The sequence below is a fragment of the Pseudomonas lutea genome (genome assembly GCF_000759445.1).
Taxonomy (GTDB): Bacteria; Pseudomonadota; Gammaproteobacteria; order Pseudomonadales; family Pseudomonadaceae; genus Aquipseudomonas; species Aquipseudomonas lutea.
This window is the reverse complement of sequence record NZ_JRMB01000002.1, coordinates 746588-1204941: the sequence shown is the minus strand read 5'-3', so window position 1 is coordinate 1204941 and position 458354 is coordinate 746588. Positions and strand designations below refer to the sequence as shown.

The 458354-nt window shown below is 59.5% G+C and carries 422 protein-coding genes, 7 tRNA genes, 1 other RNA gene and 4 pseudogenes (2 of these 434 running past the window's edge); 238 read left to right on the top strand and 196 right to left on the bottom strand.

Annotated features, from left to right (window positions below; translation table 11 throughout):
• From LT42_RS17630 to LT42_RS17620, 3 genes are all read left to right on the top strand, one after another.
• Positions 1-2022: the 3' portion of a transglutaminase family protein gene (locus LT42_RS17630; protein ID WP_037015693.1), read on the top strand. 1272 nt of this gene lie to the left of the window's left edge; the window shows 2022 of its 3294 coding nt (coding positions 1273-3294); its start codon lies beyond the left edge, outside the window; it ends in the stop codon at positions 2020-2022.
• A gap of 135 nt (positions 2023-2157) precedes the next feature.
• On the top strand, positions 2158-4659 hold the full coding sequence (locus LT42_RS17625) for a circularly permuted type 2 ATP-grasp protein (RefSeq protein WP_037015690.1): 2502 nt from the start codon (positions 2158-2160) through the stop codon (positions 4657-4659).
• Positions 4659-5579, top strand: coding sequence for a transglutaminase family protein (locus tag LT42_RS17620; RefSeq protein WP_037015687.1), 921 nt, complete (start codon positions 4659-4661; stop codon positions 5577-5579). The genes LT42_RS17625 and LT42_RS17620 overlap by 1 nt, the downstream gene beginning before the upstream one ends.
• A 135-nt stretch (positions 5580-5714) precedes the next feature.
• On the opposite strand, the gene LT42_RS17615 is transcribed toward LT42_RS17620, so the two are convergent.
• Positions 5715-5927 (bottom strand): hypothetical protein, encoded by a 213-nt coding sequence (locus LT42_RS17615; protein WP_037015685.1) that lies wholly within the window; start codon positions 5925-5927, stop codon positions 5715-5717.
• A gap of 423 nt (positions 5928-6350) precedes the next feature.
• Between LT42_RS17615 and azu the strand changes: the two genes are divergently transcribed.
• Positions 6351-6797: an azurin gene (azu, locus tag LT42_RS17610; RefSeq protein ID WP_037015682.1), complete on the top strand. Its 447-nt coding sequence runs from the start codon at positions 6351-6353 to the stop codon at positions 6795-6797.
• A gap of 3 nt (positions 6798-6800) precedes the next feature.
• Here azu and LT42_RS17605 read toward each other — a convergent pair whose 3' ends face one another.
• From LT42_RS17605 to LT42_RS17590, 4 genes are all read right to left on the bottom strand, one after another.
• Complete coding sequence (locus LT42_RS17605) at positions 6801-7826, bottom strand: DUF1338 domain-containing protein (RefSeq protein ID WP_037015680.1); 1026 nt, start codon at positions 7824-7826, stop codon at positions 6801-6803.
• 232 nt (positions 7827-8058) lie between these two features.
• A complete protein-coding gene (nadE, locus tag LT42_RS17600; protein WP_037015678.1) occupies positions 8059-8886 on the bottom strand; it encodes an ammonia-dependent NAD(+) synthetase in 828 nt (275 codons plus the stop codon).
• A 60-nt stretch (positions 8887-8946) separates the two neighbouring features.
• Positions 8947-10146, bottom strand: coding sequence for a nicotinate phosphoribosyltransferase (pncB, locus tag LT42_RS17595; protein ID WP_037017496.1), 1200 nt, complete (start codon positions 10144-10146; stop codon positions 8947-8949).
• Positions 10147-11170: 1024 nt separating this feature from the next.
• Positions 11171-12076: a LysR family transcriptional regulator gene (locus LT42_RS17590; protein WP_037017494.1), complete on the bottom strand. Its 906-nt coding sequence runs from the start codon at positions 12074-12076 to the stop codon at positions 11171-11173.
• Between the two features lie 156 nt (positions 12077-12232).
• Here LT42_RS17590 and amaB point away from each other — a divergent pair, with 156 nt between their 5' ends.
• The 8 genes from amaB to LT42_RS17550 all read left to right on the top strand — a co-directional run bounded on the left by amaB (position 12233) and on the right by LT42_RS17550 (position 22188).
• Entirely contained in the window at positions 12233-13723 is a 1491-nt protein-coding gene (gene amaB, locus LT42_RS17585; RefSeq protein WP_037015676.1) for an L-piperidine-6-carboxylate dehydrogenase, read from the top strand.
• A gap of 160 nt (positions 13724-13883) precedes the next feature.
• Positions 13884-15167, top strand: coding sequence for an L-pipecolate oxidase (gene amaA / locus LT42_RS17580; RefSeq protein WP_037015673.1), 1284 nt, complete (start codon positions 13884-13886; stop codon positions 15165-15167).
• Between the two features lie 357 nt (positions 15168-15524).
• Complete coding sequence (locus tag LT42_RS17575; RefSeq protein WP_037015671.1) at positions 15525-16661, top strand: ABC transporter substrate-binding protein; 1137 nt, start codon at positions 15525-15527, stop codon at positions 16659-16661.
• 184 nt (positions 16662-16845) lie between these two features.
• The gene (locus LT42_RS17570; RefSeq protein ID WP_037015668.1) at positions 16846-17760 is read left to right on the top strand and encodes an ABC transporter permease subunit; all 915 of its coding nucleotides are present in this window, start codon (positions 16846-16848) and stop codon (positions 17758-17760) included.
• 2 nt (positions 17761-17762) lie between these two features.
• Positions 17763-19058: a high-affinity branched-chain amino acid ABC transporter permease LivM gene (livM, locus tag LT42_RS17565; protein WP_037015665.1), complete on the top strand. Its 1296-nt coding sequence runs from the start codon at positions 17763-17765 to the stop codon at positions 19056-19058.
• On the top strand, positions 19058-19933 hold the full coding sequence (locus LT42_RS17560) for an ABC transporter ATP-binding protein (RefSeq protein WP_037015662.1): 876 nt from the start codon (positions 19058-19060) through the stop codon (positions 19931-19933). The genes livM and LT42_RS17560 overlap by 1 nt, the downstream gene beginning before the upstream one ends.
• Positions 19930-20646 carry an ABC transporter ATP-binding protein gene (locus LT42_RS17555; RefSeq protein ID WP_037015659.1) on the top strand — a complete coding sequence of 239 codons (717 nt, stop codon included), beginning with the start codon at positions 19930-19932 and terminating at the stop codon, positions 20644-20646. Before LT42_RS17560 ends, LT42_RS17555 begins: the two co-directional genes overlap by 4 nt.
• A 771-nt stretch (positions 20647-21417) precedes the next feature.
• Complete coding sequence (locus tag LT42_RS17550) at positions 21418-22188, top strand: SDR family oxidoreductase (RefSeq protein ID WP_037015656.1); 771 nt, start codon at positions 21418-21420, stop codon at positions 22186-22188.
• Between the two features lie 329 nt (positions 22189-22517).
• Here LT42_RS17550 and LT42_RS17545 read toward each other — a convergent pair whose 3' ends face one another.
• From LT42_RS17545 to LT42_RS17515, 7 genes are all read right to left on the bottom strand, one after another.
• Entirely contained in the window at positions 22518-23654 is a 1137-nt protein-coding gene (locus LT42_RS17545) for an AGE family epimerase/isomerase (protein ID WP_037015653.1), read from the bottom strand.
• 274 nt (positions 23655-23928) lie between these two features.
• On the bottom strand, positions 23929-24501 hold the full coding sequence (locus LT42_RS17540; protein WP_037015651.1) for a HupE/UreJ family protein: 573 nt from the start codon (positions 24499-24501) through the stop codon (positions 23929-23931).
• A gap of 49 nt (positions 24502-24550) precedes the next feature.
• A complete protein-coding gene (ureG, locus tag LT42_RS17535) occupies positions 24551-25165 on the bottom strand; it encodes an urease accessory protein UreG (RefSeq protein WP_037015648.1) in 615 nt (204 codons plus the stop codon).
• Between the two features lie 58 nt (positions 25166-25223).
• Entirely contained in the window at positions 25224-25898 is a 675-nt protein-coding gene (locus LT42_RS17530) for an urease accessory protein UreF (protein ID WP_037015646.1), read from the bottom strand.
• On the bottom strand, positions 25895-26395 hold the full coding sequence (gene ureE, locus LT42_RS17525) for an urease accessory protein UreE (RefSeq protein WP_037015644.1): 501 nt from the start codon (positions 26393-26395) through the stop codon (positions 25895-25897). Before ureE ends, LT42_RS17530 begins: the two co-directional genes overlap by 4 nt.
• 418 nt (positions 26396-26813) lie before the next feature.
• Positions 26814-27446, bottom strand: coding sequence for a TetR family transcriptional regulator (locus LT42_RS17520; RefSeq protein ID WP_037015642.1), 633 nt, complete (start codon positions 27444-27446; stop codon positions 26814-26816).
• Between the two features lie 125 nt (positions 27447-27571).
• Entirely contained in the window at positions 27572-27793 is a 222-nt protein-coding gene (locus LT42_RS17515; protein ID WP_037017492.1) for a hypothetical protein, read from the bottom strand.
• Positions 27794-28108: 315 nt separating this feature from the next.
• Here LT42_RS17515 and LT42_RS17510 point away from each other — a divergent pair, with 315 nt between their 5' ends.
• Positions 28109-30178: an AsmA family protein gene (locus LT42_RS17510; protein WP_037015639.1), complete on the top strand. Its 2070-nt coding sequence runs from the start codon at positions 28109-28111 to the stop codon at positions 30176-30178.
• A 430-nt stretch (positions 30179-30608) separates the two neighbouring features.
• Here LT42_RS17510 and LT42_RS17505 read toward each other — a convergent pair whose 3' ends face one another.
• Both LT42_RS17505 and osmE read right to left on the bottom strand, forming a co-directional pair.
• Positions 30609-31142 (bottom strand): ferritin-like domain-containing protein, encoded by a 534-nt coding sequence (locus LT42_RS17505; RefSeq protein ID WP_037015637.1) that lies wholly within the window; start codon positions 31140-31142, stop codon positions 30609-30611.
• A gap of 272 nt (positions 31143-31414) precedes the next feature.
• Positions 31415-31753: an osmotically-inducible lipoprotein OsmE gene (gene osmE, locus LT42_RS17500; RefSeq protein WP_037015634.1), complete on the bottom strand. Its 339-nt coding sequence runs from the start codon at positions 31751-31753 to the stop codon at positions 31415-31417.
• A gap of 187 nt (positions 31754-31940) precedes the next feature.
• On the opposite strand from osmE, the gene LT42_RS17495 reads away from it, so the two are divergent.
• Entirely contained in the window at positions 31941-32831 is an 891-nt protein-coding gene (locus tag LT42_RS17495; RefSeq protein WP_037015631.1) for an esterase/lipase family protein, read from the top strand.
• Positions 32832-32889: 58 nt separating this feature from the next.
• A complete protein-coding gene (locus tag LT42_RS17490; RefSeq protein ID WP_037015625.1) occupies positions 32890-33126 on the top strand; it encodes a hypothetical protein in 237 nt (78 codons plus the stop codon).
• Positions 33127-33152: 26 nt separating this feature from the next.
• Here the strand turns inward: LT42_RS17490 and LT42_RS17485 are convergent, their stop codons facing one another.
• Entirely contained in the window at positions 33153-34037 is an 885-nt protein-coding gene (locus LT42_RS17485; protein ID WP_037017489.1) for a DMT family transporter, read from the bottom strand.
• Positions 34038-34188: 151 nt separating this feature from the next.
• Between LT42_RS17485 and LT42_RS17480 the strand changes: the two genes are divergently transcribed.
• Both LT42_RS17480 and LT42_RS17475 read left to right on the top strand, forming a co-directional pair.
• Positions 34189-34479: a PsiF family protein gene (locus LT42_RS17480; RefSeq protein ID WP_037015622.1), complete on the top strand. Its 291-nt coding sequence runs from the start codon at positions 34189-34191 to the stop codon at positions 34477-34479.
• A gap of 188 nt (positions 34480-34667) precedes the next feature.
• Positions 34668-35678: an AI-2E family transporter gene (locus LT42_RS17475; protein WP_037015619.1), complete on the top strand. Its 1011-nt coding sequence runs from the start codon at positions 34668-34670 to the stop codon at positions 35676-35678.
• Positions 35679-35950: 272 nt separating this feature from the next.
• Here the strand turns inward: LT42_RS17475 and LT42_RS17470 are convergent, their stop codons facing one another.
• On the bottom strand, positions 35951-37216 hold the full coding sequence (locus LT42_RS17470) for an Hsp70 family protein (RefSeq protein WP_037015616.1): 1266 nt from the start codon (positions 37214-37216) through the stop codon (positions 35951-35953).
• 295 nt (positions 37217-37511) lie between these two features.
• Here LT42_RS17470 and cbpA point away from each other — a divergent pair, with 295 nt between their 5' ends.
• Positions 37512-38465 carry a curved DNA-binding protein gene (gene cbpA, locus LT42_RS17465; protein ID WP_037015614.1) on the top strand — a complete coding sequence of 318 codons (954 nt, stop codon included), beginning with the start codon at positions 37512-37514 and terminating at the stop codon, positions 38463-38465.
• A 2-nt stretch (positions 38466-38467) separates the two neighbouring features.
• Complete coding sequence (locus LT42_RS17460) at positions 38468-38764, top strand: chaperone modulator CbpM (RefSeq protein WP_037015611.1); 297 nt, start codon at positions 38468-38470, stop codon at positions 38762-38764.
• Between the two features lie 227 nt (positions 38765-38991).
• On the opposite strand, the gene LT42_RS17455 is transcribed toward LT42_RS17460, so the two are convergent.
• From LT42_RS17455 to LT42_RS17355, 22 genes and pseudogenes are all read right to left on the bottom strand, one after another.
• A complete protein-coding gene (locus LT42_RS17455; RefSeq protein ID WP_037015609.1) occupies positions 38992-40125 on the bottom strand; it encodes a sensor histidine kinase in 1134 nt (377 codons plus the stop codon).
• Between the two features lie 164 nt (positions 40126-40289).
• Positions 40290-41990, bottom strand: coding sequence for an urease subunit alpha (gene ureC, locus LT42_RS17450; RefSeq protein WP_037015606.1), 1701 nt, complete (start codon positions 41988-41990; stop codon positions 40290-40292).
• Between the two features lie 95 nt (positions 41991-42085).
• Positions 42086-42391: an urease subunit beta gene (locus tag LT42_RS17445; protein ID WP_037015603.1), complete on the bottom strand. Its 306-nt coding sequence runs from the start codon at positions 42389-42391 to the stop codon at positions 42086-42088.
• Positions 42388-42924 (bottom strand): GNAT family N-acetyltransferase, encoded by a 537-nt coding sequence (locus LT42_RS17440; RefSeq protein ID WP_037015600.1) that lies wholly within the window; start codon positions 42922-42924, stop codon positions 42388-42390. The genes LT42_RS17445 and LT42_RS17440 overlap by 4 nt, the downstream gene beginning before the upstream one ends.
• A gap of 27 nt (positions 42925-42951) precedes the next feature.
• Positions 42952-43503, bottom strand: a complete 552-nt coding sequence (locus LT42_RS17435) for a GNAT family N-acetyltransferase (RefSeq protein WP_037015598.1) — start codon at positions 43501-43503, stop codon at positions 42952-42954.
• Positions 43504-43535: 32 nt separating this feature from the next.
• Entirely contained in the window at positions 43536-43838 is a 303-nt protein-coding gene (locus LT42_RS17430) for an urease subunit gamma (RefSeq protein ID WP_037015596.1), read from the bottom strand.
• A gap of 90 nt (positions 43839-43928) precedes the next feature.
• Positions 43929-44774, bottom strand: coding sequence for an urease accessory protein UreD (locus LT42_RS17425; RefSeq protein WP_037015593.1), 846 nt, complete (start codon positions 44772-44774; stop codon positions 43929-43931).
• A 49-nt stretch (positions 44775-44823) separates the two neighbouring features.
• The gene (gene urtE, locus LT42_RS17420) at positions 44824-45522 is read right to left on the bottom strand and encodes an urea ABC transporter ATP-binding subunit UrtE (RefSeq protein ID WP_037017486.1); all 699 of its coding nucleotides are present in this window, start codon (positions 45520-45522) and stop codon (positions 44824-44826) included.
• 147 nt (positions 45523-45669) lie between these two features.
• The gene (gene urtD / locus LT42_RS17415; protein ID WP_037015591.1) at positions 45670-46536 is read right to left on the bottom strand and encodes an urea ABC transporter ATP-binding protein UrtD; all 867 of its coding nucleotides are present in this window, start codon (positions 46534-46536) and stop codon (positions 45670-45672) included.
• The gene (urtC, locus tag LT42_RS17410; RefSeq protein WP_037015588.1) at positions 46533-47612 is read right to left on the bottom strand and encodes an urea ABC transporter permease subunit UrtC; all 1080 of its coding nucleotides are present in this window, start codon (positions 47610-47612) and stop codon (positions 46533-46535) included. The genes urtD and urtC overlap by 4 nt, the downstream gene beginning before the upstream one ends.
• Positions 47612-49201, bottom strand: coding sequence for an urea ABC transporter permease subunit UrtB (gene urtB / locus LT42_RS17405; protein WP_037015585.1), 1590 nt, complete (start codon positions 49199-49201; stop codon positions 47612-47614). The genes urtC and urtB overlap by 1 nt, the downstream gene beginning before the upstream one ends.
• A gap of 98 nt (positions 49202-49299) precedes the next feature.
• Complete coding sequence (gene urtA / locus LT42_RS17400; RefSeq protein WP_037015583.1) at positions 49300-50565, bottom strand: urea ABC transporter substrate-binding protein; 1266 nt, start codon at positions 50563-50565, stop codon at positions 49300-49302.
• Positions 50566-50795: 230 nt separating this feature from the next.
• A complete protein-coding gene (locus tag LT42_RS17395) occupies positions 50796-54257 on the bottom strand; it encodes a dermonecrotic toxin domain-containing protein (RefSeq protein ID WP_037015580.1) in 3462 nt (1153 codons plus the stop codon).
• Positions 54258-54519: 262 nt separating this feature from the next.
• Complete coding sequence (locus LT42_RS17390) at positions 54520-55893, bottom strand: PepSY-associated TM helix domain-containing protein (protein ID WP_037015577.1); 1374 nt, start codon at positions 55891-55893, stop codon at positions 54520-54522.
• Positions 55894-55977: 84 nt separating this feature from the next.
• Positions 55978-56454: a DUF2946 domain-containing protein gene (locus tag LT42_RS17385; RefSeq protein ID WP_052075321.1), complete on the bottom strand. Its 477-nt coding sequence runs from the start codon at positions 56452-56454 to the stop codon at positions 55978-55980.
• 25 nt (positions 56455-56479) lie between these two features.
• Complete coding sequence (locus LT42_RS17380) at positions 56480-56956, bottom strand: copper chaperone PCu(A)C (RefSeq protein WP_037017482.1); 477 nt, start codon at positions 56954-56956, stop codon at positions 56480-56482.
• Positions 56957-57002: 46 nt separating this feature from the next.
• Entirely contained in the window at positions 57003-57419 is a 417-nt protein-coding gene (locus LT42_RS17375; RefSeq protein ID WP_037015574.1) for a DUF2946 domain-containing protein, read from the bottom strand.
• Between the two features lie 98 nt (positions 57420-57517).
• Entirely contained in the window at positions 57518-57808 is a 291-nt protein-coding gene (locus tag LT42_RS17370; RefSeq protein ID WP_037015572.1) for an addiction module antidote protein, read from the bottom strand.
• A pseudogene (locus LT42_RS25375) lies at positions 57808-57996 on the bottom strand (type II toxin-antitoxin system RelE/ParE family toxin); the annotation flags it as partial. The gene LT42_RS17370 and the pseudogene LT42_RS25375, both read right to left, overlap by 1 nt.
• Positions 57981-58709 carry a cobalt-precorrin-6A reductase gene (locus LT42_RS17365; RefSeq protein ID WP_037017479.1) on the bottom strand — a complete coding sequence of 243 codons (729 nt, stop codon included), beginning with the start codon at positions 58707-58709 and terminating at the stop codon, positions 57981-57983. The gene LT42_RS17365 and the pseudogene LT42_RS25375, both read right to left, overlap by 16 nt.
• Before the next feature lie 11 nt (positions 58710-58720).
• Positions 58721-59818 carry a cobalt-precorrin-5B (C(1))-methyltransferase gene (locus LT42_RS17360; protein WP_037015568.1) on the bottom strand — a complete coding sequence of 366 codons (1098 nt, stop codon included), beginning with the start codon at positions 59816-59818 and terminating at the stop codon, positions 58721-58723.
• Positions 59818-61020 carry a bifunctional cobalt-precorrin-7 (C(5))-methyltransferase/cobalt-precorrin-6B (C(15))-methyltransferase gene (locus tag LT42_RS17355; protein WP_037015565.1) on the bottom strand — a complete coding sequence of 401 codons (1203 nt, stop codon included), beginning with the start codon at positions 61018-61020 and terminating at the stop codon, positions 59818-59820. The genes LT42_RS17360 and LT42_RS17355 overlap by 1 nt, the downstream gene beginning before the upstream one ends.
• A 205-nt stretch (positions 61021-61225) precedes the next feature.
• Between LT42_RS17355 and cobG the strand changes: the two genes are divergently transcribed.
• The 7 genes from cobG to LT42_RS17320 all read left to right on the top strand — a co-directional run bounded on the left by cobG (position 61226) and on the right by LT42_RS17320 (position 68163).
• Positions 61226-62578, top strand: coding sequence for a precorrin-3B synthase (cobG, locus tag LT42_RS17350; protein ID WP_276209543.1), 1353 nt, complete (start codon positions 61226-61228; stop codon positions 62576-62578).
• Positions 62571-63197, top strand: a complete 627-nt coding sequence (locus tag LT42_RS17345; RefSeq protein WP_037015560.1) for a precorrin-8X methylmutase — start codon at positions 62571-62573, stop codon at positions 63195-63197. The genes cobG and LT42_RS17345 overlap by 8 nt, the downstream gene beginning before the upstream one ends.
• Entirely contained in the window at positions 63197-63928 is a 732-nt protein-coding gene (locus tag LT42_RS17340) for a precorrin-2 C(20)-methyltransferase (RefSeq protein WP_037017477.1), read from the top strand. Before LT42_RS17345 ends, LT42_RS17340 begins: the two co-directional genes overlap by 1 nt.
• A complete protein-coding gene (cobJ, locus tag LT42_RS17335; RefSeq protein WP_037015558.1) occupies positions 63928-65637 on the top strand; it encodes a precorrin-3B C(17)-methyltransferase in 1710 nt (569 codons plus the stop codon). The genes LT42_RS17340 and cobJ overlap by 1 nt, the downstream gene beginning before the upstream one ends.
• Before the next feature lie 339 nt (positions 65638-65976).
• Positions 65977-66777, top strand: coding sequence for a hypothetical protein (locus LT42_RS17330; RefSeq protein WP_037015555.1), 801 nt, complete (start codon positions 65977-65979; stop codon positions 66775-66777).
• A 47-nt stretch (positions 66778-66824) separates the two neighbouring features.
• Positions 66825-67535: a hypothetical protein gene (locus LT42_RS17325; RefSeq protein ID WP_037015553.1), complete on the top strand. Its 711-nt coding sequence runs from the start codon at positions 66825-66827 to the stop codon at positions 67533-67535.
• Entirely contained in the window at positions 67525-68163 is a 639-nt protein-coding gene (locus LT42_RS17320) for a hypothetical protein (RefSeq protein ID WP_037015550.1), read from the top strand. Before LT42_RS17325 ends, LT42_RS17320 begins: the two co-directional genes overlap by 11 nt.
• Positions 68164-68172: 9 nt before the next feature.
• Here LT42_RS17320 and LT42_RS17315 read toward each other — a convergent pair whose 3' ends face one another.
• The 13 genes from LT42_RS17315 to LT42_RS17255 all read right to left on the bottom strand — a co-directional run bounded on the left by LT42_RS17315 (position 68173) and on the right by LT42_RS17255 (position 85204).
• Positions 68173-68769, bottom strand: coding sequence for a MarC family protein (locus tag LT42_RS17315; RefSeq protein WP_037015547.1), 597 nt, complete (start codon positions 68767-68769; stop codon positions 68173-68175).
• A 67-nt stretch (positions 68770-68836) separates the two neighbouring features.
• Positions 68837-71632 (bottom strand): hybrid sensor histidine kinase/response regulator, encoded by a 2796-nt coding sequence (locus tag LT42_RS17310; RefSeq protein ID WP_037015545.1) that lies wholly within the window; start codon positions 71630-71632, stop codon positions 68837-68839.
• Between the two features lie 92 nt (positions 71633-71724).
• The gene (gene purD, locus LT42_RS17305) at positions 71725-73020 is read right to left on the bottom strand and encodes a phosphoribosylamine--glycine ligase (protein ID WP_037015543.1); all 1296 of its coding nucleotides are present in this window, start codon (positions 73018-73020) and stop codon (positions 71725-71727) included.
• A 166-nt stretch (positions 73021-73186) separates the two neighbouring features.
• Positions 73187-74794 carry a bifunctional phosphoribosylaminoimidazolecarboxamide formyltransferase/IMP cyclohydrolase gene (purH, locus tag LT42_RS17300; protein WP_037015540.1) on the bottom strand — a complete coding sequence of 536 codons (1608 nt, stop codon included), beginning with the start codon at positions 74792-74794 and terminating at the stop codon, positions 73187-73189.
• 78 nt (positions 74795-74872) lie between these two features.
• A complete protein-coding gene (gene fis / locus LT42_RS17295; RefSeq protein WP_015093301.1) occupies positions 74873-75193 on the bottom strand; it encodes a DNA-binding transcriptional regulator Fis in 321 nt (106 codons plus the stop codon).
• Entirely contained in the window at positions 75190-76203 is a 1014-nt protein-coding gene (gene dusB, locus LT42_RS17290) for a tRNA dihydrouridine synthase DusB (protein ID WP_037015533.1), read from the bottom strand. Before dusB ends, fis begins: the two co-directional genes overlap by 4 nt.
• A 277-nt stretch (positions 76204-76480) precedes the next feature.
• Positions 76481-77911 carry a DUF3426 domain-containing protein gene (locus tag LT42_RS17285; protein ID WP_037015531.1) on the bottom strand — a complete coding sequence of 477 codons (1431 nt, stop codon included), beginning with the start codon at positions 77909-77911 and terminating at the stop codon, positions 76481-76483.
• A gap of 55 nt (positions 77912-77966) precedes the next feature.
• Entirely contained in the window at positions 77967-78845 is an 879-nt protein-coding gene (gene prmA / locus LT42_RS17280; RefSeq protein WP_037015529.1) for a 50S ribosomal protein L11 methyltransferase, read from the bottom strand.
• Positions 78846-79148: 303 nt separating this feature from the next.
• Positions 79149-80498 (bottom strand): acetyl-CoA carboxylase biotin carboxylase subunit, encoded by a 1350-nt coding sequence (gene accC, locus LT42_RS17275; RefSeq protein ID WP_037015526.1) that lies wholly within the window; start codon positions 80496-80498, stop codon positions 79149-79151.
• 17 nt (positions 80499-80515) lie between these two features.
• Positions 80516-80971 carry an acetyl-CoA carboxylase biotin carboxyl carrier protein gene (gene accB / locus LT42_RS17270; protein WP_037015523.1) on the bottom strand — a complete coding sequence of 152 codons (456 nt, stop codon included), beginning with the start codon at positions 80969-80971 and terminating at the stop codon, positions 80516-80518.
• 80 nt (positions 80972-81051) lie between these two features.
• On the bottom strand, positions 81052-81504 hold the full coding sequence (gene aroQ / locus LT42_RS17265; RefSeq protein WP_037017475.1) for a type II 3-dehydroquinate dehydratase: 453 nt from the start codon (positions 81502-81504) through the stop codon (positions 81052-81054).
• 149 nt (positions 81505-81653) lie between these two features.
• Positions 81654-83441, bottom strand: a complete 1788-nt coding sequence (locus LT42_RS17260) for a protein-disulfide reductase DsbD (RefSeq protein WP_037015521.1) — start codon at positions 83439-83441, stop codon at positions 81654-81656.
• Between the two features lie 104 nt (positions 83442-83545).
• Positions 83546-85204, bottom strand: a complete 1659-nt coding sequence (locus LT42_RS17255) for a diguanylate cyclase (RefSeq protein ID WP_037015519.1) — start codon at positions 85202-85204, stop codon at positions 83546-83548.
• Positions 85205-85539: 335 nt separating this feature from the next.
• Here LT42_RS17255 and LT42_RS17250 point away from each other — a divergent pair, with 335 nt between their 5' ends.
• From LT42_RS17250 to LT42_RS17230, 5 genes are all read left to right on the top strand, one after another.
• Entirely contained in the window at positions 85540-86580 is a 1041-nt protein-coding gene (locus LT42_RS17250) for a DUF2333 family protein (protein WP_420806910.1), read from the top strand.
• Positions 86581-86583: 3 nt separating this feature from the next.
• Entirely contained in the window at positions 86584-87129 is a 546-nt protein-coding gene (locus tag LT42_RS17245; RefSeq protein WP_037015513.1) for an NUDIX hydrolase, read from the top strand.
• A gap of 162 nt (positions 87130-87291) precedes the next feature.
• Positions 87292-87663 (top strand): translation initiation factor Sui1, encoded by a 372-nt coding sequence (locus tag LT42_RS17240; RefSeq protein ID WP_037015509.1) that lies wholly within the window; start codon positions 87292-87294, stop codon positions 87661-87663.
• Between the two features lie 183 nt (positions 87664-87846).
• On the top strand, positions 87847-89760 hold the full coding sequence (gene speA, locus LT42_RS17235; RefSeq protein WP_037015507.1) for an arginine decarboxylase: 1914 nt from the start codon (positions 87847-87849) through the stop codon (positions 89758-89760).
• Positions 89761-89851: 91 nt separating this feature from the next.
• On the top strand, positions 89852-90745 hold the full coding sequence (locus LT42_RS17230) for an alpha/beta hydrolase (protein WP_037015505.1): 894 nt from the start codon (positions 89852-89854) through the stop codon (positions 90743-90745).
• Here the strand turns inward: LT42_RS17230 and LT42_RS17225 are convergent.
• Positions 90735-92075, bottom strand: a complete 1341-nt coding sequence (locus LT42_RS17225; RefSeq protein ID WP_037015502.1) for an MATE family efflux transporter — start codon at positions 92073-92075, stop codon at positions 90735-90737. The two genes, LT42_RS17230 and LT42_RS17225, sit on opposite strands and share 11 nt — an antisense overlap.
• A 139-nt stretch (positions 92076-92214) precedes the next feature.
• Here LT42_RS17225 and LT42_RS17220 point away from each other — a divergent pair, with 139 nt between their 5' ends.
• The gene (locus LT42_RS17220; protein ID WP_037015500.1) at positions 92215-97152 is read left to right on the top strand and encodes an alpha-2-macroglobulin family protein; all 4938 of its coding nucleotides are present in this window, start codon (positions 92215-92217) and stop codon (positions 97150-97152) included.
• 283 nt (positions 97153-97435) lie between these two features.
• Here the strand turns inward: LT42_RS17220 and LT42_RS17215 are convergent, their stop codons facing one another.
• Positions 97436-97729, bottom strand: a complete 294-nt coding sequence (locus tag LT42_RS17215; protein WP_037015498.1) for a hypothetical protein — start codon at positions 97727-97729, stop codon at positions 97436-97438.
• A gap of 161 nt (positions 97730-97890) precedes the next feature.
• Here LT42_RS17215 and pbpC point away from each other — a divergent pair, with 161 nt between their 5' ends.
• Positions 97891-100227, top strand: a complete 2337-nt coding sequence (pbpC, locus tag LT42_RS17210; RefSeq protein ID WP_037015495.1) for a peptidoglycan glycosyltransferase PbpC — start codon at positions 97891-97893, stop codon at positions 100225-100227.
• A gap of 356 nt (positions 100228-100583) precedes the next feature.
• On the opposite strand, the gene LT42_RS17205 is transcribed toward pbpC, so the two are convergent.
• The 6 genes from LT42_RS17205 to LT42_RS17180 form a co-directional block, all read right to left on the bottom strand.
• Complete coding sequence (locus LT42_RS17205; RefSeq protein WP_037015492.1) at positions 100584-101150, bottom strand: DUF4136 domain-containing protein; 567 nt, start codon at positions 101148-101150, stop codon at positions 100584-100586.
• A gap of 41 nt (positions 101151-101191) precedes the next feature.
• Positions 101192-101821 (bottom strand): DUF4136 domain-containing protein, encoded by a 630-nt coding sequence (locus LT42_RS17200; protein ID WP_037015490.1) that lies wholly within the window; start codon positions 101819-101821, stop codon positions 101192-101194.
• 34 nt (positions 101822-101855) lie between these two features.
• Positions 101856-102605: a methyltransferase gene (locus LT42_RS17195; protein WP_037015488.1), complete on the bottom strand. Its 750-nt coding sequence runs from the start codon at positions 102603-102605 to the stop codon at positions 101856-101858.
• Complete coding sequence (locus LT42_RS17190) at positions 102602-102907, bottom strand: MazG-like family protein (protein ID WP_037015486.1); 306 nt, start codon at positions 102905-102907, stop codon at positions 102602-102604. Before LT42_RS17190 ends, LT42_RS17195 begins: the two co-directional genes overlap by 4 nt.
• 209 nt (positions 102908-103116) lie before the next feature.
• Positions 103117-103974, bottom strand: coding sequence for a MaoC/PaaZ C-terminal domain-containing protein (locus tag LT42_RS17185; protein WP_037015484.1), 858 nt, complete (start codon positions 103972-103974; stop codon positions 103117-103119).
• Positions 103975-104058: 84 nt separating this feature from the next.
• The gene (locus LT42_RS17180) at positions 104059-105414 is read right to left on the bottom strand and encodes a 3-oxoacyl-ACP reductase (protein WP_037015481.1); all 1356 of its coding nucleotides are present in this window, start codon (positions 105412-105414) and stop codon (positions 104059-104061) included.
• Between the two features lie 117 nt (positions 105415-105531).
• Here LT42_RS17180 and LT42_RS17175 point away from each other — a divergent pair, with 117 nt between their 5' ends.
• Together LT42_RS17175 and LT42_RS17170 are read left to right on the top strand one after the other, a co-directional pair.
• The gene (locus LT42_RS17175) at positions 105532-106809 is read left to right on the top strand and encodes an acetyl-CoA C-acetyltransferase (RefSeq protein WP_037015478.1); all 1278 of its coding nucleotides are present in this window, start codon (positions 105532-105534) and stop codon (positions 106807-106809) included.
• A 132-nt stretch (positions 106810-106941) separates the two neighbouring features.
• The gene (locus LT42_RS17170) at positions 106942-107742 is read left to right on the top strand and encodes an AraC family transcriptional regulator (protein ID WP_037015475.1); all 801 of its coding nucleotides are present in this window, start codon (positions 106942-106944) and stop codon (positions 107740-107742) included.
• Positions 107743-107837: 95 nt separating this feature from the next.
• Here LT42_RS17170 and LT42_RS17165 read toward each other — a convergent pair whose 3' ends face one another.
• The 4 genes from LT42_RS17165 to LT42_RS17150 all read right to left on the bottom strand — a co-directional run bounded on the left by LT42_RS17165 (position 107838) and on the right by LT42_RS17150 (position 117350).
• On the bottom strand, positions 107838-110018 hold the full coding sequence (locus LT42_RS17165; protein WP_037015472.1) for a hypothetical protein: 2181 nt from the start codon (positions 110016-110018) through the stop codon (positions 107838-107840).
• A gap of 123 nt (positions 110019-110141) precedes the next feature.
• Positions 110142-112151 (bottom strand): hypothetical protein, encoded by a 2010-nt coding sequence (locus LT42_RS17160; RefSeq protein WP_037015469.1) that lies wholly within the window; start codon positions 112149-112151, stop codon positions 110142-110144.
• Positions 112148-114436 (bottom strand): hypothetical protein, encoded by a 2289-nt coding sequence (locus LT42_RS17155; protein ID WP_152597689.1) that lies wholly within the window; start codon positions 114434-114436, stop codon positions 112148-112150. The genes LT42_RS17160 and LT42_RS17155 overlap by 4 nt, the downstream gene beginning before the upstream one ends.
• Positions 114437-114563: 127 nt before the next feature.
• On the bottom strand, positions 114564-117350 hold the full coding sequence (locus LT42_RS17150; protein WP_037015465.1) for a hypothetical protein: 2787 nt from the start codon (positions 117348-117350) through the stop codon (positions 114564-114566).
• A 438-nt stretch (positions 117351-117788) separates the two neighbouring features.
• Between LT42_RS17150 and LT42_RS17145 the strand changes: the two genes are divergently transcribed.
• From LT42_RS17145 to LT42_RS17135, 3 genes are all read left to right on the top strand, one after another.
• Positions 117789-120482 carry an autotransporter outer membrane beta-barrel domain-containing protein gene (locus LT42_RS17145; RefSeq protein WP_160176723.1) on the top strand — a complete coding sequence of 898 codons (2694 nt, stop codon included), beginning with the start codon at positions 117789-117791 and terminating at the stop codon, positions 120480-120482.
• A gap of 468 nt (positions 120483-120950) precedes the next feature.
• Positions 120951-122945 (top strand): autotransporter outer membrane beta-barrel domain-containing protein, encoded by a 1995-nt coding sequence (locus tag LT42_RS17140; protein ID WP_052075320.1) that lies wholly within the window; start codon positions 120951-120953, stop codon positions 122943-122945.
• 306 nt (positions 122946-123251) lie between these two features.
• Positions 123252-124145 (top strand): PA4780 family RIO1-like protein kinase, encoded by an 894-nt coding sequence (locus LT42_RS17135; protein ID WP_037015461.1) that lies wholly within the window; start codon positions 123252-123254, stop codon positions 124143-124145.
• Positions 124146-124188: 43 nt separating this feature from the next.
• Here the strand turns inward: LT42_RS17135 and LT42_RS17130 are convergent, their stop codons facing one another.
• The gene (locus tag LT42_RS17130; protein WP_037015459.1) at positions 124189-124569 is read right to left on the bottom strand and encodes a hypothetical protein; all 381 of its coding nucleotides are present in this window, start codon (positions 124567-124569) and stop codon (positions 124189-124191) included.
• A 154-nt stretch (positions 124570-124723) separates the two neighbouring features.
• Between LT42_RS17130 and LT42_RS17125 the strand changes: the two genes are divergently transcribed.
• Positions 124724-124921, top strand: coding sequence for a heavy-metal-associated domain-containing protein (locus LT42_RS17125; RefSeq protein ID WP_037015457.1), 198 nt, complete (start codon positions 124724-124726; stop codon positions 124919-124921).
• 166 nt (positions 124922-125087) lie between these two features.
• Here the strand turns inward: LT42_RS17125 and LT42_RS17120 are convergent, their stop codons facing one another.
• Entirely contained in the window at positions 125088-126947 is a 1860-nt protein-coding gene (locus LT42_RS17120; protein ID WP_037015455.1) for an Lnb N-terminal periplasmic domain-containing protein, read from the bottom strand.
• Between the two features lie 72 nt (positions 126948-127019).
• Entirely contained in the window at positions 127020-127508 is a 489-nt protein-coding gene (locus LT42_RS17115) for a DUF3015 domain-containing protein (RefSeq protein ID WP_037015453.1), read from the bottom strand.
• Between the two features lie 279 nt (positions 127509-127787).
• Between LT42_RS17115 and LT42_RS17110 the strand changes: the two genes are divergently transcribed.
• From LT42_RS17110 to LT42_RS17090, 5 genes are all read left to right on the top strand, one after another.
• Positions 127788-130220 (top strand): Lon protease family protein, encoded by a 2433-nt coding sequence (locus LT42_RS17110; RefSeq protein ID WP_037015450.1) that lies wholly within the window; start codon positions 127788-127790, stop codon positions 130218-130220.
• Between the two features lie 185 nt (positions 130221-130405).
• Entirely contained in the window at positions 130406-130738 is a 333-nt protein-coding gene (locus LT42_RS17105; protein WP_052075353.1) for a PA4575 family protein, read from the top strand.
• Between the two features lie 169 nt (positions 130739-130907).
• Entirely contained in the window at positions 130908-131396 is a 489-nt protein-coding gene (locus tag LT42_RS17100; RefSeq protein WP_037015447.1) for a TIGR00645 family protein, read from the top strand.
• A gap of 29 nt (positions 131397-131425) precedes the next feature.
• Positions 131426-131731, top strand: a complete 306-nt coding sequence (locus LT42_RS17095) for a DUF6482 family protein (RefSeq protein ID WP_037015444.1) — start codon at positions 131426-131428, stop codon at positions 131729-131731.
• Between the two features lie 83 nt (positions 131732-131814).
• Complete coding sequence (locus tag LT42_RS17090; RefSeq protein WP_037015441.1) at positions 131815-132432, top strand: BamJ family beta-barrel-assembly machinery protein; 618 nt, start codon at positions 131815-131817, stop codon at positions 132430-132432.
• An 83-nt stretch (positions 132433-132515) separates the two neighbouring features.
• On the opposite strand, the gene LT42_RS17085 is transcribed toward LT42_RS17090, so the two are convergent.
• Positions 132516-132758, bottom strand: coding sequence for a PA4570 family protein (locus LT42_RS17085; protein WP_037015439.1), 243 nt, complete (start codon positions 132756-132758; stop codon positions 132516-132518).
• A 164-nt stretch (positions 132759-132922) separates the two neighbouring features.
• A complete protein-coding gene (locus LT42_RS17080; protein ID WP_037015437.1) occupies positions 132923-133891 on the bottom strand; it encodes a polyprenyl synthetase family protein in 969 nt (322 codons plus the stop codon).
• 239 nt (positions 133892-134130) lie between these two features.
• On the opposite strand from LT42_RS17080, the gene rplU reads away from it, so the two are divergent.
• The 5 genes from rplU to LT42_RS17055 all read left to right on the top strand — a co-directional run bounded on the left by rplU (position 134131) and on the right by LT42_RS17055 (position 137918).
• Positions 134131-134445: a 50S ribosomal protein L21 gene (rplU, locus tag LT42_RS17075; RefSeq protein ID WP_003176051.1), complete on the top strand. Its 315-nt coding sequence runs from the start codon at positions 134131-134133 to the stop codon at positions 134443-134445.
• 33 nt (positions 134446-134478) lie between these two features.
• On the top strand, positions 134479-134751 hold the full coding sequence (rpmA, locus tag LT42_RS17070) for a 50S ribosomal protein L27 (RefSeq protein ID WP_037015434.1): 273 nt from the start codon (positions 134479-134481) through the stop codon (positions 134749-134751).
• A 241-nt stretch (positions 134752-134992) separates the two neighbouring features.
• Complete coding sequence (cgtA, locus tag LT42_RS17065; protein WP_037015431.1) at positions 134993-136216, top strand: Obg family GTPase CgtA; 1224 nt, start codon at positions 134993-134995, stop codon at positions 136214-136216.
• 85 nt (positions 136217-136301) lie between these two features.
• Complete coding sequence (proB, locus tag LT42_RS17060) at positions 136302-137420, top strand: glutamate 5-kinase (RefSeq protein ID WP_037015428.1); 1119 nt, start codon at positions 136302-136304, stop codon at positions 137418-137420.
• A gap of 27 nt (positions 137421-137447) precedes the next feature.
• The gene (locus tag LT42_RS17055; protein WP_037015427.1) at positions 137448-137918 is read left to right on the top strand and encodes a CreA family protein; all 471 of its coding nucleotides are present in this window, start codon (positions 137448-137450) and stop codon (positions 137916-137918) included.
• 69 nt (positions 137919-137987) lie between these two features.
• On the opposite strand, the gene rpsT is transcribed toward LT42_RS17055, so the two are convergent.
• Entirely contained in the window at positions 137988-138266 is a 279-nt protein-coding gene (rpsT, locus tag LT42_RS17050) for a 30S ribosomal protein S20 (RefSeq protein WP_037015424.1), read from the bottom strand.
• A gap of 250 nt (positions 138267-138516) precedes the next feature.
• Between rpsT and murJ the strand changes: the two genes are divergently transcribed.
• From murJ to ispH, 6 genes are all read left to right on the top strand, one after another.
• Positions 138517-140061 (top strand): murein biosynthesis integral membrane protein MurJ, encoded by a 1545-nt coding sequence (gene murJ / locus LT42_RS17045; protein WP_037017466.1) that lies wholly within the window; start codon positions 138517-138519, stop codon positions 140059-140061.
• Positions 140062-140179: 118 nt separating this feature from the next.
• The gene (gene ribF / locus LT42_RS17040; RefSeq protein WP_037015422.1) at positions 140180-141127 is read left to right on the top strand and encodes a bifunctional riboflavin kinase/FAD synthetase; all 948 of its coding nucleotides are present in this window, start codon (positions 140180-140182) and stop codon (positions 141125-141127) included.
• 1 nt (position 141128) lies between these two features.
• Entirely contained in the window at positions 141129-143960 is a 2832-nt protein-coding gene (ileS, locus tag LT42_RS17035; protein WP_037015419.1) for an isoleucine--tRNA ligase, read from the top strand.
• Complete coding sequence (gene lspA, locus LT42_RS17030; protein ID WP_037015417.1) at positions 143953-144465, top strand: signal peptidase II; 513 nt, start codon at positions 143953-143955, stop codon at positions 144463-144465. Before ileS ends, lspA begins: the two co-directional genes overlap by 8 nt.
• Positions 144458-144925, top strand: a complete 468-nt coding sequence (gene fkpB, locus LT42_RS17025) for an FKBP-type peptidyl-prolyl cis-trans isomerase (RefSeq protein WP_152597688.1) — start codon at positions 144458-144460, stop codon at positions 144923-144925. Before lspA ends, fkpB begins: the two co-directional genes overlap by 8 nt.
• Positions 144926-145007: 82 nt before the next feature.
• Complete coding sequence (ispH, locus tag LT42_RS17020; RefSeq protein WP_037015416.1) at positions 145008-145955, top strand: 4-hydroxy-3-methylbut-2-enyl diphosphate reductase; 948 nt, start codon at positions 145008-145010, stop codon at positions 145953-145955.
• Between the two features lie 21 nt (positions 145956-145976).
• Here ispH and LT42_RS17015 read toward each other — a convergent pair whose 3' ends face one another.
• Positions 145977-146480 (bottom strand): GspH/FimT family pseudopilin, encoded by a 504-nt coding sequence (locus LT42_RS17015; protein WP_037015412.1) that lies wholly within the window; start codon positions 146478-146480, stop codon positions 145977-145979.
• A gap of 168 nt (positions 146481-146648) precedes the next feature.
• On the opposite strand from LT42_RS17015, the gene pilV (LT42_RS17010) reads away from it, so the two are divergent.
• From pilV (LT42_RS17010) to thiO, 11 genes are all read left to right on the top strand, one after another.
• Positions 146649-147104 (top strand): type IV pilus modification protein PilV, encoded by a 456-nt coding sequence (gene pilV / locus LT42_RS17010; protein WP_037015409.1) that lies wholly within the window; start codon positions 146649-146651, stop codon positions 147102-147104.
• The gene (locus tag LT42_RS17005) at positions 147101-147802 is read left to right on the top strand and encodes a PilW family protein (RefSeq protein WP_037015406.1); all 702 of its coding nucleotides are present in this window, start codon (positions 147101-147103) and stop codon (positions 147800-147802) included. The genes pilV (LT42_RS17010) and LT42_RS17005 overlap by 4 nt, the downstream gene beginning before the upstream one ends.
• A 4-nt stretch (positions 147803-147806) precedes the next feature.
• Positions 147807-148298: a pilus assembly PilX family protein gene (locus LT42_RS17000; RefSeq protein ID WP_037017462.1), complete on the top strand. Its 492-nt coding sequence runs from the start codon at positions 147807-147809 to the stop codon at positions 148296-148298.
• Entirely contained in the window at positions 148295-148717 is a 423-nt protein-coding gene (locus LT42_RS16995) for a type IV pilin protein (protein WP_037015403.1), read from the top strand. Before LT42_RS17000 ends, LT42_RS16995 begins: the two co-directional genes overlap by 4 nt.
• A 130-nt stretch (positions 148718-148847) precedes the next feature.
• Positions 148848-149330, top strand: coding sequence for a GspH/FimT family pseudopilin (locus tag LT42_RS16990; protein ID WP_037015400.1), 483 nt, complete (start codon positions 148848-148850; stop codon positions 149328-149330).
• Entirely contained in the window at positions 149327-149788 is a 462-nt protein-coding gene (gene pilV, locus LT42_RS16985) for a type IV pilus modification protein PilV (protein ID WP_037015398.1), read from the top strand. The genes LT42_RS16990 and pilV (LT42_RS16985) overlap by 4 nt, the downstream gene beginning before the upstream one ends.
• Positions 149785-150477 (top strand): PilW family protein, encoded by a 693-nt coding sequence (locus tag LT42_RS16980; RefSeq protein WP_037015395.1) that lies wholly within the window; start codon positions 149785-149787, stop codon positions 150475-150477. Before pilV (LT42_RS16985) ends, LT42_RS16980 begins: the two co-directional genes overlap by 4 nt.
• Before the next feature lie 64 nt (positions 150478-150541).
• On the top strand, positions 150542-150988 hold the full coding sequence (locus LT42_RS16975; protein ID WP_052075319.1) for a pilus assembly PilX family protein: 447 nt from the start codon (positions 150542-150544) through the stop codon (positions 150986-150988).
• On the top strand, positions 150975-154076 hold the full coding sequence (locus LT42_RS16970; RefSeq protein ID WP_037015388.1) for a pilus assembly protein: 3102 nt from the start codon (positions 150975-150977) through the stop codon (positions 154074-154076). Before LT42_RS16975 ends, LT42_RS16970 begins: the two co-directional genes overlap by 14 nt.
• 9 nt (positions 154077-154085) lie before the next feature.
• Positions 154086-154478: a type IV pilin protein gene (locus LT42_RS16965; RefSeq protein ID WP_037015386.1), complete on the top strand. Its 393-nt coding sequence runs from the start codon at positions 154086-154088 to the stop codon at positions 154476-154478.
• A 30-nt stretch (positions 154479-154508) separates the two neighbouring features.
• Positions 154509-155612, top strand: coding sequence for a glycine oxidase ThiO (thiO, locus tag LT42_RS16960; RefSeq protein ID WP_037015384.1), 1104 nt, complete (start codon positions 154509-154511; stop codon positions 155610-155612).
• A 76-nt stretch (positions 155613-155688) separates the two neighbouring features.
• On the opposite strand, the gene LT42_RS16955 is transcribed toward thiO, so the two are convergent.
• The 4 genes from LT42_RS16955 to LT42_RS16940 form a co-directional block, all read right to left on the bottom strand.
• Positions 155689-157029, bottom strand: a complete 1341-nt coding sequence (locus tag LT42_RS16955; protein WP_037015382.1) for a sigma-54-dependent transcriptional regulator — start codon at positions 157027-157029, stop codon at positions 155689-155691.
• Positions 157030-157031: 2 nt separating this feature from the next.
• Complete coding sequence (locus LT42_RS16950) at positions 157032-158624, bottom strand: sensor histidine kinase (protein ID WP_037015379.1); 1593 nt, start codon at positions 158622-158624, stop codon at positions 157032-157034.
• Positions 158614-158853 (bottom strand): PP0621 family protein, encoded by a 240-nt coding sequence (locus LT42_RS16945; protein ID WP_037015376.1) that lies wholly within the window; start codon positions 158851-158853, stop codon positions 158614-158616. Before LT42_RS16945 ends, LT42_RS16950 begins: the two co-directional genes overlap by 11 nt.
• Before the next feature lie 152 nt (positions 158854-159005).
• Positions 159006-160028: an outer membrane protein assembly factor BamD gene (locus LT42_RS16940; RefSeq protein WP_037015374.1), complete on the bottom strand. Its 1023-nt coding sequence runs from the start codon at positions 160026-160028 to the stop codon at positions 159006-159008.
• A 151-nt stretch (positions 160029-160179) separates the two neighbouring features.
• Between LT42_RS16940 and rluD the strand changes: the two genes are divergently transcribed.
• The 8 genes from rluD (at position 160180) to LT42_RS16900 (ending at position 167079) form a co-directional block, all read left to right on the top strand.
• Complete coding sequence (rluD, locus tag LT42_RS16935) at positions 160180-161142, top strand: 23S rRNA pseudouridine(1911/1915/1917) synthase RluD (RefSeq protein WP_037015372.1); 963 nt, start codon at positions 160180-160182, stop codon at positions 161140-161142.
• A gap of 8 nt (positions 161143-161150) precedes the next feature.
• A complete protein-coding gene (gene pgeF / locus LT42_RS16930; protein WP_037017460.1) occupies positions 161151-161879 on the top strand; it encodes a peptidoglycan editing factor PgeF in 729 nt (242 codons plus the stop codon).
• A 166-nt stretch (positions 161880-162045) separates the two neighbouring features.
• Complete coding sequence (gene clpB / locus LT42_RS16925) at positions 162046-164610, top strand: ATP-dependent chaperone ClpB (protein ID WP_037015369.1); 2565 nt, start codon at positions 162046-162048, stop codon at positions 164608-164610.
• Between the two features lie 342 nt (positions 164611-164952).
• A tRNA-Asn gene (locus LT42_RS16920) sits at positions 164953-165028 on the top strand.
• A gap of 20 nt (positions 165029-165048) precedes the next feature.
• Positions 165049-165125 (top strand) — tRNA-Pro (locus tag LT42_RS16915).
• Between the two features lie 6 nt (positions 165126-165131).
• Positions 165132-165207: transfer RNA gene (locus LT42_RS16910), tRNA-Lys, on the top strand.
• A gap of 93 nt (positions 165208-165300) precedes the next feature.
• A tRNA-Pro gene (locus tag LT42_RS16905) sits at positions 165301-165377 on the top strand.
• Positions 165378-165678: 301 nt separating this feature from the next.
• Positions 165679-167079, top strand: a complete 1401-nt coding sequence (locus LT42_RS16900) for a sensor domain-containing diguanylate cyclase (protein ID WP_037015367.1) — start codon at positions 165679-165681, stop codon at positions 167077-167079.
• A gap of 814 nt (positions 167080-167893) precedes the next feature.
• Here the strand turns inward: LT42_RS16900 and LT42_RS16895 are convergent.
• From LT42_RS16895 to LT42_RS16880, 4 genes are all read right to left on the bottom strand, one after another.
• Positions 167894-169192, bottom strand: a complete 1299-nt coding sequence (locus tag LT42_RS16895) for an NAD(P)/FAD-dependent oxidoreductase (protein WP_037015365.1) — start codon at positions 169190-169192, stop codon at positions 167894-167896.
• A 261-nt stretch (positions 169193-169453) separates the two neighbouring features.
• Entirely contained in the window at positions 169454-169993 is a 540-nt protein-coding gene (locus LT42_RS16890; protein ID WP_052075318.1) for an MOSC domain-containing protein, read from the bottom strand.
• Complete coding sequence (locus LT42_RS16885; protein ID WP_037015363.1) at positions 169990-170619, bottom strand: DUF1780 domain-containing protein; 630 nt, start codon at positions 170617-170619, stop codon at positions 169990-169992. Before LT42_RS16885 ends, LT42_RS16890 begins: the two co-directional genes overlap by 4 nt.
• Before the next feature lie 276 nt (positions 170620-170895).
• A complete protein-coding gene (locus LT42_RS16880) occupies positions 170896-171798 on the bottom strand; it encodes a helix-turn-helix transcriptional regulator (protein ID WP_037015360.1) in 903 nt (300 codons plus the stop codon).
• 320 nt (positions 171799-172118) lie between these two features.
• Between LT42_RS16880 and LT42_RS16875 the strand changes: the two genes are divergently transcribed.
• The 4 genes from LT42_RS16875 (at position 172119) to LT42_RS16860 (ending at position 176159) form a co-directional block, all read left to right on the top strand.
• Positions 172119-173462: an MFS transporter gene (locus LT42_RS16875; protein WP_037015358.1), complete on the top strand. Its 1344-nt coding sequence runs from the start codon at positions 172119-172121 to the stop codon at positions 173460-173462.
• A gap of 207 nt (positions 173463-173669) precedes the next feature.
• Positions 173670-174359, top strand: coding sequence for a fumarylacetoacetate hydrolase family protein (locus tag LT42_RS16870; RefSeq protein ID WP_037015355.1), 690 nt, complete (start codon positions 173670-173672; stop codon positions 174357-174359).
• A gap of 50 nt (positions 174360-174409) precedes the next feature.
• Positions 174410-175174, top strand: a complete 765-nt coding sequence (locus LT42_RS16865; RefSeq protein WP_037015352.1) for an SDR family oxidoreductase — start codon at positions 174410-174412, stop codon at positions 175172-175174.
• A gap of 31 nt (positions 175175-175205) precedes the next feature.
• Entirely contained in the window at positions 175206-176159 is a 954-nt protein-coding gene (locus LT42_RS16860; protein ID WP_037017454.1) for a 2-hydroxyacid dehydrogenase, read from the top strand.
• A gap of 188 nt (positions 176160-176347) precedes the next feature.
• Here LT42_RS16860 and LT42_RS16855 read toward each other — a convergent pair whose 3' ends face one another.
• Positions 176348-177247, bottom strand: coding sequence for a LysR family transcriptional regulator (locus LT42_RS16855; RefSeq protein ID WP_037015350.1), 900 nt, complete (start codon positions 177245-177247; stop codon positions 176348-176350).
• Positions 177248-177397: 150 nt separating this feature from the next.
• Between LT42_RS16855 and LT42_RS16850 the strand changes: the two genes are divergently transcribed.
• Positions 177398-178042: a hydrolase gene (locus LT42_RS16850; protein WP_037015348.1), complete on the top strand. Its 645-nt coding sequence runs from the start codon at positions 177398-177400 to the stop codon at positions 178040-178042.
• A gap of 416 nt (positions 178043-178458) precedes the next feature.
• On the opposite strand, the gene yacG is transcribed toward LT42_RS16850, so the two are convergent.
• From yacG to pilB, 5 genes are read right to left on the bottom strand one after another with little or no spacing between them, the layout of a single operon-like run.
• Positions 178459-178662 carry a DNA gyrase inhibitor YacG gene (gene yacG / locus LT42_RS25370; RefSeq protein WP_081955409.1) on the bottom strand — a complete coding sequence of 68 codons (204 nt, stop codon included), beginning with the start codon at positions 178660-178662 and terminating at the stop codon, positions 178459-178461.
• On the bottom strand, positions 178662-179282 hold the full coding sequence (gene coaE / locus LT42_RS16845) for a dephospho-CoA kinase (RefSeq protein WP_037015346.1): 621 nt from the start codon (positions 179280-179282) through the stop codon (positions 178662-178664). Before coaE ends, yacG begins: the two co-directional genes overlap by 1 nt.
• Entirely contained in the window at positions 179279-180151 is an 873-nt protein-coding gene (locus LT42_RS16840; RefSeq protein ID WP_037015343.1) for a prepilin peptidase, read from the bottom strand. The genes coaE and LT42_RS16840 overlap by 4 nt, the downstream gene beginning before the upstream one ends.
• Positions 180152-180153: 2 nt before the next feature.
• On the bottom strand, positions 180154-181371 hold the full coding sequence (locus tag LT42_RS16835; protein ID WP_037015340.1) for a type II secretion system F family protein: 1218 nt from the start codon (positions 181369-181371) through the stop codon (positions 180154-180156).
• A 2-nt stretch (positions 181372-181373) separates the two neighbouring features.
• Positions 181374-183068 (bottom strand): type IV-A pilus assembly ATPase PilB, encoded by a 1695-nt coding sequence (pilB, locus tag LT42_RS16830; protein ID WP_037015337.1) that lies wholly within the window; start codon positions 183066-183068, stop codon positions 181374-181376.
• A 222-nt stretch (positions 183069-183290) separates the two neighbouring features.
• On the opposite strand from pilB, the gene LT42_RS16825 reads away from it, so the two are divergent.
• Both LT42_RS16825 and LT42_RS16820 read left to right on the top strand, forming a co-directional pair.
• The gene (locus LT42_RS16825) at positions 183291-183710 is read left to right on the top strand and encodes a pilin (protein WP_037015336.1); all 420 of its coding nucleotides are present in this window, start codon (positions 183291-183293) and stop codon (positions 183708-183710) included.
• Between the two features lie 79 nt (positions 183711-183789).
• Positions 183790-183865: transfer RNA gene (locus LT42_RS16820), tRNA-Thr, on the top strand.
• Between the two features lie 67 nt (positions 183866-183932).
• Here LT42_RS16820 and LT42_RS26290 read toward each other — a convergent pair.
• The 3 genes from LT42_RS26290 to nadC form a co-directional block, all read right to left on the bottom strand.
• Complete coding sequence (locus LT42_RS26290) at positions 183933-184061, bottom strand: hypothetical protein (RefSeq protein ID WP_152597687.1); 129 nt, start codon at positions 184059-184061, stop codon at positions 183933-183935.
• 49 nt (positions 184062-184110) lie between these two features.
• Positions 184111-184341, bottom strand: a complete 231-nt coding sequence (locus tag LT42_RS16815; protein ID WP_037015333.1) for a hypothetical protein — start codon at positions 184339-184341, stop codon at positions 184111-184113.
• 77 nt (positions 184342-184418) lie between these two features.
• Positions 184419-185267, bottom strand: a complete 849-nt coding sequence (nadC, locus tag LT42_RS16810; RefSeq protein WP_037015331.1) for a carboxylating nicotinate-nucleotide diphosphorylase — start codon at positions 185265-185267, stop codon at positions 184419-184421.
• Positions 185268-185647: 380 nt separating this feature from the next.
• On the opposite strand from nadC, the gene LT42_RS16805 reads away from it, so the two are divergent.
• The 5 genes from LT42_RS16805 (at position 185648) to LT42_RS16785 (ending at position 193469) form a co-directional block, all read left to right on the top strand.
• The gene (locus LT42_RS16805; RefSeq protein ID WP_037015329.1) at positions 185648-187888 is read left to right on the top strand and encodes a DUF1631 domain-containing protein; all 2241 of its coding nucleotides are present in this window, start codon (positions 185648-185650) and stop codon (positions 187886-187888) included.
• Positions 187889-188012: 124 nt separating this feature from the next.
• Positions 188013-188561 (top strand): 1,6-anhydro-N-acetylmuramyl-L-alanine amidase AmpD, encoded by a 549-nt coding sequence (gene ampD / locus LT42_RS16800; protein ID WP_037015326.1) that lies wholly within the window; start codon positions 188013-188015, stop codon positions 188559-188561.
• Positions 188562-188576: 15 nt separating this feature from the next.
• Entirely contained in the window at positions 188577-189413 is an 837-nt protein-coding gene (ampE, locus tag LT42_RS16795; RefSeq protein ID WP_037015324.1) for a regulatory signaling modulator protein AmpE, read from the top strand.
• A gap of 364 nt (positions 189414-189777) precedes the next feature.
• The gene (gene potE / locus LT42_RS16790; RefSeq protein ID WP_037015322.1) at positions 189778-191187 is read left to right on the top strand and encodes a putrescine-ornithine antiporter; all 1410 of its coding nucleotides are present in this window, start codon (positions 189778-189780) and stop codon (positions 191185-191187) included.
• Complete coding sequence (locus tag LT42_RS16785) at positions 191184-193469, top strand: Orn/Lys/Arg family decarboxylase (protein ID WP_037015320.1); 2286 nt, start codon at positions 191184-191186, stop codon at positions 193467-193469. Before potE ends, LT42_RS16785 begins: the two co-directional genes overlap by 4 nt.
• 45 nt (positions 193470-193514) lie before the next feature.
• Here LT42_RS16785 and LT42_RS16780 read toward each other — a convergent pair whose 3' ends face one another.
• The 4 genes from LT42_RS16780 to LT42_RS16770 all read right to left on the bottom strand — a co-directional run bounded on the left by LT42_RS16780 (position 193515) and on the right by LT42_RS16770 (position 196855).
• A complete protein-coding gene (locus tag LT42_RS16780) occupies positions 193515-193787 on the bottom strand; it encodes a hypothetical protein (RefSeq protein WP_037015318.1) in 273 nt (90 codons plus the stop codon).
• A gap of 104 nt (positions 193788-193891) precedes the next feature.
• Positions 193892-194740, bottom strand: a complete 849-nt coding sequence (locus LT42_RS16775) for an HPP family protein (RefSeq protein ID WP_081955432.1) — start codon at positions 194738-194740, stop codon at positions 193892-193894.
• Positions 194741-194937: 197 nt separating this feature from the next.
• Positions 194938-195219 (bottom strand): hypothetical protein, encoded by a 282-nt coding sequence (locus tag LT42_RS25365; protein WP_081955408.1) that lies wholly within the window; start codon positions 195217-195219, stop codon positions 194938-194940.
• Between the two features lie 457 nt (positions 195220-195676).
• Entirely contained in the window at positions 195677-196855 is a 1179-nt protein-coding gene (locus LT42_RS16770) for a sugar transporter (RefSeq protein WP_037015313.1), read from the bottom strand.
• Positions 196856-197249: 394 nt separating this feature from the next.
• Here LT42_RS16770 and LT42_RS16765 point away from each other — a divergent pair, with 394 nt between their 5' ends.
• Both LT42_RS16765 and LT42_RS16760 read left to right on the top strand, forming a co-directional pair.
• The gene (locus LT42_RS16765) at positions 197250-200009 is read left to right on the top strand and encodes an autotransporter family protein (RefSeq protein WP_052075317.1); all 2760 of its coding nucleotides are present in this window, start codon (positions 197250-197252) and stop codon (positions 200007-200009) included.
• A gap of 116 nt (positions 200010-200125) precedes the next feature.
• On the top strand, positions 200126-200329 hold the full coding sequence (locus LT42_RS16760; RefSeq protein ID WP_037015310.1) for a DUF6021 family protein: 204 nt from the start codon (positions 200126-200128) through the stop codon (positions 200327-200329).
• A 258-nt stretch (positions 200330-200587) separates the two neighbouring features.
• On the opposite strand, the gene LT42_RS16755 is transcribed toward LT42_RS16760, so the two are convergent.
• The 6 genes from LT42_RS16755 to LT42_RS16730 form a co-directional block, all read right to left on the bottom strand.
• Positions 200588-202075 (bottom strand): P-loop ATPase, Sll1717 family, encoded by a 1488-nt coding sequence (locus LT42_RS16755; protein ID WP_037017446.1) that lies wholly within the window; start codon positions 202073-202075, stop codon positions 200588-200590.
• A gap of 79 nt (positions 202076-202154) precedes the next feature.
• Positions 202155-203342: an Arm DNA-binding domain-containing protein gene (locus LT42_RS16750; protein WP_037015308.1), complete on the bottom strand. Its 1188-nt coding sequence runs from the start codon at positions 203340-203342 to the stop codon at positions 202155-202157.
• Positions 203343-203548: 206 nt separating this feature from the next.
• Positions 203549-203749, bottom strand: a complete 201-nt coding sequence (locus LT42_RS16745; protein ID WP_037015306.1) for a hypothetical protein — start codon at positions 203747-203749, stop codon at positions 203549-203551.
• Entirely contained in the window at positions 203746-204216 is a 471-nt protein-coding gene (locus LT42_RS24915) for a hypothetical protein (RefSeq protein ID WP_152597685.1), read from the bottom strand. Before LT42_RS24915 ends, LT42_RS16745 begins: the two co-directional genes overlap by 4 nt.
• A 95-nt stretch (positions 204217-204311) precedes the next feature.
• Positions 204312-204617, bottom strand: a complete 306-nt coding sequence (locus LT42_RS16735) for a helix-turn-helix transcriptional regulator (RefSeq protein WP_052075315.1) — start codon at positions 204615-204617, stop codon at positions 204312-204314.
• A gap of 147 nt (positions 204618-204764) precedes the next feature.
• Complete coding sequence (locus LT42_RS16730) at positions 204765-205493, bottom strand: S24 family peptidase (RefSeq protein ID WP_052075314.1); 729 nt, start codon at positions 205491-205493, stop codon at positions 204765-204767.
• Between the two features lie 105 nt (positions 205494-205598).
• On the opposite strand from LT42_RS16730, the gene LT42_RS16725 reads away from it, so the two are divergent.
• The 45 genes from LT42_RS16725 (at position 205599) to LT42_RS16500 (ending at position 240175) form a co-directional block, all read left to right on the top strand.
• A complete protein-coding gene (locus LT42_RS16725; protein ID WP_037015303.1) occupies positions 205599-205892 on the top strand; it encodes a Cro/CI family transcriptional regulator in 294 nt (97 codons plus the stop codon).
• Between the two features lie 301 nt (positions 205893-206193).
• Complete coding sequence (locus tag LT42_RS16720) at positions 206194-206523, top strand: hypothetical protein (RefSeq protein WP_037015300.1); 330 nt, start codon at positions 206194-206196, stop codon at positions 206521-206523.
• Positions 206520-206822, top strand: coding sequence for a hypothetical protein (locus tag LT42_RS16715; protein WP_037015298.1), 303 nt, complete (start codon positions 206520-206522; stop codon positions 206820-206822). The genes LT42_RS16720 and LT42_RS16715 overlap by 4 nt, the downstream gene beginning before the upstream one ends.
• Positions 206819-207265, top strand: a complete 447-nt coding sequence (locus LT42_RS16710; RefSeq protein WP_037015295.1) for a hypothetical protein — start codon at positions 206819-206821, stop codon at positions 207263-207265. The genes LT42_RS16715 and LT42_RS16710 overlap by 4 nt, the downstream gene beginning before the upstream one ends.
• Complete coding sequence (locus tag LT42_RS16705) at positions 207262-208044, top strand: phage antirepressor KilAC domain-containing protein (protein WP_052075313.1); 783 nt, start codon at positions 207262-207264, stop codon at positions 208042-208044. The genes LT42_RS16710 and LT42_RS16705 overlap by 4 nt, the downstream gene beginning before the upstream one ends.
• Positions 208041-208634, top strand: coding sequence for a hypothetical protein (locus LT42_RS16700; protein ID WP_037015292.1), 594 nt, complete (start codon positions 208041-208043; stop codon positions 208632-208634). Before LT42_RS16705 ends, LT42_RS16700 begins: the two co-directional genes overlap by 4 nt.
• Positions 208631-209401, top strand: a complete 771-nt coding sequence (locus LT42_RS24910; RefSeq protein WP_052075312.1) for a hypothetical protein — start codon at positions 208631-208633, stop codon at positions 209399-209401. Before LT42_RS16700 ends, LT42_RS24910 begins: the two co-directional genes overlap by 4 nt.
• Positions 209398-210180: an ATP-binding protein gene (locus tag LT42_RS16690; protein ID WP_037015276.1), complete on the top strand. Its 783-nt coding sequence runs from the start codon at positions 209398-209400 to the stop codon at positions 210178-210180. Before LT42_RS24910 ends, LT42_RS16690 begins: the two co-directional genes overlap by 4 nt.
• Positions 210177-211556 (top strand): replicative DNA helicase, encoded by a 1380-nt coding sequence (locus LT42_RS16685; RefSeq protein ID WP_037015273.1) that lies wholly within the window; start codon positions 210177-210179, stop codon positions 211554-211556. Before LT42_RS16690 ends, LT42_RS16685 begins: the two co-directional genes overlap by 4 nt.
• Entirely contained in the window at positions 211549-212898 is a 1350-nt protein-coding gene (locus LT42_RS16680) for a tyrosine-type recombinase/integrase (RefSeq protein WP_037015269.1), read from the top strand. Before LT42_RS16685 ends, LT42_RS16680 begins: the two co-directional genes overlap by 8 nt.
• Positions 212891-213187, top strand: coding sequence for a hypothetical protein (locus LT42_RS16675; protein ID WP_037015266.1), 297 nt, complete (start codon positions 212891-212893; stop codon positions 213185-213187). The genes LT42_RS16680 and LT42_RS16675 overlap by 8 nt, the downstream gene beginning before the upstream one ends.
• A complete protein-coding gene (locus tag LT42_RS16670) occupies positions 213187-213732 on the top strand; it encodes a hypothetical protein (protein ID WP_037015263.1) in 546 nt (181 codons plus the stop codon). The genes LT42_RS16675 and LT42_RS16670 overlap by 1 nt, the downstream gene beginning before the upstream one ends.
• 110 nt (positions 213733-213842) lie before the next feature.
• Positions 213843-214484 carry a hypothetical protein gene (locus LT42_RS16665; protein ID WP_152597684.1) on the top strand — a complete coding sequence of 214 codons (642 nt, stop codon included), beginning with the start codon at positions 213843-213845 and terminating at the stop codon, positions 214482-214484.
• Positions 214481-214756: a DUF2513 domain-containing protein gene (locus tag LT42_RS26640; RefSeq protein ID WP_476705379.1), complete on the top strand. Its 276-nt coding sequence runs from the start codon at positions 214481-214483 to the stop codon at positions 214754-214756. The genes LT42_RS16665 and LT42_RS26640 overlap by 4 nt, the downstream gene beginning before the upstream one ends.
• Before the next feature lie 302 nt (positions 214757-215058).
• The gene (locus tag LT42_RS16655) at positions 215059-215385 is read left to right on the top strand and encodes a phage holin, lambda family (RefSeq protein WP_037015254.1); all 327 of its coding nucleotides are present in this window, start codon (positions 215059-215061) and stop codon (positions 215383-215385) included.
• Between the two features lie 41 nt (positions 215386-215426).
• Positions 215427-215813 carry a hypothetical protein gene (locus LT42_RS16650; protein WP_037017431.1) on the top strand — a complete coding sequence of 129 codons (387 nt, stop codon included), beginning with the start codon at positions 215427-215429 and terminating at the stop codon, positions 215811-215813.
• Positions 215722-215961, top strand: coding sequence for an Rz1-like lysis system protein LysC (lysC, locus tag LT42_RS26280; RefSeq protein ID WP_276209542.1), 240 nt, complete (start codon positions 215722-215724; stop codon positions 215959-215961). The genes LT42_RS16650 and lysC overlap by 92 nt, the downstream gene beginning before the upstream one ends.
• A gap of 242 nt (positions 215962-216203) precedes the next feature.
• Positions 216204-216536, top strand: coding sequence for a hypothetical protein (locus tag LT42_RS24905; RefSeq protein ID WP_052075311.1), 333 nt, complete (start codon positions 216204-216206; stop codon positions 216534-216536).
• A gap of 3 nt (positions 216537-216539) precedes the next feature.
• A complete protein-coding gene (locus tag LT42_RS25360) occupies positions 216540-216872 on the top strand; it encodes an HNH endonuclease (RefSeq protein WP_081955406.1) in 333 nt (110 codons plus the stop codon).
• 234 nt (positions 216873-217106) lie between these two features.
• On the top strand, positions 217107-217529 hold the full coding sequence (locus tag LT42_RS16635) for a terminase (protein ID WP_037015252.1): 423 nt from the start codon (positions 217107-217109) through the stop codon (positions 217527-217529).
• Positions 217530-217556: 27 nt separating this feature from the next.
• Positions 217557-219311: a terminase large subunit gene (locus LT42_RS16630; protein ID WP_037015249.1), complete on the top strand. Its 1755-nt coding sequence runs from the start codon at positions 217557-217559 to the stop codon at positions 219309-219311.
• Entirely contained in the window at positions 219311-220579 is a 1269-nt protein-coding gene (locus LT42_RS16625) for a phage portal protein (protein WP_037015246.1), read from the top strand. The genes LT42_RS16630 and LT42_RS16625 overlap by 1 nt, the downstream gene beginning before the upstream one ends.
• A gap of 18 nt (positions 220580-220597) precedes the next feature.
• Positions 220598-221260: an HK97 family phage prohead protease gene (locus LT42_RS16620; protein ID WP_037015243.1), complete on the top strand. Its 663-nt coding sequence runs from the start codon at positions 220598-220600 to the stop codon at positions 221258-221260.
• A gap of 2 nt (positions 221261-221262) precedes the next feature.
• Positions 221263-222426: a phage major capsid protein gene (locus LT42_RS16615; protein ID WP_037015240.1), complete on the top strand. Its 1164-nt coding sequence runs from the start codon at positions 221263-221265 to the stop codon at positions 222424-222426.
• A 37-nt stretch (positions 222427-222463) separates the two neighbouring features.
• A complete protein-coding gene (locus tag LT42_RS16610; RefSeq protein ID WP_037015237.1) occupies positions 222464-222655 on the top strand; it encodes a hypothetical protein in 192 nt (63 codons plus the stop codon).
• Positions 222652-223011 (top strand): head-tail connector protein, encoded by a 360-nt coding sequence (locus tag LT42_RS16605; RefSeq protein WP_052075310.1) that lies wholly within the window; start codon positions 222652-222654, stop codon positions 223009-223011. Before LT42_RS16610 ends, LT42_RS16605 begins: the two co-directional genes overlap by 4 nt.
• Complete coding sequence (locus LT42_RS16600) at positions 222981-223313, top strand: phage head closure protein (protein WP_037015232.1); 333 nt, start codon at positions 222981-222983, stop codon at positions 223311-223313. The genes LT42_RS16605 and LT42_RS16600 overlap by 31 nt, the downstream gene beginning before the upstream one ends.
• Positions 223306-223749 (top strand): HK97-gp10 family putative phage morphogenesis protein, encoded by a 444-nt coding sequence (locus LT42_RS16595; protein WP_037015230.1) that lies wholly within the window; start codon positions 223306-223308, stop codon positions 223747-223749. Before LT42_RS16600 ends, LT42_RS16595 begins: the two co-directional genes overlap by 8 nt.
• The gene (locus tag LT42_RS16590; RefSeq protein ID WP_037015228.1) at positions 223749-224114 is read left to right on the top strand and encodes a DUF3168 domain-containing protein; all 366 of its coding nucleotides are present in this window, start codon (positions 223749-223751) and stop codon (positions 224112-224114) included. The genes LT42_RS16595 and LT42_RS16590 overlap by 1 nt, the downstream gene beginning before the upstream one ends.
• Positions 224115-224156: 42 nt before the next feature.
• Complete coding sequence (locus LT42_RS16585) at positions 224157-224930, top strand: phage tail tube protein (protein WP_081955405.1); 774 nt, start codon at positions 224157-224159, stop codon at positions 224928-224930.
• Between the two features lie 9 nt (positions 224931-224939).
• Positions 224940-225374, top strand: a complete 435-nt coding sequence (locus tag LT42_RS16580) for a phage tail assembly chaperone family protein, TAC (RefSeq protein WP_052075309.1) — start codon at positions 224940-224942, stop codon at positions 225372-225374.
• Entirely contained in the window at positions 225371-225601 is a 231-nt protein-coding gene (locus LT42_RS16575) for a phage tail assembly protein T (RefSeq protein WP_052075308.1), read from the top strand. The genes LT42_RS16580 and LT42_RS16575 overlap by 4 nt, the downstream gene beginning before the upstream one ends.
• 3 nt (positions 225602-225604) lie before the next feature.
• Complete coding sequence (locus LT42_RS16570) at positions 225605-228514, top strand: phage tail tape measure protein (protein WP_037015223.1); 2910 nt, start codon at positions 225605-225607, stop codon at positions 228512-228514.
• Positions 228504-228842, top strand: a complete 339-nt coding sequence (locus LT42_RS16565) for a phage tail protein (RefSeq protein ID WP_037015222.1) — start codon at positions 228504-228506, stop codon at positions 228840-228842. Before LT42_RS16570 ends, LT42_RS16565 begins: the two co-directional genes overlap by 11 nt.
• Positions 228843-228849: 7 nt before the next feature.
• Positions 228850-229599, top strand: a complete 750-nt coding sequence (locus LT42_RS16560; RefSeq protein ID WP_037015219.1) for a phage minor tail protein L — start codon at positions 228850-228852, stop codon at positions 229597-229599.
• A 2-nt stretch (positions 229600-229601) separates the two neighbouring features.
• Positions 229602-230360, top strand: a complete 759-nt coding sequence (locus tag LT42_RS16555; RefSeq protein ID WP_037015217.1) for a C40 family peptidase — start codon at positions 229602-229604, stop codon at positions 230358-230360.
• Positions 230361-231282: 922 nt separating this feature from the next.
• Positions 231283-231879 carry a tail assembly protein gene (locus LT42_RS16545; RefSeq protein ID WP_052075307.1) on the top strand — a complete coding sequence of 199 codons (597 nt, stop codon included), beginning with the start codon at positions 231283-231285 and terminating at the stop codon, positions 231877-231879.
• A 56-nt stretch (positions 231880-231935) separates the two neighbouring features.
• Positions 231936-235499 (top strand): phage tail tip fiber protein, encoded by a 3564-nt coding sequence (locus LT42_RS16540; RefSeq protein ID WP_037015212.1) that lies wholly within the window; start codon positions 231936-231938, stop codon positions 235497-235499.
• A 350-nt stretch (positions 235500-235849) separates the two neighbouring features.
• A complete protein-coding gene (locus LT42_RS16530) occupies positions 235850-236527 on the top strand; it encodes a hypothetical protein (RefSeq protein WP_037015208.1) in 678 nt (225 codons plus the stop codon).
• A 32-nt stretch (positions 236528-236559) separates the two neighbouring features.
• Positions 236560-237585: a hypothetical protein gene (locus LT42_RS16525; RefSeq protein WP_037015206.1), complete on the top strand. Its 1026-nt coding sequence runs from the start codon at positions 236560-236562 to the stop codon at positions 237583-237585.
• Positions 237585-237914 carry a hypothetical protein gene (locus LT42_RS16520; RefSeq protein WP_037015202.1) on the top strand — a complete coding sequence of 110 codons (330 nt, stop codon included), beginning with the start codon at positions 237585-237587 and terminating at the stop codon, positions 237912-237914. The genes LT42_RS16525 and LT42_RS16520 overlap by 1 nt, the downstream gene beginning before the upstream one ends.
• A complete protein-coding gene (locus LT42_RS16515) occupies positions 237911-238189 on the top strand; it encodes a tail fiber assembly protein (protein ID WP_037015200.1) in 279 nt (92 codons plus the stop codon). The genes LT42_RS16520 and LT42_RS16515 overlap by 4 nt, the downstream gene beginning before the upstream one ends.
• 62 nt (positions 238190-238251) lie before the next feature.
• Positions 238252-238677 (top strand): cell wall hydrolase, encoded by a 426-nt coding sequence (locus tag LT42_RS16510; protein ID WP_037015198.1) that lies wholly within the window; start codon positions 238252-238254, stop codon positions 238675-238677.
• A 38-nt stretch (positions 238678-238715) separates the two neighbouring features.
• Positions 238716-238934, top strand: coding sequence for a hypothetical protein (locus LT42_RS16505; RefSeq protein WP_420806903.1), 219 nt, complete (start codon positions 238716-238718; stop codon positions 238932-238934).
• A complete protein-coding gene (locus tag LT42_RS16500) occupies positions 238931-240175 on the top strand; it encodes an SGNH/GDSL hydrolase family protein (protein ID WP_037015193.1) in 1245 nt (414 codons plus the stop codon). The genes LT42_RS16505 and LT42_RS16500 overlap by 4 nt, the downstream gene beginning before the upstream one ends.
• A gap of 53 nt (positions 240176-240228) precedes the next feature.
• Here LT42_RS16500 and LT42_RS16495 read toward each other — a convergent pair whose 3' ends face one another.
• From LT42_RS16495 to LT42_RS16465, 8 genes are all read right to left on the bottom strand, one after another.
• On the bottom strand, positions 240229-240468 hold the full coding sequence (locus LT42_RS16495; RefSeq protein WP_037015191.1) for a hypothetical protein: 240 nt from the start codon (positions 240466-240468) through the stop codon (positions 240229-240231).
• Between the two features lie 67 nt (positions 240469-240535).
• Positions 240536-241405, bottom strand: a complete 870-nt coding sequence (locus LT42_RS16490; protein WP_052075305.1) for a DUF2971 domain-containing protein — start codon at positions 241403-241405, stop codon at positions 240536-240538.
• A 386-nt stretch (positions 241406-241791) separates the two neighbouring features.
• A complete protein-coding gene (locus LT42_RS16485; RefSeq protein ID WP_152597682.1) occupies positions 241792-242523 on the bottom strand; it encodes a hypothetical protein in 732 nt (243 codons plus the stop codon).
• Positions 242524-242662: 139 nt separating this feature from the next.
• Positions 242663-243054: a transfer-messenger RNA gene (ssrA, locus tag LT42_RS24990) on the bottom strand.
• A 114-nt stretch (positions 243055-243168) separates the two neighbouring features.
• Positions 243169-243459, bottom strand: coding sequence for a hypothetical protein (locus LT42_RS16480; protein ID WP_037015185.1), 291 nt, complete (start codon positions 243457-243459; stop codon positions 243169-243171).
• Between the two features lie 208 nt (positions 243460-243667).
• On the bottom strand, positions 243668-246478 hold the full coding sequence (locus LT42_RS16475) for an FAD-binding and (Fe-S)-binding domain-containing protein (protein WP_037015182.1): 2811 nt from the start codon (positions 246476-246478) through the stop codon (positions 243668-243670).
• Between the two features lie 72 nt (positions 246479-246550).
• The gene (gene lldD, locus LT42_RS16470) at positions 246551-247696 is read right to left on the bottom strand and encodes an FMN-dependent L-lactate dehydrogenase LldD (RefSeq protein ID WP_037015179.1); all 1146 of its coding nucleotides are present in this window, start codon (positions 247694-247696) and stop codon (positions 246551-246553) included.
• Between the two features lie 67 nt (positions 247697-247763).
• Entirely contained in the window at positions 247764-249461 is a 1698-nt protein-coding gene (locus tag LT42_RS16465; protein ID WP_037015177.1) for a lactate permease LctP family transporter, read from the bottom strand.
• Positions 249462-249878: 417 nt separating this feature from the next.
• On the opposite strand from LT42_RS16465, the gene LT42_RS16460 reads away from it, so the two are divergent.
• Entirely contained in the window at positions 249879-250646 is a 768-nt protein-coding gene (locus LT42_RS16460) for a GntR family transcriptional regulator (protein WP_037015175.1), read from the top strand.
• Between the two features lie 201 nt (positions 250647-250847).
• Here LT42_RS16460 and smpB read toward each other — a convergent pair whose 3' ends face one another.
• Positions 250848-251330, bottom strand: coding sequence for an SsrA-binding protein SmpB (gene smpB / locus LT42_RS16455; RefSeq protein ID WP_037015173.1), 483 nt, complete (start codon positions 251328-251330; stop codon positions 250848-250850).
• Between the two features lie 128 nt (positions 251331-251458).
• On the opposite strand from smpB, the gene LT42_RS16450 reads away from it, so the two are divergent.
• From LT42_RS16450 to LT42_RS16440, 3 genes are read left to right on the top strand one after another with little or no spacing between them, the layout of a single operon-like run.
• Positions 251459-252862 carry a sodium-dependent transporter gene (locus LT42_RS16450; RefSeq protein ID WP_037017408.1) on the top strand — a complete coding sequence of 468 codons (1404 nt, stop codon included), beginning with the start codon at positions 251459-251461 and terminating at the stop codon, positions 252860-252862.
• A 7-nt stretch (positions 252863-252869) separates the two neighbouring features.
• The gene (locus tag LT42_RS16445; RefSeq protein WP_037015170.1) at positions 252870-253304 is read left to right on the top strand and encodes a type II toxin-antitoxin system RatA family toxin; all 435 of its coding nucleotides are present in this window, start codon (positions 252870-252872) and stop codon (positions 253302-253304) included.
• Positions 253297-253617, top strand: a complete 321-nt coding sequence (locus LT42_RS16440; protein ID WP_037015165.1) for an RnfH family protein — start codon at positions 253297-253299, stop codon at positions 253615-253617. Before LT42_RS16445 ends, LT42_RS16440 begins: the two co-directional genes overlap by 8 nt.
• An 87-nt stretch (positions 253618-253704) precedes the next feature.
• Here LT42_RS16440 and LT42_RS16435 read toward each other — a convergent pair whose 3' ends face one another.
• Positions 253705-254229 (bottom strand): outer membrane protein assembly factor BamE, encoded by a 525-nt coding sequence (locus LT42_RS16435; RefSeq protein ID WP_037015162.1) that lies wholly within the window; start codon positions 254227-254229, stop codon positions 253705-253707.
• A gap of 98 nt (positions 254230-254327) precedes the next feature.
• On the opposite strand from LT42_RS16435, the gene fur reads away from it, so the two are divergent.
• Positions 254328-254735: a ferric iron uptake transcriptional regulator gene (gene fur, locus LT42_RS16430; RefSeq protein WP_037015160.1), complete on the top strand. Its 408-nt coding sequence runs from the start codon at positions 254328-254330 to the stop codon at positions 254733-254735.
• Between the two features lie 49 nt (positions 254736-254784).
• Here the strand turns inward: fur and recN are convergent, their stop codons facing one another.
• Positions 254785-256458, bottom strand: coding sequence for a DNA repair protein RecN (recN, locus tag LT42_RS16425; RefSeq protein WP_037015158.1), 1674 nt, complete (start codon positions 256456-256458; stop codon positions 254785-254787).
• A 277-nt stretch (positions 256459-256735) separates the two neighbouring features.
• On the opposite strand from recN, the gene grpE reads away from it, so the two are divergent.
• The 7 genes from grpE (at position 256736) to greA (ending at position 266835) form a co-directional block, all read left to right on the top strand.
• Entirely contained in the window at positions 256736-257302 is a 567-nt protein-coding gene (gene grpE / locus LT42_RS16420) for a nucleotide exchange factor GrpE (RefSeq protein WP_037015155.1), read from the top strand.
• Between the two features lie 101 nt (positions 257303-257403).
• Positions 257404-259323 (top strand): molecular chaperone DnaK, encoded by a 1920-nt coding sequence (gene dnaK, locus LT42_RS16415; RefSeq protein WP_037015152.1) that lies wholly within the window; start codon positions 257404-257406, stop codon positions 259321-259323.
• A gap of 325 nt (positions 259324-259648) precedes the next feature.
• Positions 259649-260779, top strand: coding sequence for a molecular chaperone DnaJ (gene dnaJ / locus LT42_RS16410; protein ID WP_037015149.1), 1131 nt, complete (start codon positions 259649-259651; stop codon positions 260777-260779).
• A 10-nt stretch (positions 260780-260789) separates the two neighbouring features.
• Positions 260790-261593 (top strand): 4-hydroxy-tetrahydrodipicolinate reductase, encoded by an 804-nt coding sequence (gene dapB / locus LT42_RS16405; protein ID WP_037015146.1) that lies wholly within the window; start codon positions 260790-260792, stop codon positions 261591-261593.
• A 288-nt stretch (positions 261594-261881) separates the two neighbouring features.
• Positions 261882-263018, top strand: a complete 1137-nt coding sequence (carA, locus tag LT42_RS16400; protein ID WP_037015143.1) for a glutamine-hydrolyzing carbamoyl-phosphate synthase small subunit — start codon at positions 261882-261884, stop codon at positions 263016-263018.
• A 122-nt stretch (positions 263019-263140) separates the two neighbouring features.
• A complete protein-coding gene (gene carB, locus LT42_RS16395; protein WP_037015140.1) occupies positions 263141-266362 on the top strand; it encodes a carbamoyl-phosphate synthase large subunit in 3222 nt (1073 codons plus the stop codon).
• On the top strand, positions 266359-266835 hold the full coding sequence (gene greA, locus LT42_RS16390) for a transcription elongation factor GreA (RefSeq protein WP_037015137.1): 477 nt from the start codon (positions 266359-266361) through the stop codon (positions 266833-266835). The genes carB and greA overlap by 4 nt, the downstream gene beginning before the upstream one ends.
• Positions 266836-267014: 179 nt before the next feature.
• Here greA and LT42_RS16385 read toward each other — a convergent pair whose 3' ends face one another.
• Entirely contained in the window at positions 267015-267323 is a 309-nt protein-coding gene (locus LT42_RS16385) for a YhbY family RNA-binding protein (RefSeq protein ID WP_037015135.1), read from the bottom strand.
• Between the two features lie 106 nt (positions 267324-267429).
• Here LT42_RS16385 and rlmE point away from each other — a divergent pair, with 106 nt between their 5' ends.
• The 18 genes from rlmE (at position 267430) to LT42_RS16300 (ending at position 285848) form a co-directional block, all read left to right on the top strand.
• Positions 267430-268080 (top strand): 23S rRNA (uridine(2552)-2'-O)-methyltransferase RlmE, encoded by a 651-nt coding sequence (gene rlmE, locus LT42_RS16380; protein WP_037015133.1) that lies wholly within the window; start codon positions 267430-267432, stop codon positions 268078-268080.
• Between the two features lie 189 nt (positions 268081-268269).
• Entirely contained in the window at positions 268270-270180 is a 1911-nt protein-coding gene (gene ftsH, locus LT42_RS16375) for an ATP-dependent zinc metalloprotease FtsH (RefSeq protein ID WP_037015130.1), read from the top strand.
• 8 nt (positions 270181-270188) lie between these two features.
• A complete protein-coding gene (folP, locus tag LT42_RS16370) occupies positions 270189-271040 on the top strand; it encodes a dihydropteroate synthase (protein WP_037015128.1) in 852 nt (283 codons plus the stop codon).
• Between the two features lie 16 nt (positions 271041-271056).
• Positions 271057-272400: a phosphoglucosamine mutase gene (glmM, locus tag LT42_RS16365; protein ID WP_037015127.1), complete on the top strand. Its 1344-nt coding sequence runs from the start codon at positions 271057-271059 to the stop codon at positions 272398-272400.
• Positions 272401-272466: 66 nt separating this feature from the next.
• A complete protein-coding gene (tpiA, locus tag LT42_RS16360; protein ID WP_037015125.1) occupies positions 272467-273222 on the top strand; it encodes a triose-phosphate isomerase in 756 nt (251 codons plus the stop codon).
• Between the two features lie 4 nt (positions 273223-273226).
• Positions 273227-273610: a preprotein translocase subunit SecG gene (gene secG / locus LT42_RS25350; protein WP_074888489.1), complete on the top strand. Its 384-nt coding sequence runs from the start codon at positions 273227-273229 to the stop codon at positions 273608-273610.
• 44 nt (positions 273611-273654) lie between these two features.
• Positions 273655-273740: transfer RNA gene (locus LT42_RS16355), tRNA-Leu, on the top strand.
• Positions 273741-273837: 97 nt separating this feature from the next.
• Positions 273838-273914, top strand: a tRNA-Met gene (locus tag LT42_RS16350).
• A gap of 128 nt (positions 273915-274042) precedes the next feature.
• Positions 274043-274501 carry a ribosome maturation factor RimP gene (gene rimP / locus LT42_RS16345; protein WP_037017405.1) on the top strand — a complete coding sequence of 153 codons (459 nt, stop codon included), beginning with the start codon at positions 274043-274045 and terminating at the stop codon, positions 274499-274501.
• 59 nt (positions 274502-274560) lie between these two features.
• Entirely contained in the window at positions 274561-276042 is a 1482-nt protein-coding gene (gene nusA, locus LT42_RS16340; protein ID WP_037015122.1) for a transcription termination factor NusA, read from the top strand.
• 27 nt (positions 276043-276069) lie between these two features.
• Positions 276070-278601: a translation initiation factor IF-2 gene (gene infB / locus LT42_RS16335; RefSeq protein WP_037015120.1), complete on the top strand. Its 2532-nt coding sequence runs from the start codon at positions 276070-276072 to the stop codon at positions 278599-278601.
• A 158-nt stretch (positions 278602-278759) separates the two neighbouring features.
• On the top strand, positions 278760-279161 hold the full coding sequence (gene rbfA / locus LT42_RS16330) for a 30S ribosome-binding factor RbfA (protein WP_037015118.1): 402 nt from the start codon (positions 278760-278762) through the stop codon (positions 279159-279161).
• A gap of 4 nt (positions 279162-279165) precedes the next feature.
• A complete protein-coding gene (truB, locus tag LT42_RS16325) occupies positions 279166-280083 on the top strand; it encodes a tRNA pseudouridine(55) synthase TruB (RefSeq protein WP_037015116.1) in 918 nt (305 codons plus the stop codon).
• A gap of 151 nt (positions 280084-280234) precedes the next feature.
• A complete protein-coding gene (gene rpsO, locus LT42_RS16320) occupies positions 280235-280504 on the top strand; it encodes a 30S ribosomal protein S15 (protein ID WP_037015114.1) in 270 nt (89 codons plus the stop codon).
• 172 nt (positions 280505-280676) lie between these two features.
• On the top strand, positions 280677-282782 hold the full coding sequence (gene pnp, locus LT42_RS16315; RefSeq protein WP_037015111.1) for a polyribonucleotide nucleotidyltransferase: 2106 nt from the start codon (positions 280677-280679) through the stop codon (positions 282780-282782).
• A gap of 296 nt (positions 282783-283078) precedes the next feature.
• Entirely contained in the window at positions 283079-283429 is a 351-nt protein-coding gene (locus tag LT42_RS16310) for a BON domain-containing protein (protein WP_037015108.1), read from the top strand.
• A gap of 454 nt (positions 283430-283883) precedes the next feature.
• A complete protein-coding gene (locus LT42_RS16305) occupies positions 283884-284885 on the top strand; it encodes a response regulator (RefSeq protein ID WP_037015105.1) in 1002 nt (333 codons plus the stop codon).
• Between the two features lie 3 nt (positions 284886-284888).
• On the top strand, positions 284889-285848 hold the full coding sequence (locus LT42_RS16300) for a GGDEF domain-containing protein (protein ID WP_037015103.1): 960 nt from the start codon (positions 284889-284891) through the stop codon (positions 285846-285848).
• Between the two features lie 24 nt (positions 285849-285872).
• Here the strand turns inward: LT42_RS16300 and LT42_RS16295 are convergent, their stop codons facing one another.
• The 11 genes from LT42_RS16295 to LT42_RS16245 all read right to left on the bottom strand — a co-directional run bounded on the left by LT42_RS16295 (position 285873) and on the right by LT42_RS16245 (position 297620).
• Positions 285873-286682 (bottom strand): ABC transporter ATP-binding protein, encoded by an 810-nt coding sequence (locus tag LT42_RS16295; RefSeq protein WP_052075304.1) that lies wholly within the window; start codon positions 286680-286682, stop codon positions 285873-285875.
• A gap of 57 nt (positions 286683-286739) precedes the next feature.
• On the bottom strand, positions 286740-287528 hold the full coding sequence (locus LT42_RS16290; RefSeq protein WP_037015101.1) for an ABC transporter permease: 789 nt from the start codon (positions 287526-287528) through the stop codon (positions 286740-286742).
• On the bottom strand, positions 287525-288445 hold the full coding sequence (locus LT42_RS16285) for an ABC transporter permease (protein ID WP_037015098.1): 921 nt from the start codon (positions 288443-288445) through the stop codon (positions 287525-287527). The genes LT42_RS16290 and LT42_RS16285 overlap by 4 nt, the downstream gene beginning before the upstream one ends.
• Positions 288446-288449: 4 nt before the next feature.
• Positions 288450-289565, bottom strand: a complete 1116-nt coding sequence (locus LT42_RS16280) for an ABC transporter substrate-binding protein (RefSeq protein ID WP_037015095.1) — start codon at positions 289563-289565, stop codon at positions 288450-288452.
• 37 nt (positions 289566-289602) lie between these two features.
• Positions 289603-290514 (bottom strand): TauD/TfdA dioxygenase family protein, encoded by a 912-nt coding sequence (locus LT42_RS16275; protein WP_037015092.1) that lies wholly within the window; start codon positions 290512-290514, stop codon positions 289603-289605.
• Between the two features lie 666 nt (positions 290515-291180).
• Positions 291181-292461 carry a TRAP transporter large permease gene (locus LT42_RS16270; protein ID WP_037015089.1) on the bottom strand — a complete coding sequence of 427 codons (1281 nt, stop codon included), beginning with the start codon at positions 292459-292461 and terminating at the stop codon, positions 291181-291183.
• Positions 292461-292988 (bottom strand): TRAP transporter small permease, encoded by a 528-nt coding sequence (locus LT42_RS16265; protein ID WP_037015087.1) that lies wholly within the window; start codon positions 292986-292988, stop codon positions 292461-292463. Before LT42_RS16265 ends, LT42_RS16270 begins: the two co-directional genes overlap by 1 nt.
• Before the next feature lie 63 nt (positions 292989-293051).
• On the bottom strand, positions 293052-294035 hold the full coding sequence (locus LT42_RS16260; RefSeq protein WP_037015084.1) for a TRAP transporter substrate-binding protein: 984 nt from the start codon (positions 294033-294035) through the stop codon (positions 293052-293054).
• A 77-nt stretch (positions 294036-294112) separates the two neighbouring features.
• The gene (locus LT42_RS16255; RefSeq protein ID WP_037015081.1) at positions 294113-295000 is read right to left on the bottom strand and encodes a glucurono-1,5-lactonase; all 888 of its coding nucleotides are present in this window, start codon (positions 294998-295000) and stop codon (positions 294113-294115) included.
• A 65-nt stretch (positions 295001-295065) separates the two neighbouring features.
• Positions 295066-295890, bottom strand: coding sequence for an NAD-dependent epimerase/dehydratase family protein (locus LT42_RS16250; protein WP_037015078.1), 825 nt, complete (start codon positions 295888-295890; stop codon positions 295066-295068).
• 473 nt (positions 295891-296363) lie between these two features.
• Positions 296364-297620: an OprD family porin gene (locus tag LT42_RS16245; protein WP_037015075.1), complete on the bottom strand. Its 1257-nt coding sequence runs from the start codon at positions 297618-297620 to the stop codon at positions 296364-296366.
• A gap of 509 nt (positions 297621-298129) precedes the next feature.
• Here LT42_RS16245 and LT42_RS16240 point away from each other — a divergent pair.
• The 6 genes from LT42_RS16240 (at position 298130) to LT42_RS16215 (ending at position 305359) form a co-directional block, all read left to right on the top strand.
• A complete protein-coding gene (locus LT42_RS16240) occupies positions 298130-299077 on the top strand; it encodes a substrate-binding domain-containing protein (protein ID WP_052075303.1) in 948 nt (315 codons plus the stop codon).
• Between the two features lie 94 nt (positions 299078-299171).
• The gene (locus LT42_RS16235; RefSeq protein ID WP_037015073.1) at positions 299172-300683 is read left to right on the top strand and encodes a sugar ABC transporter ATP-binding protein; all 1512 of its coding nucleotides are present in this window, start codon (positions 299172-299174) and stop codon (positions 300681-300683) included.
• Positions 300684-300687: 4 nt separating this feature from the next.
• A complete protein-coding gene (locus tag LT42_RS16230) occupies positions 300688-301647 on the top strand; it encodes an ABC transporter permease subunit (RefSeq protein ID WP_052075302.1) in 960 nt (319 codons plus the stop codon).
• Between the two features lie 211 nt (positions 301648-301858).
• Complete coding sequence (locus LT42_RS16225) at positions 301859-302947, top strand: alcohol dehydrogenase catalytic domain-containing protein (RefSeq protein ID WP_037015067.1); 1089 nt, start codon at positions 301859-301861, stop codon at positions 302945-302947.
• 139 nt (positions 302948-303086) lie between these two features.
• Positions 303087-304619, top strand: a complete 1533-nt coding sequence (locus LT42_RS16220) for an FGGY-family carbohydrate kinase (RefSeq protein WP_037015064.1) — start codon at positions 303087-303089, stop codon at positions 304617-304619.
• 2 nt (positions 304620-304621) lie between these two features.
• Positions 304622-305359, top strand: a complete 738-nt coding sequence (locus LT42_RS16215; protein ID WP_037015061.1) for an SDR family oxidoreductase — start codon at positions 304622-304624, stop codon at positions 305357-305359.
• A gap of 375 nt (positions 305360-305734) precedes the next feature.
• Here the strand turns inward: LT42_RS16215 and LT42_RS16205 are convergent, their stop codons facing one another.
• The gene (locus tag LT42_RS16205) at positions 305735-306751 is read right to left on the bottom strand and encodes a LacI family DNA-binding transcriptional regulator (RefSeq protein WP_037015054.1); all 1017 of its coding nucleotides are present in this window, start codon (positions 306749-306751) and stop codon (positions 305735-305737) included.
• Positions 306752-306939: 188 nt separating this feature from the next.
• Positions 306940-307644: a hypothetical protein gene (locus LT42_RS16200; protein ID WP_152597681.1), complete on the bottom strand. Its 705-nt coding sequence runs from the start codon at positions 307642-307644 to the stop codon at positions 306940-306942.
• Between the two features lie 347 nt (positions 307645-307991).
• Here LT42_RS16200 and LT42_RS16195 point away from each other — a divergent pair, with 347 nt between their 5' ends.
• Both LT42_RS16195 and LT42_RS16190 read left to right on the top strand, forming a co-directional pair.
• Positions 307992-309197 carry an MFS transporter gene (locus LT42_RS16195; RefSeq protein ID WP_037015051.1) on the top strand — a complete coding sequence of 402 codons (1206 nt, stop codon included), beginning with the start codon at positions 307992-307994 and terminating at the stop codon, positions 309195-309197.
• 3 nt (positions 309198-309200) lie between these two features.
• Positions 309201-309668, top strand: a complete 468-nt coding sequence (locus tag LT42_RS16190; RefSeq protein ID WP_276209540.1) for a metallophosphoesterase family protein — start codon at positions 309201-309203, stop codon at positions 309666-309668.
• A gap of 717 nt (positions 309669-310385) precedes the next feature.
• Here LT42_RS16190 and LT42_RS16185 read toward each other — a convergent pair.
• From LT42_RS16185 to LT42_RS16175, 4 genes and pseudogenes are all read right to left on the bottom strand, one after another.
• A complete protein-coding gene (locus LT42_RS16185) occupies positions 310386-311177 on the bottom strand; it encodes a substrate-binding domain-containing protein (protein ID WP_037015048.1) in 792 nt (263 codons plus the stop codon).
• A gap of 175 nt (positions 311178-311352) precedes the next feature.
• Positions 311353-312066 (bottom strand): methyl-accepting chemotaxis protein, encoded by a 714-nt coding sequence (locus LT42_RS26570; RefSeq protein WP_420806909.1) that lies wholly within the window; start codon positions 312064-312066, stop codon positions 311353-311355.
• Positions 312067-312207: 141 nt separating this feature from the next.
• A pseudogene (locus LT42_RS26565) lies at positions 312208-313275 on the bottom strand (methyl-accepting chemotaxis protein); the annotation flags it as partial.
• Between the two features lie 263 nt (positions 313276-313538).
• Entirely contained in the window at positions 313539-313925 is a 387-nt protein-coding gene (locus LT42_RS16175) for a hypothetical protein (RefSeq protein ID WP_081955403.1), read from the bottom strand.
• 271 nt (positions 313926-314196) lie between these two features.
• On the opposite strand from LT42_RS16175, the gene rclC reads away from it, so the two are divergent.
• Entirely contained in the window at positions 314197-314778 is a 582-nt protein-coding gene (gene rclC, locus LT42_RS16170; protein ID WP_037015041.1) for a reactive chlorine resistance membrane protein RclC, read from the top strand.
• A gap of 282 nt (positions 314779-315060) precedes the next feature.
• Complete coding sequence (locus tag LT42_RS16165) at positions 315061-316236, top strand: acyltransferase family protein (protein WP_052075301.1); 1176 nt, start codon at positions 315061-315063, stop codon at positions 316234-316236.
• Positions 316237-316258: 22 nt separating this feature from the next.
• Here the strand turns inward: LT42_RS16165 and LT42_RS16160 are convergent, their stop codons facing one another.
• Together LT42_RS16160 and LT42_RS16155 are read right to left on the bottom strand one after the other, a co-directional pair.
• Positions 316259-317497, bottom strand: a complete 1239-nt coding sequence (locus LT42_RS16160; protein ID WP_037015037.1) for a TIGR03862 family flavoprotein — start codon at positions 317495-317497, stop codon at positions 316259-316261.
• 256 nt (positions 317498-317753) lie between these two features.
• Entirely contained in the window at positions 317754-318671 is a 918-nt protein-coding gene (locus tag LT42_RS16155; protein WP_037017386.1) for a histone deacetylase family protein, read from the bottom strand.
• A gap of 126 nt (positions 318672-318797) precedes the next feature.
• Between LT42_RS16155 and LT42_RS16150 the strand changes: the two genes are divergently transcribed.
• From LT42_RS16150 to LT42_RS16140, 3 genes are all read left to right on the top strand, one after another.
• Positions 318798-319361 (top strand): GNAT family N-acetyltransferase, encoded by a 564-nt coding sequence (locus tag LT42_RS16150; RefSeq protein ID WP_037015034.1) that lies wholly within the window; start codon positions 318798-318800, stop codon positions 319359-319361.
• Positions 319362-319486: 125 nt separating this feature from the next.
• Entirely contained in the window at positions 319487-320356 is an 870-nt protein-coding gene (gene tesB / locus LT42_RS16145) for an acyl-CoA thioesterase II (RefSeq protein ID WP_037015031.1), read from the top strand.
• The gene (locus LT42_RS16140; RefSeq protein WP_037015028.1) at positions 320353-320952 is read left to right on the top strand and encodes an HAD family hydrolase; all 600 of its coding nucleotides are present in this window, start codon (positions 320353-320355) and stop codon (positions 320950-320952) included. Before tesB ends, LT42_RS16140 begins: the two co-directional genes overlap by 4 nt.
• A gap of 125 nt (positions 320953-321077) precedes the next feature.
• Here LT42_RS16140 and LT42_RS16135 read toward each other — a convergent pair whose 3' ends face one another.
• The 6 genes from LT42_RS16135 to LT42_RS16105 all read right to left on the bottom strand — a co-directional run bounded on the left by LT42_RS16135 (position 321078) and on the right by LT42_RS16105 (position 327347).
• Positions 321078-322067, bottom strand: coding sequence for a hypothetical protein (locus LT42_RS16135; protein WP_037015025.1), 990 nt, complete (start codon positions 322065-322067; stop codon positions 321078-321080).
• A gap of 4 nt (positions 322068-322071) precedes the next feature.
• Complete coding sequence (gene ypfJ, locus LT42_RS16130) at positions 322072-322965, bottom strand: KPN_02809 family neutral zinc metallopeptidase (RefSeq protein ID WP_037015022.1); 894 nt, start codon at positions 322963-322965, stop codon at positions 322072-322074.
• Between the two features lie 272 nt (positions 322966-323237).
• Positions 323238-323582: a YXWGXW repeat-containing protein gene (locus tag LT42_RS16125; RefSeq protein WP_037015019.1), complete on the bottom strand. Its 345-nt coding sequence runs from the start codon at positions 323580-323582 to the stop codon at positions 323238-323240.
• A 242-nt stretch (positions 323583-323824) separates the two neighbouring features.
• Positions 323825-324154 carry a DUF3509 domain-containing protein gene (locus LT42_RS16120; RefSeq protein WP_037015016.1) on the bottom strand — a complete coding sequence of 110 codons (330 nt, stop codon included), beginning with the start codon at positions 324152-324154 and terminating at the stop codon, positions 323825-323827.
• A gap of 518 nt (positions 324155-324672) precedes the next feature.
• Positions 324673-325092: an HPF/RaiA family ribosome-associated protein gene (locus LT42_RS16110; RefSeq protein WP_037015010.1), complete on the bottom strand. Its 420-nt coding sequence runs from the start codon at positions 325090-325092 to the stop codon at positions 324673-324675.
• 1382 nt (positions 325093-326474) lie between these two features.
• Complete coding sequence (locus LT42_RS16105; RefSeq protein WP_037015007.1) at positions 326475-327347, bottom strand: helix-turn-helix domain-containing protein; 873 nt, start codon at positions 327345-327347, stop codon at positions 326475-326477.
• 134 nt (positions 327348-327481) lie between these two features.
• Between LT42_RS16105 and LT42_RS16100 the strand changes: the two genes are divergently transcribed.
• Positions 327482-328381 (top strand): DMT family transporter, encoded by a 900-nt coding sequence (locus tag LT42_RS16100; RefSeq protein WP_037015005.1) that lies wholly within the window; start codon positions 327482-327484, stop codon positions 328379-328381.
• A gap of 661 nt (positions 328382-329042) precedes the next feature.
• On the opposite strand, the gene LT42_RS16095 is transcribed toward LT42_RS16100, so the two are convergent.
• Positions 329043-330017, bottom strand: coding sequence for a 2-hydroxyacid dehydrogenase (locus tag LT42_RS16095; protein ID WP_037015002.1), 975 nt, complete (start codon positions 330015-330017; stop codon positions 329043-329045).
• A 112-nt stretch (positions 330018-330129) separates the two neighbouring features.
• Positions 330130-331077 carry a LysR family transcriptional regulator gene (locus LT42_RS16090; protein WP_037014999.1) on the bottom strand — a complete coding sequence of 316 codons (948 nt, stop codon included), beginning with the start codon at positions 331075-331077 and terminating at the stop codon, positions 330130-330132.
• A gap of 181 nt (positions 331078-331258) precedes the next feature.
• Here LT42_RS16090 and LT42_RS16085 point away from each other — a divergent pair, with 181 nt between their 5' ends.
• From LT42_RS16085 to LT42_RS16070, 4 genes are all read left to right on the top strand, one after another.
• On the top strand, positions 331259-332770 hold the full coding sequence (locus LT42_RS16085) for an efflux transporter outer membrane subunit (protein ID WP_037014997.1): 1512 nt from the start codon (positions 331259-331261) through the stop codon (positions 332768-332770).
• Between the two features lie 229 nt (positions 332771-332999).
• Positions 333000-335198, top strand: coding sequence for an FUSC family protein (locus LT42_RS16080; RefSeq protein WP_037014994.1), 2199 nt, complete (start codon positions 333000-333002; stop codon positions 335196-335198).
• Positions 335188-335388, top strand: coding sequence for a DUF1656 domain-containing protein (locus LT42_RS16075; protein ID WP_037014992.1), 201 nt, complete (start codon positions 335188-335190; stop codon positions 335386-335388). Before LT42_RS16080 ends, LT42_RS16075 begins: the two co-directional genes overlap by 11 nt.
• Positions 335389-335403: 15 nt before the next feature.
• Positions 335404-336282 carry an efflux RND transporter periplasmic adaptor subunit gene (locus LT42_RS16070; protein ID WP_037014989.1) on the top strand — a complete coding sequence of 293 codons (879 nt, stop codon included), beginning with the start codon at positions 335404-335406 and terminating at the stop codon, positions 336280-336282.
• Between the two features lie 715 nt (positions 336283-336997).
• Here LT42_RS16070 and LT42_RS16065 read toward each other — a convergent pair.
• The 15 genes from LT42_RS16065 to yaaA all read right to left on the bottom strand — a co-directional run bounded on the left by LT42_RS16065 (position 336998) and on the right by yaaA (position 357028).
• Positions 336998-337822: an SDR family oxidoreductase gene (locus tag LT42_RS16065; RefSeq protein ID WP_037014987.1), complete on the bottom strand. Its 825-nt coding sequence runs from the start codon at positions 337820-337822 to the stop codon at positions 336998-337000.
• Positions 337823-337853: 31 nt separating this feature from the next.
• Positions 337854-338318: a hypothetical protein gene (locus tag LT42_RS16060; RefSeq protein ID WP_037014985.1), complete on the bottom strand. Its 465-nt coding sequence runs from the start codon at positions 338316-338318 to the stop codon at positions 337854-337856.
• Positions 338319-338601: 283 nt separating this feature from the next.
• Positions 338602-340056 carry a mannose-1-phosphate guanylyltransferase/mannose-6-phosphate isomerase gene (locus LT42_RS16050; protein ID WP_037014980.1) on the bottom strand — a complete coding sequence of 485 codons (1455 nt, stop codon included), beginning with the start codon at positions 340054-340056 and terminating at the stop codon, positions 338602-338604.
• A gap of 198 nt (positions 340057-340254) precedes the next feature.
• Positions 340255-340911 carry an alginate O-acetyltransferase AlgF gene (locus LT42_RS16045; protein ID WP_037017384.1) on the bottom strand — a complete coding sequence of 219 codons (657 nt, stop codon included), beginning with the start codon at positions 340909-340911 and terminating at the stop codon, positions 340255-340257.
• A gap of 32 nt (positions 340912-340943) precedes the next feature.
• The gene (locus tag LT42_RS16040) at positions 340944-342119 is read right to left on the bottom strand and encodes an alginate O-acetyltransferase (RefSeq protein WP_037014978.1); all 1176 of its coding nucleotides are present in this window, start codon (positions 342117-342119) and stop codon (positions 340944-340946) included.
• A gap of 10 nt (positions 342120-342129) precedes the next feature.
• Positions 342130-343692, bottom strand: a complete 1563-nt coding sequence (locus LT42_RS16035; protein ID WP_037014975.1) for an MBOAT family O-acyltransferase — start codon at positions 343690-343692, stop codon at positions 342130-342132.
• A gap of 223 nt (positions 343693-343915) precedes the next feature.
• Positions 343916-345052 carry a mannuronate-specific alginate lyase gene (locus LT42_RS16030; protein ID WP_037014973.1) on the bottom strand — a complete coding sequence of 379 codons (1137 nt, stop codon included), beginning with the start codon at positions 345050-345052 and terminating at the stop codon, positions 343916-343918.
• Between the two features lie 7 nt (positions 345053-345059).
• Positions 345060-346499 carry an alginate O-acetyltransferase gene (locus tag LT42_RS16025; protein ID WP_037014970.1) on the bottom strand — a complete coding sequence of 480 codons (1440 nt, stop codon included), beginning with the start codon at positions 346497-346499 and terminating at the stop codon, positions 345060-345062.
• A 13-nt stretch (positions 346500-346512) separates the two neighbouring features.
• Positions 346513-348162 (bottom strand): mannuronan 5-epimerase AlgG, encoded by a 1650-nt coding sequence (gene algG, locus LT42_RS16020; RefSeq protein ID WP_081955402.1) that lies wholly within the window; start codon positions 348160-348162, stop codon positions 346513-346515.
• Between the two features lie 27 nt (positions 348163-348189).
• Positions 348190-349689 carry an alginate export family protein gene (locus tag LT42_RS16015; protein WP_037014967.1) on the bottom strand — a complete coding sequence of 500 codons (1500 nt, stop codon included), beginning with the start codon at positions 349687-349689 and terminating at the stop codon, positions 348190-348192.
• Positions 349686-351098, bottom strand: a complete 1413-nt coding sequence (gene algK, locus LT42_RS16010; protein ID WP_037014965.1) for an alginate biosynthesis TPR repeat lipoprotein AlgK — start codon at positions 351096-351098, stop codon at positions 349686-349688. Before algK ends, LT42_RS16015 begins: the two co-directional genes overlap by 4 nt.
• Before the next feature lie 2 nt (positions 351099-351100).
• On the bottom strand, positions 351101-352273 hold the full coding sequence (locus tag LT42_RS16005) for a PilZ domain-containing protein (RefSeq protein WP_037014963.1): 1173 nt from the start codon (positions 352271-352273) through the stop codon (positions 351101-351103).
• A gap of 53 nt (positions 352274-352326) precedes the next feature.
• A complete protein-coding gene (gene alg8, locus LT42_RS16000) occupies positions 352327-353808 on the bottom strand; it encodes a mannuronan synthase (protein WP_037014961.1) in 1482 nt (493 codons plus the stop codon).
• Positions 353809-353937: 129 nt separating this feature from the next.
• Positions 353938-355254, bottom strand: coding sequence for a nucleotide sugar dehydrogenase (locus LT42_RS15995; protein WP_037014959.1), 1317 nt, complete (start codon positions 355252-355254; stop codon positions 353938-353940).
• Positions 355255-356248: 994 nt separating this feature from the next.
• On the bottom strand, positions 356249-357028 hold the full coding sequence (yaaA, locus tag LT42_RS15990; protein ID WP_037014956.1) for a peroxide stress protein YaaA: 780 nt from the start codon (positions 357026-357028) through the stop codon (positions 356249-356251).
• Positions 357029-357210: 182 nt separating this feature from the next.
• Here yaaA and LT42_RS15985 point away from each other — a divergent pair.
• The 8 genes and pseudogenes from LT42_RS15985 to LT42_RS15950 form a co-directional block, all read left to right on the top strand.
• Positions 357211-358371: pseudogene (locus tag LT42_RS15985) on the top strand (polysaccharide deacetylase family protein); the annotation flags it as partial.
• Between the two features lie 445 nt (positions 358372-358816).
• A complete protein-coding gene (locus tag LT42_RS15980) occupies positions 358817-360211 on the top strand; it encodes a PhoH family protein (RefSeq protein ID WP_037014953.1) in 1395 nt (464 codons plus the stop codon).
• A 907-nt stretch (positions 360212-361118) separates the two neighbouring features.
• Positions 361119-361604 (top strand): cyclic pyranopterin monophosphate synthase MoaC, encoded by a 486-nt coding sequence (gene moaC, locus LT42_RS15975; RefSeq protein ID WP_037014950.1) that lies wholly within the window; start codon positions 361119-361121, stop codon positions 361602-361604.
• Positions 361605-361606: 2 nt separating this feature from the next.
• Positions 361607-361852: a MoaD/ThiS family protein gene (locus tag LT42_RS15970; protein WP_152597711.1), complete on the top strand. Its 246-nt coding sequence runs from the start codon at positions 361607-361609 to the stop codon at positions 361850-361852.
• Between the two features lies 1 nt (position 361853).
• Positions 361854-362303 carry a molybdopterin synthase catalytic subunit MoaE gene (gene moaE, locus LT42_RS15965; RefSeq protein ID WP_037014945.1) on the top strand — a complete coding sequence of 150 codons (450 nt, stop codon included), beginning with the start codon at positions 361854-361856 and terminating at the stop codon, positions 362301-362303.
• Positions 362304-362751: 448 nt separating this feature from the next.
• A complete protein-coding gene (locus LT42_RS15960) occupies positions 362752-363402 on the top strand; it encodes a CsgG/HfaB family protein (protein WP_070356539.1) in 651 nt (216 codons plus the stop codon).
• A gap of 23 nt (positions 363403-363425) precedes the next feature.
• Positions 363426-363794: a DUF4810 domain-containing protein gene (locus LT42_RS15955; protein WP_037014940.1), complete on the top strand. Its 369-nt coding sequence runs from the start codon at positions 363426-363428 to the stop codon at positions 363792-363794.
• A complete protein-coding gene (locus tag LT42_RS15950) occupies positions 363791-364450 on the top strand; it encodes a DUF799 domain-containing protein (protein WP_037014937.1) in 660 nt (219 codons plus the stop codon). Before LT42_RS15955 ends, LT42_RS15950 begins: the two co-directional genes overlap by 4 nt.
• 70 nt (positions 364451-364520) lie before the next feature.
• Here the strand turns inward: LT42_RS15950 and rhlB are convergent.
• Together rhlB and LT42_RS15940 are read right to left on the bottom strand one after the other, a co-directional pair.
• Positions 364521-365831 (bottom strand): annotated as a pseudogene (rhlB, locus tag LT42_RS15945) (ATP-dependent RNA helicase RhlB); the annotation flags it as partial.
• A 266-nt stretch (positions 365832-366097) separates the two neighbouring features.
• Positions 366098-366754, bottom strand: coding sequence for an alpha/beta hydrolase (locus LT42_RS15940; RefSeq protein WP_037014933.1), 657 nt, complete (start codon positions 366752-366754; stop codon positions 366098-366100).
• A gap of 489 nt (positions 366755-367243) precedes the next feature.
• Here LT42_RS15940 and LT42_RS15935 point away from each other — a divergent pair, with 489 nt between their 5' ends.
• The 8 genes from LT42_RS15935 (at position 367244) to LT42_RS15900 (ending at position 375001) form a co-directional block, all read left to right on the top strand.
• The gene (locus LT42_RS15935) at positions 367244-368275 is read left to right on the top strand and encodes an amino acid ABC transporter substrate-binding protein (protein WP_037014931.1); all 1032 of its coding nucleotides are present in this window, start codon (positions 367244-367246) and stop codon (positions 368273-368275) included.
• Between the two features lie 65 nt (positions 368276-368340).
• Positions 368341-369522: an amino acid ABC transporter permease gene (locus LT42_RS15930; RefSeq protein WP_037014929.1), complete on the top strand. Its 1182-nt coding sequence runs from the start codon at positions 368341-368343 to the stop codon at positions 369520-369522.
• Between the two features lie 10 nt (positions 369523-369532).
• Positions 369533-370630 (top strand): amino acid ABC transporter permease, encoded by a 1098-nt coding sequence (locus LT42_RS15925; protein WP_037014926.1) that lies wholly within the window; start codon positions 369533-369535, stop codon positions 370628-370630.
• A 10-nt stretch (positions 370631-370640) separates the two neighbouring features.
• Positions 370641-371405, top strand: coding sequence for an amino acid ABC transporter ATP-binding protein (locus LT42_RS15920; RefSeq protein ID WP_037014923.1), 765 nt, complete (start codon positions 370641-370643; stop codon positions 371403-371405).
• A 345-nt stretch (positions 371406-371750) separates the two neighbouring features.
• A complete protein-coding gene (locus LT42_RS15915; RefSeq protein WP_037014920.1) occupies positions 371751-373058 on the top strand; it encodes a CynX/NimT family MFS transporter in 1308 nt (435 codons plus the stop codon).
• An 87-nt stretch (positions 373059-373145) separates the two neighbouring features.
• The gene (locus LT42_RS15910; protein WP_037014916.1) at positions 373146-373631 is read left to right on the top strand and encodes a nuclear transport factor 2 family protein; all 486 of its coding nucleotides are present in this window, start codon (positions 373146-373148) and stop codon (positions 373629-373631) included.
• Positions 373632-373677: 46 nt separating this feature from the next.
• Positions 373678-374004 (top strand): GIY-YIG nuclease family protein, encoded by a 327-nt coding sequence (locus LT42_RS15905; RefSeq protein WP_037014914.1) that lies wholly within the window; start codon positions 373678-373680, stop codon positions 374002-374004.
• A 64-nt stretch (positions 374005-374068) separates the two neighbouring features.
• On the top strand, positions 374069-375001 hold the full coding sequence (locus LT42_RS15900; protein ID WP_037014913.1) for a glutathione S-transferase family protein: 933 nt from the start codon (positions 374069-374071) through the stop codon (positions 374999-375001).
• Positions 375002-375040: 39 nt separating this feature from the next.
• Here the strand turns inward: LT42_RS15900 and LT42_RS15895 are convergent, their stop codons facing one another.
• Both LT42_RS15895 and yejK read right to left on the bottom strand, forming a co-directional pair.
• A complete protein-coding gene (locus LT42_RS15895) occupies positions 375041-375394 on the bottom strand; it encodes a glutaredoxin family protein (protein WP_037014911.1) in 354 nt (117 codons plus the stop codon).
• 21 nt (positions 375395-375415) lie between these two features.
• Complete coding sequence (gene yejK, locus LT42_RS15890; protein ID WP_037014908.1) at positions 375416-376417, bottom strand: nucleoid-associated protein YejK; 1002 nt, start codon at positions 376415-376417, stop codon at positions 375416-375418.
• Between the two features lie 354 nt (positions 376418-376771).
• Here yejK and LT42_RS15885 point away from each other — a divergent pair, with 354 nt between their 5' ends.
• Positions 376772-377053: an HU family DNA-binding protein gene (locus tag LT42_RS15885; RefSeq protein ID WP_037014905.1), complete on the top strand. Its 282-nt coding sequence runs from the start codon at positions 376772-376774 to the stop codon at positions 377051-377053.
• A gap of 99 nt (positions 377054-377152) precedes the next feature.
• Here LT42_RS15885 and rlmF read toward each other — a convergent pair whose 3' ends face one another.
• The 5 genes from rlmF to LT42_RS15860 all read right to left on the bottom strand — a co-directional run bounded on the left by rlmF (position 377153) and on the right by LT42_RS15860 (position 383800).
• A complete protein-coding gene (gene rlmF / locus LT42_RS15880) occupies positions 377153-378178 on the bottom strand; it encodes a 23S rRNA (adenine(1618)-N(6))-methyltransferase RlmF (RefSeq protein WP_037014902.1) in 1026 nt (341 codons plus the stop codon).
• A 189-nt stretch (positions 378179-378367) separates the two neighbouring features.
• Positions 378368-381214, bottom strand: coding sequence for a valine--tRNA ligase (locus LT42_RS15875; protein ID WP_037014900.1), 2847 nt, complete (start codon positions 381212-381214; stop codon positions 378368-378370).
• A gap of 162 nt (positions 381215-381376) precedes the next feature.
• Complete coding sequence (locus tag LT42_RS15870; protein ID WP_037014897.1) at positions 381377-381817, bottom strand: hypothetical protein; 441 nt, start codon at positions 381815-381817, stop codon at positions 381377-381379.
• A gap of 7 nt (positions 381818-381824) precedes the next feature.
• Positions 381825-382253, bottom strand: a complete 429-nt coding sequence (locus LT42_RS15865) for a DNA polymerase III subunit chi (RefSeq protein ID WP_037014895.1) — start codon at positions 382251-382253, stop codon at positions 381825-381827.
• Between the two features lie 56 nt (positions 382254-382309).
• Entirely contained in the window at positions 382310-383800 is a 1491-nt protein-coding gene (locus tag LT42_RS15860) for a leucyl aminopeptidase (RefSeq protein ID WP_037014893.1), read from the bottom strand.
• A gap of 307 nt (positions 383801-384107) precedes the next feature.
• On the opposite strand from LT42_RS15860, the gene lptF reads away from it, so the two are divergent.
• Together lptF and lptG are read left to right on the top strand one after the other, a co-directional pair.
• The gene (lptF, locus tag LT42_RS15855; RefSeq protein WP_037017376.1) at positions 384108-385226 is read left to right on the top strand and encodes an LPS export ABC transporter permease LptF; all 1119 of its coding nucleotides are present in this window, start codon (positions 384108-384110) and stop codon (positions 385224-385226) included.
• A complete protein-coding gene (gene lptG, locus LT42_RS15850; RefSeq protein ID WP_037014891.1) occupies positions 385219-386280 on the top strand; it encodes an LPS export ABC transporter permease LptG in 1062 nt (353 codons plus the stop codon). Before lptF ends, lptG begins: the two co-directional genes overlap by 8 nt.
• Positions 386281-386441: 161 nt before the next feature.
• Here lptG and LT42_RS15845 read toward each other — a convergent pair whose 3' ends face one another.
• From LT42_RS15845 to gap, 14 genes are all read right to left on the bottom strand, one after another.
• Positions 386442-386930: an RDD family protein gene (locus LT42_RS15845; RefSeq protein ID WP_037014888.1), complete on the bottom strand. Its 489-nt coding sequence runs from the start codon at positions 386928-386930 to the stop codon at positions 386442-386444.
• A 97-nt stretch (positions 386931-387027) separates the two neighbouring features.
• A complete protein-coding gene (locus LT42_RS15840) occupies positions 387028-387240 on the bottom strand; it encodes a cold-shock protein (RefSeq protein WP_003227496.1) in 213 nt (70 codons plus the stop codon).
• 395 nt (positions 387241-387635) lie between these two features.
• A complete protein-coding gene (gene gcvT, locus LT42_RS15835; RefSeq protein WP_037014885.1) occupies positions 387636-388757 on the bottom strand; it encodes a glycine cleavage system aminomethyltransferase GcvT in 1122 nt (373 codons plus the stop codon).
• 67 nt (positions 388758-388824) lie between these two features.
• Positions 388825-390201, bottom strand: coding sequence for an L-serine ammonia-lyase (locus tag LT42_RS15830; protein WP_037014882.1), 1377 nt, complete (start codon positions 390199-390201; stop codon positions 388825-388827).
• A 106-nt stretch (positions 390202-390307) separates the two neighbouring features.
• Positions 390308-393166, bottom strand: a complete 2859-nt coding sequence (gene gcvP, locus LT42_RS15825; protein ID WP_037014879.1) for an aminomethyl-transferring glycine dehydrogenase — start codon at positions 393164-393166, stop codon at positions 390308-390310.
• Positions 393167-393176: 10 nt separating this feature from the next.
• Complete coding sequence (gene gcvH, locus LT42_RS15820) at positions 393177-393560, bottom strand: glycine cleavage system protein GcvH (protein WP_037014877.1); 384 nt, start codon at positions 393558-393560, stop codon at positions 393177-393179.
• A gap of 477 nt (positions 393561-394037) precedes the next feature.
• Positions 394038-395546, bottom strand: a complete 1509-nt coding sequence (locus tag LT42_RS15815) for a sigma-54-dependent transcriptional regulator (protein WP_037014875.1) — start codon at positions 395544-395546, stop codon at positions 394038-394040.
• A gap of 96 nt (positions 395547-395642) precedes the next feature.
• A complete protein-coding gene (locus tag LT42_RS15810) occupies positions 395643-395993 on the bottom strand; it encodes a DUF5064 family protein (RefSeq protein WP_037014873.1) in 351 nt (116 codons plus the stop codon).
• Between the two features lie 169 nt (positions 395994-396162).
• Entirely contained in the window at positions 396163-396573 is a 411-nt protein-coding gene (locus LT42_RS15805) for a YbaN family protein (RefSeq protein ID WP_052075300.1), read from the bottom strand.
• Between the two features lie 93 nt (positions 396574-396666).
• Positions 396667-397266: a biliverdin-producing heme oxygenase gene (locus LT42_RS15800; protein WP_037014868.1), complete on the bottom strand. Its 600-nt coding sequence runs from the start codon at positions 397264-397266 to the stop codon at positions 396667-396669.
• 88 nt (positions 397267-397354) lie between these two features.
• Positions 397355-399952 carry a TonB-dependent receptor gene (locus LT42_RS15795; RefSeq protein WP_037014866.1) on the bottom strand — a complete coding sequence of 866 codons (2598 nt, stop codon included), beginning with the start codon at positions 399950-399952 and terminating at the stop codon, positions 397355-397357.
• A 120-nt stretch (positions 399953-400072) separates the two neighbouring features.
• Positions 400073-400978: a FecR family protein gene (locus LT42_RS15790; RefSeq protein WP_052075299.1), complete on the bottom strand. Its 906-nt coding sequence runs from the start codon at positions 400976-400978 to the stop codon at positions 400073-400075.
• 135 nt (positions 400979-401113) lie between these two features.
• Positions 401114-401629: an RNA polymerase sigma factor gene (locus LT42_RS15785; protein ID WP_037014862.1), complete on the bottom strand. Its 516-nt coding sequence runs from the start codon at positions 401627-401629 to the stop codon at positions 401114-401116.
• Between the two features lie 219 nt (positions 401630-401848).
• The gene (gene gap, locus LT42_RS15780; RefSeq protein ID WP_037014861.1) at positions 401849-402850 is read right to left on the bottom strand and encodes a type I glyceraldehyde-3-phosphate dehydrogenase; all 1002 of its coding nucleotides are present in this window, start codon (positions 402848-402850) and stop codon (positions 401849-401851) included.
• 234 nt (positions 402851-403084) lie between these two features.
• On the opposite strand from gap, the gene edd reads away from it, so the two are divergent.
• The 10 genes from edd (at position 403085) to LT42_RS15730 (ending at position 415531) form a co-directional block, all read left to right on the top strand.
• Positions 403085-404911, top strand: a complete 1827-nt coding sequence (edd, locus tag LT42_RS15775; RefSeq protein WP_037014859.1) for a phosphogluconate dehydratase — start codon at positions 403085-403087, stop codon at positions 404909-404911.
• The gene (locus LT42_RS15770; RefSeq protein WP_037014856.1) at positions 404908-405870 is read left to right on the top strand and encodes a glucokinase; all 963 of its coding nucleotides are present in this window, start codon (positions 404908-404910) and stop codon (positions 405868-405870) included. Before edd ends, LT42_RS15770 begins: the two co-directional genes overlap by 4 nt.
• Before the next feature lie 163 nt (positions 405871-406033).
• Complete coding sequence (locus LT42_RS15765) at positions 406034-406771, top strand: response regulator (RefSeq protein ID WP_037014852.1); 738 nt, start codon at positions 406034-406036, stop codon at positions 406769-406771.
• 60 nt (positions 406772-406831) lie between these two features.
• On the top strand, positions 406832-408238 hold the full coding sequence (locus tag LT42_RS15760) for an ATP-binding protein (protein WP_152597710.1): 1407 nt from the start codon (positions 406832-406834) through the stop codon (positions 408236-408238).
• 434 nt (positions 408239-408672) lie between these two features.
• The gene (locus tag LT42_RS15755) at positions 408673-409959 is read left to right on the top strand and encodes an ABC transporter substrate-binding protein (protein ID WP_037014847.1); all 1287 of its coding nucleotides are present in this window, start codon (positions 408673-408675) and stop codon (positions 409957-409959) included.
• A 128-nt stretch (positions 409960-410087) separates the two neighbouring features.
• On the top strand, positions 410088-410996 hold the full coding sequence (locus LT42_RS15750) for a carbohydrate ABC transporter permease (RefSeq protein ID WP_037014845.1): 909 nt from the start codon (positions 410088-410090) through the stop codon (positions 410994-410996).
• Positions 410989-411834, top strand: a complete 846-nt coding sequence (locus tag LT42_RS15745; protein ID WP_037014842.1) for a carbohydrate ABC transporter permease — start codon at positions 410989-410991, stop codon at positions 411832-411834. Before LT42_RS15750 ends, LT42_RS15745 begins: the two co-directional genes overlap by 8 nt.
• Before the next feature lie 2 nt (positions 411835-411836).
• A complete protein-coding gene (locus LT42_RS15740) occupies positions 411837-412997 on the top strand; it encodes an ABC transporter ATP-binding protein (protein WP_037014841.1) in 1161 nt (386 codons plus the stop codon).
• Between the two features lie 139 nt (positions 412998-413136).
• Entirely contained in the window at positions 413137-414492 is a 1356-nt protein-coding gene (locus tag LT42_RS15735; protein ID WP_037014837.1) for a carbohydrate porin, read from the top strand.
• A 163-nt stretch (positions 414493-414655) separates the two neighbouring features.
• On the top strand, positions 414656-415531 hold the full coding sequence (locus LT42_RS15730; protein WP_037017370.1) for an aldose epimerase family protein: 876 nt from the start codon (positions 414656-414658) through the stop codon (positions 415529-415531).
• 332 nt (positions 415532-415863) lie between these two features.
• Here LT42_RS15730 and LT42_RS15725 read toward each other — a convergent pair whose 3' ends face one another.
• Positions 415864-416733: a MurR/RpiR family transcriptional regulator gene (locus LT42_RS15725; RefSeq protein ID WP_037014835.1), complete on the bottom strand. Its 870-nt coding sequence runs from the start codon at positions 416731-416733 to the stop codon at positions 415864-415866.
• Between the two features lie 231 nt (positions 416734-416964).
• On the opposite strand from LT42_RS15725, the gene zwf reads away from it, so the two are divergent.
• The 3 genes from zwf to LT42_RS15710 are packed head-to-tail and all read left to right on the top strand — an operon-like array spanning position 416965 to position 419832.
• On the top strand, positions 416965-418434 hold the full coding sequence (gene zwf / locus LT42_RS15720) for a glucose-6-phosphate dehydrogenase (RefSeq protein WP_037014832.1): 1470 nt from the start codon (positions 416965-416967) through the stop codon (positions 418432-418434).
• Positions 418421-419140, top strand: coding sequence for a 6-phosphogluconolactonase (gene pgl / locus LT42_RS15715; protein WP_037014830.1), 720 nt, complete (start codon positions 418421-418423; stop codon positions 419138-419140). Before zwf ends, pgl begins: the two co-directional genes overlap by 14 nt.
• Before the next feature lie 17 nt (positions 419141-419157).
• Positions 419158-419832, top strand: a complete 675-nt coding sequence (locus tag LT42_RS15710; RefSeq protein WP_037014828.1) for a bifunctional 4-hydroxy-2-oxoglutarate aldolase/2-dehydro-3-deoxy-phosphogluconate aldolase — start codon at positions 419158-419160, stop codon at positions 419830-419832.
• Between the two features lie 340 nt (positions 419833-420172).
• Here the strand turns inward: LT42_RS15710 and LT42_RS15705 are convergent, their stop codons facing one another.
• Entirely contained in the window at positions 420173-421378 is a 1206-nt protein-coding gene (locus tag LT42_RS15705) for an aminotransferase class V-fold PLP-dependent enzyme (protein ID WP_052075351.1), read from the bottom strand.
• A gap of 28 nt (positions 421379-421406) precedes the next feature.
• Entirely contained in the window at positions 421407-421670 is a 264-nt protein-coding gene (locus LT42_RS15700; protein ID WP_037017364.1) for a DUF3820 family protein, read from the bottom strand.
• A 232-nt stretch (positions 421671-421902) separates the two neighbouring features.
• Between LT42_RS15700 and LT42_RS15695 the strand changes: the two genes are divergently transcribed.
• Complete coding sequence (locus tag LT42_RS15695; protein WP_037014826.1) at positions 421903-422376, top strand: PA2169 family four-helix-bundle protein; 474 nt, start codon at positions 421903-421905, stop codon at positions 422374-422376.
• 42 nt (positions 422377-422418) lie between these two features.
• Here LT42_RS15695 and LT42_RS15690 read toward each other — a convergent pair whose 3' ends face one another.
• The 11 genes from LT42_RS15690 to LT42_RS15640 form a co-directional block, all read right to left on the bottom strand.
• The gene (locus LT42_RS15690; RefSeq protein ID WP_052075298.1) at positions 422419-423948 is read right to left on the bottom strand and encodes a sensor domain-containing diguanylate cyclase; all 1530 of its coding nucleotides are present in this window, start codon (positions 423946-423948) and stop codon (positions 422419-422421) included.
• 44 nt (positions 423949-423992) lie between these two features.
• Positions 423993-424265, bottom strand: a complete 273-nt coding sequence (locus LT42_RS15685) for an HPr family phosphocarrier protein (RefSeq protein WP_037014815.1) — start codon at positions 424263-424265, stop codon at positions 423993-423995.
• 16 nt (positions 424266-424281) lie between these two features.
• Positions 424282-425139, bottom strand: coding sequence for an RNase adapter RapZ (gene rapZ, locus LT42_RS15680; RefSeq protein ID WP_037014813.1), 858 nt, complete (start codon positions 425137-425139; stop codon positions 424282-424284).
• A 2-nt stretch (positions 425140-425141) separates the two neighbouring features.
• On the bottom strand, positions 425142-425606 hold the full coding sequence (gene ptsN, locus LT42_RS15675; RefSeq protein WP_037014804.1) for a PTS IIA-like nitrogen regulatory protein PtsN: 465 nt from the start codon (positions 425604-425606) through the stop codon (positions 425142-425144).
• A gap of 12 nt (positions 425607-425618) precedes the next feature.
• Entirely contained in the window at positions 425619-425927 is a 309-nt protein-coding gene (gene hpf, locus LT42_RS15670) for a ribosome hibernation-promoting factor, HPF/YfiA family (protein WP_037014798.1), read from the bottom strand.
• Positions 425928-426002: 75 nt separating this feature from the next.
• Entirely contained in the window at positions 426003-427496 is a 1494-nt protein-coding gene (locus LT42_RS15665) for an RNA polymerase factor sigma-54 (RefSeq protein WP_037014796.1), read from the bottom strand.
• A 185-nt stretch (positions 427497-427681) separates the two neighbouring features.
• Positions 427682-428407 (bottom strand): LPS export ABC transporter ATP-binding protein, encoded by a 726-nt coding sequence (gene lptB / locus LT42_RS15660; protein ID WP_037014794.1) that lies wholly within the window; start codon positions 428405-428407, stop codon positions 427682-427684.
• Entirely contained in the window at positions 428407-428949 is a 543-nt protein-coding gene (gene lptA / locus LT42_RS15655) for a lipopolysaccharide transport periplasmic protein LptA (RefSeq protein ID WP_037014791.1), read from the bottom strand. The genes lptB and lptA overlap by 1 nt, the downstream gene beginning before the upstream one ends.
• Complete coding sequence (gene lptC / locus LT42_RS15650) at positions 428936-429508, bottom strand: LPS export ABC transporter periplasmic protein LptC (protein WP_037014789.1); 573 nt, start codon at positions 429506-429508, stop codon at positions 428936-428938. The genes lptA and lptC overlap by 14 nt, the downstream gene beginning before the upstream one ends.
• 10 nt (positions 429509-429518) lie before the next feature.
• Complete coding sequence (gene kdsC / locus LT42_RS15645; protein WP_052075297.1) at positions 429519-430052, bottom strand: 3-deoxy-manno-octulosonate-8-phosphatase KdsC; 534 nt, start codon at positions 430050-430052, stop codon at positions 429519-429521.
• Positions 430053-431027: a KpsF/GutQ family sugar-phosphate isomerase gene (locus LT42_RS15640; RefSeq protein ID WP_037014787.1), complete on the bottom strand. Its 975-nt coding sequence runs from the start codon at positions 431025-431027 to the stop codon at positions 430053-430055.
• Between the two features lie 308 nt (positions 431028-431335).
• Here LT42_RS15640 and LT42_RS15635 point away from each other — a divergent pair, with 308 nt between their 5' ends.
• From LT42_RS15635 to hisC, 10 genes are all read left to right on the top strand, one after another.
• Positions 431336-432145, top strand: a complete 810-nt coding sequence (locus tag LT42_RS15635) for an ATP-binding cassette domain-containing protein (RefSeq protein ID WP_037014785.1) — start codon at positions 431336-431338, stop codon at positions 432143-432145.
• Positions 432145-432942, top strand: a complete 798-nt coding sequence (mlaE, locus tag LT42_RS15630; protein ID WP_037014782.1) for a lipid asymmetry maintenance ABC transporter permease subunit MlaE — start codon at positions 432145-432147, stop codon at positions 432940-432942. The genes LT42_RS15635 and mlaE overlap by 1 nt, the downstream gene beginning before the upstream one ends.
• Positions 432942-433409 (top strand): outer membrane lipid asymmetry maintenance protein MlaD, encoded by a 468-nt coding sequence (gene mlaD, locus LT42_RS15625; protein ID WP_037014776.1) that lies wholly within the window; start codon positions 432942-432944, stop codon positions 433407-433409. The genes mlaE and mlaD overlap by 1 nt, the downstream gene beginning before the upstream one ends.
• Positions 433410-433420: 11 nt before the next feature.
• On the top strand, positions 433421-434074 hold the full coding sequence (locus tag LT42_RS15620; RefSeq protein WP_037014772.1) for an MlaC/ttg2D family ABC transporter substrate-binding protein: 654 nt from the start codon (positions 433421-433423) through the stop codon (positions 434072-434074).
• On the top strand, positions 434071-434376 hold the full coding sequence (locus tag LT42_RS15615) for an STAS domain-containing protein (protein ID WP_037014769.1): 306 nt from the start codon (positions 434071-434073) through the stop codon (positions 434374-434376). Before LT42_RS15620 ends, LT42_RS15615 begins: the two co-directional genes overlap by 4 nt.
• Before the next feature lie 114 nt (positions 434377-434490).
• The gene (locus LT42_RS15610) at positions 434491-434730 is read left to right on the top strand and encodes a BolA family protein (protein ID WP_037014766.1); all 240 of its coding nucleotides are present in this window, start codon (positions 434491-434493) and stop codon (positions 434728-434730) included.
• A gap of 23 nt (positions 434731-434753) precedes the next feature.
• Positions 434754-436019 (top strand): UDP-N-acetylglucosamine 1-carboxyvinyltransferase, encoded by a 1266-nt coding sequence (gene murA / locus LT42_RS15605; protein WP_037017356.1) that lies wholly within the window; start codon positions 434754-434756, stop codon positions 436017-436019.
• A 165-nt stretch (positions 436020-436184) separates the two neighbouring features.
• On the top strand, positions 436185-436820 hold the full coding sequence (gene hisG, locus LT42_RS15600) for an ATP phosphoribosyltransferase (RefSeq protein ID WP_037014763.1): 636 nt from the start codon (positions 436185-436187) through the stop codon (positions 436818-436820).
• A 155-nt stretch (positions 436821-436975) separates the two neighbouring features.
• On the top strand, positions 436976-438304 hold the full coding sequence (gene hisD / locus LT42_RS15595; RefSeq protein ID WP_037014761.1) for a histidinol dehydrogenase: 1329 nt from the start codon (positions 436976-436978) through the stop codon (positions 438302-438304).
• Between the two features lie 2 nt (positions 438305-438306).
• A complete protein-coding gene (hisC, locus tag LT42_RS15590) occupies positions 438307-439365 on the top strand; it encodes a histidinol-phosphate transaminase (RefSeq protein WP_037017353.1) in 1059 nt (352 codons plus the stop codon).
• Positions 439366-439392: 27 nt separating this feature from the next.
• Here hisC and algW read toward each other — a convergent pair whose 3' ends face one another.
• On the bottom strand, positions 439393-440556 hold the full coding sequence (algW, locus tag LT42_RS15585; protein ID WP_037014757.1) for a Do family serine endopeptidase AlgW: 1164 nt from the start codon (positions 440554-440556) through the stop codon (positions 439393-439395).
• A 98-nt stretch (positions 440557-440654) separates the two neighbouring features.
• On the opposite strand from algW, the gene LT42_RS15580 reads away from it, so the two are divergent.
• The 3 genes from LT42_RS15580 (at position 440655) to cysN (ending at position 444392) form a co-directional block, all read left to right on the top strand.
• On the top strand, positions 440655-441413 hold the full coding sequence (locus LT42_RS15580; protein WP_037014754.1) for a Nif3-like dinuclear metal center hexameric protein: 759 nt from the start codon (positions 440655-440657) through the stop codon (positions 441411-441413).
• A 147-nt stretch (positions 441414-441560) separates the two neighbouring features.
• A complete protein-coding gene (gene cysD, locus LT42_RS15575; protein WP_037014752.1) occupies positions 441561-442478 on the top strand; it encodes a sulfate adenylyltransferase subunit CysD in 918 nt (305 codons plus the stop codon).
• A 15-nt stretch (positions 442479-442493) separates the two neighbouring features.
• A complete protein-coding gene (cysN, locus tag LT42_RS15570) occupies positions 442494-444392 on the top strand; it encodes a sulfate adenylyltransferase subunit CysN (RefSeq protein ID WP_037014749.1) in 1899 nt (632 codons plus the stop codon).
• A 448-nt stretch (positions 444393-444840) separates the two neighbouring features.
• Here the strand turns inward: cysN and LT42_RS15560 are convergent, their stop codons facing one another.
• The gene (locus LT42_RS15560) at positions 444841-445278 is read right to left on the bottom strand and encodes a Z-ring associated ZapG family protein (protein ID WP_037014744.1); all 438 of its coding nucleotides are present in this window, start codon (positions 445276-445278) and stop codon (positions 444841-444843) included.
• A 145-nt stretch (positions 445279-445423) separates the two neighbouring features.
• Between LT42_RS15560 and LT42_RS15555 the strand changes: the two genes are divergently transcribed.
• The 3 genes from LT42_RS15555 to zapE all read left to right on the top strand — a co-directional run bounded on the left by LT42_RS15555 (position 445424) and on the right by zapE (position 448587).
• Complete coding sequence (locus LT42_RS15555; RefSeq protein ID WP_037014742.1) at positions 445424-446053, top strand: alpha/beta hydrolase; 630 nt, start codon at positions 445424-445426, stop codon at positions 446051-446053.
• A 28-nt stretch (positions 446054-446081) separates the two neighbouring features.
• The gene (locus tag LT42_RS15550) at positions 446082-447431 is read left to right on the top strand and encodes a tryptophan--tRNA ligase (protein WP_037014740.1); all 1350 of its coding nucleotides are present in this window, start codon (positions 446082-446084) and stop codon (positions 447429-447431) included.
• Positions 447432-447492: 61 nt separating this feature from the next.
• Entirely contained in the window at positions 447493-448587 is a 1095-nt protein-coding gene (gene zapE / locus LT42_RS15545) for a cell division protein ZapE (protein WP_037014738.1), read from the top strand.
• Between the two features lie 71 nt (positions 448588-448658).
• Here zapE and LT42_RS15540 read toward each other — a convergent pair whose 3' ends face one another.
• Both LT42_RS15540 and LT42_RS15535 read right to left on the bottom strand, forming a co-directional pair.
• Positions 448659-449555 (bottom strand): GlxA family transcriptional regulator, encoded by an 897-nt coding sequence (locus tag LT42_RS15540; RefSeq protein ID WP_191943103.1) that lies wholly within the window; start codon positions 449553-449555, stop codon positions 448659-448661.
• 349 nt (positions 449556-449904) lie between these two features.
• Complete coding sequence (locus LT42_RS15535) at positions 449905-450942, bottom strand: NADP(H)-dependent aldo-keto reductase (RefSeq protein ID WP_037014733.1); 1038 nt, start codon at positions 450940-450942, stop codon at positions 449905-449907.
• 239 nt (positions 450943-451181) lie between these two features.
• On the opposite strand from LT42_RS15535, the gene rplM reads away from it, so the two are divergent.
• The 8 genes from rplM to LT42_RS15500 all read left to right on the top strand — a co-directional run bounded on the left by rplM (position 451182) and on the right by LT42_RS15500 (position 456111).
• Positions 451182-451610: a 50S ribosomal protein L13 gene (gene rplM / locus LT42_RS15530; protein WP_019693576.1), complete on the top strand. Its 429-nt coding sequence runs from the start codon at positions 451182-451184 to the stop codon at positions 451608-451610.
• A 14-nt stretch (positions 451611-451624) separates the two neighbouring features.
• Positions 451625-452017: a 30S ribosomal protein S9 gene (rpsI, locus tag LT42_RS15525; protein WP_037014730.1), complete on the top strand. Its 393-nt coding sequence runs from the start codon at positions 451625-451627 to the stop codon at positions 452015-452017.
• A gap of 235 nt (positions 452018-452252) precedes the next feature.
• Positions 452253-452846, top strand: coding sequence for a ubiquinol-cytochrome c reductase iron-sulfur subunit (gene petA, locus LT42_RS15520; RefSeq protein ID WP_037014728.1), 594 nt, complete (start codon positions 452253-452255; stop codon positions 452844-452846).
• Positions 452846-454060 carry a cytochrome b gene (locus tag LT42_RS15515; protein WP_037014725.1) on the top strand — a complete coding sequence of 405 codons (1215 nt, stop codon included), beginning with the start codon at positions 452846-452848 and terminating at the stop codon, positions 454058-454060. Before petA ends, LT42_RS15515 begins: the two co-directional genes overlap by 1 nt.
• Positions 454057-454836 (top strand): cytochrome c1, encoded by a 780-nt coding sequence (locus LT42_RS15510; RefSeq protein WP_037014724.1) that lies wholly within the window; start codon positions 454057-454059, stop codon positions 454834-454836. The genes LT42_RS15515 and LT42_RS15510 overlap by 4 nt, the downstream gene beginning before the upstream one ends.
• Before the next feature lie 109 nt (positions 454837-454945).
• A complete protein-coding gene (locus LT42_RS26265) occupies positions 454946-455071 on the top strand; it encodes a hypothetical protein (RefSeq protein WP_274603638.1) in 126 nt (41 codons plus the stop codon).
• Entirely contained in the window at positions 455062-455679 is a 618-nt protein-coding gene (locus LT42_RS15505; protein ID WP_037014722.1) for a glutathione S-transferase N-terminal domain-containing protein, read from the top strand. The genes LT42_RS26265 and LT42_RS15505 overlap by 10 nt, the downstream gene beginning before the upstream one ends.
• A gap of 18 nt (positions 455680-455697) precedes the next feature.
• Positions 455698-456111, top strand: a complete 414-nt coding sequence (locus LT42_RS15500; RefSeq protein WP_037014719.1) for a ClpXP protease specificity-enhancing factor — start codon at positions 455698-455700, stop codon at positions 456109-456111.
• Between the two features lie 74 nt (positions 456112-456185).
• On the opposite strand, the gene LT42_RS15495 is transcribed toward LT42_RS15500, so the two are convergent.
• The 4 genes from LT42_RS15495 to LT42_RS15480 form a co-directional block, all read right to left on the bottom strand.
• Entirely contained in the window at positions 456186-456764 is a 579-nt protein-coding gene (locus LT42_RS15495; protein ID WP_037014715.1) for a BON domain-containing protein, read from the bottom strand.
• Positions 456761-457354, bottom strand: coding sequence for a phosphoheptose isomerase (locus LT42_RS15490; RefSeq protein WP_037014714.1), 594 nt, complete (start codon positions 457352-457354; stop codon positions 456761-456763). Before LT42_RS15490 ends, LT42_RS15495 begins: the two co-directional genes overlap by 4 nt.
• Positions 457355-457538: 184 nt before the next feature.
• A complete protein-coding gene (locus tag LT42_RS15485) occupies positions 457539-457913 on the bottom strand; it encodes a YraN family protein (RefSeq protein WP_037014711.1) in 375 nt (124 codons plus the stop codon).
• Positions 457910-458354: the 3' end of a penicillin-binding protein activator gene (locus LT42_RS15480; RefSeq protein ID WP_037014709.1), read on the bottom strand. 1370 nt of this gene lie beyond the right edge of the window; 445 of the gene's 1815 nt are visible here — the last part of the coding sequence; its start codon lies beyond the right edge, outside the window; it ends in the stop codon at positions 457910-457912. The genes LT42_RS15485 and LT42_RS15480 overlap by 4 nt, the downstream gene beginning before the upstream one ends.

Sequence of the window (458354 nt, the reverse complement as noted above, 5' to 3'; positions counted from 1 at the left end):
ATGGCGGGTGGCTTTCTGCGCCGCGTCGCCGAGCGGTTGAAGCTGCCGACGCGTTACGTTTTCCCGGCGTATGAGGACAAGTTTTACTATGTGTGGCGTGAAGGCACGCTGCCCAAAAACGTGAGCGCCGAGCTCTCTCGGCTGGATGATCCGCTGGAGCGCGCGCGTCTTCGTAAGGTATTTTCCCAGGGCCTGGATACGGTCATCGGCCACGTATTGCCACTGGCGCGAACCGCCGCGGATGACCGCTGGCAGAGTGGTCGGTGGTACCTGCGCGACGAGCATTGCCATCTGGTCCCCGGTGATTCGGCGCTAGGCTATCGCTTGCCGCTGGCTTCGCAACCGTGGGTCAAGGCGGCTGAATATCCGTACATCCATCCCACGGATCACAATCAGGCATTCGCAGAACTGCCTGATCGCGATGAGCTCCAGCTGCGCCTGGACAACCTGACTGAACAGACCGGACAGAGCACCGACCGTGAGCCGGAGATCGATGAGTCAGCCGATTGGCTGACCCGTACCGCGCTGAGCGCGGAGGCGCGGGGCGGGCGTCTGTACCTGTTCATGCCGCCGCTGCCATCGCTTGAGGCCTACCTGGAACTGGTGGCAGCCATCGAAGCGACCGCCGAGGAAATGCGCTGCCCGGTATTGCTGGAAGGCTACGAGCCACCGAGTGATCCGCGTCTGGCGAATTTTCGCATCACGCCCGACCCTGGAGTGATCGAAGTCAACGTTCAACCTTCCTCTACCTGGGATGAGCTGGTCGAGCGTACCGAGTTTCTTTACGAGCAGGCGCGATTGACCCGGCTGACCACCGAAAAATTCATGATCGACGGGCGCCACACGGGCACCGGTGGGGGTAACCATTTTGTGCTTGGCGGTGCGACGCCGGGCGACTCGCCGTTCCTGCGCCGACCGGACCTGCTGCGCAGCCTGCTGAGCTACTGGCACAACCATCCGTCGCTGTCCTACCTGTTTTCGGGCTTGTTCATCGGGCCGACGTCCCAGGCGCCGCGGGTTGACGAGGCGCGCAACGATTCTCTGTATGAGCTGGAAATCGCCTTTGCACAAATGCCTGAGCCGGGAGAGGAGTGTGCGCCGTGGCTGGTGGATCGCTTGCTGCGCAATCTGCTGATCGACGTCACCGGCAACACTCATCGCGCCGAGTTCTGCATCGACAAACTCTACTCGCCCGACGGCGCCACTGGCCGCCTGGGCTTGCTCGAACTGCGCGCGTTCGAAATGCCGCCCCATGCGCGCATGAGTCTGGCGCAGCAGCTGCTGCTCAGGGCGCTGGTGGCGCGTTTCTGGCGGGAACCTTATGCGCCGGCAAAATTGGCACGGTGGGGTACGGAACTGCATGACCGCTTCATGCTGCCGCACTTCATTGAGCAGGATTTTGCCGACGTGGTTGCCGAACTCAACAGCGCCGGTTATCCCGTACGTGCCGAATGGTTTGCGGCGCATCTGGAGTTTCGCTTTCCGAAGGTCGGCGACTACACCGTGAGCGGCATCGAACTGGAGCTGCGTCAGGCACTGGAACCTTGGCATGTGTTGGGCGAGGAGGGGGCAGCGGGCGGCGCGGTCCGCTACGTCGATTCGTCGCTTGAGCGCTTGCAGCTGAAAGTGTCGGGCCTGCCACCGCAGCGCTACGTGCTCACCTGCAACGGCATCCCGGTGCCGCTACGGCCAACCGGGCGCGTGGGCGAGTTCGTTGCCGGGGTTCGTTATCGCGCCTGGCAGCCGACCAATGCGCTACAGCCCACGATCCCGGTACACGCACCGCTGGTATTCGACATTGTAGATACCTGGATGCAGCGCTCGCTGGGAGGCTGCGACTATCATGTCGCCCACCCGGGAGGCCGCAATTACGAGACCTTGCCGGTGAACGGCAATGAGGCCGAAAGCCGCCGTCTTGCGCGGTTCTTCCGGATCGGTCACAGCCCCGGCAAGCGACATGTTCCAGCGTTGACGCTCAACGATGAGCTACCCATGACGCTGGATATGCGCCTGCATCGATAGGAGTACGGCGACCGGGCGGGAGCCGGGGCGCCGAGCCATACGGTCGAAACATGGAAAGCGCACCGGCGTGTCATGTTGTCTGCGCTAGTCTAAGCGCTGTTGATTCGAGTCCCTTTGCTGTCTGCCGAGCTTTCCATGCCTGACCTGCTTGACCACTATCCGCTTACACCGGGTACCTATCACGAAATGCTTGATGCCAGCGGCGCCATTCGGCCGCACTGGCGGCGCGTGTATGAGCACCTTCAACGCAGCACGCCCGCGCAGCTGATCCAGCGGCAGGCGCTGCTCGCCCGGCAGATTCAGGAAAACGGCGTCACCTATAACGTCTACGCGGACCCCAAGGGTGCTGATCGGCCCTGGGAGCTGGACATGCTGCCCCACGTCATTCCGCTGGAAGAGTGGCAACCCTTGGCAGCCGGCATTGCCCAGCGAGCCCGTTTGCTCAACGCAGTGCTGGCTGATCTGTATGGCCCGCAAGCGCTTATCGCTGAGGGTCTGCTACCGGCAGAACTGGTGTTCGGTCACAACAATTTTCTTTGGCCATGTCAGGGTGTGACGCCGCCCGAAGGGACCTTTCTGCATGTCTACGCGGTGGATCTGGCGCGCACGCCCGATGGCCGCTGGTGGGTCACTGCGGACCGAACCCAGGCGCCGTCGGGTGCCGGTTATGCGCTGGAAAACCGGTTGAGCGTGTCACGGGCGTTTCCTGAGTTGTACCGTGACCTGGAAGTCCAGCATCTGTCGAATTTCTTTCGCTCGTTGCAGCAAACCCTGGCGCGACAGGCCCCGGCCGGCCAGGAAGCACCGTTGGTGGTGATGCTGACACCAGGACGTTTCAACGAGAGCTATTTCGAGCATCTTTACCTTGCCGGTCAGCTTGGCTATCCGCTGGTTGAGGGCAATGATCTGACCGTACGCGATGCCACCGTTTACCTGAAGACCCTCAGCGGGTTGCGCCGTGTTCACGCGATCATGCGCCGGGTGGACGACGACTTCTGCGATCCGCTCGAATTGCGCACCGATTCGGCCCTTGGGGTGCCTGGCCTGCTGCAAGCGGTACGGCAGGGCCGCGTGCTGGTGGCTAACGCGTTGGGCAGCGGCGTACTGGAATCGCCGGGATTGCTCGGCTTTTTGCCCAAAATCAATGAACGCTTATTTGGTGAAGAACTGCTGTTGCCGTCCATCGCTACGTGGTGGTGCGGAGAGCCACCGGTGCTGGCTCAAGCGCTGGAGAAATTGCCGGAATTGCTGATCAAGCCTGCCTTCCCGTCGCAGAGCTTTGCGCCGGTGTTCGGTCGCGATCTCGACAGCCAAGAACGCCAGGCGCTGGCCGCGCGCATGCAGGCTCGTCCTTATGCCTACGTCGCCCAGGAGCTGGCTCAGTTGTCCCACGCGCCGGTCTGGCAGGGCGAGGAGCATCAGTTGCAGCCCCGGGCCATCGGCATGCGCGTGTACGCAGTGGCCACGGCCGAGGGCTATCGGGTTCTGCCCGGTGGGCTGACTCGGGTCGCCGCCGACGCTGATGCCGACGTGGTCTCGATGCAACGCGGCGGCGCGAGCAAGGACACCTGGATCCTTGGCGAACGTCCGCTCGGCAGTGAGGCATGGAAACATCGTCACTCGCTCGGCGTACATGACCTGGTTCGCCGCGACCCGTATCTGCCGTCGCGCGTTGTGGAAAACCTGTTCTGGTTTGGGCGTTATTGCGAGCGCAGCGATGACAGTGCCCGCCTGCTGCGGATCATGCTGGCCCGCTACGTTGACGGCGATGATCCGGTGGCGCTGCAAGCGGCGGTCGAGCTGGCCGAGCGTTTGAATCTTCTGCCGTTACAGGATGAGGACGAGCCCCGCGAACTGCATGAGCGTTTGCTTGAGGCCTTGTTGGGCGAGGACTGGCCGTTCAGCCTGCGCTCCAATCTGCAGCGCTTGCAGTGGGCAGCGTCGCAGGTGCGCGGCAAGTTGTCTCGAGAGAACTGGCAGGCGCTGGTAGAGCTGCAGCGTGAAGCAATGAGCCTGGAGACCAAGACACCCGATTTCGGTGAGCTGTTGGACTTTCTCAACCGTCTGGTGATGTCGCTGGCAGCGTTGTCCGGTTTTGCGCTCGATGACATGACCCGGGACGAAGGCTGGCGTTTCCTGATGATCGGGCGGCGTATCGAGCGCTTGCAGTTTCTCTGCACGACGCTGGCGGCGTTTCTGCGCAGCGAGACGGTGTTTCATCAGGATGCGCTCGACGGCCTGCTCGAACTGGGCAACAGCGGCATCACCTACCGCTCGCGCTACCTGGCATTGCCGCAACTGACCCCGGTGCTCGACCTGCTGGTGCTGGATGATCAGAACCCTCATGCGGTGTTATTCCAGCTCAAGCTGGTGGCTCGCTCTGTGAAACGCTTGAATGAGGATTTTGGTGTGCCGCATGACAGCAGCCTTACAGGGCTGATCCAGCGTCTGACGGCTTTTGATCTGGGGTGTATCGAGGAAGGGCTGTTTGGAGAAAGTAGCGTGAAGGCTGCGCTGCACGGGCTGGCGGATCTGCTGCAGACGATTGGCGAGACCAGCGGCCAGGTGTCTGACCGGCTCGCGCTGCGCCACTTCGCTCATGTGGATGATGTCAGTCAACGTACGGTGTCGGTCTGATGAACAGCGCTCGCTACCAAATACTTCACGACACACACTACAAATACGACAGCCCGGTTTCTCTGGCGCAGCAGCTTGCCCATTTGTGGCCACGGCGCAGCCCCTGGTTACGCTGCCTGGCGCAGCAACTGGACATCAGCCCAACCCCGACGACGCGTCGCGACGAACTGGACGTGTTTGGCAATCCACTGACGCGGCTGGCCTTCGAACGTCCTCACGACGAACTGCAGGTCAACGCGCGCTTGCTTGTCGAGGTACTGGAGCGTCCAAAGATGGATTTCAATGCGTCGGCTGCCTGGGATGAAGCGCGCCATGCCTTGAGCTACAGCGCGTCGAAAATGGCACCTGCCATCCTCGATGCCTGCCGCTACCGTTTCGAGTCGCCTTACGTTCACCTGAAACAGACATTCATCGAGTTCTCTGCCAGCTGTTTTCCCGCAGGGCGGCCATTGCTGCAATGCGCGCAAGCCTTGATGGAGAAGATATTCGGAGAATTCACCTTCGATGGCGAGGCCACGCAGGTAGCAACGCCATTGGTGGAGGTGCTGGAAACGCGTCGGGGTGTTTGCCAGGACTTCGCCCATTTGATGCTGGCTTGCCTGCGGTCTCGGGGCTTGGCGGCGCGTTATGTCAGCGGGTACTTGCTCACCCAGCCGCCACCTGGCCAGCCACGGCTGATCGGCGCCGACGCGTCTCACGCATGGGTATCGGTGTTTTGTCCACGAATGGGCTGGGTTGATTTCGACCCGACCAACAATGTTCAACCTGCGCTTGAGCACATCAGTCTGGCATGGGGGCGGGATTTCTCTGACGTGTCGCCATTGCGCGGGGTCATTCTGGGCGGCGGGAGCCACGACCCGGAAGTCAGGGTAACAGTGATGCCGGTTGAGCCGGAGGTTGAAGCGCAGCGTGCAGTCTAGGAGCGCGGTTGCCCTCGAAAAGTATTACTGACGACGCACAGGCGCGGGGTTCAGTAATGCATCGCGGGCAAGCGCTTATGCGACGTTTAATATTTAGCCATGGCCAGCAGGGTTCCGCGGCCATCTGAGGGGGGATCACTCAGCGGGTTTTTCTTCGGCAGAGCCATTGACGTCGGCAGGGGCGTGGCCCTCAGTAGAGCCTTCAGTGCTCTCGCCTTCGACGACTTCACCTTCTCCAGCCAGTGCCTCAGCTTTTTCGGCCTGCTTGCGCTGTGCTTTCTCCTCTTTCTTTTGCTCTTTTGCCAGATCGCGTTGGCGTTTGGCGAAGGAATAGTTGGGTTTGGCCATGGGCAGTCCTCGAGGCAGACGATAAGTCAGCCCATTCTGCCTGAGAATGACGCAAACCCGGCGTGGTATTTTTCCTTTGACGGGCCCCGATCAGCCTCAGTCTCCAGCCACAGAGGGTTTCAGCGATTGCAAATGGCGCGCGGGTAAGCGCTGTAATCCTGGCTCGCACGGTCGTAATTACCTGAAGCGCCACAGGCGTAAGCGGCGAGCAAACTGCGGAAAATACTGGAGAGTTGCATGGGATCGTCCTGAAGATGAATGACAGGGCGATCTTATGCAGCGAAAGTAGCGCTGACTGTTTGATTGTCTTGATGGCCCTGATAGGGCCTTCCGGGCAGATTCGGCAATAGCGTGGTTAAATCGTTTTATTTCAGGACAGTCTTCGGAGACGAACTCCAGGGCTGCCCCACCAGGAGACGCACGATGATTCGCAAGCTTGTCGCAATATCAGTTCTGACTTTGGCCAGCGGCCACCTGCTGGCGGCCGAGTGTTCGGTCGATGTCGATTCAACCGATCAGATGACCTTCACCACCAAAGCCATCGAAATCGACAAAAGCTGCAAGCAGTTCACCGTTAACCTGAAGCATTCGGGCAGCCTGCCGAAGGCCGTCATGGGTCATAACCTGGTCATCAGCAAATACGATGACATGTCGCAGATCGCAACTGACGGCATGAGCGTCGGTCTTGATAAGAGTTATCTAAAGGACGGTGATGCCCGCGTGATTGCCCACACCAAGGTGATCGGCGGCGGCGAAACGGATTCGGTCACGTTCGACGTATCCAAGCTGGACCCGGCCGAGAAATACGGTTTCTTCTGCTCGTTTCCGGGCCACATCGGCATGATGAAAGGCACTGTCACGCTGAAGTGACCTTCAGGCCCGCGTCGAGTCGGTCATCTTGAAGATGCCCTGGGCGTTGCTGCTGTCAAAGTTGAGGTCGATCTTGCCGTTGTCAGGGTCGATCTTGCGCTGGATGAACTCGACGAACGAGCCCGGCACCTTGTGTACGGCCACGACGCCCTCGGCGTTGATCAGCCCACGCTCCACCGCGCAGGCTTTATAAGCGGTTTGCATCACTCTCCCGGAACCAGACACCTCAATGGTGTCCTTCATCGGGCGCTCGCGGCGGTTTTGCTCCGCTACGGTTGCTTCCAGGTCCACGACTCGATCGGTCAGGTGATTGAAGCTATTCCCCTCGGTGGCAATCCACGCCATCTCGGCACTTTCCCTGAGCAACTGACGGTAGTCGTCTTCTCGAACGGTGCCATGTTGACGGCCAAATGCGCGATACAGCGCCGGTAATAACCGGGTGGCTTCGGCCATGCTGCAATGTCGGGTGTTACGCAGGCGAGCGAGGATACTCAGATGCTCGGGACTCAGCGGATCTCGGCTTGAACCTACCACGCGGCTGACCGCGTCTTGAAAGCCCTGGCTAAGGCGACCAGGGTGAAGCTCGGAAACGAAGAACTGCGCGATGTCTTCAGGCAGGTCCATCTGGCGGTATCCCCAACCGGTCATGTTCAGCCTGGTTAGCGGATAAGTGCGCACGTCGGTGAAACCCAGGGGCTCCAGCAGTCGCGAAAACGCCTGGCGCCCCCGCGGCAATTCGCCGTTGTCTGCCCAGTCGACGGTGCGGATGGCGCCATGGTCGAAGACCACTTTGCGCCCCCCTTCAAATTGCTCATCAACGTAGCGAAGTCCGTCCGGGACGGCCTGCACCAACTTGTGAAACAGACACAGGTTCAGTGCTTCGGCGAGCCATGCCCGGTGGATAGCCTCGTCGGACCAGGAAAACCCGGCCAATGCCTGAGGCACCTCAACGCGGAGTTCGAGCCACGCTGCAGCGGGCTGGCCGACGGTGGACGCAACGAGATCGAAGAGGCCTTTGAAAGCAGTCATGGATAGCGGCTCTGAGCAAAGAAGTCAGAGCACTATGTAAGCCGTGATGGCGAAGAGCATCAAGCGAAAAGAACGAACGGGTTCATTCCGTTTGTGAATACAGCGGCGTTTAGCCTGTGTCGCAGATCGCGGGAATGGCTGTAGGAGCGACCGAAGTGGCGCTCCTGCAGCATCTGCGTGCTCGGGGGGATGGCTTCACACCGTAGACGCATGGATTGCCGCTACGGGACGGTTATGGTGCGTAAGGCAGATCCCGTTTGTGCTGGGTTTTACGGTAAGTGTTGACAATGATCTCGGCGGTCTCCGGCTTCACGGTTTCGCCGTGCAGGAACGCATCGATCTCAGCGTAAGTGATGCCGTGGGATGCTTCGTCCGGCTTGCCTGGGGTGAGCTCCTCCAAGTCGGCAGTGGGGACTTTCTCCACCAGGTTCTGCGGCGCTCCGAAGCTGCGCGCGATGGCTCGCACCTGATGTTTTACCAGTCCACTCAACGGCGCCAGGTCGCACGCGCCGTCGCCGAACTTGGTGTAGAAGCCCATGACTGCTTCGGCAGCATGATCGGTGCCGATCACCAGACCACCCTTCACACCGGCGATGGCGTATTGCGCGACCATGCGCGCACGGGCCTTGATGTTGCCCTTGACGAAATCGACCGTTGCAGCGGGCTGGCCTTCAAAGGCCTTGATTTGCTCAACCAGCGCCCTGACCGAAGGCGCGATGTCCACCGTATGGCGCTCGTCTGCATTGATGAAATCCACCGACGCGGTAGCTTCGTGCTCGTCTTGCTGGATGTGATACGGCAGGCGCACGGCGATGAACTTATAGGCATCGTCACCCGTGGCTTCACGCAACTCACGGATCGCACGTTGGGCCATCAGGCCTGCGGTCAGTGAATCGACGCCGCCGCTGATGCCCAGCACGAGGACCTTCAGGCGAGCTTCCTGCAGGCGCTCCTTGATGAACTGTACGCGGCGACTGACTTCGGCCTGCAGCGCTTCATCGTTGGCGAAAGGTGGCTGGACATTGAGCTGCCGGGCGATCTCGCGCTGTACGTCTTGCATGATTGACTCCTTGAGCAAAAAAGGAATGGCATGAAAATAGGGCGGCTGTCGGTGTTCGACTCACGCTGGCACTTTAAAGACGTGGCGCAGGTAGGACACAAATTCAGGGTCCTTGCACTGCGTCTTCCCGGGCTCGTCCGAAATCTTGGCAACGGGCTGGCCGGCGCATGCGGTCATTTTGAGCACAATGCTCATGGGTTTTATGCCAGGAATATCCGCAGTCAGGTTGGTGCCAATGCCGAAGCTGACATTGATGCGACCACGCAATGCACGGAATATTTCCAACGCTTTCGGCAGATTCAGCCCATCGGAAAACACCAGGGTCTTGCTCATCGGATCAATGCCCAGCTTCTGGTAGTGGCGGATGCATTTCTCGGCCCACTGCACAGGGTCGCCCGAGTCGTGGCGCAGGCCATCGAAAAGCTTGGCGAAAAACAGATCGAAGTCATTCAGAAAAGCGTCGGTTGTGATGCAGTCTGTCAGCGCGATACCCAGCAGTCCGCGGTACTCACGGACCCAGCAGTCAAGGGCGGCAATCTGGCTGTCGATCAGTCGCGGGCCGAGCTGTTGATGCGCCATGATCCACTCATGGGCCATGGTACCGAGCGGCTTGAGGTCGAATTTGCGTGCCAGATGGACGTTGCTGGTGCCAACGAACTGGCCGGGGAAGTCTTTTTTAAGCACTGCAACGACGTCTTCCTGCACCGCAAAGGAAAAGCGCCGGCGAGTGCCGAAGTCGGCCACTTTCAATTCGGCCAATTCATCGGCGTTGGCGGTGGCGGTCAGCCAGTCGAATTTGCGGTACAACTGATCGCGCGCCTGACTCAGCAGGGTCTCGGGGTTGCGATGACGGTTACGAACCTCGCTGACGATGGCCAGCACAGGCACTTCAAACAGGATCACATGCAGCCACGGGCCGGAGAGGCGAATGCACAGCTCATCGTTTTCGATGGTGGTCTGGACGTAGCGCAGGTTGAAGCGAAACAGACCGAGGAAACGCAGGAAATCGGGTTTCATGAAGTTGATGCGTTCGAGGAAACCGGTCTCCTCGATGCTCAGCGACAGCTCGCACAGTTGCTCGATCTGATGACGGATTTCGGCCAGATAGGGGCGCAGGTCCTCACCGTTGCGGCAGCGAAACTCCCACTCCACTTCAACGTTGGGGTAGTTGTGCAGTACGGCCTGCATCATGCTCAGCTTATAGAGGTCGGTATCGAGCAGGTTCTGCACGATGCGATCCGCGAAAGCGCTCTCGCTCATTGTGTCGCTCCAGCCAGCAGCGGCCGCCAGGGTGCGGCCGGGGAGATTCAATTGGGTGTCGCATACAACCTTGCGGTAGCGCTGTGGCGGTACGTCCGGTTTGTTATTGACGATGGCCGACATAATGCCAGTCGTCGTGCGGGAGGGGCAGAAATGTTTCAGCGACTGACTGCCTGCACCTGGTCGCGCTGGTTGGAAGGCCAGTTGTGGGGACTGGCCTAAGCACCCATTGTGTGGGATGGCATGAGCACCAATTGAGTGGAAATGGCACGAGCACCAATTGTGGGACCGGCTTCAGCCGGGAAGGCGTCGGTGGTCACACCGCAGATTTGAGGGTGCGCAAACCGGCCCCTTCCCGGCTGAAGCCGGTCCTACTTAAAGCACTGCGTGTATCCAGTGGGCTAGCGGAAACCCTGACTGTGGGACCGGCTTCAGCCGGGAAGGCGTCGGTGGTCACACCGCAGATTTGAGGGTGCGCTAACCGGCCGCTTCCCGGCTGAAGCCGGTCCCACTTAAAGCACTGCGTGTATCAGTGGGGGTGGCTGAAACCCTGACTGTAGGACCGGCTTCAGCCGGGAAGGCGTCGGTGGTCACACCGCAGATTTGAGGGTGCGCTAACCGGCCGCTTCCCGGCTGAAGCCGGTCCCACTTAAAGCACTGCGTGTATCAGTGGGGGTGGCTGAAACCCTGACTGTAGGACCGGCTTCAGCCGGGAAGGCGTCGGTGGTCACACCGCAGATTTGAGGGTGCGCAAACCGGCCCCTTCCCGGCTGAAGCCGGTCCTACTTAAAGCACTGCGTGTATCCAGTGGGCTAGCGGAAACCCTGACTGTGGGACCGGCTTCAGCCGGGAAGGCGTCGGTGGTCACACCGCAGATTTGAGGGTGCGCAAACCGGCCGCTTCCCGGCTGAAGCCGGTCCCACTTAAAGCAACTGGTGTATCCAGTGGGGGTGGCTGAAACCCTGATTGTGGGATCCAGTGTGCCGGGCTGAAACCGTGACTGTGGCTTCAGCCGGGGATGTTTTCACTGCGGGGTGGGCGCGTCGATTTGCTCAAGCATCCATTCGACGAATACCCGGATCTTCGGCACTTCGGCAGCGTGTTCGGGGTAGGCGAGGTAATACGCATCCTGGCTGGGCAGGGCATGGGGCCACGGCATCGCCAGCTTGCCGTCCGCCAGTTCTTCTTCCACCAGGAACCGGGGCAACAGCGCAACCCCGCAACCCACCTGCGCGGCACGGATGCACATATAGATCGTTTCGAAGCGCGGGCCATGGTAGCTGTGTTCGGTCTGATAACCCTGGCTTTCAAACCAGTCGTGCCAGGCTTGTGGGCGATGCGCATTTTGCAGCAGGACCAAGTCGCTCAGCTGTGTCGGATCGGTGAACGGCCGTTCGGGGATACTGGCCGGAGCGCAGACGGTGATCAGCTCTTCATTGAACAGCTTTACGCTCTCGGCGCCAGGCCGAGCACCACCGCCGAAATAGAACGACACATCGCAGCGACTCTGTGCCAGGTCGTCGCTCTCCTGCTCGTTGACCAAGTCCAGATGAATGTGGGGATGACGCAAGCGCCAGCCCTTCAGGCGCGGAACCAGCCAGCGTGCGCCAAAAGTCGAAGGCGTCGACACGCGCAGGACTTCAGTCTCGCCGCCGTAGGAACGCAGGAAGTGCGTCGACATCTCCATCTGCATCAGGACTTTGCGCACCTCAGCCAGATAGAGCGCGCCGGCAGGGGTTAGCTGCAGGCGCCGACGAACCCTGCGAAACAACAGGTGTTGCACCAATTCTTCCAGCTGCGCGACTTGCTTGCTCACGGCGCTTTGCGTGAGGTTCAACTCCTCGGCCGCGCGGGTAAAACTCAAATGGCGTGTGACCGCCTCAAAACATTGCAGCGCAGTGACCGACGGGAGATGGCGTTTATTCAACATATTCGGCTCGTTCAGCGTCAGCATGAAAAAACGGAATGATATCTCGCTTAATCGTCGTTTGTTGCAGTGCCGTGTGCCAGCTATTACTACAGGCTGACAAAATTGCCAAAGCCTGACATTCCGCTTTCGCACCTACGATCCGTCTCAGGAGAAACCATGCTCAACGATCTGCTTACCCGACTCGGTGTCGATGCCGCGCTTTATCAGCAGGGCGACAAGCCTGTTCATACGCCAATTGACGGGAGTCAGGTCGCTTCGGTGAGCTGGGAAGGCGCCGCCGAAGTCGAACAGCGCATCACCCGTGCCGACCATGCATTCGAAGCGTGGCGCAAAGTGCCTGCGCCCCGTCGCGGCGAGCTGATCCGGTTGTTTGGCGAAGCGCTGCGCACGCACAAAACAGACCTTGGTGAGCTGGTGTCCTGGGAAGCGGGCAAGATCACTCAGGAGGGGCTGGGTGAAGTGCAGGAAATGATCGACATCTGCGACTTTGCGGTCGGGTTGTCACGTCAGATGTACGGCCTGACTATCGCCTCCGAGCGCCCTGGCCACCACATGCGTGAAACCTGGCATCCGCTGGGGGTTGTCGGTGTCATCAGCGCGTTCAACTTCCCGGTGGCGGTCTGGTCGTGGAACACCGCGTTGGCGTTGGTTTGCGGTAACTCAGTGATCTGGAAACCGTCGGAAAAGACGCCACTGACTGCGCTGGCGTGCCAAGCGCTGTTCGATAAAGTCGCAGCGCAATTCTCCGACGCTCCGGCTTACCTCACGCAGTGCATTGTCGGCGGCCGCGAAGCCGGCGAGGCATTGGTTGATGACCCTCGCGTGGCGTTGATCAGCGCGACTGGCAGCACGCGCATGGGCCGCGAAGTGGCGCCAAAACTCGCGGCACGTTTCGCCCGCAGCATTCTGGAGCTGGGTGGCAACAACGCGATGATCCTTACCCCAAGCGCCGACCTGGACCTGGCAGTGCGCGCGGTGCTGTTCAGCGCCGTCGGCACGGCCGGGCAACGCTGCACCACCCTGCGCCGATTGATTGCTCACACGTCGGTGAAGGCCGAGTTCGTCGAGCGTCTGAAAGCGGCGTACGCCAAAGTGCGCATCGGTCATCCGCTGGAAGGCAACCTGGTTGGCCCGCTGATCGACCGGCAGAGCTACGAAAACATGCAGGAAGCCCTGGAGCAGGCGTTGAGCGAAGGCGGCAAGGTGTTTGGCGGCAAGCGTCAGTTGGAAGATAAATTTCCCGATGCCTATTACGTCTCGCCCGCCATCGTCGAGATGCCGGAACAGAGCGACGTAGTACGCAGCGAGACCTTCGCACCGATTTTGTACGTGGTCGGTTACGACGATTTCAGCGAGGCGGTAAAGCTGAACAATGACGTGCCGCAGGGCCTGTCTTCTTGCATCTTTACCACGGACGTGCGCGAGGCGGAGCAGTTCATCTCGGCATTGGGCAGCGATTGCGGCATTGCCAACGTCAACATTGGCCCGAGTGGTGCAGAGATTGGCGGCGCGTTTGGTGGCGAGAAGGAAACCGGCGGGGGGCGTGAATCCGGGTCGGATTCGTGGAAAGGCTACATGCGCCGCCAGACGGCCACCGTTAACTACTCCCGCGAGCTGCCGCTGGCCCAGGGGATTACGTTTGATTGATTAGCAGAGACGGAGTGTAGTCATCGCACCGCGTTGACTTCATTCGCGACCAAGCTCGCTCCCACATATTTGCGCAAGTCATGTGGGAGTGAGCTTGCTCGCGAAGTGGTCTTTACAAACACCACTGAATATCATCGTTGTCTCTCTCCGAGGTTTTGCGATGCCGTTACGCGAAGAATGTCTGTGGGAAACGCTGACGCCGCAGAGGCCGGAAGCGCCCACGTTGCGCGGGGAAGTGACTGTTGATGTGTGCGTCATCGGCGCTGGCATCACGGGTTTATCGGCGGCCATTCATCTGCTTGAGCAGGGCAAGACCGTTGCTGTCGTCGAAGCCCATCGCACGGGGCAGGGCGGGTCCGGCCGGAACGTAGGGTTGGTCAATGCGGGTTTGTGGATTCCGCCTGACGAAATTGAAGCCGGGTTCGGCGAGAAAGTCGGCAGCCAGCTCAACACAATGCTGGGCAATGCGCCGTCCCTGGTCTTCAGCCTGATCGAGAAATACGGCATCGACTGCCAGGCAACGCGCAAAGGCACGCTGCACATGGCCCACAACGCCAAGGGCGAGCTGGACCTGCGCAGCCGTGAAGAACAATGGAAGCGGCGCGGCGCTCCGGTGGAGTTGCTCACCGGCAAGGCCTGTCAGGAAGCGACCGGCACCACCGAAATCACCTCCGCATTACTCGACCATCGCGCCGGCACGATCAATCCCATGGCCTACACCAGCGGGCTGGCTGCCGCCGTCACCCAACTGGGCGGTCAGCGCTTCGATCACTCACCGGTCAAACGTCTTGAGCGACAGGGCGCGCGGTGGTGCGTGATCACTGAAAACGGCGCGGTGCTTGCCGAGCAAACCGTCATTGCGTCCAACGCCTACACCGAGGGCGAATGGACGGAGCTGCGCCGCAGCTTCTTTCCGGGCTACTACTACCAAGTGGCTTCGGCGCCGCTGACTGAAGAGGCCGCGCAGCAGATTCTGCCGGGCGGGCAGGGCTCCTGGGACACGCGTCAGGTGCTCAGCAGCATTCGTCGCGATGCTGATGGCCGCCTGTTGCTGGGCAGTCTTGGCAACGGCAATCAAAAGCCCGGCTGGTTTCTCAAAGCATGGGCCGATCGTGTTCAGCAGCACTATTTCCCCTACCTCAAGCCTGTGGACTGGGAATGCACGTGGACCGGCTGTATTGCCTTCACGCCCGATCACCTCCTGCGAATGTTCGAGCCTGCACCAGGACTGGTCGCAGTAACGGGGTACAACGGGCGCGGCAATACCACCGGAACCGTAGTCGGCAAGGCCTTTGCCGATTACCTGTGCAGCGGCGATGCGGGTGTCCTCCCGATTCCCTTCTCACGTATGCAGCCATTGGCGGGCGTCGGATTGCGCAGCTCTTTGTACGAGGCTGGCTTTTCGCTATACCATGCGGGCCAGTGCCTCAGAATCGTGATCTGAGCAGAAATTTGTGTCACAAAACAACGCTTTTCCTCCTATCCTCTACCCTTAAATGGTGCGTCCCGTAGCGCGAGCGCACCCGCAGTGTGCAGTTCGGTGACGCACGCTGTAACAACAGGGTTGTACAGGTCGGAAATGCGCGGTTGCGCGCTCGTCACTGGAGGGTTGCTCTTTCGAAGTCGCAGGGTTGCACCTTGCGCGGTTTAGACGGTTGCACGCCCTGACAAAAAGGGCAGAAATCAGTCGGATAACAACAAAACAACGACTTTTCTCAGAATAAAAAACCGATGGCACGCCACTTGCTCGCAGCAGCAGCGTGGTCGCAGTGCTAATTAAAAAACCTAGGAGCACCAACTCATGTCGCAGACGTTCTACAGGAAAGGCTTTCTGGCATTGGCAGTGGCTACTGCCATGGGTGCGGCTTCATTTGCACAGGCAGCCGACATCAAGATCGGCGTTGCAGGCCCTATGACCGGCGCCAACGCCTCATTTGGCGAGCAGTACATGAAGGGTGCGCAAGCGGCAGCCGATGCGATCAACGCCGCGGGCGGCGTCAACGGTGACAAAATCGTGCTGACTGCCTATGACGATGCCTGCGAACCCAAGCAGGCCGTTGCCGTGGCCAACAAGGCCGCGTCCGACAAAGTCGCCGGCGTAGTCGGCCACTTCTGTTCTTCGTCCACCATCCCGGCATCGGAAGTCTATGACGAGGCCGGCATCATCGCGATCACTCCGGGCTCCACCAACCCAACCGTTACCGAGCGCGGCCTGAGCGCAATGTTCCGCATGTGCGGCCGTGATGACCAGCAAGGCATCGTTGCCGGTGACTATATCGTTGACGTGCTGAAGGCCAAGAAAGTAGCCGTTATCAACGACAAGGACACCTACGGCAAAGGCCTGGCCGACGCGACTGCCAAGCAGCTGACTGCACGCGGCGTGAAGCCCGTCCTGGAAGAAGGCCTGACCCGTGGCGAGAAAGACTTCAGCGCCCTGGTCACCAAGATCCGCAGCACCGGCGCTGACGTCGTCTACTTTGGCGGGCTGCACCCGGAAGCCGGCCCACTGGTTCGCCAACTGCGCGAGCAGGGTCTGAAAGACGTCAAGTTCATGTCCGATGACGGCGTTGTCACCGACGAGCTGGTGACCACCGCTGGCGGCGCGCAATACGTTGATGGCGTCTACATGACCTTCGGCGCCGACCCGCGCATGCTGCCAGACAGCAAGGCTGTGGTTGAGCAGTTCCGCAAGTCGGGTTACGAGCCGGAAGGCTACACCCTCTATGCCTACGCATCGGTTCAGGCGCTGGCCGCAGGCTTCAACGGCGCCAAGTCGAACAAAGGCGAAGACGCTGCCAAGTTCCTCAAGGCCCATCCTGTGAAGACCGTCATGGGCGAGAAAGCCTGGGACACCAAGGGCGACCTGAAAGTCTCTGACTACGTGGTTTACCAGTGGGACAAGGACGGCAAATACCACCAGCTTGAAAAGCAGAAGTAAGTTGCGCACTTAGTCGGATTGGCTGTTTTCCGGGGGTGAGCCGGGAAGCAGACTGATCCGGTAATCGGCGCTGTCTGACGGCAGCGCCGGATTTCTTCTGTTGCCACCCGGGCGCTTCCCCACTCCTCACGAGGGACTGGTTGCCGCGCGCCGGATTGGCCTTTCAAGTTCGTGAGCGTGCGTGATGGATGGTATTTTCCTGCAGCAAATGGTCAACGGCCTGACACTGGGCTCGGTCTACGGCCTGATCGCCATCGGTTACACGATGGTGTACGGCATCATCGGCATGATCAACTTCGCCCACGGCGACGTGTACATGATCTCCGCTTACCTGGCAGCCATCGGCTTGGCCGTGCTGTCGTTTTTCGGCGTCGAGTCATTCCCTTTCCTGATTCTCGGCACACTGATCTTCACCATTGTGGTGACCGGCGTGTACGGCTTCGTCATTGAGCGAGTCGCTTACAAACCGCTGCGCAACTCGACCCGACTGGCACCGCTGATCAGTGCCATCGGCATATCGTTGATCCTGCAAAACTACGCGCAGATCGCGCAGGGCCCGCGTCAGCAAGGCGTACCGACCCTGCTTGAAGGCGCCATGCGCTTTGATGTCGGCAGCGGCTTCGTACAAATTACCTACACCAAGATTTTCATCCTGATCGCCGCCTTTGTTGGCATGGGCGTGCTGACCTACATCATCAAGTACACCAAGCTGGGCCGCATGTGCCGCGCCACGCAGCAGGATCGCAAAATGGCTTCGATCCTGGGCATCAACACCGACCGGGTCATTTCCTACGTGTTCGTCATCGGTGCGGCCATGGCGGCACTGGCTGGCGTGCTGATTACCATGAACTACGGCACGTTCGACTTCTTCGCCGGATTCGTCATCGGCATCAAGGCCTTTACCGCAGCGGTATTGGGCGGCATCGGCTCGCTGCCGGGCGCGATGCTCGGCGGGCTGATCCTGGGCGTTGCCGAGTCGCAATTTTCCGGTCTGATCAACTCCGACTACAAAGACGTGTTCAGTTTCGGCCTGCTGGTAGTCATTCTGATCTTTCGTCCCCAAGGCCTGCTGGGTCGCCCACTCGTGGCGAAGGTATAACCATGTCTGCACCTACTAAACCCATCGATATCAAACAAAGCCTGATCGACGCGGTGATCGCCGGGCTGCTGGCGCTGATCGTATTCGGCCCGATCGTCGGCATCGTGCTGGACGGCTACGGTTTTAATCTGCAGCCCACCCGCGTTGCGGTGTTGGTTGGTGTGGTCGTCGTCGGCCGCTTCTTCATGAGCCTGTTTTTGCAGACGCCAAAAGGGGTTGCCATTGCGCAGAGCTTTGAGAGCTCGGGCTCTGGTGTGCACGTGCTGCCACCGGGTTACAAAACGCGCCTGCGCTTCATCATTCCGCTGATGATTCTGATCGCGGTGATCTTCCCCGTTTTTGCCGACAAGTATGTGCTGACGGTGGTGATCCTTGGCCTGATCTACGTGCTGCTGGGCCTGGGGCTCAACATCGTAGTCGGCTTGGCCGGGCTGCTGGACCTGGGCTACGTGGCCTTTTACGCGATTGGCGCATACGGCCTGGCGCTCGGCTACCAGTATCTGGGCCTCGGGTTCTGGTCGGCGCTGCCATTGGCGGCGATCGCGGCGGCGCTGGCCGGTTGCATTCTGGGCTTCCCGGTCCTGCGCATGCATGGGGACTATCTGGCGATCGTGACCCTTGGCTTCGGCGAGATTATCCGGCTGGTGCTCAACAACTGGCTGTCGTTCACCGGTGGGCCGAATGGTGTGCCTGTGCCTGCGCCGACCTTCTTCGGGCTGGAATTCGGACGCCGCGCCAAAGACGGCGGTATCCCTATCCATGAGTACTTCGGCTTCGAATACAACCCGGATCTGAAATTCATCTTCATTTACACCGTGCTGTTTTTGGTCGTGCTGGCAGTGCTGTACGTCAAGCACCGCCTGACCCGCATGCCAGTGGGCCGTGCATGGGAAGCGCTGCGTGAGGACGAAATCGCCTGCCGCTCGATGGGCCTGAACCATGTGCTGGTCAAGCTTTCGGCGTTCACCATCGGCGCCTCGACGGCGGGGCTGGCCGGCGTGTTCTTCGCCAGTTATCAAGGCTTCGTCAACCCGACATCGTTCACCTTCTTCGAGTCGGCGCTTATTCTCGCCATCGTTGTTCTCGGCGGCATGGGCTCCACGGTCGGTGTGGTCATCGCGGCCTTTGTGCTGACGGTCGCGCCGGAATTGCTGCGCAGCTTCGCTGAATACCGCGTGCTGCTGTTCGGCATCCTGATGGTGCTGATGATGATCTGGCGTCCGCGTGGCTTGATCCGTATCAGCCGCACCGGCGTGCAGCCACGCAAAGGCGTGCTGGCCAAAGTGGAGGGCGCGTAATGAGCGACGAAATCGTTCTGTCCGTCGAAAACCTGATGATGCATTTCGGCGGCATCAAGGCCCTCAGCGACGTGAGCCTGCAGGTGCGACGCAACTCGATCTTCGCCCTGATCGGCCCGAACGGCGCCGGCAAGACTACCGTGTTCAACTGCCTGACCGGCTTCTATAAAGCCACCGGCGGGCGCATCGAGCTGAACGCGCGGGGGAAGAAAACCAACGTCATCCAGTTGCTCGGCGAGCAGTTCCGGGCTACCGACTTCGCCTCGCCTAAGCGATTCGGCAGCCGGCTGTTATACAAGATGTTCGGTGGCACGCACTTGGTTAACCGGGCGGGGCTAGCGCGGACGTTCCAGAACATTCGGCTGTTCAAGGAAATGTCTGTCGTCGAGAACCTGCTGGTCGCACAACACATGTGGGTCAATCGCAACATGCTGGCGGGCATCCTCAACACCAAGGCCTACCGCAAGGCCGAGGAAGACGCTATGAACACGGCGTTCTACTGGCTCGAAGTGGTGGACCTGGTGGATTGCGCCAACCGTCTTGCCGGTGAGCTTTCCTACGGCCAGCAGCGCCGCCTGGAAATCGCCCGCGCCATGTGCACACGACCGCAGGTCATCTGCCTGGACGAACCTGCCGCAGGGCTTAATCCTCAGGAAACCGAGGCGCTCAGCGGCATGATTCGCCATCTGCGTGACGACCACGACATGACCATTGTGCTGATCGAACACGACATGGGCATGGTGATGGGCATTTCCGATGACATCGTCGTGCTCGACCACGGCAATGTGATTGCCAGGGGCAAACCAGAGCAGATCCGCAACGATCCGAAGGTCATCGCGGCGTATCTGGGTGCTGATGAAGAGGAGTTGGTATGAGCAAGCCGATCCTCGAATTGAAAGAGATCGATGTGTACTACGGGCCGATTCAGGCCTTGAAGAAAGTATCGATGCACATTGATGAGGGCGAAACGGTCAGCCTGATCGGTTCCAACGGGGCGGGTAAATCGACGCTGCTGATGTCGATCTTCGGCCAGCCGCGCGCTGCGAGCGGGCAGATCATTTACCAAGGCACTGACATCACGCACAAGTCGTCGCATTACATTGCGTCCAACGGCATTGCCCAGTCGCCCGAGGGACGCCGCGTGTTCCCGGACATGTCGGTGGAAGAAAATCTGATGATGGGCACCATCCCCATCGGTGACAAACACGCCGGCGAAGACATGCAGCGCATGTTTGAAATGTTTCCCCGGCTCAAGGAACGGCGCAATCAGCGGGCGATGACCATGTCCGGCGGCGAGCAGCAGATGCTCGCCATTGCGCGCGCGCTGATGAGCCGTCCCAAGCTGCTGTTGCTGGACGAGCCGAGCCTTGGCCTGGCTCCGATCATCGTCAAACAGATTTTCGCAACGCTGCGCGAGTTGGCGCAGACCGGGATGACCATCTTTTTGGTCGAACAGAACGCGAACCACGCCTTGAGGTTGTCGGATCGTGCTTATGTGATGGTCAACGGGGAGATTCGTCTGACCGGGACGGGTAAGGAATTGCTCAGTAATGAGGAGGTCAGAAACGCCTATCTCGGCGGTCACTGAGCACCGAGCGTTGCAGTTATAACAAGCCCCGGTTGGATAACTTCCGGGGCTTTTTTGTGGCTGTTCCGAATTGTGGAAAACAATTTTGAGCCTGCGTGAAAACGCGACATATAGCCGCTGCAAATCGCTGTTTTGTCACGCTTTTGACTTGTTCAGTTTTACTGTGGAGGTGACTGTGAATAAGTTGGTGGTAGGTGCCTGCAGGCCTTTGTTTTCGGGCGTTCCAAGGGTTTGATCAAATATTGATCAGCAGTTTCGGCCGGTATTTCAGAGGCACTTGTCAACGCTTTTGCAGCTGGTTTTTTATACAGGCTTTGCATAGCGGCGGCCTGTGGATAACTCTGTGTGCAACCGTTGGAAAGAGTGCCGTAGATAGCGCAATCTCTGGCTTCGGGCGCACATTCCTGTCCAGACACCCAGATTTCGCAAGCGCGCAAGAGCAGATAGCCCTTGCGTGGTCAAGTAAAAAACGCCCAATGATGCGCCACAGCCCCCGTATGCCGGGACCCTCACGAATTTAAGTTGCCCCCAGAGATTGTGAGCCTGACTGTGGATAAGGTGGGCAAAACTACCCGCAGGCCAAGCAGAACAAGGCTTTGAAGAACTTGGTTGTTTTTTATACAGCTGGGAAGTTGTACGACGATGTGGGTGATGACGCTTGATACTGCCCCGTCTGCGCGGGCATTCTTCAGAACTTTCCCACACGCATCACAGTGTGCGTGACTTTCCGTTTTGGCTTGAAAAGCCCGCATCGTTGATCAGGAGAAAAAAATGACCTCTACCGTATTCATTACCGGGGCCACCTCCGGGTTTGGCGAAGCCTGCGCCCGTCGCTTTGCCGAGGCGGGTTGGTCGCTGGTATTGACTGGGCGCCGTGAAGACCGCTTGCAGGCGCTGAGCGCCGAATTGTCGAAGCAGACCAAGGTTCACACCCTGACGCTCGACGTGCGTGATCGCGCGGCCGTGGAGAGCGCGGTGGACAGCCTGCCGGCCGAGTTCGCCAAAATTCGTGGCCTGATCAACAACGCGGGCCTGGCGCTGGGCATCGATCCTGCACCCAAGTGCGATCTGGACGATTGGGACACCATGATCGATACCAATATCAAAGGGCTGGTTTACACCACGCGTGTGCTGCTTTCTCGCCTGATCGCTTATGGACGCGGTGCAAGCATCGTCAACCTCGGCTCTGTGGCGGGGAATTATCCTTACCCGGGCGGGAACGTGTATGGCGGCACTAAAGCATTCGTCGGGCAGTTCTCGCTGAACCTGCGCAATGACTTGGTCGGCACCGGCGTGCGAGTGACCAACCTTGAGCCGGGTCTTTGTGAGAGCGAGTTCTCGCTGGTACGTTTCGGCGGCGATCAGGCCAAGTACGACGCGACCTACGCAGGCGCAGAGCCCGTTCAGCCTCAGGACATTGCCGACACCATTTTCTGGATCATGAACACGCCTGCGCACGTCAACGTTAACAGCCTGGAACTGATGCCCGTCAGCCAGACGTGGGCGGGCTTTTCGATCGACCGTAGCCGTGGCGAAAAGTAATCAGCTCCACTTGACCGTCGCTTGACCGTTGCTTGATCGTTCCCACGCTCTATGTGGGAATGCGCTGATCGACGCTCTGCGTTGCCAGTTGCCAGTTGCTGGTTGGCGGTTGCCGGTCGGCGGTTGCCGGCTGGACGCGGAGCGTCCCGGGCTGCGTTCCCACGCGGAGCGTGGGAACGATCTTAACGATTACCGATGCTAAGACGCCGATCTGTAGGAGCCGGCTTGCTGGCGAGCGGGCTTCAGCAGCGGCCAGATTTTCAATGACCCACCGCCTTCGCCAGCAAGCCGGCTCCTACAGACGAGGGCCGTCCCGCGCTTGAAGCCGTTTAGCCGCTGAAATACTCGGCCAACCCCATGTAGCACGTCGCCAGGTGATACGGCGTCGTGGACGGCATGTCGCTGCGGCTGACCTGGCCTTGGCTATCGAGGCATTCGTTCCAGCCAGTGGGGTGCAGAAATTGCTCCTGCAACGCTTTCAACTGGCGCGCGAGCAGCAGTTCGCTATCAGACCTCAAGGTCAAAGCACGCAAGTACTCAGCCTGCGCCCAGATCCGCTGGGTGCCGTCTTTGACCGAACCATCCACTTCCAGCGTCGCCGCTACAGCGCCCGTCGTTTGATCGACGCCCTGAGCCTCGGCGTGGGCGAAGGCGGTCTCCAGCGAACGGTACAGCGGCGTGCTGCGCAAATGTTCGCTGGAACCCAGCAAATAGAACCACTCGAACTGGTGACCCGGCTCGGACCAGTTATCCACAGCGTCCAGCGGCTTCTCCAGCATGACGCCGTGTTCGACATCGACAAAACGCCGCTGCATGGCTTCAACCAAGCCGTCGAGCGCCGCCAGCGTGTCAGCATCCTCACGCACGGCGAGCGTGCCGAGAAAGGCCTCAGCCAGATGCATCAACGGGTTTTGCAATGGCCCCGCCTGCAGCGAAGCCCAGTTCTCGGCGAGCATGGATTCGTACAGCCCGTCGCCGTCGGCGAAGCGTTCGGCAACGACGCTGAGTGCGGCATTCAGTACCGACTCCACCAGCGGCTCCCGGACGTTGCCCCAGTAATGCGCGCACGCAAATACGATGAAGGCGTGGGTGTAGAGGTCTTTGCGACGGTCCAGTGGCGCGCCGTGGGGATCAATGCTGTAAAACCAGCCGCCATGCTCGGCATCATGAAAATGCTGCTGCAGCGACCGAAACAGTGCGGCAGCGCGGGTGGCGGCGTCAGGTGCGTCGGGATGGCCGATCAGGCTGGAGAAGAGAAACAGCTGGCGCGCACATGCCATGGCCCGGTAGCGCTGCGGTGGCAGTGGACGATGCTGCGCATCGACTGCCTCGTAGGGCAGCGCCAACTCGGCGTTCCACCCAGGCCCCTGCCACAACGGCACGACCACCCGCATAAAGTGCTGCTGCACCTCGGTGAACATGGCGTACAGCTCGGACTTGGCAGTGGAGAGGGAAGCGTCAGGCATTGGATGGCGTCACGGCAGGCTCAAATTGCGCGACATGGTAGCAGGCGGGGGGTGGGCAGCGCAGCGGGGATCGATCGATCCCCGCCGAACCCGGTCGGAAATGCCTGCCGTTCAACGAAAAACGCGATCCCTGTAGGAGCGAGCTTGCTCGCGAAGACGGCATTTCAACCGCTGAAGACTAGCGGATGTTCGGACCTCTTCGCGAGCAAGCTCGCTCCCACAATCGTCCTGTCGGAAGACATATATCCGCGATGTGGTTTTATCGCAGCATCATTCAGCCCGCGAACAACCAGACGCCTGTCGCTGCAGCCAGAGCGCCAGCGACGCGCACAACGGGGGCGGCGGCTGCCGGCAGGAAGCGCACCACGGCATAACCTGCCGCATGCAGTGCGGCCGTCGCGCCGACAAAACCAAGTGCGTAACCCCAAGGGCTGGACATTTCAGGCAGCTCCAGGCCATGCGCGACGCCATGGAACATCGCAAACAGCGCGGTCGCCGTCACTGCCACAAACAAGGGCGGACGCACGGCCAGCGCGACCGCCAGCCCCAGCGCAAACACCGACGCTGCGATACCGCTTTCCAGCGCGGGCAACGCCAGGCCTTCAAAACCGAGCAGTCCGCCAATCAGCATGGTGCCGACAAACGTGCAAGGCAGTGCCCAACGCGCCGCGCCTTTCTGCTGGGCTGCCCAAAGACCGACGGCAATCATCGCCAGCAAGTGATCGACACCGCCCAGTGGATGGCTGATGCCCGCCACCAGACCGCTTTCATCATGGCCAGGGTGAGCAAAAGCCAATGCCGGAACGATCAGCAGTGCCAGCGCGCTGAGTATTTTTTTGCAGTTCATGAATGAATTCCTTGCTTCACTTGGGGGTTAGCCGCTTGGGTATCCGAAATCAGGCAGCCGTCAGCAGGCCCTGGCGCTCGATGAACGCAACGATCTGCTCAAGGCCATGGCCGGTCTTCTGATTGCTGAACACAAACGGCTTGTCGCCGCGCATTTTCTTGGTGTCGCGGTCCATCATCTCCAGCGACGCCCCCACCAACGGCGCCAGGTCGATCTTGTTGATCACCAGCAGGTCGGATTTACAAATGCCCGGGCCGCCTTTGCGTGGCAGCTTGTCGCCGGCCGATACGTCGATGACATAAATGGTGAGGTCCGACAGCTCCGGACTGAACGTTGCGGACAGATTGTCCCCGCCCGATTCGACGATGATCAGGTCCAGCCCCTCAAAACGGCGATTGAGTTGGTCGACCGCTTCTAGGTTGATCGAAGCATCCTCGCGGATCGCGGTGTGCGGGCAGCCGCCGGTTTCCACGCCGATGATGCGCTCCGGCGCCAGGGCTTCGTTGCGCACCAGAAAGTCCGCATCTTCGCGGGTATAGATGTCGTTGGTGACCACCGCCAGGTTGTAGCGGTCACGCAGGGCCAGGCATAGCGCAAGCGTCAGTGCCGTCTTGCCGGAACCGACCGGACCGCCGATGCCGACGCGCAAAGGTTGGCTGTTCATTGTTTCTCTCCGTTAAGCGTGTGGTGCGGTTCGTGGTGCTGCAGCGATAGCCACTGCATCACGATCGAAACAGGCGGCTGTACTGCCGCTCATGGTTCATGCTCGCCAGCGCCAGCCCGAACGGCGCGCTGCCGATGTGTTCCGGGTCAAGGGCAGTGGCGTGTAGTTGGGCGGACTGAAGCAGTGGCAGCAATTCGCTGGTCAGGCGCTGGGCAGCTTGTTGACCCAACGGCAGAGTTTTCATCAGCACGGCCAACTGGTTTTCCAGCCAGCTCCAGAGCCATGCGGCAAGCGCATCCTGTGGATTGATCCCCCAGGCGCGTGCAGCCAGGGCCCAGCCCAGCGCCAGATGCGGTTCGCCTACCTGCAGCAGAAGGTCCCTGGCGGGCTGATCCATTTCGGACAGGCCGTTGAGCAGTTGCTGCAACGAGTAGCCCATCTGGCGGCTTTCAAGGTGCAATTCACGGGTTTCACGGCTGGCGCGGTGGGTTTCGCTCAGTTGGCGCAACGTCGTCCAGTCGTCTTGCGCAGCGGCGGTGCAGTGCGCGAGCAACAGCGGCGCCTCGAAGCGGGCGAGGTTGAGCAGTAATTGGTCGCCAATCCATCGGGCGGCGCTGGCCGCGTCACTGACGACGGCTTGCTCCACCGCCATCTCCAGACCTTGGGAATAGCTGTAGCCGCCAATCGGTAACTGCGGGCTCGCAAGGCGCAGCAGCGCCCAGGCCGTGTTCACGTGCGCACGCCAAACTGATGGATGCGCGGCGCGTAATTGAAGTCTTCCTCGCCGGCGCGCGAGTGGTGGTGACCGCCACCGTAAGCGCCGTGCTCAGGCTGAAAGGGTGCTTCCAGCGATACGGTCGAAGCGCCCAACTGATCAAGCATGGCCTTGAGCACGTAGTCGTCGAGCAGGCGCAACCAACCATCGCCCACCTGCAACGCCACATGGCGGTTGCCCAGGTGATACGCCGCGCGGGTCAACTCGAATGCGCTGGTGCAGGTCACGTGCATCAATTGCTCCGGCCGAGCGCAGACGCGCACGACGCGTCCGTCCTGGGCCTGGAGAAAATCGCCGTCACGGAGCGGAGGCTGACCGCGCTCCAGAAACAACCCGACGTCCTCACCCTCGGCACTGAAACAGCGCAGCCGGCTTTTACTGCGCGCCTCGAAATTCAAATGCAGTTCTGCAGCCCATTCGGCTTGAGGGTCGATCCGTTGATGAATCACCAGCATTAGAAAGCTTCCAGCAATGTGCGATGCAACAACCAGAGCAAGCGGCTTGCCAACAGGCGCAGCAAACAGAAATTGCGTGAATACAGTGCAGAGACGAATCGTCGCCCGAGTAATGCGCACGCAACTGGTGCGAGGGGTGTTGCCAGTGCACTGGCTTGGCGCGCGTTGGCAGCAAGTGGTCATGAGGCCAAACTGCGGCCTGTAGGAGCCGGCTTGCTGGCGAACCGGCTTCAGCAACGGCCAATTTCTGAATGACCCACCGCATTCGCCAGCAAGCCGGCTCCTACAGCTTGCGCGGTTAGAGGTGACTGGAAGGGTCGTATTCGAAACGCGGTCACCAGCGACTGAAGCCTGAGTTCGGCAGCCCGATCCTTTGTAGGAGCGCGCTTGCCCGCGAATGGCCTTCGCAGGCGGCGAATTACTCAGTGCTGCCCAACCCCTGCCAGCGCTTGGCGCCGATGAAGATGAAGCGCAATTGCTGGGTGATTTTGGCGCGGGGCGTGAGGTGTTCGGCCAAGGCCGAGGGCGGTGGGTCGATCAATTCGGGGAGCATGGCAAACACGCTCTTCACCACAAGGTCCGCCATGACCGAGAGGTCGTCGGTATTCAGGTGCTGGAACTTGGGCATCGACGCCAGATCGGTGGCTAGGTCAGCGATGATGCCTTCGCGCAGGGCGCCGAGGGCCTGGCGCACCTTCAGCGAACCCCCGTATTGCTCGCGGGCCAGGAACAGAAACTGCGAACGATTGGCTGCCACTACATCCAGAAAGATGCGGATGGACGCATCAATGATGCCGCTGTCGATGTTGTGGTTGTGGCGCACTCGGCGGATGGTTTCGCGAAACGTCTGGCCCACTTCGCTGACCAGTGCCAGCCCCAGATGGTCCATGTCATCGAAGTGCCTATAGAAGCCGGTTGGCACGATGCCAGCGGTTTTGGCCACTTCGCGCAGGCTGAGGCTGCCGAAGCCGCGTCCGCTCTCCATCAGGCCCCTGGCTGCATCAAGCAGGGCATGACGGGTCTGCTGTTTCTGTTCGGCGCGGGGCAGCATGGGGCATGTATCTGACAAGGGTGTGGGCGGCAACTCTAGCAAATGCGTTCGCGTTGCGTCGAACCCGGCATGCCGCCCAATAAAAAGCCCGGCGAATATGCCGGGCTTTGGTTAACCGCTTGCGCTCAGGAAACGCGCTGATACTGCTGAATCAACCGATCGGGGCCATTGTCGGCGACGCGCTGGTATTGGTTGATCAACCGGTCAGGGCCATCCTGAGCGAGTGTCGGCAAACCGATGTGCTGCGTCGCCTTCGCTTCGCCGAGTACCGCTTGTTCGCTGGCAGGCATCGCGAAAGCGCTCGAGGCAAGAAGGGAAAGGGTCAGGGCAATCAATTGGCGTTTCATGGACGGATGCTCGGGTGCTAAAGGTTGTGTGAACGTGCTGGCGATTTTACCGCCGCCCGGTGGAGAAAGAAGTTCAACGGGCTGATGGTGACCATCGACAGAAATGATGCGAGCTGAGGGCCCGCGTCAGGCGGGGCTTTCGGCGGTTTTTCATGCGCATTCCTGACGCCGTTCAGGCGCAAGAGGTCGGCCACTGCGGAACTTTCTGGGCTCGAATCAGGATTCGATCAAACCGAAGCCGCTTTTGTCAGTCGAACCGTTACGACGTACGAGACGTGCCCTGGACGGCGCGTCGGTTTTTGGGGAGAAAACGCAATGACGCGAGGCCGTAAAATCTTTGCCTGGGCAGCCGCCATCCTGCTGCTGTTGCTGGTGATTCTGATCATCGTGATCGCGACGTTCGATTGGAACCGGCTCAAGCCGACCATCAACGAAAAGGTGTCCGCCGAGTTGCATCGCCCGTTCGCCATCAACGGCAACCTGGCCGTAAGCTGGCACCGTGAGCCTGACGAAGGCGGCTGGCGAGCCTGGGTTCCGTGGCCCCATCTTTCTGCGGAAGACATTGCGCTGGGCAACCCCGAGTGGTCTAAAACGCCGCAGATGGTCACCCTCAAGCGCGTTGACCTGCGTTTGTCGCCGTTGCCGTTGCTGGCTCAGCGTGTGGTCATCCCGCGCATTAACCTGACCGAACCCAATGCCCGTATCGAGCGCCTGGCCGATGGCCGAGCCAACTGGGTGTTTGACCTGCCCAAGAGCGATCCCGATGCCAAGCCCTCCAATTGGGTCATCGACATCGGTTCGATTGGCTTCGATAAAGGCTTTGTCAGCTACAACGACCAGAAGATCAACACCGCTGTTGACGTGGTGATCGACCTGCTGGGCAAGCCGATTCCCTACAGCGACATCGTCGGCAGCAGTGAAGCGAAGAAGGTTCAGGACAAGGGCGCCTCGGCACAGGACTACGCCTTCGGCTTCACCGCTAAAGGCCAATATCACGGCCAGCCGGTTAACGGCAGTGGCAAGGTGGGCGGTTTGTTGGCGCTCAAGGATGCAGCGCTGCCATTCCCGGTACAGGCTGATGTCAGCGCCGGGGCCCTGCGTGTTGCCATTGCGGGCACCGTCACTGATCCGCAAAACCTGGGAGAGCTCGACCTGCGGTTGAAACTCTCTGGCGACAGCCTCAGCAACCTGTACCCGCTCACCGGCGTGACCCTGCCGGACTCCCCACCGTATTCCACCGATGGCCGCCTGGTCGCGAAACTGCACGACCCGGCCGGAGCCTCGTTTCAGTACAAGGGCTTCAACGGCAAGATCGGCGAGAGCGACATCCATGGTGATCTGGGCTTCGTGGCGAGTCAGCCACGTCCCAAGCTGACCGGTGCGCTGGTGTCCAACCAGTTACTCATGGCCGATCTCAAGCCGCTTATCGGCGCCGACTCCAATGCCGAGCAGAAAACCCGGGGCGGCGAGAGCAAGCAACCGACGGGCAAAGTGCTGCCGGTCGAGGAGTTTAAAACCGACCGCTGGGCCGCCATGGACGCGGATGTCGAGTTCACCGGCAAGCGTATCGTGCAGAGCGCCGAGCTGCCCTTCAATGACCTGTACACGCATGTGATTCTCAATGATGGTGTGTTGAGTTTGCAGCCCCTGCGCTTCGGTGTTGCAGGCGGCAAGCTTGACGCCGACATCAAGCTCAACGGCCACACCCAGCCGCTTGAGGGCCGCGCGAAGCTTTCAGCACGCGGTTTCAAACTCAAGCAGCTGTTCCCGACGTTCGAACCCATGAAGACCAGCTTTGGCGAGCTCAACGGCGACGCTGACATCAGTGGTCGGGGCAATTCCGTGGCTGCGCTGCTGGGCACCTCCAACGGTGAAATGAAGATGCTGGTCAATGACGGCGCCGTTAGCCGCGGGCTCATGGAAATTGCCGGCCTGAACGTCGGCAACTACGTGGTGGGCAGGTTGTTTGGCGACAAGGACGTGAAGATCAATTGCGCAGCGTCTGACGTTAACTTCAAGGATGGCCTGGCGAGCACCAAGCTGTTCGTCTTTGACACCGAGAACGCGATTATCTACGTGGACGGTACGGCGAATCTGAAAACCGAGCAGCTGGACATGAAGATCACGCCGGAGTCGAAAGGCTTCAGGGTCTTTTCGTTGCGCTCGCCGCTGTACGTACGTGGCCCGTTTGCCAAGCCTAATGCAGGGGTGGAGTCGGGCCCGCTGTTACTGCGCGGCGCGGGCATGGTGTTGTTGGGCGCGGCCGTAGGGCCAGCGGCCGGGTTGCTGGCGCTGGTGGCGCCGAGCAGTGGTGATGCGCCTAACCAGTGCGCGCCATTGCTGGAACAGATGCGCTCGGGCAAGGCGCCGAAAACGGTGAAGTGAAGGGGGCTCTCGAGGTTGACTGATCATTCGTTGTTGGTAGCGCACGGAGTGCGGTGGCCCGTCTAACGCGTTCGCCAGCAAGCCGGCTCCTACAAAGTTCGCGGATGTCCTGTAGAGCTGGTTCCGACGAAAGTCGCGGGTGTCCCTTATGGCCGGTTCCGAAGAATGTCGCGGCTGTCTTGCAGGGCCAGTCCCGACGAAAGTCGCGGTTGCCCTGTATGCCGATTCCGACGGAGTTCGGGGATGTCCTGTAGAGCCGGTTCCGAAGAATGTCGCGGTTGCCCTGTATGGCCGATTCCGACGGAGTTCGCGGCTATTTTGTAGGAGCCGGCTTGCTGGCGAACACGGCTGGCCACGATGCAAAGGCGCAACCCTCACCCACAAAAAAGCCAGGGCATATGCCCTGGCTTTTTACATTGCGTGCCGCGGATCAGAGACCGTCGAGCAGGTCTGCCATGTCGTCGGCGTGTTCTTCTTCCTGAGCCAGAATCTCTTCGAAGATGCGGCGAGTCGTCGGGTCCTGGTCACCGATGTACTGAATGATCTCGCGATAGCTGTCGATGGCAATGCGCTCGGCCACCAGGTCTTCGGTAATCATCTCTTTGAGCGTGTTCCCGGCGACGTACTGCGCATGGGAATTGCGGCTCAGCAGGTCCGGGTTGAATTCCGGCTCGCCGCCCAGCTGCACGATGCGCTCGGCCAGCTTGTCTGCGTGCTCAAGCTCTTGAGTGGCGTGTTCCAGAAATTCATCGGCTGCGGCGTGGGATTTGATGCCCTTCGCCATGAAGTAGTGGCGCTTGTAACGCAGGGTGCAGACCAGCTCGGTTGCCAGCGATGCGTTCAGCAGGCGCAGGACCTCTTCACGATCAGCGCCATAGCTCTCGGTAACGGCGCCGTTCTCTACGTTGTGGCGCGCGCGCTCTCGTAACGTGGCGACGTCGGTCATAGGGTGCAGATTGATCATCAGGTATCTCCAGGGCTTTTCCGGTTTGTTCCGTCGCGCTCTGTATGCGCCATGCGTAAAGCAGGCGCCCGGCAGGATCGGGTCATAGGTGTGAGTGGTGGGCGCTGGCAAAAGTTTGATTTTTGTTCGCGCTGATTTAACGCGCAGGCATGGCATGCAGGAATCTACGAGGGTTGAGCCGCCAGCGTTATCGATGCGCGCCGGTCATCGTTGCGATATCCCGGCGGGTGCAGTCAGAGGCAGGCTCAACCATTCAAACGAAGAGCGTTACATCACATGGCGCGTTCGTTGGCGTCACGCTGTTCGCACGTCATGAAGCCTTTGCTGTTCACGCGACCGTTGTTGTCGAAGGTGACGTAGTAAGCCTGTTGGTGGCCTTCGCGGTTCAGCACATAGTTGTTGCAAGTGCCAGGGTGAGCGCGGCGCTGGGTAGTGGTCGACGGCGTGCCGCCGATGGTCAGGACTTGTTCCTTGGTCATGCCTTCTTCGACTTGCTTGACCAGTGGTTCATTGCGGTAGGTCGCGTAGTCAACCGGGTTCGGCAGGGTGGTCGATGCGCAACCCGCCAACGCGGCCATGGAAATCACTACTGCCAGAGATTGCTTGAACATTCGAATCGCTCCACGAGAAAGACCATTGTTGGCCCGTTGCTGTTATGAGCAGTCAAGCCGCCCAAGAGTTCGATCAAATTGATGGCGATGGGGCATTACTGTTTTTTGTCATGTTCCAGGAACGTTTGCCGACTACTTTTGGAGTGACTACCTCGGCCCATCATGCACCCTCAGGGATCGCCCTTTCATGCCGCAAGAACAGGCCACGCGCTACCCCATTGTGTTGGTGCCCGGGTTGCTGGGCTTTGTGAAGCTCGTGGTTTATCCGTACTGGTTCGGTATCGTGCCAGCGTTGCGTCGGGGTGGCGCGCAGGTGATCCCGGTCATGGTCTCGGCGGTCAACTCCACCGAGATTCGCGGCGAGCAGTTGCTGGCCCGCGTGCAGGAAATTCTTGAGCAAACCGGAGCCGCCAAGGTCAACCTGATCGGTCACAGTCAGGGTGCGCTGACCATCCGCTACGTCGCTGGCGTGCGCCCGGACCTGGTCGCGTCGGTCACTTCCATTGCGGGTCCCAATCACGGCTCCGAACTGGCCGATTACCTTGAAGAGCACTTCCCGTCGCATACGATAAAAGGGCGTGTGGTCAACGCTGCCATTCGCGTCACCACGCTCATCACCGGTGCGCTCGACACCGGTTATCGCGGCACTCGGCTGCCCGTGGATGTCGACGCTGCGCACCACTCCCTCACCACCTGCGGGGTTGCGCGATTCAACCTGCGATTCCCTCAGGGGCTGCCCAAAAACTGGGGCGGGGAGGGCGACGAAGAGGTGGCCGGGGTGCGTTATTACTCCTGGTCCGGAACGCTGCAAACAGGGCGCACCGACCGCGGCAAGAACCTCTTCGACAGCTCAAATCTTACCTGTCGAATATTTGCTCGCACGTTCACGAAAGAGCGAGGTCAATCTGATGGCATGGTCGGGCGTTTCAGTTCTCACCTTGGCAAAGTCATCGGCGATGACTATCCGCTCGACCATTTCGACATCGTCAACCAGCACTTCGGGCTGGTAGGCAAGGGAGCCGATCCCGTGAGGTTGTTCCTGGAGCATGCCGCGCGTTTGAAAGCCGCCGGTCTTTGACTTACTTAGCCGTTGTTCGTGATCAGTCGACCCGAGGGGTCGCGTAGGAAGTGATGCGATGAGCGATAAAGAGCTTTATGAAATCGAGTACACGTTGGCCGGTGAGCACCATGTCGATCTGATTGAAAACCTCGACGTGCCGATCATTGAAGTCGTGCACGAACTGGCCCTCAAGCACAACGTCGCTGTGGAAGATGACCCTTTTGATACCGGTGAAGACACCATCGGCCTGCCGCATGTGCTGGGCATTACCGATGTGTCGATTCACGCTGCGGAGGATCACGACAAAGCCTGATTGCCCGGTAAGTCGGGCAAGCAGCCTTAACTGATCGCGGCCTTGCGCAGCGGTGTGGTCCAGCGTTCTGCCAGGATCACCCCGCCCAGCGTCAGGGCACCGCCGATAAAGTGATAAGACGCCAGTTGCTCGCCGAGCGCGAGCGCGGCAACCAGCGCAGTCAGGATGGGCACCAGGTTGAAAAACAAGGTGGTGCGGCTGGGTCCGAGGATTGAAATCGCTTTCATCCACAGCAACGGCGCCAACATTGAGGTCGGAATGCACGCATAGAGCACCAATGGAATGTTGCTTGCGTTCAGGCCCGTCTTTGGCGAAATCACATACAGCGGAAACAGCGCGATGATCGCTACCAGTATCTGCAGGTACAGCAGCTGCAACGGCGGCATGCGTAGCTGCCATTTCTTGAGCAGCGTGCTGTAGGTTGCATACGCCAGCGTCGCAACCAGCATCATCAAGTCGCCGACGTTGACCCCATGGGCGATCAACGCACTCCAGCTGCCCTGCGACACCACCCACAGCACACCGGCAAATGACACGAACGCACCGACCAATGCGCCCGCAGTCAGCCTCGTACCAAGGCTGGCGATCGACATGCCCAACGTCATCACCGGCACCAGCGACAGAATGATCCCCATATTCGTGGCCGTGGTGATGTTTGCCGCGTAGTACGCCAGGCTTTGATAAATCGCCATACCCAGCACGCCCAGTACGACGACCTTGCCGAGGATCGGCTTGATCTGCGCGCGGTTACGCAGCACGGGCGCCAGCAGGAACGGCGTGAACAGCAACGCCGCCAGGACCCAGCGATAAAAACCGATCTCGGCGGGGAAAATACGCCCTGCCGCTGCTTTGGTGATGACGTTGTTGCCCGCCCAAATCATGACGGTGAGCAGTGGATAAAGGTATTGCATGACCGGACCGGCAGTTGAGTGAGGCGCCATTATCGGCCTGTCAGTCCGCACGTCCAGCGCAGGGAACGGCTTTTCAGAAATATGCAGCAACATTCTTTGGCTACACTCCTTTCAGAGCCATGCAAGGGCATGGCGCCTCAGGAGAATGGCGATGACGATGCTGCGTATCCCCTTGTTGGTCATGGGCTTGCTGTTGAGTGCCCAAGGTTTTGCCGCTACGGCCCAGCAAAACAAAATGACCACGTGCAACGCCGACGCCTCGGCGAAATCCCTGAAGGGCGATGAGCGCAAGGCGTTCATGAGCACGTGCCTCAAGGCTGCGCCCGCACCGGTTGCCACTCAGCAAGACAAGATGAAGACCTGCAACGCTACGGCCAGCACTCAGGCGCTTAAAGGCGATGCACGCAAGTCCTTCATGAGCGATTGTCTTAAAAAGAAATAAATTCGCGGATCGATTCCTGGCGCCAAAATGCGGCGCCGCCCCCTGCATTTTCTGCGATTGCGGCCGATGACCCCCTTAGCAATCGCAGCGTCCTCACGCTTGAGCCTTCAAGGGCTTTCGCGTCGCTGGTTCTCCACTCAGAACGCTGGCAGACTGCCCATCCTCCACGCCGCTCGTTTTGAGGCTGTATGCCAACGTTTTCGCCCCGTCAAGTGTATCTGGCCAGTTGCATTCTCGTGTTTGGCGGGTTGTTGCTGGTGCTGCCGCTCAACTTGTTGCCCAGTCTTTTGGCGGGCTTGCTGGTGTATGAATTGGTCGACATGCTCACGCCTCAGCTGCAGCGGCTGATCGCCGGCGAGCGTGCGCGTTGGCTCGCCGTGGCGTTGTTGGGCACGCTGGTGGTTACGGTGTTGGCCTTGTTGTTTGCAGGGGCGATCAGCTTTCTCCTGCATGAGGCGGAAAACCCCGGGGCGTCACTGGATAAATTCATGATTCTGGTGGACCGCGCGCGCGGTCAACTGCCGCCTTTCATCGATAACTATTTGCCAGCCAGCGCCACTGAATTTCAGGTGTCCCTGAGCGCCTGGCTGACCAAGCACCTCGGCGAACTGCAGCTGCTCGGCAAAGGCGCGGCGCATATGTTCGTCACGCTGCTGATCGGCATGGTCCTGGGCGCGATCATCGCCCTCCAACGCATCCCGGATGTCACCAAACGCAAGCCTTTGGCCGCCGCGCTGTTCGAGCGCTTGCACTTGCTGAGTCAGGCGTTCCGCAACATCGTCTTCGCTCAGATCAAAATTTCGCTGCTCAACACGGCATTCACCTCGATCTTCCTCGCGGTCATCCTGCCACTGTGTGGCGTTCACCTGCCGCTGACCAAAACGCTGATTGTGTTGACGTTCCTGCTGGGCTTGCTTCCGGTGGTGGGCAATCTCATGTCCAACACGCTGATTTTTATCGTCGGCATGTCGCTGTCAATCTGGGTGGCAATGGCGGCGCTGGGTTATCTGATCGTGATCCACAAGGTCGAGTACTTCCTCAACGCGCGGATCGTCGGCGGGCAGATCAGTGCCAAGTCGTGGGAGTTGCTGCTGGCGATGCTGATATTTGAAGCTGCGTTCGGCCTTCCCGGCGTGGTCGCGGGGCCGATCTATTACGCCTACCTGAAGAGCGAGCTGCGCAAGGCAGAGTTGGTTTAGCGAGGGCTTGGGTACATGGTTGGAACGGCGATTCGTTGCGGCCGCCTCGGGTAGAAGGTGTACCCCAATCCACTGCGGGCGCGAGCTCGGGTTAGAAGGTTTACCCCACTGTAGGAGCCGGCTTGCTGGCGAACGCGGTGTGTCAGGCAACTATGCGTGGTCTGGTCTGACGCAATTCGCGGGCAAGCGCGCTCCTACAGGTCCGTGCTGAGCTTGGGTACACGAGCGCGCTCCAGGGTTGGGTGTGGCAGGGGATGGCGAGTCCCCATGAATCAGCCGTAGCGCTTCTTCGCTTCGATGGCCAAACCGCTGCCGATGCTGCCGAAGATGTTGCCTTCAACGTGCCGGGCCTTGGGTAGCATTGCCGCGACGCTGTTGCGCAGGGCAGGGATGCCGCTTGAGCCGCCGGTGAAGAACACCGTGTCGACGTCGGCCACCCCAACGCCAGCATCGTTCAGCAGCTTCGTCACACTGTTGCGCACACGTTCAAGCAACGCATCGATCGACGATTCAAACAACTGGCGGGTCAGGTCGACGCTCAGGCCGGGCTCCACGCGGTCCATCAGCACCAGGCGACTGTCTGCCTGAGTCAGCTGGATCTTGGTTTCTTCGACTTCCATCGCCAGCCAGTGACCGGCACGTTGTTCGATCAGCTTGAACAGACGGTCGATGCCCTGCGTGTCTTCGATGTCGTAACGCATGCTGCCCAGGGCCAGCTGCGATTTTTGCGAGTACACCGAGTTGATCGTGTGCCAGGTCGCCAGGCTCATGTGCGTGCTGGTCGGCATGTAGGCGCCGCTTTTCATCCGGCTGCCGTAACCAAACAGCGGCATCACGCCCTGCAGGCTCAGCTGCTTGTCGAAGTCGGTACCGCCGATGTGTACGCCGCCGGTGGCGAGGATGTCGCTGTGGCGATCGTCAACCAGACGACGCTCCGGCGACAGTCGCACCAGCGAGAAGTCCGACGTACCGCCGCCGATGTCCACAATCAGGACCAGCTCTTCACGGTCCAGCGTCGACTCGTAATCGAACGCGGCAGCAATCGGTTCGAACTGGAACGACACGTCCTTGAAACCGATCTTGCGTGCGACTTCGGCCAGGGTGTCCTCGGCCTCCTGGTCAGCAGCGGCATCGTCATCGACAAAATGCACCGGTCGGCCCAGCACCACTTGATCGAAGGAGTGGCCCGCCGCCGCCTCGGCGCGCTTCTTCAGCTCACCGATGAACAGCCCGAGCAAGTCTTTGAAAGGCATCGCCGTGCCCAGCACGCTGGTGTCGTGCTTGATCAGCTTGGAGCCCAGCAGGCTCTTGAGCGAGCGCATCAGGCGGCCTTCGTAGCCCTCAAGATATTCGTGAAGCGCGAGGCGACCATAAACCGGGCGGCGCTCTTCGATGTTGAAAAACACAACCGATGGCAGCGTGATCTTGCCGTCTTCCAGTGCGATCAGTGTTTCCGTCCCTGGACGCAGCCAGCCGACTGTGGAGTTGGACGTGCCGAAGTCAATACCAAGGGCACGGGCCGGGGAAGGAGTGCTCATCTGCTTTACGTACCAGTCAAAAAAACGGCCGCGCAGTGTATGCGAGTGCGCGGCGGATGCGTAGCGCGAAACGTCGGTTTATCAGCCCCGGTGCATCTATTTCGCTCGTGTGGCTTGAACTGGGACTCCACGCCCCAATCTTGCAGGCAACTCTTAATGCTTTCGGCCGGTCCGCGCGGCGTTTCAACCCGCATGACCGCATGCCGATAACCTTGCAACGTTTAATGCATCCAGCGTTCACACCTGTAACCCGGTGCGGACTGGGCTGGATATTGCAGAAGTGGGTGACCGTCACATGGACTTCAAAGACTATTACAAGATCCTTGGCGTAGAGCCGACGGCGGACGATAAGACCATCAAGACCGCCTATCGCAAGCTTGCGCGCAAGTATCACCCCGACGTCAGCAAAGAGCCTGGCGCTGAGGATAAATTCAAGGAAGCCTCCGAAGCGTATGAAGCACTCAGCGATCCGGAGAAGCGTGCCGAATACGATGACATTCGCAAGTACGGCAGTCAGGGTCGCTTCCAGCCACCACCCGGCTGGCAGGGCCGTGGCGGCGCTGGCCAGGGATTTGGTGGCGGCGGATTCGAGAACGGCGATTTTTCGGACTTTTTCAGCTCCATCTTTGGCAACCGGGGTGGTCAGCAGGGCGGCCGGGCACAAAGCCCCGGACGTCGAGGGCAGGACGTGGAGATGGAATTGGCGGTGTTTCTGGAGGAAACCCTCTCCACCGAGTCCAAGCAGATCAGCTTCAAGGTGCCGCAGCACAGCGCCAATGGCCAACGCATGGCGGACATCACCAAGACGCTGAATGTGAAAATTCCGGCGGGTGTCACCGATGGCGAGCGCATCCGCCTCAAGGGGCAGGGCGCACCTGGCATTGCGGGCGGTGAGAAGGGCGATCTGTACCTGATCATTCGTCTGGCGCCGCACCCGATGTTCGACGTCGAGGGCCATGACCTGATCATTACGGTGCCCATTGCGCCTTGGGAAGCGGCGCTCGGGACCAAGGTCGCCGTCCCGACGCTGACTGGCAAGATCAACCTGACCATCCGCCCGGACAGTCAGAACGGCCAGCGCTTGCGCGTCAAAGGCAATGGTCTGCTGAACAAGCAGGGCCAGCGCGGTGACCTCTTCGCGCAAATCAAAATCGTCATGCCCAAGTCAACCGATGAAGCGACCAAAGTGCTGTGGGAGAAGCTGGCCGCGCAGGCCGCCTTCGATCCGAGGGCCCAATGGAGTAACTGATCATGAGCGACACCCTGGTCATCGACATGCAGGAGTTCTGTGAGGTGGTCGGCATGCCGGCCGCTTTTGTCATCGAGATCGTCGAACACGGCATTCTCGAACCCCAGGGAAGGCGTCCGGATGAGTGGGTATTTGACGGTGCGTCGCTGTCGATTGCCAAGCGTGCGGTCAGGTTGCATCACCAGTTGCAGCTGGAATGGGATGGCGTTGCCCTGGCGTTGAACCTGCTGGAAGAGCTTGAGCGGGTGAGGGCGGAAAACCGCATGCTGAAGCAGCGGTTGGGGCGGTTTCTCGACTGACATGCTCTTGCACATCGTAGGAGCCGGCATGCTGGCGAATGCGTTGCAGCAGCTGCAACGCAAGTGACTGACCAAACGGGTTCGCCAGCAAGCCGGCTCCTACAGAGTTGCACCTCATTGCACAGCGCAGTCGCCGCCAAATGATCTCAAAGACTTGGGCATCGCCTCCGGCCAATTCAGACCCTTGTTCGGTCCTTGGCCGGTATCGGCTCAAAGGGTTTGCATCTCTACCCTTTCTTGGGCAGCTCAACGGTGAACGTTGTGCCGTCGCCGACATTTGACACCACGGTGATGCTGCCCTCGTGGGCGTTTACCACTTCCTTGACGATGTACAAGCCCAGCCCCAGGCTTGTGGAAGGGTTGTGAATACCGGCTTTTTCGTTAGCCGAGCGCACCAGCGGGTCGAAGATGCTGCCGATGGCCTCTTGCGCAATCGGCTCGCCGTCGTTATGCACTGAAAGCCGGACGTGGTTGTCTTCGCCCGTCAGGGTTACGGTCACCTGACGCGTCGCCGCGCCATGCTGCAAGGCGTTGCCGATCAGGTTTTGCAGCAACTGCGAAATACGTGCTTCGTCCCACTCGCCACGGGTGTCACCTGTGGTCGTGAACACTGCGTTGCAGTCTGGCTGTCCGGCCGTCGCCGCATCGATGGCTTCGCGGCAGGCCAGGGTCATTTCCATCGGCTTGCGATCCACTGGCAATGTCACGCCCAGGCGGCTGCGGACGAACTCCAGCAGATCGCTGATCATCGTCCCCATCAACAAACTGCTGCTCTTGATGCGTTTGATGTACGCAAGCTCTGCGTCCGCCAGTACGGTCTTGCGCAGCAATACTTCGGATGACATGCCGATGGCTTGCAGGGGAGCACGCAAATCATGGCCGAGGATGGCGAGGAAGATGTCGCGCGAGCGCGTCACGCGTTCGGCGTATGCCGCTGTGGACTCGGCCAGTGCTTCATCGATGGCCTCGTTGAAGCGGATCATGTCCGTCAAGTGACTGGCTTGAGGCTCCGACTGGCTTTCAGCCCAGAACCGCACGACGGTGGCGCGCAGATGACGGAATTCGGAGGTCATCTGCACCAGATCAAATCCGACGATATGCCGCAGTTCGCCGTGGCTGGCGGCAGCCTGATCCAGAGTTGGGGTCTTGCCGATGTCTTCGCCCTGAGCCTTGGCGATGCGCTCGGCCTTGGTCTGCGCGGTGTTCATGTCGCGCGCTGCTGCCAGCAGGATCGCCCCGGCGTGGTCGCGCAGCTCCAGCGAACTCATCGCATGGGCTGCAGGCGTCAGGGTTGCCGCGAACCGTTCCCACTCATCGACGATGCGGTCCACGTTCTGAACGATAAAGTCCGAAAGACGCATGGGGAACTACCTTGCTGGCGGAGCGCTGATTAAGAGCGCGCATAGTACCGCCATGTTGTTGCAGGAAGCATCACGCATTTGCGCGCGCTTCCTTTTTGAGTCGGCTTGCCGTCCAGTTGGAGGGCTGTCAGGCAGCAAACACATTCCCGAGCGTTGATTCGCCCTTAAAACAAAAAATACCGCTGCGCCATCGGCAGGACGTCGGCCGGCTCGCACCACAACAGCACGCCGTCGGCCTTGACCTGATACGTCTGCGGGTCGACGTCGATGTTGGGCAGGTAGTCGTTGTGGATCAGATCCGCCTTGGTCACATTGCGGCAGCCCTTGACCACACCGATCTGTTTCTTCAGCCCCAGTTGTTCCGGAACGCCGGCATCGAAGGCTGCCTGGCTGATGAAGGTCAGGCTGCTGGCGTGCAGCGAGCTGCCGTAGCTGGCGAACATCGGACGGTAATGAACCGGCTGCGGGGTCGGAATCGAGGCGTTTGCGTCGCCCATCAGGCTGGCGGCGATCGAGCCACCTTTGAGGATCAGCGTGGGTTTTACCCCGAAGAACGCCGGACGCCAGAGCACCAGGTCTGCCCATTTACCCACTTCGACCGAACCCACTTCGTGGCTGATGCCGTGAGTGATGGCCGGATTGATGGTGTACTTGGCGATGTAGCGTTTGGCGCGGAAGTTGTCGTTGCCTTCGCCGTCACCCGGCAATGCGCCGCGCTGGCGTTTCATTTTGTCGGCGGTTTGCCAGGTGCGCATGATCACCTCGCCAACCCGGCCCATGGCCTGGCTGTCGGAGCTGAGCATCGAGAACGCGCCCAGGTCATGCAGGATGTCTTCGGCGGCAATGGTCTCGCGGCGGATGCGGCTTTCGGCGAACGCGACGTCCTCGGCGATGCTGGGGTCCAGGTGATGGCAGACCATCAACATGTCCAGGTGCTCGTCGATGGTGTTGCGGGTGAACGGGCGGGTCGGGTTGGTCGAGCTGGGCAGCACGTTGGCAAAGCCGCACGCCTTGATGATGTCCGGTGCATGGCCGCCACCGGCGCCTTCGGTGTGGTAGGTGTGGATGGTGCGGTTCTTGAACGCCGCCAGCGTGGTTTCGACGAAGCCGGATTCGTTCAGGGTGTCGGTGTGGATCGCCACCTGAACGTCATACTCATCGGCGACGCTCAGGCAGTTGTCGATGGCCGCAGGCGTCGTGCCCCAGTCTTCGTGCAGCTTGAGGCCGATGGCCCCGGCCTTGACCTGCTCGATCAGCGGCTCGGGCAGGCTGACGTTGCCCTTGCCGGTAAAGCCGATGTTCATGGGGAATGCCTCGGCGGCCTGCAACATGCGCATCATGTGCCACTTGCCGGGCGTTACCGTGGTGGCGTTAGTCCCCGTCGCCGGGCCGGTGCCGCCGCCAATCATGGTGGTGACGCCGCTCATCAGCGCTTCTTCGATCTGCTGCGGGCAGATGAAGTGGATGTGCGTGTCGACGCCGCCGGCGGTCAAGATCATGCCTTCGCCCGCGATGATTTCGGTGGCGGCACCGATGGCGATGGTCACGCCGGGCTGGATGTCCGGGTTGCCGGCCTTGCCGATGGCTGCGATGCGCCCGTCCTTGAGGCCAACGTCGGCTTTGACGATGCCCCAGTGATCGACGATCAGCGCGTTGGTGATCAGCGTGTCGACTACGTCGGCGGCGACGCCCTGACCCTGACCCATGCCGTCACGGATGACCTTGCCGCCTCCGAACTTCACCTCTTCGCCATAAACGGTGAAGTCCTTCTCTACCTCGATCCACAATTCGGTGTCCGCCAGACGCACACGGTCGCCGACGGTGGGGCCGAACATATCGGCGTAGGCTTGCCTGGAAATTTTCATCTGTTCGCCTTGAATTCAATGGATTCTGAAACCGCTCGCGGTGCTCGCTTTCGCTGCCGTCGTAACCTCCGTGAGCTCCTACAGGGCGTGTCGCGCTACAAATTCCCCATCACCCGTCCGGCAAACCCGAAAACCCGCCGCAACCCGGCGAGGTCCACCAGCTCCACTTCCCGTGCCTGCCCGGGCTCGAAGCGCACGGCGGTGCCGGCCGGGATGTTCAGGCGCATGCCTCGGCTGGCGGTGCGATCAAACGTCAGGGCGTCGTTGGTTTCGAAAAAATGAAAGTGCGAGCCGACCTGAATCGGCCGGTCACCGCTGTTCGCAACGCTGAGGGTGATGGTGCGCCGATCGACGTTGAGTTCGATGTCACCGGGCTGGATCTGGTATTCACCAGGAATCATTCGCTCTTCCTCGACAGTAACTTGTAATAAATGGCCGTGGCCTTGTATTCGCCATCGGGATTACAGGCGTAGTCCGGCAGCAGACCGGACAGCTCGTACCCCAGGGCGCGATAGAAATCCTCGGCATCGGAGCCCGCCAGGGTGTCCAGGTACACAAGCCCGCGCTGATGCTGCTGCGCCGCCAACTCCACGGCTGTCATCAACTGCGTGGCCAGGCCGCGCCGACGCGCCTGATTCAAGACCAGCAATTTCTGCACCTCGGCGCGGTTAAGGCCATTGGCTTTCTGGCACAGCACCAGTTGCACCGTTGCAAGCACATGCTCTTCCTCGGCCACGACCCACAGCAGCAGATTGCCTTGCTCGACCTCGCCCTTGACGGCGTCCCACCACTGGGCAGCTTCCTCGGCGCCGAGACCCGCCATGAACCCCACCGAGGCGCCGTGTTGGACTGCGTCCAGCAATAGCGATACGAGACCAGGGCGATAGTGCGCGAAACTTTCTGACGTGACCCGGCGCAGGTGAGCGGCATTCATGGGGCGAGATCCTTTCGTTAGTGAAACTCAAGCGTTGGGCGTGATGCCGGGCGCCTGAGAGGGTGGCGCCGTAGCTCCGGGCGACAGATCCAGCTGCATGAACGTCAGGTCCAGCCACCGCCCGAACTTGGCGCCGACCTGCGGCATCTGCCCCGTGGTGATAAAGCCCTCGCGCTCGTGCAGGTGAATCGACGCTGCATTACCACTTTCAATGGCCGCCACCATCATGTGCTTGTCGCAGCGGCGGGCACGTTCGATCAGCGCTTTCATCAGCAGCGGCCCCAGCCCGTTGCCGCGTTGATCGGCCCGCACGTACACCGAATGCTCGACGGTGTGGCGAAACCCTTCAAACGGTCGCCAGTCGCCGAAGGACGAGTAGCCCAGCACCTGATCACGCTCATCGACCGCCAGCAAAATCGGATAGCCCTGAGTCTGCCGCAACGCAAACCAGCCTTCGCGGTTGGCAAGGTCCACTGGCTGCTCGTTCCAGATGGCCGTGGTGTTAAGCACTGCGTCGTTGTAGATGTCCAGCACGGCAGGCATGTCAGTCAGCAGTGCGTCACGAATCGAATACGTCATGTTCGTTTTCACTAGTTGTTAGGTTGTCCAGGTCAGGCGATGGGCTGATGCACAGTGACCAGCTTGGTGCCATCCGGAAAGGTGGCCTCGACCTGGATTTCCGGGATCATTTCCGGAATGCCTTCCATCACCTGGTCGCGGGTCAGCAGAGTGGTGCCGTAATGCATGAGGTCGGCCACGGTCTGGCCGTCGCGTGCGCCTTCAAGCAGGGCGGCAGAGATGAAGGCCATGGCCTCCGGATAATTGAGCTTCAAACCGCGTGCCAGCCGTCGCTCGGCAACCAGGCCTGCGGTGAAGATCAGCATCTTGTCTTTTTCGCGTGGGGTGAGATCCATGGGGCTTCCGTTTTTAAGTTCCGAATAGAGAAATCGCTGCAACCGCCGTTGTAGGAGCGTGCTTGCTCGGGAATCGGGCAACGCGGTCCATCAGGTGCTCCAGATCCTCGGTGCCACCGCTTCCCGGCCCAGCAGGGCAGGGCGCAGCAGTTTCCATAATTCGATCAGCCACGCCCGGGCGTGCAGCGCTTCGTCCGCCAGGCAACGGGCAATGATCAGCCCGGGCAACTGGCTAAGGTCCCCGCGCACAGGCGAATGCTCAGCCAGTTCGCCGCAGCGTTCCATTAACTCGGGGTCAATGTCGCCGGTCACGATCAGCGTGGCAAACACCGGTTTGCCATCCAGGCCGATCGGTGAGTCGAGCAGCCCGTCGTTGCCCACGACGCGCTGTCGCTCGTGCCACAACAACCTGCCGTCGCGCCGAATATCCAGATGCGCCTGAAAGTGCCCCTGATCGAAACGCTCGCCGCTTGCAGGCCGGCCCAGCGCGACCACGTCCCAATAGAACAGTCGAGCGTCGCCCTGCAGATTAATCCGCGTGGTCAGTTCAGCCTTGGCCTCGCTGAAGACGATGGTCTCCTGCGGCAGCCACTCCAGCGTACCGCCGCTCGCGACGCTGAGTTCAAGCTGTTGATAGGCCGGGCCGGCTGCGCGATACCACTTTGCCGCACCGGGACTGGTCAGTTGTGCCCACGCGTTGGCGCCGACGCTGACATCGATGTCGAGCCGATCGCCACCCGCGATGCCGCCCGGCGGATGAACGATGATGTGCTGACAGACCTGCGGACCTTCGGCGTACAGATGCTTTTGCACGCGCAACGGACCTTTGTGGCGGCGTTGCGTTGGCCGCGTGCTATCACCGAAGCGCCCGTACGCCAGCTCCAGCTCGGCGTGCCAACTGGGCGTGAACAGGGCGGTGTGGGCAGGAAGATTCATAGGTCGACTGTCATGTTCGTGAAGGTTCGTACCTTAGCTGATCGGCGCATCAAATGGTGACCAGGCCCCTGACGCCTTCAGTCTCCATGTTTTCGCCGCGGCCCTGCTGCACGATCTCGCCGCGTGACATGACGATGTACTGGTCCGCCAGTTCGGCGGCGAAATCATAGAACTGCTCTACCAGCAGAATGGCCATATCACCCCGGGCAGCGAGCTTCTTGATCACGGCGCCGATCTCTTTGATCACCGACGGCTGAATGCCTTCGGTGGGCTCGTCAAGAATCAGCAGGCGCGGACGGCTGGCCAGGGCCCGTCCAATTGCCAGTTGCTGTTGCTGCCCGCCGGACAGATCGCCGCCACGGCGATGTTTCATCTGCAGCAACACCGGGAACAGCTCGTAGATGAACGCCGGCACTTCTTTGGCTTGCGAGCCCGGAAACCGCGACAGCCCCATCAACAGGTTTTCCTCGACGGTCAGCCGCCCGAAAATCTCCCGCCCCTGGGGCACGTAGGCGATCCCGGCATGCACGCGCTGATGCGGCTTGAAACCGGTAATCGGCTTGCCTTCCCACTGCACCACGCCTTCTTTGGCAGGCAGCAGCCCCATCAGAACTTTCAGCAGCGTGGTCTTGCCCACGCCGTTGCGACCGAGCAGGCACGTGACTTCGCCGATGTTCACGTCAAACGACAGACCGCGAAGAATATGGCTGCCGCCGTAGAACTGATGCAGCTTATTAACGGTTAGCAATTTGATTTCCTCGGATTCATCAGCTGCAAGCTGCAAGAAAAAGCGTTCGTTCCTCACAAGCTGTAAGCCCCAAGCTTCAAGCTGTAAGGAAAAGCCGATCGGAGTGCGCGCTTCTAGCTTGCCGCTAAAAGCTTGCCGCTCGGCGGTTCACCGTCCCAGATACACCTCAATCACCCGTTCATCCGCCTGCACGTGTTCTAGCGATCCTTCTGCCAGCACGCTGCCCTGATGCAGTACGGTGACGTGGTCGGCAATGGTGCCGACGAACCCCATGTCGTGCTCGACCACCATCAGCGAATGCTTGCCCGCCAGGCTTTTGAACAGCTCGGCGGTGAATTCGGTTTCGGCGTCGGTCATGCCCGCCACCGGTTCATCGAGCAGCAGCAATTGCGGATCCTGGACCAGCAACATGCCGATCTCCAAAAACTGCTTCTGCCCGTGGGACAACAGCCCCGCCGGGCGTGACATCGACGACGTCAGGCGAATGGTTTCCAGGACCTCATCGATGCGGTCGCGCTGTTCGCCGCTAAGCTTGGCCCGCAGGCTGGCCCACACGGACTTGTCGGTTTTCTGCGCCAGCTCCAGGTTTTCGAACACGCTCAGCGCTTCGAACACCGTGGGCTTCTGAAACTTGCGGCCAATCCCTGCCTGAGCAATCTGTACTTCGCTCATCTTGGTCAAATCCAGGGTTTCACCAAACCAGGCTCGCCCATGGCTAGGGCGAGTCTTGCCTGTGATCACGTCCATCAGCGTGGTCTTGCCTGCGCCATTGGGGCCGATGATGCAACGCAGTTCACCCACGCGGATGTACAGGTTGAGATCGTTGAGGGCTTTGAAACCATCGAAACTGACGCTGATGTCTTCCAGCGTGAGGATGGTGCCATGCAGCGTGTTCAGCCCTTTGCCAGCGACCTGCCCGAGGCCGATGGCCTCGCGGCTGGTACCAGCGTCACTGTTGGGGTGCAGCATCGGATCCAGCACCGGATCGAATGCGGGCGTCGGAGTGCTTTTCATTGTTCGCCCCTTTTTTTGATCAGGCCGATCACGCCTTTGGGCAGCCACAGCGTCACGACGATAAACAGCGCGCCGAGAAAGAACAGCCAGTATTCGGGGAACGCCACGGTGAACCAGCTCTTCATGCCGTTCACCAGTCCGGCGCCGAGCAGCGGCCCGATCAACGTCCCGCGCCCACCCAGTGCTACCCACACCGCCGCTTCGATGGAGTTGGTCGGCGACATTTCGCTCGGGTTGATGATGCCGACCTGCGGCACATACAACGCCCCCGCAAGGCCACACAGCACTGCGCTCAATACCCACACGAACAGCTTGAAACCGCGCGGGTCGTAGCCGCAGAACATCAGGCGGTTTTCCGCGTCGCGCACAGCGGTCAACACGCGACCGAATTTACTGCGCGCCAGCCGCCATCCCACGAAGAGACTGCCGACCAGCAACGCTACCGTGAGCAAAAACAACACCGCGCGGGTGCCTTGGGAGGTGATGCTGAAACCCAGAATGCTGCGGAAGTTGGTGAAGCCGTTATTGCCGCCAAAGCCGGTTTCGTTGCGAAAAAACAGCAGCATGCCGGCGAAGGTCAGGGCCTGGGTCATGATCGAGAAATACACGCCCTTGATCCGCGAGCGGAAGGCGAAGAAGCCGAACACCAGCGCCAGTAATCCCGGCGCCAGCACCACCAGGCACATGGCCCACAGGAAATGCTGAGTGCCGACCCAATACCAGGGCAACTCGGTCCAGGAAAGGAACGTCATGAATGCCGGCAGGCTGTCGCCCGACGCTTCGCGCATCAGGTACATGCCCATCGCATAGCCGCCCAGCGCGAAGAACAGGCCATGGCCCAGCGACAACAGCCCGGCGTAGCCCCAGACCAGGTCCAGCGCCAGCGCGACAATCGCGTAACAGAGAATCTTGCCTACCAGCGTCAGCGTGTAGGCCGAGACCTGCAGGCCGTTGCTTTCTGGCAGCAGGGACAGCAACGGCAGGGTGATCAGCAGGGCAAGGATCACCACGCCAACCGAGACCGTGATTTTGGTGCCGGCGCGTTGCGCGGCAGTGACCATCAGTGGCTGATTCATCAATCGATCACCCGTCCTTTGAGTGCGAAAAGGCCTTGCGGACGTTTCTGAATGAACAGAATGATCAACGCCAGGATCAGGATCTTGCCCAGCACCGCGCCGATCTGCGGCTCAAGAATTTTATTAGCGATGCCCAACCCGAACGCTGCCATGACGCTGCCGGCCAGTTGACCGACGCCACCGAGCACGACCACCAGGAAGGAGTCGATGATGTAGCTCTGGCCCAGATCAGGGCCGACGTTGCCGATCTGACTCAGCGCCACGCCGCCCAGCCCGGCGATGCCGGAGCCAAGCCCGAAGGCCATCATGTCGATGCGGCCGGTAGGCACACCGCAGCAGGCTGCCATATTGCGGTTCTGGGTCACGGCGCGAACGTTCAGGCCCAGGCGCGTCTTGTTCAGCAGCAGCCAGGTCAGCACGACCACGAACAGGGCGAAGCCGATGATGACGATGCGGTTATACGGCAGCACCAGATTGGGCAACATTTGAATGCCGCCTGACAGCCATTCCGGGTTGGCCACCTCGACGTTCTGTGCGCCGAACACCACGCGAATCAGTTGAATGAGCATCAGGCTGATGCCCCAGGTCGCCAGCAATGTTTCTAGGGGGCGGCCATACAGATGACGAATGACCGTGCGTTCCAGCGCCATGCCGATGCAGGCGGTGACGAAAAACGCCACCGGCAGCGCCACCAGTGGATAGAACTCGAGGGCGCCGGGCGCGTAGCGTTGAAACATGAGCTGCACGACGTAAGTGGCGTAGGCGCCGAGCATCAGCATCTCGCCGTGGGCCATATTGATTACGCCGAGCAGACCGAAGGTGATCGCCAGTCCGAGGGCGGCCAGCAGCAGAATCGAGCCCAGCGACAGACCCGCAAAGGCCTGGCCCAGGATTTCGCCGAACATCAATTTGCGCTTGACCTGCGCCAGGCTGGTTTCAGCCGCCAGGCGCACGGCCGGGTCGGTTTCTACGCTGGGTTCGAGCAGGGTTTCCAGACGCGTGCGGGCCAGCGGATCGCCGGTTTCGCCCAGCAGGCGTACAGCGGCGAGCCGTACGGTAGGACTGACGTCGACCAGTTGCAGATTGGCCAGTGCCAGATTCAATGCTGCATGAACGCTGTCGTCCTGTTCGCTTGCCACCTGCTGCACCAGCAGCGGCAACTGCGCCGGACGTGCGCTTTTTTGCAGGGTTTGCGCAGCGGCCAGACGCACCGTGGGGTCGGCAGCCAGCAACTGATGGCTGGCCAATGCAGTGTCAATCAGACCGCGAAGGCGGTTGTTCAGGCTGATGGGCTGGGGCTCGTCGGGGCTGGGCGCATCGGCGAGCGCTGGAGCCTGCGGGTCGACGGCAATGAAGCGGTCGCCGTTCTGGATGAACGCCCGGTTGCTGCTGTCGGCGGCGACGCGGCCATCCTGCAGGGCAATCAGCAACTCGACCCGCGCCGGATCAGGTTTGGCCGCCCAGGCTTCCAGCAGCTGTGCGCGCTCGGAGGAGGGGGCCGCGACAAAGTCACCGGCTTCGCTGGCATGAGCGGCGAAGGGCAGCCACAGGCACAGCGCGAGAAAGAGGTGGTGGAGGTATTTGGGCATATCGAGTCCTGAGAACACCCGCATGACGCAATGTCCTGCGAGGAACCGTAGAGATAGGTTCAGCCGGGCATTTCACCCGACCGTTCACCCTGTTTTCCTTAGTTGCTCTTCACCGCGTAGTCAGGCTTTTTGTCGTTGCCTGGAATGAACGGGCTCCACGGCTGGGCGCGGATCGGCTCTTTGGTCTGCCAGACCACGTTGAACTGACCGTCAGCCTTGATCTCGCCAATCATCACTGGCTTGTGCAGGTGGTGGTTGGTCTTGTCCATCGTCAGCGTGAAGCCGGACGGCGCGGCAAAGGTCTGGCCGGCCATGGCTTCGCGGACTTTATCCACATCGGTGGATTTGGCTTTCTCGACCGCCTGCGCCCACATGTGGATACCCACGTACGTGGCTTCCATAGGGTCGTTGGTCACGGCTTTGTCGGCGTTCGGCAAGTTGTGCGCCTTGGCATAGGCTTTCCAGTCGGCCACAAACTTGGTGTTGACGGGGTTCTTCACCGACTCGAAGTAGTTCCAGGCGGCCAGGTTGCCCACCAGCGGCTTGGTATCGACGCCGCGCAATTCTTCTTCGCCCACCGAGAACGCTACCACCGGCACGTCAGTGGCTTTGAGGCCCTGGTTACCGAGCTCTTTATAGAACGGCACGTTGGAATCGCCATTGACGGTCGAGATGACGGCTGTCTTGCCGCCTGCAGAGAACTTCTTGATGTTCGCCACGATGGACTGGTAATCGCTGTGGCCAAACGGGGTGTAGACCTCTTCGATGTCCTTGTCGGCAACGCCTTTGGAGTGCAGGAACGCGCGCAGAATCTTGTTGGTGGTGCGCGGGTACACGTAGTCAGTGCCAAGCAGGAAGAAGCGCTTGGCTGCGCCGCCGTCTTCACTCATCAAGTACTCAACCGCAGGGATCGCCTGCTGGTTAGGCGCAGCGCCGGTATAGAAGACGTTGGGTGACATCTCTTCACCCTCGTACTGCACCGGGTAGAACAGCAAGCCATTCAATTCCTCAAACACGGGCAACACCGACTTGCGCGATACCGACGTCCAGCAGCCGAACACCACCGCGACCTTGTCCTGAGTCAGCAGCTGGCGGCCCTTCTCTGCAAACAACGGCCAGTTCGACGCGGGGTCGACCACCACCGGCTCCAGCATCTTGCCGTTCACGCCACCCTCGGCGTTGATCTCATCGATGGTCATCAGCGCCATGTCCTTGAGCGACGTCTCGGAGATGGCCATGGTGCCGGACAAAGAATGCAGAATGCCGACCTTGATGGTCTCGGCCGCCTGCGCGGTCCAGGTCAAACCCATCGCTGCGATCGATGCAGACAAAGTGAACGCTTTCAGCAAACTACGACGCTTCATTGGCTAGCTCCATTCTTTGATTTTTTTGGATGACCGCGGTTGGCAGTGCAGAGGTTGGGTCTGCTTAGGCTTTAGCAAAGGCTGGGCCAAGGCTGCGCGGGTCGCAAAATGGAATGAAAACGTCGCCTGCGGGAGGGGCTGCGCACCAATCTGGACCGACCTGGGATCATTGGTGCGCGAGCCCGCGCTCAACTGGTGCGAGCGCATTGAAGACGAGGAGGCAAGGCGGCCTACCTCACAAACAGCTCGCGTTCGCCGTTGAATAGATCGAAGGTTTCATAAGGGATCCTGTCAGGGGCGGTGAAATACGCGAATGCCTGCCCGCCCACTTCGCGAAAGGCGCTGAGCTGCAGTCGGGTGCCGGGAGGGATAGCGACATGATCGGGGAGAAAGTTCGAAAACATATTTTGCTTCGGCACCGTTGGCGCAAAGATGAAAAACACCGGGTGCGAACCAGGCGGTGCTTGTTCGGTCACAAAGCCGTCCAGACTCCAGCGCGCGGCATTGGCGCGACTGATTGAGGCCGACTGCACGCCCGCGTCCGCGAACACTGCACCCAGCTCGCTGCGTAAGCGCAGCAGGCCCTCGTCGGTCACGCGCGCGGCGCGAAATGCATCGCCTTTCCAGCGCCTCAACCGATAAAACTGCTCCAGAAACTGCTGCGTCTCGGGTGTGCGCGCACCGCTTCTCAATAGCCTGTTGATTGAGGCCGAGCCGCCTTCAATGTAGTCGAGCATTTCGGGATACAGCTCTGCTTTGGCGCCTTGGGCAAGTGCGAGAAACCGGGGCTCATCCAGAGAAGCCTCCGCGAAGGATGCGCCTTGCGCCGCGGTCGGCCACCCTTTGAGCAGCAGCGCGAGCTCCTGCCGGGCTTGCCGATCGGTCTGCCGACTCAAGCGCACGATCGGTTGTGACGCCTTGCTCCAGATGCCCGTGCTTGAGCGAACCACGTATTCATCTTCATGGATCAGCAGGCCTGCATCTCGGGCGTAGCGTCGATACAGCCGTGAGTGGCCGAACAGATTGAAGCGCCGGGCCACGTATGCCTGGTCAGATCCCACGGATATTTCGATGAATCTGTCCGGGTCCATGCGGATGAGCATTCCGGACTCAACGAAGTAAGGTGTTCCTGCAGGCGAGAGCAAATAACCGATCTGCGTCTGCCCATTTCGGCCCGTGCGGCGAACCAGATGCGGGCGTCGCGTCAAAGTCAGTTGAGGGGCTTTTACGGCTGCAGCGCCTGCATGGCCCACGCCTGCAGCGAGCAAATAGCCTGCGGCGTTAATGAGTTCCTGAGCAGCTCCGTCCCAGTCGTTGTCATCGACCTTGTGAAAGGCGCTCCAGGCTTTTGCCAGGCCCAAGCCAAGTGCAAGCGGAATCATGACGGGGTCGGGTAACAAAATAAGTGAAACGCTTACGACCAGATCCAGCGTCTGAATGGATTCGCCCGCATCCGAGGGTTGCAGCAACCGCGATTTTACGTCGTCCTTCAACTGGCAGATCTTGTTTTCGAAAAGCTCGTCGATAAGGTCACGGCTCTGAGCCATGAACGCCACAGGTTTGAAAATGTGAGCTGGAACCGGAGGGGGGCCTCGTAGCGAGGTCATGAACTCCGGCAGGCTCCAGTGCTTCAGCCACTCGTTGTATTCGAGCATCACCCGGCCCAGTCCGCTACTGCCTGACGGCAGTAAGGTGGCCACGTAGGACTTGTGCGTCTCGCTCTCCAGAAATGCCCGTAACAAGTGGAACATGCTATCGAATGTCCGGAACACCACATTGTCCGGCGCGCTGGGCGTGCAAAGCACCAATGGCCCTCGCTCGAACATGCCCACGGGAGCAATAAGCATGACGTCCGGGATCTTCATCCCGCTGATGTGCAGCTGCCGCACCTCGAGCGTGGCCGAATCGAGGGCGTCGCGATTTCGCGCATCCAGGCTATCCATAACCGCTTTGATCCAGCCCACCCGGTTTTCAGGAAACCCGGTTTGCTGACTCTCGATGTACGCCATCCGCATCCGCGACAACAGCAACTGGCGGTGCTGGTGCTTCAACTGCACTGCGTATTCGCCATGATCGAAATGATCGGCAAGGTAGCGGTCCAGGTGCTCTGGCGACCCGATCCGCACCAGGAGCGCTTTAACCCAGTCACCTGACAAACCCGCTATCAGCCGATGACGCTCGTCGAGGACAACGACTTCACTGGCGTGCTCGATATTCGTGCGCAGCAGGTTGTCGCGGGCCCACTGAATCAGTGGGTGACTTTGCGAATACGTAGCCGTTTTCAGCGGCACCAGGGGGTAGAAGTTGGACAGCACGCTGCGGTGGTAAGTCGCCTGCACCTGGATCTGTTGGGGCGCCAGCTCGACAGCTTGTTCTTTGAGGGCTGAGGAAACCGTCGCATCAATGTAGGCAGCAATGACAGGAACGGTTGCAGAGAGGGGTGTTTCGAAGTGTTCTTGAGTGAGGCCCCGGATGCTGCGAATAGCCTGCCCGTACGACGTGGCGTAACGGGCCCACTCGGCGCGTTGGCGCTCAGTCATCTTTTGCCACTCGTCAGGCATCTGCTCACATACGGCATCGCAGTCCAGCTGACGGGCAATACGGTGATTGTCGAAAAGCTGATCCGAGTCCTGAAGATCAGATAACAGCCGGCTGAAAGAGTCCTGATCCATCCTCAGCGATTGCGCAGTGGCCATCGCATGGTCGAAGTCAGCGTACTGCTTGATGATTTGCGACGTCAGCAGGAGGCTCATGAACGAACGGGTCATGTTCAGCAACCGCCAGTGGACAGCTGGCGCTTCGTCCACCTCAGGAAACGCGAGTCCCGCCACGTCAGGGCGCTTGAGGTGGCTTAGTAGCCGATGGCGCTGCCCGGCGTCGGCGAGGCGGCGGTTAAGCGTTTCAGTAAGCTCTTTGAGGGAGTTAAATCTTTCCAGACTGTCCGCAGGCGTATAGAGAATGGCTTCACCCAGCGACTCGTCATCGCTGGCAGGAGTCTGGTCGCTACGCTGCTCGATAATCACGAAGGCGCCGGTCACCGGGTATACAGGACCGGCGGCGTTGCCTAATGACAGGTTGAACACCTCATGCTTCTGCGTGGGGGCGGCTGTAGTGTCCATGCTGTAATCCAGCGTGTCGTTAAGCATGCGGCATAGTTGCGTAGAAAACTGACCCAGTTCCACACGCATCTGAGCTTCCAGCTTGAGCATCTGGACCCGCTCCGCGATGAAATCGTCGCGGCGGGTTTTTCCCGAAGGCTGGATCTGCGTCCAGCACTCGACCAGCATCTTTTTGTATTGCTTTGGCAGCTGCTCCTTGATGAAGGCATACAGCGCAACCAAGGCGTTGCGGTCGAGCTCGCCGATGGGGGGCGTACCTGCAGGAGGCATGTCTGACCCGTAAAGTCCTGCGATCTCAATGTCCTCCCACTGAAAACGCCCGGTGAAACATTCCGTCACGCTGGCAAGCACGGGATAGCTGCGGATGATCGGGGGGGCACCAGGTTTTGCACTTCGCTTATGACAGACGAGGAAGGTGCTGGCGTACTCGAAGACGACGCCGGGATGGCTGCGGTGAAGGCAGTCCGCGAGCGTCTGCTCAACAAGTTGAGTGACGTCGGGCAACGTGAAAGGCGCCAGTGTGAAACTGTCGGCGGCGGACATGGGTGGGGCGGTAATGGCGATGGAGTTCATGGTGCCTGTTCATTGCATGAGGGATGACTCGCCGAACGAAATATTCAGCGATTCACGTCATGAAGTCAGGACGAGAGACAGGCGTCTGTAGGCATTGCCAGATATCGGCAAGTAGAGAGTTTGATCAGACGGGTAGGATGTTTCGCCGGGAAGACCCTGCTCAGGGAGCAGGGAAAAACAGGTGCGGAGCCTGAAACCCGAAATGAGGAGGAATTCATCACTAAACCACCCAAGAAAGGTTCCAGGCCCCGCGAGACGCAATCTAAGCTGTTGCCGCCGTTTTGGCAAAGCGCGAACGCACTATTCGATCGAGCAGCCACACCGCCAGCATTGAAACGCCAACCAGCGGGAATGCCGCTCCCAGCACGATCATCACCACGGTTGCGGTTTTCCAGCGGGGGAGATCGTGACGCAACGGCGGAACGCCGAAACCGTTTTGCGGGCGACGTTTCCACCAGATCACAATGCCGCTGACCGAACTCAACAGCACCATCAGGCAGATGAACAGAATCACCAACTGGTTTACCCAGCCATACATCTTGCCCTCGTGCAGCATCACGCCCAGTTCGGTCGCTTTGGATACCGTGCTGTAATCGCCGTAACGCACGTCCGCGAGGACCTTGCCGCTGTACTGGTCGATATGCAGGGTGGCGTCGTTGCGCGGGTCGTCCGCGAACACCGAAACGGTGAACACGCCGTCGGCGGTCTTGGGCTGGGTGATGCTGTAGCCCGGTTCGATTTGTCGGGCCCTGGCGATGTCCACCACTTGCTGAAGGGAAACAGCCGGTGCCGCTGGCCCGCTGGCCATGTGGCTGTGGTTCATGTGCGCGGCGTGATCCCCCGAAGACACCGGCATCGGTGTGTTTTCCATGGCCCATGGCACGGTCTGCACGCTTGCGCTGTTCAGTGCACCGGCTTGCTTGTCGGATTTGGGGACGTCATTCCACATGGCTGCCGGGAACGTATTCCAGAGGTCGGCGTAGGTTTTGCCCCATAAGCCGGTCCAGGTCATGCCGCTCAGAAGCATGAACAACAGCGCCACCGAACCCCAGAACCCGGTCACCGCATGCAGGTCGCGCCAGAGGATACGGCCTCGCGCGCCAATCCGAGGCCAGAGCACGCCAGCGGGCGAGCGACCTCGCGGCCACCACAGATACACGCCGGACACCACCAGCACGATGCCCCAGCCGGCCGCCAGTTCGACCAGCCGGTCACCTACGGTTCCGATCATCAGTTCGCCGTGCAGCTCGCGGGCCATGGCTTGCAGGTTGCTTTGGGCATCCTGATCACCCAGGACCGTGCCGCTGTAAGGGTCGACGAATACATTGAGTTCGCGGCCCTCCTTGCTGAGCACAAACTGCGCGCTGCCCTCGGCATTCAACGGCGGCAGGTATTTGCTCACCTGTGCCTGGGGATAAGCGGCCAACACACGCATTTGCTGTTCATCGGCAGTCAGCGAGTGGTGCGCAGGTTTGACCGTCAACAGGTCGCTGTACATCAGCGCATCGAGCTGCGGCTTGAACAGATACACGATCCCGGTAAGCGCCAGCAAAATCATGAAGGGTGCGACGAACAGGCCGGCATAGAAATGCCATCGCCAGGCCAGGTTATAAAACGACACATTGGGTTTGGACACGGTACAACGCTCCCGTCGGAGAAACACGGCGCAACGCGCTGGCGGTGAGAAGAGCCGCCAGCGGCTACGAGTCAATTTGCGATATCAGGCAACTGACGAGACGGGTGGCGCGCGACTGCGGGCGTGGGGGAATACGTGGCGTTGGGCATGCCCGTGTTGCGGGCCTTCGTTGTAGAAGTCCGCGGGTCTGGGCTGAACGGGTGCCGCGACAGCGATGGTCTTTGTGATCGCAGGGCAACTGAACAACAGCGTGCAGTAACCGCACTTGGCCCAGATAACATGGTCGACGCCTGCGGTTTGCTCGCTCTGGAAGTGACCGTCATGCGTGTCTGCACCCACGTCCATAGAGGCAGACATGTTCATTTCGCCGTGCATCGACATCGACATCGACATCGAGGCCGGTGCGGGCTTCGCCATGCCGCTGTGGTGCTCCATTGGCATGGATTGCGAGATCAGCGGGCCGACGAAAATCATCAGCATGGCGAACAGGCTCAGCCACGCGCCCTGAGATTTACGAGGGGCAAATGCGGAGCTGATGCGGATCGCGGGCAGGCGGCTCATGGGGCAGCGTCGTGATTAGGCAGCTTCAGTAAGCGTGGGCCGAATGGGCGGATTCGGGTGGCTGTTTTTGTACCGTAACGTCGACCGTCAGATCACCCGCTTTTTCAAAGTGCAGGATCAAAGGGAAGGTCTGGCCGTCGACGAGTTTGCTGCGGTCTTTCAAGTCCAGCAACATGACGTGATACGCCATTGGCGCAAAAACGAGGTTGCCGCCCGCCGGGATCTCCACTGACTGGACGTGCTGCATTTTCATCGTACCGTCCTTGCTCACGTGCTCGTGCAACTGTGCGCCACCTGCGATGGGGCTGTCGACGGCCTCCAGTCGGTCAGGCGCCTGACCTTCGTTGGTGATCACAAAATAGGCAGCGGCGGTGGGTGAGTTCGGGGGCAACGCCAGTGACCACGGTTGCGTAACCGTCAGCGAGCCCGCGGCGTAATCGTGCGCTTCGACGTAACAGACCGGCAACGCGAGAGCGGCCAGCAGGACAAGTTTGTTCAGTATCAAAGCTGGGGCTCCAATTCGTTCAGGTACGCGACGGCACGATCAATCAGACCCGAGGGGATGCGTGCGGATTGCGGTTCGGCCATTGCGGACGGTGCGCAGTGCGCAGCACCACCATCGCCACAGGGAAACGCACCGGTTCGATGAGGGCGAACAATCCAAAACCGATACCGCTTGGCACCGCAACCATCGGCATGGCGCCGGTGCAACAGGCGCAGTGCTGCATGAGCGCGATATCGGGGTGATGGGGAGCTTGTCGGTCGATGACCTCAACGGGCGTCATGGCCAATAGAGGCGCAGCCCCCGTACACGCATTTCCCCACACCAGACGCTCAGCCTGGGGACGCGGCATGGTCGGTGTCAGCGGCATTGCCAACGCCCCGAACAGCAGGGCGAAGCAGGCCACCCAGGCAAAGGCGCGCCGCCGCTGTGGCGTGAGGATTTGATTTTGTTGTTTTGTCATGTGGGCCATTTAGCCTGATTGGCCGCCCGATGTAAAAACCCTGCCCGCGACGTTATGTCGCGCAGCAGATGTTGGTTCAGTCAGCGTTCAGCAGGGGTTCAGGCAGTGCAGGCGTGGAGTTTCAGGCCCAGCGCCTTTATCACCTTCATGATTATGGCGAATTCGGGGTTGCCACCTCGGGCTAGCGCCTTGTACAAACTCTCCCGCCCCAGGCCGGTGTCGCGTGCAATCTGGGTCATTCCGTATGCGCGTGCGATGTCCTTAAGAGCCAGACGAACCAACATACCGTCACCCGTATCTTCATCAAGACAGGCGTCTAGATAGCCAGCCATATCCTCGATGGTCTCCAGGTATTCGGATGCGTCGAACGGTTTGAATTCTTCTTTCATTAATGATCCCTCGCCGTGAGGGTTTCGGCCATTTCCCTGGCACGTTTGATATCCGTTTTCTGAGTCGATTTATCGCCACCCACGAGAAGGAGATAGACAGCGTCTCCATGCCGCGTCAGGTAAATTCGATAACCGGGCCCGTAGTGAACGCGCATTTCAAAAACGCGTCCACCTACTGATTCACAATCTCACGCAATGCAGCCAACACCTCTCCGACACTCCAGAAGGCTCGGTCCACTTCAGGCAGCACGGGTCGCTTCAATACCAACACGGGCAGGGCCAACTCGCGGGCCACTTCCAGCTTGGGCTCGGTCGCCGTGCTGCCGCTGTTCTTGCTGATGAGGACGTCGATATTGCGGCGCTGGAACAGCTCGCGCTCGTCTTCCAGGCGAAACGGTCCGCGCGCGCCAATCACCTCGCAGCGCTCGTTGCCGGGGTAGACATCCAGCGCCCTAAGCGTCCAGAACTGATGCTGTGGAATATCATGAAGATGCTGCAACGGCTCACGGCCCAAGGTGAACAGCGGGCGCTGAAAAGGCGCGAGCGCGGACATTAACTCAGCCCAGTCGCTGACCTCGCGCCAGTCATCCTCGGGGCCCGCTTGCCACGGCAGTCGTCGCAAGGCCCAACACGGAACTCCGGCGGCCTTCGCCGCAACCACAGCGTTGTGGCTGATCTGCGCGGCGTAGGGATGCGTTGCATCGAGAATCAAATCGATGCCCGATTGCCGCACAAAGTTGGCCATGCCTTCAGCGCCGCCAAACCCGCCGACTCGTACCTGACAGCGCAAATCGGTCGGCACGCGGCCCACGCCTGCCAGGCTGTAAACATGCTGAGGCCCCAGGGTGCGGGCAATCGCCAACGCTTCGGTGACACCGCCGAGTAGCAGCACGCGTTTCAGAGCAGATGGTTTCAAGAAAAGCCTCCCGCATGGCCGACGATCCCGCCCTGGCGGTCAATGGCAAACACTTCGACCTCTACCTGCGCAGGCACCACGCTGCGGGCGAAATCAAGCGCGTGCTGGCATACCGTGTTGCCGAGCGCGATGCCGACGGCGGCGGCCATGGCCAGCGCTTGCTGGCTGGTGTTGGCTTCGCGGATGCTTTGCTGCAGCGCGGCGTCCGCGCCTGCATCGGCGGCCCACTGAGCGAGCTGATTCAAATCGATGCTGGAGTGGCGGCTGTGCAGGTCCATATGGCCCGCCGCCAGTTTGCTGATTTTGCCAAAGCCGCCGCACACACTAAGCCGTTCCACCGGCGTCTTGCGCAGGTGCTTGAGCACCGCGCCGACAAAATCCCCCATCTCGATGAGCGCGATATCCGGGAACTGATACACCCGACGCATCGTGTCTTCGCTGGCGTTACCGGTGCAGGCGGCGATGTGCTGGTAGCCGTTGGTACGCGCGACGTCGATACCTTGATGAATGGAGGCAATGTACGCCGCGCAAGAGAAAGGCCGGACGATACCGCTCGTGCCCAGGATCGATAATCCGCCCAGAATACCCAAACGCGGATTCATCGTTTTCAAGGCGAGCGCGCTGCCATTTTCGACGCAAATCGTCACCTCGAAGCCGCCGTCATAGCCGAACTCCTGCGCTGCTTGAGAGAGGTGTTCGGCCATCATTCTGCGAGGCACCGGATTGATTGCCGGTTCACCCACGCCCAGCACCAGACCCGGCCGGGTCACGGTGCCGACGCCTTCGCCCGCGATAAAGCGTGTGCCGGGCTCACTCGTTAACCTGACCTGAGCGTAAACGAGCGCGCCGTGTGTTACGTCCGGGTCATCCCCGGCGTCCTTGAGCGTGCCCGCTTCGGCGCCGTCGGCCATCAAGCGGCAAAACTCCAGGCGCATTTGCACGCATTTGCCCTTGGGTAACGTGATTTCGATCGCATCGTTTGTTTCGCCAGCCAGCAGCAACCGCGCGGCGGCGAGGGAGGTCGCGGTGGCGCAACTGCCCGTGGTCAAACCGCTGCGCAATGGCGCGGGTTGCTCGGCGGTTTCGTCGCGCATCAGGGTTTGATCGCTTCAAGCAGGGTGATCGGCAGCGCCTGGCGCCACGTGTCAAAGTCGCCCAGCGGTTTGGCATGTGCCAGATGGATTCTGGTCAGTTCGCCACCGTGCTGCTCGCGCCAGTTCACCAGCGTCGCCTCGCTTTGCAGCGTGACGGCATTGGCAACCAGCCGACCGCCCGGCCGCAGGCTTTGCCAGCACGCGCTCAACACGCCTTCACGCGTGACACCGCCGCCGATGAAAACCGCATCCGGTTGCTCCAGACCGGCAAGGGCATCGGGCGCGCGTCCACGCACCAGTTGAAGGCCCGGCACCCCCAGCGCATTGCGGTTGAATTCAATCATCTGCTGCCGTCCCTCATCGGCTTCGATGGCGATGGTGCGACAAGACGGATGCGCGCGCATCCACTCGATCCCGACGGAGCCACAGCCTGCGCCGACGTCCCACATCAATTCGCCAGGCGTTGGGGCGAGTCGGGCGAGGGTGATGGCACGTACGTCGCGCTTGGTGAGCTGACCGTCGTGTCGGAACGCCTCATCCGGCAGGCCGCCAAGCGGCGACAGACGCAGCGCATCGGGCTGCGCCCGGCATTCGATGGCGACCAGGTTCAGCGCGGCGATGTCGGTTGCGCTCCACTCGCCCGCCGTGCCTTCAATTTGCCGCTCGGCGGCGCCGCCCAGATGCTCAAGCACGATCATGCGGCTCGGGCCATAGCCGCGCTCCTGGAGCTGTGCGGCAATGGCTGCGGGGCTGGAACCGTCGTTGCTCAGCACCAGCAGGCGCAAGCCGTTGTGAAATTGAGCATTCAGTGCCGCGACCGGGCGAGCGACTACCGAGAGGGTTACCACGTCCTGCAACGGCCAACCCAGGCGGGCTGCCGCGAGAGAATAGGACGATGGAGCAGGGATCACGCGCATCTCGTCATCGCAGACCTGGCGCGACAGGCTTGCGCCAACGCCGAACAACATGGGGTCGCCGCTGGCCAGCACGCATACCGGCGTGCCGCGCTGCTCCAGCACCGGGGCCAGGGAAAACGGGCTGGGCCACAGGCGATGCGCGGCCTGAATGCAGGGTGGCAACAACCCGAGTTGTCGCGCGCCGCCGAACACCTGCTGCGCCTGCAACAGCGCGTGCCGAGCGTTGCGGCCCAGCCCTTTGTAGCCGTCCTCACCGATTCCCACGACTGTCAGCCACGGCGACATGAATTGCCCTCAACCAAATTCGTGCGACAGGCCGATCGATCGGCCTGTAAAAGAAGCCGGCATGATACCGCGCCAGAGGGCCCGGTTCGTATGGCTTTGTGAATCCGACAGACCGTCTTTTCATGCCTGCCGCCAAAGCAGGCATAATACGGCCCCTGTAACGTTTCGTTTCTTTACGCGTCTGCCCGTCGCACCAGGTGATCCATTGACCGAGCCGTTGTCCGCTCGCCTTTCCGCTACGCCCATTCGCCCCTCGGCTTGCCCGGGGTTGCTGCGTATCGTCCCGGCGATGGACGGCGGCATCTGCCGGATCAAGCTGCCGGGCGGGCTGATCACCGCCGATCAGGCGCTGGCCGTGGCGCAGGCCGCAGAGCGGTTCGCCGGTGGCGTGATCGAGGCCACCAACCGCGGCAATCTGCAGATTCGCGGCATCGGCACCGACCGCGACGGGTTGATCGCCAGCCTGCTGGACGCCGGCCTGGGCCCTGGCAATCCGGCCAGTGATGACGTGCGCAACCTGATGCTGAGTCCGACCGCAGGGCTTGATCCACAGCAATTGCTCGATGTACGTCCGCTGGCCGGGCAGATTCTGCACACCCTCGAGCATCACCCGCGCTTTCACGAGCTATCGCCTAAATTCGCGCTGTCGTTGGACGGCGGTGAGGGCCTGGCCATGCTCGAACATCCCCATGACCTCTGGTTGTCGGCGATGTGCATCGACGGCCAGACGTTGCTGGGCTTCGGGCTCGCAGGCTGCCCGGCAAATGATTCACCCCTGGCGGCCGTTGCACCAGAAGCGGCGCACGCATTGGTCGTGGCAGTGCTGGAAACGTTTCTGGACCTTGCGCGGCCTGAGCACGCGCGCATGCGTGACCTGCTTAAAGAAGTGCCTGTCGTCCGGTTCATGGAGCACGTCGCCGCTCGTTTTGCGCAGCCTCTTTGGGTTAATCAGGACATAACCGGATGGCGACGTGAGCCGATACGTCATCTGGCGCACCTTGGCACTTATGCGCAGGCGCAACACGGCGTCGTCGCCATTGGCGCAGCCGTGCCCTTGGGACGCATGGGGCCGTCTATGTTGCGCGAAGCCGCGCGGCTGGCGCGTGCTTATGGCGACGGTCAGCTGTGCATGACGCCCTGGCAGAGCCTAACGCTGCGAAACGTTGCGATGGAGGATTCACTTGCCGTGACGAATGGCTTGAGCAAAGCCGGTCTGCTCTCGGATGCGAATGCTTCATTGGCCAGAATGATCGCGTGCACAGGCTCTGCGGCTTGCGCAAAAGGTCTGGCCGACACCAAAGCCGACGCATTGCGCCTGGCCGCATTGCTGCAAAACAACACCACCCGCCAGACAGTGCACCTGTCCGGCTGCCGGCGTTCGTGCGCCGCTGCGCATATAGCCCCGGTGACGCTGCTGGCAGCCTCGCCCGGTCGTTACGATCTCTATTTTCGTCATGCAGACGCAGCCGGATTCGGCAATCTGCATGCACGTGACCTCACTATTGATGCAGTCGGCGCGTTGTTGACCGCCGACTCACGGAGCAACACCAATGATTGATTACATCCGCGACGGCCAGGAGATCTACCGCAACTCCTTCGCGATCATTCGTGCCGAAGCCCGGCTCGATTCCATCCCGGCCGACCTGGAAAAACTCGCCGTGCGGGTCATTCATGCCTGCGGCATGGTCGATGCGGTCGAAGGCCTGCGTTACTCGCCGGGCGCGGGCACCGCTGGCCGCCGCGCGCTGGCGGCCGGTGCGCCGATCCTGTGTGACGCGCACATGGTTGCCGAAGGCGTCACCCGCACGCGCCTGCCGGCCAACAATCAGGTGATCTGCACCCTGAAAAACGAGCGCGTTCCCGAGATGGCGCGCGAGCTGGGCAATACTCGCTCCGCTGCAGCGCTGGAACTGTGGCGCCCGCATCTTGAAGGCGCCGTCGTGGTGATCGGCAACGCGCCGACCGCGCTGTTTTACCTGCTTGAAATGCTCGATGCCGGCGCGCCGAAACCGGCGCTGATATTGGGCTTTCCGGTGGGCTTTGTCGGCGCTGCCGAATCCAAGGACATGCTCGCCGCCGACAGCCGCGGCGTGCCTTACGTGATCATGCAGGGGCGCCGTGGCGGCAGCGCGATGGCCGCCGCGGCCGTCAACTCACTCGCCACGGAGATCGAATGATGCCACCGCGCGGTCGTTTGATTGGCCTTGGCGTGGGGCCAGGTGATCCGGAACTCATTACGGTCAAGGCCCTGCGCCTGCTGCGCGAGTCGCCGGTGGTGGCGTATTTCGTCGCCAAAGGCAAGAAGGGCAACGCGTTCGGCATCATCGAAGGTCATTTGCAGCAAGCCCAGACACTGATGCCGCTGGTGTACCCGGTCACCACCGAGGCGCTGCCCGCGCCGATGTCTTACGAAAGTGTGATCAGCGATTTCTACGACCGATGCAGCGCCGACCTCGCGGCGCACCTCGACGCCGGTCGTGATGTGGCGGTGATCTGCGAAGGCGACCCGATGTTTTACGGGTCTTATATGTACCTGCACGACCGTCTCGCCGAGCGCTACGAAGCCGAAGTCATCCCGGGCGTCTGTTCGATGCTTGGTGGTGCCTCGGTATTGGGTGCGCCGCTGGTGTATCGCAATCAGAGCCTGTCGGTTTTGTCCGGCGTACTGTCGGCCGACGACCTCAAACGCAAACTTCAGGATGCCGACGCTGCGGTGATTATGAAGCTGGGCCGTAATCTTCACAAAGTGCGTCAGGTGCTGGTCGAAACCGGCCTGGCCGAGCGCGCGCTTTACGTCGAGCGCGCAACCATGGCCAACCAGAAGATTGTCCCGCTTGCCGAGGTCGATCCGATGTCCTCGCCTTATTTCTCGCTGATTATCGTCCCTGGCGAACGGTGGCAAGGCTGATGGCCGCGACCCACTTCACGGCCCCGGCGATCGTCGTTCTGGGCAAAAGCGCGCTGATGACGGCGCGACGCATTCAGCAGCTCTACCCGCAAGCGCTGATCCATGGGCTGGCCGAACGCGTCGATGACGCTGATCGCAGCTACTCGGAGTTTGGCGCGACCCTGCGTCAGCTTTACCAGCAGAACACGCCCATCATTGCGTTGTGCGCAGCCGGCATCGTTATTCGCACCCTGGCAGCCGTGTTGTTGGAGAAGGGCGCTGAGCCGCCGGTACTCGCCGTCGCCGAGGATGGCAGTGCTGTCGTGCCACTGCTCGGCGGCTTGGGCGGCGTGAACGTCATGGCTCGGGAAATCGCTTCGGCGCTGGGCACCGCAGCTGCCATCACCACCAGCGGCGAGCTGCGGTTCGGTACCTGCCTGCTCAACCCGCCTGCGGGCTATGCGTTGGGCGACCTGGAGCTGGGCAAGCGCTTCGTCAGCGATTTGCTGTCGGGCGAAAAAGTACGTGTGGAGGGCGCAGCACCCTGGCTGGCTCAGGCGCAGCTGCCCGAAGATGATCAGGCGCAATCGGCAATCCACGTCGGTTATGCCGACCGTGAACCCAGCGATCACGAGCTGCTGATTTACCCGCGCAATGTGCTGGTGGCCCTGAAGGGGGACCTCACCAATGCCGCCGGGGCTGTGAAAACCGCGCTGCACGATTCGCGTATTGCTCTGCAGGCGTTGGGCTGTCTGCTTGCCAGCAAAGAGGAAATGGCCAATCCGGCGTTGCACACTGCCGCTGAAACATTGGGCGTCGCGGTACGCTTTACAGACACCGCAACTCCGGCCGAGATGATCCAGCAAGTGCTGCCGCAGTTGTTGCCACCCCTGACTCCGGCGGAGGGTATTGCCGTCGCTGTTGCGCCGCAGCCGCTGGATGTTCGGCAGATAGGCCGTGCACGGGGGCGACTGGCCGTCATTGGCCTGGGCCCGGGCGCCAGCGACTTCATGATCCCCGCCGTAAAAGCCGAGCTCGCGCGCGCCAATGACGTGCTGGGTTATGAAACCTACGTGCGCATGGCCGGCCCGTTTCGGCCGGATCAAGTGCTGCACCGCACCGACAACCGTGAAGAAATGCAGCGCGCTCGGCATGCTTTCGAGCTGGCCGCTGCCGGACGTTCGGTGGTGGTGGTTTCTTCGGGCGATCCGGGCGTCTTTGCGATGGCGGCGGCGGTGCTGGAAGCCCTGCACGAATCAGACAATGCCGACTGGCATCGGGTTGACCTGCACATTCTGCCAGGGGTGTCCGCATCGCTCGCCACCGCCGCGCTGGCAGGAGCGCCGCTGGGTCATGACTTCTGCGTCATGTCCCTGTCGGACAACCTCAAGCCGTGGGACATCATCGAAAAGCGCCTTGATCTGGCCTGTCAGGCGGATCTGGCGCTGGCGTTCTACAACCCGATCTCACGTTCCCGGCCCTGGCAACTGGGGCGCGCACTGGAAATCGTGCGCCGGCACCGCACGCCTGAGACCCCCGTGACGCTGGGGCGGGACGTCGGTCGACCTGCCCAGACCCTGCGCGTCATCGCCCTCGGCGAGCTGAGCCCGGAGTTGGTAGACATGCGCACCATGGTGTTGATCGGCTCCTCGCTAACCTGCGTGTTTCCCCGTGCCGATGGCCAGCAGTGGGTCTATACGCCGCGGTGGTACGGCGCCAAGCCGGCTTGAGTGATGCGGGATCTCGCTGCGTCGGATTCTTCTGATAGCTGACGCGCACATTTCGATGAGTCAATGATGAAACTCGTCCTTGGTCTCGTCGAAATGGCGGCTTTCGAGCCACAAGGCTTGTGATCCCCATCCATCGTCCGCCATCGCGTCACACGCAACCTCCTGACCTGCCTGAAGTTTGCTGCTACTCGGTTCGAGCGGGCTCCCCGCCAGCGTGTAGGACCCACGCTGCCCGTTCCGGGATAAGGGGCATTGCCATGTCGTTGGGCGAGCGCTGACTTCTCGATTAGTCTTCGTTCTGTCCACGACGGACATTCTCGCCAGTTAAAGGATTAACAAATGAACCATGAAGCACGCATGACCCACGCCGAACGCAGCGCCTTTGTAGACCGATGCCAGCTCGCTGATTGCACCCACTCGTTAAGTGAGCATACGCCGCAGATGGATGCGTCCATGCTGATGCCCATTGAAGACCCGGCACAGGGAGCAGTAGTGGCTGGCAACTTGCTGGCCTTCGCCGAGGGCGTATCACGGCAGAACAAGGAAGACGTCATGGATTCCTTTCTGTTCGCAACACGAGCAGCCAATTTCAAGTTCAACCCGGAAACTCAAAGCCAGCAGTGGTACGCCCACTTCAATAAAGTGCTGGCGACGCTGGGTTGGTTGTCGACCAACTGGAAGTACTCCCGTTATCGCTCCGCTCATCGGCGCTTCAGCATGGAACGCGCCGGTCTGGAGATTATCGGTTCTGCTATCTTGGCCGCAGCCCTTCCAGGCCCCGCAGGGTTTGCCATGCTTGAAGTCGCCCGTGATGCTGTCGAAGCGCTGAAAACCAACGATGAACCGCTGCGTGTGTTCGAGAGCCAGGCCAAAACTCACCGCGGCGCCAACTTCCGTATGGGTGCCTGTATCGAGTCCGGCGATGGAACCGTCAATCTGGCGATGGGTGCGGTCAACTTCTCCGCCACCTCCACTGTCACCAATGTGCTTTTTTGGGAATGGAACAGCGCGCAGGTCGAGACCTTCCGAGGGGAGGACCACCTGGTATTGAACAGTCGCCTGTATGCGGATGTTCGTGCAGGTATCCAGAAGCGGTTAAGCGAAAGTGCTTTGGCGGCTATCGAAGAATTCGACATCTAAACGCTGGACTGGGGGCGCACGGCGCCTCCTTTTGATGGAGATGTGCGATGAATCAGGGATTGATTGAAGCGCAAGTCAGCGCAGGGTGCATGCTGTTCATGCACAGCGAATGTTCGGCACTGCGCAAAAGCGATACCGCTGACAGCGTGCTGTACACACAACTGGCCGCAACCAAAAGACACTCACGCTTTGCCAACACCTCGGCCTGGAACGAGACCTGGCTGGTGGCAATTACCCGTTTTGGATGGGCGCTTGAAGCTCACGAGTCCTGCTGTCACAGGCCCGAGCGGCCTTTACCTTATTCGGTGTGGGGACTGCTCCAGGACAGCCTGCCGGCATTCATGCCTGTTGCGCTGTTGTCGGCGGCTGAATCCGCCTGTGTGCGATCTTTCGAGCGCCACCCGGACCAGCCCGCCATAGGGCTCCTCCTTCGTGAAGCGCTGGAGCCAGCAGTCGCCAGTGTAAGACACGAGCCGCAAGCTGCGCAGAAAGTGGTGCTGCAGCTGGGTTTGCTGGACGCAAACGGTGGGCTCTCGGTGGGCTTCATCACTTTTACCCAGGCTTCTGGATTCAAAGGCAACGTTCTGTTCGAGCCCCTGCAAGTCACCGATCTCTTGAGTGATGTCCAGCTGCACTTTTACTCCCTGCGCTTGATGGAGTCGGTTTATGCACCCCTGAGACTCAAGGTGAGCGAAGCGCTGGATCATCGCCGAGCGGAACGGGTATCTGCATTAATGGGGGTAGACCATGTCGGCTAGGATAAACCTGCTGCAGAGCAGAAACCTTGTATCGTTTGCGGCAGATGTCTCAGCGCAGTTGCGTGCTGACATCCTCGACTGCCTGCTTTATGCGCAGTTATCCGCAGACCAGAAGCATGATCGTCGACGCAACTGGAAACCCTGGATTGATCAGTATCAGCGCACCCTCTATAAAAATGGCGGCAAATTGACCGGCGCCATTAATCCCGGGATAGCCACTATCGGGCATTTGCGGGATTTACGCCGACTTCCTGCTGGTGCATTCGGGAGCGCCACTACGCCGGAACTGCACGCGTTGATGACCGGTGCATTGCAAACACTGCTGGAAAGCGAGCATGCAAGCAGGTTTTTCAATTCGTGGTTTTCTTCAGGCCAATCCGAAAGTTTCCAGATCGTACCGTGCAGGGCGAGGGAAAGCGGGGCGGTGGAAATCCTGGTCTGCGGCATGCAGATGACAACCCGTGCGGTGAAGCCGGCGCTGACATTCTGGGAAACCTTGTCCGGTGACATGACTGTGCGCACCAACGGCGCCTCCTTCCTGCTCACCGAACAAAGCTACGCGCCCCATCGAGAGGAAATCAGCAGGCGGCTGGCCGTTGCAGCAAATAACGCCATTGCAAGGCTATAGCTCGCGCGCTTACGTCAACAGATACCCTTTGATGCCGGTGAAAATGATCTGGGCGGCCAACGCACACACAAACAGCCCCATCAGCCGACTGACTATTTGCAGGCCCTGGTCGCCCAGAACCCGCTCAATGCTGTTGGAGAGGTAAAGCACCACGCCGACAGTCAGGCTGGCCAGGGCGATACTGACGATGGCGGTGAGCTTGTCGTCCCAGTGTGGTTGGCTGACGCCCATAACGAGCAGCGCACCAATGGTGCCAGGGCCTACCGTGATGGGGATGGTCAACGGCACGATGGCGACGTCCTGCTGAACGTTGTCGGTCTGTACGCCTGATTTCCCCTGGGCCATGGCCAGCGCGGAGATGAACAGCACACTGCCCGCGCCGATGCGGAAGGCGTCGGCAGTGATGCCAAATACCCCAAAAATCACCCGGCCGAACAGGTACAACAGCACGCTGGACACCAGCGTTGCGAGCGCGATCTTCCACGCCAGGCGCTTGCGTTCCTTGCGCGAATAACCGCGGCTGAGGGAGATGAAACAGGACAGGACGAAGAACGGGCTATAGAGCACCAGCATCTTCAGATAAACGCTGAACAGCACGTGAAGCATGGTTTGAGCTCATGGCAGCAGACTGGGACGGCGCCAAGTCTATCAGCCCGCTACGTGGACCTGGCGGTCAGTTTTGCTCAAAACGGTCATCGTCTCGGAGCGAGCGCGTCGCTTGATCCCGCGCACGCTGCTCCACCCAATACTGCACGAGCTCGCGCAATTGGGAGAGCTCGACCGGCTTGGACATATGGCCGTCCATTCCGGACTGGCGAGCGCGATCCTTGTGCTCTGCCAGAATATGCGCCGTCAGGGCCACCACAGGGGTGCGTATGCGCTGATTACCGGTTTCCCAGGCGCGGAACTGCTGGGTCGCCGAAAAACCATCCAGAATCGGCATTTCGCAATCCATCAACACCAGGTCATAGCGCTGGGCTTTCATCGCCTGCAACGCCTCTTCACCATTGCTGGCAGTGTCCGGTTGCAGGTTGAGTTTGCCCAGCATGCCGCGAATGACTTTGGTGGATATGCTGTTGTCTTCGGCCACCAGAATGCGGAAGTCGCTCGGCACGTCTATATCGCCGATCAGCCCGGGCACCATCGAGAAGGGGGCATTGCCCTTGTTGCGCTGATTGAGTTCGTCGGCCAGCGTGGTCTTTAGCGTATACCCGGCGACCGGTTTGGCGAGGATGCGCTTGACCCCGGCATTTCGCGCAACGACCTTGCTCGGCGCATTACTGATGCCGGTAAGCATGATCAACAAAATGTCGTGGTTCAGGCTGGGGTCTTCCTTGATCTTGGCGGCCAGTTGCATGCCCGTCATTCCCGGCATGTTCTGATCAAGCAGGACGATATCGAAGTAATCACGCAGGTGAGCCTTGGTGCGCAGCAGGGCAAGCGCCTCTTTGCCGGTCGGCACCGCGCTGACGTTCAGCCCCCAGGCGCTGCACTGCTGGACCAGCACCTTGCGGCACGTGTCGTTGTCATCGACGACCAGGACCCGAGCGCCTTTGAGCGGGCTGTCGAGATCGGCGGGCGGCTGTTCAAGTCGTTCGGCATCCAGCGGCAAACTCAGCCACAAGGTGCTGCCCTGGTTGGTGCCGCTCTGGATGCCGAACTCCCCGTTCATCAACAGGATCAACTGGCGCGCGATGACCAGCCCCAGATGCCCACCCACCTTGCTGGCGGCAAGGAAGTTCTTGCTGTGCAGCTCGGCGTGCAATAGGGCATCCCTTTCGTTGGGGGTCAGCGGGGTGCCGCTGTCCTGCACGGCGATGCGCAGTCGGGGTTTGCCAGCGCGGGAGTCGAGGGCGACGACCAACAGGATCTCGCCCTCGTCGGTCTTCTTTAAGGCGTTCTCCAGCAGACTGAGCAGCGTCTGACGCAGCCGCGTCGGGTCACCGCTGATGACCCGCGGCACCTGCGGCTGTATGAAACTGATCAATTCGACACTTTGCTGCTCGGCTTTGCCGCGGAAGATGCTCAGGCAATCTTCGATCATTGCGTAGAGGTCGAACTGCACATCATCCAGCTCGATCTGCCCTGACTCGAGTTTGGTGATGTCGAGGATCTCGTTGATCAACGTCAGCAGCTCGTTGCCTGCGCTGTGGATGGTCTGCACGTAATCGCGTTGTTTGACCGACAGTGGCGTGCCCAACAGCAGCTCGGTCATGCCCAGAACGCCATTCATGGGCGTTCGGATTTCATGACTGATCTTGGCCAGAAATTCGGCCTTGGCGTTGATTTCCGCGGTGCTCGCCGCCAGCTCGCGGCTCACGCTGAAGTTGTCTTCGGTAATGCTGCGGTGGCGCTCGCTCAGGGCAATGCTCATCAGCAGGCCGCACAGGCAGAACACCGCCAACACACCGATGATCAACGTCTGCGCCGCAATGCTGGTCAGCCAGAGCATGGCAGGCAGTACCACGAGATTGCCCAGATTGAACACGATCATGGCGATCACGAACGGACGGGCCGGGGAATAGCCTTTTTGCAGGTGATAGATCGACACAGCCGTGATGCTGAAGGTGGTCAGTGCAACCAGCAGGAAGGTCAGGATGTTCAGCGGCAGCGTGTTCACGAACAGCACCAGCAGGGCGCCAAAACCGACTATCAGCAAGACGCCCATCAACAGACGGTTGAGTATTTCGACCCCGCGCTGAATGAAGAAACAATACGTGTACATCAGCCCCGTTGCAGCCGCCAGCAGCAAAGCGAGATGCGCGCTGGGCGTCTGCGCCAGATGCCAGTGCGGTAGCCATGGCGCCTGAAGATTGAGCAAAAGAAGGGCGCTCAGCCCCAAAAAGGCTTCGCACGCGGCCAGCCATAAACTGCTGATTGAGCGCGATTGAGCGTAGCGCGTAAGGTTCTGCACAATCAGCATGGCCAGCGAGCCGAAGAACAGCCCGAGCAACAGCGGTCGTCGCTCATCGGCAGCGCTCGAAACGGCCGACTGCAGAGTGATGTTCGGGCGCAACTCCTGTTCCGATTTAAGGCGCAGGTACAGGTCGAGCGGCTTTTCGCTATACGGGACCGGCAGCAGGAAGTCGAGTGAGGGCAAGGGCTGGGCTTCGCGCGGCACTTTGTTACCTGAGCGGGAGTGATCGATCAGGCGGTCGCCGTCGAGCACGTACATGTCAACGGTCGCCAGATCAGGTGCGAAGATGCGCACCAGCTGTTCGTGATTGGCGGGGGGGAGGCGATAGTGCAACCACAGGGCCGCATTCCGGGAGGTCGCGCGCACCTTGTCGAGTTCGACAGGGCTGAACTGGGATTCGTAGTGGGGCGAGCGGATATCGCCGAGATTCAGGTTCGCCTGATCGTCGACAAGCGTTGACCATCCTGCACCGACCTCGGCCACGGCCGGGGATATACAGAGCAGGGTCAGCAATGTGACAGTCAAACGAGTGGCAATCCTGAGCCAGCGCACGGCGAAATCCCTTCGTGAATGAACCCTGTTAACTATGCCGCACCGTCTGACCGGTCAGTGGCCCCTGAGGGTGTCACTGACCGGGCCAAGGCTCACGCCAGATCTTCGCCACGTTCCCGGGCGATAGCGCGGTAGCCGATGTCCTTGCGGTAAAAACAACCTTGCCAGTCAATCTTTGCAGCCAATGCATAAGCGTGTACTTGGGCGTCACCAACGGTCTCGCCCAGCGCCGTCGCGCACAGCACGCGACCGCCGGAGGTCACGATCCGTCCGTCCTGCAACGTGGTGCCAGCATGGAACACCTTGCCCGGCAGTGCCGCTGCAGCCTCAAGCCCTTGAATCTCGTCGCCCTTGGCATAATCAGCGGGATAGCCGCCGGCCGCCAGCACGATGCCCAGGCTCGGACGCGGGTCCCACTGAGCATCCACTGTGTCCAGCGTTTGCGCCAGAGCGGCTTCGACCAGCGATACCAGGCTCGACTGCAAACGCAACATCACGGGCTGTGTTTCCGGGTCACCAAAGCGGCAGTTGAATTCGATCACTTTCGGGTTGCCGGCCTTGTCTATCATCAAACCAGCATAGAGGAAGCCGGTGTAAATGTTGCCTTCATCGGCCATGCCCCTGACGGTCGGCCATATGACCTGGTCCATCACTCGCTGGTGTACGTCGGCGGTGACCACCGGGGCCGGGGAATACGCACCCATCCCGCCGGTGTTCGGGCCGCTGTCTCCATCACCCACACGCTTATGGTCCTGGCTGGTCGCCATTGGCAGTACGTTTTTGCCGTCGACCATGACGATGAAACTGGCTTCTTCACCATCGAGGAATTCTTCGATCACGACGCGCGAGCCTGCATCGCCAAATGCGTTGCCGGCCAACATGTCACGCACGGCTTCTTCAGCCTCGGCAAGGGTCATGGCAACGATGACGCCTTTGCCCGCCGCCAGGCCATCGGCCTTGATGACGATCGGTGCGCCTTTCTCACGCAGATACGCGAGGGCCGGTTCGATTTCAGTGAAGTTCTGGTAGTCGGCTGTCGGGATCTTGTGACGCGCCAGGAAATCCTTGGTGAACGCCTTGGAGCCCTCAAGCTGGGCGGCGCCACGGGTCGGACCGAAGCAGCTCAAACCACGGGTACGGAACAGGTCGACGACACCCGCGACCAGGGGGACTTCCGGGCCAACGATGGTCAGCGTGACGTTCTTTTCCGCAAAATCGGCCAGTTGCTCCAGCGCCAACACGTCGATCGCCACGTTCTCGCACTTGGCTTCAGTGGCCGTGCCGGCGTTGCCGGGGGCGACGAAGACTTTCTCGACGCGAGCATCCTGCGCAACCTTCCAGGCCAGAGCGTGTTCGCGGCCGCCGCTGCCGATGATTAAAATGTTCAAAGAAAGACTCCTTTGGAGAAGCTGCAAGCTACAAGCGGCAAGTAAAAGCGATAGCACAACTCTTAATCACGGCTCATTGCTCTGAATTAATAAGGCTGCAAGGGCGAGTAAAGCCACGCGATTCTGCTTTTACTTACCGCTTGCAGCTTGATGCTTGCCGCTGCACTCAGTGCCTGAAATGGCGCATGCCAGTGAAGACCATTGCAATACCGGCTTCGTCCGCCGCTGCAATCACCTCGGCATCGCGCATCGAACCGCCGGGCTGGATGACGGCAGTGATGCCAACCTTGGCAGCGTTGTCGATACCATCGCGGAACGGGAAGAACGCATCGGAGGCCATCACCGCGCCCTGCACCTGCAAGCCGGCGTGTTCTGCCTTGATCGCTGCAATGCGGGCGGAGTTCACGCGGCTCATCTGGCCTGCGCCGACACCAATGGTCTGACGATTCTTGGCATAGACGATGGCATTGGATTTGACGTACTTGGCGACTTTCCAGGCGAAGATCAGATCGTGGATTTCCTGCTCGGTCGGCGCGCGCTGGGTGACCACTTTCAGGTCGTCCGCGCCGATCATGCCGATGTCACGGCTCTGCACCAGCAGGCCACCGTTGACCCGCTTGTAATCCCAGGCCGGCGCACGCTCTGCGTCCCACTGGCCGCTGGTCAGAAGCCTTACATTCGCTTTGCTGGCGATGACGGCCTGGGCTTCGGCGCTGACGCTCGGGGCGATGATCACCTCAACGAACTGACGCTCGACGATGGCTTTGGCCGTCTCGGCGTCGAGTTCACGGTTGAAGGCGATGATGCCGCCAAACGCCGACTCGCTGTCGGTTGCGTAGGCCAGCTCGTAAGCCTGACGAATGCCGCCTTCGGCATCCAGGCTGACTGCAACGCCGCACGGGTTGGCGTGCTTGACGATCACGCAGGCAGGTTTGACGAAGCTTTTGACGCACTCAAGCGCGGCGTCGGTGTCTGCCACGTTGTTGTAGGACAGTTCTTTGCCCTGCAACTGGGTTGCCGTCGCGATGCCCACCTCGGCTGGTTTGGCTTCGACATAGAACGCCGCGCTCTGGTGCGGGTTCTCGCCGTAGCGCATTTCCTGCGCCTTGATGAACTGGGTGTTGAAGGTGCGTGGGAATTCGCTGCGGCCTTCGGTGCTCAGGATCTCGGCGGTCTGATCGACGCTGCCCAGGTAGTTGGCGATCATGCCGTCGTACGCAGCGGTGTGTTCGAAGGCCTTGAGCATCAGGTCAAAGCGCTGGGCGTACGTCAGGCCGCCTGCCTTGAGGCTTTCCAGAACCTGCGTGTAGTCACCGGCATTCACGACGATAGCCACGTCTTTGTGGTTCTTGGCAGCAGAGCGGACCATGGTCGGGCCGCCGATGTCGATGTTCTCGATGGCGGTCGGCAGGTCGCAGCCCGGCTTGGATACCGTGGCTTCGAACGGGTAGAGGTTAACGGCGACCAGATCGATAGGCTTGATGCCGTGCTCGTTCATGATGGCATCGTCGGTACCGCGACGGCCCAGAATGCCACCGTGGATCTTGGGGTGCAGGGTCTTGACGCGGCCGTCCATCATCTCAGCAAAGCCGGTGTAGTCCGCGACTTCCACTGCTGCAACGCCGTTGTCCTTGAGCAGCTTGAACGTACCGCCGGTGGAGAGGATCTCGACACCGAGGGCTTCGAGTTCACGTGCGAACTCAAGAATGCCGGTCTTGTCGGATACGCTGATCAAGGCGCGGCGGATCGGCAGGCGGGTCGTCTGGTCGGTCATCTCAACTTCCATCAAAAGCAAAAGAATTTTGCAAAAAAAACGACCGCATTGAAGTGAGGTCGCTTGTCTTTCGGATGCTTACAGCAGGTCGTACTGCTTGAGTTTCTTGCGCAGGGTGCCGCGATTCAGCCCCAGCATTTCCGAGGCTTTGGTCTGGTTGCCCTTGACGTAGTTCATCACGCATTCGAGCAGCGGCGCCTCGACTTCCGAGAGCACCAGGTTGTAGACATCGGTGACGGCCGCACCTTCCAGATGAGCGAAGTAGTTGTGCAACGCCTTCTCGACGCTTCCGCGCAGGGTCTGGCCCTCTTCGCTTGGCGTATTGAGGTGTTGTTTCAAATTGACGTTGTCGCTCACGGGTGTTGTTCCACTCACTAAAGTCTCAGTCATCATCGTCATGCGGCCACCTCTTCTTCGTTCCCGGCTGGGCGGGATTTATCGCGCCGGGAAAAGAACTCCCGAACGTTGGCGCACTGTGCTTCTGTATCGTCCAAACGGTTGAAAAGGGCGCGAAACTCCCGGGCGCCCGGCAACGTTGCGAGGTACCAGCCGACGTGTTTGCGTGCGATCCGCACGCCCATTACGTCGCCATAGAAAAGGTGGAGCGCGGCCAGATGCTCTAGCAGAATGCGTTCCACTTCACTCACCGGCAGCGCAGGAAGTTTCTCCCCGGTCTGCAGGTAGTGTTCTATCTCGCGAAAAATCCACGGGCGCCCCTGAGCGGCCCTACCAATCAACAGCCCGTCGGCACCGGTAGCGTCGAGGACGTAACGGGCCTTCTCCGGTGAATCGATGTCGCCGTTGGCAAACACCGGAATGGACACCGCCTGCTTGATGGCCGCGATGGTGTCGTACTCGGCGTCACCGGTGTAGAGGTCGGCACGGGTTCGCCCGTGAACCGCCAGCGCCTGAATGCCGGCTTGCTCGGCGATTCGGGCGATATTCAGGCCATTTTTGTTCGCTCTGTCCCAGCCAGTGCGAATCTTCAGTGTGACCGGTACCTCGACTGCAGCGACTACCGCGTGCAGGATTTCGGTCACCAACTGCTCATCTTTCAACAGCGCGGAACCGGCGGCCTTGTTGCAGACCTTTTTGGCCGGACAGCCCATGTTGATGTCGATGATCTGCGCGCCGAACTCGACATTGGCGCGTGCCGCGTCCGCAAGCATCTGCGGGTCTCCGCCAGCGATCTGCACCGAGCGGGGCTCGGGATCGCCTTCGTGAATCATGCGCAGCCGCGATTTGCGGCTGTTCCAGAGGCTCATGTCGCTGGTGACCATTTCCGACACCACCAGGCCTGCGCCGAGCTGGCGGCAAAGCTGCCGGAAGGGCTGATCAGTGACACCCGCCATCGGGGCGAGGATCAAGCCGTTTTGCAATGTGTAAGGGCCGATGCGTACCGCCGACATAGGGTGACCTGTTGTGGGGCCGAATCACGAGGTCTGGTCCGAAAAGTGCTTCAGCGCCAATTCAGACGGGACCCAGAGTATGAAAAAGGGTGGGCATGATACCCGCTCTCGATGACTGGATAAAGGCTGAATTGGATAAAATCTGAACAGCTGCGTTCTTATTGCAATCTGCCAGCCCGGGGCGCGAATTGTCATAAAAGTGTCGTCGGATTTCGGGCGTTACGGTGCATGCATCGGTGCCGCATAACAGTGCGCACGCGCGTCCTGCCCGCCGTGGTTACTCGGGGGAGCGGAAGCTCAGGCTGTAATTCGCAGCCTTGGGACCCGGGTCGAGGATGTCCAGCGCAATGTGTATCGGCGTCTGCGGTGGCATCTCGTCTTTGCCTGCCAGTTCGCCGCTCAGGTATTCACCCGGTTTGAAGCGCCGGCTGGCGATCAACTGACCGGTTGCATCGGCGAAGCGCAGTTCGAGCAAAGGGAAGGGCTGGGAGAACGATGCGCGGTTGTAAATGATCGCGTCAACGATCAAGGCGCCCTGAAATTCTGGATGACTGCGCACCACAAGGTTGCTGCTTTTGAGGAGTTTGATGTCAACCTTCGAGGGGACCTTGCAGCCGAGGGTCGGGCACAGCTCTGTGAAGATCGGGCGGTACTGATCCTGTCGCGCCAGCTCTTCGAAGTGATAGGCAATGTACTGACCGACCAATGCGCCCAGCGCAATCAGGATCAACAGCATCCACAGCAAACGCCTTCCCCAGCGAGGTTTGGGTTTTTGCCAGGAGAGCTGCAACGGGTCATCTGTCAGGTCGAGCAGCGCCGGATCCCGCAGTCCCGGTTCGTTGCGGCCGCGTTTGCCCATGGTTCGGTCTCGAGGCAGCTCGTCTTCATCGTCCGAAAGGGCGCGCAAGTGCTCAGGATCATCTTGGGTGTCCAACGCGGAAAAGCGTTCAGACGGCGGCTGATCGTCAGATTCGTCATGCTTGAGAGAGTGGGGGCGATCCTGCTCGTCGTGGAGGTCAGCCGGGGTCAATGAAAACGAGGGCTCGGTACGATGGCTGTCTCGCAGGTCAAGATCGTCGTCCAGCGGGGGCTGTTGCGCATGTTTGTCGTGCTCATCGACCACTTCAGCGCGCAGCTCGGGCAATTGTTCGACGTCGTCACGACCCGCCCCTTCGCTCCACGACTCATGCGCGACATCCGGTTCGTCGCGCCGGGCACTGAAAGATTCAGTGTCATCGCGGTCGCGGGCTGTATGGCTCCGCCCAAATGACTCCGGGAGCTGGATTTCACGCTGTTCGAGGCGAGCAAGCTCCACGTCCAGGTCATCCAGATCCAGGCTGTCCAGATCAACATTGGGGGCGTCACGCTTGACCGGCATCGACGCTGGCGGCTTCACCACCAGCGACTGTGTTGCGAGGATCTCCGGTTTTTTCTCGACGGTGTCGGGATGCTGCAAGGGAGTCGACGGTTGCTCTGCCGGCTTCTCGACCGGGCTTTCCAGCGGAGTCTCCAGGGTGGTCGACAGGGATGCTGCTGTGGGTGACTGGAATGACGTCCCGGCACGTTGTTCCAACAACTGTTTCGCAGCGTTGAAAACCTGGAGGCATGAGCCGCAGCGTACCGTGCCTCGGGCGACGCTCAGCTGAGCGTGGCTGACGCGGAAACTGGTCTGGCAATGCGGGCACTGAGTGACGAAGCTGTCGGTCATGCGGGTATCCGGGGTTAAAGAGCGCCTGGTGGCAGAATCTTAGGGCAACGGGCTGTCAGCGGCGACGACCAGTGATCCGTACCCAGCCATCACGGTTGGCAATCGGGTCCAGCTCAAAAGCCTCGGCGTAAGCGGTGGCCACTTCATTGCCTTGCTCGGCAAGGATGCCGGACAGCGCCAGACGGCCGCCGGGCTTGACCAGGCTTGCCAGTTGCGGCGCCAGGGAAACCAGCGGCCCCGCGAGGATATTGGCCACCAATACATCGGCGGGCACGTGTGGCAAGTCTTCAGGCAAATACAGCGGGAAGTTCTCGGCCGCGATGTTGTTGCGCCCGGCATTGTCGCGAGAGGCTTCAAGGGCCTGAACGTCAATATCGGTGCCGACGGCCTGCTCTGCACCCAGCAGCAATGCGGCGATGGCGAGAATGCCGGAGCCGCAGCCGAAGTCCAGCACGTTGCAGCCGCTCAGGTCTTGGCCGTCAAGCCATTCCAGGCACAGCGCGGTGGTCGGGTGAGTGCCGGTGCCAAAAGCCAGACCCGGGTCGAGCAGCAGATTGACCGCTTCGGGCTCCGGCGCGGCGTGCCAGCTCGGTACGATCCACAGCCGCTGGCCGAAACGCATCGGCTGAAAGTTATCCATCCAGCTGCGCTCCCAATCCTGATCTTCGATCACCTCATGAGTGTGCTCCGGCAATTGCGCGTCAGTCAGCAGTTGCAGATGGGCAAGTACTTGATCAGCATTCGTGTCGGCTTCGAATAGCGCCAACAGGTGCGTGTGCGACCACAGTGGCGTGGTGTTCAGCTCTGGCTCGAAGATCGGCTGGTCTTCAGCGTCCATGAACGTCACCGATACGGCGCCGACTTCGAGCAAGGCGTCTTCGTAGGTTTCGGCTTGTTCGGGGCTAATGGCGAGACGGACTTGCAGCCAAGGCATGGCGGGTGACCTTCGAGTTGGAAGTTGATAAGCGGCGCAACGGCCACGAAAGACCGGCAAGTTTACGGGGTTCGCGGGGAAACAACAAAGTGGGTGTCGCAGTGAGGTCGGGAAAGTGGGGCGGGCTTTAGCCGGGAAGGCGTCAGGCTTCAAACCGCGAAGATGATGTCGGTCACCCCGGCCTCTTCCCGGCTGAAGCGAGTTCCACAGGATGGGCGCGTCCCGAAATACTCAGATTGCCCACCCCGGGAACAACAAAGCCGCTCGAAAGCGGCTTTGCGGGTACGGCACCTTGCTGGCGAATCAGTGCTTGTCAGCAGCCAGCTTGTGTTCCAAGTAGTGAATGTTGACTCCGCCTTCGCAGAAGCCTTCATCACGGGTCAGATCACGGTGCAGCGGGATGTTGGTCTTGATGCCGTCGACCACGATTTCGTCCAGAGCGTTACGCATGCGCGCCATGGCTTCGTCGCGGGTGGCGCCCCAAGTAATCAGCTTGCCGATCAAGGAGTCGTAGTTGGACGGAACCTTGTAGCCGCTGTACAGGTGCGAATCCACACGGACGCCGTTGCCGCCTGGTGCGTGGAAATGCTTGACCAGGCCCGGGCTCGGGATGAACGTCTTCGGGTCTTCTGCGTTGATGCGGCACTCCAGCGAATGCCCGGTGATGACGACGTCATCCTGGGTATACGACAGCTTGTTGCCGGCGGCGATGCTAAGCATCTCCTTGACGATGTCGATACCAGTGACCATCTCCGAAACCGGGTGCTCAACCTGAACGCGGGTGTTCATCTCGATGAAGTAGAAGCGGCCGTTCTCGTAAAGAAACTCGAACGTGCCAGCACCGCGGTAACCGATGTCGATGCACGCCTTCACGCAGCTGGCGAACACCGCCTGACGCGCCTCTTCGTCGATGAACGGGGCCGGCGCTTCTTCCAGGACCTTCTGGTGACGGCGCTGCAGGGAGCAGTCGCGGTCGCCCAGGTGGATCGCCTGGCCCTGACCGTCGGAAATGACCTGCACTTCCACGTGACGTGGGTTGGTCAGGTATTTCTCCAGATAGACCATCGGGTTGCTGAACCATGCAGCCGCTTCGGCGCGGGTCTGTTTGGCCGCTTCGATCAGGTCTTCTTCCTTGTGAACCACGCGCATGCCGCGACCACCGCCGCCGCCAGCGGCTTTGATGATCACCGGGTAGCCGACCTCGCGACCAATGCGCAGCGCGGTTTCTTCGTCTTCGGGCAGCGGGCCGTCAGAACCAGGAACGGTGGGTACGCTGGCGAGTTTCATGGCGTCTTTGGCGGAAACCTTGTCGCCCATCAGGCGAATGGTTTCGGCTTTAGGGCCGATGAACGCGAAACCCGATTTCTCGACCTGTTCGGCGAAGTCTGCGTTCTCCGCGAGGAAACCGTAGCCAGGGTGAATCGCCGTGGCGCCGGTGAGTTCCGCAGCCGAGATAATGGCCGGGATGTTCAGGTACGACAGGTTGGCTGGCGCCGGGCCGATGCAGACGGTTTCGTCTGCCAGGCCCAGGTGCATCAGCTCACGGTCTGCCGTGGAATGGACCGCGACGGTCTTGATGCCCAGTTCTTTACAGGCACGCAAGATGCGCAAGGCGATTTCGCCGCGGTTGGCGATCAGGACTTTTTCCAACATCGCAGGCTCTCCCCGGTTCAAACGATGGTGAACAGCGGCTGGTCATACTCAACCGGCTGACCGTTTTCTACCAGGATGGATTCGATAACGCCGCTCACTTCCGCTTCAATGTGGTTCATCATTTTCATCGCCTCGACGATGCAAATGGTGTCGCCTTTTTTCACGGTTTTGCCGACTTCGACAAACGCTGGCGAACCAGGCGCCGGGGTGCGGTAGAAGGTGCCGACCATTGGCGATTTAACGACAGTGCCGTTCAGCTTTGGTGCGGAAGGCGCTTCGGCGACGGCGGCGGCAGGTGCTGCAACCGGGGCGGGCGCTGGAGCTGCTACTGGCGCAGGTGCGTAGTAAGGCTGTGCTGGAGTCTTGCTGTGACGGCTGATCCGTACGGACTCTTCGCCTTCACGGATTTCCAGTTCGTCGATGCCGGACTCTTCCAGCAATTCGATCAGTTTCTTGACTTTACGGATATCCATTAATCATCAACTCCCAAGGGACGGTCAGGGGGATTTGGTGGCCGGTTCCGGCGGTCTGGCTCAGTCAGGGACTGCGCCGTTCACGTCGTAGAACGCTTGGCCAATTGTTCCAGGGCGGCCTCCAGGGCCAGTCGGTAACCGCTGGCGCCAAGGCCGCAGATCACACCTACGGCAACATCTGAAAAGTAGGAGTGATGGCGGAAAGGTTCGCGCTTGTGCACGTTCGACAGGTGCACTTCGATGAATGGGATGCTCACTCCCAGCAGCGCGTCACGTATGGCGACGCTTGTGTGCGTAAAAGCGGCCGGATTGATCAGAATGAAATCCACGCTTTCATCGCGGGCAGCGTGGATGCGATCGATCAACTCGTATTCGGCGTTGCTTTGCAGGTACATCAGATGATGACCCGCTTCACGCGCACGCTGCTCCAGATCCTGATTGATATCGGCCAACGTGATCGAGCCATAGATCCCCGGTTCGCGGGTACCTAGCAAGTTCAGGTTGGGTCCGTGAAGAACCAGGAAAGTCGCCATCGTGTGTTCCTTGTTGTTCGCTTTTACGGCGCTCACTTGCAGCATGAGCCGCTGATGGGCAGCGACTATGCCGGAAAGTGCGATGGACTGTCCAGTTACCCACAATATTCAGCACGTTGTCCGATGTTCGCGCGAAGTTTGTGACCGCGTCACCGGATTTGGTCATTTGCTCTAGAAAGCCGCTCGGAGAACGCTTTGGCGTCAATTTCGCCGACGACACGTACATCGCTCAGCTCGTTGCCGTTTTTTCCGAAAAACAGCAGTGCGGGAGGACCGAACAGTTTGTAGCGGTCCAGCAATCCCCGTTGCTTTTCGTTGCTGTCGGTCATGTCAAAGCGAACAAGTGTGAAGGCCGTTAACTGCGCGACGACCTCGGGATGAGGCAGAACCTCATGTTCGATGACCTTGCAGCTGATGCACCAGTCGGCGTACCAGTCGACCAGCACTGGCTGGCCTGCGTTTTTCGATTCTTCGAGGATACGGTCCAGCTCGGCTGGTTCGGTCACTGTTTGCCAGCGGTCGTCCGTGGGCTGCCGGGTAATGCCCGAAACTGTTTGCGTCTGGCCCAACGGGCGCAGCGGGTCGGTCTGGCCACTGAACGCGCCGTACCAGCAGGCAAGCGCATACATCAGCAAGAACAGCCCCAGCAGCTGGGCGAGTCGGCCACGGGTGGTCTTCGCGCCACCCTCAAGGGCGCCGAGAAACAACGCCACGCCAGCTCCCAGCAAACCGATTAGGAGCAAGGTGGCCTGGCCGGGAATGACTCGGCTGAGCAATCCAATGGCCAGGCCCAGAAGCAGCACGCCGATGGCATTTTTTACCGCCACCAGCCATGGCCCGCTTTTCGGAAGCCACGCCGCGCCGCCCGTTGCGACCATGACCAGCGGGGCACCCATGCCCAGGCCAAGCGCGAACAGCTTCATCGCGCCACCCACCGCATCGCCGCTTGCGCTGATGTACAGGAGCGCCCCGGCCAGGGGAGCGGAAACACAAGGCGAGACTAGCAGGCTCGACACGATCCCGAGCACCGCTGCGCCCCATAAGGAACCGCCTTGCGTATTGCCGGCAATGCGGTCGAGCCGTTCATTGATGGCGCGGGGCAGGCGTAATTCAAACACGCCGAACATGGCGATGGCGAACAGCGCAAAGAACCCGGCGAATGGCACCAGAACCCACGCCGATTGCAGGCGCGCCTGTAGATTCAGGCTGGCGCCAAACATGCCCATCAACGCACCCAAAAGCGCGAAGCAGACCGCCATCGGTAACACGTAGGCCAGCGACAGGGAAAACCCGCGCAGCCCGCCGATTTGCCCGCGCAGAACCACGCCCGAAAGGATCGGCAGCATGGGCAGTACACAGGGAGTAAAGGTCAGTCCGACGCCTGCAAGGAAAAAAAGCACCAGCTGTTTCCAGCTCAACTCGACCTGAGTGACATCGCCTGCGAGTGGTGTATCGGACTCGGCAGGGCTGGCGCCGCCAATGCTCAGCCGCTCGGTTTCCGGTGGATAGCACAGGCCCTTGTCAGCGCAGCCCTGGTAAGTGACAACCAGCGTGAAATGGCGGCTGTCCCCTCGCTTGCGTGGCAGGCTGACGTCAAGGATGCCGTGATAAACCTCGACGTCGCCAAAGTACTCGTCATGTTTTTTCTCGCCGTCCGGCAATTGCGCAGCGCCCAGGCCGATGTCGGCGGGCTCGGTGCGAAACTGAAAGCGGTGGCGGTAAAGGTAGTAGCCTTCGGTGGCAATGAACTGCAGCTTGATGGCGTCGGGTGTTGTGTCGGACAGGTTCAGCTGGAACGCCTGGCGAACGGGCAGGAAATCCTTGCTGTTATCGACTGCTGGGCCGCCGAGAGTGGGGCTCGGTCTGTTCTCCAGAAAGCTCGCGCCGAAGGCGGGCAGGGCACAGATCAGCAGCAACAGACAAAGCAGGCGGCGCATGGCGGTCTCGCATCACAAAAGTCCGCGCATGATAGCGGAGTGTCTGGGCACATGCTGAGAGGGTTGAATTTCTTCGGTCTGAAAATGGTGTAGGACCTATCCCGTCACACGATGTCGGGATGACGGTGCCTGCTCGGCGTCGAGGCGGCAAGGCTGAGCCCATGCACCTGATTGCGACCGGCTTTCTTGGCGCGGTACAACGCTTCGTCTGCCTGGGAAGCCATCATGAGGGCATCATCGTCTGCGGCGATCTCCACCACGCCGGCGCTGAACGTGCAGCACAGATCGGCGGGCTGCGCAGGGTAGTGAATTTCGGCGAATCGCTGGCGAATCTCGTCGAGTACGCCATAGGCGGCCGGCAGGTCGGTGTCTGGCATCACCACCGCGAATTCTTCCCCTCCGTAGCGCCCGATGTAGTCGGTCTTGCGCAGGCGTTGCTTCAGGAACAGTGCCAGGCTTTTGATCACGCGGTCGCCCATGGGGTGGCCGTGACTGTCGTTGACCCGTTTGAAGTGGTCGATGTCCAGCATTGCGAAACTCAATGGCTTGTTTTCGCGCCGCGCGCGGAAGCTGCAGTCCTCCAGCAATTGCAGGATGTGCGTGTGGTTGTACAGGCCAGTCAGGCTATCCCGAACCATGCGCGCTTTGAGGTTGCGGGCCCGTGCCGCGCGATTGCGTACGGTGGTGATCAAATGGCGGGGTTTGATGGGTTTGGTGAGAAAGTCGTCGCCGCCTTCGCTCATTGCGTCCAGCTGTTTGTCCAGATCATCTTCGGCTGAAAGATAGATGATCGGCACGCTGACGTAGCGATCGTTGTGCCGAATCACCTTGGCCAGTTCGGTGCCTGTGCAGCCGGGCATGTACATGTCGAGGATGATCAGGTCAGGTTGAAACTCCGCCAGCTCCAGCATGGCCTTGATCGGATCAAGCAGCGTGCGGGTGACGATGCCGGCGCTGTTCAGCAGGCCTTCCGTGTGCTTCGCCTGCGCTCGGGAGTCATCGATGATGAGCACTTTGTAAGGCTCGTATTGCGCAACGCGAGTCAGGATTTCGATCTTTTCCAGCAGACTCGACGCGTCGAGCGTGCCGGTCAAAAATTCTTCGCCGCCGGCGCGCACCGCAGCCAGGCGGGTCGGCGTGTCAGTGTCGAGGTGACTGAAAGACAGTAACGGCAGTTTCTGTTCGAGTCCTTCCTGCATCTGGGTGGCGAGAGTCAAACCCGCGCCTGCGCCATTGAAATCCACATCCATCACGACCGCGGCCGGCAAGCGTTCGGCCATGGTCATGTGGAAAGTGTCGACATTGCCAAGCGATTGCGCACTCAGCCCAAAAAATTCCAGCTGTTGGGCCAGCCGTTCGCCCCGCTCGGGATCCTGTAAAGCGATGTAGATGGGCTTGCGCAGGGGCGGCAAGATCGTTTGTTCCAGCCGGTCGCCGTGTCGCAAGCCTGTCCGGGAAAGGCGCTGCATCAGACGATTGAGGTCTGTAATCAGCGTGCTGCTCAAGCGCCCACGGTTGGCTTCGATGTCCACCAGCGAGAGGTTGATCGCGGTGGCCAGTTGCACGTGCTCGACCTGTTCGAAGCGTTCAGCGAAGCGCAGAAGCCGCTGATTGGCTTCGGTGATTTCCACCATATCCGTAGCAGACCATTCACTTTGCTGCAGGCGCTGCCACACCTCAAGAATCTGACGGGCCTGATGGATAACGCGCTGGGCAAAGTGGTGTTTGAGCCGGTCGCGGCTCGGGTCTGCAGCTTCGGTCATGGCTGACTTCTTTATAGGGAGACGCCGATACAAATGATGGCGCTATGGTATCACTTGTTACCCTCATCCGAATTGCCTTAAGTCAGTTTCCGGTCCTTTTGACTGCCATGTCGTTCAAATTTCCAGCTTTAGCTATTTGTGGTTCCCGCTTTATCCCTGCAAGTGCCCGACTCAGCTGCTAAACAATTGCCGCTGCCATCACATTCCTGACAAACGCACCTTGCTGTAAGGTTGCGGTCAGAAGCACTGAATTCCGTGATTGAAAGGACTAGGCCATGCTGGATTGGAAGAAACGCCCGGGCAGCGCGGGAACTGAACGCGCTGACGAAAAGCCGATGGGTAAGGCACCACGCGGCTCCCGCAGCTATTGGGGAGGCCTGTTGTTCAGTCGCGCTGTCGGCGCCGTGGTGGGTATCTATCTGGTCATCACCGTCGTCCTCGGTATCTGGTGGAGCAGCGAACCGGCGCTGTTCCCCGTCCAGCAGCAGGCCCAGGCTGCGGCGCAGGGTGAAGGCAAGCAGATGGTGCTGGGTTATACCACCGTCGAAACGCTGAAGACCGTGGCCTCCACGTTGCTGGACAAGCCAGGCGGCTACATTTCCAACGACCGCTCCCCGCCTGGCCTGTGGATGGACAATATGCCGAGCTGGGAATACGGCGTGCTGGTTCAAGTGCGCGATCTGAGTCGTGCCTTGCGTAAGGACTTCGCTCGCTCGCAGTCGCAGTCCGCGGAAGACGGTGATCTCGCACGCGCCGAGCCACTGTTCAACTTTGATAACAAGAGCTGGGTGCTGCCTTCCAGCGAGTCTCAATACCGTGAGGGCATCGCTGCCTTGAGCCGCTACCAAGCGCGCCTTTCCGATCCAAACCAGAAAGGCGCGCTGTTCTATACCCGCGCCGATAACCTGAATAACTGGCTGGGCGACGTCGGTACCCGACTCGGTTCGCTTTCCCAACGGCTGTCTGCCAGCGTGGGTCGGGTCAAGTTGAACAGCACGTTGAAAACCGAGGCGCAATCGACCGTCACGGTCAAGCCGGGCGAAGTCCCGCAGGTCGATGAAGAGATCGTGGAAACGCCATGGATGCAGATCGATAACGTGTTCTACGAAGCACGCGGTCAGGCATGGGCGCTCTCGCATTTGCTGCGCGCGATCGAGGTGGACTTCGCCGATGTCCTGGCGAAAAAGAACGCGACCGTTAGCGTGCGTCAAATCATCCGTGAACTGGAGGCCTCGCAAGAGCCCATCTGGAGCCCGATGATCCTCAACGGCAGCCCGTTCGGTGTGTTCGCCAACCACTCGCTGGTTATGGCCAATTACCTGTCGCGTGCCAACGCAGCAGTGATCGACCTGCGCCAGCTACTGTCTCAAGGCTGATTAATGAAGGTGTCACAACGTGAGGCCGCTCACCGGGCGGCCTCTGATCAGGAAATGATTGCCTGGGTCGACCATCACGATCAGCCTTTGGGTTCCATGCCTCGCGCCCAGTTGCGCGAACGCGGGCTCATAGGCCGCGGGACCTACATTCTGCTTTTCAATTCGGCGGGAGAGCTCTGCGTGCATCGCCGCACGCTGAGCAAAGCCATCTATCCCGGATACTGGGATGTGGCAGCGGGCGGCATGGTGCAGGCAGACGAAAGCTACGAGCTCTCCGCCGCGCGTGAACTCGAAGAGGAGTTGGGCGTTTCCGGTGTGCAGCTGACTGCCCACGAGCGGTTCTTTTTCGACCAACCGGGCAATCGGCTGTGGTGCGCGGTCTTCTCGGCCATTTGGGACGGCCCCTTGAACCTGCAGCCCGAAGAGGTCTGCGAGGCGCGCTTCATTGGCGTTGAAAAAGCCCTGCTTGAATCGGCTGAAAAGCCGTATTGTCCCGACTCTCTGGCCGCTCTGAAACGCTATTTGGAAGGCGTCGCAAATGTTCCGTAAATTGGCGCATATTTGCACTTAGCAACTGCGCCTTTTGCCGTTACACTGCGCGACTTTTCACGCCGGACCGCCTAGCGATCCGGTAGCGCCGCCCCTGCCTGAGTGGGGCTTCGCGGTCGGCTCCCGTCGGCCAGACTTCGCTCCTCAACAAGAGGATTGCCGGTGGCCAAAAAAGCCGCATCCTTCGCCGCACTCGGCGGCCTGGTGTTTTCAACCGATGCAGGTCGGCATTGTCCCGACTGCCGTCAGCCTGTCGATGCCTGCGTCTGCAAGAGCACACTCATTCCGCAAGGTGATGGCATTGCTCGCGTGCGCCGCGAAAGCAAAGGCCGTGGCGGCAAAACCGTGACCACCATCACAGGCGTCCCGCTTGCCGAGGACGCGCTCAAGGAGCTCGCGACCACGCTCAAACGTCGTTGCGGCACCGGCGGCGCGCTCAAGGAGGGGGTCATCGAGATTCAAGGCGATCACGTTGAAACCTTGCTGGCCGAACTGGTGAAGCAGGGCTTCAAGGCCAAGAAGTCCGGCGGTTGAGCCATCGGTTTCAAGCCCTTTGATTTATGTCGTCGGTCTGGCCGCAGTCACCCATGCAAACTCTGCTGCGCAATGCGGGTCTATTGCCCCATGGCGAGCAGGCGCCAAACCGTCATTTCCACGCTCTACACTGCGCCCAGCCGGTCAGGCCGGGGCTTTATGACTTTTCTATAGGGGACTTTGATGTCCGTACGACGCACACGCAAAGACGATGGCAGCCAATGGACCGTGGCGGACAGCCGCAGTGTCTACGGGATCCGTCATTGGGGGGCCGGTTATTTCGCAATCAATGAAGCCGGCCGCGTTGAGGTTCGTCCCAATGGGCCGAACAGCTCACCCATCGATCTTTACGAGCAGGTCGATCAGTTGCGCAAGAGCGGCTTGTCCCTGCCATTGCTGGTGCGCTTCCCTGACATTCTGCAGGACCGCGTTCGTCAGTTGACCGGTGCGTTCGACGAGAACATCGCCCGTCTGGAATACCAGAGCAAATACACCGCGCTGTACCCGATCAAGGTTAACCAGCAGGAGGCGGTGGTTGAGAACATCATCGCCACGCAAAACGTTTCCATTGGTCTGGAGGCCGGCTCCAAGCCTGAGCTGATGGCCGTGCTGGCCCTGGCGCCCAAGGGTGGCACGATCGTCTGCAACGGCTATAAGGATCGCGAGTTCATTCGCTTGGCCCTCATGGGTCAAAAGCTGGGTCACAACGTATTCATCGTCATCGAGAAAGAATCCGAAGTCGAACTGGTCATTGAAGAAGCCGCCGAGCTGAAGGTTGCCCCGCAGGTGGGTCTGCGCGTGCGTCTGTCTTCGCTGGCCTCAAGCAAGTGGGCCGATACAGGTGGCGAGAAGTCCAAATTCGGGCTGTCCGCTGCACAGTTGCTGTCGGTCGTCGACCGTTTCACCAAGGCTGGGCTCGATCAGGGCATACGTCTGCTGCACTTTCACATGGGCTCGCAGATCGCCAACCTGGCCGACTATCAGCACGGCTTCAAGGAAGCGATCCGTTATTACGGCGAATTGCGCAACCTCGGCTTGCCGGTCGATCACATTGACGTCGGCGGCGGTCTGGGTGTCGATTACGACGGCACGCACTCGCGCAACGCCAGTTCGATCAACTACGACATGGACGACTACGCCGGTGTAGTGGTCGGGATGCTCAAGGAGTTCTGTGATGCGCAGGGCTTGCCGCATCCGCATATCTTCTCGGAGAGTGGCCGCTCGCTGACCGCGCACCACGCCATGCTGGTGATTCAGGTCACTGACGTCGAGCGTCACAACGACGAAGTGCCGGAAATCACCGACAAGGAAAGCCTGCCCGAAACGCTGCAATGGCTGATCGACCTGTTGGGTCCGACTGACATTGAAATGGTCACCGAGACCTACTGGCGCGCCACCCACTACATGAGCGACATCGCTTCCCAGTACTCGGACGGCAAGATCACCCTGGCGCAGAAGGCCTTGGGCGAGCAGTGTTACTTCGCGGTGTGCCGCCGATTGCACAACTCGTTGAAGGCGCGTCAGCGTTCTCATCGTCAGGTGCTCGACGAGCTCAATGACAAGCTCGCTGACAAGTACATCTGCAACTTCTCGGTGTTCCAGAGCCTGCCGGATACCTGGGCGATTGATCAGGTGCTGCCGATCATTCCGCTGCATCGTCTGGACGAAGAGCCACTGCGTCGCGCCGTGCTGCAAGACCTGACCTGCGACTCCGACGGCAAGATCAATCAGTACGTCGACGAGCAGAGCATCGAAACCAGCCTGCCGGTTCACTCGTTGAACGAGGGCGAGGATTACCTGCTGGGCGTGTTCCTGGTCGGTGCCTATCAGGAGATTCTGGGTGACATGCATAACCTGTTCGGTGACACCGACTCGGTGAATATCTATCAGAACCAGGATGGCAGCGCGTATTCCGCCGGGATCGAAACCCACGACACCATCGAAGACATGCTGCGTTACGTGCATTTGTCGCCCGAAGAGCTGATGACCCACTACCGGGACAAAGTTGCCAGCGCCAAGATCACCCCGCGCGAACGTACCCAGTTCCTGGATGCGCTGCGTCTGGGCCTGACGCGGTCGTCCTACCTGTCGTCGTGATGATGTAGCACCTCTCAAAAACGGGCCCTGGTGGCCCGTTTTCGTTTGTCTGCACAGTAAGGTGTCATTCATTGTTTCAGGAGCATGAACCATGACCAAACTGGCGCTCAAATCAGTGTTCACCGCCGGGCTGATGGTTTTGTTGATGGCCTGCTCGCCGCTGAAGGTGCTTAACGCATTTACCCCAGGCACCACGTTCAGCAGAGTGTCCGATCTGGCGTACGGCCCTGACCCGCGCAATAAACTCGATGTCTACACGCCCAAAGACGCCGCTGCGGATGCGCCCGTTGTCGTGTTCTTTTACGGCGGCAGCTGGATCAGCGGATCGCGGGGTGACTACGCCTTTGTCGGTGAAGCGCTCGCGTCACGGGGCATCGTTGCTGTGCTTGCCGATTACCGGCTGTACCCACAAGTGCATTACCAGGAGCTGCTGCAGGACAGCGCCCAGGCGGTTGTCTGGACACGCGGGCACATTCGTCAGTTTGGCGGTGACCCGGGGAAATTGTATGTGATGGGCCACAGTGCCGGGGCGTATAACGCGGCGATGCTGGCCCTCGATCCGCGATGGCTGGCGACGGCGGGTGCGACGCCTTCCATCATCAAGGGCTGGATCGGTCTGGCCGGGCCCTATGATTTTCTGCCTATCGAAGACGCGGAGGTGAAGCCAGTGTTCTACTTCCCGAATTCGCCACCTGACTCCCAGCCGATCAACCATGTCAGCGCAACGTCACCGCCTGCGCTGCTGATCGCTTCGGTGGACGATACGGAAGTGAACCCGCAACGCAACACGGGGGGCATGGCCATTGGTTTGCGCGCTCAGGGCGTGTCAGTGCGCGAGGTGTATTTCTCACGCACCACCCATCGCACGCTGGTGGGAGCATTTGCCCGGCCGTTACGCAGCCTTGCGCCGGTGCTGGAAGAAGTCGTAGCGTTTATTCACGCCCAGGATCAGGCTCAGGTATCAAGCGTCTCGGTCAGCCATTGAACCATCCGCCGCTGCGATTCAAGCCTCTGGCCAGATACCCCAACGTCAGCGCCCTTGATGCCATGAACAGCAGAAACACCAGCCACAACCCGTGATTGCCGAAGCCGCTCGCCAGCCAGGCGAACGGTGCGGTGATCAGTGCCGTGACGATCATCGCGTTGCGCATCTCGCGAGCGCGGGTGGCGCCGATGAACAGACCGTCGAGCAGATAACTCCAGACCGCCACACAGGGCAGCACGGCGAGGTAAGGCAGATAAACGAAGGCGATGTCACGCACTGCGGTGATGTCGGTCTGCATCTCGATGAACAGGCGCCCGCCGAGCAGAAACAGCCCCACAAACGCGACGCTGCAAATCAGCGACCAGCCTGCGGAGACGTTGAGCGAGCGCCGCAATGCCTCGCGATCCCGTGCGCCAATCGCGTGTCCACAGAGGGCTTCAACGGCGTGCGCCAAGCCGTCCAGCGCGTGGGCCATGAGCAGCAGACCGTTGAGCAGCAGTGCGTTGGCGGCCACCGTGGCATCGCCCAAGCGAGCGCCTTGAACGGTGATCAAAAAGAACACCGATTGCAGGATCAGGCTGCGAATGAAGATATCTCGGTTGACTGTGAGCAGCGGTCGCCAGCTCTGCCAGCGTTTAAGCGCAGACAATGCCAGCTGTCCCGGGTACCTGCGCAAGCCTCGGTGGGTAAGGGCGAGCCCGAGCAGTGCGCCAGTCCATTCGGCGATAACCGATGCCCGCGCGCTGCCGACCACGCCCCAGTCCAGGCCGATAACGAACCACAGGTTCAGGGCAATGTTGACCAGGTTGGTGGTCAGCAGAATCGCCAACGGCGCCCTTGCGTTTTGCAGCCCAAGGAACCAGCCCACCAGCGCGTAACTCGCCAATGCCGCTGGCAACCCGAACAGCCGCGTGTGGAAGAAGTCCCGGGTCAGGTCGTTGAGATCAGCGGAGGGTTGCATCATCTCCAGCGCCAGGTGCTGGAATGGCAGACCGATCAGACCCAGCAGCACGGAGAATCCCAGCGCCAGCGACAAACCCTGCAACAGCACCTGCCGCAGCGCCGCGCCATCGTTGCGCCCGGCAGCCTGGGCGGCGAAGCCGGTGGTGCCCATGCGCAGGAAGCCCATGGCCCAGGCGAGAAAACTGTAAAGCGTGCCACCCACGGCCACGGCGCCCAATTGGTGAGCGTGGGGCAAGTGACCGATGACCGTGCTGTCGACCAGCGAAACCAGCGGCACGGAGATATTCGACAGGATCATGGGTGCGGCCAGCGCCCACACCTGCCGATGCGTCGCGCGCTGGCGCCAGTCGTTGAAGAAGTTGGACATGAAGGCTCCCGGGCAAGCGCGCGAGTGTAGCGAGAACAAACACACAAACCCACGGTCTATGTGCGCGCCGCGCTTTACGATTGCCAAAGCGGTGCTATAACTTCTGCTCCCTCATCGCTGCCGTCCAAATGAGTGCCTCATGCTAAACAAAGGATTGTTCCTGGCCTGCGCGCTGGTACTGCTCAGTGCCTGCGATTCCTCTACTTCCGATAAACCCGCGCCTGTCCCCGCGTCGCCGGCTGCTACAGCTGCGCAACCGGGCCCCGATGCCAAGCCCAAGCCTGCGGTGGACATTCCTGCGCTAAGCAAGCGTTACGCCGGGCGTGAGTTGACGGTGGTGGACGTCTCGGAAGTTCAGCTTGATGGCGCCAGCACGCTGTCGTTGAGTTTTTCGGTGCCACTGAACCCAGACCAGAAGTTCGCTGAAAAGCTGCACCTGGTCGACAGCAAGGATGGCAAGGTGGATGGCGCCTGGGAGCTTTCCGACAATCTCATGGAGCTGCGGCTTCGTCACCTCGAGCCCAAGCGCAAGCTGGTGCTGACCATTGATCCGGGGCTGTTGGCAGTGAACAACAATGCCCTCGCAGCCGAATATTCCGCGCGGCTGGAAACGGCTGACCTGCAGGCAACCGTGGGCTTCGCCAGTCGCGGCAGCCTGCTGCCGACACGTTTGGCCGAGGGCCTTCCAGTCATCGCGCTGAATGTCGACAAGGTTGACGTCGAATTCTTCCGCATCAAGCCCGAGTCGCTGCCTGCGTTTCTCGGCTCGTGGGAGGGCTCGTCCAGTCTCGAGAGTTACCAGTCCAAAGAGCTGCTGCCCCTGGCCGATCTGGTCTACAGCGGCCGTTTCGACCTGAACCCTGCGCGCAACACACGCGAAACCGTTCTGCTGCCGATCTCGGGCCTCAAACCGCTGCAACAGCCGGGCGTTTACCTGGCGGTGATGCGCGCGTCGGGGACTTACAACTACACGCAGCCTGCGACGCTGTTCACCCTCAGCGACATCGGCCTGTCAGCTCACCGCTATGCCAACCGACTGGACGTATTCACCCAGGCGCTCGAAGGCGGCAAAGCCCTGAGCGGCGTCGACGTCGAGCTGTATGACGAGAAGGGCCGCGTGATCGGGCAGGGCAAGACTGACAACGCCGGCCACGCCGAACTGCCACTGCCGGCCAAGGCTGAGGTGCTGTTGGCGCATCAGGGCGAGCAAACCAGCATGCTGCGCCTGAACAGTGCCGCGCTGGATCTGGCCGAATTCGACATCACTGGCCCCAAGGCGCACCCGCTGCAATTCTTCATCTTCGGCCCACGCGATCTCTATCGCCCGGGCGAAGTGGTGCTGCTCAACGGCTTGCTGCGTGACAGCGACGGCAAGAGCGTCAAGCCCCAGCCGATCACCGTTGAAGTGCGTCGCCCTGACGAGCAGATCAGTCGCAAATTCGTGTGGGACGCTGACGCCAGCGGGCTGTACCAATATCAATTGCAGCTGTCGGAGGAAGCGCCGACGGGTCGCTGGCAACTGGTCTTCGACTTGGGCGACGGCAAGCCGCAGCTGTATGAATTCCAGGTTGAAGACTTCCTGCCGGAGCGTATGGCGCTGGAGCTCAAGGGCAGCGACACGCCGCTGGCCCCCGATGCGCCGTTCGATGTGGCGATTACCGGGCGATACCTCTACGGCGCGCCGGCGTCGGGCAATCGCCTGAGCGGTCAGCTGTATGTGCGCCCGCTGCGAGAAGCCGTGCCTGGCCTGCCGGGTTATCAGTTTGGCTCGGTGACCGAAGAAGATCTCAAGCAGGATCTGGAAATCGAAGACAGCACCCTGGATGCCAACGGCAAGCTCGACCTGAGCATGGACAGCCAGTGGGCCAAGGCCCGTTCACCGCTGGAACTGGTGCTGCAGGCCAGTCTGCAGGAGTCGGGTGGACGTCCGATCACGCGGCGTCTGACCCAGCCGGTCTGGCCTGCCGACGCCATGCCGGGCCTGCGCGGATTGTTCGACGGCGAAGCCACTGACGGTGACGGCCCGGTTGAGTTCGAAGTGCTGATGGCCGACGCCCAGGGCAACAAGCTGGCCGCCGACAACCTCAAGGTGCGGCTGGTCCGTGAGCGCCGCGATTACTACTGGAACTACTCCGACAGCGATGGCTGGAGTTACCACTTCAACGAGAAGTTTCTCAATCTGTCCGAAGAAACCCTCAGCGTGAAGAAGGGCTCGACGGCGAAAATCAGCTTTCCAGTGGAGTGGGGCCCGTACCGCGTTGAAGTCGAGGACCCAACCACGGGCCTGATCAGCAGCATGCGCTTCTGGGCCGGTTATCGCTGGCAGGATAACGCCGAAGGCGGTGCCGTGCGTCCCGATCAGGTCAAGCTGGCGCTGGACAAGCCGGCCTATGCCGATGGCGATACCGCTAAGGTAACGGTGACGCCGCCGTCGGCGGGCAAGGGTTATCTATTGGTTGAGTCGAGCGAGGGGCCGCTGTGGTGGCAAGAGATCGATGTGCCCGCTGAAGGCAAAACCTACGACATCCCGATGGACAAAAAGTGGGCTCGGCACGACTTGTATGTCAGCGCGCTGGTGATTCGTCCGGGTGAGCGCAAGGCCAATGTCACGCCCAAGCGCGCCGTGGGCGTGTTGCACCTGCCGCTTGATCGCTCGCAGCGCAAGCTCGCGCTGACCGTGACAGCCCCGGAGAAGATGCGGCCCAAGCAGCCGCTCAAGCTTAAGGTCAACGCGAAGAACGCCGACGGCACGATTCCGAAGAACGTGCATGTGCTGGTCGCGGCAGTGGACGTGGGCATCCTGAATATCACCGAATACGCAACGCCGGACCCGTTCGCCGCGTTGTTCGGGCGCAAGGAGTACGGCGCCGATCAGCTGGATATCTATGGCCAACTGATCGAGGCCGGGCGTAACCGTCTCGCCAGCCTGGCATTCGGTGGCGACGCAGCGCTGACCAAAGGCGGCAAACGCCCGGAAACCAGCGTCACCATCGTCGCACTGCAAAGCGCGCCCGTGACCCTGAACGAGCAGGGCGATGCGGAAGTCAGCGTCGACATCCCGGATTTCAACGGTGAGCTGCGCATCATGGCCCAGGCCTGGACCGATGAGCGCTACGGCATGGCCGAGGCCAAAACCGTGGTCGCGGCACCGTTGATTGCCGAGCTGTCAGCCCCGCGTTTTCTTGCTGGCGGTGATCAGACCAAATTGGCGCTGGACCTGTCGAACCTGTCCGGCAAAGCGCAAAAACTCAGCGTGCAGGTGGTTGCCGATGGGCAGTTGAGTCTGGCCGAAGGCGACGGCGCCAAGGCTGTCAGCCTGAATCAGGGTCAGCGCACGACGCTGCAGATTCCGGTCAAGGCGCTGGGCGGTTTCGGCCAGGGCGTCATTCGGGTCACGGTCAACGGCCTGGATCTGCCGGGCGAAAACCTGCCGGGCGAAAACCTGCCGGCGTTCAGCCGCGAATGGACCATCGGCGTGCGCCCTGTATACCCGGCGATGCTCAAGCAATACCGCGCGGTGCTTAAGGATCAGGCCTGGAACCTGCCGGAAGGCGCGCTTGATGCGTTCGAGCCGGCAGGACGCGAGGCGCTGCTGTCGGTGTCGAGCCGTCCGCCGCTGAATCTCGGCGAGCAGATCCGCGCGCTGAAAGCCTACCCATATGGCTGTCTCGAACAGACCACCAGCGGCCTTTACCCGTCACTGTATGCCGACGCGGCGACGCTGAAACGTCTGGGGCTGGAGGGCGAATCCGACGCCGAGCGCAAGCGCAAGATTGAACTGGGCATCGAGCGGCTGATTGGCATGCAGCGCTATAACGGCAGCTTCGGCTTGTGGGCGGCGGACGGAGAGGAAGAGTACTGGCTGACCGCTTATGTCACTGACTTCCTGCTGCGCGCTCGCGACCAGGGCTTTGCCGTGCCACCGGACGCGCTGAAAAAGGCCAACGAGCGGCTGCTGCGTTACTTGCAGGAGCGTAATCAGATCGAGGTCAATTACAGCGAAAACGCGGATCACACTCGCTTCGCTGTGCAGGCTTACGCCGGTCTGGTGTTGTCGCGTAGCCAGCAAGCGCCACTGGGTGCGCTGCGCAGTTTGTTCGACCGTCGTAGCGACGCGCGTTCGGGCCTGCCATTGGTGCAGCTGTCCATCGCGCTGGAGAAGATGGGCGACAAACCGCGTGCCGATCAGGCCTTGCTTGCAGGGCTGGCGGTGGGCCGCAAGGCCAACGACTGGCTCGCTGATTACGGCAGCCCGTTGCGTGATCAGGCGCTGATTCTGTCGCTGCTGGAAGAAAACAAACTGGCGCCGGACAAGGTCGAGGAGCGGCTGTTTGCGCTGTCCGATCAGGTCGCGGCGAATCGCTACCTGTCGACGCAGGAGCGCAACTCGCTGTTCCTCGCCGGCCGCGACCTGCTCGGCAAGCCCGAAGCCAAATGGGCGGCGACATTGACCAGCGGCAGCAATAATCGCGAGCTGAGCAACGACCAGCCAGGCGTCAAGCTGGACAGCTCAGTGCTGGCCACGCCATTGACCGTTCAGAACACCGGCGGCGAAACGCTGTATCAGCAGATGACCATTTCCGGTTATCCATCGCAACCGCCCGCGGCCGGGGGCGAGAACCTGTCGATTCGTCGTGATTATCTCGGCATGGACGGCGAAGCGTTGAACCTGAACGCCTTGAAAAGCGGCGCGTTGGTTCTGGTGCATCTGGAGATCAAGGCCAAGGAGCGCGTGCCGGATGCATTAGTGGTGGATTTGCTGCCGGCGGGTCTGGAGATCGAGAACCAGAACCTGGCGCAGAGTGCGGCGAGCCTGGAGGACGCCAGCGAGTCCGTGAAGCAGTGGCGCGACTCGATGGAAAACGCCGGGCTCAAGCATCAGGAATTCCGCGGGGATCGTTATGTGGCTGCGGTGGACCTGGAAGGCTTCAACACCGTGCACCTGCTGTACCTGGCGCGGGCTGTGACGCCGGGCGTGTACCGCGTACCGCCGCCGCAGGTGGAGTCGATGTATCGGCCGAACTGGCAGGCACTGGGCGACGCGCCGGCGCAGTTGGTGGTGAAGGGCAAGAAGTAGAAGAAAAGTGATCGCTCTTGGGCCTGATTGCTCCCACGCTCTGCGTGGTAGCACTGGCTTGACGCTCTGCGTCAGTTGACGCCGAGCGTCTGAGGCGGCATTCCCACGCGGAGCGTGGGAACGATCAAAAAACTCGCGGACAGCGCTGTTCCCTGTAGGAGCGCGCTTGCCCGCGATTGCGGTGGGTCTGAAATGAAAATGTTCACTGAAGAAGTGCCATCGTCCGGATGCGGCCCAGACCAAGCGCGCTCCTACGGTGGATGGCGTCAGCCTTGCACGGCAATCAATGAATAATCCAGCTCAACAGCCACAACCCCAGAAACAGCCAGATGATCCCCATGATGATCGAGGCCCGCATAAAGGCGCGGATGGCCGAATACAGCAGCATCAGCCCGACGATCAGGGCGATGATGCTGACGATCGAGGTGTCCATCCCCAACGTGCGCGACAGACCGTCAACGAAATTGCCCCCCGCGTGAGTGAACATGTTGAACAACCAGCTTAAACCGTCGACGACGAAGCGGATCACGGCGCCAATCACTTGGCCGAGCCATTCGAAAACGCTTTCTACCTGCATATCTGCTTCCTGATGAGGGGCGTGGACCAAAAACGGTGTTGCTCGCTTTGGCTGTCGATTGTCTGGGCGAGTTCCCTGCCGGGTAAAGGCTTTCTGTGAAGATCGCTGGATTATTGCGGCGACAGACCGCGTCAGGGTTGTGGGAGCGAGCTTGCTCGCGAATGCAGCGACGCTGGGCGCGCACTGCCGCTTGGCTCATTGGCAGCCTGCTCATCATGTGCCTGCTGCTCTGGCTCGCCGACCGAATCTGGCCGCTGCCCTTGCCCAAGGATGATCTGGCCCGCGTGGTGCTCGCTGAAGACGGCACGCCTTTATGGCGGTTCGCCGATGCCAACGGCGTCTGGCGCTACCCGGTCACGGTCGAGCAAGTCTCGCCGTATTACCTTGAAGCGCTGCTGACCTACGAAGACCGCTGGTTTTACCAGCATCCGGGTGTGAACCCCATGGCGCTGGTGCGCGCCGCCTGGCAAAACCTCAGCGGTGGCCATGTGGTATCCGGCGGCAGCACGCTGTCGATGCAGGTCGCCCGGCTGCTCGACCCGCATTCGCGCACGCTGGCGGGCAAGCTGCGACAGCTGTGGCGCACTGCTCAGCTGGAATGGCATCTGTCCAAACAGGACATTCTGATCCTGTATCTGAACCGCGCGCCGTTTGGTGGCACGTTGCAGGGCGTTGCGGCCGCCAGTTGGGCGTATCTGGGTAAGTCTCCGCAACAGTTGACCCGTGCCGACGCAGCGCTGTTGGCGGTGCTGCCGCAGGCGCCGAGTCGTCTGCGCCCTGATCGCCATGCGCAACGCGCCCAGGCCGCTCGGGACAAAGTGCTGCGGCGCCTGGCCGAGTTCGGAGTTTGGCCGCAAGAGGCGGTCGATGAGGCGCTGGAAGAACCGCTCCTGCTCGCGCCTCGTCAGGAACCAAGCCTGGCGCCCTTGCTGGCCCGACGCCTGAATCGCCCCAACAGCCCGCCGTTGATCCGTACCACGCTGGACGCCGGTCTGCAGCGTCGTCTCGAAGACCTGCTGCTGGGCTGGCGCGCCCGTTTGCCCGAGCGCACGTCGGCCGCGATTCTGGTGGTGGAGGCGCAGAACATGGCCGTGCGCGCGTACGTCGGTTCGGTGGACATCGGCGACGCGAAACGCTTCGGTCATGTGGACATGGTCAGCGCTTTACGTTCGCCCGGCTCGACGCTCAAGCCCTTTCTCTACGGCAAGGCCATCGACGCCGGGCTGATACATTCCGAGTCCTTGCTGCAAGACGTGCCCCGGCGCTATGGAGACTACCGTCCCGGCAATTTCTCCTCAGGCTTCAATGGTGCGGTAGCGGCGAGTTCGGCGCTGTCGATGTCGCTCAATCTGCCGGCGGTGCAATTGCTGGAGGCCTACGGCCCGAAACGCTTCGCGGCGGAACTGCGCAACGGCGGGGTGCCGCTGACCTTGCCACCCCTGGCCGAACCCAACCTGGCGTTGATCCTCGGTGGCGCGGGCAGTCGGCTGGAAGATCTGGTGGGTGGTTACAGCGCATTCGCGCGGGGCGGGCGCAGCGCCGATATCCGTTTGCAACCCGACGACCGACTGCGTGACCGGCCGATGATGTCGCCGGGCGCCGCGTGGATCATTCGGCGGATTCTCAGTGGTCTGTCACGGCCTGATCTCGACCCCCACGCAGAACTCGTTCAGCGGCCGCAACTGGCCTGGAAAACCGGCACCAGCTACGGCTTTCGTGATGCGTGGTCGATTGGCGTAGGGCCGAGGTTTCTGATCGGCGTGTGGATCGGCCGGCCTGACGGAACGCCCGTTCCCGGACAGTTTGGTCTGGCATCGGCAGCGCCGCTGATGCTGCAGGTGCATGACTTGCTGGTGAACCGCGATGCCCAGCGCAACATCTTGCCGCCCGTGCAGCCGGTCCCGCTCAACGTTGGCGTGGCGGCAATCTGCTGGCCGCTTGGGCAGCCGATGAGCAAGAGTGACCCGAATTGCCGACGCCAGCGCTTCGCCTGGACGCTCGACGGTACAACCCCGCCAACCCTGCAAGCCACCGATCAGCCGCTGGGGCTCGGCCTGACGGAAAAGATCTGGGTCAACGACAAGGGCTTGCGCGTCGCGGCGAGTTGTCCACAGGCTCACGCAAAAGACATCGCACTCTGGCCAGCGCCGCTTGAGCCCTGGCTGCCAAGAATCGAACGGCGCGAGGCGCGTTTGCCGGAGATCGACCCGTCATGCCCGCCGTCAGGTTTGAACCTGGCGCCGCCATTGTCAGTGGTCGGGGTAAGGGAGGGTGATCAACTGCGGTTGCCGGCCGGCAGCCAGCAGTTGTTGCGGCTCAAGCTGTCGACGTTGGGCGGGAGCGGGCGGCGCTGGTGGTTCATCGACGGCCTGCCGGTGGGCGACACCACCAGTCAGGACAGCTATATCCACACCTTTACGCGCCTGGGCCGCTATCAGCTGAGCGTGCTGGATGAAAGCGGGCAGACCGCCCGGGTGGGGTTCAGTGTGGTGGAGTGAAGCGCCGTGGCAGCTGTAATCCATTTGCCAGACGAAATACGGCCTGCGGATGACCCGATCGCCGGCGCGGACGCGGCCCAAATGACCGGATCTACCGTAGGAGCCGGCTTGCTGGCGAACGCTGTTGTTCAAGCACCACGATGGTGAATGACACATCGGGTTCGCCAGCAAGCCGGCTCCTACGGATTTGCAGCGCCCACCGGGTTTGCGGCATGTTCATATTTCGCGGTGTTCATTGCGTCGTGGGCATGTTCAGTTTTCGCGGTGTTCATTGGGCCGGCGGCATATGCAGGTTCATGGTATCCATTCAGTTCGCCGGCATATTCGGATTCGCTGTGTTGGCCATGCGACGACCCTCAATGCGGCGGATATTGCTGCAGGATGTTCTGCACGGTCTGGCGCAAGGCCTGCTGGCGCGCAGCAGGATTGGCATTACTGTCGCTGACCATCTGTTCGGTGCTCCCGCGCCACACGAGTTTGCCGTCTTTGCCGTCAAGCATGTCGATCTGCAGCGTCGAGACTTTGTAATCGACGTTGCGCGTTTCGGTGCCGATCGGCCCGCCCCAGTAGCCGCCCCACGGATTGCCCCAATAACCGCCACCGCCGTAGTTAGTGGTCACCGTTTGCTGGCGGTTTTCAACGATCAGCCATGCCTGCAATTGCAGGTCCGCTTTCGCACCGGGCGCGGCCATGCGCAGGCCACGCTGCTCGAGTTGCTCGCCAACTGCCTGGCGGATGCGCTGCTCGGTGAGGTCACTATTGATACGCGGGTCGTTGGGCTGATATTGCAGGCCGGGCTCCTTCCATGCCCAGGATCGGTAAGCGCCGAAGTCGCGCTGGGCGTCGAAGTCCCGGTTGACCCGATCGGTCTGGCAGGCACCGAGTAGCAAGGCGACACATAGGACAGTGATGTGGCGATACATGGGGGTTCTCCGGAGTGTAATCAAAGGCCGTGCGGCGTCAGTTATGCCGGCGGGTAGGCCGACAGGGCCTGTTGCACCGCCTGGCGCAAGGCCTTGGCGCGAGCGGACTGGTCGCCGCCGCTGCCAGTTTCGGCGCTTGCGCTCCACACCGGTTGGCCACTGCGGGCATCGAACAGACTGATGTTCACCACCACCACCTGCTCTTGATAGGTGCGCACGATTGGCACGCTGGCGTACCCGCCATAACCATTGCGGTAGCCATTGCCACCGTAATAACCCACACCGGACCCGCCGTAGTATGGATCGTAATAATCCTCGCGGACTTGCCGTATCCGGGTCTCGGTGCGCGTACTGGCGGCGACGCGCAGGTCGGCCGCCTGCGGGTTGCGGGAAGGCCTCAGACCGCGCTGATCCAGGCCATTGCTGACCGCTTCGGCGACTTGGGCAGAATCGGCCCACACAGTGCCGGGCGGTAGCTGACCGTTAAGCCAGGTCCAGTTGCGATAACGGCCGTAATCGCGCGGCGCAGCAGGGTAGGCGCTCATGTCGATCGCATTCGCCGCCTGAGGCGGGGCGGGTGGGATCGCCGCCGAAACGGCGCGGTAAGGATTTGGGCTCTGACAGGCAGCGAGGCCCAAGCAGAGAGAAAGCATGGCGAGACGGCGTTTCATGAGGGTCTCCGCAGCGTGTGTTAAGCAGCGTGGGTCATACAGCCCGGCACATCCAGTGCAGATAACGTCCCAGTCCGGCGAATGCCGGGTGGCGGCGGTGCGCGAGTTCCATTTCGAGCAGGTCCGTCAGTTCGGCTTTCTTCTGGAAATCGATCGGCATGTAGTCGTGGAAAACACGAACGCCGCTCTGGGTTTCGACTCGCCACATTGCGCCAAGTTGCGCCGCCAATTCGCGTGGATCAAGTGGCTCCTGAGGCGTCAGGCTCTGTTTTTCGCCGGCCAGGGTGTTCTTGCGCATCTTGCGAAAATGGCCCTTGAGCAGGTTGCGGTAAATCAGCGCGTCGCGGTTGTAGAAGGCCAATGACAGCAAGCCGTCGGGCTTGGTCAGTTGGCGCAAAACCGGGAGGATCGTGAAGGGTTCGGCGAGCCATTCCAGCACAGCATGGCACAGCACCAAATCATACGGCTCGGCCAGTTGCTCGTTCAGGTCCTGCCACGGCGCCTGGATGAACGTGGCGCTCTGACCGGCGTCGGCAAAACGCTGACGGGCGCCTTCGAGCATGGGCGCCGCAGGCTCAGCGAGGGTGACATCATGGCCGCGCTCCGCGAGCCACAACGACATGTGACCCAGCCCCGCGCCAATGTCCAGCACGCGCAAGGGTCGCTGCGGCAGGCTCTCGGTCAGATCAGCCTGAAGCACCGCGAGGCGAATCGCCCCTTTGGCACCGCCGTAAATCTTTTCAGCGAAACGCGTCGCTAGGTGATCGAAGTGACGGTCACTCATTTGCTGAACCGCCGTTCGCCGTCCACCAGTTTTGCGCGTACGACTTCGTTCATGTCCAGACCCAACTCGCTGCACAACAACAGCAGGTAGAGCACGATGTCGCCCACTTCCTGCCCGGCGTGCGCCAACTCATCAGCAGGCAGCTGACGAGATTGCTCCTCGGTCTTCCACTGGAAGATCTCCACCAGCTCGGCCATTTCGACGCTGGCCGCCATGGCCAGGTTTTTCGGGCTGTGAAATTGCCGCCAGTCGTTGTTGTCGCGGATGCGATGCAGGCGTTGCGTGAGTTCATCAAGGTTCATGGGGGTCTCCTGAAGGTGCGTAGCTTCAGGGGGATGAGGGATTGGCGCAAGAGGTCGCGATGCTCCGGGACTCAGGTTTAATACCCGCTACGGCGGTGCGTCGATTCCCGGGTGAAGCCGGTCCTACAGTTGGCGTACTTGGTGGGACCGGCTTTAGCCGGGAAAGCGGCAGATGCCATATCGCAAAAGTGATGGCCCAAGCGCAGCCATCACTCCGAAGCCGGCCGCCAGCTCCCCACCATATGCACGATCCCTTCCTCTCCCTCAACCCTGAATTGCCCGTGCGCCCCCGCTGCGCTGGCAGACAACGTCACCCCGCTGGGCAGCCGCACCGGCTTGTGAAATCCCACCGAGACTTGAACATTTGCCGGCGGCAGATGATCTTCAAGCGCTGCCAGCACCCGGCTTTTCATCCACAGCCCGTGGGCAATCGCTTTAGGAAAACCAAACAGTTTCGCGCTGCTGTCGCTCAGGTGGATCGGGTTGTAATCGCCGCTGACCTTGGCGTACTGGCGGCCGATGTCCGCGGGTGCGGACCAGGTCGCCAGTTCCGTCATTGGCAACGGCGCGGGCTCGTCAGCCTCTTCGATCTCGCCTTCGATGTGGACGCCTCGGCAGAGCATCGTGCTCTGTTCCTCCCACAGCAGGCCCAGCGCATCTTCGACCTGTGTGATAACGCCAAACGTCGCACCCTTTGCATGAGGTTGGAGATGACCGACGCGCACGCTGACCTGCGCCTTGATCACGTTGCCAAGCGGGCGGCGAATGCTGATTCGGTTGTGCAGATGTACCAGCCCAAGCAACGGGAAGGGGAAGTCTTTGTCGGTCAGCAGCTTCATCTGCAGCGGGAAAGCCAGCACATGCGGATAGGTTGGCGGCAGCAGACTACCGGGGACGAAGCCACACACGTGGGCAAACGCCTTGACCTTGTCGGGATCCACCGACATCCAGCACCGCAGCCCTTGATCCGGCAATTGGGTGCCACTGACCTTGCGCCGCAACGCTGCTTGCATGAACAGGCCGGGCAGGGCCGGAGGCGTGTCCAGATACCGCCAATGCACACTCATCGAGTTTCTCCAGAGGACATGCTGCAATCAGGCCCGGTTCAGGTCGACCGGGCGGCTGTTCAATCGCTCGTCTTGGAAACCCGCTCAGGCCCCAAGAACGCTTTGCCCGCACACGCGCAGTACTTGGCCGCTCACGGCGCCTGAGCCCGGTTGCCCGAGCCAGGCCACTGCTTCGGCCACATCCTGCGGTTGGCCGCCCTGGCCCAGGGAGCTCATGCGCCTGCCCGCTTCACGAATGGCAAACGGCATGTGCGCCGTCATGCTGGTCTCGATGAACCCCGGCGCCACGGCGTTGATGCTGATGCCCCGAGCTTTGAGCGTCGGCGCCATGGCCCGGGCGAAGCCGATCAACCCGGCCTTGCTGGTGGTGTAGTTGGTTTGCCCGCGATTGCCGGCCAGCCCGCTGATCGACGCCAGCAGAATCACGCTGCCATTGTCGTGCAGCGCGCCGCTGTCGATCAGAGCTTGAGTGAGAATTTGCGGGGCATTGAGGTTGACGTCGAGCACTGAGTCCCACAAGTCGGCCGGCATGTTCGCCAGTGTCTTGTCCCGCGTGATGCCGGCGTTATGAACGACGATATCCAGCCCGTTCGGCAGGTGTTCCATCAATTGCATGGCTGCATCGGGAGCGCAGATATCCAGGACCAAGGACTGGTCGCCAAGGCGTGCAGCGAGGGCGTCCAGGTCCGATTTGGCTTGAGGCACATCCAGCAGCACTACTTCGGCACCGTCGCGCGCCAATGTTTCGGCGATGGCCGCGCCGATACCCCGCGCTGCGCCCGTCACCAGCGCTTTGCGCCCGGCCAAAGGGCGTGTCCAGTCCTGAACCTGCCGAGCGCAGGCACTGAGGCGGATGACCTGACCGGAGATGAATGCACTCTTGGGCGACAGGAAAAAGCGCAGCGCACCTTCGAGCTGATCCTCGGCGCCATCCTCGATCTGTAACAGTTGGACCGTGCCGCCGTTGCGCATTTCCTTGGCCAGCGAGCGGCTGAAGCCTTCAATGGCCTGTTGTGTACTGGCGGCCAACGGATCGGTTTGCGCGTCGGGGTTGCGCGCAAGAATGACGACGTGCGCGCTGTTGTCCAGATGGCGCAGGATCGGCTGAAAGAATTCGCGCAACTGCTTCAACTGGGAGGTGTGTAGCAATGCGCTGGCATCGAACACCACGGCTTTGATCTTCGTGCCTTGCTCCGCATTCCAAGGGTGGGCGCCGGTGACGTCGCCGCCCATGCTCAACAGCACGTCAGTGAGGCGCGGGGCGAAACCAGTCACACGGTCGGCCAGTGGCCCGGAGCTCAGCAGCAGCGCCCCTTCAACCGGACGCAGACGCCCCGCCTGCCAGCGTTCCAAGTGTGCGGGGGCAGGCAAGCCGACGGCGCCGACCAGCTTGCGGCCGAGGTCGGAGTTGACGAAGTCAATGTAGCGATCGGATGCCATGGAACACTCTCCTTGAGTCGGGGTTCGAAGCAATGGACCGCACGGGTGGGTAATAGGTCCTACGCTGTCAGGCAGCGCTTTTCTAACGATAGACGCATTCACGGCAGGGAGATTTCGATGATTCAGATACGACGCGTGGCCATTGTCGGCGGCAATCGCATTCCGTTCGCTCGCTCCAACGGCGCGTATGCCACGGCCAGCAATCAGGAAATGCTGACCGCTGCGCTGGAGGGTCTGATCGAACGTTTCAATCTGCATGGCCTGCGCATGGGGGAAGTGGCTGCGGGCGCGGTGCTCAAGCACTCCCGTGATTTCAACCTCACCCGCGAATGCGTGCTCGGCTCGAGGCTGTCGCCGCAAACTCCGGCTTACGATATTCAACAAGCCTGCGGCACCGGGCTTGAAGCAGCGCTGTTGGTGGCAAACAAGATCGCCCTTGGCCAGATCGAATGCGGCATCGCCGGCGGCGTCGACACCACGTCTGATGCCCCTATTGGCGTTAACGAAGACCTGCGGCAGATCCTGTTGCAGGTGAACCGCAGCAAAACCACGGCCGACAAACTCAAAGCCCTGACGCAATTGCGCCTCCATAACCTGAAACCTGAGCTTCCGCGCAACGGCGAACCGCGCACCGGCTTGTCGATGGGCCAGCACTGCGAATTGATGGCCCAGACCTGGAACATCCCCCGCGAGGCACAAGACCAATTGACGCTGGAAAGTCACCAGAAAATGGCCGCGGCGTACGCGGAAGGCTGGCAGGACGATCTGCTCACGCCGTTCTTCGGTCTGACGCGGGACAACAATCTGCGCACCGATGCGAGTCTGGAAAAGCTGGCTTCACTCAAGGCCGCTTACGAACGCAGCGCCAAAGGCACGCTGACGGCGGGCAACTCAACACCGCTTACCGACGGCGCCTCGCTGGTGCTGCTTGCCAGCGAGGAGTGGGCAAAGGAGCGCGGGCTGCCGATTCTCGCGTACTGGCGCGACGGCGAGGCGGCGGCGGTGGATTTCGTGCGCGGTAATGAAGGTCTGCTGATGGCGCCTGTCTATGCCGTCCCCCGGCTGTTGGCTCGTAACGGCCTGACGCTGCAAGACTTCGATTACTACGAAATCCATGAAGCCTTCGCCGCACAAGTGCTGTGTACGTTGAAGGCGTGGGAGGATCCGGATTACTGCAAAACACGCTTGGGGCTTGATGCGGCGTTGGGGTCGATTGACCGCAGCAAGCTGAACGTGAAAGGCAGCTCGCTGGCGGCGGGGCATCCGTTTGCTGCGACGGGTGGGCGGATCGTGGCGAATCTGGCGAAGTTGTTGAGCAAGAAAGGGGGAGGACGCGGGTTGATCTCTATCTGCGCGGCGGGCGGTCAAGGTGTGACGGCGATTCTGGAGCGATGAGCGCAAGGTCCAGGGTAGCGATTCGACAGTGTCGATGTTTTCGGACATCTCGATGTGTCACATAGGCTATCCACTGACCTGTGCGGCGATTGGATTACGTAAACTGCGGCCTCACTAAAGCAAGGCCTGCTCATGGCGAACAATCCTCACCTCCTATCGCGTCCCGCAGACACCCGGCGCGTCATTCCAGCGCTTTCCCATCTATTGCGCCCGCTTCACGCCCGGGCCGAAAGCCTGGGTGCGGGCTCGTGGACACCGACTCACCGTCATGACTGGGTGCAGTTCTCATACGCAATCAGCGGTGTATTGGGCGTTCATACCGAGCAGGGCAGTTTCTTTGCGCCGCCTCAGTGGGGCGTGTGGATTCCTCCCGGCCTTGATCACGAGATCATCACCTCGGCCCGCGCTGAGATGCGCAGCCTGTATGTGCGTCGAGACGATTGTGTCTGGGCGCCGGCGCGTTGCCGAGTGCTTGAAGTCACCCCATTGGCGCGGGAATTGATTAAAAGGTTTTGCCTCCTTCCACCGGATTACCCCCAAGGAGACAGCCCCGAGAGCCGTTTGGTGCAGGTGCTGCTGGATCAACTGGCGACGCTGGCGGAAGTCGGGTTTTCGTTACCGTTGCCCCGCCATCCTCGTCTGCTTTCCCTCTGCTACGAACTCATTGAACAGCCAAGTCAGACCACCACCCTCGGCGAGTGGGCGCAGAGGCTGAACGTCTCCGAGAAGACCCTGATGCGACTTTTTCAGCGCGAAACCGGCTTGAGTTTTCGGGGCTGGCGGCAAAGGGCGCGGTTGCTGGCTTCATTGAATGCGCTGGAGGAGGGTGCCAGCGTCACCACTGCGGCGCTGGCGTGCGGGTATGACTCGACGTCGGCGTTTATTGCGGCGTTCAAGGGGTTGTTTGGGTTTACGCCGGGGGAGTTGTTTTAACGCGCGGTGCTCGGTAATAACAATTGTCTGCTCCGCTGGGCGATCCCTGAAGTGGATCGCCCAAAGGCCGCCGGGGCGTCGGCACGCGATATAACCTAGCCGGAGACGTATGTTACGTCGATGCCGTGAATCGCATAATCGTTACCCAGATCGGTCGCAACATGGCTTTTGATGTTAAAGATCATAGTGTTCGAGTGCGCTATAAAATTGCGAGTTATTGCCACACCGCTTTGGGTCAGGGTGACAGGTCCCGAAGTTTCGCCTTGGCTTGTACCGCACGACAGAACCGGTGCTGCGTATGCAGTACCGATACGATTCGCCCACATACCAACTTCGTATAAGGCCCCCACTTTCATATTGTTTAAAGTCTTAGTCATCACGACGCCGGCGTGTGTGCTGCCGCCACCCGTCACGTTATACCAATAGCTACTTGGATAAGATCCGCCAAAACCGGCGCCATTGGGAGACACGATCGACCCGTATTGCCAGCCATTCAGTGAGTTGTTTTCAAAGCTGGTATGGTCTCGCACAAGAGTTACTTCAATGCGGAAAGTCCACGCGTTGGAGCTCAGCCCTCCCCCCGGGTTTCTTGCAGTAAATGAATGAGCGGTAGGTGCGGCGTACGCACCCCACTCAGTGCTCCACTGACCGTTGCCGTCCACAGGTACGGATCTAATAAAGGCGTTCCCGTCATACAGCTCGATCGAACCCGAAGGTGTACCCCTGCCAGAGGTTCTGCCCGAGCTTGCGTAAGTCATGCCTCCGTTCGATATACCGTAGCCATACGCGTCGACGACCGATGTGATGGTCGGTTTGACCTGTACGACTTGTTGGACCACCGAATAGACAGACTCCGGGAAACGAATGGCATCGGTTTCATTCGTGCTTCCGTCGAACGTGACCTTTATCTCTACTTTAATGGTGGCGCCTGCAGCCAGACCCTGCAGTAATGCGCGGGCGAGGGCACGGGCAATACCGTTGAGCCCGTCAGCGTCGGTAATCGGAAACCCGGCAAGTAACTGCGCAAGAGGATCTCCAGCTGGCCCATAGACCGTTAGCCACACCCGCTGCCCGACCGCCGCCAACGGCCACTTGGAAACTGTTATATGTGCGTCACCGGTGAACGTGTTCAGATCCAGTGTCGTGCCGTTTGCCTCGGTGATAACCGGTTTGGACTGGCCTAGATCTGCTTCCGACAACGTACCGATACTCAGCGTCAGCTTCCTCGACGGTAGCACTTTCCCGTCGCGGGTGACCTCGTAACTCACCTCGATACTTTTGCCCATCGCTGCCGCGATTAGATTCACGGGCACATTGAAGTCGACGCTTTTAGCGGTATTACCCGACGCCGCGCCAATTGACGTTTTATCGCCGTTCCATATAAGCGTAATGCTGTCGGTTAACAGCATATCGGTATAGGCCACCGTCGCCTTCGCGCCGTTCAGAACATTGATAGGATTCAGCACGCCGTTGCTTGCCCCTTCTACAACCGGCGCCGGTAAATCCAGCTCTTTGGCATTGATGATCTTGTAGGTTGAGTGCGGGAAGGGTGTTTTAGTCAGCCCGCCATCGAATGAGACTTCGAGCTTCAGCGTCAGGCTCGAATCGTTTTTGAGCGTTTTCAGCGCAGCAAGCCCGATAACGGTCGATTGCACACCCGTGGAAGTAATCCTGAAGCCCTGCCATTTGGTCAATTTGATCGGTGGACTTGACACTGCGTTCAGCCACAACATTTGACCCACTGCAATGCCCGTCCAGGGTAGAACAGTGACATTGGCGTTTGCAGTTAGTTTACTAACGTCAAGTAGTGGATAAGGATCACCGGCTTGCGCTTGTTTAATAACAGGCTTTGGATAAGCAGGCTCGGTGTACTTGCCGACGACGAGGGACAGCGGGCTCGACGCCACCCCTTGAGGATCATCAGGTCCTACAACGGCGTATATCACAGCAATCGTCTTGTTCGCCGCAGCAATGACCAACGCGGGCGGAACCTTCACCCACATCGGCGAAACGTCGGAGGTCTCGGCAGGTATGGTGTAATCGCCATTCCAGTAAAAGCTGACCACTGAGGTCGCAGTCGGTGCTGGATCAATAACGATGTAGGTGTTGTTCACCGCATCGTTGGTATCGGGCTCTAGTACTCCTAACGAGTTGACGGGTTTAACTTTGGGAGCGGGATAGCTTGCGCTTTGCACACCGGCTTTCCCCGAAACGGCATTCTCGAGTGCTGTTTTCAGTTGGGCCAGTTGTTCAGAGGTTACAGTGGTAGTTGTCATCTTCTTTTGCTCCTTGCAAGGTTCTGGGTTGTCATCGTGATGTTGTCCCAGAGCGTCCAGTCAGTGGTGCCGATCATGTATATCGGTCGCTCCCACAGTGAGGCAGGCGTCTCTTACCATCCCTTATATCAAGCGTCGAAGGATGGCCCATCCCTTTGCGATTCCTCGGCTGCTAATAGTAGCTTCGGCTCCGGTGTTAGGGCTTATCGTGTAATAGTTATCTCCTCCGGCAGAGGTGCTGGTCCATGCATGCCCGCTTCCATTTTCGATTCGCGGCGCACCGTTGTAAGCGGCACGGAAGAAACGCCACTCCTCCAGCGTCGGCAACCGCCCGCCGTATCTGGCGGCTAAGTTAGTGGCAGTGTCGTACGTCTGATCCCCAGTCCAGCCGTCAATATCAAGCACATTTGAAACGCTAATGACGTACTGGGCCGTTTGCCCGCTGTCATCGGTTACGGTCACCGTGCCTTGGCCATCTCTGAAGGCAATGACTTCCCCGGTAGTCGCGTTTATGTTCACGGCGTAGGGCTCGACCGAGTATTTATAGGGCGGAACGCCACCAGATGCGACCCGGGTCGCCGAGGTGCCCGGCGGAGGAGTGGTGGGAGTACCCCCGAAGCGCACCATGCGGCCGCTGAGAACTAGCACTGATGCATCTATTGTCAACGGTGGAATGACGATGACAGGGACAATTGAATAAACAGATTCCGGGAAGCGAATGGCACCTGCTTCAACAGTGCTCCCATCAAAAGTGACCTTGATCTCAACCCTGACGGTGGGCCCGGCTGACAAACTTTCAAGTTGCGCACGCGCCAGCGTTCGGTCGATGCCGTTGAGCCCGTCCGCGCCAGTAATCGCAAACCCGGTGAGTAACTGCGCAAGAGGCGCCCCGGTTGGCCCATAGACCGTCAGCCAGACGCGTTGCCCCACTGCTGCCAGCGGCCACTTGGCGACCGTGATGTGTGCATCGCCTGTGAATGTATTCAAGTCCACAACGGTTGTGCCGTTTGCTTCGACGATAACCGGTTTGGACTGGCCTAGATCTGCTTCCGACAACGTACCGATACTCAGCGTCAGCTTCCTCGACGGCAGCACTTTCCCGTCGCGGGTGACCTCGTAACTCACCTCGATACTTTTGCCCATCGCTGCCGCGATTAGATTCACGGACACATTGAAGTCGACGCTTTTAGCGGCATTACCCGACGCCGCGCCAATTGACGTTTTATCGCCGTTCCATATAAGCGTAATGCTGTCGGTTAACAGCATATCGGCATAGGCTACCGTCGCCGTCGCGCCGCTCAAGGCAGCCATAGGGTTCAACACGCCGCCGCTTGCTTCTTTTACGACAGGCGCGGGCAGGTCTAGATCTTTGGCATTGATGATTTTGTAGGTGGTGAGCGGGAATGGTTTTTTTGTAGCGCCGTCATCGAAAGAAACTTCGAGCTTCAACGTCAGGTCCGTATCGTGGTCAAGCGTTTGCAGGGCAGCAAGCCCGATAACAGTCGATTGCACACCCGTGGAAGTAATCCTGAAGCCCTGCCATTTGGTCAATTTGATCGGTGGACTTGACACTGCGTTCAGCCACAACATTTGACCCACTGCAATGCCCGTCCAGGGTTGAACAGTGACATTGGCGTTTGCAGTTAGTTTACTAACGTCAAGTAGTGGATAAGGATCACCGGCTTGCGCTTGTGTAATAACAGGCTTTGGATAAGCAGGCTCGGTGTACTTGCCGACGACGAGGGACAGCGGGCTCGACGCCACCCCTTGAGGATCATCAGGTCCTACAACGGCGTATATCACAGCAATCGTCTTGTTCGCCGCAGCAATGACCAACGCGGGCGGAACCTTCACCATCATCGGCGAAACGTCGGAGGTCTCGGCAGGTATGGTGTAATCGCCATTCCAGTAAAAGCTGACCACTGAGGTCGCAGTCGGTGCTGGATCAATAACGATGTAGGTGTTGTTCACCGCATCGTTGGTATCGGGCTCTAGTACTCCTAACGAGTTGACGGGTTTAACTTTGGGAGCGGGATAGCTTGCGCTTTGCACACCGGCTTTCCCCGAAACGGCATTCTCGAGTGCTGTTTTCAGTTGGGCCAGTTGTTCAGAGGTTACAGTGGTAGTTGTCATCTTCTTTTGCTCCTTGCAAGGTTCTGGGTTGTCATCGTGATGTTGTCCCAGAGCGTCCAGTCAGTGGCGCCGGTAATTTGTATGTAATGAATGGGTTGTGCGGCTGTAGAGCTAAAGTGCTGATTTGTGACGGCAGGCAGTACGACCGTTTCGACGGCAGCCTGGGCCGCATTCAGCAGGGTGACGGTGGTGTTTCGGCCGCTCCCAGTGCCTGCGCCATACACATCACACTCGACCTTGCTGCAATCACGTTTCAAGTCGATCAAAACGATCTGAGTGCCGGGGTTGTTTACCGGATGTTGGTAGCAGACATGAAGCAACGGCAGTTTTAATGAGATCTCACCATCAGGTGGTACGGCGTCACGCATGGGAAAGCCGATTTGCCCGTTGCCCGAGACAAAACTGATCGTAGTGTAAGCAGTGCTGAGCGTTCCGCCGGCCGAGATCATCGTGCCTGTCCGCGTGGAGAAGTCATCAGTGATGACCTTGGGCATTGACTCAATAATGCTGAGTGTTCGAGTCTGCGATTTCTCACTGCCGCCTGCGGCGCGAGCCACTTCATAAAATACGTCGACGGTTTGGCCGCGGCTCGGAACGATCAATTCGATCGGGATTGTCCAATTAATGGACTGGTTATCGGCGTAAACGGTGAACGGTTGCGAGGCGCTGCCTTCCTGAACCGGTCCCGTCCAGTAGAGGGTTACCACATCACGCTTTTTCAACGCGGCAGCCCTACCGTCCACATGCACCGATGAGCCGTCGGGGCTGGCGACTGGGTCGAATATGTCATCAGGTGCATTCGTTACTGTCGGAAGCGGAAGCAACAGGCCGGCGCCTACCTTGTACTCGGTAGCAGTCGACTGCAGCAGGGTGCCCGTCGCTATGAGCTTCACGCGATAGCTGACGCGTAACGACCCACCCGCCAGAGGGGTGAGCATGCTTTGGGGAACCTCCATATCGGTTACGGAATTTTCTTCGCCGGTCTGCACGGTGTAGACGTCCGTGTAGACGAGTGGGTTACCGGCTTCAGTCAGGCCCTCCCACGAAAGGTAGATTTCATCGTCCGGCGCCTTGCCGGTGTAGACAGGAATGCGCACCATCACTGGGTCACCGATCGCCCCTGGGTCGAGCGTGCCGCCAATAACCCCCGGAATGAAAGGCGCGGCAAGTTGCACCGGGGTGCCGATGACAGTCACCGTCGTACTTTTCGACGTTTTGGCGTTCCCTGCTTTCGGCTCTACCAAATAGTTGGCAACTGCCCCACCTCCGGCAATGGCGACGATCTCTGCATTGTCGACATTGAATTCAAGATTGCGCCCTCCGCTCGGGTAGTCAATCGGTCCCAACACCACTTTTTTTTCTGTGCCGTCCGCTGTCCTGCCAGTCCAGATCAGTGTGATCGAGTCACCGGGAGCAGGCATGCCATTGTCGTGGGGGATTTCGACCTGAACATCTTCATTGCCGAGCATGTCGAGATCGATCTCGGTCACCCATTCGCCGTCCATTTTGACGAACGGTGCGGGTGGAGCGTTCGGATCAACGATGACATTGACCGAAGCCGCTCGGGACACGAGCGAGTAATTGTTGACGATGTCCCTGATCTCATAATTCACGGTCACTGGGCTGCCGTCGCCTGCTGCAATGAGCGTATCTTTTGAGATAACAATGATCTGCTTCTGATTAACCTGCGTGGCGGTCAATGGAGGCTGTTTGAGACGAATGCCATTCCAGATGACCGTGAGTTCGTCGCCTACTGCCATGTTGTCCCATGGCGCGATGGTGACGCTCACCGGTGTATCCGGGTCAGTAATATTACCTGGGGGCGAAATGCTGGCTGCGGCCAGTCGATCATTAAGGTAAGGCGTTGCGGTGTCGGTATCAGGGCCGCCGGGCACGGACAGTTTAACGAGCACCGTTCGTTTGGTAGACGGTTCAGTTGAGCCGCTGACTTGATCATATACGGTGTAATACACTTCACCGCTGGGTTCGGTGATCGAGATAGAATAAACGCTGAACGCCATGAAGCTGTTTTGAAAATGAAATTCCTCCAATATGAAGGTCTGTACAGCTATGCCGTTCCAATAGAGCGTGACAAAGTTGCCCGGTGCATAGGCCTGGATGTTTAATTGAACCTGCATAAGTACGGGTCTGCTGGGGTCGTTTAAGTCATCCCAGCCCAAGCCAGGCCTGACAGATCCGTAATCCATCGCGGGAATAATTAATGGATTAAGCACCAATATGCCAGATGAGGTGGGCGAAACATTACTGTGCTTTAAAGTCGTCATATCACCCGTCCTTGAAGAGCGAACAGTTCTGAAGTAAGTCTTCCTGCAACAGAGCCCTTGCGAGCTCTTTTGCAGGAAGATTCAAGTGCGCCAGAGTTACAGGTGTTCCTGGCGCAAACCTGGCCGGTTATGTTGGGTTGATCTCACAAACCCCAATCGACCCAGGCTGATCCAGCACGATTCGGATAAACTTCTGCTCCGCATCGACTGGGGTGCCGACGCCATTAGTAATGGAGTAATCCACTGTGCAGCCATTGCGGCAGATTTTCTGCAGATAGGGGTTATACGGAATATCAAGTTCGTAATAGCCTCTGTCCATTTCCTGCTGGGTGATCTTGTGGTCTGTGACAACAAGTTCAGTCCCGGGGATTTCTGCAGCCGTTGGATCAGTCAGACTATTGCGACCCACAAACCTCAAGTCGATGAGGTCATCCTTGGCAATGTTGGTCACATCCTTCAACGTAATTCGGACAGGCGTTCCGTCCAGCCCGCCTGTCGTCCGGTTCACCACGTTCAGCGCAGGATTCTCTTCGGTGAATATTACCTTCGCTAACGAGCCGTCCCCTGGCAGTAAGCCTGGTGATTGCACATCGACCGGCGTCGGTTCGGATTCTGCTGTTGCCACCTCAGTAGTGCTTGGGAGCAGGTCTCGGCTGACGACATAAAAGACGTTTTTGAGGCCTGTCGAGGCGCCCACCGTCCCCGCCTGAATCGCGATTTTCGCATCTTGGTTTTCATTTGCATTGATAATGGGGAAGGGCGTTCCAACCAGTGTTCCATCCCAACTGACTTGCACCCGATCATTGACCTTCCAGATTGGCTGCCCGTTCTTGCCGAGATGGGGAATAGTGGCAACAGCTTCCTTGTTGAAGTCTCCAGGTGGAATCACGTTATCACCGCCAGAGCCGTTACCGCTGTCACTGACGACCACCAGTGGCTCGAGGTTTTCATGCCAAGGCGTTCCTGGATCTGGGTCCGGACCCGGACCTGGGCTGTCCAGATTCACGTCGACGGTGGTTGAGGGAGAGGTGGCAGCGTTCACACTTCCGCGCCATACCTCATATTTCACTTCTTTAGCGGAGCCGCTTCCTTCGGTCAGAACGTCCGCATAAGGCAGTTTGATCACCTTTAACGGGGCGGGTGGAGTGGGGTTGAGGTCAGTACCAAGCAGCGGCACGGGCGGCATTCTCGTTGCGCCCCATATCACGTAGATCCTGTCGCCTTCTGCTGCATTGGTGTAATCCGGTATTTCGACTTCCACCAGTTCCGCCGCGTCTTTCTGGGTCACGACGCCGTGGTCGACATAGTCTGGTACTACAGGAGCAAAAAGATCCTTTGGGGGTTTGTTCAGGAGTACTTCAATTTTGATGGGGTTCGAACGCGTGCTGATATTGCCGGCCTTGTCCCTTAGCCGATAGGCAAAGTAAAGTTCTTTGTTGCCCAGTGGCTCGATGTCCGCGACCTGGAACGCCACAGCCAATGCTTTGCCTTTATCTCCTTCGGGCAGCTCAAAAGTGTTGGCAAGGTATTTAGTGTCGTTTTCGGCCGGAGTGTCGCTCAGCCACAGTTCAGCCACATCCAACCCGTCGCTCAAAAACCAGGCGGGCAGGATGACCGGGATGGCATCGCCGACGACATCTGCCAGGGTAATACCTGACAGTTGCTCCGGGGTGAACTCCAGCACTGGCATGGCCTCAGCCGACTCTCCGCCTGGGGCTTCGAGGTCGAAAACCACTGTTACTGGCTTGCCCGACAGCGGCCCTCCGCCCGAAAGCGGGTCAAAAACGCTGTAGTCGAGTTTCCATGGCGTTGTGCCGGCCTTAGGAAAATCTGCTACAGGAATTGCCAGCTCGAACACGAAGGTGCCATCTTCTGACTCGCTCTCGAAAATAAGGCGTTCCGTTCCGAGCTTCGTCGTCGTTCCGCCTTCGTCCACACGGTACAACTGAATGACCGCACGCTCCGGAAACTCGGGAACCAGGTTTGGGATACGGATCTGAAGGTCCGCAGCCAGTAACGCGACAGGAAGAATGCCGTCTGGAAAGATCGTGGCCGGCGGTTGGAGTGGGGGGAGCAGGGAGGCAGCAAGTGTGCCGATGTCGCTATCGACCGCTGCGCGACCGGTTTTCCTGAAGCGCTCGTTTGCTTTAGGCCGTGAGCGGGTCAATGACACGTCAATCTTGCGGCTACGTGCCACCTCGGACTTGTTCCCCAACGCGTCTCGCAGTTTATATGCGAAATATTGAGGGACATCACCGTTGCTCAGCAGCAGAGACTTGGGGAAGCGAGCGATGACAGTATCTTCGACGCGTTGAACCTCGACTTCACTGTCCGTGATCAGCATACCTTCCGTCTCGGACGTGCCTAGCCATGGCGTGAGAACATCCCCGACGAGCTTGCCATACCAGAAAGGTGCCGAGACTTCGAGATAATCGCCCGTCAGGTCGCTCTGCGCGATGCCGGCGAGTTGCTCGGGAGTGAAGTTCAAGTAGGGAAGCGTCTCTCCACCTGGCGGTTCTCGGTCAAGAATCACTTCCAGCGGCAGGTTGGATAAGGCTTGTTCGCTCGCTGGCGCCGCGGAGTAGTCCACGCTGAACGTCACGCTTGTACCCTCTGACGGGAAAAGCGCTTTAGCGATGCTCATTGAGTAGTAGAAATCGGGGTTGCCCTCGGCGGCTTGTTTATCGACAACGGTCACCTGGCGGGGGTTTCCGAGGGGGGTATTTCTTACATACAGTTCCAGAAAATGGCCGACAAGGATGTCTTCGCTATCGGGGATTCTCACCTCGAGGTCTGCCTCCAGAAACTCCAGCGGAATTCTATGAGTGTCGTCTCTATGAGGCACGGACAATTGCAGGAGGGCGCGTTCCGCACCCGGCTCAATGTCCGACTGATAACTAGTGATGTTTCGCATGTCCAACTCCCTTTGACGATATGGCGTGAATGCCGTCCACAGGATGTTGGGTTTGCAAGAGGCTGTCTGCTGTCATAAGTGACAGTGCAGTTCACGGGCGATGGGTGAAGATCACTGAAAGTAATAAGATCAATATGTTGCCGGACTAGCGGCTCGTTTAGAACCATTCGAAGTAACGGTTATTTCGAATGATTTTTAAAACTGCCGAGAACGGCCGGGCTAAATAACGAAATGCTGCATACTCTTTGACGGAGTGTTTGTTGATCATCATTAAGCGTTCATGACTGCACTCAACATTTTCAGGGATCGTCCACTTCTTATGCACGACTCAAGTAGACAGGGAGAGTCACGATGGTGCGCAATGGATTCAAAACTGACGTTTTTCCTGTTCTCATGTTGTTTGGACTGGCGGTTGGCCATTGCGCAAGCGCAGCAACTTTGAGTCCGGGTACAACAGGTGTCGTCAATGCCGGCACACCCGTGACGTTCTGGACGCTTGATGGCGCCACTCTCCTGGTCAATCCGGGTGGGGCAACTCAAGGGATCAGCGCTCAGGGAGGATCAACGCTGAATCTCAACGGTGGCTCGGTCTCGGCGATTGACCCTGCCACACGCCCCAATGCGCCCGGTGTCAACCTGTTCATCAGCAACGGCGTGATTAACGATTCAACCATTTCATCGGCCAACGATATCGGCCTGTCGGTCAACCGTCTGACCTCCGGTGCAGGAGGCGGGTCGACTGCCAGCGTCACCAACAGCTCAATCAGCGGCATTGGCCGAGGCGTCAATGTCGTGGGCAACAGCACGGCCACACTGATCAACACCCAAGTGACGAGCAGCGGCAGCGGGGCCGGGGGCGTCATCGCCGATGGCGTAGGGCTGACGGTTATTGGTGGATCGTTATCGCTGCAAGGGGGGACGGCCACCGGCAGTAACCGGGGCGCGGTTCTGACGACGGACAACGGCGGCCGAATCACCCCCTCGCTCACCCTGGATGGGACCACGCTTACAGGCACCTCCGGCAGTGCGATTCTGATCGGAACGGTCGTCGGCACGGTGACCAACGCTACGGTCACCGTGCAGAACGGCTCCACGCTTAATAGCGGCAATGGAGTGATTCTCGAGGTTGGGCAGGCGGCGACGGCATCTCGGGCATCGAACGTGAACTTTGTTGCCGATGACAGCCGACTCATTGGTAATGTCAATGTCGTCCAGGGCTCGCTCGCCGACATCACGTTGCGTAACAACGCTGCTTTCATCGGCGACATGACCAATATCAACACGCTGAACATGAATGCCGCCGCCATGACCGGCAACATCATCGCATTGCCTGGTTCACCGACTGCGGTGGTCATGGCAGACAACTCGACATTCGCAGGGTCCATGTCCGACATCGCAAGCCTGGACCTCAGCAAGAGCACCATGACGGGCAACGTGACCGAGCGCAGTGGATCAGCCGCGAGGGTTGCCATGACCAATGGTGCGAACCTCACCGGCACACTAAGCAACATCGGTAGCCTTGACCTTGATGGCAGCACAATGACCGGCGAAGTGGTGCAGGACGCTGTCACGCCGGTTTCCATCGCTCTGAATAACGGTTCGCAACTGACCGGCACAGTGGTTCAGGGGCAACGGTTGAGCGTGGACGGAACCTCCACATTCAACATGGTCAACGACTCCTCAGTGGGCGATCTGACGTTGGCTGGCGGCACGGTAAACATGCGGACGGGCGGCCAAGGCTTTCGCACGCTAAACGCCAGCAGCCTTGTGGGCAGCGGCACGTTCGCGATGGGAACGGACCTGGCCGGACACCTCAGTGACTTGGTCAACGTGACGGGCAACGCCGATGGCGCGTATGCGCTGCGTATCCAGAATACGGGTGTAGAGCCCATTCAGGAGGACTACGCGCAGAAGGTTGTGCACTCGGGAGGGGGCAATGCGGCGTTCTCTGTCCCGGGCGGTCAGGTCGATGTAGGGACGTTTGTCTACAAGCTGGAGAAACGAGGCAGCGAGTGGTTTCTCGCCCAAGCGACTACCGGCGGCGGTGAGCCACCGGTGGATCCGGGAAATGGCGGGGGCGGTGAGCCACCGGTGGATCCGGGGAATGGCGGGGGTGGCGAGCCACCGGTGGATCCGGGAAATGGCGGGGGCGGTGAGCCACCGGTGGATCCAGGCGAAGGGGGCGGAGGCGAACCGCCAGTCGATCCTGGCAAGCCGATCATCTCGCCGTCGGCGCGCGCTGTCATCGGAGTGTTCAGTGCCGCTCCCACCGTCTGGTACGGCGAGACTGCTACGTTGCGCAGCCGCATGGGGGAACTGCGCAACGGGCGCGATCAGGGCGGCGTCTGGGCGCGAACCTATGGAAACAGATACAGGGTCTCTGCAACCGACCAGGTCAATTACACACAGAACCAGTCTGGCATTTCGTTCGGCATTGACACCCCGGTCTCTCAAGTGGACGGGCAGTGGCTGCTAGGGGTGATGGGTGGTTACAGCGAATCGGCTCTCGACTTGCAGCGAGGCAGCGACGGTCGGGTCCAGAGTTATTATCTGGGTGTGTACAGCACCTGGCTGTCGACAAGTGGCTACTACGTTGACGCGCTAATCAAGGCCAACCGCTTCCAGAACAAAGCGGATGTGCGCATGAGCGACGGCGAAAAGTCGAAGGGCGATTATCAAAATTACGGCGTCGGCGGCTCAGTCGAGGTGGGTAAACACATCAAGTTTGCCGAGGACTGGTTTGTCGAACCGTTCGCACAGGTCTCGGCCCTGTGGGTACAGGGAAAGGATTACGGACTTGATAACGGACTGGAGGCACGCAGCAACAAAGCCGATTCATTGATTGCCAAAGCGGGAATCCACTTGGGCAAAAATATTCCGTTGAACGGGGGAGGATTCGTCCAGCCTTATTTGAAAGTCGCTGCTGCCCATGAGTTCGCACGCAACAACGAAGTCAGGGTCAATCGCACAACCTTCAGCGACGATCTGTCCGGCAGCCGCGGTGAGGTGGGCGCGGGCATGGCCCTTCAACTCAATAATGTGTTGCAGCTCCATGCTGATGTGGACTACAGCCGTGGCGAAAATATCGAGCAACCCTGGGGTATGAATGTCGGATTGCGATACTCGTGGTGATGCGCTGCTTGGCGCGTTTGCGTCTCCGGCGGGGGAAACTTTTCGGCCCTTCGACAATTTGTGTATCAAGATAAGATTGTTTAGGAAATGTCCTACATAACTGTGGGACCTTTCTTGCCGAAATTTGCGAAGCTCTCCTATCAAATGGCCTCCCTTTGAAACCGCACATCGTTGTGCATGAAGGGAAGGAACTGTTTGATGAATTCCGAACGAATATTTAAGCGAGCTGCGCCCTGGTCCGTCGCTGTTTTTCTGGGGACTGCGCTCACGAGCGAAGGGATATGGGCCAGCTACCTTGGCCCAGGCAGTGGGGCCACAGTACGTGACGCCGATACCCCCCAAGACTGGCAGCTGGATAACGCGCGACTTGTCCTAACACCGGGGGGAGAAACAGGAAACATTGATGCCCGCTGGAATTCCACCGTTGATATCGACGGTGGCACAACAATAAGCCAGGGCAGCGCCGGCGTGTTACTGGAGACAAGCCGTGCCGTCATCAACAACGCACTCATCACCGCGCAGAACATTACTTCCTCAACGTCGGAAACCAGCTTCGGACTTCATCTGTATCGCTACGATGCGACCACGGGCGGTTCAGGCGCGGTTGTCACCAACAGCGTCATTTCCGGTACCGGTCGCGGGATCAACGCATTCGACGGCGCTGAAGTTTCTCTGGTGAACACAAGCGTCAAAGGCAATGCTGGCGTCGACACGGTGGGGCCTATTTCCGGTGGTGTCGGGATGGTGTTGGGCGGCAGTCGCGCCACGATGTCGGGGAGCACTGTCATAGGAGCAAACAACGGCGTCGTAATCATGTCGGGCCGAGCAGGGGCGCAGTCCTCTGCGGCCAGCCTGGTGGTGGCCGAGGGTTCTGCGGTCGTGGGTGAGAAGGGCAGTGCCATTCTGGTCAGCCATGGCAATTCTGCAGATGTCGAAACCAGGATCGACATCGCCAACGGCTCCACCCTTAAAGGTGGCAACGGCGTGATTCTCGAGGTTGAGAACGCTGCTATCGCCACATTCAACGTCAGCGCCAGCCAGCTCGAAGGCGATGTTCTGGTGCAAGAGGGCTCTACCGCCAGGCTGTCGCTCAATAACAATGCCAGCCTGACAGGCAAGGTGACTAACGCTACCAGCCTTGCTATCGATCATTCCTCTGCCTGGATCATGCAGGGCGATTCGTCGGTCAACACGCTGACTCTGAACGGCGGCACTGTCGATCTGCAGGGCACGACCCCCGGATTCAACCGCTTGACACTGGGCCATCTGGAAGGCGGGGGCACTTTTGCCATGGGCACCGATCTGGCGGCTGGCGAGGGTGATTTCCTGGAAGTGACAGGGACCGCCACCGGTAATCACCGACTGTTGGTACAAAACACCGGTGTCGATCCGGTTCAGGCCAACGATACCCATACCCTTGTGCATGTCGCCAGCGGCGATGCGCAGTATTCTCTGATTGGCGGCAAGGTCGACTTCGGCACCTACGCCTATCAGCTCGAGCAGAACGCGGGCGAAGGTGGCACTGACTGGTCGCTGGTGAAGACCGAAGAGCTCTCCGAGTCCTCACAAGCCGTGATCGGGCTGTTCAGCGCCGCGCCAACCGTCTGGTATGGCGAATCCGCGACTCTGCGCACTCGCATGGGCGAGTTGCGCAACGGCAACGATCAGGGCGGTGGCTGGATGCGCGGCTACGGCAACAAATACAACATGTCGGCAGGCGGTGGCGTTGCGTATCAGCAGAATCAGCAAGGCATTACCTTCGGTGCCGATGCGCCGTTGCCCAGCAGCAACGGCCAGTGGCTGGTCGGCTTGCTCGGCGGCTACAGCCAATCTGATCTGGACTTGAAGCAAGGCACCCGTGGCGAGGTCAACAGCTACTACGTCGGCGCCTACAGCACCTGGCTGGCGGACGATGGCTTTTATGTCGATGCGCTGATCAAGGCCAACCGGTTTCAGAACTCGTCTGACGTCATGATGCGCGACGGCGAGAAATCCAAAGGCGACTACGTCAATCATGGCGTGGGCGTGTCGGTTGAAGCCGGCAAGCACATCAAGCTGGACGATCAATGGTTCGTCGAGCCCTTCGCCCAGGTCACCGGGTTGTGGGTCGGCGGTCAGGACTACGACCTGGACAACGACATGCAGGCCAGCAGCAACCAGGCGAACTCGTTGCTGGGCAAGGTCGGCACGCAGGTGGGTCGGACTTTTGCGCTGGAGAGCGGCGGTTTCGTACAGCCTTACGTCAAGGTCGCAGGCGCTCAAGAGTTCGTGACCGCCAACCGGGTGACCATTAACGACAACCGCTTCAGCAATGATCTGTCAGGCTCGCGCCTGGAAGTGGGCACCGGCGTTGCTGCGCAACTGACCGATGTACTTCAGGTGCATGCTGATCTGGACTACATGAACGGTCGCAACATCGAACAGCCATGGGGCGTGAATGTAGGGCTTCGTTACAACTGGTAGTGAAGACGCGACCCATTGTGGTCATGGAAGGGGTCTGCGAAGACCCCTTTTTCCGCGTGTCGCTTGGCTCAACCTGTCCTGCAACCTGCCGTTCGTCGAGAGGGTACAACGGCAGCACAGGATTCACGCCCTCCCGAAAGGCTCATTCTCGCCCCGGCATGAAAGGTGCTTGCTCGGACTCAGGGGGCGCATCATCGGCAGCCCAATCATGACTGCATGCCACGTACCCCTACTCGCTGGCAAAGGATTGCCGTATAACGAGCGACAACCGCGTGTTTGGCAACGAAGGACCCCCAATAAAAGCTGATGAAGACTCCTAAACGCATTGAACCGCTGATCGAAGACGGTCTGGTCGACGAGGTGCTGCGCCCGCTCATGAGCGGTAAAGAGGCAGCTGTTTATGTGGTGCGCTGTGGCAATGAGCTGCGCTGCGCCAAGGTTTACAAGGAGGCAAACAAACGGAGTTTCCGCCAGGCTGCGGAGTATCAGGAAGGCCGTAAGGTCCGTAACAGCCGTCAGGCTCGGGCGATGGCCAAGGGTTCGAAGTTCGGCCGCAAGGAAACTGAAGACGCATGGCAGAACGCCGAGGTGGCCGCCTTGTTCCGGCTGGCGGGCGCAGGCGTCAGGGTGCCCAAGCCCTTCGACTTCCTCGAAGGCGTGCTGTTGATGGAGATGATTTGCGACGAGTATGGCGATGCAGCGCCGCGTCTGAACGACGTTACGCTGGAGCCGGACCAGGCGCGTGAATATCACGCCTACCTGATTCAACAGATCGTCTTGATGCTGTGTACCGGTCTGGTGCACGGTGACCTTTCCGAGTTCAACGTGCTGCTGACGCCCACCGGGCCGGTCATCATCGACCTGCCCCAGGCCGTGGATGCAGCAGGCAACAACCACGCCTTCAGCATGCTGGAGCGCGACGTTGGCAATATGGCCTCGTACTTCGGTCGTTTTGCGCCGGAGCTCAAGAAGACTCGCTATGCCAAAGAGATGTGGTCTTACTACGAAGCCGGCACCTTGTCGCCCGCGACGGTATTGACCGGCGAGTTCGACGAACCGGAAGAAGATGCCGATGTGGGCGGTGTGCTGCGTGAGATCGAAGCGGCGCGACTGGATGATGCAAGGCGTCAGGCCGCGCGTGCGGCGGATGATGCTCCGCCGAACAAAACCGAAGAACCGCCTCCGCCCTGGATGCAGTGATCGGTTAGCGAAACCCGGCTCCGGCCGGGTTTTTTATTGGGCGCTAGTAGTTTAAGTCCGCCTTTTTCAGGTACATCCCGTTCGGCCCGGACGCAATCCGATATTTCAAAACGTCGCCCGCGTTGATGTGCAGCCGCGTGTTGTTCTGGGCCTCAATGCCCGGCGAGCAACCCGGCGTCTGTCCCGGCAGCACGCGCAAACGCACGGACAGGTCGCCTGCAGGCAAGTTGAACGAGCGCGACTCTTCCTGATACAGGCGACCTACTAGCTGGTCTTGCATGTAGATGCCGATTTCGCAGGACGTGGACACTTCCAGCCGCTCGCGGGAAATGATCAGCACGCCATAATCCTGGTCGGCGTGGGCCCAGGATGCGCAGGCCAACAGGCCGGCGAAACCTGCGATACGAAAGGCGGACCAGCGCATGGCTGAATCTCCTGATAAGACGGTTGTAGGCGCACTCTGGCGCAGAGTGCCGCTGAACGCCAGCCCGGCAGATCCATCGAAAACTTGACCTTGCCCCGACGGGAAGGTCTTAGATGACACCACAACGGTTTTCGATGAGTAGAGGAGTCAGCACATGCAAGTATTCAACGTTCAGGGTATGACGTGCGCTCATTGCGTTCGAGCCGTTACCAATGCCATCCAGGAGGAGGACCCTGCAGCGCAGGTGCAGGTCGATCTGGCGAAGGGTGAGGTGAGAGTGCAAAGCCGGCTGGGTGCCGAGCAGGTCACCGGATTGATCGAGCAAGAAGGCTACACAGCAACCCCAGCCTGACGCAGATCCTGTAGGAGATCCACCGTCGTCCAGACGCCGCGCTGTCGCGCAGCAAACACGATCCCTGTGGGAGTGAGCTTGCTCGCGAATGCATTGTTCCAGGTATCAACCTGGAGATGACACACCGCGGTTCGCGGGCAAGGGGTCTCCTACAATCTTGCGCTACTCAATAGTGATACCACTTCAACTCCAGCATCACTTCGTTCACCGGCGAAGTCAGCTGGCTGAAATCCCGTTGCGCACTGAGCCGTAGGCCGAGGTTACGTGACAGTTCCCATTGTTGATTGAGGCTGATGTTGCGCCGCACTTCGCCATTGGTGAAGTAATCGCCTTTGGTCTCCAGGCTGAGGTTCCCCAGTGCATTGCGCCACAATACGCCTGTGTTGAAGCCCGCCGCCGGCGAAACCAGCGCTGAGAAGTCATTGTTGTGCTCAACCCGAACAGTGCCCAGCGCAAAGCCCAGCACGTCGTCCCCCAGCTTCCATGTGCCACCTGCGCCACCATTGACGTGGCTAACCAGATTCTCGTCGCCGTGCTTGCCCAGCACCCGCTCAAGACCACCCGCCACTTGCCACGACCAAGGCTGCAACAGTTCGTTGCGCGGCGTCAGCGAGCGAATCGTCGCCAAATCAAGCCGCTGCACCTGCCAACGACTGTCCTCGTATTGACGCAGCTTGAGCTGCAGAATTTCGATCTGCGCCCCCAGTGGAAAGCCATACGCGTTGTCATTCAAATCGTGGTACGCCATGCGCAGGCCGTATTCGGCGAACGCCTTGTCATCCCGCGTGCCCGCACCCAGCTGCCAGGTGCGCGACTCGTGGCCGTCTTCGGGAAGACCCGGTCGCTCGATGTCCAGCGCAGGTGGCGGATTGGTACTGATCGCGCGCAGCAGGTCATAGCTACGTTGCGCACTGGTCGGATCGCGCTCCTGGCCATTGGCGCGATACCGCTCAAGCCTGTAGGCCGCATCCTGAATAAGCGCGCGCCGTTCCTTTGGCAGCGCGATGTAATCAGCGCTCTGCATCTGTTTTTGATCGGCGCTGACCTTGAGAACCCATTGCTGCTCGTCGTGATTCAACGGCTCGGCGCGGCTCAACAGCTCACGCTCTCTGGAGGGGCGATAGTCGATTTTCTCTACCAGACCGGCGTCTTTGACCGCGCGCACGGTGTCAGTGGGAATCGCTGTCAGGCGGAACTGAGGCGTCAGGTCCAGGCTAGGTCTGGCGACCTGCAGCAGCTCCAACAGGCGATATGAACAGTTTTCATCGAAGAAGAAATACCCGAATCGAATCTGTTTGAGTTCCCACACGTGCTCGACCATGCGCCGGGTTTCTTCCGGCGTCAGGTTGAGGCGGTATTCCCACAGATCGCGGTTCTCCAGGCTACGGTACTCGGAAAGTTTTTCCTGGTAGGGCACCAGCGCGAATAGCCCTGGGTAGCCGCCCATCAAGCCTTTCCAGGCGTACAGGATGCTGTTGTCCGAACCTTCGATGTACGCGCCGAAGTTGATCGCATAGCTGAGCAGGGCGGTTTTATTGGCCTGGACGTCGGCTTGATCGATGCGCAGCAGCGTATGGCCGAACATGGACGACGGGCTGTTGAGGTAGGCCGCCGGAAAAATCAGCACCGTGCTGTCCGGGGCCACATCGGAAAACCACTTGTTGAATTCTTTGCAGTCAACCGCAGGCAGATCGGTGAGCTTTAATTGGTCGCGCAAAAATCGCGTGCGGGAGGGGTAAACGCATTGCGGGTGGGCGTTTTCCTGCCCTTGTGTAACCGGGCGGTAGATCGCCTCAAGCGTCGAGGCGAGCTCGGCTTCGGGATCATGCGCGCCATTGGCGGCCAGGAAAAATTTTGGATCATCGACATAGCTGCGCCAGCCGCCGAGCTTGCCGGCTTCATAGTGACCGATGGATATCCAGAATCTGGAATGGGCCAATTGCTGCAAACGATCATTGTCGACGTGAGGCGCGGCATAAAGCGGGGCGCAGACGCAGAGCGCCAGCCAGGCAAGGCGTTTGAGCATAGAGTGGCAACTAGTCAGAAGTGGGCAGGGCAGAGAACCTGCCTTCCGGGGAGGAAGGCAGGCGGCACGACTTTAAGCCTGGGTCGCGTATTTAGCCAGAGTCGGATCGTTCTTCAGTACGTCGATGGTGTTGGTGTGAACATCTTCTGCAGTGGCATCAGCTTTGGTGAAGATCTGCTGATAGTGCTGGTGGGTGACTGCGGCGAAATGCGCACGGTCTTCCGGTGCAACGCCCAGCACGACCGCATAAGTGGTCAGTGCTTCGCCTTGGCCCATGGCCATGTCCTTGGAAAGCTCATCCATCATGCCGTTCATGGCAATCCAGGATTTGCCGCCGTAGGTCAGCGCGCTGTTGGTGGAGCAGCCGTTGGTGCCAGAGGTCATGCCGAAAGTGGCGTTGCCCGAAGTACCGTTGGTGGTGGAAGCGAGGAAGTGGGCTGGCGTGCCACGTTGACCTTCAAACAGCATGTTGCCCCAGCCGCAGTCCGGACCGCCAGGCGCTTGAGCCATGGCGTTGATGGACACAGCGGCAAAGAGAGTACCAAGAAGAATCCGTTTCATAGCTTTAGTCTCTGTTATTTCAACCAAGGGTCGGATTCCTGGCCATTCAGGCGCCAGGGCGAACCGGTTATTTGGATTGTTGCCGGTCGCGCAAGTTGGAGTTTAGCCACGATATGAACGTTCCGTGGTTTATTCGGATTGTTACGTGTAATCCATTGGTCTCAGCCGTGTAGGCAAGTTCGTCATGCGCCACGGCCTCCAAAAGGTTCTTGCCTTGCCAGTGCGGTGCGGCGAGCGCCAGAATGCGTTCATCTGCCCCGCCTGATGTAAGGATGTCCGATGCCCGATTCTGTTGCTGCCAGCCTGCGACTTGCGCCCGAAGCGCTTACCCGTCCCTTTTCCGCTGAACAGTTCAGCTTCACGACAACCAACGATCTCGAACCTTTTCGTGGCGTGCTTGGCCAGGAACGCGCCGTAGAGGCTTTGCAATTTGGCGTTGCCATGCCGCGCCCGGGTTACAACGTCTTCGTGATGGGTGAGCCCGGCACTGGCCGTTTCTCCTTCGTCAAGCGTTACCTCAAGGCCGAAGCCAAGCGCATGCAAACGCCCTCGGACTGGGTGTACGTCAATCATTTTGATGACGCCCGCGAGCCGCGCGCGCTTGAATTGCCGCCCGGCAGCGCCAGTTCCTTCATTGCCGATATCAACGGACTGATCGACAACCTTCTGTCGACGTTTCCTGCGGTCTTCGAGCATCCATCCTACCAGCAAAAGAAAAGCGCCATCGATCGAGCTTTCAATCAGCGCTATGACCGCGCGCTGGATGTCATCGAGCGTCTGGCCCTGGAAAAAGACATCGCGCTGTATCGTGACAGCAGCAATATCGCCTTCACGCCGATGCTCGAAGGCAAGGCGCTGGATGAGGCCGAATTTTCCCAACTGCCCGAAGCTGAGCGTGAGCGTTTCCACAGCGACATCTCCTCGCTGGAAGAGCGGCTGAACGAAGAGCTGGCCAGCCTGCCGCAGTGGAAGCGCGAGTCCAACAACCAGATGCGTCAGCTGAACGAGGAGACCATCATTCTGGCGCTCCAGCCGCTGCTGGCTCCTCTTTCCGAGCGCTACGCTGAAAATGCCGCCGTGTGCGCTTACCTGCAGGCCATGCAGGTGAACTTGCTCAAGACCGTGGTTGAGCAACTGGTCGACGACAGCAAGACTGACGCCCAGGCGCGTAAGTTGCTGGAGGAGCAATACTGCCCGAGCCTCGTCGTCGGCCATTCCGCCAGCGGCGGTGCGCCAGTGGTCTTCGAGCCGCATCCGACTTACGACAACCTCTTCGGCCGTATCGAATACAGCACCGATCAGGGCGCGCTCTACACCACTTACCGTCAATTGCGTCCCGGGGCCTTTCACCGCGCCAACGGCGGTTTCCTGGTGCTGGAAGCCGAGAAAATGCTCAGCGAGCCGTTCGTATGGGACGCTCTCAAGCGTTCCCTGCAGTCGCGCAAACTGAAAATGGAAGCGCCGCTGGGCGAACTGGGCCGTCTCGCCACGGTAACGCTCACACCGCAAACCATCCCGCTGCAGGTGAAAGTCATCATCATTGGCGCGCGGTCGTTGTATTACACGCTGCAGGACCTCGATCCGGACTTCCAGGAGATGTTCCGGGTGCTGGTGGACTTCGACGAAGACATTCCGATGGTTGACGAGAGCCTGGAGCAATTCGCTCAGCTGCTCAAAACTCGTACGTCGGAGGAGGGCATGGCACCTCTGACCGCTGACGCTGTGGCGCGTCTGGCCACTTACAGCGCTCGCCTCGCCGAGCACCAGGGTCGCTTGTCGGCGCGTATTGGCGATTTGTTCCAGCTGGTGAGCGAAGCGGACTTCATTCGCAGCGTGGCGGGTGACGAGCGCACGGACGCAGGGCACATCGAGCGGGCGCTTAAAGCCAAGGCCACTCGGACGGGACGTGTATCCGCGCGAATCCTCGACGACATGCTTGCGGGCATCATCCTGATCGACACGGATGGCGCGGCAGTGGGCAAGTGCAACGGGTTGACGGTGCTGGAAGTCGGTGATTCTGCATTCGGTGTGCCGGCGCGTATTTCAGCGACGGTGTACCCGGGAGGCAGCGGTATCGTCGACATCGAGCGGGAGGTCAACCTGGGCCAGCCGATTCACTCCAAAGGGGTGATGATTCTCACGGGTTACCTCGGTAGCCGTTACGCTCAGGAATTCCCGCTGGCGATTTCCGCCAGCATCGCGCTGGAGCAGTCCTACGGCTACGTCGATGGTGACAGCGCCTCACTGGGTGAAGTCTGTACATTGATTTCCGCGCTGTCGAAAACCCCGCTCAAGCAGTGTTTTGCCATCACGGGGTCTATCAACCAGTTTGGCGAAGTTCAGGCCGTTGGCGGCGTTAACGAGAAGATCGAAGGTTTCTTCCGGCTCTGCGAAGCCCGCGGGCTTACCGGTGATCAGGGAGCGATTATTCCGCAGGCCAATGTCGCGACGCTGATGCTTGACGAGCGTGTGCTGCAAGCCGTGCGCGCCGGGCAGTTCCACGTCTATGCGGTGCGTCAGGTGGATGAAGCGCTGAGCTTGTTGGTCGGTATGCCGGTGGGCGAGGCTGACGAAGACGGTCAGTTCCCCGACGGTTCAGTCAACGGCAGGGTGGTGGACCGCTTGCGCGACATCGCTGAAATGCTGAGCGACGAGGACCTCAAAGAACTCGAAAAAGAGGCGCCACAATTACAGCCTGAACTGAAAAGTTAGGCCTTTGACGTCAATGAAACAGGGCGCTTGATGGCAAAATGACCATTCGGCGCCCTTTTCATTTTCGCGCTTTTCCAACAGGGTATTTGTTCGATATTGTCGGGCTGCAGCAGTGGTCAAAGGGACTGACGCGTTTCCTTCGTTTCACGCGGGAAATGAATACTGCAATCAATGAGGAGCTCGCCATGCCGCGCAGCCTCTGTCTTACTCGCCAATGCCTGGGTCTTGTGACCCGAATCGAATGTGTCGTACGTCCGCTGTCCGGCGACAAGGGAATGTGGACATTGTTGTTTGCTGCCGGGATGTCCGGCGAACAACCTTCCGCGCTCAAGGCGCAAGGGCCCTTTCACGGTCCGATAGCTGCCGAATCGGTACTGGATGCCATTGCCGAGAGCCTTGTGCTCCATGGTTATCAGACCGCCGAAGAGATCCCTATCTGGAGTGTCCATCTTCAGGGGGAGTTGCGAAGAGTCAACAGCGACGCCGCCCTGAATCAGCGAACCTCGCCTGCCAACTGATACATGCCTGTCGACGATTGCCGCACGGCTTTCTGCAGGGCGCAGGTGCGCATTCGTCGAGCATTTCACAGACCTGCTGAAGCGTTATTGTTTCAACTCTTTTCCCGGTGGGTTGTGCTAATCGGCCTGCGCCCTATACTCGCGAGCTTTCAGTTATCTGTGAGTTTAAATGGAACGTTTTATCGAAAATGCCATGTACGCTTCGCGCTGGTTGCTGGCGCCGATCTACTTCGGTTTGTCTCTGGGGCTTCTGGCGCTGGCGCTGAAGTTTTTCCAGGAAATTTTCCACGTCATCCCCAATGTGTTTTCACTGGCTGAGTCGGACCTGATCCTGGTGCTGCTGTCGTTGATCGACATGGCGCTGGTCGGTGGGCTGTTGGTCATGGTGATGATCTCCGGCTACGAGAACTTCGTGTCGCAGCTGGACATCGACGAGGACAAGGAAAAGCTTAACTGGCTGGGCAAGATGGACTCCTCATCGCTGAAGATGAAGGTCGCTGCCTCCATCGTCGCGATCTCGTCCATTCACCTGTTGCGGGTGTTCATGGACGCCAAGAACATCGAGCCCCAGTATTTGATGTGGTACGTGATCATCCACATGACCTTCGTCGTCTCAGCTTTCGCGATGGGGTATCTGGACAAGCTGACCAAGCACTGACCGACTGTCTGCCCTCGCGAGGATTTGCCATGAATCTGCAAGAACTCACCTTCCACGCCAGCAGCGGGGGTGTTGACGAGCTCAATCTGATTTCCATAGAGGGTGGCATTTACTTGCTGGAAGCCAGGATGCAGGGCGCAGTGCATCGCGTGGTCGACGCTCAGGGCAAGGCTTTGCACCTGCGCTCGGTCGAACATGCGCGCGAATTGCTGCAGCCGGTGACGCCGATGCCGTTCAATCTGGTCCACGCGGTTGTTCACGACGAAATGTGCGGTGTGCAGGACGACCTGAATCAGGACGTCAAAATACCCCTGGCTTTTCGCTCGGCCTGGTAGTGGTTACGGTTAATACGCTTTGTGCTAGTCTGCCCGGCCTTTAAATGTGGGCGCCCAAGGGCGCTCTTCAGCGGAGCCGTTTCATGTCCGAAGTCAATTTGTCCACCGACGAAACCCGTGTCAGCTACGGTATTGGCCGTCAATTGGGCGACCAGCTGCGAGACAATCCGCCGCCGGGTGTAGACCTGAACGCTATTCTGGCTGGCCTGACTGACGCCTTCGACGGCAAGCCAAGCCGCGTTGGTCAGGAAGAAATGGGCGCAAGCTTCAAAGTCATCCGTGAAATCATGCAAGCCGAAGCGGCTGCGAAGGCCGAAGCCGCAGCGGGCGCCGGCAAGGAATACCTGACTGAAAACGCCAAGCGCGAAGGCGTAACCACGCTGGCGTCCGGCCTGCAGTACGAGGTCATCACCACCGGTGAAGGCGCACAGCCCACCCGCGAAAGCAACGTGCGCACGCACTACCACGGCATGCTGATCGACGGCACAGTGTTCGACAGCTCTTATGATCGCGGTGAGCCGGCTGAATTTCCGGTCGGCGGCGTTATCCCTGGCTGGACTGAAGCACTGCAGTTGATGAAGGCTGGCAGCAAGTGGCGTCTTTATGTGCCTAGCGAACTGGCATACGGCGCTCAGGGCGTTGGCAGCATCCCGCCACACAGCGTTCTGGTTTTTGACGTCGAACTGCTCGACGTTCTGTAAGGCTTTGTAGGTATCGCTTCACGCATCAACAGATGCCGAGTCAGCCCTGCGCTGGCTCGGCATTGTCGTTTTAGCTGTTCTCATCAATGCAGTTCGCTGGCGGGGCGCAACGCCCGCGCGTAGCAGAACAGAAACAGACTGCGCACCATCTCCTTCTGCACGCAGGGTTCGCTCGAGCTCAGGCTGCTGACATCCAGATCCCCTTGATCACGCAACTCGTCGAGCGCGTCCTCCTCAAGCACTGCACATACTTCGCCTGTCTCGCGGTGCAGGATGCGCAGGTAGGGTTGCGGCCGGTCAAGCCAGGCATCGATCAGATAGGTCATGTGATTCTCCTTCAGTGGTTCGATGAGAATAATTCCTATCTGTAGAATAGCAAGGATCTATTTGAGATTAGTTCGCATCTTCTTCCCGGCAGTGGATGTGCGTGCTGAATCGCGTGCAATAAAAAGCCCGTCACATGGACGGGCTGTCTTCGAGCAGCGCGGTGTCAGTGTGTGCGCGCCACCGCGAACTCGCTGAGCTCCACCAGTGCGTCGCGATAAACGCTGGGCGGGAGGACATCCAGGCAGGCAATGGCGCGAGCAATGTAGTCGCGTGCCAGTTGCGCGGTGTATTCCAGCGAACCTGACTTTTCAACGGCATCGCGGATGCTTTCGAGATCTTCCAGGCCGCCTTTCTGGATGGCCTGACGAACCAGTGCAGCCTGCTCAGGTGTGCCTTCGCGCATGGTGTAGATCAGCGGGAGAGTAGGCTTGCCCTCGGCGAGGTCGTCACCGACATTCTTGCCGAGCGTCTCTGCATCGCCGCGATAGTCCAAGAGGTCGTCAACCAGCTGGAAGGCCACACCGAGGTGATCACCGAAGGTGCGCAGCGCTTCACTTTGCTCGGGCCCTGCATTGGCCAGGGCGGCAGCGCTGTGCGTCGACGCTTCGAAGAGCATGGCGGTCTTGCCGCGGATGACCTCCATGTAGGTTTCTTCGGTGGTGCTGGCATCGCGCACCTTGGACAGCTGCAGCACTTCGCCTTCTGCAATGACGCGGGTGGCCTTGGAAAGGATCTGCATCACCGGCATCGAGCCCAGCTCAACCATCATCTCGAACGAGCGCGAGTACAGGAAATCCCCTACCAGTACGCTGGGCGCGTTGCCCCACATGGCGTTGGCGGTAGAGCGGCCACGGCGCATGCCGGACATGTCGACCACGTCGTCGTGCAGCAGAGTCGCGGTGTGCAGGAATTCGATGGTGGCTGCCAACAGGCGCAGATCGTCACCGCCAGAGCCCAGCGCTTTGCCACACAGCAGAACGAGCAGTGGACGCAGACGTTTACCGCCGGCAGAAGTGATGTAGTCGCCGATTTTGGAGACCAGCGGCACGCGCGATGTCAGCTGCTTCTTGATAATGTGGTCGACGGCTGTAAAGTCGTCGGCCACAGCGGTGTAGAAGGCTTGGGGTTGCATCAGCGAGACGTGCTCCAGAAGGGTTGCGCGGCATGCTAGGTTGCAGGCCCGACCCTGTCAAGGCGTGACATAACGCAGCTTGCAAGGCGTTGATCGCTTGCGTACAATCGCGCACCCTAACTTCCTGGGCAGCACCTGCCTTACGCAATTGCATGTCGGCCTTCCAGCCTTGTGCAGCCATGCCAGCCAATACCTCTTCCTATAAAGAGCTGGGTGAGCAGGATTATCGGAGATACACCATGTCTTATGCAGTAATCGTTACTGGCGGCAAGCAGTACAAAGTCGCCCCAGGTGAATACCTGAAGATTGAAAAACTGGAAATCGCTACCGGCGAATCCGTTACCTTTGATCGCGTTCTGTTGGTTGCCAATGGCGACGACGTGAACATCGGCGCTCCAGTTGTTGCCGGCGCTACCGTTGTGGCTGAAGTGATCTCCCAAGGTCGTCACGATAAAGTCCGCATCATCAAGTTCCGTCGTCGTAAGCACCACATGAAGCGTATGGGCCACCGCCAGTGGTACACCGAGATCAAAATCACCGGTATTCAGGCTTAATTTCAGCCTAATCCTCACTAGGAGAATTGACTCATGGCACACAAAAAAGCTGGTGGTAGTACCCGTAACGGTCGCGACTCAGAAGCCAAACGCCTTGGCGTGAAGATGTATGGCGGCCAGGTTATCGTTCCGGGCAACATCATCGTGCGTCAGCGCGGCACCCAGTTCCACGCTGGTTACGGCGTTGGTATGGGCAAGGATCACACCCTGTTCGCTAAAGTCGAAGGCGTGATCAAGTTCCAGGTTAAAGGCGCCTTCGGTCGTCGCTACGTAAGCATCGTGCCAAAGACTGAAGTCGCGGCATAATCTTGCGTTCAGGGCGTGTGAGGGCCTGGCCCTCACAACCCTGAGCTGAAAAGCCCTGTCGATGACAGGGCTTTTTCGTTTGTAAAAGGTCCTGTTTCTGGTGAGTCTCTTGCAAAGCTGTTTGTGTGGGCCGTTGTGGTGTGTAGTCGCTGGTTTTTGATCGGTATCGCAACGCTCATCTTTGCAAGAGCCTTATGAATTTATGTTGTTTTGCTCGTCTTTGCGACGGGAGGCGTGCGCTATGAAATTTGTTGATGAAGTATCCATTCGAGTAAAGGCCGGTGACGGCGGGAACGGTTGCATGAGCTTCCGTCGCGAGAAATTCATCGAGAACGGTGGTCCGAACGGTGGTGATGGTGGTGACGGCGGCTCGATCTACATGATCGCTGACGAAAACCTCAACACCCTGGTCGACTATCGCTATACCCGCCATTTCGATGCTGAGCGCGGTTCGAATGGCGGCAGCACCGACTGCACCGGCCGCAAGGGTGAGGAGCTCGTGCTGCGCGTGCCGGTCGGCACCACTGTAATCGACGCCGGTACTCAGGAAGTGATAGGCGACCTGACCAAGGCCGGCCAGCGTCTGCTGGTAGCGCATGGCGGGTGGCACGGTCTGGGTAACACGCGTTTCAAGTCCAGTACCAACCGCGCGCCACGTCAGACCACGCCCGGCAAGCCGGGCGAGCAACGCGATCTGAAGCTGGAGCTGAAAGTGCTGGCTGATGTCGGTCTGCTCGGGTTGCCTAACGCTGGCAAGAGCACGTTCATTCGGTCTGTCTCTGCGGCCAAGCCGAAGGTTGCTGATTATCCGTTCACCACCCTGGTGCCGAACCTGGGTGTCGTCAGTGTCGATCGCTGGAAAAGCTTCGTGGTTGCCGACATTCCCGGCCTGATCGAAGGTGCCTCCCATGGCGCCGGCCTGGGTATTCGTTTCCTCAAGCACCTTGCGCGCACGCGTCTGTTGCTGCACCTCGTCGACATGGCACCGCTGGATGAAAGCAGTGCGCCGGATGCCGCCGAAGTCATCGTCAATGAGCTGGTCAAGTTCAGCCCTGCGCTTGCAGACCGTGACCGCTGGCTGGTGCTCAACAAGTGCGACCAGATCCTTGAAGAAGAGCACGAAGCCCGCAAGCAGGAGATCATCGATCGTCTGGAGTGGACCGGTCCTGTGTACGTCATCTCGGCCATCGCCAAAGAGGGCACTGACCGTCTGACCCACGACATCATGCGTTATCTCGAAGATCGTGCTGACCGTCTGGCCAACGATCCGGCATACGCTGCCGAGCTCGCCGAGCTGGATCAGCGCATCGAAGACGAGGCTCGCGCCCAGTTGCAGGCGCTGGATGATCAGCGTGCCTTGCGCCGTAGCGGCGTGAAGAGCGTGCATGACATCGGCGATGACGATTGGGATGAAGAAGACGTCGACGATGAAGATGGTCCGGAAATCATTTACGTCCGCGACTGATCGACTGCAGTAAACTACAGCGCCGCTCTTGAAGCGGCGTTTTAGTCTCTAGAATTCGGACTCTCTGGCTTAAGGTTGAAAGATCATGCGGAGCAAGGTGACAGGTGCCCAGCGTTGGGTGGTAAAGATCGGAAGTGCGCTGCTGACAGCGGACGGCAAAGGTCTTGATCGCAACGCGATGGGCGTTTGGGTCGAGCAGATGGTGGCCCTGCATGAGGCGGGTGTCGAACTGGTCCTGGTGTCGTCCGGCGCGGTAGCGGCCGGTATGAGCCGCCTGGGCTGGACTGTACGACCGAGTGCGATGCACGAGCTCCAGGCGGCTGCGGCGATAGGCCAGATGGGTTTGGTGCAGGCCTGGGAATCCAGTTTCGCCGAGCATCAGCGCCACACCGCGCAGATTCTGCTGACCCACGACGACCTTTCCGATCGCAAGCGCTACCTGAACGCACGCAGCACGCTGCGCACGCTGGTTGAGTTGGGCGTAGTGCCTGTCATCAATGAAAACGACACGGTTGTCACCGACGAGATCCGTTTTGGTGACAACGACACGTTGGCTGCGCTGGTCGCCAACCTGGTTGAGGCCGACCTGCTGGTCATCCTGACCGATCGGGATGGCATGTTCGATGCCGACCCTCGCAACAACCCCGAGGCGCAGCTTATCTACGAGGCCCGGGCCGACGACCCTGCGCTTGATGCGGTTGCTGGTGGTACTGGCGGTGCGCTGGGGCGTGGCGGCATGCAGACCAAATTGCGTGCGGCTCGTCTGGCTGCACGGTCCGGTGCGCACACGGTGATTGTTGGGGGGCGTATCGAGCGCGTACTGGCTCGTCTCAAGGCAGGGGAGCGCTTGGGTACTTTGCTGTCCCCCGAGCGCGAGATGCTTGCTGCCCGCAAGCAATGGCTTGCCGGGCACCTGCAAACGCGCGGCACGCTGGTGCTGGACGAAGGCGCGGTGACTGCACTGACCCAAAGCCACAAGAGTCTGCTGCCGGTTGGCGTAAAGCTTGTGCAGGGCAGTTTTCGTCGTGGGGAGATGGTGGTTTGCGTGGCCGCCGATGGCCGCGAGATTGCCCGGGGTCTTAGCAATTACAGTGCGCTCGAAGCGCAGAAGATCATTGGCCTGCCCTCGGACGCTATCGTCAAGGCCTTGGGTTATATGGCTGAGCCAGAGCTGGTGCACCGCGACAACCTGATTCTGGTCTGAAGTCCATCATTAGAAAAGGAAGCATACATGCGAGTCATAAAAGGGCTGGTGGGCGCGTTGTTGATGTTGCCGTTGCTGGCGTCGGCTGAAGAAATCGGCCAGGTGTCCACCGTGTTCAAAATGGTGGGGCCGAACGACCGGATTGTGGTCGAGGCATTCGACGACCCCAAGGTCGATGGCGTGACCTGCTATTTGTCCCGTGCGAAGACAGGTGGGGTCAAAGGTGGTCTGGGTCTGGCTGAGGATCGTGCTGAAGCGTCGATCGCTTGCCGCCAGGTGGGTCCCATTCACTTCAAGGAGCAATTGAAGGACGGCGACGAGGTGTTCAAGGAGCGGACCTCGCTGGTGTTCAAGACCATGCAGGTCGTGCGATTCCTCGACAAGAAGCGCAACACGCTGGTGTACCTCGTCTATAGCGACAAGGTGATCGAGGGCAGTCCGCAGAACGCTGTAACCGCAATCCCGATTCTGCCGTGGGCGCCTGCTCCTGCGCCTTGATGCTGACGCATCAAAATCGAAGGCAATAAAAAACCGACCCTGAGGTCGGTTTTTTAACAAGCTGATCGCTTAGGCTGCAGCAGCAAGGTTCAGAGCCTTGATGTGGCCATTCAGGCGACCTTTATGGCGAGCAGCTTTGTTCTTGTGGATGATGCCTTTATCGGCCATACGGTCGATAACTGGCACAGCCAGAACATAAGCAGCTTGCGCTTTTTCAGCGTCTTTAGCGTCGATGGCTTTAACTACATTCTTGATGTAGGTACGAACCATGGAACGCATGCTGGCGTTGTGGCTGCGACGCTTCTCAGCCTGTTTTGCACGTTTTTTGGCGGAAGGTGTGTTGGCCACCGTCGAGCTCCTCGAAAGACTTGGGAAATAGCTAACAAAATAGGCCGCGAATCATGCCGATGAGTTTGATGCTTGTCAAGGGCGGTTGATGCGTTCCGCTGAGTGGTCGCAGTGTGGTGCCGAGGTGATTTCTTTCCTGCGTGCGACCTGTAAACTCGCGGGCTTTGGCTCTGAGCTGTTTTGCGGCGCGGAGTATCGCATATATGGAACGCGCTTTGGCGCTTCCTTTGGTCAGGCGTACAACCTTTCGATGAACCTACTCAAATCGCTCGCCGCCGTCAGCTCTATTACGATGCTTTCGCGGGTGCTGGGCTTTGTCCGCGATACCATCATTGCACGCGCTTTTGGTGCCGGAATGGCCACCGACGCCTTTTTCATCGCGTTCAAGTTGCCCAATCTGTTGCGCCGCATTTTTGCCGAAGGCGCCTTCTCCCAGGCGTTTGTACCGATTCTGGCGGAATACAAAAGCCAGCAGGGTGAAGAAGCGACACGCACCTTTGTCGCTTATGTCACCGGCTTGCTGACCCTGGCCCTGGCGATCGTCACCGTGCTGGGTATCATCTTTGCGCCTTGGGTCATCTGGGCCACTGCGCCGGGGTTTGCCGATACACCCGAAAAATTCCAACTCACCTCCGACCTGTTGCGGGTGACCTTTCCTTATATATTGCTGATCTCGCTGTCGTCGCTGGCAGGCGCGATCCTTAACACCTGGAACCGTTTCTCCGTCCCGGCGTTCGTGCCGACGCTGCTTAACCTGGCGATGATCTTCTTCGCGCTGTTCCTGACACCGTACTTCCATCCGCCTGTCATGGCGCTAGGGTGGGCTGTGCTGGCAGGCGGGCTGCTGCAACTTCTTTATCAGCTTCCGCACCTGAAGAAGATCGGCATGCTGGTGCTGCCGCGCCTCAACCTTCGCGATACAGGCGTGTGGCGCGTGATGAAGCAGATGTTGCCGGCGATGCTCGGGGTTTCCGTCAGTCAGATTTCCCTGATCATCAACACGATATTCGCGTCCTTCCTGGTCGCCGGTTCGGTGTCCTGGATGTACTACGCCGACCGGCTTATGGAGTTGCCGTCCGGCGTGCTCGGTGTGGCATTGGGCACGATCCTTCTGCCTATCCTTTCGAAGACCTATGCCAGCCGGGATCGCCATGAATACTCGCGGATTCTCGATTGGGGGCTGCGCCTGTGTTTTCTGCTGGTGTTGCCCTGCACCCTGGCGCTGGGGTTGCTGGCCGAACCGCTGACGGTTTCGCTGTTCCAGTACGGCAAGTTCGACGGCGAAGACGCGGCAATGACCCAGCGTGCGCTGGTCGCTTATTCGGTAGGGCTGCTGGGAATCATCGTTATCAAAGTGCTCGCGCCAGGGTTTTATGCACAACAAAATATTCGCACCCCGGTGAAAATCGCGATCTTCACCCTCATAGTTACTCAGCTGTTCAACGTGTTGTTCGTCTACGGTATTCACCTGGCGCATGCCGGCCTGGCCCTGGCGATCAGTGCAGGGGCGTGTTTGAACGCCTTGCTGTTGTTCTGGCAGCTGCGCAAACAGGATTTGTTTCAGCCACAGCCGGGTTGGCCGATGTTTTTGGGCAAGCTGATTTTTGCCGTGGCGGTGATGTCCGCCGTGCTGCTTGGGCTGATGCATGTAATGCCGGCCTGGTCCGATGGCGAAATGCTTCAACGATTCCTGCGCCTGGGGGCGTTGGTCCTGGCGGGGGTGGTGGCGTATTTCGGCACTTTGCTGCTGCTGGGCTTCCGGGTCAGGCACTTTGCCCGCAAGGCGATCCTGTAGGATCAGTCGTCGTTTTCTGCCGGTTAACGTCGATTGTTGTGGTTTGCCCGGATGTGTCGCCTGTCGTTGGCGACGGTGTGTGGTTATAATCGGCCACTTTATGAGCAAGAAGCGCGTTATGCAGCTGGTTCGAGGCCTTCACAATCTGCGCCCGCAGCACCGGGGCTGCGTCGCCACCATTGGCAACTTCGACGGTGTTCACCGGGGCCATCAGGCTATCCTGGCACGCCTGCGCGAGCGCGCCGTCGAGTTGGGCCTGCCCAGTTGTGTGGTCATCTTCGAACCTCAACCGCGCGAGTTTTTCACCCCTGATGCGGCGCCGGCACGTCTGGCCCGCCTGCGTGACAAACTCGATTTGCTCGCCGGGGAGGGTGTTGATCTGGTGCTGTGTCTCGCCTTCAATCAACGCTTCAGCAAGCTCAGTGCATCCGAGTTCGTAGACACCGTGCTGATTCACGGGCTGGGCGTGAGGCATCTTGAGGTCGGCGACGACTTCCGCTTTGGTTGCGACCGAATCGGTGATTTTGATTTCCTGCAGAAGGTCGGCGCCGAAAAAGGTTTTACCGTAGAGGCCGCGCAGACCGTCGAGATCGATGGCGTCCGCGTCAGCAGTACCAAAGTGCGCGATGCGCTGGCTGCCGCAGACTTTGCCCTCGCTGCCCATTTGCTGGGGCGCCCGTTCGAGATTTCCGGCAGGGTCCTTCATGGCCAGAAACTGGCGCGCCAGTTGGGTACGCCTACCGCCAACGTGCAGTTGAAGCGTCGTCGCGTGCCGTTGACCGGTGTGTATCTGGTCAGCGCGCAAATAGACGGCAAGGTCTGGCCGGGCGTCGCCAATATTGGCGTGCGGCCAAGCGTGGCGGGCGATGGACGTCCCCACCTGGAGATTCACCTTCTGGATTTTACCGGCGATATCTATGGCCGGCGTTTGACGGTGGTATTCCACCAGAAGCTGCGTGATGAGCAGCGCTTCGCCTCACTTGAGGCGCTCAAGACGGCGATCGATGCGGATGTCGCTGCCGCTCGTGCCCACTGGCACGACCAACCGCTAAACTTTAGAGCCTGAAATGACCGACTACAAAGCCACGCTTAATCTTCCGGACACCGCCTTCCCGATGAAGGCCGGCCTGCCCCAGCGCGAGCCGCAAACTCTGCAGCGCTGGGACAGCATTGGCCTGTACCAGAAGCTGCGCGAAATTGGCAAGGATCGTCCCAAGTTCGTGCTGCACGACGGTCCTCCGTACGCCAACGGCAATATTCACATCGGTCATGCGGTTAACAAGATTCTCAAGGACATGATCGTCCGCTCGAAGACCCTGGCGGGCTTCGATGCGCCTTACGTTCCGGGATGGGACTGTCACGGTCTGCCGATCGAGCACAAGGTCGAAGTCACCCACGGCAAAAATCTGCCTGCGGACAAGACCCGCGAGCTGTGCCGTGCCTACGCTGCCGAGCAGATCGAAGGCCAGAAGGCCGAATTCATTCGTCTGGGCGTCCTGGGCGACTGGGCCAACCCTTACCGCACCATGGACTTCTCCAACGAGGCCGGGGAAATCCGCGCGCTCGCTGAAATGGTCAAGAACGGCTTCGTGTTCAAGGGCCTGAAACCGGTCAACTGGTGTTTCGATTGCGGTTCAGCGTTGGCTGAGGCGGAAGTCGAATATCAGGACAAGAAATCGTCCACCATCGACGTGGCTTTCCCGATTGCCGATGCCGACAAACTGGCCGCGGCCTTCGGCCTGGCCAACCTGAGCAAGCCCGCTGCCGTCGTGATCTGGACCACCACCCCGTGGACCATCCCGGCGAACCAGGCCCTCAACGTTCACCCTGAATTCACCTATGCATTGGTCGATACCGGCGAGCGTCTGCTGGTGCTGGCCGAAGAGTTGGTTGAGTCCTGCCTCAAGCGCTGGAACCTCGAAGGTTCGGTGTTGGCGACGGCACCCGGTGCAGCGCTTGAACTGATCAACTTCCGTCATCCGTTCTACGATCGTCTGTCGCCGGTGTACCTGGCCGAATACGTTGAACTGGGTGCTGGCACTGGCGTTGTCCACTGCTCGCCGGCTTATGGCGTGGATGACTTTGTCATCTCCAAAAGCTATGGCCTGACCAACGACGACATCATCAGCCCCGTACAAAGCAACGGCGTGTATAGCCCGTCGCTGGAGTTCTTTGGCGGCCAGTTCATCTTCAAGGCCAACCAGCCGATCATCGACAAGCTGACCGAAGTCGGTGCGTTGATGCACACCGAAACCATCACCCACAGCTACATGCACTGCTGGCGGCATAAGACCCCTCTGATCTACCGCGCCACGGCGCAGTGGTTCGTCGGCATGGACAAGCAACCGACGTCGGGCGACACCTTGCGCAATCGCGCGGTGAAGGCCATCGAAGAAACAAAGTTCGTCCCTGCATGGGGCCAGGCGCGCCTGCATTCCATGATTGCCAATCGTCCTGACTGGTGTATTTCCCGTCAACGCAACTGGGGTGTACCGATCCCGTTTTTCCTGAACAAGGAAAGCGGCGAACTGCATCCGCGTACCGTTGAGTTGATGGAGCAAGTTGCACAGCGCGTCGAGCAAGAAGGCATCGAAGCCTGGTTCAAGATGGACGCTGCCGAGTTGCTCGGTGACGAAGCGCCGCAGTACGACAAGATATCCGACACACTGGACGTCTGGTTCGATTCCGGCACCACGCACTGGCACGTGCTGCGTGGCTCTCACCCGATGGGCCACGAGAGCGGCCCTCGCGCTGACCTGTACCTGGAAGGCTCGGACCAGCACCGTGGATGGTTCCACTCGTCGTTGCTGACCGGCTGCGCCATCGATAATCATGCGCCATATCGCGAGCTGCTCACCCATGGTTTTACCGTGGACGAGAACGGCCGCAAGATGTCCAAGTCTCTGGGCAACGTCATCGCGCCGCAAACGGTCAACGACACGCTGGGCGCCGACATCATGCGCCTGTGGGTTTCGGCGACCGATTACTCCGGTGAAATGGCCGTCTCCAACACTATTCTGCAGCGCAGCGCCGATGCGTATCGACGTATCCGCAACACGGCGCGTTTCCTGCTCTCGAACCTGACCGGCTTCAACCCGGCCACCGACTTGCTGCCGGCCGAAGACATGCTGGCGCTGGACCGATGGGCGGTGGACCGTGCGCTCTTGCTTCAGCGTGAGCTGGAAGAGCATTACGGCGAGTACCGGTTCTGGAACGTCTATTCGAAAGTGCACAACTTCTGCGTGCAGGAGCTGGGCGGTTTCTATCTGGACATCATCAAGGATCGCCAGTACACCACCGGTGCCAACAGCAAGGCGCGTCGTTCCTGCCAGACGGCACTGTTTCACATCTCCGAGGCGCTGGTGCGCTGGATTGCGCCGATCCTGGCGTTTACTGCCGATGAGTTGTGGCAGTACCTGCCGGGTGAGCGCAACGAGTCAGTCATGCTCAATACCTGGTATCAAGCGCTGAGCGAGCTGCCGGAAGGCTTCGAGCTGGATCGCGCTTACTGGGAGCGCGTCATGGCGGTGAAGGTCGCGGTGAACAAGGAAATGGAAAACCTGCGCGCGGCCAAAGCCATTGGCGGCAACCTGCAGGCCGAGGTCACGCTTTACGCCGAAGACGCGCTGGTCGCGGATTTGTCCAAATTGGGCAATGAACTGCGCTTTGTATTGATCACCTCGACAGCGAGCGTTGCACCGTTCGTCAGCGCTCCGGCCGATGCCGTCGTGACGGAAGTGGCCGGCCTGAAGCTCAAGGTCGTCAAATCCGGTCACGCCAAGTGCGCGCGCTGCTGGCACCACCGCGAGGACGTAGGCATCAATGCCGAGCATCCGGAGATCTGCGGTCGTTGCGTCGACAATATCAGCGGCGCGGGCGAGGTTCGTCACTATGCCTAATGCAGCGGCTGGGCGTATGGGCCGACTGGGCTGGCTGTGGTTGAGCGTGCTGGTGCTGGTCATTGACCAGGCCAGCAAGTTCTACTTCGAAAACCGCCTGGAGCTGTACGAGCAGATCGTCATTCTCCCTGATTACTTCAGCTGGATGCTGGCGTACAACACCGGTGCTGCGTTCAGCTTTTTGGCCGACAGCTCCGGCTGGCAGCGCTGGTTGTTCGCGCTGATTGCCGTCGTAGTCAGCGTAGTGCTGGTGATCTGGCTCAAGCGCCTCGGGCGCGACGAAACCTGGCTGGCGATTGCCCTCGCCCTGGTTCTCGGCGGAGCCCTGGGCAATCTGTACGACCGAATCTTCATCGGCCATGTCATAGATTTCATCTTCGTGCATTGGAAGGAACACGGCTTCCCCGCCTTCAATGTCGCGGACAGCGCCATTACCGTGGGTGCGATCATGCTGGCTCTGGACATGTTCAAGAGCAAGAAAACCGGAGAAACCGTCAATGACTGATCAGTCGATGACCGAACACGCTACTCAGGAAACCCGCATCGGTCAGAACACGGAAGTCACGCTGCATTTCGCGCTGCACCTGGAAAACGGCGACACTGTCGACAGCACATTCGATAAGGCCCCGGCCACTTTCAAAGTCGGTGATGGCAGCCTGCTGCCGGGCTTTGAAGCGTTGATTTTCGGGTTCAAGGCTGGCGACAAGCGCACGCTTCAGGTGCCACCGGAAAACGCTTTTGGTCAGCCGAACCCGCAGAACGTGCAGATCATGCCGCGTTCGCAGTTTCAGAACATGGAGCTGTCCGAAGGGCTGCTGGTGATTTTCAACGATGCGGCGAATACCGAGCTGCCCGGCGTGGTGAAAGCCATTGACGAGGATCAGGTCACCGTCGATTTCAATCACCCGCTGGCTGGCAAAACGTTGGCGTTCGAAGTCGAAATCTTCGAGGTCAAGGCGCTCTGAGTATCACCAGAGCCCGTGGCCCCGGCACCGTTCGGGGCCTTTTCGTTTTTATGTTTCATTGCGCGTAGACACGAGGCACATCATGCAAATCAAACTCGCCAACCCACGTGGCTTCTGCGCCGGGGTGGACCGTGCGATCGAAATCGTCAATCGCGCGCTTGAAGTGTTTGGCCCGCCGATTTACGTGCGCCATGAAGTGGTTCATAACAAATTTGTCGTCGAAGACCTGCGCAGTCGTGGCGCGATCTTCGTCGAAGAGCTCGATCAGGTGCCGGACGACGTCATCGTGATCTTCAGTGCCCACGGCGTTTCCCAGGCCGTGCGCACTGAAGCCGCGGGGCGCGGACTGAAAGTGTTCGATGCAACGTGTCCGCTGGTGACCAAAGTGCACATCGAGGTGGCGCGCTACAGCCGCGATGGGCGCGAATGCATCCTGATCGGTCACGCCGGCCACCCTGAAGTCGAAGGCACCATGGGTCAGTACGACGCCAGCAATGGCGGCGCGATCTACCTTGTCGAAGACGAAGAAGACGTTGCCAATCTTCAAGTGAACAACCCCGAGAAACTCGCGTTCGTGACCCAGACCACGCTGTCGATGGACGACACCAGCCGCGTGATCGATGCCCTGCGCACACGATTCCCGGCCATTGGCGGCCCGCGCAAGGACGACATCTGCTACGCCACGCAAAACCGTCAGGACGCGGTCAAACAGCTGGCCGATGAGTGCGACGTGGTGTTGGTGGTCGGCAGCCCGAACAGCTCCAACTCCAACCGTCTGCGCGAACTGGCCGAGCGCATGTCCACCCCGGCGTATCTCATCGACGGCGCCGAGGACATGCAGCGCAGCTGGTTCGATGGTGCGGCGCGCATTGGCATCACTGCCGGGGCTTCGGCTCCCGAGGTGCTGGTACGTGGCGTGATCCAGCAGCTCCACGCATGGGGTGCGACCGGCGAGGACGAGTTGGCCGGGCGTGAGGAAAACATCACCTTCTCGATGCCGAAAGAATTGCGCGTCAAGTCGCTGCTGTAATCCGCCCATCCTGTCACCGCATCATGCGCAAGGTTCGCTGCCGAATCCCTCGGTTCGCAGCGTGACCCTGCCGGTCACTGCGACCGCCAACTGGTAGTGACTGGCGGGTACGTCCTTGAGACACACCGCCAGCGTCCCGTTGGCGTTGTTCAGCAGCCGGCCTGTGTTGTCAAAACCGATCCGGACAGCCACTTTGCTGTTGCCTATCACCCGAACATTTCTGGGCGTGACGAATTCGCTCAGAGCCGGCTCATCCTCGTCCCTGACCTGATTGCGGTTAAGGTCCGCAAATACATTCCAGCCTCGGCTCCAGTCACCGTCTTGCGCCTGCACCATCACCGGCTGACCGCGAAGAATCGCCTCGGCCCGGGCCAGTCGCAGCCCGCTCGCCAGCTGTTGAGCGGTGTCCTGCCGCCGCTGAGCGTCGATCAGTTGTCCGAAGGCGGGAATGGCCAGCGAGGCAGCAATGCCCACTATCACCAAGCCTGTCAGCAGTTCTATCAGTGTCAGTCCTTGCTGCTTCACGAGCGTCTTCCGTTGAATGCGGCGCTCAAGCAAACACCTCCTCACGGCCGCTGACAACCGGGCCCATTGTGAACCGGTGTGTCTGCAAGCCGTCGTTACACATCCGCCGGGCAAGTGTCGGCGCATCGGCTTCAATGGTCTCTGCACAGCGGATGGCAGAGGTGGGTCATGGGAGCAAGGACGATGCAGTCAGGGATGACATTGATCGAAGTGCTGGTCGCGTTATTGGTGTTCAGTGTTGGAATATTGGGCGTGGCGATGCTCCAGCTCAACGCGCTGAAATACACCGACAGCTCAATGCGCAGCATGCATGCCAGCTTCATCGCAAACGATCTTTTCGAACGCATCCGTGCCAACCCGGGCGCCAGCTATGCACTCTCTTCGCTGAGCCAGGCGCCCACCTCTGGCAATCTGGCGGTGCCTCGCCAGCAAGACCTGTATGACTTTTCGACGCAGTTGAAGCGCGCGGTCGGCGACGATGCCGAGGCCTCGATTGCGGTGGCGGGTTCGACCGTTACCTTCACGTTGAGCTGGGACGATTCCCGCGCCAGCCAGGAGGCCGCGCAGCAGCAGACGCTCACGCTGACGGCCGATGTCTCCGCTGGGCGGAGCGCACAGCCATGAACATGTGGCAGAAGGGATTTGGTCTCGTCGAGGTCATGTTGTCTCTGGTGTTGGGATTGGTAATGTCGCTCGCCCTGATGCAGATATTCATCGGCTCAAAGAGCAGCTACGCCAGTCAAGCATCGTCCGCCAGCCTGCAGGAAGACGCCAGATTCCTGCTCAGCAAAATCGTGCAGGAGGTGCGATTGGTCGGCATGTTCGGTTGTTTGGGGAAAATCGACGACGCAAGCGCCGGCAGTGGGTTCTCCAGAGCGTTTGATGAGCCGATTCACTGGGACGCAAGCACGCGGACGCTGACTCTCACCACGGCCGCCGCCGGGGAGGGCGGAGGTTGGTCCACGTGGGTCATTCACACGGATTGCGTTTCGACCGCGACCGCTTATTCAACGGGCCGCGCACCCCGACCCGCAGCCAGCGAAACGGCAATGTCGGTGCATAAACAGGTCTATCGCTTCAACCCGTCGCGTAACGAGCTGTCCCTGAACGGCCAGCCGTTGGTGAGCAATGTGCGTGCATTTAGCGTGTTGTTTGGCGTTGCCGACTCGAACAACGAGCGCTCAATCACCCGGTACACCGTCACCGCCGAGCCCTCCCTGATCCGCAGTGTGCGACTGCCCCTGACCCTGTTCGACCCCGGAGAGCGGGTGCAAGAGCAAACCGTCGATGTTGTCGCCGCCATCCGTAATCGGCTGGGGTGAGGGCATGACCATGCATGCCCAACGTGGCGCGGTGTTGATCATAAGTCTGGTATTTCTGTTGCTGCTGACCCTGTTAGCAACTTCGTCGATGCAGAACGCCACGCTTCAGGAAAAAGTGGCCGGCAGCCTCACGCAGCGCAACGCTTCATTTCAGTCGGCCGAGACCGCGCTGCGCATCGCCGAAGCGAAGATTCTGTCACCCATTTTCGCCCTTCCGGCCTGCTCAACGCCTGCCCATTGCCTCCCGCCGCCCGAAGCGTTGAGCCTATCCGGTAGCGGCACCAGTGTGCCCTCAGGGATAGATTGGGTTAAAACGAGCGGCGGGTACTACGGCGTCCAGCACGTCGGCGAGACTGACCAGCCTGCCGGAGGCGGGGGTGACCAGATCTGGCGTTTGTATCGGGTGACCGCCATTGGCATCGCGGGCCACTCTCGCACCGTGCTCGAAAGCATGCACACGCAAGCAGGTCGCGTGATGTGGCGGCAGCGACAATGAATAAAAGACGCACCGGTTTCACCCTGATCGAACTGCTGATCGCCGTTGCCATCGTCGCGATTCTGGCCACGGTGGCATACCCGCAATACACCGAATACACCCGCAAAACCCGCCGCGCCGAGATCGCCGGGGTGCTGGTGGAAGAGGCGCAGAAGCTGGAGCGGTTTCACTCACGGGCTGGGCAATACTCGGACGTCACCGGACCGCCGGCGTTTAGCCATGAAGTGTCCGTGGGGAACGGTTTTTATCAGATAACCGCAGAGCGGAGCGAGCGAGTGTTTTTGCTAACAGCGCAGCCGCTGGCTGGAGGACTGATGGCCGGAGATGCCTGCGGCAGCTTTGTGCTGAGTGACACCGGCAGGCGGGACAATGTCGGGATGTCCGGGGCTGCCAGTGTGTCAGGGTGTTGGGGGCGTTGAGTTTGGCGAGGCACTGCCTTCCGTGGACAGGGTGGTTGAGGCGTTCATCAGGCGAAAACAGCCACACATCCCCTCGTTAAATCCTGAAACAAACGGTTGCGATACAATTTCTCCATTAAGGAGAGATTAAATGCCCAAACGGTGTCGGGGTTTTACGCTGATTGAGTTGTTGGTGACGCTGACGCTGGTGGGCATCCTCGCCGCCATCGCCGTTCCGAGTTTTAGCACGGCGATTCAAAACACCAAGGCAGACACGGAAGTCAGCGACTTTCAGCGTTTCCTCAACTATGCACGTCAGCAGGCGATAAACAGTGGGACTGTGATTCGCATCACGCCAACGGTTGCCGGAAGCGCATGGAATACGCAACTCAGTATCGTCGACCCTGCAACGCCTTCTGTCACGACGTTGCGTGTGCTATCCGCAATGGACACGGGCTCAGTGCTGACCGTCAACGGGAATCCGAGCGCTATCGATTTCAATAATCTGGGCGGTTTGGCTGCCCCGGTGCCAACGCCTGCCGCCGCGCTGAGCATTACATATACCCGCGGCACCACCAGCAGGGTGATCAACATTTGCCTAAGCGGGCGCATCGTATTGGGTAATTGCATATGAGCGCGAAAATCGACTACTCGCAGCAAGGCATGACGCTCATTGAAGTACTCGTGGCGCTGCTTGTCCTGGCCATTGGATTGTTGGGAGCGGCTGCGCTGCAGTTGAACGCATTGAAGTACACCGATAGTTCGACAATGAGCAGTCAGGCCAGCTTTGTGGCTTACGACATGATGGACCGCATTCGTGCCAATCCAGATGCGGATTACCGTTTGTCTTCCTTGGCTGCCGCACCTGCGGCGGCGAACCTGAACGTACCGCGAACCCAGGATTTGGTGGATTTTAAAAACAACATCACTAACTTCGCTGGACCCACTGGCGAGGGGGTCATCACAGTACAGAACGGCTGGGTCATGATTTCGGTAATTTGGAACGATGCGCGTGCGACCAACACAGCAAATGCGCAGCAAACCTTCACTGTAAAGAGTCGCGTTGTGGCAGACCCTAAGGCGACGCCATGAAGCATCGTGCCAGAGGCTTCGGCCTGATAGAGATCATGATCTCGTTATTGTTGGGGCTGCTGATCGTAGCCGGGATCATTCAGATCTTTATTTCTGCAAAAAATACCTATTCGACGCAGAACGCGTCCGCCGCGATGCAAGAAGATGCGCGTTTCATTCTTACGAAGTTGTCGCAGGAAATTCGTATGGTAGGCATGTTCGGCTGCCTGGCGACCGTCACTGACGCGAGCGCTAAAGCTGATTTCGCAGCCGCGCAGGCGACGCCGATTCGATGGGATAACGCCACTGCAAAGCTGACGCTAGTGACCGCTGATGTGGGAAACAACGGAGGCACACCTTCCTGGACAGTTCTCTCCGACTGCAAATCCTCGGCGACAGCCAGATCAGGGGCAGTGGCTCCTGCGGCAGGACAGTTGGCGTTCCCTATACGGCAGCTTGAGTATCAGGTTGTTAATAACCAACTCATGCTGGGAGGGGCAGCCATCGTTAATAACGTGGATAAGTTTCAGTTGATGTTTGGCACGGCCAACGCGGCCTCGGGCCCCGTGGTTACTGGATACACCGCCAACCCTGGCAACACTGATCTGGTGCGCAGTGTGCGTATCACGCTCGTGCTGAAAGACCCGACTAACCGGGTCCAAAGTCAGTCGTTCAGCGTTTTGATCGCGTTGCGTAATCGTCTCTACTAGGTGCGCCACAGTGAAAGCAGCGACACAAAGAGCATTTCCACTTACCCCCTTTCGCGAGCAAGGAATGGCGCTGATCGTAAGCCTCGTTTTTCTCTTGCTCCTGACGCTGGTCGGCATATCTTCGATGCAGAGCGCGACTTTTCAGGAAAAAATGTCGGGCAGCGTCAAGCTGCGCAATGAGTCATTTCAGTTTGCCGAAGCAGCCGTGCGTGCAGGTGAAGCGGCCGTGCAGGCAAGCAGCTACACGCTGGCGACGTGCACGAAATGCGCGCCACCGGCTGATAACGTCATTGATATAAAAGCGGGAGTCAGCGCTGCGTCCGGCGTAACGTGGGTAGCGGTGACAAACGGATTTTGGGCAGCCCAGAAAATAGCCACGACCAAAGATCCGGTGAATGTCAATTCGGTAGGGTGGGATGAAAGCAAGTCGTGGACCCTGTATCGCATCACAGGTGTTGGCGTCTCCGGTAACTCGCGAACTGTAGTGGAAAGTATCTATGCCAAGCGTTGAGTGGTACCGCAAAGCCAAACAGTATGTCTGCGGGCTCTTGCTGGGGGCATTTTTCGGTCTTTATGGTTCGGCGACAGCTTACGCCGCGTTTATTCCTTCGGACTCGCCCTTATTGACTGCAGGTTCCGTCACGCCGAATGTCATGCTGCTGGTGGACGACTCCGGCAGTATGAACAGCATCATCTGGGCCGCCGGGTTCGATCCCAATGCGGATCCGGTGCAAGTGTACGGCTGCAGTTCCGATTTCAACTGCAACAACGTCACCTCTCTGGATATGACCGACACCAACTTTTTTGTAGGAAACCTACGCAGTGGCGGGTGTGATCCTGGATTTGATGGCTTCTATAAGTTCACCACACGTACCCGAGTCTGTCTTAAACTCCCCGATCCTGTGGGTAACGGCAATACGCGATATACCACTGCCTACATCAGCTACTTGCTTTACGCCACTTCTTCGTCCACCAAAGACTACACATTGGATAAAGTAGCGGTCCCCAACGATTACCGAATCAACGTTGCTCGCAGCGTCTCTGCGGCCCTGGTCGCAAGTAATCGGAATTTGCGAATCGGTTTGGCGACCTTCAACCCCCCTACTGCCGGCAATTCCGGCCCAGGCGGCAACATAGCGAGGGCAATCAGCGACCTAACGCAAACGAAATTAACCACGTCCGACGATGCAAATAAGAACTACAACGATTTGATTAATTCAATCAAGGGGCTGTCGGCAATTGCGAATACGCCGTTGGCCGAGACGTACTATGAAGTAACTCGGTATTTCCGCGGATTGGCGCCCTACTACAACACGACGCCAACGACTTATACGAGCCCCATCCAGTACCGCTGCCAACGCAACTATGGTGTCGTGATCACCGATGGCTTGCCCACTTACGACCGGACTTTCCCCACCAACGATCCCCAGGGCGGCGCGAGTTTGCCGAATTGGGATGGCAAAAATAATGACGGGGACAACCTCAATGGCGATGGCGAGGGTGACACGCTCTACCTCGACGACATCGCGAAATTTGCCTACGACATCGATATGAGAACCGGCGGTACCGATGGCGCAGGCAAGAGTTGGGATGCGCCAGATTTCATCAAGCAGAATATGTTCACCTACACCGTGGGCTTTACCGCCGCGAATGCCATGCTTTCTGACGCGGCCGTTTACGGCAAAGGAACCTATTATCAGGCAACCGACAGCGCGGGCCTGAACGCGGCATTGTCGGCCGCGCTGAATGACATTACTTCTCGCGCAGGCACCGGGGGCGGCGCAGCCTCGAACTCCTCTTCGCTGTCGAGCAGTTCTGTTTTCTTTCAAACCCAATATGACCCCACTGACTGGCGCGGCACGATCAAGTCATTGGCGATTGCAGCAGATGGCACAGTCAACACGGCGCAGCCCAACTGGTCCACCGATCTACAGATTGTTCCGGGTATCAAATCAACCTATGAGTCTTGGAACACCCTGACGAACAAAGTCATCCCTCTCTCGTTCCTCAGCTTTTCCTTACCGCAGCAGTTGGCACTCAGCCTCAATCTCCCATTGGGAGTGTCCGGCTCAGACTTGGTTGAGTGGAGCAAGGGAACGAACAAAACAGGGCTAAAAACGCGGACGGTGCTTTTGGGGGATGTGATTAATTCCCCGCTCGCTTATGCCTCTCCCACGGCAAACCCTGCTTCGGACCCGGCCGCCGATAACAGTTACACCACTTACCTCGATATAAAGGCTGGGTCGATGACGCCTAGTCTCGTCGTCAATGCCAACGATGGGCTGGTCAATGTCATCGACCCGGCCTTGGGAACCAGACGGTACGCCTACATGCCGTCCACGGTTCTTCCTAACCTGCATTACGTCGCTGATACGGATTACATCAACGGCGATTCCCACAAGTTTTTGGTGGATGGCCAGATATCCATCGTTGACGTGCAGTTCGCTTCGTCATGGAAAACTCTGGCCATTGGCGGTACTGGAGCAGGGGGGAAAGGGTTTTATGCGTTGCAATTGTTCAACGCCGATAAGTCAAACACGGTCAAGGCGCTTTGGGACATAAGCAGCGGTTCTACCGGATACGCCAATATGGGGTACGCCTACGCCAAGCCCGAGGTGGCCCAATTGCCGGATGGTCGATGGGCCGCTTTCATTGCCAATGGTTATGGCAGCACTAACGGCGTGGCGTCACTGTTTGTGGTGGATGTCAGCAACGGCTCCCTGATCAGAGAGATACCGGTCGATACCTCCGGCAACAACGGCCTGTCCTCAGTGAGGTTGCGCGTCGATGCCCAGAGCATGGTTCAGTATGCCTATGCAGGTGATCTGAAAGGGCAGATGTGGAAGTTTGATTTCAGGGGACAGACTGCCGCCTCCTGGAAAGTGGCGTTGGGGGGCAGTCCACTGTTCACCGCTGCTGGCGGGGCGAATCAACCCATCACTGCGCAACCGGTGGTTTCGAACAATCCGAACGGCGGCAAGATGGTTTACTTCGGAACAGGCAAATTACTTGAAACTGCCGACAAAACCTCTCTCACGACTCAAGCGTTTTATGCCGTGTGGGACAATGACGCTACGAGTGCCAACTACCGAGAAACTGACCTCGTCGCGCAGTCCATCAATGGAGTGTCCAGCGGCCCGAATGGACAGTTCTTTACCACCACTCAAAACGACGTGAACTACGCCGCCAAGAAGGGCTTCTACCTCCCGCTGATCTACAACAACGTCGCTACGGGGGAACGGGTTATCTACCCTGCGGATCTAGCGTTTGGGCGGGTTCGATTTACCACGGCCATCGTCGACACGGGTGATCCCTGCTCTAGTTCGGGGTCAGGCAGATTCGTGGATTTGGACGCGTTAAGCGGGCGTATGCTCAGTTATCCAGTGTTGGATACCAACAATGATCGGCAGATTAACAGCGCTGATAACAATTCCAGCGGCTTTCTGGTGAGCGGCGGTGTGCCTTATCTGGCCGCAGCACTGGATAAGGACAACGGCAATCAGGAAATTGTTCTAAGCGGCGACCCGGCCAACCCTGCTGTCGCGACAGAGTTGGGTGGCGTTTCAAACCGGCGCATCATGTGGCGGCAAACGAGATGAGGAAGAGAAATGGCTGGCTGTAAGGCACGGGGTTTTACCCTGATAGAGTTGATGATCGTGGTCGCCATCGTCGGCATTCTAGCGGCGATCGCATACCCCAGTTATACAGAGTATGTGAGGCGCACTCATCGCGCGGAAATCGCAGGGGTTCTGATGGAGCAGAGTCAGGTACTGGAGCGTTACTTCACCCAGAATCGTTCCTACAAAGACGCCACCGTGATAGCTTCGAACGCGTGGTACAACGTTGCTGTGGTGGCTACCGATACGACTTTTATTCTGACGGCCACTCCAGCGCCCAACTCCATGATGAACGGCGACAAGTGCGGCAACTTCCAGATCACCAACACTGGCTTGCGCACTAATTCCACCGGTCTGTCGAACAGAGAGTGCTGGGGTCGTTGAATCCATGCAAATGAACAAGCGCTGCCCGCTGTGCTAGATCAAAACGTAGTTATCATCGGCGGCGGCGTTATCGGCCTCCTGACTGCGTTCAACCTCGCGTCCAAGGTCCGAAGCGTCACACTGATCGACCGCTTGCTCGTCGGCCAGGAGTCCTCATGGGCGGGCGGCGGCATCGTTTCGCCGCTGTACCCGTGGCGCTACAGCCCTGCCGTCACGGCGCTGTCGCACTGGTCTCAGGATTTCTATCCGCGGCTTGCCGAGCGTCTGTCGGCAATGACGGGCATCGACCCGGAAGTCCACAAGACCGGCCTTTACTGGCTGGACCTTGATGATGAAGCGAAGGCCCTTGAGTGGGCAGCGAGGATGCAGCGTCCGCTGACGTCGGTGGATATTTCCGCTGTGTACGATGCCGTGCCGGTCTTGGGCGGTGGGTATTCGCGTGCGGTGCACATGGCCGACGTCGCCAATGTTCGCAATCCGCGTCTGGTCAAGTCGTTGAAGGCCGCGTTGATGGCGATGCCCAACGTTGTGATTCGGGAGCACTGCCAGGTGGCTGGCTTCGTGCGTGACGGCAACCGGATAACGGGTGTGAGGACCGAGGAGGGCGACGTCCTCGGCGACAACGTCGTCCTGGCCGCAGGTGCCTGGAGCGGGGACTTGCTCAGCAGCTTGGGACTGGCACTGCCCGTTGAGCCGGTCAAAGGGCAGATGATCCTCTACAAGTGCGCCGCCGACTTTTTGCCGAGCATGATCCTGGCCAAAGGTCGTTATGCCATCCCCCGGCGTGACGGGCATGTCCTCATTGGCAGCACGCTTGAGCACGAAGGCTATGACAAGACGCCTACCGAAACGGCCCTTGAGAGTTTGAAAGCATCGGCGATCGAGTTGATCCCGGCGTTGGCCGATGCGCAGGTCGTCGGGCATTGGGCAGGGTTACGGCCGGGTTCGCCCGACGGCATTCCTTTCATCGGGCCTGTGCCGGGCCACCCGGGTTTGTGGCTGAACTGCGGGCATTACCGTAACGGCCTGGTGCTGGCGCCCGCGTCGTGTCAATTGCTGACAGATTTGCTGATGGGGGAAGCGCCGATCATTGATGAGACGCCTTATGCGCCTGCGGGAAGGCTTAACGTATGACGGGTCCGGCGGACGAACAGGTTCCAAAAAAGGAACGATAGGTCCCTTTTTGGGGCTTATCAAACGCTTTACCGCATCACTCAAGCCCCAGTTTCTTCAACCGGTAGCGCATCGACCTGAACGTCAAATTCAGGCGCTGCGCCGCCGCTGTGCGGTTCCAGCGGGTTTCTTCCAGCGCCTGAAGAATCAACTTGCGCTCGACGCTTTCCAGATAGTCTTCCAGGTTGTCGATGTCGGCCAGGCTCGGCCCGTCCTGCTCGGCTGGGCGCGAGGGTTCGGCCAGACGCAGATCGTCGGTACTGATCTGGTCGGTTTCGCACAGCGTGTAGGCCCGTTCGAGCATGTTCTCCAGCTCACGCACGTTGCCAGGGAAACGGTAAGCCTTGAGCGCCGCCAGCGCGTGAGGCGGGAGGAGAGTGGCAGGCTCGCCGGCAGACTCGGTCAGGCGGCGGAGCACCGCGTTGGCAATTTCCTCGATGTCTTCGCGCCGTTCGCGCAACGGCGGTACGCGCAGCTCGATGACGTTCAATCGGTAATACAAATCCTGCCGGAAACGCCCTGCGGCCACTTCCTGATTGAGGTCCTTGTGGGTCGCGCACAGCACGCGAACGTCCACCACTTGCTCTTGCTGACCGCCAATGGCGCGCACTGACTTTTCCTGTATGGCGCGCAGCAGTTTCACCTGCATCGCCAGCGGCAGATCGGCCACTTCATCAAGAAACAGCGTGCCGCCGTTGGCTGCCTGAAACAGCCCGGGCTTGTCTTCATGGGCGCCAGTGAAGCTGCCTTTACGGTGCCCGAAGAATTCGCTCTCCATCAGCTCAGACGGGATCGCCCCACAGTTGACAGGCACGAACGGCTGCTCGGCGCGTGGACCCTGCTCGTGAATCAGCCGGGCAACCAGCTCTTTGCCGCTGCCGGACTCGCCACTGATATAGATCGGCGCTTGGCTGCGGGCCAGCTTGGCAATCTGCTTGCGCAGCGCCTGCATGGGCGGCGAGCTGCCGAGCAAACGATGGTCAATCCGATGATCTTCCGCGGGTGCGACTCGCAGACGCAAGGCGCTGCTCACGAGTTCACGCAAGCGAGTCAGGTCGACCGGTTTGGTCAGGAAGTCGAAGGCTCCGGCTTTCAGGGCATGAATAGCCGTGTCTAGGTTGCCGTGTGCGGTGATCATCGCCACCGGGACCTGGTTGTGACGCTTCTGAATGTGCTGCACCAGCTCCAGTCCGTTGCCATCCGGCAGGCGCATGTCGGTCAGGCACAGATCAAAGGGCTCGCGCGCCAGCCATTCCTGCGCCTCCTTGACGTTGCGTGCGCTGCGGGTCTCCAGCTTCATCCGCCCGAGCGTGATTTCCAGCAGCTCGCGGATGTCCGGCTCATCGTCGACGATCAGGATTTTTTGCCGTTGGCTCATGTTCAACTCAGCTTGAACGGATGGGCGAAGGTTATCCGCATGCAGCTTCCGCCACCTTTCCGTGGTGTGTAATTGAGGCTCGCCTGATTGCTTTCGCAAAGCTCGCGCGACAGGTACAGCCCAAGGCCGGTTCCTTTGCTTTCAGTGGTGAAGAAGGGCTCGAAAATCTTGGCAAGGTGCTCCTGGGCGACGCCCGGTCCGTCATCAAGGACTTCCAGGGTGGGGAGTTCGCTGAGCGGGGCCTGAAACAATCTTAGCCAGACTTGGGCACTTTGGTGCAGGTGACCACTGTAGCGCAAACCGTTTTGCACCAGATTGGTCATCACCTGGTGCAGTTGCTCGGCGTCCATTTGCGTGGCGAGCACGCCCGGGCTGATGTCCAGGTGCACCGCTTGGCCGACCGGCAACTCGTCGCGAAGCTGGCGAACGAAATCTTCCAGCCACTGCTTGAGATCGAGCAGGTGGGGTTCGGTCTGACGTCGACGAGACAACTGCAGAACATTCTCGATCACCTGATTCATCCGCCGCGACTGATCGTGAATGATCTGACTCAGCCGCCGGTCCGGGCCGCTCAGTTCGTCCGACTCCAGCTGCAGTTGCGCAGCATGACTGATCGCGCCCAGCGGGTTGCGGATCTCATGGGCAATACCGGCCGTCAATCTTCCCAGTGCGGCGAGTTTAAGCTGCTGGGCCTGTTGTGAAATCTGTGAGAGGTCGTCGAGAAACACCAGCGTGTGGCGATGCTCGCCGCGAGCCAATGCGATAAAACCGGGGCGCAGCACCGGGCCAATCGCTGAGGTGGTAATGCTGCGCGGTGCCATTGACGGGTTGCTCAGCCACTGTCGCAAGCGTTCTATCAACTGTGGAGAATAGGCGTCGATGATTTCGCCGAGCAGGCGCTCGTGGCCCAGCAGGTTCAGCGCGCTCTGGTTGGCCAGCAGCACTTTGTGGTCTTCGTCGAGCACCAGGATGCCGGTGCGCATGCGCTGCAGGATCAGCGCGTTCAGTTCTTCGAGATTGTCGACGTCTGCCGCACGACGTTCGGCGATGTCCTCGCTGAGCTGCAGGCGGCGCGAAAGGGCCTGAACCAACATTGCCGCCGCAAAGCACAAGGCACCGAGCGAACCGGCCTGCACGAAATGGTTGGCGGCGGACGGTGTGTGGTAGCTGATGTAAAACGTCAGGTAAATGATGCCGATCGCCGACGTGGCGGCAATCAGCAACCCGGTGCGCTTGCGCAGCAGCACATTACTGATCGCAACCGACGCGATGATCAGGTTACCGATGCCGCTCGGCGCACCGCCGCCTGCGTAGAACAGCGCGGCCAGCATGAGCGTGTCGGTCATGGCCAGCGCGAACAGCTGACCCTGCCGGGTCGGTCGTTCAAGCAACACGACCACGAGGATGTTGAGCACCAGGTACAGCCAGCAGCCGATTCGAAACAGCTCGATATCGGCAAGCTCCAGCAGTTCGGCGTCCAGGCTGCTGGAGATCAACAGCACCAGCAGCACCCCGATGCTGAGACGGTACAGGTGATACAGCCGCAGGATGCGCTGGGCCTGAGGCGTGGTCAGCGACAGGCTTTCAGCGGTCACGTGCCGCCGGGCCTTTCAACAGGTGCGCCTGGGTGCAATACCACTGCTGGTCCTGACTCAGGGCGCGATCACGCGGTACATGCACGCCACATTGCGCGCAGCGGACCATGGGCGCGGCGTCGATCTCGGGTGTCGCGGGTTTCGGCCGCGGAGCAGGGCCTTTGACCAGTCGTTTGAAAAACCAGATGGCCGCCGCGATCAACGCGACCCACATAATCAAGCGAATCATGTTTGTCAGCTTATGAAGTGAAGAGCGCGCAGTGTAGCCAAGCCGCTGTCAGGCGCACAGTCATCTCCATCGCCGCACGCTGTCGGAAAACGGTCGGACATGAAAAAAGGCCCCGAAGGGCCTCTTTTGGCTGACGCTGGCAAGGACTGAACTCAGTCAAACAGGCCAAAGGTCATGTAGCTGAAGATCGAGCGGCTTTTTGGCGTGCCGTCATCGTCGTCGTTTTTCTTCTCTTCGTCGGCCGACTGGTTTTCAGGCAACAGGTCCGCAGGAATGGCTTCCTTGGCGTCCTGATATTGCTTGATCACATCCTGGTTGGCGCGGGTCTCGCCTGGTGGCAGTGGCGGACGGCTTTCGATCAGGCCCAGCGTTGCCTTGGACAGCCACGAGCGGTTATCGGCCTCGGCAGTACGTGCTTCAAACTTGCCGTCCACCAATTGCGGGTGATCCGGGTAGTTGGTCTTCAGCACTTGCAGGCTGGTGTCCGCGAGGTCTTCCAGGTGCAGACGTTGATAGGCCTCGACCATAACCGCCAGGCCGTCACCGACCGACGGTGTTTCCTGGAAGTTTTCGACGACGTAACGGCCGCGGTTGGCCGCCGCTACATAGGCCTGACGCGTCAGGTAGTAATCGGCAACGTGGATTTCATAAGCCGCCAGCAGGTTGCGCAGGTAGATCATGCGCTGCTTGGCGTCAGGGGCGTAGCGGCTGTTGGGGTAGCGGCTGGTCAGCTGGGCGAACTCGTTATAAGAGTCACGGGCAGCGCCAGGGTCACGCTTGGTCTGATCCAGCGGCAGGAAGCGGGCGATGATGCCGACGTCCTGGTCGAACGAGGTCAGGCCCTTGAGGTAATAGGCGTAGTCGACGTTCGGGTGTTGCGGGTGCAGACGAATGAAACGCTCGGCCGCCGATTTGGCTGCTTCCGGCTCGCCGTTTTTATAATTGGCGTAGATCAGCTCGAGTTGCGCCTGGTCGGCATAGCGACCGAACGGATAACGCGACTCCAGCGCCTTGAGCTTCTCGGTGGCGCTGTTATAGCTGTTGTTGTCCAGATCGGCCTGCGCCTGCTGGTACAGCTCGACTTCACTGAGGTTTTCGTCGATGACTTCTTTCTTCGAAGAACAGGCAACAGTAAGTCCGAGGATGGCTATCAGCAGCAGGTGTTTCACTTGCATGGCGGCTTGCGTCCCTATAACGGCCTGCTGTCTTGCGCAGGACCGTCCTGTTATGATGGGCGCCCCGTGGAACCCCCGGGACAAAAGACGCCGTATTTAACCACAAGCGCACAGCCGAAACCAAAGGCCAGTGCCACCTCCTAGTTTGAGCATGTCTGAGATCATAGAACTCCGCGCAGAGGTGCCGTCCGAATTGGGCGGTCAACGCCTCGACCAAGTCGCCGCCCAACTATTCGCAGAGCACTCGCGCTCGCGCCTTTCCGCCTGGATCAAAGACGGTCGCCTGACAGTGGACGGTGGCGCTCTGCGCCCGCGTGACATCGTGCACGGTGGCGCAGTTCTGGTCCTCAAAGCCGAGCAGGAGGCCCAGGGCGAGTGGATCGCGCAGGACATCGAGCTCGACATCGTCTACGAAGACGACCAGATTCTGGTGATCAACAAACCGTCCGGGCTGGTCGTTCACCCTGCCGCCGGTCACGCTGATGGCACGCTGCTGAATGCCTTGCTGCACCACGTGCCGGACATCATCAATGTCCCGCGCGCCGGCATCGTGCATCGTCTGGACAAGGACACCACCGGTTTGATGGTGGTGGCCAAGACCATCCAGGCGCAGACCCAACTCGTCACTCAGTTGCAGAACCGCAGCGTCAGCCGCATTTATGAGTGCATCGTCATTGGCGTGGTGACTGCTGGTGGCAAGATCAACGCACCGATCGGACGTCATGGCCAGCAGCGTCAGCGCATGGCGGTCATGGAAGGCGGCAAGCCTGCGGTCAGTCATTACCGCGTGCTGGAGCGTTTCCGTTCGCACACCCACGTGCGGGTGAAGCTCGAAACCGGGCGTACCCACCAGATCCGTGTGCACATGGCACACATCAACTTTCCGCTCGTGGGCGACCCTGCCTACGGCGGTCGTTTCCGAATTCCACCAGCGGCAAGCGTCACGATGGTTGAATCGCTCAAGCATTTCCCGCGTCAGGCGCTGCATGCACGCTTCCTGGAGCTGGACCATCCGACGACCGGTAAGCGCATGAGCTGGGAATCGCCACTCCCGGATGACTTTGTCTGGCTGCTGACGCTCCTCAAGCAAGACCGCGAAGCGTTCATCGGATGACTGAGCTCGTGACGGACTGGTTGATTCCTGACTGGCCTGCGCCAGCCGGAATCAAGGCATGCGTCACGACGCGATCGGGCGGTGTCAGCGTAGCGCCGTTCGACAGTTTCAATCTGGGTGATCACGTTGATGATGATTCGCAGGCCGTCGCGCACAACCGTTCGACACTGACGGCACGCCTGAATGTCCAGCCGGCATGGCTGACGCAGGTTCACGGCATTGACGTGGTCGAGGCTGCTCCCTCGAAGGTGCTTCAGGCGGATGCGAGCTGGAGCAAGGCGCCGGGCGTGGCCTGCACCATCATGACGGCTGATTGCCTGCCCGCGCTGTTTTGCAACAAGGCGGGCACTCAGGTCGCCGCTGCCCACGCCGGTTGGCGTGGCCTTGCAGCGGGTGTGCTCGAAGCGGCTGTCGACAGCTTTGCCGATTCCCCCTCTGAAATCCTTGTGTGGCTTGGCCCTGCCATCGGTCCGCAGGCGTTCGAAGTAGGCCCGGAAGTGCGTGAGGCGTTTGTCTCTACCCACCCCGAGACGGCCGATGCGTTCGTGCCAGGCGCTAACGCCGGCAAGTACATGGCCGATATCTACCAGTTGGCGAGGTTGCGTCTTGCGGCCCATGGCGTGACAGCGGTGTATGGCGGAGGCTTTTCAACCTACGACGATGCACGGTTTTTTTCCTATCGCCGTGGCGCCCGCACCGGCCGGTTTGCTTCGCTGGTCTGGATCGAAGCCCGCTAATTTCCGCTCCAGCCCCTTCCGAATCCTCTCTCAGCCGCTAATGTTGATCCATGTCAACCAGAGCGTGCTTGAATCCTGCCTAATCGACCGCATCTAAAGACCATCTGGCAGGTTTCTTTATTTAGGTGTGTTCATTGCTCCGGCCTGCCCATTAGGAAGGTGACCAATGCGTATTGACCGTTTAACCAGCAAGTTACAACTCGCTCTATCAGATTCTCAATCACTGGCGGTGGGCCTGGACCATCCGGCCATTGAGCCTGCGCACTTGATGCAGGCACTCCTTGAACAGCAGGGCGGCTCGATCAAGCCACTGTTGATGCAGGTGGGCTTCGACGTGAACAGCCTGCGTCAGGCGCTGGCCAAAGAGCTCGATCAGCTACCGAAAATTCAAAACCCCACCGGCGACGTCAACATGTCGCAGGATCTGGCGCGGCTGTTAAATCAGGCCGACCGTCTTGCTCAGCAGAAAGGCGATCAGTTCATCTCCAGCGAACTGGTGCTGCTCGCGGCGATGGATGAGAACAGCAAGCTTGGCAAGCTGCTGCTTGGCCAGGGCGTCAGCAAAAAAGCGCTGGAAAACGCCATCAGCAACCTGCGCGGCGGCGATGCCGTCAACGACCCCAATGCCGAAGAGTCCCGTCAGGCACTGGATAAATACACGGTCGACCTCACCAAGCGCGCCGAGGAAGGCAAGCTTGACCCGGTGATTGGTCGCGATGACGAGATTCGCCGCACGATCCAGGTGCTGCAACGCCGGACCAAGAACAATCCCGTGCTGATCGGTGAGCCCGGTGTGGGTAAAACCGCCATCGCGGAGGGCCTGGCCCAGCGCATCATCAACGGTGAGGTCCCGGACGGCTTGCGTGGCAAGCGTCTACTCTCGCTGGACATGGGCGCGTTGATCGCCGGCGCCAAGTTCCGTGGCGAGTTTGAAGAGCGCTTGAAAGGCCTGCTCAATGAACTGTCGAAACAGGAAGGGCAGATCATTCTGTTCATCGACGAGCTTCACACCATGGTCGGTGCCGGCAAAGCCGAGGGTTCGATGGATGCGGGCAATATGCTCAAGCCGGCGCTGGCACGGGGCGAGTTGCATTGCGTCGGTGCGACCACACTCAATGAGTACCGCCAATACATAGAGAAGGACGCCGCCCTTGAGCGTCGTTTCCAGAAAGTCCTGGTGGATGAGCCGAGCGAAGAAGACACCATCGCCATCCTGCGTGGCCTCAAAGAGCGTTATGAGGTTCACCACAAGGTGGCGATCACCGACGGCGCGATCATCGCGGCGGCCAAGCTCAGCCATCGCTACATCACCGACCGCCAGCTGCCCGACAAGGCGATCGACCTGATCGACGAAGCGGCCAGCCGTATCCGTATGGAGATCGACTCCAAGCCTGAAGTGCTCGACCGTCTTGAGCGCCGCTTGATCCAATTGAAGGTGGAAGCTCAAGCGCTCAAGAAGGAAGATGACGAGGCGGCAATCAAGCGCCTGGAAAAGCTTCAGGAAGAAATCCAGCGCCTTGAGCGCGAATATGCCGATCTCGAAGAGATCTGGACTTCCGAAAAAGCTGAGGTGACCGGCTCTGCGCAGATCCAGCAAAAGATCGAGCAGTCGCGTCAGGAGCTGGAAGCTGCGCGGCGTAAGGGCGACCTCAACCGCATGGCTGAATTGCAGTACGGTGTGATTCCTGACCTCGAACGCAGCCTGCAGATGGTCGACCAGCACGGCAAACCGGAAAACCAGTTGCTGCGCAGCAAAGTGACCGAGGAAGAGATTGCAGAAGTCGTGTCCAAGTGGACCGGCATTCCCGTCTCGAAAATGCTCGAAGGTGAGCGCGACAAACTGCTCAAGATGGAAACGTTGCTGCACCAGCGCGTGATCGGTCAGAACGAAGCAGTCGTCGCGGTCTCGAACGCCGTCCGGCGGTCGCGGGCCGGGTTGTCTGACCCTAATCGTCCAAGCGGCTCTTTCATGTTCCTCGGCCCGACCGGGGTGGGTAAAACCGAGCTGTGCAAGGCATTGGCCGAGTTCCTGTTCGACACCGAAGAGGCGATGGTCCGCATCGACATGTCCGAGTTCATGGAGAAACATTCCGTTGCTCGTCTGATCGGTGCGCCACCGGGGTATGTCGGTTACGAGGAGGGCGGTTATCTGACCGAAGCCGTGCGCCGCAAGCCGTACTCGGTGATTCTGCTGGACGAAGTCGAGAAGGCGCACCCGGATGTGTTTAACGTGCTGCTGCAGGTGTTGGAAGATGGGCGTCTGACCGACAGCCACGGTCGGACGGTCGATTTCCGTAACACGGTGATCGTCATGACCTCCAACCTGGGTTCGGCGCGTATTCAGGAGCTGGTCGGCGACCGCGAGGCGCAGCGCGCGGCGGTCATGGATGCGCTCACCACGCATTTCCGTCCCGAGTTCATCAACCGGGTAGACGAAGTGGTGATCTTCGAGCCGTTGGCCCGCGACCAGATTGCCGGTATCACCGAGATCCAGCTTGGCCGTCTGCGCCAGCGTCTGGCCGAACGTGACCTGCGTCTGGAGCTGTCCACTGAGGCTATGGATAAGCTGATTGCTGTCGGCTATGACCCGGTGTATGGCGCGCGACCTCTGAAGAGGGCTATCCAGCGCTGGATCGAAAACCCGTTGGCTCAGCTGATCCTGTCGGGTGGCTTCACGCCGGGTACCAGTATCAGAGGTACGGTGCAGGACGATGAGATTGTCTTTGGCTGATCCGATCGCTGCTTTATATAGAAGCACCAAAGGGCCCTCCGCGTGAGGGCCCTTTTCATGCGGGGCAAACTTTATCCTTACCCGCAGGAATTTTGCCGGGTTGAGGGCGATCGGCAAAAAAGTCGCAAATCATTGTCTTAAAAGCAATTTGGAGGGTTGACAGGTGTTTCTGGAAATGTAGAATAGCGCGCCTCAGAGACGTGAACGCAGCGATGCAGACGGGTCGAAGAGGCTGAAAATGCGGTACGTTCAGTGAGGTGCTTGCCAGATTAGTCTGGTAAAGATTTACTGAATTTGTTGTGTTGAAGCGCATCAAACGCTGCATCTGAAATTGTAGATCGTTCCGTGATAGCTCAGTCGGTAGAGCAAATGACTGTTAATCATTGGGTCCCAGGTTCGAGTCCTGGTCACGGAGCCAATTTCAAGAGGTAGTACCGTCGGGGTATAGCGCAGTCCGGTAGCGCGCCTGCTTTGGGAGCAGGATGTCAGGAGTTCGAATCCCCTTACCCCGACCATTATTTGGGTCGTTAGCTCAGTTGGTAGAGCAGTTGGCTTTTAACCAATTGGTCGTAGGTTCGAATCCCACACGACCCACCATTTTTGACCTGGCTTCATCGGGTTAAATCTTAGGGAGTGACGTCAGTAGCGTCACCCGCTCTGGAAGCACCTTCGGGTGTTTCCTTGTTTCACCGGGGTATAGCGCAGTCCGGTAGCGCGCCTGCTTTGGGAGCAGGATGTCAGGAGTTCGAATCCCCTTACCCCGACCATTTTCGCCCCAGCAACATCCGGGCAGAAAATACCGCTTCAACGCCATTCGTGTTGAAGCTACAAAAAAGCGTCCTTCGGGGCGCTTTTTTCGTTTCCGGCGTTTGGTTAGCCCTGGCGGCTACCGGCGCTAACGTGATCACGGCGACAAGCATGTCCCCATGATCCAACGTGAGGTAAATCAGGCCAGCGGTTTGACCGATCCGGCGCGACAGCGAGGTCGATTATTTACCGGTCCCGCCGGGTGCGGATTGACCAGCCCCGGTATAGACTTCAGCCAGTCTTTTCAGGATCGGCCGTGATATGAAGTCGCCAATTCCTTCGTGTGAGCAGCAGCGCCTGGAGGCGCTGTATCAACTTGAAGTCCTCGATACCCAGCCGGAAGCCACGCTCGATCGCATCACGCGGCTAGTCGCGCAGGTGCTGAACGTGCCCATTGCCCTGATTTCGCTGGTGGATCAAGACCGCCAGTGGTTCAAGTCACGCGTGGGCCTTGAAGTAGTCGAGCTGCCGAGAGAAACGGCCTTCTGTGCTCATGCCATTCTGGAAACCAACGAACTGGTGGTGCCTGACGCTACGGAGGACCAGCGTTTCTGCGATAACCAGTTAGTCGTGGGTGATCCCCATATTCGTTTTTATGCGGGCGTACCCATACGGACCAGTAAGGGTTTTGCAGTGGGCACGTTGTGCGCGATTGATGCGCGGCCTAGAACGCTTTCTCCGCAGGAACTGGCCATACTCCGCGACCTCGCCGATGTCGTCAGTCGGGAGATGCAGTTGCGCGAAAACCTCATGCTGGCCCGCATTCAGAAGGATCGCTCCCAGGCGTTGTTCGTCGCCAGTGAGGCCGGCTATCGGTCTATGTTTGAGTTGGCGTCGGTCGGTATCGCACTGGTTGCGCCGGACGGTGGCTGGATCAGCGTTAACGCGGCGCTTTGTAACATGCTCGGCTATGGGCCAGATGAGCTGAAGCACCTGACATTTCAGGACATCACCCACCCCGACGACCTGGACGGTGATCTCGGGATGCTCCATCAGCTGAGTGTTGGTGAGATTGACAGCTACCAGATGGAGAAGCGTTACCTGCGCAAAAACGGCAGCCCGGTGTGGGTCAATCTGAGCGTAACCAAGAAACTCTCGGAAGCGGGGGCGCTGGAATATTTCATTTCAATCATTCAGGACATTCAGGCGCGTAAAGAGCTCGAGCAGGAAGCTCGGCATGACGCCCTGACCGGCCTGCACAATCGACGTGCGCTTGATTCTTTGTTGCCCATCGCTCAGGCCCGAGCTGATCGATCCAGACTGCAGCTGGCGCTGATGTTTATCGACCTGGACGGTTTCAAAGTCATCAACGACAGTTATGGCCACGATGCGGGTGATGACTTGCTGCGCACGATTTCCGCACGTTTGCAGAACTGCATACGCAGGACCGACAGCCTGGTCCGGCTGGCCGGCGACGAGTTCATCGTGATTCTCGAGGGCATCACCCCGGGTGTGGAGGAAGCTCGCGAAGTGGCGCAGAAACTGCTCGCCGCCATCGCCCAGCCCATCACCATCAAAGGCGATGAGATTCGCAGCAACGCGAGCATCGGTTTTTCCATGTACGAACCCGGCTCCAGCAAAGCGCCGGACGAGCTCATGCGAGAAGCCGACCGCTGGATGTACAAAGCCAAGCACATGGGCAAAGGGCGAGTAATGCCCTAGCGTCACCCGTGCATCGTTGCAGGCGCGCGGCAGTTGAATCAGCGCCAACCCTTGTAGGCACGCGGCAGGAATCAGCGCTAACCCTTGTAGGAGCGCGCTTGCCCGCGAAGACGGTCTTACACCCGACAGAGATGTGTCAGATGTACCGACCGTTCGCGGGCAAGCGCGCTCCTACGCCTACGGCAGAGGCGGATTGCGGTGATCTTGGGATCGCGGTTTGGCCCGAGGCCACAGACGGCGGCATGCGTCGCAGCCTTCCAAACACGCGGCAGGAATCAGCGCCTACCCGTGTAGGAGCGCGCTTGCCCGCGAAGACGGTCTTACAACCGACAGAGATATGTCAGATGTACCGACCGTTCGCGGGCAAGCGCGCTCCTACGCCTACGGTAGAGGCAGATTGCGGTGATCTTGGGATTGCGGTTTGGCCCGAGGCCACGGGCGGCGGCATGCGTCGCAGTCTTCCATACACGCGGCAGGAATCAGCGCCATCCCGTGTAGGAGCGCGCTTGCCCGCGAAAACAGTCTTACAACCGACAGAGATATGTCAGATGTACCGACCGTTCGCGGGCAAGCGCGCTCCTACGCCTACGGTAGAGGCAGATTGCGGTGATCTTGGGATTGCGGTTTGGCCCGAGGCCACAGACGGCGGCATGCGTCGCAGCCTTCCAGACACGCGGCAGGAATCAGCGCCTACCCGTGTAGGAGCGCGCTTGCCCGCGAAGACGGTCTTACACCCGACAGAGATATGTCAGATGTACCGACCGTTCGCGGGCAGCGCGCTTCTACGCCTTCGGCAGCAGCGAACGCGGCGGCGTCAGTGCAGCTTCATGCGGGGTTCGGTGCCGCGGCCGATGCGGCTTCCCAGCATCAGCATCAACGTGCGGAACATTCCGTATAACGCCATCTGGTGCATGCGATACAGCGAGACGTAAAACATCCGCGCGAGCCATCCTTCAAGCATGACGCTGCCCGTCAGGTTGCCCATCAAATTGCCCACCGCCGAGAATTTCGACAGCGAAATCAGTGAGCCGTAGTCCTTGTAGCGGTACTCCGGCAGCTGACCGCCCTCGATGCGCAGCTTCAGCGATTTCACCAGCAACGACGCCTGCTGATGCGCCGCTTGCGCGCGCGGTGGGACATTGCGGTCAGTGCCTTTTTGAGGGCACGCCGCGCAGTCGCCGAAAGCAAAGATGTTGTCATCGCGCGTGGTCTGCAGCGTCGGGCGCACCTGCAGTTGATTGATGCGATTGGTCTCAAGACCTGCGATCCCTTCCAGGAACGCCGGAGCGCGGATGCCCGCCGCCCAGACTTTCAAGGTGGCAGGAATCACCTGACCCGTCGCAGTGACAAGGCTGTCAGCCGTCACTTCGCTAACCGCCGAGTTGGTCAGCACTGTGACGCCCAGCTTCTCCAGGGTCTTGTGCACCGGCCCACCAATGCGCTCGGGCAGGGCAGGCAAGACACGCGGCCCGGCTTCAATCACTGTGATGCGCAGGTTTTCCGGCTTGATGTGACCCAGCCCGTAAGCCGCCAGTTCGTGCGCGGCGTTGTGCAGTTCAGCGGCCAACTCCACACCCGTCGCGCCTGCACCCACGATCGCGACGTTGATCTCTTCGGCTGCGTCGTGCTGGCTCGCATGCGCGCGCAGGTAGCGATTGAGCAACTGCTGATGGAAGCGCTCGGCCTGTTTGCGCGTGTCGAGGAACAGGCAATGTTCCGCCGCGCCCTTAGTGCCGAAATCATTGGTGGTGCTGCCAACGGAAATCACCAGCGAGTCGTAATCCAGGCTGCGGGCCGGAACCAGCTCGTTGCCGTGCTCGTCCAGCGTTTCAGCCAGGTGGATCTGCTTGTTCTCGCGATCCAGCCCGATCATGCGACCCATCTGGAACTGAAAGTGGTTCCACTTGGCTTGCGCCACGTAGTTCAGCTCATCCTCATAAGAGTTAAGCGAACCGGCAGCCACTTCGTGCAACAGCGGCTTCCAGATGTGGGTCAGGTTGGCATCCACCAGCGTGACGCTGGCCGCGCCTTTCTTGCCCAGGGTTTTACCCAGACGGGTAGCCAGCTCCAGACCGCCAGCGCCTCCGCCGACAATTACAATACGATGAGTCATGGGGATATCTCATAAGGCTTAAGGAATTCTGTGTCGGTGCAATCTGCGCGAGCGCGAGGCAGCTCGGAGCGTCAGATGGCACGGCAAACGGTTCAACGAGGCTGGCTTGGAAATCGCCACCAGTCCCAAACAAAAATGGTCGGCCCGAGCCTGGAGGTGCTCGAAGTTCGGGCGGATGCTCAAAGCCAGTCTTCGACACACTCATGGTCGTCTCAGTTCAGGCAGCTGGTCATGTGGGGCCTGGTAAATGAGTGACCCCGGTCACGAAGCGGCAGTATTGGCTGCGTTAAAGTCCTGGACGCTCGATTCGATCGGCTCGATACACAGAACATCATCCAGGCGCACGATGCCGCTTTGTATCACCCGCGCGGTGATGCCGCCATGGCCACGCACCGCCTGGAAAATACCGTGGCCCAAACGCTGTTCGAGGCGGGCGCAGGGCTGGCACCAACCGGTGGTTTCGAAGATCGCCTGGCCGATGCGAAAGCGCCGGTTTTTCAGACTGAACAGATTGATGCCGCTGATCACGATGTTGCGCCGCAAATCCTGCGGCAGTACAGGATTGTCTTCGGCGCGGCCCATCAACGAACTGACCACCGCAAAATGCTCCCACTGAATCAGCGTCACCTGGCGCGCGTTGCGCGGGCCGGGGCGGGCGTGATCACCGGTCAGGCCGGCTTCGCGCCGCGCTTCGACAGCATCCAGCTCGACCATCTCGCCACGCGATTCCGGCCGCACGCCGATCCAGCGAACGCGCCCGCGCTGGGGTACATCGGCAATCAATTCCTGCAACGGGCTCATAAACTAATTCCTACATCAAACACTACACTGCGCCCCAAATTGGTCCGCAGAAAATCCGGCGCATCCGGATGGGCGAACAATACCCGGGCAAAGGTCGGTCCGACCAGCGACAGCGATCGCCAACCCTGACGCAGGTACTCAGTGGGCGGTGGAAAATGGCTGTTCAGATCGAGCACCTCACGCTTGAGGCTGGCGAACGCAATGATGTCCAGTTCGCTCAGTTCCAGGCCCCGCTCCTTGTAGTTGTGAGCCTTCTTGCGCAGCGTCGGCGCCAGTCGGCGAAGCAGCTCGGCAGCGGGAATGCGCTTGGGTTTGGCTTCGCGTCGCACCAGTTGGCTGAGGGAGAAAGCGCTGCGTCGACGCTGCAGTTCTTCGCGCCATTCGTCGTTGAGCCGACGACCTTCATCCAGCACGAAGAACACCTCAAAACACGCATCGCGAAAAAGCACATCCGGCGGCTCCTGCCCGGCTGGCAGAAAATCGTCGGCGCGATGGGGAATGTTGAGGCCCTGCAGCAACCGCTCGCACACCCAACGCTCACGCTCCCACTTGCGCGCATTGGAGAGGAACGCGCTGGCCTGCTCGGCCTGGCTCGTCAGAAGACGCAGATAATCGGAGTCATCCATAGCGCCCAGCTTAATCCATCTTGTAGGAGCCGGCTTGCTGGCGAACACGATTCATTCTTCACTGCTGCGTCACCTGACCTAATGCCTCCGCCAGCAAGCTGACTCCACAGGTTATGTGCCTTACCTGCAATCTCGGACAACGCAGGTCTACTGTGGGAGTGAGCTTGCTCACGACACGTCATCACCAACCAACACATGTTCAGCGGATGTACCTGCCTTCGCGTGCACGATCGCTTCCCGTGACTCGCTGCGCGGCGTTGAAACGAGATTCACTGGCTACAAATCCCGCTGCTTTCTGAACTGCCCTGGCGGCATGCCGTGGGCGTGACGGAAGCGCCTGGAAAAGTAGGCCTCGTCCGCAAAGCCACAGAGCCGCGCCACTTCCCGCACCGGTTTGCTGCCGTTGAGCAGCAGCGTGCGCGCCAGATGCATGCGTCGTTCCAGTACCAGTTCGCTGAACGTCTTGCCGACTTCCTTGCGCAACCAGTGGGTCAGGTAGTTCGGTGAAAGGAACGCCGCAGAGGCGGCTTTTTTCAGGCTCAGGTCCGGGTCGTCGAGATTCTTGCGCACGTACTCCGACATCCGCGCGAGAGCATCGCGGCGGCTACGCTCCGCGGCATTGTCATCGGCCAGCAGCTTGATCGGCTCGGCGTACAGCTGGCAGATGGTGCCAATCAGCTGCAGCAGGCAGCCTTTGAGTATCTCCCGCGTGCCGAACTGGCGGTTTGCGTCGAGTACACGCATGCGGCCCAGCAGATGCTCAATCTCGGCAAAGTCAGCGGCGCTCAAGGTGAAATCCAGATGCTCCTGAAAACGGAAAGGTGACAGCTCGGGAGCGAGGGCAATAGCCACGTCCTCCAGGTCCAGCGGATCGCATTGCAACTGGGGCAGCAGGAAGGTTTGAGCAAAGTTGATCAGCAGGAAGTTGCCCTCCGGCGGATGCGGTATGAGGTGCAGCTTGTGCGGGAGGATGAAGGCCAGCGTATTGCGCGGGAAGGGGCGAACAACCCCACCGATGTGCTGGACGGTATCGCCACCCAGATTGATCTGGATCTGAAAATACTCGTGCCGGTGAGGCGCCGTTTCTGCTTTGCCCTCGGTTTTGCCACGTATGTAAAAGTCCGGCCGCTCACTGCGTTGCTGCATGCCATAAGTGGGGACGCGGTTGGCGGGCTCCATCGTGCGCTCCTCTGTGATTGCTGCTTATTGCCAGTCGTCGTACGACACGTTTCAATTTTTTATATAACCCTGCTAACCCGCTCATGTCCAAAAAAATCGGAATCTGCCATCTACCCGTGACTGTTCTAGATCAACGCTTTACGCCAGCGATTGGCGCTTCGTTTGCCTTTCGGCACGCTGGAAATTTCTTGGACTTTTCATTAGGACGGCAGGTTTAAATCCAAAAACGTTCTAAGCCACGACTTGTTTAAAACCGGTCGTACGATAAGTTGAAAGCGCGCTTCACCACTCGATACCAATAAAAACAATGAGGAATTCTCATGTCGAGCAACCCTGATAGTCAGGTGATGGAGGCCGCCGTGGCCGCTCCCACCACCGCCGCACCCGCCCGCCCGATGTCCCATCGCCGCTGGTTCATGCTCTCGCTGTTGCTGATCGCCACGATCATCAACTACGTGGACCGCGTCAATATCTCCATCGCTGCGCCGTTCATGGCCAAAGACCTGGGGCTGGACAAGGTCCAGATGGGCTTGATCTTCTCGGCCTTCGCCTGGACTTACGCGTTCGCCCTGGTCCCTGCCGGCTTCATCGCCGACCGCTTCGGCTCGCGATTTACCTATGGCGCCTCACTGATCTCATGGTCGGCCGTCACGGTCTGCCAGGGAATGGCGGGCGGTTTCGCTTCGTTGTTCGGCTTGCGTCTGGCCATCGGGGCAATGGAAGCGCCAGCCTTCCCGGCAAACAGTCGCGCGGTCACGGTCTGGTTTCCGGCGCGCGAGCGCGGCACCGCCAGCAGTATTTACGTCTGCGGCCAGTATCTCGGCACTGCGCTGTTCACCGGGTTGCTGCTCTGGCTGGCGACCACTTACGACTGGCGTCACGTGTTCTACAGCACCGGCATCGTCGGCATTCTTTTCGGGATCGCGTGGCTGTACCTGTATCGCGACCCGATGAACTGCAAAAAGGTGAGCAAGGAAGAACTGGCCTACATCGAAGATGGCGGCGGGTTGGTCAAGAGCAGTCAGGAAAGAAACAAATTCAAGTGGGCGCAGATCGCCGAATTGCTGAAATATCGCCAAGTGTGGGCCATCTGTCTGGGCAAATTTGCCAGCACATCGGCACTGTACTTTTTCCTGACCTGGTTCCCGACGTATTTGATCGAAGAACGTCATCTGACGATGGTGAAAGTCGGCATCTTCGCGGTGCTGCCATTCATTGGTGCAACGGTTGGTGTGCTGCTGGCAGGTTTCATTGCCGACGGGATGATTCGTCGCGGCTTCTCGCTGTCCTTCTCTCGCAAGTTGCCGCTGGTGGTGGGCTCGGCGCTCGGCATGTCGATCATGCTGGTCAACTTCACCGACTCCAATGAGGTCTGCATTGCGCTGCTCACGATCGCCTTCTTCGCACAGGGCATCGCCTCGTCTTCATGGGCCGCCGTGTCGGAAATCGCGCCGAAGGAACTGATTGGCCTGACCGGAGGGATTACCAGCCTGGCGGCCAACATTGGCGGCATCGTTACCCCGATCGTCATCGGACAGATCCTTCACGTCACCGGCAACTTTGCGTGGGCGTTCTGGTTTATTGGCGGGGTCGCGCTGGTGGGTACGCTGTCTTATTCGTTATTGCTCGGCCGTATTTACCGCATCGAACTGACTGCCAAATAACGCCTCAAGAATGTGTGTGTGAACTTATGCCCCTGTGGGCAAAGGCGTATGTGAATACGCCTTTTTTAATGCCGGCGATCTGCGGTTTTTAGTCCAGCGCGAACACGGTTTTGTCCAACTTTCCCGGCGTTCGATCCCTTAGTCTGAATTGAAGCCTCTGGATGTGAAGCGGCCCGGACAGGGCGGCTTTCAGTGATAAGGAACGCCATGAACAACTTTGTATTCGAGCCTCCCCGAACCCACAGCTTGCCGGTCAATGGCAGCGATGCGCGATTCCCCGTGGGCCGGGTGTTTTGCCTGGGCCGTAATTATCAATGGGGCGATGGGGCCAACGGGGAACGCGAGGTTCCTGCGTTCTTCATGAAGCCGGCGACGTCGGTTGTCGACGCCGTGGGCGAGGTGGCATTTCCGACCCAGACCGAACAGTTCTGCCATGAAATCGAACTGGTCGTGGCAATAGGCAAAGACGGTTACCAGATCGATCCTGAACACGCGCTGGACCATGTGTGGGGTTACGCCGCAGGGCTTGACCTGACGCGCCGTGATTTGCAGCTCGCGGCCAAGGCGGTGGGCAACCCATGGGAGCCGGCGAAGGCGTTCGACGGCTCGGCGCCGATCACCCCCATTCGTCCGTCAGGGCGTGATGGCCATGCGCGGCAAGGCGCGATCTGGCTCAGCGTCAATGGCGTGGAACGGCAGCGCTCCGATCTGGAAAGCCAGATCTGGTCGGTGAGCGAGGTCATCAGCCAGCTTTCCCATTCCGTCACGCTGCGCGCTGGCGACCTGATCATGACCGGCACGCCGCCCGGCGTTGCATCGCTCGAAGCGGGCGACGTGATCAATGGCGGCATCGAGGGTATCGGCGAATTTGAGGTGAGGGTCGGTGAACGCCGCTAAGCGGTTCATCGAGAACCGCAGCATTTTGATGAGCAACAAGGAGAACAATAATGACTGATCAATCCGTTTCAAAAATTGCCCTGGTGACCGGCGCTGGCAGCGGCATTGGCCGTTCGGTTGCATTCGGCCTGCTCGAAGACGGCTACAAGGTAGTGGTCACCGGGCGTCGTCTGCAGCCCCTCGAAGAGCTGGTGGCGCAGGCCCGCGAGCAGGGCGGTGAAGCCTTGGCGGTGTCGTGCGACGTGCGCGACCCGGCCAGCGTCGACCATTTGTTCGCTACCATCGAAGAGGTCTATGGCCGGCTCGACCTGGTCTTTAACAACGCTGGCGTCAACGCACCTGCCGTGCCGATGGACGAGCTGCCTGTCGAGAAATGGCTGAGCGTGATCGACACCAACGTAACCGGCGTTTTCCTGTGCAGCCGCGGCGCATTTGGGCTGATGCGCAAGCAATCCCCTCAGGGCGGCCGGATCATCAATAACGGCTCCATTTCTGCGCACGTGCCACGACCCTTCACTGCACCTTACACCGCCAGCAAGCACGCAGTGCTTGGGCTGACCAAGAGCCTGGCGCTCGACGGTCGCGAATTCAATATCGCCTGCAGCCAGATCGACATCGGCAATGCGCTGACCGAGCTGTCGGTGCGCATGACCCAAGGTGTGCGTCAGGCCAATGGCTCGACGGCGGTCGAGCCGATGATCGACGTCAAACACATTGCCGACGCCGTGCGCTACATCGCCGCGCTGCCGCTCTCCGCCAACGTGCTGAACATGACTGTCATGGCAACCAATATGCCTTTCGTGGGCCGTGGTTGATTCTTTCGACATCGAGAAAAGCGAGAAACTGATGAAACCTGAAATCCTCCAGCTGAGCCCGATTCTGATTCCTGAAATCAACGCGCGCCTGAATGAGCTGTACACCGTTCGCCCGTATTTTCAGCAGACCGACAAAGCCGCCTACCTGCGCGAGCACGGCGCGAATATTCGCGGTGTCGTGACCGGCGGCCACACCGGTATTACGCGCGAAGTGATGGAGCAGCTACCGAAGGTGGAAGTGATCGCGGTCAACGGTGTCGGCACTGACGCGATCGATCTGGCCTACGCCCGGGACCGTGGCATTCGGGTCACGGCGACTATTGGCGCGCTGACCGAGGACGTCGCCGACCTCGCCATCGGCCTGTTGATTTCGGCCTGTCGCGGACTGTGTACCGGCGACCGCTACGTGCGCTCGGGTGCATGGGCCAAGACCGCGACGCCGCTGGTGCCGCTCCCATTGGCTCGGCGGTTCAGCGGGATGCGCATCGGCATCGTCGGCATGGGCCGGGTAGGGCGGGCGGTTGCCTCGCGCGCCGCGGCATTTGGCTGTCCCATCAGCTACACCGATCTCAAGCCCATGAGCGACGTGCCTTACAGCTTCGTGAGCGATCTCGTGGAGTTGGCCGCGCAGAGTGACGCATTGATTGTCGCGGCAGCCGCCGACAAAGCCAAAGGCATCATCAACGCCAAGGTATTGGAAGCGCTGGACGCGCAAGGGTTTTTGATCAACGTGGCGCGCGGCAGTCTCGTAAACGAGCCCGACTTGGTCGCTGCACTGCAAGCAGGCTCAATCGCGGGCGCCGGGCTTGATGTGTTCGCCGAGGAGCCGCATGTGCCGGACGTCTTGTTTGAGCTGGAAACCGTCGTCCTGCAACCCCATCGCGCCAGCGCCACCGTCGAAACCCGAACACGGATGGGCGAGATGGTGCTGGCCAGCCTGGCGGATGGGCTCGCAGGGAAGGTGCCGGTGGGGAGTGTGGTCTGAAGGGGCTGACACCGCCGCAATTGTAGGAGCGTGCATCCTTTACAGACGTCCTGGCGGGCCATGGTCTGTAGGAGCCGGCTTGCTGGCGAAAGCGGTATGTCAATCCCCTTTGATGTATCTGACAGATTGCCTTCGCCGGCAAGCCGGCTCCTACGGATCGAAGTGAATATTAATGCCGAGGGAGGCTCTCAAAACGCTCCGGACTCAACCGATAATTCCTGCACCAGAAAATCGATAAACGCCCGGGTTTTCATCGGCACGCGTCGGGACGACGGGTACACCGCGTTGACCGAAATCACCGGCGCTTGCCAGTCACACAGCACCGGCACCAGACGGCCATCGGCGACCGCCCGCTCAATGATGAAATTGGGCAACAGCGCAATGCCCATTCCCGCCACGGCGGCCTGCGCCAGGATATCGCCGTTGTTGGCATGCAACGGCCCGCTGACTGTCACACGCTGGGTTTCCTTGCCGTTACACAGCTGCAGGCTGACGCCGCTTTGCAGATAGCCGTAACTCAGACACTTGTGGTTTGCCAGATCCTTTGGCGTTTGCGGCGTGCCCTCGCGTTCGAGGTAAGCGGGGGAGGCCACCATGATCCTCGGCGCTGGTGCCAGCGAGCGCGCAACCATCGATGAGTCTGGAAGGCTGGCGATACGGATCGTGACGTCGAACCCGCCCTTGACCGGATCCACCTGCTGATCGCTCAGCACCACTTGCAGCTCAACGTTCGGATGCAGCTCGTTGAAGCTTGGAATCAGCGGCCCCAGCCGGCTCAAGCCAAACGACATGGGTGCGTTGACCCGCAATACGCCGCGTATCTCCCCCATCCCGGTCCGCGCGCGTTGTTCGGCTTCATCCAGCGAAGCGATGACATCGCGACAGGCGTCGTAGTACTCGGCGCCCGCCTCGGTCAGATGCAGGCTGCGCGTCGTGCGCTGCAACAGCTGCACACCGATGGCCTCTTCCAGCGCCTGAATCTGTTTGCTGACTTTCGAGCGCGGCACGTCCAGCGCCCGGGCCGCCGCAGCGAAGCCATTTGCTCCTACCGTGGCGACAAACGCGCGCATGCATTCGATACGATCCATGACCGTTCCTGATTTTGAAACAATGAGTCCCGATTCTATGGGATTGTTCCCTAAGCGACTAGTCCGTAAATTCACTCCCAAGCCAGCCAACAAGCGCAACCCGCGCAGCGGCGACCCCTAACGAACGACTCTCACTGAAGGAATTTACCCATGTCCATTCGCGAACTGCTGAACCCAACCAACGCCGCTCTGATCCTGATCGACCACCAGCCGCAAATGGCTTTCGGCGTTCAGTCGATCGACCGCCAGACGTTGAAGAACAACACCGTTGGCCTGGCCAAAGCCGCCAAGATCTTCAACGTACCGACCATCTACACCTCGGTCGAAACCCAAAGCTTCAGCGGTTTCATCTGGCCTGAACTGCTGGCGGTGTTCCCGGATCAGCAGCCGATCGAGCGGACCTCGATGAACTCGTGGGAAGACAAGAAACTGGTTGAAGCGGTCAAGGCAACTGGCCGCAAGAAGCTGATCATCGCCGCGCTGTGGACCGAGGTCTGCCTGAACTTCCCGACACTGGACGCACTGGCTGAAGGCTACGAGGTGTACATCGTCACCGACGCTTCCGGCGGCACAACCAAAGAGGCCCACGACATGTCGGTGCAGCGGATGATTCAGGCAGGCGCCGTGCCGGTCACCTGGCAGCAAGTACTGCTCGAATTCCAGCGCGACTGGGCACACAAGGAAACCTACGAAGCCGTGATGGAGTTGGTGCTGGAACACAGCGGCGCGTACGGCATGGGCGTCGACTACGCCTACACCATGGTCCACGGCGCACCGCAGCGTAAACTCGGCTAAACCCACGCCTTACAAAAAAGCTTCGCGATGATTGTCGCGAAGCTTTTTTGGCGTCTGTGCGTTGTACCCGGGACCAGAAGCATCGCATAACCTGACCCACCGCCATCGCGGGCAAGCGCGCTCCTACAGGTCGGCGTCAGACGGTAATGCGAGATTGATCAGCGCTTAATTGTAGGAGCGCGCTTGCCCGCGAAAAATGGCACATCCAGCATCGTCTAACCTGACCCACCGCCATCGCGGGCAGGCGCGCTCCTACAGGTCGGCGTCAGACGGTAATGCGAGATTGATCAGCGCTTAATTGTAGGAGCGAGCTTGCCCGCGAAAAATGGCACATCCAGCATCGTCTAACCTGACCCACCGCCATCGCGGGCAAGCGCGCTCCCACAGCTCGGCGTCAGACCGACGCGCGAGGCAGATCAATGCTGCCGAGGATCCAAATCACCCGAAAACAATTCATCCTCCGCATCCGGCGCCACCGGAATGGCATGCTCTTCAGATGCCCACGCCCCCAGGTCAATCAACTTGCAACGGTCCGAACAGAACGGCCGAAACTTACTCTCCGGCGTCCATTCCACAGGCGCTCCGCAGGTTGGGCAATTGACGGTCATTGGTTGGCTCATCATTGGCCTCCACGCAAAGTTAAATAAAAGTGATGCAAGCGCTCGACCTCGCTTTTGAGCCAGGCCGGGTCACGGTCATTGACGATCACGTCATCGGCCCGACTCAAGCGTTCCTCGCGACTGGCCTGTGCCTTGAGAATCGCACGGACCTGCTCTTCGTTGGTCTTGTCGCGCATCACCGTGCGCTCGATCTGCACCGATTCCGGCACATCAATCACCAACACCCGCTGCACCATCTGGTGCTGAGAAGTCTCCAGCAACAACGGCGACACCAGAATCGCGTAAGCCGATTCCGCGCGCGCCAGGTACTGACGGATTTCCTCGCGGATCAACGGATGAAGCAAACCCTCAAGCCAGACCCGCTGCTGCGGATCCTTGAAAATCAGCTCACGCAAGGCCGAGCGATTCAGAGTCCCATCCGCTTGCAGCACGCCTGCGCCAAAATGCTCTGCGATCTGTGCAAGCGCGGGGCGCCCAGGTTCAACCACCCAGCGAGCAGCGTCGTCAGCGTCGACTAAATGCACGCCCAGATCAGCGAAGCACTGGGCAGCCGCACTCTTGCCGCTGCCAATACCGCCAGTGAGGCCGAGGATCCAGGATTTTGAAACAGGAGAGGTCATCTGAAGCCGGCGATCTGCAAATACGAAGTGGTTATTTGATCACCCCAGAGCAACGCGATCCACCCCGCAAGTGCCAGATAAGGACCGAAGGGGATCGGCGTGCTGGTCTCAACATTGCGCAAACGCAGCAGAATCAGCCCTAAAACCGCCCCGACAATCGACGACAAAAGGATCGTCAGCGGCAAAATTTGCCACCCGCCCCAGGCGCCCAACATAGCCAGCAACTTGAAGTCACCGTAGCCCATGCCTTCCTTGCCGGTGACCAGCTTGAACAGCCAGAACACGCACCACAACACCAAATAACCCGCGACCGCGCCCCACAGCGCATCGGTCAGCGAAGCGAACAGCCCAAACGAATTGACGATCAACCCCAGCCACAGGAGAGGCAAGACAATAGCGTCCGGCAACAGCTGATGATCGGCGTCGATCAGGCTCATCGCCAACAAACCCCACGTCAGCACCAGCATCGCCCCCGCCTCCCAGCCGAAACCGAAATGCCAAGCGATGAAGGCCGAGAGTAAGCCGCACGATAACTCAACGAGCGGGTAGCGCTTGCTGATGGGGGCTTTGCACTGGGAACACTTACCGCCGAGGAACAGATAACTCACGACCGGAATGTTTTCCCATGCTCGGATTTTGTGAGAGCAGTGCGGACAGCGCGAGTGAGGGAGGATCAGGTTGAAGGTTTCTGGTTGCGGCTCTGGGGGGAGTTCGAGCATTTCGCGCGACTGGATTTTCCAGTCGCGGATCATCATTTTTGGGAGACGGTAGACAACGACGTTTAGGAAACTGCCGACGAGCAGGCCCAAGATGAGCGTGCATAGAACAAAGGCCAGCGGAGAGCTGGCCAGGAAGTCGAGGAGGGGCATGATTAGACGGCGTTTCCGAGCTGGAAGATGGGGAGGTACATAGCGATGACGAGCCCGCCGACGATCACGCCAAGCACAGCCATGATCATTGGTTCCATCAAAGCGGTAAGACTATCAACCATGTTGTCGACTTCATCTTCGTAATACGTCGCAACTTTATCCAGCATTGAATCGAGTGCGCCTGACTCTTCACCGATGGCGGTCATCTGAACCGCGAGCATTGGGAATACCCCGGTGCTGCGCATCGAGAAATTAAGCTGCATGCCTGTGGAAACGTCCTGCTTGACCTTGTTGACCGCGTTCTTGAAGACGACGTTGCCAGTCGCGCCCGCAACTGAATCCAGCGCCTCAACCAGAGGAACGCCAGCGGCGAAGGTTGTGGATAAGGTTCGCGCGTAGCGGGCCACTGCAGATTTGTAGAGCAACGGGCCGACCACAGGAACCTTTAAAAGCGCTCGGTCCAGTCCATTTCTGAATTTCTCCGAATTTCTATACGCTCGGCGAAATAGAAAAATGCCCAAAGCGATCCCTGCGAGCAATATCCACCAGTAATCCTGAACGATTTGGGAGAGCCCAATCACCATCACCGTAAATGCGGGAAGCTTCGCACCGAAGCCTTCGAAAATACTTTGAAACTGGGGTACGACTTTGAGGAGAAGAATGCCTGTTACAACGAATGCTACGACGACCACAGCGATTGGATAGGTCATCGCTTTTTTGATTTTCGCCTTCAGCGATTCGGTTTTTTCCTTGTATGTTGCGACACGGTCCAGCAAGGCTTCGAGGGCCCCAGCCTGCTCGCCCGCGTCCACCAAATTGCAGAAAAGATCGTCGAAATACAGTGGTTTCTGGCGTAGGGCCGTCGCGAAGCTATGCCCGGCAGCGACCTCCTGCTTAATGTCGTCCACAAGCTTTCGCATATTGGGGTTTTCGTGGCCTTCGCTGATGATGTCGAAAGACTGCAGCAGAGGTACACCTGCCTTCATCATTGTCGCCATCTGACGGCTGAAGAATGCGATGTCCAGTGGCTTGATTTTCTTGCCCTTGCCGAAGATGGACACCGACTTCTTACGAACTTTAGTCGGGTTGATTCCCTGCTTACGTAGCTGAGCTTTCACTAGGGCAGGGTTATGCCCGTTGATTTCGCCAGTGAGCTTCGTCCCTTTTTTATCTACCCCTTCCCAAGCATAGACGCTGACTTTGACTGCTTTGGTCGCCATGCTTAATCCTTGGTCACCCTGTTTATTTCTTCGAGGCTGGTCACGCCCTGCATAGCCTTCATCAGGCCCGATGTGCGCAGATCGTTAAAGCCGTCTTTGCGCATCTGCTCGGAAATCTGGATTGAATTACCTTCCTCCATAATGATGCGCTCCAGCGCTGGTGTGCTCTTCACCACCTCGTAGATACCTACTCGGCCCTTGTAGCCGCTGTTGCAGTGCTCGCACCCCATTGGGGAGTAAAGCTGGAACGAGCCGATTTGTGACTCGGGGAAACCTTCTGCAATCAATGTCTCCCGCGGAATCTCCACGGCTTTCTTGCAGTGAGCGCACAGCTTCCGCGCGAGACGTTGGGCAATGATCAGGTTTATCGCTGTTGCGATGTTGAAAGCCGCTACGCCCATATGGTGCAGCCGCGTCAGGGTCTCTGCGGCGCTGTTAGTGTGCAGCGTGGACAACACCATGTGGCCGGTTTGGGATGCCTTAATCGCAATTTCGGCAGTCTCCAGGTCTCGAATCTCACCGACCATGATTACGTCAGGGTCCTGACGCAAAAACGCCCGCAACGCCTGAGAGAAGTCCATTCCCTGACGCGGATTGACGTTGACCTGGTTGATACCTTCGAGATTGATCTCTACTGGGTCTTCGGCAGTCGAAATATTGATGTCCACGGTGTTGAGAATATTCAGTCCGGTATAAAGCGATACCGTTTTGCCCGAGCCGGTAGGGCCGGTCACAAGGATCATGCCTTGAGGTTGGCGAAGAGCTTCTAGGTATAGCGCTTTCTGCTCCGGCTCATACCCGAGAGCGTCGATACCCATCTGCGCGCTCGTTGGGTCTAGAATTCGCATTACGATTTTTTCGCCCCACAAAGTGGGTAGCGTATTGACCCGGAAGTCGATGGCGCGGTTTTTCGAAATCCTTAGTTTGATGCGGCCGTCCTGAGGTTTACGACGCTCCGAAATATCGAGGCTCGCCATAACCTTTAGGCGTGCTGCGATCCGCCCAGCCAAGTGAATAGGCGGTTTCGCTACCTCGTGAAGAATGCCATCAGTACGGAGTCGCACTCGGAAGATTTTCTCGTAGGGCTCGAAATGTAGATCGGATGACCCGAGACGGATGGCGTCCATGAGCATTTTATTCACAAAGCGAACCACAGGCGCGTCATCGGAATCATGACCGCCGATGGCTTTTTCCTTGGCCTCATCGACTGCTTCGATTTCAAGTCCAAGATCGACGTCGGCTAAATCGCCCATGCCTGAATGGCTGTCGAAAAACTTGTCTATGGCGATGGTGAGCTTGTCGTCCTCAACCAAAATTGCTTCGGTCGTCAGCCCAGTGCTGAACTGAATGTCGGTTATAGCCTGATGGTTGGTCGGGTCAGATATCCCTACGAACAGCTTATTGCCCCGACGCCAGAGCGGCAGCGCGCAATGCTGACGTATTAACTTCTCGCTTATCAATCCTTTGGGCTGGTTTTCCTTCTCTAGCGCGCTGAGATCGAGGAAAGGTATACCAAATTGGTCTGACGCGATTTCGGCCAATGTGATGCTTTTAAGCACCTTGTTTTCGACCAGGTGATGTACCAGGGAAACCTTGTCACGACGCGCTTGTTCGTGGGCCGTTTGGGCAGCTTTCTCAGTGAGCAACTCAGCGACAACGAGTTGTTTCGCCAAACCAGTTAGGACGACATCAGTCATTACAGCCACCAAATACAAACATTACTGCGTTTATAGCCTAGTCGGAGTGTGCTGCCAAATGGTCGGAATGTAGGTGACCAAAAATGTCACTTTGTGCGTAGCTATAGCTTGGTCGCCATGCACAGGACACAGCTTTGGGTTAAACGCAGCGCTTTAAAAGCTGGCACGCACTGTGCTTTGAGATATCCGAGCAACACCTAATTGACGCTTGGAGTAGTAGCAATGAACGCACAGAAAGGTTTTACCCTGATTGAGTTGATGATCGTTGTTGCGATTGTCGGGATTTTGGCTGCGGTTGCGCTCCCGGCTTACCAAAACTACACAATTCGCGCCCAAGTGACCGAGCTTATGTCATTGGCGGATGGGGCTAAAGTTCCAGTTACCGAAGTTTATCAAAGCAGCGGCGCATTGCCCGCGAGCAACACCGCCGCGAACTACACCGGCGCTACTGGAAAGTACACCGCGTCCGTAGCAGTTGGCACCGATGGGGTTGTCACCGCAACGGCTAATGAAACCAACGCCAACACGGCAATACAGAAGAAAACAATCACTCTGGCCCCGGCTGCTTCCGCAACGGGTACCCTCGTCTGGACTTGCGGGGGCACCGTTGACGCCCAGTATCGGCCAACGAGCTGTAAGTGAATTTAGCTTCGGTCAGGGTCCGTTTAACGTGAAGACACGTTCTATGCTGACTTTCTAAGGCCAAGGGTCAAGGACCACCGCCGAAATAGCTCAGTCGGTAGAGCAGCGCACTCGTAACGCGAAGGTCGTAGGTTCGATTCCTATTTTCGGCACCAGAAACACAAAAAGCCCGGTCCTCAAGACCGGGCTTTTTTCGTATCCAGCAATGCGGCAATCGGCCAGTCACCAAACCCCAGGCGGAATCCCGTCCTTGTTGAAATCCTTCAGCCGCTCCTTCTCTTCCTCGGTCGAATGCGCCGGCACATCCTTCTCAGGTTGTTCTTTCTCTTCCGATTTCTTTTCGTCAGCCATCGTCATCTCCTAACACGTCTCAAACCAAATCAACCCAAGCCCAAACTCCTTAAGCCCAGATCGCCGTCTCGCTGTTAACCTGCGCCATCGAAGTGGCGTTGTACTGCCGCTGACGATGCAGGTCATCGCGCATTTTCGAGAAATTCAGCGGCCGCGACTCAAGCTGCCTGAGCACAACGTCAGAAATCAGGTACTCGCCGCAGTCTCGGCACACAACAACCTGACCGCTCTGGGTTGATTCGCGCTGTTCGGCTTCTGTCTGGCACAGATAACAGTTCATGCCCGTTCTCCTTGTGGTGATAACAAGCAGAGCCCGGGCAGTCGTCGCAGTTCAACCTTTAAGACGTTGGGCCGATCTCAGGCGCTCAGGCGCATCGACAGGTCCACCGCTTTGACGTCTTTGGTCAGTGTGCCGATGGATATGTAATCGACGCCGGTTTCGGCGATGGCGAGCAGGGTTGCGTCGGTCACGCCGCCGCTGGCTTCGAGCTTGGCGCGGCCGGCGGTCAGGCGCACGGCTTCACGCATGTCATCCAGACTCAATTCGTCGAGCATGATGATGTCGGCACCGCCTTCGAGCGCCTGTTTGAGTTCGTCTAGATTTTCGACTTCCACCTCAACCGGTTTGCCCGGCGCGATTTTGTGCGCGGCGTCGATTGCGTTGGCGATTCCGCCGCACGCCGCGATGTGGTTTTCCTTGATCAGGAAAGCGTCGTACAACCCGATGCGGTGGTTATGGCAACCGCCGCAAGCAACGGCGTACTTCTGCGCAATCCTCAGGCCGGGCAGGGTTTTCCGGGTGTCGAGCAGTTTGACTTGTGTGTCAGCGACCTTGTCGGCGTAATAGCGGGCGCGGGTGGCAACACCGGAAAGCAGTTGCAGGAAGTTGAGCGCGCTGCGTTCTCCGGTTAGCAGGGAGCGGGCAGGGCCTTCGAGGCGGAACAGTGGCTGGTTGGGCTGAACGCGATCGCCATCAATAACCTGCCAATGCACGGCAACGCGCGGGTCCAGCTGACGGAAAACCGCATCCACCCACGCGGTGCCGGCAATGACGGCGGCGTCGCGAGATATGACAGTCGCCTTAGCCAGGCGCTCGGCCGGAATCAGCTGCGCCGTGATGTCGCCACTGCCTACATCCTCCAGTAACGCACGCCGTACATTGGCGTCGATTTCTGCGGTGAGGGCTTCCAGGCGTAGGTTTGGCATATCAGGCTCCACGGACTAAGTGGCCGGAGTATAAGGCAGAGACCTGTACTAACCTACGCGCGGCAAGTGTTCGGACGGATGGATTAACTGCACTTTGTCGGTTTTTTCACCTCTGGTGCGACAGAATGAGTTTTTCGTGGTCTATCGCACCACAAGTCGCTTCGCCGCCTTCTATTATTCTAATCAAGGCGAAGAGTCCGCTGGCGAGCGGCACAGATTTACCCGATACTTCGCCTTGTAATTGACGTCATAGCGTTGACGTTAGCCTGCAACATCCCCAGGGATAAAATTTCGAGATCCGTTCGAATGGAGTCGAGTCTTCATTCGCTGCGGAGTGTGGCTGTTGGTGGAGCGGTGTGTCGACGGTGAAGGAGTCCTTGATGCAGAACGACGGGAATAAGGTGGTGCCCCTTAAGGCAGGTCCGGAAACTCCGGGATCATCGCCCCTTGCCCGGCTGCCTGTCGTTCTGCTCCAAGTGCGTGACCGAGCTGCTCAGCAGCTCAAGGAAAGCTTGCAAACGCTGTTCGATAATGCGGATGACACCCTTTTCGAGATGGCCGACCGGGCGCGTAACAACGCTGAGCAAAATATCTTTTTCGAAGCCATGCGCGACCTGCGCTTGAAGCGCAAAAGCATCGAGCGCAACTTCCTCGACAAATTCTTTGAAGCCTTCCTGCGCCTGGGTCAGTACGAAGTCGCTGAGCCTTCGCTTCCCGAGCCCGTTTCCTACGACAAACTGGCGCTGGTCCACAATGATGATCTGGAACGTACCGTGGCGGTAGACGCCATGGTAGTGAAGGTCATGAGCCGCGACGGCGTCGCCCTCGGTCAACTGACCACGCGTTTGAACGTACTGATCCCCCAGCCGCTGACCGACGAGACCAATCCGTTGGGTCCTACGCTGATGTGTGAATATTTCCTGCAGGCCGGCCGCAGTCTCGGCGTTGAAATCAAGGTGAAGCTGATCATTCTCAAGCTGTTTGAGAAGTACGCCTTGAGCAACGCCGACCAGCTCTATGAGGAAGCCAACCAGTTGTTAATTTCCGCAGGTGTATTGCCGGAACTCAAAGTGTTGCCGTCGCGCCGCTCGACTGACCGCACCACCAGTGCGCCGCCCTCGAGCGAGGCCTTGCGCGCCGACAATGCCGCGATTCTTCACGCCACGGAAAATCTCGACAAGAGCGTTCAGGACGTGTTCTCCGCTCTGCAGGAATTGCTCGTCCATGTCCGCGGCCATCTAACGCCGCGGCCGGAATCCGTCAGTGATGCGCGGCCTATTTCGAGCCAGGATCTGCTGCGTCTGCTGTCGCACTTGCAGCAGTACGTGCCAAAAGCCGAAGAGAGCGATGACTTTGACCTGCGGGCTCAGCTTGAACAGTTGATCAGCCGGGTCAGCGCGCGCAGTGGGAAGTTTCGCGTCGTTGGTACGACGGATGAGGACGTCATCAACCTCATCTCGATGCTGTTCGAGTTCATCCTCGACGACCGCAACCTGCCGAGCTCGCTGCGTGCATTGATTGGCCGTCTGCAGATTCCGATGCTCAAGGTCGCGGTCATCGATAAAAGCTTTTTCAGCCGCGGCAGTCACCCTGCGCGCCGATTGCTCAATGAAATCGCCTCCGCAGCCCTGGGCTGGGGCGGCCGCGACGACACCCAGCGGGACTCGCTCTACGCGCGCATCGATCAGATCGTCCAGCGGCTGCTGCACGATTTCGTCGACGACCCGGCCATTTTCACCGAGCTGCTGGTGGACTTTTTGGCATTCACCAGCGATGAGCGTCGTCGCAGCGAGCTGCTTGAGCAGCGCACCCGCGACGCTGAGCAAGGCCGTGCCCTGGCCGAACTGGCGCGTCAGCGGGTGCAACAGGCGCTCAACGATCGGCTGCTAGGCAAGACCCTGCCTCAAGTAGTTGTGCGTCTGTTGCAGGAAGCCTGGAGCAAGGTGCTGTTGCTGACGTGCCTGAAGCACGGCGATCAATCCGTCGAATGGAAGTCGGGCCTTCAGGCCATGGATGATCTGATCTGGAGTGTCGAGACGCACGATGAGCCGGATTCCCGTCAGCGTTTGCTTGAGTTGGTGCCAGGGTTGCTGAAATCCTTGCGCGACGGCCTTAGCAGCGCTGCGTTCGACCCGTTTGCCACCAGTGAATTCTTCAGCCAGCTCGAAGTGCTGCACGTCCAGGCGTTCAGCCACGTACCGCGCGCGCCGGCGGAAGCAGCGAGTGATGAGGAGATCGAGCCCGAGAACGGCACAGCGATGATGGCGGTCGTTGAAGAAATCATCCTCGTTGGGCCCGGCGAGCAGATCCAGAGCGAGCCGTCCCTGCAGTTGCCTGCGGACGATGAAGGCTTGATGCAGGTCGAAAAGCTGCGTCTGGGCAGTTGGGTCGAGATTCACGAAGACGAATCCCACAAGCTGCGCTGCAAGCTGGCGGCCATTGTCGAACCAAGCGGGCGTTATGTTTTCGTCAATCGCACCGGCATGAAGGTGCTGGAAAAAACCCGCATGGGCCTGGCGGTGGAATTTCGTCGCGGCACCATTCGCGTCCTCGACGATGCCTTGCTGTTCGACCGTGCGCTGGAGTCGGTGCTGGGCAATCTGCGCAAGCTCAAGGGCTAAGGCCAGACCGGTCCTACGGCGCCTTACTGCGAATCTGCGTGACCCGGACGTAGATTCGTCATCCACATCTTTTGCGGTCGCGGTCATACTGCGCGCTGTCGATTCACGCCTTAAGGACCCTCCCATGCATCTGGACCCTGCCACCGGCTGGTGCCACGGCGCGCAGCATTGCCCCTCGCCCAATTTCAATGCCCGTCCTGAAAACGAAATTTCGTTGCTGGTCATCCACAACATCAGCCTGCCACCCGCGCAATTCAAGACCGGTAAGGTCCAGGCGTTCTTTCAGAACCGGCTGGACGTCACAGAACATCCCTACTTTGAAAGCATCGCCGAGCTGCGGGTGTCCGCGCATTTCTTGATCGAGCGCGACGGTGAAATCACTCAGTTTGTGTCATGCCTTGACCGGGCCTGGCATGCGGGTGTGTCTGTGTTCGAGGGGCGTGAAACGTGCAATGACTTTTCCATTGGTATCGAGCTGGAAGGCACCGATGATCAGCCGTTCACCGATGCTCAGTACAACGCATTGATCAAGCTGACGCGTCAGTTGCTGGCGGCGTGGCCAGCGATTACGACGCAGCGCATTTGTGGTCACAGCGACATCGCACCGGGGCGCAAGACCGATCCGGGTCCGTGTTTTGACTGGGCGCGGTTTCGTGCCGCCCTGGACCTTTGAAGTGAGGAACAGCTAATGAGTTTTCTGGTTTTGTTGCTGGCTGTCGTGATCGAGAAGTTCTCGGCCCTGCGCCAGCGTGTTCAGCGCGATGCGCCGTGGCTCAATCAACTGAGCCGGCTGGAATCCAATCCGCGAACCGCCAGGCGGCCATGGTGGATTTTGATCCTCACCGTTGTGCTGCCTTTGGTGGTATTGGCACTTGTCCTGACGATTGTCGGCTCGGTAGCGTACGGCTGGCTGGTGCTGCCGATCCATCTGCTGGTGCTGATTTACAGCCTGGGTCGTGGTGACGTTAAAGCCACACTGGGTTCGTTCCGTGATGCCTGCCGCCGTGGTGATCAGGAAGCAGCCGTTTTGGTGGCCGAGCGTGACCTGGGTGTCCAGGCCGAGAATGAAGAGCAGCTGCTGGGCGGTGCCCAGACCTATCTGCTGTGGCAGGTTTATCAGGGTTTTTTCGCGGTCATCTTCTGGTATTTCGTTTTAGGTCCGGTTGCTGCGCTGGCTTACCGCTTGCTGGCGCTTGCCTCGGAGCACGGCAAGACGCCGGCACTGGTTGAGCGCGCGACTCAGGCCAGACATGCGTTTGACTGGGTGCCGGTGCGCTTGCTGGCGGCAAGCTTTGCCCTCGTCGGTAACTTTGTGGCGGTCAGCCGTGTAATGCTGAGCGAACTGCTCAACTGGAACATCAGCGCCTCTCGGTTGATCTCCAGGGTCGGTTGCGTCGCAGGCGAAGTGCCCGCGCCAGTGGTGGGTGTGGAGGGCGTCAACAGCCTTGACGTCTTGTGGGAGCTGCTCATTCGCTCGGCCATCGTCTGGTATGTCGGGTTTGCGCTCATCACGCTGTTCGTCTGATCCAATAACAACAGCGTTGTCGGAAGGCGCCGGGGTTGCCGGTGTCTTCCGATCGATGTCCAACTCTTCTCTCAGGCCACTGCTCGACAAGCCTTTTCCTAAACGCCATCTCGTTGATATGGATCAACGCTCCGCTGTTTTCTGACGCTATTCTTCTTGCCTAAGGGCACCCGCCGCCATCCCTCTGAACTGGAAGTTCTTTCCAGCGCTACCTGCATTTAAAACTCTTGAATGGCTCATTAAAGCTGGCCTGACGCCAGTAACTAGCGGCTGTTAAACGTTGTTTATTGCGTGGCAAATTCTTGATTAACAAGAATCCTTTGCTATAGCTAAACCTTCTCACTTCTTCCAATAGGGCAACGGAATGTCAGTCGCTAAGAAAATGAGCGTGGGGCAGCTTACGATGCTGACCGCGGTCAACATGTTGGGGTCCGGCATTGTGTTGTTGCCAACCAAACTCGCTGAAGTCGGCGGTATCTCCATCCTGTCCTGGCTGATCACCGCCACCGGTTCGCTGGCTCTGGCGTACGCGTTTGCGCGATGCGGCATGCTCAGCCGAAAGACCGGCGGCATGGGCGGTTACGCGGAGTACACGTTCGGTAAGTCCGGTAACTACATTACTAACTACACCTACGGTTTATCACTTTTGATTGCCAATGTGGCAATCAGCATTACTGCTGTTGGTTATATCCAGACGTTGTTCAATATCAAACTGGGTTCGCTGGAAGTAGGTCTGGCGACTATCGCCCTATTGTGGATTACCACGTTTGCCAACTTCGGTGGCGCCAGCATTACCGGCAAGATCGGTGCCGTGACTGTTTGGGGCGTAATCGCGCCGGTGGTGCTGGTCTCGACGATTGGCTGGTTCTGGTTCGACAGCAGCACCTATGCCGCAGGCTGGAATCCCCATGAGATGCCGTGGTACCAAGCCGCAGGCGCCTCGGTGGCGATCACCCTGTGGGCGTTTCTAGGGCTGGAGTCTGCGTGCGCTAACGGCGATGCAGTGGAGAACCCCGAAAAGAACGTGCCGATCGCGGTCCTCGGCGGCACCCTCGGTGCGGCGGTGATCTATATCGTCTCGACCAACGTCATCGCCGGCATCGTCGGCAACGCAGAGTTGGTGTCCTCCACCGCGCCGTTCGGTCTGGTGTTCGCCAAGATGTTCAACCCCATGATCGGCAATCTGGTGATGGGCCTCATGGTGCTGGCGTGCATCGGTTCGTTGCTGGGTTGGCAGTTCACCGTGGCTCAGGTGTTCAAGAGTTCGGCAGACACCGGTTACTTCCTGCCGATATTCGCCAAAGCCAATAAGCACGGCGTGCCGATCATCAGCATGCTGATCCTGCTGGCGATCCAGACTGCGCTGGCGTTGTTGACTATCAGCCCTGACCTGGCCAAGCAGTTCGACACGCTGGTGAATCTGGCGGTGGTCACTAATCTGGTGCCGTACATCCTGTCGATGGCAACGCTGATGACCCTGCAAAAAGTCTCGAACGTTCCGCCAAACAAGGCCCTGATCACCAACATCGTGGCGGGCGTAGCGACGGCCTACAGCTATCTGGCGCTGTACAGTTCCGGCGCCGAGGCGTTGATGCTCGGCGGTGTGGCAACGATTGTCGGCTACACGTTGTTCGGCTACGTCAACACTCGCCTGATCAAACTCGAAGCGCTGAACAACAGCGTGCCCACCCAGACCGTCGCCGCACAACACATCGTCGGCGAGCCTGTCCCCGTCAATAACCTGAACCTGGCCACCCTGGAGACTCGACCATGACCGACAACAGACACCTGCTCGGCATGCTGGCGCTGCTGGTCAGCAGCCAGCCCGACAAACGCAGCGTGTTCGGCCGGGCGCTGATCCAGCTGATCAGCGACGTGGAAGACCGCGCCATCAGCGTGCTGACCTCGGAAAGCCTGAGCGACGCCAAGTCAATCCTCAGCAGCGATCCGGCCATTCAGTGTGTGCTGCTCAGTTGGGAAATGGACAACAGCGACGACCACAAGGAATGCATCGATCTGCTGACGGCATTACGTGAGCGCAACACCCGCGTGCCGGTGTTTTTGATCAGCGATCGCAGCACCGCGTCGAGTGTGCCGCTGATTGTCATGCAGCACGCCGATGACTTTATCTGGCTACCCGAAGACACCAGTCGCTTTTTGAGTGGGCGCATCATGGCGGCCATCGAGCGCTACCGTCAGGCGGTGCTGCCGCCGATGTTCGGCGCGCTGCTGAAATTCGCCCGCAGCTACGAATATTCCTGGCACACCCCAGGCCACGCCGGCGGCACCGCCTTTTTAAAAAGCACCGCTGGCCGCGCGTTCTATGAATTTTTCGGTGAAAACCTGCTGCGCTCCGACTTGTCGATTTCCGTCGGCGAACTGGGCTCGCTGCTCGACCACAGCGGCCCTATCGGCCAGGGCGAGCGCTATGCAGCGAAGGTGTTCGGCGCTCACCGCACGTACTACGTGACCAACGGCTCGTCGATGTCCAACCGCGTGATCCTGATGGCCAGCGTGACGCGTGACCAGATCGCCCTGTGCGACCGTAACTGCCACAAGTCCGCAGAGCATGCGATGACGCTGTCCGGCGCGATCCCGACCTACCTGGTACCGACGCGCAACCGCTTCGGCATCATCGGCCCGATCCTGCCGCAGACCCTGAGCGCCGAGGCGGTCAAAGCGGCCATCGCCGGCAATCCGCTGGTCAAGAGCCACATTGTCCCGACGCCGGTGCATGCCATCATCACTAATTCCACCTACGACGGCCTGACCTACAACGTCACCCGCGTCGAAGAGCTGTTGGGGCAGAGCGTCGACCGGCTGCATTTCGACGAGGCCTGGTATGGCTATGCGCGGTTCAACCCGTTGTACAAAGATCGCTTTGCCATGCACGGTCGCCCGGAGGATCACGACCCGTCAAAACCCACCGTGTTCGCCACGCAGTCGACTCACAAGCTGCTGGCAGCGTTGTCCCAGGCCTCCATGATTCACGTCCGTAACGGCCGCAACCCGATTCCTCACGGCCGGTTCAACGAGTCCTACATGATGCATGCGTCGACGTCACCCAATTACGCGATCATGGCCTCGTGTGATGTGAGCTCGGCGATGATGGAGGCGCCCAGCGGCCAGATCCTGACCAATGAATCCATTGAAGAAGCCATCGCGTTTCGGCAGGTCATTTCGCGCATGCAGACCGACATGCTCAGTCATGACGACTGGTTTTTCTCCTGCTGGCAGCCGCCGACGGTTCAAGTCGGCGCCACTGCGATTGCCTTTCACGAAGTCGACCCGGTTCGGCTGAAGACCGATCCGAACTGCTGGGTCCTGCACCCGAACGAGGTGTGGCACGGCTTCGGCGACATCGAAGACGGCTACTGCATGCTCGACCCGATCAAGGTGTCCATCCTCAGCCCCGGCATGGGCGATGACGGTAACCTGTTGGACTTCGGCGTTCCTGCCTGCGTGCTCAGTGCTTACCTGGGGCATCAGGGCATCGTCGTTGAGAAAACCACCGACTTCACCATCCTGTTCCTGTTCTCCATCGGCATCACCAAGGGCAAGTGGGGAACGTTGGTCAACGCCTTGCTGGACTTCAAGCGCGACTACGACACCAATCTTGAGCTGGAGCTTTGCCTGCCCGATTTGCTGACCGCGAACCAGCAGCGCTACGCCGGCATGGGGTTAAAGGATTTGGCCGAAGAGATTTTCGCCGCCATGAAAGAGACCAGGACCACAGCGGCCATGTCCAAAGCGTTCGGTACGTTACCCAAGGCGGAATTCAGCCCGGTGGAGGCGTACGAAAAGCTGGTCAGGAATGAGATCGAACAGGTCACGCTGGAAGAGGCTGCCGGACGGATCGCCGCGACCGGCATCGTGCCTTACCCGCCTGGGATTCCGCTGTTGATGCCGGGCGAAAATGCCGGTCCAGCGGACGGGCCCTTGCTGGCCTATCTTCGCGCGCTGGAGAGTTTCGACCGGTCGTTCCCGGGCTTCACCCACGACACCCACGGGATCGAAAACGAGGCGGGGGTCTATCGGATGCTGGTGCTGAAATAAGCAAAGCTCGCCCGGCGGGAATAGCTCGCCGGGCACCGTTCAGGCTCAGTGGCTTTGGGCTTTCTGCAGCGCCTGCTGGGTCAGTGCCACACACTCGCGTCCGCCGTCATCGTTGTGTCGCGCCAGCGCGGCTTCGGCGCGGTGAACGGTGGTGTCGATGTCGCTTTTCACGGCGTCGCTGAGGTCCGGATTGGCGACCTTGGCGTCGCGAATCTTGCTCAGGTTCATCTGGCACTGATTGTTGTCGTCATTGGCATTCGCCACACAGGGCAGGGCAAATGCAGTCAGGAGCAGGCCAGCAAGCAAGGCATGTTTCATGGGGACTTCCGCAGAGGTAAGTGTGTGGCCCGTTATCAGGGCGGGCCTTGTCGCATCAGACCTCAGATTCAGGTTTTCCGCCAGTGAATGCCCAGCGCTGACGGTCATTTGACCAGCGAAATGATACCCACCACTTTCTTGTCTCCATCGAGAACCGGCAGGTACTTGCTGTCATTTTTGGCAAGCAGGGTCATCGCGTCTGCCATCGAGTGCTCCAGCGACAGGCTCTCGGTACTGCGCGAGACGATCCGCGCGGCGTCGATGTCAGACCGGTTGCGCCGCAGGGCGTGCGCTTCGGTCTTGTGCAAAATCGCTTCAAGGTCTTCTCGGGAGACGTCAACGAACGCGCCCATCTCTTCCAGCGCCTTCTCAAGATCTTCAGCGTTGAAACCCTCATTGCCGATGGGCGCCTGTTGCGGCGCCGGCAATTCCCCGACGTGCGCTTTCGGGTAGCGCACCCGCGTCAGGTTGTTGTAGATCAGAGCACCGGCCAGCAGGCACACCGCGTTGAGCATCACTGGCCCGAGGACGTGCAGCCCCATGGGAGAGAGTTCGTTCTTCGAGGTAACGATACAGATCGCCACCGCAGCCGCAGGCGGGTGCAGGCAGCGGAAGATGCACATCAGCACGATGGACGAACAGACCGCCACGCTGGCGGCAATGATGGTGTTGCCGAACAACTTGACGGAGACCAGCGCCACCAGCGCGGCAATCAGGTAGCTGCCGAGGATCGACCACGGCTGCGCGAGCGCTCCGGTGGACACGGCGAACAGCAGCACCGCCGATGCCCCCACCGGACCCAACAGGTGCAGGGTGATATCGATGCCGAACAGCTCGCGGCAGAACACCGCGCTGACGAAGATACCCAGGCAGGCGCCAATGGCCGCGCGCGACCATTCGGCAGGGTGCGTGTTGAGCGATTGAGGAATGAAGCTACGAAGAAGGTTTTTCACGATCAAGACTTTGAGAGAGGGCAGTGCGCGGGGATTTTCAACACATTGGTCCGCTTAGGCAAACGGCAGATTTGTTCAGGGCCCTGAATCGAACCGGTTGCTGGGGCACCACGCATTTGCTGCATAAAACAAAACCACTCATGCAGCGAGTCCGGGATGACCGACTGCATGAGTGGCTATATGCAAAAAAACTGCATTCACAGACCGAGCGAAGGAGCTGACGGACGAGCTCTGCGTGCCGGTCGGGACGCTTCAACTTCCAGCAGATGCATGGCCAATACGTCAGTCAAAAACCGAAACTGATCGTTGAGGCCGACCACCTCATTGCTGAAGTGGTTTTCCGCCGCGGGCATCATGAAGGCGTCGAAGCGATTGTCTTCAACGAGACCGTTGCGGTTATTTCGGAGGACGACATGTTGTGAGTAATAGTTTTTCCCAAAGAGGGGAAAGCTAACGTTCAGGGTGACGTCTCGGGTCATGTCGGTGCTCCACATCAAACAAGAAGTTGAAAGCTTGAAAGGTGCTGATAAGTGTCAGCTACTTGGCCTTAATTGGCCTGTGCCACAACACGACAATCCTCTTCGTCTGCGGTCATGACGACCGACGCCAGATCGAAAATTTTGAGGGCGACGACGTAGCTGGTGAAAGCTGTCAGCGTCAAGCAAGTAAGGAGATGAACAACCATTTTCCTGCCCTCGGTTCGTGTTTGGGTGTGAGGGCGATGTTACGCCCATCCATTTTTAGCGGAAGGCATTCGCGGGAATGTTGGTTATCGATGGGATTGATGCGAGAGGATGAGGGGCGTGTTTGGAAGCGTGCTGGAGCGCGAATTTCGGTGCGCCAGAGGATGTGAACCCTCTGACAGAATGCCTTCGCGGGCAAGCGCGCTCCTACAACGAGTAGAGCGTGTTCGGCCTGCCCGCACGGGCTCTTGATTCAGGCGCGGATGGTTTCGCCATACCGGTGCGTGGCCAGGCAGGCCAGCAGCAGGCCGCTGATGGCAACCATCCCGCCGACCAGGCCGATGTTCGCAACGCCCAGCTGGCTGATGACCACGCTGCCCAGCAGCGCGCCACCGCCGATGCCGATGTTGTAAATGCCGGAATGCAGCGCCATTGCCACGTCCGTAGCGTCCGGGGCCATCGCCAGCACCTTGGACTGCATCACCAGGCCAAAGCACATGATCGCCATGCCCCAGACCACGCTCAGCGTTCCCATCGATGAAGCACTGCCCGACAGCGGCAGCAGCATCACCAGGCAGGCAGCCAGTGCCCCGACCGACGTAATCAGCAGGCCGCGCGGAAACTGGTTGTTGTAACGACTGAACACCACCGAGCCCAGAATGCCGGCGCCGCCGAACAACAGGAGAATCACCGTGGTCATGTCGCTGGTCATCTTCGCGACGAGTTGCGCGAACGGTTCGATGTAGCTGTATGCCGTGAATTGCGCGGTCACGACCAGGGCTGTGAGCAGATACAACGACATCAGCGCCGGGCGTTTGAACAGCACCGGCAAGCTGCGCAGCGACCCCGAATTCTGGCTCGGCAGCAGCGGCAACGATTTCATCAGCACCAGCACGGTCAAGCCCGACGCCATGGCAATGGCCAGGAACGTGGCACGCCAGCCCAGCGCTTCGCCCAGCACGCGCCCTAAAGGAATGCCCAGCACCATCGCCAGCGCCGTGCCGGTCGCCAGCAGACCGAGGGCCTGAACCTGCTTGCCCTCCGGCGCCACGCGCACCGCCAGAGAGGCAGTAATGGACCAGAACACGGCGTGCGCCACGGCGATGCCCACACGGCTGACCAGCAACATGGCGAAGCTCGACGACAGGCTCGACATCACATGGCTGGCAATGAACATGAGGAACACGAACAGCAGCAACTTGCGCCGCTCGATGTTGCGGGTCAGCAGCATCATCGGCAACGAGGTCAGCGAGACGATCCACGCATACACAGTAAGCATCAGGCCGACCTGCGCGGTGGTCATGTCAAAGCTGTGCCCGATGGCGCTCAACAAGCCCACTGGCACGAATTCGGTCGTGTTGAAAATGAAGGCAGCCAACGCCAGCGCGATCACGCTCAGCCAACTTCCGGTGTGTGCGTTAGTGGTATTCATTAAATCGAATGCCCTCCTGAAAATTCGGTTTGCCGCTTACCCGATAAAAACGCCGACAAACAAAAATACCGCTCAAGGTGTTTACCTGGGCGGTGCGTGCTGTCAGCTGAATATTATGAGTATGGGGAAGTGCGACTGGATGTTGCGAATTCTACGCCCTTGTTAACGTTGTCACAACCGAAGCAGGGGCTGGCGCGCGGCTTGGCAAGCGAGGCCTGGCAGGTCATTCAGACAGTCGGGTTTTCGGCCCAACGCCCCGTGCTCAAGGCGCCACCGTTTGACAGACCCGCGTTACTGTCCTTCGCTGTTTGTAGTCAGGGCGACAATTGGACGCACTCAGGAAGGTGCGCCTTACAGGACGTTAATCAATCGGGTTATCCCGCAGGATGCTGTGATGAACCTCGCCGGCCGGACGCTCTTCGGCACCTTTCTACACGTTTCGTGCGTGTCGTTGTTATTGCCAATCACACCCATCGAAGCGGCCTGCACCCTTGTGTCCGGCCCGGGCAACGACAGCTCCGTGTGCGACAGCGGCTCCAGCGCGGGCTTGATCGATCTGGCCGGCGACAACGTTTTGATATTTCCCGAGGGCGGCAGCGGCGTTGTATCGGGCGACGTCCTCTACGGCGGCGGCGCTGACCGGATCATCATGAGCTCAGGCACGCTCCAGGGTGCGGTTAACCAAGGGGCCGGCGCGAACGTGTTCGTCATCGACGGCGGGACGGTGACAGGCCGGGTGGTGCAGGGCGCCGGTATCGATAACGTCTTCATGCGCGGCGGTAGCGTCCAGTCGCTGGCGCAAGGTGACAGCCGCGACGTGTTCTCCATGAGCGGCGGCACCATCATCGGCGCATTTGAGGACGGCGATGTCGCCACCATGAGCGGCGGCATAATCGGCCGCGTCGACATGAAGCTCGACAACAACCTGTTCGAGCTGTCGGGGGGGCGGATCGTCGGCAACCTCGTCACCGGTTTCGGCCGGGACACCATCGTCATCAGCGGTGGCAGTATCGGCGGTAATCTCAGCGTCAGCGGTGGCAACGACACCATCAGCGTGAGCGGCGGAACGATATCGGGTGAGGTTCGCGCCAGCTTTGGCGACGACCTATTTGGCTGGAGCGGGGGAGGCTTGATTGACGCCTCGGTGCTCATGGGCGACGGCAACGACCGAGCCCTGATCGGCAACCTGGACGAGCGCTCGCTGAGCTCGACCCCATCGGTGGACGGTGGTCTGGGCAACGACCGCCTGACCTTCATTCAGACATCAACGGCCGGCGCCGGTCGCTACCCGGGATGGGAGACGGTCGAACTCACCGAGCAGTCCCGATTCACGCTGGACGGCGATTTCTTTCTGGGTGACAGCGTAAGCGGCACCGGCACGTTCGTGATCGACGGCACCAGCGTTCTCGATGTCAGCCAAGGGTCCGTTCGCCCCTACACCGCAGGTCAGTTAACGACGTTGAGTAACGCCGGGATCATCGACATGGTCACCAACAGCTCCGTTGCCATCGACACACTGACCGTCGATGGCAACTACGTGGGAAGTGGCGGTGAGCTATTGCTGCAAACGACGCTGGGCGATGACCGCTCGGCCAGTGACCGCCTCGTGGTGTCCCAGGGCACCATCAGCGGCAGCACGCAACTCGGTATCCGTAACCTCAACGGGCTGGGCGGGCTGACGCAGGTCAACGGCATCGAAGTGGTGCAGGCCCTTAACGGCGCGACGAGTACGAGTGATGCATTCGTGCTGGGTAATCGCGTCGTGGCGGGCGCCTATCGCTACCAGCTGTTCAAGGGCGGACTCACGGCGGGCACTGAAAACAGCTGGTTCCTGCGCTCATCCGTGGCGGCGATCCGCCCTCCTGCGAGCGCGCCACCGCTGCCACCGAATCCTCCGCCCGTGGTGGGGCCGGTAGTAAATCCCGTGCCGGATCCCGTCACGCCGCCGGCCGTTATTCCGCCAGCCGTCACCGAGCCTGCACGTCCCATTCCCGTTGCTGCGGATGAACCGCCGGTTGAACCACCTACCGCAGTTCCCGAAGTGGTGCCTGTCGCGCCTGTCGCGCCTGTCGCGCCTGTCGCGCCTGTCGCGCCTGCCACGCCCATCGCGGCTGCCGCCACGCCGGCTGCAGTGTCTCCGATCCCTGCGCCATCGGCGTCGCCAAGCCCCGTCGTATCGCCCGGCGCCGAGCCGATCCCGTTGTACCGTCTGGAGGTGCCGATCTATTCGGTGTTCACCCCTGCCGCACAAATCATGGCCCGTGAAGCAGTGGGCACTTTTCATGATCGCCAGGGTGATCAAAGCTTGCTCACAGAAACCGGTATCGCCAGGGCAGGGTGGGCACGGCTGTACGGCAGCGATGTGCGCCGGGAGTGGGCCGGCACGGCGTCGCCCCGCTTCGATGGGTCGACCAAGGGCTACCAAGTGGGCCACGACCTGTACGCCGCGCCAACCGATTCCGGCCAGGTGCAACACGCCGGAGTTTTCGTGGGGCAAAGCCGGCTGCAAGGCAGCGTCAAAGGGTTCGCCGAGGGTTTCAAAGACACCAAGGCGGGGCGCATGAAAGTCAACGGCGATCACTTTGGCGCCTACTGGACGCTGGTCGACCCCGGCGGCGCATATCTGGACGCCGTGGTCATGGCCACGCGTCTCGACGGCAGCAGCCGATCCCATCAAGGAGTCAGGCTCGACACCGGCGGCCACTCGCTCAGTCTCTCCCTGGAGACCGGTTACCCGATGGCAATCTCCGAGCACTGGGTTATCGAACCGCAGGCGCAAGTGATCCACCAACGCATCGATCTCGACCGGCACAACGACGGCATCTCCGACGTTGCCTTTGATTCCCAGCCCTACTGGACCACTCGGCTTGGCGCGCGCGTGAAGGGGCGCTACGTGGTCGACAATCTGCCTGTCGAACCCTACGTGCGGGCGAACCTCTGGCATGTGCTGGACGGCAAAGACACCGTCACCTACAACGGCATCGACCGGATCAAAACCCGGCACACGTCCTCATCGAGCGAGCTCGGCGTTGGGGTTGTCGTTGGCGTCGCACCGGGCGTCAGCGTTTATATGGCGGTCGATTACGCTGCGCAGCTGGACAGCAATGACTTGGCGGGGGCTAGCGGCAGCATGGGGGTTCGTGTCAGTTGGTGAGCGTGACCGGGCAGGGAGAAGCGAAACCGCCCGTCTAAGCTGGGGCACTCTTGGCGCTCAAAGGCTTCTCATAAAAATGGTGCGGACAACCCGCGCGTAGACAAGGAGATACTTTCATGGCCAATGGCGCTTCGCTGACCGGAACATCAGCACATACCGATCCGGATGAAGAGCTCGGTTTCGATGAGGACTCGCCTGATGTGTCCGACCCGCAGGTAGACCCGACCGAGCCAGCACGGACCGAGAACGATCCAGTGACCGAAGAGCCGACCACTCGGCGTGGTAATGATGAGCCGTTGCCGGGGAAGGGCGGGGTTTGATCCGGGCGCTCTGAATGTAAAAGCCCCGCTGGCGATAGCGGGGTTTTTTGTGGGTGGGTGATCGAGCTCGTGATTTGTAGGTATCGCGGGCCGATGGATCCCAATGCATTCACGCATGAATTTCCAGGCACAAAAGAAGACGTCCGGAGACGTCTTCTTTTTTGGATTTGGTGGAGCCGGGGGGATTTGAACCCCCAGCCAACCCCCATATTCTGCGGCTTGCAGAGTAAAAGCAGGCATAACCCTGTCATTTCATGATCACGCAGCGCCCTGAACCAAGTTGAGCGCGCCCCTGTAAAGCATTGGTACCCAGTAAATAGGAACATCGCGCGTGCCTCTTCGCTCGAAGAAGCCGGATTCGACGAGGCGCTCGATAACCTCAGCCGCCCGGACCTCCGAACATCCCCAGACCCTCGCTAGGGTAGCAACCGACTGCTGTGCTTTTTGTCTATCAAGCTTTTGCAGGTATGGTTGGAGAGAAGGGTTTTCCGCGCACAACGTCTGCTCATAGCGGGCCTTGGAAACGGAAAGAAGACCAGCCCTTATGGCGTGCCGACTGATCAAGAATGTCTGATCTTGGTCCGCACTGCCCAGTTCGTCCTGCTTCAGTTGCTCGTCGCGTGCAGCGAGAAGCAAATGAATCAATTCTCTTGGTGCAGTTCTTCTAGTTCCATCGGCCGTCCGGGAGAGCATCCAGTCCAACGTCTGGGGTTTGCTTTTTCCAATATCAACTTGTGGCGGAAACACGGTGCTGAAGAAAGCTTTTTGCTGATCTTCGGAGGCGAGTACATCTTCGCTCTTAACGTTGTATAAGGTGCATATGTCGGCGTTTGATACTAATCTTCTCACGATTAGATTGAGTAGAGATTTGCTATCCCATGAAAGCGTCATTGATCGTGTTAAATGGCTTGCCTCCCGAAAGCCACCTTTCACGATCTTCTGCCAAATATCATCGCGCAGGAATATTTTTATCTTCACATGAGAAAGGCCCATCATATCCATGTAAGTTCTGAATAGCGATTTTAGGGCCATTCCCTCGAGCTCATCCGAGTCGGCAAATGCAACATCTAAGCGGTCTAATGCTAGCCAAACTGTGATTTCTTGTGATGAGAGATACTTGTTTACCTGTGCTAGCAAGTTATCAAGAGAGCGATATCCTAATCCTCGCTGTTCAATGGTCGGTTCACCAAATGTGATTTTCCCACCGTAGACCATCCCCGAAGGATCCGTGATACTGCCCTCGATCTCAGGCATAAATTTCCGCAGATACTCCATCACCCCTCGAAGCCTGGTTAGAAGGCTGATATCTGGCATCAATAGCCCTTGAGCAGTTAGCAATTCGATTACTTCTAAGGCTGAAGCATCTTTTCTTCCGACCGTATGCATCTGGTGACGTACGTAATCAGCGGTGAGAGAAAGGAAGTAGAGTTTCCACAGGTTTCTAAAGCCATCTTCAGTAAGGTCACCTTCCGCAGAAAGGTCTCTAAATACCGGTGTTCCTCTAGGATTTTCCGCTGCCATGAAAAGCGTTCTTCCTTGCAGGCGTAACTCATCGCGTTTTGCAACTAACAGGGAATATAGTGCGCTCTTGCCAGAGCCCTTCGATCCGAATACCACGTCAATTTTTCCAGAGACTAACTTTTGCCACTGGTCTGTTTCTACGAAATACGCGTGAAGCTCATCGACCTCATCTTCAGCGATTCGGCTACCCAAAACCGTGTTTTGCAAAACGGAGACTCTGTCCATGTTCTTCCCTGACTGCTGCATGCGGTGCAGCGCGAATGTGCTGCAAAATTCCCATGCTAGGTGTAGATATGCAAAAAAGCTATAGCTCGCCTTGTCGGATGCTACCGATACCGCCTAAAAATCCACCATGGAATGCAGACTCGGCTTTTTGTCCGGCAGTGGGATCAGATGACGGCATCCATCTTCCGTAAACGCGAGCAATCATCGTCCAATCGCTGTGACCCATCTGCTGCGCAACCCACATTGGATGCTCCCCAGCAGAAAGCATCATGGACGCGTATGTGTGCCGAGTCTGGTAAGGACGGCGATATCGCACACCAGCCTTTTTCACTGCGTGTGCCCACATGGTCTTGCGGATGGGACCGTCGCCAGCCCAGCGCTCGAGTGTGCGCGGATTCTGAAAAACCTCCCTTCCTGCGAGATACGTGTAGTTCTTCTGAGCCTTTAAAGCCGTCAGCGCGGGACCGAGCAGCTTGACCGAGCGACGACCTGATGCAGTTTTCGGGATCTCTGCCACCCCCTTTGAAGCCTGAGTCATGGCCTTGGTGATCATCACCTCGCCGCGAATCCAGTCCACATCGCCCCACTCCAGCGCCACCAACTCGCTAGTGCGCAGGCCAGTCCATAACGCGAACTGCACAAGGTTCGAGGCTTGGCCGCAAAGCGCGCCGACGATTGCTTGCTGCTCCTGAGGGCTGAATGGGTCGACGTCATCTTCATCTGTGGGAGCGGACTTGCGCTTGTAAGTCCACCCCGCCATAGGGTTGATTTCGATCAGCTCCTCGTCGACAGCTTCGGTGAGCGCCGAACGCAGACAGCTTTGGATATTGCTCAGCGTCTTGTTGCTGGTCTCCAACGTGTCGAGCCAGTCCTTGATCATCTTCCTTTTCAAGTCGACCATCATGTGCGTTCCCAGCGCAGGCACTAGGCGGTGTTCAACAAGCTTGCGATAGCCGTCGAACGTACTGCTGGAAAGATGTTTTTTCTTCGCCGCAAGCCACCGAGTGAGGAAGCCGGCAACCTTTTCCCGTGAGGCCTCCGGCGCAAACTTCGCGGCCCTGGCCGAGCTGGGGAAGGTGACCGCATAATCGAACGTGCCAATTGATATCGCATGTTCGATCGCGGCCTTGTGCTGCTCGGCCTTCTTCAGATTAGTGGCGGTGGGCTTGAGCGTGATGCGCTCGCGGCACCGGACGCCCCGATACATGAACGTGATTTCGATACTCGAATCGGAGATCGCCCGAACTCCCCGCCCATCTCTACCCATGACTCGTATCCCTCTGTGTCAATCAGCGTCCGGCCGTCCGGAGCCTTGTACCAGATCTCGCCAAGCCGCCAGATGCCATCACGGATCTTCGAGCGGATAGCGTCCTCGCTGTAGCCAGACTCGCTGGCGAACTTCCTGATGGTCATGTAGCGCATTGGGTTTACTCCTGACTCGTCAGGTTCTTTGTTGTTGGTGAGACTGACGCGTCATTGCTGTGGATTGCTGTCGCCCGAGTCCGCTATCGCGCGCAGCTTCAATGCGATGCCACAGGAGTTGGCCAAGCTTGTGAGTTGGCCCACAGTTGTGTCCGGCTCCTTCAAAGCCTGGCCGAAGCGGATCAGCCGGTCACCCAGGCTTTCGAACTCGGTACGGATGTGGAGCTGTGTTCCCTGAGTGAGGATGCTCACGCCACGCCCTCCATAGTCTCCAGCTGCTTTTCTAAGCGCTGCTTGAACATCACTAGAACGCGAATGGCTTGGCTTGCGGCTCTATCTGCCGTTTCTGCGTCGGCGCCGTCATCGAGTGCCGCCTGCTTGATAGAGTCAGCCACCTCGCGGTAAAGCTCAGGCACCTGGTCTATAACCCGTCGCAGCGCGGGCTGACACTCTTTGTCGGTCAGCAGAACGCCGCGGCGCATGGCCGCCTCGGCAAGAATCACCTGGTTCTCCAACTGCTCGGCGCGCTTTACCGCATCGCCTTCGCTGGCGCTGGTAATAACGCCAAGTGCCCGGCCAACGCCGACAGGCATGCCCAGCTTCGCGTAGTGCTGCAGATCTTCCAGTGACGCGCCTTCATTCGGACGCAGTACTAAGGTGATTCGGTTCGTTGCCGACATATGCTTTCTCCAGGCAAGCCGGTAGCCCGCCGCGTTCATGGCTTCGCAAAAAATCAATTTGGATAGGGGGTCAGATCAGCCTGAGCACCGGACTGCGTCCTAATCTTCGAAGGCGCACGCCGCTGCAAACGCGGTCATGCGATGAAGACGCCGAGGTGATCCTGCTCGCGGTCGTGCTGCGGATCCGGGTTAACCGGCGCGCATGATGCAGCTATCAGCCCGCGCCGAAACGCTTCCAACACTAGGGCTCTGATGCTCGAGACCTTGAGCTTGAAGCGCGCGCTCTCGAGTCTCTTCTTTAGGGTCTCAGGACTGATGCCCATTGCCTTTGAAGCCTCTTTCACCGTGCAGTCATTGGCGCAATGCAACACCCCCTCCAGCTCACGTGGCGCCAATACGCCGCCTAGCATTCCTTGCCAGTTCCCGATGACGATGCTCATGTTGCTCTCCAAATCCGGTTTCGATGGAGATAAGATACTAGCGGTTATAATTCGGTGTCAATACTACTGGTTATATATTTTCGCGGACCACAAAAAAGCCCGCATGCGGCGGGCCTAGTCTGCTGGAAGGAGGGTAGGGGAGTGAGGCTACAGCTTAGCGGCCATCCGGACTGCGACACCGATGATGCGGCAGTCCTCATTACATTCGATCATCTTGTATGCCGGGTTAAGAGGCTTGAGGTATCGATTGCCACCATCTTCAACAAGTTTCTTGAACGTTGCTTCCCCGCTGCCGAGCTTCGCGATCACCAGCTTTCCCGGGGCGACTTCTGCTTCAGTATCCACCAGGACCATCATGCCTTCTGGAACGGAAGTTCCGGAAGGCGCAGTCATCGAGTCTCCCTTGACCTCAAGCCAGAACGCGGGACCTTTCGAATTGTAGTCGGAGATCTCATACCGGTCAGAGTGCCCGTCTGGGTAGGGCTGTACAGCTTCGGCCCAATTGCCTGCCGACACCCAGCTTATTACTGGATACCGATACACCATCTGTGGAAGCTCGACCAGTTTGAAGTTCTCCCCATCGTCCAGCCCTCGAAGCCCAAGCCTGGCAGCTTCGGTCGTCGCTTCAATCTCATCGGCAAGCCGGTGGCTGAAAGACCTGACAGGAATACCTAGAAACTTCGCAAAAACTGCTGCAACGCGGGCGTTGAGCGGGTTCACGCCATTTAAATAGTGGGAAATCGCCGCTTGGGTGACATTCAGCGAATCAGCGATATCGGTTTGGGTGACGCCGGCGCTCTTGGCGCGTGCTTTGAAAATATTCTTCAAAGCCTCGCATTCCGCGGCCTGTTCTGGGTTGAGAGATCGTTTTTTCATCGCGCAATCCTATACCAAAGGTATTTGAAATCAAAAAACCATCGGTATTGACCTGTTTGATACTTATGGTTATATTTCGTGTAATAGCCAAATTCAGGTGAGTACATGACTCGCATTCCCTTGGCGGAATTCGTAACCCAGAAAGGGCAAGGCGAAGCCGCGAAAATCCTTGGAACAACTCAGGCAGCTGTTAGTAAGGCTCTGAAGACCGGCCGCCATATTTTTGTGCAGGAAAAGCAAGGGGGAAATTTTGAGGCTGTCGAGCTGAAGCCCTTTCCATCCGGCGGATCCTCGGTGAAGGCTTCCCCCGACCTTGAAGCCATTGTGTCTCTGATGGCGCCTCAATCACAGCACCTCAGTGGGGCTGTTCAGGCATCCAGTATCGTAGGCGCTCAGTGATTGCCATCTCTCGCTGCTTTAGCGGACTCACCTTCGCCCTCGGAGTAACTGCACTGAGTTCGATGGAATTGGAGCCGCTGAATCTGCATTCTTTAAACACAGGCCCTGGACAGGGCCTTCCAACAGCTGGCGTTTGCCGATTTTATGAGGACCTGAAATGAAGAGGCGCCAATGGAAGTTTTTGCTTACTGGCTAAACCCCAGACGGCAAAAAGCCGGCTATCGAGGCCGGCCTTTGTAAAACCATCGCTTGTATCGAGCAAGCAACTTTTAAAACTCTTCGTTCTGTGGAGGACGAATTAATGCACCCGAAAAATAGCAAAACGCCAGAAGTAACGCAACTGCCCCTTACAGCTAATGCTGATTTTAGCAACACACCGATCGACAACCGCGGCTTGATGGTCTTCAGCGTCACCGCCGGCATCAACGCTGAAGATGCGCTTCAAACAGCCAAGACTTTGTCGTCCGGCTTGGGGCAGATCTGCGATCACATGCATGACTCGCTCAACATGGGCGAAATGGCGTACTGCGACGGCATGAAAACCCTGGCGTTCGTCGCCGAGGCAGTTTCAGCCCTTGTTTGGTCGGTTCAGCGCGGCATGACGCCAAAAGCGGAAGGGGCGGTGCAATGAACAGCACCATTCCCAACCTCAAACAGCTCGCAGAAGAAGCCGAGTTTCAAATGGCGGCAGCGAAGGACCAGCTTGAATGGTTTTCCGCTCTCGCCCGGGCAATCTCACGGGACGTCGAGCATAACGCTGGGCGCGATGTAGTCGTGTTGGCGCACCTCGCGAACTACCTGGGCGACACAGGTGCTCCGGGCACCGAGTCTGCGATCGAGATGTTCGGGAAGATCGCCCGTAGCGAATCCGCGCCACAAAACCCCGACATGACAAATCGTGGCGCGCACGCCGAGGGAGCACCCCAATGATTAAAAACTCGCCAACCGTCTCAAGCCTGGCTAAGCAAATTGCCGCCATTCTCCGTGCGCATATTGGCGTCGCGGAGCCGACCGCTGCGGGTGGTGACCTAGTGTCGCTTGTCCGCGCCTATTGGCAAGTTCACGGCCTGATCGATGCGCCCGAGGACGGGCCCCGCACACGCCGCCACCCTCTCAATCGTGCCCAGCAATTCGACCTTGAGCACATCTCCCTGACCCTGTACCGCCAGATCATGGCGCTCACCGGATTGAGCTTTTACCCAAGCTGGCAACTGTGCGCGTCAGCCGTGCGCATCGAGGCGGAAGGGGGCTCGATCACATCTGAATTTGCCTTGGCTGAGATTGAACGGCTCAAGCAGTACGTGGTGGACCTCGGCTTCAAAGAGCAGATCGTCGCCGAGCGCTGGATGGTTGAAGAAGGGGCAACAGCATGAGCATCGTCAAATTCAATGGCGGCGATGCCGTCACCATGACCAGCGTGGAATTAGTCGACTTCATCAATTCCAGGCGTGAAGAGGGCGAAGCGATACTCGACCACGCGGACCTGATGAAGAAAGTGCCAAAGGTGCTGAAAAAAGATGCCGGAAAGTTTTCCGACATCTATCTGGACTCAATGAACCGCCGCCAAAAATGCTACCGCTTTCCAAAGCGGGAGGCATGCCTTGTCGCTATGTCGTACAGCTACGACCTGCAGGCGTCAGTCTACGACTACATGACCGAATTGGAGCAGAAGCTCCAAAGTCCTCAAGCCGGCGTTATGGCCGCACTCAGTGACCCGGCTGTACTGAAAGAGCTCCTTCTGGAGAACGTCGGCAAGGTGCTGGCGCTTACTGCTGACAACCAAGAACTAAGCACCGAGAACCTGGCGCTCGAGCAGAAGGTTGCCGCCGACGCCTCCAAGGTCGAGTTCCACGATCACGTCGTCATTTCCCACGACGTCCACTATGTGCGCGATGTCGCGCAATCGCTCGGCACGGGGCAAAACACGCTGTTCCGGTTCATGCGATTCAAAGGTTGGGTAGACCGGTTCAACACTCCTTACCAGGACAAGATCCGCTCGGGGTATCTCGTCGCTGAGCCTCATTCCTACAAAGACAAGGAGACGGGTGAGCGGAAAACCAAATTCACCTGCCGCGTAACAGGCAAGGGTTTCACCAAGCTGCAGGCGCTTTGGTCGAGCCGTAATCAAGATCTGCTGGAGGTTCCTCGATGAACAACGTAGTCAATTTCCCATCATCGGAGGCGGCAGAGGTAATCGACGAGGCGTACTTCGAAAAGTATGCCGACGCCGCGCTCCTGCTCAAGTGTTTCGAAGTAATCAAGGACGCGCTTGAGGTGATTTGTGAGCCCGAATACACGATCGAAATGGAGGACGACACCCACATGGCCCTGATCGAGGCGTTCTGGGCTATCAAGGTGCTGTTCAAACGCAAGACGGGGCACGATGCCAAACAGGTTGCCCAAGATCACTGGGAAGCGATGGGACGGCATCTGCTGGAGGGGGCGCATCTTTCGGACATGAATATCCCGATTGAAGGCTCAATCACGCGTGCCCTGCCGCCGGAGTATTTCAAAGCGCACACCAACCTCGCGCTTGCGTGTGCAGCCTTCAACCATAGCGACCAAGTCCGGTTGGGGACCAATGCCACGCTCGCTGCAAGCAACGCTAAGATCGCGGCGACTATGGCTGTGGAAGCAATCAACGCCACAACCGCGTTGCGGCAACTTGTGCTGCGTATGTCTGGTGGCATCGAAGCCATGGCAGCACATGTCGCCCGGCGGAACGGGGAGACCCTGCAATGAGCGATGTACCTCGCAAATTCCAAGGCGTCTGGATCCCTGCGGAGCGCTGGCTTGACCGTTCTCTGTCGCCGGTCGAGAAGGTGATGCTCGGGGAGATTTCCAGCCTCGAAACCGGCCCTCGGGGCTGCTATGCGACCAATGCTCACTTTGCCGAGTTCTTCGATCTGTCAATTTCTCGCGTGTCTGAAATCATCAGTGGCCTGGCGAATCGTGGCCTGATTCGGGTGGAGTTGATCCGCGACGGCAAGCGCATTGTCGAGCGCCGAATCCGCATGACAGACCCCTTCGAATTCCCGAATACCCCTTCGGAAAACAGCGCGAACCCCTTCGGAAAAGGCGGTGAACCCCCTTCGGAAAACACGCAGGGGAACAATACAAACAACAACAATACATTGAGCAGTAAAAAAACCATGCCCAAGGCTGCCGCGTTGGATGGGTTTGATCGGTTCTACCGACTGTACCCACGTAAGCAAAAGCGACCGGCTGCGGAACAGGCTTGGAAGAAGCTCGCCCCTGACGCGGAGCTGCAGCAACAGATTTTGACGGCCCTCGCCAAGCAGGTGAACAGCCTCGACTGGCTGAAGAGTGGGGGCCAGTTCATCCCCCATCCTGCCAGTTGGTTGAATGGCCGGCGCTGGGAAGACGCACCACTGCCCGCTGGCATCGCAGCACCTTCCCGTCATAGCGGATTCGACCAGATCGACTACGAGGAAGGTCTGGAGCGTGACGAGAACGGCAACTATCGAATCGCGGGGAGCGGTCAATGAAAATCCAATACACCCTTGAAGCCGTTACTCGGGACTGTCCTGATCACGGCCAATTCACCGATTCGCTGGTCGAACAGTTCGGCGCTGAGCCTGTCTGGTATGGCTGCCCGCGCTGCCACTTCGACAAACGCCATGCGCAGGAATACGAAACCCGCACCGCTGGCGTTACCCTGCATCGTGACCGGCTGATGAACGAGCGCCTGCTTGATGCCGGTATCCCGCTGCGCTTTCAGAGCTCTTCACTGGATACGTGGGCTGCGGGCGATGATCAGGGCAAGCTTCAAGCCTGGAGCACTGCGACGGGTTACGTCGACGCCTTCAGCGAGAACTTCCCCATTGGTCGCTCGATGATGCTGCTTGGCCAAGTCGGTACCGGAAAGACGCATCTCGCGGCCGGCATCCTGCAGCAGGTCATCCGCCACTTCGGGGCGCAAGGTCTGATCGGGCGGTACGCTACCGCCGGCGGCATCATCCGCAGCGTGAAGGACACCTTCGGCTCGGCCAGCAAGACGGAATCGCAGGTCTACGCCGATCTGGTCCGGCCGCATCTGCTGGTCATCGATGAGGTGGGCGTTCAGCACGGCACCGACTTCGAGCGGACCGTCCTGTTCGAGGTCATCAACGGCCGATACGAGCAGATGCGCCCAACGATCGTGGTGAGCAACCTCGGCATGGCCGATCTGCGCCATTGCCTGGGCGACCGCGCTGTCGATCGTCTCCGGGACAAAGGTGGTCTGGTGGTGCTGTTCCGCTGGCCGTCCGCGCGGGGTGCCGCATGAGTCGCGAATTGTTCAACGTAGACGCCGAGCACGGGCTGCTCGGCGCCATGTTTGTCGATCCCACGTTGATTGACGAGGTCCGCTCAACGGTCGAGATCGCCGATTTCCATGAGATCGAGAACGCGGCGCTGTACCGGGCCATTTTGGATTGTCATGAGGCGGGCGACCCGGTTGACGTGATCATGGTGAGCGAGCACCACCAGTACCTGCCCGACGGCAGTAGCATGTTGGCCTATGCAGCGACAATCCAATCAGGCGCGCAAGGTACTTCCAGCTGGAAGACCTACGCCCGGGTGATTCGTGAGCGTGCTGTGCTGCGCAAGGTGGTTGAGACGGCCAACACGATCAGCCAATCAGCGAATGATGACCTGCCGGTGGCCGAGATCATCGCGCGGGGCCAGCAGGCCATGGCCGATCTGCGCGACCTGGACGACGGCGAGCCGGACTACCACAAGGTCGGAGACATCCTTCCCCAGGTGATCGACACCATCGACTCGAAGTTTTCCGGCACGGCGCCGAAAGGGCTCTCGACCGGGATACCGGATCTGGACAAGCTGATCCGAGGCCTGCGCCCTGGCAACATGGTCGTTGTGGCCGGCCTGCCAGCGTCAGGTAAGACGATTCTCGGCGTTCAGATCGCCCAGTACGCGACTACCCAGCTTGGCGGCGCCGGCCTGGTGTTCAGCCTGGAGATGACCAAGGAAGAACTGGTAACGCGCAACATCGCCTCGCTGGGCGCGGTTGACCTGACCCGGCTGGACGAAGGGCATTCGCTGAAAGATGAAGACTGGCCGCGCATCACCAGCGCGGTAAGTGTCCTGCACAAGGCCCGGCTGTACGTTTGCGATCAGGCCGGCATGACCGTCGCTCGCATTCGCTCGATCGCGCGGCAGTGTCAGCGCCACGAAGGGCTGGACGTGATCGTCGTCGACTACATCACCCTGATCGCGGGCGAAGGCGGGCAGAACCGCACGCTGGAAGTCGGCAAGATCTCCACCGCGCTGAAGAATCTTGCCAAGGAGCTGAAGGTGCCGGTGATCGTGCTGGCGCAGCTCAATCGTGGCCCCACCAACCGGCCGGACAAGCGACCGCGCCCAAGCGATATCCGGGACAGCGGGCAGATTGAGCAGGATGCCGACGTCGTCATTCTGGTTCACGTCGACAAAGACACGGATGAGGGAGCGAACGGCGTCACGGAGTTGATCGTGGGCAAGTGCCGCCATGGCAAGCCGGGAACGTGTCTTGTGCAAGCGCAGGGGCAGTTCGTGCGGTTCGTACCGTTCGGTGGGAAACCGCCAAGCGACGAAGAGGTCGCGATGGGCCGGGCGGTGAAGTTTACCGGCCGCAACCATCGAGGAGCCGCGGACGATGAGTAAGCCAGCCCAAACAGTGCATCTCACCATCACCGATGCCGAGATTCGCAAGCAGGCGGCCACCGGCGTTCGCCAGCTGCGCGATCCTCGCTATCCACAGCTGCGCTTCCGCTATTCGACCGTCGACCGCGCCAAGGGCGTTTGGCATGTCGTGGTGGGCGGCAAGTGGGGTAAGGCCGGCAGTTATCCCGGGATCAGCGCCAAGCTGATGCAAACCACGTTGCCGGACATCCTCGCGCGTCGCGCCGTGGACTCGGCCGCGGCGTCGACCACCACCAGCTGGCGCACCGTTGGCGACGTCCTGACCTGGTACACCGATCGGATGACCCGCGACCGTGGCTTGTCGGCTAAACGCAAGGCCAGCGCGCAGTCGGCGCTGCGCTGTCACCTGGTGCCGCGCCTTCAAGATCTAGAGTTGGCCAGCCTCAATCGGTCGACGCTTGACCGCCTGCTGATGTGGCCCCTGCAGGAGAAGTACGCGCTGTCGTTCGTGCGCTCGGTTTACGGCGTGTTGGCGGCCTCGTTTCGGCAAGCCGCCCGGCTGAAGCTGATCGATGTCAGCCCGATGGCGGATCTCAAGTTCACCGACTTCGTCCGGACGCGGATCAGACCCAAAGCTGCGCGCTTGCGTGGTGATGACCTGCCGCCGCTCCTACAGACGTTTGCCGAGCAATTTGACGCCTTCCCGGTGCAGGCCATGCTGCCGCTGATGATGCTCTGTCACGGTACGCGGCTCGGCGAGACCCGTCTGGCGCGGTGGAAGAACATCAACCTTGCGACCCGGCAGTGGTTTCTCCCCCTCGCCGACACGAAGACCAAGGCCGAGCACACGTTACCGCTGACCGAACAGGCCTGCGCGCTCCTACAGCGGTACCGGGCTCGACAGGTTGCAATGGGCTACAGCGGGCCGTTCCTGTTTCCCGGCAGCAACGGCTCGGCATTGAGCCCGAGCAAGGCCTGCACCGTCTTCACCAGCGTGAGCAAGGGCGAATGGTCCAGCCACGACCTGCGCAAAGTGGCCCGCACGGCATGGGCAGATCTGGGCGTCGATTACATGGTCGGCGAGATGCTGCTCAACCACGCCATGAAGGATCTGGACGCGACCTACATCCACACCACCGCCGAGGGCATGAAGCGCAAGGCGCTGGAGGCGTGGCATCAGCACCTCGACAGCCAAGGTTTTTCCCTGCTTCACGGTGGGACATATGCGGGACAAGCCGAGGCACCTAATACCGCGCAACCATTTGAATCCGGGGCATCCAGCGCAAACCAGCATCCATCCCAAGGGAGGAGCCATATTGGAAAAGGCGCCGCCCAAGCCCAGCCAGGAGACGGCAATGAGTAGAGTTTCTGCGGCACTGCCGCGCAAAAGCCTCCAGGAGCATGAGCGCAAGTTTCTTAAGGTAGCCGGCACTTACCTTGCGCAGGAGAAGGTAGGAGGACCCGCCGCACTGGCGGATCTGCTCGACATGGTCGCCAGTTGGCATTCGTTGCGCACCGATATCGAGTTCGGCGAGTACTGCAAGCGATGGGTGCTGGAGGGCAATAGCAAGAGCCCGCCCGCTGACAAGTTGCTACGCAACCTGCTGGGACTGGATCAACCGCCACCACGCCGCATCCGGAGGGCTGCCTGATGACTGTTTACCGCGATGCAGCGCATTGCATCAGCCGTGTGATGTCGATCGAGATCCATGACGGCACCAAGAAAGCGTCTTGGCAGCGCATGTACAAGGCGAGCTTTGATGATGAATTGCCGGGCCAGTCGATTACCGACGATCTGTCGCCGGAGGAGCGCCTGACCCAAGACTCAATGACGCGCGCCACACTCAAGCGCTCTCTGCCCGAGGTTCAGTGGCAGGCGCTGGTAGGCAAATACTCCATCAACCAGAACGAAGTGAAAGACGCGGCGGCATACCTCACTCCCCGGGTGGTCAGCCCTGCGCACTACCTGTTCAAGACCAAGTGCGTCATGGCGTGGATCGTTCCAGAGCGCCGCAACGGCCTGCCAGCTTCGTTCTATGTCTTGCACAGCTGGGACGCTGACGGAACGCCCGAGCGGACTCTGCGCCGGTGGCGATCTATTACGAAACGCTGGCTCGATGATCAGGTGAGTGCCGCGCACCTGGCCGTCGAGGCACTGCTGGAGGAGCGCGGGCTATTGCATCAACTGGCCGCTTGACTGTGACCGAGTGACCGCGTAGATTTCGAACCTGCGGTTTGGTGCGTTACAGGATAACCACCGAACAAATGAAGCCCGGCCAATGTGTCGGGTTTTTTTTGGGATTGAATATGGATACTGCGCAGCAGGTTGTAGCCGCCAGCCTTGGCTGGGGTGACATCGCAAAGATCGTTCTTGCGAGTGGTGTGGTAGCGGCTCTCATCGGAATCGCAAAAGACTCTTTTTTTCGTTACCGAGACCGGCTTAAAGACGCGGAGTTTTCCGCGATAGAGGTCATCGCCAAGCTCGATCTATACGCGCTTAACTCTCGCAGGAATATTCGCGAGTACTACGAATTGTCCTCCCCCCTAAATCCGCACAACGACTACCAGAATTGGCCTGGATGCAATTATCCCGATCTGGATATCTCTAACGACGTCTTGAAGAAATTGAGCGCCGAGCACGCCAGCGACGTCGCTTGGCTCTCTACAGAGAAGGCGTTGGCCGGTGAATATCTGCACGCGGTCTACGACGAGTCATACGATCCGACGAAGGTGCATGACCATAAAGCCGAAGTCGTCGGATTCTTCGGATATGAAGCTTTTCTGCTGGCTGAAAAGCTGAGGACCAAGTACCGCCTGAAGTCCTTTGGGCAAAGGTGGGGTGTCAGTGATGGGTTTCCGGATCTCCAGAGTTATTGGAACGAGACCAAGAAGGAAATAGCCAAGCGCAGCAGCTCCCAGAACTCCAAGTGTCTCAGCACAGGGGAATGATGATGCAGCGGAACAAGCGACTTTCGATGGAGATATTGGCTTGTGTCGAGGCCGAGGATATGGGGACGGGCGTCAGTGCGGCTGATATAGGGCTGGCTGTGCACGGTCATCGAGGTGCGCTTACAGATATCGATGAGTACCACGTCAAATTGCTGGTTGACTGTGGCCTCCTTAAAGTCGAGGAGGATGATCACTTCTTTACTCATTCTTATCACCTAACGTGGTCCGGACATGACCTATTAGATGCCCTTAGAAGTGAGTTCTCGACATGAACGATATTCCCGGTTTGCCGGAGAGATAAGCAATCGGCGCGCATCATCACAAGCCTCGGCATTCGCCGGGGCTTTTTTGTTTCGAGCGAGATGCCACAGCCAGGGTGGTTCCTTCGGGAGTGGCCTGGACGTCGATAGCCGGAAGTGCGGCGTACGGAAATAACACCGGCAGTCAATGAGCCCCATACCTCGAGTGTGCACGGGGCGGCTTTGGCGGACTGATGGAAAGACATCACCCATTTCGAGCCTCGGCATTTGTCGGGGCTTTTTCATATGCCGATCCCGCAAGGGTGGACTGTCGGATGTCGACGATGCCGGAAAAAACACCTGACCTCTGGGCGCACGTCTGGCTGATCATTACGACGCCGCTCTGGCAAGGAGCGATCATGGCCGCAACGATCTCGCTATTGCGCGTGCTGTATGAGGGCAAAGAGGCCAATAAGTGGCGCGTCGTGCTCGAAGCGCTGATCTGCGGTGCGCTGAGCCTGTCAGCCAGCAGCGTCATCGAATGGATGGCCTGGCCTTCGAGCTTGTCAGTCGCCGCCGGCGGCACCATCGGGTTCATCGGCGTGACAGCGATCCGAGAGCTGATCATCAGGTTCCTCGGGCGTAAGGCGGACTCATTATGAACATCGAGCCCGTCGTCGCAGTAGCGAAATCCGTTTCCACGTTGCGCGCCATTGCCGCAGCCATCGTCATCGCAATCGTCATGGGGTTGCTGATTGCCATCCAGCAGGTCCGCGTCGTGTCCCTCCAGGGCGCCGTGACCGTCGAGCGCGACGCAAAGCAGCAGGCCGTCGATGCCAATAAGGAAAGCCAGGCCACGATTACCACGCTCCGTGCCGAGGCAGAGCGCAACGCCAAATACGCCGCCGACCTCAACAAGCGCATCAAGGCCAGCGAAGACAAGGCCAAAAAGGCCAAGAAGGAATTCGATGATCTCAAGCGCAACAGCAAACCTGTTCGTGATTGGGCTGCTCAGCCTTTGCCTGACGGCCTGCGCGGCAAAGCCGCAAGTGGTAACAACGACCACAACAATAAGGTTGGAAATCCCTGAGATGGTCCCTTGCGAGCGAGTCAATGCAGACGATACCGATCTGCGTGACAACGGCGACGTGTGGGAATTGAAGGATCAGGCCATCAAGCTGCTCGACACGTGCGCCGACCAGGTCGACGCGCAGATCCTGCGCAGCCAGAGCAAGTAAGCCAGCCCATCAAAGATGTGTCCAAATCTGGACGCACCAGTGAGCCAATGAAAAAGTCCTGGTACGTCTCAGTGCTTGGCTACAAACCATTCCCCATGATCATGCAGGAAGACCACGATCACGCCGGTGCGTTGGCATTCGCGCGCTGCAAGTGGCCGACCTGCACAGTTGAGTGAAGACCATGGCCTGCACGACATGTTCGGCCGTACGCAATCGAGCCCTGAAGTTTATGAGGATCGCCAGTGAGCGAATCAGTCAACTGCGTCAGCGTGGCGACGATCATCCCGTCAGCCAGCCTGAACCCGAACAGCCCGCTGCCGACGATGGGCACCCGAGTGATGCTGAGCGACGGCAGTGAGCTGACAGGCATTACGTCCATCACCATGACGGCAGAGCCTTGTGGTGTGTGGAAGGCGACCATCACGGTGATGCCGCACCAGGTCGAGCCCATCGCTGCCGAGGTGATGGTGGTTGAGGCAGCCGAGGCGGTCGGTCCTGATGAGCAGCTCCTTGAAGTCACAGCAACCAGTGACCGCGTGCGGCGATACGTGCCAGCACCCAAGCGGGTTGAGTAGCGGATGCCTGTCAGGCCGAAGCGACATCAACCGGCTGCGGCTTCCACTCCAGTGCACAGGACACCAGAGCAGGAGCGCGGTACCAGCAGCCAGCGTGGGTATAACTACCGATGGCAACAGTCGCGCAAGGGCTTCCTCGCCAAGCATCCCCTGTGTGTCCACTGCGAGCAGGGCGGCAGTGTGACGGCAGCCACGGACGTCGACCACATCGTGCCGCACCGTGGTGACATGGATCTTTTCTGGGACCGTACCAACTGGCAAGGCCTGTGCCATCCATGCCACTCGGTGAAGACTGCGACCGAAGATGGTGGCTGGGGCAACCGGCGGAACCGATGACTCAGCATCGAGCGTGGTAAATGAGAATGGTTCGCTCGAATGGGTCGTAAATGGAGACGAAATTGAACGTTTTGGTCATGTTTCTGGCGATTTGATCGAAATCTAACCGGTTTTGATAGGTTTTCGCTATTAGGGAGGGGGAGGGGCAGAAGTTTGGCCTTTTTCGCTCCTAGACCGCGCCCGAGGCTTTTTTTCGCGCCGTCGAAATTAGGATTTGAAAATAGAGGGTGACAAATGACCAGAGGACGGAAGCCGACGGCGCCGCACCTCAAGGTCCTGGCCGGTACCGATCGCCCGGATCGGGGGGAGGAGGACGCGCCAGAGTTCGACCTGATTGAAGATTTTCCAGACCCGCCTCAGCACCTGAACGCAGACGGCGCCGAAATGTGGCGGAACTTGGGCCGCCAGTTGGTCAGCGCGAAAGTGCTGCAGGTCGTCGACCTGTATTCACTCGAGCAGCTCTGCCATGCCTGGCAGTGCTTCCGGAAGAAAGCCAAGGCAGACATGGAATCGACCGCCGCTGAAACGACGGCACTCAAAGCGTTGTTTTCAGAATTCGGCATGACGCCTGCGAGTCGCCGGAAGGTTTCATCTGGCGGTACCGAGAAAAAGGGCAACGCGTTTGCCGGGAATGGCCGCAAGCAAGTGGGGAAATAATCGAATAGACAGGCTGTGGAGTAGGTCATGCGTGACTTCGTGAAGATCGCGACTGACTACGCCAAGGCCGCAGTAGCGGACAAGAAACGAAAGAAGCATGGAAAGCTGATACGCCAGGCTGCGCAGCGCTTTCTCGATGACCTCAAACGGGCGAAAAAGAAAGATTGCCCGTTCATGTTTGACCCGTGGCACGCCAACGACCCCTGCGATTTCATCGAAAAACTGCATCACGTCGAGGGCAAGTGGGAGAAACCCACGATCGTGATGCACGCGTCTCACGTTTTCTTCGTGGTCCAGCTCTTCGGCTTTCGCAAGCGCGAGGCTGTCTTTACCGAAGGGTGGGGCGGCAACGGGATGTTCCATCCCCGCCGCTTCACCTCGGCACTGTTTGCCGTCGCGCGAAAAAACGCCAAGAGCACGTTGTCGTCGGCCATCCTGCTGTATTGCGAGTGCTGCGAACCGGAAGAAGGCGCGCAGATCGTCAGCGCGGCGACTACGTTCGGCCAGGCCGCGATCATCTTCAACGCTGCGAAGCGGATGACCGAAAAGAACGCGGACCTTCGCGAGTACTTCGGCCTTGAGGTCTGGGCCAAGTCGATCAGCCGGGCCGAAACCGGCGCCAGTTTCAAGCCGATTCACGCGAAAGCCTCGACGCAGGACGGCCTGAACCCTTCGCACGTCGGACTCGATGAGATCCACGCACACAAAACAGCTGACCTGCTCAACGTTTTGCAGTCGGCTGCCGGCGCCCGGGGCAACCCGCTGTGGCTGTTCACGACCACCGAGGGCTACACAAACCCTGGGCCGTGGGCTGAAATCAGGATGTTCGCCAAGAAGTTGCTCGCCGGGCTGTTCGGCCACACGGCTGACCACTATCTGGTCGTGTTCTACGCGGTCGACGACGAGGACAAAACCCTCGGCATCAAGGCTGATGAGGAGTTCGACGAACGCTGCTGGATCAAAGCCAACCCGCTGATGGATGTGAACCCGCACCTGCTGGCGGCGATCCGCAAGGAGGCCGTGGAAGCGAAGCAGATGCCGTCGAAGATGGCCGAGTTTCGAATCAAGCGACTGAACCGGCCGGCGTCCACCGCAGACGGCTGGATCGACCTCAACAAGTGGCAGCAATGCGGCGGCGAGGTTGACCTTGAATGGCTGGCGGACTTCCCCTGCTGGGGTGGGCTCGACCTGGCATCGACAACTGACCTCACAAGCTTTCGCCTGATTTGGAACGTGGACGGCGTCATCTACACATACGCCTGGCGCTGGGCGCCGGAGAGCGCAGTTGCCTTCCGTACCGAACGCGGCACGGTTCCTTACGCGTCGTGGGTTGAGTCGGGGCTGCTCAAACAGACCGAGGGAGACGTCACGGACTACGCCGTGATCGAAGCGGACGTGAAGGCCGCGAACGAGCGGTTCAACATCCAGGCCATCGGTTATGACAAGTGGAACGCCTCGGACCTCGTGAACCGGCTTGTCGCCGGCGACGTACCGATGGTCGAGTTCATCCAGGGGCCGAAGTCCTATCACCCGGCGATGCAGGTTCTCGAACGGGCCTACATTTCTGGGCAGTTTGCACACGGCTCTGACCCACTTTTGAACTGGTGCGCCTCGAACCTCATCGCCCGGCGCGATGACAACATGAACATGGCGCCTGACAAGAAGCGGTCAGCCGACAAAATCGACGACATGACCGCATTGCTTATGGCAATTGGCGTCTCGGGCGCCAGTCCGGACGACGTCAATGTCGAAGACTTCCTTTCTAGACCAATGAGTATGTAATGGCCGATACCGACTACAGCATCGATCTGCGTACGCGCAGTCCCTTCTGGGCGCGGATGGCGAGCTATTTTGTCGGCGGCCGCCTCACCACCCCCGAAAAGGGCTCGCAGACCGGGCCGATATCGGCGTCTGGCGTGGTGGGCGATTCTGTCGTCAATGACGAGCGTTCGCTGCAAATCTCTACTGTGTTCGCTTGCGTTCGACTGATCTCAAGTGTCACGGCCTGTATGCCGCTTGACGTGTTCGAGACCAGAGGCGACGACCGAATCAAGGCTCCGCTGACGCACCCGCTCGCGCGGCTCCTGCGCTACATGCCCAACCAGTACATGACGGCCTTCGACTTCCGTGTCGCGATGACCATGCAGCTTTGCTTCTACGGAAACGCGTACGCGCTGATCGAACGCAACGTGGCGGGCGATGTGATCAGCCTGATTCCGATGATGTCGGTGAACATGGACGTCCGCATGGAAGGCAAACGGGTGATTTACAAATATCGACGTGACACTGAATACGCGGAGTTCAAGCAGAGCGAAATCTTTCACCTGAAGGGTTTTGGCTTCAATGGCTTAGTCGGCCTCTCGCCGATTGCTTTCGGAGCCAAGACCGCAGGCGTAGCGGTGGCAATGGAAGATCAGCAGCGCGACTTCTATGCCAACGGTGCGAAGTCGCCGCAAATCATGTCCACCGGCGAGAAGACACTTAACAAGGTCCAGCGCGATCAGGTAGAGGAGAATTTCAAGGAAATCTCAGGCGGTCCCGTCAAGAAACGGCTGTGGATCATCGAGGCCGGCTTCACCACTCAACCGATTGGCGTAAGTCCCCAGGATGCGGAGACGATGGCCGCGCGGAAGTTTCAAGTCAGCGAGCTGGCGCGGTTCTTCGGTGTGCCACCGCACCTGGTGGGTGATGTCGAAAAATCTACCAGTTGGGGTTCGGGCATCGAGCAGCAAAACCTGGGCTTTCTGCAGTACACCTTGGACCCATACCTCGAAATATGGGAGACGAGCATCCTGCGCTGGCTGGTGAAGCCTGCGGATCTGGGCAAGGTCCACGCCGAGCACAACCGCGACGGGCTGCTTAGCGGTGATTCGACGGCCCGAGCGAACTACATGAAGACTTTGGTCGATACCGGTCTGCTGACCATCAACGAAGGGCGCCGAGTGAACAACAAGCCTCCGCTTCCAGGTGGTGACGTGGCCACGCGCCAATCCCAAAACGTGCCCCTTGAGCAACTTGGCAAGACAAACCCCGCCCCTGGCGGGGTTTAGTTTTTCTGGAGTCAGTAAATGTCCAATATTCATAAGACCATCGCCTTCGAACAGGCTGAAATCAAGTTCTCCGGCGGGGGTACGCAGGGCATCTTCGAAGGCTATGCCAGCGTCTTCAACAAGGTCGATGCTGATGGCGACATCATTCTGCCGGGCGCCTTCGCGACAGCGCTTACCGGCCAGTCCCGAGCCGTGGCGATGTTCTTCAACCACCAGAGAAATGCCATTCCTGTTGGCAAGTGGTTGCACCTTGAAGAGGACAGCAAAGGGTTGCTCGCGCGCGGCGAGCTCACCCCGGGTAATCCTCAGTCCGAGGCGCTCAAGTCCGCCATGCAGCACGGAACCGTAAACGGCCTGTCGGTGGGCTTTCTGGCTGGCGCTGCCGACTTCGACCGGATTGCGACCGGCATGGCCTTCAAGTCCATGCAGCGGCTGCGGGAGATCAGCATTTGCACGGAGCCAGCCAACGAAGACGCGTCGATTTCCTCGTTGAAGAGCATGGACGCCATCGAATCCATTCGTGATGCGGAGCACTGGCTGAGGGATTCGGCCGGGCTATCCAAATCCGAAGCGCAGGCGTTGATCGCCCGCATCAAGTCCGCAGTTCGGAGCGATTCCGAAGGTGGCGAAATCACCGCGATCCTGGATCGCATCAAGTCCTTCCCATCTGTAGGAAAATAAACATGTCCGAATTGGCCCAAATTCAAAAGGCTATCGAAACAGCGCAAGCGAACATGACCGCACTGTTCGATGCGCAGAAGAAAGAGATCACCGCGACGGGTGAAGTCAGCAAGAAAATTCAAACCGACCTGCAGACCGTGCAGGACGAGCTGAAAACCGCAGGTACTCGCCTGTTCGACTTGGAATCCAAGCTCGCCGGCGGCGAACTGGACAACCCGGAGCACAAGAAAAGCTTCGCCGAGCGCGCAGCCGAAGACATCAAGAAGGGCTGGAACGGCTCGACCTCGGGCAAGGTTGACGTCAAGAGTTTCAGCAAGGCGCTGGGCAGCGGTGTCGGTTCCGCTGGCGCGCTGGTTCAGGCTCAACGCAATCCAGGCATTTTGATGCCCGGTATGCGCCGTCTGACCATCCGCGACCTGCTGGCGCAGGGCCGCACTAACTCGAACGCGATCGAGTACGTGCGCGAGAACGTGTTCACTATCGGCGCCGCGCCGGTCGCCGAGGGTGCTTTGAAGCCCGAAAGCCAGCTGACGTTCACCAAGGAAACGGCGAACGTCAAAACGATCGCTCACTGGATTCAGGCTGCGCGCCAGATCATGGATGACGCGCCGATGCTCGAGTCCTATGTAAACGGCCGCTTGCTGTTCGGTCTGGACCTGGTCGAAGAAGGCCAGTTGCTCAACGGTGATGGTACCGGTGACAACTTGCTGGGTTTGAACAAGGTCGCCACTGCGTACGACACCGCGCTGAACGCCACGGGCGACACTCGCGCGGACATGATCGCTCACGCGATCTTCCAGACCAGCGAGTCCGAGTTCGAGGCCTCCGGTCTGATTCTCAACCCGCGAGACTGGCACGCGATCGCGCTGCTGAAAGATGCCGATGGCCGCTACATCTTCGGCGGTCCGGCTGCGTTTGCCGCGAAAGTCATGTGGGGTTTGCCGGTTGTGGCAACCAAAGCTCAGGCGCAGGGCACCTTCACTGTAGGCGGCTTCGACCTGGCCTCGCAGATCTGGGACCGCATGGACGCAACCATCGAGGTCAGCAACCAGGACCGCGATAACTTCGTCAAGAACATGCTGACCATCCTGTGCGAAGAGCGCCTGGCGGTAACTCACTACCGTCCGACCGCGATCATCAAAGGCACTTTCACCCCGGCGGCATAATGACAGGAGCGGGGCGGGTAACCGCCCCGGTTTCACTATGAAAACTATTCGCGCGTTGCGGCAGTTCTCTCACTACCACGCTGGTAGTTTTGACCAATATGAGACCCGGCCAGTGTCTGACGACGTTGCCGATGCATTGGTCGGTATGAAGCTCGCCGAACTGGTCGATGTTGAGCAGTCCGCCCAGGTCGATGGCCAGGGAAAGGCGAAGGAAAAGGTTAAGAAATGACCGTGGCCCTTGCCGATTTGCTGGCGATGGATCTCATCAAGAAGCACTTGCGCGTCGATTCGGCGGATGAGGACGATCTGATCGAGCTGTATGCGGAGTCGGCACTGGCTTGGGCTCTCTGGTACTGCGACAACCCTCTACTCGCCGCTGCCGGCGATATCCCGGCAAGCTTCAAATCTGCACTTCTGCTGCTGATCGGCCACTCCTACACGAATCGTGAAGCAGTGGTGGTCGGCACCTCAGCGGCAGTGCTGCCGATGGGTGTCGGTCCGCTACTGTGGTCTTCGCGCAGCCTGGCAGACAGCAAACCGCAGGAGGAATACCCATGCGCGCCGGCGATCTCCGTCATCGGGTGACCTTCGAGGAGAAGGTCGTCACCAATGACCCCGTTTCTAACGAAGAGCTGGTGTCGTGGGTGGAATTTGCCACGGTATGGGCCGCAATCAGGGATTTAAGCGTGCGCGAGTTCATCTCGGCGCAGTCCACCCAGTCCGAGGTCACTTGCAGGATCGTGACGCGATACCGTGACGGCTTCGACGCTGCCATGCGCGCTCGCCATGAGGGCAGGATCTACAACTTGCACGGGATTTTGAGAGATCCCGTGTCTGGCAAGGAGTACTTGACCTTCCCAGCCAGTGAGGGCACGAACGATGGGTGATCGGGTTGAGTACAAGCTCAGGGGAGCAGACGAATTATCTGCCCGGTTCCGTGGGCTGACCGAGGAAATGCGCCGCAAGGTCGTCACGCCAGCGGCCAAGGATGCGATGGAGATCGTTCTCGCGGACGCCAAGGACCGGGCAGCGCGGATTGATGACCCGGAAACATCGAACTACATCCCGAAGAACCTCGCGATTGTTGAACGCAAGGCGATCGGCATGGAAGTCGGCGCGGTTGTGATGTCCGTTGGTGTGCGCAAGCGCAGCCGGGGGCAGGGCGGCGGCAACACCTTTTATTGGTGGTGGGTTGAGCTCGGCACCGAGAAAAACCGCGCCCGGCCGTTCCTGCGCCCGGCGCTGGCCAACAACCGCGAGGCCCTGTTCAAGGAGTTCCTCGGCTCGGCCAAGTACCAATTGATCAAGCTGGGGGTGAACTGATGCTCGCGCCCATTACCCAGGTGTGCAAATCCGATCCTGCTGTGGTTGCGCTGCTGGGCGAAAGCCCGCTCAGGCTCTATCCGCATGGTGAAGCGCCGCAGGACGTAGCCAAGCCGTACGCGGTTTGGCAGGTGGTGAGCGGCTCGCCCCTGAACTACATCAACGGACAGCCGGAAACAGACCGATACGGCCTGCAGATCGATGTCTACGCCGCGACAGCGATATCGGCGGACTCGGTGGTATCCGCCATGCGCAAAGCCATTGGAAAGCGGGCCTACATCACCGGGTTCGGCGTCGATACCGTGGACACCGTTACGAAGAACTACCGCAAAGGTTTCGATGTTGCCTGGCTGGTCAGTGCATAGCCGGAAAACCTGAAAGAACGACCCGCTCCGGCGGGTTTTTTTATGCCCGCCAATGTGAGATTTCGCAGGAAATCTGGGAGTACCAATTTGACCATTAATGTCCAGGGCACGGAGCTTTTCGCCATCGACCCGGCTGATAACACCATTCTCGATGTGGGCTGCTTCACCACGCTCGATGGCATCGACACTTCGGTCGCGCAGGTCGACGTGACGTGCACCAAATCGAAAGGTCGTGAATATGAAGCTGGTCTGGCTGAACCTGGTTCCGCGTCGTTCGGCTTGAACATCGACCCAAAGAACCCGGTTCACCTGCGCCTTCACCAGTTGAAGACCGCTGGCACGAAGCTTAAGTGGGTTGTTGGCTGGTCTGACGGCTACAACTTCGATACCGAAGAAGGCATCCAGCCTCTTATTGGCACGCCAGGCGGTCTGTCAGCGCTGGTGCTGAACTCGGCGGGCACCGGCTACACGACTGCTCCTACGGTGGCTATCACTGGCGGCGGTGGCACTGGCGCGACGGCGACGGCCCAAATCGCGAACGGCAAGGTCACTGGATTCACCATTACGAACGAAGGCGCCGGCTACACCAGCGCCCCGACCGTGGCGCTCACAGGTGGCGCTGGTACCGGTGCGACTGCGCGCGCGTTGGTGGAAACAGAGATCGATTTCGACCTGCCAAACACCCGCACCTGGCTCACCTTCGAAGGCTACATGAACAGTTTCCCGTTCACGTTCGGTCTAGGCGACGTCGTCAAATCCACCGTTGGCATCCAGGTTTCGGGCGAACCCGTTCTGGTCGCCAAGACTGCGCCGTAAGGAACCTCCATGGATCTGAATATTGCTTCGCTCAAAGCGTCCGGGGCGTTCATCTCGGCACCGCACAAAAAGGAAGTCAGCTGGCACGCGAACGGAAAGCCGCAGAAGGCCACCGTGTACGTGCTGCAGGAGTCTTTCATTTCGCTGACCCAGCGCTGGGATGCTCAGGACCGCGGCGGCGACTTGGCCGCCCAGCGCATCGCCTCCTGCATCACCGACAAAGACGGTGTGCCGGTGTTTACCGTCGAGGACGTAGTCGGCGGGCCAGAAACGGGGCATGGCCCGCTTTGTGCGGAGCTGGCGATTGTGTTGCTTGCCGCAATCGGTGAGGTCAACAAGGTGCCGGAGGGCGCGCTCGAAAAAAAATCCAACCCGAGGAAGAGCTCTGGCACGAGCTCGCGATCGTCCTCGGGACGACGATCGCCGAAGCAAAGCAAAGAATGACCTACGTCGAGGCGATGGACTGGATGCGGTACCGGCTTCAAACCGGCTCGCTGAATCTGGGCCTTCGTCTCGATGAAGGTTTCGCGCTGCTTGCCACCGTGTTCAACAATGCCATGGGCGGCAAAGCCAAGTTCTCCGACTTCATGCCGGATCGCGGCTTCCAAGCTCCATCAAAAGAAGCCACGCCGCAGGATCTGTTGGCGCTGCTGCAGCGCGTGAAGGGGTGATTTATGGCTGTTGATTCGCTCGGCCAATTGACGGTCGACCTGGTGGCGAACACCGGCGGCTTCGAAAAGGGGATGGACCGTGCGCAGCGCGCGCTCAAGTCGGCGACCAAGGAAGCGGCCTATCAGGCTGGCCAGCTCGACAAGCTGGTCGGCCAGATCGACCCGGTCGTCGCGGCTTATGGCCGTCTCGACAAGATGGAAGACCAGTTGCGCAAGCACCGCGCGGCCGGTCGCCTGGACAAGGGCGATTTCGATGATTACCTGAAAAAGCTCAACGACCAGCGCGACGCCATCGGGAAGACTGACGCGGTCATGACCAAGGGCACGATGTCGGTCAAAGCGTACAACGCTGCGCTGCGCGGCGTGCCAGCTCAGTTCACCGATATCGCTGTGTCGCTGCAAGGTGGTCAGGCCCCGCTCACGGTCCTCCTGCAGCAGGGCGGTCAGCTCAAAGACATGTTCGGCGGCATCGGACCAGCAGCCAAGGCGTTGTCGGGCTACGTGATGGGGCTGATCAACCCCTTCACCGTAGCCGCTGCGGCGGCCGCGGTGCTGGCGCTGGCCTACAAGCAGGGCAGCGAGGAGGCGACGGCCTATAACGCGGCACTCGCGATGACGGGCAACACAGCCGGCGCGAGCGCAAACGGCCTGGCCGACATGGCGCGTCAAGTCGCTCAGTCCGGCGGCACCGTCGGCAAGGCAGCGGAGGTTCTGGCGCGGTTGGCCAGCTCCACGCGAATTCCTGTCACCGCCTTCGAGTCGATTGCGCAAGCCGCGATCAAGTTCCAGTCGGCGACAGGTGTCGCGGCTGACGAGACGGTCAAGAACTTCGAGCGCATCGCCAAGGACCCGGTCGCGGAAATTCTGAAGCTCAACGAGTCGATGAATTTTCTGACGGCGACGACCTACGAGAACATCAGATCGCTGCAGGAACAGGGCAAAACTCAAGATGCAGCCGCGGTCGCTACAGCGGCCTATGAAGATGGGCTGAACCGGACCTCGACATCCATCAAGAACAACCTCGGCACCCTTGAGTCCGCATGGGCTGGCGTAATGTCCGCCGCCAAGCTGGCATGGGATGCCGCGCTCAATGTCGGCCGGGAGGACACGCTCGACCAGCAAATCAAGAAACTGGACGAGCAGCTCGACGCAATTGCGGCCAACGCTGCGAAACGAAACCAGCGCAATGCCAAGGGCCAACTCGTCGACCCGATGAGCAACCTGACGCCGGATGACTCGTTCCGCAAGGAAGCGCTCGAGCGAGACAAAACCGACAAGCTTGTTCAGAAGGCGGAAGAGGATCGTAGGGCCGCAGCGAAAGGCTTCGCACAGCAGCAACAGCAGCAGGCGCTGGACGATCAACTCAAGCTGGACAAACTCCGCAAGGACACGGAGAGCAACGCTGACAAGCGCGCCAGGGAGCTCGCTGATTACCGGCTTCTGGTCGAGCGCCGGATCATCCAGGCACGCAAGACGGGCGACAAATCTCTGCTTCTCTCGTCAGATCAGCAGGCGAAGGATATCGCTGCGATCAACGACAAGTACAAGGACCCCGCGAAATCCAAAACACCTCAGTACCGCGAGGACGCCGGCACCAAGGCGCTGGACGCGGCACGGCAGCAATATGCAGCGCTTCAGCAGCAGGGCGCGCTGATCGGCGACCAGAACGCTGCCAGCCAGACCTTGGGCGCGAACGCCAAAAAGCTTGTCGAGTGGGAGCAGCAGCTCGCCGATATCAAGAACAAGCAGACGCTGACGGCTGATCAGAAATCTCTGCTGGCGAGCTCTGACCTTTACACCGCCCAGCTCAAGCGAAACGCTGCGCTCGAGGCGGAGAACACACTCCGCGAAAAGGCAGTGGAAACCCAACGCAAGCTCGCTGCCTTCGACGAGAACGTGCGCAGTCAGCTCAACAGCGCGCAGCAGGGTCTGGACAACAATCTCGCCGGCGCCGGTTTGGGCGATGTTCAAAAGCAGCGGCTCCAGGAACAGCGAAACATTCAGCAGTCCTATCAATCACAGATGGACAAGCTGACGTCCGACTACAACAAGAGCAACAAGGACCAGTTCAGCACCGACCTCTACGACAAGGAGACGGCATCGCTGAAAAGCGCGCTGGATCAGCGCCTGGCGATGCAGCGGCAGTATTACGTCGACGTCGACAAGGCCCAGAGCGACTGGACAGTGGGAGCCTCGTCCGCGTACCAAGACTACCTGCAAAGCGCCAAGGACGTCGCCGGCCAAACAAAGAGCCTCTTTACCGGTGTATTCAGCGGTCTTGAAGACTCGGTGGTGAACTTCGCCATGACGGGCAAGGCCTCTATTGCCGATTTCGCCAAATCAGTTCTTGCTGACTTGGCTCGTATTGCGGCCCGGCAGGCGGTTTCTTCAGGCGCCAGCGCGCTTCTCGGTCTAGCCACAACCGCAGCTACCACGTACTTCGGTGGCGGCTCCTCTGGTTCGACTCAAGCTGGCTATACCGGCGCCGCTTACCAGAGCTGGCTTTCCTCGCAGCACTGGGACGGCGGGTATACCGGCGACGGCGGCAAGTACGAGCCAATGGGTGTCGTTCACGGCGGTGAGGTGGTGATCCGCAAGGAAGTGGTCCAGCAGCCGGGGATGCGTGAGTATCTTGAGCGGTTGAACAAGTCCGGGAAGCCCGGTTATGCCGATGGTGGCTACGTAGGGCTTGCGTCTGGGGCCTCCGCGGCCACTGGCGCGTCGTCCGCCGGCGGCTCGGTCGTCATTCAGCAAAACTTCACAGTGCCCAGCGCGGCAAACGACTCGTCGGCAAAGGATATGCAGGCGGTCGGGCAGGCTTACGCCGATACCGCCAAGCGCGGCGCGCAGCAGGCGATCGCTGAAGAGCTTCGCCCAGGCGGCGCAATTTGGAGGGTCATTAATGGCCGTTGAGACATTCACCTGGTGTCCGAAGCTGGAGACGACCAGCACACCCGAGTACCGGACCCGCTCCAGCAAATTCGGCAACGGATACGAGCAGGTGGTGGGCGATGGGCCCAACAACAAAGTGGATGTTTGGCCGGTGTCTTTCGTGGTTCGTGAAGCCGTGGCCCGTGACATCAAAGCATTTCTCGATCGCCATGCTGGTTTCAAGTCGTTCCTGTGGACGCCTCCGCTTGGCGAACTGAGCTTCTATCGCGCTTCGGCTCCGACCGTATCCCCAAACGGGGCGGGCTTCTACACCTTGACCACCACGTTTACCCAGTCATTCATCCCATAGGTAATACATGCCGCTGATCAAAGATATCCAGGTGCTGGAGCCTGGGAGTGAAGTGCTGCTGTTCGAACTGGATGGGTCTGATTACGGCGCGGATGTACTACGGTTTCACGGTCATGCGATTCCCTACACCGCAGCGGAGTTGATGGCCGCAGGCGCCGATGCCGACCAGCTGCCCGCCAAGGCGATCTGGTGGCAGGGAGAGGAGTACAGCGCCTGGCCGATGCAGATCGACGGCATCGAGGCGACCGGCGACGGCACGGCCGTGCGCCCCACACTCTCGGTGGGCAACGTTAACGGCCGGATCACCGCATTATGCCTCGCGTTTGAGGACTTGCTGGAGTTCAAGCTGACGATGCGGCACACGCTGGGAACGTATCTCGATGGGGAAAACTTTCCGGGAGGGAACTCGGATGCTGACCCCTCGCAGGAGACGATCGAAGTCTGGTATCTGGACCAAAAGACATCTGAAAACGGCTCGAGCGTGTCGTGGGAGTTGGCGAGCCCGGGCGACGTCGGCGGTGAATCCATCGGACGGCAGATGACGACGCTGTGTCATTGGTGCCTTACCGGCGGTTACCGCGGGCCCAATTGCAATTACACCGGGCCGTACCGAGACAAGGACGGGAATCTCACTGACGACCCGGAGAAGGACGAGTGCGATGCGACTCTGGGGCGCGGTTGTGTTCCTCGCTTCGGTGAGGGCAACTCGCTGCCCTTTGGCGGCTTCCCTGCCGTTTCTCTGATCGCCAGGAGCTGACCATGCTGAAACATATTCTCAAGGCGATTCAGACGCACGCCGCCGCCGATTACCCGCGCGAGTGTTGCGGTCTGCTGATCAGCATCGGCCGAAAGCAGCAGTACATCCCGTGCACCAACACCGCGGCTGATCCCAATGAAGAGTTTCGGATCTCGCCGGAGGATTACGCTGCCGCCGAGGACTTAGGCGAAGTGATCGGAATCGTCCACTCGCACCCGGACGCCACGAGCAGGCCGTCTCCGCGCGATCTGGCAATGTGCGAGGCGACGGAATTGCCCTGGCACATCGTCAGCTGGCCTGAAGGTGATCTGCGAACGGTCGTTCCTACCGGCAATACGCCGCTGCTCGGGCGTCCCTTTGTGCATGGTACCTGGGATTGCTGGCAGGTCTGCGCTGATTGGTACAAGCGCGAATGGGGGCTGGGGTTCGAAGCCTTCAAGCGTGAGGACGGTTGGTGGGAGCAGGGCGATGGCCCGAGCCTATACGAGCAAGCCTACGAGTCGGCGGGGTTTGAGCGTGTCGGCACTCCGCAGCGCGGCGACATGATCGTGATGGAAGTGGGGCGCACCAGGCACCCGAATCACGCTGGCATTTACCTCGGCGCAGATCCGGCCTTGCCCAGCGAGCCGACTGCCGTGCACGGCGCTGGCCCTTTCCTGCTCCACCACATGTACGGCAGGCCGTCCGAGATCATAATCTTCGGTGGCCCGTGGCAAGACAGAACACGCCTGATCCTCAGGCACAAAAACACTAAAAAATGAGCGGCTATGCCGCAGGAGCTGAATATGAGAGTTATTTTTTTGACTACAAAATCGGGCGTGTTGGTGGTGGCCGGTCTTGGGCTTGGTCAAAATAAAGCGCCAACCCCGGTGGTGGCGGCGCTCACTGCAGTTTAGTAGATACGGGACTGCAGGAAGGTAAGCATTCTTTGGTATTCTTCTTGACTGCCATTTAGAATCTGAATTGCCTTGAACGATTCAAGATCGTCTCTCAAGGCTTGTCTGTCTATCGATTCCAGCTTCGTGATTGAACTTATGATAGCGCCGAGCACATTAAGTGTTGTGGCTGACACAGTGTTTGCTGCTTGCTCAAGCTGAGACAAACGGTGTTCTATGTTTTGCATTTGACCTCCAGGCCATAGTGCCCCGGTCCATGGCCTTGCAGGCAACGGGCCGGAGCGATTCGTTGGAAGCGCAAAGCTACTACGGTGGGATCCAATCCAGTTACTGAGCGTTTGTCCAGCGCTGGATGGGCACACAGCCCAGTGATACGCTCAGTCCTTTATCAATGAGGGACCATCATGCGAATTTTAATTGGAGCGCTTGCAGTTGCTCTGCTTGCTGGATGTTCTAGTCCTGCAGACTTAATGTCTTCGCCAGCTGATCTAACCGTAGCTACGTCAAAATCAGCAAAAGCCTATGCTTTATGTGTATTCCCAGAATGGCAGGAACACAGCTCCGCCGCGGTCATGAGCGAAACTTCTAACGGCTATCGGATCGTGAACGGCTTCGGGCAACAAACGGACGAAGTTCTGGATATCACTAATACGCGTGACGGCTCTGTCGGCAAACTGTACCAGCGGGTTGCCTGGTCTCAACTTGGTCGATCAGCCATTAGAGATTCAATGCGGAAATGCAGATAACTCGAAGCCGCCATGGGGCGGCTTTTTCATGTGAGGTGGAAATGCACGCTCCCACACTGCTCGGCCCGGGGTTGGTGAATATTAAGCTGTCCGGCTCGCTGGCTTTGAAATTTGGCAGAAATCATCCAAAGCAGATCGATTCCGGAAATACTAGAGAAGTTTTGAAGTCCCTGAGTTGCACGCTGGAAGGCTTTGACCGCGAGGTGAAGCGACTGGATGCGCTTGGCATGAGGTTTGCCATCTTTCGTAATGGCCGAAACGTTGGAGAGTCTGCTTTCGAGTTGGGTGGAACGAGAGAAATCCGGATTGTTCCAGTGGTCGGGGGCCGCAAGCGAGGAGGGGTGCTGCAAACGGTGCTTGGGGTCGTGTTGCTTGTGATTTCGGCCGTTTTCCCTGCTTCTGCACCCTACCTCGCGCCGGCAGGTATTGGCTTGGTCGCGGGCGGTGTTATCCAAATGTTGAGCCCTCAGGCCTCTGGATTAAAACAAAGCGCTTCCCCCGACAACCTGCCTTCGTACGCGTTTGGCAGTGCCAAGAACACGACTGCCAGCGGCAACCCTGTTGCTATCTGCATCGGCGAACGCCGGTGGGGCGGTGCAATCATCTCGGCATCGATTCTCGCTGAAGACAAGACCTGATTTGAACTGGAAGACCTGGCCGCCGACTGGCGGTTTTTTTATGCCTGGAGGAAAGCATGGGCGCAGCTGAGCAAGTGGACATCTGGGGCGCCAAAGGCGGCAGCAGCGGCCCGAAAACGCCGACGGAGGCAACAGATAGCCTGCGTTCCACCAACTTGGCCAAGATCCTCATCGCGGTGGGCGAGGGGGAGTTTGAAGGAGTGCCCACGGCCGCCGACATCTTCCTGGATAACACGCCGATCAACGACTCCAGCGGCAACGTCAATTTCCCGAACGTGAAGTGGGAGTGGCGTTCCGGCTCCGTTGAGCAGGATTACATCCCCGGTATTCCGTCCGTCGAGAACGAGACCACCATCAACGTCGAGCTGCGCAGCGACAGCCCGTGGATTCGCTCAATTACCAACGTCCAGCTTTCGGCTGTACGTGTTCGCTTCGCTTGGCCAGCGCTCCAGCGGCAGGATGACGAGGGTAATGTCGGCGGCTACCGGATCGAATACGCCGTAGACCTGGCCACCGACGGCGGCGCTTATGTACAGGTGCTGGCCGAGGCCGTGGACGGAAAGACCACGACCCGGTACGAGCGCTCCCGCCGTATTGATTTGCCGCCGGCGATTTCTGGCTGGCAGATCCGTGTGCGCCGTCTGACAGCAAACCAGAACACCAACAAAATCGCCGATACGATGCTCGTCGCTGGTCTGACTGACGTGATCGACGAAAAGCTGCGTTACCCGAATACCGCGCTCCTGTACGTCGAATTCGATGCGGAACAGTTCAGCAACATCCCCGCTGTGACCATCAAGTGCAAGGGTCGCAAGTGGCAGGTGCCAAGCAACTACGACCCGGTCGCACGTTCCTATACCGGCGTCTGGGATGGGACCTTCAAGCAGGCATGGACAAACAACCCTGCGTGGGTCACCTACGGCATTTGCACCGTAGACCGCTTCGGGCTCGGAAAGCGCATCAAGCCTTACATGGTCGACAAGTGGGAGCTGTACCGGATTGCCCAGTACTGCGATCAATTGGTGTCAGATGGCATCGGTGGGCAGGAGCCGCGCTTTCTCTGCGACATGAACCTTCAGGGCAAGGCTGACGCCTGGACGCTGCTGCGCGACATCTCGGCGATTTATCGGGGTATGACTTACTGGGCGCAGGGCCAGCTCGTTATGCAAGCGGACATGCCGCGCGCACAGGATTTCGACTACGTGTTCACCCGGGCCAACGTGATTGGCGGGGAGATGAACTACGGGAGCGCCTCGGCAAAGACGCGCTACACGCGCGCGATCATCAGCTACGACAATCCGGCCAACAACTACGACACCGACGTGACCGCCTATTCTGACCTGGCGCTGCAGCGTCGTTTCGACGATAGACCCACCGAGATCAGCGCTATAGGTTGCACCAGAGCATCGGAAGCTCAGCGCCGCGGGAAGTGGGTGGTGATGAGCAACAACCAGGATCGGACAGTCACCTTCAAGACAGGTATGGAAGGGGCGATACCACTGCCGGGCTACATCATTCCGGTGGCTGACTCGCTGCTGGCTGGCCGCGAGGTTGGCGGCCGTATCTCTGCCGCTGCAGGCCGCGTGGTGACGTTGGACCGAGACACGATGGCCAAGGCCGGCGACCGCTTGATCGTCAACCTGCCCAGCGGCCAGGCGCAAGCCCGCACCGTGCAATCTGTAAATGGTCGTGCGATCACGGTCACCACCGCGTACAGCCAAACTCCAGGCCCCGAGCTTCAGTGGGCGCTCGACGCAGATGATCTGGCCATTCCGCTGTTCCGTGTTTTGAGCACCAAACGGACTACCGAAGGCGATTACGAGATATCGGCGCTGCAATATGAGCCCGGCAAGTTCGCCTACATCGACACCGGCGCGCGCCTGGAAGAGCGGCCAATCAGTGTTATTCCGCTCACTGTTGTTCCGGCGCCGGCCAGCGTGACGCTTACCTCGACCACTGCAATCGCGCAGGGCCTCGCTGTCACCACCATGACGATCGCTTGGCCCGCGGTGAATGGCGCTGTGGGGTATGACGTCGAGTGGCGCAAGGACAACGGCAACTGGATCAAGGTGCAGCGCACTGGCGCAAACAGCGTCGATATCGTCGGCATATATTCCGGGGCTTACCTGGCGCGCGTCCGTGCAGTCAGTGGCTATGACATCTCCTCGGTATGGCGCAGCTCGATCCTGACACAGCTGAACGGCAAGGAGGGCCTGCCGCCGGCGGTGACCTCGCTTACTGCCTCGGCGCTGATCTTCGGCATTCACCTCAAGTGGACTTTCCCACCAGGTGCGGAGGACACCCAGCGCACCGAGATTTGGTACGGCCCGACAACTGACCTCGCTGCCGCCACGAAACTCAGCGACCTGGCTTACCCGCAGTCCGAGTACAACATGCAGGGTCTGCTCGCCGGAGTAACGTTCTTCTTCTGGGCACGGCTGGTCGACCGCACCGGCAATATCGGTCCTTGGTACCCGGCCGGTATTGGTGTGATGGGCCAGAGCAGTTCAGAGCCAGGCCCGATCCTCGACATGATCGCCGGCCAGATCGGCGAGACTGAGCTGGGTCAGGATCTGCTTGCGAAGATTGAGAAGATCGACGACCTGCAGGACCAGATTGACGCGCTGGACGGCCTGCCCGCTTACAAGGGTGATCAGGCCTACCTCAGCGGCCAAATGGTAGTTGGCGGCGGCCGGATTTATCAGGCGATTCAGAACGTGCCGATCAATACGCCGCCGCCGAACATCGCGTACTGGCTGGACGTTGGCCAAGTGGTGCAGTCGGCGAGTGGGCTGGCGCAACAGGTGAACTCAAACTCCGCCGATATCGCCGAGCTGGATGGGGCCGTAACCGCGCAGGCCAGTAGTGTGCAGGCTTTGCGAGCATCGGTGAGAGATGACAACGGAGAGGGTGAACTTGCGGATGCGCTGAAGGGCTGGACCAGCACCGCCAGCATCGTGACCGAGTCCCAGGTACGCGCGACCGAGAATGAGGCAACGGCCAGGACTGTCACCCAGCTGACGGCAACAGTAGGCGACAACGTCGCCCAAGTGACCGATCTGCGGCAAGTGGTGAGCAACAACCAGTCATCAACCGCCACAGCCATTCAGCAGCTCTCGGCAGCGGTGGGAAACAACACGTCAGCTGTTCAGCAAACCAGCCAGGCGGTGGCAACACTGGATGGGAAGGTGGCTGCCTCCTACACCGTGAAACTTCAGGTCACTGCCAACGGCCAGTACGTAATGGCGGGGATTGGAGTCGGTATTGAAAACACAGGTGCTGGCCTGCAGAGCCAGATATTGATGTCGGCCGATCGGTTCGCCTTGGTGAACACATTGGCAGGAGGGGCTATCTCCACCCCATTTGTGTCGCAGGGCGGCCAGCTGTTTCTGGGGCAAACGTTCATCCAAGATGGCACGATCACGAACGCGAAGATTGGCAGCTATATCAGTTCGACCAACTACATCGCAGGCCAACAGGGCTGGATACTCAATAAAGACGGGACGCTCGAGATAAATGGGATTGTGCCGGGGCAGGGGCGTTTGGTGATCAACGCGCAAAACGTCTCCGTCTACGACGCGAATAATGTTTTGCGCGTCCGTCTCGGCTACTTGGGGTAAGTAATGGCTTATGGGATGCGGATATGGGGCGCCAATGGCGCCCTGCAGATGGATGAGAACTCTTTCACCCTCCGAATAGCATTCTCGGCTGTCGTCAACAACTCAGGGTGGACGATCACTAACAGCACATATGGCTTGGGGTACCAAGATTTCAGTGTGCCGGGCGTCACCGCCTCAAATGCGGTGGCGACTTTGTTACCGGTAGGAAGTTATGCGTCGACGGCCACCCAGTTCGAGGCTGAGGTGCTGAACGGAGTTGTGAGGGTCTACAACTACAACAAAAACTACCCAAGTGGTACGTGGGCTGCGACTGCATCCTCAATGAGGCTTATGGTAATGAGGACGTCCTGATGGCCTACGGCTTGCAGTTTGTAAACAACAGTGGCGTGGTTACTCTTGATTCTGAGTTCGCACGGCTAGTGGTAATTGAGTCAGGCGACTACATTCCGAACAGCGACGGAGGGCTGACATCCATCGTCAGCTTTGCCCAAGCCATCACCACACCAGAGCCACCGCTCATATTCGCCCGGCCAACTACTGAGGCGGGCACTGCTGCCATATCTAGTGTCCAGATCTACGGTACACCAGGGGCATGGACGGGATTTAGCGTGCGCACCCGCAGTGTCGATTACCTTCAGCCAAGAGGTAAATGGTTTGCCGCAGCGTTTGAGGCGAGAGCCGTCGCGGCCTATGGGATGCGCCTTTGGGACGGGGCCGGGAAACTGCTGTTCGATACCGGAACACCGTGTGCTGTATTCACCGCGGCTTTCCAGACATGGACATACCGATTCACCCAGCAACTCGCGATCGGTAACAGCAACTTCTTCAGCGTTTCTAACCCGTTTCCCGAATCTGATTACATGCTAATCAACAACTTTGGGATGAGCCTCGTTGCGGGCAACAACCCTGGACGCCTGCTCACCAGCCTGTGGGATTTTCCTAATAAAACGCTCTATGCGGTCACAACCTCAACCGCAAATCCCAACTCGATGAACCTTCCCGCTCTATTCGCCCGGATGGTTGTTTAACCCCCACCGATCTCAGCAATAAGGAATGTTTGATGCCCTGGTACAAAGCCGGGACGGTCTCCGTCGCCCAAAATTCGAACGCCGTCACTGGCGTCGGCACATCCTTCATCGCAAACAGCCGGGTAGGGGACGCGTTCCTCGGCCCGGACGGCCGCTGGTATGAAGTCACCAACATAGCCAGCGACACCGCAATGGCGATCTCGCCGAACTACCTCGGCGCTGCAACCAACGCAGGCACCTACGCGCTGGCGCCGATGCAGGGTTACGTCAAGGACTCGGCCGACGCTCTGCGGGCGCTTGTGAACCAGTTCGGGACGAAGATGGCAGCGCTGGGCACCACCGGCAACTACGACACTTTGCCGGTGACAAAGGGCGGCACTGGGATGACAACGGCGGCTGGTGCGTTGACGGCGCTCGGGGCAGCTGGCTTAGGAATCAACAATAATTCCGCAGGTACGTTTTTCTCGTCTGGCGAGCCGCCCGGAATCGCGGGCATAAGTTCATCCGGGAAAGATGGGAGAACAGCACTACGTATCTCAAACGGTGCAAACGCCGGCGCATCCTCAGTCATCACCTTTATCAGGGATGCGTCATATGCCATTCACTTCGGCCTGGACACGGACAACAAGCTTAAGGTCGGCGGCTTCTCGATGGGCGCGGTTGCTCGCACCCTCTACCACGAGGGCAATGCCGTCGGCACCGTCTCCCAATCCGGCGGAGTTCCCACCGGCGCAATCGTAGAAGAGGGCACGAATGGCAATGGTACGTTCACGAAATACCTCAACGGAACGATGATCTGCCGGCACGGGATCGCATACCCATCCTTGCCGCCAGGTGCTGCAGCGGCGGCGGCATGGTCGTTCCCGTCGCCGTTCACCGCGCAGCCCATCTGTGTCCCTGCCGCAGGGTCCGTCGGCGGGAACGGCGGTTTCCTGAACGCCGCTCAGGACAGCGCAGGTACTGGCACCAGCACGACGATCGCCGTCGGCAACTCGCACCCGTCGGCAACTGTCGGCACCCCTTACGTTCACGTGATAGCTATTGGCAGGTGGTTCTAATGATAATCAAGCTTTCCCCCCAGCGCCGAGACGACGTTCTGGAAGTCGTCAAAACCGGGCAGGTTCTGAATATCAACGGAGAAGACTTCGACTTTTCCGCGATGCCTGATGGCGCCACTCTGCCGCGGTCTGCGATCAACTCAGAATGGTTCGCGGGCGACGTGGAAATGATCGCCGGTGATCTGGTGGTCACGCTGCTGTTTCCCAACCCGGCCAATTACAGCCAAGAACAGGCATTCCCGGTTGATCTGGTTGGCGTCCCGAACGGACCAGTCGCATTCCCGAAACCGCTTCCAGTGTCCACAGACCCTGAGGTATTCCCAGAATGAGCAACATCGACTGGTCCAAACTCATCACAAAAGAGATGAAGGAAACACAGAGGGTTATCGCTCTTATGGGTGAGGTGATTGCCGATCAAAGCAGACGCAAGAAGATTGCCGACGATGCCATTCAGCCGCTTCAGGATGATCACGATACAGGTGACGCGGACGATGCCGGCGAGGCGCTCCTGATCGCCTGGAAAAGATACCGTTCTGCGCTTGCAAAAATCCAGCTTCAGCCCGGCTACCCCACTGCTGTGGAGTGGCCAGTGCCTCCGGCTTAAGCAGCCCTGAGCTTTACCGCAACCCGCCATTGAGCGGGATTTTTTTTGCCTGGAGAAATGTGATGACCGTTACCGAAAAAGACCGCGATGTACTCGCGCGCACCCTGTGGGGCGAAGCGCGCGGTGAGAGGCTGGCCGGAATGGTGGCTGCGGCCTGGACGATCCGGAACCGCGTCGATGACGGTAAGGACAGGTCGTGGTGGGGCGAGGGCTACGCCGGCGTTTGCCAGAAGCCGTACCAGTTCAGCTGCTGGAATCGCAACGATCCGAACTACCAGTTCCTGAGCGGCGCTCGGCAGATCCCGTTCCGCGAGTTGGCGCAGTGTCGCATCGCTGCTGACCAGGTGATCGACGGCAAGGTGGCTGACCCTACTGGCGGCGCGACCCACTACTACGCGATCACCATGGCCAAGGCACCGCACTGGGCGGCAAAGGCAAAGCTGACGCTGAAGCTGGGTAACCACGTTTTCTTCCGCGACGTGCCCTGATACCGGAAAGACCTAAAACCGCCCAAACGGAGAGCACTGTGCAAACGACGACAAAAGAAGAGGCCTATGAGCGCGCAATGCGCGTCACTCTGGGCGTAAAGGCGAATGGCGGCTCGGTCGCAATTCAGATCAAAATGGGCGATACCTGGGTGACGTCCGACACGCTCTGGAACGATGGGGCTTACCAACTCAACATCCCACCGGCAACGGTCCGATTCGTTCCGGCCGGCGGCGCCGCGTTTGAGGTGTTCGCATGAGCCTTCTTGCCGAGGCGCAGCCGGCCCGCCGTCGCATTCGTCGCGGTCTGGGTCTGCTGGGCGACAGCTTCAGCGCGAACTGCCACACGGTTGACACCAAGGCGTTCGGAACAGAGGCCTATGGATACGCTGGCGCTATTGCCGCAAAGACGGGGCTGTTCCCGAGCTACCTGGACAATCAGGGAAAGGTCGGTGATCACACCGGACAGTTCATGGCGCGGCTACCATCCTGCCTGACTTCACTGACTGCCGATCTATGGATGCTGCTGTCGCGCACGAACGACAGCACGACCCCGGGCATGACGCTGGCGGACAGCAAAGCGAATGTGATGAAGGCCATCACCGCATTCCAGAACACGCCCGGCAAATACCTGATCGTCGGCACGGGCACGCCTCGGTTCGGCACCAAGGCTTTGACCGGTCAGGCGCTGGCGGACGCGATCGCCTACAAAGACTGGGTGCTTGGCTACGTCAAGCAGTTCGTGCCGGTCGTGAACATCTGGGACGGCTTCACCCAGGCCATGACCGTCGATGACTTGCACCCGAACCTGATCGGAGCAGACTTCATCCAGTCCCGTTGCGTGCCGATCATCAATGCCAATTTCGAGTTCTTCGGCGTACCACTGCCCACGGACGCCGCCGATCTGTACTCAGCTATCCGGCCCTTTGGATGCCTCAACGCCAACCCATTGCTGGCTGGCACTACCGGCGCGATCAACGCATCGGTCAACCCGGTCGCCGGATCGGTTCTGGCGGACAGTCACAAGGCCTCAGGCTCTGGACTGGCTGGCGTTTCTACGCGCTGGTACAAGGAGCCCGCTGCATTCGGCGAAGCCCAGTGCATCGAGCTCAGCGGAACGTCGGCTGCGGCCGGCGGGTACATCTACGTTCAGCCGGCGGCGAACCTGACTCTGAGCAACCTTGCGGCTGGTGACAGCATCGAGATGGTGGCAGCGCCGGAGATCGTGGGAACGACTCGGGGCATCCTGGGATGGGAGGCCGAGCTGATCATCACCAAGCCGATCGCGGGCGCGTCGTCGCTCGTGTATTACCGCTCGATGGACAAGTATCAAGAGCCGTTCACGCTGCCGGCGAACTGGAAGGGGGCGCTTGAGACGCAGCGCTACAGTTTCGACTTAACTGAGGCGGTGATCAGCTGGAGGATGGGCTTGTACCTAGCTGCGGGCATTGCGCTTGATTCAAAGGTGAAAGTCGGGCAGATAGGCGTTAGGAAAGTCTGAGGGCATGCAACTCGCGCTAAAAAATCAAGTTGCATCCTGAGAAGGCAGTTCGGCTACGCCTGAGCGTCTAGTTCGCCTGTACGGGTCTCGACGGCTTGCTCAACGACCAAGTAAAGCGCCTCGATGGATGCAGGTTGGAGCGCCTTCAATCGCTCTACGCCCAGCACGAAACCTTCGGCACGAAGCCCGGCGCGCTCCGCTTCGTCGCTGGTCATGGCGCGCTTGATTGTCGCCAAGAGGTTGTCGAGCTCCTGTCTGACCGCAGCGGGCATGGTGAGGTTTTCGTGTTCCATGGTTCGCATCTCATAGTAGGGCTAACGAGCCCTGAGCCTTAGCTTAACGGCGATTGATCGGATCTAGTCAGCCATCCTTTTGCTGAAGCGGCACAGACTCCATTTTGAATTCGTGCTGAGAAAGCTGCATTTTGTAGGCCGGAACGTTGATTGCTCGTGCAATATCAATGATCGTCTTCTCATTTTCCGCGCTGATCTTAGAGCCAAGATGGACGGCCTTCAGGGGCGCTAGGAAACTGCGGCTCGGAGTGGTGGGCCCATCCGCTATGACGATCCGCCATTCTCGCTCATAGGACCAGTCGGCGGCCTTATGCATTGCGGATGCGATTGCGAAAAGGTTGTTGAAACCCTCTCCCTGATCCATGTTGATAGTAGTGGACACGTCAAATATCGTGTCCCCATAAAAAACGGGCCATAGGCAGAGGGCCATGACATCGTCTGCGGGCAGACTCTGAAAATCATATTCCATTGCGAAACCAGTGTGGTTCGCACCATAGTGTCCCCACATAAGGAGCGAATCCACCCGCTCGCTTAGGGAGCAAATTTTGTAGGAGGATTGGATAAACTTGTTGAATTGATCGACCATTTCCTTATTCGTTTTGCTATTCCGCTCTGACAGAACTTCAAGCAGGGCTTCCTTAACCATAGGCGGTTCATCGTCCATCTGATCTAGAAGCGCAACCACGTCTGGCTCGCTGAGCAGTGACGGAATGGTGAACTTAATCGCTGAGTCATAGGGGTCGTTGAAGGTGTCTGCGGTAGCGCAAAAAAGTGATTTGGTACGAAGGTTTTCGAATGAGTATTGGGAGCAACCCCGATACTTATAAAGCCCAGCAGGAAAGTAGCGACGCTTCAAAACCTGAGCGCTGAATATATCTCCAGTGCTGATTGTGTCCCGGAACATCAGCGCAGATAACTGGTCGTGCAAATCGTCCATCAGCTTCCCTCCTGATTTGTAATTCAGCCAACGTCATGCATAAAGCTATGGCGCGTCAGAATCAGCATAGCTGGTAAAAGCGCACCGACCACGCAGTCGTGCACATGTGGCTTATGGTGACGCCGATATTGGTTCTCGTACCATTTTTCGTACCGCCTTGCGTGTTTTGCTGGTTTCTCCTGCGTACCCCAAGGTAAGCAAACCCCTTGTTTTATTGGACTTATCTACTCCAGCATTCCCTGAAAAACCTACGGAAAATTGCGGTGTAGTTATGGTCCAATTTCCGCATAGCTGGAGTGCCATGAGGGGTTGCCCCAAGGAGCGAATCTGGCTCAGGTCGGCTACTCACAAAGCCATGGCTGCTTCCGCCGAACCTGCAGTTAGGTTCATCTGAAAAATGGAAGGAGAACGTTCATGACTGGACTAGCCAAGGCCACTATATTCTGGCCTCTATTCATAAGATCTTCAATTTTTCCCATGAATCCTGCCGTCTTGCTAACGAATTCTTCGGCAATTTCATACTCATTCTTGATTGAGTCTTTATTTCTGACGATTGAGCCCGTAACGCCGTCCAAAGCCGACTGAAGCACAGCTTCGCCTCCGACACGGAATCTCAGTAGAGCCTGTCGTAGGGCTTCAAGGTTCATCACAAACAGATCTTTCAACTCTTGGCTTAAATCCGAAGCCAAGCACTCTTCAAGTATATTATCCAGCGTAACGATGAAGTCCCGCACATCTTTGGTTGCTCCTGGATGCTCGTCCAGAAAATTTAGCTGCAGGATGTGGTCGGTGATTTCGAGAGCAGTCATAGTGGAAGCATCCAGAAAGCCTACATATGACCCAAGTTGACTGGCTAGATGATGAGTGGTCAGGAACATCTCGACCCTGTCAATGGGTGCAAGGAAAAGCTTAGGGTCACCTGGAGCATAAGCCCGCACTGCCGCTTTCGCATCCTTGATTAGCTCCATGAGCATTACGAGGCCGCCGACTATCTCCCTGGTGTCTGCAACATCGCACTTGAAAACCGATGCCCAGATCGTAGTCATGGGAAGATGATGGTCAGAAGCCTTAACCGCCATCATTTTTTCGAGCAACACGCCCGCCGGGTTGTTCTTCAACGTATACGCTCCCACTTCCGTTCGAGATTCACGATCGACAGGCTGTCATTACCCTGTCATTCCAGAGCCAAAACGGCCCCATTAGGCACAAAAAAAGCACTCGCGATAAACGCTAAGTGCTTGATTTGTAATGCTTGTATGGTGGAGCCGGGGGGATTTGAACCCCCGTCCGCCAGTACTCCGCTTTCGGGCCTACATGCTTAGCCGTGTCTATTAAGTTAACCCTCAGCGACCCGACGGGCAGGGTGCTTTGGGCGAGCTGTGTAAGTTTTAGCCGATTCGTCCACAGCGTACTGCACGGCGATCCTGTTCTATATGACAATCACTTTGGGTTTACAGGCATCCCCTGGTGATTGCTGGAGCCGAAGCTACCAGAAGGAAGGCTAGCACCGCTTACGCGGCGAGAGCTTGTTCCCCGTAGGTTTCGTCATTGGCAACTATAGAAAGTTGCAACAGTGGATTTACGACTTCTGTTACCAAGTCGGCATGCCCCTAGAGTTTCATCACCGGCGTCGAATCCTAATCGGCCCCAATTCTGCTGCTCTAGCAGTCAGGCGGCGGAGTCTACCCGAATCCATGAGATGCGTCGACCTCCGCGCCTGACATTCCGCTCGCGACCAGCTGTTGCTGTTCGCGATTCGGTAATTACTTCGCTGCGCCGCCGTCGCTACCGTCACCGCCGGTTTTCAGCTCGGTGATTTTCTTGGTAGTGATCGAGATGCACTCCTTCTCATCGCCTCTTTTTTGCGCGGCGGTGGCATCGGCAACGGTTTTTTCGATGTCAGTCTTGCTGTCGCCGGTTAGATTGGTGGTGGTCGACGCTTCAGCATTTTTCAACGCCGCGATGTTCGCGCCGCACAGGTCATCGGCAGCGAAGACCGGGGAGCCCAACAGTGCAGCGGTAAGAAACAGTCCAGTCAGTGCGGTGCGCTTCATGTGTATCTCCTTGAGCCTGTTGACTCGGTATCGCCGGTCAATGGCCGGTGCCCGAGATAGAGGGAAAAGCGCCGAATGGATTGTGGCGCTTAAACAGATGGACTACCGGCCGTCGCAGGGGTTCTATTTTTTCTTCACGATACTGTGAAAAAGCCACGTTGCAGGATGTTGCAGCGTTTTGGCGCCATATCCGCCCCATTTGTGTGCATCAAGCGGATCTTGGTTGAGTGACCCGGTCCACCAGATAGACCAGCCCGTGGTAGTCAATGCCTCCGTGTTGGGTGAGGCCGATTTCGCAGGTCCGACTCGTCGAAATACCTTCCTCACAGTACTGAACGGCGTCTTTAAGCGAGCGCAATGCATGGGCGTTGAGTTCTGGCGTGGTGAAGCCTTTGTCTCCGGCAAAGCCGCAGCAATGAATGCCTTCAGGCACGACGACGTTGACGCTGCACATCCGGGCGAGGTCGATGAGCACCTGGCTTTCACCCAAATGCTGCGTGCTGCACGTAACGTGGACCGCGACAGGCGCTTGTTGCGGGGTGAACACCAGTTTGTCCAGCAGGTGAGTGCGGATGAAGCGCACCGGGTCGTAGAGGTCGAGCCGGGTTTCTTTGAGGTCTTGGACCAGGCGCAAGGTGCACGGGCTGGTGTCGCAGTAGATCGGATCAAGCCCGCCGCGACTGGCATTGATCAGCGCTGCCAGCAACTGCTGGCGTTTTTCTTCAGCTTGCTGGGGGTAGCCTTTGGACGCGAAAGGCTGGCCGCAGCACAGGTCTTCCTGATCCAGCGGAAAGACGACTTGATAGCCCGCTTTCTCCAGAAGGCCTCGGGTTTTGTCCATGAGCGACATTTGCTCGCGGTCGCTGGCTGCAGGGCCCATGACACGAGACACGCAGGCCGCCAGATAGACCACGCGAGGGCGCTGGTCCTCAACTGGCAAGGTGACGCGAATGGCGTTTTCCGGCTGCGGCATGGCCGACGTCCACTGCGGGACTCGGCCTGAGGACGCCTTGCTTAACGCGCCGGATAGCCGCGCCAGTCTCGGAGCGCCGAGCAGCATGCGTGCGCCATTGGCGGCGTGCAGGCTAAACCGTGCGCCTTGCAGTGCGGTCGAGAAATGCTGCGCAACCCAACTGGCCGCCTTTGTGTGAGTCGCTTGCGCGCCGCGAAGCTTTTTTACCAGCTCGCCCGTGTTGATGCCGACCGGGCAGCGCTGAGCACACAGGCCAGTGGCGGCGCACGTGTCGATGCCCTGGTATTGATAATCGCGCTCCAGCGAAGCGGTGTCAGTGCCCGCACGCTTTTTCGCCTGGATGTCGCGCCACATGACAATCCGCTGTCTTGGGCTCAACGTCAGGCCTTTTGACGGACACACCGGCTCGCAGAAACCGCACTCGATGCATTTGTCGATGATCGCATCGGCGGCGGGCATGGGCTTCAGGTGTTTGAGGTGCACCTGCGGGTCATCGCTGAGCACGACGTCCGGGTTCAGGATGCCGGCAGGGTCAAGCAGCCGCTTGAGCTGCCACATCAGCCCGTAGGCTTCGCTGCCCCACTCAAGCTCCACGAAGGGCGCCATGTTGCGGCCGGTCCCATGCTCCGCCTTTAGCGAGCCATTGAATTCCACGGCAACCAGTTGCGTGACGTCGTCCATGAACGCTGAGTAGCGCGCGATTTCCTGCGGGTCGTTGAAGCCTTGGGTGAAGACGAAGTGCAGATTGCCCTCCAGCGCGTGACCAAACAGGATCGCTTCGTCGTAGCGGTGTTTTTCAAACAGCTCAATCAGGCGGCGAACGCCCAAGGCCAGATGTTCGACGGGGAAGGTGACGTCTTCGATAATCACCGTGGTGCCGGTCTCACGCACCGCGCCGACGGCAGGAAATGTGTCTTTGCGAATGGCCCAGAGCCGCGCGTTCTCGATCGCGTCTTCGGTGAAATCAACCTGTTTCTCGACCGGGAAATGCGCGATGGACCCCATGATCTGCGCCAGCTGTTCGTGCAGCAAAGGCTGGCTTGCAGCGCGGGCTTCGATCAATAGCGCACAGGCGCCCTCTGTCAGCTCGCGCACGAACGCCGGCATGCCAGGCTTGTTTTGCACTGAGCGCATGCTGCGTCTATCCAGCAGCTCCACGGCAGACACCGGCTGGGTTTTCAGCACCGTCACGGCGTTGCAGCAGGTTTCGATGTCGGGGAAGACAATCAGCGCGGTGGCCTTGTGCGGGTGATCGGGCACCGTGTTGTACGTGACCGCACTGATAAACCCGAGCGTGCCCTCGGAGCCCACCAGGAGATGACTGAGGATATCGAGCGGTTCGTCGAAATCCACCAACGCGTTGAGCGACAAGCCACAGGTATTTTTCAGACGGTATTTGTGGCGAATTTTCGCGGCCAGATCAGCGTTCGCACGGGTCTCACGCGAAAGCTGTGCAAGACGGTCAAGCAGTTCACCGTGGCTTGCACGAAACGCAGCAACGCTGGCGGCGTCTTCGGTATCGAAGCGCGTGCCATCGGCCAGCACCAGACGAATGCCGGCGAGGGTGTGATAGCTGTTCTGGGCCGTGCCGCAGCACATGCCGCTGGAATTGTTGGCGACGATGCCGCCGATTTTCGCCGCATGCATGGACGCGGGGTCGGGGCCGATTTTGCGCCCGAACGGCGCCAGCCAGACGTTGGCCTGGGCGCCGATGACGCCCGGCTGGAGGCGGATCTGCGCGCCTTGCTGGCGTATTTCACGCCCGTTCCAGTTGTCGCCGAGCACGATCAACACCGAATCGCTGATGGCTTGGCCCGACAGGCTGGTGCCCGCCGCACGGAAGGTGACAGGCACTTTCTCGGCCTGCGCCAGCTTGAGCAGCGCCACCACTTCGTCCTCTGACTCGACGCGGATGATCAGCTTGGGGATCAACCGGTAAAAACTCGCATCAGTGCCAAAAGCCAGCGTCGAGAGCGGATCATCGAAGCGCCGCCCGGTGGGGATGAGTTGCGTCACGCCGGACACAAAAGCGGCGGGCAGGGTCATGCGGTGTTCCTCGGGCGGTCATCACGGTAGAGCTGCGACCTTTAACGGGTCGCATGCGTGAGGTTTCTGCGGTCAGGCGCCCAGCTCGCGGACCAGCGAATCGCGCGTGATCTCACTAACGGACTTGGCGCCGGTCAGCACCATGGCCACGCGCATTTCCTTCTCGAACAGATCCAGCAGGTTTTTAACCCCAGCCTCTCCATGGGTCGCCAAGGCATAAATGAACGCGCGGCCGATCAGCACCGCATCGGCACCAAGGGCGATCATGCGCACCACGTCCAGGCCGCTGCGGATGCCGGAGTCGGCGAGGATTTTCAGATCGCCCTTCACCGCATCGGCAATGGCAGGTAAAGCGCGGGCGCTGGACAATACGCCGTCGAGCTGACGGCCGCCGTGGTTGGACACGACGATGCCGTCGGCACCGAACTTCACTGCGTGGCGTGCATCGTCCGGGTCAAGAATGCCCTTGATGATCATCGGCCCGTCCCAGGAATCGCGAATCCATTCCAAGTCCTGCCACGAGATCGATGGGTCGAAGTTGTTGCCCAGCCAGGCGATGTAATCGGTGAGCCCGGTGGGGTTGCCGCGATACGCTGACACGTTGCCCAGATCATGCGGACGACCGTTGACGCCGACGTCCCACGCCCATTGCGGGTGGGTCATGGCTTGCAGGATGCGGCGCATTGGCCCGCTTTTGCCGCTCATGCCGGAATGCGCGTCGCGGTAACGCGCGCCAGGCACCGGCATGTCGACGGTAAACACCAGCGTCTTGACGCCTGCGGCCTTGGCGCGCTCCAGCGCATTGCGCATGAAGCCCCGGTCTTTCAAGACGTACAGCTGAAACCACATGGGACGGTTGATCGCCGGAGCCACTTCTTCAATGGGGCACAGCGACACCGTCGACAGCGTAAACGGAATGCCCTTGGCATCTGCCGCGCGCGCGGCCTGCACCTCGCCACGGCGGGCGTACATTCCACACAGGCCGACCGGCGCCAGCGCCATGGGCATGCTCATCGTTTCACCGAACAGCGTCGTCTCAAGACTCAGCTCGGACATGTTCTTCAGGATGCGCTGGCGCAGGGCGATGCTGGCCAGGTCCGAGACGTTGTGGCGCAGCGTGTGCTCGGCGTAAGCGCCACCGTCAGCGTAATGAAACAGGAAGGGCGGGAGCTTGCGCTGAGCAGCGGCGCGATAGTCAGTGGAGGCAGAAATGATCATGGGATCTCGCAGATGAGTGAGCAGGGCCAGCCGGGTGCGCCAAGCGGCACACCCGGCGCTCGTCTGATTAATGAACCAGCATGCCGGTGAACCAGTACGCCTGTGCATAGGTGATGCAGCCGACGATCGCGGCGAAGAAGATGCTGTGTTTCAGGGTGAAGCGGAACAGGTCGGATTCCTTACCCACTAACCCGGTCGCCGCGCAGGCCACCGCGATGGATTGCGGGGAAATCATCTTGCCGGTCACGCCGCCGCTGGAGTTGGCCGCGACCATCAACACGTCGCTGACGCCCAACTGATGCGCGGTGGTCGCCTGCAGCGAGCCAAACAGCGCGTTCGACGACGTGTCGGAGCCTGTCAGAAACACGCCCAGCCAGCCGAGGAATGGCGAGAAGAACGGGAAGGCACTGCCGGTGCCGGCCAGTACCAGCGCCAGCGTCGAGGACATCCCGGAATAGTTCATGACGAACGCGAACGCCAGCACCATGCCGATGGACACGATGGCCCAGCGCAATTCGATCAGGGTCTCTTTGAACGTGGTCAGGCCGGTCTTCGGAGCGATGCGCAGGACAATCATCGCCAAAATGGCCGAGATCAGAATCGCACTGCCCGAGGCAGCCAGCAGATCGAACTTGTACACCGCCGGCATGGCGGTCGGGTTGGCCACAATCGGCGCGGCCTTCATGACCAGTTGATCCAGATGTGGCACCGGGAAGTTCATGGTCAGCGACTGCAACGGCCCGCCTGCGGCAAACAGCGCCTTGAACGGCTTCAGCGTCCAGATCGTGACGATGACCGTCAGGATCAGGAAGGGCGACCACGCTTTGATGATGGTGCCTGCCGAGTACGGGGATTTTTTGGTAATGCGCGGCTGACCGAAGCCGCCGGTGCTGCCACCCATGACAGCTGCGCCGCCGGATGTGCCAGCGACCTGCGCATCGGCTGCGCGCGCGGGTTGCCATACTTTCAAGAAGAACGTCAGGGCCACAAGGCTAACCAGCGCCGAGGTAATGTCAGGCAGCTCCGGACCGATGAAGTTGGAGGTCAGAAATTGCACGACGGCGAAGCTGCCACCCGCGACCAGCGCTGCCGGCCAGGTCTCTTTGACGCCCTTGACGCCGTCCATCATGAACATCAACCAGAACGGCACGAAGACTGACAACAGCGGCAATTGACGGCCCGCCATGGCGCCGATCTTGAATGGGTCAAGGCCCGAAACCTGCCCGGCCACGATGATCGGGATACCCAGGGCACCAAACGCCACCGGCGCAGTGTTGGCGATGAGGCAGAGGCCGGCCGCATACAGCGGGTTCAAACCCAGCCCGACCAGCAGGGCTGCGGTAATCGCGACCGGCGCACCAAAGCCCGCCGCGCCCTCAAGAAAGGCGCCGAAGCAGAAACCGATCAGCAAGACCTGCAGGCGCTGGTCATCGGTGATCGACATGACCGAGCTGCGGATGATCTCGAACTGACCGCTCTTGACGGTGAGTTTGTAGAGAAACACCGCAGCGATGATGATCCACGCGATAGGCCACAAGCCGTACAGGAACCCGTACCCAGCGGACGCGATGGCCATGTCGGCAGGCATCTGAAACGCGAAGATAGCGATCAATACGGCCAGCAACAGCGTTATGGCGCCAGCGAGGTGACCCTTGAGACGGAAGACGGCCAGCGCCAGGAAGAAGAACACGATCGGGATGACGGCCACGAGCGCCGAAAGGCCGAGGCTGCCGAGAGGTGTGTAGAGCTGTTGCCAGGTTTGCATGTATGAGGCCCCTAATTATTTTTGGTTAGGCCCGGTGTCCATGTCTTACGTGCGCGGCTCCTGCAGGTGACAGCCTCGTGTCTGTCTCCCTGTCGGTGCTGACGAACGAGTCGCACAGCTCACCAGCTCAAGCATTCCGCTCTCGGGAATTGCCTGCGGCGGATAGCAGCGGAAGCCGCGCATCGCCGGCATTGTAAATTGGTAATACCAATTTACAATGTCTTGGCGCTAGGTTAGAAGCCTTGCGGAGAGTGTGTCAATTTATGCGGGTTGAACTTTCGTCGGAGCCAGCCCGGTTTTTGCCTGATGGTGCGATTTTTCCTACCGCTGTTGGGTGAATGTCGGATCGCGATCAGCGAGAATACGCGCCCCCTGCCGAGCCATATCGGGGGCAGCGGGATCTGGAGTGAAGGTGTTATGGGCTTTGATCAGGTGCGCCAGCGCCGCTTGTCTGACGATATCGTCGAGCAGTTGGAAAGGATGATTCTGGAAGGCACGTTGCGCGCCGGCGGTCGACTGCCGGCTGAGCGAACGCTGGCAGAGCAGTTCGGGGTCTCGCGCCCGTCGCTGCGCGAAGCCATTCAAAAGCTCACGGCCAAGGGCCTGTTGGTCAGCCGTCAGGGCGGTGGCAACTACGTGGTGGACAGCCTGGGGTCGACGTTCAGCGATCCCTTGCTGCATTTGCTGGAAAGCAGCCCGGACGCCCAGCGCGACTTGCTGGAATTTCGCCACACGCTGGAAGCGTCATGCGCCTATTACGCAGCCATCAGAGCGACAGATGTGGATCGTCTGCGGCTGCGCGAAGCGTTCGACGCCTTGCAGGATTGCTACAGCCGGGCAGAAGAGGTGAGCAGGGCGGAGGAGGGCGCGGCCGATGCCAATTTCCACCTCGCCATCGCCGAAGCCAGCCACAACGCCGTGCTGCTGCACACCATCCGCGGCCTGTTCGATCTACTGAAACGCAGCGTGGTCACCAACATCGGTGGCATGTACAAACAGCGCACGGAAACCCGCGACATGCTCATCGATCAGCATCGTGAGCTGTATCTGGCAATCATCGAAGGGCGTGCGGACGATGCTCGGGAGGTCTCGAGCCGTCATTTGCTGTACGTGCAGGAAGTGCTGGAGGAAGTGCGCCAGCAGGTTCAGCGCACCGCGAGGGCTGAGCGACGTAATCGGATTTAATAGTCAGCGTAGCTGCGAAACCAATCGCACGCGGCTACCCAAGCTGTAGGAGCCGGCTTGCTGGCGAACCTGCCGCTTCAGTCGTCACCATGTTTACCGAAATGCCCCATTCGCCAGCAAGCCGGTTCCCATGCATCGCGTGAAAACCAACAGGCTCGGCGCGATTGCTCGGCGGGGCGTCAAATCAGAGACCGAAAGAACTCAATCTTCCTTGCCTTTGTTGCGTACGGCGCGCTGCAACTCACGGTTGGAATCGCGCTCGCGCTCGGTGTCGCGCTTGTCGTATTCCTTCTTGCCTTTGCCCAGCGCAATTTCGCACTTGATCAAGTGCTGCTTCCAGTACAGGGCAAGGGCCACGCAGGCATAGCCTTTTTGCTGAACAGACGTTGTCAGCTTTTCCAGCTCGCGTTTGTTAAGCAGCAATTTGCGGGTGCGTGTCGGGTCAGCGATGACGTGGGTACTGGCTGTCGTCAGCGGCGAGATATGGCTACCCATCAGCCAGGCCTCACCGTCCTTGAGCAACACGTAACTGTCTACCAGCTGCACCTTGTTGGCACGCAGGCTTTTTACTTCCCAGCCAGCCAGGACCAGACCGGCCTCGAACTTGTGTTCGATGAAGTAATCGTGACGCGCCTTTTTATTTTGCGCGATGGTCCCTGTGGGATGTTTCTTGAGCTTAGCCATAGGCGACGCATTATAGGGATCAACCTGCGTCTGCGCTACGGGCTCACACCGGAGAAGTTGCGCGCTTGAGCGGGGGGAGTGAATCCCGGACAATGCGCGATCTTTTTTGCGTGTTGGACGTGTCAACGATGTCGACGGACAAGGTTTCTGTACACGGCAGTTGGGCCAGTCGCTGGGTGTTTATACTGGCTGCCACCGGTTCTGCCGTGGGATTGGGGAGCATATGGAAATTCCCCTACATGGTTGGCGTCTACGGCGGCGGTGCGTTCGTGCTGGTGTTTCTGGCGTGCATCGCCCTGATCGGTATTCCGGTGATGATTGCCGAAACGCTGATCGGCCGCCGTTCACGGCAGAGCCCGGCCAACGCGCTGCGCACACTGGCGCTGGAGGCGGGGCACTCTTCAAAGTGGTCATGGGGCGCGTTCGCCGGCATGGTCACTGCGCTGCTGATCCTCTCTTTTTATAGCGTGGTCGGTGGCTGGTCGCTGGAGTACATCATCAATGTAGGGAAGGGCGATTTCAAAGGCGTGTCGCCTGACGGCGTCGGTGCCTATTTCGGTGAGATGATTTCCGATCCGTGGCGCCTGGTCGGCTGGCATACGCTGTTCATGCTGTTGTCGGCGATCACCATCGCCAAGGGTGTCAACGCCGGGCTTGAGCGCAGCTTGCGGATCCTGATGCCATTGCTGTTCGTGCTGATGGTGATTCTGCTGGGCTACAGCCTGACAACCGGGCACTTCATGGAAGGCCTGCATTTCATGTTCGACTTCACGCCCGAGAAGATTCTTGATGGCCTGCTGCCGGCGATGGGGCACGCCTTCTTCTCACTGAGTGTCGGTGTGGGCTCGATCATGATCTACGGCGCTTACATGACCAAGGAAGCCTCCATCAGTGCAACGGTGGTGGGTGTGGCGTTGCTCGACACGTTCGTTTCGCTGCTGGCGGGCATGGCCTTGTTCCCGATTGTGTTCGCCGCAGGGCTGAACCCGAGCGAGGGACCAGGCCTGATGTTCGTCACCTTGCCCTATGCATTTGGTAACGTCGCCTTTGGTACCGTCATGGGCGTGGTGTTTTTTATCCTCGTCGCGGTTGCCGCCTGGAGCTCGGCCATTTCTTTGCTTGAGCCGATGGTTGCGTACCTGGTTGAACGCACAAAAGTGCGCCGCGGCTGGGTGACTTTCTGGCTATCGTTCATCTGCTGGTTCTTCGGATTGGGGACGGTTTTCTCGTTCAATATCTGGAAGCAGGCCAAATTTTTCGTGAACGAAGGCGCGGGGTTTCACCTCTATCAGTGGGGAGCGACGTCGGGGCTGGACTTCTTTGGCGTGATTGATTTCTTCACCTCGCGGATCATGCTGCCGCTGGGTGGATTGTGCTTTGTGGTATTCGCAGGTTGGGTGATGGGACGCGGCGCAGTGCGCGACGAGTTGTCGGTACGCAGCCCGGTCCTGTTCGCTTTAACGTTCTTTTTGATGCGCTATGTGGCGCCGATCGGCATCCTGATTGTCTTTGCCGCTCAGCTTTGGAAATGACGCTGACATGACTACGCATATTCAACGTTCCGCCCTTTTGCCGTATCCCGCTCAGGCGCTGTACGACTTGGTCAACGACGTGAGTCGCTATTCGGAATTCCTGCCGTGGTGCTCCGGCGCCAGCGTGCTTGAGCAGAGTGACACCTCGATGCGTGCGCGCGTTGAGGTGGCGAAAGGTGGCTTGAGCCAGCACTTTGTGACACGCAACACGCTCACACCTGGACAGGTCATCGAGATGAACCTCGAAGAGGGGCCCTTCAGCCAGTTGCATGGCGTCTGGACGTTCAAGGCGCTGAACGAAAAAGCCTGCAAGATCAGCCTGGACCTCTCGTTCGATTACGCTGGCCCGATTGTTCGTGCCACATTGGGCCCGCTGTTCAACCAAGCCGCCAACACCTTGGTCGATGCGTTCTGTCAGCGCGCGAAAGAGCTGCATGGCTGAGACGTCGATACGCGTCGAAGTGGTCTATGCCACTCCCGACCGCCAGGAGTTGCTTGAGCTGGAGGTGCCTCTCGGCACCACAGTTAGGGCTGCCGCCATTCTTTCAGGGATGGCTGAGAGGTTTCCCGAACTGAATCCAGCCCAGTGCCCGCTAGGCGTTTTTGGCCAACTTGTCAGCTCTCCGGAAATCCGAAAGCTGGAAGCCGGCGACAGAGTCGAGATCTACCGGCCACTGCTGGCAGACCCAAAAGAGGTCCGACGGCTGCGTGCGCTCAAGGCCGCTGCGCTGAAAAAGGCCAGTGGCTCGATTTAAACTTTGCATCGACTCGATTGACAGACGTAAAAAAGCCCGGAGATTCCGGGCTTTTTTATACAAGTGATTTCAGCAAAAAATGCTGGATCAGCGTGAGTTCGTGTCGATCGGTTCCTGCGAAGGGACCGGCACTGTTTCGACCTTGTCGACGTCGTTCTGGATTTGTTCCAGCAAGGACCCAGGCTTCGGCGGCTCTTCCTTTGGCGGCTCTGTCCCCTGGTTTTCCGGGGTGACAGTAGTATCGCTGCCCTTGCCGAGGATGGCCTCGTCGCGGCTGACGCCCGGCTTGAAGTCGCCGGAAAGGCTGGCCAACTGGTCATTGCCGTTGAAGATCAGGCTGACGCGTTCTTGCTGACGTTCGCCGCCTCCTGGCTGCAGGCTGTACAGGTAGTCCCAGCGCTCAGGGTGAAAAGTGTCGGTCAACAAGGGGTTGCCCATGATAAACCTTACTTGCCGACGGGTCATTCCCGGGCGCAACTGGTCTATCATGTCCTGCGTGACGACATTGCCCTGTTGGATGTCGATTTTATAAACCCCGGGGAATGAACAACCGGCGAGTGCGAGCAGTCCCACGAAGGTGAAACTGGTTAGCAAGAGCTTGGTGTTTTGCATCGGTGGGCGACTTCCACTATCTTGGCTGGGACAACGTAAACCCCGATCATACCTGCATTAAGAGAAGCTGCGAAGCAGCGTCTGCGAGAAAGCTGACCATGGTTGAAAATAGCGAACTACGCAAAGCCGGACTTAAAGTGACCCTGCCGCGGGTCAAGATCCTTCAAATGCTCGATTCTGCAGAGCAGCGCCACATGAGCGCGGAGGACGTCTACAAGGCGCTGATGGAGGCCAATGAAGACGTCGGTCTGGCAACGGTTTACCGGGTTTTGACCCAGTTCGAAGCAGCCGGGTTGGTGGTTCGCCACAACTTCGATGGCGGCCATGCGGTATTCGAACTGGCTGACGGAGGCCACCACGACCATATGGTTAACGTGGAGTCCGGTGAGGTTATCGAGTTCTTCGACGAAGAGATCGAGAAGCTGCAAAAAGCCATTGTGAGCAAGCACGGCTTTGAGCTGGTGGATCACAATCTGGTGCTCTACGTACGCAAGCAAAAGGTCTAAACCTTTTGTGATGTACGCGAAAGGCGACCTTAGGGTCGCCTTTCTCGTTTCAAGACTTGGACGTGACGACCATCTTCCTGGCGTGAGCCAGTGACTCCTTCGTCAGGTCAATGCCGCCCAGCATGCGCGCCACTTCCTCCACACGCTCATTTTTACTGAGCTTGGACACCGCCGTCCGTGTGGCGTCTGCCTCACGAACCTTGTGCACGAACAAATGTTGATGTCCCTGCGCCGCGACCTGGGGCAGGTGCGTGACAGTCATCACTTGCCCGCGCTCGCCCAGTCGGCGAAGCAACTGGCCGACGATTTCCGCTGTCGGACCACCGATGCCGACGTCCACTTCGTCAAATACCAGCGTGGGTACCCGCGATGTCTGCGCCGTGATGACCTGAATGGCCAGGCTGATACGCGACAGCTCGCCGCCCGATGCAACTTTCGCCAGCGCTTTGAGCGGTTGGCCGGGGTTTGCGCTCACCAGCAGCTCCACCTGCTCCAGGCCATTGGGTGAAAGCTCTTTGTCGACGTTTTCCCGCAGGGCGATGTTGAAGCGACCGCCGGGCATGCCCAGGCGCTGAATTTCATACTCGACCTTGTGCGCCAGCTCTGGCGCGGCACGGTGACGCAAATCGCTGAGCTCGCGCGCCTTCTCTTGATAATGCCGGGCGTACGAGCCGACCTCATGTTGCAGTCGCTCGATCGCCTCGTCGTTCGCATTGAGGGTTTCGATCTCGTCGAGCAGTTTCTGGTGCAGAGCCGCAACCTCGGTTGGCTGCACGCGATGCTTGCGCGCCAGGGTGTAGATCGTGTCGAGACGCTCTTCAATCTGTTGCAGGCGCGCCGGGTCCGCTTCGAAGCGATCAAGGAAGCGATTGATTTCGCCCACCGCTTCTTCCACCTGAATTTGCGCGCTTGAAAGCAGGTTCGTGGCTTCGTTCAGGGCATCAGGGGTGTTATTCACGCTGCTAAGCCGGTTGAGACTGGCAGTCAGCGCGTTCAAGGCATTGCCGGAGTCGCTTTCGCTGCACAACTCAACCACTTGCCGGCAGATACCCAGCAAGCTCTCGGCGTTGGTCAGCGTGGTGTGTTCCTGCTCGAGGTGCTCAAGCTCTTTTTCACCGAGGCTCAGGCTTTCCAGTTCTTCGAGCTGATAGCTGAGCAGTTGATGCTTGGCGCGCTGTTCGTCCCCGGAGTTGGACAGGCGCTCCAGCTCCTGGCGCGTCTGACGCCAGCGCTGGGAGGCGAGTTGAACCTGACGGGCGAGTTCGGTCGCGCCTGCGTACTCATCAAGCAAACGCCGATGGGTGTCGGTCTTGAGCAACGACTGATGTTCATGCTGGCTGTGGATATCAATAACCAGCTCACCCAGCGCCTTCAGGTCGCCTTGGGGACAGGGTGTGCCATTGATGTAGGAGCGCGAACGGCCCTCGGTGGTGATGACGCGGCGCAGAATGCAGGGGCCGTCGGTTTCGAGGTCTCGCTCTTTGAGCCATGCGCTCGCTTCCGGGATATCCGACACGTCGAACGTCGCTAGAATATCGGCCTTGTCGGCACCTGGCCTTACCACGCCGCTGTCGGCGCGATCACCCAGCGTCAGGCCAAGCGCGTCGAGCATGATCGACTTGCCGGCCCCGGTTTCCCCGGTGATCACGCTCATGCCGCGATCAAGTTCGAGGTCGAGATGTTCAACGATGGCGTAATTGTGTATGGACAGGTGGACCAGCATCAGAGCGGCTCCCAAACAAGTTGTCTGGTTATTTATACAGTGTTTTAGTTTCGGCTGACAATGCCCCGGCTTAGCTCGATTTGGATGGTCACGACCCATTTTTAGCATCTCCCCCGCATTCCGCCAGCCTGCCACCGGGCTCAAATCATGTCGGAAAATTTGTAGGGTTATTCGGCGTTACCATCACGCAAAGCCCTTGAACCGGAAAATTACGGCCCCATATAGCCGGGCAGAGGCGTGAGTTGAGCTCACGGATGTAATTAGAAGGAGAGAATTTATGGCTGACGAACAGAACCCGGATACGCAGGCTCAGGATCAGGCTGGCGACGCTGCGACTTCCCATGAAGACCTGGCAACCCGCGTGCAAGTGCTTGAAGAACAGCTGGCCGCCGCGCAAGACCAGTCGCTGCGCGTGGCTGCGGATCTGCAGAACGTCCGCCGGCGTGCCGAGCAAGACGTCGAAAAAGCGCACAAGTTTGCGCTGGAAAAGTTTGCCAGTGACTTGCTGCCGATTGTCGACAGCCTTGAGCGCGGTCTGGATTTGTCCAACCCGGATGACGAGAGCATCCGGCCGATGCGTGAAGGTATCGAACTCACGCTGAAAATGTTTTACGACACCCTCAAGCGCTACAACCTGGAAGCCATTGATCCGCACGGCCAGCCGTTCAACGCCGAGCACCATCAGGCGATGGCGATGCAGGAAAGCGCTGACGTCGAGCCCAACAGCGTGCTCAAGGTGTTCCAGAAGGGTTATCAGCTCAATGGCCGTTTGCTTCGCCCGGCCATGGTTGTGGTCAGCAAGGCGCCATCGCCTGTTTCGCCGTCAATTGACGAGCAGGCTTGAAATTAGCCGAGCGGCCCCCATTTACAGGCCAAGCGTTTAAGAATTACCGCAATTTGTAAACGCAGTTGCGGCAACCAAATTCAGTTTCAGGAGATTCAAGCATGGGCAAGATTATCGGTATCGACCTGGGGACTACCAACTCCTGCGTCTCGGTTCTGGAAAACGGCGTTGCAAAGGTCATCGAGAACGCCGAAGGCGCTCGTACCACCCCGTCGATCATCGCTTACGCCAACGACGGCGAGATCCTCGTCGGTCAGTCGGCCAAGCGTCAGGCTGTCACTAACCCGCACAACACCCTGTACGCGGTGAAGCGTCTGATCGGCCGCAAGTTCGACGAAGAAGTCGTTCAGAAAGACATCAAGATGGTCCCGTACAAAATCGCCAAGGCTGACAATGGCGACGCGTGGGTAGAAGTCAACGGCAAGAAAATGTCTGCTCCTCAGATTTCCGCTGAAATCCTGAAGAAGATGAAGAAGACCGCTGAAGACTACCTCGGCGAATCTGTCACTGAGGCGGTCATCACCGTCCCTGCATACTTCAACGACAGCCAGCGTCAGGCCACCAAAGACGCAGGCCGTATTGCGGGTCTGGACGTCAAGCGCATCATCAACGAGCCAACCGCAGCAGCGCTGGCTTACGGTATGGACAAAGCCAAGGGCGACCACACCGTCATCGTTTATGACTTGGGTGGCGGTACGTTCGACGTTTCGGTTATCGAAATCGCCGAAGTTGACGGCGAGCACCAGTTTGAAGTGTTGGCCACCAACGGCGACACCTTCCTGGGTGGTGAAGACTTCGACAACCGTCTGATCGACTACCTCGTTGACGAGTTCAAGAAAGAATCCGGCATGAACCTCAAGGGCGATCCCCTAGCCATGCAGCGTCTGAAAGAAGCTGCCGAGAAAGCCAAGATCGAACTGTCGTCCAGCAATTCGACCGACGTGAATCTGCCGTACATCACTGCAGACGCCACCGGTCCGAAGCACCTGAACGTCAAGATCTCCCGCGCCAAGCTGGAATCGCTGGTTGAAGACCTGGTTCAGCGCACCATCGAGCCTTGCCGAATCGCGTTGAAAGACTCCGGTATCGACATCGGCGCTATCAACGACGTCATCCTCGTGGGCGGTCAGACCCGTATGCCGCTGGTGCAGCAGAAGGTCACCGAGTTCTTCGGCAAGGAAGCGCGCAAGGACGTCAACCCTGACGAAGCCGTTGCCATGGGTGCAGCTATCCAGGGCGCGGTGCTGGCTGGCGACGTCAAAGACGTTCTGTTGCTGGACGTCAGCCCGCTGACCCTGGGTATCGAAACCATGGGCGGCGTGATGACTGCGCTGATCGAGAAAAACACCACGATTCCTACCAAGAAGTCGCAGGTGTTCTCGACGGCCGATGACAACCAGAGCGCCGTGACCATTCACGTGTTGCAGGGCGAGCGTAAGCAAGCCACTCAGAACAAGTCGCTGGGCAAGTTCGACCTGGCCGAGATTCCGCCAGCACCACGTGGCGTGCCTCAGATCGAAGTGACCTTCGACATCGACGCCAACGGCATTCTGCACGTCGGCGCGAAGGACAAGGCGACTGGCAAAACTCAGTCGATCGTGATCAAGGCCAACTCCGGTCTGTCGGATGAAGAAATCCAGCAGATGATCCGTGACGCTGAAGCCAACTCGGACGAAGACCGTAAGTTCGAAGAGCTGGCATCCGCTCGCAACCAGGGCGACGCGCTGGTTCACTCGACTCGCAAAATGGTCAACGATGCTGGCGACAAGGTCACCGCAGAAGAGAAGACCGCCATCGAAGCTGCAGTGGTTGCACTGGAAGCCGCTGTGAAGGGTGACGACAAGGCTGCCATCGACGCCAGGGTTGAAGAGCTGTCGAAAGTGTCGGCTCCGGTTGCTCAGAAGATGTATGCCGAGCAAGCCGAAAAGCCTGAAGGTGGCGCTCAAGCCGCGCAGGAAGAAAGCAAGCCGGCTGATGACGTTGTCGACGCCGAGTTCGAAGAAGTCAAAGACCACAAGTAAGCGCAGGCTCACTTGATCGCCGGTTGACCGCTTCGTTGTGGTCGCTGGTAGGATGTCGCCGCGCGGGAGCTTGCTCCCGCGTTGGCGTGTCTGGAATACCCAAAATTTTTCAAGCACGCGACGCTGTATCGCGGGCTTTGTGGCAAAGCCGGATGCTCCTGCAGTCCGGCTTGTTCAGCCGCTTTTGTTCGGTCGATCCAAGGCCGTCGAACCAAGACCAGGATCGTTGAATTGACGTGAGTTGGGTCCGGGCCTGAAAGGGGCTCAACGAGTTCGGCAGACTCAGGAGGGTCATGTCGGACGTCCTCAAGAGTGCAGAAAATTTATGTCTAAGCGTGATTATTACGAAGTACTGGGTGTCGAGCGCGGCTCCAGCGAGGCAGACCTCAAGAAGGCTTACCGTCGCCTCGCCATGAAATACCACCCTGACCGCAACCCGGGTGACAAGGCATCGGAAGAGGCCTTCAAAGAAGCCAACGAAGCGTACGAAGTGCTTTCCGATGCCAGCAAACGCGCGGCGTATGACCAGTACGGTCATGCCGGTGTGGACCAGGGCATGGGCGGCGGCGGTTTCGGCGGCGGTGGCGCGAATTTCTCCGACATCTTCGGTGATGTTTTCAGTGACTTCTTCGGCGGTGGTCGTGCTGGCGGCGGCGGTCGTGGTGGCGCTCAGCGTGGCAGCGATCTTCGTTACACCCTTGAGCTCAATCTTGAAGAGGCCGTGCGCGGCACTACCGTCAGCATCCGTGTGCCCACGTTGGTTAACTGCAAACCGTGCGACGGTAGCGGCGCCAAGAAGGGTTCTTCGCCTGTCACCTGCCCAACCTGTGGCGGTATAGGTCAGGTACGCATGCAGCAGGGCTTTTTCTCGGTCCAGCAAACCTGCCCGCGTTGCCACGGCAACGGCAAGATCATCTCTGACCCTTGCGATTCCTGCCATGGCGAAGGCCGTGTCGAAGAGTCCAAAACGTTGTCGGTCAAGGTACCGCCAGGCGTGGACACCGGCGATCGCATTCGTCTCTCGGGCGAAGGCGAAGCCGGGACTCAGGGCGGGCCGACGGGTGATCTGTATGTCGTGATCAATGTGCGTGAGCACGCAATCTTCCAGCGTGACGGCAAGCACCTGTATTGCGAAGTCCCGATCAGTTTCACCGACGCTGCATTGGGCGGTGAACTGGAAGTGCCCACGCTGGACGGTCGCGTCAAGTTGAAGATCCCGGAAGGCACGCAAACCGGGAAGCAGTTCCGCTTGCGCGGCAAGGGTGTTGCCCCTGTCCGTGGCGGTGGTGCGGGCGACCTGATGTGCCGCGTCGCGGTGGAGACACCAGTGAACCTTGGCCGACGTCAGCGCGAGCTGCTGGAAGAGTTCCGGGCATCGCTTGAAGGCGACAGCTCTCATTCGCCGAAAGCCAGCGGTTGGTTTGAAGGTGTGAAGCGTTTCTTCGGCGACCTCTAAGGAGCAGGGCATGCGACGTATTGCTGTGATGGGCGCCGCCGGGCGCATGGGCAAGACATTGATCGAGGCGGTGCAGGCGACGGCGGGAGCCGGCCTGACCGCTGCGGTGGACCGTCCTGACAGTTCGCTGGTCGGTGCCGATGCGGGCGAGTTGGCTGCGCTGGGCCGTATCGGCGTGCCACTCTCGGGTGATCTGGCGAAAGTCGCCGATGAGTTCGATGTGCTTATCGACTTCACTCACCCCTCCGTGACGCTGAAAAATCTCGCGTTCTGCCGCAAGGCGGGGAAGGCAATGATCATCGGCACCACCGGTTTCAGTGTCGAAGAGAAGCAGCGTCTTGCCGAGGCAGGAAAGGACATCCCGATTGTGTTCGCGGCAAACTTCAGCGTCGGTGTGAACCTGTGCCTGAAGCTGCTCGATACGGCGGCTCGCGTGCTGGGTGATGACGTCGATATTGAAATCATGGAAGCTCATCACCGGCACAAAGTCGATGCGCCTTCGGGCACTGCGATTCGCATGGGTGAAGTGGTTGCCCAGGCGCTGGGCCGGGATTTGAACGAAGTGGCCGTCTATGGTCGCGAGGGCCAGACCGGCGCGCGCGACCGCAAGACCATCGGCTTCGCTACCGTGCGCGCTGGCGATGTGGTGGGTGATCACACCGTCTTGTTCGCCGCTGATGGCGAGCGCGTGGAAATCACCCACAAGGCGTCAAGCCGAATGACCTTTGCCAAGGGCGCGGTACGTGCCGCTTTGTGGCTTGATGGCAAGGCGCCGGGGCTGTATGACATGCAGGATGTGCTTGATCTGCGTTGAGCCGTTCTGCGGTCTGAAAGTATCCGTCAGCAATGCGGGCAGGTCAGAGGGTTTACCTGTATCCTGCCCGCAGTTGCACACCGCTACGCGACGGACCGTCGCAGTCTCCGCCCTCCGGGCATTTTAGCGGTAGATAAAAAAAGCCTCTTTCTGTAAGCTACAGCTTTAGTGTGTCCACTAAAAGCGCGCAGATAATTCTATGAAAAAAGCGGGGTGACGTGTCTATACGTCATTCCGCTTTTTTACAACCTGCGATCGCCCTTTCAGGCTTTATTACGGGAGGTCTTCTTGACTAAGCCAGCCATACTCGCCCTTGCTGATGGCAGCATTTTTCGCGGCGAAGCCATTGGTGCCGACGGTCAAACCGTTGGCGAAGTGGTGTTCAACACCGCAATGACCGGCTATCAGGAAATTCTTACCGATCCTTCCTATGCCCAGCAAATCGTCACCCTGACTTACCCGCACATCGGCAATACCGGCACGACGCCGGAGGATGCCGAGTCCGACCGTGTCTGGTCGGCGGGCCTGGTGATCCGCGACCTGCCACTGGTGGCGAGCAACTGGCGTAACAAGATGCCTCTGGCTGATTATCTGAAAGCCAACAACACCGTTGCGATCGCCGGCATCGACACCCGCCGCCTGACCCGCATTCTTCGCGAGAAGGGCGCTCAGAACGGTTGCATCATGGCGGGCGACAACATCTCCGAAGAAGCCGCCATCGCGGCGGCGCGAGGTTTTCCAGGCCTGAAGGGCATGGACCTCGCCAAAGAGGTCAGCACCAAGAAGACCTACGAATGGCGCAACACGGTCTGGAACCTGCAGTCCGACAGCTGCCCTGAAATTGCCGCAGCAGACCTGAAATACCATGTCGTCGCCTGGGACTACGGCGTCAAGCTGAACATCCTGCGCATGCTCGTCGAGCGCGGTTGCCGAGTGACAGTCGTCCCCGCGCAAACCCCGGCCAGTGAAGTGCTTGCGCTCAAGCCCGATGGCATCTTCCTCTCCAACGGCCCTGGTGATCCGGAGCCTTGCGACTATGCCATTCAGGCGATCAAGGATGTGCTGGAGACCGATACCCCGGTGTTCGGTATTTGCCTGGGTCACCAGTTGCTGGCACTCGCGTCCGGCGCACAGACCATCAAGATGGATCTGGGCCACCATGGCGCTAACCACCCTGTTCAGGACCTGGACTCGGGCGTCGTCATGATTACCAGCCAGAACCACGGTTTTGCAGTGGACGAAGCGACGTTGCCGAGCAACCTGCGCGCCATTCACAAGTCGCTTTTTGACGGCAGCCTGCAAGGCATCGAGCGTACCGACAAGGACGCCTTCAGCTTCCAGGGCCACCCCGAGGCGAGCCCGGGCCCGACTGACGTCGCCCCGCTGTTTGATCGCTTTATCACAGCCATGGACAAGCGCCGCTAACGCTGCCTTGCGACTGTAGCGAGCAGGTGACCGCGGCGGACTGGACCAGATCCGACACCCCGCCCGGCACCTGAGATGTTCAAGACGGCTTGCCGACTGACACAGGATTCGAGTGACAACCCATGCCAAAACGTACAGACATTAAAAGCATCCTGATTCTTGGCGCTGGCCCGATCGTAATCGGCCAGGCTTGTGAATTCGACTACTCCGGCGCCCAGGCCTGCAAGGCACTGCGCGAAGAGGGTTACCGCGTCATTCTGGTCAACTCCAATCCGGCCACCATCATGACCGACCCGGCCATGGCGGACGCGACGTACATCGAGCCGATCAAATGGGCCACCGTTGCCAAGATCATCGAGAAGGAACGCCCGGATGCGCTGCTGCCTACCATGGGCGGTCAGACTGCGCTGAACTGCGCACTGGACCTTGAGCGCGAAGGCATCCTGGAGAAATTCGGCGTTGAGATGATCGGCGCCAATGCCGACACCATCGACAAGGCCGAGGACCGCTCCCGTTTCGACAAGGCGATGAAGTCCATCGGCCTGGCGTGCCCTCGCTCCGGTATTGCGCACAGCATGGAAGAGGCCAATGCGGTCCTCGAAAAGCTGGGCTTTCCATGCATCATCCGTCCGTCTTTCACCATGGGCGGCACCGGTGGCGGTATCGCCTATAACCGTGAAGAGTTTGAGGAAATCTGCGCGCGCGGTCTGGATCTTTCACCGACCAAAGAGCTGCTGATCGACGAATCGCTGATCGGCTGGAAAGAATACGAAATGGAAGTTGTCCGCGACAAAAAGGACAACTGCATCATCGTCTGTTCCATCGAAAACTTCGACCCGATGGGCGTTCACACCGGCGACTCCATCACTGTCGCGCCGGCCCAGACCCTGACCGACAAGGAATATCAGATCCTGCGCAACGCCTCCCTGGCGGTTCTGCGTGAGATCGGGGTTGAAACCGGCGGCTCGAATGTTCAGTTCGGTATCTGCCCGGACACCGGGCGTATGGTTGTCATCGAGATGAACCCGAGGGTTTCGCGTTCGTCGGCGCTGGCCTCCAAAGCAACGGGTTTCCCGATTGCCAAAGTCGCGGCCAAGCTCGCTGTCGGGTACACGCTTGATGAGTTGCAGAACGACATCACCGGCGGCAAGACCCCGGCTTCGTTCGAGCCATCCATCGATTACGTTGTCACCAAGCTGCCGCGCTTCGCCTTCGAAAAATTCGCCAAGGCCGACGCTCGCCTGACCACTCAGATGAAGTCGGTCGGCGAAGTCATGGCGATCGGCCGCACGTTCCAGGAGTCCCTGCAGAAAGCCTTGCGCGGCCTGGAAGTGGGTGTCAGCGGCCTCGATCCGAAGCTGGACCTGAGCAATCCGGAAAGCATGAGCATTCTCAAGCGCGAGCTTACCGTTCCGGGTGCCGAGCGCATTTGGTACGTCGCCGATGCGTTCCGCGCCGGCATGACGGTCGAGCAGATTTTCGGCATGAACATGATCGATCCCTGGTTCCTGGTGCAGATCGAAGATCTGATCAAGGATGAGGAAAAGGTCAAAACTCTAGGGCTGTCGGCCATTGATCGCGATCTCATGTATCGCCTCAAGCGCAAAGGCTTCTCCGATGCACGCCTGGCCAAGCTGCTGGGTGTGACCGAGAAAAACCTGCGCACTCACCGCCACAAGCTGGACGTGCTGCCGGTTTACAAGCGTGTCGACACTTGCGCCGCCGAGTTCTCCACCGATACCGCGTACATGTACTCCACGTACGAGGAAGAGTGCGAAGCCAACCCGTCGACCCGCGACAAAATCATGATTTTGGGCGGCGGTCCGAACCGTATTGGCCAAGGCATCGAGTTCGACTACTGCTGCGTTCACGCTGCGCTGGCGCTACGTGAAGACGGGTACGAGACCATCATGGTCAACTGCAACCCGGAAACCGTTTCGACCGACTACGACACCTCTGACCGTCTCTACTTCGAGCCAGTGACACTGGAAGATGTGCTTGAAATCGTGCGCGTCGAGAAGCCGAAAGGCGTGATCGTCCAGTACGGCGGCCAGACCCCATTGAAACTGGCCCGCGCTCTGGAAGCCGCAGGCGTGCCAATCATCGGCACCAGCCCGGACGCCATTGACCGTGCAGAAGACCGTGAGCGCTTCCAGCAGATGGTCGAGCGGTTGAATCTGCGTCAACCGCCTAACGCTACCGTGCGCAGCGAAGACGAGGCCATTCGTGCAGCGGCGAAGATCGGCTACCCGTTGGTGGTCCGTCCGTCTTACGTGCTGGGCGGTCGTGCGATGGAAATCGTCTACGAAGAAGACGAGCTCAAGCGTTATCTGCGTGAAGCGGTTCAAGTGTCCAACGACAGCCCGGTGCTGCTGGACCACTTCCTGAACTGCGCAATCGAAATGGACGTTGATGCCGTCTGCGATGGCACCGATGTGGTCATTGGCGCAATCATGCAGCACATCGAACAGGCAGGCGTTCACTCAGGTGACTCGGCGTGCTCGCTGCCGCCGTATTCGCTGCCGGCTCATATCCAGGACGAGATGCGTGACCAGGTCAAGAAGATGGCCCTGGAGCTCGGCGTTGTCGGTTTGATGAACGTCCAGTTGGCCTTGCAGGGCGAGGACATCTACGTCATCGAGGTCAACCCGCGCGCATCGCGTACGGTGCCGTTCGTGTCGAAGTGCATCGGTGTCTCGCTGGCGATGATTGCCGCCCGCGTCATGGCAGGCAAAACTCTGAAAGAGCTGGGCTTCACCAAAGAAATCATTCCGAATTTCTACAGCGTTAAAGAGGCGGTATTCCCGTTCGCCAAGTTCCCGGGCGTTGACCCGATCCTTGGCCCGGAAATGAAGTCGACCGGCGAAGTGATGGGTGTGGGTGACACCTTCGGCGAAGCGTTCGCCAAGGCCCAGATGGGCGCCAGCGAAGTGTTGCCTACAGGCGGCACTGCCTTCATCAGCGTGCGTGATGACGACAAGCCGCTCGTGGCCGGTGTCGCCCGCAGTCTGATCGAGCTCGGCTTCGAAATCGTTGCCACGGCTGGAACTGCACGTTTGATTGAAGAAGCGGGCCTGAAGGTCCGTCGCGTCAACAAGGTGACCGAAGGGCGTCCGCACGTGGTCGACATGATCAAGAATGACGAGGTCACCTTGATCATCAACACTACCGAAGGTCGCCAATCGATCGCGGATTCTTATTCCATCCGCCGTAACGCCTTGCAGCACAAGATTTACTGCACCACCACCATTGCTGCGGGCGAGGCTATCTGTGAAGCGCTGAAATTCGGTCCGGAAAAGACCGTACGCCGCTTGCAGGATCTACACGCAGGACTTAAAGCATGATCAAGTATCCAATGACAGTTCAGGGCGCTCGCGCCCTGGAAGAAGAACACGCACACCTGACCAAAGTCGTGCGTCCCAAGCTTAGCCAGGACATCGGGACTGCACGCGAGCTGGGCGATCTCAAGGAAAACGCCGAATACCATGCAGCCCGCGAACAGCAGGGCATGGTCGAGGCGCGTATTCGTGATATCGAGGGGCGAATTCAGAACCAGGTGATTATCGACGTCACCACGATCCCTCACACGGGCAAAGTGATTTTTGGCACGACCGTCGAAATCGCCAACGTGGAGACAGATGACCGCGTCACCTATCACATCGTGGGTGAGGACGAAGCTGACTTCAAACTGGGGAAGATATCGGTCGGTTCGCCGTTGGCCCGAGCGTTGATTGGCAAAGAAGAAGGCGACGTGGTGGCTGTCAAAACGCCAAGCGGCGTCATCGAGTACGAGATCGTGGAAGTGCGCCACGTGTGACAAGCAGCACCCGCCTGGTGTGGGTGCTGAATCAGCCCGCCAGGGAGGCTCGTTGATTGAGCCTCCCCGGCAACACGCTGTTGGTATGGGTTACGACTCATCCATGTCGATGAGAGCCGGGTCGAACAGGTCGGTACCCAAAGGCGCGTTACCCAGTAGCGTGGCCGGACCCGATAGGGTCAATTGAAGCGGTGTACGTTCGAAAGCTGCTTGTTGACCTTCGGATTCTTGCGGTAGATCAGCGCCATTTTGCCGATGATCTGTACCAAATCGGCCTTACCGGCCTTGCACAACTCGGCAATGGCGCCGAGGCGGCTTTCGCGATCAAGGATGTTGAGCTTGATCTTGATTAGCTCGTGATCACCCAGCGCGCGCTCCAGTTCGGCCAGCACACCTTCAGTCAGACCATTGTCCGCCACGATCAACACCGGTTTCAGATGGTGGCCAATGGATTTGTATTGTTTCTTCTGCTCTTGAGTGAGCGGCATAATCTGACCTCTGCGTCTGATCTGTAAAAAGCGGCGGCCAGTTTACCCGAGCGAGTCCGGGATCGCCCGGTTAATCGCGAGTCGTCCTAATTTTTTGAGGTGCTCCGTGGCACGTTCCAAAACCAGCCATAACTGGCTTAAAGAACACTTCGACGACAAGTACGTCAAAATGGCGCAGAAGGACGGCTACCGTTCCCGTGCCAGCTACAAGCTGCTTGAGATCCAGGAGAAGGACAAGATCATTCGCCCGGGTATGACCGTCATCGACCTCGGCGCTGCGCCGGGTGGGTGGTCCCAAGTGACCAGTCGTCTGATTGGTGGGCAGGGCCGACTGATCGCTTCAGACATCCTTGAGATGGACAGCATCCCTGATGTGACCTTCATTCAGGGTGATTTCACCGAGGATGCCGTGCTCGCCCAGATTCTTGAGGCGGTCGGTAATACGCAAGTGGACCTTGTGATTTCCGACATGGCCCCCAATATGAGTGGATTGAGCGCTGTTGATATGCCGCGCGCCATGTTCCTCTGTGAGCTGGCGCTGGATCTGGCAGGTCGCGTCTTACGTCCAGGTGGTGATTTCCTCATCAAGGTCTTTCAGGGTGAGGGTTTTGACGTATACCACAAAGACATCCGCAAGCTGTTTGACAAGGTGCAGATGCGCAAGCCGTTGTCATCGCGGGACCGTTCGAGAGAGCAGTATCTGTTGGGTCGCGGTTTTCGTGGCATTGAAGGATCGGCAAGCGATGAGCGCCTTTGAATAAGCGATAGCTTTTTTCAAATGGCTTTATCAAGGGAGCGTAACCAACATCGTGTAGTCAAAGTTTCACAAAGGGTTACAGACGCCGCCTGCCACGCCTGTAGGATCTGTAGTAAGTTAGGCCGGTGAATATCATGCGAGGCACGCTCCAGCGTGGAGCTTGCTTCAGAGGGTAGCTAATTGAACGATATGGCAAAGAATTTGATCCTGTGGTTGATCATCGCAGCAGTCCTTGTGACCGTGATGAACAACTTCTCCAGTCCTAACGAGCCACAGACCCTCAACTATTCCGAATTCATCCAGCAGGTGAAGGACGGCAAGGTAGAGAAGGTTGCCGTTGACGGCTATGTCATCACTGGCAAGCGCAGCGATGGCGACTCCTTCAAGACCATCCGACCTGCCATCCAGGATAACGGCCTGATTGGTGATCTGGTTGATAACAACGTGGTGATCGAAGGCAAGCAGCCAGAACAGCAGAGCATCTGGACTCAGCTTCTGGTCGCCAGCTTCCCGATCCTCGTGATTATTGCCGTGTTCATGTTCTTCATGCGCCAGATGCAAGGCGGAGCGGGCGGCAAAGGCGGCCCGATGAGCTTCGGCAAGAGCAAGGCGCGGCTTTTATCCGAAGATCAGGTCAAGACTACGCTGGCCGACGTCGCCGGTTGCGACGAAGCCAAAGAAGAAGTGGGCGAGCTGGTTGAGTTTCTGCGCGACCCGGGCAAGTTCCAGCGACTGGGTGGTCGCATCCCGCGCGGTGTGCTCATGGTCGGCCCGCCTGGTACCGGTAAAACGCTGCTGGCCAAAGCCATCGCCGGTGAGGCCAAGGTGCCGTTCTTCACGATCTCCGGGTCCGATTTCGTTGAGATGTTCGTGGGTGTCGGTGCAAGCCGAGTCCGTGACATGTTTGAACAAGCCAAGAAGCACGCGCCCTGCATTATCTTCATCGACGAGATTGACGCAGTAGGTCGCCATCGCGGTGCCGGCATGGGCGGCGGTCATGACGAGCGTGAGCAGACTCTTAACCAGCTGCTGGTAGAGATGGACGGCTTCGAGATGAATGACGGTATTATCGTCATCGCCGCGACCAACCGCCCAGACGTTCTTGACCCTGCTCTGCTGCGGCCTGGTCGCTTCGACCGCCAGGTTGTTGTGGGCTTGCCCGACATTCGCGGTCGTGAACAAATCCTTAAAGTACACATGCGCAAAGTGCCAATGGGCGATGATGTCCAGCCGGGCGTGATCGCGCGCGGGACGCCTGGTTTCTCGGGCGCTGACCTGGCTAACCTGGTGAACGAGGCGTCGCTGTTCGCGGCTCGGACGGGTAAGCGTATTGTCGAGATGAAAGAGTTCGAGCTCGCCAAAGACAAAATCATGATGGGCGCCGAGCGCAAATCGATGGTGATGTCGGATAAAGAGAAACGCAACACGGCCTATCACGAGGCAGGTCACGCTATAGTGGGGCGTGTGGTCCCTGAGCATGATCCGGTCTACAAGGTTTCGATCATTCCACGTGGCCGTGCTCTCGGCGTGACCATGTTCCTGCCGGAAGAAGACCGCTACAGCTTGTCGAAACGTGCACTGATCAGCCAGATCTGCTCGCTGTATGGCGGGCGCATCGCGGAAGAAATGACTCTGGGCTTTGATGGCGTCACTACGGGTGCTTCCAACGACATCATGCGTGCCAGTCAGATCGCCCGGAATATGGTTACCAAGTGGGGGTTGTCCGAAAAACTCGGTCCGTTGATGTACTCGGATGAAGAAGAGGGCGGCTACCTGGGTCGTGGCGGTGGCGGGCAGAATGCCAGCCTTTCAGGTGACACCGCGCGTTTGATCGACTCCGAAGTTCGCAGCATCATTGATCAGTGCTACGGCACCGCCCGGCAGATCCTCACTGACAACCGTGAGAAGCTGGACGCTATGGCTGACGCGTTGATGAAGTACGAGACAATCGACGCCGAGCAGATCGACGACATCATGGCAGGGCGTACGCCTCGTGAACCTCGCGACTGGGAAGGTGGTTCCGGAGATTCAGGGACACCCATCGCGCCAGTGGGTCCGCGTCCGGAATCGCCCATTGGTGGCCCTGCCGCTGAACACTAAGGCCTGACATGATTTCTGCGCTACACCCAACCCGGTTGTCTTGCGGCAACCGGGTTCTTGATTTGTCCCGCACGCACGTGATGGGCATTCTCAACATCACTCCAGACTCCTTCTCGGATGGCGGCCGCTTTGCACAGCGCGACCTTGCCTTGCGTCATGCAGAATCGATGATGCTGGCAGGTGCCACGCTGATCGATGTCGGTGGCGAGTCCACGCGTCCAGGGGCGCGCTCAGTGTCTTCAGTCGAAGAGCTGGAGCGGGTTGCGCCCATCGTGGAAGCGATCAACGCCGAGCTGGATGTCATTATTTCCGTCGACACTTCCACGCCGGCCGTCATTCGCGAGACTGCCCGGCTGGGTGCCGGGCTCATCAACGATGTGCGTTCGTTACGCCGGGACGGTGCGCTGGACGCTGCTGTTGCAACGGGCTTGCCGGTTTGCCTCATGCATATGCGTGGCGAGCCTACCGATATGCAAAACGATCCCTGTTACAGTGACTTGGTGGGTGAGGTGAGCGGGTTCTTGCGTGGGCGCATGGAGGCGTGCATTGCAGCAGGCATTCCTGTTGAAAAAATCATCCTCGATCCGGGATTTGGCTTTGCCAAGAACCTTGAGCATAACCTGAGCCTCTTCAAGCACCTGGAGTCGTTGCATGCGTTGGGGAGGCCGCTGCTGGTCGGCGTCTCGCGCAAGAGCATGATCGGCAAGGTGCTCGACAAGCCGGTTGACCAAAGGCTGCACGGTGCATTGGCGCTGGCGGCGCTCGCTATGGTCAAAGGCGCGAAAATTCTGCGTGTGCATGACGTCCCGGAGACGGTAGATGTTGTGCGTATGATTGCTGCTGTTGAATCAGCAAAATAAGAAATCTGGAGCACCCATGAACACAAAAAAATACTTCGGAACCGACGGTATCCGAGGTCGCGTTGGTCAATTCCCTATTACCCCTGATTTCATGCTCAAGCTTGGCTGGGCTGCGGGAATGGCGTTTCGCAAAATGGGCGCCTGCCGAATTCTGGTGGGAAAAGACACCCGGATTTCCGGCTATATGTTCGAATCGGCGCTGGAGGCCGGGCTATCCGCGGCGGGCGCCGATGTCATGTTGCTTGGCCCGATGCCAACACCGGCAATCGCCTACCTGACGCGGACGTTCCACGCCGAGGCTGGCATTGTGATCAGCGCTTCACACAATCCGCATTACGACAACGGCATCAAATTTTTCTCTGGGCAGGGCACCAAACTACCGGATGATATCGAGTTGATGATCGAAGAGCTTCTGGATTCTCCAATGACAGTTGAGGAGTCCGAAAAACTTGGCAAGGTATCGCGTATCAACGACGCTGCCGGCCGTTATATTGAATTTTGCAAAAGCAGTGTCCCAACCAGTACTGATTTCTCAGGGCTCAAACTGGTGGTCGATTGTGCCCACGGCGCGACCTACAAAGTGGCGCCGAACGTGTTCCGCGAGCTCGGAGCGCAGGTGACTGTGCTTTCCGCTGCACCGAATGGGCTGAACATCAACGACAACTGCGGCTCGACCCACATGGGAGCCTTGCAGGCAGCTGTGGTGGAGCATGGTGCCGATCTGGGCATCGGTTTCGACGGCGACGGTGACCGTGTACTGATGGTCGACCATACCGGTGCGATCGTCGACGGCGATGAGCTTCTTTACATCATCGCCCGCGACCTGCATGAACGCGGCCAGCTGCAAGGTGGCGTTGTAGGTACTCTGATGAGCAACCTTGGCCTGGAACTGGCTCTCGCCGATCTGAGTATCCCTTTCGTACGAGCCAACGTGGGCGACAGGTATGTCATCGCCGAGCTGCTTGAGCGCAACTGGCAGGTTGGCGGTGAGAATTCGGGGCATGTCGTTTGCTTCCAGCACACAACAACCGGGGACGCAATCATCGCGGCATTGCAGGTTTTGCTCGCCATGAAGCGTACAGGGCAAAGCCTGGCCCAATCCCGGGAGGGTCTGAAAAAATGCCCGCAGATTCTGGTCAATGTGCGCTTCGACGGTGGGAGCGTGGACCCGGTCAAGCATCCCGCCGTGATCGAGGCATGCGAGCGCGTAACGGCCGCCATGGCCGGGCGTGGGCGGGTGTTGTTGCGCAAGTCAGGCACAGAGCCGCTGGTGCGCGTCATGGTTGAAGGCGAAGACGAAAGTCTGGTCGCCGGCTACGCCGATGAACTGGCAAAACTGGTTGCTGAAGTTTGCGCCTGATTTCGGCTTGCCAGTGTTGAAAGTGTTGGGTAACATCTGCGCCCACTTTGATCGACGAGGTACAGCATGCGTCGCCCTATGGTAGCTGGTAACTGGAAGATGCACGGTACCCGCGCCAGCGTCGCTGAGCTGATCGAGGGTCTTGCAAATCTCGCCCTTCCGGGTGGGGTTGATGTGGCGGTGTTTCCGCCAAGTCTTCACATCAACTTTGTGGTTGATTGCCTGGAAGGGCAGTCGATTGATGTGGGTGCGCAAAACTGCGCGCATGAGGCAGGGCAGGGCGCGTTGACCGGGGAGATTTCTTCCACTCAGTTGGCAGATGCATCCTGCAAATATGTGCTTGTTGGACATTCTGAGCGTCGCCAGATAATGGGCGAAACTAATGAAATCCTCAATCGCAAGTTCGAAGCCGCTCAGGCGGCGGGTCTTACGCCAATACTGTGTATCGGTGAGACACTCGAACAGCGCGAAGCCGGTAAAACGCTTGAGGTTGTCGGGCAGCAGCTGGACAGCATCATCGAAGAGCTTGGCATCGGCGCTTTTGCCAATGCGGTTATCGCATACGAGCCGGTTTGGGCTATTGGCACCGGGCTGACTGCTTCGCCGCAGCAGGCTCAGGAAGTCCATGCAGCGATTCGTGCGCAGTTGATGAAAGAGAATTCTGAAGTCGCACAAGGTGTGCGTCTTCTATATGGCGGCAGCGTGAAGGCGGCCAATGCGGTCGAACTGTTCGGCATGCCGGATATCGATGGGGGGCTGATTGGTGGTGCCTCCCTGAATGCAGATGAGTTCGGTGCGATCATTCGCGCCGCGGGAAACTGAAAAAATGCTGGAAACAGTCGTAGTCGTTCTTCATCTGCTGGGTGCCCTGGGCGTAGTTGCTCTGGTTCTGTTGCAGCAGGGTAAAGGTGCCGACGCTGGCGCGTCATTCGGAGCAGGTGCATCAAATACTGTATTCGGTGGCCAAGGTTCCTCTACCTTTCTTAGTAAACTTACTGCTATACTTGCCGCCTGTTTCTTCATGACCAGCTTAGGGTTAGGTTACTTTGCTAAAGAGAAAGCTCACCAGCTGACTCAAGTAGGTTTGCCAAACCCAGCAGTATTGGAAGTGAAGCAAAAGCCGGCAGCAGATGATGTTCCGGTTCTGGAAGGGCAACAGAAACCAGCGGCAGTTCCTGCTGATGTTCCTGCCACTCCAGAGCAAAAGTAATACCGGATTCGCAGTCGTTGTTGGGGCTGCAAAAGAGTTGTAATGCCGAGGTGGTGGAATTGGTAGACACGCAACCTTGAGGTGGTTGTGCCCATAGGGTGTAGGGGTTCGAGTCCCCTTCTCGGTACCAATTAACAAGAAAGCCCGCAGTAGCGGGCTTTCTTGTAGGTGGATGTGTCGGATTGACCCAAAATTGGATCGGTCGTATACTTCCGCCCCAGCTTTGTCGCGGGGTGGAGCAGTCTGGTAGCTCGTCGGGCTCATAACCCGAAGGTCGTTGGTTCAAATCCAGCCCCCGCAACCAGTTTTAGCGGAGCCCCTTTTCAGGGGCTTTTTGTTAGCTGGACACTTTATGGCGCCGCGTTTCGCAGGCGTTTTTCATGATTGGGCTTCTGCCCATTTTTTATTTGCAGCATGCACGAGGGGGTTCAGGTGTCGAGCAAGCTAGAACAGTTGCAGGCCTTGCTGGCCCCGGTGGTCGTGGCCCTAGGCTATGAATGCTGGGGTATCGAGTTTTCGTCTCAAGGTCGGCACTCGATGTTGCGCGTCTATATCGATAAAGAAGGCGGCGTTTTGGTGGACGATTGCGCGATCGTCAGCCGTCAGATCAGCGGTATTCTGGATGTCGAAGATCCAATCAGCTCCGAATACACGCTCGAAGTTTCATCTCCAGGCATGGAACGCCCACTGTTCACCATCGAGCAGTTTGCTTCGTTTGCCGGGGAACAAGTGAAGATAAAGCTGCGGTCTCCCTTTGAGGGTCGGCGCAACTTTCAAGGCTTTCTCCGCGGGGTGGAGGAGCAGGACGTCGTGGTCCAGGTGGATGAACACGAGTACCTGCTGCCGATCGATCTGATCGACAAAGCCAACATCATTCCCAAGTTTGACTGAGACGTGCCAGATACTGCGGATCCCGCGGATCCAATGGCTTGCGAAAGGCGAGGCGTACGATGAGCAAAGAAGTACTGCTGGTTGTTGAATCGGTATCCAATGAAAAAGGCGTACCGGCCGACGTGATTTTTGAAGCGCTTGAAATAGCGCTGGCTACCGCCACTAAAAAGCGCTTTGAAGACGAAGTAGATCTGCGTGTCGAGATTAATCGCCACACAGGTGCCTATGAGACTTTCCGTCGCTGGACCGTCGTCGAAGAAGACGATCTCGACGACCCGGCTATCGAAACATGGCCAAGCAAGGTCGCCCAGACGCATCCTGGCGCCAATGTTGGCGACGTAGTAGAAGAAAAGATCGACTCTATCGAGTTCGGCCGCATCGCCGCGCAAACTGCCAAGCAAGTCATTGTGCAGAAAGTCCGCGAAGCTGAGCGCGCTCAAGTCGTGGACGCCTACCGTGAGCGTCTGGGCGAAATCATTTCCGGCACTGTCAAGAAAGTCACGCGTGACAACGTCATCGTCGACCTTGGCAACAACGCCGAAGCCCTGCTGGCACGTGAAGACATCATTTCGCGGGAGACCTTCCGCGTCGGTGTCCGTGTGCGGGCATTGCTTAAAGAGATCCGCACCGAAAACCGCGGCCCTCAGCTGATCCTGTCGCGTACGGCGCCAGAGATGCTGATCGAGCTGTTCCGGATTGAAGTTCCGGAAATCGCCGAAGGACTCATCGAGGTGATGGCTGCCTCTCGTGATCCAGGTTCGCGTGCAAAGATCGCAGTTCGCTCAAAGGACAAACGCATTGACCCGCAGGGCGCATGCATCGGCATGCGCGGTTCGCGTGTGCAGGCTGTTTCCGGCGAGTTGGGCGGCGAGCGTGTGGATATCGTGCTTTGGGACGATAACCCGGCGCAGTTCGTCATCAACGCCATGTCGCCTGCCGAAGTGGCAGCGATCATCGTTGATGAAGACGCCCACGCCATGGACATCGCTGTAGGCGCAGACAACCTCGCTCAGGCGATTGGCCGCGGTGGCCAGAATGTTCGCCTGGCGAGTCAGTTGACTGGCTGGACACTGAACGTGATGACCGAATCGGACATCCAGGCCAAGCAGCAAGCGGAAACCGGTGACATCCTGCGCAACTTTATCGACGAGCTGGAAGTCGATGAGGATCTCGCTCAGGTACTGGTAGACGAAGGCTTCACCAGCCTGGAAGAGATTGCCTACGTACCGTTGGAAGAAATGCTCAACATCGACGGCTTTGACGAAGATACCGTCAACGAGCTTCGCGCTCGTGCCAAGGATCGTTTGTTGACTAAAGCCATCGCTACTGAGGAAAAGCTGGCAGACGCCCATCCGGCCGAAGACCTGCTCTCGCTTGAGGGTATGGACAAGGATTTGGCGATGGAACTGGCGGTGCGCGGCGTAATTACCCGCGAAGACCTGGCCGAGCAGTCTATTGACGATCTGCTCGACATCGACGGCATTGACGATGATCGTGCCGGCAAGTTGATCATGGCCGCCCGAGCCCATTGGTTCGAGTAAGTAGATGCGGCCTGAGGAGAGAAGTGCATGACGCAAGTCACGGTGAAAGAACTGGCCAAGACGGTCGACACACCGGTAGAGCGCCTGTTACAGCAGATGCGTGAGGCAGGTTTGCCGCACAACGCCGCCGAGCAAGTTGTGACCGATATCGAAAAACAAGCCCTGTTGACGCACCTGAAAAGCGGTCACAAGGCCAAGGTGGAAGAGCCGCGCAAGATCACCTTGCAGCGCAAAACCACCAGCACCCTGCGCGTTGCTGGCAGTAAAAGCATCAGCGTTGAAGTACGCAAGAAGAAAGTCTTTGTTCAGCGCAGCCCGGAAGAAATCGAAGCCGAACGCAAGCGCGAGCTGGACGAGCGTCGTGCGGTAGAAAATGCCGCTCGCCAAAAGGCCGAAGAAGAAGCTCGTCAGCGCGCCGAAGAAGAAGCGCGTCGTCAGCCTGCTTCTGCTTCAGCGCCGCAAACTGCGGGTGCTGATACAGCCCCGGCAGCGCCAGCTTCGCCAGTGGCAGAGCCAGCACGGGAAACCCCGGCGCCAGCTCCTGCCCCTGTTGCCGACCGCAAGAAAGACGAGCAACGTCGCCCCGACAAACCACGCAACGACGACAACAACCGTCGCAGCGGTGGTGGTGATGGCGATCGCAAGAACGCTCCTCATCGTGCATCGGTCAAGGAAAAGGCCCCCGCGCCACGCGTCGCGCCTCGGACTACCGACGAAGAGAGCGACGGTTTCCGTCGTGGCGGTCGTGGCAAGGCCAAGCTCAAGAAGCGTAACGCTCACGGCTTCCAGAGCCCTACCGGCCCACTGGTTCGTGAAGTGAAGATCGGCGAGACCATCAGCGTGGGCGATCTCGCTCAACAGATGTCGGTCAAAGCTGCTGAAATCATCAAGTTCATGTTCAAGCTGGGTACCCCGGCCACGATCAACCAGGTTCTGGATCAGGAAACTGCCCAGCTGGTTGCCGAAGAACTGGGCCACAAAGTGACCCTGGTCAGCGACACTGCGCTTGAAGATTCCCTGGCCGAGTCTCTGAAGTTTGAAGGTGAGTCGTTCTCCCGTGCACCGGTTGTGACCGTCATGGGCCACGTTGACCACGGTAAGACTTCGCTGCTCGACTACATCCGTCGTGCCAAGGTTGCGGCTGGCGAAGCCGGCGGTATCACTCAGCACATCGGCGCCTACCACGTTGAAACAGAGCGTGGCATGGTGACGTTCCTCGATACCCCGGGTCACGCTGCGTTCACCGCAATGCGTGCTCGCGGTGCCAAGGCGACCGACATCGTGATTCTGGTTGTCGCAGCTGACGACGGCGTCATGCCGCAGACCATCGAAGCCGTGCAACATGCCAAGGCTGCCGGTGTTCCGCTGGTGGTTGCCGTGAACAAGATCGACAAGCCTGGCGCCGACCTGGACCGTATCCGCAGTGAGCTTTCGGTTCACGGAGTCACATCTGAAGAGTGGGGCGGCGAGACACCTTTCGTTTCGGTCTCCGCGAAGATGGGTACCGGCGTTGACGAGTTGCTCGAAGCTGTTCTGCTGCAGGCCGAAGTACTGGAATTGATGGCAACGCCGTCGGCCCCGGGTCGTGGTGTTGTGGTTGAATCGCGTCTGGACAAGGGCCGTGGTCCGGTTGCTACTGTTCTGGTTCAGGACGGTACGCTGCGTCAGGGCGACATGGTTCTGGTCGGCTCCAACTACGGTCGCGTTCGGGCAATGCTCGACGAGAACGGCAAGCCGATCAAGGAAGCCGGTCCGTCGATCCCTGTCGAGATCCTCGGCCTGGACGGTACGCCGGACGCTGGTGACGAGATGAGCGTGGTTGCCGACGAGAAGAAAGCCCGTGAAGTGGCTCTGTTCCGTCAAGGCAAGTTCCGCGAAGTCAAGCTGGCCCGTGCTCACGCCGGCAAGCTGGAAAACATCTTCGAGAACATGGGTCAGGAAGAGAAGAAGACGCTTAACATCGTCCTCAAATCCGATGTCCGTGGTTCTCTGGAAGCATTGCAGGGCGCATTGAACGGCCTGGGTAACGACGAAGTGCAAGTGCGCGTAGTCGGCGGCGGTGTCGGTGGTATCACCGAAAGCGACGCCAACCTGGCACTGGCCTCCAACGCTGTACTGTTCGGCTTCAACGTGCGTGCCGATGCTGGCGCGCGCAAGATCGTCGAGCAGGAAGGTCTGGATATGCGTTACTACAACGTCATCTACGACATCATCGAAGACGTCAAGAAGGCCCTCACCGGCATGCTTGGCAGCGACGTTCGGGAGAACATCCTGGGCATCGCCGAAGTCCGCGACGTGTTCCGCTCGCCGAAATTCGGCGCGATCGCAGGTTGCATGGTCATCGAAGGCGTTGTCTTCCGTAACCGTCCAATCCGTGTACTGCGTGAAGACATCGTTATCTTCGAGGGCGAGCTGGAATCCCTGCGTCGCTTCAAGGATGACGCTTCCGAAGTACGTGCCGGCATGGAATGCGGTATTGGCGTCAAGAGCTACAACGACGTCAAGGTCGGTGACAAGATCGAAGTCTTCGAGAAGGTCCAAGTGGCTCGCAGCCTCTAAATCGCGAGCTTCAGGAGTCATGGCTTACGCCGCATGCAGTTGCGTGGCGCAGGTCATGGACTCTAAACGCAACGCCCGGTCCGGCTTCTGCCAGGCCGGGCGTTTGCCGCTTTCAGACCACATGGCTTTTGCCATGGGTCAGTGACAGGTAACAAGACATGGCAAAAGAATACAGCCGTACCCAACGTATCGGCGATCAGATGCAGCGCGAGCTGGCACAGCTGATCCGTCGTGAGATCAAAGACCCCCGCGTAGGGCTGGTCACCATCACTGCCGTCGACGTGAGTCGCGACGTGGGCCACGCGAAAATCTTCATGACCGTGATGGGTCAGGACAGTGCCGAAGAGATCGCCCAGTCAATCAAGGTGCTCAACGCTGCTGCGGGTTTTCTGCGCATGCAGCTGGCCCGTGAAATGAAGCTGCGCAGCGTTCCGCAACTGCACTTCCATTACGATGAAAGCGTCGCCCGTGGTGCGCACTTGTCTGCTTTGATCGAGCGCGCAGTGGCTGAAGATGGTCAGCACCAGACCGCTCCGAAGCAAGACGGTTCGGAGGAGTAACGGCGTGGCTCAGGTCAAGCGTATTCGCCGTAACGTCAGCGGGATCATCCTGCTCGACAAACCGTTGGGCTTTACCTCCAACGCGGCCCTGCAGAAAGTGCGCTGGTTGCTGAATGCGGAAAAAGCCGGTCACACCGGCAGCCTCGATCCGCTGGCCACCGGCGTACTGCCGCTGTGCTTTGGGGAGGCCACCAAGTTTTCCCAGTATCTGCTGGATTCCGACAAGGGTTATGAAACCCTCATGCAGTTGGGCAAAACCACCACCACTGCGGACGCCGAGGGCGAAGTGCTGCAGACCCGCCCGGTGACCGTTGGTCGCGCGGATATCGAAGCGGTGCTTCCGGCATTTCGTGGGGATATCAGTCAGATACCGCCAATGTACTCAGCCCTCAAGCGTGATGGCCAGCCGTTGTACAAGCTGGCCCGGGCAGGGGAAGTGGTGGAGCGCGAACCGCGTTCTGTTACTATTGCGCGCCTGGAATTATTGGCGTGTGAAGGCGACACTGCTCGTTTGGCCGTCGACTGCACCAAAGGCACCTATATCCGTACCCTCGTGGAGGATATTGGTGAGAAGCTTGGCTGCGGTGCTTACGTCGCCCAGCTGCGTCGTACACAGGCTGGACCATTTACGCTGGCTCAGACCGTAACGCTGGAAGAGCTGGAGGCGGTGCACGCAGAAGGCGGCAACGAAGCCGTTGACCGTTTCCTGATGCCGTCGGACAGCGGGCTGCTGGATTGGCCGCTGTTGCAATTCTCGGAGCACAGTTCGTTCTACTGGCTGCACGGTCAACCAGTAAGAGCCCCGGACGCGCCGAAGTTTGGCATGGTGCGGGTGCAGGATCATGAAGGACGCTTCATCGGCATCGGTGAAGTGAGTGAAGACGGGCGCATTGCGCCACGTCGACTGATTCGGTCAGAGTGACCGGACCCGTCGCGGCAGGGTTTCCTGGCACGGCGGTACGAGGGTGGCTGTTAACAGGCATGGTCACTCCTCACAATTAAATACGAGAGTTTGCTCTCGGCCTGTTGAAGCCGTCTCCCCGGAGCGGTTTCTTGATAAAAGGAATGCCCACATGGCACTCAGCGTTGAAGATAAAGCTCAGATCGTAACCGACTACCAGCAAGCTGTTGGTGACACAGGTTCGCCAGAAGTGCAGGTTGCACTGCTGACCGCCAACATCAACAAACTGCAAGGCCACTTCAAGGCCAACGGTAAGGATCACCACTCCCGTCGTGGTCTGATCCGTATGGTAAACCAGCGTCGCAAGCTGCTGGATTACCTGAAAGGTAAGGACGTTAGCCGTTACAGCGCCCTGATCGGTCGTCTGGGTCTGCGTCGCTAATAACGACTCGGATAGAGGTTGGTTGGTCGTCATGTTCCGCTGGTTTTATCAGTGGGCTGGCGGCCTCCCAGCCTCTAGTTGTATCTGGGCTGCCGAAGGGTCCGATTCCCCTCGCCGCCCAAGAATTCGCAAGAAACCAGTTCCCCAAGAGCCACAAAGAAGGTAGGAAACCGTGAACCCGGTAATCAAGAAATTTCAATTCGGTCAATCGACCGTAACCCTCGAGACTGGCCGTATTGCCCGTCAAGCTTCTGGTGCTGTATTGGTCACCGTTGACGACGACGTCACCGTTCTCGTGACTGTGGTCGGCTCCAAGCATGCAGACCCAAGCAAAGGCTTTTTCCCTCTTTCCGTTCACTATCAGGAAAAGACCTACGCCGCTGGCAAGATCCCTGGTGGTTTCTTCAAGCGTGAAGGCCGTCCTTCCGAAAAAGAAACACTGACCTCGCGTTTGATCGACCGTCCGATCCGCCCACTGTTTCCAGAAGGCTTCATGAACGAAGTGCAGGTTGTCTGCACCGTCGTCTCCACCAGCAAGAAGACCGATCCAGACGTCGCCGCGATGATCGGTACGTCGGCTGCGCTGGCCATCTCGGGCATCCCTTTTGATGGCCCTATCGGCGCCGCCCGCGTTGCTTTCCACGAGAGCACCGGCTACCTGTTGAACCCGACTTACGAACAGCTGAAAGCATCGAGCCTGGACATGGTCGTTGCCGGTACCGAAGAAGCGGTACTGATGGTTGAGTCGGAAGCCAAGGAACTGACCGAAGACCAGATGCTGGGCGCCGTGCTGTTCGCACACGACGAATTCCAGTCGGTCATCAAGGCCGTCAAAGAACTGGCCGCCGAAGCTGCCAAGCCAACCTGGAACTGGGCGCCGAAAGCTGAAGCCACTGAACTGCTGGGCGCCATCCGCTCCGAGTTCGGCGCAGCGATCTCCGAGGCCTACACCATCACCGTCAAGGCCGATCGCTACGCTCGCCTGGGTGAGCTGAAGGATCAGGTCGTTGCCAAGCTGGCCGTTGAAGACGGCAGCCCGTCCGCCAGCGAAGTCAAAGCGGCATTCGGCGAAATCGAATACCGCACCGTTCGCGAAAACATCGTCAACGGCAAGCCACGTATCGACGGTCGCGACACCAAGACTGTTCGTCCGTTGAACATCGAAGTTGGCGTTCTGCCGAAGACTCACGGTTCGGCACTGTTCACCCGTGGCGAAACTCAGGCGCTGGTCGTGGCCACCCTGGGTACTGCACGCGATGCGCAGTTGCTCGACACGCTCGAAGGCGAGAAGAAAGACCCGTTCATGCTGCACTACAACTTCCCTCCGTTCTCGGTGGGCGAGTGTGGTCGCATGGGTGGCGCAGGTCGTCGTGAAATCGGTCACGGCCGTCTGGCTCGTCGTTCGGTTCAGGCCATGCTGCCTGCTGCCGACGTGTTCCCGTACACCATCCGTGTCGTATCGGAAATCACCGAATCCAACGGCTCCAGCTCCATGGCTTCGGTCTGTGGTGCTTCGCTGGCCCTGATGGACGCTGGTGTTCCGATGAAAGCCCCGGTGGCAGGTATCGCCATGGGCCTGGTTAAGGAAGGCGAGAAATTCGCCATCCTGACCGACATCCTGGGTGACGAAGACCACCTCGGCGACATGGACTTCAAAGTGGCCGGTACCGCCAAAGGCGTTACTGCGCTGCAGATGGACATCAAGATAAAAGGCATCACCGAAGAGATCATGGAGATCGCTTTGGGTCAGGCACTGGACGCTCGCCTGAACATCCTGGGCCAGATGAACACCATCATTGGTCAGTCGCGTACCGAGCTGTCGGAAAACGCGCCGACCATGATCGCGATGAAGATCGACACCGACAAGATCCGCGACGTGATCGGTAAAGGTGGCGCGACCATCCGTGCCATCTGCGAAGAAACCAAAGCCTCGATCGATATCGAAGACGACGGCTCGATCAAAATCTTCGGCGAGACCAAAGAAGCGGCTGAAGCTGCACGCCAGCGCGTTTTGGGCATCACTGCTGAGGCCGAGATCGGCAAGATCTACATCGGTAAGGTTGAGCGCATCGTCGACTTCGGCGCGTTCGTGAACATCCTGCCAGGCAAAGATGGCCTGGTGCACATCTCCATGTTGAGCGACGCTCGCGTTGAGAAAGTGACCGACATCTTGAAGGAAGGTCAGGAAGTCGAAGTTTTGGTACTGGACGTGGATAACCGCGGTCGTATCAAACTGTCGATCAAGGACGTTGCTGCTGCCAAGGCGTCGGGGGTTTAACCCTCCGCCTGTGCTCGCTTGAGAAAGAGCCCTTCGGGGCTCTTTTTTTTGAGCGTAATTAAGGGCTTGCGGTGCGGTGGGTCAGGGTTGCTGCTTGTCAGAACATGCAAGTTGCAAGCGGAACTTTCCTAAAGCGGGCAATCTGCACGACCAGCGTGGATCCGCTAAAACACAAGCCATTGATTTATAAGGATTTGTTTAGCGCTTCGCTGTTGGCACAGCGCTTGCGATATATACCGGTAACCCTGCAGCCAATGATGTTGGCGCAGATTCTGAGAAAAACAGGAGTTACCCGTATGAAGAAGTTCGCTATCGCTGCTGCTACCGCCACTGCTCTGACTCTGACTATGGCCAACGTAGCCATGGCTCAGACCTCTGCCCAGGCTCCGATGACTGTTGCTGCAAACGAAGTTGCCAAGACTAAAGAAGCGACTTCCGACACTTGGATCACCACCAAAGTTAAATCTGACCTGCTGACCGAAAAAGGCATTCCAGGCTCCGACATCAAGGTAGAGACCAACAAAGGCGTGGTTTCCCTGTCGTCGACAGTCGCTGTCACCGAGTCGCAGAAGACCACCGCTGTAGCAATCACCAAAAAAATCAAAGGCGTCAAAGCTGTTTCGGCTGACGGCCTGAAAGCAGAGTAAGTCATACCTGATCAGGTCTGATGCCCGGCCCGCTGACAGTGTGAATGTCGTCAGCCGAACGGTCTCAGGTTTGAACAAGCGCTCCCGATAACCGGGAGCGTGAGAAGCCCCGGCGCTTGCGTCGGGGCTTTTTTTTTGCCTTTGCGATGAGGAGCCGTCGCAATCAAGGCACCGGCCGAAAGTGGCTGACTGGCTATTCTTCATCTCTTGGACTACGCACAGGGAGATTATTCAAGTGGACTTAAGGCTGGGTCTGTTGCGCCTGGAACCAGATCAGATGAGCACATAATTTGCATATCACGCACCCCATCGCAGATTGGGTGGAGAATCTACCCATTCGCCATTCCTGATCTCGCCTACCCTGTAGTGAGCAAGTCCGATCGCCGTTGCTTCGCCAACCGCCATGCTGATGCACACCATGCCAGGCTTGAAACTCTTTTGCTGTGAGAAGTAGATGCCCACGATTCCCCTGTTGATTTGCGACGACTCCAACATGGCGCGCAAGCAGCTGATTAAAGCCCTTCCGCCCGAATGGGAGGTGTCGGTTACCACCGCAACCAATGGCCGTGAAGGGATCGAGGCGATCCGCCAGGGATTGGGGCAGGTTGTGCTGCTGGACCTGACGATGCCAGACATGGATGGCTATCAGACCTTGGCCGCCATCCGCGCAGAAAAGCTGCAAGCCAGCGTCATCGTCGTCTCCGGCGACGTTCAGGAAGAGGCCGTCCGGCGCACGCTGGAACTGGGCGCGCTGGCTTTCCTGAAAAAACCGGCCGATCCGGATCAGTTACATCAAACCCTTCAGCGTTTGGGACTCACCGGCGAGACGGCTACGCAAACGCTCGCCTCGGGCACGAATGCCGACCAGAACCCCATTAGTTTCCATGACGCGTTTCGGGAAACCGTAAACGTCGCCATGGGACGCGCGGCGGCATTGCTGGCGCGGGTACTCGGCGTATTCGTGCAACTACCGGTGCCCAACGTGAACATGCTGGAGGTCGGGGAGCTGCACATGGCACTCGCCGATGCCCAGGCGAGTGATCGCCTGACTGCGGTTTGCCAGGGTTATATCGGTGGCGGTATCGCCGGGGAAGCGCTGCTGCTGTTTCATGACTCGGAAATCGCCGATATGGCGCAGCTGATGAAGGTCGATGACGCCGACTACTCCGACATGGAGATGTTGCTGGACCTGTCTTCCATCCTGATCGGCGCCTGTCTTAGCGGAATCGCAGAACAGCTCGACGTCGTGTTTTCGCAAAGCCACCCTCAAGTGCTGGGACTGCACAGCGGCATTGAAGAGCTCATCCGCTCGAATGAGCGGCGCTGGAAAAAAACGCTGGCTGTGGAAATCAGCTACAGCCTCGAGGGCCATCACATCCACTTCGATCTATTGATGTTGTTCACCGAAGAGTCGGTCGAGCTGATGTCCCGAAAACTCGAACATCTGATGAGCTGACCCATGAGTGATCTAATTGATTTCAAGGAACTGCACTGGCTGCTGACTGTGACTCAGAGCATTGATGTCGGCGTAGTGGTGCTGGATCACGCGTATCAGGTTCACGTGTGGAACACCTTCATGGAGAACCGTTCCGGGGTGTTGTCTTACAAAGCGGCCAACCGCTCGTTCTTCTCGTTGTTTCCCGAGCTCAATGAGCGCTGGTTAAAAAACAAAATCGACAGCGTGATGACGCTGGGCACGCCAGCGTTCACGATTTGGGAACAGCGCCCTTATCTGGTTCGCTTTCCAAGCTATCAGCCCATCACCGGGCAAGAAGAGTTCATGTACCAGAACACCACGCTGTTGCCGCTGCGCTCTACCACCGGCGTGATCACCCATGTGTGCCTGGTCATTTACGACGTCACCGAAGTGGCGACAAACCGTCTGCAGCTGCAGGCCGCCAATCGTGAGCTGCAAAAACTGTCGAGCACTGACCGCCTGACCAGCCTTTACAACCGCGGTCACTGGGAAGAGGCGTTGCGGCTGGAGCATGCCCGGCATGTGCGTTACGGCACCTCGGCGGCGTTGGTCATGTTTGACATCGATCACTTCAAGCGCGTCAACGACACCTATGGCCATCAATGCGGTGACCGGGTTATTCAACGCGTTGCGGACGTGGTGCGCGAGCACACCCGCGACGCCGACATCGCCGGCCGTTACGGCGGCGAGGAGTTTGCCGTGCTGTTGCCCGACACCGACAAACACGGCGGGGCGATGTTTGCCGAGCGCCTGCGCGCCGCCGTCGAAGCGCTGGACGTCATGCACGAAGGCGAGTCCATCCGCTGCACCATCAGCCTGGGTGTCGCCGACATGATCGCGCCCATGGATGACTACAAGACGCTGATCGAGCGCGCGGACCAGGCGCTGTATGCCTCGAAGAAAAACGGCCGCAATCGGGTGTCGGTGGACGAGGCGGATTAGCCGCCGAAACACGCCCCGTGCAACCTACGACAGCTCGGCAAAGTCGCTGAGTACGTCGTCACGCAGAGCGATGAACCGGGCATCACTGCGGTTGCGCGGGCGCGGCAGGTCTATGTCGACGATACGGCGGATGCGCCCCGGATGCGGCTGCATGACCACCACACGATCGCCGAGATAAACCGCCTCATCGACATCATGCGTGACATGCACCATGGTTATTTTTTCCTGCTGCCAGATGTTCTGTAACTCGCGCTGCAGTCGTGTGCGAGTCAATGCGTCGAGCGCGCCGAAGGGTTCGTCGAGCAGCAGAACGCTCGGCCGATTGACCAGCCCGCGGGCGATGGCCACGCGTTGCGCCATGCCTCCTGAAATCTGGTGCGGATACGAATCAGTGAAATCCTGCAGACCGACCAGCTCGATGTGTTCGCGCACCGTCTCGCGTTTTTGCAGAGCGCTCAGCGGCGCGTTCTTCAGACCGACCGCAATGTTTTGCTCGACAGTGAGCCACGGGAACAGCCGATGATCCTGAAACACAATGCCGCGCTCCAGCCCGGTTCCGTTGATGGGCCGGTCGCCCAACAGAATCCGCCCCTCATACGCTTCATCCAGGCCGAGGATCAACCTGAGCAAGGTTGACTTGCCACAACCACTGGCGCCGACGATGGTGATGAACTCCCCGGGCGCGATGTCCAGCTGCACGTTATCCAGTACGTGCAACTGGGTGTCGCCGCCGGTGCTGCTGAAGCGCTTGCTGATGTTCTCAAGGCGCAGGCCGTTGCCGTGTTGCGCAAGGACAGCGGGTGCGGTTGCGGTGCGGGTCTGAGAGGCAGGCATGACGTTTCCTTTGAATGCAGAAGAGCGGAACTTGAGGGCTGACGGACCTAGGTGGCGTCAGCGTGGGGCGATGCCGTACAGCCGTTGCATGCGTTGCTCGAGGCGGCGCGCCAGAAGGTTGAGCGCCCAGCCGACCAGGCCGATGACGATCATGCCGAACAGCACCAGATCCATCATGAAGTGCTCGCTGCCGTCGATCAGCGTGTTGCCGATGCCGCTGCCCGACACCAACAGGTATTCCGCGCCGATAGTCGCCAGCCAGGAATACACCAGCGCCAGGTAGATGCCGGTGAAGATCGAGGGCAGCGCCGCTGGCAGCATGACGCCGATAATCGTCTGCCAGCGGGTGAAACCGTAGACTCTGGCGACTTCGAGCAGGGCAGGGGACACGCTGCGCAAGCCATCGCAGGTATTGACGACGACCGGGACCAGGGCGGCGAGGGACAGAAAGACCACTTTGGCCACGTCGCCCAGGCCGAACCAGACCGAGATCAGCGGGATCCAGGCGAACAGCGAAATCTGCTTGAACGTATTGAAGCTCGGTCCCACCAAACGCTCGAACAGGCGAGAAAGGCCCAGCAGGCAACCCAGCAGCAAGCCCAGCGTGGTGCCGATGACGAATCCGCTCACGTCACGTGTCAGGCTGGCGGAAATGGCGCGCCAGAATTGCCCGGACGTGACCTGCTCCCAGGCAGTGACGGCGACTTTTTGCGGCGAAACCAGCAGGCCCGAACTGCTCCAGCCCTGGCTGGAGGCAAGCCACCACACCGCGACTGCCATGATCGGCACGACCCAGCCTCGATAGCGATGGGATTGGGAGGATTGAGCGATGGTCAATGTGCTCATGCCAGCCTCCCGGTCTTGCTCGGACGGCCGCGGTTGAGGCGCCGCTCGACGAATTCGAATCCGCGGTCGATCAACAGGCCAATCGTGCCGACCACCACCACGGCGGCCATGACCAGGTCGAGCTGAAACAGTTGCCGGCCGTAGGCGATCAGATAACCCAGCCCTTCACTGGAAGCCAGCAGCTCAACCACGACCAGTGACAACCAGGCTTTGGTGAAGCCGAGGCGCAAGCCGGTGAAAATCGGCGCAACGGCGGAAGGCAGGACAATATCAGTGACGATCTGACGGCGGCTGAAACCATACGCGCGGCCGACCTCCAGCAAACGCTTTGGCACCTCATGAAAGGCCTGCAGCGTACACAGCGTGACCGGGACCAGCGCCGCGTGGGCAATCAATACGTACTTCAGCGGCTCACCGATGCCGAACAGCAAAAGTGCAAACGGCATCCAGCCCAGCACCGGAATCTGTACGAGGGCGTTGAACGTCGGCAACAGATAATCCTCGACGGTCTTCGACAAACCCATCGCCAGGCCCAGCGTTATACCCAGAGACGATCCGACCAGAAACCCGACGAGTACGCGCTGCAGGCTGGCGGACGCGTTCAACCACAAGTCGCCGCTGGCAAACAGATCGGCCAGCGCTTGATAAACGAAGGCGGGCGGTGGCAACACTTGCTCGGACAGCCAGCCGCGCTCGGCGCCCACATACCATAGCCCAAGCAATGCGACCGGCAGCAACCACGCCAGCGCGGCGTCGGTGGCGCGGTTTCGCCAGAGGCCATTGGGCAGGCGCGTCGCCACACGTCGAGCTGGTCGCAGGGGAGCGTTGGGCAGGCGTTTGACCGGCGCCAGTGGCTTTGCGATTAGCTTTGCCGGAAGCTGCGCCGGGTTAAGCGCTTCAGCGGTTGCTCGAGACATTGGCTTAACCTCCGTTGTTGGCAGAAGCGTCTGTTGACGCCGTTGCCGCATTCGAGGTTTTGCCGTCTGCGCCATAGGCGGTCCAGTAATGTTCGAGACCTTTGGCTTTCAGGGCGTTGTCCAGATAGCGGGTGTCGAACCAGCCCTCGACGCTCACTGGCCGGCGTATCATTTTTTCGTCTTTGGCCTGGTCAGCGACGGCCTGATAGCGACCGCGCAGGAAGCCATCCGCCAGTGGCGAGGCGCTGTCCCGCAAGTCCAGGCGCTCGAAGTCAGCCTTCAGCGACGCCAACGGCTCATTGGTCTTCGCCCACTCGTTGAGCACCGCGTCACGGTTGGCAGATTCGGATTCCCATCGCGCAGCGTCGACCAGCACGTTGACGACTTTCTGCACGTTGTCGGCGTGCTGCTTTTCATAATCGCCGCGGACCACCAGTGCGCATTGGCGGGTATAGCGCACGTTGTTATCCGGGTTGTCGAAGATAATGTCGACCAGCCCCTGGTCACGCAGTTTGAACAGCTCTCGACCGCCGAACGCCGCGTCAACGCCTTTGGAGGCGAGCGCTGCCTGACTGCTGCCGCTGTCCAGATTGATGACCTTCAGGTCGCGTTCGGTCAGGCCTTTGTCAGCGAGCAGCTTGATCGAAACCAGATGCGCATTGGTGCCACGAAACACCGCGACTTTCTTGCCCTTCAGGTCTTCGATGGTCTTGATGTCGGAGCCCTTGGGCACGGCCAGGTACACGTTTGATCGCACGCCGATGGCAGCGAGCAACTTCGTGTCCAGACCATTGGATCGGCCGACGACAGCAGGCAAGTCCCCTTCGTAGGCGAAGTCCAGTTGCTGGTTGGACAGTGCTTCGTTGACGGCCGGGCCGGCGCCTTTGAAGAAGAACCACTGCACTTCGGTGTCCGTGCCTGCAAAGGCTTTTTCGAGCAGCTGCTGGTTGCGCACGATACCCAGCGACGAGCCGCTGAAGGTGACGGGATCACCGCCACCGGCGCTGGCCACGCCAATGCGCAATACGTCGGCGTGTGCCAAGGGCATCATCAGCAGCGCCGCCAGTGCGGTAGCTACGCTTGTTTTGCTGAATAGAGATGTTCGCTTGGCGTTTGCCATGACGGTTATTCCTTTAAGAGTGAGCGATGTGGCGGGGTCAAGCCGCCAGGTGCTTTTTGTCGGCTTCGGTCTTTGGCGAGAGCGTGTCGGGGGTGGGTTTGATGGCCTGGCTCGCGCGGCCATCGACCCCGATCGGGATGTCACCGGCCACGGTGGTACGGCGCACGACGCGCTCGGCCTGGCCGTAGTCGTTGACGGCGATGTGCTGGGTGGCGCGGTTGTCCCAGATCACCACATCGCCTTCGCTCCAGCGCCAGCGAACGGTGTTGTCGGGGTGGGTGATGCGATCGTGAAACAGGCGGATCAGCTGTTTCGAGTCGTTGCTGCTGACACCCTGAATCTGTTTGACGAAATGCCCGAGCAACAGGCTTCGCTCGCCTGTCTCGGGGTGCACGCGCACGAGCGGATGTTCAGTTTCGTAGATCTGCGCAGTGAACTGCTCGCGGTAGCGCTTGACGCCCGCTTCACCAGTGTCACGAGGGGCGGCATAGTCGTAGACGTTGGTGTGCAGCGCACGAAGGCCATCAGCCAGAGTCTTCAGGCTGTCAGGCAGGTCAGCGTAAGCCGCCGCCGTGTTGGCCCATACCGTGTCGCCGCCGTAAGGTGGGATGACCACGCCGCGCAGGATGGAAATTTTCGGATAGTTGGCCACGAAGGTCACGTCCGTATGCCAAGAGTTGGCGCGGGTTTCTTTAGCATCCAGGTGCAGGATGGCGCTGCTTTTGTCAGCGGAGCGAACCGTTGGGTGAGGGACCTGGTCGCCAAAACGGCGAGAAAATCCTTCGTGCTCGTCGTCGCTCAGGAACTGCTCGCGGAAGAACAGGACCTTGTGTTCAAGCAGCGCCTGGTTGATGAAATCGAAATCCTGCGGGGAGACATCCGCCGAGAGTTTGATGCCGCTCACCTCGGCACCAATTTTACCCGCGACGGGTTTGATCTGAATCGCCATGTCCTGAACCTCGGTTTGGGTTGTGGTGGCTCAGATCATAAAGATATAAATCAGCAGTCCGCTAATCACTATTTGGCATAAATATAGAAGAAGTGTTTATGCGTATTGGTTATGTCGATATGTAGTTGTTATGAGTGTTTAACGTCTTGCCTCCCAGCCGCACGCCCAGCAAACATTCCCAAGCCGCTGATGCGTATGCAAATCTGTAGGAGCCGACTTGCTGGCGAACGCGGTGGACCAGGCCACGAATGCGTTGCAGCAAGATCGTCTTCGCGGGCAAGCGCGCTCCTACAGGTGATCGGTAAAACACCGGCAAAGTTTCGCGTAAGCAAAGTCCGGCGATCCGGCTAACACCGCCGACCTTCGGCGTGCGCAAAATCTGTAGGAGCCGGCTTGCTGGCGAACGCTGTGCCAGGCCACGAATGCATTGCGGCAAGGCCTCCATGCCGTTGTAGGAGCGCGCTTGCCCGCGAAGGCGTTGAGCCAGGCGACAGATGCGCCGTGGGAAGATCGTCTTTCGCGGGCAAGCGCGCGCCTACAACGCATCGCGACTGTAGGTTTGAGATTCGAGGCGGTCGTGGAACGTTCTGCATTTAGCGACCCAAAAAAAAGCCCTCGAGAAGAGGGCTTTTGATTCAGCTCACCGCGTGAGGTCTTGCTCAGCCGTTACAGCACCACACTCGGCAGCCACAGCGAGATCGCAGGGATATAGGTCACTGCCATCAGCACCATGAACAGCGCCACATAGAACGGCAGCAGCGCTTTCACGGTGGCTTCGATGGTGACCTTGCCCACCGCGGCCCCCACGAACAGTACGGCCCCCACCGGTGGCGTGATCAAGCCGATCCCCAGGTTGACCAGCATGATCATCCCGAAGTGCACCGGGTCTACACCGATGCCGACGATCACTGGCAGCAGGATCGGCGTCAGGATGAGGATCAGCGGCGCCATGTCCATCACCGTGCCGAGCAACAGCAGCATAATGTTGATGCACATCAGGATCACGTAACGGTTATCCGACAGGGTCAGAAACGCCGTGGTGATCTTCATCGGGATTTCCATCAGCGTCAGGATGTAACCGAAGCTGGCGGCGAAACCGATCAGGATCATGACGATTGAAACGGTGCGTACGGCCCGGTGCATCAGCTTGGGCAGGTCGCGCCATTTGTAATCGCGGTAAATGAACATGGTGACGAAGAATGCCCACAGCACGGCAATCGCTGCAGACTCTGTGGCCGTGAACACGCCCGAGAGGATGCCGCCGAGAATGATCACCATCGCCATCATGCCCCAGAGCGCTTCGCCAGCGATTTTCAGCGCCTTGCGCAGCGGGATGACTTCGCCTTTCGGGTAATTACGCTTGCGGGCGAAGATCATGCACAGGCCCATCATCACGGCGCTGAGCAACAGCCCCGGCATGATGCCCGCCATGAACAGCGAGGCGATGGACACCGTACCGCCGGCCGCCAGCGAGTAAAGCACCGAGTTGTGACTGGGGGGCGTGAGCAAGGCCTGCACCGAACCGCTGACGGTGACCGCCGTAGAGAAATCCCGCGGGTAGCCATTGCGCTCCATCTCCGGAATCAGCACCGAACCCACCGATGCCGTGTCAGCCACCGAAGACCCGGAAATGGCACCGAAGAAGGTCGAAGCGACGATGTTCACCAGCGACAGGCCACCGCGCACGAAGCCCACCAGCACGCCGGCAAATGCCACGAGTCGCCGCGACATGCCGCCCTCGGCCATGATCGCGCCGGCCAGAACGAAGAACGGGATCGCCAGCAACGAGAACTTGTTCACGCCGCCTGCGACCTGAATCATCAGCGCGTCGAACGGAATCTCGATCCACCACGCGCCGATCAGTGCCGACAGCCCAAGAGCGTAGGCCACGGGCATGCCGATCAAGATCAGCGCGACGAAGCTGCCCAACAGAATAAATGCGTCCATCATGCTGCCTCTTCGCTTGATTCGATCACTTCGTAACTCACCACCCGACGATGGCTCTGGTCACCCAGAAACAGCTTTTCCAATACGAAGATCAGCGTAAGCACGCCGCCCAACGGTATCGGCAAATAAGAGATGCCCACCCGTAGCGACGGCATTTCGCCGAGAAACTGGTTCCAGGTGGTCATGCACAATTTCATGCCTTTTGTGATCATGAACAGGCACACCACCGCCATCAGGAGTTGCACGACCACCGCCAGCACGCTACGCAGCGCAGCAGGCATTCGCTCAGTGGCCATGTTCACGGCCATGTGCGCGCCGGCGCGGTAACTCGCAGCGGCACCGAAGAAGGTAAACACCACCATCAGCAGGATGGCGGTCGGTTCCGGCCAGCTTGAGCCGGATCCCAGTACGTAGCGGGCGAAGATGCCCCACGGGATGATCAGCGACATCGTCAGCATCGACAGGCCCGCGATCCCGATGCAGAGGCGATACAGTGCGTCATTGAAGCGCAGAATCGTGTTTTTCATAGGCTCACCACAACGGCGGTGGGCGGGCAGGGCCGCCACCGCAGTGCTATCGGGCTGAAGGACTTATTGAACGGCTTCGATGCGTTTGATCAGGTCGGCATAAGGCGCGCCGTATTGAGCGCGTACGCTTGCTGTAGCGTCGTAAAAGGCTTTCTTCTGGGCAGGTGTGAGCGTGATGAACTCCACTCCGGCAGCCTTGAGTTTTGCCTCGCTGTCGGCGGATTTCTCGTCCCACAGGACGCGCTCTTCGGCTTGAGCCTCGACGGCCAGCTTTTTCACCAGCGCTTGTTGCTCGGGGCTCAGCTTGGTCCAGGTCGTTTTCGACATCACGACAGGCTCAGGCAGGATCAAATGCTCGGTGAGGGTGTAAAACTTGGCGTTCTGATAGTGGTTATGCTCGAGCAGCGTCGGCATGTTGTTTTCAGCGCCGTCGATGACCCCTGTTTGCAGAGCACTGAAAATCTCACCGGTGGCCATGGCAATGCCGTTGCCGCCCATCGCGTTGATGGTGTCGATGAACACCGGGTTGCCCTGGACGCGAATCTTCATGCCCTTGAGGTCAGCGATGTCACGCACAGGTTTTTTGGTGTAAAGGTTGCGCGTGCCGCCGTCCATCCAGGCCAGGGCGACCAGGTTGTAGTCGGAGTTGGTGATCTTGTCCAGCATCTCCTGGCCGATCTCGCCGTCGATGATTTTGCGCATGTGAGCATGGTCACGGAATACGAATGGCAGGTTGAACGCGTTCACTTCCGGTACCACCGGACCGACGATGCCGAGGCTGACGCGGGTCATCTGGATGGCGCCGGACTGGAGTTGCTCAACGACCTCCTTCTCGGAACCCAACACACCGCCGGCGAACATTTTGAAGCTGAACTCGCCTTTGCTTTGCGTCTCGAGCTTTTTGCCCATTTCCTCTTCAGCGACGACGGGCGGATAACCTTTGGGGTGTACTTCAGCGAACTTGATTTTGATTTCCGCCAGCGCTGTGTTTGAGAGGCACAGCGCCAAAGGGAGTGCGGCGAGGAGCAACTTGCGTTTGAAGTCCATGGATGTCTCCGGTGTTGTTATTGTTTTCAGATAGATCGGTACAGCGGCGTTGCGTCGTAGCGGGCCAAGCCTGTGGCTCAGCCCTTGAACAAAGGTTCTTCAAGACCCTGGACACCCGGCTGCAAAGCGAACACGCCACCGGCCAGCGGCTGGTCGCTGATGTCTCCGCCCGGGCGTATCGAGGTCACGTAGAGGGTGTCGAGGTTTGCACCACCGAAGGCGCACATGGCCGGCTTCTTCACCGGTACCGCGAGGGAACGATCGAGCTTGCCCTCGGGGGTGAAGCGGTGAATCAGGCCTTCGTCGTTGCCGCAGATCCAGTAGCAGCCGTCGGCGTCCACTGCTGCGCCATCTGGTCGCCCAGGGTATTGAGTCATGTCGACAAACAGGCGGCGATTGTGCGGCGTACCGGTGTCAGTGTCGTAATCGAAGGCCCAGATCTTCTGCACCGATGGGTGCGAGTCCGAGAGGTACATGATCTTGCCATCCGGGCTGAAGCCCAGGCCGTTGGGCACGATCATGTCGGTGAGCTGCGCGGTGAGCGGCTCGGTCTGGCCGGCGCTGTAGCGATAGACAGAACCCACTGTCGCGGCCCTGGACATGTCCATCAACATGGTGCCGGCCCAGAAACGGCCCTGGCGGTCACAGCGGCCGTCGTTGAAGCGCATGGTCTCGGTGGCATGCGGGACGCTGCTGAGCAGCTCGGTGGCCAGTGTGCCGTTGTTCTGCGGCTGAATACGGAACAGGCCGCTCTCCATGCCGGCCAGCCAGCTGCCGTCGCCGTAGCAGGCGATGCAGGCGAGCATCTCCGGCGCTTCCCAGCTCGTTGTCGATAAGTCCTGCGGGCTCCAGCGGTGCAGGCGACGGGCCGGAATATCGACCCAGTAAAGTGCCTGTTCCTGTGCGTTCCAGACCGGGGATTCTCCGGTCGCGTTGCGTGCATCGAGAATCAGCTCAGCAGCCATGACGATCATTCCGTGATTTTGTTATTGAGGGCCAACCTCGCAGTCAGCCTAGTCATCGTAGAACCTTACTCGTCGCCAAACGGACCTGACGCCACGAACGCACCGCCCTGATAAACCATTGCAGGGTCGTCGGACGGCGGCAGTGGCTGCGCTTCGACTTTGCTGCGGAACTGCTCGGAGCTATCTTTGGGCTGATAGCCCAAGTGGTTGGCCAACCGGTTGTCCCACCACACTTTGCTGTTGTCGGACGCGCCGTACACGATGGTGTGGCCGACGTTCGGCGTGAACAGGCCGCGCTCGATCAGCTGCGTCAGGTCGTCATAGCTCAGCCAACTGGCAAGCATGCGACGGTTTTGTGCTTCGGGGAACGAGGAGCCAATGCGGATGCTGACGGTCTCGATGCCGTAGCGATCGAAGTAGAAGCTGGCCATGTCCTCGCCGTAGGACTTCGACAGGCCGTAGTAGCTGTCCGGTCGACGCATGGCGCTGGCGTCTATGACTTCATCCTGACGATAGAAACCGATGACATGGTTGGAGCTGGCGAAGATCACCCGCTTCACACCATGCCGGCGCGCGGCCTCGTAGATATGGAAGATGCCGCAGATGTTGGGGCCCAGGATTTCTTCAAAAGGCCGCTCCACCGACACGCCACCAAAATGCACGATGGCATCGACGCCCTCGACCAGGTCGTGGACCGCTTGTTTGTCGGCCAGATCGCAGAGCTGAATTTCTTCGTGGGGACGTGCTTCTGGGGAGATAGCGGCGATATCGGAAAGACGCAAGGTTCTGGCGAAGGGGCGCAGGCTTTCGCGCAGGACTTTACCGAGACCGCCGGCAGCGCCCGTCAGCAAAATGCGATTGAGCGGCGCCTGAGCGTTGAATTCAGTCATCGTGGAAACCCTGATTCTGATGTTGTTTTTATGGTGTCATCGGTTGTCGTATGACGTTTGCGGGATTATCAACAGGGCCCGCAAATTTTGTCAACGCGACGAAGGTGTAAGCCCCTCAGGGCCCTGTATTAAATCGCCGCCCCGGTGCAGCAAGTCGTGGCGAAATACCCTTCCTTTTTGCGACGTGACGCCCGGCCCTTTCCGGCTAAAGCCAATCCCACTGACCGCACTCAGTACGCCAGTGGGACCGGCTTCAGCCGGGAAGGGGCCAGTTTAAGCACATCACTTTTGCGGCGTGATGCCCGACGCTTTCCCGGCTAAAACCGGTCCCACTGACCGCACTCAGTACGCCAGTGGGACCGGCTTCAGCCGGGAAGGGGCCAGTTCAAGCGCATCACGTTTGCGACGTGATGCCCGACGCTTTCCCGGCTAAACCCGGTCCCACTGACAGCGCGCGACGGCGTTTCGGCCTCTTACATCAGCGAGATCGGATAGCTGATGAACACGCGGTTTTCGTCGAACTCGTTGGTGCTGTAATCGCGTCGCATCGACGAGTTGCGCCACCGCACGTTCAGGCTTTTGAACGTACCGCTCTGGACGGTATAAGCCAGTTCGGATTCACGTCCCCATTCCTTACCGTCGGTCACGGTGCCGGTGTGTACGTTATCGCCACTGATGTAGCGGTTCATCAGCGTCAGGCCGGGGACGCCGAATATCGCGAAGTCAAGGTCGTGACGCAGCTGCCAGGAGCGTTCCTTGGCGTTGTCGTAGCTTGAGTTGTAGCTGTCGTTCGCCAGTGTGCCGCCACTTGTGCCATTGACCCGCATCCACTGGTCATCGCCGTAAACCTTTTGCAGGCCAAGGTAGACGGTGTTGCCTTTGTAGTTGGCCGACAGCATCGCGTAAGCGGTTTTGTTGTCCAGTTCGCCGGCCAGCTTGTTGCCGTCTTCCTTGCCGATGAAGTAGCCCAGGTTCGCGCCGACGGTCCAGTCGCCAATCGGTTGCTTGTGAATGAAGTTCAGGAACTCCTGCTGGTACACGTCCTCAAGCTGTGCGTACCAGAGGCCGACCTGGGTGCGCTTTTCGTTGAAGGTGTATTCGCCACCGCCGAAGTTGAAGCGATCCGATTTGAACGCGGCAGATTTGCCGTTCATGAACATGTCTTCCATGCTCGCATCGTTACGCGGACTGTTGCCCCGGAACTGGCCGCCGTACAGCGTCAGGCCGGCAATTTCCTTGGAAGTGATTTGCCCGCCGCGGAAGGTTTGCGGCAGCGAACGACCATCGTCGGAACGCAGAATCGGCAGCACCGGCATCCATTCGCCGATCTTCAGCTCCGTGTTGGAGACCCGTGCTTTCGCCGCCACGCCCAGGCGACCGAAGTTGTCGGCGGGACGGCCGTCGTCATGGATCGGCAACAACTGCGTGCCGCCTGTCCCCTTGCCACCGTCGAGCTTCTGGGAGTACATGCCCAGCACATCGAGGCCGAAGCCGACGGTGCCCTGGGTGAATCCGGATTTCACGTCGAGAATGAAGTTTTGCGTCCATTCTTCGGCGTAGTTCTGAGGGTTCGCCGGGTTGACGAAGTTGCGATTGAAATAGGCGTTGCGCAGGTTCAGCGTAGCCTTGGTGTCATCGATAAAGCCTTCAGCGAGGCTCATCAACGGCAGGCTGAACGCGACGCTGCCAGCGCCAAGCAACAGCCACGAACGATGGGTCTGGATCTTCATTTCTTATTGTTCTCCCTTTCTGCGGACAAAACGGCCCTGCATCGAAGGTCGCCTTAGGGACGCCAACGAAGTGGACATGGGTGCTCGGGTCACCGGTTTTGAATGAGGCTCACTGCCTGAACGGACGGACGCTCTGGATCAGTCGCGCGCGTGCGGTTCGGCTGACGTCGCGGCGCGCAAGGACGCTGACGACGGCAATGGAGTGCAAGAAAGGGGAGGGGTGTGGCGTGTTTGCCGGCGCGACAGGCGCCGACTGACAGTCATCGTCATGGGAGCATCCTTTTTATTTTTGTTATCGGTTATGCGTTGTCGTACAACGCGAATCGGAGTATCGGCAGAGATCTTTATGCTGTCAACGCGCCCGCGTAAGGAAACTCACCAACGGTCGCCGCACCGCGCTTACCAACGGTCGAATCCTCGTATTGCGGGGCCCCGGTTTCTCTGCTAATTTCGAAAATGTTAACGATGACATTTTCCGCTTTAACAATAAAAACAACGGGATTTTCGCCATGACAATTCGCCTCAAAAAGGGCGTTCGCGCCGCTCTCTGTACGCTCGCCGTCGCTGTTTCCTGCGCCAGCGCTGTCACTGTTCAAGCCGCCGACGCAGCCAAAACCGGCCCGCTGAAAGTCGGCGCTTCGTTCCAAGAGATCAACAACCCCTATTTCGTGACCATGAAGGACGCCCTTCAGGACGCCACGACCAGCATCGGCGCAACGTTGCTTGTCACGGACGCTCGTCACGATGTGTCCAAGCAGATCAGCGACATCGAAGACATGCTGCAGAAGGGCATCGATATCCTGATCATCAACCCCACCGACTCGGTAGGCGTGCAGTCCGCCGTGCAGCAGGCTCATGACAAAGGCGTCGTGGTGGTTGCGGTTGACGCCCAGGCCAATGGTCCGCTGGACTCCTTCGTCGGCTCGAAAAACTTCGACGCCGGTGTGCAGGCTTGCGACTACCTGGCGAAGAACATCGGCGGCAAGGGCGATGTCGGCATTCTCGACGGCATCGCCGTGGTGCCGATTCTTGAGCGCGTTCGCGGTTGCAAGGAAGCGCTGGGCAAGTACAAGGACATCAAGATCGTCAGCATTCAGAACGGCAAGCAGGAGCGTGATCAAGCCCTGACCGTGACTGAGAACATGCTTCAGGCCCAGCCCAATCTCAAAGGTCTGTTCAGCGTCAACGACAACGGTTCGCTGGGGGCGCTTGCGGCCATCGAATCCAGCGGCATGGACGTCAAGCTGACCAGCGTCGACGGCGCGCCCGAAGCCGTCAAGGAAATCCAGAAGCCCAACAGCAAGTTCATCGCCACCTCCGCTCAGTACCCGCGTGACCAGGTGCGCCTTGCGTTGGGCCTGGCGCTCGCCAAGAAGTGGGGCTCGCAAGTCCCGGCGACCATCCCGGTGGACATCCTGCTGGTGGATCAGGCGAAGGCCAAAACCTTCACCTGGTAACGCGCGTGAGATCGCTCGCCTGATGTCATCCCGGTCAGGCGCGCATCACCGATTCTTCCGGGCTGCGCAGTGCTAGTGCTGCGACGAGGTGCGCATGAGCTGCCTTCTGCAATTGGAAAACATCTGTAAAAGCTACCCCGGCGTGCAGGCGCTCAAGTCGATCAACCTGCAGGTCGAGCGCGGCGAGATACACGCGTTGCTCGGCGAAAACGGAGCGGGCAAATCGACGCTGATGAAGATCCTTGCCGGCGTCGAGCATCAGGACAAGGGCAGCATTCTGATCGATGGCGCCGAGCAGCATTTCGCGACGTACAACGAGGCCATCGCGGCGGGCATCGGGATTGTCTTTCAGGAATTCAGTCTGATTCCCTATCTCAATGCCGTGGAGAACATCTTCCTCGGTCACGAGATCGTCAACGGTTTCGGCCTGTTGCGTAAAAATGAAATGCGCGAGAAAGCCATCGCGTTGTTTGACCGGCTGGGCGTGAAGATCAATCTGGATTGCTCGGTGCAGCACTTGAGCGTGGCCGAGCAACAGTTCGTCGAGATTGCCAAGGCGCTGGCCCTCGAAGCGCGTCTGCTGATTCTCGATGAGCCCACCGCGACCCTGACACCGTCCGAAGCCGAGCTGCTGTTCGACATCATGCGTGAGCTGAAAAGTCAGGGCGTGGCAGTGATCTTCATCTCCCACCATCTGGAAGAAATCTTTCAGGTCTGCGATCGCATCAGCGTGCTCCGCGATGGCGCCAACGTGGGCGCGCTGACGGTTGCTGACAGCGACATCGACACCTTGGTGGAGATGATGGTCGGGCGCCGTCTTGAGGCCAGCTTTCCACCCAAGCAGTCCCGCGCCCAGGGCGACATTGTGCTGCAAGTGCGGGACATCCAGCTCACGCGTAACGGTCCGCATAACAGCTTCAATCTGCACAAGGGCGAGATTCTCGGGTTTGCCGGGCTGGTAGGGTCGGGGCGCACGGAGTTGGCGCTGGGCGTGATCGGCGCATTGCCGGTGGTCAGCAAGGATGTGTTGTTGCGCGGCCAGCCGGCGCACCTCAACGATCCGGCACAGGCGCTCGCCAGCGGCATCGGGCTGTTGCCGGAGAGCCGCAAGAGCGAAGGCCTGATCGTCGATTTCAGCATTCGTGAAAACATCTCGTTGAACAACCTGGGCAAGTACGAAGGCACGGCGCATCTGCTCGACCGGCACAAGGAAGACGCCACCACCGGCGAGCTGATGAAGCAGCTGTCGATCAAGGCGCCAAGCTGCGAGAGCCGGGTTATCAACCTCAGTGGCGGTAATCAGCAGAAGGTGGTGATCGCGCGCTGGATCAACCATCACTGCGACATCCTGATCTTCGACGAGCCGACCCGAGGCATCGACGTCGGTGCGAAAGCGGAGATCTACACCCTGATGCGCAAACTCACCGAACAAGGCTTCGCGATCATCATGATCTCTTCGGAACTGCCGGAAATCATCGGTATGTGCGACCGCGTGGCCGTTTTCAACAAGGGCGCTATCGTCAATGTGCTGGAGGCTTCGGCCATCAATCCGCAGGAAGTGATGCGCTACGCCACCGGGAGCTCCAACAGTGAACACCTCCATTAAACCCATGACTGCGCAGCCCAACCGGATGAAGCTCAACTTCGCTCAACTGATCCGCTCGCCAGCGTTCTATCCCTTTGTGGGCCTGGTCGTGGTGACGGTCTTCATGATCTTTGCCAGCGACAAGTTTCTCACTGGGGCCAACCTGGAAAACATCGCCCGGCAGGTGTCGATCAACGCGATTATCGCGGTGGGCATGACGTGCGTGATTCTCACCGGCGGTATCGATTTGTCCGTCGGGCCGGTGATGGCGTTGTCCGGCACGTTGACCACCGGGCTGATGGTGGCGGGTGTACCGCCACCGATTGCGATTCTCATCGGGTTGCTGATTGGCGTGGGCTTTGGCGTCGGCAACGGGATCTTTGTCGCGTACCTGAAGATGCCGCCGATCATCGTGACCCTGGCGACCATGGGCATCGCCCGCGGGCTTGGCCTGATGTACACCGACGGCTATCCGATTTCCGGGATGCCCGACTGGTTCGCCTGGTTCGGGCGCGGCACGCTGTTTGGCATTCAGGTGCCTATTCTGATCATGCTGGCGACGTACTTTTTCGCCTGGGTACTGCTGCAGCACACCCGCGTCGGCCGCTACGTTTATGCCATCGGTGGTAACGAAGAAGCCGTGCGCCTGTCCGGCGTGCGCGCCTCGCGGTTCAAGCTGCTGGTGTACTCGATCAGCGGGCTGACGGCAGCGATTGCCGGACTAGTGTTGTCGTCACGGCTGATGAGCGGGCAACCGAACGCGGGCGTTGGCTTCGAGCTCGACGCAATCGCGGCGGTTGTGCTGGGCGGCGCGTCGATTGCCGGCGGTCGCGGCGTGATCGTTGGCACGCTGGTGGGCGCGATGCTGTTGGGCGTGCTCAACAACGGGCTGAACATGCTCGGCGTCTCGCCCTATGTGCAGAGCGTGATCAAGGGCGGAATCATCTTGCTGGCGATCTTTATCAGTCGGCAGCGGCATAAATAACCGGATGCATTGAACAGGCTGCGGTCGTGCGAGAGGGAGCGTTGCGATTTGCCCCAAGCTGACGCCCACAGGAGCCGGCTTGCTGGCGAACGCGGTGGGTCAGTCGCAGCGGATTTGTCCGAGCGGCCTCATTCGCCAGCAAGCCGGCTCCTACAGTTCTCCCACTCCCAAGTGGCCGTAATCATCACTTACCCAAAACAGGTGAACCGACATGGAACAAAACACTACAAACACCATGCAAGCCGTCGTCTGCCATGCGCCGAAAGACTACCGTCTGGAGCAGATCAGCAAACCGGTGGCGCGTGCCAACGAACTGGTCATCCGCATCGGCGCCTGCGGGATCTGCGCCAGTGACTGCAAGTGTCATTCAGGCGCTGCAATGTTCTGGGGTGGCGAAAGCCCTTGGGTCAAAGCACCCGTCGTGCCGGGCCATGAGTTTTTCGGCTACGTGGACTCGGTGGGCGAGGGCGCTGAAGAGCACTTCGGGGTAAAGGTCGGCGACAAAGTCATCGCCGAACAGATCGTGCCCTGCGAGAAGTGCAAATTCTGCAAATCCGGCAAGTACTGGATGTGCGAAGTCCACAACATCTTCGGCTTTCAGAAAGACGTCGCCGAGGGCGGCATGGCGCAGTACATGCGCATTCCGAAAACGGCCATCGTTCATCACATTCCAGAGTCGGTTTCGCTGGAAGACTCAGCGCTGATCGAACCTATGGCCTGCTCGATTCACACGGTTAATCGGGGTGATGTTCAGCTCGACGACGTACTGGTAATCGCCGGCGCCGGCACGCTGGGCCTGTGCATGGTGCAAGTCGCTGCGTTGAAAACACCGAAGAAGCTGGTGGTCATCGACATGGTCGACGAGCGTCTCGAACTGGCGAAGAAGTTCGGCGCCGATGTGGTCATCAACCCCAGCCGCGACAACGCCAGAGAGATCATCAATGGCCTGACCGATGGCTACGGCTGTGACGTTTACATCGAAACCACCGGCGTGCCGATCGGCGTCACCCAGGGCCTGGACCTGATCCGCAAGCTGGGCCGCTTCGTCGAGTTCAGCGTATTCGGTGCCGAGACCAGCGCTGACTGGTCGATCATTGGCGACCGCAAGGAACTCGACGTGCGCGGGGCTCACCTGGGCCCTTATTGCTACCCCATCGCCATTGACCTGTTCGAGCGCGGTCTTGTGACCTCCGAAGGCATCGTGACCCATGATTTTGGTCTGGATGACTATGCCGAAGCGTTTGCGCTGGCCGATTCGACCAAGTCGATCAAGGTCCTGCTCAAGCCCGTCAATAATTGACCATCTGGAGGAGCGCGCTGGCCGGCGATGGCGGTGTATCAGGGGCAGCATAACCGTCTGAAACAACGCGATTCGCGGGCAAGCGCGCTCCTGCCGTTTGAGCCCTTCATTTGTCACATAACAACAAGAGCGCACCCGGATGGATTACGTCATCGGTGTCGACATCGGCACCCAAAGCACCAAGGCGCTGTTGGTCGATGCGCAGGGCCGGATCGTCGCGCAGCATAGCCACAGTTATAAGGTCGATACGCCCAAACCGCGCTGGGCGGAGCAATGGCCTCAGGTCTGGCTCGACGCCGTGGAAATCTGCGTGGCTGCCTGCATGCGCAAAAGCGACGTGCCCAAAGACAGCGTTAAATCGATGTGCGTCAGCAGTCTGTATGGCGGCTCGGGGATTGCGGTCGACGCACAGATCAAGCCGTTGTACCCGTGCCTGATCTGGATGGACCGGCGCGCCGAGGCACAGGTTGAGTGGGTCAACGAACACGCTGACCTTGAGCGCTTGCACGCGATCACCGGCAACGGGGTCGACAGCTATTACGGCTTCACCAAAATGCTCTGGCTGAAGGACAACCAGCCGCAGGTCTGGGCCGACACGCGTTACCTGCTGCCGCCCAACAGCTACATTAATTTTTGTCTGACCGGCGAGATCGCGGTGGACCACAGCTCCGCCGGCAATATTGGCGGGATCTACGACGTCAAAGCGCGGGGCTGGTCGGCAGAGATGCTCGATGCCTTGGGCATACCGGCGTCGATGATGCCTGAGCGGCTGGTGCACTCCGGTGACGTTGTCGGCGGTCTGTTGCCCGAATGGGCCGATCGTCTCGGGCTGGCAACCGGTACGCCGCTGCTTGGCGGCGGTGTCGATGCGGCCATGGCCACTTTTGCGGCAGGCGTCACTCAGGCCGGCAACCATGTGGCGATGATTGGCACCAGCATGTGCTGGGGGTATCTCAACCAACAGGTGGATGCGCGTCACGGTCTGGTCAGCTTTCCCCACGTGTTCAACGGCGCCAAAGACCTCTACATCTTTGGCGGCGCGATCACCGCTGGTGCCTCGGTCAGCTGGTTTCGCGAGCAGTTCTGCCAGGCGGAAGAGCAGCAGGGGCGTGAGAGTGGCGAAGACAGCCACGTCATTCTCGAACGCGCGGCAATGAAGATTCCCGCCGGCAGTGACGGCGTGTTGTTTCAGCCGTACCTGATGGGCGAGCGCAGCCCGGTATGGGATGCAAAGGCGAGCGGCAGTTTTGTCGGCCTGAGCCTGTATCACAGCCGCATTCATCTTTATCGCGCGGTCCTTGAGGGCGTCACTTTCGCGTTGCGGCACAACATCGAAGCGGGGACCCGTGGCGCGCAGTCTCTGGACCCGCGGCTGATCGTCGTCGGCGGCGCCAGCCACTCGGACTTGTGGATGCAGATCATCGCCGACGTCACCAACTTCCCGGTATACACCATCGTGCAGGAAGTCGAAGCGGCGCTGGGTGCTGCCCTGCTGGCGGCGCATGCGGTCGGTCTGGTAGACGAAGCACAGGTGCACAAGGGCTGGGTGCAACTGGAGCGCCGAGCCGAACCCCAAGCCCGGAACGTCGAGTTGTATTCGCGCCTGTTCGCTGACTATGTCGCGTTGTACCCGGCGCTCAAACCCATCATGCATCGCTTGCAGGAAGCCTGACTGTGAATACTGCCCGATTCGATTTCACCGGCCAGCGGATTCTGGTCACTGGCGCCACCAGCGGTATCGGCTGGGAGGTGGTGCAGCAATTGCTCAACAGTGGCGCCGAGGTTTACGCCATGGGCCGTGATCCCTCTGCCCTCGACAAATTGGCCACCCAGGGGTGCCAGACGTTGCAAGTGGACGTCGCGGATTCTCAGCATTTGGCTGCGTTGCTGGCGTCGCTGCCCGCGATGCACGGGCTGGTCAACTGCGCGGGCATTTCCATTCTGGAGCCTGCCACCCAGGTAAGTGCTGACGCGTTCGATCAGGTCATGGCGATCAATGTCCGAGCGGCAGCAATGATCGCCGGCGCATTGGCGAACAAGATGATTGCCGATGGCGTGCCCGGCGCCATCGTCAATGTGTCGAGTCAGGCGTCGCTGGTGGCGCTGGATGATCATTTGAGCTATTGCGCGTCGAAAGGCGCGATGGATGCCATGACTCGTGTGCAATGCGGTGAATGGGGCCGGCACGGGATTCGCGTCAACAGCGTAAACCCGACCGTCACGCTGACGCCCATGGCGCAAATGGCGTGGGGCGAGCCCAGCAAACGCGACCCCGCGCTGGCGGCCATACCCTTGGGGCGCTTCGCCGAAACCGCCGAGGTCGCCGCACCCATCCTGTTCCTGCTGAGCAGTGCGGCCTCGATGATCAGCGGCGTGTCGCTGCCGATTGATGGGGGATACACGAGCCGTTGACGATTTGGGTGCGCTACAAAGGTGGCGAACAAACGCGAATCTGCCCATTAACGCGAATCCGCTGACCAACGCACATTTGCCGATTAACGCGAATCCGCTGACCACCGCACATTTGCCGATTAACGCGAATCCGCTGACCAACACACATTTGCCGATTAACGCCAATCCGCTGACCAACGCACATTTGCCAATCAACGTGAATCTGCCGACAACGCAAAACCTGTAGGAGCGCGCTTGCCCGCGAACGCGGTGTGTCAGGCAACATATTGGTATCTGATACACCGCGTTCGCGGGCAAGCGCGCTCCTACAAGGTACCGAGTCGATTCGGATAGGGCGCTGATTTACCGGTTGGATCGGCGATGGCCGATGACCTATTACACCCCGACGCCATTCTCCAACTCCCCAACAATCACAATCCGCGCCTTCGGCACATGGCGATCCCCGATTCGCTCCAGCAGCATCTTCACGGCGCTGCTGCCGGCCAGTGACGCGTCGTGGGCGATGCAGGCGATCGGGATGCCGAAGATGTCGGCGAACGGCAATCGGTCGATGCCGCAAATGGCCACGCTGTCATGGGCGATATTGCGATCACGCAATGCCTTCATGGCGCCCAGGGTGATGAGTTGATTGAAGCCGAAAATCGCCTCGGGGATCGGATGATCGTGCAGGTAATCCAGCGTGCTCTGATGCGACGGCTCCAGCGTGTAATCACCTGCAAACACGTCCAGCTGCACAGGCTTGCCGCTCTCTGCGATGGCCGCTTTAACGCCCTTGAGTCGTTCCTCGGAAATCCGCGAGCGCGCGGGGCCGGTCAGCACCAGCATGCGCTGCATATCCGGGCTTTGCGCCAGCAGGTAGCGCGCGCCTTTGACGCCACTGTGGTAGTTGTCCAGAACCACGTGGCTGAACGGGCTGTCAGGCAGCGCCCGGTCCAGTTGTACGACGGGGATGTCGCCGTTGCTGAGGCGACTGAGGTACGCCGGTTGATAGGCCGGCTCGTCCGATACCGGCGACAACACGATGCCGGCAACGCGATAACTGAGCAGCGTGTCGACCGCCTTGGCTTCGAGTTCTTCCGAACCGTCGGTGTCCACCAGCATGATGGTGTAACCGCGTTTCTTTGCCTCGCGGGAAATGGCTTTGATCATCTCGCTGTAGAACGGGTTATCCACCGACGCCGTGATCACACCGATGATCATGCTTTCGCTGCGCTTGAGACTGCGGGCAAAAGCGTTGGGGACGTAATCGAGTTCCTGCGCCACTTCAAGAATGCGCGCCAGTGTGGCGGGCTTGACCAGGTCAGGCTTGTTCAGCGCACGGGAAACAGTGACGGGCGTCATGTTTACGCGACGGGCGATGTCGGAAATGGTGACAGGGGTTTTCTTGCTCATGGGCGATTGGCTGCCTGAAATACGGGACAACCTGCGGGGCAGTCGCATCCCTCCAAAGAGTGCCAAGGCTAGCACGATGGAGGGTGCGAAAGGGACGCGCAACCCCGGCTGAGGAGCGAAACCAGGGCGTTTATTTTCAGACGCCTCTGGATGCTCCGCCGGGGCCTGGCTTTTGCGTCAAACCCTGTTTAGACGGTGGGTTCCAGCTCCGCCGCAGCGGCGCGACGCCGGGCTTTGGCCGGCGATGAGATCTGCAGTTCGGTGAGGTCGTCAAAGCGCGACAGGTCACGTCGCAGTTCCAGAAAATAATCCAGTGCGCCGCCGAGGCATATGCTGTAAGCCAGCAATTCGACGCCTTCTTCCACCGTGGTTTTCGCCAGGCGCGCGTAGCCCTCTTGAAGGATCCCGTGCCACAGCGAACCCATGCCGAAGAGCCGCGAAAAGATCAACGCCAACAGGCCTGCCATGATGAAACCGAATGCCGGGCGCACGGAAAAACGGGCAAGTCCCGAAACCACGTCACGCCAGGCGCCCTTGTAGCCCAAGGCCCGATAGACACAGGTGCCAGCCGTCAATAGCGCCGGCCATAGCCAGAAGCTGTGGCTGATCGGGTCGAACAGACCGTCCAGTTCCCGAATCAGCATGCAGGCAAAAAAACCGCCGATCAGGATGCCAACGCCCCGTTGGCCAGGCTCACGCGCCGAGAGCCAGAACAGGCCGGCGATCAGCGCCAGCATCACTTCCTGACTCACCTCGGTGAATGAGGTTTCGAGGATGTCGGTCTTGGCAATGAAGATGTCGACGAACACCATCGCGACGCTGAACAGCGTAAGCGCCAACATGACGCCGAAGCGGGCCAGTGCCGATTTCACAAGTTGTAGATCATTGTTCACAATATTTTCACTGCTGGACGGGTATTAAGGGCGGGACTTTAAAGAACTGCACGGTGTTAGCCAAACGTCGAGAAAGTTCATCAGGTTAGTTATTTTCAAGTTCCGTAAGAGTCTTTTGCTGTATTGGGTGTTGCACTTTTCTCACACCGCCTGATTGGCCCGCTTATCGCCCGAATGCCTCTGTTCCGGCACTCTTCATCCAGTCAAATGACTCCCCGCCGTGAAAGTCAAAGCGTTTAGCGTGATGATGAATATGCTTATGCGCGCCCCTTCAAACTTCGGACTTCCGCGTCCGGCGCGTATCGGCGACACTGCCTGACTACACTTGTCAGGTGCCCGGTGCGCTCATGTCCTTGCCCGCTTCTTCCTCAACACGCGATTTCATCTTTGCGGCGTGCGCGCTGCTCATCGCCATGGTGGGCACTACATTGCCGACCCCGTTGTACGCGCTTTATCAGCAGCGCCTCGGGTTCGATGCAAGCTGGCTGACGATCATCTTTTCGATCTACGCGGCGGGCGTCATCGCGGCGCTGCTGGCGGTGGGCAGCTGGTCCGATCAGCTCGGACGCAAGCCACTGCTGCTGGCAGGCTTGGCCATGGGCGCGGTCAGCGCGGTTATATTCCTGTGCAGCGATTCGATTGGCGGGTTGCTGATAGGGCGACTCTTCTCGGGCTTCAGCGCAGGCATCATGACCGGTACGGCGACGGTTGCGGTCATCGAGCTGGCGCCCAAGACCTGGAAGAACGCCACGCTGGTGGCAACGGCGGCCAATATGTTCGGCCTCGGCATAGGGCCATTGCTCGCCGGTTTCACTTCGCAGTTTCTGACGGATCCGCTGCACCTGGTGTTCTACGTGCACCTGGCAATGCTGGTGTTGGCGACGCTCGGCGTGGTGCTGATTCGTGAGACCGTGCAGCGCCCGCAGACACTGAGGCTGACCATTCAGAAGCCCTCGGTGCCGGCCTCGGTGCGCAGCGTGTTTATTTCTGCATCCATCGCGGGCTTGGCGGGTTTCAGCGTGGCCGGGCTGTTCACCAGCATGGTGCCGTCGGTGATGATCCACGTGATGCATCAGCAAAGCGGATTGTTGATCGGCGCGGTAATCGGCTTGTTTTTCGTCGCTTCGATCATCGGCCAGGCCTTGCTGCAGGTATTGCCGAAGGCGCGGCACATGACGCTCGGCTGCGTCGGGCTGATTGCCGGCATGATTTGCCTGGGGCTGAGCATCGCCACTTCTCAGTTGGGACTGCTGATAGTCGCGGGGCTGGTGGCGGGCATCGGGCAGGGCATGATCCTGCGCGCCGGCATGGGCGCGGTGACTGCCAGCAGCCCGGCCGATCAGAAAGCCGCCGTGACCTCAGCCTTTTTCGTGGTGCTGTATGTGTCGATTTCGGTGCCGGTGGTGGCGGTCGGTTTCAGCGTGCGGGTATTTGGTCTGGAGCATGTCGGCGAGTTCTTCGCCGCGCTGGTCGCCGTGGTTGCGTTGCTGGCGATGATCAGCATGAAACGCGTGCAATCGAGACAGGCCGCTGCACAAGCGACCGGGAGCTAAGCGATGACGGTGAAAGTAGGTTTGATTTCCGATACGCACGGGCTGATGCGCCCACAGGCATTGGAGGCGTTGCAAGGCTGCGATTACCTCATTCATGGCGGCGATATCGGCAAGCCGGAGATTCTCGAGACCTTGAAGGCCATCGCCCCGCTGACGGTGGTGCGCGGCAACAACGATACCGATGACGCCTGGGCTAGCGACGTCCCCCACGAAGCGGTGTTGCGGATCGGTGAGGTGGCGATTTACACCACGCACATACTGGCCGACGTGCCGAAACCATTGCCCGATGACGTCCGCGTTGTCGTGACAGGCCACTCCCACCGGCCGTTGCAGCAGGTGCGCGATGGCGTGCTGTTCATCAACCCTGGCAGCGCCGGGCCGAGGCGGTTCAAATTGCCGATCACCGTCGGCATGCTGCACATCGATGGCGCTGACGTGCGCGGCGAGTTGATCGAGCTGACGCTTAAATAATCGCGGGTGTACGGGTCTCGCCTCTGAAGACAGGCGCAGGAGCGCGTGGGGTACGTCGGAGGTTGCCGGTATTGCCCGGATCAACGCGTTTCGCGTACGCCGAAGGCTGTCGGTATTGCCCGGACCAACTGATTTTGCGTACGCCGAAGGCTGTCGGTATGGCGCGGATCAACTGTAGGAGCGCGCTTGCCCGCGAATGCGATTTTGCCGCAACGCATTTATCGTCTGGCTCACCGCGTTCGCCAGCAAGCCGGCTCCTACAGATTTGCGTTCGCAGAAGGTTGCGGATGTTGCCCGGATCAACGGATTTTGCGTGCGGCCTAGGTTGCCGGTGTTACCCGGATCAACGGATTTTGCGTACGCCGAAGGCTGTCGGTATGGCGCGGATCAACTGTAGGAGCGTGCTTGCCCGCGAATGCGATTTTGCCGCAACGCATTTATCGTCTGGCTCACCGCGTTCGCCAGCAAGCCGGCTCCTACAGATTCGTGTACGCGGAACGTTGCCGGTGTTGCCAGAATCAACGGATCTCGCGTACGCGGAAGGTTGCAGGTGTTGCCCGGATCAATCGATTTCGCGTGCGCGGAAGGTTGCCGGTGTTGCCCGGATCAACGGATTTCGCGTACGCGGAAGGCTGTCGGTATGGCGCGGATCAACTGTAGGAGCGCGCTTGCCCGCGAAGGCGATTTTGATGCAGCGCATTTGTCCCTGAGCTACCGCTACTTGGCAATCGGGTCCAGGCCGCTGGCTTTGATTGCGGGCGCTGCGGCGGATGAACTCAGGAAGTCCAGAAACTGCTTGGCCTGCTCCGGGTGTTTGCTCTGGGTCACGACGCCAGCGGAATACAGGGTCATTTGCTGCGCCTGATCAGGGATCAGGCCAATGATGTCGATGCCTTCGACCGGCTTGAGCTCGCTCAATTGCTGAAAACCGATTTCGGCATCGCCGCGCGCAACCACTTCGCCCACCGGTTCGGCGGGGATCATGTGGCTCTTGTCCTGAATGCGGTCGGCGATGTGCATCTGATTGAACAGCACGCGGGACAGATAAACGCCGCTTGCGCTGTCCGAGTAGGCGATGGTTCTGGCATTCAGCAGGGTTTGCTTGAAGGCTTCCATGGTGCTGATGTCCGGGTGCGGTGCGCCGTGACGCACGGCCATGGCAATGTAGGATTTGCCCAGATCAACGCGGGTTTTCGGATCGACTTTGCCGTCCTTGATCAACTTGTCCAGCGCCGCACCCACCATCAGTACGACGTCCGCCGGCTCATGTCGGGCCAGCCGATTGGGGATTGCCTGGGGCGTTGCGCCCATCGACGGCGCCACCTCACCTTGCAGTTTCACGCCCGCGCGCTGCTCGTAATCGGGCGCCACCGCCTTGAACGCGCCCATGATGCCACCGGAGCTCAACACGATGAGTTGCACCGGTGCAGGCGCCGTTGCAGCGTGAGTGAGTGAGAAGGGGACAAAGGAGAGGGCGGCACTGAGGAGGTAAGGCAGAATTCTTTTCATAGAGATAAACCTGGCGATGGAAATGAATATGACGAAATAAAACAGCGCGGGCAGTATGTGGCAATTGCGGGATCAGTAAATCCCTTTATTGCGGATACGCCTGCGCTTTTTCGTCTTCAACACCTTCGCAGCGCCTGCGCCAGACGCTTCTTCGCCTGCCGCAGACGCATGAGATTTATACCTTGAAATGGCTGACCAGCATTTGCAGCTGATTGCCCAGGCGCGCGAGTTCGACGCTGGAGGCGGCAGTTTCTTCGCTGGCGGCGGCAGTCTGCTCGGACACGTCACGCACATTGACGATGCTGCGGCTGATCTCTTCGGCGACCGAGCTTTGCTGTTCGGCAGCAGCGGCAATTTGCTGGTTCATGGCCTGAATGTTCGACACTGTCTGGGTAATGCTTTCCAGCGACGTGCCGGCCTTGCGCGTCAGCGCCACCGAGCTGTCGGTCAGGTTGCGGCTGCTGAGCATGATTTCCGATACCTGACGGGTGCCGTTCTGCAACCCTGCGACCAGGCCTTCGATTTCCTCGGTCGATTGCTGGGTGCGTTGCGCCAAACCACGGACCTCATCGGCGACCACGGCAAAACCGCGACCGGCTTCACCGGCCCGCGCGGCCTCGATGGCAGCGTTGAGTGCCAGCAGGTTGGTCTGTTCGGCAACCGCCTTGATCACGTCCATCACCTTGCCGATCTTGTCGCTTTCCTGCTCCAGCACGGTCATGGCGTCGGTCGAACGAAGCACTTCACTGGCCAGCTTCTCGATCTGGGTAATCGCTTCGCCCACCACCTTGTCGCCCTCGCGTGCCTGCTTGTCGGCGGCAGAGGCTGCGACCGATGCCTGCTCGGCATTGCGCGCCACCTCATGCACGGTGGCCGACATTTCGTGCATCGCGGTAGCCACCTGGTCAGTCTCTACCTTCTGGCTGTTCACCCCGGCGCTGGTCTGTTCAGTCACGGCCGACAGCTCTTCTGCCGCGCTGGCGATTTGCGTGACGCTGTCGCGAATGCCGCCGATCAATTCTCGCAGGGTAGCGCCCATGCGCTGGATGCCCATTTGCAGAACGCCCAACTCGTCTTTGCGGGTGACGACCATGTTGTGGGACAGATCGCCCGATGCGATACGGTCAACCACAGCCAGCGTTTCCTGAAGCGGGCGGGTGATCTGGCGTGTGATGATGATCGCCGCCAGTGTGCCCAGGATCAGCGCCAGCAATGTGCCGGCCAATTGCAGGGTGCGGGCTTGCTGGTTGTCGGCTTCGCCGAGGGTGATTTGCAGATCATTGAGTTGCTGCGACAGTTTGATAATAGCGCTCTGTTCCTCGGTCATCTCGGTGCGCGCAGCGTTGATGTTGTCAGTGGCCACCTTGAAGCCCTGCACCGATTGGCGATAACCGTTCAGCGATGCTTCCAACTGCTTCAGGCGCTCGGCCTGGGTGCCGCCGAACATGGCGTTGAGCGGGGCGAGGCCCTCAATGGCAGCGGTCAGCTGGCGGTTGGCGGTGTCTTCGGTCTTGGCCGAAACGTTGGCGGTGTAGCCGCGCACTTCGTAGCGCACCAACATCACGTCTTCTTTGGCTTTGATGACGGCCTGGTATTGGTCGAAGCGGCGTTCATCGAACACATCCAGCTTCAGCACGTCGTCGTTAATCGCCGCGATCAGATCCGCTGCTTTCACAGCGTCAACGCCCATGTCGGCGCGGACCTTGGCACTCACTTCATACGCGTCACGCATCTTGTTCAGCGAAGACTGATACGCGGTAATTTGCTCACCCATGGCCTTGATGGATGGGACATTGAGCGGATTGGAGAAGGTGTTCTGCAGGTATTGCTGCTGAGCCTTGAAGGCGTCAAGCGCGGTCTGGACGTTTTGTGCAGCGGTGGTGTCGCCGTTGCTGAGCATGTATTGCAGGCGCGAAACCCGCAGGTCGGTCAGTTTCTGGCCGAGCTTATTGATGTCGGCAACGCGATCGCTGCGGTAGGTCATCTTGCCCAAGCTGTTCCAGCCAACCACGGCCAGCAGGGCAGTCAATACCAGTACAACGCCGAAGCCGAGGGCCAGCTTCTTGTTGACGCTGATGTTTGCAAACCAGCTGTTCATTCCAATTCTCCTGAATTTGTAATGTGCGAAATCGTCAGCTGGAGATTTTTGTTATGGAAGCCAGCACAACATTCATGTGTACGAATGCATCGGCAGACTGGGAAGAATCTGAAACCGATGTCTGAAATGGCTGACAGGCGTATACGGGAAAGGGGGAGGCAGAGGGAGAAGAGGCGAGCGAGGCGAGGGGGAAATGCAAAAACGCAAGGTCCAGAAACAATCAAGCCCGGGCGATGGCCGGGCTGGGGAGGAGCTTGCTTCAATCAGCTCAAGCGAGCAGCACCGACATGATCAGCACCGTCAGCGGCGACACGGTTTGCACCGACACGATCAGCACCGTCAGCAGCGACACGGTTTGCACCGACACGATCAGCACCGTCAGCGGCGACGCGGTTTGCACCGACACGATCAGCACCGTCAGCAGCGACACGGTTTGCGCCAACGCGATCAGCACCGTCAGCAGCGACACGGTTCGCACCGACACGATCAGCACCGTCAGCGGCGACTCGGTTGATGTTGGTGTGCGACGAGCCATTCTCGGCAACGATGGGTGCGTTCAGGAAGTGGCTGGCGTCCACAGCGGGCAGGGCGAAAGCACTGGTGGCAAGAACAGAGAAGGCCAGGCCAAGGATCAGTTTGTTGGTTTTCATGAGGGTTGCTCCAGTACGTTTAATGAGTGGGTGACTCGGTATGGAGGTGATGTTACTCGCCGCAGAATTAATCAGAAGTCAATACGATTGGTAGCGAACATCGTCGGCATTGATAGTTGGCAGAGGGCCGATTGGCGTCGGTCTGCGCGGGGGCTGAGGCCACTTCAGCCACTTGAGACGATCAATGAAAATCTTGAGCGGATCGCGAGTAACGCATCGAGGCCCAATCCCTAACCTGAGTCCACTGAAATCACACAGAGGACTTACCGCCATGACCACCTTGAACACGCTCCTTCACAAAGCATCCCGGCTCGACAAGCTGGGCATTCACCTGGTCAGAGTCGGCGTCGCGATCATCTTCATCTGGATCGGTGCGCTGAAATTTGTGCCCTATGAAGCGGACAGCATCACGCCATTCGTGGCCAATAGCCCGGTGATGTCGTTCTTCTACAACCACCCCCATGAATACAAGGAACACCTGACTCATGAGGGCCAGCTCGATCCGGCCAAGCGTGAGTGGCAGGTCAGCAACAACACCTATGCCTTCTCCGATGGCCTGGGCAGCGTCGAGATACTGATCGGTTTATTGGTGTTGTCTTACGCCTTCTCGAAGCGACTGGGGATGGTGGGGTCAGTGCTGGCATTCCTCACCCCGATCGTGACGCTGTCCTTTTTGATCACCACGCCTGAGGCTTGGGTCTCGAGTCTTGGCGACGCGAATTTTGGCTTTCCTTTCCTGTCCGGAGGCGGCCGTCTGGTGCTCAAGGACGTGTTGATGCTGGCCGGCGGTGTTGTGATGATTGCTGACTCGGCGCGCCAGTTGCTGAACGCACGCTCCGCGGCGCACGGTTGAGAGGGCAATCAGGACAGACCTGTTTGCCCTACTTGTGCTGGGCGTGATGCAGGCCGTGGCGCCAGCAAATCGTTGACGCCCACGCAGCACGTTTGTCCTGATGATCGCGTACGGTGACTGGTCAGTCACGATCGCGAAGCTTGGCGTCAATCTTTACGTCGATATTTGTATCGCACATGAAATATTTCAACTATCGAGGCGCCAGCCAACGCCCTACCGTGTACACGCCGCGGAACGTCGCGGCGGAGCAGAGCGTTTTTTACCAGGACAGGACGTTGGGTCATGGCATCAGTTCAGAGATTTACCACGCTAGACAGTTTCAGGGGCTTTTTCGCGCTGTTGGTGGTTTTCTACCATTTGCACGTCGTGGGCGCTTTTATCGAGATGGCGTTTTTTCGTCGAGCGGACATCCTGCTCAACTTCTTCTTCGTGCTCAGCGGCTTTGTCCTGGCCCACTCCTACGGGCTGAAGCCGCGATTCAGCTTCAGGCGTTTCGTCATCTCCCGCGTGTTTCGCCTGTACCCGCTGCACCTGGTGATGCTGCTGGTCTTTATCCTCTTCGAACTGGTGCGCTGGGCCGCGTACAAAAAAGGCTTCACCCTGAATAACGTGCCGTTCACCGGCCTGTTCGACCCGTCAGAGATACTGCCCAACCTGCTCTTGCTGCAAGCCTGGACAACGCTGACCGAAACCATGTCGTTCAACTACCCGTCATGGAGCATCAGCATCGAGTTTTACATCTACATGCTGTTCGGGGGGCTGTGCCTGCTCTCGCTGAGAAGCCGCTTTCTGCTGTTCGCCTGTATGGCGGTCATCGCCTTCACCATGATCTTCACCGGAAACGAACCGCTGGTCTGGCGTGCGATGCTCGGCCTTTCCTGCTTCTTTGCCGGCAACATCACCTATCTGGTTTATCTGCTGATCCGCGACCGCTTCGTGCCAGTGCGCTGGCTCATGACGGTGCTGGAAGTGGTGACGCTGAGCATTGGTTACTGGATGGTGATGAACGACTTCGAGAACCGTTCGCCGATCGCCAGCGTGACGTTCTGCGGGCTGGTGCTGTTGTTCGCCTTCGAGGCCGGCTGGGTCTCGACGTTCCTGAAGACCGGCGTCTTCAGGCTGCTGGGGAAGCTTTCTTACTCGATTTACATGACCCACGCCGCCTTGCTGTTTTGCCTGTCGACGGTGTTCATCGTGGCGCAGAAACTCACCGGCCGCGATATGGCGCCGATGATCGATGGCCAGCGCTTCATGGACACCGGTTCGCATTTGGGCAACAACGTGTTTGTAGTGGTAGTGACCCTGGTGGCCATTGGATTGGCCGCCCTGGCTCACACATACATCGAACTGAAGGGCGTCGAATGGGGCAAGCGGGCTGCTGGCCCAGCCAGAAGCAAGGCGGCAAACAGCCAAGTCATCGCCGGCACTTTGGAGCCGCAAATCGATCGTGCGGCGTGAACGTGCGCGTGAAGGGCGACCCTTACGAGCTGCGCAACCAGCTGACCATTCCCAGTGCTGCCGCGCGACCGCTGGCAAAGCAGGCGGTGAGCAGGTAACCACCGGTGGGCGCTTCCCAGTCGAGCATCTCGCCGGCACAAAATACGCCGGGCAGCGCGTTGATCATCATTTGCTCGTCCAACGCTTCGAACGTTACTCCACCGGCGGTGCTAATGGCTTCATCCAGCGGCCGTGGCCTGATCAGCGTCAGCGGCAAAGCTTTGATCGCGGATGCCAGCAGGGCCGGGTCGGTGAAGGTTGCGGCTGGGGCCAGCTCTCGCAGCAGCGCGGCCTTGATGCCATCAATGCCGAGCTGACTGTGCAGGTGCTTGGACAGTGAGCGCGAGCCACGCGGTTTGCTCAACGCCCTTTGCACCTCGGCCAGTGTTTTGCCGGGTAACAGATCGATCTCGACAGTGGCCGAACCGGACTGATTGATGGCCTCCCGAATGCGCGCGGACAAAGCGTAAACCAGGCTGCCCTCGACGCCGGTCTGCGTCACCACGCACTCACCCAGCCGCAGAGGCTGACCTCCCAGGCCCATGGCTACGTTCTTCAGCGGTGCGCCAGCAAACTTGCTGCGCAGCAGTTCGCTCCATGCATCGACTTCAAACCCACAGTTGGCCGCCTGCAAGGGGGCCACGCAAACACTGCGTTGCTCAAGCAGCGGCACCCACGCGCCATCCGAACCCAGCCGCGCCCAACTGGCTCCACCCAACGCCAGCAGTGTGGCGGCGGGAGTCAGTGCGATTTCCCCATCCGGTGTTGCAATCCGCAGGCTGCTGTCGGCATTCCAGCCCAGCCAGCGATGGCGCGTGTGGATAACGACACCGGCTTCACGCAAGCGCTTGAGCCAGGCACGCAGCAGCGGTGCGGCTTTCATGTCTGCGGGGAACACTCGACCGGAACTGCCGATGAACGTCTCGATGCCCAAGCCGTGAATCCAGTCGCACAGAGCCTGCGCGCCGAAGCTTCGTAACATGGGCGCGATCGCCGACGCGCGTTCTGCGTAACGCGACACGAAGGCGGGCGACGGTTCGGAGTGGGTGATGTTCATGCCGCCCACACCCGCCAGTAGAAACTTGCGCCCGACCGAGGGCATGCCGTCGTAGACATCGACCTTATAGCCGGCCTGGCTCAGCACTTCGGCAGCCATCAGGCCAGCAGGGCCGCCGCCGATAATGGCGACAGTCTGATTGCGTGAGGGGGCGTCTGAAGTCATCGGCGGTTCGAGCGTTGGCAAGGTGGGGGCGCGCATTCTACCTGAGCTTCACGACGAGCGATCGCTTGTGGAAAACTTTTTGATCAAAAAACGTACAGCCCTCGCGAGGGCCAGTGTTCTCAGGGCATGCCAGCCTTGCGCTCAGGTTATCCACAGGCGGTTCCACAGGGGATGTGGGTAACTTGGCTTGGCTTCAGCTCGGGTTTGCAGCTTTGTGGGAGCCACCGGGGGTGGCGCCTACACCTTGCCGTGGCGCCTAAAGCCCTCGTTCGACCCACACGCGCTGGGCACTGTGGTGCAGGATCCCGTGGCGGCAAGCCAGGGCCTGACGGTCCTTGCTGTAGCCGCCGCCTATTACGCCCATGACCGGAATGTCCCGGCCCAGACAATGGCGGATCACTGCCTCGTCGCGGCGTGCAACGCCAGCGTCGGTCATTTTTAGATAGCCCAGTGCATCATCCTGGTGAACATCCACCCCGGCGTCGTACAGCACCAGATCGGGCCGGTACAACGGCAGCAGATAATTAAGCGTGTCGTCCACCACCTTCAGGTAGTCGTCGTCGCCCATGCCCATCGGCAGTGGAATGTCCCAATCACTTTGCGCCTTGCGCGCCGGGAAATTCTTCTCGCAGTGCAGCGAGACGGTCACCGCCTCTTCGGTGTGCTCAAGGATCCGTGCAGTGCCGTCGCCCTGATGCACATCGCAATCAAAGATCAGCACCCGGTCGACGCGTCCGCTCTGCAACAGGTACTGACTGACGATTGCCAGGTCGTTGAAGATGCAGAAACCGGCGGGATAGTCGTAGTGCGCATGGTGGGTGCCGCCCGCCAAGTGACAGGCCAGCCCGTGTTGCAGCGCCAGCTCGGCGGTCAGCAGCGAGCCACCCACCGCACGCACCGTACGTCGGGCCAGGTCTTCGCTCCAGGGCAGGCCAAGTCGACGTTGATCCTCACGCGACAGGTCGCCGCCCATGTACCGCTCGATGTACCCGGGGTCATGAGCCAGGGCGAGGATGTCCGTTGGGCAGACTTGCGGACGAAACAATTGAGCATCCGTGGTCAGGCCGCTGTCGATAAGGTGGTCGTGCAAAAGCCTGAACTTGTCCATCGGGAAGCGATGGTCGGGCGGAAAGTCCGGGCTGTAATCTTCGTGGTAAATGAGGGGCAGGGGCATCATGCGCACGCGTCTGGTTCGAGAGCGAATCTTGCCATTTCCGACGGTCACCGCACAGCGATTTGCCTGTGCGGCATTCGTCGTCGGACGGGCATTTTGAAAGGCGAGGCGAGAGGGACACAAGGAATGGGGCCGATTCTTGAGCTCGAAAGCGCGCGCTTGTTGATGCGTCAGTGGCGAGATGATGATTTGCCGGCCTTCGCACAGATGTGCGCCGATCCACAGGTCATGCGTTATTTTCCACAGCCGCTGAGCCGAATGGAGAGCGCCAAGCTGATCGGCCGCGTGCGCGGGCATTTCGCCGAGTACGGCTTCGGCCTGTGGGCGCTTGAACGCAAGGACACCGGAGCATTCATCGGCTTTACCGGGTTGAGTGTGGTGGGGTTTGAGGCGCCATTCAGCCCGGCAGTGGAAATCGGCTGGCGTCTGGCGCGTGAGCATTGGGGGCTGGGCTACGCCAGCGAGGCGGCCTGGAATGTCCTTGGCACCGGTTTCGAACACCTCGATCTGGATGAAATCGTGGCGTTCGCGGCAGTCAGCAATCTGCCGTCGCAGAAGGTCATGCAGGCCATTGGCATGCGCAATGACCCCGCCGACAACTTCGATCACCCGCACCTGCCCAACGGGCATCCTTTGCGCGCTCACGTGTTGTACCGGATCAACCGGCAGGGCTGGCTGGCCACCCTGTAAGCCACCACGCGAATCACGCGCCAAACCTCTGTATCATTTCGCCCAACTTCCTGTGCGCCCATCTTTGGTGCGCTTGGCCTGATTGATGATGACGGTTGGCGAGACGACCGTATGAGGAACCCTGAATGAGCCACGTGCTGGATGATCTGGTGTCGCTGTTGAGCCTGGAGCCGATCGAAGAAAACCTCTTCCGTGGGCGCAGCCAGGACCTTGGCTTTCGTCAGCTGTTTGGCGGCCAGGTGCTGGGCCAGTCGTTGTCGGCGGCGAGCAAGACGGTCGAAGACGCGCGCCATGTGCACTCGCTGCATGGTTACTTTCTGCGCCCTGGTGATGCTCATCTGCCGGTGGTGTATCAGGTGGACCGCGTGCGCGATGGCGGCAGTTTCAGCACTCGCCGGGTGACAGCCATTCAGAAGGGCCACCCGATCTTCACCTGTAGCGCGTCCTTCCAGTACGACGAAGAGGGTTTCGAGCATCAGACGCAGATGCCGCAGGTGGTGGGCCCGGAAAACCTGCCGTCCGAGCTTGAACTGGTGCGGCAACGCGAGCACCTGATTCCCGAGCACATGAAGGACAAGCTGCTGTGCCCCAAGCCTATCGAGTTTCGGCCCATCACTCAGTCCGATCCTTACAACCCAAAGCCTGCGGACCCGGTGAAGTACGTGTGGTTTCGCGCCGACGGCACGCTCCCCGATATCCCGGCGTTGCACCGCTACATGCTGGCTTATGCCTCGGACTTCAATCTGCTGACGACCTCGCTGCTGCCCCATGCCAAAACGGTCTGGCAGAAGGATATGCAGATCGCCAGCCTCGACCATTCCTTGTGGTTCCACGGCGAGCTGCGCGCCGATGAATGGCTGCTGTACGCGATGGACAGTCCATGGGCCGGCAACTCGCGCGGGTTTTCTCGCGGCAGCGTATTCAACCGCGCCGGCAAGCTGGTGGCCTCAGTCAGCCAGGAAGGCCTGATTCGCCATCGCAAGGACTGGTCATGAGTCTGGCGCGGATACGCCATTGGGTGTTCGACATGGACGGCACGCTGACCCTGGCCGTGCATGACTTCGCGGCCATTAAAAGGGCGCTGGACATACCCCAGGAGGACGACATTCTGGGTCATCTCGCCGCGCTGCCGGCGGATGTCTCGGCGGCCAAACATCGGTGGCTGCTTGAGCACGAGCGTGGCCTGGCGCTGGCGTCCAAACCCGCGAAAGGCGCGGTGGAGCTGGTCAGGGAACTGGCAGGGCGCGGTTATTGCCTTGGCATCCTGACCCGCAACGCCCGGGAGCTTGCACACGTGACCCTTGAGGCAATCGGCATTGCTGATTGCTTCGCGATAGCCGATGTACTCGGCCGTGACGAGGCAGCGCCCAAGCCCGATCCCGGTGGCCTGCTGAAGCTTGCGCGCGCCTGGGACGTGCAGCCTGCAGACATGGTTATGGTCGGAGACCATCAGTTTGATCTGGCATGCGGTCGCGAGGCCGGCGCTCAGACTGTCCTGGTCAACACTCCGCAAAACCCGTGGCCGCAATTGACTGACTGGCATGCAGCCGATTGCACGGCGTTGCAGGCGATGATTGGCCCGGGTGGCTGATGCCGCGACGTTCAGAGTAGGACCGGCTTTAGCCGGGAAAGCGTCCGGCCATTCACCACAAAATTGGCGGTGTACGCACCGGCCCCTTCCCGCCTGAAGCCGGCCCGACTATCGCCTCACAGATATCAATTGGCCTTGAACAACGCCATTTGCCCTTCCGGCGACGTGAAAATCGCGTCGCCGTTGTGCCCGACGTTTTTCACTTCAACCAGGCGCTGATTCAAGCCTTCGGGATGACGCTTGCTCAGGTAGTCGAAATAGTTGTGGCCGCGGGCCAGACGCTGTGGACCTTGCGCTTCGGCGCCGCAGTCCTTGTCCAGCGCCGGGTGTTCCGGATCGGTGTCCAGCTCGCCCAGCAAGTAGGTGATGTCGCGCTTCACATACGCCGCTTCAAGTTCGGCCGGGGTTTCCTTGCCAGCGTAGGCAGGCAACTTGTTCAGGCCGTATTTCCAGGTGTCGAAGGTCGGACAGGTGGCGGCATCGACCGGCATCGGGCGAGTTGCATCGAAGTACGCATAAGACGAAGGGTTGGCGATCACGTAACGCAACTTGATGCCTTCCTTCTTGAGCAGCGCATCTTCCTTGCCACCGATCATTGCGTAACGCTGCACCACCTGAGCACCGCCGGAATGGCCGGCGATCACGATCTCTTTCAGATTCGGGAACAGCTTGCTGTCGCTCAGCCGCTTGAGAATGTGGTCGATGACGACGAACGAACTGACCGGCTTGGCGCCTAGGGATTTTTCGCCCGCCATCCAGTCGTTGGCGTGCCAGCGCAGCACTGCATCAGGGAGGCGGTGAGCGGCGATGTCTTTTTCGTCGAGAAACTGCGGCGCGATCAGCAGCGTTTTCGAGCGCTGCCTGGACTGATTGGCGGCGCGCTCCACGCTACGCAGGTAAGTCTGCGCGTTGCGCAGCCGGCCGTGAAAGACGATGACCACCCGCTGAACCTGCGGGCTGGGATGAACCCAGTTCTGACTCAGGCCAAGGGTGGCCTGAGTCGTCCCGTTGATCTGCAGCCGATCGGGACTGATCGATTTAACCGCCTGATCCGCAGCATGAGCATTGAGGCTCATCAGGGTGCCCAACAACAGGATCGAAAGCGGTTTCATCATGTGATCAGAGGCTCTTGGCGGCGAAGGTATCGCATTGGTTGATTTGGCCCTGGGCAAAACCGGTCTTGAACCAGCGCACACGCTGGGCAGACGTGCCGTGGGTGAACGAGTCCGGCACGACCCGGCCCTGACCCTGTTGCTGCAAGCGGTCGTCGCCAATGGCGTTGGCGGCGTTCAGCGCTTCTTCAATATCACCGGGCTCCAGCCAGTTCAAACGCTTTTGTGCGTTGTTGGCCCAAACGCCCGCAAGGCAGTCAGCCTGCAGCTCCTGACGCACCAGCAAACCGTTGTCACCTTCCATGCGCATGCCGCGCTGACGGGCGGCGTCAACTTTATCCGAAACCCCCAGCAAGGTCTGTACGTGATGGCCAACTTCGTGAGCGATGACGTAGGCCTGTGCAAAATCCCCGGCTGCCTTGAAGCGTTGGCTCATTTCGCGGAAGAACTCCATGTCCAGATAGACACGCTGATCGGCCGGGCAGTAGAACGGCCCGCTTGCCGATGACGCAGAACCGCAGGCCGATTGCACCCGGCCGCTGAACAGGATCAACGTGGGTGCCTTGTACTGCTGGCCGCTTTGCTGGAACACCTGCTGCCACGTGTCCTCGGTATCGCCCAGTACTGCGCGCACGAACTCGGCTTGCTCGTCATTGGCCGGCGGCGCCTGGCGCGTTTGCGGATTGACCGCTGCGGTCTGCTCCGAACCCATCTGCCCGGTGATCTCGCCCAGAATCCGCATCGGGTCCTGACCGGTCAGCAGACCGATCGCGACGATGATCACGATGCCACCAAGGCCCAGCCCCTTGCCACCAATGCGCATCCCGCCGCCACCGCCACCTCCGGTATCGCCGCGTGCGTCCACGACGTTGTCACTGCGACGTCCTTTTTTCCATAACATGGCGGATTCCTCTCTTGATCGTGTAGGAAGTGTAGACGGCGGGAGTGCGCCGTCTTGCTTGCTGGACTAAGAGAGGAGAGGAGGGGCAATAGTTCGCGGGCATTCGGTGCGAGTAAGGGCGACATGTGTAGCCTGGCCGGAAAGCGTCGCAAAAACAGCCCTGTCGTCAACGCCCGCTTGCCACCGGACCGACAGTTGCCCAGGCATCACTGCCAGGCGACCGGACAAAACAATGCCCCGTTTTACCGGGGCAGTTCGTTTCAGGGCCTGGGTCAGTTCACCCACACTCCAACATGGTAATGCCAGCCATCGCCTCGGCTCTCCCAATAGGGATGCTGGTAGCGGTAGCCCGGCCGGACGGCCTCCCAGTGCCCGTGCTCGGCAACATACCGATTGCCGTTCCAGCGCCAGTAACCGCGTGACCAAATGTAGCCGGGGCGCGGGCTTGGCTCTTCTTCGATGACGCGAACGGGCGGCGCCTGCGGGGCGACGACTTCAACGTATTCGGCGCGTGGCGGCGGGCGATCAACCACGCGTCGCTCGTACACCACTCTCTCTTCCACGCAACCGGTGGCCAGGGCCAGCGCGCCAATCAGCGCTATGTAACGTAAAGACATATCGTCACCTCAGACTCGTCAGACTCTGCTGCCCCATCGTTTCAGGACATGGCAGCCAGCGTGCTACATAACTGTTGTAACAGGTGCTTTCTGTCTGGGGGCTGAATCGGCGGGGCTTTTAGGGGGACGAGCGAGACGGGGCGAAGTGTTCGGTGGGCGGGTCAGCGTAGGCGCATCAGGAAGACAGGCAGCGGTTACGCTGGAGAGGCGCAGGAAGGCGCCTCATTCCATGCGTCCGGATTTCAGAGACTGGCGTTTAGCTGAGGACGGCCGAGAAATGGGGTCTTCGCAGGTGGCGGGGCAAGCTGCTTGACGTCGCCGTCGGTCATCGCGGCCAGGATCTTGATAGCGCTGTGGCCCTGCTCGATGGCTATACCAAACTGGATGCTTTCGATCAGGCGTTGCAGACGCTTGGGCGAGTTGCGCTGTTCAGCGCTGATCAGGCGTTTGGCAACCACCCCTGATTCGTTGGACAGCGTCAGCATGATGGTCCCGTCCAGACCTTGAATACTCAAGTTGACCCGGTAGGCGGGGTGAAACGCATCGGTGATCAGTTGAAAAGGGTTGTCCATGGCCTGTTACCTGTTGGCGGTCTGCATAAATTGACTGAGGGCGAATCCCTTTAGTTCTCGAAGCCGATCAACGGTAGAAAATGCCTGCCCTGACCGCCCTCGCGTGTTAGCGGTGATATCACTCATTGGGCCTCTGACTCGTCTTCCGGCTGAGCGAGCCCTGCCTGCCAGGCCCGAAAACAGCGGCCTCCAGCAGGTCTGTAACCTCGACGATACAACCTTGCAGGGTTTGGGCCACGAGGCGCCGAATCCAGAGATCCTGCGATGTGCGGGCATGCAAGCGGCCGGTAAACACCCGCGCTTGCCCCGCAGCCAGTCGCTGAGTGCTGGCGCATGGCCAAGTCGGTTTTTGGGAGAGCACCATTACTGCGCGCGGCGCTTTCTTAAAGGGCGCCGTTGGAGGATTCATCCAAGGGACTTCAGAGTGAGTCTACGAAGCCTGAAAAACGCCCAATAAAAAGGCGGACCTGTTGTCAGGTCCGCCCTTCGTCAGCCATCACTGGCTCATCAGCGATGCATCAGCCGTGCAACGCCTCATCCTTCTCAAGAAATTCTTCTTCGAGCAATGCGTCCGCACTGACAGGCTCGTCATCCAGGTCGCTCTCGATCACCGGGGCCGCGCCACGCTTGTTGCGCAGTTTGCCGAAAAGATGCTCCAGGGCGTGATCAAGTTTCACCGCTGCGCCATCCACTGCCTGATCCAGCGAATCGGCTTTGTGGGTGACAGAAATAGGTTGGTGTCCTTTGGGCCGGGCTTCCATCTGGCAACGGATGTCGTGCGGGCCGGGCTTGTCACCGTTTTCGTCGCTGATGTGGACTTCAACGCGGGTGAGGTCTTCTTCATAACGTTCGAGCGTGCTTTCAACTGTGGTTCGTACCCACTCCTCCAGACGGACGCTGCTTTCGATGTGGTTATCGCTGTTGACCTGGATTTGCATAGTTCTTCCCTTACTTTGGCTTGCTCGGGAGAGTCCTGACGACATGGTTTCGTCTGCCCTCAATCACAGTGTTGGCGCCGATCGCTCAACAATTCAAGCCCCTGTTCCGCAGAATATATTTCCGTGATCCGGGAACTCAAACGACGTGTCCGGTTTTACGGGCCGTTTCGCTGACCCGCTGCATGGCGGTTGGCGAGGCTGTGTCAGACCAACGGTTGATGCGGTTCTTGCACATGGCAATATTCATCATTGATATTGCCCTCGCGCTTCGCGCTGTCTTCCTGCCTGAACCATGATTGATCCGCCTTTCAATCGCGGGCAAGCGCGCTCCTGCAGTTCTGCGTTTGCCGCAGACAGGCGATTAGCCCTAGAGCTTCACGCCAAGTAGGTGGTTAGCGCGACAGCCCAGCCTAGGTAGGTGGTTAGCGTTCCAGCCCATACCAGGTAGGCGGTTAGCACGCCTGCCCACGCTTCGGACACCGGGTCGTGAAGTCGACGGGGTGGTTGTGCTTGGCTCGCGGGTCCAGGCACCTCACCTGTAGGAGCGCGCTTGCCCGCGAATAGGGTGGCCCAGCTACGGATGGGTTGGCTGACGGAATGCAATCGCGGGCAAGCGCGCTCCTACAGTTTTGTGTTTGCCGCAGACAGGCGATTAGCAGGCCAGCCCACGCTTGGGACACCAGGTCGTGAGTCGACGCGATGGTCGTGCCGGGCTTGCTTGTTCAGACACCTGTAGGAGCGCGCTTGCCCGCGAATAGGGTGGTCCAGCAAAGCATCGGTTGGCTGACGGAATGCAATCGCGGGCAAGCGCGCTCCTACAGTTTTGCGTTTGCCGCAGACAGGCGATTAGCAGGCCAGCCCACGCTTGGGACACCAGGTCGTGAGTCGACGCGATGGTCGTGCCGGGCTTGCTTGTTCAGACACCTGTAGGAGCGCGCTTGCCCGCGAATAGGGCGGCCCAGCTACGCATGGGTTGACTGACGGAATGCAATCGCGGGCAAGCGCGCTCCTACAGTTTTGTGTTTGCCGCAGACAGGCGATTAGCAGGCCAGCCCACGCTTGGGACACCAGGTCGTGAGTCGACGCGATGGTCGTGCCGGGCTTGCTTGTTCAGATACCTGTAGGAGCGCGCTTGCCCGCGAATAGGGTGGCCCAGCTACGGATGGGTTGGCTGACGGAATGCAATCGCGGGCAAGCGCGCTCCTACAGTTTTGCGTTTTCCGCAGACAGGCGATTAGCAGGCCAGCCCACGCTTGGGACACCAGGTCGTGAGTCGACGCGATGGTCGTGCCGGGCTCGCGGGTCAACCACCATCCGGCTCGCACCTGCAAATTGGCCTTTGGGGTAGCGCAGCGGTGAGCACGCCAATTGGGGAGGCGCTGCTACTCAAACGCAGCGCGGTACTCGCCTGCCGTGGCGCCTACCGATTGCTTGAACCGATTGCTGAAGTGGCTTGCGCTGGCGAATCCACATTCCAGGGCGACTTCACCCAACGCTTTGCGCGTGGAACGCAGCAGCTCCCGGGCGCGGTTGAGGCGTCGGGCCAGCAGGTATTGATGGGGTGGCAGCCCGAAGCTTTCGCGGAACATCCGGGCGAAGTGGTATTCCGAGAGCGCGCACATCCCCGCCAGCTGCCCAAGACTCAGCGGCTCGGCCAGATTCAACTCAATGAAATCAACCAACTGACGACGCAGGTGCGGCGCCAGTCCACCCTTCAGGCGCAGACCCTCGCGCAGTCCTACCTGGCGCAACACCATGTCGTCGAGCAACTCATGGGCAAGGCTACTGGTGAGCATGCGTTCACCGGGCTCGTTCCAGTTCATCCCGATCAGACGATGAAAGCGCTCGGCCTGCAGCGGATCATCCATGAACGTGCGCTCCTGCAACGCCAGCTGGCGCGGCTCACGGTCCAGCAGCGTGACGCAGTTGAGCGCGAACTGTTCGGGGCTGACGTATAAATGCGCGAGCCGAATTTCGCCGTTGACCACCCAGGAAGACTGATGGCCGGCCGGTAGCGTGCAGATTTTGTCGGGCGCGCCTTTTTTATCGGGCTGATCGCGGCGAAACGTTCCCGTGCCACCGCCGACGTAGCACGACAGAGTGTGGTGCGTCGGGGCATGGTAGTTCTGCGCGTCATGACGGTTGTTCCACAGCGCTGCCATGACCCCGTCACCCAGGGAGGCACACTTTTCCAGCTGCGCGTGGGGCGAGCTGTTCAGCGATTGAAAGACCTGGATGGTTTCGAGTGACGACATGGACGGCTCCTCTGCCGCTCGCATCCTACGCCGAGAACGGTCGGCTGCCTGCGGGGGCGCGATCAAATGCGCAAGTTTCTGCAAGTGAGCATGGCAGCGCGACGCCAGACTAAGGCCTCATTGGGGAGCCTGACATGAACATCACGCTGTACTTGCTGACCGTCCTGATCTGGGGCACGACCTGGATCGCCTTGAAACTGCAACTGGGCGAAGTCGCCATACCGGTATCGATCGTCTATCGATTCGCCCTGGCCGCGCTGATCATCTTCGCCTTGTTGCTCGTCAGCGGGAAACTGCAAAAGGTCAATCGTCGCGGGCAGCTCATTTGCCTCGCGCAGGGCCTTTGCCTTTTCTGCATCAACTTCATGTGCTTCTACACCGCCAGTCAGTGGATTCCAACCGGATTGGTGGCGGTGGTGTTCTCCACCGCAACGCTGTGGAACGCGCTCAATGCGCGGATATTTTTCAAGCAGCAGATCGCACGCAATGTGGTGATGGGCGGCACCCTGGGTCTGATCGGTCTGGCGTGTCTGTTCTGGCCAGAGATGGCAGGGCACAGCGCCAGTCGCGAGACGCTGATCGGCCTGGCCCTGACCCTGCTCGGCACTCTGTGCTTTTCTGCCGGCAACATGCTTTCCAGCCTGCAACAGAAATCCGGGCTACGCCCGCTGACGACCAACGCCTACGGCATGCTGTACGGCGCCACCATGCTTTGCGTGTATTGCCTACTGAGCGGCACGCCCTTCGCGTTTGAATGGAATGCCCGATACATCGGCTCGCTGCTGTACCTGGTGATTCCGGGTTCGGTGATCGGCTTTACCGCGTATCTCACCCTGGTCGGCCGGATGGGACCGGAACGCGCCGCCTATTGCACCGTGCTGTTCCCGGTGGTGGCGTTGAACGTCTCGGCGTTCGCCGAAGGGTACCAATGGACGGCGCCGGCATTGATGGGGCTGGTGCTGGTGATGGCGGGAAATGTGTTGGTGTTCAGAAAGCCAAGGGTGGCGGTGCCTGTGGATGCGAAACTGGCCTGAGAGGAGGGGTTGGTGAAAAGCGCCGGGGCGACACTGATCGTTCCCTCGCTCCGCGTGGGAATGCAGCCTGTGACGCTGCGCGTCATCTTCTTCAAATGGCGCGGAGCGCCGGGAGCGGCATACCCACGGGGGCCGCGGGAGCAATCATGGGCATTCAAAAATGACACCAAAACCTGTAGATACCAGCTTGCTGGCGAATGCGGCCGGTCAGACGCTGCCGGGGTGAATAGTTTGACGCGTTCGCCAGCAAGCCGGCTCCTACGGTCGTGTTGCAGGCCGATAATGCGCCAGCAAGCCGGCTCCTACGGTCGTGTTTTAGGTCGAAAATGCGCAGCGCCGGGCGGTATTCGCATAGGGCCGAGGGAATAATCATGGGCCCTCAAAATGACACCAAAACCTGTAGGAGCCGGCTTGCTGGCGAATGCGGCCGGTCAGTCGCTGCCGGGGTGAATGGTCTCGCGCGTTCGCCAGCAAGCCGGCTCCTACAGTCGTGTTGCAGGCCGGAAATGCGGAGCGCAAGCCGGCTCCTACGGTCGTGTTGCAGGCCGAAAATGCGCCAGCAAGCCGGTTTCTGTGGTTGTGTTGCAAACGGACATGCACGGAGCGCCGGGGGCGGCATTCCCACGGGGACCGTGGGAACGACCATCAGCAACTGCGGCGCTTACCCCTTCCACACCTGCGCATTTACCAGGTCCTGCGGCTTTTCGCCCAGCAGCGCGGCACGCAGGTTTGCGTAGGCGCGGTCGGCCATGGCCTGACGGGTTTCGTCCGTCGCCGAGCCAATGTGCGGCAGTGTCACGGCGTTGCTCAACGCAAACAGCGGCGATTCGGACAGTGGCTCCTTCTCGTAGACATCCAGCCCGGCGCCGCGAATCGTGCCGTCCTGCAGGGCTTTGATCAGCGCAGGCTCGTCGACAATCGGTCCACGGGCGATGTTGACCAGAATCGCGCTCTTCTTCATCAGCGACAGCTCTCGCGTGCTGATCATGTGTTTGGTTTTTTCACTGAGCGGCACCACCAGACAGACGAAATCCGACTCGGCCAGCAGCTGATCGAGGGTACGAAACTGCGCGCCCAGCTCCTGTTCGATGGCAGTCTTGCGGCTGTTGCCGCTGTACAGAACCGGCATGTTGAAACCCAGCCGACCGCGACGCGCAACCGCTGCGCCGATGTTGCCCATGCCGACGATGCCCAGCGTCTTGCCGTAGACATCCGTGCCGAAATGAGGCGCTTCGATGCTGCGCTTCCAGTTGCCTGCCTTTGTGTAGGCGTCCAGTTCGGCGACGCGGCGGGCGCTGCTCATGATCAGCGAGAAGCCCAGGTCTGCGGTGCTTTCCGTCAGCACGTCGGGGGTGTTGGTCAGCATGATGCCGCGCTCGGTGAGGTAGCCGACGTCGTAGTTGTCGTAGCCGACCGAAATGCTCGAGACCACTTCCAGTTGCGTCGCGCTTTGCAGCTGTTCGCGACCCAGCTTGCGTCCGGCGCCAATCATGCCGTGGCTGTGGGGAAGGGCGTCGTTGAACTGCTCGTTGAGATCACCCTTTTTCGGGTCAGGGATGATCACATTGAAGTCTTGCTGCAGGCGCTCGGCCATTTCCGGGGACACGCGGCTGAAGGCAAGGACGGTCTTTTTCATCGGATAGCTTCTCTCGGGCGATTCAGAAGGGCGTTGCGTAGCACGCTAACATTCCTGCCGAGGGATTGGCAGGGCCCCACTGATCGCTCTCACAGGCAGGGTGGCCTTGCGTTTAACTGGTCTGCGGCAACACATGGGTTTGCAGGTCGGCTTCATGGGCCGCCATGATTTCCGGCAGCGAGCCGCGCAGGTATTCCACCCAGGTTTTGATCTTCGCATCCAGATACTGCCGCGACGGGTAGATCGCATACAGGTTCAGCTCATGGGAGCGGTACTGCGGCAGCACCCGCACCAGCGAGCCATTGCGTAACCCTTCGATCGCCGAGTAGATCGGCAAGATGCCGATGCCCATTCCGCTGCTGATCGCTGCCTGCATGGCGTCGGCCGAATTCACCAGAAACGGCGAGTTGCCGATGGTCACAGTCTCCTGACCTTCAGGGCCGTCAAAGGCCCATTTTTCCAGCGGGAAGACCGGGCTGACCAGGCGCAGGCAGGCATGATTGAGCAAATCAGCCGGTCGGTGCGCCATGCCAAATGCCTTGATGTAGGCGGGTGAGGCGCAGACGATGCTGTACGTGATGCCCAATCGCTGGGACACGAAACCCGAGTCCGGCAGCTCGCTGGCGAGCACGATGGACACGTCATAGCCTTCTTCAAGCAGGTCCGGGACGCGGTTGGTCATGGTCAGGTCGAACGACACGTCCGGGTGATTGCGCCTGTACCGGGCAATCGCGTCGATGACGTAATGCTGACCCACCCCAGTCATCGAATGGACTTTCAGCTGCCCGGCCGGACGCGCATGGGCATCGCTGGCTTCTGCTTCCGCTTCTTCGACGTAGCCCAGAATCTGCTCGCAGCGCAGCAGGTAACGCTTGCCGGCTTCGGTCAGGGCAATACGCCGCGTGGTGCGGTTGAGGAGGCGGGTCTGCAGGTGGGCTTCAAGATTGGAGACAGCGCGCGAAACGTTGGCGGTGGTGGTGTCCAGTTGTGCGGCGGCAGCGGTGAAGCTGCCCGCTTGCGCCACGCAAGTGAAGGCGCGCATGTTTTGCAGAGTGTCCATTGGCCGTTCTCAGGTGAGATAGCAAATTGTGACATGAAGTTACTGATTCATGTCAGCCATACCCGAGGATTATCTCCGGTTCGGTAACAAAGATTCGCAGAAGTCCCGGCTTATCGCCGTGCTAGACGCCCCCTAGAATCGCTGCACTCCAGATTCCCCTCCCATTCAGGTAATTGCAGCAGTGCCGCGTCGTCTCGTCAGAGGGCTCAAGCCCCTCAGTGTGTGGGCTTTAACGTTACTCATCAGCGGCTGCATCGGAACTGGCGGAATCGCCCCACAAGACACCTCGTTGTCGCCTGACACACTGGCTACCGACGATGCCATCAAGGCAGCGGACAAAGACGCTCACTGGCCTGCCGGGCAGTGGTGGCGCGCTTATGGCGACGAACAACTCAACCGCTGGATCGAACTTGCCGCGCTTGGCAGTCCAAGCCTGGCGCTGGCGGCTGCGCGCGTTCGTCAGGCCAAGGCCATGGCGGGCATTGCCGAATCCGCAGAGTCACTGCACGTCTCAGGTGACAGCACGCTGAAACGGCATAACTGGCCGACGGATCAGTTCTACGGGCCAGGTGAGCTTTCGAACACCAGCACGTGGGACAACAGCGCTTCGCTGGGCCTGAGCTATTCCCTTGACCTGTGGGGCCAGGAAAGTAATCACTCCGAGCAGGCGCTGGACATGGCGCACATGGGCGCGGCGCAAGAGCGTCAAGCCCAGTTGGAGTTGCAGGACAATATCGTCCGCGCGTACATCCAGTTGTCGCTCAATTACGCCCAGCGCGACATCGCCCAAGCCACGCTCGCTCAGCAGCAGCAGATCGTCGAACTGGCCCAGCGCCGTTTGAACGGCGGCATCGGTACTCATTTTGAGGTCAGTCAGGCCGAAGCCCCGTTGCCTGAAACCCGCCGCCAGATTGATGCGCTGGACGAAGCCATCGCGCTGAGCCGCAATCAAATCGCCGCGCTGGCAGGCAAAGGGCCGGGCGAGGGCGCAAGTCTGCAGCGCCCGACGCTGTCCTTGAATACCGCGTTGAAGTTGCCGTCGGCGCTGCCGGCCGAACTGCTCGGGCAGCGGCCGGATGTGGTCGCCAGCCGCTGGCGCGTCGCTGCGCAGGCACGGGGCATCGATGTGGCCCACGCTGCGTTTTATCCAAATGTTGATCTGATGGGCAGCCTGGGCTACATGGCCACCGGCGGCGGCATGCTGGAATTTCTCGCGGGCAAGAAATTCAACTACAGCGTGGGTCCGGCGATCACGTTGCCGATTTTTGATGGCGGGCGCTTGCGATCTGAACTTGGCGTGGCGTCAGCGGGTTATGACGAAGCTGTCGCGCAGTACAACCAGACCCTGGTGATGGCGCTGAAGGGCATTTCCGATCAGTTGATCCGCCGTGAGTCGATGGACAAGCAGCAACAGTTCGCCGATCAGTCGGTGGCAGCGGCGCAGAAAACCTATGACATCGCGATGGTCGCCTACAAACGCGGCCTGACCGATTACCTCAACGTGCTCAACGCCCAAACGCTGCTGTTTCATCAACAGCAGGTGCAGCAACGCGTCCAGGCCGAGCGCCTGACGGTGCACGCTGAGTTGGTGGTGGCGCTCGGAGGAGGATTGATGGCCGGTCATGATTCGCCCGCGCCGGAAAAGACCGCCGTGCCGAAGACGCCGGTGTCGTTGGCGGTGTTTGATCGATGAACCAGATGATTTTGTGTCGCCTGCGCCGGCCCCATCGCGGGCAAGCGCGCTCCTACAGTGGTATGTGCTTGCCCATTGATGACCGATCCGCCATCGGCAACGGCGGGGCCGATGACGATCGGGCGCGGTTTTGCATCAATGCGCGCGGGGCAGGCACGACCCAGTTACCTGTAGGAGCGCGCTTGCCCGCGAATGCGGCGGGTCGGCCGCTGCAGGTCTTGGAACTGACATGAGCCAAGCCCTGCACTGGCTCAAAGCCCTGGAATGGCGCCGCGGCCTCAATGACTGGGCACGCAGCGACGGCGTGACCTGGATCTACATCTTCAAGGTGCTGACTGCAGCGTTCCTGACCTACTGGATCGCCATGCGCCTGGAACTGCCGCAACCGCGCACGGCCATGATCACGGTGTTCATTGTCATGCAACCGCAAAGCGGTCAGGTGTTCGCCAAGAGTTTCTACCGTCTGCTCGGCACCGTCGCCGGCTCCGTGGTGATGGTCATATTGATGGCCTTGTTTGCGCAGAACAGCGAGCTGTTCCTCGGAAGCCTAGCGATCTGGGTCGGCTTCTGCTGTGCCGGTGCTGCACGCTATCGCAACTTTCGCGCATACGGTTTCGTGCTCGCCGGCTACACCGCCGCAATGACTGGGTTGCCGGCCCTTGCGCACCCGGATACCTCGTTCATGGCGGCCATGTGGCGGGTCCTTGAAATCTCCCTCGGCATCGTCTGCTCGACACTGGTGAGCGCTGCCATCCTGCCGCAAAGTGCGGGTGCGGCGATGCGCAACACCCTGTACCAACGCTTTGGCACCTTCGCCCAATTCGTCATCACCGGCCTGCGCGGCGAAAGCGATCCGGCGTCCTTTGAAGCGAGCAATGTGCGCTTCATTGCCGATGCGATAGGGCTCGAAGGCCTGCGTGCGGTCACGGTGTTTGAAGACCCGCACATGCGTCGGCGCAACGGTCGGTTGAATCGGCTGAACAGCGAGTTCATGACCATCACCACGCGCTTCAACGCGCTGCACCAGTTGCTCGAACGCCTGCGTCGGCGCGGTGTGACGCCGGCGGTTCAAGCCATTCAACCGGGCCTCGCTGCATTGACCCGGTTGCTGGAGCCCTTCGCCGGGCGCGCGCTGACCAACGCCGACGCCGCGCTGCTCGCCAATCGGCTGAGTGTCTACAAGGCGGATTTGCCGGAGCACGTGCGCAGCCTTCGTGCCGAATTCGTCGGGACCGACCCAAGCGACGACGAGCTGCTGGATTTTCATACTGCCTACGAACTGCTGTATCGCTTCGTCGATGACCTGCATGACTACGCCCAGACTCACGCGTCGCTGGCCGATCACAACCATGTGCGGGAAAAGTGGGTCGAACCTTTTGTCTCCACCACCAGTTGGTTATCGTCGCTGGCATCGGGCGTGCGCGCGACGTTTATTCTCACGGTCATGTCGGTGTACTGGGTAGCGACGGCCTGGCCAAGCGGCGCCTCGATGACCCTGGTGTCCGCCGCGACCGTGGCGCTTTCCGCGACCACGCCCAATCCCAGGCGCATGGCGTTTCAGATGGCCTGCGGGACATTTGCAGGCGCACTGTTGGGGTTCTTCATCACCTTTTTCGTGCTGCCGCGCATCGATGGTTTCCCGCTGCTGTGCATGGTGCTGGCGCCGGTGTTCGTGTTCGGCACATTCCTGACCACCCGCCCGCAATGGGTCGGTTACGGGCTGGGGCTGTTGATCTTCTTCTGCATCGGATCCGCGCCGGACAACCTCACGGTGTACAACCCCTATGGGTTCATCAACGACTACATCGCAATGGTCCTCGGCATGCTTCTGTGCGCCGCAGCGGGGGCGATCATTTTGCCGCCCAACAGCCGCTGGTTGTGGCAACGGCTGGAAGGCAATCTTCGCCAGCAAGTCAGTTTTGCGATCAGCGCACCGCTGCGCGGGATTCGGTCCCGTTTTGAAAGCCGCACGCGAGACTTGATGCACCAGGCGTACGGGCTGGCGGCCGGCAAGCCCGATGTCCAGCGCAATCTATTGCGCTGGATGTTTGTGGTGCTGGAAATCGGCCAGGCGATCATCGAGCTGCGCCGTGAACAGGACATTCTCCCGGTGCATCCCAGCTACGCCGAATCGCAGCCCTGGCGGCAGGCGATTCGGGCCATGGGCCGTTCGCTGATTCGTCTGTTCATACAGCCGGACAGCCACAACCTGGCCCGCAGCCTGTCCGCTGTCGATCACGCGATTGTCTGCGTGCAAAACACTGACGAACCCTTCGCCCCGCACTTCGACACCTCAGCGCTGCGCCGGGTAAAAAGTTACCTGCACTTCATTCGCACCTGTCTGCTCGACCCGCAATCGCCGCTTGCAGGTGCTGGGGCAGAGCAGGCTGTCGAGGCCACGCCACAAGGACAACCCCATGCCACGTGAACTGGCCTTTCATGGCGTTTACATGCCCACCGTCACCGTCATGTTTCTGGCCGCGATGGTGCTGTCCTGGGCGCTGGACCGCTTCATGTCCGGCCTCGATCTGTACCGTTTTTTCTGGCATCCGGCGCTGCTGCGCCTGAGCCTGTTCAGCTGCATTTTCGGCGCCATGGCGCTCACTGTTTACCGTTGAGGCTCATGGTTTGAGATGAAAAAGTTTTTCAGTCTGATCGCGACTTTGTTGATTCTGGCGTTGGCCATCTGGATTGGCCGGCTGCTGTGGATTCACTACATGGACACGCCGTGGACGCGCGACGGTCGGGTGCGCGCCGACGTCATCAATGTCGCAGCAGACGTCAGCGGCGTGGTGATCGATGTCCCGGTCAAGGACAACCAGCCGGTGAAAAAAGGCGATCTGTTGATGCAGATCGATCCCGAGCATTACCAGTTAGCCGTCAAGCAGGCCGAAGCGATGGTCGCGTCGCGCAAGGCCACGTGGGAGATGCGCAAGGTCAATGCCAGCCGGCGCAAGGACATGGACGCCTTGGTGATCTCTGCTGAAAGCCGTGAAGACGCCAGCAACGTCGCCACTTCTGCGCAGGCGGATTACCAGTTGGCCATCGCCCAACTCGACGCGGCAAAGCTGAATTTGCAGCGCACCAGAGTGCTGGCGGCCGTTGATGGCTACGTCACCAACCTCAACGTGCACCGCGGCGATTACGCGCGAATGGGCGAGGCGAAGATGGCCGTCGTCGACCAGAACTCGTTTTGGGTGTACGGCTTTTTTGAGGAAACCAAACTGCCCCACGTCAGGATCGGTGATCCGGCGGACATGCAGCTGATGAGCGGCGAAGTGATGAAAGGCCACGTCGAAAGCATCGCCCGCGCCATTTACGACCGCGACAACCCCGAAAGCCGCGAGCTGATCGCCGACGTCAACCCGACGTTCAACTGGGTCAGACTCGCGCAACGGGTGCCTGTGCGCATTCATCTGGATCAAGTGCCGGAGGGTGTTGTGCTGGCGGCGGGGATTACCTGCACGGTGATCGTGAACCCCGAGACGGAAGGCCCGAAACACAACCTGTAGGAGCGCGCTTGCCCGCGAAGGCATCAGCACGGACGACAGGGATGCGTCGGACACACCGGCGCCTTCGCGAGCAAGCTCGCTCCTACAGCTGATATTGGCAACCACCCAAACCTTCGGCGTGCCTCGGATTTGTAGGCGCGTGAGGGAGTCGGCATTTCTCATCTGCTGACAGAGCCGGGTTGGACGCAGGATATCGGCACGCCGCAGGCATTGTGGGAGTGAGCTTGCTCGCGATGGCTGTATCCCGGCCGCTGGATGTGTAGCGGATGTACCGACGTCTTCGCGGGCAAGCGCGCTCCTACAGCTGATATTGGCAACCACCCCAAACCTTCGGCGTGCCTCGGATTTGTAGGTGCGTGAGGGAGTCGGCATTTCTTATCTGCTGACAGAGCCGGGTTGGACGTATGAACTCGGCACGCGGCACGCATTGTGGGAGTGAGCTTGCTCGCGATGGCTGTATCCCGGCCGCTGGATATGTAGCGGATGTACCGACGTCTTCGCGGGCAAGCGCGCTCCTACAGCTGATATTGGCAGCCACCCGAAACCTTCGGCGTGCCTCGGATTTGTAGGAGCGCGCTTGCCCGCGACGGCTATGTCCCGGCTGCTGGATATATACCGGATGTACCGGCCTCCTCGCGGGCACGCTCTTAAACTTTGAGTTGCGTCACGCGGCAGATTCCTGTCATCCGGCAGGTTGCGGTGCCGCCAGCAGTGTTCATGGTGTTTTATCCAGCTTGAAACGCTTGCTCAGGATCCACTCAATCAACGCCTTTGGCAGCAGACGTTCCATCAGCGGCAAGGCGCGGCTGCCGTTGCCGGATCGCAGCAGGCGCGGCGGGTGGCGGCGCTGTACCGCATCGAGCACGTCGCGGGCAAAGTGGCCGGGCGGTGTTGGATTGCCCTGAGAGGCATTGGCCCTGGCACGAATGCTTTCACGCCATGGCCACCAGGGCGAATCCGGGTGGATGACCTGCTCGGCCTCGCGGCTGGCAGTTTGTGCAAATTGCGTGTCGATGGCGCCGGGCTGGACTTCCATTACGCGTATCCCGAAGGGTGCCAGTTCCATGCGCAATGCATCGCTCAACGCATGTACGGCGGCCTTTGATGCGCAATAGGCGCCGGCGAAAGGCGTTACCAGCACACCGGAAACGCTGCCGATGTTCACCACCAGACCTCTGCTGGCGCGCAGCAACGGAAACAACGCATCAGTCACCCCAACCACCGAAAACACGTTGGTCTCAAATTGCCTGCGCATGGCCTCAACGCCGCCGTCCAGCAAGGGCGCGATACCTCCGTAACCCGCATTGTTGATCAACACATCCAGCCCTTTGCCGTGCTCATCCAGACTAGCGGCCAACTGCTCAATCGCAACGCTATCGTTCACGTCCAGCGCGACCGCGTGAAACCCGGCTGCAACCAGCGCTGCTACGTCGGCGGGCTTGCGCGCCGTGGTCCACACGTCATGGCCCGCTTCCTTGAAAGCATCCGCCATGGCGCGGCCGATGCCGCTGGAACAACCGGTGATCAACACCACAGACATGATTCATTCCTTGGAAAAAAAAGGCTGGCGCTCAGCCCGAGAACGCGCCCTGCAGCCGTTCGGCCCGGAACTCCAGCGTCTGCGGCCGGTAACCTTGGCGGAGCGTCGGCAGCGGCAAGCAATCTTGCCACTGGCTACCGGGCAGCAATTCCCCGGGCCCGCGATAGCGCGGAGCGGTGTAGGTGTCTTCGGCCAGATTAACGGTGTCACCCGGCGCGTATGCCGCGATTTTCCAGCGCAGCTCAGTCAGTGCGACGCTATTGCCGTTGTCGATCAGCACCAACAACGGACGTCCCGCCGGACATTGCTGCGGCGCGTAGTCGACGCGCATCTGAAGACGCTCCAGGCGTTGCTCGTCGCGGCTGTCTTCCCAGACCACAAAAGCAGCCACGATGCCCAGGCCCAAGGCGGCCGCCAATGAGACTGGCAGCGCCCTGGATGGATAGCGCAACAGCAGGACCAGCCAGGTGAACAAAAGCACGGCGCCGAAAATCATCGTGTCGATCTCGCGATGGCAGAGGTGGGCATCGTACCGAAAGGGGAGGGGATTGAGCTAATGGTGGATCATCAGATCCGACCCGAATCTGTAGGAGCCGGCTTGCTGGCGAACCCGGTTCAAACGCCGCTGGCGCAGTGGCTGAAGGTATTGGTTGGCCTGCAACTAACCGGCGAGGGGGCATGGCCTCGTGAGCGTGCATAAAAAAGCCCCCGAAAACCCTCTGCGGATGGGGAATACGCAGAGGATTGACGGGGGCTTAGTACTACTGGGTGAAGCGGTATTAACGGGCGATGGTCTGAGTCTTCACGCCAGCTTCCAAGCCTGGGGTGGAGCGACCATACACGTCTTCGAAGCGTTCGATGTCGTCTTCGCCCAGGTAGCTACCGGACTGGACTTCGATGATTTCCAACGGGATCTTGCCTGGGTTGCGCAGGCGGTGGACCGAGGCAATCGGGATGTACGTGGACTGGTTTTCGGTCAGCAGGAACACGTTGTCATCGCAAGTCACCTGAGCGGTACCCGACACAACGATCCAGTGCTCGGCACGGTGGTGGTGCATCTGCAGCGACAGACTCGCGCCCGGCTTCACCGAAATGCGCTTGACCTGGAAACGGCCGCCCATGTCCACGGAGTCGTACGAGCCCCACGGGCGATAGACTTCGAGGTGGTTCTGGGTTTCGCTGCGGCCTTGCTCGTTCAGCGTGTTGACCAGCTGCTTGACGCCCTGAACCTTGTCCTTGTGGGCAATCATCATGGCGTCTTTGGTTTCGACGACAACGATGTTGTCTAGGCCAATCACGGTGACCAGTTTGCCGTTGCCCTGAATCATGCAGTTGCGGCTGTCCTGGATAACCACGTCGCCTTTGGTGACGTTGCCGTTTTCGTCTTTCTTGTGCACGTCCCACAGCGACGACCAGCAGCCGACATCGCTCCAGCCCGCATCCAGTGGCACTACGCAGGCGCGTTGGGTTTTTTCCATCACGGCGTAGTCGATGGAGTTGTCCGGGCAGCAAGCGAAGCTCGCCTCGTCCAGCGAAATGCTGTCGCCTTCATGCTTGCTGCGCTCAAGGGTCAGCAGGCAGTTGTCGTAGATGTCCGGATCGTGCTTTTTCAGCTCTTCCAGGTAACGGCTGGCACGGAACAGGAACATGCCGCTGTTCCAGTAGTAGCCACCGGCTTCGACGAACTCGATGGCGCGTTGCTCATCCGGTTTCTCAACGAACTGCTGCACGCGGCTCACGCCTTCAGGCAACAGCGCGTCGGCGGTGGACTTGATGTAGCCATAGCCGGTTTCAGGCTTGGTCGCCGGAATACCGAACAGCACCATCTCGCCGCGCTCCGCAGCAACGGTTGCCAGAGCGAGGGCGCGCTGCAGGGCTTTCTGATCGTCGATCACGTGGTCGGCTGGCAGCACCAGCATCAACTCGTCACGGCCTTCGTTGGCCAGCATCATTGCGGTGATGGCGACGGCAGGCGCAGTGTTGCGGCCAAACGGTTCCATGATCACGGCCTGAGTTTCCAGACCCAATGCACCGAGCTGCTCGGTGACGATGAAACGGTGGTCCTTGTTGCACACCACAACCGGGTGCTGCATGCCGTCGAACTGCAGGCGCTCAACGGTCTGCTGGAACAGGGTGTGTTCGCCGGTCAGTGCCAGGAACTGTTTAGGAAACTGTTTACGCGAAAGAGGCCAGAGTCGGGAACCGCTACCACCTGACAAGATCACTGGAATCATTTTGTTTCTCCGTTAAGCAAAAATCGTTCGAATGGGCTGTAGGTACTTCGGTCTTTCTGGTTTTTGTCTTGCATCGTTCGGCGTCCTCCTGGCTGGCTGCTTGCTCCGCAGTGCCTGACGCCGACCGCTTGATTCCGTGAATCTGGCGGCGCGCTCGGGATCAAGCGCGCCCGCGGTCTTTCGACCGGCTTCAAACCATTACTGAGTGGCAGTCGGGCGCTTGACCCAAACTGGCGACAGGTTGCTGCCGCTGCCGGTGACGTACAGCACGGCGGCTTCACCACGCTCCAGCGCAACAGGCTTCAGGTCGCTGACTTTCTTGTCACCGTCGAACAGCGCGAAGCTGACTTTGACCGGGTTGATTTCGCGCTCGCCGGTGCCCTTGGCAGCGACAGCCTTGACCACGTCGGTCTTGCCGTCAGCAGTTTTCAGGGTCAGCGACTTGTCGCTCAGGTTCTGTACGCGAACCAGCGACTTCTGCTTGTTCTTGAATGGCGGCTCTTCAACCAGCTGTGGAGCACCGGACGTGTTGTTCACGATGGTGTAGTAGTGATCGCTCGCCAGTTTCACCGGCAGGCTCTGGCTACCGATTTTGGCGGTGTAGTCGCCCTGTGGCATGAAGCCGAAGTCACTGCTGGCCAACGGGCCGATGTCGTTGAGGCTGGTGTTGCCGACGCTGGCGGTGATTTCGCTGTTGCTGGCGTTGTACACACGCACGAAGGTCGAACCTTTTGGTGCGGTTGGGCCGTACAGGGCTGCGTCACCACCGGCGAAAGCGGACAGGGACACAAAGCCCAGGCTTGCGGCGAGTACACAGGTTTTCAGCAGGTTGGTTTTGCGCGAACGAACTGGCATTGGGTTCTGCGAAGTCATAGTCAATAGTCCTCTCAGTTTTGCGCCCGAACGGGCGGCTTGGAGTTGTTGGCGTTGTCGGCCAGATTCTGTTGGGGGTCACGGGCCTTTTTGAGTTCAGCGATCCACTGGGGGTCGAACTCGGTCAGGTCGTTGTGAGCGGGCAGGTAACGCTCCGGGAATTCCCAGATGAGTACCTGCGGCGGGCTGCTCTTGAAGGCGTCGGTTTGCAGATACTTGAGCATCGGCAGGATCGGACCATGGCCGTCTTCGGCGTAGTTCACGACGTCGGCGTGCAGGGCCTGCTTCAAGGCACCGGCAAAGTTCCAGTTGGGGTTGGCGCTGTAACTGGTGCCGACCAGGCCGACTGCGACCGAATTGTCTGCGAACAGCGCGTCGCCGCTTTCCCCACCGGCATCAGCCGGGTTGGTGCTGCGCTGTTGCAGATCGTCCGGCTTGGGCAGCAGGTTGCTGAACAGCGGATCCAGCGGCAGGAAGTTGGTCAGATCGCCCTTGTAGGGTTCGGTCGACTTGGCTTCGGTGACGAAGTTCTGCGGCTCAACGTTCAGCGGCGCCTGTTGCGCAATCACGTTGCCCAACTGCTGAGCGACCACTTCGGCGCCCATCGGAGTCCAGTGAGTGTCGGTGCGCAGGAATACCTGGCCCTTCTCTTTGGCACCTTGCAGCGGCGTCAGCAGGTCAGGGGCGAGGATACCGGCCTGATTCACTTGCGCGTGGAATTGCTGATACAGGTCGGTGTGCAGCGCAGCCGGCGTATTGTCGCCCACGTGCTCCGGGTACAGACGCGTCTTGGCCGGAACGATTGCCAGCACCAACTGCGTACCCTGCTTCTTCAGCGTGTCGCGAACGCCCTGGATAATTGCCAGGTTGTCTGCTTCGTTCTGCTCGCTGTTGGCGACGGCATCGAACTCTTCGTCGGTGTACAGCCACTGGTCCTTGCCGAGGATGACGCCCGGACGGCCTTCGTTGAACAGCTTGTAATCCAGCGCGGCCCAAAGGTTGGTGCCCAGACGCTTGATCGGAAACTCCTCGTCGTAGTGGGTCTCCACCGCCTTGGTCCAGTGACCATTGAGCACGGTGGTTTCCTTCGAGGTCGAGAAGCCGACAAAGCTGCGCAGCGACCACAGGCCCAGCACCAGCAGAATCGCCAGGAACAGGAAGATGTAGAGGAAACGTAATGAACGGGTCATGTCAGGCTCCTCAGAACTGGAAGTAAAGGAACGGCGAGAAGCTGGCCGCCGAAAGTTTAAGAATCGAAGCAACGAACATCAGCAGGATCAGCGCGCGCATCAGATAGCGCGACCAGTCGACGGTCCAGTAGGCAGGCTGAACCTGCGCTTCGGTGCCGACGATGAAGCCGGGTTGATGAATGCTGCCCGGCTTGTCGCCCGGTACGGCCTTGATCAGGCCTGGCTCGGCTGCGGCAGGACCGTCGGTTTGAGCAGTCTTGTCCGTCGGCTTGGCCGGGGCACGGTTGCGGTAGAAGTCACGCAGGCCGAAGAAGGCGAGGGTGATGTACGCCACAACAAGCGTTGCAACCTGCAGACCGGTGAGGCTTGCGCGGTTGAGCTCCGACAGGCCCAGATCGCTGAAGCTGAACATCGCGCCATACATGCGAGCGGCAACGTGCAGGTTTTCAGAGCGGAAGATGACCCAGCCCATGACCACCAGCAGGAAGGTGAATGCCCAGCGAACTACGTTGAAGGTGCGCGGTGCGGTGTTCAGACCGATCGCCTTTTCAATCGCCAGCCATACACCGTGCCAGGCGCCCCAGACGATGTAGGTGATGTTGGCGCCGTGCCACAGACCGCCCAGCAGCATGGTCAGAAACAGGTTGCGGTAGGTCGCGACCTTGCCGCCACGGTTGCCGCCCAGAGTGATGTACAGATAATCACGCAGCCAGGTCGACAGGCTGATGTGCCAGCGACGCCAGAACTCGGTGATCGACTGGCTGATGTACGGCTGCTTGAAGTTTTCCATGAAGCGGAAACCCATCATCAAGCCCAGACCGATGGCCATGTCGCTATAACCGGAGAAGTCAAAGTACAGCTGTGCGGTGTACGCCAGTGCGCCCAGCCAGGCATCGCCCGTGGTGGGGTTTTGCAGTGCAAAGCAATGGTCGGCGACCACGGCCAGCGTGTCGGCAATGAAAACCTTCTTGATGAAGCCCTGCATGAACCGCGTGCAGCCCTCGGAGAACTTGTCCAGGGTGTGCGTGCGATTGTTGAACTGGTCGACCAGATCGCGGAAACGCAGTACAGGCCCGGCAATCAGGTGCGGGAAGATCGCCACAAATGCTGCGAAGTCGATGAGGTTGCGCGTCGCTGGTGTGTCGCCGCGGTAGACGTCGATGATGTAGCTGATGGACTCGAAGATGTAGAACGAGATACCAATCGGCAGCAACACATGCGTGAGAATGAAAGGCTCAAGACCTACGGACGTCATCATCGCGTTGATGCTGTCCACGCCGAAGTTGGCGTACTTGAAGTAGCCGAGGATGCACAGGTCGACGGCCACGCCGAGCAGCAGCCAGCGCTGTGCCGGTTTGGTTCTGACCCCGGCGGCGCCTACGCGCAGGCCGATCCAGTAGTTCCATAGCGTCACAGCTGCAAACAGTGCCAGGAAGTCTACCCGCCACCACGCGTAGAACACGTAGCTGGCGACTAGCAGCAGCAGGTTGCGATAACGTTGCCCGCTCAAATAGTACAAGCCGAGAAACACCGGCAAGAACAGGAACAGGAACACGTTGGATGAGAAAACCATCCTTTATCTCTCCATTTGTCCAACATCAAAGGCCGAAGCCCCCCAAACCCCCCATATAAAATGGAGGGGTGAAACATGCATCTGCCGACTCCCTGCAGGAGTGAGCTTGCTCGCGATGAGGCCAGTACATCCGACATCGTTATGTCGTCTGGAAAATCGCTTTCGCGGGCAAGCGCGCTCCTACAGGTCTTGCGTCCGCCGGACTACTCCGGCGCGGCTGCGCTTAAGAACCGCCCTTGTCACCCTTGTCATGCGTCGGGTCATAGGTACGGGTCAGGTCGCCGCCGAGGCGGAAGTTCTTGAACGGCTGCATCTTGTGTTTCTGTTCAAGCACATCCGGGCCGCAGTCGTACAGAGAGCAGTACGGTTCGAGCCAGGCAAATTTCATGTCGGTCTTGAGGTCCGTCATGTCCTGATCCTGACCGTCCCGGGCCTTAAACTCGCTGCCCGAGTTCTTCACGCCGGCCAGCACGCGATCACCCAGGCGCTTGAGCGCACCGTTGTTTTCCTGACGCAGATCGACGCCGTTGGCCTGCGCGAAACTCGCGATCATGGCCAGCGGAGGAAGTGCGTAGTTGTGGTACGCCAGCGCGCGTTGCTTGCGCTTCAACTCGTTCGGCAGGAAGCCTTGCGGGTCAACCTGATTGGCGGCGATCTTGAATTCCTTCACCGACCAGTCAAAGAGGTCCTGACGGTTGGTCGCCACTGCCGTCGACATCACAGCCCAGGCCGCCCAGTACGAGTGGTTGTTAGTCTTGTCGAGCGGCAAATTGTTCCAGTCGCTGACGACGTGATCCGCAAGTTTGCTGAACCAGCTTTCGATGATCTGCGTTTCCTGCTGGCGGGTGGCCAGCGGGTGCGATTCCGAGAACTTCAAGCGCAGATAAGCAGAGGACATGCTGCCCAGTGCCCATTTGCGCATCGACTTGCCGGTGTGGTTGAAATCCGTGGACTCCAGCGCATCGGCCTTGGCCCAGGTTGTCAGCATGTTGAGTGCACAATCGAGCTGTTCCGGGCGACCGTCACGCATGTATTGCATCACCACCTTGCTGGTGGCGCGCTCCATGGTAGTGATGTCTTTGGTCGCATCCCGAAAAGCCTGATCGGAGACGACATTCAATGTGGCGCGTGCCTTGTCCGAACCCTCGTACTTGCTGCGGAACTGCAGCGGGCCGGTGTAGGGCTGCGGAATGGCGTCACAGTTGAACTTGTTCTGACCGCTCTTGAATTTCTCGACACCCTCGTAGTAACCCTGCGGCGGCACAAGTGTCGACGCAGCGCTCGCGCTGGTGGCAAAGACTGTCGAAGACAGCATTGCCAGCGAGAGGAGGGTGGGGAGCATCAGTTTTGGAGTGTGCATAGGAGCCTCATAACCCGGCTTGCGCGGTTTGATGCGCGACATTCGGGAACACGTTGCGTTTGCATACTTTCGCTTCGACCTGCTGAGGCGCAGTGCCCGCTTCCGGGCCCTGAACTTCCAGTGCGAGCAATTGCTGGTCAGCCCAGTCCTTGTCATCGCGCAGTTCGAAGGAGAAGCGCCCGTCGGTTTCAGATGTTTCAGGTTTCTCGATCTTCAAGTCTTCGTGGCGACCGTTCATGTACCAGAGGCGCGCCTGAAGAGTCTTCACCGAGTTGTCGGCGAACTTGATATCGATCTGATTACTGCCGTTGCGCACATCCTTGATGCCGTTTTTGCCGTTGACCAGCAACTCGTTGATCCCTGGTTTGAGGGTGGTGCTGCTGCTCATGATTGCCGGTTTGCCTTCACAGCCGTTGTCCAGCAGCGACATCATCTGGCGATAGATGGTCTCCTGGTCCAGGCGGTAAAGCGGCGAGAATTCCCAGATCAGAATCTTGGGAGGGTGTTTCTGGAAGTCTTCGCTGCCCAGGTACTGCAGCATCGAACCTTCGAGGCCGCCGCCCGGGAAGGCGACGTTCAGCACATCAGCACCAATGAATTCCTGCAAGAAGCCGGCGAAGTTGTAGTTCTTGCCGCTGTGGCTGGTACCGACCAGGGTAATTTCCGGGTTACCGGAGTCACCAAACAGGTCGCCGTCGGCAGCTTCGCCTTTGGGTTCCGTCTCAAACTGGTCCATGTACTGGATGGCGTAACTCGTGCCGCACAATTGACCCGCCATATTGTGAAGAGTGCCCTTCTTGCCCATGCGACCTGACAAGTGGGTCTCGAATTCACGACGCGGAACACCGGCAAACGCCTGCATCTTCTTCACGGACTCGGCCACGATTTTCGCAGTGCGCTGGGCGCCATACGGCGTCCAGTGCTGGTCACCGCGGAAGTAGAAATCGTGGGCCTGCTGCTCGTTGGTCAACGGCGACAGGTCCGGCACGGTGTAGCCCATTTTCGCGAAGCGACCGAGCATGGCCTGGTAGTTGCGCAGCGCGGTGTTGTAGTCGAACTTGTCGCGCTCGGCCGGGAACAGCTTGTTACGGTCAACCAACCCGCGGGTCGGCTGGTAAACGACGACCAACTCCACACCCTTGCTCTTGAAGGCATCGTGCAGTTGCTGCATGCGGCGATAGCCTTCCGGCGTGGTGTCGAATTCGGTGCGCAGGTCTTCGCGGGTCCGGAACAGCCAGTCGCCCTGGGCCTGAACCAGCGTGGTGAAGTTCTGCTGGTAGCGGCTGACGTAGTTTTTCTCGTCGTGTGCTTCAGGGCACAGGCTGCAGCAAGGCTCGGCAGTAAAGCTCGGGGCAGTCGTGTCTGCGGCGTACGCCGCGTTGCCGGCGGCGAACAGTGCAGCGGTCAGGCCCGAGAGGCTGAGCAGTTTGATCAAGTGTGCGTGCATAGAAATATCTTCCTCAGTCCCGGAGTTGTTTCTGGCTTTCTACCGGGTCGATCAACACGGCTTTCTGCTGGCGCACCAGCAGATCGAGGATTTCGTCCTGACGATCGCCCAGAACACCGTTGAAGCTGATCCCGCTGGCTTTGGTCGGTGCAAGCATCGCGACCTTGTACAGCTCGACGCTCAGTGGCGAGTCGATGGACAGCGGTCCTGAACCGTTGGAGGTCAGTTCACCGCCGACCATGATCATCGAGACTTCTGCATCGAACGGATCGAGCTTGATGTCCCGGTCAGTGTCCGACAGGTCTTTGATGTGGCCGTAGACGCCCATCAGGCCGTTGCCGATGGCCAGGTTTTCGTACAGCTTGATGTTGGTGCTGTTACGTACCCGGATGCCGTGACGTTTGTTGGCGAACACGCGGTTGCCCCACAGCAGGTTGTCGGCGCTCTCGTACAACGTGATGCCGTCTGTGTGGTTGCGATAGATCTCGTTGTACGCCACCAGGTTGTTCACGCTGTTACGGTCAAGGACGATGCCGGACAGGTGGTTGTCGTAGCTTTTGTTGTTGATGATGAAGCTGTCGTTCACCTCACGGGAGACGATGATGCCGTGCTTCTTCTTCGTGCCGTACACCGTGTTTTCAGCAATGATCAGACCGTGCGAACGGTCGTGTGGGTCGATGCCGTAAACGATGTTGTCGTGGTAGGTGCTGCCCTTCACCACGAAGTCGCGGGTTTCATAGCAGTAGAAGCCGTACCACATGTCCGAGAATTCGGAGTTGACGATCCAGCCCGTAGGGTCCGGGCGGTTCATCTTCGCCTTGGTGTTCGGGGTGTACTGGGAAATACTGATCCCGTACGACTTGCTGTTGTTGTAGCCCAGGCTCGCCACTTTGGTGTTGAACATGTAGGTCTGGGTACCGCCCCACGACAACAGGAACGGCCGGAATTCCTTCGGCGCCTTGTACGTCGACGGGCCGTTGGCCGCTTCGCTCCAGCCGGTCAGCTTGGTGTCGGACATGAACAGCATGTTGTCGTTGACCAGGAACGCACCGGCGTCCTGGGACAGACGCAGCTCGACGGTTCTCTTGTCGATTTCAAGAATGCCTTTTCTGCCGACCACGATAGGCAGACGCGCCAGGAACACGCCCGGCGACGTTTCGCTCAGGTACTGCTTGGGCACCTTTTTAGCCAGGTCCTGCAGGGTCATGTAGCCGTCGTCCACGAAGATGGCTTCGGGAATGCCGTGCTGACGCGCAACCCATTCGGCCATCTTGTTATCGCCGCCGATGAACTCCTTGAGCGAGTCCTCCTGCATCATGCGTTTGATCGAAGCCTTGCCGGGCTTGGTGCGCACGATCTTTTTCTGCATGGCCTGCTGGGTGTAACCGGACAGGTCGGGCAACTTGGGCTTGTCCATGAGCAACGGCTCAATAGGCGCGCTGGTGATGGAGTAGGTCTTGGCCTGATGCAGACCTTTGACCACTTCACCCTTGCCGTCAGCCGGGTGCGCCGCCGGTGCAGGCACCGGCAGAGGACTGTTGGCCATCGCAGTCGTGCTGGCCAATAGCAAGGCGCTGCTCAGCACCGCGCTTCTCAGCACGGAGCTTTCCAGCAGGGCATGTGGCCATGCCCGGTGACGCAATCTGCTTGCTTGACTGTTCATCTCATTGCACTCCTATCGCGGCTTGCATCAGAAGCGCCAGATGACGTCGACGATGGCGCGGTGCATGTAGTTGTCCACACCGCTTTGGTACGCATCGCCCGGCTTGAAAACGCCTGCGCGGAGACGGATCAGCGCCGACGGTTCGTCGAACGACTGGCTCACCGCCGCGGGCAGCAGGCCCTGCTTAAAGTACTTGGTCACGACCAGATCCATCTCCTGGCCCAGGTCCTTGTTGCCGTCTTGCAACTGCAAGGACTGGAGAACGCCGGAAACGTCTGTACTCTCTGGCGCTGGATTGACGCCCGCGCCGCCGATAGGGGAGTGGCCATCAACGCGGCGGAACTTGTGGTAGATCAGCGAGGCGTCGTACTCGTCCTGCATCTGCCAGGAGGCAAACAGCGAGCCGGACTCTACGTTGGCCATCTCGCCCTGGAACGCTTCACCGAAGCGATGCACGCGCGAGCGGGTACCGGTCCAGTTCGAGCGGTTGCTTTCCAGACCGTTCTGTTCGTAGTTCTTGCTGGCGCGGGAGTAAGCGCCGCCCACTTGCCACATTGGATCCAGACGGAAACGCAGACCCAAATCAGTCGCCCAGCCGTTGACGTTTTCGTCGGTCTTTTCGCCAGCCACGTCCTGATCGCCAATGGCGTCGAAGCGGCTGCCGATGCGATCGCGGTCGCCGGTCAGCCAGGTCAGGCTGCCCCAGTAGTTGACGGTGTTCAGATTGCGGTAGTTGTACGCGTCGCTGTTGGCCTGCAGACCCAGCCAGGTCAGATCACCACGGCTGGTTTTGTCCAGGTCATCAATGGGCTCGCCCTGGTGTTTCAGGCTGCCGCCGTCGTGACTGTGGTGCGCGCGAATCCCTGCCCATTGGCCGGGTGTCCACTGGTATTCCACGTCGCCGTAAAGGTGTGAGCGGTCCTTGTCCTGCGCCGAAAGCTCGGTCAGGTCAGTACGGTATTCGCTGAAGCGTTGCGCAGCACCCACTTCGGCTTTGAGCAGCGTGGTGTCGAAGGTCCAGTTGACGGCTTCGATGTTGGTGTCGTGCCACTGACCGTCATCATTGCGCAGGCGCTGACGGCCCACTTTCAGGATCTCGCCAGGGTAGGCCGTGAAGCCGCTGTAGCCGATCCAGAATTCGCGCAGCGCGGCGTAGCTGTCATCCACCTTGCGGCTGTTGGAAGTGCTGCGCGAGCGTTGGGTGCTCTGGCCGTTCGCGTCGGTAACCTGCTGATCCAGCGGGTCAGTCTGAATGGTGTCGGTAGCAGCGACTACCTGGCCCATCGCGTAAGCGCTCCAGTCGCCCGACTCGCCATACGCCCATGGGCGCAGGTCCAGACCGACACCATTGACGTCGCCACCGCTGCGGGTGCCGAGGTCACGGTCGTCTTCCATCTGCCCGGTCACTTTGACTTCGAGGCCGAAATTCTGAGTGTCGGTCAGGGCTGCCAGAGTCGGCGTGGCCCACATCATGGAAAAACCCAGGCCCATGCCAGCTGCCATCAGAGGGTTCAACTTAAGCTTCATAGAGGTGCGTCCCCGCCGTCTTTTTCTTCTTGCAGGGTCTGCAAGGCCAGCGCATTTTGTGCTGTGGTGCCTCGGACCTGCTGTTCACGCTGGAGAAGACTCTGCGCCTGGGCGCGCTTCTCAGGCGGCAATTGTTCGTTCAGTTGTTGCGCAAGATCCGTCGCTTGCGGCGTGCCTTGAGCCAGTGCGAGCTGACCGAAGACCCACGCGTTGACCGGATCAGGCTTGATGCCTTTGCCTTGCGAGAACAACTGCGCGAGGGCGAAGTCGGCACTGTTCTGGCCACCGCGTGCGGAGGTCAGCAGCTGGTCGACAGCTTTTTGCGGGTCTGGGTGGCCCAGATAACCCCGGCGATAAAGCTGACCCAGGTAGTAATGCGCGGAGATCTGCGTCGCAGCGGCCTTGGTCAGGTGCTCCTCGGCTTTCTTCGCGTCCGGCAAGACCAGCTTGCCTTCGTAATACAGTTTGCCCAGCAACAGTTCGGCGCGCGGTTGGTCCGCGGCACGGCCGTTGTCCAGGTATTCCATCATCTTGTTGACGTCACCCAGTTCCGGGTAGTCGTACAGCAACTGCGCCAGGCTCACCCATGAAGCGGGGTAGCCGGGAGCCACTTTTTCAAGCAGCGTTTGCGCAGTCTTTTCGTCCGGCTTGCCCAGGGTCGAATCAGCCAGCACCCGGGCAACGCTGTCCACGCGCATGGCAGGTATGCTGCCCATGGCGTAGCCGCTTTGCATCTGCTGGATCAGCGCAGCCTGCTTGTCGGTTTCGCCGCGCTTCTGGTAAACGGTCGCCAGCTCGGTGTAGCAAACGTCCGTCGTGCGCAGCGCCTGCTTGCAGATGCTTTCCACGTCGGCCAGATGCTGGTCATAGGTGCCTTGAGTGCGATACAGCAGCACCTGGGCCAGGCCAGCTTCCGGGTAACCGGTGGCGCGCCACTCGTTGATCTTCTGCTGCGCGTTCACGTTCGGGAACGTGTGCGGGTATTGCAGATAGAGCATGGCCAGCGGGATCAGCGTGCCGGCTTCGCCGTTGGCGAAAGCGGTCTTCAACAGGCCTTCGGCTTCACGTTGCTCGGCTTCGGTGGAGTTCGGCTTGACCGCCAGCAGCTTGCCCAGGCGCGATTGCGCTCGGGGCGAAGTGGCGGCCGCAGCGCGGTAAGTCGCCTCGGCCTGCTTGATCAGCTCCGGGTCGCGGGTACCCACCTGGATGTCCGCGAGGCCGACCTGTGCGTCGCTGTAGCCCAGGTCCGCCAGTTGCCGATAGTTTTGCTCCGCCAGCGCGGTGTCGCCGCGTTTCAGGGCTTCGTTGGCCAGGCGCTGATCGGGCAGGCCGGCACAGCCGCCCAAACCGATAGCGATCGCCAGGCTCAACAATGTAGGGGCTGACAAGCTTCGTAGTGGGCTAGCCATGTTTAGAAACCTGCCGCCGTGGCTTTGTCGATCAGCCAGTTCAGCGATGGGCCACGGTTGCTCACCACTTCAACCGGACGACCTGCCAGGTTGCTGTTGATGGCTTCATCTGGCTGGATCTGAACGCGGATGTCGGAAGACAGGTCAGCCGGGCTCAATGCCGTGGCGCTGACGATCTTGCCGCTGTGGTTGCCTTCTTCGCCCGCCACCTGGAAGTTCACGCTGGCGCCCGGCTGGACGTCGGCGAACTGGCGGTAGGTGAAGCGTGCTTCGACGTTGGCGGCGACGTTGCGCGGCACCATCTGGAAGATCACTTGGCCCTTGCTGGCGTACTGACCGTCGGCGACGAGTTGCTTGGCCACGACGCAGTCGCATGGGCTGGTCATGGTACCGGCCAGCTGACGACCGAACAGCTCTTCGATCTTGGCAGGCTGCATTTCGTCCGGGTCCAGGTTGCCTTTCAACATGTCCAGCATGCTGGTGTTGAAGGTGGCCAGTGGAGCGCCTTTAGCTACTTCGCCGTTCGCGGTGACCAGACTGGTCACGGTGCCTTCACGAGGCATGGTCACGTCCAGGCTCGGTACGCTGACCAGACCCGACGTGGAGTGGCTGACGAAGTACATGCCGTAGACCGACTTGGCGACGAAGCCGAAGGCGGCCAGACCGACGATGAAGATACCGGCGCTGAAGGTCACTGCACGCAGACGACCGAACGCGCTCTGGCCGCTGCCGGAGTCTTTGTTCTTGCGCGCCTTGGTGAAGTTGTCGCGCTGCAGGGTCGCGAGCACTTCGCCCATGCTGATGAGATCGCCCGACAGGTGCGAAGTGATCAGGTGGCGCAGCGTTGCGATGTCCTGAGCTTCCAGGTGCTGGAACTGGCAACCCACACGGCCGGTGGCGGAATCGATGGTGCGCACTTGCAGGTCGATGTCCATTGCCAGACCGAGGTTGTCGATCAGGAACTGCAGGCGGCCTTTGATGACCTGACCCACGCTTGGGCGCAGATTGGCAGGAGCAACGAAGCTCAGACCGCCGGCGGAAAGGTCTTCGACGCGAACCAGTGGTGCGTTCGGCTGCCCGTTGAGCAGTCGCAGCTTGGCCGGGATCTTGACCCGTGCGTGCTGACGCTGGGCTTCGGATTCATGTACGACATTGGCATTCACGGCTGTATTCATGGTGATAATTCCTGATTAATCGAGTTGATCCATTGTTTCGGTCAGAGGCCCGTTCAGACCATTGTCAGCAGCACGGCAACGAAGATGCTGCCAGCCGAGAAAGTCATGGTCCGCGACGACCAGGTGTTGAACCAACCCTGGAAGCTGGCCATGTCGCGGCTCAGTTTTGTGTCCTGGCGGGTCCAGGACTGTCGGTCGAGACGGAAGAAGACGTAGATCTTCATCAGGGCGCCGACGATTTGGTTGTAATACAGAATGATCGGGTAGGCCGGTCCAATCCTGTGTCCGCTGCACGACAGCAGCAGGGTCAGAATCAGGCGGGTGATGCCGATCCACAGCAGGTAGGCCAGCAGAAACTCGATGCCGTACTTGAGGCTCGCCAACATGGCGACCGTCAGGCCCAGCAGGGAGGTCCACATCGACACGCGCTGGTCGAACAGCACGATGCTGGTGAAGATACCGAGACGGCCTACACCCAGGCCCAGCGCGCGGGAGTTCTGCCGAAGGTTGTTGCCATACCAGCGATACATCAGCTTGCGGCTGGCCTTCAGGAAGCTCTTTTCCGGCGGGTGCTCAACAGTGTTGATCGCGGCATCGGGCACGTAGAACGTGTCATAGCCCAGGCGCATCAGGCTGAACCAGCTCGACTTGTCATCGCCGGTCAGGAACTTGAAGCGGCCCAGACGCCAGTGCTGCAGCGAATCGCTTTCAACGTCGGCGATGAACACAGGGTCGGTCACCACGGTGGCGCGGAACACCGACATGCGGCCGGTCATCGTCAGCACGCGCTTGGACAGAGCCATCGAGCACATGTTGATGTGACGCTGAGCGAAACGCAGTTTGTGCCACTCGCTCATGATGTAGCCGCCGCGGACTTCGCAGAACTCGTTGGTGGTCAGGCCGCCGACATTGCCGAACAGCTGGAACCACGGAACGGTCTTCTGCACAACGCCTTCAGCCAGCACGGTGTCGCCGTCGATCACGGCCACTACGGCGCGGTCGTCGGGCATGTGACGGGAGATGGCGCGGAAGCCGAATGCCAGGCCGTCACGCTTGCCGGTACCGGCAATACGCACGAAATCCAGCTTCACGTGTTCCGGCGGGTTGTATTTGGCCCACAGCGCCTTGACCAGCAGCTCATCGGACATTTCAACCAGCGAGCACACGATGGTGGTCGGGAAGCCGCAGTTGATCGCTTCGCGGATCACCGAGCTGTACACCTGAGCGGTAGTCAGCGCATCGATGCGAAAGCTGGTAACCATCAGGAACACATGGGACGGATCGGCCGCCTTGCCCAGCTTGCGCACTTTACGGCGCAGGTGCGGGTAGACGATGTACAGGAAAATCATGCCGCGCACGAAGTGCGTTGCGCCCATCGAGTAGCGCCAGATGCCGACGATACCAATGAGGAAAATGAAATTTTTGGAATGCGAGTCAAACAGCGATGCAGGCAAGGCCATAGCAATGGCAGCCAGCAAACTCAGATAAAACAGCCAACCTGCGGCCTGGAGGAAGCCGTGCTTCAGCCTTTGCATAATGTGTATCCCTAAGTCAGTTGCAAACTCAAGCCGCAAGCTTCAAACCTCCAGCCGCAGGCATTGCTGCCTGGGGCTGGAGGAATGAAGCCTGAAACTTGCAGCTCGTGGCTTGCAGCTTGCTGAGTGTTACCAGCAGATACCTTCGATTTGACCGTTTTCAGTGGTGGTGCCTTTCATGAAGCCCACCAGGTCAATCACGCGCTTGCCAGCTGGCGCGTTGTTGGCGAGTGCACGGAAGCGCTCGTCGCGGTTGCCCAGGATGATCACGTCGGATTTGTCGATGACTGCGTCGAAATCCGAGTTCAGCAGAGAGGAAACGTGCGGGATCTTGGACTCGATGTAGTCCTTGTTCGCACCGTGGACGCGGGCGTATTCGACGTTGCTGTCGAAGATGCTCAGGTCGTAGCCTTTACCGATCAGCATTTCAGCCAGCTCGACCAGTGGGCTTTCGCGCAGGTCATCGGTACCGGCCTTGAAGCTCAGACCCAGCAGGGCCACTTTGCGAGTGTCGCTGGCGGCAACGATGTCGAATGCGTTCTGAACCTGGGACACGTTGCTGCGCATCAGGGAGTTGAGCAGAGGTGCGTCAACGTCCAGGCTGCTGGCGCGGTAGGTCAGGGCGCGAACGTCCTTCGGCAGGCAGGAACCGCCGAAAGCGAAGCCTGGGCGCATGTAGTACTGCGACAGGTTCAGAGCCTTGTCCTGGCAGACCACGTCCATCACTTCACGGCCATCGACGCCGACTGCCTTGGCGATGTTGCCGATTTCGTTGGCGAAGGTGACTTTGGTCGCGTGCCATACGTTGCAGGTGTACTTGATCATTTCGGCAACGGCGATGTCCTTGCGGATGATCGGTGCGTCGAGTTCTTCGTACAGGGACTGCAGAACGTCGCCGGACGCCTTGTCGAATTCGCCGATAACGGTCATCGGAGGGTGATCGTAGTCGGCGATCGCGGTGCTTTCACGCAGGAATTCAGGGTTTACCGCGACGCCGAAGTCAACGCCGGCTTTCTTGCCCGAGCAGTCTTCAAGGATCGGGATAACCACGTTGGCAACGGTGCCTGGCAGAACGGTACTGCGAACGACGATGGTGTGACGGGTAGTCTTGTCACGCAGCACGAAGCCGATTTCGCGGCAGACCGATTCAATGAAGTCCAGCTCCAGATCGCCGTTCTTTTTGCTCGGGGTGCCGACGCAGATCATCGACAGGTCAGTAGCGCGAATCGCTTCGGAGAAGTCGGTGGTGCCGCGCAGTTTGCCGGTCTTGATACCGGTTTGCAGCAGCTCGCCCAGACCAGGCTCAACGATTGGCGACTTGCCGTTGTTGATCAGATCGATCTTGGCAGCGGAGATGTCCACACCCACAACATCATGACCACGCGCAGAGAGGCAACCAGCGCAGACAGCGCCGACATAGCCCAAACCAAAGATGCTGATACGCATAGTAATCTCCTCGATGTTTACGCCATTTAGTTGGCCGAAATATAAAAATTGTCTTACAACTTTCGCGCACTCGTACGCACGGCAAATGAATGTCGCGTGACAAGCACAGGCAGAATTAAGGGTGAGTTACCTATATGAAAGGCAAACCCGAATTTTACAGATCTACAGTGTCGAGTAGCCCATACATATCTATATAGGTTCCCGATCTGGGATATGGCAGGACACTCCAACGGGTGGTTAGCGCGTCGCGCCCGGGCGCTCTAGGACAAGGTTTCTGGCCTTCCCCCAATGAATCGACTCCGGTTAGCGACTGCGGGCACCCGAATGGTGCTAGCTCAATTTACTTCAACTAGTTTGGTGCGTGACTCCTTGTACGTACCACTTGACCCGTGGGTCTAACTTCGTTGAGAAGCAACTTCCAGATCTGTCCATGTGCCATGTAAGAGATGTCCTACATGGGGGACGAGAATTGTTACGGGATGTAGGAGCGTGGGCAATGCCCATAAGTTCCGGGCCACTCGTCCTCTTTTTGAGATTTTTCGTAACACCGGGGTGACGTCAGGTGGGGTCGCGACAGGGTCAGGCTTGGTTAGACCCAGCCCCCACGGGGGTTTTAGCGCTATTAGAGTCAAAGCGCCACTACTGCAAACGAGGGCACTGTTTTAGATGAAAAAAGTTGTTAAATTTTTGAGAAAAAAAGAGGGGCTTAGTTTCCGCCTTATACTTGGCGCCAATTACTCGCCAGCACTACCGTTTGTCCGCTTAAATTGCAGGATTTGAACTAAGTATTCGTCGGATTTTGCGAAATCCATCACTGTTTAATTTGCCACCAGTTGGAGGGTGACGCACATCCGAATGAAGGGGAGGCCGATTAGAAGCTGAATTGAGGCGGACAGACGCCTCAATTAAAGGCATCGAACGAGGCGGAAACGTTCGCGCGGCGTCCTTGCCGCGACTGCGTAACCCAGTGCAAAGCCGGGTTGGCTTGCTGCAATCACGCGTCCTGCTGGTCGCGGAGGAACACCAGCCTGTCGGTGGATGACAGTTCCTTGCTGTAGCGGTAGCCCTGAGCGTCGAACTGCATCAGATCCTTGGGCTTGCTGATGCGCTCAGTGATGACAAAACGACTCATCATGCCCCGGGCTTTCTTGGCGTAGAAGCTGATGATTTTGTACTGGCCGTTTTTCTGGTCGCGGAACTCGGTCTCGATCACCCTGGCTTTCAAGGCTGGACGCTTCACGGCCGAGAAGTATTCGTTGGACGCCAGGTTGAGCAACAGATCGTCGCCTTGCTCTTCAAGCGCCTCGTTGAGCCACTCGCTGATACGATTGCCCCAGAATGCATAGAGGTCTTTGCCTCTGGCATTGGGCAATTTCGTGCCCATTTCCAGGCGATACGGCTGCATCAAGTCCAGAGGGCGCAACAGGCCGTAAAGCCCGGACAGCATTCGCAGGTGTTTTTGCGCGTAGTTCAAATCGGCTTTTTTAAGGGTCTCGGCTGCCAGGCCTGTATAGACGTCGCCCTTGAACGCCAGCAGCGCCTGCTTGGCGTTATCAGGCGTGAACGCAGGGTCCCAGCTGCCGAAGCGGGCGGCATTGAGGCCTGAGAGTTTGTCGGACAGGTGCATCAGTTCGCCGATCTGCGCCGGTGAAAAGTCGCGCAGCTGGCTGATGAGTTCCTGAGAGTGGTCGAGAAATTGCGGCTGGGTGTAGTGCTCTGTCGTCGGCGGCGTCTCGAAATCGAGGGTTTTGGCGGGGGAAATCACCATCAGCATGCGCAGTTCTCCTTTAATCGTCCGCCGATTCTAGGGGTTGCACGCAGAGGACTCCAGCTATGGCACTCATAGGTGCGCTGCTGCAAGTGTCCGGCACCAATCCGGCATTCTGGAATGAAGCAAATCCGCTATAGTGCCTCGCCGGTTTCGGCCTCTTTATAAAGGATTGGGAGCACGTCGTTTTGCGCATGCTGTTATTGATCGGCGCCTGCTTGCTGGGCCTTAAGGCACAGGCAGCCACTGGCGAGATTGCGATGCTGGATCGCACGGTCTGGCCAGAGGCACTCGAAACTCCGCAGCTGTTCGATGTCGCGTCTCGTGCGCAAATTCTCAGCTTCGCCCACCAGTTGCTGGAAAGCGAAAACCTCAGCGATGCACAGCTCAGTGCCCGCCTGGGCCTGCGACAGGTCAACCTGCCAACGGTCAATCTGATCCGCACACGGTTGTGGACACGCCTGTTCGAAAACTGGAAAGCCGCCGAAAAAACCTGCGGAGCCGACGCCTCCTTTTGCGTGCTGGTCGATGACGTGCCGATGCTGCGTCAGCGGGCTGGGGAATATAAGGTCGCCGATGATTCCTTTTATGCGGGCTGGGCGGCGCCGGCCGATGCATTTAACCAGCGGTACCTCAACGAGCTGCTGCGCATGGCCGCCTTGTTCCCGCAAACCAGCAGCGAGGTCGAGCGGTTCAACTCCGACGAGCTCAGCGGCGACGAGATGCCGGACAGAACCTTCCTGCTCAACTTCGAGAGCGGTCCGACCACCGCCGATGGCGCCACCGACTGGCTGGCCGACTTCATGCGTCAACAGCAGATCACTGCGACGTTTTTTGTATTGGGTAAAAGCCTGCAGAGCCGGCTCGACGCCAGCTCGCCCCAGGCGCTGCAAAACCTTTACCGCCAGCAGTGCGTCGGGCTTCAGGGATGGGAGTTTCGGTCCCATGCCCACTGGCGCGACTGGCAAGACTCCATCGAACGCACCGCCGCGTTGCTTCAGCAAGTCTTGCCGGACAACTTCGTGCCCTTGTTCCGCCCACCCTATGGCCATCGACGCGCAGACAGCGCGCCGTTTTTCCGGGACCAACAGCTTCGCGTCTCGCTCTGGAACATTGATTCCCAGGACAGCACCGGGCGCATCAGCGCCGAGCAGGCTGCCAATCGAGTCCTGACGCTGATGCTGCTGTGGCGACGCGGCAACGTGGTGTTCCATGACAGCACGGACCGTGCTCAGCAGGCAGTGCCATGGCTGATGGCCAATACCGCGCAAAGCGGAGTGACGTGGGAGGACTGCCACATCTATCCGCAGCAGTTGGCGGACGAAGAAGACAATCAGGACGAAGAGGCCGACACCCCGGACGAAGACGCAACGGACGAGGAAACGATGGACAAGAGGCAGGAGGAGGAGCCCGTTCAGCCTGATGCAAAGGCGACGGAGGCAGCGACCGAGAAAAAAGCGGGGGAGTGAGGGGAGTAGCCAGGAGCATCGAAGGCCGGAAATTTCTGAAGAATTGTCCTCGACCGGACTTTCGACTTTAAACGCGCCCAAGGCATCCGCCAAGGCCTTTTTGTCGCCTGAAAAATAAACTTCAAAAAGCGTTGAAACGCGTTTTTATGTCATCGGTTTTGCGGTATTACGACAACAGACCGCCGAACCCTGCAACACAGGTGGCGTCATCCCAGACCCACTTTGCGCATTTTTCTCCTGCCTCAAGGAGAAAGCCGCGGCGGCCTTTTCGTGGCGCAGCATCGCTGTGTGTTGCGTCACTTGGCTTCTACAAAGGTGAGCGAGTATGGATGACCACGGACGCACCCCTTCCTCTAACCAGCCAATCCTTTATGTGCTCGATACCAATGTATTGATTCACGATCCAAACGCGCTTCTAAATTTCGAAGAACATCACGTTGCCCTGCCCATGACCGTCCTCGAAGAACTGGACAAGCTCAAGGCGGGCAAGCACTCGGTGGCGGCTGAATGCCGTCAGGCGATCCGTCTGATCGACAAGACACTCGGCGAGGCGACCCCGGAGGAGGTCGAGCAAGGCGTACCCATTGACCGAGGCACAGGCGTATTCAAAGGGTACCTGTCCATTCTCATGAACAAACGGCAGGATCCAAACCGCCTGCTGCCCGACAACCTCAATGACAACATCATCATCAACCAGTTGATCGACCTGCACGCGCTGAAAAAGGACACGCGCATCGTGCTGGTCACCAAAGACATCAATATGCGCCTCAAGGCGCGGGCCTGCGGCATCGAAGCGGAAGATTACAGCACCGATCAGCTGGTCGATGACGTGTCGATGCTGTCGCGCGGCTATCACACCATGACCGGTTCTTTCTGGGACCGCGTCAGCAAAGTCGATACCCGTCAGGACCATGGCCGTACCTGGCATAAGGTGCAGATGATCGAGCAGATCCCGGCCGTTCATATCAACGAGTTCATCATTGATGAGCAAGGTTTTGTGGGCTGGATCAAGGGCGTCAAACCGGATGAGCTGCTGCTGCTGGACATGCACCAGGAGCCGTTGCTGCACCAGGAGGCGTGGGGGCTGAAACCCCGCGACATTTATCAGGGGCTGGCGCTGTTCGCGTTGCTCGATCCGGATATCCATCTGGTCAATCTGTCGGGCGCAGCCGGTTCGGGCAAGACCATTCTCGCGCTGGCCGCTGCTATCGAGCAGACCATGGTAAGCAAGCGCTATCGACGCATCATTGCGACACGCAGCGTGCAGGGGCTTGACCAGGAGATCGGCTTTCTGCCAGGTACCGAAGCAGAGAAGATGGAACCATGGCTTGGCGCGATCACCGATAACCTGGAAGCGCTGCACATGGACGATGAAAACACCCACGGCAGCGTTGATTACATCCTCAGCAAGGTGCCGTTGCAGTTCAAATCCCTTAACTACATTCGCGGCCGTAGCTTCCAGCAAAGCCTGATCCTGATCGATGAATGCCAGAACCTTACGCCGCACCAGATGAAGACCATCATTACGCGTGCCGGTGCAGGTTCCAAGGTGGTCTGCCTGGGTAACCTGGCGCAGATCGATACCCCATACCTGTCGGCCACCAGTTCGGGGCTGACCTATCTGACGGAGCGATTCAAGGATTTCCCCAACGGCGTGCACATCAGCCTGCAAGGCGTACCGCGCTCGATCCTGGCGGAATACGCGGAGAGCCATTTGTAACCCTCTGATCCATGGACATCAACTGAATGTCCATTCACCGCTGAACCTGTAGGAGCCGGCTTGCTGGCGAACGCTTTCGGTCATGCGATGCAACTGACCCACTGCATTCGCCAGCAAGCCGGCTCCTACGGTCACGCGTTCGACCCGGCGTCTACGGTCACACGTCCGGTCCGGCTTTTAGGGTCATACGTCCGGCCCGGCCCCTGCTGTGATCCATGGACTTAACTGAAATCCATTCACCGCTGAACCTGTGGGAGCCGGCTTGCTGGCGAACGCTTTCGGTCATGCGATGCAACTGCAACTGACCCACTGCATTCGCCAGCAAGCCGGCTCCTACGGTCACGCGTTCGACCCAGCTTCTACGATCACACGTCCGGCCCGGCGTCTACGGTCATACTTCCGGCCCGGCCCCTGCTGTGATCCATGGACTTAACTGAATCCATTCACCGCTGAACCTGTAGGAGCCGGCTTGCTGGCGAACGCTTTCGGTCATGCGATGCAACTGACCCACTGCATTCGCCAGCAAGCCGGCTCCTACGGTCACGCGTTCTACCCGGCGTCTGCGGTCACACGTCCGGTCCGGCTTTTAGGGTCATACGTCCGGCCCGGCCCCTGCTGTGATCCATGGACTTAACTGAAATCCATTCACCGCTGAAAACCTGTAGGAGCCGGCTTGCTGGCGAACGCTTTCGGTCATGCGATGCAACTGCAACTGACCCACTGCATTCGCCAGCAAGCCGGCTCCTACGGTCACGCGTTCTACCCGGCGTCTGCGGTCACACGTCCGACCCGGTTTTTTACGGTCACACTTCCGGCCCGGCTCCTGCGGTCAGGTGCTCGCGGGCAAGCTCCTACAGTTAGGTCTCCATCAGCGTTACAATCCCCGCTCCTGTCCAGGAGTTATCCCGTGCTTACCCATCTCGATTCCCAAGGTCGCGCCCACATGGTCGACGTCACTGAAAAAGCCGTGACGTTCCGTGAAGCCGTGGCCGAAGCGCGTGTGCGCATGCTGCCCGAAACCCTGCAAATGATCGTTGCCGGCGGGCACCCCAAAGGCGACGTGTTTGCCGTGGCGCGCATCGCCGGCATTCAGGCAGCCAAGAAGACCAGCGACCTGATCCCTCTGTGCCATCCCCTGATGTTGACCGGCGTGAAGGTCGAGCTCACGGCCGAAAGCGCAAACACCGTGCACATCGTCGCCCGCTGCAAACTGTCCGGACAGACCGGCGTGGAAATGGAAGCGCTGACCGCTGCCAGCATTGCCGCTCTGACGATCTATGACATGTGCAAGGCGGTCGACCGCGGCATGACCATCGAGCATGTGCGGCTGCTTGAAAAGCTTGGCGGCAAGAGCGGCCATTTCATCGCTGACGAACCCGTGAGTGCCCAATGACTATTCATGTCCAAGTTCAGTATTTCGCGCGCTTTCGCGAAACCCTCGGTACCGAAAGCGAGCACCTGGAAGGTACGTTTGCGACCGTCGAAGCGGTGCGCCAGCATTTGCTCGAGCGCGGTGGCGTGTGGGAGGTGCTGAGCGAAAGCGGCATCATGTGCGCGCGCAATCAGGAGCTGTGCTCGCTGGATGAGCCGATTGAGCCGGGCGATGAAGTCGCATTCTTCCCGACTGTCACTGGAGGCTGAGATGAGCGTGCGAGTCCAGGCGGCGGCGTTCGATCCGGGTGCCGAAGTCAATGCCATGCACGATGCCAATGTCGGCGTGGGTGCGGTGGTGAGCTTTGTCGGCTACGTGCGTGATTTCAACGACGGACGTGAGGTGGCAGGCATGTTCCTTGAGCACTACCCCGGCATGACCGAAAAGGCACTGTTGAAAATCGTCGACGAGGCTCGGCAGCGTTGGCCGTTGCTGAAGCTTGAGGTGATCCATCGAGTAGGCGAGCTGGAGCCGGGCGAGCCGATCGTATTCGTCGCGGCTGCCAGCGCCCACCGTCAGGCCGCTTTCGAATCCTGCGACTTCGTGATGGATTACCTGAAAACCCGCGCACCCTTCTGGAAGAAGGAAAGCACCGCACAAGGACCGCGCTGGGTTGAAGGCCGGGACAGCGATCACAAGGCGGCGGACCGCTGGAAGTAGTCGTGCTGGTGCAACCAGGCGTCTGCGGGTCTGGGTCTGCAACCAGCTTCGCTTGTTCGCGGTCGCAACCGGTCATGAGCACCGTATCCAATTCATGACGGGGATGTTTATTGTTGACGTCAGGAAGACGTCGCACTAGCATGTGCTCGTTTTGATATCACTGTGATATCTCTCAGGGAAGAGCACGTCTAATGAGAACGCCTCAATCGGGTTCTGTCGCGTCACTCTCTTAATATCCTTTGCCTCTCTATCCACGCCCGTCGTGAGCGCCTGCTTGCGCCTGCGGATCATTGCGGGTGGGCCTGACAGCGGAGTCGCAGCGAGTCATCAGTATTAAACGTCTTCCGGAGACGACCGTTTAGCGCGGCGTTTATATCGGAGCACGGAACGGAATTTATTAGCGCGGAGCGTAGGTGTGAACAGACTGCAGCAGGTTTTCATTTCAGGGATGGCGGCAGCGACGCTGGCGTTAATGGGCGGCTGTGCGACGGAAAGCTCGCGCGCCATGCCGGTGGAGAAGGTCGAAAGCTTCAATACTGCTTACGCAGGTGTGCGCACGCCAATCGCCGTCGGCAAATTCGACAACCGTTCGAGCTACATGCGCGGGATCTTTTCCGACGGCGTCGACCGCCTAGGCGGTCAGGCCAAGACCATCCTGATTACCCACATGCAGCAAACCAACCGCTTTAGCGTGCTGGACCGCGACAACATGTCGGAGATCGGTCAGGAAGCGGCGATCAAAAACACTGCCCAGCAACTCAAGGGGGCCGATTACGTGGTCACCGGCGACGTCACTGAATTTGGTCGAAAGGAAGTCGGTGATCAGCAGCTGTTCGGTTTGCTGGGCCGCGGCAAGTCGCAGATCGCCTACGCCAAAGTGGCGCTGAACATCGTCAACATCAGGACCTCCGAGGTGGTGTACTCCACGCAAGGTGCTGGTGAGTATCAACTGTCCAACCGTGAAGTTATCGGATTCGGCGGCACCGCCAGCTATGACTCCACGCTCAACGGCAAGGTGCTTGATCTGGCCATGCGCGAGGCGGTCAACAATATGGTCCGCGCCATTGACGCAGGTGCCTGGAAACCGGCCATCAAGTAATCACGACAGGGAGCTTATTTAACATGGAAACGAAAATGAACGGTTTACGCGTGATTGCAGTGGCTGCTGCGGCCTTATGGCTCAGCGGCTGCGCCCAGCCCAAGACGCTGTACCAATGGGGCAGCTATCAGCCTGAAGTCTACGAATACTTCAAAGGCGAATCCAAAGAGGCGCAGGTCGCCAAGCTGGAGGAAGACCTGCAGAAAATTCGCTCCACCAACGGCAATCCGCCGCCGGGTTATCACGCTCAGCTGGGCATGCTATACGGCAGCCTGGGCAAGGATGATCAGATGGTCCAAGAGTTTCGCACTGAAAAAACGCTGTTTCCCGAGTCGGCGACCTATATGGATTTCCTGATGAGAAACGTCAAGACAGGAGTCGCGTCCAAATGAACCGTATCTTTCTGAAACTCGCGGCCGGTCTGTTCGCCGCAACGCTGCTGGGTGGGTGTGTCGCCCCCAAGACTGTTGATTATTCGGCGTTCAAGGAAAGCAAACCACGTTCGATACTGGTGATGCCGCCGGTGAACGAGTCGCCCGACGTAAAGGCAACGTACAGCCTGCTTTCCCAAGTGACCTTTCCGCTGGCCGAGGCGGGTTATTACGTCGTGCCAGTTGCCCTGGTCGACGAGACGTTCAAACAGAACGGCCTGACCAACGCAAACGACATTCAGGAAACCTCCCCGGCCAAGCTGCGGGAAATCTTCGGTGCGGATGCGGCGATGTACGTCAAGGTGACGCAGTACGGCACCACCTACATGGTGATCAGCAGTCAAACGGTCGTGACTGCCACTGCCAAATTGGTGGACCTGCGCAGCGGCACGACGCTATGGACGGGCACTGCGACCGCTTCCAGTGACGAAGGCGGCAACAACAGCGGCGGCGGATTGATTGGCATGCTGATCACTGCAGCGGTCAAGCAGATCATCAACAGTTCCACCGACGCGGGTCATCCAATTGCCGGGATCACCAGCCAGCGTCTGCTTTCTGCGGGCCAGCCGGCCGGCTTGTTGTACGGTCCACGCTCCCCGCGATACGGGACAGACTGACACCGGGCAGGCATAAAAAAAGCGCAACCCCCCGGGTTGCGCTTTTTTGTTTGCAGCAAGCCAGCAGCCTTCAGGGCTGCACTCTCACCACTGGCCTCAACAACACAGTCGGCGGCGTCTCGCAGCTGATCTTGCGGCCGAGCTTTTCTTCGATGGACGGCAGCTGGTAGGAGTCGTCCTCGCCGGCGAAGCTGATCGAAACGCCGTCTGCGCCTGCACGGCCGGTGCGGCCAATGCGGTGCACGTAGTCGTCCGGCACTTCGGGCAGGGTGAAGTTGATCACGTGGCTGATGCCGTCGATGTGGATGCCACGACCGGCCACGTCGGTGGCCACCAGCACGCGGATCTTGCCTTCGCGGAAGCCTTCCAGCGTCTTGATCCGCTTGTGCTGCGGTACGTCACCGGACAACTGCGCCGCATTGATGCCGTCACGCACGAGACGTTCTTCGATGCGCCGCACTTCATCCTTGCGGTTGGCGAAGACCATCACGCGTTCCCAGCCGTTGTCATTGATCAGGTTGAACAACAGCTTGTACTTGTCCGCCCCCGCCACGGCATAAATGTGCTGCTCGACGGTGTCGCTGGCCACGTTCAGGGATTCGATCTCGACGATTGCAGGATCGGTCGTCCACTGTTTTGCGAGGTTCATCACGTCTTCGGTGAAGGTGGCGGAGAACAGCAGGGTCTGGCGCTCACCCTTGTGCGGGGTCTGGCGGATGATCGAGCGCACTTGAGGGATGAAACCCATGTCCAGCATGCGGTCGGCCTCGTCCAGCACCATGACTTCGACCATGTCCAGGTGCACTTCACCGCGTTGGGCGAAATCGAGCAAGCGGCCCGGGGTCGCAACCAGAATGTCGCAGTGGCGCGCTTCGAGGTGCTTTAGTTGCTTGTCGAAGTCCATACCGCCAACAAACGTCATGACGTTGAGATCGGTGTACTTGGTCAGCGCCTCGGCGTCCTTGGCGATCTGCACGACCAGCTCGCGGGTCGGAGCGATGATCAGGGCACGCGGCTCACCCATGTAGCGCTCCTTGGGCGGAGGCGTTTGGGTCAACTGGGTGATGATGGAAATCAGGAACGCAGCGGTCTTGCCGGTACCGGTCTGTGCGCGGCCGATGGCATCGCGACCTTTGAGCGTGTAACCCAGAACGCCTGCCTGGATCGGCGTGCAATACGGGAAGCCCAGGTCCTGAATGGCGTGCATTAGCTCGGGCGCGAGCGGGAAATCATGGAAGCGGGTTTTGCCTTCCTGGGGTTCGACGACGAAGTCCTCGGGTTTCCAGGGAATGACGACGGGCTTGGGCGCACGTTCACGGCGGGGGCGTTCAGCCCTGGCGGGCGCAATGACGGCCGGCTCAGCGACGGCCGGTTCAACGGCTTCCAAATGCTCGGCCGCAGGCACGTGCACTTCTGCTGCTGACGGTTCCTGCGAGACGCTTTCGGTCTGACGCTGGGGGACGGGGAGGGGAGCAGCAGGTGCGAGCGGCTCAGCCTCGCTTTTACCGAACATCTTTTTAAGTGCTTTGAGCACGGTGATCTCATCGGTTGATTAAGGAAAGTACGCCGGGAGTGTAAAGCAAGATTCCGGCGCGGCGTAGTGTCCTAACAAATCTGCAACGCAATTGGAAGGTTCAAATGAGGGGACTAGCGAAGCCGATCCGCGAGCCAGACACCTATGTCGGAAATTTCCTGCGGTAACACTTCGTGCTCCATTGGGTATTCCTGCCATGCCACGGTGACGCCCTGGGCTTTCAAGTGCTCGTAGGCAGCGCGTCCCATGGCATGCAGAACCACTTGGTCACGGCTGCCGTGCAAGCAATAGGCCGGGATGCGTTGCTGGCTGGCGGACAGGCTCATTTCGTCGCTGAACGTCGGCGCGTAAGTGGAAAGCGCGAGCACACCGCCAAGGGGGCCTTCCCAACGCAGGAAGGCTGTATGGAGCACCACGGCGCCGCCCTGGGAAAACCCTGCGAGGAAGATTCGCGCCGGGTCTATGCCACTGTCGCGCTGCTCTTCGATCAGCTTGATGACGTCTTGCGCTGAGCCCTCCAGCTCGCCAGTGTCGATGGCGCGGGCCGGGCTCATGGCCTTGATGTCATACCAGCTGGGCATTGCGTAGCCGCCGTTGATGGTGACGGCGCGGGTAGGCGCTTGCGGCAAAATGAATCGGGTGGTCGTCAGCGTCCTCTGCAGCATCTCGGCAACGGGCATGAAATCGTAGCGATCGGCACCCAGCCCATGCAGCCAGATCACGCAGGCGTCGACGGGCAATTGCGGCTCAATGATCAGTGGGTCAGTCATGTGTGCTCCATTAGTGTGCGGTCGCTCTACCTCAACGCTTTAAGGCGGTGCGCAGGCTCGCTGACGCGTTATCGAATATGTCGCAAGGTTACAAGTTTTGATCTTGACCTGTCGCTAATTCGACATTGCCAGCATGGTGGTACGGGCTTTGCTACAAAACCCGCGGAGTGAAGGCGCTCACCTCGGGCGGTAACACTAATGGGCTATCAAGCAGACGGCCTTGTGTTGCGCCAGAGGCAGCATGGAATCATTCAGCAGGATTCCCGGCACGATTCGCTTTGAACCTCGGGGTTCAAGGACATCATGGGGCTTCAGTCCGTCGGACTCGCATCATGCCGATCCTGCAGCGTCCAGTTGCCTGGCGCGTAGGGCGGTAAACGGGTTCAACGTCGCATGACCCAAAAAAAAGCCAGCACGGGTCGTTAATGCCTCACAAGGGTGCGACGGGGCTAAAGCTCCTACACAACAAAGAGCAAACTGGAGGTTTGAATGAAGATGTTGAAATCCACCCTGGCTGTCGTGGCCGCTGCTGCAGCGCTCGGTCTGACCGGGTTCGCTCAAGCGGGTGCCAAGCTGGACGCCATTCAGAAGAAGGGCTTTATTCAGTGCGGCGTCAGTGACGGTCTGCCAGGTTTCTCGGTTCCGGACGCAAGCGGCAAGATCCAGGGCATCGACGCCGACTTCTGCCGCGCTGTCGCTGCCGCAGTATTCGGTGACGCGACCAAGGTCAAATTCAGCCAGCTGAACGCAAAAGAGCGTTTCACCGCGCTGCAGTCCGGCGAAATCGACATCCTGTCGCGTAACACCACCTGGACCAGCTCCCGTGACGCGAGCATGGGTCTGGTGTTCCCCGGCTTCGTCACCTATTACGACGGCGTTGGCTTCCTGGCCAACAGCAAGCTGGGCGTGAAAAGTGCCAAGGAGCTGGACGGCGCGACCATCTGCATTCAAGCCGGTACCACCACTGAGTTGAACGTGTCGGACTATTTCCGCGCCAACAACCTCAAGTACACCCCGATCACGTTCGACACCTCCGACGAAAGCGCCAAGTCGCTTGAGTCCGGCCGTTGCGACGTGCTGACCTCCGACAAATCCCAGCTCTACGCACAGCGCTCCAAGCTGGCTTCGCCGAAGGACTACGTCGTTCTGCCTGAAACCATCTCCAAGGAGCCACTGGGTCCTGTCGTCGCGCGTGGCGATGAAGACTTCACCACCATCGTTCGCTGGGTGGGCTACGCCCTGCTGAACGCCGAAGAAGCAGGCGTCACGTCGAAAAACGTTGAAGCCGAAGCCAAATCCACCAAGAACCCTGACGTGGCGCGCCTGCTGGGTGCCGACGGCGACTACGGTCCGCAGCTCAAGCTGAAGAAAGACTGGGTCGTGCAGATCGTCAAGCAAGTGGGTAACTACGGCGAAATCTTCGAGAAGAACCTGGGCGCAGCCACTCCTCTGGAGATCGCTCGTGGTCAGAACGCTCTGTGGAACGCTGGCGGCATTCAATACGCACCACCAGTGCGTTGATTGACCTGCGCCCGGCTGCGTGATCCGCAGCCGGGCGCTTTGTTGCATTTCTTCCGGGGCACTCCATGCAAAATCAAATCAGCGCACCCAAGCAGAGGCTCAGCTTCAGCGACCCTAAAGTGCGTGCGTGGCTATTTCAGATAATTACGGTTGTCGCCGTAGTCGCGATGGGTTGGTATCTGTTCGATAACACCCAGACCAACCTGCAACACCGGGGTATCACCTCAGGTTTCGGTTTCCTTGAAAACAGTGCCGGCTTCGGCATCGCGCAGCACCTGATTCCGTTCACGGAGTCGGACACCTACGCGCGGGTTTTCCTGATCGGTTTGCTCAACACGCTGCTGGTGACATTCATCGGCGTGATCCTCGCGACCCTGCTGGGCTTCATCGTCGGCGTCGCGCGTCTGTCCAACAACTGGATCATCAACAAGCTGGCGACGGTTTACGTCGAAGTCTTCCGTAATATCCCGCCACTGCTGCAGATCCTGTTCTGGTACTTCGCGGTGTTCCTGACCCTGCCGGGTCCGCGGGCTGCACACGGGTTTTTCGGGTCGTTCTTCGTCAGCAGCCGCGGCCTGAACATGCCGGCCGCGATTGCCACCGATGCCGCGTGGCCTTTCGTGATCAGCGTGGTGCTGGCCATTGTTGCCATCGTGTTCATGACACGCTGGGCGAACAAACGCTTCGAAGCCACCGGCGTCCCGTTCCACAAGTTCTGGGCAGGCCTGGCGCTGTTCATCGTGATCCCGGCGCTGTGCGCGCTGATCTTCGGTGCACCGGTGCATTGGGAAGTACCTGAACTGAAAGGCTTCAACTTTGTTGGCGGCTGGGTGCTGATTCCTGAACTGCTGGCTTTGACCCTCGCACTGACGGTCTACACTGCCGCCTTCATCGCAGAAATCGTGCGCTCGGGCATCAAGTCGGTGAGTCATGGGCAGACAGAGGCGGCACGTTCACTGGGCCTGCGTCCAGGGCCGACACTGCGCAAGGTCATCATCCCGCAGGCACTGCGGGTGATCATTCCGCCGTTGACCAGCCAATACCTGAACCTGGCGAAGAACTCGTCGCTGGCCGCCGGTATCGGTTACCCGGAAATGGTTTCGCTGTTCGCCGGTACCGTGCTCAATCAGACCGGTCAGGCCATCGAAGTCATTGCCATCACCATGAGCGTGTACCTGGCGATCAGTATCAGCATTTCCCTGCTGATGAACTGGTACAACAAGCGCATTGCGCTGATCGAGCGGTGAGGAAACGCGCATGACATCCCATACTTTCAAACCTGACATGCCCCCGCCGAACAAAGTCTTCGGCCCGGTGGCATGGATGCGCCAGAACCTCTTTTCGAGCTGGATCAACACGCTGTTGACCCTGTTCGCGATTTACTTGATCTGGCTGGTCGTACCACCGCTGCTGAGTTGGGCCATCTTCGATGCCAACTGGGTCGGCACCACGCGTGCCGACTGCACCAAGGCCGGCGCCTGCTGGGTGTTCATTGAACAGCGCTTCGGCCAGTTCATGTACGGCTACTACCCGCAGGCGCTGCGCTGGAGGGTTGATCTGACCGTCTGGCTGGCGATCATCGGCGCCGCGCCGCTGTTCATCAAAGTGATGCCGCGCAAGGCGATCTACGGCCTGTCGTTCCTGTTCATCTACCCGGTCGTGGCCTACTTCCTGCTGCACGGCGGTGTGTTCGGCATGGACCTGGTTGCAACCAGTCAGTGGGGCGGCCTGATGCTGACCCTGGTGATCGCCACGGTGGGTATCGCCGGTGCGTTGCCACTGGGGGTGGTCCTGGCCCTGGGGCGTCGCTCCGAAATGCCGGCCATCCGCGTGATGTGCGTGACGTTCATCGAGTTCTGGCGGGGCGTTCCGCTGATCACGGTGCTGTTCATGTCGTCGGTGATGCTGCCGTTGTTCCTGCCTGAAGGCATGAACTTCGACAAGCTGCTGCGGGCACTCATCGGCGTGATCCTGTTCCAGTCGGCGTATGTGGCCGAGGTAGTGCGCGGCGGCATGCAGGCCATTCCGAAGGGTCAGTACGAAGCGGCTGCGGCAATGGGCCTCGGTTACTGGCGCCGCATGGGGCTGGTGATTCTGCCGCAGGCCCTGAAGCTGGTCATCCCCGGTCTGGTCAACACCGTGATCGCGTTGTTCAAGGACACCAGTCTGGTGATCATCATCGGCCTGTTCGACCTGCTCAACAGCGTCAAACAAGCTGCCGCCGACCCCAAGTGGCTCGGCATGGCGACCGAGGGTTATGTTTTCGCGGCCCTGGTGTTCTGGATCTTCTGTTTCGGCATGTCCCGCTACTCCATGCATTTGGAGCGTAAGTTGGACACAGGCCACAAGCGTTAGGAGTTTTGTGATGAGTGAAGCTATCAGTAAGCCTCTGGGCGCCGAAGGCATGATCCGGATGGAAGGCGTACACAAGTGGTACGGCCAGTTCCACGTGTTGAAAGACATCAACCTGAACGTGCGCCAGGGCGAGCGGATTGTCCTGTGCGGCCCTTCGGGGTCGGGCAAGTCAACGACCATCCGTTGCCTCAACCGTCTGGAAGAGCACCAGCAAGGTCGTATCGTAGTTGACGGCACCGAGCTGACCTCGGATTTGAAGCAGATCGAGACGATTCGTCGCGAAGTCGGCATGGTGTTCCAGCACTTCAACCTGTTCCCGCACCTGACCATCCTGCAAAACTGCACGCTGGCGCCGATGTGGGTGCGCAAGATGCCCAAGCGCAAGGCCGAAGAAATCGCCATGCATTACCTGGAGCGCGTGCGTATTCCTGAGCAGGCGCACAAGTATCCGGGCCAGCTGTCCGGTGGCCAGCAGCAGCGCGTGGCAATTGCCCGCGCGCTGTGCATGAAGCCGAAAATCATGTTGTTCGACGAGCCGACTTCGGCCCTCGACCCTGAAATGGTGAAAGAAGTGCTCGACACCATGGTCGGCCTGGCGGAAGAGGGCATGACCATGCTCTGCGTGACCCACGAGATGGGTTTTGCGCGCACGGTGGCGAACCGCGTGATCTTCATGGACAAGGGCGAGATCGTCGAACAGGCCGCGCCGAACGACTTCTTCGATAACCCGCAGAGTGACCGTACGCGGTTGTTCCTCAGCCAGATCCTTCATTGATCGTTTGAAGTGGCAGCGTGAGAAACCCGGACTCAGGTCCGGGTTTTTTATGCCTGCTAATCGCCTTGTGGGAGCGCACTTACGCATACATACCTGTAGGAGCGCGCTTGCCCGCGAAAAATCTGTCAGGCGATGACGAAAGGTCGCACCTACCTAAATCTTCGCGGGCAAGCGCGCTCCTACAGCATTGCGTATGTCCGCTCCAATGCCCTCCGGACAGAAGCACATCTGCGGGTCTTAAAACTGTACCCAATCCTCGTAAAACTTGTGTTCTCCGTCGATCTCCAACAGGATTACGCCTTTGCGCAATGCGCTGTTACATCCTCCTGCCCCCACGAGAATCCCATGACGATCAAGGCGCCGACGGCGAGCAGTCCCCGTTCCAATGCTTCGACTCCCCATGAAATAGACAAACTGCTGATCGACGCGGAAGCGGATGACGAGCAGGTGCAGCAATCGCACCCTGTGCTCAAGCGCCCCTGGTTCCTGCTGCTCGGGCTGGTGCTGGTAGCGCTGAACCTGCGCCCGGCCTTGTCGAGCATGGCGCCGCTGTTGAGTGAGGTGTCACGAAGCCTGGGACTTACTGCTGCCACGGCTGGCTTGCTGACGACCTTGCCGGTGCTTTGCCTGGGGCTGTTCGCGCCGCTTGCGCCGATCCTTGCGCGGCGCTTTGGCAGCGAACGCGTCGTGCTGGGCATCCTGCTGACACTGGCAGGCGGCATCGTTTTGCGCAGTTCGCTGGGTGAGTTCGGGCTGTTCGCCGGCAGCATCATGGCCGGCGCCAGCATTGGCATCATTGGGGTGTTGCTCCCTGGCATCGTCAAGCGCGACTTCGCCAAACAGGCTGGCGCCATGACCGGTGTCTACACCATGGCGCTGTGCCTGGGCGCGGCTGTGGCCGCAGGGTCCACGGTCCCGCTGAGCGAGGCACTCAGCGATGGCAGCGGCAGCAACTGGATGCTGGGCCTGGGGTTCTGGATCGTCCCGGCTATTCTCGCCGCCATTTTCTGGTGGCCGCAGACGCGCCAGCGTCACGGTCAGCACCAGGTGGCCTACCGGGTGCGGGGCTTGCGTCGTGATCCGCTGGCCTGGCAAGTCACCCTTTATATGGGCCTGCAATCGTCGCTCGCCTATATCGTGTTCGGCTGGCTGCCATCGATTCTCATCGGTCGCGGGCTGACCGCGACCGAGGCGGGGCTGCTGCTCTCCGGCTCGATTCTGGTGCAACTGGTCAGCTCGTTGACCGCGCCATGGCTGGCCACGCGCGGCAAGGATCAACGCGTTGCCATCGTGCTGGTCATGCTGCTGACGCTCGCCGGTCTGTTTGGCTGTCTGTACGCACCGCTTGAGCAATTGTGGGCCTGGGCCATTGTGCTTGGACTGGGGCAGGGCGGGACGTTCAGCCTGGCGCTGACGCTGATCGTCTTGCGCTCACGCGACTCCCATGTCGCTGCGAACCTCTCCAGCATGGCGCAGGGCTTCGGTTACACACTGGCATCGCTCGGGCCATTCGCCGTCGGCGTGGTGCATGACTGGACCGGTAACTGGGACTCGGTGGGCTGGATCTTCGGCATCATCGGCGTTGCGGCGATCATCGCCGGGCTGGGCGCGGGCCGGGGGTTGTACGTTGGCGTCACCAGCGAGAAAGTGTGAGGAGGCACTTCTCATGCGAATGCTCATGGCAAAACGCTGCGCGGCCGCTTATCTTGCAGGCATCCAATCTCCACGGACGGCGTTCCCATGAGCGAAACCTTTACCAGTGAGCACAACAGCGCGTTGATCACGCGCTTCTACGAGGCGTTCAGCCGTCTGGACGCCGAGGCGATGGCCGCTTGCTACAGCGAAGACGTGGTGTTTTCCGACCCGGTGTTCGGCGAGCTGCGCGGACGGGATGCCGGCGACATGTGGCGCATGCTGACGTCACGCGCGCGGGATTTTTCGGTGATCTTCGATCAGGTCCGCGCCGACACCCATACCGGCGCTGCGCACTGGGTCGCGACCTATCTGTTCAGCCAGACAGGTCGCACGGTGGTCAACGACATTCAGGCGCGGTTTGTATTTCGCGACGGCAAGATCTGCGAGCACCACGATCACTTCGACCTGTGGCGGTGGGCGCGGCAGGCGCTGGGCGCCAGGGGCGCTTTACTGGGCTGGGCGCCATTTGTTCAAAACGCCATCCGTGCTCAGGGGCAGAAAGGGCTGAAGGCTTTTCAGGCTGCTCGCTGAGGCTCTGATGGAACCCGTTCCCCTCGACTCATCTGCTCAGCCGTGCATGGCCGTTACTGCCCTAGTCGCGAAGCCCCCGCCGTCCGATGTGCCGGCGAAATCCTGGTTCGTGTACCTGGTTCGCGCGGCCAACGGCTCACTGTACTGCGGCATCAGCACTGATCCTCAAGAGCGCTTCGTTAAACATCAAAGCGGCAAAGGCGCGCGGTTTTTCAGTTCGAGCCCCGCAGTGGCGCTTGTGTATGTGGAGCGTTGCCGCGACAAGGGTGATGCCTTGCGCCAGGAGAGGCTGATAAAAAAGCTGCGTAAAAGCGCCAAGGAGTGCCTGGCTGCGAGCTATATCCAGCCGGGTGATGCGCTGCCATCAGTCTGAGCGGGTATGCCATCAGCGCCTGTGCGGCTAAGCTGGCGGTTTCCCCCTACGGATGGCCCGAAGCATGTCTGAGTTGATTCTTCACCACTATCCAATGTCACTCTTCGCGGAGAAAGCCCGGCTGATGATGGGCTTCAAAGGCCTGTCCTGGCGCTCGGTGATCATCCCGTCGATCATGCCCAAGCCCGATCTCATGCCCCTCACCGGCGGCTATCGCAAGACCCCCGTGCTGCAAGTAGGCGCAGACATCTATTGCGACACTGCGCTGATTGCTCGTCGACTTGAGCAGGAAAAGGCCTCACCCACGTTCTACCCTGAAGGCCAGGAATTCACCTCGGCAAGCCTGGCGGCGTGGGCGGATTCGGTGTTGTTTCTGAACTCTGTCAGTCTGGTGTTTCAACCTGCCTCAATGGCCGCGCGTTTCGCCAAGGTCCCGCCTGAGGCGGTGAAGGCATTCGTTGCCGACCGCGCCACGTTGTTCAATGGCGGCAGCGCCAATCGCGTGCCGCTGGAAGTGGCGCAGCATCAATGGCCAACCCTGATGGCACGTCTGGAAACCCAGCTCGAGCGCAATGGTGATTTCCTCCTCGGCGCACCTTCGATCGCTGATTTCTCGGTCGCCCACACCCTTTGGTTCCTGAAACAGACCCCGGTGACATCCCCGCTGGTGGACGCCTACCCGGCCGTCCTGAGTTGGTACGAGCGGGTTATCGCGTTCGGGCATGGCGCGCCGAGCGAGCTGGATTCGGCCGATGCGGTGGAAATCGCTCGCGCTGCCACGCCTGCGCCGCTGCCTGAAGAGGTATTCAGCGACCCCAACGGCTTTACCGCCGGCCAGCAGGTCTCGGTGTCAGCGGTGGATTACGGCGTTGACCCGGTGGAAGGGGAACTGATGTTCAGCGGGCGCGAAGAAATCATCCTGCGGCGGGAGGACGAACGCGCGGGCACTGTGCATGTGCACTTCCCGCGGTACGGGTTTCAGATAAAAACGGCCTGATCCAGCGCAACCTCCGGCGCCGTGCGCCGGAGCGTTCAATCACTTCAAAGCGGCGAGAATCTGCTCTTCGCTGAACCCTCTGATCAACGTGCCATTCACGTCGATCAGGGGAATGCCGCGGCCACCCAGGGCTTCATAGGCCTTGCGGCCTGCGGCATCTTTTTCGATATCGAATTCGGTGTAGCGAATCCCCTGGCTGTCGAGAAAGCGCCGCGTCTGTTTGCAGTAGCCACACCAGTCGGTGGCGTACAGCGTGACCTTGGCGTTGGCCTGGGCCTGCTGCGACACGACCGAAGAGGAGGGGTGAACGAAGTTCTCGATCTTGCCCCAGTTCTGGTAGACGACCACTACCAGCATGATCAGCAAAAACTTCTTGAGCGTACGTACGAACATTCGGGCGGCTCCTCGGCAGGCTCAGCGGCGCTTGAGCTGGTCGGTCAGTTGCGTCGGCAGGCCCTTGATGATCAGCGTGCCTTTCTCTTCGTCATACTCGATCTTGTCGCCCAGCAAGTGCGCTTCAAAGCTGATCGACAGGCCTTCGGCGCGCCCGGTAAAACGCCGGAATTGATTGAGCGTGCGTTTGTCGGCCGGAATCTCAGGCGAAAGGCCGTAATCCTTGTTGCGGATGTGCTCGTAGAACGCCCGCGGGCGGTCTTCGTCGATCAGGCCGGACAGCTCTTCAAGCCCCATGGGCTCACCCATTTTGCTCTGGCTGCTGGCGTAGTCGACCAGTGTCTTGGTCTTCTCGCGGGCTGAGTCTTCGGGCAGGTCCTCGCTCTCGACGAAGTCGCTGAATGCCTTGAGCAGTGTGCGGGTTTCGCCAGGGCCGTCGACGCCTTCCTGGCAACCGATGAAGTCGCGGAAGTACTCCGAAACTTTCTTGCCGTTCTTGCCCTTGATGAACGAGATGTACTGCTTGGAAGCCTTGTTGTTTTGCCACTCGGAAATGTTGATGCGGCAAGCAAGGTGCAGTTGACCCAGGTCCAGATGCCGGGAGGGTGTCACGTCCAGCGCATCGTTCACCGCCACGCCTTCGCTGTGGTGCAGCAGCGCGATGGCGAGGTACTCGGTCATGCCCTGCTGGTAATGGGCGAACAGCACGTGCCCGCCCACCGACAGATTCGACTCCTCCATCAGCTTCTGTAAGTGCTCTACGGCGACGCGGCTGAACTGGGTGAAGTCCTTGCCCTCGTCCAGGTATTCCTTCAGCCAGCCACTGAACGGGTGCGCGCCGGACTCGGCATGAAACAGACCCCAGGCCTTGCCCTGTTTGGCGTTGTAGCTCTCGTTGAGGTCCGCCAGCATGTTCTCGATGGCCTGCGATTCGGCGAGTTCGGAGTCCCGGGCGTGAAGGACGGCGGGCGTGCCGTCGGGCTTTTTATCGATCAGGTGGACGATGGCATGGCGGATCGGCATGGAATTCTCGGCTGCTGAAGGGGAACTGAACGGGACCAGACCAGGCCCGTGCGAAAGTCGGCAAGTGTACCGCACACCGGCTGCCGAACGCTCTGGAAGGGCCGAAAACCCTGACCTGAGCGCATTAATATGACTTTTTTACCGGTCATGGGCGATAAAGCTGACCAAATGGGTAGGTAGGGGCGGATATTTGCGTTGCGCTGTGCTAGTTTTGCCCGGTCCTGAGCGCCAAACCGCGCCAGGCATGCAGTTTGTGGGCGTTTGGCCGAACCAAAGGTCGAATACAGCATCTACATTTCGCGTCTGTACCACACTCTGCAAACCATTCGAATTTGATAGGGAAGGAACACCACCATGGCTCTGACTAAAGACCAATTGATCGCCGATATCGCAGAAGCAATCGACGCGCCGAAAACCACCGCGCGCAACGCTCTCGACCAATTGGGTCAAATCGTCGCTGACCAACTGGAAAACGGTAGTGAAATCACTCTGCCAGGCATTGGCAAACTGAAAGTCACCGAGCGTCCAGCACGCACTGGCCGCAACCCTTCGACTGGCGCAGCCATCGAAATCGCCGCCAAGAAAGTCGTCAAGTTCGTACCGGCCAAAGTGCTGACTGACTCGGTCAACAAGTAAGCGAAAACGCTGCCTGGTTGAGGAAACCGTGTGACGGAGTGATCCGGACACGGTTTTTTTGTGCCTGCGATTCAGACGACGTAGCGGTGCGGCACCGGCTTATCGGGAAGGCGTCCAGCGTTCCGACCGCCAAGCCGCCTGCCGGGCCTTGTCCTGAAAGGTCCACGCCACGAAGCGGCTCTGCTTCTGGCCTTGCCCCATTTCGATCGTGTGGCTTTCCACGGCCCCGGCTTTTTTCAACGCGCTCTGAATCAGCGGCAGGTTCGAGGCCTTCGACACCAGCGTGCTGAACCACAGCACCTGCTGCGCCACTTGGGCGCTTTCAGTGATCAACTGCGTCACAAAGCGTGCTTCGCCACCCTCGCACCACAGCTCGGCAGCCTGGCCGCCAAAATTCAGCACCGGCAATTTACGTTTGGGGTCTGCCTTGCCGAGGGCTCGCCACTTGCGCTGGCTGCCGCGTAACGCTTCCTCCGCCGAAGCGTGGAAGGGCGGATTGCACAGGCTTATGTCGAAGCGCTCATCAGGCTCGAGCAGGCCGGTCAGGATGTGTTTACGGTTGCTCTGCTCCCTGAAGCCGATGCTTTTGCTCAAGCCATTGGCTTTGACGATGGTGCTGGCCGAGGCAAGGGCAACTTTGTCGATGTCCGAGCCCAGGAAAGACCAGCCGTATTCGCCCTGGCCGATCAGTGGGTAGATGCAGTTGGCGCCAGTGCCGATGTCTAGCGCAGTTACGGACGCGCCGCGCGGGATGACGCCGTCGTTGCGCTCCGCCAGCAGGTCCGCCAGAAAATGCAGGTAGTCCGCGCGCCCGGGGATTGGCGGGCAGAGGTAGTCCGCCGGAATGTCCCAATGGACGATGCCATAAAAGGCCTTCAGCAAGGCGCGGTTAAACACGCGCACCGCAGCAGGATTGGCGAAGTCGATGCTCTCTTTGCCGTAAGGGTTGAGGATCACAAACTTGCCCAGCTCGGGGCTGCTTTTGATCAGGCGCGGGAAGTCGTAATGACCCTGGTGACGGTTGCGCGGGTGCAACGTCGCTTTCTCGCGCGGCGCGGCGGAGGGGGCATGTTGCGCGGGTTTGGGCTTTTTGCGTGAGGGTTTGGTGTGCAGGGGATTTGTCATGGGTATCAATTCAGGTGACAGGCACCGCACCCCTGTAGGAGCGCGCTTGCCCGCGATGACGTCGGATTGAACACCACAGCTCTGAACATGGGCTGACGGCGTCTGGGCTGGCCTCATCGCGGGCAAGCGCGCTCCTACAAAGAATTCATGCGACTGCCAGCCCGGTGTCGGACTGGCAGACGCTTGCGCTTACAAGCTGGCGATCCGAGCGTGCTGCTCGGCGAGTTTGCCAAGCGCCTGTTCAGCTTCGGCCATCTTCGCGCGCTCCTTGGCGATCACTTCAGGCGGGGCTTTGTCGACGAACGCAGCATTGGAAAGCTTGCCACCGACCCGCTGCACTTCGCCTTGCAGACGCTGGATTTCTTTGTCCAGGCGCGCCAGTTCGGCATCCTTGTCGATCAAACCGGCCATCGGCACCAGCACTTCCATCTCGCCGACCAGCGCGGTCGCGGACAGTGGTGCTTCGGCGCCAGCTTCCAATACCGTGAAGGACTCCAGCTTGGCCAGCTTTTTCAGCAGGTGCTCGTTCTCGTTCAGGCGGCGCTGGTCTTCGGCGCTGACGTTCTTGAGGAACAGTTGCAGCGGCTTGCCCGGACCGATGTTCATTTCGCCACGGATATTGCGCACGCCGAGCATCAGGCTTTTCAGCCACTCGATATCGCCTTCGGCTGCGACGTCGATGCGCGCATCGTTCGCCACCGGCCACGGCTGCAACATGATGGTTTTGCCTTCGATACCGGCCAGTGGCGCCAGGCGCTGCCAGATTTCTTCGGTGATGAACGGCATGAACGGGTGCGCCAGACGCAGCGCGACTTCCAGCACGCGCACCAGCGTGCGACGAGTACCGCGCTGACGCTCGATCGGTGCCGTTTCGTCCCACAGGACCGGTTTGGAAAGCTCCAGGTACCAGTCGCAATACTGGTTCCAGATGAACTCGTACAGCGCTTGTGCCGCCAGGTCGAAACGGAACTGATCGAGTTGACGGGTCACTTCGGCTTCGGTGCGCTGCAACTGCGAGATGATCCAGCGATCGGGCAGCGAAAGCTCGAACGCTTCACCGTTCTGACCGCAGTCTTCACCTTTGTCGAGCACGTAACGCGCGGCGTTCCAGATCTTGTTGCAGAAGTTGCGATAGCCTTCGACACGGCCCATGTCGAACTTGATGTCGCGGCCGGTCGAGGCCAGCGAGCAGAAGGTGAAACGCAGGGCGTCGGTGCCGTAACTGGCGATGCCGTCGGCGAACTCGTCACGGGTCTGCTTCTCGATTTTTTTCGCCAGCTTGGGCTGCATCATGCCCGAGGTGCGTTTTTGCACCAGGGCTTCAAGTTCGATGCCGTCAATGATGTCCAGCGGATCAAGGACGTTGCCCTTGGACTTGGACATCTTCTGGCCCTGACCATCGCGTACAAGCCCGTGTACATAAACGGTCTTGAACGGGACCTGCGCAGTGCCGTCTTCGTTTTTCACCAGGTGCATGGTGAGCATGATCATCCGGGCAACCCAGAAGAAAATGATGTCGAAGCCGGTGACCAGCACGTCGGTCGGGTGAAAGGTCTTCAGGAAGTCGGTCTGTTCAGGCCAGCCCAGGGTGGAGAACGTCCACAGACCGGAACTGAACCAGGTGTCGAGGACGTCGTTGTCCTGCTGCAGCGCGATGTCCGGCCCCAGATTGTGCTTGGCGCGTACTTCGGCTTCGTCGCGGCCGACGTAGACCTTGCCGGATTCGTCGTACCAGGCCGGAATGCGGTGGCCCCACCAGAGCTGACGGCTGATGCACCAGTCCTGGATGTCGCGCATCCACGAGAAGTACATGTTTTCGTATTGCTTGGGCACGAAAGCGATGCGGCCGTCTTCGACAGCGGCGATGGCAGGCTCGGCCAGTGGCTTGGTCGACACGTACCATTGGTCTGTCAGCCACGGCTCGATAACGGTGCCGGAACGGTCGCCCTTCGGCACCTTCAATGCGTGATCGTCGACGCTGACCAACAGGCCGGCGGCGTCGAAGGCTGCGACGATCTGCTTGCGGGCTTCGAAGCGGTCGAGACCTGCATAGGCGGCGGGGAGGGTGCCGTCGACCGTGTCGTTGAGCGTGCCGTCGAGGTTGAACACCTGGGCAGCGGGCAGCACAGCGGCATTTTTGTCGAAGATGTTCAGCAGCGGCAGGTTGTGACGCTTGCCGACTTCGTAGTCGTTGAAGTCGTGGGCGGGGGTGATCTTCACGCAGCCGGTGCCGAACTCGGGGTCGCAGTAGTCATCGGCAATGATCGGAATTCGACGGCCTACCAGTGGCAGCTCGACGAACTTGCCGATCAGCGCCTGGTAGCGCTCATCGTTCGGGTTGACGGCAACGGCGGCATCGCCAAGCATCGTTTCGGGACGCGTCGTGGCGACGATCAGATGATCCAGCCCTTCAGCGGTCTTGGCACCGTCGGCCAGCGGGTAGCGCAGGTTCCACAGGTGGCCTTTCTCGTCGTGGTTTTCCACTTCGAGGTCGGAGATGGCGGTGTGCAGTTTGGTGTCCCAGTTGACCAGACGCTTGCCGCGGTAGATCAGGCCGTCTTCGTGCAGGCGCACGAAGGCCTCTTTAACGGCCTCGGACAAACCGTCGTCCATCGTGAAGCGTTCGCGGCTCCAGTCGACCGACGAGCCCAGGCGACGAATCTGACGACTAATGTTGCCGCCGGACTGATCCTTCCATTCCCAGACTTTTTCCAGAAATTTATCGCGACCCAGGTCGTGGCGATTCTGGCCCTGCGCCTCCAGTTGACGCTCCACCAGCATTTGCGTGGCGATACCGGCATGGTCGGTGCCCGGCTGCCAGAGGGTGTTGCGACCCTGCATGCGTCGGAAACGGATCAGGGCGTCCATGATCGCGTTGTTGAAACCGTGGCCCATGTGCAGGCTGCCGGTGACGTTAGGCGGCGGAATCATGATGGTGTACGAGTCGCCCGCACCTTGCGGAGCGAAATAGTTTTCGGACTCCCAGGTCTGATACCAGGAAGTTTCAATGGCGTGCGGCTGGTAGGTCTTGTCCATGGGAGGCGGGAACCTGATCTGCTTTAAGTCGGAAAAGCCGACGAGTATAGCTTTTCAGGTCAGCCGCAAGCTACCGGCGGTAATCGGCGAGCGCATGGACGGCGGCTCGACGGCGCTGGAGAGCCGCCTGCGGTAGGCGACTCTGTTCTGGTGCTCGCTTGCTCAGCTTTGGTATTGAGTCAAGAGGCGTTCCATCCGCGCATCCAGACGGCGCTTGATTTCGTTCTCGATGTGCGGGGCGAAGTCGTGGATCACGTCCTGCATGATCAGCTGTGCCGCTGCGCGGAGTTCGGCATCAATGTGCAGCAGCGCATCGGAACTCGCCGCGCGGGACGCGGGTTCCGCCGGAGCAGGTGCAGGCGGGACGAGTGCAGCGGAGGGCTCGGGAGTGAGCAAGGGAATGTTGTCGGCGCTGGCTTCATGCTCTTCGACGGTTACCACCTGCCCGGTGACGACATCGAACAGCACGGGAATTTGCTCATCGGCGTGAACAGACTCGGTCAACAGCGGCGGTTGGGCCGGATCATCGCCCAGCAGTTGGCGAATGGACTCGAGGTCATCCAGCAGGTGCGCTGAATCTTTCAGGTGTTTTGAATTATCCATCGTGTGCTCAAAGACGCTGCAGCCGGTGATCTTGCAGAGGATAGCCCTGTTCGCGGTAGAAGCGAAAACTCTCGCGTGCCGCCAGGCGAATGGCTGGATCCTCGACAACGATCTCGGCGACACGCGCGAATCGTTTGAAGAATTCCGGGATGCGCAGGTCAAGATTGACCAGCAGATCCTGATGTTGTCCGGGGTCGCTGCCCATACCCAGCGCCACCGGAGCGTCCTGATCGTCCTCGACCGAACCATGGGGCACGAAGGCCTCGCCCCTGAACCGCCACAACCGGGCATCCAGCTCTTCGCGTTGTTGGGCATCGCTGCAATGCAGGTACACCTTATGGCCAAGGCGCCATGCCTTGTCCGTCAGTTTGCAGGCGAAGTCCAGGCGCGCGAGCGGGTCGGCACTGGGCAGAATGTAAAAGTCGACTTGGGTCATGGAGGTTCCAGAACGCTGAACGCGCCGGCCGGGGAGGTCGGCGCGCCCGGTGCGGCTTAAACGCCGGCGCGGTCGATCAGGTATTGGGTCAGCAGCGGCACCGGACGGCCTGTGGCGCCCTTGTCCTTGCCGCCGCTCAGCCAGGCCGTGCCGGCGATGTCCAGGTGCGCCCACTCATAGGCTTTTGCGAAACGCGAGAGGAAGCACGCTGCGGTGATGGTGCCGGCCTTCGGGCCACCGATGTTGGCGATGTCGGCAAACGGGCTGTCCAGTTGCTCCTGATACTCATCGAACAGCGGCAGCTGCCAGGCGCGGTCGTCGGCGCGCTTGCCGGCTTCCAGCACCTGGGTGATCAACGCGTCGCTGTTGCCCATCAGGCCCGACGTGTGACCGCCCAGCGCAACGACGCAGGCGCCGGTCAATGTGGCGATGTCGATGACGGCCTGCGGCTTGAAGCGTTCGGCATAGGTCAGCGCGTCGCACAGCACCAGACGGCCTTCGGCGTCGGTGTTGAGGATCTCGACGGTCTGGCCGCTCATGGTTTTGACGATGTCGCCAGGGCGGGTTGCGTTGCCGCTTGGCATGTTTTCAGCCGCCGCGACGATGCACACCAGGTTGATCGGCAGCTGCAGCTCCAGCACAGCATTCAGGGTCCCGAATACGCTGGCCGCGCCGCACATGTCGAACTTCATCTCGTCCATGCCCAGGCCTGGCTTGAGGCTGATGCCGCCAGTGTCAAAGGTGATGCCCTTGCCGACCAATACGTAAGGCTTTTCGCTTTTCTTGCCGTTGGAGTACTGCATGACGATCAGACGTGGCGGCTGTGCGCTGCCCTGACCGACTGCCAGGAACGAACCCATGCCCAGCTTTTCGATGTCTTTCTCATCAAGAACTTCGACCTTGAGGCCCTTGTTGGCCTTGCCCATCGCTTTGGCTTGCTCGCCCAGGTAGGTCGGGTGGCAGATGTTGGGCGGCATGTTGCCCAGGTCACGGGTCACGGCCATGCCGGCAGCAATGGCTTGCGCATGCCTGGCGGCGCGCTCGACATCGGCGACGTTGGCTTTGGCGGTCAGCAGGGTGACTTTTTTCAGGGCGCGAGGGTCGACCTTCTGGCTCTTGAACCGGTCGAAGACGTATTCGCCGTCGGCCAGGGTTTCGACCAGCAGACGGTTCTTGCCGTAGACGTCACGGTTTTTGACGTTCAATTGATCCAGAGCAAACGCCGCATCAACACCGCCCAGCGTCTTCAGGGTGCTGAGCGCGCCGGTGATGATTTTACGGAACTGGCGGTCGCTGAGTTCAGGCTCTTTGCCCGAGCCCACCAGCAATACACGTTCGGCTTTGAGGTTGGGCAAGCTGTGCAGCAGCAGGCTTTGCCCGACTTTGCCCGAGAGGTCGCCACGCTTGAGGACTGCGCTGATCGCGCCGCCGCTCAGTGTGTCCAGGCTGCTTGCGGTGTCGCTCAGCGTGCGGCCCTCACCGACGGCGACCACCAGCGTGGCGGTCTTCAAGGTTTCTGCACTGACGCTTTTAACAACCAATTCCATGTCGGGGTCCCCGAATAAACTGTGAGTTATCGCACTTGAGCACACGGCTCGGCAGCGGCGCGGAGGTCTTACGCACCGGCGTGCCTGCGGCAAGGCCCGCAGTTTGACCCCGCTGACCAATGGATGACAACCCCGTGCGGGTGCGCGCTTGTGCCGGTTAGAGAAGTATCCCGCGCGCGCAGTGACAGACACACCCAATCACAGGATAATGCCGCATATTTTTTCGGTGGTTCGCCGTCGCGCGCATCATGCGCTGATCCATTTCATTGTCATGCCGCTTGCGTGTGACAACCCTGGAGTGTCTGGTTTGATTGTCTTCCGTTACCTGTCCCGAGAAGTGCTGGTTACCCTGAGCGCTGTCAGTGCTGTGCTGCTGGTAATCATCATGAGTGGCCGCTTCATCAAATACCTGGCTCAGGCCGCGTCGGGCGCACTTGATCCGGGTGTGTTGTTCCTGATCATGGGCTTCCGTCTGCCGGGCTTTCTGCAGCTCATCCTGCCACTGGGGCTGTTCCTCGGCATTCTTCTGGCGTACGGCCGCCTCTACCTCGAAAGCGAGATGACCGTGCTCGCCGCCACCGGCATGAGCCAGCAACGCCTGCTGGTCATTACCCTCGCGCCGGCCGCGCTGGTTTCTCTGCTGGTTGCCTGGTTGAGCTTCAGCCTCGCTCCACAAGGCGCCACCCAGTTTCAGCTGCTGATCAACAAGCAGGACGCGATGACCGAATTCGACACGCTGGTGCCGGGCCGTTTCCAGTTGCTGCGTGACGGCAGTCGCGTGACCTACACCGAAACCATGTCCGACGACCGCATCAACCTGGGCGGCGTGTTCATCTCCGAGAAGAAGCTCGACGAGAAGAAAGACCACGGCATCACCGTGCTGGTCGCAGAAAAAGGCCGGCAGGAAATCAAACCCGACGGCACCCGCTACCTCATTCTGGATAATGGCTATCGCTACGACGGCAACCCCGGTCAGGCGGATTACCGTGCAATCAAGTACGACACTTATGGCGCGTTGCTCCCTAAACCGGACATCAGCGATGAAGTCACCGACCGCGACGCGATCTCCACAAACGAGCTGCTGACTGGCGAACCGAGTCTGCGCAACAAGGCCGAGTTGCAGTGGCGCATTTCGCTGCCGATTCTGGTGTTCATCGTGACGCTGATGGCCGTGCCCCTTGCCCGAGTCAATCCTCGTCAGGGCCGGTTCCTCAAGCTCCTTCCGGCAATTCTTCTTTATATGGCTTACCTGACCATCCTGATTGCCGCCCGTGGCGCGCTCGAAAAAGGCAAGATCCCGATGGGGCTTGGCCTCTGGTGGGTGCATGCGTTGTTTCTGTCCATCGGACTGGCGTTGCTCTACTGGGAGCCTCTGCGCCTGAAGCTTGCGAGTCGCCGCAGTGTGTCGGAGGTGGCTCATGGTTAAGCTCGATCGGTACATTGGCAAAAGCGTGTTCATGGCCATTCTTGCGGTACTGGGGATCATTCTGGGCCTGGCATCGCTGTTCGCATTCATTGATGAGATGGCCGACATCAGTGACACCTACACCTTCTGGGACGCTGGCAGCTTTGTAGTGATGACCGCGCCGCGCCGTCTTTACGACATGCTGCCGATGGCGGCGCTGATTGGCTGTCTGATCGGCCTCGGCGCGCTGGCCAGCAGCAGCGAACTGACCATCATGCGGGCAGCCGGTGTATCAATCGGCCGTATCGTCTGGGCCGTCATGAAACCCATGCTGGTATTGATGGTGGCTGGCCTGTTGATTGGCGAATACGTGGCACCGGTGACCGAGGCCCAGGCGCAGGCCGCACGTTCGCTGGCCCAGGGTACTGGCGATGCGCAGAGCGCCAAGCACGGCCTTTGGCACCGTCAGGGTGACGAGTTCATCCACATCAACACCGTTCAGCCCAATGGTTTGCTGTATGGCGTGACGCGTTACCGTTTCGATGACCAGCGCCATATGTTGACGTCGAGCTTCGCCAGGCAGGCCAACTTCAAGACCGATTACTGGTTGCTGAAAGACGTGACCACGACCGTCTTCCGTGAAGGCCGCACCGAAGTGGTGACCGCGCCGGAAGAGCGTTGGAACGTCGCGCTGAGTCCGCAGTTGCTGAGTACCGTCGTGCTGCCGCCTGAATCGCTGTCCATGACCGGCCTCTACGGTTACGCGCGCTATCTGGCCGATCAGGGGCTGAACAACGGTCGTTACTGGCTGGCGTTCTACACCAAGATCCTCCAGCCGCTGGTGACCGTCGCCCTGGTGCTGATGGCCATTTCTTTCATCTTCGGGCCGCTGCGCTCGGTGACGCTGGGGCAGCGTGTGTTCACCGGTGTGCTGGTGGGCTTCACCTTCCGCATCGCTCAGGACCTTCTGGGCCCGTCGAGTCTGGTATTCGGCTTCTCGCCACTGTTCGCCGTCCTGGTGCCGGCTGGGGTGTGCGCGCTGGCGGGGATCTGGTTGTTGCGCCGCGCGGGCTGATTGCTGCTGCGTGATGAAAAGCCGACCTCGGGGTCGGCTTTTTTATGCCTTTTGTAGGAGCGCGCTTGCCCGCGAATGGGTGGGTCAGCAATAAAAGCGTGACTGGAATAAAGCGTTCGCGGGCAAACGCGCTCCTACAAGATGTGCAGAAGGGGTCGCTGCTATATCTTTGTTCTGGGCACCCGCACCAGTTGCGTTTCGGAATACAGGTCGTGCCAGCAGCGTTTCCGCTTGTCGAACAGGCTCCAGAAAAACCCAAGCCCGAGGCACAGCCACGATGCGATAGCGACCACGAAGCGGAGCAGTGCCTGCCACAGGCTAATCGCCGTCCCATCGGGATTCTGTACGCGGACTCCCCAAACCTGCATGCCCAGGGTCTGGCCTGAATGAGTCCAGAACCTGGCGAAAAAGCCGAACAGCGTCATCAGCAGAATCGAGGACAGCAACGGGTCGGCGTCGAGCGCGCCCGACTCCGAGAGTTGGCGCAGTCCGGCTTCTCCGACAAAGCCCATCCACACCAGCTTGTAGATGAACGTCGTCACCATCAGCAGCGCAATGCACAGCAGCGTGTCGTAGCAGATCGCAGCCATGCGCCGACCCAGTCCTGCGGGTGGAAAGTCGCCCTTAGGGCGTAATACGTGACGGGTCATGGAGGCGCTCGATGATGCCGAAAGCGCACAGTTTACGAAATCGCAGGCATAAAAAAGCCCCTGACGTTGGCCATCAGGGGCTTTTTGCGTGGGCTTATCAGGCTTCCGCTTGGACTTCGTCAGCCTGCATGCCTTTTTGGCCCTGCACGGCAACGAATGTCACTTTCTGGCCTTCTTTCAGGCTCTTGAAACCGTTGCCCTGGATCGCGCGGAAATGGACGAACAGATCCGGACCGCTTTCTGGCGTGATAAAACCAAAACCTTTTTCATCGTTAAACCACTTAACGGTACCGCTCTGACGTGTAGACATTTTCTTATTCCCAAGAGCATAAAATTAATGACAGTCTCTTTCACACGAAAGAGTACTGGGCTGGTTGCAGGAAGAAGAAACGTAGAGCGGGTTGTAGCATTGCTTTTGGCGCTACTGCCCGGGTCACGATCCCAGCGACCCATGCAAACACAGTCGAGAAACTCTACGCTAACCTGCGAGGAAAAAACAAGCCCCGTTCGGGCCCGTATTCACGGGGGTTAAGCCATTATTTAAAAACATTAACCGCGCTGGAATGATCGATAGTTTTTAATGTTTTCTGTCTTTCTGAAGTTCAATATTTTGACAGTTCCATTGTTATAAAGCCTGGCGCCATACTGCGGCAACCGTACAGTTCCATGCACTGTTGCGGTGCCGCAATGTGTTGATAACTTCCTTCAGCCGCGGAAGTAACGTGGCGCAACGAAAGGCATTTTAGCGACAAGCATCGGAACTTTCTTGCCTCGCACGATCGCCCAGACAGGCGTATCCAGCGTGGCAAACTTGACGTCGACGTAACCCATAGCCAATGGCGCGCTCAGTGTCGGGCCGAAGCCGCCGCTGCAGACTGTTCCAATGGCTGCTCCGTCGGCGTCGACTATTTCCGCGCCCTCGCGCACAGGCGTACGCTCCTGAGGCAACAGGCCTACGCGCTTTCGCGCCGCACCGCTTTGGTGCTGGGCGAAAATCCGGTCAGCGCCGGGGAAGCCTCCTGCGCGGGCGCCGTCTGCACGCCGTACCTTGGAGATGGCCCACAGCAGGCTGGCCTCGATCGGGGTGCTGCCGGTGTCCATGTCATGACCGTAGAGGCACAACCCGGCTTCAAGGCGCAACGAGTCGCGCGCGCCAAGACCGATGGGCGCGACTTCGGGCTCTGCCAGCAGCCGGCGCGCCAACGCTTCAGCGTGGTCCGCCGGCACCGAAATCTCGTAACCGTCTTCTCCGGTGTACCCCGAGCGGCTGATATAGCAGTCGATGCCATCAATCTGCGTCGAGGTGTACTGCATGAAGGTCATCTTCGCGACGTCCGGCGCCAGTCGGGACAGAGCGGTTACAGCCTGTGGGCCTTGCAGCGCGAGCAACGCACGCTCCTCGAACAGCGGGGTGATGGTGCAATGGCTGCCGATGTGCTGCTGCAAATGAGCCAGATCATCGTTCTTGCAAGCAGCGTTAACCACCAGCATGAGCTGATCGTCGCCCAGGTTGGCCACCATCAGGTCGTCGAGGATGCCGCCGTTCTCGTTGGTAAACATTGCATAGCGCTGCATGCCGACCGGCAAGTCGATGATGTCCACCGGCACCAAAGTTTCCAGCGCTGCTGCTGCACCGGGTCCGCTCAAAAGGATTTGCCCCATGTGCGAAACGTCGAACAGGCCCGCTTGGGCGCGGGTATGCAGATGTTCTTTCATGACGCCGGCAGGGTACTGGACGGGCATGTCGTACCCGGCAAATTCAACCATCTTCGCGCCGAGTTCACGGTGCAAGGCGTTAAGCGGGGTTTTCAACAATTCGGTGGTCATGGGCTATTCCTTGGAAGCGATTCCGGCTCCCCGCGCAGGCAGGGAGCGCTCTGACTGTAGGGTTGAATCAGCACTCGATGATGTTCACGGCCAGGCCGCCACGGGCTGTTTCCTTGTATTTGCTTTTCATGTCTGCGCCGGTCTGGCGCATGGTGCGGATCACCTTGTCGAGCGAGACAAAATGCTGACCGTCGCCGCGCAACGCCATGCGCACCGCATTGATGGCCTTCACCGAACCCATCGCGTTGCGCTCGATGCATGGCACCTGAACCAACCCGCCGATCGGGTCGCAGGTCAGGCCAAGGTTGTGTTCCATGCCGATTTCGGCGGCGTTTTCCACCTGCTGCACGTTGCCACCCAAGACCTCACACAGCGCACCAGCGGCCATGGAGCAAGCGACCCCGACTTCGCCCTGGCAGCCGACTTCAGCGCCCGAGATCGACGCATTTTCCTTGTACAAAATACCGATGGCGGCAGCCGTGAGGAGGAACCGAACGACGCCGTCCTCATTGGCTCCGGTAATAAAGCGCATGTAGTAATGCAGCACGGCCGGAATGATCCCGGCGGCGCCGTTGGTGGGCGCGGTTACCACGCGGCCGCCGTTGGCGTTTTCTTCGTTGACGGCCAGTGCGTACAGGTTGACCCAATCGAGTACCGACAGCGCATCACGCAACGCCGCTTCCGGGTTTTTGCACAGTTGGCGATGCAGGGCTGCCGCCCGCCGCTTGACCTTAAGGCCGCCCGGCAAAATCCCCTCGTTGCGGCAACCCGCTTCAACGCAATCCTGCATAACCTGCCAGATGCGCAACAGGCCTTGACGGGTCTCTGCTTCGGGACGCCACGCGGCTTCGTTGGCCAGCATCACCTGGCTGATGGAAAGACCGCTCGCCGTGCAATGCGCCATCAAGTCTCTGGCGGTCTTGAAAGGGTAAAGCAGCTGCGTCTGGTCTTCGACGATGCGGTCGGCGCCTGCAGCATCCTCATCCACGACAAAGCCGCCGCCGACCGAGTAGTACTCGCGGCTGCGCACTTGCAGGCCCGAGGCATCGAAGGCACGAAAGATCATGCCGTTGGGGTGATAGGCCAATGGCTTGCGAATCATCGCCAGGTGATGTTTTTCAATGAACTCGATGCTGTGTTTGCCCAGCAGATTCAGGCGTTCGTTACTGCGGATGTGTTGCAGGCGTGCTGCTACGGTTTCGGTGTCGACGGTGTCAGGATGCTCGCCCTCAAGGCCGAGCAAGACCGCCTTGTCGCTGCCGTGGCCCTTGCCGGTGGCGCCGAGAGAGCCGTAAAGCTCGACCTTTACGCAGACGATGGTGTCGAGCAGGGCGTCGCGCTGCAAGCCCTCGACGAAGCGCGCCGCAGCCCGCATGGGGCCAACGGTGTGGGAACTGGACGGTCCAATGCCGATCTTGAACAGGTCAAACACGCTCAGGGACATGATGGGGTTCCGGGAAGTGAAGCCGTAACAAGCAGCAAGCTGCAAGCCGCAAGTAAAAGCTGATCGGCTTTCACTTGTAGCTTGCGGCTTGAAGCTCGCGGCTGGGTTAAGCGTAGTCTTCGATCGACGGGCAGGCGCAAACCAGGTTGCGGTCGCCGAAGACGTTGTCGACGCGACCGACCGGTGGCCAGTATTTGCCTTCGATCAACGAGGCGACCGGGTATACGGCCTGCTCGCGGCTGTACGGATGGCTCCACTCGCCCACCAGTTCAGCGGCGGTGTGCGGTGCGTTTTTCAGCGGGTTGTCGTCCTTGTCCAGGGCGCCGCTTTCCACCGCGCGGATTTCTTCGCGAATCTTGATCATCGCGTCACAGAAGCGGTCCAGTTCCTCTTTGGATTCGCTCTCGGTCGGCTCGATCATCAACGTGCCGGCAACCGGGAAGGACATGGTCGGCGCGTGGAAGCCGAAGTCGATCAGGCGTTTGGCGACGTCATCTACGCTAATGCCACTGGTTTCCTTGAGCGGGCGCAGGTCGAGGATGCATTCGTGCGCGACCAGGCCGTTGCTGCCGGTGTAAAGCACGGGGTAGTGCTCTTCCAGGCGACGGGAGATGTAGTTGGCGTTGAGAATCGCCAGCTGCGAAGCGCGCTTGAGACCTTCGCCGCCCATCATGCGGATGTACATCCAGGTGATCGGCAAGATGCTCGCGCTGCCGAACGGGGCTGCACAGACTGCACCCTCCCTGCGCTCCATACGTGCGTGACCCGGCATGAACGGCGCCAGGTGGGATTTCACGCCAATCGGGCCAACGCCCGGGCCGCCACCACCGTGGGGGATGCAAAAGGTTTTGTGCAGATTGAGGTGGGAGACGTCGCCGCCGAACTTACCCGGAGCGCACAGGCCGACCATGGCATTCATGTTGGCGCCGTCGATATACACCTGGCCGCCGTTGTCGTGAATGATGCCGCAGATTTCGCGGATACCTTCTTCGAACACGCCGTGGGTGGACGGGTAGGTGATCATCAGTGCAGCGAGGTGCTCGCGGTGCTCGATGGCCTTGGCGCGCAGATCCTCGATGTCGACGTTGCCGCGTGCATCACATGCTGTTACCACAACGCGCATGCCTGCCATGTTGGCGGTCGCAGGGTTGGTACCGTGTGCCGACGAGGGGATCAGGCAGATATCGCGACGCTCATCGCCACGGCTCTGGTGATAGGCACGAATCGCCAGCAGACCCGCATATTCGCCCTGGGAGCCGGCGTTTGGCTGCAGGGAGATCGCGTCGTAACCGGTGGCGGCGCAGAGCATGGCCTCCAGTTCGTCGGTCAGCTGCTGATAACCCGCACTTTGCTCTGCAGGGGCAAACGGATGCAGATTGCCGAATTCTGCCCAGGTGACCGGAATCATTTCACTGGCGGCGTTGAGCTTCATGGTGCACGACCCCAGCGGGATCATCGTGCGGTCCAGTGCCAGGTCCTTGTCCGCCAGGCGACGCAAGTAGCGCATCAGCTCGGTTTCGGAGTGATAGCGGTTGAATACCGGGTGGCTGAGAATCGGCGATTGGCGTTTCAGCTCGGCAGGCAAGCGTGCTTCGACGCTGTCTGCCAGCGCGGCGAAGTCCGGCAGAGCCTGGCCTTCAGCAGCGAAGAGGGACCACAGCACTTCGACGTCGGCTTGCTTCGTGGTCTCGTCCAGCGAGACACCCAGGCGCTGGCCGTCTACCTCACGCAAATTGATTTCCTGTGCGCGGGCCTTGGCATGCAGGTCAGCCGTGCTGGCGCCGGTGTTCAGGGTGATGCTGTCGAAGAAGAACGACTGCTCCGCGTTTACGCCCAATTGGCTCAGGCCCTTGGCCAGGATTGCGGTCAGATGATGCACGCGGTTGGCGATGCGGGTCAGGCCGCGCGGGCCGTGGTACACGGCGTACATGCTGGCGATGTTGGCGAGCAGAACCTGCGCGGTGCAGATATTGCTGGTGGCCTTCTCGCGACGGATGTGTTGCTCGCGGGTCTGCATGGCCAGACGCAGGGCGGTCTTGCCGAAGCGGTCGATGGACACACCGACCAGCCGGCCAGGCATGTCGCGCTTGTAGGCGTCGCGGGTGGAGAAGTACGCGGCGTGCGGGCCGCCGAAACCCAACGGCACACCGAAGCGCTGCGCGCTGCCAATCGCGACGTCCGCACCGAACTCGCCGGGCGGGGTGAGCAGGGTCAGGGCCAGCAGGTCGGCTGCCACGGCCACCAGGGCATTGGCGGCATGGAAGCGCTCGACCAGCTCGCGATAATCGAACACGTCGCCATTACTGGCAGGGTATTGCAGCAGCGCGCCGAAGAACTCGCTGACGTCGGCCAGTTGCAACTCGTCTGCGACGACCACTTCAATGCCCAGCGGCTCGGCGCGGGTTTGCAGCACGTCGAGGGTTTGCGGGTGGCAGTGAGCGGAGGCAAAGAATTTATGGCTGCTTTTGTTCTTGCTCAGGCGTTTGCAGAAGGTCATCGCTTCAGCGGCGGCAGTGGCTTCGTCAAGCAGCGAGGCATTGGCGATCGGCAGGCCGGTGAGGTCGCTGATCAGCGTCTGGAAATTCAGCAGCGACTCAAGGCGACCTTGGGAGATCTCTGGCTGATAGGGCGTGTAAGCGGTGTACCACGCCGGATTTTCCAGCAGGTTGCGCAGGATCGGTGCCGGCGTGTGGGTGTTGTAGTAACCCTGGCCAATGTAGGTTTTGAACAGCTTGTTCCTGGCGGCAATGGCTTTGATATCAGCCAGTGCATCGGCCTCGCTCTGGCCGGCGGACAGGCCTAGCACGCTGGTGCCTTTGATGGATTCAGGAATGACGCTGGCGGTCAGCGCGTCAATGGAGTCGAAGCCCAGCGTGGTCAGCATGGCCTTTTCGTCAGCGGCGCGCGGGCCGATGTGGCGGGCGATGAACTCGTTGGCGGTGCTCAATTCGGTACGGTCAGTCATTGCGCGCTCCTCAGGCTTCGGCGTTGGCTTTGATCAGACGATCATAGGCGTCTTGAGTCAGCAACTGGCCGACTGCATCGGGATTGGAGGGAATAAAACGGAAGAACCAGCCTTGGCCCAGCGGGTCTTCGTTGACCAGTTCAGGGCTGGCATCCAGTGCGGGGTTGGTTTCCACGATCTCGCCATCGAGCGGCATGTAGACGCCGCTGGCTGCTTTAACCGACTCGACGGTCGCCGCTTCTGCACCCTTATCGTAGGACTGCAGCTCCGGCAGTTGCACGAAAACCACATCGCCCAACGCGTCCTGCGCGAATGCGGTGATGCCGACCGTGACGCTGCCGTCGGTTTCGGCGCGCAGCCACTCGTGGTCTTCGGTAAAACGCAACTCGCTCATGAAATCTCCCCAGATGGTAAATCGCCCGTTATGCCCGAGCGTGATGGGGGAGTGCATAGCAAGTTTGCGGCCAAGGTGGGGAAGCTCCAGCGAACAGGGGGCTGCAGCGATCCCGCTGACTGCCCGCCTGCAAGGCGCTGGAACGAAAACATTACGCGGGAGATGCGTGTTTAAGCCATTAGCTAGATTACGGCCCTGCACGTGCTGGCTTAGCCGTTACGGAATGATTTCGTTACGCTGTTTCGATATCGTGCCAACGAGGTTTGCTAATCTCTGACCTCTGACCTCTGACCTCTGACCTCTGACCGCTGATCGCTGATCGTAGGAGCCGGCTTGCTGGCGAACGCATTCTGATCGCCATCACCTAGGTATCTGGCACGACCGATTCGCCAGCGAGCCGGCTCCTACAGGTTCGCATCGACTGCCGCGCGGATTGAGATGTCGGGAAGCCTGGGCAGCACCCATGATCCCCACGTCTTAACCTTTGCCGGAAATACCGTATTTGCGCAGGCGATGAGCGATCGCGGTGTGGGATGTCTGCAACCGCACCGCCAGTTGGCGGGTAGAGGGGTATTGGCTGTACAGCTTCTCAAGCAGCGTTTTCTCAAACTGCTCGACCGCTGCCTCAAGGCTTTCGACTTCGCCCTCGACGCCTTTGGCCACAGACGTGCCGGCGATGTCGAGGTCACCGATGTCCACCAGTGAGCTATCGCTGATCGCTGCAGCGCGGAAGATAACGTTTTGCAGCTGCCGAACATTGCCCGGCCAGCGATTTCCAAGCAGCGCAGGGTAGGTAGCAGGTGCCAGGCGGCAGACGGGGCGCTGGATCTGCGCGCAGGCCTGCTCCATGAAATAGCGCGCCAGCATCAGAATGTCCTGGCCACGCTCGCGTAAAGGAGGCACTTCCAGGTTCAGCACATTGAGGCGATAAAACAGGTCTTCGCGAAAGGTGCCTTCGGCGACCATCTTCTCCAGGTCACGGTGCGTGGCGCTGAGAATGCGCACATTGACCTGCACTTCCCTGTCGCCGCCGACCCGCCGAAAACTGCCGTCATTGAGGAAGCGCAGCAACTTTGCCTGAAGGTAGGGCGACATTTCACCGATCTCGTCGAGAAACACCGTGCCCTTGTTGGCGAGCTCCATCAGGCCCGGCTTGCCGCCTCGCTGGGCGCCCGTGAATGCGCCAGGGGCATAGCCAAAAAGTTCGCTTTCGGCGAGATTTTCCGGCAGCGCTGCGCAGTTCAGCGCAAGAAAAGGCGCTCCGTTGCGAGCACTGACCGCATGGCAGGCGCGTGCAACCAGCTCTTTACCGGTGCCGGTTTCACCCTGGATCAAAAGCGGCGCATCCAATGCTGCGACCCGCTGTGCACGTGCCTTGAGGGTTCGGATGGGCGCCGAATCGCCCAGCAGTGCATCAAAGCCTTCAGCGTGATCATGATGCAGCGCCGACAGGCGTTCGCCGATTCGGCTGGGCAGATAGAGGGTGAGCAACGCGCCCGCGTCAGTGATGGGGGTCGCGTCCAGCAGCAGGGCCTCGCCATTGAGCGTGACCTCACGCAAGGGCAGACGAAAGCCGTTTTCCAGCAGCGCCGACTGCAGGCCCGTATCAGAAAATAGCTCACCGACTGGCTCGCCCGTCGGTTCGCGGCCACACAGTGCGACCAGTGCGGGGTTGGCCAGCAGCACGTGGCCGGCACTGTCCAGCGCGAGCACCGGGTCGGTCATCGCTGCGAGCAGGGCGTCGAGCTGCAGATGTCGGCGCTGTCCGGGCAGAATATCGACCACGGTAATGGCTTCGACACCGCGCACCCTAAACAGCCGATCCTTGAGTTCTTCGAGCACCTCATGGCTCAACGTCGGGGCGTCGATGTATACATTGGGCGGCACCATTTCCACGGCGTCGAGGTTCAGGTTGCGCGCGCCGAGGATGGCCAGCACTTCTTGAGTGATGCCGACGCGGTCAATGAACGTGACGTGAATACGCATGAGCAGGGAAAGGATTCGCGGGAATGAGGGCAGCGATTATGCCAGTAATCCCCGTACCAATCGCGGCCCCACCGTCACTTTGCCAGCCGGGGCAGATTACTGCAGATGCTCTGGTTTGACCGGATCACCGGATTTCATGCCGAGCTTGTGGCGGATGTCCTCGAACATCTGATCGTACTCGCCGTGCATCGCGTGCAGGTCGGTGGTTTTTGGCAGGCCATGCTTTTCGAGGCGGCGAGACGCCTCGCTGGCGAAGTTGTAGGCCTTGTCCTTGGGCAGGTCAAAGGTCTCACTGACCGCCTGGCCGTTGACGTCGCCTTCAAGGGTGAACTGCATGCCCGGACCTGAGTCTTTCTGGCTGACCTGATAGCGAATGTGAAGATCGTAGCCGACCTCGTCGGGTTGCAGGGCCGCGCGGGTGATATGCAGATGACCTGGCTCGAACATGGCAGTGGCTCCGTGAAAGCGGTGGGCAGTATGAGGACAGACCCCCATGCCTTCCACGGGTTCACCTGCGGCGCGAGGTTTGTGGGACCGGCTTTAGCCGGGGAAGGTGTCAGACTCAAGCCCCGGAACTGAGTGTGTTCAACCTGCCTATTCCCGGCTGAAGCCGGTTCTACACTTTACTTTCCGGCTGGAGCCGCGATGGTTCCGGCCGCGACCATATCCACACGTTGACCAGCACCATGCCGGCCACCGCGAAGTAGATCCACCAGTTGTGTTTTAGCAGCACCAGCATCATGACCGCGCAGAGCAGCATCGTCACCGTCGCGCTGATCTTGGCCTTGCGGGCGATCATTTTGCCGTTGCGCCAATTACTCAGCATCGGGCCGAACACACGATGGTTTTCAAGCCAGGCGCTCAAGCGCGGCGAGCTTCGAGTGGCTGCCCATGCCGCGAGCAGAATGAACTCGGTGGTGGGCAGGCCCGGGATGAAAATCGCGACGATGCCGATCGTCAGGCTGACGTAAGCGAGGATGCCAAACAGGATGCGGGACAGTTTGCTGCCGGGTGGAATACTGGTCATGGTCTCGGTAATGCAGAGTAAGCAGGTGTTGCGGGGCTTTGAGGTCCCGCAAAGGCGCTCAGCTTATCAGTGCCGAACGCAAAAGGCCCGGTGTCAGGCGGGTTCGGTTTCAGCGGTCGGAGCATAGACGTGCTGCAGCAGCGCGTTGAAACGCTCGAAGGCCGCCACCGCGCCCCGGTCGATTTCATGTTCCTGTTCGGGGGTCAGCGGCAGGTCGTCAATGATCCTGACAAAACGTTTCCATCCCTCCGCCCGATCTCCTGCGGGTTCGCCCAGATGCCGCGCCCCGAATGTGTCGCTCAGGTTCAGCGCCACGGCACGCTTGATCAGAAATGCTGCACCCAGCTTCGAGCCTTCCGAAACGAACAGCCAGCCGAGGGCTTCCGCAAGGCTCGGTGCATCGACGCCGCCAGTGACCGGATCGGGAATGGAGGCCTTGAGGTCTTGCAGGTCCGCTTTCGCCTGTTCGGCGCGACAGCGCTCGGGGAGGTCGGTCATCAGCTCGATCAATAACGGCTGGGTATACAAGATTTTCAGCTCTGCCTGAAACAGATACTGAACGGTGAGGAATCGGCAATAGCTCGCCAGCGTTTCAAACGGCGCGTGGGCTCTGACGGCCTTGTCCAGTTGTTCATGAGGCGCGTGGGTGATTTGGTTGAGTCGTTGCGAGCGGCGAATGGCTTCGGTGGTCATGTGTTCTTCCTTGTGGACGGGGCGCTTGTGGACGAGACGAACGAGCGTCGTCGGAGCGTAAAAAAACCGCTCCGACGACCGCGGACGATCAGATGGCCCACACCACATTGACGGCGAAGTTGCGGCCTGGCTGCGTCAGGCGATCAAGATTGGCAGGGGCAGTGGCGCCCGCTTCGCCGGTGCTGTCGTATCCGCGAACGTCATCCCACTGCCAGTATTTTTTGTTCGCAACGTTGTACAGACCGCCACTGACCGTGACGTCCTGGGTGACGTTGTAATAGCCGGTGAGGTCGACGAGGCCGAAGCCCGGCGTCTTGAACGGGGTTGACCCATCCGGGGCGTGGTAATTGCTGCTGTCCACCCGCGTTTTGCGTTTCACCAGTGTCCAGTTCAGCAGGCCGCCGTAACTGCCCTGGTCATAACCCAGGCCAAACACACCGGTCAGTGGATTGATGCTGTTGATCGGCTGGCCTGTGTCGTCGTTACGGCCGTACAGGTACGCCAGCGACCCTCGGGCATAGAGGCCTGCAGGCGCGCCGAAGCTGTCCAGGTTCAGACGACCCTTGAGCTCGACCCCCTTGATCGTGGCGTGCTTGATGTTGTTGGACTGGAACGTCATTGAGGTAGACGTCGCCGGGATGATCGCGTCCTCATTTATGAAATTGCGGTACTTGTTGTAAAACACGGCGAGATCAAACGTGCCTTCGTCGAAATGCCCGCGCAGGCCGGTTTCGTAGCTGTTGCTCTTCTCCGGTTCGAGGTCGGGGTTGGGCGCCACGAGATAGCCCGCTGCTGTGTTCTCAAACCGGCCATACAGCGCTTTGGCGCTCGGCGTGCGGAAGCCTTCGGCGTACTGGCCGTACCAGGTGTAGGCATCGGAAAGGGCATAGGTCAGCCCCAGTTTGGGCGACAGGCGATGCCATTTTTTGGTGCTGTCGTCGAATTGGTCTTTGCTGGTCAACTTAAACGGCTGAAGAAACTCATCCGTGGCGTGCGGGTCGAGGGCGGTGTAGTCGTAACGCGCGCCAGGCATGAATGTCCAGTCGCCCCATTTGATCTCGTCCTGGGCGAACAGGGCGTAGGTGGTGATGGTCGGGTTCGGGAAATCGTTGGTCCTGTTCAGGCGATCGGCCGCTGACGGCGAGCCGATGACAGTGCATGAACCCGATACCGCTGCGCAGGTGCCGGCGCCGCTGCGCTCGCCCGTCACTTTCTGCTGCTTGAGGGTGGTTCCGTAAGTCAGCAAGTGTTGGGCGTCGCCGATGTCGAACGCCTTATCCAGCTGCGCGTCGAGGATCCACTGACGCTCCTTGTAGCGCGTGTCTCGGGTTCGCCAGACATCACGCAGAACCGAACCGGTCCGTGGGTTGCTGGGTAAATATCTTTCCAGCGTAGTTTGATCAGTCTTGGCGATCTGGTAGTTCAGGCTCCACCGGGCGTTGTCGGCCAACAGCGTGTCCAGGACGAAGCTGTTCTCCAGCCCGAAACGTTCGCGGGTGACGACGTCGTTGCCCTCGCGGCTTCGGTACATGCCCATGGCTCTACCACCGCCGAAAGGCCCGCCCACGACGCTTTTCTGGTCGGTGTGGGTATCGTCCTTGTACTTCTCGTAGGTGAAAGCAAGGCGGTCGGTGTCGCCGTAGTTCCAGCCCAGCTTGCCCAGCACATTCGTTGCGCGGGCGTTCTCGGGGTTGGCTGCGGTGCGCGCCAGTCCGGTGCCGCGATGCTCGCCGTATGACTCGGTCTCCCGCCCGTTACGCTGACTGACGTGCAGCAACGCATCAAAATCGCCTGCGCGTCCGGCCACTGTGGATGAATTCAGCCAGCTGTTATCCGCCGAGCTGTAACCGGTTTTCAGGCGAGCGCCAACATCGTTGCCCGGCTTGATGATGTCCTCCGGATCAAGCGTGTAATAGCTGACCGCACCGCCAATGGCGCTGCTTCCGTACAGCGCCGATGCAGGGCCGCGCAGGATCTCGACACGCTTGATGACCTCCGGGTCCACGTAGTTGCGATGGGTGTTGGCAAACGGGCCCTGGAAAAAGTTGTCCGGCACTTCTACGCCGTCCACCTGAGTCAGGATTCGGTCCCCGTCGATGCCGCGAATGTTGTAACCGCTGGTGCCTGCTCGCTGGCCGGCGCCGCCCACGGAAACGCCAGGCTCATCGCGTGCCAGATCACGGATCGTATTGACGTTTCGCCGATCCAGCGCCGCACGGTCCTGCACCGTCACCGTACTGGGCACCGAATCGACTGATTGCGCCTGACGGGTGGCGCTGACCGTGATTTGCGCCAGTGCCAGCGCGCCATCCGCACGCGGCTCCAAAACCACGCTGTCGGCGCTCAGGTTCCGGTAACCCAGGTGACTGCCGGCCAGTAAGCGCTCAAGCGCCTGCTTCGGGGAAAGGGTGCCGCTGACGGAGGGCGAGGTGATGTTGTCTGCCAACTCCGCCGATAGCCCCACCTGCCAACCGGTGGTCTGGCTGAACTCGTTCAGCGCAGAGGCCAGGGGCTGTTGCTTGATCGCAAATGAATAGCTGCCCGCCACGCGCTCCAGTTGCTCGGCGGCGACGATGTTTGGGGTGTGCATCACCGCGCTGAAAATAGCCAGCGTCAGCAGCGAAAGTCCGAGATGGCGAGCGGGTCTGGTTGAGACGGGTGGGGTGGCATTGAACGTGGACAGCATGTATAGCGCTCCCTGGCGTGCGGGTCGTCTTAGGTGTTGCGGAATGATTCAAATAAGAATCAGTTGCATTGGCTATGACTAGACGTACGGCGGGTCGCTATCGCGTAAAAATAGTTTTGCTCAGTTCAGAATCAGCAGTGCCGGAAGCTCGTGCAGGTGGGCGGAAGTGATATGCGCCAGTGAGCGAACGATGTCCAGAGGGCTGTCCAACCGGTAATTACCGGTCACGGCTACCCGGTCGAGCGAACGGTTGGTGCTGATGATCCAGCCGGGGTAATAGCGTCGCAACTCGGTCAGCACCTCGGCCAGTGGGCAGTTTTCGACGATTAGCCGGCCCTGCACCCACGCCAGGCTTTTGCGTTGGTCGGACTTCTCCGGCAACCCGAAACCTTCGGGGCCGACGCGAAGGCTGTCTCCGGCAACCAGATTTACGTCGGCATCGCCGCGCATCGCCTGCACCCTTACGTCGCCGCGCTGGACTTGAATCTGCGCGACTCCATCCAGATAGCGCACGGCAAATGCTGTGCCTGCTCCGTGCATACGTGCAGGGCCGGCTTGCACTTCCAGCGGCATGCTCTTGCTGTCAGGCACGTCGAAAAACGCTTCGCCTTGCAGCAGGCGCGCCAGCAGAACGCCGTTGCCAGGTGCGCTGGATAACGCCGATTGGGTATTGAGTAGCACCTTCGAACCGTTTGTAAGCGCCAAGTGCTGCCGTTCGCCTGCGACCGTCAGATGATCGGCCCGAACGCGCAAGGGCAGGTCGCTGAACAAGAACACGCCGAGGAGTACCAACGCGGCCGTCGCCACAGGCAGCCAGGTCTTGCGACTGCGTGCCGGCACGCCTGATTTTTCAGGAGCAGATAGCATCTTCGCGGCGTCGAGCACCGGCTGCGAATGCCACACCGCCCTGGCTTTTGCAAAGGCACCACGATTCGCGGGATCTGCGTCGAGCCAGGCCTCAAAACGCGCGTGCTGCTCGGCATCGGCCACCTCCAGCTCAATCAGCCAGGTCAGCGCCTGATCCATCGCATCGGCAGGGTGAGAGGCTTCGGCCTGAGGGTTGCGGTTTGATTGTGGTGGCTTCAAGAAGCGTCCTCGGGGCGACGATTTTGGCGGCAGTGTAGCGTCAGCAACACAGGGCTGACGATTTTGACGGCGGGATCAGTGATCCAGACGCGCGGCCACACTGAGACAAAGCGCCATGACCAGCTTGAGTTCTTTCTGCACGGTGCTGGTGGAAACGCCCAACTGCTCTGCAATCTCCAGATAGCTCGCGCCGTGGAGCCGACTCAGCGTGAAGATGCTTTGTTGCCTTGGCGTGAGCGTTTCCAGGCTCGCGTTGAGGCCTTCGAGCAAGCGGTTGGCGTGGGCCGCGTCGTCCAGAGCGCCATTTGGAGCAACCACGTTATGGATGTCGCTCACCGGCGCATCGTCGACGAGGGTTCGGGCATGAATGCGCTGGGCACGCAGAAAATCCAGCGCCAGGTTACGCGCTGTCTGGAACACGAAGGGTTCGAGGTGCTGTATTGCGCGCTCGGCCAGCGCGCGAGCCACACGCAGATAGGTTTCCTGGAGCAGATCTTCGGCAGTCGTGTGGCTGCGGACCATGCGCTGGAGGGTGCGCAGCAGGATGGTTCGGCGGGCCAGGAAAACAGTATTGAAATGCGACTGGGTCACGGAAGCGCTCGACCAAAAGTTAGAAGATGATAATGCTTCTCATCTGTAGGTCAGGTCAAGGCCGTGGTCGGTAAGAATTGTAAGCGCCGGGAGTTCGCTGTCGGCCTCAATAGAACCATACGCTGTCGCGTGAGTGAATCGGCCTAAACCGCTGACGTACAGCGGTTTAGACATCGACGTCACGACCAGGCGCTGCCCTGCGAAACAGGCGTCACCTGCTTACTCGGCATTCATCAGCGCAAGGCAGTTGTCGAGCATGCGGTTGGAGAAACCCCATTCGTTGTCATACCAGGCCAGTACTTTCAGCAGGCCACCGCTGACTTTGGTGTGGTTGGCATCGAAGATGGACGACAGCGGGTTGTGATTGAAATCGTGGGAGACCAGCGGCAGGGTGTTGTAGCCGAGGATTTTCGAGTGCTGCGCGGCCTCTTTCATGATCGCGTTCACTTCTTCGGCCGTCGCATCGCGCTTGAGCTGAATCGTCAGGTCGACCAGTGACACGTTGATCACCGGCACGCGAACCGCCATACCGGTCAGCTTGCCCGCCAGTTCCGGCAATACCAGGCCAACGGCTTCAGCAGCGCCTGTCTTGCTCGGAATCATCGACTGGGTGGCCGAGCGCGCCCGGTATGGGTCGGTGTGGTAAACGTCGATGAGGTTTTGGTCATTGGTGTAGGCATGGATGGTGGTCATCAAACCGCTTTCGATGCCCAGTTCACGGTTCAATACCTGCGCCACCGGAGCCAGGCAGTTGGTGGTGCATGACGCATTGGAGATGACCTGATGCGACTGACGCAGCACGTCATGGTTAACGCCGTAGACGATGGTCGCGTCGGCGCCTTTGGCCGGGGCCGAGATAATGACCTTCTTGGCTCCGGCAGTGATATGCGCCGCCGCTTTGTTGCGATCCGTGAACAGGCCGGTGCATTCAAACACCACGTCGATGTCCAGGGATTTCCACGGCAGCTCGGCAGGGTTGCGAATGGCGCTGACGGCGATGCGGTCACCATTGACAGTCAAGCTCTGGTCATCGTGCTCGACGGTGCCATCGAAGGGGCCGTGCACGGTATCGAATTTCAGAAGATGGGCGTTGATCTCGCTGTCGCCCAGATCGTTGATGGCGACGACTTGCAGGTCTTGACGGTAGCCTTGGGTATAGAGTGCGCGTAGGACGTTGCGGCCGATGCGGCCAAAGCCATTGATTGCGATGCGGAGAGTCATACACCCGTCCTCAAGAATTTGTTGTTGGAATTACAAGATTATTCTCATAAAAATAGAAAACAACCCCTTTTAGTGGCAGTATTTTGGTTTATCTACAAATAGAAACTCGTCTAGCCGTCACAACTGGCTGAAAATCAAGCGCTTGCCGACGCTCGTGTCTGAGCCTCGCGATGATCGCCGCCGTGTGAAAGCGCCTGAACGGGTGACCACATCCGCTAGCCTGGAGTTCATGACATGCATCCCCGCGTCCTTGAGGTAACCGAACGGCTGATTGAACGCAGCCGTGAAACCCGTCAACGCTACCTGCAATTGATCCGGGGTGCGGCGAGCGACGGGCCGATGCGCGGCAAATTGCAATGTGCCAACTTCGCCCACGGCGTGGCGGCATGTGGTCCCGAAGACAAGAACAGCCTGCGCATGATGAACGCGGCCAACATCGCCATCGTGTCCTCCTACAACGACATGCTCTCGGCGCATCAGCCGTACGAACATTTTCCCGAACAGATCAAAACGGCGCTGCGCGAAATAGGCTCGGTTGGCCAGTTTGCCGGTGGCGTTCCGGCCATGTGTGACGGCGTCACCCAGGGCGAGCCGGGCATGGAACTGAGTATCGCCAGTCGAGAAGTCATTGCGATGGCAACGGCGGTCGCGCTTTCCCACAACATGTTCGACGGTGCGCTGATGCTGGGCATCTGCGACAAGATTGTGCCCGGCCTGCTGATGGGGTCGCTGCGCTTCGGTCATCTGCCGACCATTTTTGTGCCGGGCGGGCCGATGGTGTCGGGCATCTCCAACAAGGAGAAAGCCGACGTGCGTCAGCGCTACGCCGAAGGCAAAGCGACCCGCGAAGAGCTGCTGGACTCTGAGATGAAGTCCTATCACGGCCCGGGCACGTGCACCTTTTACGGCACGGCGAACACCAACCAGTTGCTGATGGAGGTCATGGGGCTGCATCTTCCGGGTGCCTCTTTCGTCAATCCCTACACGCCGCTGCGCGATGCCCTGACCCGCGAGGCGGCGTTCCAGGTCACGCGCCTGACCAAACAAAGCGGCGACTTCATCCCTCTGGGAGAGATTGTGGACGAGCGTTCGCTGGTCAACTCGATTGTTGCCCTGCACGCGACCGGCGGTTCCACCAACCACACGCTGCACATGCCGGCGATTGCCCAGTGCGCGGGCATTCAACTGACGTGGCAGGACATGGCTGACCTGTCGGAAGTCGTGCCGACCCTTTCGCACGTCTACCCGAACGGCAAGGCTGACATCAATCACTTCCAGGCCGCAGGCGGCATGTCGTTCCTCATCCGTGAGCTGCTTGATGCAGGCCTGATGCATGAAGACGTCAACACCGTGGTCGGTCGCGGCCTGCGCCGTTACACCCAGGAGCCTTTTCTGGAAGAGGGCAAGCTGGTATGGCGTGACGGCCCGATCGAGAGCCTGGACGAAAACGTTCTGCGCCCCATTGCTCGGCCGTTTTCTGCCGAGGGCGGCCTGCGGGTCATGGAAGGCAACCTGGGCCGCGGCGTGATGAAGGTCTCCGCCGTTGCCCTGGAACATCAGATCGTCGAAGCGCCCGCCAAGGTGTTCGAGGACCAGCAGGATCTCGCTGACGCCTTCAAGGCCGGTGAACTGGAATGCGATTTTGTCGCGGTGATGCGCTTTCAGGGCCCCCGCTCCAACGGCATGCCTGAGCTGCACAAAATGACGCCGTTCCTCGGCGTATTGCAGGATCGCGGCTTCAAAGTGGCGCTCATTACCGACGGCCGAATGTCCGGTGCCTCGGGGAAAATCCCCGCCGCGATTCACGTGTGTCCCGAAGCGTCGGACGGCGGACCGCTGGCGTTGGTGCGTGATGGGGATCTCATTCGTGTCGATGGCGTAAAAGGAACGTTGCAACTTCTGATCGAACCGGCAGAATTGGCCGCCAGAGAGCCGGCGATCGGCCGCTTGTCACACAATGTGGGCAGCGGGCGTGAACTGTTCGGCTTCATGCGCATGGCCTTCAGCTCGGCAGAGAAGGGCGCCAGCGCCTTTACTTCGAATCTGGAGACGCTCAAGTGACATTGGCGATGGTGGGTGATATCGGCGGCACAAATGCGCGTTTCGCCATTTGGGAAGACGACCAGTTGCACTCGATCAGGGTGTTCGCGACGGCCGATTACGCCAGTCCCGAGAAGGCCCTGTTGGTCTATTTACAAGATCTTGAATTGCAGCGCGGCGACGTCACGTCCATTTGTCTGGCCGTGGCGGGGCCGGTGATTGGCGACGAGTTTCACTTCACCAACAGCCATTGGACGATCAATCGGCAGGCGTTTTGTGCCGAATTGAAAATCGACCACCTGTTGATGGTCAACGACTTCACTGCCATGGCGTTGGGCATGACCCGTCTGAAAGATGACGAATACCTGACCATTCGCCATGGCAAGGGTGATCCGCAGGGCGCGCGCGTGGTCATCGGGCCTGGCACCGGCCTGGGCGTCGGCACGTTGATCCGCACCGGCGAGGCGCGTTGGTCTGCGGTGCCCGGCGAGGGCGGCCATGTGGATCTGCCCATCGGCACGCCGCGCGAAGCGATGCTTTGGATGCGTCTGATGGCCACACATGAACACGTCAGCGCTGAGACCATCCTGAGCGGCGCCGGTCTGTTGCTGCTCTATCAGGTGAGCTGCGGGCTGGATAACATCGAGCCCGAACTCAAATCGCCGGCGGCCATTACGTCGGCGGCCCTCAAGGGCGATCCGTTTGCCAGCGCGGTCCTTGAGCAGTTCTGTGTATTCCTCGGTCGCGTGGCAGGCAACAATGTTCTGACTGTGGGCGGGCGCGGCGGCGTGTATATTGCCGGTGGCGTGATCCCGCGGTTTGTTGATTTCTTCATGCAAAGCGGCTTCAACAAGGCTTTCGCCGAAAAGGGCTTGATGAAGGATTACTTCAAGGACGTGCCGGTCTGGCTGGTGACGGCCGAATATCCCGGCCTGACGGGTGCCGGCGTGGCGCTGGATCAATTCGCGACGAGTCGCTAGGGGCAAGCTCCACGCGGCAAGCGGCAAGCTGCAAGCGAAGACCGCGCACGTCTGGCTGTCAGCTTTGAGCTTTGAGCTTTGAGCTTTGAGCTTTGAGCTTGAAGCTTGTAATTTTGAGGCTTGCGACTGCTTTACCCAACCATTGCCTACAAGGACGACCTACGTGAACGCTGTCAGTAAATCGATTCTGGTGGTCGACGATGACCAGGAGATTCGCGAGTTGCTGCAAGCCTATCTGAGCCGCTCCGGCTTTCAGGTGCGCACGGTCGGCGATGGCGCAGAGTTCCGTCAGGCATTCAACGAGGAAGCGAGCGACTTGCTGATCCTCGATGTCATGTTGCCTGATGAAGACGGCTTCAGCCTGTGTCGCTGGGTCAGGCAGCACCCGCGCCAGCCGCACATACCCATCATCATGCTCACCGCCAGTTCTGACGAGGCTGACCGCGTCATAGGTCTGGAACTGGGCGCTGATGACTACATGGCCAAACCCTTCAGCCCGCGTGAACTGCAGGCTCGCATCAAAGCCTTGTTGCGTCGCGCCCAGTTCGGTCAGGAACGCAGCGGCGGCGAAGTCCTGGTGTTCGACGAATGGCGACTGGACATGGTCAGTCATCGACTGTTTCACAACGATGGTGAAGAAGTGATTCTGTCCGGCGCCGACTTTGCGCTGCTCAAGCTCTTCCTCGACAACCCCCAGCAAATCCTTGATCGCGACACTATCGGCAATGCCACCCGCGGCCGTGAGCTGATGCCGCTGGAGCGCATCGTGGACATGGCCGTCAGTCGGCTGCGTCAGCGGTTGCGTGACACTGGTAAGGCGCCGCGATTGATCCGTACCGTACGAGGCAGCGGTTATCTGTTGGCAGCCAATGTGCTGCCGCAAGCCGGTAACGGTTACTAACCCTTGATCGTGGCCGACAAGAGGCGCCGCTTGCCGGTGCCGCGTTCCTTGCTGGGGCGCATGTTGCTGCTGACCCTGCTTGCCGTGCTGATGGCGCAGACGCTGTCCAGCCTGATCTGGCTGTCGCAGTTACGCGCCACGCAGATGGAAGGCCTGGTCACCAGTGCGCGCAGCCTGGGGTTCTCCATGGCTGCCAGTGTCAGTTACTTCCGCTCGCTGCCCGTTGCCTTCCGCCCGCTGGTGCTTGATCAGCTTCGCAGCATGGGCGGCACCCGCTTCTTCGTCTCGCTCAACGACCGGCCCCTGGAAATGCAGGTGCTCGAACCCACCGCTCGCAAGACCGCAGTGATCGATGTGGTAGGGCAGGTCCTGCGGCAGAACCTGGGCGCAGACCCGGATATTCTGGTCAGATTCGTGCGGCCCGAAGACCTGCGTATTTTCAACAGCGGCCTGAGACTCGACGAGCTGCCACGGTCGTGGGCTCACTACGCGCTTACCCTTGAACCCGTGAACCCCCCTGTGCTGGTGACGCAGATCGAGCTGTCGCCGGGAGAATGGCTGTACATCGCGTCTTTGCTGCCCGAGCCCTACACCATGCTTGAGTCTGAAGGCCTACCGTCGCAGCAGGTCTGGTTTATCGCACTGACAAGCCTGTTCCTGCTGCTCTTTATCGGCCTGCTGGTGCACTGGCAAAGCGGCCCGCTGAAGCGTCTGGCCCATGCCGCGCGCGATTTGTCGCTGGGTGCCGACGTCGAGCCGGTAGTCGAAGGTGGCGGCAGTGAGGTGGTGGAAGTCACCCGAGCCTTCAACACCATGCGTGACCGCATCAGTCGTTACCTGACCGAGCGTGGTCAGTTGTTCAGCGCCATTTCCCATGACTTGCGCACGCCTATCACCCGGTTGCGACTGCGGGTCGAATTGCTCGAAGACGAGCAGATGCAGGCCAAATTCACCCGCGATCTGGACGAGCTGGAGCTGTTGGTCAAAGGCGCGCTGCAATGCGTGAAGGACACTGACATTCACGAGAACATCGAACCGGTCGATCTCAACCATGCACTGCATTGCCTGATCGAACCCTATCTGGCGCCGGACGGGGCCGGCCGTGTCACGCTGCAGGGCAAGGCGATGTCGATGTTTTACGGCAAGCCGCTGGCCTTGCGCCGTTGCATGGGCAACCTCATCGACAACGCCATCAAGTACGGCGACCGCGCGCACCTGTTTGTCGAAGACGACGCCGAGGCGTTCATTCTCCACGTCGAAGATGAAGGTCCGGGCGTGCCGGAACAGCGAATGGAACAGGTCTTCGAGCCGCACTTTCGGCTGGCCGGTAAGCATCAGCAGGGCTATGGCTTGGGCCTTGGAATTGCCCGGAATATTGCCCATAGCCACGGCGGCGAAGTGACGTTGCAGAACATGCGCGAAGGCGGCTTGCGCGTGACGCTGTACCTGCCGCGCGGCGTCGAGTGAGCCGCCGCTGAAGCTCTGCTCCACCTCCGCTGACACTCTACTGCAACGCGCTGAAACTCGGTCCAACTTCGCTGAAACCCCGCTGACGGTCCACTGCAACTCACTGAAATTCCGCTCCATCTCTGCTGACACTCCGCTCCAACACCGCTGGAACTCCTCTGCAACACGTCGACGCTCCACTGCAACGTTCTGAAACCGCGCTGTAGGAGCGCGCTTGCCCGCGAAAAATTGTCCAGACAACAAGGGATGCCCGGGGTGGATTACCATGAGCCCGAGCAAGCACGCGACTACAGTCGACAGAGCCATTTGCGCAATGTCACTGCTCTGTGACATTCGCGCATCCCTTCGTTACCGTCCGCTCTAGCCCCTTGGTTAGAATCCACGCAGCGCAAGCGCCACGACTTGCTCATGCATAACAACAAGAAAGGTCAAATATGAATTCGATTTCCCGTCTCGCTGCACTTATTTCTCTCGCCTCGTTGTTCCCTCTGAGCGCCATGGCTGCTGATGCCAAAGGCACCGTTGAAGTCGTGCACTGGTGGACTTCCGGTGGCGAAAAAGCGGCCGTCGATGTGCTTAAAGCCCAAGTCGAGAAAGACGGTTTCACCTGGAAAGACGGCGCTGTCGCCGGTGGCGGCGGCTCCACTGCAATGACCGTGCTGAAAAGCCGCGCGGTTGCCGGCAACCCGCCCGGTGTTGCCCAGATCAAAGGTCCGGACATTCAGGAATGGGCGTCTACCGGACTGCTTGATACCGATGTGCTGAAAAACGTCTCGAAAGAAGAGAAGTGGGACAGCCTGCTCGACAAGAAAGTCTCCGACACCGTCAAGTACGATGGCGACTACGTTGCCGTGCCGGTCAACATTCACCGTGTGAACTGGCTGTGGATCAACCCGGAAGTCTTCAAGAAAGCCGGTATCGAAAAAGCCCCTACCACCCTCGAAGAATTCTACGCAGCGGGCGACAAGCTCAAGGCTGCGGGCTTCATCCCTCTCGCCCACGGTGGTCAGCCTTGGCAGGACAGCACTGTCTTTGAAGCCGTTGTTCTGTCCGTGATGGGCGCCGACGGTTACAAGAAGGCACTGGTCGATCTCGACAACGCTGCGCTGACCGGTCCAGAGATGGTCAAGTCGCTCACCGAACTGAAGAAAGTCGCCACCTACATGGATGCCGACGGCAAAGGCCAGGACTGGAACCTGGAAGCTGCCAAGGTCATCAATGGCAAGGCCGGCATGCAGATCATGGGCGACTGGGCCAAGAGCGAGTGGACTGCCGCCAAGAAAGTCGCCGGCAAGGACTACGAGTGCGTAGCGTTCCCGGGTACCGACAAGGCGTTCACCTACAACATCGACTCACTGGCCGTGTTCAAGCAGAAAGATGCCGGTACGGCTGCCGGTCAGCAGGACATCGCCAAAGTCGTGCTGGGTGAAAACTTCCAGAAAGTCTTCAGCATCAACAAGGGCTCGATCCCGGTTCGTAACGACATGCTCGCCGACATGGGCAAGTACGGCTTCGACTCGTGTGCCCAGACCGCTGCCAAGGACTTCCTGGCAGATGCCAAATCCGGCGGTCTGCAGCCAAGCATGGCCCACAACATGGCCACCACGCTGGCGGTACAGGGCGCGTTCTTTGACGTTGTGACCAACTACATCAACGACCCGAAAGCCGATCCGGCTGACGCGGCGAAGAAACTGGGCGCAGCGATCAAGTCTGCCAAGTAAGCGTTAGCAACAAGCAACAAGCTACAAGTCGCAAGCTTCAAGCTGTAAGTCATGCGTTGTACGGCGCGGCACTTGTGGCTTGTAGCTTACGGCTTGCAGCGGTATCCCTTCTTTATTGGATTTTCACCATGAGTTCTGTTGCTGTGTTCAGCAAAGCCTCGCCGTTCGATGCACTGCAGCGCTGGCTACCCAAACTGGTGCTGGCGCCCAGCATGTTCATCGTACTGGTGGGCTTCTACGGCTATATCCTGTGGACGTTCGTTCTGTCGTTCACAAACTCGACTTTTTTGCCGACCTACAAATTCGTGGGTCTGGCGCAATACGCCCGGTTGTTCGACAACGACCGCTGGTGGGTGGCCAGTAAAAACCTGGCGGTGTTCGGTGGCATGTTTATCGGCATCAGCATGGTCGTAGGCGTGCTGCTCGCGGTATTCCTGGATCAGCGTATCCGGCGTGAAGGCTTCATCCGCACCATTTACCTCTACCCGATGGCGCTCTCGATGATCGTCACCGGTACCGCCTGGAAATGGCTGCTGAACCCTGGCATGGGTCTGGACAAGCTGCTGCGTGACTGGGGCTGGGAAGGCTTCCGCCTGGACTGGCTGATCGATCCCGACCGCGTTGTCTACTGCCTGGTGATCGCTGCGGTATGGCAAGCGTCGGGCTTCATCATGGCGATGTTCCTGGCAGGCCTTCGCGGGGTAGACCAATCGATCATCCGCGCCGCGCAGATCGACGGCGCGAGCATGCCAAAAATCTACTGGAAGGTAGTGCTGCCAAGCCTGCGTCCGGTGTTTTTCAGCGCGGTGATGATTCTCGCGCACATCGCAATCAAGAGCTTCGACCTGGTTGCCGCCATGACTGCCGGCGGCCCGGGTTATTCATCCGACTTGCCTGCCATGTTCATGTACTCGTTTACCTTCAGCCGTGGCCAGATGGGCATGGGTTCCGCCAGTGCGATTCTGATGCTGGGCGCTATCCTCGCTATCCTCGTGCCTTATCTGTATTCCGAGCTGAGGGCCAAGCGCAATGACTAGTTTCGCCAACAAGCCAGCCCTCAGCCTGAGTCGCGTGGCTATCTACGCGGTGCTGATCGTCGCTGTCTTTATTTATCTGGTGCCATTGGTGGTCATGCTGTTGACCAGCTTTAAATCACCGGAAGACATCGGCAGCGGCAACCTGCTCAGTTGGCCCACCGAAGTGACAGGCATTGGCTGGATCAAAGCCTGGGCGACGGTAAAAGGCTACTTCTGGAACTCGTTCCTGATTACTGTGCCGGCCGTATTGATCTCCACCACCATCGGTGCGCTGAACGGCTATGTGCTGTCGATGTGGCGCTTTCGCGGTTCGCAGTTGTTCTTCGGCCTGCTGCTGTTCGGCTGCTTCCTGCCGTTTCAGACGGTCCTGCTGCCGGCGTCGTTCACGCTCGGCAAAATGGGGCTGGCCAGCACAACGACGGGGCTGGTATTCGTCCACGTCGTCTACGGCCTGGCCTTCACTACGCTGTTCTTTCGCAACTACTACGTCAGCATTCCGGATGCGCTGGTAAAAGCGGCGCGCCTTGACGGTGCCGGGTTTTTCACGATTTTCCGCAGGATCATTCTGCCGATGTCGACACCGATCATCATGGTCTGCCTGATCTGGCAGTTCACTCAGATCTGGAACGACTTCCTGTTCGGTGTGGTGTTCTCCAGTGGGGATTCCCAGCCGATCACGGTTGCGCTGAACAACCTGGTCAACACCAGTACTGGTGTGAAGGAATACAACGTTGATATGGCGGCGGCGATGATCGCCGGGCTGCCGACCCTGCTGGTCTACGTGGTCGCAGGCAAGTATTTCGTGCGCGGGCTGACGGCCGGCGCAGTCAAGGGGTAATCATGGCAACGCTTGAACTACGCAATGTAAACAAGACTTATGGGGCCGGTCTGCCGGACACCCTGAAGAACATTGAACTCTCCATCAAAGAAGGCGAGTTCCTGATTCTGGTCGGCCCTTCGGGCTGCGGTAAGTCGACCCTGATGAACTGCATCGCCGGGCTGGAAAACATTACCGGCGGCGCGATCATGATTGGCGATCAGGACGTCAGCGGCATGAGCCCCAAGGATCGTGACATCGCCATGGTGTTCCAGTCCTATGCGCTGTACCCGACCATGAGCGTGCGCGAGAACATCGAGTTCGGTCTGAAGATTCGCAAGATGAACCAGGCTGACATTGACGCTGAAGTCGCGCGGGTTGCCAAACTGCTGCAGATCGAGCACCTGCTCAACCGCAAGCCGGGGCAACTCTCCGGTGGCCAGCAGCAGCGCGTGGCCATGGGCCGGGCGCTGGCCCGTCGTCCGAAAATCTACCTCTTCGACGAGCCGCTTTCCAACCTCGACGCCAAGCTGCGCGTCGAGATGCGGACCGAAATGAAGCTGATGCACCAGCGCCTCAAGACCACTACGGTCTACGTCACCCACGACCAGATCGAGGCGATGACCCTTGGTGACAAGGTTGCGGTCATGAAAGACGGCATCATCCAGCAGTTCGGCACGCCCAAACAGATTTACAACGACCCGGCGAACCTGTTCGTGGCGAGCTTCATTGGCTCACCGCCCATGAACTTCATCCCTCTGCGTCTGCAGCGCAAGGATGGTCGTCTCGTCGCGCTGCTCGACAGCGGTCAGGCGCGCTGCGAGCTGCCCATGAGCATGAACGATGCGGGCCTTGAAGACCGTGAGGTGATTTTGGGTCTCCGTCCCGAGCAGATCGTGCTAGCGTCCGGTGATGCTGCGACGCTGCCGACCATACGCGCGGAAGTCCAGGTTACCGAGCCAACCGGTCCGGACACGCTGGTATTCGTGACCCTGAACGAGAGCAAGGTCTGCTGCCGTCTGGCACCGGACATTGCGCCTGCCGTGGGCGAGACCTTGACGTTGCAGTTCGATCCGGCGAAGGTTCTGCTGTTCGACGCCAAAACCGGCGAACGCCTTGGGGTTCTGGCGGCAAGTCAGCCGACGGAAAACATGGGGAATGTCACGCGGCTTAACCGTAGCTGACCCCTCAGGGTGCAGGAGCACTGCGCCCACGAGCACATATGACGGGTGGATGTCTGCCGTACCAAGCCCGTCATGCACACGAAGTAAGTGGTTCAACGCTGTTCAAAAAGCTAATAACAATAAAACGAGGATCTAAGGGATGAAGAAGGTACGTAACAAGTCGCTGAACCAGTTTCAGCTGATCGGTGGGTTGTCTGTCCTGAGCGCGTTGACTATTTCCGGATCGGCATCCGCGATGGAGCCGTTCAAGGCCAGCGAGCACATGACGGGCGACTGGGGCGGTCTGCGCCAGGAGCTGTATGACAAGGGCTACGATTTCCCGATTGAATACGTGGGCGAAGCCGCCTCCAACCTCAACGGTGGTTACAACGACGACCGTACCGGCCGCTACAGCGACCAGTTTGCGTTCGGCGTGCAGATGGACCTGCAGAAGATCCTCGGCTGGCACGATGCGGAATTCAAACTCGCGATCACCGAGCGTAGCGGCAACAACATTTCCAATGACCGTATCGGCGATCCGCGTGCCGGCACGCTCAGCTCGTCCCAGGAAGTCTGGGGCCGGGGTCAGACCTGGCGCCTGACCCAGATGTGGGTCAAGCAGAAGTACTTCGACGGCAAGCTGGACATCAAGGTCGGCCGTTTCGGTGAAGGCGAAGACTTCAACAGCTTTCCATGCGACTTCCAGAACCTTTCGTTCTGCGGCTCGCAGGTCGGTAACTACGTAAACACCTGGTACAACTGGCCTGTCAGCCAGTGGGCAGCTCGCGTCAAGTACAACATCACGCCTGAGTTGTTCGCGCAGATCGGTGTCTACGAGCAGAACCCTTCGTACCTCGAAACCGGCAACAGCTTCAAGCTGAGCGGCAGTGGCTCCAAAGGCACCGTCGTACCGGTTGAAGTCGTGTGGTCGCCGAGCGTCAACTCGCTGCCAGGCGAATACCGTCTGGGTTACTACGTGAGCAACCCGAGCGCAGACGATCTCTACGAGAACGAGAACGGCCAGCCTCAGGCAACTGCCGGCGGTGACTTCAAGTCGCACAAAGACAAGCACGGCTGGTGGGTCGTTGCGCAGCAGCAGCTGACTGCCCACAACGGCGACGCATCGCGTGGTCTGAGCATCTTCGCCAACGCGACTGTGCATGACAAAGCGACCAACTTCGTCGACAACTACCAGCAGATCGGCTTCGTCTACAAAGGCCCATTCGATGCACGTCCAAAGGATGACATCGGTGTTGGCGTCGCACGTATCCACGTCAACGATGACGCGCAGGACAACCGTCGTCTGGTTAACGCCGTCAACGGTATCGAAGACTACGACAACCCAGGCTACCTGCCGATCCAGAAGACCGAATACAACTCGGAAATCTACTACGGCGTGCATGTAACAGACTGGCTGACCGTGCGTCCTAACCTGCAATACGTGAAGAGCCCAGGCGGCGTGGACGATGTCCAGAACGCACTGGTTGCCGGTATCAAGATTCAGTCGAAGTTCTAACGCAAGGCGGACGCTCCTCCGCGCTTCACAAACGATCAAAGGTCGTGTGTGCTTTACGGGCAGCCAGGCTGCCCGTTTTTTTTTGCGTACTTTTCGCCACCGACGGTTCTGTTCGGGAGCATTTTTTCTCGCCTGAGTAACTGCCATCTGGAGCGCCATGCCGATGCCCTTCAGCGAAACCGGCTCGATCGAGCACCCTCTCCAGCGTTTTTTCACCGCGGTTCGCCCGCAGCCGACTTTTCAGTGGGAGCGCTATCAACAGCGCGATGTGCTCGTTATCAATCACGAGCAGTGTCGGGCAGTGTTCAGTCGGCAGGGCGCCCAGTTGCTGCATTTCGAGCCTTGCGGGCAGAAACCGTGGTTATGGTGTGCCGCGCAGTGGCCTCTGGTCGGCGCGATACGCGGCGGTGTGCCGGTCAGTTGGCCGTGGGTGGGGCGGCATCCGGGAGAAAGTGGCTGGCCTGCAAATGGCTGGGGGCGCTTGCTGGACTGGAAGCTTGTGGACAGCCAAGAGCACGCCGGGGGTGTGACATTACACTGGCAGCTGAAGCTGTGGGACTGGCAGGCAGACTTGTATGCAGAGCTGGGGCAGGGGATGGATCTGCGTTTGACGACGCGGCACCAGGACAGCGAGGTTTGTCACTTTGGTCACGGGTTTCATCCCTACTGGCGGATCAGCGATGTGGCAGATGTCGCATTGCAGGGCCTTGAGGGGACGCACGGCTACGACGAGCTGACCCGCAGCGCCTGTGAGCACGAAGGCGATCTGCGCATTCTGGGCGGTTGTCAGCGCGTCTTCGAGCACGCAGGCGTACTCGAACTGCGAGACGACGCCTGGCAGCGAAGTCTGAGCATCGACACGGGCGACAGCGACAGGACGGTGGTCTGGCATCCCGGCAACCGACCCTTACTCGGTGTAGGGGGCGAAGAGGCCATGGGTTTTCTTCGGGTAGAAGCGGCGTCTGGTGTGGATGAATGCCTGAGCCTGGCACCGGGTCAGCACGCCACGCTGAGCCTGCAAGCTACGTTGGCCCACTGAGCGACGTAAAAAGCTATTCATCGGCATCCACGGCCAAAACAGTAGCGCGCTTGCCTGCGAATGCAGGGTGCCAGCGCGGTTATATCTCACGCCCGACCAGTGTAGGAGCGCGCTTGCCCGCGAACGCAGGGTGTCAGCGCGGTTATCTCTCCCTGACCCACCGCCTCGCGAGCAAGCTCACTCCCACAGGTGTTTTGTGATCCCAAAATTCTTGGTCAGGGACTGGAACTGTAGGAGTGAGCTTGCTCGCGAAAGCTTTTCAAGCCACTGAGATGTGGAAAGCCGGAATGCCTAATCACGGACAAGCGCGGTCCTGCAAACTCAGCGTTTGCTCAATTCAGCTCATCGTCCGCCGGATAGCGGCTGGCGTTCAGGCTCTCTTTGATCTTGCGCAGGTGCGGCTGGAAGTCGACGCCCCGGCGCAGCGTCATGCCCGTCGCCAGAACATCCAGAACCGTCAGCTGCACGATCCGCGAGGTCATGGGCATATAGATGTCGGTGTCTTCCGGCAGCGGTATGTTCAGGCTCAACGTGCTGGCTTTCGCCAAGGGCGAGTTGGCAGCCGTCAGGCCCAACACTGACGCGCCGTTTTCCCTGGCGATGCGTGCCACTTCCACCAGCTCGCGGGTACGCCCGGTGTACGAGATGATGACGAATAGCTCGCCCGTGTGCGCGACCGACGCCAGCATGCGCTGCACCAGCACGTCGGCATGGGCGGTAACGGCCAGGTTGAAGCGGAAAAACTTGTGTTGCGCATCCAGTGCGACCGGCGCAGACGCGCCGAGGCCGAAGAAGTGGATCTGACGGGCCTGTATCAGCAGATCGACTGCTTTGCTGATCAGATTCGGGTCAAGCACCTGACAGACACTGTCGAGGGAGGCAATCGCGCTGCCGAAGATCTTCCGCGTGTAGGCTTCCGGGTTGTCATCGGCTTCCACCGCGCGGCTGACGTAGGCGGCGCCGCTGGCCAGGCTTTGCGCCAGCTGCAACTTCAACTCGGGATACCCGCTGACATCGAACGAGCGGCAGAATCGATTGACCGTCGGTTCGCTGACCTTCGCGGCCTGCGCCAACGCGGCGATGCTGAATCGGGTGGCCTGCTGGGGATTGCTCAGAATCGCCTCGGCGACCTTGCGCTCGGCCTTGTTCAGCTCTTCCAGACGACTCTGGATCTGCTCCAGAAGATTGCGTACGCGGTCCATTGATTGTCCTTCTGATGAAACGGCAACAGGCCGGTCAGCGGGCCTTTATTAAAAGAGTCGGAATTTGGGCCTTTAGCCTGTCGCAAAGGTGGCCTATCGTACTGAGGGCCTGTGGTGATCACCACTCTAATGTGGTTTTGGTGGGGATGTTGTGGTTATTACTACATTTGGCCTTGAGTAACGCCTTTAAAAAAGGTATTTGTAGCCTAACTTGATAAAAGAACCAACATTATGCTCTCGATTACGGTTGAACCGTGCACTTTTGCGTTGTTTGGCGCCTTGGGTGACCTGGCGGTACGCAAACTGTTTCCTGCGTTGTACCAGCTTGATCGAGCTGGACTGCTGCATGCCGAGACCCGAATTATTGCGTTGGCCCGTGAGCCCGGGACGCCTGAAGAGCACCTGGCTTACATCGATAAAAGCCTGCGTCGCTTCGTTCCCGAGGCGCAGCTTGAGACCGAGCACGTGGAGCGTTTTCAGGCTCGCCTGAGTTACCTGCACGTGGACTTCCTCAAGGGCGACGATTACGTCGCGCTGGCTGAAGCCGTAGGCGACGCGCCGACCATGATTGCCTACTTCGCGACCCCCGCGTCAGTCTATGGCGCCATCTGCGAAAACCTCGCGCTGGTCGGCTTGACCGAACGTACCCGCGCCGTGCTGGAAAAGCCCATCGGGCATGACCTCGCCTCGTCGCGTAGGGTCAATGATGCCGTCGCGCAGTATTTGCCCGAGACCCGTATCTACCGGATCGACCACTACCTGGGCAAGGACACGGTGCAGAACCTCATTGCGCTGCGTTTCGCCAACAGTCTGTTCGAAACGCAGTGGAACCAGAACCACATCTCCCACGTGGAAATCACCGTGGCAGAGAAGGTCGGCATTGAGGGGCGCTGGGGCTATTTTGATCAGGCCGGCCAGTTGCGCGACATGATTCAGAACCACCTGCTGCAATTGCTCTGCCTGATCGCGATGGACCCGCCCAGCGACCTCTCGGCCGACAGCATCCGCGATGAGAAGGTAAAAGTGCTCAAGGCACTGGCGCCGTTCACGCCGGAGCGTCTGGCCACGCAAGTGGTGCGCGGGCAGTACATCGCCGGCTACAGCGACGGCAAACCGGTGCCCGGTTACCTTGAAGAAGAAAACTCCAATACCCAAAGCGACACCGAGACGTTCGTCGCGATTCGCGCCGACATCCGTAACTGGCGCTGGTCAGGCGTGCCGTTCTACCTGCGCACGGGCAAGCGCATGCCGCAAAAACTGTCGCAGATCGTGATCCACTTCAAAGAGCCGCCGCACTACATCTTCGCCCCCGAACAGCGCTTGCAGATCAGCAACCGGCTGATCATCCGCCTGCAGCCCGATGAAGGCATCTCGCTGCAAGTGATGACCAAGGATCAAGGCCTGGACAAAGGCATGCAGCTGCGCAGTAACCCGTTGCAGCTGAGTTTTTCCGATGCCTACCGCAGCGCGCGTGTACCGGACGCCTACGAGCGTTTGCTGCTTGAGGTCATGCGAGGCAACCAGAATCTGTTTGTCCGCAAAGATGAAATTGAATACGCATGGCAATGGTGCGACCAGTTGATCGCTGGCTGGAAGAAGGCGGGCGACGCGCCCAAGCCTTATCCCGCCGGTTCATGGGGGCCGATGAGCTCCATCGCTCTGATTACGCGTGACGGGAGGTCCTGGTATGGCGATATGTGAACTTGAATTTCCGGCGGGTCTGAAAACCCACGAATTCGAAAACGCTGAAGTGCTTGCGAACACGCTGGCCGATCACGTGGCTGAGCGCCTGGGTGCTGCGATTTCCAGTAATCCCCACGGCACGGCCACGCTGGTGGTATCGGGTGGCAAAAGTCCGGTGGCGTTTTTCAAAGCGCTGGCCCAGAAGCCACTTGAATGGTCGAAAGTCTGCGTCAGTCTGGCTGACGAGCGCTGGGTGCCGACCGAGCACGCCGACAGCAACGAAGGCCTGCTCAAGCGTTTTCTGCTTCAGGGCCCGGCGGCCGAGGCGGGTTTCTTTAGTCTGTACCGTGCGACGACGACGGTGGATGAAGCCGCGGCCGAGACTGACGAGGCACTCAAGGCGCTGCCGAAGATCGACGTGCTGATTCTGGGGATGGGCGACGACGGCCACACCGCATCGCTGTTCCCCGACAGTCCGCATCTGAAGGAAGCGCTGGACCTCAACAGTGATCGTCGCTGCCTGCCCATGCTCGCGCCGACCGTCCCGCATCAGCGTCTGACCCTGACCCGGCCCGTACTGGCGTCGGCAGCGACCACCATCTTGTCCGTTTCAGGGCAGGCCAAACTCGACACATTGCGCGCGGCCCTGGCAGGCGATGACCTCGCCGAAATGCCCGTGCGCGCGTTCCTCAACCCGTCTCTAGAGATCTACTGGTGCCCATAAGCAAAGGATCAGCCGCCATGGAAAATACCCAAGTGAAGCAGCCGTTGAACAGCATGGCGAGCAAGATTGCCCAGATCGACGCGCTCTGCGCGAAAGCGAAGATTCTCCCGGTCATCACCATCGCCCGCGAACAGGATGTCTTGCCGCTGGCCGACGCCCTGGCCGCAGGCGGTCTGAATGCGCTGGAAATCACCCTGCGCTCGGAGTTTGGGCTGAAGGCCATCCGCATGCTGCGTGACGCGCGTCCGGAGATGAGCGTGGGTGCCGGGACCATTCTTGATCGTCACATGCTCAAGGCCGCGGAAGAGGCGGGTTCCCAGTTCATCGTCACGCCTGGCAGCACTCAGGATTTGCTGGAAGCCGGCGCGCAGAGCGAATTGCCTTTGCTGCCGGGAATCAGCAGCGCTTCGGAAATCATGATCGGGTATGCGCTGGGTTATCGCCGCTTCAAGTTGTTCCCCGCAGAGATCAGCGGGGGTGTGGGTGCCATCAAGGCGTTGGGCGGCCCGTTCCCGGAAGTCCGCTTCTGCCCAACCGGCGGCGTCAGCGCGGCCAACCTGAAAAGCTACATGGCGCTGCCGAACGTGATGTGCGTGGGCGGTACCTGGATGATCGACAACGCATGGGTGAAGAACGGCGACTGGCAGCGCATTACCGACGCCACGGCCGAGGCGATTGCCTTATTCGACTGAGCCCAAGCGCTGGCGCACAGGTGCTAGGCCCTTCAGCCTTCGTTCAAGTGAAGGCTGGTTAAATACTGAATATGATTGGATTGAAACGCTCTGCGGGGCGTTGCTGCAGAAGTCGTTGTTGTTGCATGGCTATTTAGCGGTGCTCCTTGGTCGGGAGCGCCGCTTTTTTTTCGAGTTTTTCTGCACGACATAAATATGTACCCCGCGAAGTGTCGCTGGGACGCTTATCTTTGCCGCTCCTTTGTAGTTCGTTTCTCGATGGTTTATGCGGCGTCTCCGTGATGGGGGCGCCGTTTTTTTTGGTTTAATGGGTCGTCTTGGCCAGGTCATTCATGTCGGGTCAGGCGAGCGCGCGCAATGCCGCCACCAAGCGTTCAATGTCCTTGATGGAGGTGGTAAAGCCCGGGGTGATGCGAATGCACGTCCCGCAAGCGGACCCTTCCCGCGTCACCGCGAAGATTCCGTACTCATCCAACAGGCGTTTAACCATGCGTTCCTGATCGGCGTGACGGCTGAACCTGAATGAGGTAATGCCGCAATACAGCCGGGGATCGTCCGGCGTGAGCACGTCGATGCCCTCAATTGCTCGCGCCTGAGTCACCCAACAGTCTCGCAGGTAAGCCAGCCGGGCACCCTTGGCGATCGCACCTCCCATGGCACGGTGGTCTGCGAAGACTTTGGGCAGCGTCATCAGTGCTGGAATATTCGGCGTGCCATACGGGACGCGTCCGAGAATATCGTCCGCTCCATAACGTTCGTCCGCCATGTCCGGATCAATAGCACTCAGGCGCGCCTGCTTTACGTAGATAAAGCCCAGGCTCAACGGTGCGCCTATCCACTTCTGCAAATTGAACCCGGCAAACGAGACGCCCAGGTCCGCGAGCTCGAAATCCAGCAAACCCAGCGCATGAGCGCCGTCAAGAATCACCTCCACGCCGTGATCCCTGGCCAGCTCGGCGATTGCCTTGACCGGCATCACCAGCCCGGTCCGGTGGGTGACGTAGGTCAGCGCAACCAGCTTGAGGCGGGGATGGGCAGCGAATGCTTCACGGTAGGCCTGCAATAGCGCGTCGTGGCTGGCAGGGTGCTGGTGGGTGATTTCGATCACCTCCACGCCACGGTTTTTCGCCAGCCAGCGCATGCCGGTTTGAACGCTGTTGTAATCCAGGTCACTTACGAGCACCTGATCACCGGGAACCAGGCCGTTGTAGTTGCGAATAAGCGACTGCACCGATTCGGATGCGGAGCGGGTCAAGGCGACGTCCCGCACGGGCACGTTGAGCAGGCTTGCAAGGTCGGCGCGGATGGTCTCGCTGTCCTGCGTGTCGAACTGTTGCCTCACATAGACCGAGTTGCTGCGGTTGACGTAAGCAAGGTTTTGCTCGTAGTCCTGAAGTGCCGCGCGGGTCATGCGGCCGAAATAGCCGTGCTCAAAGTTGACCGGGCCAGGCTCCAGATCATACTGCGCAGCAATCTGCCCCCAGAACTCCTCGCTCCGAGCCTGCTCATCCACTGTTTCCGGTGTCGCGTATGCGGTGCTGTTCATCAGGCTGCTCGCTGTGGTCATTGGCCATTCAGTTGAAGCGTATGGGGGCTTTCGATGGGCCGCTGCGCAAGGGCTCGCGGGGACGTGTACGCAGGGGGTCGAGCAATGCCGAGAGTCCGTTGTGGTCGATCTCGTGCATAAGTGCCAGCAAGCTGCCGAGCTCGCCTGCAGGAAATCCCTGCCGCGCAAACCAGTTCAGATAGTCGCCGGGGAGGTCGGCCAATAAGCGGCCCTGATACTTGCCGAACGGCATCTCACGGACGACCAGCAGTTTGAGTTTTTCAGGTTCCATGCAAAACCGCGTATCCATTGGGGTGAATCCAGACAATACGTGCATTCTGCAATTGCGAAAACATACAGATCATGCAGAAAGCGCGGTGCAACTGTCGCTTGATAAGGATAAGTGACTGAAATAAAAGGATATTTCATTTTCGGAAAAGCTGGCATGCACAGTGCAATATTCCTTGTATAGAGCGTTTCGCTTCATCGAACCTTTGATAAACCTGCCAGAAAGGAACCGCAAAATGTCGGATATCAACAAAGAAGCCATCTCTGTTCTGAATGACTTGATCGAGACCAGCATTGACGGTGAAAAAGGTTTCCACACTGCTGCTGAAGACGCCAAGAACCCGGAAATCAAGGCTTACCTGCTTTCCCGCTCTTCCGGCTGCAAAACCTCTGTTGCCGAGCTGCAAGCCGAAGTGCGTGCACTGGGCGGCGACCCAGAAGATTCCTCGAGCGTCGCTGGCGGCGCACACCGTCTGTGGGTAAACCTGAAAAGTGCCCTCACCGGTAAGAGCGACGAAGCCGTTCTCAACGAAGTCGAAAGCGGTGAAGACCACGCCCTGAAGGCTTACAAAAAAGCTGCACAGGAAGCCACCGAGAAGAACCTGCCAGCCAACGTCACTGCCCTGATCCAGCGTCAGCTGCAGGGCGTGCAGGCGAACCACGACAAGGTCAAAGCCCTGCGTGACACCGTTCGTGCTGCCAACAAGTAAGTTGGAGTAGCTCGAAAAAACGCCAGCCAGTCTGGCGTTTTTTTATGCCTGGCGCTCGGCGTATGGATGAACGTAGGGTTCGACCTCCACGCGATTTCTGCCATATTTCTTCGCGCGATAAAGCGCTCGGTCGGCAGCGTGAAACAGCGGCTCGGGCAAGTCGTGGGTCGCGGGCAGATGCGTGGCGACGCCGATGCTGACGGTGATAGGTACGGTGTCATCAGCGAACGGCGGAAGGCCTTCGACGGCCAGGCGCAGTTTTTCGGCGATGACGCATGCACCGGACTTGTCCGTTTCAGGGAGCACGATCATGAATTCCTCACCGCCATAGCGCGCCGCCAGATCCCCGGGCCTGCGAATGTTCGCAGCAAGGGTCTGGGCAACGCTGCGCAGTGCGACATCGCCACCGTGATGCCCATGCCGGTCGTTGAAAGCCTTGAAGTGGTCCACATCAATCATCAGCAATGCCAGCGGCCTGCCCGAGCGTATGCCTCGCGCCCATTCCTGCTTCAGGACCTGATCCAGCCTGCGCCGATTCGCCAGCCCGGTGAGGCCATCGGTCGAGGCCAGGCCGGCCAGTTCACGCTCCGCCTTATGACGAAGGCGCAACTGCCGGCCGAGTAACCATGACAGCCACACAATCCCGAGGCAGAGCAGGCCGGTCGCGCCTGTCACCAACAGTGCATTGCGTTTCCATACGGCGTAGACATCGTCCCGTGACTGGGCCACCACGACAATCAACGGCAAGTCGCCCACACGGGAGAAGGTATAAAGGCGTTGCGCGCCATCCAGCTCGGAAACTGCCGCAAAACTGCCATTAACCTCTTTCAGGATCCGTTTGAAGTTCGGCCGCATGCTGAAATTCTGGCCGATGAATGTTCGGGTGTTGTCATCCGGTTGACGCGCAAGCAATACCCCCTCTGCACTGAGCAGGTTAACCGTGCTGGTCGGCCCGATGTCGAGGGTGCGGAACAACTGATCGAAATAGGAAAGCCGCATCGATGCGCTGGCGACCCCGACGAACCTGCCATCATCAGACGGGAGACGGCGGCTGAAACTGATGCAGAGGTCCTTGAAACCCCAGCGCGAAAGAAAAGGCCCGTCCACCCGCAACGCCAGCGAGCCACTGTTCTTGAGGTCGGAAAAACCCGGACGATCCGAAAAATCGTCTTGCCGCGGTATGAGCGATGTGGAATCGGCGATGATCCGGCCGGTATCGTCAAGCAGCACCAGGTCCCCTTTATAGGGGGCAGCCGTGGCGCGATCGAACAGGACCAATTGCCGTAGCTCCGGGGAAATGGTCATGAGGTCGGGCCGGCGCCATGCAGCGATCAAGCCCTGAAGAGAGGTGTCGTACAGCTCGGCATTGCGCTGCACGTCGGCGTCGATCAGTTGCACGACATTGTTTGCCGAGCGCACGGCGGCCTCGCTGGCAGTGCCGAGTTCGCGAAAGAGCAGCCATCCCACGATGGCCAGAATAGCCGCCACGGCCACCACGCTGCCCAGCATCAGTATCTTCTCGGACCCTGATCTGACCCCTCGCGCGTCGGGAGGCATGGCTGTCAGTGGCATCGATCATCTCAGGCAGGAAGGAGGGCTTTGCTCAGGGGAGAGGTTTATTCGCCTTCGTCGAACTTGTTGTTGATCAGATCCGTCAGGCCTTTGAGTGCAGCATCTGCCTCCTCGCCTTCAGTTGCCAGGTGGATCTCGGTGCCCTTGCCAGCGGCGAGCATCATGACGGCCATGATGCTTTTGCCGTCGACCATGGACTCTGGCGTGCGGCCGACCCTGATCTGGCATGGGTACTTGCCGGCAACGCCCACGAATTTGGCTGCGGCACGGGCGTGCAAACCCAGCTTGTTGATGATGGTGATTTGTAGAGCGGGCATCGCGATGGAGGTCCTTTCAGCTTAGGTCGCGGTGGCGAACCTGAACATTCTTGAGCGATTGCTGCAGAACCTGACCCAGGCGTTCGGTCAGGTAGACGGAGCGGTGGTGCCCGCCCGTGCAGCCAATGGCGATTGTGACGTAGGCGCGGTTACTGGCGGCGAAGCGCGGCAACCACTTGTTGAGGTATGAAAAGATGTCCTGAAACATCTCTTCGACATCCGGCTGGGCCGCCAGGTATTCAGCCACTGGCTTGTCGAGGCCCGATTGCTCGCGCAGTTCGGGCTTCCAGTACGGATTGGGCAGGCAGCGCACATCGAAGACCAGATCAGCGTCGACGGGCATACCACGCTTGAAGCCGAAAGATTCGATGAGGAACGCCGTGCCCGGCTCAGGCTTGTTCAGCAGCCGCAGTTTAAGGATGTCGCGCAGCTGATAAAGATTGAGGTGGGTGGTGTCGACCGTCAGGTCAGCCAAATCAATGATGGGGCCGAGCAAGGTCTTCTCGTCGCGGATGGCTTCTGCCAATGAACGCGTGGCCGTGCTGAGCGGATGACGACGACGTGTCTCGGAAAAGCGTTTGAGCAGGGTGGCTTCATCCGCGTCCAGAAAGAGCACGTCGCACTGGATGTGCCGCGCGCGGACTTCTTCGAGCATGCGCGGGAATCGGGTCAGGTGACTCGGCAAATTGCGTGCGTCGATTGAAACCGCCAACAGCGGTTCCGCCAGCTCGGTGTTGATCAACGCGCGCTCTGCAAGCTCCGGAAGCAGGCCCGCAGGGAGGTTGTCGACGCAATAGAAGCCGCTGTCTTCGAGGACATCGAGAGCCGTGCTCTTACCGGAGCCGGAGCGACCGCTGACGATGATCATGCGCATGGTCAGTGACCGTTCTGGGCGTCGAGGACGACGTTATACAAATCTTCGCTGGTTTTGGCGCCGCGCAGGCTTTTACGGACGTCTTCGCGATCAAGCATGCTGGCGATCTGACGCAGCAGCTCGAGGTGAGCGTCGGTCGCCGCTTCAGGCACAAGAAGCACAAACAACAGATCGACCGGCGCGCCGTCGATGGCGTCGAAGTCGATGGGTTTCTCGAGATGCAGAACTGCGCTCACGGGTGTGGTGCAGCCCTTCAAGCGGCAGTGAGGAATGGCAATGCCGTTGCCAAAGCCGGTCGAACCCAGCTTCTCACGGGCAATAAGGCTTTCAAACACCACCTCTTCGTCGAGATCGGGCACTTCTCTGCCGATCATCTTGGCAATGTTTTGGAGTACGGCTTTCTTGCTGCCGCCTGGCACGTTCACGAGCGAACGGCCAGGGGTCAGGATATTTTCAAGTCGGATCATGGGTGGGGAGTATCAGCGAGCAGTCGCGCCTTGCAGCAGACTTTGCTGTTTTTCCTTATGTTTTTTGAGTTGGCGGTCAAGCTTGTCGGCAAGCAGGTCAATGGCGGCGTACATGTCGTCGTGTTCAGCGTTGGCAACCACTTCTGCGCCAGGCACATGCAAGGTGGCTTCAATTTTCTGCTTGAGCTTCTCGACCTCCATGGTGACCTGTACGTTGGTTATCTTGTCAAAGTGGCGTTCCAATCGGGCGAGCTTCTCACCGATGTAGGTACGCAGAGGTTCGGTCACTTCCAGCTGGTGTCCACTGATGTTGACTTGCATACAGCTTCTCCTTCGTTGCCAGTGCATTAAGAGGCAGGCGTAGTGCCTGCCGCTGGAACGCTTTGACGCATGACCTTACATCAGTCGCTTGCGTTCGCTGGACGGCGCAATCCCCAGGGATTCGCGGTACTTGGCGACTGTGCGACGGGCCACTTGGATGCCTTGTGCTTCCAGTAAACCAGCGATCTTGCTGTCACTCAACGGCTTTTTCTGATTTTCCGCGGCGACCAGTTTTTTGATGATCGCGCGAATGGCCGTTGACGAGCACTCGCCGCCTTCCGAGGTGCTGACGTGGCTGGAAAAGAAATACTTGAGCTCGTAAATTCCGCGCGGGGTGTGCATGAACTTCTGCGTCGTCACGCGCGAGATCGTGGATTCATGCATGCCCACCGCTTCAGCGATGTCGTGCAGGACCAGCGGCTTCATCGCCTCGTCGCCGTACTCCAGAAAGCCACGCTGATGTTCAACGATTTGAGTGGCCACTTTCATCAGCGTTTCGTTGCGGCTTTGCAGGCTCTTGATGAACCAGCGCGCTTCCTGCAACTGGTTGCGCATGAAGGTGTTGTCGGCACTGGTATCGGCACGACGCACAAAGCCGGCGTACTGCGGGTTGACCCGCAAGCGTGGAACGGACTCCTGGTTCAATTCCACCAGCCAGCGCTCGTTGTCCTTGCGCACGATGACGTCAGGGACGACATATTCAGGTTCGCTGGATTCGATCTGCGAGCCGGGGCGGGGGTTGAGGCTCTGGACCAGTTCGATGACCTGACGCAGGTCATCTTCCTTGAGCTTCATGCGGCGCATCAGCTGTGAGTAATCGCGGCTGCCCAGTAGATCGATGTAATCACCGACCAGCTTCTGCGCTTCTGCCAGCCACGGGGTCTTGGCCGGTAACTGTCGCAGCTGCAACAGGAGGCATTCGCTCAGGTTGCGAGCGCCAATGCCGGCAGGCTCGAACTGCTGAATACGATGCAAAACCGCTTCGATCTCGTCCAGCTCGATGTCGAGTTCAGGGTCGAAAGCGTCGAGCAGCTCTTCCAGTGTCTCGTCCAGATAGCCCTGGTTGTTGATGCAGTCGATCAGGGTCACGGCGATCAGGCGATCGGTGTCCGACATCGGCGCCAGGTTCAGCTGCCACAGCAAGTGGCTTTGCAGGCTCTCGCCAACCGAGGTGCGGGTGGTGAAGTCCCACTCATCGTCATCGTTGCTGGGCAGGCTGCTGGCGCTGGTCTGATAAACGTCTTCCCACGCAGTGTCGACGGGCAGCTCGTTGGGGATGCGCTCGCTCCAGTCGCCTTCTTCAAGATTGTCCACAGTCGGCGCCGACTCCTGATAGGTCGGCTCCTGAACATCGGCGTTGGGCTTTTGCTCTATGTTATCGGCCAAAGGGTCGGCGTTATCGAAATCGTCGCCTTCCTCTTGCCGTTCCAGCATCGGGTTCGACTCCAGCGCCTCTTGAATCTCCTGTTGGAGATCCAGCGTCGACAACTGAAGTAAACGGATTGCCTGTTGCAGCTGCGGGGTCATCGTCAGCTGCTGGCCCATTCTCAAGACTAGCGAAGGTTTCATGGCAGGGCTAAACACCTTATTCGCCGGCGCACTGCGCGCCATTTACTACCAGGGCGCCAAGGGCGCCAACTTAAGCAAATTATATGCCTGAAGCAGGAGGGTTTGCCTAGAGCGTGATGACAATTAAAAGCGAGGCGGCGACGGAGCGTATGCGGCTCGTCGCCCGATGCCCCGTCATCACTCGGTCAGAGCCGGAACTCGTGACCCAGATACACTTCCTTGACCAACTGGTTGGCCAGGATGGATTCAGCGTTGCCCTCGGCAATCAATTGCCCATCGTTGACGATGTAGGCGGTTTCGCAGATATCCAGCGTTTCACGCACGTTGTGGTCAGTGATCAGAACACCGATCCCTTTAGCCTTGAGGTGGTGAATGATCTGCTTGATGTCGCCAACGGAGATCGGGTCAACGCCGGCAAAGGGCTCATCGAGCAGAATGAATTTTGGCGAAGTGGCCAGTGCGCGGGCGATTTCGACGCGGCGACGTTCGCCGCCTGAAAGGCTCATGCCCAGGTTGTCGCGGATATGGGTGATGTGGAATTCCTGCAGCAGGCTTTCGAGCTCCTTGCGGCGGGCGGCGCGATCGAGTTCCTTGCGGGTCTCCAGGATCGCCATGATGTTGTCCGACACCGAGAGCTTGCGGAAGATCGACGCTTCCTGGGGCAGGTAGCCGATGCCAGCGCGTGCGCGGCCATGCATCGGCTGGTGGCTGACGTCCTGGTCGTCGATCAGGACGCGACCCTGATCGGCCTGGACCAATCCCACGATCATGTAGAAGCAGGTGGTCTTGCCGGCGCCGTTCGGGCCGAGCAGGCCGACGATCTGGCCGCTCTCGATAGACAGGCTGACGTCACGTACGACCTGACGGCTTTTATAGGCCTTGGCCAGGTGTTGGGCTTTCAGCGTCGCCATTACTGGGCCTTCTGCTGGTCGGTTTTCTTTTTCGGCTGGATGACCATGTCGATGCGCGGACGCGGCGCAGTCACCTTGGTGCCATTGGCACGGCCAGCGTTGACGACCTGCTTGACGGTGTCGTAGACGATTTTCTCGCCTTCGGAGGTGTTGCCGTCATTGACCACTTTGGCTTTGTCGATCAGGACGATGCGGTTCTGGGCCGCGAAGTACTGAATGGTGACGCCCCATGCCTGAACGATGGGCTTGTCCACGCTGGGCTTCTGCTCGTAATAAGCCAGGTTGCCCACTGACGTGAAGACGTCCACGTCACCTTGTGGCGTACGGGTGATGGTCACCGTGTTACCGGTGATTTTCATCGTGCCCTGAGTAATGATGACATTGCCCTTGTAGGTGGCGATGCCCTGCTTGTCGTCCAGTTGCGCGTCATCCGACTGAATATGGATGGGTTGATCGCGATCCGTCGGCAGAGACCAGGCGCTCGCGCTTCCCAGTGCTGCGCCCAGGCCGAGCAAAAAAGGAAGGGTTTTAACGAGCCTCATACTGTCCTCTTACGTTGGATAGCAGGTTCATCCTGCTTTCTTTCAGATACGCTTTCATACCCGTGCCGGTCGTTACACCGCCAAGACCGTCGATTCTAACGGGTTGGGCAGTTTCCGCATATTGCTTCTGAGGGAATACAGTCATGCGGCTGCTGGTGATGATGGTGGTGCGGTTCTTCTCGTCGGTGCGGTTGATGCGCACCGAGTCGATCAGTTCGACATGATCACCGCCCGGCGACACTTCAGCGCGAACGCTCTGCACATGCCACGGGAAGGTTGAGCCCCGATACATCTGCAGCACCGGCGTAGTCATCAGCGTGACGTCGGTGGCTTTCAGGTGCTCGACCTTGTCCGCGGTCATGTCGTATTGCATGGTCCCGTCGGGCAGGTACTGGATGCTGTGGGCGTTGGTGGCGTAATAGTCGACAGCGCTTTCATCCACGGCAGCCTTGGGTTGATCAAGGAAGCTCTCGGGGCTGATGTTCCAGTAGCCGACCGCGGCCAGCAGCAGCGCCAGCACACCGAACAGCAGAAACGTACGAAACTTTTTGCTCAGCATAAATGCACTTCTATAGGTAGGCGGCGTGAGCCGCTTCGAGGTTGCCCTGAGCGTTCAGGATCAGCTCGCAGAATTCGCGGGCAGCGCCTTCGCCGCCACGTGCCCGGGTGGTGCCATGTGCATGCTCGCGCACAAACCCGGCGGCGTTGGCGACAGCCATGCCCAGGCCTACGCGGCGTATCACAGGCAGGTCAGGCAGATCGTCACCCAGGTACGCGACCTGTTCGTAGCTTAGATTCAGTTGCTGTAAAAGCTCGTCCAGAACCACGAGCTTGTCTTCGCGGCCCTGATACAGATGAGCGATACCAAGATTTTTTGCACGCCGCTCTACCACGGGGGTCTTGCGGCCACTGATGATTGCAGTCGCCACACCCGAATTGATGAGCATCTTGATGCCTTGCCCATCGAGGGTGTTGAAGGTCTTGAACTCGCTGCCGTCTTCGAGGAAATACAGCCGTCCATCCGTCAGCACGCCATCGACGTCGAAGATGGCCAGTTTGATGTTCTTGCCGCGTTGCATCAGGTCGTTCATATCGGCGCTCATTTACATGACTCCTGCACGAAGCAGGTCTTGAAGGTTGAACGCGCCAACCGGGCGATCGTTCTCGTCGACCACAATGAGTGCGCCGATCTTGTTGTCTTCCATGATTTTCAGCGCCTCGGCTGCAAGCATTTCCGGGCGCACGGTCTTGCCGTGTACGGTCATGACCTCATCGATGGTCGCCAGGCGTATGTCGATGGGGCGGTCGAGCGTGCGCCGCAGATCGCCGTCCGTGAAGATGCCGGCGAGACGGCCGTCGCTTTCGAGGATGGCCGTCATGCCCAGGCCCTTGCGCGTCATTTCCATCAGCGAGTCACGCAGCGGCGTGCCTCGCGCCACCTGAGGCAGGTTCGCGCCAGTGTGCATGACGTGCTCGACCTTCAACAGCAGCCGGCGGCCAAGCGCCCCGCCGGGGTGGGAAAACGCGAAATCTTCAGCGGTAAAGCCTCGGGCGTCGAGCAGCGCGACGGCCAGGGCATCCCCCATGACGAGCGCCGCCGTAGTGGAGGAGGTCGGCGCCAGATTGAGCGGGCAGGCTTCTTTTTCTACCCGTGCATTGAGATTGACATCGGCGGCCTTGGCCAGCGTCGACTCCGGGTTACCGGTGAGGCTGATCATCTTGATGCCCAGGCGTTTGATCAGTGGCAGCAGCGTGACGATTTCGGCCGTCGTGCCCGAATTGGACAACGCCAGGATGATGTCGGCGCTGGTGATCATGCCCATGTCACCGTGACTGGCCTCAGCCGGGTGCACGAAAAAAGAAGGCGTGCCCGTGCTGGCGAGGGTCGCGGCGATCTTCTTGCCAATGTGCCCTGATTTGCCCATGCCGACCACGACCACGCGGCCCTGACTGCCCAAAATCAGGTCGCAGGCGCGGACGAAATCGGCATTGATGTGCGCGAGCAAACCTTCCACGGCCTCTATTTCAAGGCGGATGGTGCTCTGTGCCGATTCAATCAGGTCGCGGGCATTGGACATATCGGAAGGGGTCGCTTGGTGAAAAGCCGGGGATTATAGCGGCAATGTTCAAAAGCCTCACGCTTCATCGCTGCTGTTTGTTTAATGAAGCGGCTGGTCCTTCAGCAGGCGCTTTAATAAGGCTGGCGACAGGTAGGAAATTTCAACGCAGTCTCTAATCCACTTCTTTGTTTGCGACTTGACACGTTGGAGCTTGGGCGGCGTATGAGAGCGGTGGTATAGTCCGCCGCTTGTTCGGCCCCTCCGAAAGTGTGTCGTTCGTCAAGAACGCGGCATCTGAGAGACAGGTTGCATCGCAAGGAGTTTAGATGAGTGCCGATAACGCCTACGCGGTCGAGCTGAAGGGCGTTTCCTTCAAGCGCGGTACGCGCAGCATCTTCAATAATGTGGACATCCGCATTCCCCGGGGCAAAGTCACCGGCATCATGGGGCCATCGGGCAGTGGTAAAACCACGCTGCTGCGACTGATGGGAGCACAACTGCGCCCGAGCGCAGGCGAAGTGTGGGTCAACGGCCAGAATTTGCCGAAGCTTTCGCGCAGCGATCTGTTCGATGCCCGCAAGCAGATGGGCGTGCTTTTCCAGAGCGGCGCGCTGTTCACCGATCTCGACGTTTTTGAAAACGTAGCGTTTCCGCTGCGGGTTCACACCAAGCTGCCTGAAGACATGATCCGCGACATCGTCCTGCTGAAGCTGCAGGCAGTCGGGCTGCGCGGTGCCGTGGAATTGATGCCTGACGAGCTGTCGGGTGGCATGAAGCGCCGGGTCGCACTGGCCCGGGCCATCGCGCTGGATCCGCAGATCCTCATGTACGACGAGCCCTTCGTCGGTCAGGACCCTATCGCAATGGGCGTGCTGGTTCGGCTGATCCGGCTGCTCAACGATGCGTTGGGTATCACCAGTATCGTGGTGTCTCATGACCTCGCCGAAACCGCCAGCATCGCCGACTATCTGTATGTCGTCGGCGACGGCCAGGTGCTGGGGCAGGGCACGCCGCAGGAACTCATGCAATCGGATAACCCTCGTATACGTCAGTTCATGACGGGCGATCCTGACGGGCCGGTACCTTTCCATTATCCGGCACCGGATTATCGCGAAGATCTTTTGGGGAAGCGCTGATGCGCAGAAAGTCATTGATGGATCGCGTACGCCTGATGGGGCGCTCCGCGATCGACATAGTTGCAGTACTGGGGCGTTCGGGCATTTTTCTGGTTCACGCATTGCTGGGGCGTGGTGGAATCGGCGGCGGTTTTCAGCTGCTGGTTCGTCAGTTGCACTCAGTGGGTGTCATGTCGCTCGCCATCATCGTCGTGTCGGGTGTGTTCATCGGCATGGTGCTGGCCCTGCAAGGGTTCAGCATTCTTGCCAAGTATGGATCCGAGCAGGCTGTGGGGCAGATGGTCGCCCTGACGCTGCTGCGTGAGCTGGGCCCGGTAGTGACCGCGCTGCTGTTCGCTGGTCGTGCAGGCTCTGCACTGACCGCCGAAATCGGCAACATGAAATCCACCGAGCAGCTGTCCAGTCTGGAAATGATTGGCGTCGACCCCCTCAAATATATTGCTGCGCCGCGTCTTTGGGCGGGCTTCATTTCGTTGCCGGTGCTGGCGCTGATTTTCAGCGTGGTCGGCATATGGGGTGGTTCGTGGGTGGCGGTGGACTGGCTGGGCGTCTATGAAGGCTCTTTCTGGGCCAACATGCAGAACAGCGTTTCGTTTTCCGATGATGTAATCAACGGTGTCATCAAGAGCGTGGTATTCGCTTTTGTCGTCACCTGGATTGCCGTGTTCCAAGGCTATGACTGCGAGCCCACGTCCGAAGGGATCAGTCGCGCCACGACCAAGACCGTCGTGTACGCCTCGTTGGCCGTATTGGGCCTGGACTTTATTTTGACCGCCTTGATGTTTGGAGACTTCTGATGCAAAACCGCACCCTCGAAACCGGTGTAGGCCTGTTTCTGCTGGCCGGGATTCTGGCTTTGCTCCTGCTCGCCCTGCGCGTCAGCGGTCTGAGCGCCAGCGCGACCAACGACAGCTATAAACTTTACGCAAATTTCGACAATATCGCGGGTTTGACTGTCAGAGCGAAAGTGACCATGGCCGGTGTGACCATCGGCAAGGTCACTGCAATCGATCTGGATCACGATACCTTCATGGGCCGTGTGACGATGGAGGTGGACAAGCAGGTCAACAATCTGCCTTCGGACTCCACCGCCTCTATCCTGACCTCAGGCCTGCTGGGTGAGAAATACGTCGGCATCAGTGTTGGCGGCGATGATCAGCTGTTGAAAGACGGCGGCACCATCCATGACACCCAGTCCTCGTTGGTACTTGAAGACCTGATCGGTAAATTCCTGCTCAATTCAGTGGGCAAAGACGCCAAATGAGGAGTTTTTTCATGATCTCGATTCTGCGCCGTGGCCTTCTGGTGCTACTGGCCGCGCTGCCTTTGTTCGCTAACGCAGCAGCGTCCGATTCCGCACACGATCTGGTTGACCGTACCACCAAGCAATTGCTGGCGGATCTCTCGGCCAACAAGGAAACCTACAAGTCCAATCCTCAGGCCTTCTACGATGCGCTCAACGGTATCGTCGGCCCGGTTATCGACGCTGATGGCATCTCCAAAAGCATCATGACCGTGAAGTACTCGCGCAACGCCACCCCGGCGCAGATGCAACGCTTCCAGGAAAACTTCAAGCGCAGCCTGATCCAGTTCTACGGCAACGCGCTGCTTGAGTACAACAACCAGGGCATCACTGTTTCCCCGGCCAAGCAGGAAGCGGCTGATCGCACTTCCGTCGACATGTCGGTCAAGGGCAACAATGGCGCGGTCTACCCGGTTTCCTACACGCTCGTCAAAATCGGCGGTGAGTGGAAGGTGCGCAACGTGATCATCAACGGCATCAACATCGGCAAGCTGTTCCGCGATCAGTTCGCAGATGCCATGCAGCGCAACGGTAACAACCTGGACAAAACCATCGACGGTTGGGCCGGCGAAGTCGCCAAGGCCAAGGAGACCTCCGAAGCGTCCAGCGACAAGGTCGTCAAATGAGTCAAGCGTCCGTAACTGCCGCTGGCGGCGGGGAGCTGATGCTCACCGGCGTGATCGACTACCGGACCGGCCCCGCCTTGCGTGAGCAGGGCGCGGCGCTGATCAAGGCAAGCATCGCCGCAGGGTTGATGCTGGATTGTTCCGGTGTCCAAAAGTCGAGCAGTGTAGGTCTGGCTTTGATTCTTGCCTTCATGCGGGATGCGCAGGCGTTGAATAAGTCACTTACCGTTCAGGCTTTGCCCGAGGACATGCAGGAAATCGCCCAGGTATCGGGCCTGACCGAGTTGTTGCAGCACCATTAATTGCTTTCATCATTCAAGCCCCTCGTCCGTCCCTTTCAAAGTAGGGTTCGCAACGAGAGGGCTTTTTTGTATGATGGCCGACCCGCGCGCGTAGGGCGCCGATAGAGGTTAAGCATGCAGGCCGTAGAAGTTAAAAGCTTCCTGGAAGCGAAGTTGCCAGATATCCAGGTCGAAGTTGAAGGCGAAGGCTGTAATTTCCAGCTCAACCTGATTAGCGACGAACTGGCCGCACTGAGCCCGGTCAAGCGCCAGCAGCAGATCTACACGCATTTGAACCCATGGATCGCCGATGGCAGCATCCACGCGGTCACCATGAAATTTTTCAGCCGCGCTGCATGGGCCGAGCGCACCTGAGCCAAAACGGCGTCGAGATTCCAATGGATAAACTGATTATTACTGGCGGCATTCGTCTTGATGGCGAAATCCGCATCTCCGGGGCGAAAAACTCTGCCCTGCCGATTCTCGCAGCCACGTTGCTGGCTGATGGTCCCGTGACCGTCGCCAACCTGCCGCACCTGCACGACATCACCACCATGATCGAGTTGTTCGGTCGCATGGGTATCGAGCCGATCATCGACGAGAAGCTCAGCGTCGAAATCGATCCTCGCACCATCAAGACCCTGGTAGCTCCGTACGAATTGGTAAAGACCATGCGTGCGTCCATTCTGGTCTTGGGCCCTATGGTTGCCCGTTTCGGTGAAGCCGAAGTCGCACTGCCTGGCGGCTGCGCCATCGGTTCGCGTCCGGTCGATCTGCACATCCGTGGTCTTGAAGCCATGGGCGCGATCATCGACGTGGAGGGCGGCTACATCAAGGCCAAGGCGCCGGAAGGCGGGCTGCGTGGTGCGAACTTCTTCTTCGACACCGTCAGCGTGACCGGCACCGAAAACATCATGATGGCCGCTGCTCTGGCCAACGGCCGCAGCGTCCTGCAAAACGCCGCGCGCGAGCCGGAGGTCGTCGATCTGGCGAACTTCATCAACGCCATGGGCGGTAAAGTTTCGGGTGCCGGTACTGACACCATCACCATCGACGGCGTGAAACGCCTGGGCTCAGCGACCTATCGCGTGATGCCTGACCGCATCGAAACCGGCACCTATCTGGTCGCAGCGGCGGCGACTGGCGGTCGGGTGAAGCTCAAGGATACCGATCCGACCATCCTGGAAGCAGTGCTCGACAAGCTTCGCGAGGCCGGCGCCGAAATCACCACCGGCAATGACTGGATCGAGCTGAACATGCACGGCAAGCGTCCGAAAGCGGTCAACGTGCGCACTGCGCCGTACCCGGCTTTTCCGACCGACATGCAGGCGCAGTTCATCTCGCTCAACGCCATCGCCGAGGGCACTGGCGCGGTCATCGAAACCATCTTCGAAAACCGTTTCATGCACGTGTATGAAATGCACCGCATGGGCGCGCAGATTCAGGTCGAAGGCAACACTGCGATCGTCACCGGTTGCACCAAGCTCAAGGGCGCGCCAGTCATGGCCACTGACCTTCGTGCTTCGGCGAGCCTGGTTATCTCCGCTTTGGTGGCTGAAGGCGATACGCTGATCGACCGCATCTACCACATCGACCGTGGTTACGAGTGCATCGAAGAAAAACTACAGATGCTGGGCGCGAAGATCCGCCGCGTTCCAGGCTAGTCCGCTGCCGCACGCTCGCTCGGGTCGATGTGAATAACCCGGGCAGCGTGCCCGGCCACTGCGCCTAGACCTTCTGATTCGTTTCACTTCGGCCCACTAAGGCCGGAGGTTGCCGGGCGCCAGTTGCGACCCGGCGCGCGCTGCTGATAAGGACTGACGTTTCCCATGTTGACCATCGCACTGTCCAAGGGCCGTATCCTGGATGACACCTTGCCGCTTCTCGCTGCGGCGGGCATCGTGCCGACTGAAAATCCGGACAAGAGCCGCAAGCTGATCATCCCGACCACCCAGGACGACGTACGCCTGCTGATCGTCCGTGCGACAGACGTGCCGACCTATGTCGAACACGGCGCGGCCGACCTTGGCGTTGCCGGCAAGGACGTGCTGATGGAGTACGGCGGGCAGGGGCTTTATGAGCCACTGGACCTGCAGATCGCTCAGTGTAAATTGATGACGGCCGGCGCCGTCGGCGCGGTCGAGCCCAAGGGCCGGCTGCGCGTGGCCACCAAGTTCGTCAACGTTGCCAAGCGCTATTACGCCGAGCAGGGGCGTCAGGTCGACATCATCAAGTTGTACGGCTCCATGGAGCTGGCGCCGCTGGTGGGTCTTGCCGACAAGATCATCGACGTGGTCGACACCGGCAATACGCTGCGTGCCAACGGCCTTGAGCCGCAGGAGATGATTGCTCACATCAGCTCGCGTCTGGTGGTGAACAAGGCATCGATGAAGATGCAGCATGCGCGTATTCAGTCACTGATCGACACCCTGCGCACTGCCGTGGAGTCGCGACACCGCGGTTGACTGCATCGCGTGCCCCTCAACGGGGTGACGCCCAGCTATCCGTGTCATAGCCAAATTTCTCAGGTGCCCGCGCGGATGGCTTGCTAGCTTAGGCAATTGCCTATCCCGGCAATTGAAATCGCCACCTGAGAAATCGCCATATTGAGGCCCACGCTATGACCACTTCCAATGCCATTCGCCGACTCAACGCTGCCGATCCGGACTTTGCCCGTCATCTGGACCAGCTGTTGAGCTGGGAAAGTGTGTCTGACGACTCGGTCAATGAGCGCGTGCTGGACATCATCAAGAACGTGCGCGAGCGCGGCGATGCAGCCCTTGTGGAGTACACCCGGCGCTTTGACGGGCTGGACGCGGCCTCAATGGCAGACCTGATTCTGCCCCGCGAGCGTCTGGAACTTGCGCTGACCCGCATCACGCCTGCTCAGCGCCAGGCGCTCGAGAAAGCTGCCGACCGTGTGCGCAATTACCACGAGCGGCAGAAGCAGGATTCCTGGAGCTACACCGAAGCCGACGGTACCGTGCTGGGCCAAAAAGTCACTCCGCTGGACCGCGCCGGGCTGTACGTGCCGGGAGGCAAGGCGTCCTATCCGTCGTCAGTGCTGATGAACGCCATTCCGGCAAAGGTCGCGGGCGTGGGTGAAGTGGTCATGGTCGTCCCGACACCTCGCGGCGAGCTCAACGAACTGGTGTTGGCGGCGGCCTGCATTGCGGGAGTGGACCGGGTATTCACCATCGGCGGCGCCCAGGCGGTTGCAGCACTGGCGTATGGCACCGAGAGCGTTCCGCGGGTCGACAAGGTAGTGGGTCCGGGGAACATCTATGTGGCGACTGCGAAGCGTCACGTCTTCGGTCAAGTGGGCATCGACATGATTGCCGGTCCGTCGGAGATTCTGGTGGTCTGCGATGGCCACACCGATCCAGACTGGATCGCCATGGACCTGTTTTCCCAGGCCGAGCACGACGAAGACGCCCAGGCGATTCTGGTCAGCCCGGACGCCGAATTTCTGGATCGAGTCGCAGCGAGCATCGCCAAACTGATGCCGACCCTGGAGCGCGCTGAAATCATCCAGACCTCGATCAATGGTCGAGGCGCTCTGATCAAGGTGGCCGACATGGCTCAGGCCATCGAAGTGGCCAACCGCATCGCGCCGGAGCACCTTGAGTTGTCGGTGGCCGATCCCGAAGCCTGGCTGCCGCAGATTCGCCACGCCGGTGCGATCTTCATGGGGCGTCATACCTCCGAGGCGCTGGGCGATTATTGCGCAGGCCCCAATCACGTGCTGCCCACCTCGGGCACCGCACGCTTCTCGTCGCCCTTGGGCGTCTACGACTTCCAGAAACGCTCCTCGATCATTTTTTGCTCGGAGCAGGGCGCATCGGAACTGGGGAAAACCGCCTCGGTGCTGGCGCGCGGGGAGTCCCTGACCGCCCACGCACGCAGCGCTGAATACCGCATCGTCGACACTGAACAAGAGGGCAAATGAGCATGAGCAAATTCTGGAGTCCCTTCGTCAACGAGCTCGTGCCGTACGTGCCAGGCGAACAGCCCAAGCTGACCAGGCTGACCAAGCTCAACACCAATGAGAATCCGTATGGCCCGTCGCCGAAGGCGATCGAAGCGATGCGTGCAGAGGTCAACGACAACCTGCGTCTGTACCCGGACCCCAACAGCGATTTGCTGAAGCAGGCCGTGGCACGCTACTACGGCGTGGAAGCGAATCGGGTGTTTTTGGGCAACGGTTCGGACGAAGTGCTGGCCCACGCTTACAACGCTTTTTTCAGGCAGAGCAAACCGCTGCTGTTCCCGGACATCAGCTACAGCTTCTACCCGGTGTATTGCGGGCTGTACGGCGTCGACTTTGAGGCGGTGCCGCTCGACGATCAATTCCAGATTCGCCCGGCAGATTACGCGCGCCCCAATGGCGGCATCATCTTTCCCAATCCGAACGCGCCTACCGGCTGCCTGCTCGCACTCGAAGCCGTCGAGCAGATCATCAGCAACAGCCCGGATTCGGTGGTGATCGTCGACGAGGCGTACATCGACTTCGGTGGCGAAACCGCCATCAGTCTGGTGGACCGTTATCCCAACCTGCTGGTCACCCAGACGCTGTCCAAATCGCGCTCGCTCGCCGGGCTGCGGGTTGGCCTGGCGGTGGGGCATCCGGATCTGATCGAGGCGCTGGAGCGGGTCAAGAACAGTTTCAACTCCTACCCGCTGGACCGCATGGCGATCGTGGGTGCAGCAGCCGCATTTGATGACCGTGAGTATTTCGAAGCCACCTGCCAGCGCGTGATCGCGGACCGCGAAACCCTCGTTAAGCAGCTCAAGGACAAGGGTTTCGAGGTGCTGCCGTCCGCCGCCAACTTCATCTTCGCCTGCCATCCCCAGCATGATGCCGCCAGTCTGGCAGCCAGGGTGCGCGAGCAGGGTGTGATCGTGAGGCACTTCAAGCAGGCACGCATCGCGCAGTTTCTGCGCATCACCATCGGCACGCCTGAACAGAATCAGGCGCTGGTGGAGGCACTAGGCGATTTGTCGATCTGAACCAACGGCGGCTTGAGCGGCCGCCGATCAATTCTCCGCTGCAGGCGCTGTGGTCTGCGGCGGACGAACGCCAACCTCGGCGGTCAGCTTCAATTCCTTGCCGTTACGCATGACCTGAATGGCGATTTTGTCCGTAGGCTTGGTTCTGGCCACCTGGTTCATTGAACGGCGGCCGTCGCCTGCAGGCTCGCCGTTGATGCTCAGGATCACATCGCCCAGTTGCAATCCGGCCTTCTGCGCGGGTCCGTCGCGAAAAATCCCCGCGACGACAATGCCCGGTCGATCCTTGAGGCCAAACGATTCCGACAGATCTTCCGTCAGCGGCTGGACCTCAATCCCCAACCAGCCGCGAATCACCTGACCGTGCTCGATGATGGATTTCATCACCTCAAGCGCCAGCTTGGTGGGAATGGCGAAGCCAATACCTTGCGAGCCCCCGGACTTGGAGAAGATTGCCGTGTTGATCCCCGTCAGATTGCCGTTGGCATCAACCAGCGCGCCCCCTGAGTTGCCGGGGTTAATGGCGGCGTCCGTCTGAATGAAGTCCTCATAGGTATTGAGGCCCAGTTGATTACGCCCGGTGGCACTGATGATGCCCATGGTCACGGTCTGGCCAACGCCGAACGGGTTACCGATGGCCAGTGCAACGTCACCGATGCGGATGCTGTCAGAACGACCAAGCGTGATGGAGGGCAAGTTTTTGAGGTCGATCTTCAGCACTGCAAGGTCGGTCTCCGGGTCGCTGCCCACCACCTTGGCGATCGTCTCGCGGCCGTCCTTCAGTGCCACCACGATTTGGTCAGCCCCGGAAGTCACGTGGTTGTTGGTCAGCAGGTAGCCTTCGGGGCTCATGATCACGGCCGACCCCAGGCTTGACTCCATGCGCCGCTGCTTGGGCAGGTTGTCACCGAAGAAGCGCCGAAACTGCGGGTCTTCGAACAACGGGTGGTTGGGCTTGTTGTTATTGACCATTTTGGTCGTGTACAGGTTGGCCACCGCCGGGGCAGCACTGCTGACTGCGTCTGCGTACGAGATCGGGCCTTGTTGTATGAAGGTGGGTTGCGGCGCTTGCTGCAGGTTGACGTCCTGGCTGGGCAGCCCGACCCACTCGGGGTAACGCTGGATAATCAATAAAGCGATAAGCACACCAGCGAGCAAGGGCCAGCCGAGAAAACGCAGCGCTTTGAACATTGAGCGGAGTCCTGAAGGTAGAAGCGCCTGACTGCGCCATAATGGCCGGCATTATACGAGGACCGGCACGGTCTGAACTGCATATTTAGGAGACTTTTATGGCCGTTGCCTTGAGCACACTGGTAGAAGAAGCGGACCGCTATCTGGGCAGCGCGCGGATTCAGGATTACTGCCCCAACGGGCTTCAGGTCGAAGGCCGGCCGCAGGTCAGACGCATCGTTTCTGGCGTGACGGCGAGTCAGGCGCTGCTGGACGCCGCCGTCGAGGCCAACGCCGATCTGGTGCTGGTGCACCATGGTTATTTCTGGAAGGGCGAAAATCCCTGCATCACTGGCATGAAGCAGCGTCGGCTCAAGACATTGCTCAAGCACGACATGAGTCTGCTGGCCTATCACCTGCCGCTGGACGTACACAGTGAAGTCGGCAATAACGTTCAATTGGCGCAGCAACTGGAGATCACGGTTGAAGGTCCGCTGGACCCCGACAATCCGCGGACCGTTGGGCTGGTCGGTTCGCTCGGCGAAGCGATGACGCCGCGCGATTTCGCGCGACGGGTACAGAGTGCGCTGGGCCGCGAGCCGTTGTTGATTGAAGGCGAGGGCATGATTCGCCGGGTCGGCTGGTGCACCGGCGGCGGACAGGGCTACATAGACCAGGCCGTTCTGGCTGGAGTGGATTTGTATTTGAGCGGTGAGGCATCGGAGCAGACGTTTCACAGTGCCAGGGAGAACGGCATCAGCTTCATCGCCGCCGGCCATCACGCCACCGAGCGTTACGGCGTTCAGGCATTGGGTGATTATCTGGCGCGGCGCTTCGCCCTTGAGCATCTATTCATTGACTGCCCGAACCCGATTTAACGACCTCGGCAGTCCAAAGCACGAGCTATATGGTTAGATCGTTTCGATCTATCCCTGCCGCTGAATAGAATCAGGGCCCATGATAAAGTGCCTCGCTCGATAGAGCCCGCAGGCTCTCCATACACGTACGTTATCCCGTGAGTAACCATGGTCGACAAACTGACGCATCTGAAACAGCTGGAGGCGGAAAGCATCCACATCATCCGCGAGGTCGCCGCCGAGTTCGATAACCCGGTGATGCTGTACTCCGTCGGTAAAGACTCTGCCGTGATGCTGCATCTGGCGCGCAAAGCCTTTTTCCCGGGCAAGTTGCCGTTCCCGGTGATGCACGTCGATACCCGCTGGAAATTCCAGGAAATGTATCGTTTCCGCGACAAGATGGTCGAGGACATGGGGCTGGACCTGATCGTGCACGTGAACCCGGACGGCGTCGCGCAGGGTATCAACCCGCTGACCCACGGCAGCGCCAAGCATACCGATATCATGAAAACCGAAGGCCTCAAGCAGGCCCTCGACAAGCATGGATTCGACGCCGCATTCGGCGGTGCCCGTCGTGACGAAGAAAAGTCCCGCGCCAAAGAGCGCGTGTATTCCTTCCGCGACACCAAGCACCGCTGGGACCCGAAGAACCAGCGTCCCGAGCTGTGGAACGTCTACAACGGCAACGTCAACAAAGGCGAGTCGATCCGCGTGTTCCCGCTCTCCAACTGGACCGAGCTGGACATCTGGCAGTACATCTACCTCGAAGGCATCCCCATCGTCCCGCTGTATTTCGCCGCCGAGCGCGAAGTCATCGAGATGAACGGCACCTGGATCATGATCGACGACGATCGTTTGCGTAACCACCTGTCCGACGAGGACAAGAAGCGCATCGTCAAGAAGAAGGTCCGCTTCCGCACGCTGGGCGACTACCCGTTGACAGGCGCTGTCGAGTCCGAGGCCACCAGTCTCACCGACATCATTCAGGAAATGCTCCTGACGCGAACTTCCGAGCGCCAGGGCCGGGTCATCGACCACGATGGCGCAGGCTCGATGGAAGAAAAGAAACGTCAGGGTTATTTCTAATTAGGGTGTCTGAACATGTCGCATCAATCTGAATTGATCAGCGAGGACATCCTCGCCTATCTGGGCCAGCACGAACGCAAGGAAATGCTGCGTTTCCTGACCTGTGGCAACGTCGACGACGGCAAGAGCACGTTGATCGGGCGTCTGCTGCACGACTCCAAAATGATCTACGAGGATCATCTTGAAGCCATCACCCGTGATTCGAAGAAATCCGGTACCACCGGCGATGACGTCGATCTCGCGCTTCTGGTCGATGGCTTGCAGGCCGAGCGGGAGCAGGGCATCACCATCGATGTCGCTTACCGCTATTTTTCTACTTCGAAACGCAAATTCATCATCGCTGACACCCCCGGCCATGAGCAGTACACCCGCAACATGGCCACCGGTGCGTCCACCTGTGATCTGGCGATCATCCTGGTCGACGCCCGCTATGGCGTGCAGACCCAGACCAAGCGCCACAGCTACATCGCTTCGCTGCTGGGCATCAAGCACATTGTGGTGGCCATCAACAAGATGGACCTCAATGGCTTCGACGAGAACGTCTTCGAGCAAATCAAGGCCGATTATCTGACCTTTGCCGATCGCATCGCGTTGAAACCGACGACCATGGCGTTCGTGCCGATGTCAGCCCTGAAAGGCGACAACGTGGTCAACAAGAGCGAGCGTTCGCCCTGGTACACCGGCCAGTCGTTGATGGAGATTCTTGAGACCGTCGAAATCGCCAACGACCGCAACTTCTCTGACCTGCGTTTCCCGGTGCAATACGTTAACCGGCCGAACCTGAATTTCCGTGGCTTCGCCGGTACCCTGGCGAGCGGCATCGTGCACAAGGGCGATGAAGTCGTTGTGCTGCCGTCGGGCAAGAGCAGCCGCGTGAAATCCATCGTCACGTTCGAGGGTGAACTGGAGCAGGCAGGGCCGGGTCAGGCGGTTACCCTGACCATGGAAGACGAAATCGACATTTCCCGTGGCGACCTGCTGGTGCATGCCGACAACGTGCCGCAAGTGGCCGACGCCTTTGACGCCATGCTTGTGTGGATGGCCGAAGAGCCCATGCTGCCGGGCAAGAAATACGACATCAAACGCGCAACGTCCTACGTGCCGGGCTCCATCGCCAGCATCAGTCATCGCGTCGACGTCAACACGCTGGAGGAGGGCCCTGCCAGCTCCCTGCAGCTCAACGAAATCGGCCGCGTGAAGATTGCGCTGGACGCACCGATTGCCCTTGATGGTTACGACAGCAACCGCACCACGGGCGCGTTCATCGTTATCGACCGGTTGACCAACGGTACCGTCGCGGCCGGCATGATCATCGCCAAGCCAGTGACGGCAGGCGGTGGGAGCCACCACGGCGCGCTGGCCCATGTGTCTGTCGAAGAGCGGGCCCAGCGCTTCGGCCAGAAGCCTGCGACCGTGCTGTTTAGCGGTCTGTCGGGCGCCGGCAAAAGTACTCTGGCGTATGCCGTGGAGCGCAAGCTGTTCGACATGGGCCGCGCGGTGTTCGTCCTTGACGGTCAGAACCTGCGTCATGACCTGAACAAAGGCTTGCCACAGGATCGCGCCGGCCGCACCGAGAACTGGCGTCGTGCCGCTCACGTTGCGCGTCAGTTCAACGAAGCGGGCCTGCTGACCCTTGCGGCCTTTGTCGCTCCGGATGCGGGTGGTCGGCAGAATGCCAAGGCCCTTATCGGTGATGATCGCCTGATCACTGTTTACGTTCAGGCTTCGCCACAGGTCTGCCGCGAGCGTGATCCGCAAGGGCTCTACGCCGCCGACAAGGACAACATCCCGGGTGAGTCCTTCCCGTACGACGTACCCCTGGACGCAGACCTGGTCATCGACACGCAGTCTTTGAACGTTGAAGAAAGCGTCAAGCAGGTGCTGGATCTGTTGCGAGCCCGTAGCGTGATTTAAACGCCGTTCGCTGCACAAAAAACCCGCCAGTGATGGCGGGTTTTTTTATACGGTCCGGTTCCATGCCGGCGTTGTGGGCTTTGCCAAGACGCTTGCTCGCGAAAGCTGACCCTGCCGGATCACCAGGCAGGCTGAACGGGCGCGCGCCCCTCGCATCGCCGATCAAACGTCTGGGTATCGCATACCGCTTCCCATCGAGACTGATATTTTGTCTGCTCTGTGATGTAGCAATCCTCCAGGCAGTTCACCGACACGCAACCTGTGACAACGACGCACATCATGATGGTCCTGATAATGCTCATGCCCCCTCCTGAATAACGAGGATGTTAGGGCTGCCCAGAACAACGCGTAACCGGCTGACTCCGAAAAATCTGTAAGGCATTTCCGACGCCCAAAAAAAGCCCGCCGCTGAGTACCTCAGGGGCGGGCTTTGGCGAACCGTGTGCGCTTACTTCTTCAGGCCGTAATGCTCGTCCAGCATGCCCGGTGAGTCAGGCGCTTTTGGCGCGTAGTCCTTGGGCGGCTCGGCAGCGGTGCGCGGCGGCGTTAACCGGTCCCGAGGCGGCTGAAGGGCATCCGGGTGCAATGCTGCCAGCAAACGCTGACGGGTGATGTCGTCGGTGGCCAGGCGGTTGGCGCCTTCGGCGAGATGCTCCTGAACATCGTGGTAGCTTTGCGACAGCTTCTGCACCAGATTCGCCGTGCTGTTGAAGTGAGTGATCACTTCGTGCTGATAAGTGTCGAACCGCTCCTGAACGTCATCCAGCTGGCGCTGAGTCCCATTAGGCACGGCATTGGGCAGCGCGCGCGCCACGAAGAAACCGATGATCACACCAACGACCAGGGCGATGGTCGGCAGCAACCAAACTAAGAGCGAGTAATCCACGAGTCCTTCCTCTATAAACGGCTTTGCTTTACGTTAACGGCTCGAACCTGCGCTGTATAGCGGCGACGCGTCGCCAGCCTGTCAGGCGCAGACAATCAGCTAGACGAGTCGACCCAATTGAAGGTCACGGAGTTCATTCTTGCTCATGCGTGAGACCCCTGTATTCATCGACGGCCCGGCGGGCCAACTCGAAGCCCTGTACCTCGATATTGAAGAGGCCAAGGGCATCGCGCTGATATGCCATCCTAACCCGGTTCAGGGCGGCACGATGCTCAATAAAGTGATCTCGACGCTGCAGCGTACCGCACGTGATGCCGGTTTCATCACCCTGCGTTTCAACTACCGCGGCGTTGGCGCGAGCGCCGGCAGCTCGGACATGGGTGAGGGTGAAGTCGATGACGCCCAGGCTGCTGCGGCCTGGCTGCGCAGTAAACATCCCGAACTGCCCATGACCTTGTTCGGGTTCTCCTTCGGCGGTTTTGTGGCCGCCACGCTGGGCGGTCGTCTGGAAGCGCAAGGCGAAACCCTGAGCCATCTGTTTATGGTGGCCCCCGCCGTCATGCGCATTGCGACGCTGGAAGCCGTGCCACAGAGGGGCACTTTGACCCTCATTCAGCCGGAGACCGACGAAGTCGTTGACCCACAACTTGTGTACGACTGGTCCGACAAACTCCCGCGCCCCCATGAGCTGCTGAAAGTGGCAGAATGCGGGCACTTTTTTCACGGCAAGCTGACCGATCTCAAGGATCTGATTCTGCCGCGCCTCTCGAACTGATTGCCGTACCCAAAATAAGCGACTAGCCATGACCACTCGTATCCTGACCGGTATTACCACCACCGGCACGCCGCACCTGGGCAATTACGCCGGGGCCATTCGCCCGGCCATCGTCGCCAGCCGCCAGAGCAACGCCGATTCGTTCTACTTCCTGGCCGATTACCACGCCCTGATCAAATGCGACGACCCGCTGCGCATTCAGCGCTCGCGCCTGGAAATCGCCGCGACCTGGCTGGCAGCAGGGCTGGACGTCGAGCGTGTCACGTTTTATCGCCAGTCCGATATTCCGGAGATCCCGGAGCTCACCTGGCTGCTGACCTGCGTGGCGGGCAAAGGCCTGCTCAACCGCGCCCACGCCTACAAGGCGTCGGTGGACAAGAACGTCGAAGCCGGCGAAGACCCGGATGCCGGCATCACCATGGGGCTTTTCAGTTACCCGGTGCTGATGGCCGCTGACATCCTGATGTTCAACGCTCACCAGGTGCCGGTCGGCCGTGACCAGATACAACACGTCGAAATGGCGCGCGATATCGGTCAGCGGTTCAACCACCTGTTCGGCAATGGCAAAGAATTCTTCGTGATGCCTGAAGCGCTGATCGAGGAAAGCGTCGCGACCCTGCCGGGCCTGGATGGCCGCAAGATGTCGAAAAGCTACGACAACACCGTCCCGTTGTTTACCAGCGCCAAGGACATGAAGGAGGCGATCTCCCGAATCGTCACCGACTCGCGCCTGCCTGGCGAAGCGAAGGACCCAGACAATTCGCACCTGTTCACGCTGTATCAGGCCTTTGCCACAAAGGCACAAAGCGACGAATTTCACGCTGACCTGTTGCAGGGGCTGGGCTGGGGCGATGCCAAGCAGCGCCTGTTTCAGCTCCTGGATGCCGAATTGGGCGAAGCCCGCGAGCATTACCATCAGTTGATCGAACGGCCGGCGGATCTGGAAGACATTCTGCAGGCCGGCGCCCGGAAAGCCCGGCGCGTCGCTACTCCGTTTTTAGGCGAGTTGCGCGAAGCGGTTGGCCTGCGTTCATTCCGCACCGCAGCGCACGCTGTGACCGCCACGAAGAAGAAGGCCACCAAGGGCGCGCGCTTTGTCAGCTTCCGCGAAGACGACGGCAGTTTCCGCTTCCGCCTGCTGGCGGCTGACGGCGAGCAGTTGCTGCTGTCGCGCAACTTCGCGGACGGTAAAGCGGCGGGCGCAGTGACCAAACAGCTGCAGCAGGGTGGTGAGCTGGACATCCGGGCCCAGGGCGATGCTTTCGCTGTGTGGCTGGATGACGCCTGCGTTGCAGACAGCCCGGCGTTCGCGGATGCGGCCGCCCGCGATGCCGCGATCGAGAGCCTGAAACTGGCGCTGGCGCCACAACAGGATTAATTGCCATTCCAATGGGCCATCGCTACAGTGACGGCCCGTTTTTGCTCCCTTGCAAGCGACTATGACCCCTCTAGAACGATACCAAGCTGACCTCAAGCGTCCGGACTTTTTCCATGACGCCGCGCAAGAGAATGCGGTGCGCCATCTGCAGCGTCTGTACGACGATCTGGTCGCCGCCCACGACAGCAAGCCGGGCCTGTTCGGCAAGCTGTTCGGCAAGAAAGAGGTCTCGGTGGTGAAGGGGCTGTATTTCTGGGGCGGTGTGGGCCGTGGCAAAACGTACCTGGTCGACACCTTCTTTGAATCGCTGCCCTTCGAAGACAAGACGCGCACGCACTTTCACCGCTTCATGAAGCGCGTCCACGAAGAGATGAAGAACCTCAAGGGCGAGAAGAACCCGCTCACCCTCATCGCCAAACAGTTTGCCCAGGAAGCCCGGGTGATCTGCTTCGACGAATTCTTCGTCTCAGACATTACCGATGCGATGATCCTTGGCACGTTGATGGAAGAGCTGTTCAAGAACGGCGTGACCCTCGTCGCGACCTCGAACATCGTGCCGGACGGCCTTTACAAGGACGGTCTGCAGCGCGCGCGGTTTTTGCCGGCGATTGCATTGATCAAACAGAACACCGAGATCGTCAACGTCGACAGCGGGGTCGATTACCGCCTGCGTCATCTGGAGCAGGCCGAGCTGTTCCATTTCCCGTTGAACGAGGCGGCCGAGGACAGCATGCGCAAGAGCTTCCGCGCGCTGACCCCTGAATGCACCAAAGCTGTCGAGAATGATGTGCTGATCATCGAAAACCGGCAGATCAAAGCCATCCGTACCTGTGACGATGTGGCGTGGTTCGACTTCCGTGAGCTGTGCGACGGTCCGCGCAGCCAGAACGACTACATCGAGCTGGGCAAGATCTTCCACGCGGTGCTGCTCAGCGGCGTCGAGCAGATGAGCGTGACGACGGATGACATCGCGCGTCGGTTCATTAACATGGTCGACGAGTTCTATGACCGCAACGTCAAGTTGATCATCTCGGCTGAAGTCGAATTGAAAGACCTGTACACCGGTGGCCGACTGAACTTCGAATTCCAGCGCACGCTGAGCCGGTTGCTTGAAATGCAGTCCCACGAGTTCCTGTCGCGGGCGCATAAGCCCTAAACGCAGCTACGAGCTGCAAGCTTCTAGCTGCAAGAAGTGGCACTTACCATTCTTGCAGCTTGCAGCTGATTCTAGGCCGCCTGCTGAAACTGCTGCCGATACTGGTTCGGCGAAAGGTCAGTGTGCTGACGGAACAACCGCGCGAAGAAGCTGGCATCGTCGTAGCCGACTTCGTAACTGATGGTCTTGATGCTCTTGCGCGATCCGGACAGCAGGCCTTTCGCGGTTTCGATGCGCAGCCGTTGCAGGTAGTGCAGGGGCTTGTCGCCTGTCGCTGTCTGAAACCGGCGCATGAAGTTGCGAATGCTCATGCCGTGCTCCCGCGCCACGTCCTCGAAACGGAATTTGTCGGCGAAGTGTTCTTCGAGCCAGTGCTGGATCTGCAGGATGATCACGTCCTGATGCAGTTTCTGCCCGCCGAAGCCAATGCGGCCCGGTGCGTAACTGCGCTGCACTTCATAGAGAATGTCGCGGGCGACGGTCTGTGCGACATGGGCGCCGCAAAAGCGCTCAATCAGATAGATATAAAGGTCACAGGCTGAAATCGAACCGCCTGCGCAATACAGATTGTCGGCGTCGGTGAGATGCTTGTCCTGATTGAGCAGCACGTTTGGGAAGCGCTCTGCGAACTCGTTGAAGAACCGCCAGTACGTCGTTGCTTCTTTGCCATCCAGCAGCCCTGAATCCCCAAGCCAGAACACACCACTCGCTTCACCACACAGCACTGCGCCCCGTGCATGTTGCTCGCTGAGCCATGGCAGGATTTGCGGGTAACGCGCGCGCAGGGTGTCGAAATCTTCGACGAAGGCGGGAAGGATAATGATGTCGCTGTGTTCAAGCGCGCCGTCTACCGGAATCACGACGCCGCTGAAACTGCGGACCTCTTTGCCGTCCGGGCTGACCAGCCGGGTCTCGAACGCAGGCTTGAAACCTTGTCCCAGCTGCTTGCCATAGCGCAGGCTGGCCAGGTGAAAGAAGTCTTTGGCCTGCATGAGCGTGGAGGCGAAAATTCCATCGATCGCAAGGATGCTGACACGCCGCAAGGGCGCGTTGGGTTGAATAGACATGATCTGTTGTTCTTATATGGGAAAGTGGTCAAGCAACGGCGTGATCGTCTTATTTTTTGCCGAATGTGTCCAGTGTCGCTGTAACGCGCCTGCGCGCGGTGGAGGGAATAACTGATTGCTCAAAGCCGGTGCCGACAAATGCAGATCTGCAAGAGCGCGCTTGCCCGCGACAGTCTGGGCAGTCAGTCGAAGCATTCTGACTGTCAGACTGGAAGTAACGGGCAAACGCGCTTCTACAAGGGGTTACCCATCAAGGTGCAGGATTGGGTTGATCCTTGTGGATTGCCTCGATGCCCGCCAGCACCTCATCGGACAACACCAGTTCTGCGCTCGCCAGGTTGCTTTCCAGCTGCTCCATCGTCGTCGCACCGATGATGTTGCTGGTGACGAAGCTGCGTCCTGTCACGAACGCCAAGGCCATTTGAGCAGGGTCAAGACCGTGCTCACGCGCCAGCGCAACGTAGCGTGCACACGCCGCTTCCGATTGCGGATTGAAATAACGGGTGAAGCGGCTGTACAGGCTCAACCTGCCCTTGGCGGGGCGGGCGCCGTCGGCGTACTTGCCGGACAACATGCCGAATGCCATGGGCGAGTAGGCCAGCAGGCCGCACTGTTCGCGGATCGCCACTTCGGCCAGGCCCACTTCAAAGCTTCGGTTGAGCAGGTTATAGGGATTCTGGATAGACACAGGGCGTGTCAGGCCGCGAGCGTCTGATTCAGCCAGAAACTTCATCGTGCCCCACGGGGTTTCGTTGGACAGGCCCACGTGGCGAATCTTGCCGGCTTTGACCTGCTCATCCAGCGCTTCAAGCACTTCCAGCAATGGGGTGAATGGCTCATCGGTGTGGCTGTAACCCAGCTTGCCGAAGAAATTGGTGCTGCGCTCCGGCCAGTGCAGCTGATAGAGGTCGAGGTAGTCGGTCTGCAGGCGTTTGAGGCTCGCATCCAGAGCGGCGACGATGTGACTGCGGTTGAATTTCAGCTGACCGTCGCGAATGTAATCGATGCCGTTGCCGGGCCCCGCGATTTTGCTGGCGAGGATCCAGTCGGCGCGGTCACCGCTCTGCTTGAACCAGTTACCGATGATCGTCTCGGTACTGGCGTAGGTTTCCTTCTTTGGCGGGACCGGGTACATCTCGGCGGTGTCGATGAAATTGATGCCGGCGGCCTTGGCCCGTTCGATCTGCGCGAAGGCCTCGGACTGGCTGTTCTGCTCGCCCCAGGTCATGGTGCCGAGGCAGATTGCGCTGACATTGAGGTCGGTTCTGCCCAGTTGGCGGTAGTCCATTTGGCTCTCCTGTTTAAAAGAGCCATAAAAGCAGGTTGAAATTTTTTTCGCAATCTGCATAATTCCGCACCTCTTTGTTGCGGGAGTGATGCCCTGCAACAAAAGAACCGCTGCGATCGAACGCGCTGACCCGAGCCCCCTATAGCGTTCGTGCCCGGCGGCCTTTGACTTGTCAAAGACCGTACTAATGAGTATGCTCCGCCGTCTATTTTTCAGGGCGGCCTTTGAGGCTATAAAGAATGAAAACTTTTACCGCTAAACCGGAAACAGTAAAGCGCGACTGGTTCGTCGTCGACGCTGCTGGTCAGACCCTGGGTCGTCTGGCCACTGAAATCGCGAGCCGTCTGCGTGGCAAGCACAAGCCGGAATACACTCCGCACGTTGATACTGGCGACTACATTGTCGTCATCAATGCCGAGCAGATCCGTGTGACCGGTGCCAAGACCACCGACAAGATCTACTACTCTCACTCCGGTTTCCCGGGCGGGATCAAGTCGATCAACTTTGAAAAGCTGATCGCCAAAGCTCCTGAGCGCGTGATCGAGACCGCGGTCAAAGGCATGCTGCCTAAGAACCCGCTGGGTCGCGACATGTATCGTAAGCTGAAAGTCTATGCGGGCGCTGCTCACCCTCATACTGCTCAGCAGCCCCAAGAACTGAAGTTTTAACGGAATAGTTCATTATGTCGGCGACTCAAAATTACGGCACTGGCCGTCGCAAGACCGCAACCGCTCGCGTTTTCCTGCGTCCGGGCACCGGTAACATCTCCATCAACAACCGTTCCCTGGACACGTTCTTCGGTCGCGAAACTGCCCGCATGGTAGTTCGTCAGCCGCTGGAACTGACTCAGACTGTCGAGAAATTCGACATCTACGTCACTGTCATCGGCGGTGGTGTGAGTGGTCAAGCTGGCGCAATCCGCCACGGTATCACCCGCGCTCTGATGCAGTACGACGAAACCCTGCGCGGCGCTCTGCGCAAAGCAGGTTTCGTAACTCGCGATGCTCGCGAAGTTGAACGTAAGAAAGTCGGTCTGCGTAAAGCGCGTAAGCGTCCGCAGTACTCGAAGCGTTAATTCGCTTTCGTTCAAAAAGAACGCTCAGTCCCTTCATGGGGCTGGGCGTTTTTTTATGGTCGTCCATTAATGGTTCGAGGCCTTCACCGGCCACGCCGGCAAGCATCTTGAGCATGAGTAGGCATCGACCTTGAGACTTGAAGCAGCGATCATTACCATTCGGCAGACCTCTGCCAGATGACCCACCGTCGAGCGCCTGCCAGACAGACCTTTGACATCGACCGGAGAGGACGCAATGGATCATGACAGCGTCAACACAGGCCGGCGTCGCTTCCTCGTGAGGGCAACTTCGGTAGTGGGCGCGGCGGGAGTGGTGGGCGCTTCGGTGCCTTTCGTCGGCTCCTGGTTCCCGAGCGCCAAGGCAAGAGCCGCAGGCGCACCGGTCAAAATCAACGTGAGCAAGATTGAGCCCGGGCAGCAGATGATTGCTGAATGGCGCGGGCAGCCGGTATTCATTCTGCGCCGCACGCCCGAAATCCTCTCCCGTCTCGGCGGACTCATCGGCGAGCTCGCCGACCCCGCGTCTCATGACTCCGCTCAACCTGGCTACGTCGATCCGGCGCTGCGTTCTATTCGGCCTGAGATCGTGCTGCTGGTGGGCATCTGCACCCACCTGGGATGCTCGCCCACCTTTCGCCCCGACGTTGCGCCAGTCGACTTGGGCAAGGATTGGATCGGCGGCTATTTCTGTCCGTGTCATGGCTCGCGTTACGACTTGGCCGGGCGAGTCTACAAGTCGCAGCCGGCGCCGTTGAATCTGCCGGTGCCACCGCATTCCTACGAGTCCGATTCGGTCATCGTCATTGGTATCGACCAGGAGAACGCGTGATGAGCAAGCTCATGGAGTGGATCAACGCGCGCCTCCCGGTGACCTCGCTGTGGGAGGAGCATCTCAGCCAATACTACGTGCCCAGGAACCTAAACTTTTTCTACATCTTCGGCTCGCTGGCGCTGGTGGTGCTGATCAACCAGATCTTGACCGGTATCTGGCTGACCATGAACTACACACCTACGGCAGAAGGGGCTTTTGCTTCGATCGAATACATCATGCGGGACGTCGGATACGGCTCGATCCTGCGGTTGCTGCATTCAACCGGCGCGTCGGCGTTTTTCATCGTCATCTACCTGCACATGTTCCGCGGCCTGCTCTATGGCTCATACCAGAAACCTCGCGAACTGGTCTGGGTGTTTGGGATGTTGATTTACCTTGCTCTGATGGCCGAAGCGTTCACGGGCTATCTGCTGCCGTGGGGGCAGATGTCCTACTGGGGGGCGCAGGTAATCATTTCGCTGTCCGGCGCCATTCCCGTGATCGGCAACGATCTGGCGCAATGGATACGCGGGGATTATCTGGTCTCGGGGATAACGCTCAACCGCTTTTTCGCACTGCACGTGGTCGCCCTGCCCATCATGATTCTGGGCCTCGTCGTGCTGCACATAATGGCGTTGCATGAAGTGGGCTCCAACAATCCCGACGGCATTGATATCAACCTGCGCAAGGACGAGAACGGTCGGCCGCTGGACGGCATTCCCTTTCATCCCTATTACACCGTCAAGGATATTTTCGGCGTCGTGGTGTTTCTGGTGATCTTCTGTTCAGTGGTGTTTTTCTATCCACAGATGGGTGGTTATTTCCTGGAGAGGCCCAACTTCGAGCAGGCCAATGCGCTCAAGACACCAGAGCACATTGCGCCGGTCTGGTACTTCACACCGTTTTACGCCATCTTGCGCGCCGTCCCGGACAAGCTGCTTGGCGTCATGGCCATGGGCGCTGCTATCGCCATGCTCTTCGTGCTGCCGTGGCTCGACCGCAGCCCGGTCAAATCAATGCGCTACAAGGGCTGGATGAGTCGGGTCGGGCTGCTGGTGTTCTGCCTGTCGTTCCTGACATTGGGCGTGCTGGGGATTGTGCCGCCCACTCCGGCTCGTACCGTGCTGGCGCAGCTCTGCACAGCTCTGTATTTCGCCTGTTTCATCCTGATGCCGTTCTATACACGGATCGAGCGGACCAAGCCGGTGCCGGACAGAGTGACAGGCCGATGAGGGCATTGCTGGCAATACTGCTGATCAGCCTGCTGCCGGCGTGGGCGTTCGCCGCCGGCCACGACACCGCACTGGAGCGCGTCGATGTCGACGTTTCCGACAAGGCAGCGCTGCAGGACGGTGCACGCACATTCATCAATTACTGCATGGGATGTCACAGCGCAAAATTCCAGCGCTACGAGCGGGTCGCGGATGACCTCGGCATCCCTCACGCCGTGATGATGAAGGAGTTGGTGTTCACCGGGGCCAGGATTGGCGATCACATGGACATCGGCATGCAGCCTGCGGATGCAAAAGCCTGGTTCGGCACACCACCGCCCGATCTGACCCTCGTCGCGCAAGTGCGCGGCACTGACTGGCTGTATGCCTACCTCCGCTCGTTCTACGAGGACCCCACGCGGCCGTGGGGCGTCAACAACACCGTCTTCCCCAACACGGGCATGCCCAACGTGCTGGAAGGGTTACAGGGCCGTCAGAGGCTTGACTGCACGCAGGCAGGACCCGTCGAGGAAGGCAACACACCATGCGAGACGCCTGCCGTCCCGGGCCTGAACGCTCACACGTGCGATCAACTCGTCGTAGTACCCAACACCGGTTCTCTGACCGAGGCGCAATTCAACGAGAAGCTGAGAAATCTGGTCTCCTTTCTCGCTTATTCGGCTGACCCCGCCGCGCTGCAGCTTCAGCGCATCGGTATTTATGTGCTGATGTACCTCGCTGTGCTGCTCATCCTTGCCTACTTGCTCAAGCGCGAATACTGGAAGGACGTGAACTGAGGCGCTGTCTGAATCGCTGGTCCTGGCGGTGCTGACCAGACCGTTTCGAGTAACAGGCGCGGAGCAGGTATGATGGCGGGCTGAAGATTGCAGGATCTACCTTGAGTAAATGAGCTATCTTGTCGCCCGCGTTGAACACCCGATCATCGCGGACATCGCCGAAGGCGCCGTCGTGGCGCATCCGTATTTCTGCTTTTTGAATATCTACAAGCGAGGAGGACCGCCATGGGCGTGACCAATCGGTTGGCCTGTTACTCCGACCCCGCCGACCACTATTCCCATCGCGTGCGCATTGTGCTCGCCGAGAAAGGTGTCAGCGCCGAGATCATCGAAGTTGTCGAGGGCCGTCATCCGCCCAAGTTGATCGAGGTGAATCCGTACGGCAGCGTGCCTACCCTGGTCGATCGTGACCTGGCGTTGTACGAGTCGACGGTGGTGATGGAATACCTGGATGAGCGTTATCCCCATCCGCCGCTGCTGCCGGTTTATCCGGTGGCGCGTGCCAATAGCCGTTTGCTGATCCACCGGATCCAGCGCGACTGGTGCGGTCTGGTGGACCTGATTCTGGACCCGCGCAGCAAAGAAGCTGCTCGCGTTCAGGCGCGCAAGGAATTGCGCGAAAGCCTGACCGGCGTGTCGCCGTTGTTCGCGGATAAGCCTTTTTTCCTGAGCGACGAGCAAAGTCTGGTCGACTGCTGTCTATTGCCCATACTCTGGCGCCTGCCGATTTTGGGTATTGAATTGCCGCGGCCCGCCAAGCCGCTGCTTGATTATATGGAGCGCCAGTTTGCGCGTGAGGCATTTCAGGCAAGTCTGTCTGGTGTCGAACGTGACATGCGCTAAGGCCTTAGGAGCCGTTTGATGAACTCCAGTCGCCCTTATCTGATCCGCGCGTTGTATGAGTGGATCGTGGATAACGATTGCACGCCGCACGTTCTCGTCAATGCCGAGTACCCGGCGGTGCAAGTCCCGCAAGGTTTTGCCAATGACGGGCAAATCGTTTTGAACATTTCACCGAGCGCCGTTCGCCATTTGCACATGGACAACGAAGCGGTGAGTTTTGAAGGCCGCTTTGGTGGCGTTCCACACAGCCTGTTTGTGCCGATTGCGGCGATCATGGGCATCTATGCCCGCGAGAACGGCCAGGGCATGGTCTTCGATCTGGAACCCGTCGTGGGCGAGGACGAAGACCTCGAAGTCGACGATGACATGCCGCCACCGGACGATGAGCCGCCACGCCCGACTGGCCGGCCGAGTCTGAAAGTGGTGAAGTAATCCGCGTGCGCAACAACGAAAAAGGCGATCCCGAAGGATCGCCTTTTTTGTGCCTGTCGAGTGGCAGGAGCACGTCAGTCGATGTACTCAAACAGCTTCACAATCTTCTGCACGCCGCCGACGCCTTGCACCAGGTTCGTGGCGCGGGTGGCTTCGGCCTGGGTCAGCAGACCCAGCAGATAAACAATGCCGTTTTCAGTCACAACCTTGATGCGCGAACCCGGGATGGTGCTGTCGGTGAGCATCTCGGTTTTGATCTTGCTCGTCAGCCAGGCGTCATTGCTGCGCGCCAGCATCGAGGACGGGCCAGTCACCTGCAGCTCGTTGTTGACCTTCTTGACCTTCTGCACTTGGCTGGCAGTCTGTTCGGCCAGTTGCTTGAGGTCGGCGCGCGGCGTCTGGCCGGCCAGCAGCACGATGCCATTGAAGCTGGTCACAACGATGTGGGATGCGTTGTCCAGATCGGGGTTGGCCTTGGCGATGTTCACCGAGACTTTGGTTTCGATGAGTGAGTCATCGATCTTGCTGCCGAAGGTACGGGTGCCGCGGTCATCATCGATGGGGGCTTCGCGACTGGCGTTGATTACCGAGCTGCACCCGCTGACGCCCAGGCAGAGCGTCAGGGCCAGCAGGCTAAGACGTTTGGATATCATTCTTCACTCCCGAACAGTTGGCTGTCGATCAAGTCGCAAAGGCAATGGATCGCCAGCAGATGGACTTCCTGAATACGTGCGGTGACTTTTGCCGGAACGCGGATTTCGACGTCCTCCGGCAATAGCAGCGATGCAACGTCGCCGCCGTCGCGACCGGTCATGGCTACGACAATCATTTCACGATCATGTGCGGCCTGGATGGCCTGAATAATGTTCGCCGAATTGCCACTGGTCGAGATCGCCAGCAGCACATCGCCCGGTTGGCCCAGCGCACGAATCTGTTTGGAGAAGATTTCGTTGAAGCTGTAGTCGTTGGCAATGGAGGTGATGGTGGAGGTGTCGGTCGTCAGCGCAATGGCAGGCAGGCTAGGCCGCTCGCGTTCAAACCGATTGAGCAGCTCCGAGGAAAAGTGCTGTGCATCGCCAGCCGAACCGCCGTTGCCGCAGGCGAGCATTTTGCCTTCGTTGAGCAGGGCGTTGACCATGACCTGGCTGGCTTGCTCGATGTGAGGGGCGACCACGTCCATTGCCTGTTGCTTGGTGTCGATGCTGGCCTGAAAAAGCTGGCGAATTCGGGATTGCATGTCCATCTATGAAAACCTTAATAAGGGCGGCTGGTCGGGCGGCCTCCGATGGATCATCGGCGTCCCGGCACAAAACTGTGCAGCCCGCAAAGCAAAGAGCAAAAGAGCCAGTGTGTTCGTTTTTTCGGCAGGATCGGCTTTAGCCGGGAAAGCGGCTGTTGCGCAGCGCGTCTCACGGGGTATCGCAGTTTCAGCAGTCGAAAGCGTTGGTCAGCCAGTTCAGCGCAGGCGATGTACCCGGGTCTCCATTGATCGCCACGACGTCGAAGCGACACGGCGAATCCGCCCAGCATGACTCGCTTTGAAGAAAGGACTGAGCCGCCAGCGAGAGCTTTGCCTGCTTGCGAAAATCGACGCTTTCCAGTGCGCCACCCCAACCTGCGTGACGACGATACCGAACTTCGACGAATACTACTGTATCGCCGTCGAGCATGACCAGATCAAGCTCGCCGCGTTTGCATAACCAGTTGCGCGCAATCAGTTGTAATCCATGCGCTTGCAGATGGCGCAGGGCGCAGGCTTCTGCCTCGCGCCCTGCGGTTTGACGGGTATTGCCTGTGGTCAAGGCGCGGTGTCCGGCAGGCGTTGCACCTTGCCGTCCACGAACTCTGCCCAGGGCAGTTGACGCTCGATGCGCTGACCCTGACCAATTGCCAGGCTGCCGGACAAGCCATCGATGCGGCTGTCGGGCAGAGTCTTCAGTTGCGTCAGGCGTGGTGCCAGGCGATAGGCGTCGATGCCCATGGCGTACAGGCGCCCGAGGCTGCCGGCGGCTTGCGGCCACTGAGCCGTGACTTGCTGGCGCAGCGGGTCATTGGCGTTGAGCAGCCATGGGGTCTCGCAGAAGCGCACGCCATTGAGGTCGTTGTACATCGCCGGATCGCCGCTGTTGGTGAACAGGTGCGAAGTGGCATAGACCGGCACGTCACCTGCGTACTGGAACACCATGGTCGGCTTGATCTGCTGGGCCTGCTGCGGCGTGGCGGCGAGGAACATGAAATCCACG

Excerpts from the sequence above, each read along its gene's own strand:
- LT42_RS17625 (WP_037015690.1), top strand. The coding sequence starts at position 2,158 with ATGCCTGACCTGCTTGACCACTATCCGCTTACACCGGGTACCTATCAC.
- LT42_RS17620 (WP_037015687.1), top strand. The coding sequence starts at position 4,659 with ATGAACAGCGCTCGCTACCAAATACTTCACGACACACACTACAAATAC.
- LT42_RS17615 (WP_037015685.1), bottom strand. The coding sequence starts at position 5,927 with ATGGCCAAACCCAACTATTCCTTCGCCAAACGCCAACGCGATCTGGCA.
- azu (WP_037015682.1), top strand. The coding sequence starts at position 6,351 with ATGATTCGCAAGCTTGTCGCAATATCAGTTCTGACTTTGGCCAGCGGC.
- LT42_RS17605 (WP_037015680.1), bottom strand. The coding sequence starts at position 7,826 with ATGACTGCTTTCAAAGGCCTCTTCGATCTCGTTGCGTCCACCGTCGGC.
- nadE (WP_037015678.1), bottom strand. The coding sequence starts at position 8,886 with ATGCAAGACGTACAGCGCGAGATCGCCCGGCAGCTCAATGTCCAGCCA.
- pncB (WP_037017496.1), bottom strand. The coding sequence starts at position 10,146 with ATGAGCGAGAGCGCTTTCGCGGATCGCATCGTGCAGAACCTGCTCGAT.
- LT42_RS17590 (WP_037017494.1), bottom strand. The coding sequence starts at position 12,076 with ATGTTGAATAAACGCCATCTCCCGTCGGTCACTGCGCTGCAATGTTTT.
- amaB (WP_037015676.1), top strand. The coding sequence starts at position 12,233 with ATGCTCAACGATCTGCTTACCCGACTCGGTGTCGATGCCGCGCTTTAT.
- amaA (WP_037015673.1), top strand. The coding sequence starts at position 13,884 with ATGCCGTTACGCGAAGAATGTCTGTGGGAAACGCTGACGCCGCAGAGG.
- LT42_RS17575 (WP_037015671.1), top strand. The coding sequence starts at position 15,525 with ATGTCGCAGACGTTCTACAGGAAAGGCTTTCTGGCATTGGCAGTGGCT.
- LT42_RS17570 (WP_037015668.1), top strand. The coding sequence starts at position 16,846 with ATGGATGGTATTTTCCTGCAGCAAATGGTCAACGGCCTGACACTGGGC.
- livM (WP_037015665.1), top strand. The coding sequence starts at position 17,763 with ATGTCTGCACCTACTAAACCCATCGATATCAAACAAAGCCTGATCGAC.
- LT42_RS17560 (WP_037015662.1), top strand. The coding sequence starts at position 19,058 with ATGAGCGACGAAATCGTTCTGTCCGTCGAAAACCTGATGATGCATTTC.
- LT42_RS17555 (WP_037015659.1), top strand. The coding sequence starts at position 19,930 with ATGAGCAAGCCGATCCTCGAATTGAAAGAGATCGATGTGTACTACGGG.
- LT42_RS17550 (WP_037015656.1), top strand. The coding sequence starts at position 21,418 with ATGACCTCTACCGTATTCATTACCGGGGCCACCTCCGGGTTTGGCGAA.
- LT42_RS17545 (WP_037015653.1), bottom strand. The coding sequence starts at position 23,654 with ATGCCTGACGCTTCCCTCTCCACTGCCAAGTCCGAGCTGTACGCCATG.
- LT42_RS17540 (WP_037015651.1), bottom strand. The coding sequence starts at position 24,501 with ATGAACTGCAAAAAAATACTCAGCGCGCTGGCACTGCTGATCGTTCCG.
- ureG (WP_037015648.1), bottom strand. The coding sequence starts at position 25,165 with ATGAACAGCCAACCTTTGCGCGTCGGCATCGGCGGTCCGGTCGGTTCC.
- ureE (WP_037015644.1), bottom strand. The coding sequence starts at position 26,395 with ATGCTGGTGATTCATCAACGGATCGACCCTCAAGCCGAATGGGCTGCA.
- LT42_RS17520 (WP_037015642.1), bottom strand. The coding sequence starts at position 27,446 with ATGCTGCCCCGCGCCGAACAGAAACAGCAGACCCGTCATGCCCTGCTT.
- LT42_RS17515 (WP_037017492.1), bottom strand. The coding sequence starts at position 27,793 with ATGAAACGCCAATTGATTGCCCTGACCCTTTCCCTTCTTGCCTCGAGC.
- LT42_RS17510 (WP_037015639.1), top strand. The coding sequence starts at position 28,109 with ATGACGCGAGGCCGTAAAATCTTTGCCTGGGCAGCCGCCATCCTGCTG.
- LT42_RS17505 (WP_037015637.1), bottom strand. The coding sequence starts at position 31,142 with ATGATCAATCTGCACCCTATGACCGACGTCGCCACGTTACGAGAGCGC.
- osmE (WP_037015634.1), bottom strand. The coding sequence starts at position 31,753 with ATGTTCAAGCAATCTCTGGCAGTAGTGATTTCCATGGCCGCGTTGGCG.
- LT42_RS17495 (WP_037015631.1), top strand. The coding sequence starts at position 31,941 with ATGCCGCAAGAACAGGCCACGCGCTACCCCATTGTGTTGGTGCCCGGG.
- LT42_RS17490 (WP_037015625.1), top strand. The coding sequence starts at position 32,890 with ATGAGCGATAAAGAGCTTTATGAAATCGAGTACACGTTGGCCGGTGAG.
- LT42_RS17485 (WP_037017489.1), bottom strand. The coding sequence starts at position 34,037 with ATGCAATACCTTTATCCACTGCTCACCGTCATGATTTGGGCGGGCAAC.
- LT42_RS17480 (WP_037015622.1), top strand. The coding sequence starts at position 34,189 with ATGACGATGCTGCGTATCCCCTTGTTGGTCATGGGCTTGCTGTTGAGT.
- LT42_RS17475 (WP_037015619.1), top strand. The coding sequence starts at position 34,668 with ATGCCAACGTTTTCGCCCCGTCAAGTGTATCTGGCCAGTTGCATTCTC.
- LT42_RS17470 (WP_037015616.1), bottom strand. The coding sequence starts at position 37,216 with ATGAGCACTCCTTCCCCGGCCCGTGCCCTTGGTATTGACTTCGGCACG.
- cbpA (WP_037015614.1), top strand. The coding sequence starts at position 37,512 with ATGGACTTCAAAGACTATTACAAGATCCTTGGCGTAGAGCCGACGGCG.
- LT42_RS17460 (WP_037015611.1), top strand. The coding sequence starts at position 38,468 with ATGAGCGACACCCTGGTCATCGACATGCAGGAGTTCTGTGAGGTGGTC.
- LT42_RS17455 (WP_037015609.1), bottom strand. The coding sequence starts at position 40,125 with ATGCGTCTTTCGGACTTTATCGTTCAGAACGTGGACCGCATCGTCGAT.
- ureC (WP_037015606.1), bottom strand. The coding sequence starts at position 41,990 with ATGAAAATTTCCAGGCAAGCCTACGCCGATATGTTCGGCCCCACCGTC.
- LT42_RS17445 (WP_037015603.1), bottom strand. The coding sequence starts at position 42,391 with ATGATTCCTGGTGAATACCAGATCCAGCCCGGTGACATCGAACTCAAC.
- LT42_RS17440 (WP_037015600.1), bottom strand. The coding sequence starts at position 42,924 with ATGAATGCCGCTCACCTGCGCCGGGTCACGTCAGAAAGTTTCGCGCAC.
- LT42_RS17435 (WP_037015598.1), bottom strand. The coding sequence starts at position 43,503 with ATGACGTATTCGATTCGTGACGCACTGCTGACTGACATGCCTGCCGTG.
- LT42_RS17430 (WP_037015596.1), bottom strand. The coding sequence starts at position 43,838 with ATGGATCTCACCCCACGCGAAAAAGACAAGATGCTGATCTTCACCGCA.
- LT42_RS17425 (WP_037015593.1), bottom strand. The coding sequence starts at position 44,774 with ATGAATCTTCCTGCCCACACCGCCCTGTTCACGCCCAGTTGGCACGCC.
- urtD (WP_037015591.1), bottom strand. The coding sequence starts at position 46,536 with ATGAAAAGCACTCCGACGCCCGCATTCGATCCGGTGCTGGATCCGATG.
- urtC (WP_037015588.1), bottom strand. The coding sequence starts at position 47,612 with ATGAATCAGCCACTGATGGTCACTGCCGCGCAACGCGCCGGCACCAAA.
- urtB (WP_037015585.1), bottom strand. The coding sequence starts at position 49,201 with ATGCCCAAATACCTCCACCACCTCTTTCTCGCGCTGTGCCTGTGGCTG.
- urtA (WP_037015583.1), bottom strand. The coding sequence starts at position 50,565 with ATGAAGCGTCGTAGTTTGCTGAAAGCGTTCACTTTGTCTGCATCGATC.
- LT42_RS17395 (WP_037015580.1), bottom strand. The coding sequence starts at position 54,257 with ATGAACTCCATCGCCATTACCGCCCCACCCATGTCCGCCGCCGACAGT.
- LT42_RS17385 (WP_052075321.1), bottom strand. The coding sequence starts at position 56,454 with ATGAGCCGCCTGCCCGCGATCCGCATCAGCTCCGCATTTGCCCCTCGT.
- LT42_RS17375 (WP_037015574.1), bottom strand. The coding sequence starts at position 57,419 with ATGACAAAACAACAAAATCAAATCCTCACGCCACAGCGGCGGCGCGCC.
- LT42_RS17370 (WP_037015572.1), bottom strand. The coding sequence starts at position 57,808 with ATGAAAGAAGAATTCAAACCGTTCGACGCATCCGAATACCTGGAGACC.
- LT42_RS17360 (WP_037015568.1), bottom strand. The coding sequence starts at position 59,818 with ATGCGCGACGAAACCGCCGAGCAACCCGCGCCATTGCGCAGCGGTTTG.
- LT42_RS17355 (WP_037015565.1), bottom strand. The coding sequence starts at position 61,020 with ATGTCGCCGTGGCTGACAGTCGTGGGAATCGGTGAGGACGGCTACAAA.
- LT42_RS17345 (WP_037015560.1), top strand. The coding sequence starts at position 62,571 with ATGATTGATTACATCCGCGACGGCCAGGAGATCTACCGCAACTCCTTC.
- LT42_RS17340 (WP_037017477.1), top strand. The coding sequence starts at position 63,197 with ATGCCACCGCGCGGTCGTTTGATTGGCCTTGGCGTGGGGCCAGGTGAT.
- cobJ (WP_037015558.1), top strand. The coding sequence starts at position 63,928 with ATGGCCGCGACCCACTTCACGGCCCCGGCGATCGTCGTTCTGGGCAAA.
- LT42_RS17330 (WP_037015555.1), top strand. The coding sequence starts at position 65,977 with ATGAACCATGAAGCACGCATGACCCACGCCGAACGCAGCGCCTTTGTA.
- LT42_RS17325 (WP_037015553.1), top strand. The coding sequence starts at position 66,825 with ATGAATCAGGGATTGATTGAAGCGCAAGTCAGCGCAGGGTGCATGCTG.
- LT42_RS17320 (WP_037015550.1), top strand. The coding sequence starts at position 67,525 with ATGTCGGCTAGGATAAACCTGCTGCAGAGCAGAAACCTTGTATCGTTT.
- LT42_RS17315 (WP_037015547.1), bottom strand. The coding sequence starts at position 68,769 with ATGCTTCACGTGCTGTTCAGCGTTTATCTGAAGATGCTGGTGCTCTAT.
- purH (WP_037015540.1), bottom strand. The coding sequence starts at position 74,794 with ATGACCGACCAGACGACCCGCCTGCCGATCCGCCGCGCCTTGATCAGC.
- fis (WP_015093301.1), bottom strand. The coding sequence starts at position 75,193 with ATGACGATGATGACTGAGACTTTAGTGAGTGGAACAACACCCGTGAGC.
- dusB (WP_037015533.1), bottom strand. The coding sequence starts at position 76,203 with ATGTCGGCGGTACGCATCGGCCCTTACACATTGCAAAACGGCTTGATC.
- LT42_RS17285 (WP_037015531.1), bottom strand. The coding sequence starts at position 77,911 with ATGACCGACAGCTTCGTCACTCAGTGCCCGCATTGCCAGACCAGTTTC.
- prmA (WP_037015529.1), bottom strand. The coding sequence starts at position 78,845 with ATGCCTTGGCTGCAAGTCCGTCTCGCCATTAGCCCCGAACAAGCCGAA.
- accC (WP_037015526.1), bottom strand. The coding sequence starts at position 80,498 with ATGTTGGAAAAAGTCCTGATCGCCAACCGCGGCGAAATCGCCTTGCGC.
- accB (WP_037015523.1), bottom strand. The coding sequence starts at position 80,971 with ATGGATATCCGTAAAGTCAAGAAACTGATCGAATTGCTGGAAGAGTCC.
- aroQ (WP_037017475.1), bottom strand. The coding sequence starts at position 81,504 with ATGGCGACTTTCCTGGTTCTTCACGGACCCAACCTGAACTTGCTAGGT.
- LT42_RS17260 (WP_037015521.1), bottom strand. The coding sequence starts at position 83,441 with ATGCGCCGCCTGCTTTGTCTGTTGCTGCTGATCTGTGCCCTGCCCGCC.
- LT42_RS17255 (WP_037015519.1), bottom strand. The coding sequence starts at position 85,204 with ATGACCGAAGCTGCAGACCCGAGCCGCGACCGGCTCAAACACCACTTT.
- LT42_RS17250 (WP_420806910.1), top strand. The coding sequence starts at position 85,540 with ATGGGTAAGGCACCACGCGGCTCCCGCAGCTATTGGGGAGGCCTGTTG.
- LT42_RS17245 (WP_037015513.1), top strand. The coding sequence starts at position 86,584 with ATGAAGGTGTCACAACGTGAGGCCGCTCACCGGGCGGCCTCTGATCAG.
- speA (WP_037015507.1), top strand. The coding sequence starts at position 87,847 with ATGTCCGTACGACGCACACGCAAAGACGATGGCAGCCAATGGACCGTG.
- LT42_RS17230 (WP_037015505.1), top strand. The coding sequence starts at position 89,852 with ATGACCAAACTGGCGCTCAAATCAGTGTTCACCGCCGGGCTGATGGTT.
- LT42_RS17225 (WP_037015502.1), bottom strand. The coding sequence starts at position 92,075 with ATGTCCAACTTCTTCAACGACTGGCGCCAGCGCGCGACGCATCGGCAG.
- LT42_RS17220 (WP_037015500.1), top strand. The coding sequence starts at position 92,215 with ATGCTAAACAAAGGATTGTTCCTGGCCTGCGCGCTGGTACTGCTCAGT.
- LT42_RS17215 (WP_037015498.1), bottom strand. The coding sequence starts at position 97,729 with ATGCAGGTAGAAAGCGTTTTCGAATGGCTCGGCCAAGTGATTGGCGCC.
- pbpC (WP_037015495.1), top strand. The coding sequence starts at position 97,891 with ATGCAGCGACGCTGGGCGCGCACTGCCGCTTGGCTCATTGGCAGCCTG.
- LT42_RS17205 (WP_037015492.1), bottom strand. The coding sequence starts at position 101,150 with ATGTATCGCCACATCACTGTCCTATGTGTCGCCTTGCTACTCGGTGCC.
- LT42_RS17200 (WP_037015490.1), bottom strand. The coding sequence starts at position 101,821 with ATGAAACGCCGTCTCGCCATGCTTTCTCTCTGCTTGGGCCTCGCTGCC.
- LT42_RS17195 (WP_037015488.1), bottom strand. The coding sequence starts at position 102,605 with ATGAGTGACCGTCACTTCGATCACCTAGCGACGCGTTTCGCTGAAAAG.
- LT42_RS17190 (WP_037015486.1), bottom strand. The coding sequence starts at position 102,907 with ATGAACCTTGATGAACTCACGCAACGCCTGCATCGCATCCGCGACAAC.
- LT42_RS17185 (WP_037015484.1), bottom strand. The coding sequence starts at position 103,974 with ATGAGTGTGCATTGGCGGTATCTGGACACGCCTCCGGCCCTGCCCGGC.
- LT42_RS17180 (WP_037015481.1), bottom strand. The coding sequence starts at position 105,414 with ATGGCATCCGATCGCTACATTGACTTCGTCAACTCCGACCTCGGCCGC.
- LT42_RS17175 (WP_037015478.1), top strand. The coding sequence starts at position 105,532 with ATGATTCAGATACGACGCGTGGCCATTGTCGGCGGCAATCGCATTCCG.
- LT42_RS17170 (WP_037015475.1), top strand. The coding sequence starts at position 106,942 with ATGGCGAACAATCCTCACCTCCTATCGCGTCCCGCAGACACCCGGCGC.
- LT42_RS17165 (WP_037015472.1), bottom strand. The coding sequence starts at position 110,018 with ATGACAACTACCACTGTAACCTCTGAACAACTGGCCCAACTGAAAACA.
- LT42_RS17160 (WP_037015469.1), bottom strand. The coding sequence starts at position 112,151 with ATGACAACTACCACTGTAACCTCTGAACAACTGGCCCAACTGAAAACA.
- LT42_RS17155 (WP_152597689.1), bottom strand. The coding sequence starts at position 114,436 with ATGACGACTTTAAAGCACAGTAATGTTTCGCCCACCTCATCTGGCATA.
- LT42_RS17150 (WP_037015465.1), bottom strand. The coding sequence starts at position 117,350 with ATGCGAAACATCACTAGTTATCAGTCGGACATTGAGCCGGGTGCGGAA.
- LT42_RS17135 (WP_037015461.1), top strand. The coding sequence starts at position 123,252 with ATGAAGACTCCTAAACGCATTGAACCGCTGATCGAAGACGGTCTGGTC.
- LT42_RS17130 (WP_037015459.1), bottom strand. The coding sequence starts at position 124,569 with ATGCGCTGGTCCGCCTTTCGTATCGCAGGTTTCGCCGGCCTGTTGGCC.
- LT42_RS17125 (WP_037015457.1), top strand. The coding sequence starts at position 124,724 with ATGCAAGTATTCAACGTTCAGGGTATGACGTGCGCTCATTGCGTTCGA.
- LT42_RS17120 (WP_037015455.1), bottom strand. The coding sequence starts at position 126,947 with ATGCTCAAACGCCTTGCCTGGCTGGCGCTCTGCGTCTGCGCCCCGCTT.
- LT42_RS17115 (WP_037015453.1), bottom strand. The coding sequence starts at position 127,508 with ATGAAACGGATTCTTCTTGGTACTCTCTTTGCCGCTGTGTCCATCAAC.
- LT42_RS17110 (WP_037015450.1), top strand. The coding sequence starts at position 127,788 with ATGCCCGATTCTGTTGCTGCCAGCCTGCGACTTGCGCCCGAAGCGCTT.
- LT42_RS17105 (WP_052075353.1), top strand. The coding sequence starts at position 130,406 with ATGCCGCGCAGCCTCTGTCTTACTCGCCAATGCCTGGGTCTTGTGACC.
- LT42_RS17100 (WP_037015447.1), top strand. The coding sequence starts at position 130,908 with ATGGAACGTTTTATCGAAAATGCCATGTACGCTTCGCGCTGGTTGCTG.
- LT42_RS17095 (WP_037015444.1), top strand. The coding sequence starts at position 131,426 with ATGAATCTGCAAGAACTCACCTTCCACGCCAGCAGCGGGGGTGTTGAC.
- LT42_RS17090 (WP_037015441.1), top strand. The coding sequence starts at position 131,815 with ATGTCCGAAGTCAATTTGTCCACCGACGAAACCCGTGTCAGCTACGGT.
- LT42_RS17085 (WP_037015439.1), bottom strand. The coding sequence starts at position 132,758 with ATGACCTATCTGATCGATGCCTGGCTTGACCGGCCGCAACCCTACCTG.
- LT42_RS17080 (WP_037015437.1), bottom strand. The coding sequence starts at position 133,891 with ATGCAACCCCAAGCCTTCTACACCGCTGTGGCCGACGACTTTACAGCC.
- rplU (WP_003176051.1), top strand. The coding sequence starts at position 134,131 with ATGTCTTATGCAGTAATCGTTACTGGCGGCAAGCAGTACAAAGTCGCC.
- rpmA (WP_037015434.1), top strand. The coding sequence starts at position 134,479 with ATGGCACACAAAAAAGCTGGTGGTAGTACCCGTAACGGTCGCGACTCA.
- cgtA (WP_037015431.1), top strand. The coding sequence starts at position 134,993 with ATGAAATTTGTTGATGAAGTATCCATTCGAGTAAAGGCCGGTGACGGC.
- proB (WP_037015428.1), top strand. The coding sequence starts at position 136,302 with ATGCGGAGCAAGGTGACAGGTGCCCAGCGTTGGGTGGTAAAGATCGGA.
- LT42_RS17055 (WP_037015427.1), top strand. The coding sequence starts at position 137,448 with ATGCGAGTCATAAAAGGGCTGGTGGGCGCGTTGTTGATGTTGCCGTTG.
- murJ (WP_037017466.1), top strand. The coding sequence starts at position 138,517 with ATGAACCTACTCAAATCGCTCGCCGCCGTCAGCTCTATTACGATGCTT.
- ribF (WP_037015422.1), top strand. The coding sequence starts at position 140,180 with ATGCAGCTGGTTCGAGGCCTTCACAATCTGCGCCCGCAGCACCGGGGC.
- ileS (WP_037015419.1), top strand. The coding sequence starts at position 141,129 with ATGACCGACTACAAAGCCACGCTTAATCTTCCGGACACCGCCTTCCCG.
- lspA (WP_037015417.1), top strand. The coding sequence starts at position 143,953 with ATGCCTAATGCAGCGGCTGGGCGTATGGGCCGACTGGGCTGGCTGTGG.
- fkpB (WP_152597688.1), top strand. The coding sequence starts at position 144,458 with ATGACTGATCAGTCGATGACCGAACACGCTACTCAGGAAACCCGCATC.
- ispH (WP_037015416.1), top strand. The coding sequence starts at position 145,008 with ATGCAAATCAAACTCGCCAACCCACGTGGCTTCTGCGCCGGGGTGGAC.
- pilV (WP_037015409.1), top strand. The coding sequence starts at position 146,649 with ATGGGAGCAAGGACGATGCAGTCAGGGATGACATTGATCGAAGTGCTG.
- LT42_RS17005 (WP_037015406.1), top strand. The coding sequence starts at position 147,101 with ATGAACATGTGGCAGAAGGGATTTGGTCTCGTCGAGGTCATGTTGTCT.
- LT42_RS17000 (WP_037017462.1), top strand. The coding sequence starts at position 147,807 with ATGACCATGCATGCCCAACGTGGCGCGGTGTTGATCATAAGTCTGGTA.
- LT42_RS16995 (WP_037015403.1), top strand. The coding sequence starts at position 148,295 with ATGAATAAAAGACGCACCGGTTTCACCCTGATCGAACTGCTGATCGCC.
- LT42_RS16990 (WP_037015400.1), top strand. The coding sequence starts at position 148,848 with ATGCCCAAACGGTGTCGGGGTTTTACGCTGATTGAGTTGTTGGTGACG.
- pilV (WP_037015398.1), top strand. The coding sequence starts at position 149,327 with ATGAGCGCGAAAATCGACTACTCGCAGCAAGGCATGACGCTCATTGAA.
- LT42_RS16980 (WP_037015395.1), top strand. The coding sequence starts at position 149,785 with ATGAAGCATCGTGCCAGAGGCTTCGGCCTGATAGAGATCATGATCTCG.
- LT42_RS16975 (WP_052075319.1), top strand. The coding sequence starts at position 150,542 with ATGGCGCTGATCGTAAGCCTCGTTTTTCTCTTGCTCCTGACGCTGGTC.
- LT42_RS16970 (WP_037015388.1), top strand. The coding sequence starts at position 150,975 with ATGCCAAGCGTTGAGTGGTACCGCAAAGCCAAACAGTATGTCTGCGGG.
- LT42_RS16965 (WP_037015386.1), top strand. The coding sequence starts at position 154,086 with ATGGCTGGCTGTAAGGCACGGGGTTTTACCCTGATAGAGTTGATGATC.
- LT42_RS16955 (WP_037015382.1), bottom strand. The coding sequence starts at position 157,029 with ATGAGCCAACGGCAAAAAATCCTGATCGTCGACGATGAGCCGGACATC.
- LT42_RS16945 (WP_037015376.1), bottom strand. The coding sequence starts at position 158,853 with ATGATTCGCTTGATTATGTGGGTCGCGTTGATCGCGGCGGCCATCTGG.
- LT42_RS16940 (WP_037015374.1), bottom strand. The coding sequence starts at position 160,028 with ATGCAAGTGAAACACCTGCTGCTGATAGCCATCCTCGGACTTACTGTT.
- rluD (WP_037015372.1), top strand. The coding sequence starts at position 160,180 with ATGTCTGAGATCATAGAACTCCGCGCAGAGGTGCCGTCCGAATTGGGC.
- clpB (WP_037015369.1), top strand. The coding sequence starts at position 162,046 with ATGCGTATTGACCGTTTAACCAGCAAGTTACAACTCGCTCTATCAGAT.
- LT42_RS16900 (WP_037015367.1), top strand. The coding sequence starts at position 165,679 with ATGAAGTCGCCAATTCCTTCGTGTGAGCAGCAGCGCCTGGAGGCGCTG.
- LT42_RS16895 (WP_037015365.1), bottom strand. The coding sequence starts at position 169,192 with ATGACTCATCGTATTGTAATTGTCGGCGGAGGCGCTGGCGGTCTGGAG.
- LT42_RS16890 (WP_052075318.1), bottom strand. The coding sequence starts at position 169,993 with ATGAGCCCGTTGCAGGAATTGATTGCCGATGTACCCCAGCGCGGGCGC.
- LT42_RS16885 (WP_037015363.1), bottom strand. The coding sequence starts at position 170,619 with ATGGATGACTCCGATTATCTGCGTCTTCTGACGAGCCAGGCCGAGCAG.
- LT42_RS16880 (WP_037015360.1), bottom strand. The coding sequence starts at position 171,798 with ATGGAGCCCGCCAACCGCGTCCCCACTTATGGCATGCAGCAACGCAGT.
- LT42_RS16875 (WP_037015358.1), top strand. The coding sequence starts at position 172,119 with ATGTCGAGCAACCCTGATAGTCAGGTGATGGAGGCCGCCGTGGCCGCT.
- LT42_RS16870 (WP_037015355.1), top strand. The coding sequence starts at position 173,670 with ATGAACAACTTTGTATTCGAGCCTCCCCGAACCCACAGCTTGCCGGTC.
- LT42_RS16865 (WP_037015352.1), top strand. The coding sequence starts at position 174,410 with ATGACTGATCAATCCGTTTCAAAAATTGCCCTGGTGACCGGCGCTGGC.
- LT42_RS16860 (WP_037017454.1), top strand. The coding sequence starts at position 175,206 with ATGAAACCTGAAATCCTCCAGCTGAGCCCGATTCTGATTCCTGAAATC.
- LT42_RS16855 (WP_037015350.1), bottom strand. The coding sequence starts at position 177,247 with ATGGATCGTATCGAATGCATGCGCGCGTTTGTCGCCACGGTAGGAGCA.
- LT42_RS16850 (WP_037015348.1), top strand. The coding sequence starts at position 177,398 with ATGTCCATTCGCGAACTGCTGAACCCAACCAACGCCGCTCTGATCCTG.
- yacG (WP_081955409.1), bottom strand. The coding sequence starts at position 178,662 with ATGAGCCAACCAATGACCGTCAATTGCCCAACCTGCGGAGCGCCTGTG.
- coaE (WP_037015346.1), bottom strand. The coding sequence starts at position 179,282 with ATGACCTCTCCTGTTTCAAAATCCTGGATCCTCGGCCTCACTGGCGGT.
- LT42_RS16840 (WP_037015343.1), bottom strand. The coding sequence starts at position 180,151 with ATGCCCCTCCTCGACTTCCTGGCCAGCTCTCCGCTGGCCTTTGTTCTA.
- LT42_RS16835 (WP_037015340.1), bottom strand. The coding sequence starts at position 181,371 with ATGGCGACCAAAGCAGTCAAAGTCAGCGTCTATGCTTGGGAAGGGGTA.
- pilB (WP_037015337.1), bottom strand. The coding sequence starts at position 183,068 with ATGACTGATGTCGTCCTAACTGGTTTGGCGAAACAACTCGTTGTCGCT.
- LT42_RS16825 (WP_037015336.1), top strand. The coding sequence starts at position 183,291 with ATGAACGCACAGAAAGGTTTTACCCTGATTGAGTTGATGATCGTTGTT.
- LT42_RS26290 (WP_152597687.1), bottom strand. The coding sequence starts at position 184,061 with ATGGCTGACGAAAAGAAATCGGAAGAGAAAGAACAACCTGAGAAGGAT.
- LT42_RS16815 (WP_037015333.1), bottom strand. The coding sequence starts at position 184,341 with ATGAACTGTTATCTGTGCCAGACAGAAGCCGAACAGCGCGAATCAACC.
- nadC (WP_037015331.1), bottom strand. The coding sequence starts at position 185,267 with ATGCCAAACCTACGCCTGGAAGCCCTCACCGCAGAAATCGACGCCAAT.
- LT42_RS16805 (WP_037015329.1), top strand. The coding sequence starts at position 185,648 with ATGCAGAACGACGGGAATAAGGTGGTGCCCCTTAAGGCAGGTCCGGAA.
- ampD (WP_037015326.1), top strand. The coding sequence starts at position 188,013 with ATGCATCTGGACCCTGCCACCGGCTGGTGCCACGGCGCGCAGCATTGC.
- ampE (WP_037015324.1), top strand. The coding sequence starts at position 188,577 with ATGAGTTTTCTGGTTTTGTTGCTGGCTGTCGTGATCGAGAAGTTCTCG.
- potE (WP_037015322.1), top strand. The coding sequence starts at position 189,778 with ATGTCAGTCGCTAAGAAAATGAGCGTGGGGCAGCTTACGATGCTGACC.
- LT42_RS16785 (WP_037015320.1), top strand. The coding sequence starts at position 191,184 with ATGACCGACAACAGACACCTGCTCGGCATGCTGGCGCTGCTGGTCAGC.
- LT42_RS16780 (WP_037015318.1), bottom strand. The coding sequence starts at position 193,787 with ATGAAACATGCCTTGCTTGCTGGCCTGCTCCTGACTGCATTTGCCCTG.
- LT42_RS25365 (WP_081955408.1), bottom strand. The coding sequence starts at position 195,219 with ATGACCCGAGACGTCACCCTGAACGTTAGCTTTCCCCTCTTTGGGAAA.
- LT42_RS16770 (WP_037015313.1), bottom strand. The coding sequence starts at position 196,855 with ATGAATACCACTAACGCACACACCGGAAGTTGGCTGAGCGTGATCGCG.
- LT42_RS16765 (WP_052075317.1), top strand. The coding sequence starts at position 197,250 with ATGAACCTCGCCGGCCGGACGCTCTTCGGCACCTTTCTACACGTTTCG.
- LT42_RS16760 (WP_037015310.1), top strand. The coding sequence starts at position 200,126 with ATGGCCAATGGCGCTTCGCTGACCGGAACATCAGCACATACCGATCCG.
- LT42_RS16755 (WP_037017446.1), bottom strand. The coding sequence starts at position 202,075 with ATGGACAGAGTCTCCGTTTTGCAAAACACGGTTTTGGGTAGCCGAATC.
- LT42_RS16750 (WP_037015308.1), bottom strand. The coding sequence starts at position 203,342 with ATGGGTAGAGATGGGCGGGGAGTTCGGGCGATCTCCGATTCGAGTATC.
- LT42_RS24915 (WP_152597685.1), bottom strand. The coding sequence starts at position 204,216 with ATGAACGCGGCGGGCTACCGGCTTGCCTGGAGAAAGCATATGTCGGCA.
- LT42_RS16735 (WP_052075315.1), bottom strand. The coding sequence starts at position 204,617 with ATGAGCATCGTCATCGGGAACTGGCAAGGAATGCTAGGCGGCGTATTG.
- LT42_RS16730 (WP_052075314.1), bottom strand. The coding sequence starts at position 205,493 with ATGAAAAAACGATCTCTCAACCCAGAACAGGCCGCGGAATGCGAGGCT.
- LT42_RS16725 (WP_037015303.1), top strand. The coding sequence starts at position 205,599 with ATGACTCGCATTCCCTTGGCGGAATTCGTAACCCAGAAAGGGCAAGGC.
- LT42_RS16720 (WP_037015300.1), top strand. The coding sequence starts at position 206,194 with ATGCACCCGAAAAATAGCAAAACGCCAGAAGTAACGCAACTGCCCCTT.
- LT42_RS16715 (WP_037015298.1), top strand. The coding sequence starts at position 206,520 with ATGAACAGCACCATTCCCAACCTCAAACAGCTCGCAGAAGAAGCCGAG.
- LT42_RS16710 (WP_037015295.1), top strand. The coding sequence starts at position 206,819 with ATGATTAAAAACTCGCCAACCGTCTCAAGCCTGGCTAAGCAAATTGCC.
- LT42_RS16705 (WP_052075313.1), top strand. The coding sequence starts at position 207,262 with ATGAGCATCGTCAAATTCAATGGCGGCGATGCCGTCACCATGACCAGC.
- LT42_RS16700 (WP_037015292.1), top strand. The coding sequence starts at position 208,041 with ATGAACAACGTAGTCAATTTCCCATCATCGGAGGCGGCAGAGGTAATC.
- LT42_RS24910 (WP_052075312.1), top strand. The coding sequence starts at position 208,631 with ATGAGCGATGTACCTCGCAAATTCCAAGGCGTCTGGATCCCTGCGGAG.
- LT42_RS16690 (WP_037015276.1), top strand. The coding sequence starts at position 209,398 with ATGAAAATCCAATACACCCTTGAAGCCGTTACTCGGGACTGTCCTGAT.
- LT42_RS16685 (WP_037015273.1), top strand. The coding sequence starts at position 210,177 with ATGAGTCGCGAATTGTTCAACGTAGACGCCGAGCACGGGCTGCTCGGC.
- LT42_RS16680 (WP_037015269.1), top strand. The coding sequence starts at position 211,549 with ATGAGTAAGCCAGCCCAAACAGTGCATCTCACCATCACCGATGCCGAG.
- LT42_RS16675 (WP_037015266.1), top strand. The coding sequence starts at position 212,891 with ATGAGTAGAGTTTCTGCGGCACTGCCGCGCAAAAGCCTCCAGGAGCAT.
- LT42_RS16670 (WP_037015263.1), top strand. The coding sequence starts at position 213,187 with ATGACTGTTTACCGCGATGCAGCGCATTGCATCAGCCGTGTGATGTCG.
- LT42_RS16665 (WP_152597684.1), top strand. The coding sequence starts at position 213,843 with ATGGATACTGCGCAGCAGGTTGTAGCCGCCAGCCTTGGCTGGGGTGAC.
- LT42_RS26640 (WP_476705379.1), top strand. The coding sequence starts at position 214,481 with ATGATGATGCAGCGGAACAAGCGACTTTCGATGGAGATATTGGCTTGT.
- LT42_RS16655 (WP_037015254.1), top strand. The coding sequence starts at position 215,059 with ATGTCGACGATGCCGGAAAAAACACCTGACCTCTGGGCGCACGTCTGG.
- LT42_RS25360 (WP_081955406.1), top strand. The coding sequence starts at position 216,540 with ATGCCTGTCAGGCCGAAGCGACATCAACCGGCTGCGGCTTCCACTCCA.
- LT42_RS16635 (WP_037015252.1), top strand. The coding sequence starts at position 217,107 with ATGACCAGAGGACGGAAGCCGACGGCGCCGCACCTCAAGGTCCTGGCC.
- LT42_RS16630 (WP_037015249.1), top strand. The coding sequence starts at position 217,557 with ATGCGTGACTTCGTGAAGATCGCGACTGACTACGCCAAGGCCGCAGTA.
- LT42_RS16625 (WP_037015246.1), top strand. The coding sequence starts at position 219,311 with ATGGCCGATACCGACTACAGCATCGATCTGCGTACGCGCAGTCCCTTC.
- LT42_RS16620 (WP_037015243.1), top strand. The coding sequence starts at position 220,598 with ATGTCCAATATTCATAAGACCATCGCCTTCGAACAGGCTGAAATCAAG.
- LT42_RS16615 (WP_037015240.1), top strand. The coding sequence starts at position 221,263 with ATGTCCGAATTGGCCCAAATTCAAAAGGCTATCGAAACAGCGCAAGCG.
- LT42_RS16610 (WP_037015237.1), top strand. The coding sequence starts at position 222,464 with ATGAAAACTATTCGCGCGTTGCGGCAGTTCTCTCACTACCACGCTGGT.
- LT42_RS16605 (WP_052075310.1), top strand. The coding sequence starts at position 222,652 with ATGACCGTGGCCCTTGCCGATTTGCTGGCGATGGATCTCATCAAGAAG.
- LT42_RS16600 (WP_037015232.1), top strand. The coding sequence starts at position 222,981 with ATGCGCGCCGGCGATCTCCGTCATCGGGTGACCTTCGAGGAGAAGGTC.
- LT42_RS16595 (WP_037015230.1), top strand. The coding sequence starts at position 223,306 with ATGGGTGATCGGGTTGAGTACAAGCTCAGGGGAGCAGACGAATTATCT.
- LT42_RS16590 (WP_037015228.1), top strand. The coding sequence starts at position 223,749 with ATGCTCGCGCCCATTACCCAGGTGTGCAAATCCGATCCTGCTGTGGTT.
- LT42_RS16585 (WP_081955405.1), top strand. The coding sequence starts at position 224,157 with ATGCCCGCCAATGTGAGATTTCGCAGGAAATCTGGGAGTACCAATTTG.
- LT42_RS16580 (WP_052075309.1), top strand. The coding sequence starts at position 224,940 with ATGGATCTGAATATTGCTTCGCTCAAAGCGTCCGGGGCGTTCATCTCG.
- LT42_RS16575 (WP_052075308.1), top strand. The coding sequence starts at position 225,371 with ATGACCTACGTCGAGGCGATGGACTGGATGCGGTACCGGCTTCAAACC.
- LT42_RS16570 (WP_037015223.1), top strand. The coding sequence starts at position 225,605 with ATGGCTGTTGATTCGCTCGGCCAATTGACGGTCGACCTGGTGGCGAAC.
- LT42_RS16565 (WP_037015222.1), top strand. The coding sequence starts at position 228,504 with ATGGCCGTTGAGACATTCACCTGGTGTCCGAAGCTGGAGACGACCAGC.
- LT42_RS16560 (WP_037015219.1), top strand. The coding sequence starts at position 228,850 with ATGCCGCTGATCAAAGATATCCAGGTGCTGGAGCCTGGGAGTGAAGTG.
- LT42_RS16555 (WP_037015217.1), top strand. The coding sequence starts at position 229,602 with ATGCTGAAACATATTCTCAAGGCGATTCAGACGCACGCCGCCGCCGAT.
- LT42_RS16545 (WP_052075307.1), top strand. The coding sequence starts at position 231,283 with ATGCACGCTCCCACACTGCTCGGCCCGGGGTTGGTGAATATTAAGCTG.
- LT42_RS16540 (WP_037015212.1), top strand. The coding sequence starts at position 231,936 with ATGGGCGCAGCTGAGCAAGTGGACATCTGGGGCGCCAAAGGCGGCAGC.
- LT42_RS16530 (WP_037015208.1), top strand. The coding sequence starts at position 235,850 with ATGGCCTACGGCTTGCAGTTTGTAAACAACAGTGGCGTGGTTACTCTT.
- LT42_RS16525 (WP_037015206.1), top strand. The coding sequence starts at position 236,560 with ATGCCCTGGTACAAAGCCGGGACGGTCTCCGTCGCCCAAAATTCGAAC.
- LT42_RS16520 (WP_037015202.1), top strand. The coding sequence starts at position 237,585 with ATGATAATCAAGCTTTCCCCCCAGCGCCGAGACGACGTTCTGGAAGTC.
- LT42_RS16515 (WP_037015200.1), top strand. The coding sequence starts at position 237,911 with ATGAGCAACATCGACTGGTCCAAACTCATCACAAAAGAGATGAAGGAA.
- LT42_RS16510 (WP_037015198.1), top strand. The coding sequence starts at position 238,252 with ATGACCGTTACCGAAAAAGACCGCGATGTACTCGCGCGCACCCTGTGG.
- LT42_RS16500 (WP_037015193.1), top strand. The coding sequence starts at position 238,931 with ATGAGCCTTCTTGCCGAGGCGCAGCCGGCCCGCCGTCGCATTCGTCGC.
- LT42_RS16495 (WP_037015191.1), bottom strand. The coding sequence starts at position 240,468 with ATGGAACACGAAAACCTCACCATGCCCGCTGCGGTCAGACAGGAGCTC.
- LT42_RS16490 (WP_052075305.1), bottom strand. The coding sequence starts at position 241,405 with ATGGACGATTTGCACGACCAGTTATCTGCGCTGATGTTCCGGGACACA.
- LT42_RS16480 (WP_037015185.1), bottom strand. The coding sequence starts at position 243,459 with ATGAAGCGCACCGCACTGACTGGACTGTTTCTTACCGCTGCACTGTTG.
- LT42_RS16475 (WP_037015182.1), bottom strand. The coding sequence starts at position 246,478 with ATGACCCTGCCCGCCGCTTTTGTGTCCGGCGTGACGCAACTCATCCCC.
- lldD (WP_037015179.1), bottom strand. The coding sequence starts at position 247,696 with ATGATCATTTCTGCCTCCACTGACTATCGCGCCGCTGCTCAGCGCAAG.
- LT42_RS16465 (WP_037015177.1), bottom strand. The coding sequence starts at position 249,461 with ATGCAAACCTGGCAACAGCTCTACACACCTCTCGGCAGCCTCGGCCTT.
- LT42_RS16460 (WP_037015175.1), top strand. The coding sequence starts at position 249,879 with ATGGGCTTTGATCAGGTGCGCCAGCGCCGCTTGTCTGACGATATCGTC.
- smpB (WP_037015173.1), bottom strand. The coding sequence starts at position 251,330 with ATGGCTAAGCTCAAGAAACATCCCACAGGGACCATCGCGCAAAATAAA.
- LT42_RS16450 (WP_037017408.1), top strand. The coding sequence starts at position 251,459 with ATGTCGACGGACAAGGTTTCTGTACACGGCAGTTGGGCCAGTCGCTGG.
- LT42_RS16445 (WP_037015170.1), top strand. The coding sequence starts at position 252,870 with ATGACTACGCATATTCAACGTTCCGCCCTTTTGCCGTATCCCGCTCAG.
- LT42_RS16440 (WP_037015165.1), top strand. The coding sequence starts at position 253,297 with ATGGCTGAGACGTCGATACGCGTCGAAGTGGTCTATGCCACTCCCGAC.
- LT42_RS16435 (WP_037015162.1), bottom strand. The coding sequence starts at position 254,229 with ATGCAAAACACCAAGCTCTTGCTAACCAGTTTCACCTTCGTGGGACTG.
- fur (WP_037015160.1), top strand. The coding sequence starts at position 254,328 with ATGGTTGAAAATAGCGAACTACGCAAAGCCGGACTTAAAGTGACCCTG.
- recN (WP_037015158.1), bottom strand. The coding sequence starts at position 256,458 with ATGCTGGTCCACCTGTCCATACACAATTACGCCATCGTTGAACATCTC.
- grpE (WP_037015155.1), top strand. The coding sequence starts at position 256,736 with ATGGCTGACGAACAGAACCCGGATACGCAGGCTCAGGATCAGGCTGGC.
- dnaK (WP_037015152.1), top strand. The coding sequence starts at position 257,404 with ATGGGCAAGATTATCGGTATCGACCTGGGGACTACCAACTCCTGCGTC.
- dnaJ (WP_037015149.1), top strand. The coding sequence starts at position 259,649 with ATGTCTAAGCGTGATTATTACGAAGTACTGGGTGTCGAGCGCGGCTCC.
- dapB (WP_037015146.1), top strand. The coding sequence starts at position 260,790 with ATGCGACGTATTGCTGTGATGGGCGCCGCCGGGCGCATGGGCAAGACA.
- carB (WP_037015140.1), top strand. The coding sequence starts at position 263,141 with ATGCCAAAACGTACAGACATTAAAAGCATCCTGATTCTTGGCGCTGGC.
- greA (WP_037015137.1), top strand. The coding sequence starts at position 266,359 with ATGATCAAGTATCCAATGACAGTTCAGGGCGCTCGCGCCCTGGAAGAA.
- LT42_RS16385 (WP_037015135.1), bottom strand. The coding sequence starts at position 267,323 with ATGCCGCTCACTCAAGAGCAGAAGAAACAATACAAATCCATTGGCCAC.
- ftsH (WP_037015130.1), top strand. The coding sequence starts at position 268,270 with ATGGCAAAGAATTTGATCCTGTGGTTGATCATCGCAGCAGTCCTTGTG.
- folP (WP_037015128.1), top strand. The coding sequence starts at position 270,189 with ATGATTTCTGCGCTACACCCAACCCGGTTGTCTTGCGGCAACCGGGTT.
- glmM (WP_037015127.1), top strand. The coding sequence starts at position 271,057 with ATGAACACAAAAAAATACTTCGGAACCGACGGTATCCGAGGTCGCGTT.
- tpiA (WP_037015125.1), top strand. The coding sequence starts at position 272,467 with ATGCGTCGCCCTATGGTAGCTGGTAACTGGAAGATGCACGGTACCCGC.
- secG (WP_074888489.1), top strand. The coding sequence starts at position 273,227 with ATGCTGGAAACAGTCGTAGTCGTTCTTCATCTGCTGGGTGCCCTGGGC.
- nusA (WP_037015122.1), top strand. The coding sequence starts at position 274,561 with ATGAGCAAAGAAGTACTGCTGGTTGTTGAATCGGTATCCAATGAAAAA.
- infB (WP_037015120.1), top strand. The coding sequence starts at position 276,070 with ATGACGCAAGTCACGGTGAAAGAACTGGCCAAGACGGTCGACACACCG.
- rbfA (WP_037015118.1), top strand. The coding sequence starts at position 278,760 with ATGGCAAAAGAATACAGCCGTACCCAACGTATCGGCGATCAGATGCAG.
- rpsO (WP_037015114.1), top strand. The coding sequence starts at position 280,235 with ATGGCACTCAGCGTTGAAGATAAAGCTCAGATCGTAACCGACTACCAG.
- LT42_RS16310 (WP_037015108.1), top strand. The coding sequence starts at position 283,079 with ATGAAGAAGTTCGCTATCGCTGCTGCTACCGCCACTGCTCTGACTCTG.
- LT42_RS16305 (WP_037015105.1), top strand. The coding sequence starts at position 283,884 with ATGCCCACGATTCCCCTGTTGATTTGCGACGACTCCAACATGGCGCGC.
- LT42_RS16300 (WP_037015103.1), top strand. The coding sequence starts at position 284,889 with ATGAGTGATCTAATTGATTTCAAGGAACTGCACTGGCTGCTGACTGTG.
- LT42_RS16295 (WP_052075304.1), bottom strand. The coding sequence starts at position 286,682 with ATGCCTGCCTCTCAGACCCGCACCGCAACCGCACCCGCTGTCCTTGCG.
- LT42_RS16290 (WP_037015101.1), bottom strand. The coding sequence starts at position 287,528 with ATGAGCACATTGACCATCGCTCAATCCTCCCAATCCCATCGCTATCGA.
- LT42_RS16285 (WP_037015098.1), bottom strand. The coding sequence starts at position 288,445 with ATGTCTCGAGCAACCGCTGAAGCGCTTAACCCGGCGCAGCTTCCGGCA.
- LT42_RS16280 (WP_037015095.1), bottom strand. The coding sequence starts at position 289,565 with ATGGCAAACGCCAAGCGAACATCTCTATTCAGCAAAACAAGCGTAGCT.
- LT42_RS16275 (WP_037015092.1), bottom strand. The coding sequence starts at position 290,514 with ATGGCGATTCAGATCAAACCCGTCGCGGGTAAAATTGGTGCCGAGGTG.
- LT42_RS16270 (WP_037015089.1), bottom strand. The coding sequence starts at position 292,461 with ATGGACGCATTTATTCTGTTGGGCAGCTTCGTCGCGCTGATCTTGATC.
- LT42_RS16265 (WP_037015087.1), bottom strand. The coding sequence starts at position 292,988 with ATGAAAAACACGATTCTGCGCTTCAATGACGCACTGTATCGCCTCTGC.
- LT42_RS16260 (WP_037015084.1), bottom strand. The coding sequence starts at position 294,035 with ATGGACTTCAAACGCAAGTTGCTCCTCGCCGCACTCCCTTTGGCGCTG.
- LT42_RS16255 (WP_037015081.1), bottom strand. The coding sequence starts at position 295,000 with ATGGCTGCTGAGCTGATTCTCGATGCACGCAACGCGACCGGAGAATCC.
- LT42_RS16250 (WP_037015078.1), bottom strand. The coding sequence starts at position 295,890 with ATGACTGAATTCAACGCTCAGGCGCCGCTCAATCGCATTTTGCTGACG.
- LT42_RS16245 (WP_037015075.1), bottom strand. The coding sequence starts at position 297,620 with ATGAAGATCCAGACCCATCGTTCGTGGCTGTTGCTTGGCGCTGGCAGC.
- LT42_RS16240 (WP_052075303.1), top strand. The coding sequence starts at position 298,130 with ATGACAATTCGCCTCAAAAAGGGCGTTCGCGCCGCTCTCTGTACGCTC.
- LT42_RS16235 (WP_037015073.1), top strand. The coding sequence starts at position 299,172 with ATGAGCTGCCTTCTGCAATTGGAAAACATCTGTAAAAGCTACCCCGGC.
- LT42_RS16230 (WP_052075302.1), top strand. The coding sequence starts at position 300,688 with ATGACTGCGCAGCCCAACCGGATGAAGCTCAACTTCGCTCAACTGATC.
- LT42_RS16225 (WP_037015067.1), top strand. The coding sequence starts at position 301,859 with ATGGAACAAAACACTACAAACACCATGCAAGCCGTCGTCTGCCATGCG.
- LT42_RS16220 (WP_037015064.1), top strand. The coding sequence starts at position 303,087 with ATGGATTACGTCATCGGTGTCGACATCGGCACCCAAAGCACCAAGGCG.
- LT42_RS16205 (WP_037015054.1), bottom strand. The coding sequence starts at position 306,751 with ATGAGCAAGAAAACCCCTGTCACCATTTCCGACATCGCCCGTCGCGTA.
- LT42_RS16195 (WP_037015051.1), top strand. The coding sequence starts at position 307,992 with ATGTCCTTGCCCGCTTCTTCCTCAACACGCGATTTCATCTTTGCGGCG.
- LT42_RS16190 (WP_276209540.1), top strand. The coding sequence starts at position 309,201 with ATGACGGTGAAAGTAGGTTTGATTTCCGATACGCACGGGCTGATGCGC.
- LT42_RS16185 (WP_037015048.1), bottom strand. The coding sequence starts at position 311,177 with ATGAAAAGAATTCTGCCTTACCTCCTCAGTGCCGCCCTCTCCTTTGTC.
- LT42_RS26570 (WP_420806909.1), bottom strand. The coding sequence starts at position 312,066 with ATGCACGAAATGTCGGCCACCGTGCATGAGGTGGCGCGCAATGCCGAG.
- LT42_RS16175 (WP_081955403.1), bottom strand. The coding sequence starts at position 313,925 with ATGAAAACCAACAAACTGATCCTTGGCCTGGCCTTCTCTGTTCTTGCC.
- rclC (WP_037015041.1), top strand. The coding sequence starts at position 314,197 with ATGACCACCTTGAACACGCTCCTTCACAAAGCATCCCGGCTCGACAAG.
- LT42_RS16165 (WP_052075301.1), top strand. The coding sequence starts at position 315,061 with ATGGCATCAGTTCAGAGATTTACCACGCTAGACAGTTTCAGGGGCTTT.
- LT42_RS16160 (WP_037015037.1), bottom strand. The coding sequence starts at position 317,497 with ATGACTTCAGACGCCCCCTCACGCAATCAGACTGTCGCCATTATCGGC.
- LT42_RS16155 (WP_037017386.1), bottom strand. The coding sequence starts at position 318,671 with ATGCCCCTGCCCCTCATTTACCACGAAGATTACAGCCCGGACTTTCCG.
- LT42_RS16150 (WP_037015034.1), top strand. The coding sequence starts at position 318,798 with ATGGGGCCGATTCTTGAGCTCGAAAGCGCGCGCTTGTTGATGCGTCAG.
- tesB (WP_037015031.1), top strand. The coding sequence starts at position 319,487 with ATGAGCCACGTGCTGGATGATCTGGTGTCGCTGTTGAGCCTGGAGCCG.
- LT42_RS16140 (WP_037015028.1), top strand. The coding sequence starts at position 320,353 with ATGAGTCTGGCGCGGATACGCCATTGGGTGTTCGACATGGACGGCACG.
- LT42_RS16135 (WP_037015025.1), bottom strand. The coding sequence starts at position 322,067 with ATGATGAAACCGCTTTCGATCCTGTTGTTGGGCACCCTGATGAGCCTC.
- ypfJ (WP_037015022.1), bottom strand. The coding sequence starts at position 322,965 with ATGTTATGGAAAAAAGGACGTCGCAGTGACAACGTCGTGGACGCACGC.
- LT42_RS16125 (WP_037015019.1), bottom strand. The coding sequence starts at position 323,582 with ATGTCTTTACGTTACATAGCGCTGATTGGCGCGCTGGCCCTGGCCACC.
- LT42_RS16120 (WP_037015016.1), bottom strand. The coding sequence starts at position 324,154 with ATGGACAACCCTTTTCAACTGATCACCGATGCGTTTCACCCCGCCTAC.
- LT42_RS16110 (WP_037015010.1), bottom strand. The coding sequence starts at position 325,092 with ATGCAAATCCAGGTCAACAGCGATAACCACATCGAAAGCAGCGTCCGT.
- LT42_RS16105 (WP_037015007.1), bottom strand. The coding sequence starts at position 327,347 with ATGTCGTCACTCGAAACCATCCAGGTCTTTCAATCGCTGAACAGCTCG.
- LT42_RS16100 (WP_037015005.1), top strand. The coding sequence starts at position 327,482 with ATGAACATCACGCTGTACTTGCTGACCGTCCTGATCTGGGGCACGACC.
- LT42_RS16095 (WP_037015002.1), bottom strand. The coding sequence starts at position 330,017 with ATGAAAAAGACCGTCCTTGCCTTCAGCCGCGTGTCCCCGGAAATGGCC.
- LT42_RS16090 (WP_037014999.1), bottom strand. The coding sequence starts at position 331,077 with ATGGACACTCTGCAAAACATGCGCGCCTTCACTTGCGTGGCGCAAGCG.
- LT42_RS16080 (WP_037014994.1), top strand. The coding sequence starts at position 333,000 with ATGAGCCAAGCCCTGCACTGGCTCAAAGCCCTGGAATGGCGCCGCGGC.
- LT42_RS16075 (WP_037014992.1), top strand. The coding sequence starts at position 335,188 with ATGCCACGTGAACTGGCCTTTCATGGCGTTTACATGCCCACCGTCACC.
- LT42_RS16070 (WP_037014989.1), top strand. The coding sequence starts at position 335,404 with ATGAAAAAGTTTTTCAGTCTGATCGCGACTTTGTTGATTCTGGCGTTG.
- LT42_RS16065 (WP_037014987.1), bottom strand. The coding sequence starts at position 337,822 with ATGTCTGTGGTGTTGATCACCGGTTGTTCCAGCGGCATCGGCCGCGCC.
- LT42_RS16060 (WP_037014985.1), bottom strand. The coding sequence starts at position 338,318 with ATGATTTTCGGCGCCGTGCTTTTGTTCACCTGGCTGGTCCTGCTGTTG.
- LT42_RS16050 (WP_037014980.1), bottom strand. The coding sequence starts at position 340,056 with ATGATTCCAGTGATCTTGTCAGGTGGTAGCGGTTCCCGACTCTGGCCT.
- LT42_RS16045 (WP_037017384.1), bottom strand. The coding sequence starts at position 340,911 with ATGCCAGTTCGTTCGCGCAAAACCAACCTGCTGAAAACCTGTGTACTC.
- LT42_RS16040 (WP_037014978.1), bottom strand. The coding sequence starts at position 342,119 with ATGACCCGTTCATTACGTTTCCTCTACATCTTCCTGTTCCTGGCGATT.
- LT42_RS16035 (WP_037014975.1), bottom strand. The coding sequence starts at position 343,692 with ATGGTTTTCTCATCCAACGTGTTCCTGTTCCTGTTCTTGCCGGTGTTT.
- LT42_RS16030 (WP_037014973.1), bottom strand. The coding sequence starts at position 345,052 with ATGCACACTCCAAAACTGATGCTCCCCACCCTCCTCTCGCTGGCAATG.
- LT42_RS16025 (WP_037014970.1), bottom strand. The coding sequence starts at position 346,499 with ATGCACGCACACTTGATCAAACTGCTCAGCCTCTCGGGCCTGACCGCT.
- algG (WP_081955402.1), bottom strand. The coding sequence starts at position 348,162 with ATGAACAGTCAAGCAAGCAGATTGCGTCACCGGGCATGGCCACATGCC.
- LT42_RS16015 (WP_037014967.1), bottom strand. The coding sequence starts at position 349,689 with ATGAAGCTTAAGTTGAACCCTCTGATGGCAGCTGGCATGGGCCTGGGT.
- algK (WP_037014965.1), bottom strand. The coding sequence starts at position 351,098 with ATGGCTAGCCCACTACGAAGCTTGTCAGCCCCTACATTGTTGAGCCTG.
- LT42_RS16005 (WP_037014963.1), bottom strand. The coding sequence starts at position 352,273 with ATGAATACAGCCGTGAATGCCAATGTCGTACATGAATCCGAAGCCCAG.
- alg8 (WP_037014961.1), bottom strand. The coding sequence starts at position 353,808 with ATGCAAAGGCTGAAGCACGGCTTCCTCCAGGCCGCAGGTTGGCTGTTT.
- LT42_RS15995 (WP_037014959.1), bottom strand. The coding sequence starts at position 355,254 with ATGCGTATCAGCATCTTTGGTTTGGGCTATGTCGGCGCTGTCTGCGCT.
- yaaA (WP_037014956.1), bottom strand. The coding sequence starts at position 357,028 with ATGCTGATGGTGATTTCCCCCGCCAAAACCCTCGATTTCGAGACGCCG.
- LT42_RS15980 (WP_037014953.1), top strand. The coding sequence starts at position 358,817 with ATGGATGACCACGGACGCACCCCTTCCTCTAACCAGCCAATCCTTTAT.
- moaE (WP_037014945.1), top strand. The coding sequence starts at position 361,854 with ATGAGCGTGCGAGTCCAGGCGGCGGCGTTCGATCCGGGTGCCGAAGTC.
- LT42_RS15960 (WP_070356539.1), top strand. The coding sequence starts at position 362,752 with ATGGCGGCAGCGACGCTGGCGTTAATGGGCGGCTGTGCGACGGAAAGC.
- LT42_RS15955 (WP_037014940.1), top strand. The coding sequence starts at position 363,426 with ATGGAAACGAAAATGAACGGTTTACGCGTGATTGCAGTGGCTGCTGCG.
- LT42_RS15950 (WP_037014937.1), top strand. The coding sequence starts at position 363,791 with ATGAACCGTATCTTTCTGAAACTCGCGGCCGGTCTGTTCGCCGCAACG.
- LT42_RS15940 (WP_037014933.1), bottom strand. The coding sequence starts at position 366,754 with ATGACTGACCCACTGATCATTGAGCCGCAATTGCCCGTCGACGCCTGC.
- LT42_RS15935 (WP_037014931.1), top strand. The coding sequence starts at position 367,244 with ATGAAGATGTTGAAATCCACCCTGGCTGTCGTGGCCGCTGCTGCAGCG.
- LT42_RS15930 (WP_037014929.1), top strand. The coding sequence starts at position 368,341 with ATGCAAAATCAAATCAGCGCACCCAAGCAGAGGCTCAGCTTCAGCGAC.
- LT42_RS15925 (WP_037014926.1), top strand. The coding sequence starts at position 369,533 with ATGACATCCCATACTTTCAAACCTGACATGCCCCCGCCGAACAAAGTC.
- LT42_RS15920 (WP_037014923.1), top strand. The coding sequence starts at position 370,641 with ATGAGTGAAGCTATCAGTAAGCCTCTGGGCGCCGAAGGCATGATCCGG.
- LT42_RS15915 (WP_037014920.1), top strand. The coding sequence starts at position 371,751 with ATGACGATCAAGGCGCCGACGGCGAGCAGTCCCCGTTCCAATGCTTCG.
- LT42_RS15910 (WP_037014916.1), top strand. The coding sequence starts at position 373,146 with ATGAGCGAAACCTTTACCAGTGAGCACAACAGCGCGTTGATCACGCGC.
- LT42_RS15905 (WP_037014914.1), top strand. The coding sequence starts at position 373,678 with ATGGCCGTTACTGCCCTAGTCGCGAAGCCCCCGCCGTCCGATGTGCCG.
- LT42_RS15900 (WP_037014913.1), top strand. The coding sequence starts at position 374,069 with ATGTCTGAGTTGATTCTTCACCACTATCCAATGTCACTCTTCGCGGAG.
- LT42_RS15895 (WP_037014911.1), bottom strand. The coding sequence starts at position 375,394 with ATGTTCGTACGTACGCTCAAGAAGTTTTTGCTGATCATGCTGGTAGTG.
- yejK (WP_037014908.1), bottom strand. The coding sequence starts at position 376,417 with ATGCCGATCCGCCATGCCATCGTCCACCTGATCGATAAAAAGCCCGAC.
- LT42_RS15885 (WP_037014905.1), top strand. The coding sequence starts at position 376,772 with ATGGCTCTGACTAAAGACCAATTGATCGCCGATATCGCAGAAGCAATC.
- rlmF (WP_037014902.1), bottom strand. The coding sequence starts at position 378,178 with ATGACAAATCCCCTGCACACCAAACCCTCACGCAAAAAGCCCAAACCC.
- LT42_RS15875 (WP_037014900.1), bottom strand. The coding sequence starts at position 381,214 with ATGGACAAGACCTACCAGCCGCACGCCATTGAAACTTCCTGGTATCAG.
- LT42_RS15870 (WP_037014897.1), bottom strand. The coding sequence starts at position 381,817 with ATGGATAATTCAAAACACCTGAAAGATTCAGCGCACCTGCTGGATGAC.
- LT42_RS15865 (WP_037014895.1), bottom strand. The coding sequence starts at position 382,253 with ATGACCCAAGTCGACTTTTACATTCTGCCCAGTGCCGACCCGCTCGCG.
- LT42_RS15860 (WP_037014893.1), bottom strand. The coding sequence starts at position 383,800 with ATGGAATTGGTTGTTAAAAGCGTCAGTGCAGAAACCTTGAAGACCGCC.
- lptG (WP_037014891.1), top strand. The coding sequence starts at position 385,219 with ATGGTTAAGCTCGATCGGTACATTGGCAAAAGCGTGTTCATGGCCATT.
- LT42_RS15845 (WP_037014888.1), bottom strand. The coding sequence starts at position 386,930 with ATGACCCGTCACGTATTACGCCCTAAGGGCGACTTTCCACCCGCAGGA.
- LT42_RS15840 (WP_003227496.1), bottom strand. The coding sequence starts at position 387,240 with ATGTCTACACGTCAGAGCGGTACCGTTAAGTGGTTTAACGATGAAAAA.
- gcvT (WP_037014885.1), bottom strand. The coding sequence starts at position 388,757 with ATGACCACCGAATTGTTGAAAACCCCGCTTAACGCCTTGCACCGTGAA.
- LT42_RS15830 (WP_037014882.1), bottom strand. The coding sequence starts at position 390,201 with ATGTCCCTGAGCGTGTTTGACCTGTTCAAGATCGGCATTGGACCGTCC.
- gcvP (WP_037014879.1), bottom strand. The coding sequence starts at position 393,166 with ATGACTGACCGTACCGAATTGAGCACCGCCAACGAGTTCATCGCCCGC.
- gcvH (WP_037014877.1), bottom strand. The coding sequence starts at position 393,560 with ATGAGCGAGTTGCGTTTTACCGAAGACCACGAGTGGCTGCGCGCCGAA.
- LT42_RS15815 (WP_037014875.1), bottom strand. The coding sequence starts at position 395,546 with ATGCGTATTCACGTCACGTTCATTGACCGCGTCGGCATCACTCAAGAA.
- LT42_RS15810 (WP_037014873.1), bottom strand. The coding sequence starts at position 395,993 with ATGTTCGAGCCAGGTCATCTGCATATCACCCGCGCGGCCCTGCAACCC.
- LT42_RS15805 (WP_052075300.1), bottom strand. The coding sequence starts at position 396,573 with ATGACCAGTATTCCACCCGGCAGCAAACTGTCCCGCATCCTGTTTGGC.
- LT42_RS15800 (WP_037014868.1), bottom strand. The coding sequence starts at position 397,266 with ATGACCACCGAAGCCATTCGCCGCTCGCAACGACTCAACCAAATCACC.
- LT42_RS15795 (WP_037014866.1), bottom strand. The coding sequence starts at position 399,952 with ATGCTGTCCACGTTCAATGCCACCCCACCCGTCTCAACCAGACCCGCT.
- LT42_RS15790 (WP_052075299.1), bottom strand. The coding sequence starts at position 400,978 with ATGGATCAGGCGCTGACCTGGCTGATTGAGCTGGAGGTGGCCGATGCC.
- gap (WP_037014861.1), bottom strand. The coding sequence starts at position 402,850 with ATGACTCTCCGCATCGCAATCAATGGCTTTGGCCGCATCGGCCGCAAC.
- edd (WP_037014859.1), top strand. The coding sequence starts at position 403,085 with ATGCATCCCCGCGTCCTTGAGGTAACCGAACGGCTGATTGAACGCAGC.
- LT42_RS15760 (WP_152597710.1), top strand. The coding sequence starts at position 406,832 with ATGTTGCTGCTGACCCTGCTTGCCGTGCTGATGGCGCAGACGCTGTCC.
- LT42_RS15755 (WP_037014847.1), top strand. The coding sequence starts at position 408,673 with ATGAATTCGATTTCCCGTCTCGCTGCACTTATTTCTCTCGCCTCGTTG.
- LT42_RS15750 (WP_037014845.1), top strand. The coding sequence starts at position 410,088 with ATGAGTTCTGTTGCTGTGTTCAGCAAAGCCTCGCCGTTCGATGCACTG.
- LT42_RS15745 (WP_037014842.1), top strand. The coding sequence starts at position 410,989 with ATGACTAGTTTCGCCAACAAGCCAGCCCTCAGCCTGAGTCGCGTGGCT.
- LT42_RS15740 (WP_037014841.1), top strand. The coding sequence starts at position 411,837 with ATGGCAACGCTTGAACTACGCAATGTAAACAAGACTTATGGGGCCGGT.
- LT42_RS15735 (WP_037014837.1), top strand. The coding sequence starts at position 413,137 with ATGAAGAAGGTACGTAACAAGTCGCTGAACCAGTTTCAGCTGATCGGT.
- LT42_RS15730 (WP_037017370.1), top strand. The coding sequence starts at position 414,656 with ATGCCCTTCAGCGAAACCGGCTCGATCGAGCACCCTCTCCAGCGTTTT.
- LT42_RS15725 (WP_037014835.1), bottom strand. The coding sequence starts at position 416,733 with ATGGACCGCGTACGCAATCTTCTGGAGCAGATCCAGAGTCGTCTGGAA.
- zwf (WP_037014832.1), top strand. The coding sequence starts at position 416,965 with ATGCTCTCGATTACGGTTGAACCGTGCACTTTTGCGTTGTTTGGCGCC.
- pgl (WP_037014830.1), top strand. The coding sequence starts at position 418,421 with ATGGCGATATGTGAACTTGAATTTCCGGCGGGTCTGAAAACCCACGAA.
- LT42_RS15710 (WP_037014828.1), top strand. The coding sequence starts at position 419,158 with ATGGAAAATACCCAAGTGAAGCAGCCGTTGAACAGCATGGCGAGCAAG.
- LT42_RS15705 (WP_052075351.1), bottom strand. The coding sequence starts at position 421,378 with ATGAACAGCACCGCATACGCGACACCGGAAACAGTGGATGAGCAGGCT.
- LT42_RS15700 (WP_037017364.1), bottom strand. The coding sequence starts at position 421,670 with ATGGAACCTGAAAAACTCAAACTGCTGGTCGTCCGTGAGATGCCGTTC.
- LT42_RS15695 (WP_037014826.1), top strand. The coding sequence starts at position 421,903 with ATGTCGGATATCAACAAAGAAGCCATCTCTGTTCTGAATGACTTGATC.
- LT42_RS15690 (WP_052075298.1), bottom strand. The coding sequence starts at position 423,948 with ATGCCACTGACAGCCATGCCTCCCGACGCGCGAGGGGTCAGATCAGGG.
- LT42_RS15685 (WP_037014815.1), bottom strand. The coding sequence starts at position 424,265 with ATGCCCGCTCTACAAATCACCATCATCAACAAGCTGGGTTTGCACGCC.
- rapZ (WP_037014813.1), bottom strand. The coding sequence starts at position 425,139 with ATGCGCATGATCATCGTCAGCGGTCGCTCCGGCTCCGGTAAGAGCACG.
- ptsN (WP_037014804.1), bottom strand. The coding sequence starts at position 425,606 with ATGATCCGACTTGAAAATATCCTGACCCCTGGCCGTTCGCTCGTGAAC.
- hpf (WP_037014798.1), bottom strand. The coding sequence starts at position 425,927 with ATGCAAGTCAACATCAGTGGACACCAGCTGGAAGTGACCGAACCTCTG.
- LT42_RS15665 (WP_037014796.1), bottom strand. The coding sequence starts at position 427,496 with ATGAAACCTTCGCTAGTCTTGAGAATGGGCCAGCAGCTGACGATGACC.
- lptB (WP_037014794.1), bottom strand. The coding sequence starts at position 428,407 with ATGGCGACGCTGAAAGCCCAACACCTGGCCAAGGCCTATAAAAGCCGT.
- lptA (WP_037014791.1), bottom strand. The coding sequence starts at position 428,949 with ATGAGGCTCGTTAAAACCCTTCCTTTTTTGCTCGGCCTGGGCGCAGCA.
- lptC (WP_037014789.1), bottom strand. The coding sequence starts at position 429,508 with ATGCTGAGCAAAAAGTTTCGTACGTTTCTGCTGTTCGGTGTGCTGGCG.
- kdsC (WP_052075297.1), bottom strand. The coding sequence starts at position 430,052 with ATGAGCGCCGATATGAACGACCTGATGCAACGCGGCAAGAACATCAAA.
- LT42_RS15640 (WP_037014787.1), bottom strand. The coding sequence starts at position 431,027 with ATGTCCAATGCCCGCGACCTGATTGAATCGGCACAGAGCACCATCCGC.
- LT42_RS15635 (WP_037014785.1), top strand. The coding sequence starts at position 431,336 with ATGAGTGCCGATAACGCCTACGCGGTCGAGCTGAAGGGCGTTTCCTTC.
- mlaE (WP_037014782.1), top strand. The coding sequence starts at position 432,145 with ATGCGCAGAAAGTCATTGATGGATCGCGTACGCCTGATGGGGCGCTCC.
- mlaD (WP_037014776.1), top strand. The coding sequence starts at position 432,942 with ATGCAAAACCGCACCCTCGAAACCGGTGTAGGCCTGTTTCTGCTGGCC.
- LT42_RS15620 (WP_037014772.1), top strand. The coding sequence starts at position 433,421 with ATGATCTCGATTCTGCGCCGTGGCCTTCTGGTGCTACTGGCCGCGCTG.
- LT42_RS15615 (WP_037014769.1), top strand. The coding sequence starts at position 434,071 with ATGAGTCAAGCGTCCGTAACTGCCGCTGGCGGCGGGGAGCTGATGCTC.
- LT42_RS15610 (WP_037014766.1), top strand. The coding sequence starts at position 434,491 with ATGCAGGCCGTAGAAGTTAAAAGCTTCCTGGAAGCGAAGTTGCCAGAT.
- murA (WP_037017356.1), top strand. The coding sequence starts at position 434,754 with ATGGATAAACTGATTATTACTGGCGGCATTCGTCTTGATGGCGAAATC.
- hisG (WP_037014763.1), top strand. The coding sequence starts at position 436,185 with ATGTTGACCATCGCACTGTCCAAGGGCCGTATCCTGGATGACACCTTG.
- hisD (WP_037014761.1), top strand. The coding sequence starts at position 436,976 with ATGACCACTTCCAATGCCATTCGCCGACTCAACGCTGCCGATCCGGAC.
- hisC (WP_037017353.1), top strand. The coding sequence starts at position 438,307 with ATGAGCAAATTCTGGAGTCCCTTCGTCAACGAGCTCGTGCCGTACGTG.
- algW (WP_037014757.1), bottom strand. The coding sequence starts at position 440,556 with ATGTTCAAAGCGCTGCGTTTTCTCGGCTGGCCCTTGCTCGCTGGTGTG.
- LT42_RS15580 (WP_037014754.1), top strand. The coding sequence starts at position 440,655 with ATGGCCGTTGCCTTGAGCACACTGGTAGAAGAAGCGGACCGCTATCTG.
- cysD (WP_037014752.1), top strand. The coding sequence starts at position 441,561 with ATGGTCGACAAACTGACGCATCTGAAACAGCTGGAGGCGGAAAGCATC.
- cysN (WP_037014749.1), top strand. The coding sequence starts at position 442,494 with ATGTCGCATCAATCTGAATTGATCAGCGAGGACATCCTCGCCTATCTG.
- LT42_RS15555 (WP_037014742.1), top strand. The coding sequence starts at position 445,424 with ATGCGTGAGACCCCTGTATTCATCGACGGCCCGGCGGGCCAACTCGAA.
- LT42_RS15550 (WP_037014740.1), top strand. The coding sequence starts at position 446,082 with ATGACCACTCGTATCCTGACCGGTATTACCACCACCGGCACGCCGCAC.
- zapE (WP_037014738.1), top strand. The coding sequence starts at position 447,493 with ATGACCCCTCTAGAACGATACCAAGCTGACCTCAAGCGTCCGGACTTT.
- LT42_RS15535 (WP_037014733.1), bottom strand. The coding sequence starts at position 450,942 with ATGGACTACCGCCAACTGGGCAGAACCGACCTCAATGTCAGCGCAATC.
- rplM (WP_019693576.1), top strand. The coding sequence starts at position 451,182 with ATGAAAACTTTTACCGCTAAACCGGAAACAGTAAAGCGCGACTGGTTC.
- rpsI (WP_037014730.1), top strand. The coding sequence starts at position 451,625 with ATGTCGGCGACTCAAAATTACGGCACTGGCCGTCGCAAGACCGCAACC.
- petA (WP_037014728.1), top strand. The coding sequence starts at position 452,253 with ATGGATCATGACAGCGTCAACACAGGCCGGCGTCGCTTCCTCGTGAGG.
- LT42_RS15515 (WP_037014725.1), top strand. The coding sequence starts at position 452,846 with ATGAGCAAGCTCATGGAGTGGATCAACGCGCGCCTCCCGGTGACCTCG.
- LT42_RS15510 (WP_037014724.1), top strand. The coding sequence starts at position 454,057 with ATGAGGGCATTGCTGGCAATACTGCTGATCAGCCTGCTGCCGGCGTGG.
- LT42_RS26265 (WP_274603638.1), top strand. The coding sequence starts at position 454,946 with ATGAGCTATCTTGTCGCCCGCGTTGAACACCCGATCATCGCGGACATC.
- LT42_RS15505 (WP_037014722.1), top strand. The coding sequence starts at position 455,062 with ATGGGCGTGACCAATCGGTTGGCCTGTTACTCCGACCCCGCCGACCAC.
- LT42_RS15500 (WP_037014719.1), top strand. The coding sequence starts at position 455,698 with ATGAACTCCAGTCGCCCTTATCTGATCCGCGCGTTGTATGAGTGGATC.
- LT42_RS15495 (WP_037014715.1), bottom strand. The coding sequence starts at position 456,764 with ATGATATCCAAACGTCTTAGCCTGCTGGCCCTGACGCTCTGCCTGGGC.
- LT42_RS15490 (WP_037014714.1), bottom strand. The coding sequence starts at position 457,354 with ATGGACATGCAATCCCGAATTCGCCAGCTTTTTCAGGCCAGCATCGAC.